407 protein-coding genes and 24 pseudogenes (2 of these 431 only partly in view) are annotated in these 453,968 nt (G+C 71.0%); 218 read left to right on the forward strand and 213 right to left on the reverse strand.

Annotated elements, in window-relative coordinates:
• Positions 1-434, forward strand: the end of a protein-coding gene (gene htpG / locus ACZ56V_RS09740) for a molecular chaperone HtpG (protein ID WP_467379136.1). 1,474 nt of this gene lie to the left of the window's left edge; only the last 434 of its 1,908 coding nucleotides appear in the window; its start codon lies beyond the left edge, outside the window; the stop codon is at positions 432-434.
• 268 nt (positions 435-702) lie between these two features.
• Entirely contained in the window at positions 703-2,001 is a 1,299-nt protein-coding gene (locus tag ACZ56V_RS09745; RefSeq protein ID WP_468940733.1) for a YeeE/YedE family protein, read from the forward strand.
• A 48-nt stretch (positions 2,002-2,049) separates the two neighbouring features.
• Here the strand turns inward: ACZ56V_RS09745 and ACZ56V_RS09750 are convergent, their stop codons facing one another.
• The 5 genes from ACZ56V_RS09750 to ligA form a co-directional block, all read right to left on the reverse strand.
• Complete coding sequence (locus tag ACZ56V_RS09750) at positions 2,050-2,625, reverse strand: TetR/AcrR family transcriptional regulator (protein WP_356369604.1); 576 nt, start codon at positions 2,623-2,625, stop codon at positions 2,050-2,052.
• Between the two features lie 10 nt (positions 2,626-2,635).
• The gene (locus ACZ56V_RS09755; protein WP_104632908.1) at positions 2,636-3,217 is read right to left on the reverse strand and encodes a sugar O-acetyltransferase; all 582 of its coding nucleotides are present in this window, start codon (positions 3,215-3,217) and stop codon (positions 2,636-2,638) included.
• Positions 3,218-3,288: 71 nt separating this feature from the next.
• The gene (locus ACZ56V_RS09760; protein WP_468940737.1) at positions 3,289-4,503 is read right to left on the reverse strand and encodes an MFS transporter; all 1,215 of its coding nucleotides are present in this window, start codon (positions 4,501-4,503) and stop codon (positions 3,289-3,291) included.
• A gap of 67 nt (positions 4,504-4,570) precedes the next feature.
• The gene (locus ACZ56V_RS09765) at positions 4,571-5,680 is read right to left on the reverse strand and encodes a serine hydrolase domain-containing protein (RefSeq protein ID WP_468940740.1); all 1,110 of its coding nucleotides are present in this window, start codon (positions 5,678-5,680) and stop codon (positions 4,571-4,573) included.
• Positions 5,681-5,828: 148 nt separating this feature from the next.
• On the reverse strand, positions 5,829-7,913 hold the full coding sequence (gene ligA / locus ACZ56V_RS09770) for an NAD-dependent DNA ligase LigA (protein WP_468940743.1): 2,085 nt from the start codon (positions 7,911-7,913) through the stop codon (positions 5,829-5,831).
• Between the two features lie 124 nt (positions 7,914-8,037).
• Here ligA and ACZ56V_RS09775 point away from each other — a divergent pair, with 124 nt between their 5' ends.
• The 4 genes from ACZ56V_RS09775 (at position 8,038) to ACZ56V_RS09790 (ending at position 14,714) form a co-directional block, all read left to right on the forward strand.
• Positions 8,038-10,551 carry an ATP-dependent Clp protease ATP-binding subunit gene (locus ACZ56V_RS09775; RefSeq protein WP_468940744.1) on the forward strand — a complete coding sequence of 838 codons (2,514 nt, stop codon included), beginning with the start codon at positions 8,038-8,040 and terminating at the stop codon, positions 10,549-10,551.
• Positions 10,548-11,066 carry an SRPBCC family protein gene (locus ACZ56V_RS09780; protein ID WP_398909862.1) on the forward strand — a complete coding sequence of 173 codons (519 nt, stop codon included), beginning with the start codon at positions 10,548-10,550 and terminating at the stop codon, positions 11,064-11,066. Before ACZ56V_RS09775 ends, ACZ56V_RS09780 begins: the two co-directional genes overlap by 4 nt.
• Positions 11,067-11,108: 42 nt before the next feature.
• Positions 11,109-13,403: an FdhF/YdeP family oxidoreductase gene (locus tag ACZ56V_RS09785; protein ID WP_467379143.1), complete on the forward strand. Its 2,295-nt coding sequence runs from the start codon at positions 11,109-11,111 to the stop codon at positions 13,401-13,403.
• Positions 13,404-13,502: 99 nt separating this feature from the next.
• Positions 13,503-14,714 carry a Cmx/CmrA family chloramphenicol efflux MFS transporter gene (locus ACZ56V_RS09790; protein ID WP_467379416.1) on the forward strand — a complete coding sequence of 404 codons (1,212 nt, stop codon included), beginning with the start codon at positions 13,503-13,505 and terminating at the stop codon, positions 14,712-14,714.
• A 21-nt stretch (positions 14,715-14,735) separates the two neighbouring features.
• On the opposite strand, the gene ACZ56V_RS09795 is transcribed toward ACZ56V_RS09790, so the two are convergent.
• The gene (locus tag ACZ56V_RS09795; protein ID WP_468940748.1) at positions 14,736-15,737 is read right to left on the reverse strand and encodes a helix-turn-helix transcriptional regulator; all 1,002 of its coding nucleotides are present in this window, start codon (positions 15,735-15,737) and stop codon (positions 14,736-14,738) included.
• A gap of 133 nt (positions 15,738-15,870) precedes the next feature.
• Between ACZ56V_RS09795 and ACZ56V_RS09800 the strand changes: the two genes are divergently transcribed.
• The gene (locus ACZ56V_RS09800; protein ID WP_398909857.1) at positions 15,871-16,293 is read left to right on the forward strand and encodes a VOC family protein; all 423 of its coding nucleotides are present in this window, start codon (positions 15,871-15,873) and stop codon (positions 16,291-16,293) included.
• A complete protein-coding gene (locus ACZ56V_RS09805) occupies positions 16,290-17,393 on the forward strand; it encodes a winged helix DNA-binding domain-containing protein (protein ID WP_468940752.1) in 1,104 nt (367 codons plus the stop codon). Before ACZ56V_RS09800 ends, ACZ56V_RS09805 begins: the two co-directional genes overlap by 4 nt.
• 25 nt (positions 17,394-17,418) lie before the next feature.
• On the opposite strand, the gene ACZ56V_RS09810 is transcribed toward ACZ56V_RS09805, so the two are convergent.
• On the reverse strand, positions 17,419-18,504 hold the full coding sequence (locus ACZ56V_RS09810; RefSeq protein ID WP_398909853.1) for a MerR family transcriptional regulator: 1,086 nt from the start codon (positions 18,502-18,504) through the stop codon (positions 17,419-17,421).
• Between the two features lie 322 nt (positions 18,505-18,826).
• Here ACZ56V_RS09810 and ACZ56V_RS09815 point away from each other — a divergent pair, with 322 nt between their 5' ends.
• A complete protein-coding gene (locus ACZ56V_RS09815) occupies positions 18,827-21,046 on the forward strand; it encodes an MMPL family transporter (RefSeq protein WP_398909852.1) in 2,220 nt (739 codons plus the stop codon).
• Between the two features lie 63 nt (positions 21,047-21,109).
• Here ACZ56V_RS09815 and ACZ56V_RS09820 read toward each other — a convergent pair whose 3' ends face one another.
• Positions 21,110-22,423 (reverse strand): aspartate aminotransferase family protein, encoded by a 1,314-nt coding sequence (locus ACZ56V_RS09820; protein WP_468940756.1) that lies wholly within the window; start codon positions 22,421-22,423, stop codon positions 21,110-21,112.
• A gap of 106 nt (positions 22,424-22,529) precedes the next feature.
• Between ACZ56V_RS09820 and ACZ56V_RS09825 the strand changes: the two genes are divergently transcribed.
• A complete protein-coding gene (locus tag ACZ56V_RS09825; RefSeq protein WP_356369632.1) occupies positions 22,530-23,477 on the forward strand; it encodes a LysR family transcriptional regulator in 948 nt (315 codons plus the stop codon).
• A 13-nt stretch (positions 23,478-23,490) separates the two neighbouring features.
• Here the strand turns inward: ACZ56V_RS09825 and ACZ56V_RS09830 are convergent.
• From ACZ56V_RS09830 to ACZ56V_RS09845, 4 genes and pseudogenes are all read right to left on the reverse strand, one after another.
• Positions 23,491-24,101 (reverse strand): annotated as a pseudogene (locus ACZ56V_RS09830) (TetR/AcrR family transcriptional regulator).
• A gap of 309 nt (positions 24,102-24,410) precedes the next feature.
• On the reverse strand, positions 24,411-25,082 hold the full coding sequence (locus ACZ56V_RS09835) for a CBS domain-containing protein (protein WP_356369641.1): 672 nt from the start codon (positions 25,080-25,082) through the stop codon (positions 24,411-24,413).
• Positions 25,079-27,241 carry a SpoIIE family protein phosphatase gene (locus ACZ56V_RS09840; RefSeq protein ID WP_468940758.1) on the reverse strand — a complete coding sequence of 721 codons (2,163 nt, stop codon included), beginning with the start codon at positions 27,239-27,241 and terminating at the stop codon, positions 25,079-25,081. The genes ACZ56V_RS09835 and ACZ56V_RS09840 overlap by 4 nt, the downstream gene beginning before the upstream one ends.
• Before the next feature lie 132 nt (positions 27,242-27,373).
• Complete coding sequence (locus ACZ56V_RS09845) at positions 27,374-28,732, reverse strand: family 43 glycosylhydrolase (protein ID WP_468940761.1); 1,359 nt, start codon at positions 28,730-28,732, stop codon at positions 27,374-27,376.
• A gap of 236 nt (positions 28,733-28,968) precedes the next feature.
• Between ACZ56V_RS09845 and ACZ56V_RS09850 the strand changes: the two genes are divergently transcribed.
• The 6 genes from ACZ56V_RS09850 to ACZ56V_RS09875 are packed head-to-tail and all read left to right on the forward strand — an operon-like array spanning position 28,969 to position 35,493.
• Complete coding sequence (locus tag ACZ56V_RS09850; protein ID WP_398909843.1) at positions 28,969-30,234, forward strand: ROK family transcriptional regulator; 1,266 nt, start codon at positions 28,969-28,971, stop codon at positions 30,232-30,234.
• Positions 30,221-31,102 carry an ABC transporter permease gene (locus ACZ56V_RS09855; protein WP_398909841.1) on the forward strand — a complete coding sequence of 294 codons (882 nt, stop codon included), beginning with the start codon at positions 30,221-30,223 and terminating at the stop codon, positions 31,100-31,102. The genes ACZ56V_RS09850 and ACZ56V_RS09855 overlap by 14 nt, the downstream gene beginning before the upstream one ends.
• Positions 31,099-31,911, forward strand: a complete 813-nt coding sequence (locus ACZ56V_RS09860; protein ID WP_356369653.1) for an ABC transporter ATP-binding protein — start codon at positions 31,099-31,101, stop codon at positions 31,909-31,911. Before ACZ56V_RS09855 ends, ACZ56V_RS09860 begins: the two co-directional genes overlap by 4 nt.
• 20 nt (positions 31,912-31,931) lie before the next feature.
• Positions 31,932-32,933 carry an aliphatic sulfonate ABC transporter substrate-binding protein gene (locus tag ACZ56V_RS09865; protein ID WP_398909840.1) on the forward strand — a complete coding sequence of 334 codons (1,002 nt, stop codon included), beginning with the start codon at positions 31,932-31,934 and terminating at the stop codon, positions 32,931-32,933.
• Positions 32,930-34,471 (forward strand): sulfatase-like hydrolase/transferase, encoded by a 1,542-nt coding sequence (locus tag ACZ56V_RS09870; protein ID WP_468940764.1) that lies wholly within the window; start codon positions 32,930-32,932, stop codon positions 34,469-34,471. Before ACZ56V_RS09865 ends, ACZ56V_RS09870 begins: the two co-directional genes overlap by 4 nt.
• 32 nt (positions 34,472-34,503) lie before the next feature.
• Positions 34,504-35,493, forward strand: a complete 990-nt coding sequence (locus ACZ56V_RS09875) for a formylglycine-generating enzyme family protein (RefSeq protein WP_467379150.1) — start codon at positions 34,504-34,506, stop codon at positions 35,491-35,493.
• Here the strand turns inward: ACZ56V_RS09875 and ACZ56V_RS09880 are convergent.
• The 4 genes from ACZ56V_RS09880 to ACZ56V_RS09895 form a co-directional block, all read right to left on the reverse strand.
• Entirely contained in the window at positions 35,468-35,812 is a 345-nt protein-coding gene (locus tag ACZ56V_RS09880) for a hypothetical protein (protein ID WP_398909834.1), read from the reverse strand. The genes ACZ56V_RS09875 and ACZ56V_RS09880 overlap by 26 nt on opposite strands.
• A 123-nt stretch (positions 35,813-35,935) precedes the next feature.
• Entirely contained in the window at positions 35,936-36,790 is an 855-nt protein-coding gene (locus ACZ56V_RS09885; RefSeq protein WP_468940768.1) for a glycerophosphodiester phosphodiesterase, read from the reverse strand.
• Positions 36,791-36,957: 167 nt separating this feature from the next.
• Positions 36,958-37,161, reverse strand: a complete 204-nt coding sequence (locus ACZ56V_RS09890) for a hypothetical protein (RefSeq protein ID WP_398909832.1) — start codon at positions 37,159-37,161, stop codon at positions 36,958-36,960.
• Positions 37,162-37,226: 65 nt separating this feature from the next.
• On the reverse strand, positions 37,227-37,844 hold the full coding sequence (locus ACZ56V_RS09895) for a TetR/AcrR family transcriptional regulator (RefSeq protein ID WP_468940771.1): 618 nt from the start codon (positions 37,842-37,844) through the stop codon (positions 37,227-37,229).
• Positions 37,845-37,952: 108 nt separating this feature from the next.
• On the opposite strand from ACZ56V_RS09895, the gene ACZ56V_RS09900 reads away from it, so the two are divergent.
• Positions 37,953-38,915, forward strand: coding sequence for a zinc-binding dehydrogenase (locus ACZ56V_RS09900; protein ID WP_468940774.1), 963 nt, complete (start codon positions 37,953-37,955; stop codon positions 38,913-38,915).
• 6 nt (positions 38,916-38,921) lie between these two features.
• On the opposite strand, the gene ACZ56V_RS09905 is transcribed toward ACZ56V_RS09900, so the two are convergent.
• Entirely contained in the window at positions 38,922-39,764 is an 843-nt protein-coding gene (locus tag ACZ56V_RS09905) for a class I SAM-dependent methyltransferase (protein WP_468940777.1), read from the reverse strand.
• A gap of 95 nt (positions 39,765-39,859) precedes the next feature.
• Between ACZ56V_RS09905 and ACZ56V_RS09910 the strand changes: the two genes are divergently transcribed.
• Complete coding sequence (locus ACZ56V_RS09910; RefSeq protein ID WP_398909826.1) at positions 39,860-40,255, forward strand: YunG family protein; 396 nt, start codon at positions 39,860-39,862, stop codon at positions 40,253-40,255.
• 48 nt (positions 40,256-40,303) lie between these two features.
• Here the strand turns inward: ACZ56V_RS09910 and ACZ56V_RS09915 are convergent, their stop codons facing one another.
• Positions 40,304-41,317, reverse strand: coding sequence for a LacI family DNA-binding transcriptional regulator (locus tag ACZ56V_RS09915; protein WP_398909824.1), 1,014 nt, complete (start codon positions 41,315-41,317; stop codon positions 40,304-40,306).
• 337 nt (positions 41,318-41,654) lie between these two features.
• On the opposite strand from ACZ56V_RS09915, the gene ACZ56V_RS09920 reads away from it, so the two are divergent.
• The 4 genes from ACZ56V_RS09920 to ACZ56V_RS09935 all read left to right on the forward strand — a co-directional run bounded on the left by ACZ56V_RS09920 (position 41,655) and on the right by ACZ56V_RS09935 (position 46,488).
• Positions 41,655-42,965 (forward strand): ABC transporter substrate-binding protein, encoded by a 1,311-nt coding sequence (locus tag ACZ56V_RS09920; RefSeq protein ID WP_468940782.1) that lies wholly within the window; start codon positions 41,655-41,657, stop codon positions 42,963-42,965.
• A gap of 104 nt (positions 42,966-43,069) precedes the next feature.
• The gene (locus tag ACZ56V_RS09925) at positions 43,070-44,065 is read left to right on the forward strand and encodes a carbohydrate ABC transporter permease (RefSeq protein WP_398909820.1); all 996 of its coding nucleotides are present in this window, start codon (positions 43,070-43,072) and stop codon (positions 44,063-44,065) included.
• A gap of 12 nt (positions 44,066-44,077) precedes the next feature.
• Positions 44,078-45,001: a carbohydrate ABC transporter permease gene (locus ACZ56V_RS09930; RefSeq protein ID WP_468940785.1), complete on the forward strand. Its 924-nt coding sequence runs from the start codon at positions 44,078-44,080 to the stop codon at positions 44,999-45,001.
• 47 nt (positions 45,002-45,048) lie between these two features.
• On the forward strand, positions 45,049-46,488 hold the full coding sequence (locus ACZ56V_RS09935; protein WP_398909818.1) for a GH1 family beta-glucosidase: 1,440 nt from the start codon (positions 45,049-45,051) through the stop codon (positions 46,486-46,488).
• A gap of 69 nt (positions 46,489-46,557) precedes the next feature.
• On the opposite strand, the gene ACZ56V_RS09940 is transcribed toward ACZ56V_RS09935, so the two are convergent.
• The 4 genes from ACZ56V_RS09940 to ACZ56V_RS09955 all read right to left on the reverse strand — a co-directional run bounded on the left by ACZ56V_RS09940 (position 46,558) and on the right by ACZ56V_RS09955 (position 50,338).
• Positions 46,558-47,754 carry a glycoside hydrolase family 64 protein gene (locus tag ACZ56V_RS09940; RefSeq protein WP_468940788.1) on the reverse strand — a complete coding sequence of 399 codons (1,197 nt, stop codon included), beginning with the start codon at positions 47,752-47,754 and terminating at the stop codon, positions 46,558-46,560.
• A 151-nt stretch (positions 47,755-47,905) separates the two neighbouring features.
• Positions 47,906-48,439, reverse strand: a complete 534-nt coding sequence (locus ACZ56V_RS09945; protein ID WP_467379155.1) for a nucleotide triphosphate diphosphatase NUDT15 — start codon at positions 48,437-48,439, stop codon at positions 47,906-47,908.
• A gap of 4 nt (positions 48,440-48,443) precedes the next feature.
• The gene (locus ACZ56V_RS09950) at positions 48,444-49,505 is read right to left on the reverse strand and encodes a serine hydrolase domain-containing protein (RefSeq protein ID WP_468940791.1); all 1,062 of its coding nucleotides are present in this window, start codon (positions 49,503-49,505) and stop codon (positions 48,444-48,446) included.
• Positions 49,502-50,338, reverse strand: a complete 837-nt coding sequence (locus ACZ56V_RS09955) for an IclR family transcriptional regulator (RefSeq protein ID WP_398909812.1) — start codon at positions 50,336-50,338, stop codon at positions 49,502-49,504. Before ACZ56V_RS09955 ends, ACZ56V_RS09950 begins: the two co-directional genes overlap by 4 nt.
• Before the next feature lie 54 nt (positions 50,339-50,392).
• Here ACZ56V_RS09955 and ACZ56V_RS09960 point away from each other — a divergent pair, with 54 nt between their 5' ends.
• Genes ACZ56V_RS09960 through ACZ56V_RS09980 form a run of 5 tightly spaced genes read left to right on the forward strand, consistent with a single transcriptional unit; the run spans position 50,393 to position 55,635 of the window.
• Positions 50,393-51,970 (forward strand): ABC transporter substrate-binding protein, encoded by a 1,578-nt coding sequence (locus ACZ56V_RS09960; RefSeq protein ID WP_468940795.1) that lies wholly within the window; start codon positions 50,393-50,395, stop codon positions 51,968-51,970.
• The gene (locus tag ACZ56V_RS09965; RefSeq protein WP_468940797.1) at positions 51,967-52,959 is read left to right on the forward strand and encodes an ABC transporter permease; all 993 of its coding nucleotides are present in this window, start codon (positions 51,967-51,969) and stop codon (positions 52,957-52,959) included. The genes ACZ56V_RS09960 and ACZ56V_RS09965 overlap by 4 nt, the downstream gene beginning before the upstream one ends.
• Positions 52,956-53,870, forward strand: a complete 915-nt coding sequence (locus ACZ56V_RS09970; RefSeq protein ID WP_468940800.1) for an ABC transporter permease — start codon at positions 52,956-52,958, stop codon at positions 53,868-53,870. Before ACZ56V_RS09965 ends, ACZ56V_RS09970 begins: the two co-directional genes overlap by 4 nt.
• Complete coding sequence (locus ACZ56V_RS09975; protein WP_468940803.1) at positions 53,867-54,733, forward strand: ATP-binding cassette domain-containing protein; 867 nt, start codon at positions 53,867-53,869, stop codon at positions 54,731-54,733. Before ACZ56V_RS09970 ends, ACZ56V_RS09975 begins: the two co-directional genes overlap by 4 nt.
• On the forward strand, positions 54,730-55,635 hold the full coding sequence (locus ACZ56V_RS09980; RefSeq protein ID WP_467379160.1) for an ATP-binding cassette domain-containing protein: 906 nt from the start codon (positions 54,730-54,732) through the stop codon (positions 55,633-55,635). The genes ACZ56V_RS09975 and ACZ56V_RS09980 overlap by 4 nt, the downstream gene beginning before the upstream one ends.
• Positions 55,636-55,646: 11 nt before the next feature.
• Here ACZ56V_RS09980 and ACZ56V_RS09985 read toward each other — a convergent pair whose 3' ends face one another.
• On the reverse strand, positions 55,647-56,603 hold the full coding sequence (locus ACZ56V_RS09985; RefSeq protein WP_468940806.1) for an ROK family protein: 957 nt from the start codon (positions 56,601-56,603) through the stop codon (positions 55,647-55,649).
• A 41-nt stretch (positions 56,604-56,644) separates the two neighbouring features.
• Here ACZ56V_RS09985 and ACZ56V_RS09990 point away from each other — a divergent pair, with 41 nt between their 5' ends.
• The 4 genes from ACZ56V_RS09990 to ACZ56V_RS10005 all read left to right on the forward strand — a co-directional run bounded on the left by ACZ56V_RS09990 (position 56,645) and on the right by ACZ56V_RS10005 (position 62,008).
• Positions 56,645-57,436 (forward strand): creatininase family protein, encoded by a 792-nt coding sequence (locus tag ACZ56V_RS09990; RefSeq protein ID WP_398909798.1) that lies wholly within the window; start codon positions 56,645-56,647, stop codon positions 57,434-57,436.
• Between the two features lie 23 nt (positions 57,437-57,459).
• Positions 57,460-58,587 carry a mandelate racemase/muconate lactonizing enzyme family protein gene (locus ACZ56V_RS09995; RefSeq protein ID WP_468940810.1) on the forward strand — a complete coding sequence of 376 codons (1,128 nt, stop codon included), beginning with the start codon at positions 57,460-57,462 and terminating at the stop codon, positions 58,585-58,587.
• Positions 58,584-58,991, forward strand: a complete 408-nt coding sequence (locus tag ACZ56V_RS10000; RefSeq protein ID WP_398909797.1) for a RidA family protein — start codon at positions 58,584-58,586, stop codon at positions 58,989-58,991. Before ACZ56V_RS09995 ends, ACZ56V_RS10000 begins: the two co-directional genes overlap by 4 nt.
• 92 nt (positions 58,992-59,083) lie before the next feature.
• Positions 59,084-62,008: an FAD-binding and (Fe-S)-binding domain-containing protein gene (locus ACZ56V_RS10005; protein ID WP_398909795.1), complete on the forward strand. Its 2,925-nt coding sequence runs from the start codon at positions 59,084-59,086 to the stop codon at positions 62,006-62,008.
• Between the two features lie 6 nt (positions 62,009-62,014).
• Here the strand turns inward: ACZ56V_RS10005 and ACZ56V_RS10010 are convergent, their stop codons facing one another.
• The 3 genes from ACZ56V_RS10010 to ACZ56V_RS10020 form a co-directional block, all read right to left on the reverse strand.
• Positions 62,015-62,872 carry a glycerophosphodiester phosphodiesterase gene (locus ACZ56V_RS10010; RefSeq protein ID WP_467379162.1) on the reverse strand — a complete coding sequence of 286 codons (858 nt, stop codon included), beginning with the start codon at positions 62,870-62,872 and terminating at the stop codon, positions 62,015-62,017.
• Positions 62,869-65,118, reverse strand: coding sequence for an alpha-N-acetylglucosaminidase (locus tag ACZ56V_RS10015; protein WP_468940814.1), 2,250 nt, complete (start codon positions 65,116-65,118; stop codon positions 62,869-62,871). Before ACZ56V_RS10015 ends, ACZ56V_RS10010 begins: the two co-directional genes overlap by 4 nt.
• 142 nt (positions 65,119-65,260) lie before the next feature.
• Entirely contained in the window at positions 65,261-65,605 is a 345-nt protein-coding gene (locus tag ACZ56V_RS10020; protein WP_398909791.1) for an STAS domain-containing protein, read from the reverse strand.
• Positions 65,606-65,832: 227 nt separating this feature from the next.
• Here ACZ56V_RS10020 and ACZ56V_RS10025 point away from each other — a divergent pair, with 227 nt between their 5' ends.
• On the forward strand, positions 65,833-65,979 hold the full coding sequence (locus ACZ56V_RS10025) for a hypothetical protein (protein ID WP_087811417.1): 147 nt from the start codon (positions 65,833-65,835) through the stop codon (positions 65,977-65,979).
• Between the two features lie 103 nt (positions 65,980-66,082).
• Here ACZ56V_RS10025 and ACZ56V_RS10030 read toward each other — a convergent pair.
• Positions 66,083-66,937: pseudogene (locus tag ACZ56V_RS10030) on the reverse strand (glycoside hydrolase family 16 protein); the annotation flags it as partial.
• Between the two features lie 99 nt (positions 66,938-67,036).
• Positions 67,037-68,230: a glycoside hydrolase family 64 protein gene (locus ACZ56V_RS10035; RefSeq protein WP_468940819.1), complete on the reverse strand. Its 1,194-nt coding sequence runs from the start codon at positions 68,228-68,230 to the stop codon at positions 67,037-67,039.
• A gap of 253 nt (positions 68,231-68,483) precedes the next feature.
• Between ACZ56V_RS10035 and ACZ56V_RS10040 the strand changes: the two genes are divergently transcribed.
• On the forward strand, positions 68,484-69,593 hold the full coding sequence (locus ACZ56V_RS10040; protein WP_468940821.1) for a glycoside hydrolase family 43 protein: 1,110 nt from the start codon (positions 68,484-68,486) through the stop codon (positions 69,591-69,593).
• A 31-nt stretch (positions 69,594-69,624) separates the two neighbouring features.
• On the opposite strand, the gene ACZ56V_RS10045 is transcribed toward ACZ56V_RS10040, so the two are convergent.
• Positions 69,625-70,095, reverse strand: coding sequence for a hypothetical protein (locus tag ACZ56V_RS10045; protein WP_398909786.1), 471 nt, complete (start codon positions 70,093-70,095; stop codon positions 69,625-69,627).
• Between the two features lie 287 nt (positions 70,096-70,382).
• Here ACZ56V_RS10045 and ACZ56V_RS10050 point away from each other — a divergent pair, with 287 nt between their 5' ends.
• Both ACZ56V_RS10050 and ACZ56V_RS10055 read left to right on the forward strand, forming a co-directional pair.
• Positions 70,383-71,258, forward strand: a complete 876-nt coding sequence (locus ACZ56V_RS10050) for a helix-turn-helix domain-containing protein (protein WP_468940825.1) — start codon at positions 70,383-70,385, stop codon at positions 71,256-71,258.
• A 44-nt stretch (positions 71,259-71,302) separates the two neighbouring features.
• Complete coding sequence (locus tag ACZ56V_RS10055; RefSeq protein ID WP_467379166.1) at positions 71,303-72,118, forward strand: SAM-dependent methyltransferase; 816 nt, start codon at positions 71,303-71,305, stop codon at positions 72,116-72,118.
• 23 nt (positions 72,119-72,141) lie between these two features.
• On the opposite strand, the gene ACZ56V_RS10060 is transcribed toward ACZ56V_RS10055, so the two are convergent.
• Positions 72,142-73,704 (reverse strand): VWA domain-containing protein, encoded by a 1,563-nt coding sequence (locus ACZ56V_RS10060; RefSeq protein ID WP_468941617.1) that lies wholly within the window; start codon positions 73,702-73,704, stop codon positions 72,142-72,144.
• Between the two features lie 92 nt (positions 73,705-73,796).
• The gene (locus ACZ56V_RS10065) at positions 73,797-75,014 is read right to left on the reverse strand and encodes an AAA family ATPase (protein ID WP_468940827.1); all 1,218 of its coding nucleotides are present in this window, start codon (positions 75,012-75,014) and stop codon (positions 73,797-73,799) included.
• A 153-nt stretch (positions 75,015-75,167) separates the two neighbouring features.
• Here ACZ56V_RS10065 and ACZ56V_RS10070 point away from each other — a divergent pair, with 153 nt between their 5' ends.
• Entirely contained in the window at positions 75,168-77,087 is a 1,920-nt protein-coding gene (locus tag ACZ56V_RS10070; RefSeq protein WP_468940830.1) for a glycoside hydrolase family 9 protein, read from the forward strand.
• A 36-nt stretch (positions 77,088-77,123) separates the two neighbouring features.
• On the opposite strand, the gene ACZ56V_RS10075 is transcribed toward ACZ56V_RS10070, so the two are convergent.
• Positions 77,124-77,696, reverse strand: a complete 573-nt coding sequence (locus ACZ56V_RS10075) for a TetR/AcrR family transcriptional regulator (RefSeq protein ID WP_468940832.1) — start codon at positions 77,694-77,696, stop codon at positions 77,124-77,126.
• 60 nt (positions 77,697-77,756) lie between these two features.
• Complete coding sequence (locus tag ACZ56V_RS10080; RefSeq protein ID WP_468940835.1) at positions 77,757-78,122, reverse strand: MerR family transcriptional regulator; 366 nt, start codon at positions 78,120-78,122, stop codon at positions 77,757-77,759.
• A gap of 116 nt (positions 78,123-78,238) precedes the next feature.
• Here ACZ56V_RS10080 and ACZ56V_RS10085 point away from each other — a divergent pair, with 116 nt between their 5' ends.
• Positions 78,239-79,312: an alkene reductase gene (locus ACZ56V_RS10085; RefSeq protein ID WP_468940838.1), complete on the forward strand. Its 1,074-nt coding sequence runs from the start codon at positions 78,239-78,241 to the stop codon at positions 79,310-79,312.
• A 181-nt stretch (positions 79,313-79,493) separates the two neighbouring features.
• Entirely contained in the window at positions 79,494-80,783 is a 1,290-nt protein-coding gene (locus ACZ56V_RS10090) for a phosphatase PAP2 family protein (RefSeq protein ID WP_468940841.1), read from the forward strand.
• Between the two features lie 13 nt (positions 80,784-80,796).
• Here ACZ56V_RS10090 and ACZ56V_RS10095 read toward each other — a convergent pair whose 3' ends face one another.
• The 13 genes from ACZ56V_RS10095 to ACZ56V_RS10155 all read right to left on the reverse strand — a co-directional run bounded on the left by ACZ56V_RS10095 (position 80,797) and on the right by ACZ56V_RS10155 (position 93,675).
• The gene (locus ACZ56V_RS10095; RefSeq protein ID WP_398909776.1) at positions 80,797-81,717 is read right to left on the reverse strand and encodes an SDR family oxidoreductase; all 921 of its coding nucleotides are present in this window, start codon (positions 81,715-81,717) and stop codon (positions 80,797-80,799) included.
• 125 nt (positions 81,718-81,842) lie between these two features.
• Positions 81,843-82,619, reverse strand: coding sequence for a hypothetical protein (locus tag ACZ56V_RS10100; protein WP_468940843.1), 777 nt, complete (start codon positions 82,617-82,619; stop codon positions 81,843-81,845).
• A 185-nt stretch (positions 82,620-82,804) separates the two neighbouring features.
• The gene (gene ssuE, locus ACZ56V_RS10105) at positions 82,805-83,362 is read right to left on the reverse strand and encodes an NADPH-dependent FMN reductase (protein WP_467379173.1); all 558 of its coding nucleotides are present in this window, start codon (positions 83,360-83,362) and stop codon (positions 82,805-82,807) included.
• A 51-nt stretch (positions 83,363-83,413) separates the two neighbouring features.
• Positions 83,414-84,202 (reverse strand): serine aminopeptidase domain-containing protein, encoded by a 789-nt coding sequence (locus ACZ56V_RS10110; RefSeq protein WP_468940847.1) that lies wholly within the window; start codon positions 84,200-84,202, stop codon positions 83,414-83,416.
• A 1-nt stretch (position 84,203) separates the two neighbouring features.
• A complete protein-coding gene (locus ACZ56V_RS10115) occupies positions 84,204-85,238 on the reverse strand; it encodes an LLM class flavin-dependent oxidoreductase (RefSeq protein WP_468940850.1) in 1,035 nt (344 codons plus the stop codon).
• A gap of 10 nt (positions 85,239-85,248) precedes the next feature.
• The gene (locus ACZ56V_RS10120) at positions 85,249-86,589 is read right to left on the reverse strand and encodes an NtaA/DmoA family FMN-dependent monooxygenase (RefSeq protein WP_467379176.1); all 1,341 of its coding nucleotides are present in this window, start codon (positions 86,587-86,589) and stop codon (positions 85,249-85,251) included.
• Between the two features lie 65 nt (positions 86,590-86,654).
• Complete coding sequence (locus tag ACZ56V_RS10125) at positions 86,655-87,488, reverse strand: ABC transporter ATP-binding protein (RefSeq protein ID WP_467379177.1); 834 nt, start codon at positions 87,486-87,488, stop codon at positions 86,655-86,657.
• Entirely contained in the window at positions 87,485-88,381 is an 897-nt protein-coding gene (locus ACZ56V_RS10130) for an ABC transporter ATP-binding protein (protein ID WP_468940854.1), read from the reverse strand. Before ACZ56V_RS10130 ends, ACZ56V_RS10125 begins: the two co-directional genes overlap by 4 nt.
• A complete protein-coding gene (locus tag ACZ56V_RS10135; protein WP_467379179.1) occupies positions 88,381-89,277 on the reverse strand; it encodes an ABC transporter permease in 897 nt (298 codons plus the stop codon). Before ACZ56V_RS10135 ends, ACZ56V_RS10130 begins: the two co-directional genes overlap by 1 nt.
• A 3-nt stretch (positions 89,278-89,280) precedes the next feature.
• Positions 89,281-90,255 (reverse strand): ABC transporter permease, encoded by a 975-nt coding sequence (locus ACZ56V_RS10140; RefSeq protein WP_467379180.1) that lies wholly within the window; start codon positions 90,253-90,255, stop codon positions 89,281-89,283.
• The gene (locus ACZ56V_RS10145) at positions 90,252-91,823 is read right to left on the reverse strand and encodes an ABC transporter substrate-binding protein (RefSeq protein ID WP_468940859.1); all 1,572 of its coding nucleotides are present in this window, start codon (positions 91,821-91,823) and stop codon (positions 90,252-90,254) included. The genes ACZ56V_RS10140 and ACZ56V_RS10145 overlap by 4 nt, the downstream gene beginning before the upstream one ends.
• A 473-nt stretch (positions 91,824-92,296) precedes the next feature.
• Complete coding sequence (locus tag ACZ56V_RS10150; RefSeq protein ID WP_468940862.1) at positions 92,297-93,229, reverse strand: DsbA family oxidoreductase; 933 nt, start codon at positions 93,227-93,229, stop codon at positions 92,297-92,299.
• Positions 93,226-93,675, reverse strand: a complete 450-nt coding sequence (locus ACZ56V_RS10155; protein WP_467379183.1) for an RrF2 family transcriptional regulator — start codon at positions 93,673-93,675, stop codon at positions 93,226-93,228. The genes ACZ56V_RS10150 and ACZ56V_RS10155 overlap by 4 nt, the downstream gene beginning before the upstream one ends.
• Before the next feature lie 138 nt (positions 93,676-93,813).
• On the opposite strand from ACZ56V_RS10155, the gene ACZ56V_RS10160 reads away from it, so the two are divergent.
• Positions 93,814-94,320 (forward strand): cupin domain-containing protein, encoded by a 507-nt coding sequence (locus ACZ56V_RS10160; protein WP_467379184.1) that lies wholly within the window; start codon positions 93,814-93,816, stop codon positions 94,318-94,320.
• Positions 94,321-94,368: 48 nt separating this feature from the next.
• On the opposite strand, the gene ACZ56V_RS10165 is transcribed toward ACZ56V_RS10160, so the two are convergent.
• Entirely contained in the window at positions 94,369-95,889 is a 1,521-nt protein-coding gene (locus tag ACZ56V_RS10165; protein WP_467379185.1) for a catalase, read from the reverse strand.
• A 367-nt stretch (positions 95,890-96,256) separates the two neighbouring features.
• Between ACZ56V_RS10165 and rox the strand changes: the two genes are divergently transcribed.
• Together rox and mgrA are read left to right on the forward strand one after the other, a co-directional pair.
• A complete protein-coding gene (rox, locus tag ACZ56V_RS10170) occupies positions 96,257-97,684 on the forward strand; it encodes a rifampin monooxygenase (RefSeq protein WP_398909773.1) in 1,428 nt (475 codons plus the stop codon).
• A gap of 49 nt (positions 97,685-97,733) precedes the next feature.
• The gene (gene mgrA, locus ACZ56V_RS10175) at positions 97,734-98,780 is read left to right on the forward strand and encodes an L-glyceraldehyde 3-phosphate reductase (protein WP_468940868.1); all 1,047 of its coding nucleotides are present in this window, start codon (positions 97,734-97,736) and stop codon (positions 98,778-98,780) included.
• Between the two features lie 23 nt (positions 98,781-98,803).
• On the opposite strand, the gene ACZ56V_RS10180 is transcribed toward mgrA, so the two are convergent.
• Genes ACZ56V_RS10180 through ACZ56V_RS10190 form a run of 3 tightly spaced genes read right to left on the reverse strand, consistent with a single transcriptional unit; the run spans position 98,804 to position 102,588 of the window.
• Entirely contained in the window at positions 98,804-99,979 is a 1,176-nt protein-coding gene (locus ACZ56V_RS10180) for an anhydro-N-acetylmuramic acid kinase (protein ID WP_468940871.1), read from the reverse strand.
• Positions 99,980-100,018: 39 nt separating this feature from the next.
• The gene (locus ACZ56V_RS10185; protein ID WP_467379188.1) at positions 100,019-101,590 is read right to left on the reverse strand and encodes a sodium:solute symporter; all 1,572 of its coding nucleotides are present in this window, start codon (positions 101,588-101,590) and stop codon (positions 100,019-100,021) included.
• An 8-nt stretch (positions 101,591-101,598) separates the two neighbouring features.
• Positions 101,599-102,588: an N-acetylglucosamine kinase gene (locus ACZ56V_RS10190; protein ID WP_398909766.1), complete on the reverse strand. Its 990-nt coding sequence runs from the start codon at positions 102,586-102,588 to the stop codon at positions 101,599-101,601.
• Between the two features lie 207 nt (positions 102,589-102,795).
• Between ACZ56V_RS10190 and ACZ56V_RS10195 the strand changes: the two genes are divergently transcribed.
• Complete coding sequence (locus tag ACZ56V_RS10195; RefSeq protein WP_467379189.1) at positions 102,796-103,731, forward strand: MurR/RpiR family transcriptional regulator; 936 nt, start codon at positions 102,796-102,798, stop codon at positions 103,729-103,731.
• Between the two features lie 7 nt (positions 103,732-103,738).
• Here ACZ56V_RS10195 and ACZ56V_RS10200 read toward each other — a convergent pair whose 3' ends face one another.
• Both ACZ56V_RS10200 and ACZ56V_RS10205 read right to left on the reverse strand, forming a co-directional pair.
• Positions 103,739-104,944 carry an alanine--tRNA ligase-related protein gene (locus tag ACZ56V_RS10200; protein WP_468940875.1) on the reverse strand — a complete coding sequence of 402 codons (1,206 nt, stop codon included), beginning with the start codon at positions 104,942-104,944 and terminating at the stop codon, positions 103,739-103,741.
• 265 nt (positions 104,945-105,209) lie between these two features.
• Positions 105,210-106,670 carry an amidase gene (locus ACZ56V_RS10205; RefSeq protein WP_468940878.1) on the reverse strand — a complete coding sequence of 487 codons (1,461 nt, stop codon included), beginning with the start codon at positions 106,668-106,670 and terminating at the stop codon, positions 105,210-105,212.
• Positions 106,671-106,798: 128 nt separating this feature from the next.
• Here ACZ56V_RS10205 and ACZ56V_RS10210 point away from each other — a divergent pair, with 128 nt between their 5' ends.
• Complete coding sequence (locus ACZ56V_RS10210) at positions 106,799-107,386, forward strand: TetR/AcrR family transcriptional regulator (protein WP_398909761.1); 588 nt, start codon at positions 106,799-106,801, stop codon at positions 107,384-107,386.
• Between the two features lie 42 nt (positions 107,387-107,428).
• On the opposite strand, the gene ACZ56V_RS10215 is transcribed toward ACZ56V_RS10210, so the two are convergent.
• Together ACZ56V_RS10215 and ACZ56V_RS10220 are read right to left on the reverse strand one after the other, a co-directional pair.
• Positions 107,429-108,397, reverse strand: a complete 969-nt coding sequence (locus ACZ56V_RS10215; protein ID WP_468940881.1) for a LysR family transcriptional regulator — start codon at positions 108,395-108,397, stop codon at positions 107,429-107,431.
• A gap of 40 nt (positions 108,398-108,437) precedes the next feature.
• Complete coding sequence (locus tag ACZ56V_RS10220; RefSeq protein ID WP_468941620.1) at positions 108,438-109,031, reverse strand: TetR/AcrR family transcriptional regulator C-terminal domain-containing protein; 594 nt, start codon at positions 109,029-109,031, stop codon at positions 108,438-108,440.
• Positions 109,032-109,109: 78 nt separating this feature from the next.
• Here ACZ56V_RS10220 and ACZ56V_RS10225 point away from each other — a divergent pair, with 78 nt between their 5' ends.
• Positions 109,110-110,372: an FAD-dependent monooxygenase gene (locus ACZ56V_RS10225; protein ID WP_467379192.1), complete on the forward strand. Its 1,263-nt coding sequence runs from the start codon at positions 109,110-109,112 to the stop codon at positions 110,370-110,372.
• A 78-nt stretch (positions 110,373-110,450) separates the two neighbouring features.
• Positions 110,451-111,317 (forward strand): endonuclease/exonuclease/phosphatase family protein, encoded by an 867-nt coding sequence (locus tag ACZ56V_RS10230; protein WP_468941623.1) that lies wholly within the window; start codon positions 110,451-110,453, stop codon positions 111,315-111,317.
• A 7-nt stretch (positions 111,318-111,324) separates the two neighbouring features.
• Here ACZ56V_RS10230 and ACZ56V_RS10235 read toward each other — a convergent pair whose 3' ends face one another.
• Entirely contained in the window at positions 111,325-111,567 is a 243-nt protein-coding gene (locus ACZ56V_RS10235) for a hypothetical protein (RefSeq protein ID WP_398909756.1), read from the reverse strand.
• A gap of 170 nt (positions 111,568-111,737) precedes the next feature.
• On the opposite strand from ACZ56V_RS10235, the gene ACZ56V_RS10240 reads away from it, so the two are divergent.
• Complete coding sequence (locus ACZ56V_RS10240; RefSeq protein ID WP_468940885.1) at positions 111,738-112,862, forward strand: ABC transporter substrate-binding protein; 1,125 nt, start codon at positions 111,738-111,740, stop codon at positions 112,860-112,862.
• A 37-nt stretch (positions 112,863-112,899) separates the two neighbouring features.
• Here the strand turns inward: ACZ56V_RS10240 and ACZ56V_RS10245 are convergent, their stop codons facing one another.
• Positions 112,900-114,048 carry a serine hydrolase domain-containing protein gene (locus ACZ56V_RS10245; protein ID WP_468940888.1) on the reverse strand — a complete coding sequence of 383 codons (1,149 nt, stop codon included), beginning with the start codon at positions 114,046-114,048 and terminating at the stop codon, positions 112,900-112,902.
• 165 nt (positions 114,049-114,213) lie between these two features.
• On the opposite strand from ACZ56V_RS10245, the gene ACZ56V_RS10250 reads away from it, so the two are divergent.
• Together ACZ56V_RS10250 and ACZ56V_RS10255 are read left to right on the forward strand one after the other, a co-directional pair.
• Complete coding sequence (locus ACZ56V_RS10250) at positions 114,214-114,588, forward strand: VOC family protein (RefSeq protein WP_356372189.1); 375 nt, start codon at positions 114,214-114,216, stop codon at positions 114,586-114,588.
• Positions 114,589-114,616: 28 nt separating this feature from the next.
• A pseudogene (locus ACZ56V_RS10255) lies at positions 114,617-114,980 on the forward strand (dihydrofolate reductase family protein); the annotation flags it as partial.
• Between the two features lie 92 nt (positions 114,981-115,072).
• Here the strand turns inward: ACZ56V_RS10255 and ACZ56V_RS10260 are convergent.
• Positions 115,073-115,759 carry an alpha/beta fold hydrolase gene (locus tag ACZ56V_RS10260; RefSeq protein ID WP_467379195.1) on the reverse strand — a complete coding sequence of 229 codons (687 nt, stop codon included), beginning with the start codon at positions 115,757-115,759 and terminating at the stop codon, positions 115,073-115,075.
• A 113-nt stretch (positions 115,760-115,872) separates the two neighbouring features.
• Here ACZ56V_RS10260 and ACZ56V_RS10265 point away from each other — a divergent pair, with 113 nt between their 5' ends.
• From ACZ56V_RS10265 to ACZ56V_RS10275, 3 genes are all read left to right on the forward strand, one after another.
• Positions 115,873-116,859 carry a helix-turn-helix transcriptional regulator gene (locus ACZ56V_RS10265; protein ID WP_467379196.1) on the forward strand — a complete coding sequence of 329 codons (987 nt, stop codon included), beginning with the start codon at positions 115,873-115,875 and terminating at the stop codon, positions 116,857-116,859.
• Between the two features lie 165 nt (positions 116,860-117,024).
• Positions 117,025-119,136: an acyltransferase family protein gene (locus ACZ56V_RS10270; protein ID WP_468940893.1), complete on the forward strand. Its 2,112-nt coding sequence runs from the start codon at positions 117,025-117,027 to the stop codon at positions 119,134-119,136.
• Between the two features lie 61 nt (positions 119,137-119,197).
• Positions 119,198-119,884 carry a 2-phosphosulfolactate phosphatase gene (locus ACZ56V_RS10275; protein WP_468940895.1) on the forward strand — a complete coding sequence of 229 codons (687 nt, stop codon included), beginning with the start codon at positions 119,198-119,200 and terminating at the stop codon, positions 119,882-119,884.
• 22 nt (positions 119,885-119,906) lie between these two features.
• Here ACZ56V_RS10275 and ACZ56V_RS10280 read toward each other — a convergent pair whose 3' ends face one another.
• From ACZ56V_RS10280 to ACZ56V_RS10290, 3 genes are all read right to left on the reverse strand, one after another.
• Positions 119,907-120,557, reverse strand: a complete 651-nt coding sequence (locus ACZ56V_RS10280; RefSeq protein ID WP_468940898.1) for a YceI family protein — start codon at positions 120,555-120,557, stop codon at positions 119,907-119,909.
• Between the two features lie 151 nt (positions 120,558-120,708).
• The gene (locus ACZ56V_RS10285; RefSeq protein ID WP_468940901.1) at positions 120,709-123,126 is read right to left on the reverse strand and encodes an SCO7613 C-terminal domain-containing membrane protein; all 2,418 of its coding nucleotides are present in this window, start codon (positions 123,124-123,126) and stop codon (positions 120,709-120,711) included.
• Between the two features lie 90 nt (positions 123,127-123,216).
• The gene (locus ACZ56V_RS10290) at positions 123,217-123,663 is read right to left on the reverse strand and encodes an ATP-binding protein (protein WP_468940904.1); all 447 of its coding nucleotides are present in this window, start codon (positions 123,661-123,663) and stop codon (positions 123,217-123,219) included.
• A gap of 225 nt (positions 123,664-123,888) precedes the next feature.
• On the opposite strand from ACZ56V_RS10290, the gene ACZ56V_RS10295 reads away from it, so the two are divergent.
• From ACZ56V_RS10295 to ACZ56V_RS10325, 7 genes are all read left to right on the forward strand, one after another.
• Positions 123,889-124,761 carry a helix-turn-helix domain-containing protein gene (locus ACZ56V_RS10295; protein ID WP_398909738.1) on the forward strand — a complete coding sequence of 291 codons (873 nt, stop codon included), beginning with the start codon at positions 123,889-123,891 and terminating at the stop codon, positions 124,759-124,761.
• Positions 124,758-125,027: a DUF397 domain-containing protein gene (locus ACZ56V_RS10300; RefSeq protein WP_467379201.1), complete on the forward strand. Its 270-nt coding sequence runs from the start codon at positions 124,758-124,760 to the stop codon at positions 125,025-125,027. Before ACZ56V_RS10295 ends, ACZ56V_RS10300 begins: the two co-directional genes overlap by 4 nt.
• The gene (locus tag ACZ56V_RS10305; protein ID WP_468940909.1) at positions 125,024-125,839 is read left to right on the forward strand and encodes an SAM-dependent methyltransferase; all 816 of its coding nucleotides are present in this window, start codon (positions 125,024-125,026) and stop codon (positions 125,837-125,839) included. The genes ACZ56V_RS10300 and ACZ56V_RS10305 overlap by 4 nt, the downstream gene beginning before the upstream one ends.
• A 41-nt stretch (positions 125,840-125,880) precedes the next feature.
• Positions 125,881-126,639, forward strand: a complete 759-nt coding sequence (locus ACZ56V_RS10310) for an IclR family transcriptional regulator (protein WP_398909733.1) — start codon at positions 125,881-125,883, stop codon at positions 126,637-126,639.
• An 86-nt stretch (positions 126,640-126,725) separates the two neighbouring features.
• Entirely contained in the window at positions 126,726-127,130 is a 405-nt protein-coding gene (locus tag ACZ56V_RS10315) for an STAS domain-containing protein (protein WP_467379202.1), read from the forward strand.
• A gap of 107 nt (positions 127,131-127,237) precedes the next feature.
• Positions 127,238-127,597, forward strand: a complete 360-nt coding sequence (locus ACZ56V_RS10320; protein WP_467379203.1) for a DUF488 domain-containing protein — start codon at positions 127,238-127,240, stop codon at positions 127,595-127,597.
• A gap of 112 nt (positions 127,598-127,709) precedes the next feature.
• Complete coding sequence (locus ACZ56V_RS10325; RefSeq protein ID WP_468940915.1) at positions 127,710-128,156, forward strand: nuclear transport factor 2 family protein; 447 nt, start codon at positions 127,710-127,712, stop codon at positions 128,154-128,156.
• A gap of 55 nt (positions 128,157-128,211) precedes the next feature.
• Here the strand turns inward: ACZ56V_RS10325 and pntB are convergent, their stop codons facing one another.
• The 5 genes from pntB to ACZ56V_RS10350 form a co-directional block, all read right to left on the reverse strand.
• The gene (gene pntB, locus ACZ56V_RS10330; RefSeq protein ID WP_468940918.1) at positions 128,212-129,672 is read right to left on the reverse strand and encodes a Re/Si-specific NAD(P)(+) transhydrogenase subunit beta; all 1,461 of its coding nucleotides are present in this window, start codon (positions 129,670-129,672) and stop codon (positions 128,212-128,214) included.
• Positions 129,669-131,243, reverse strand: coding sequence for a Re/Si-specific NAD(P)(+) transhydrogenase subunit alpha (locus ACZ56V_RS10335; RefSeq protein ID WP_468940921.1), 1,575 nt, complete (start codon positions 131,241-131,243; stop codon positions 129,669-129,671). The genes pntB and ACZ56V_RS10335 overlap by 4 nt, the downstream gene beginning before the upstream one ends.
• A 160-nt stretch (positions 131,244-131,403) precedes the next feature.
• Positions 131,404-131,967: a TetR/AcrR family transcriptional regulator gene (locus ACZ56V_RS10340; protein ID WP_398909724.1), complete on the reverse strand. Its 564-nt coding sequence runs from the start codon at positions 131,965-131,967 to the stop codon at positions 131,404-131,406.
• Between the two features lie 49 nt (positions 131,968-132,016).
• Entirely contained in the window at positions 132,017-133,408 is a 1,392-nt protein-coding gene (locus ACZ56V_RS10345; protein WP_467379207.1) for an amidase, read from the reverse strand.
• Positions 133,395-133,604: a hypothetical protein gene (locus tag ACZ56V_RS10350; RefSeq protein ID WP_467379208.1), complete on the reverse strand. Its 210-nt coding sequence runs from the start codon at positions 133,602-133,604 to the stop codon at positions 133,395-133,397. Before ACZ56V_RS10350 ends, ACZ56V_RS10345 begins: the two co-directional genes overlap by 14 nt.
• 169 nt (positions 133,605-133,773) lie before the next feature.
• Here ACZ56V_RS10350 and ACZ56V_RS10355 point away from each other — a divergent pair, with 169 nt between their 5' ends.
• Both ACZ56V_RS10355 and ACZ56V_RS10360 read left to right on the forward strand, forming a co-directional pair.
• On the forward strand, positions 133,774-134,697 hold the full coding sequence (locus ACZ56V_RS10355) for an MBL fold metallo-hydrolase (protein ID WP_467379209.1): 924 nt from the start codon (positions 133,774-133,776) through the stop codon (positions 134,695-134,697).
• A 26-nt stretch (positions 134,698-134,723) separates the two neighbouring features.
• A complete protein-coding gene (locus ACZ56V_RS10360) occupies positions 134,724-135,293 on the forward strand; it encodes a GNAT family N-acetyltransferase (RefSeq protein ID WP_468940926.1) in 570 nt (189 codons plus the stop codon).
• Here ACZ56V_RS10360 and ACZ56V_RS10365 read toward each other — a convergent pair.
• Positions 135,286-135,966 carry a TetR/AcrR family transcriptional regulator gene (locus tag ACZ56V_RS10365; protein WP_467379211.1) on the reverse strand — a complete coding sequence of 227 codons (681 nt, stop codon included), beginning with the start codon at positions 135,964-135,966 and terminating at the stop codon, positions 135,286-135,288. The two genes, ACZ56V_RS10360 and ACZ56V_RS10365, sit on opposite strands and share 8 nt — an antisense overlap.
• 53 nt (positions 135,967-136,019) lie before the next feature.
• Between ACZ56V_RS10365 and ACZ56V_RS10370 the strand changes: the two genes are divergently transcribed.
• Positions 136,020-137,141 carry an FAD-dependent oxidoreductase gene (locus tag ACZ56V_RS10370; protein WP_467379212.1) on the forward strand — a complete coding sequence of 374 codons (1,122 nt, stop codon included), beginning with the start codon at positions 136,020-136,022 and terminating at the stop codon, positions 137,139-137,141.
• Positions 137,142-137,174: 33 nt separating this feature from the next.
• Here the strand turns inward: ACZ56V_RS10370 and ACZ56V_RS10375 are convergent, their stop codons facing one another.
• Positions 137,175-138,653, reverse strand: a complete 1,479-nt coding sequence (locus ACZ56V_RS10375; RefSeq protein WP_467379213.1) for an FAD-dependent monooxygenase — start codon at positions 138,651-138,653, stop codon at positions 137,175-137,177.
• Between the two features lie 281 nt (positions 138,654-138,934).
• On the opposite strand from ACZ56V_RS10375, the gene ACZ56V_RS10380 reads away from it, so the two are divergent.
• The 4 genes from ACZ56V_RS10380 to ACZ56V_RS10395 all read left to right on the forward strand — a co-directional run bounded on the left by ACZ56V_RS10380 (position 138,935) and on the right by ACZ56V_RS10395 (position 142,826).
• Positions 138,935-139,528 (forward strand): dihydrofolate reductase family protein, encoded by a 594-nt coding sequence (locus tag ACZ56V_RS10380; RefSeq protein WP_468940931.1) that lies wholly within the window; start codon positions 138,935-138,937, stop codon positions 139,526-139,528.
• A 120-nt stretch (positions 139,529-139,648) separates the two neighbouring features.
• Positions 139,649-140,785 (forward strand): PQQ-dependent sugar dehydrogenase, encoded by a 1,137-nt coding sequence (locus ACZ56V_RS10385; protein WP_468941625.1) that lies wholly within the window; start codon positions 139,649-139,651, stop codon positions 140,783-140,785.
• Between the two features lie 54 nt (positions 140,786-140,839).
• A complete protein-coding gene (manD, locus tag ACZ56V_RS10390) occupies positions 140,840-142,081 on the forward strand; it encodes a D-mannonate dehydratase ManD (RefSeq protein ID WP_356369950.1) in 1,242 nt (413 codons plus the stop codon).
• 70 nt (positions 142,082-142,151) lie between these two features.
• Positions 142,152-142,826 carry a histidine phosphatase family protein gene (locus tag ACZ56V_RS10395; RefSeq protein WP_398909708.1) on the forward strand — a complete coding sequence of 225 codons (675 nt, stop codon included), beginning with the start codon at positions 142,152-142,154 and terminating at the stop codon, positions 142,824-142,826.
• Here the strand turns inward: ACZ56V_RS10395 and ACZ56V_RS10400 are convergent.
• Both ACZ56V_RS10400 and ACZ56V_RS10405 read right to left on the reverse strand, forming a co-directional pair.
• Positions 142,810-144,699 (reverse strand): LamG-like jellyroll fold domain-containing protein, encoded by a 1,890-nt coding sequence (locus ACZ56V_RS10400; RefSeq protein WP_468940936.1) that lies wholly within the window; start codon positions 144,697-144,699, stop codon positions 142,810-142,812. The genes ACZ56V_RS10395 and ACZ56V_RS10400 overlap by 17 nt on opposite strands.
• A gap of 167 nt (positions 144,700-144,866) precedes the next feature.
• Positions 144,867-145,241 carry a helix-turn-helix transcriptional regulator gene (locus tag ACZ56V_RS10405; protein ID WP_398909704.1) on the reverse strand — a complete coding sequence of 125 codons (375 nt, stop codon included), beginning with the start codon at positions 145,239-145,241 and terminating at the stop codon, positions 144,867-144,869.
• 115 nt (positions 145,242-145,356) lie between these two features.
• On the opposite strand from ACZ56V_RS10405, the gene ACZ56V_RS10410 reads away from it, so the two are divergent.
• Positions 145,357-145,740 carry an STAS domain-containing protein gene (locus tag ACZ56V_RS10410; RefSeq protein WP_398909702.1) on the forward strand — a complete coding sequence of 128 codons (384 nt, stop codon included), beginning with the start codon at positions 145,357-145,359 and terminating at the stop codon, positions 145,738-145,740.
• A gap of 191 nt (positions 145,741-145,931) precedes the next feature.
• Positions 145,932-146,765 carry a PIG-L family deacetylase gene (locus ACZ56V_RS10415; protein ID WP_356369963.1) on the forward strand — a complete coding sequence of 278 codons (834 nt, stop codon included), beginning with the start codon at positions 145,932-145,934 and terminating at the stop codon, positions 146,763-146,765.
• A gap of 20 nt (positions 146,766-146,785) precedes the next feature.
• Here the strand turns inward: ACZ56V_RS10415 and ACZ56V_RS10420 are convergent, their stop codons facing one another.
• Entirely contained in the window at positions 146,786-147,094 is a 309-nt protein-coding gene (locus ACZ56V_RS10420) for a hypothetical protein (RefSeq protein WP_468940940.1), read from the reverse strand.
• A 16-nt stretch (positions 147,095-147,110) separates the two neighbouring features.
• Here ACZ56V_RS10420 and ACZ56V_RS10425 point away from each other — a divergent pair, with 16 nt between their 5' ends.
• Positions 147,111-147,683, forward strand: coding sequence for a hypothetical protein (locus ACZ56V_RS10425; protein ID WP_468940942.1), 573 nt, complete (start codon positions 147,111-147,113; stop codon positions 147,681-147,683).
• Here ACZ56V_RS10425 and ACZ56V_RS10430 read toward each other — a convergent pair.
• Together ACZ56V_RS10430 and ACZ56V_RS10435 are read right to left on the reverse strand one after the other, a co-directional pair.
• Positions 147,633-148,541 carry an alpha/beta hydrolase fold domain-containing protein gene (locus ACZ56V_RS10430; protein ID WP_468940945.1) on the reverse strand — a complete coding sequence of 303 codons (909 nt, stop codon included), beginning with the start codon at positions 148,539-148,541 and terminating at the stop codon, positions 147,633-147,635. The two genes, ACZ56V_RS10425 and ACZ56V_RS10430, sit on opposite strands and share 51 nt — an antisense overlap.
• Positions 148,538-149,095, reverse strand: a complete 558-nt coding sequence (locus ACZ56V_RS10435; protein ID WP_468940948.1) for a quercetin 2,3-dioxygenase — start codon at positions 149,093-149,095, stop codon at positions 148,538-148,540. The genes ACZ56V_RS10430 and ACZ56V_RS10435 overlap by 4 nt, the downstream gene beginning before the upstream one ends.
• Positions 149,096-149,206: 111 nt before the next feature.
• Here ACZ56V_RS10435 and ACZ56V_RS10440 point away from each other — a divergent pair, with 111 nt between their 5' ends.
• A complete protein-coding gene (locus ACZ56V_RS10440; RefSeq protein ID WP_467379221.1) occupies positions 149,207-149,662 on the forward strand; it encodes a MarR family winged helix-turn-helix transcriptional regulator in 456 nt (151 codons plus the stop codon).
• 73 nt (positions 149,663-149,735) lie between these two features.
• On the opposite strand, the gene ACZ56V_RS10445 is transcribed toward ACZ56V_RS10440, so the two are convergent.
• The 4 genes from ACZ56V_RS10445 to ACZ56V_RS10460 form a co-directional block, all read right to left on the reverse strand.
• Positions 149,736-150,659 (reverse strand): endo-beta-N-acetylglucosaminidase H, encoded by a 924-nt coding sequence (locus ACZ56V_RS10445; protein ID WP_467379222.1) that lies wholly within the window; start codon positions 150,657-150,659, stop codon positions 149,736-149,738.
• Positions 150,660-150,814: 155 nt separating this feature from the next.
• Entirely contained in the window at positions 150,815-151,390 is a 576-nt protein-coding gene (locus ACZ56V_RS10450; protein WP_398909688.1) for a snapalysin family zinc-dependent metalloprotease, read from the reverse strand.
• Positions 151,391-151,516: 126 nt separating this feature from the next.
• On the reverse strand, positions 151,517-152,902 hold the full coding sequence (locus ACZ56V_RS10455; protein ID WP_468940952.1) for a cellulase family glycosylhydrolase: 1,386 nt from the start codon (positions 152,900-152,902) through the stop codon (positions 151,517-151,519).
• 139 nt (positions 152,903-153,041) lie between these two features.
• Entirely contained in the window at positions 153,042-153,506 is a 465-nt protein-coding gene (locus tag ACZ56V_RS10460) for an SRPBCC family protein (protein WP_398909685.1), read from the reverse strand.
• 55 nt (positions 153,507-153,561) lie between these two features.
• Between ACZ56V_RS10460 and ACZ56V_RS10465 the strand changes: the two genes are divergently transcribed.
• The gene (locus ACZ56V_RS10465; RefSeq protein ID WP_398910339.1) at positions 153,562-154,161 is read left to right on the forward strand and encodes a TetR/AcrR family transcriptional regulator; all 600 of its coding nucleotides are present in this window, start codon (positions 153,562-153,564) and stop codon (positions 154,159-154,161) included.
• A gap of 64 nt (positions 154,162-154,225) precedes the next feature.
• Here the strand turns inward: ACZ56V_RS10465 and ACZ56V_RS10470 are convergent, their stop codons facing one another.
• On the reverse strand, positions 154,226-155,473 hold the full coding sequence (locus tag ACZ56V_RS10470) for a Gfo/Idh/MocA family protein (RefSeq protein WP_398909683.1): 1,248 nt from the start codon (positions 155,471-155,473) through the stop codon (positions 154,226-154,228).
• 107 nt (positions 155,474-155,580) lie between these two features.
• The gene (locus ACZ56V_RS10475) at positions 155,581-156,738 is read right to left on the reverse strand and encodes an ROK family protein (RefSeq protein WP_468940957.1); all 1,158 of its coding nucleotides are present in this window, start codon (positions 156,736-156,738) and stop codon (positions 155,581-155,583) included.
• 166 nt (positions 156,739-156,904) lie between these two features.
• Here ACZ56V_RS10475 and ACZ56V_RS10480 point away from each other — a divergent pair, with 166 nt between their 5' ends.
• A complete protein-coding gene (locus tag ACZ56V_RS10480) occupies positions 156,905-157,525 on the forward strand; it encodes a dihydrofolate reductase family protein (RefSeq protein WP_398909679.1) in 621 nt (206 codons plus the stop codon).
• Positions 157,526-157,582: 57 nt separating this feature from the next.
• Here the strand turns inward: ACZ56V_RS10480 and ACZ56V_RS10485 are convergent, their stop codons facing one another.
• The 4 genes from ACZ56V_RS10485 to ACZ56V_RS10500 form a co-directional block, all read right to left on the reverse strand.
• Positions 157,583-158,596 carry a DUF3500 domain-containing protein gene (locus tag ACZ56V_RS10485; RefSeq protein ID WP_398909678.1) on the reverse strand — a complete coding sequence of 338 codons (1,014 nt, stop codon included), beginning with the start codon at positions 158,594-158,596 and terminating at the stop codon, positions 157,583-157,585.
• A gap of 89 nt (positions 158,597-158,685) precedes the next feature.
• Positions 158,686-159,423, reverse strand: a complete 738-nt coding sequence (locus ACZ56V_RS10490; protein WP_468940962.1) for a VOC family protein — start codon at positions 159,421-159,423, stop codon at positions 158,686-158,688.
• A gap of 318 nt (positions 159,424-159,741) precedes the next feature.
• Positions 159,742-160,029 carry a DUF6355 family natural product biosynthesis protein gene (locus ACZ56V_RS10495; protein ID WP_356370006.1) on the reverse strand — a complete coding sequence of 96 codons (288 nt, stop codon included), beginning with the start codon at positions 160,027-160,029 and terminating at the stop codon, positions 159,742-159,744.
• A 170-nt stretch (positions 160,030-160,199) separates the two neighbouring features.
• Complete coding sequence (locus tag ACZ56V_RS10500; protein WP_468940966.1) at positions 160,200-161,549, reverse strand: hypothetical protein; 1,350 nt, start codon at positions 161,547-161,549, stop codon at positions 160,200-160,202.
• Positions 161,550-161,874: 325 nt separating this feature from the next.
• Here ACZ56V_RS10500 and ACZ56V_RS10505 point away from each other — a divergent pair, with 325 nt between their 5' ends.
• Both ACZ56V_RS10505 and ACZ56V_RS10510 read left to right on the forward strand, forming a co-directional pair.
• On the forward strand, positions 161,875-163,509 hold the full coding sequence (locus ACZ56V_RS10505) for a TlrC/CarA/OleB/SrmB family ABC-F type ribosomal protection protein (RefSeq protein WP_468940969.1): 1,635 nt from the start codon (positions 161,875-161,877) through the stop codon (positions 163,507-163,509).
• A gap of 122 nt (positions 163,510-163,631) precedes the next feature.
• Positions 163,632-163,910 carry a DUF4190 domain-containing protein gene (locus tag ACZ56V_RS10510; RefSeq protein ID WP_467379230.1) on the forward strand — a complete coding sequence of 93 codons (279 nt, stop codon included), beginning with the start codon at positions 163,632-163,634 and terminating at the stop codon, positions 163,908-163,910.
• Between the two features lie 44 nt (positions 163,911-163,954).
• Here ACZ56V_RS10510 and ACZ56V_RS10515 read toward each other — a convergent pair whose 3' ends face one another.
• Together ACZ56V_RS10515 and ACZ56V_RS10520 are read right to left on the reverse strand one after the other, a co-directional pair.
• The gene (locus tag ACZ56V_RS10515; RefSeq protein ID WP_467379231.1) at positions 163,955-164,386 is read right to left on the reverse strand and encodes a DUF6003 family protein; all 432 of its coding nucleotides are present in this window, start codon (positions 164,384-164,386) and stop codon (positions 163,955-163,957) included.
• A gap of 91 nt (positions 164,387-164,477) precedes the next feature.
• On the reverse strand, positions 164,478-165,701 hold the full coding sequence (locus tag ACZ56V_RS10520) for a saccharopine dehydrogenase family protein (RefSeq protein ID WP_468940973.1): 1,224 nt from the start codon (positions 165,699-165,701) through the stop codon (positions 164,478-164,480).
• 132 nt (positions 165,702-165,833) lie between these two features.
• Here ACZ56V_RS10520 and ACZ56V_RS10525 point away from each other — a divergent pair, with 132 nt between their 5' ends.
• Positions 165,834-166,568 carry a TetR/AcrR family transcriptional regulator gene (locus ACZ56V_RS10525; protein WP_467379232.1) on the forward strand — a complete coding sequence of 245 codons (735 nt, stop codon included), beginning with the start codon at positions 165,834-165,836 and terminating at the stop codon, positions 166,566-166,568.
• On the opposite strand, the gene ACZ56V_RS10530 is transcribed toward ACZ56V_RS10525, so the two are convergent.
• The 3 genes from ACZ56V_RS10530 to ACZ56V_RS10540 are packed head-to-tail and all read right to left on the reverse strand — an operon-like array spanning position 166,540 to position 169,253.
• The gene (locus ACZ56V_RS10530) at positions 166,540-167,571 is read right to left on the reverse strand and encodes an NAD(P)/FAD-dependent oxidoreductase (RefSeq protein ID WP_467379233.1); all 1,032 of its coding nucleotides are present in this window, start codon (positions 167,569-167,571) and stop codon (positions 166,540-166,542) included. The genes ACZ56V_RS10525 and ACZ56V_RS10530 overlap by 29 nt on opposite strands.
• Positions 167,568-168,083: an isoprenylcysteine carboxyl methyltransferase family protein gene (locus tag ACZ56V_RS10535; protein WP_468940977.1), complete on the reverse strand. Its 516-nt coding sequence runs from the start codon at positions 168,081-168,083 to the stop codon at positions 167,568-167,570. The genes ACZ56V_RS10530 and ACZ56V_RS10535 overlap by 4 nt, the downstream gene beginning before the upstream one ends.
• 9 nt (positions 168,084-168,092) lie before the next feature.
• Positions 168,093-169,253 carry a type III polyketide synthase gene (locus tag ACZ56V_RS10540; protein WP_467379421.1) on the reverse strand — a complete coding sequence of 387 codons (1,161 nt, stop codon included), beginning with the start codon at positions 169,251-169,253 and terminating at the stop codon, positions 168,093-168,095.
• 45 nt (positions 169,254-169,298) lie between these two features.
• Here ACZ56V_RS10540 and ACZ56V_RS10545 point away from each other — a divergent pair, with 45 nt between their 5' ends.
• From ACZ56V_RS10545 to ACZ56V_RS10560, 4 genes are all read left to right on the forward strand, one after another.
• Entirely contained in the window at positions 169,299-170,159 is an 861-nt protein-coding gene (locus tag ACZ56V_RS10545; protein ID WP_467379235.1) for a UbiA family prenyltransferase, read from the forward strand.
• Positions 170,160-170,339: 180 nt separating this feature from the next.
• Complete coding sequence (locus ACZ56V_RS10550; protein ID WP_468940981.1) at positions 170,340-171,284, forward strand: NADP-dependent oxidoreductase; 945 nt, start codon at positions 170,340-170,342, stop codon at positions 171,282-171,284.
• Complete coding sequence (locus tag ACZ56V_RS10555) at positions 171,281-171,892, forward strand: HD domain-containing protein (RefSeq protein WP_398909657.1); 612 nt, start codon at positions 171,281-171,283, stop codon at positions 171,890-171,892. Before ACZ56V_RS10550 ends, ACZ56V_RS10555 begins: the two co-directional genes overlap by 4 nt.
• A gap of 73 nt (positions 171,893-171,965) precedes the next feature.
• On the forward strand, positions 171,966-172,856 hold the full coding sequence (locus tag ACZ56V_RS10560) for an SDR family oxidoreductase (protein ID WP_467379236.1): 891 nt from the start codon (positions 171,966-171,968) through the stop codon (positions 172,854-172,856).
• A 26-nt stretch (positions 172,857-172,882) separates the two neighbouring features.
• Here ACZ56V_RS10560 and ACZ56V_RS10565 read toward each other — a convergent pair whose 3' ends face one another.
• The 3 genes from ACZ56V_RS10565 to ACZ56V_RS10575 form a co-directional block, all read right to left on the reverse strand.
• Positions 172,883-173,323 carry a DUF2267 domain-containing protein gene (locus ACZ56V_RS10565; RefSeq protein ID WP_468940984.1) on the reverse strand — a complete coding sequence of 147 codons (441 nt, stop codon included), beginning with the start codon at positions 173,321-173,323 and terminating at the stop codon, positions 172,883-172,885.
• Positions 173,324-173,406: 83 nt separating this feature from the next.
• A complete protein-coding gene (locus ACZ56V_RS10570; RefSeq protein WP_398909654.1) occupies positions 173,407-173,835 on the reverse strand; it encodes a DUF2267 domain-containing protein in 429 nt (142 codons plus the stop codon).
• 100 nt (positions 173,836-173,935) lie between these two features.
• Entirely contained in the window at positions 173,936-174,373 is a 438-nt protein-coding gene (locus tag ACZ56V_RS10575; protein WP_398909651.1) for an Hsp20/alpha crystallin family protein, read from the reverse strand.
• A gap of 127 nt (positions 174,374-174,500) precedes the next feature.
• Between ACZ56V_RS10575 and ACZ56V_RS10580 the strand changes: the two genes are divergently transcribed.
• On the forward strand, positions 174,501-175,160 hold the full coding sequence (locus ACZ56V_RS10580) for a type III effector protein (RefSeq protein ID WP_467379238.1): 660 nt from the start codon (positions 174,501-174,503) through the stop codon (positions 175,158-175,160).
• A gap of 185 nt (positions 175,161-175,345) precedes the next feature.
• Here the strand turns inward: ACZ56V_RS10580 and ACZ56V_RS10585 are convergent, their stop codons facing one another.
• Complete coding sequence (locus ACZ56V_RS10585) at positions 175,346-176,251, reverse strand: SDR family NAD(P)-dependent oxidoreductase (protein WP_468940989.1); 906 nt, start codon at positions 176,249-176,251, stop codon at positions 175,346-175,348.
• A 58-nt stretch (positions 176,252-176,309) separates the two neighbouring features.
• Here ACZ56V_RS10585 and ACZ56V_RS10590 point away from each other — a divergent pair, with 58 nt between their 5' ends.
• The gene (locus ACZ56V_RS10590) at positions 176,310-176,963 is read left to right on the forward strand and encodes a TetR/AcrR family transcriptional regulator (RefSeq protein WP_467379239.1); all 654 of its coding nucleotides are present in this window, start codon (positions 176,310-176,312) and stop codon (positions 176,961-176,963) included.
• Between the two features lie 192 nt (positions 176,964-177,155).
• Here ACZ56V_RS10590 and ACZ56V_RS10595 read toward each other — a convergent pair whose 3' ends face one another.
• Entirely contained in the window at positions 177,156-177,917 is a 762-nt protein-coding gene (locus ACZ56V_RS10595; RefSeq protein ID WP_467379240.1) for a ZIP family metal transporter, read from the reverse strand.
• A gap of 121 nt (positions 177,918-178,038) precedes the next feature.
• Between ACZ56V_RS10595 and ACZ56V_RS10600 the strand changes: the two genes are divergently transcribed.
• Both ACZ56V_RS10600 and ACZ56V_RS10605 read left to right on the forward strand, forming a co-directional pair.
• Positions 178,039-179,343 carry an ATP-grasp domain-containing protein gene (locus ACZ56V_RS10600; RefSeq protein WP_468940993.1) on the forward strand — a complete coding sequence of 435 codons (1,305 nt, stop codon included), beginning with the start codon at positions 178,039-178,041 and terminating at the stop codon, positions 179,341-179,343.
• A gap of 16 nt (positions 179,344-179,359) precedes the next feature.
• Complete coding sequence (locus ACZ56V_RS10605) at positions 179,360-181,408, forward strand: CocE/NonD family hydrolase (protein ID WP_467379242.1); 2,049 nt, start codon at positions 179,360-179,362, stop codon at positions 181,406-181,408.
• Positions 181,409-181,468: 60 nt separating this feature from the next.
• Here ACZ56V_RS10605 and ACZ56V_RS10610 read toward each other — a convergent pair whose 3' ends face one another.
• Positions 181,469-182,134: a helix-turn-helix transcriptional regulator gene (locus ACZ56V_RS10610; RefSeq protein ID WP_467379243.1), complete on the reverse strand. Its 666-nt coding sequence runs from the start codon at positions 182,132-182,134 to the stop codon at positions 181,469-181,471.
• A 96-nt stretch (positions 182,135-182,230) separates the two neighbouring features.
• Between ACZ56V_RS10610 and folE the strand changes: the two genes are divergently transcribed.
• Genes folE through ACZ56V_RS10630 form a run of 4 tightly spaced genes read left to right on the forward strand, consistent with a single transcriptional unit; the run spans position 182,231 to position 185,778 of the window.
• Positions 182,231-182,827 carry a GTP cyclohydrolase I FolE gene (gene folE / locus ACZ56V_RS10615; RefSeq protein ID WP_398909638.1) on the forward strand — a complete coding sequence of 199 codons (597 nt, stop codon included), beginning with the start codon at positions 182,231-182,233 and terminating at the stop codon, positions 182,825-182,827.
• Between the two features lie 43 nt (positions 182,828-182,870).
• A complete protein-coding gene (locus ACZ56V_RS10620) occupies positions 182,871-184,112 on the forward strand; it encodes an NAD(P)/FAD-dependent oxidoreductase (protein ID WP_468940998.1) in 1,242 nt (413 codons plus the stop codon).
• A gap of 38 nt (positions 184,113-184,150) precedes the next feature.
• Entirely contained in the window at positions 184,151-185,026 is an 876-nt protein-coding gene (gene folP, locus ACZ56V_RS10625) for a dihydropteroate synthase (RefSeq protein ID WP_468941001.1), read from the forward strand.
• Positions 185,026-185,778 carry a dihydrofolate reductase family protein gene (locus tag ACZ56V_RS10630; protein ID WP_398909633.1) on the forward strand — a complete coding sequence of 251 codons (753 nt, stop codon included), beginning with the start codon at positions 185,026-185,028 and terminating at the stop codon, positions 185,776-185,778. The genes folP and ACZ56V_RS10630 overlap by 1 nt, the downstream gene beginning before the upstream one ends.
• Positions 185,779-185,884: 106 nt before the next feature.
• Here the strand turns inward: ACZ56V_RS10630 and ACZ56V_RS10635 are convergent, their stop codons facing one another.
• Together ACZ56V_RS10635 and ACZ56V_RS10640 are read right to left on the reverse strand one after the other, a co-directional pair.
• A complete protein-coding gene (locus ACZ56V_RS10635; protein ID WP_398909632.1) occupies positions 185,885-186,574 on the reverse strand; it encodes a response regulator transcription factor in 690 nt (229 codons plus the stop codon).
• Positions 186,575-187,771, reverse strand: coding sequence for a sensor histidine kinase (locus tag ACZ56V_RS10640; RefSeq protein ID WP_467379422.1), 1,197 nt, complete (start codon positions 187,769-187,771; stop codon positions 186,575-186,577).
• Between the two features lie 182 nt (positions 187,772-187,953).
• Here ACZ56V_RS10640 and ACZ56V_RS10645 point away from each other — a divergent pair, with 182 nt between their 5' ends.
• The 3 genes from ACZ56V_RS10645 (at position 187,954) to ACZ56V_RS10655 (ending at position 190,862) form a co-directional block, all read left to right on the forward strand.
• Positions 187,954-189,414, forward strand: coding sequence for an alpha/beta hydrolase (locus ACZ56V_RS10645; RefSeq protein WP_467379247.1), 1,461 nt, complete (start codon positions 187,954-187,956; stop codon positions 189,412-189,414).
• Positions 189,415-189,436: 22 nt separating this feature from the next.
• A complete protein-coding gene (locus ACZ56V_RS10650) occupies positions 189,437-190,090 on the forward strand; it encodes a hypothetical protein (protein WP_468941005.1) in 654 nt (217 codons plus the stop codon).
• A 295-nt stretch (positions 190,091-190,385) separates the two neighbouring features.
• On the forward strand, positions 190,386-190,862 hold the full coding sequence (locus ACZ56V_RS10655; protein ID WP_398909625.1) for a DUF4328 domain-containing protein: 477 nt from the start codon (positions 190,386-190,388) through the stop codon (positions 190,860-190,862).
• A 61-nt stretch (positions 190,863-190,923) separates the two neighbouring features.
• Here ACZ56V_RS10655 and ACZ56V_RS10660 read toward each other — a convergent pair whose 3' ends face one another.
• Positions 190,924-191,514, reverse strand: coding sequence for a TetR/AcrR family transcriptional regulator (locus ACZ56V_RS10660; RefSeq protein ID WP_398909623.1), 591 nt, complete (start codon positions 191,512-191,514; stop codon positions 190,924-190,926).
• A gap of 50 nt (positions 191,515-191,564) precedes the next feature.
• Here ACZ56V_RS10660 and ACZ56V_RS10665 point away from each other — a divergent pair, with 50 nt between their 5' ends.
• The gene (locus ACZ56V_RS10665; RefSeq protein ID WP_468941009.1) at positions 191,565-192,107 is read left to right on the forward strand and encodes a GNAT family N-acetyltransferase; all 543 of its coding nucleotides are present in this window, start codon (positions 191,565-191,567) and stop codon (positions 192,105-192,107) included.
• Between the two features lie 87 nt (positions 192,108-192,194).
• Here ACZ56V_RS10665 and ACZ56V_RS10670 read toward each other — a convergent pair whose 3' ends face one another.
• The 5 genes from ACZ56V_RS10670 to ACZ56V_RS10690 all read right to left on the reverse strand — a co-directional run bounded on the left by ACZ56V_RS10670 (position 192,195) and on the right by ACZ56V_RS10690 (position 195,217).
• Positions 192,195-192,587 carry a VOC family protein gene (locus ACZ56V_RS10670; protein WP_468941012.1) on the reverse strand — a complete coding sequence of 131 codons (393 nt, stop codon included), beginning with the start codon at positions 192,585-192,587 and terminating at the stop codon, positions 192,195-192,197.
• Positions 192,584-192,886 carry an ArsR/SmtB family transcription factor gene (locus ACZ56V_RS10675; protein ID WP_398909619.1) on the reverse strand — a complete coding sequence of 101 codons (303 nt, stop codon included), beginning with the start codon at positions 192,884-192,886 and terminating at the stop codon, positions 192,584-192,586. The genes ACZ56V_RS10670 and ACZ56V_RS10675 overlap by 4 nt, the downstream gene beginning before the upstream one ends.
• Positions 192,887-192,918: 32 nt before the next feature.
• Positions 192,919-193,389: an SRPBCC family protein gene (locus ACZ56V_RS10680; RefSeq protein ID WP_468941016.1), complete on the reverse strand. Its 471-nt coding sequence runs from the start codon at positions 193,387-193,389 to the stop codon at positions 192,919-192,921.
• 21 nt (positions 193,390-193,410) lie between these two features.
• Positions 193,411-193,854: an alpha/beta fold hydrolase gene (locus ACZ56V_RS10685; protein WP_467379250.1), complete on the reverse strand. Its 444-nt coding sequence runs from the start codon at positions 193,852-193,854 to the stop codon at positions 193,411-193,413.
• 241 nt (positions 193,855-194,095) lie between these two features.
• Complete coding sequence (locus tag ACZ56V_RS10690) at positions 194,096-195,217, reverse strand: FAD-dependent oxidoreductase (protein WP_467379251.1); 1,122 nt, start codon at positions 195,215-195,217, stop codon at positions 194,096-194,098.
• Positions 195,218-195,532: 315 nt separating this feature from the next.
• Here ACZ56V_RS10690 and ACZ56V_RS10695 point away from each other — a divergent pair, with 315 nt between their 5' ends.
• On the forward strand, positions 195,533-195,946 hold the full coding sequence (locus tag ACZ56V_RS10695; RefSeq protein WP_398909613.1) for a DUF4190 domain-containing protein: 414 nt from the start codon (positions 195,533-195,535) through the stop codon (positions 195,944-195,946).
• 49 nt (positions 195,947-195,995) lie between these two features.
• Here ACZ56V_RS10695 and ACZ56V_RS10700 read toward each other — a convergent pair whose 3' ends face one another.
• Positions 195,996-196,517, reverse strand: coding sequence for a GNAT family N-acetyltransferase (locus tag ACZ56V_RS10700; protein WP_398909611.1), 522 nt, complete (start codon positions 196,515-196,517; stop codon positions 195,996-195,998).
• Between the two features lie 87 nt (positions 196,518-196,604).
• Between ACZ56V_RS10700 and ACZ56V_RS10705 the strand changes: the two genes are divergently transcribed.
• The 7 genes from ACZ56V_RS10705 to ACZ56V_RS10735 all read left to right on the forward strand — a co-directional run bounded on the left by ACZ56V_RS10705 (position 196,605) and on the right by ACZ56V_RS10735 (position 204,110).
• The gene (locus tag ACZ56V_RS10705; protein ID WP_468941021.1) at positions 196,605-197,210 is read left to right on the forward strand and encodes a TetR/AcrR family transcriptional regulator; all 606 of its coding nucleotides are present in this window, start codon (positions 196,605-196,607) and stop codon (positions 197,208-197,210) included.
• Between the two features lie 10 nt (positions 197,211-197,220).
• Positions 197,221-197,661: an OsmC family protein gene (locus tag ACZ56V_RS10710; protein ID WP_356372376.1), complete on the forward strand. Its 441-nt coding sequence runs from the start codon at positions 197,221-197,223 to the stop codon at positions 197,659-197,661.
• Positions 197,662-197,739: 78 nt separating this feature from the next.
• On the forward strand, positions 197,740-198,477 hold the full coding sequence (locus ACZ56V_RS10715) for a hypothetical protein (protein ID WP_468941024.1): 738 nt from the start codon (positions 197,740-197,742) through the stop codon (positions 198,475-198,477).
• Complete coding sequence (locus ACZ56V_RS10720) at positions 198,478-198,780, forward strand: hypothetical protein (protein ID WP_468941027.1); 303 nt, start codon at positions 198,478-198,480, stop codon at positions 198,778-198,780. It abuts the gene before it with no gap.
• Positions 198,781-198,812: 32 nt separating this feature from the next.
• Positions 198,813-200,480 (forward strand): PucR family transcriptional regulator, encoded by a 1,668-nt coding sequence (locus tag ACZ56V_RS10725; protein ID WP_468941030.1) that lies wholly within the window; start codon positions 198,813-198,815, stop codon positions 200,478-200,480.
• 175 nt (positions 200,481-200,655) lie between these two features.
• Entirely contained in the window at positions 200,656-202,032 is a 1,377-nt protein-coding gene (locus ACZ56V_RS10730) for a diaminopimelate decarboxylase (RefSeq protein WP_468941033.1), read from the forward strand.
• A 125-nt stretch (positions 202,033-202,157) separates the two neighbouring features.
• Positions 202,158-204,110 (forward strand): APC family permease, encoded by a 1,953-nt coding sequence (locus ACZ56V_RS10735; protein WP_468941036.1) that lies wholly within the window; start codon positions 202,158-202,160, stop codon positions 204,108-204,110.
• A gap of 18 nt (positions 204,111-204,128) precedes the next feature.
• Here ACZ56V_RS10735 and ACZ56V_RS10740 read toward each other — a convergent pair whose 3' ends face one another.
• The 3 genes from ACZ56V_RS10740 to ACZ56V_RS10750 all read right to left on the reverse strand — a co-directional run bounded on the left by ACZ56V_RS10740 (position 204,129) and on the right by ACZ56V_RS10750 (position 207,894).
• Positions 204,129-205,166: a cytochrome d ubiquinol oxidase subunit II gene (locus ACZ56V_RS10740; RefSeq protein ID WP_468941038.1), complete on the reverse strand. Its 1,038-nt coding sequence runs from the start codon at positions 205,164-205,166 to the stop codon at positions 204,129-204,131.
• 121 nt (positions 205,167-205,287) lie between these two features.
• Positions 205,288-206,703 (reverse strand): cytochrome ubiquinol oxidase subunit I, encoded by a 1,416-nt coding sequence (locus ACZ56V_RS10745; protein ID WP_468941630.1) that lies wholly within the window; start codon positions 206,701-206,703, stop codon positions 205,288-205,290.
• A gap of 201 nt (positions 206,704-206,904) precedes the next feature.
• Complete coding sequence (locus ACZ56V_RS10750; protein ID WP_468941041.1) at positions 206,905-207,894, reverse strand: ArsR/SmtB family transcription factor; 990 nt, start codon at positions 207,892-207,894, stop codon at positions 206,905-206,907.
• 151 nt (positions 207,895-208,045) lie between these two features.
• On the opposite strand from ACZ56V_RS10750, the gene ACZ56V_RS10755 reads away from it, so the two are divergent.
• A complete protein-coding gene (locus tag ACZ56V_RS10755) occupies positions 208,046-208,867 on the forward strand; it encodes a response regulator transcription factor (protein WP_468941043.1) in 822 nt (273 codons plus the stop codon).
• A gap of 19 nt (positions 208,868-208,886) precedes the next feature.
• On the opposite strand, the gene ACZ56V_RS10760 is transcribed toward ACZ56V_RS10755, so the two are convergent.
• Both ACZ56V_RS10760 and ACZ56V_RS10765 read right to left on the reverse strand, forming a co-directional pair.
• Positions 208,887-209,555, reverse strand: coding sequence for a hypothetical protein (locus ACZ56V_RS10760; RefSeq protein ID WP_468941046.1), 669 nt, complete (start codon positions 209,553-209,555; stop codon positions 208,887-208,889).
• Positions 209,556-209,629: 74 nt separating this feature from the next.
• Positions 209,630-210,751, reverse strand: coding sequence for a hypothetical protein (locus tag ACZ56V_RS10765; RefSeq protein WP_468941049.1), 1,122 nt, complete (start codon positions 210,749-210,751; stop codon positions 209,630-209,632).
• Between the two features lie 210 nt (positions 210,752-210,961).
• On the opposite strand from ACZ56V_RS10765, the pseudogene ACZ56V_RS10770 reads away from it, so the two are divergent.
• Positions 210,962-211,517 (forward strand): annotated as a pseudogene (locus ACZ56V_RS10770) (Rossmann-fold NAD(P)-binding domain-containing protein); the annotation flags it as partial.
• On the opposite strand, the gene ACZ56V_RS10775 reads toward ACZ56V_RS10770, so the two are convergent.
• The 3 genes from ACZ56V_RS10775 to ACZ56V_RS10785 form a co-directional block, all read right to left on the reverse strand.
• Positions 211,511-211,948, reverse strand: a complete 438-nt coding sequence (locus ACZ56V_RS10775; protein WP_468941051.1) for an ATP-binding protein — start codon at positions 211,946-211,948, stop codon at positions 211,511-211,513. The pseudogene ACZ56V_RS10770 and the gene ACZ56V_RS10775 overlap by 7 nt on opposite strands.
• A gap of 108 nt (positions 211,949-212,056) precedes the next feature.
• Entirely contained in the window at positions 212,057-212,455 is a 399-nt protein-coding gene (locus ACZ56V_RS10780; RefSeq protein WP_468941054.1) for an FhaA domain-containing protein, read from the reverse strand.
• A 219-nt stretch (positions 212,456-212,674) separates the two neighbouring features.
• Positions 212,675-213,109: a MarR family transcriptional regulator gene (locus ACZ56V_RS10785; protein WP_467379424.1), complete on the reverse strand. Its 435-nt coding sequence runs from the start codon at positions 213,107-213,109 to the stop codon at positions 212,675-212,677.
• A gap of 183 nt (positions 213,110-213,292) precedes the next feature.
• Here ACZ56V_RS10785 and ACZ56V_RS10790 point away from each other — a divergent pair.
• From ACZ56V_RS10790 to ACZ56V_RS10815, 6 genes and pseudogenes are all read left to right on the forward strand, one after another.
• Positions 213,293-214,466: pseudogene (locus tag ACZ56V_RS10790) on the forward strand (PP2C family protein-serine/threonine phosphatase).
• Between the two features lie 136 nt (positions 214,467-214,602).
• Complete coding sequence (locus ACZ56V_RS10795; RefSeq protein ID WP_398909594.1) at positions 214,603-215,499, forward strand: STAS domain-containing protein; 897 nt, start codon at positions 214,603-214,605, stop codon at positions 215,497-215,499.
• Positions 215,496-215,927, forward strand: coding sequence for an STAS domain-containing protein (locus tag ACZ56V_RS10800; protein WP_398909592.1), 432 nt, complete (start codon positions 215,496-215,498; stop codon positions 215,925-215,927). Before ACZ56V_RS10795 ends, ACZ56V_RS10800 begins: the two co-directional genes overlap by 4 nt.
• The gene (locus ACZ56V_RS10805; RefSeq protein WP_468941059.1) at positions 215,927-216,370 is read left to right on the forward strand and encodes an anti-sigma regulatory factor; all 444 of its coding nucleotides are present in this window, start codon (positions 215,927-215,929) and stop codon (positions 216,368-216,370) included. The genes ACZ56V_RS10800 and ACZ56V_RS10805 overlap by 1 nt, the downstream gene beginning before the upstream one ends.
• A complete protein-coding gene (locus ACZ56V_RS10810) occupies positions 216,367-217,440 on the forward strand; it encodes a SpoIIE family protein phosphatase (RefSeq protein ID WP_468941061.1) in 1,074 nt (357 codons plus the stop codon). The genes ACZ56V_RS10805 and ACZ56V_RS10810 overlap by 4 nt, the downstream gene beginning before the upstream one ends.
• A gap of 344 nt (positions 217,441-217,784) precedes the next feature.
• Positions 217,785-217,946 carry a hypothetical protein gene (locus ACZ56V_RS10815; RefSeq protein WP_398909588.1) on the forward strand — a complete coding sequence of 54 codons (162 nt, stop codon included), beginning with the start codon at positions 217,785-217,787 and terminating at the stop codon, positions 217,944-217,946.
• Between the two features lie 198 nt (positions 217,947-218,144).
• On the opposite strand, the gene ACZ56V_RS10820 is transcribed toward ACZ56V_RS10815, so the two are convergent.
• The 4 genes from ACZ56V_RS10820 to ACZ56V_RS10835 all read right to left on the reverse strand — a co-directional run bounded on the left by ACZ56V_RS10820 (position 218,145) and on the right by ACZ56V_RS10835 (position 224,268).
• Positions 218,145-220,094: an alkyl/aryl-sulfatase gene (locus ACZ56V_RS10820; RefSeq protein WP_398909586.1), complete on the reverse strand. Its 1,950-nt coding sequence runs from the start codon at positions 220,092-220,094 to the stop codon at positions 218,145-218,147.
• Positions 220,091-221,455: an MFS transporter gene (locus ACZ56V_RS10825; RefSeq protein ID WP_468941066.1), complete on the reverse strand. Its 1,365-nt coding sequence runs from the start codon at positions 221,453-221,455 to the stop codon at positions 220,091-220,093. The genes ACZ56V_RS10820 and ACZ56V_RS10825 overlap by 4 nt, the downstream gene beginning before the upstream one ends.
• A gap of 72 nt (positions 221,456-221,527) precedes the next feature.
• Positions 221,528-222,697, reverse strand: a complete 1,170-nt coding sequence (locus tag ACZ56V_RS10830; RefSeq protein ID WP_398909582.1) for an acyl-CoA dehydrogenase family protein — start codon at positions 222,695-222,697, stop codon at positions 221,528-221,530.
• A 14-nt stretch (positions 222,698-222,711) separates the two neighbouring features.
• A complete protein-coding gene (locus ACZ56V_RS10835; RefSeq protein WP_468941069.1) occupies positions 222,712-224,268 on the reverse strand; it encodes an acyl-CoA synthetase in 1,557 nt (518 codons plus the stop codon).
• 114 nt (positions 224,269-224,382) lie between these two features.
• Between ACZ56V_RS10835 and ACZ56V_RS10840 the strand changes: the two genes are divergently transcribed.
• The gene (locus ACZ56V_RS10840) at positions 224,383-225,027 is read left to right on the forward strand and encodes a TetR/AcrR family transcriptional regulator (RefSeq protein WP_241965365.1); all 645 of its coding nucleotides are present in this window, start codon (positions 224,383-224,385) and stop codon (positions 225,025-225,027) included.
• Positions 225,028-225,216: 189 nt separating this feature from the next.
• Positions 225,217-226,305, forward strand: coding sequence for a serine hydrolase domain-containing protein (locus ACZ56V_RS10845; protein WP_468941073.1), 1,089 nt, complete (start codon positions 225,217-225,219; stop codon positions 226,303-226,305).
• On the opposite strand, the gene ACZ56V_RS10850 is transcribed toward ACZ56V_RS10845, so the two are convergent.
• Together ACZ56V_RS10850 and ACZ56V_RS10855 are read right to left on the reverse strand one after the other, a co-directional pair.
• A complete protein-coding gene (locus ACZ56V_RS10850) occupies positions 226,189-226,725 on the reverse strand; it encodes an aromatic-ring hydroxylase C-terminal domain-containing protein (RefSeq protein WP_468941076.1) in 537 nt (178 codons plus the stop codon). The two genes, ACZ56V_RS10845 and ACZ56V_RS10850, sit on opposite strands and share 117 nt — an antisense overlap.
• A gap of 18 nt (positions 226,726-226,743) precedes the next feature.
• Positions 226,744-227,112, reverse strand: a complete 369-nt coding sequence (locus tag ACZ56V_RS10855; RefSeq protein WP_468941079.1) for a VOC family protein — start codon at positions 227,110-227,112, stop codon at positions 226,744-226,746.
• A gap of 62 nt (positions 227,113-227,174) precedes the next feature.
• Here ACZ56V_RS10855 and ACZ56V_RS10860 point away from each other — a divergent pair, with 62 nt between their 5' ends.
• Both ACZ56V_RS10860 and ACZ56V_RS10865 read left to right on the forward strand, forming a co-directional pair.
• Positions 227,175-227,633 (forward strand): MarR family winged helix-turn-helix transcriptional regulator, encoded by a 459-nt coding sequence (locus ACZ56V_RS10860; RefSeq protein ID WP_467379266.1) that lies wholly within the window; start codon positions 227,175-227,177, stop codon positions 227,631-227,633.
• A 121-nt stretch (positions 227,634-227,754) separates the two neighbouring features.
• Entirely contained in the window at positions 227,755-228,414 is a 660-nt protein-coding gene (locus ACZ56V_RS10865; RefSeq protein WP_468941633.1) for a lysophospholipid acyltransferase family protein, read from the forward strand.
• Between the two features lie 312 nt (positions 228,415-228,726).
• Here ACZ56V_RS10865 and ACZ56V_RS10870 read toward each other — a convergent pair whose 3' ends face one another.
• Positions 228,727-228,951, reverse strand: a complete 225-nt coding sequence (locus ACZ56V_RS10870) for a hypothetical protein (RefSeq protein WP_356366139.1) — start codon at positions 228,949-228,951, stop codon at positions 228,727-228,729.
• 150 nt (positions 228,952-229,101) lie between these two features.
• On the opposite strand from ACZ56V_RS10870, the gene ACZ56V_RS10875 reads away from it, so the two are divergent.
• Entirely contained in the window at positions 229,102-229,602 is a 501-nt protein-coding gene (locus ACZ56V_RS10875) for a GNAT family N-acetyltransferase (RefSeq protein WP_398909571.1), read from the forward strand.
• A gap of 49 nt (positions 229,603-229,651) precedes the next feature.
• On the forward strand, positions 229,652-230,176 hold the full coding sequence (locus tag ACZ56V_RS10880; RefSeq protein WP_468941084.1) for a 2'-5' RNA ligase family protein: 525 nt from the start codon (positions 229,652-229,654) through the stop codon (positions 230,174-230,176).
• A 466-nt stretch (positions 230,177-230,642) separates the two neighbouring features.
• Here the strand turns inward: ACZ56V_RS10880 and ispG are convergent, their stop codons facing one another.
• On the reverse strand, positions 230,643-231,782 hold the full coding sequence (gene ispG, locus ACZ56V_RS10885; RefSeq protein WP_467379269.1) for a flavodoxin-dependent (E)-4-hydroxy-3-methylbut-2-enyl-diphosphate synthase: 1,140 nt from the start codon (positions 231,780-231,782) through the stop codon (positions 230,643-230,645).
• A 40-nt stretch (positions 231,783-231,822) separates the two neighbouring features.
• Positions 231,823-233,751 (reverse strand): 1-deoxy-D-xylulose-5-phosphate synthase, encoded by a 1,929-nt coding sequence (locus ACZ56V_RS10890; RefSeq protein WP_468941636.1) that lies wholly within the window; start codon positions 233,749-233,751, stop codon positions 231,823-231,825.
• Positions 233,752-234,539: 788 nt separating this feature from the next.
• Between ACZ56V_RS10890 and ACZ56V_RS10895 the strand changes: the two genes are divergently transcribed.
• From ACZ56V_RS10895 to ACZ56V_RS10930, 8 genes are all read left to right on the forward strand, one after another.
• Positions 234,540-234,908, forward strand: coding sequence for a hypothetical protein (locus ACZ56V_RS10895; protein ID WP_467379270.1), 369 nt, complete (start codon positions 234,540-234,542; stop codon positions 234,906-234,908).
• 245 nt (positions 234,909-235,153) lie between these two features.
• Entirely contained in the window at positions 235,154-236,470 is a 1,317-nt protein-coding gene (locus ACZ56V_RS10900; protein WP_467379271.1) for an ABC1 kinase family protein, read from the forward strand.
• A 174-nt stretch (positions 236,471-236,644) separates the two neighbouring features.
• A complete protein-coding gene (locus ACZ56V_RS10905) occupies positions 236,645-236,815 on the forward strand; it encodes a hypothetical protein (protein WP_468941087.1) in 171 nt (56 codons plus the stop codon).
• Positions 236,816-237,596: 781 nt separating this feature from the next.
• Positions 237,597-238,460: a polyprenyl synthetase family protein gene (locus ACZ56V_RS10910; RefSeq protein ID WP_467379273.1), complete on the forward strand. Its 864-nt coding sequence runs from the start codon at positions 237,597-237,599 to the stop codon at positions 238,458-238,460.
• Positions 238,461-238,499: 39 nt separating this feature from the next.
• Positions 238,500-239,393, forward strand: a complete 894-nt coding sequence (locus tag ACZ56V_RS10915) for an SAM-dependent methyltransferase (protein WP_467379274.1) — start codon at positions 238,500-238,502, stop codon at positions 239,391-239,393.
• Entirely contained in the window at positions 239,390-240,529 is a 1,140-nt protein-coding gene (locus tag ACZ56V_RS10920) for a polyprenyl synthetase family protein (protein WP_468941092.1), read from the forward strand. Before ACZ56V_RS10915 ends, ACZ56V_RS10920 begins: the two co-directional genes overlap by 4 nt.
• 86 nt (positions 240,530-240,615) lie before the next feature.
• Complete coding sequence (locus ACZ56V_RS10925; RefSeq protein ID WP_467379276.1) at positions 240,616-241,668, forward strand: terpene synthase family protein; 1,053 nt, start codon at positions 240,616-240,618, stop codon at positions 241,666-241,668.
• 384 nt (positions 241,669-242,052) lie between these two features.
• Positions 242,053-242,997 (forward strand): UbiA family prenyltransferase, encoded by a 945-nt coding sequence (locus ACZ56V_RS10930; protein WP_467379277.1) that lies wholly within the window; start codon positions 242,053-242,055, stop codon positions 242,995-242,997.
• 326 nt (positions 242,998-243,323) lie between these two features.
• Here ACZ56V_RS10930 and ACZ56V_RS10935 read toward each other — a convergent pair whose 3' ends face one another.
• Positions 243,324-243,518 carry a hypothetical protein gene (locus ACZ56V_RS10935; RefSeq protein WP_468941096.1) on the reverse strand — a complete coding sequence of 65 codons (195 nt, stop codon included), beginning with the start codon at positions 243,516-243,518 and terminating at the stop codon, positions 243,324-243,326.
• Positions 243,519-244,678: 1,160 nt separating this feature from the next.
• On the opposite strand from ACZ56V_RS10935, the gene ACZ56V_RS10940 reads away from it, so the two are divergent.
• The 4 genes from ACZ56V_RS10940 to ACZ56V_RS10955 all read left to right on the forward strand — a co-directional run bounded on the left by ACZ56V_RS10940 (position 244,679) and on the right by ACZ56V_RS10955 (position 248,265).
• On the forward strand, positions 244,679-246,436 hold the full coding sequence (locus ACZ56V_RS10940) for a lysyl oxidase family protein (RefSeq protein ID WP_467379279.1): 1,758 nt from the start codon (positions 244,679-244,681) through the stop codon (positions 246,434-246,436).
• 340 nt (positions 246,437-246,776) lie between these two features.
• The gene (locus tag ACZ56V_RS10945) at positions 246,777-247,337 is read left to right on the forward strand and encodes a COG4315 family predicted lipoprotein (RefSeq protein WP_468941099.1); all 561 of its coding nucleotides are present in this window, start codon (positions 246,777-246,779) and stop codon (positions 247,335-247,337) included.
• Between the two features lie 38 nt (positions 247,338-247,375).
• A complete protein-coding gene (locus tag ACZ56V_RS10950; protein ID WP_468941102.1) occupies positions 247,376-247,777 on the forward strand; it encodes a cupredoxin domain-containing protein in 402 nt (133 codons plus the stop codon).
• A 44-nt stretch (positions 247,778-247,821) separates the two neighbouring features.
• Positions 247,822-248,265: a hypothetical protein gene (locus ACZ56V_RS10955; protein WP_398909561.1), complete on the forward strand. Its 444-nt coding sequence runs from the start codon at positions 247,822-247,824 to the stop codon at positions 248,263-248,265.
• A gap of 122 nt (positions 248,266-248,387) precedes the next feature.
• Here the strand turns inward: ACZ56V_RS10955 and ACZ56V_RS10960 are convergent, their stop codons facing one another.
• The 6 genes from ACZ56V_RS10960 to ACZ56V_RS10985 all read right to left on the reverse strand — a co-directional run bounded on the left by ACZ56V_RS10960 (position 248,388) and on the right by ACZ56V_RS10985 (position 258,332).
• Complete coding sequence (locus ACZ56V_RS10960; RefSeq protein ID WP_467379281.1) at positions 248,388-250,379, reverse strand: ATP-binding cassette domain-containing protein; 1,992 nt, start codon at positions 250,377-250,379, stop codon at positions 248,388-248,390.
• A 414-nt stretch (positions 250,380-250,793) separates the two neighbouring features.
• Positions 250,794-253,928: a glycoside hydrolase family 38 N-terminal domain-containing protein gene (locus ACZ56V_RS10965; protein ID WP_468941106.1), complete on the reverse strand. Its 3,135-nt coding sequence runs from the start codon at positions 253,926-253,928 to the stop codon at positions 250,794-250,796.
• A gap of 52 nt (positions 253,929-253,980) precedes the next feature.
• Positions 253,981-255,186: a glycoside hydrolase family 76 protein gene (locus ACZ56V_RS10970; RefSeq protein ID WP_468941109.1), complete on the reverse strand. Its 1,206-nt coding sequence runs from the start codon at positions 255,184-255,186 to the stop codon at positions 253,981-253,983.
• Between the two features lie 58 nt (positions 255,187-255,244).
• On the reverse strand, positions 255,245-256,060 hold the full coding sequence (locus ACZ56V_RS10975; protein WP_468941112.1) for a carbohydrate ABC transporter permease: 816 nt from the start codon (positions 256,058-256,060) through the stop codon (positions 255,245-255,247).
• Between the two features lie 2 nt (positions 256,061-256,062).
• Complete coding sequence (locus ACZ56V_RS10980) at positions 256,063-257,022, reverse strand: carbohydrate ABC transporter permease (RefSeq protein WP_398909551.1); 960 nt, start codon at positions 257,020-257,022, stop codon at positions 256,063-256,065.
• Positions 257,019-258,332: an ABC transporter substrate-binding protein gene (locus ACZ56V_RS10985; RefSeq protein ID WP_468941116.1), complete on the reverse strand. Its 1,314-nt coding sequence runs from the start codon at positions 258,330-258,332 to the stop codon at positions 257,019-257,021. The genes ACZ56V_RS10980 and ACZ56V_RS10985 overlap by 4 nt, the downstream gene beginning before the upstream one ends.
• A gap of 291 nt (positions 258,333-258,623) precedes the next feature.
• On the opposite strand from ACZ56V_RS10985, the gene ACZ56V_RS10990 reads away from it, so the two are divergent.
• From ACZ56V_RS10990 to ACZ56V_RS11005, 4 genes are all read left to right on the forward strand, one after another.
• Complete coding sequence (locus ACZ56V_RS10990; RefSeq protein WP_468941119.1) at positions 258,624-260,342, forward strand: class I mannose-6-phosphate isomerase; 1,719 nt, start codon at positions 258,624-258,626, stop codon at positions 260,340-260,342.
• A complete protein-coding gene (locus ACZ56V_RS10995; protein ID WP_468941122.1) occupies positions 260,339-261,268 on the forward strand; it encodes an ROK family protein in 930 nt (309 codons plus the stop codon). Before ACZ56V_RS10990 ends, ACZ56V_RS10995 begins: the two co-directional genes overlap by 4 nt.
• 44 nt (positions 261,269-261,312) lie before the next feature.
• On the forward strand, positions 261,313-262,356 hold the full coding sequence (locus ACZ56V_RS11000) for a LacI family DNA-binding transcriptional regulator (RefSeq protein WP_467379286.1): 1,044 nt from the start codon (positions 261,313-261,315) through the stop codon (positions 262,354-262,356).
• A gap of 61 nt (positions 262,357-262,417) precedes the next feature.
• Positions 262,418-263,722 (forward strand): glycoside hydrolase family 125 protein, encoded by a 1,305-nt coding sequence (locus ACZ56V_RS11005; protein WP_468941125.1) that lies wholly within the window; start codon positions 262,418-262,420, stop codon positions 263,720-263,722.
• Between the two features lie 299 nt (positions 263,723-264,021).
• On the opposite strand, the gene ACZ56V_RS11010 is transcribed toward ACZ56V_RS11005, so the two are convergent.
• From ACZ56V_RS11010 to ACZ56V_RS11030, 5 genes are all read right to left on the reverse strand, one after another.
• Positions 264,022-264,966, reverse strand: coding sequence for an NADP-dependent oxidoreductase (locus ACZ56V_RS11010; RefSeq protein ID WP_468941128.1), 945 nt, complete (start codon positions 264,964-264,966; stop codon positions 264,022-264,024).
• Between the two features lie 164 nt (positions 264,967-265,130).
• Positions 265,131-265,955, reverse strand: a complete 825-nt coding sequence (locus ACZ56V_RS11015; RefSeq protein ID WP_468941131.1) for a hypothetical protein — start codon at positions 265,953-265,955, stop codon at positions 265,131-265,133.
• A 302-nt stretch (positions 265,956-266,257) separates the two neighbouring features.
• Complete coding sequence (locus ACZ56V_RS11020) at positions 266,258-266,710, reverse strand: hypothetical protein (RefSeq protein WP_468941134.1); 453 nt, start codon at positions 266,708-266,710, stop codon at positions 266,258-266,260.
• A gap of 295 nt (positions 266,711-267,005) precedes the next feature.
• Positions 267,006-267,176 (reverse strand): hypothetical protein, encoded by a 171-nt coding sequence (locus tag ACZ56V_RS11025; protein ID WP_467379290.1) that lies wholly within the window; start codon positions 267,174-267,176, stop codon positions 267,006-267,008.
• A gap of 26 nt (positions 267,177-267,202) precedes the next feature.
• A complete protein-coding gene (locus tag ACZ56V_RS11030) occupies positions 267,203-267,496 on the reverse strand; it encodes a hypothetical protein (protein WP_467379291.1) in 294 nt (97 codons plus the stop codon).
• Positions 267,497-267,504: 8 nt separating this feature from the next.
• Between ACZ56V_RS11030 and ACZ56V_RS11035 the strand changes: the two genes are divergently transcribed.
• Positions 267,505-268,185 carry a hypothetical protein gene (locus ACZ56V_RS11035; RefSeq protein ID WP_468941139.1) on the forward strand — a complete coding sequence of 227 codons (681 nt, stop codon included), beginning with the start codon at positions 267,505-267,507 and terminating at the stop codon, positions 268,183-268,185.
• Here the strand turns inward: ACZ56V_RS11035 and ACZ56V_RS11040 are convergent.
• The 5 genes from ACZ56V_RS11040 to ACZ56V_RS11060 all read right to left on the reverse strand — a co-directional run bounded on the left by ACZ56V_RS11040 (position 268,178) and on the right by ACZ56V_RS11060 (position 274,477).
• Complete coding sequence (locus tag ACZ56V_RS11040) at positions 268,178-269,101, reverse strand: carbohydrate ABC transporter permease (protein ID WP_467379293.1); 924 nt, start codon at positions 269,099-269,101, stop codon at positions 268,178-268,180. The two genes, ACZ56V_RS11035 and ACZ56V_RS11040, sit on opposite strands and share 8 nt — an antisense overlap.
• 2 nt (positions 269,102-269,103) lie before the next feature.
• Positions 269,104-269,997, reverse strand: coding sequence for a carbohydrate ABC transporter permease (locus ACZ56V_RS11045; RefSeq protein WP_467379294.1), 894 nt, complete (start codon positions 269,995-269,997; stop codon positions 269,104-269,106).
• 110 nt (positions 269,998-270,107) lie between these two features.
• Positions 270,108-271,424, reverse strand: coding sequence for an ABC transporter substrate-binding protein (locus ACZ56V_RS11050; protein ID WP_467379295.1), 1,317 nt, complete (start codon positions 271,422-271,424; stop codon positions 270,108-270,110).
• Positions 271,425-271,464: 40 nt separating this feature from the next.
• Entirely contained in the window at positions 271,465-273,204 is a 1,740-nt protein-coding gene (locus ACZ56V_RS11055) for an alpha-glucosidase (protein ID WP_468941144.1), read from the reverse strand.
• 88 nt (positions 273,205-273,292) lie between these two features.
• Entirely contained in the window at positions 273,293-274,477 is a 1,185-nt protein-coding gene (locus tag ACZ56V_RS11060) for an ROK family protein (RefSeq protein WP_468941147.1), read from the reverse strand.
• Positions 274,478-275,327: 850 nt separating this feature from the next.
• On the opposite strand from ACZ56V_RS11060, the gene ACZ56V_RS11065 reads away from it, so the two are divergent.
• The 4 genes from ACZ56V_RS11065 (at position 275,328) to ACZ56V_RS11080 (ending at position 279,600) form a co-directional block, all read left to right on the forward strand.
• Positions 275,328-277,664, forward strand: a complete 2,337-nt coding sequence (locus tag ACZ56V_RS11065; protein ID WP_468941150.1) for a family 49 glycosyl hydrolase — start codon at positions 275,328-275,330, stop codon at positions 277,662-277,664.
• 117 nt (positions 277,665-277,781) lie between these two features.
• Positions 277,782-278,228, forward strand: coding sequence for a DoxX family protein (locus ACZ56V_RS11070; protein WP_468941153.1), 447 nt, complete (start codon positions 277,782-277,784; stop codon positions 278,226-278,228).
• 84 nt (positions 278,229-278,312) lie between these two features.
• On the forward strand, positions 278,313-278,969 hold the full coding sequence (locus ACZ56V_RS11075) for a lytic polysaccharide monooxygenase auxiliary activity family 9 protein (RefSeq protein ID WP_358744893.1): 657 nt from the start codon (positions 278,313-278,315) through the stop codon (positions 278,967-278,969).
• Positions 278,970-279,096: 127 nt separating this feature from the next.
• On the forward strand, positions 279,097-279,600 hold the full coding sequence (locus ACZ56V_RS11080; protein WP_468941157.1) for a DoxX family membrane protein: 504 nt from the start codon (positions 279,097-279,099) through the stop codon (positions 279,598-279,600).
• 301 nt (positions 279,601-279,901) lie between these two features.
• On the opposite strand, the gene ACZ56V_RS11085 is transcribed toward ACZ56V_RS11080, so the two are convergent.
• Positions 279,902-280,834 (reverse strand): alpha/beta fold hydrolase, encoded by a 933-nt coding sequence (locus ACZ56V_RS11085; RefSeq protein ID WP_468941160.1) that lies wholly within the window; start codon positions 280,832-280,834, stop codon positions 279,902-279,904.
• Positions 280,835-281,086: 252 nt separating this feature from the next.
• Here ACZ56V_RS11085 and ACZ56V_RS11090 point away from each other — a divergent pair, with 252 nt between their 5' ends.
• The gene (locus ACZ56V_RS11090; protein ID WP_467379303.1) at positions 281,087-281,746 is read left to right on the forward strand and encodes a TetR/AcrR family transcriptional regulator; all 660 of its coding nucleotides are present in this window, start codon (positions 281,087-281,089) and stop codon (positions 281,744-281,746) included.
• Here ACZ56V_RS11090 and ACZ56V_RS11095 read toward each other — a convergent pair.
• Both ACZ56V_RS11095 and ACZ56V_RS11100 read right to left on the reverse strand, forming a co-directional pair.
• Entirely contained in the window at positions 281,715-281,915 is a 201-nt protein-coding gene (locus tag ACZ56V_RS11095; RefSeq protein WP_467379304.1) for a hypothetical protein, read from the reverse strand. The genes ACZ56V_RS11090 and ACZ56V_RS11095 overlap by 32 nt on opposite strands.
• Before the next feature lie 235 nt (positions 281,916-282,150).
• The gene (locus ACZ56V_RS11100) at positions 282,151-283,023 is read right to left on the reverse strand and encodes an aldo/keto reductase family oxidoreductase (RefSeq protein ID WP_468941638.1); all 873 of its coding nucleotides are present in this window, start codon (positions 283,021-283,023) and stop codon (positions 282,151-282,153) included.
• A gap of 130 nt (positions 283,024-283,153) precedes the next feature.
• Between ACZ56V_RS11100 and ACZ56V_RS11105 the strand changes: the two genes are divergently transcribed.
• The 3 genes and pseudogenes from ACZ56V_RS11105 to ACZ56V_RS11115 all read left to right on the forward strand — a co-directional run bounded on the left by ACZ56V_RS11105 (position 283,154) and on the right by ACZ56V_RS11115 (position 285,731).
• On the forward strand, positions 283,154-283,585 hold the full coding sequence (locus ACZ56V_RS11105) for a winged helix-turn-helix transcriptional regulator (RefSeq protein WP_398909528.1): 432 nt from the start codon (positions 283,154-283,156) through the stop codon (positions 283,583-283,585).
• Positions 283,586-284,138: 553 nt separating this feature from the next.
• Positions 284,139-285,192: pseudogene (locus tag ACZ56V_RS11110) on the forward strand (DUF4037 domain-containing protein).
• A gap of 341 nt (positions 285,193-285,533) precedes the next feature.
• The gene (locus tag ACZ56V_RS11115; protein WP_467379307.1) at positions 285,534-285,731 is read left to right on the forward strand and encodes a hypothetical protein; all 198 of its coding nucleotides are present in this window, start codon (positions 285,534-285,536) and stop codon (positions 285,729-285,731) included.
• Between the two features lie 65 nt (positions 285,732-285,796).
• Here ACZ56V_RS11115 and ACZ56V_RS11120 read toward each other — a convergent pair whose 3' ends face one another.
• On the reverse strand, positions 285,797-286,678 hold the full coding sequence (locus tag ACZ56V_RS11120) for an SDR family NAD(P)-dependent oxidoreductase (protein WP_468941167.1): 882 nt from the start codon (positions 286,676-286,678) through the stop codon (positions 285,797-285,799).
• A gap of 74 nt (positions 286,679-286,752) precedes the next feature.
• Here ACZ56V_RS11120 and ACZ56V_RS11125 point away from each other — a divergent pair, with 74 nt between their 5' ends.
• Entirely contained in the window at positions 286,753-287,346 is a 594-nt protein-coding gene (locus ACZ56V_RS11125) for a TetR family transcriptional regulator (RefSeq protein ID WP_468941170.1), read from the forward strand.
• A 172-nt stretch (positions 287,347-287,518) separates the two neighbouring features.
• On the opposite strand, the gene ACZ56V_RS11130 is transcribed toward ACZ56V_RS11125, so the two are convergent.
• Both ACZ56V_RS11130 and ACZ56V_RS11135 read right to left on the reverse strand, forming a co-directional pair.
• Positions 287,519-288,739 carry a metallophosphoesterase gene (locus tag ACZ56V_RS11130; protein WP_468941173.1) on the reverse strand — a complete coding sequence of 407 codons (1,221 nt, stop codon included), beginning with the start codon at positions 288,737-288,739 and terminating at the stop codon, positions 287,519-287,521.
• A 392-nt stretch (positions 288,740-289,131) separates the two neighbouring features.
• Entirely contained in the window at positions 289,132-289,422 is a 291-nt protein-coding gene (locus ACZ56V_RS11135) for a YrhK family protein (RefSeq protein ID WP_467379311.1), read from the reverse strand.
• Positions 289,423-289,664: 242 nt separating this feature from the next.
• On the opposite strand from ACZ56V_RS11135, the gene ACZ56V_RS11140 reads away from it, so the two are divergent.
• A complete protein-coding gene (locus ACZ56V_RS11140; protein ID WP_467379312.1) occupies positions 289,665-289,805 on the forward strand; it encodes a hypothetical protein in 141 nt (46 codons plus the stop codon).
• A gap of 35 nt (positions 289,806-289,840) precedes the next feature.
• On the opposite strand, the gene ACZ56V_RS11145 is transcribed toward ACZ56V_RS11140, so the two are convergent.
• Positions 289,841-290,539 carry an SDR family oxidoreductase gene (locus ACZ56V_RS11145; protein WP_468941178.1) on the reverse strand — a complete coding sequence of 233 codons (699 nt, stop codon included), beginning with the start codon at positions 290,537-290,539 and terminating at the stop codon, positions 289,841-289,843.
• 176 nt (positions 290,540-290,715) lie between these two features.
• On the opposite strand from ACZ56V_RS11145, the gene ACZ56V_RS11150 reads away from it, so the two are divergent.
• Complete coding sequence (locus ACZ56V_RS11150; RefSeq protein WP_468941181.1) at positions 290,716-291,645, forward strand: helix-turn-helix transcriptional regulator; 930 nt, start codon at positions 290,716-290,718, stop codon at positions 291,643-291,645.
• Positions 291,646-291,647: 2 nt separating this feature from the next.
• Here ACZ56V_RS11150 and ACZ56V_RS11155 read toward each other — a convergent pair.
• Positions 291,648-292,097 (reverse strand): annotated as a pseudogene (locus ACZ56V_RS11155) (GNAT family N-acetyltransferase); the annotation flags it as partial.
• Between the two features lie 30 nt (positions 292,098-292,127).
• A complete protein-coding gene (locus ACZ56V_RS11160) occupies positions 292,128-292,697 on the reverse strand; it encodes a hypothetical protein (RefSeq protein ID WP_398909514.1) in 570 nt (189 codons plus the stop codon).
• Between the two features lie 1,268 nt (positions 292,698-293,965).
• On the opposite strand from ACZ56V_RS11160, the gene ACZ56V_RS11165 reads away from it, so the two are divergent.
• The 4 genes from ACZ56V_RS11165 to ACZ56V_RS11180 all read left to right on the forward strand — a co-directional run bounded on the left by ACZ56V_RS11165 (position 293,966) and on the right by ACZ56V_RS11180 (position 298,102).
• Entirely contained in the window at positions 293,966-294,910 is a 945-nt protein-coding gene (locus ACZ56V_RS11165; protein WP_468941185.1) for a serine hydrolase domain-containing protein, read from the forward strand.
• A gap of 75 nt (positions 294,911-294,985) precedes the next feature.
• Positions 294,986-295,846 carry an alpha/beta fold hydrolase gene (locus tag ACZ56V_RS11170; RefSeq protein ID WP_468941188.1) on the forward strand — a complete coding sequence of 287 codons (861 nt, stop codon included), beginning with the start codon at positions 294,986-294,988 and terminating at the stop codon, positions 295,844-295,846.
• A gap of 246 nt (positions 295,847-296,092) precedes the next feature.
• Complete coding sequence (locus ACZ56V_RS11175; protein ID WP_468941191.1) at positions 296,093-297,196, forward strand: hypothetical protein; 1,104 nt, start codon at positions 296,093-296,095, stop codon at positions 297,194-297,196.
• A 45-nt stretch (positions 297,197-297,241) separates the two neighbouring features.
• Positions 297,242-298,102 carry a DUF3592 domain-containing protein gene (locus ACZ56V_RS11180; RefSeq protein ID WP_468941193.1) on the forward strand — a complete coding sequence of 287 codons (861 nt, stop codon included), beginning with the start codon at positions 297,242-297,244 and terminating at the stop codon, positions 298,100-298,102.
• A gap of 246 nt (positions 298,103-298,348) precedes the next feature.
• Here ACZ56V_RS11180 and ACZ56V_RS11185 read toward each other — a convergent pair whose 3' ends face one another.
• Complete coding sequence (locus ACZ56V_RS11185) at positions 298,349-299,353, reverse strand: oxidoreductase (RefSeq protein ID WP_468941196.1); 1,005 nt, start codon at positions 299,351-299,353, stop codon at positions 298,349-298,351.
• A 16-nt stretch (positions 299,354-299,369) separates the two neighbouring features.
• On the opposite strand from ACZ56V_RS11185, the gene ACZ56V_RS11190 reads away from it, so the two are divergent.
• Positions 299,370-299,945, forward strand: a complete 576-nt coding sequence (locus ACZ56V_RS11190) for a TetR/AcrR family transcriptional regulator (RefSeq protein WP_398909508.1) — start codon at positions 299,370-299,372, stop codon at positions 299,943-299,945.
• A gap of 176 nt (positions 299,946-300,121) precedes the next feature.
• Complete coding sequence (locus ACZ56V_RS11195; RefSeq protein WP_356366222.1) at positions 300,122-300,346, forward strand: hypothetical protein; 225 nt, start codon at positions 300,122-300,124, stop codon at positions 300,344-300,346.
• 298 nt (positions 300,347-300,644) lie between these two features.
• Here ACZ56V_RS11195 and ACZ56V_RS11200 read toward each other — a convergent pair whose 3' ends face one another.
• Entirely contained in the window at positions 300,645-301,220 is a 576-nt protein-coding gene (locus ACZ56V_RS11200; protein WP_467379318.1) for a CGNR zinc finger domain-containing protein, read from the reverse strand.
• An 80-nt stretch (positions 301,221-301,300) separates the two neighbouring features.
• Between ACZ56V_RS11200 and ACZ56V_RS11205 the strand changes: the two genes are divergently transcribed.
• The 6 genes and pseudogenes from ACZ56V_RS11205 (at position 301,301) to ACZ56V_RS11230 (ending at position 306,931) form a co-directional block, all read left to right on the forward strand.
• Positions 301,301-302,461 carry an MFS transporter gene (locus ACZ56V_RS11205; protein ID WP_468941201.1) on the forward strand — a complete coding sequence of 387 codons (1,161 nt, stop codon included), beginning with the start codon at positions 301,301-301,303 and terminating at the stop codon, positions 302,459-302,461.
• 798 nt (positions 302,462-303,259) lie between these two features.
• Entirely contained in the window at positions 303,260-304,333 is a 1,074-nt protein-coding gene (locus tag ACZ56V_RS11210) for a PP2C family protein-serine/threonine phosphatase (protein ID WP_398910328.1), read from the forward strand.
• A 441-nt stretch (positions 304,334-304,774) separates the two neighbouring features.
• Positions 304,775-305,549: pseudogene (locus ACZ56V_RS11215) on the forward strand (aldo/keto reductase).
• Positions 305,546-305,895 (forward strand): annotated as a pseudogene (locus tag ACZ56V_RS11220) (IS5/IS1182 family transposase); the annotation flags it as partial. The pseudogenes ACZ56V_RS11215 and ACZ56V_RS11220, both read left to right, overlap by 4 nt.
• A gap of 119 nt (positions 305,896-306,014) precedes the next feature.
• Positions 306,015-306,416, forward strand: coding sequence for a VOC family protein (locus ACZ56V_RS11225; RefSeq protein WP_467379320.1), 402 nt, complete (start codon positions 306,015-306,017; stop codon positions 306,414-306,416).
• Positions 306,413-306,931 (forward strand): mycothiol transferase, encoded by a 519-nt coding sequence (locus ACZ56V_RS11230; protein WP_468941204.1) that lies wholly within the window; start codon positions 306,413-306,415, stop codon positions 306,929-306,931. The genes ACZ56V_RS11225 and ACZ56V_RS11230 overlap by 4 nt, the downstream gene beginning before the upstream one ends.
• Positions 306,932-306,979: 48 nt before the next feature.
• On the opposite strand, the gene ACZ56V_RS11235 is transcribed toward ACZ56V_RS11230, so the two are convergent.
• Positions 306,980-307,732 (reverse strand): SDR family NAD(P)-dependent oxidoreductase, encoded by a 753-nt coding sequence (locus ACZ56V_RS11235; protein WP_467379322.1) that lies wholly within the window; start codon positions 307,730-307,732, stop codon positions 306,980-306,982.
• A gap of 113 nt (positions 307,733-307,845) precedes the next feature.
• Between ACZ56V_RS11235 and ACZ56V_RS11240 the strand changes: the two genes are divergently transcribed.
• On the forward strand, positions 307,846-308,805 hold the full coding sequence (locus tag ACZ56V_RS11240) for an AraC family transcriptional regulator (protein WP_398909499.1): 960 nt from the start codon (positions 307,846-307,848) through the stop codon (positions 308,803-308,805).
• Positions 308,806-308,973: 168 nt separating this feature from the next.
• Here the strand turns inward: ACZ56V_RS11240 and ACZ56V_RS11245 are convergent, their stop codons facing one another.
• From ACZ56V_RS11245 to ACZ56V_RS11260, 4 genes are all read right to left on the reverse strand, one after another.
• A complete protein-coding gene (locus ACZ56V_RS11245) occupies positions 308,974-309,627 on the reverse strand; it encodes a hypothetical protein (RefSeq protein WP_398909497.1) in 654 nt (217 codons plus the stop codon).
• A gap of 755 nt (positions 309,628-310,382) precedes the next feature.
• Positions 310,383-311,303, reverse strand: coding sequence for a class I SAM-dependent methyltransferase (locus ACZ56V_RS11250; RefSeq protein ID WP_398909496.1), 921 nt, complete (start codon positions 311,301-311,303; stop codon positions 310,383-310,385).
• Positions 311,300-312,403 (reverse strand): NAD(P)-dependent alcohol dehydrogenase, encoded by a 1,104-nt coding sequence (locus tag ACZ56V_RS11255; protein WP_398910325.1) that lies wholly within the window; start codon positions 312,401-312,403, stop codon positions 311,300-311,302. The genes ACZ56V_RS11250 and ACZ56V_RS11255 overlap by 4 nt, the downstream gene beginning before the upstream one ends.
• A 14-nt stretch (positions 312,404-312,417) precedes the next feature.
• On the reverse strand, positions 312,418-313,173 hold the full coding sequence (locus ACZ56V_RS11260) for a (5-formylfuran-3-yl)methyl phosphate synthase (RefSeq protein ID WP_468941209.1): 756 nt from the start codon (positions 313,171-313,173) through the stop codon (positions 312,418-312,420).
• A gap of 330 nt (positions 313,174-313,503) precedes the next feature.
• Here ACZ56V_RS11260 and ACZ56V_RS11265 point away from each other — a divergent pair, with 330 nt between their 5' ends.
• Positions 313,504-314,037 carry an EF-hand domain-containing protein gene (locus tag ACZ56V_RS11265; RefSeq protein WP_468941212.1) on the forward strand — a complete coding sequence of 178 codons (534 nt, stop codon included), beginning with the start codon at positions 313,504-313,506 and terminating at the stop codon, positions 314,035-314,037.
• Between the two features lie 468 nt (positions 314,038-314,505).
• Here the strand turns inward: ACZ56V_RS11265 and ACZ56V_RS11270 are convergent, their stop codons facing one another.
• Both ACZ56V_RS11270 and ACZ56V_RS11275 read right to left on the reverse strand, forming a co-directional pair.
• Positions 314,506-315,336 carry a M55 family metallopeptidase gene (locus ACZ56V_RS11270; protein ID WP_468941215.1) on the reverse strand — a complete coding sequence of 277 codons (831 nt, stop codon included), beginning with the start codon at positions 315,334-315,336 and terminating at the stop codon, positions 314,506-314,508.
• 369 nt (positions 315,337-315,705) lie between these two features.
• Positions 315,706-316,593 carry a helix-turn-helix transcriptional regulator gene (locus ACZ56V_RS11275; protein WP_468941218.1) on the reverse strand — a complete coding sequence of 296 codons (888 nt, stop codon included), beginning with the start codon at positions 316,591-316,593 and terminating at the stop codon, positions 315,706-315,708.
• 245 nt (positions 316,594-316,838) lie between these two features.
• On the opposite strand from ACZ56V_RS11275, the gene ACZ56V_RS11280 reads away from it, so the two are divergent.
• From ACZ56V_RS11280 to ACZ56V_RS11290, 3 genes are all read left to right on the forward strand, one after another.
• Positions 316,839-317,603: an SDR family NAD(P)-dependent oxidoreductase gene (locus ACZ56V_RS11280; protein WP_467379329.1), complete on the forward strand. Its 765-nt coding sequence runs from the start codon at positions 316,839-316,841 to the stop codon at positions 317,601-317,603.
• Positions 317,604-317,694: 91 nt separating this feature from the next.
• A complete protein-coding gene (locus tag ACZ56V_RS11285; protein ID WP_468941222.1) occupies positions 317,695-318,537 on the forward strand; it encodes an SDR family oxidoreductase in 843 nt (280 codons plus the stop codon).
• Between the two features lie 427 nt (positions 318,538-318,964).
• Entirely contained in the window at positions 318,965-319,840 is an 876-nt protein-coding gene (locus ACZ56V_RS11290) for a glycosyltransferase family 2 protein (RefSeq protein WP_468941225.1), read from the forward strand.
• Positions 319,841-320,106: 266 nt separating this feature from the next.
• Here the strand turns inward: ACZ56V_RS11290 and ACZ56V_RS11295 are convergent.
• The 3 genes and pseudogenes from ACZ56V_RS11295 to ACZ56V_RS11305 all read right to left on the reverse strand — a co-directional run.
• Positions 320,107-320,256, reverse strand: a pseudogene (locus ACZ56V_RS11295) (NAD-dependent epimerase/dehydratase family protein); the annotation flags it as partial.
• Positions 320,257-320,394: a hypothetical protein gene (locus ACZ56V_RS11300; RefSeq protein WP_468941649.1), complete on the reverse strand. Its 138-nt coding sequence runs from the start codon at positions 320,392-320,394 to the stop codon at positions 320,257-320,259. It abuts the pseudogene before it with no gap.
• Positions 320,395-320,583: 189 nt separating this feature from the next.
• Positions 320,584-320,789 (reverse strand): annotated as a pseudogene (locus ACZ56V_RS11305) (IS5/IS1182 family transposase); the annotation flags it as partial.
• Between the two features lie 116 nt (positions 320,790-320,905).
• Between ACZ56V_RS11305 and ACZ56V_RS11310 the strand changes: the two are divergent.
• Positions 320,906-321,456: pseudogene (locus tag ACZ56V_RS11310) on the forward strand (hypothetical protein).
• A gap of 129 nt (positions 321,457-321,585) precedes the next feature.
• On the opposite strand, the gene ACZ56V_RS11315 reads toward ACZ56V_RS11310, so the two are convergent.
• Positions 321,586-322,401: a class I SAM-dependent methyltransferase gene (locus ACZ56V_RS11315; protein WP_468941641.1), complete on the reverse strand. Its 816-nt coding sequence runs from the start codon at positions 322,399-322,401 to the stop codon at positions 321,586-321,588.
• A 314-nt stretch (positions 322,402-322,715) separates the two neighbouring features.
• Between ACZ56V_RS11315 and ACZ56V_RS11320 the strand changes: the two are divergent.
• Both ACZ56V_RS11320 and ACZ56V_RS11325 read left to right on the forward strand, forming a co-directional pair.
• Positions 322,716-323,057: pseudogene (locus tag ACZ56V_RS11320) on the forward strand (TetR/AcrR family transcriptional regulator); the annotation flags it as partial.
• 38 nt (positions 323,058-323,095) lie between these two features.
• Positions 323,096-324,143 (forward strand): annotated as a pseudogene (locus tag ACZ56V_RS11325) (cation:dicarboxylate symporter family transporter); the annotation flags it as partial.
• A 152-nt stretch (positions 324,144-324,295) separates the two neighbouring features.
• Here ACZ56V_RS11325 and ACZ56V_RS11330 read toward each other — a convergent pair.
• Positions 324,296-324,862: pseudogene (locus ACZ56V_RS11330) on the reverse strand (aldo/keto reductase); the annotation flags it as partial.
• 304 nt (positions 324,863-325,166) lie between these two features.
• Between ACZ56V_RS11330 and ACZ56V_RS11335 the strand changes: the two are divergent.
• The 9 genes and pseudogenes from ACZ56V_RS11335 (at position 325,167) to ACZ56V_RS11375 (ending at position 335,210) form a co-directional block, all read left to right on the forward strand.
• Positions 325,167-325,508 (forward strand): PadR family transcriptional regulator, encoded by a 342-nt coding sequence (locus tag ACZ56V_RS11335; protein WP_468941227.1) that lies wholly within the window; start codon positions 325,167-325,169, stop codon positions 325,506-325,508.
• Positions 325,505-326,461 carry a hypothetical protein gene (locus ACZ56V_RS11340; protein WP_467379331.1) on the forward strand — a complete coding sequence of 319 codons (957 nt, stop codon included), beginning with the start codon at positions 325,505-325,507 and terminating at the stop codon, positions 326,459-326,461. The genes ACZ56V_RS11335 and ACZ56V_RS11340 overlap by 4 nt, the downstream gene beginning before the upstream one ends.
• Positions 326,462-326,663: 202 nt before the next feature.
• Complete coding sequence (locus ACZ56V_RS11345) at positions 326,664-327,476, forward strand: phosphatase PAP2 family protein (RefSeq protein WP_468941230.1); 813 nt, start codon at positions 326,664-326,666, stop codon at positions 327,474-327,476.
• Positions 327,477-327,595: 119 nt separating this feature from the next.
• Positions 327,596-328,505: pseudogene (locus ACZ56V_RS11350) on the forward strand (LysR family transcriptional regulator).
• A gap of 521 nt (positions 328,506-329,026) precedes the next feature.
• Positions 329,027-331,264 carry an MMPL family transporter gene (locus ACZ56V_RS11355; RefSeq protein WP_468941233.1) on the forward strand — a complete coding sequence of 746 codons (2,238 nt, stop codon included), beginning with the start codon at positions 329,027-329,029 and terminating at the stop codon, positions 331,262-331,264.
• Between the two features lie 95 nt (positions 331,265-331,359).
• Entirely contained in the window at positions 331,360-332,556 is a 1,197-nt protein-coding gene (locus tag ACZ56V_RS11360; protein WP_467379334.1) for a sensor histidine kinase, read from the forward strand.
• Positions 332,553-333,230 carry a response regulator gene (locus tag ACZ56V_RS11365; protein ID WP_468941237.1) on the forward strand — a complete coding sequence of 226 codons (678 nt, stop codon included), beginning with the start codon at positions 332,553-332,555 and terminating at the stop codon, positions 333,228-333,230. The genes ACZ56V_RS11360 and ACZ56V_RS11365 overlap by 4 nt, the downstream gene beginning before the upstream one ends.
• A 346-nt stretch (positions 333,231-333,576) precedes the next feature.
• Positions 333,577-334,065 (forward strand): GNAT family N-acetyltransferase, encoded by a 489-nt coding sequence (locus ACZ56V_RS11370; protein WP_468941240.1) that lies wholly within the window; start codon positions 333,577-333,579, stop codon positions 334,063-334,065.
• A gap of 134 nt (positions 334,066-334,199) precedes the next feature.
• Positions 334,200-335,210 (forward strand): aldo/keto reductase, encoded by a 1,011-nt coding sequence (locus ACZ56V_RS11375; RefSeq protein ID WP_468941243.1) that lies wholly within the window; start codon positions 334,200-334,202, stop codon positions 335,208-335,210.
• A gap of 202 nt (positions 335,211-335,412) precedes the next feature.
• On the opposite strand, the gene ACZ56V_RS11380 is transcribed toward ACZ56V_RS11375, so the two are convergent.
• The gene (locus ACZ56V_RS11380) at positions 335,413-336,144 is read right to left on the reverse strand and encodes an SDR family oxidoreductase (RefSeq protein WP_467379338.1); all 732 of its coding nucleotides are present in this window, start codon (positions 336,142-336,144) and stop codon (positions 335,413-335,415) included.
• A gap of 111 nt (positions 336,145-336,255) precedes the next feature.
• On the opposite strand from ACZ56V_RS11380, the gene ACZ56V_RS11385 reads away from it, so the two are divergent.
• A complete protein-coding gene (locus tag ACZ56V_RS11385; protein ID WP_398909461.1) occupies positions 336,256-336,846 on the forward strand; it encodes a TetR/AcrR family transcriptional regulator in 591 nt (196 codons plus the stop codon).
• Between the two features lie 464 nt (positions 336,847-337,310).
• Positions 337,311-337,478: a hypothetical protein gene (locus tag ACZ56V_RS11390; RefSeq protein ID WP_198601287.1), complete on the forward strand. Its 168-nt coding sequence runs from the start codon at positions 337,311-337,313 to the stop codon at positions 337,476-337,478.
• A gap of 7 nt (positions 337,479-337,485) precedes the next feature.
• Here the strand turns inward: ACZ56V_RS11390 and ACZ56V_RS11395 are convergent.
• Both ACZ56V_RS11395 and ACZ56V_RS11400 read right to left on the reverse strand, forming a co-directional pair.
• Positions 337,486-337,734, reverse strand: a pseudogene (locus ACZ56V_RS11395) (IS5/IS1182 family transposase); the annotation flags it as partial.
• Between the two features lie 236 nt (positions 337,735-337,970).
• A complete protein-coding gene (locus tag ACZ56V_RS11400) occupies positions 337,971-338,729 on the reverse strand; it encodes an SDR family NAD(P)-dependent oxidoreductase (RefSeq protein ID WP_468941248.1) in 759 nt (252 codons plus the stop codon).
• Between the two features lie 148 nt (positions 338,730-338,877).
• Between ACZ56V_RS11400 and ACZ56V_RS11405 the strand changes: the two genes are divergently transcribed.
• Entirely contained in the window at positions 338,878-339,525 is a 648-nt protein-coding gene (locus tag ACZ56V_RS11405) for a TetR/AcrR family transcriptional regulator (RefSeq protein ID WP_467379339.1), read from the forward strand.
• A 239-nt stretch (positions 339,526-339,764) separates the two neighbouring features.
• Here ACZ56V_RS11405 and ACZ56V_RS11410 read toward each other — a convergent pair whose 3' ends face one another.
• From ACZ56V_RS11410 to ACZ56V_RS11420, 3 genes are all read right to left on the reverse strand, one after another.
• On the reverse strand, positions 339,765-340,514 hold the full coding sequence (locus ACZ56V_RS11410; protein ID WP_468941251.1) for a sulfite exporter TauE/SafE family protein: 750 nt from the start codon (positions 340,512-340,514) through the stop codon (positions 339,765-339,767).
• A 145-nt stretch (positions 340,515-340,659) separates the two neighbouring features.
• Positions 340,660-342,024, reverse strand: a complete 1,365-nt coding sequence (locus ACZ56V_RS11415; protein ID WP_467379341.1) for a rhodanese-like domain-containing protein — start codon at positions 342,022-342,024, stop codon at positions 340,660-340,662.
• Between the two features lie 144 nt (positions 342,025-342,168).
• Positions 342,169-342,864 (reverse strand): rhodanese-like domain-containing protein, encoded by a 696-nt coding sequence (locus ACZ56V_RS11420; RefSeq protein WP_467379342.1) that lies wholly within the window; start codon positions 342,862-342,864, stop codon positions 342,169-342,171.
• Between the two features lie 440 nt (positions 342,865-343,304).
• On the opposite strand from ACZ56V_RS11420, the gene ACZ56V_RS11425 reads away from it, so the two are divergent.
• Together ACZ56V_RS11425 and ACZ56V_RS11430 are read left to right on the forward strand one after the other, a co-directional pair.
• The gene (locus ACZ56V_RS11425) at positions 343,305-343,847 is read left to right on the forward strand and encodes an RNA polymerase sigma factor (protein WP_467379343.1); all 543 of its coding nucleotides are present in this window, start codon (positions 343,305-343,307) and stop codon (positions 343,845-343,847) included.
• The gene (locus ACZ56V_RS11430) at positions 343,844-344,545 is read left to right on the forward strand and encodes an alpha/beta hydrolase (RefSeq protein ID WP_467379344.1); all 702 of its coding nucleotides are present in this window, start codon (positions 343,844-343,846) and stop codon (positions 344,543-344,545) included. The genes ACZ56V_RS11425 and ACZ56V_RS11430 overlap by 4 nt, the downstream gene beginning before the upstream one ends.
• Before the next feature lie 223 nt (positions 344,546-344,768).
• On the opposite strand, the gene ACZ56V_RS11435 is transcribed toward ACZ56V_RS11430, so the two are convergent.
• Together ACZ56V_RS11435 and ACZ56V_RS11440 are read right to left on the reverse strand one after the other, a co-directional pair.
• A complete protein-coding gene (locus ACZ56V_RS11435) occupies positions 344,769-345,623 on the reverse strand; it encodes an alpha/beta fold hydrolase (protein ID WP_467379345.1) in 855 nt (284 codons plus the stop codon).
• Between the two features lie 106 nt (positions 345,624-345,729).
• On the reverse strand, positions 345,730-347,187 hold the full coding sequence (locus ACZ56V_RS11440) for an MFS transporter (protein WP_468941253.1): 1,458 nt from the start codon (positions 347,185-347,187) through the stop codon (positions 345,730-345,732).
• 154 nt (positions 347,188-347,341) lie between these two features.
• Here ACZ56V_RS11440 and ACZ56V_RS11445 point away from each other — a divergent pair, with 154 nt between their 5' ends.
• Positions 347,342-347,908: a TetR/AcrR family transcriptional regulator gene (locus ACZ56V_RS11445; RefSeq protein WP_468941256.1), complete on the forward strand. Its 567-nt coding sequence runs from the start codon at positions 347,342-347,344 to the stop codon at positions 347,906-347,908.
• Between the two features lie 96 nt (positions 347,909-348,004).
• Here the strand turns inward: ACZ56V_RS11445 and ACZ56V_RS11450 are convergent, their stop codons facing one another.
• The gene (locus tag ACZ56V_RS11450) at positions 348,005-348,829 is read right to left on the reverse strand and encodes a DUF1963 domain-containing protein (protein ID WP_468941259.1); all 825 of its coding nucleotides are present in this window, start codon (positions 348,827-348,829) and stop codon (positions 348,005-348,007) included.
• Between the two features lie 363 nt (positions 348,830-349,192).
• Here ACZ56V_RS11450 and ACZ56V_RS11455 point away from each other — a divergent pair, with 363 nt between their 5' ends.
• Positions 349,193-349,654 carry an SRPBCC family protein gene (locus ACZ56V_RS11455; RefSeq protein WP_398909441.1) on the forward strand — a complete coding sequence of 154 codons (462 nt, stop codon included), beginning with the start codon at positions 349,193-349,195 and terminating at the stop codon, positions 349,652-349,654.
• 415 nt (positions 349,655-350,069) lie between these two features.
• Here the strand turns inward: ACZ56V_RS11455 and ACZ56V_RS11460 are convergent, their stop codons facing one another.
• The 3 genes from ACZ56V_RS11460 to ACZ56V_RS11470 all read right to left on the reverse strand — a co-directional run bounded on the left by ACZ56V_RS11460 (position 350,070) and on the right by ACZ56V_RS11470 (position 353,333).
• Positions 350,070-351,815 (reverse strand): PP2C family protein-serine/threonine phosphatase, encoded by a 1,746-nt coding sequence (locus tag ACZ56V_RS11460; protein WP_468941262.1) that lies wholly within the window; start codon positions 351,813-351,815, stop codon positions 350,070-350,072.
• A gap of 282 nt (positions 351,816-352,097) precedes the next feature.
• Positions 352,098-352,460, reverse strand: coding sequence for a helix-turn-helix transcriptional regulator (locus tag ACZ56V_RS11465; RefSeq protein ID WP_468941265.1), 363 nt, complete (start codon positions 352,458-352,460; stop codon positions 352,098-352,100).
• A gap of 318 nt (positions 352,461-352,778) precedes the next feature.
• Entirely contained in the window at positions 352,779-353,333 is a 555-nt protein-coding gene (locus ACZ56V_RS11470; RefSeq protein WP_398909436.1) for a DUF6328 family protein, read from the reverse strand.
• A gap of 436 nt (positions 353,334-353,769) precedes the next feature.
• On the opposite strand from ACZ56V_RS11470, the gene ACZ56V_RS11475 reads away from it, so the two are divergent.
• On the forward strand, positions 353,770-354,075 hold the full coding sequence (locus ACZ56V_RS11475) for an STAS domain-containing protein (protein ID WP_468941268.1): 306 nt from the start codon (positions 353,770-353,772) through the stop codon (positions 354,073-354,075).
• 176 nt (positions 354,076-354,251) lie between these two features.
• The gene (locus tag ACZ56V_RS11480; protein ID WP_468941271.1) at positions 354,252-354,494 is read left to right on the forward strand and encodes a DUF5133 domain-containing protein; all 243 of its coding nucleotides are present in this window, start codon (positions 354,252-354,254) and stop codon (positions 354,492-354,494) included.
• A gap of 207 nt (positions 354,495-354,701) precedes the next feature.
• Here the strand turns inward: ACZ56V_RS11480 and ACZ56V_RS11485 are convergent.
• From ACZ56V_RS11485 to ACZ56V_RS11500, 4 genes and pseudogenes are all read right to left on the reverse strand, one after another.
• Positions 354,702-354,968 (reverse strand): annotated as a pseudogene (locus ACZ56V_RS11485) (NADPH-dependent FMN reductase); the annotation flags it as partial.
• A 40-nt stretch (positions 354,969-355,008) separates the two neighbouring features.
• Entirely contained in the window at positions 355,009-355,758 is a 750-nt protein-coding gene (locus ACZ56V_RS11490; protein ID WP_468941274.1) for an alpha/beta fold hydrolase, read from the reverse strand.
• 47 nt (positions 355,759-355,805) lie between these two features.
• Positions 355,806-356,948 carry an FAD-dependent oxidoreductase gene (locus ACZ56V_RS11495; protein WP_467379351.1) on the reverse strand — a complete coding sequence of 381 codons (1,143 nt, stop codon included), beginning with the start codon at positions 356,946-356,948 and terminating at the stop codon, positions 355,806-355,808.
• Positions 356,949-357,172: 224 nt separating this feature from the next.
• Positions 357,173-357,868 (reverse strand): TetR/AcrR family transcriptional regulator, encoded by a 696-nt coding sequence (locus ACZ56V_RS11500; protein WP_398909427.1) that lies wholly within the window; start codon positions 357,866-357,868, stop codon positions 357,173-357,175.
• 184 nt (positions 357,869-358,052) lie between these two features.
• On the opposite strand from ACZ56V_RS11500, the gene ACZ56V_RS11505 reads away from it, so the two are divergent.
• Together ACZ56V_RS11505 and ACZ56V_RS11510 are read left to right on the forward strand one after the other, a co-directional pair.
• Positions 358,053-358,541 carry a MarR family winged helix-turn-helix transcriptional regulator gene (locus tag ACZ56V_RS11505; RefSeq protein ID WP_468941278.1) on the forward strand — a complete coding sequence of 163 codons (489 nt, stop codon included), beginning with the start codon at positions 358,053-358,055 and terminating at the stop codon, positions 358,539-358,541.
• A complete protein-coding gene (locus ACZ56V_RS11510; RefSeq protein ID WP_468941280.1) occupies positions 358,538-359,839 on the forward strand; it encodes an MFS transporter in 1,302 nt (433 codons plus the stop codon). Before ACZ56V_RS11505 ends, ACZ56V_RS11510 begins: the two co-directional genes overlap by 4 nt.
• Before the next feature lie 278 nt (positions 359,840-360,117).
• Here the strand turns inward: ACZ56V_RS11510 and ACZ56V_RS11515 are convergent, their stop codons facing one another.
• From ACZ56V_RS11515 to ACZ56V_RS11555, 9 genes and pseudogenes are all read right to left on the reverse strand, one after another.
• The gene (locus ACZ56V_RS11515; RefSeq protein ID WP_468941283.1) at positions 360,118-360,663 is read right to left on the reverse strand and encodes an AAA family ATPase; all 546 of its coding nucleotides are present in this window, start codon (positions 360,661-360,663) and stop codon (positions 360,118-360,120) included.
• A gap of 363 nt (positions 360,664-361,026) precedes the next feature.
• A pseudogene (locus ACZ56V_RS11520) lies at positions 361,027-362,091 on the reverse strand (IS701 family transposase); the annotation flags it as partial.
• 143 nt (positions 362,092-362,234) lie between these two features.
• Entirely contained in the window at positions 362,235-363,227 is a 993-nt protein-coding gene (locus ACZ56V_RS11525) for an aldo/keto reductase (protein WP_468941286.1), read from the reverse strand.
• A gap of 121 nt (positions 363,228-363,348) precedes the next feature.
• Positions 363,349-363,495 (reverse strand): hypothetical protein, encoded by a 147-nt coding sequence (locus ACZ56V_RS11530; protein ID WP_467379356.1) that lies wholly within the window; start codon positions 363,493-363,495, stop codon positions 363,349-363,351.
• A gap of 588 nt (positions 363,496-364,083) precedes the next feature.
• Positions 364,084-365,142, reverse strand: coding sequence for a porin PorA family protein (locus ACZ56V_RS11535; protein WP_467379357.1), 1,059 nt, complete (start codon positions 365,140-365,142; stop codon positions 364,084-364,086).
• Between the two features lie 24 nt (positions 365,143-365,166).
• Entirely contained in the window at positions 365,167-365,643 is a 477-nt protein-coding gene (locus ACZ56V_RS11540; RefSeq protein WP_468941290.1) for a (2Fe-2S)-binding protein, read from the reverse strand.
• 26 nt (positions 365,644-365,669) lie between these two features.
• Entirely contained in the window at positions 365,670-367,973 is a 2,304-nt protein-coding gene (locus tag ACZ56V_RS11545; protein ID WP_468941293.1) for a molybdopterin cofactor-binding domain-containing protein, read from the reverse strand.
• A gap of 208 nt (positions 367,974-368,181) precedes the next feature.
• Positions 368,182-369,405 (reverse strand): oxygenase MpaB family protein, encoded by a 1,224-nt coding sequence (locus ACZ56V_RS11550; RefSeq protein ID WP_468941296.1) that lies wholly within the window; start codon positions 369,403-369,405, stop codon positions 368,182-368,184.
• A 63-nt stretch (positions 369,406-369,468) separates the two neighbouring features.
• Positions 369,469-370,698 (reverse strand): oxygenase MpaB family protein, encoded by a 1,230-nt coding sequence (locus ACZ56V_RS11555; RefSeq protein ID WP_468941299.1) that lies wholly within the window; start codon positions 370,696-370,698, stop codon positions 369,469-369,471.
• A gap of 128 nt (positions 370,699-370,826) precedes the next feature.
• Here ACZ56V_RS11555 and ACZ56V_RS11560 point away from each other — a divergent pair, with 128 nt between their 5' ends.
• Positions 370,827-371,510 carry a TetR/AcrR family transcriptional regulator gene (locus ACZ56V_RS11560; RefSeq protein WP_356361825.1) on the forward strand — a complete coding sequence of 228 codons (684 nt, stop codon included), beginning with the start codon at positions 370,827-370,829 and terminating at the stop codon, positions 371,508-371,510.
• On the opposite strand, the gene ACZ56V_RS11565 is transcribed toward ACZ56V_RS11560, so the two are convergent.
• Positions 371,501-373,666: a 3-hydroxyacyl-CoA dehydrogenase NAD-binding domain-containing protein gene (locus ACZ56V_RS11565; RefSeq protein ID WP_468941302.1), complete on the reverse strand. Its 2,166-nt coding sequence runs from the start codon at positions 373,664-373,666 to the stop codon at positions 371,501-371,503. The genes ACZ56V_RS11560 and ACZ56V_RS11565 overlap by 10 nt on opposite strands.
• 46 nt (positions 373,667-373,712) lie before the next feature.
• On the reverse strand, positions 373,713-374,918 hold the full coding sequence (locus ACZ56V_RS11570) for an acetyl-CoA C-acetyltransferase (RefSeq protein WP_468941305.1): 1,206 nt from the start codon (positions 374,916-374,918) through the stop codon (positions 373,713-373,715).
• A gap of 295 nt (positions 374,919-375,213) precedes the next feature.
• Here ACZ56V_RS11570 and ACZ56V_RS11575 point away from each other — a divergent pair, with 295 nt between their 5' ends.
• From ACZ56V_RS11575 to ACZ56V_RS11590, 4 genes are all read left to right on the forward strand, one after another.
• Complete coding sequence (locus tag ACZ56V_RS11575) at positions 375,214-377,034, forward strand: AMP-dependent synthetase/ligase (RefSeq protein WP_468941308.1); 1,821 nt, start codon at positions 375,214-375,216, stop codon at positions 377,032-377,034.
• A 256-nt stretch (positions 377,035-377,290) separates the two neighbouring features.
• A complete protein-coding gene (locus ACZ56V_RS11580; protein ID WP_467379365.1) occupies positions 377,291-377,911 on the forward strand; it encodes a TetR/AcrR family transcriptional regulator in 621 nt (206 codons plus the stop codon).
• A 36-nt stretch (positions 377,912-377,947) separates the two neighbouring features.
• On the forward strand, positions 377,948-379,090 hold the full coding sequence (locus ACZ56V_RS11585) for an acyl-CoA dehydrogenase family protein (RefSeq protein WP_467379366.1): 1,143 nt from the start codon (positions 377,948-377,950) through the stop codon (positions 379,088-379,090).
• Positions 379,091-379,098: 8 nt separating this feature from the next.
• Entirely contained in the window at positions 379,099-380,106 is a 1,008-nt protein-coding gene (locus tag ACZ56V_RS11590) for an NAD(P)H-dependent flavin oxidoreductase (protein WP_467379367.1), read from the forward strand.
• A gap of 89 nt (positions 380,107-380,195) precedes the next feature.
• Here ACZ56V_RS11590 and ACZ56V_RS11595 read toward each other — a convergent pair whose 3' ends face one another.
• From ACZ56V_RS11595 to ACZ56V_RS11605, 3 genes are all read right to left on the reverse strand, one after another.
• Complete coding sequence (locus ACZ56V_RS11595; RefSeq protein WP_468941312.1) at positions 380,196-380,987, reverse strand: ASCH domain-containing protein; 792 nt, start codon at positions 380,985-380,987, stop codon at positions 380,196-380,198.
• A gap of 248 nt (positions 380,988-381,235) precedes the next feature.
• The gene (locus ACZ56V_RS11600; RefSeq protein ID WP_468941315.1) at positions 381,236-382,255 is read right to left on the reverse strand and encodes a serine hydrolase; all 1,020 of its coding nucleotides are present in this window, start codon (positions 382,253-382,255) and stop codon (positions 381,236-381,238) included.
• A 19-nt stretch (positions 382,256-382,274) separates the two neighbouring features.
• A complete protein-coding gene (locus ACZ56V_RS11605; protein WP_467379370.1) occupies positions 382,275-382,418 on the reverse strand; it encodes a hypothetical protein in 144 nt (47 codons plus the stop codon).
• Positions 382,419-382,591: 173 nt separating this feature from the next.
• On the opposite strand from ACZ56V_RS11605, the gene ACZ56V_RS11610 reads away from it, so the two are divergent.
• The 3 genes from ACZ56V_RS11610 to ACZ56V_RS11620 all read left to right on the forward strand — a co-directional run bounded on the left by ACZ56V_RS11610 (position 382,592) and on the right by ACZ56V_RS11620 (position 384,659).
• Positions 382,592-382,858 (forward strand): Atu4866 domain-containing protein, encoded by a 267-nt coding sequence (locus ACZ56V_RS11610; RefSeq protein WP_398915300.1) that lies wholly within the window; start codon positions 382,592-382,594, stop codon positions 382,856-382,858.
• Positions 382,859-382,982: 124 nt separating this feature from the next.
• The gene (locus ACZ56V_RS11615) at positions 382,983-383,741 is read left to right on the forward strand and encodes an SDR family NAD(P)-dependent oxidoreductase (protein WP_468941320.1); all 759 of its coding nucleotides are present in this window, start codon (positions 382,983-382,985) and stop codon (positions 383,739-383,741) included.
• A gap of 144 nt (positions 383,742-383,885) precedes the next feature.
• Positions 383,886-384,659 carry an SDR family NAD(P)-dependent oxidoreductase gene (locus ACZ56V_RS11620; RefSeq protein ID WP_467379372.1) on the forward strand — a complete coding sequence of 258 codons (774 nt, stop codon included), beginning with the start codon at positions 383,886-383,888 and terminating at the stop codon, positions 384,657-384,659.
• Here the strand turns inward: ACZ56V_RS11620 and ACZ56V_RS11625 are convergent.
• From ACZ56V_RS11625 to ACZ56V_RS11655, 7 genes are all read right to left on the reverse strand, one after another.
• On the reverse strand, positions 384,656-385,069 hold the full coding sequence (locus ACZ56V_RS11625; RefSeq protein WP_467379428.1) for a transposase: 414 nt from the start codon (positions 385,067-385,069) through the stop codon (positions 384,656-384,658). The two genes, ACZ56V_RS11620 and ACZ56V_RS11625, sit on opposite strands and share 4 nt — an antisense overlap.
• Positions 385,066-385,491, reverse strand: a complete 426-nt coding sequence (locus ACZ56V_RS11630; RefSeq protein WP_467379373.1) for a TetR/AcrR family transcriptional regulator — start codon at positions 385,489-385,491, stop codon at positions 385,066-385,068. The genes ACZ56V_RS11625 and ACZ56V_RS11630 overlap by 4 nt, the downstream gene beginning before the upstream one ends.
• 100 nt (positions 385,492-385,591) lie before the next feature.
• Positions 385,592-387,115 (reverse strand): glycoside hydrolase family 43 protein, encoded by a 1,524-nt coding sequence (locus tag ACZ56V_RS11635; RefSeq protein WP_398915512.1) that lies wholly within the window; start codon positions 387,113-387,115, stop codon positions 385,592-385,594.
• A 572-nt stretch (positions 387,116-387,687) separates the two neighbouring features.
• The gene (locus ACZ56V_RS11640) at positions 387,688-388,146 is read right to left on the reverse strand and encodes a MaoC family dehydratase (protein WP_398915308.1); all 459 of its coding nucleotides are present in this window, start codon (positions 388,144-388,146) and stop codon (positions 387,688-387,690) included.
• Positions 388,143-389,711: an acyl-CoA synthetase gene (locus ACZ56V_RS11645; protein ID WP_468941325.1), complete on the reverse strand. Its 1,569-nt coding sequence runs from the start codon at positions 389,709-389,711 to the stop codon at positions 388,143-388,145. The genes ACZ56V_RS11640 and ACZ56V_RS11645 overlap by 4 nt, the downstream gene beginning before the upstream one ends.
• A gap of 11 nt (positions 389,712-389,722) precedes the next feature.
• Positions 389,723-390,595, reverse strand: a complete 873-nt coding sequence (locus tag ACZ56V_RS11650; RefSeq protein WP_398915514.1) for an amidohydrolase family protein — start codon at positions 390,593-390,595, stop codon at positions 389,723-389,725.
• A 16-nt stretch (positions 390,596-390,611) separates the two neighbouring features.
• Entirely contained in the window at positions 390,612-391,523 is a 912-nt protein-coding gene (locus ACZ56V_RS11655; protein ID WP_468941327.1) for an SDR family oxidoreductase, read from the reverse strand.
• Positions 391,524-391,709: 186 nt separating this feature from the next.
• Between ACZ56V_RS11655 and ACZ56V_RS11660 the strand changes: the two genes are divergently transcribed.
• The gene (locus ACZ56V_RS11660; RefSeq protein WP_468941330.1) at positions 391,710-392,174 is read left to right on the forward strand and encodes a MarR family winged helix-turn-helix transcriptional regulator; all 465 of its coding nucleotides are present in this window, start codon (positions 391,710-391,712) and stop codon (positions 392,172-392,174) included.
• A 64-nt stretch (positions 392,175-392,238) separates the two neighbouring features.
• On the opposite strand, the gene ACZ56V_RS11665 is transcribed toward ACZ56V_RS11660, so the two are convergent.
• Entirely contained in the window at positions 392,239-392,484 is a 246-nt protein-coding gene (locus ACZ56V_RS11665; RefSeq protein ID WP_468941333.1) for a hypothetical protein, read from the reverse strand.
• A gap of 290 nt (positions 392,485-392,774) precedes the next feature.
• On the opposite strand from ACZ56V_RS11665, the gene ACZ56V_RS11670 reads away from it, so the two are divergent.
• Positions 392,775-392,966: a hypothetical protein gene (locus ACZ56V_RS11670; protein ID WP_356361861.1), complete on the forward strand. Its 192-nt coding sequence runs from the start codon at positions 392,775-392,777 to the stop codon at positions 392,964-392,966.
• On the opposite strand, the gene ACZ56V_RS11675 is transcribed toward ACZ56V_RS11670, so the two are convergent.
• On the reverse strand, positions 392,960-393,916 hold the full coding sequence (locus ACZ56V_RS11675; RefSeq protein WP_468941336.1) for an ankyrin repeat domain-containing protein: 957 nt from the start codon (positions 393,914-393,916) through the stop codon (positions 392,960-392,962). The genes ACZ56V_RS11670 and ACZ56V_RS11675 overlap by 7 nt on opposite strands.
• 379 nt (positions 393,917-394,295) lie before the next feature.
• Here ACZ56V_RS11675 and asnB point away from each other — a divergent pair, with 379 nt between their 5' ends.
• The 3 genes and pseudogenes from asnB to ACZ56V_RS11690 all read left to right on the forward strand — a co-directional run.
• Complete coding sequence (gene asnB / locus ACZ56V_RS11680; RefSeq protein ID WP_468941338.1) at positions 394,296-396,137, forward strand: asparagine synthase (glutamine-hydrolyzing); 1,842 nt, start codon at positions 394,296-394,298, stop codon at positions 396,135-396,137.
• Between the two features lie 188 nt (positions 396,138-396,325).
• Positions 396,326-396,871, forward strand: a complete 546-nt coding sequence (locus tag ACZ56V_RS11685; protein ID WP_467379379.1) for an EF-hand domain-containing protein — start codon at positions 396,326-396,328, stop codon at positions 396,869-396,871.
• An 11-nt stretch (positions 396,872-396,882) separates the two neighbouring features.
• Positions 396,883-397,308, forward strand: a pseudogene (locus tag ACZ56V_RS11690) (arginase family protein); the annotation flags it as partial.
• Positions 397,309-397,365: 57 nt separating this feature from the next.
• On the opposite strand, the gene ACZ56V_RS11695 reads toward ACZ56V_RS11690, so the two are convergent.
• Positions 397,366-398,397 (reverse strand): LLM class flavin-dependent oxidoreductase, encoded by a 1,032-nt coding sequence (locus ACZ56V_RS11695; protein ID WP_398915323.1) that lies wholly within the window; start codon positions 398,395-398,397, stop codon positions 397,366-397,368.
• 216 nt (positions 398,398-398,613) lie between these two features.
• On the opposite strand from ACZ56V_RS11695, the gene ACZ56V_RS11700 reads away from it, so the two are divergent.
• The gene (locus tag ACZ56V_RS11700) at positions 398,614-400,302 is read left to right on the forward strand and encodes a purine-cytosine permease family protein (protein ID WP_467379381.1); all 1,689 of its coding nucleotides are present in this window, start codon (positions 398,614-398,616) and stop codon (positions 400,300-400,302) included.
• Between the two features lie 198 nt (positions 400,303-400,500).
• Here the strand turns inward: ACZ56V_RS11700 and ACZ56V_RS11705 are convergent.
• Positions 400,501-401,255, reverse strand: a pseudogene (locus ACZ56V_RS11705) (FadR/GntR family transcriptional regulator).
• A gap of 104 nt (positions 401,256-401,359) precedes the next feature.
• Between ACZ56V_RS11705 and ACZ56V_RS11710 the strand changes: the two are divergent.
• Both ACZ56V_RS11710 and ACZ56V_RS11715 read left to right on the forward strand, forming a co-directional pair.
• Positions 401,360-403,096, forward strand: coding sequence for an IlvD/Edd family dehydratase (locus ACZ56V_RS11710; RefSeq protein WP_468941342.1), 1,737 nt, complete (start codon positions 401,360-401,362; stop codon positions 403,094-403,096).
• A gap of 48 nt (positions 403,097-403,144) precedes the next feature.
• Positions 403,145-404,332, forward strand: a complete 1,188-nt coding sequence (locus tag ACZ56V_RS11715; RefSeq protein WP_468941345.1) for a fumarylacetoacetate hydrolase family protein — start codon at positions 403,145-403,147, stop codon at positions 404,330-404,332.
• 100 nt (positions 404,333-404,432) lie between these two features.
• On the opposite strand, the gene ACZ56V_RS11720 is transcribed toward ACZ56V_RS11715, so the two are convergent.
• The 4 genes from ACZ56V_RS11720 to ACZ56V_RS11735 all read right to left on the reverse strand — a co-directional run bounded on the left by ACZ56V_RS11720 (position 404,433) and on the right by ACZ56V_RS11735 (position 410,046).
• Complete coding sequence (locus tag ACZ56V_RS11720) at positions 404,433-406,814, reverse strand: beta-xylosidase/alpha-l-arabinosidase (RefSeq protein WP_468941348.1); 2,382 nt, start codon at positions 406,812-406,814, stop codon at positions 404,433-404,435.
• Between the two features lie 124 nt (positions 406,815-406,938).
• Positions 406,939-407,835 (reverse strand): carbohydrate ABC transporter permease, encoded by an 897-nt coding sequence (locus tag ACZ56V_RS11725; protein WP_468941351.1) that lies wholly within the window; start codon positions 407,833-407,835, stop codon positions 406,939-406,941.
• 1 nt (position 407,836) lies between these two features.
• Positions 407,837-408,739, reverse strand: coding sequence for a carbohydrate ABC transporter permease (locus ACZ56V_RS11730; protein WP_398915335.1), 903 nt, complete (start codon positions 408,737-408,739; stop codon positions 407,837-407,839).
• Positions 408,736-410,046, reverse strand: a complete 1,311-nt coding sequence (locus tag ACZ56V_RS11735) for an extracellular solute-binding protein (protein WP_468941355.1) — start codon at positions 410,044-410,046, stop codon at positions 408,736-408,738. Before ACZ56V_RS11735 ends, ACZ56V_RS11730 begins: the two co-directional genes overlap by 4 nt.
• A gap of 455 nt (positions 410,047-410,501) precedes the next feature.
• Between ACZ56V_RS11735 and ACZ56V_RS11740 the strand changes: the two genes are divergently transcribed.
• A complete protein-coding gene (locus tag ACZ56V_RS11740; RefSeq protein WP_468941358.1) occupies positions 410,502-411,527 on the forward strand; it encodes a LacI family DNA-binding transcriptional regulator in 1,026 nt (341 codons plus the stop codon).
• Between the two features lie 95 nt (positions 411,528-411,622).
• The gene (locus tag ACZ56V_RS11745) at positions 411,623-411,985 is read left to right on the forward strand and encodes an SDR family NAD(P)-dependent oxidoreductase (RefSeq protein WP_468941361.1); all 363 of its coding nucleotides are present in this window, start codon (positions 411,623-411,625) and stop codon (positions 411,983-411,985) included.
• Between the two features lie 74 nt (positions 411,986-412,059).
• On the opposite strand, the gene ACZ56V_RS11750 is transcribed toward ACZ56V_RS11745, so the two are convergent.
• Positions 412,060-412,881 (reverse strand): LysR family transcriptional regulator, encoded by an 822-nt coding sequence (locus ACZ56V_RS11750; RefSeq protein ID WP_468941364.1) that lies wholly within the window; start codon positions 412,879-412,881, stop codon positions 412,060-412,062.
• 127 nt (positions 412,882-413,008) lie between these two features.
• Positions 413,009-413,880: pseudogene (locus tag ACZ56V_RS11755) on the reverse strand (helix-turn-helix domain-containing protein).
• Between the two features lie 197 nt (positions 413,881-414,077).
• Between ACZ56V_RS11755 and ACZ56V_RS11760 the strand changes: the two are divergent.
• Together ACZ56V_RS11760 and ACZ56V_RS11765 are read left to right on the forward strand one after the other, a co-directional pair.
• Complete coding sequence (locus ACZ56V_RS11760; protein ID WP_468941367.1) at positions 414,078-414,992, forward strand: alpha/beta hydrolase; 915 nt, start codon at positions 414,078-414,080, stop codon at positions 414,990-414,992.
• A 515-nt stretch (positions 414,993-415,507) separates the two neighbouring features.
• Positions 415,508-416,230, forward strand: coding sequence for a glycoside hydrolase family 11 protein (locus ACZ56V_RS11765; protein WP_468941369.1), 723 nt, complete (start codon positions 415,508-415,510; stop codon positions 416,228-416,230).
• Positions 416,231-416,365: 135 nt separating this feature from the next.
• Here the strand turns inward: ACZ56V_RS11765 and ACZ56V_RS11770 are convergent, their stop codons facing one another.
• Both ACZ56V_RS11770 and ACZ56V_RS11775 read right to left on the reverse strand, forming a co-directional pair.
• Positions 416,366-416,704 carry a YciI family protein gene (locus ACZ56V_RS11770; protein WP_468941372.1) on the reverse strand — a complete coding sequence of 113 codons (339 nt, stop codon included), beginning with the start codon at positions 416,702-416,704 and terminating at the stop codon, positions 416,366-416,368.
• Positions 416,705-416,713: 9 nt separating this feature from the next.
• Positions 416,714-417,157, reverse strand: a complete 444-nt coding sequence (locus ACZ56V_RS11775; RefSeq protein ID WP_398915358.1) for a VOC family protein — start codon at positions 417,155-417,157, stop codon at positions 416,714-416,716.
• Between the two features lie 265 nt (positions 417,158-417,422).
• On the opposite strand from ACZ56V_RS11775, the gene ACZ56V_RS11780 reads away from it, so the two are divergent.
• Positions 417,423-419,786 carry a protein kinase domain-containing protein gene (locus ACZ56V_RS11780; RefSeq protein WP_468941374.1) on the forward strand — a complete coding sequence of 788 codons (2,364 nt, stop codon included), beginning with the start codon at positions 417,423-417,425 and terminating at the stop codon, positions 419,784-419,786.
• A 97-nt stretch (positions 419,787-419,883) separates the two neighbouring features.
• On the forward strand, positions 419,884-422,253 hold the full coding sequence (locus ACZ56V_RS11785) for a protein kinase domain-containing protein (RefSeq protein ID WP_468941376.1): 2,370 nt from the start codon (positions 419,884-419,886) through the stop codon (positions 422,251-422,253).
• A gap of 197 nt (positions 422,254-422,450) precedes the next feature.
• Here the strand turns inward: ACZ56V_RS11785 and ACZ56V_RS11790 are convergent, their stop codons facing one another.
• Entirely contained in the window at positions 422,451-423,713 is a 1,263-nt protein-coding gene (locus tag ACZ56V_RS11790; RefSeq protein ID WP_468941379.1) for a wax ester/triacylglycerol synthase domain-containing protein, read from the reverse strand.
• A gap of 440 nt (positions 423,714-424,153) precedes the next feature.
• On the opposite strand from ACZ56V_RS11790, the gene ACZ56V_RS11795 reads away from it, so the two are divergent.
• The 4 genes from ACZ56V_RS11795 (at position 424,154) to ACZ56V_RS11810 (ending at position 439,548) form a co-directional block, all read left to right on the forward strand.
• The gene (locus ACZ56V_RS11795) at positions 424,154-425,287 is read left to right on the forward strand and encodes an SDR family oxidoreductase (protein ID WP_468941382.1); all 1,134 of its coding nucleotides are present in this window, start codon (positions 424,154-424,156) and stop codon (positions 425,285-425,287) included.
• Positions 425,288-425,351: 64 nt separating this feature from the next.
• Positions 425,352-426,935 (forward strand): PfaD family polyunsaturated fatty acid/polyketide biosynthesis protein, encoded by a 1,584-nt coding sequence (locus ACZ56V_RS11800; protein ID WP_468941385.1) that lies wholly within the window; start codon positions 425,352-425,354, stop codon positions 426,933-426,935.
• 44 nt (positions 426,936-426,979) lie between these two features.
• Positions 426,980-432,922, forward strand: a complete 5,943-nt coding sequence (locus tag ACZ56V_RS11805; protein ID WP_468941388.1) for an SDR family oxidoreductase — start codon at positions 426,980-426,982, stop codon at positions 432,920-432,922.
• Positions 432,923-432,981: 59 nt separating this feature from the next.
• Entirely contained in the window at positions 432,982-439,548 is a 6,567-nt protein-coding gene (locus ACZ56V_RS11810; RefSeq protein ID WP_468941391.1) for a beta-ketoacyl synthase N-terminal-like domain-containing protein, read from the forward strand.
• Between the two features lie 63 nt (positions 439,549-439,611).
• Here ACZ56V_RS11810 and ACZ56V_RS11815 read toward each other — a convergent pair whose 3' ends face one another.
• Complete coding sequence (locus ACZ56V_RS11815) at positions 439,612-440,061, reverse strand: VOC family protein (protein WP_398915372.1); 450 nt, start codon at positions 440,059-440,061, stop codon at positions 439,612-439,614.
• On the opposite strand from ACZ56V_RS11815, the gene ACZ56V_RS11820 reads away from it, so the two are divergent.
• Both ACZ56V_RS11820 and ACZ56V_RS11825 read left to right on the forward strand, forming a co-directional pair.
• Positions 440,060-440,710, forward strand: a complete 651-nt coding sequence (locus ACZ56V_RS11820; RefSeq protein ID WP_468941394.1) for a serine/threonine-protein kinase — start codon at positions 440,060-440,062, stop codon at positions 440,708-440,710. The genes ACZ56V_RS11815 and ACZ56V_RS11820 overlap by 2 nt on opposite strands.
• Positions 440,707-441,456 (forward strand): serine/threonine-protein kinase, encoded by a 750-nt coding sequence (locus ACZ56V_RS11825; protein ID WP_468941397.1) that lies wholly within the window; start codon positions 440,707-440,709, stop codon positions 441,454-441,456. The genes ACZ56V_RS11820 and ACZ56V_RS11825 overlap by 4 nt, the downstream gene beginning before the upstream one ends.
• Before the next feature lie 93 nt (positions 441,457-441,549).
• Here the strand turns inward: ACZ56V_RS11825 and ACZ56V_RS11830 are convergent, their stop codons facing one another.
• Positions 441,550-442,836: an MFS transporter gene (locus ACZ56V_RS11830; protein ID WP_467379403.1), complete on the reverse strand. Its 1,287-nt coding sequence runs from the start codon at positions 442,834-442,836 to the stop codon at positions 441,550-441,552.
• A gap of 426 nt (positions 442,837-443,262) precedes the next feature.
• Here ACZ56V_RS11830 and ACZ56V_RS11835 point away from each other — a divergent pair, with 426 nt between their 5' ends.
• The 7 genes from ACZ56V_RS11835 to ACZ56V_RS11865 all read left to right on the forward strand — a co-directional run bounded on the left by ACZ56V_RS11835 (position 443,263) and on the right by ACZ56V_RS11865 (position 449,744).
• Positions 443,263-444,282, forward strand: coding sequence for a FecCD family ABC transporter permease (locus ACZ56V_RS11835; protein WP_398915516.1), 1,020 nt, complete (start codon positions 443,263-443,265; stop codon positions 444,280-444,282).
• Between the two features lies 1 nt (position 444,283).
• Positions 444,284-445,057: an ABC transporter ATP-binding protein gene (locus tag ACZ56V_RS11840; protein WP_398915377.1), complete on the forward strand. Its 774-nt coding sequence runs from the start codon at positions 444,284-444,286 to the stop codon at positions 445,055-445,057.
• A gap of 14 nt (positions 445,058-445,071) precedes the next feature.
• Positions 445,072-446,094, forward strand: coding sequence for an ABC transporter substrate-binding protein (locus tag ACZ56V_RS11845; protein ID WP_468941402.1), 1,023 nt, complete (start codon positions 445,072-445,074; stop codon positions 446,092-446,094).
• Positions 446,095-446,198: 104 nt separating this feature from the next.
• The gene (locus tag ACZ56V_RS11850) at positions 446,199-446,957 is read left to right on the forward strand and encodes a class I SAM-dependent methyltransferase (protein WP_468941405.1); all 759 of its coding nucleotides are present in this window, start codon (positions 446,199-446,201) and stop codon (positions 446,955-446,957) included.
• Positions 446,954-447,763: a Rossmann-like domain-containing protein gene (locus tag ACZ56V_RS11855; protein ID WP_467379406.1), complete on the forward strand. Its 810-nt coding sequence runs from the start codon at positions 446,954-446,956 to the stop codon at positions 447,761-447,763. Before ACZ56V_RS11850 ends, ACZ56V_RS11855 begins: the two co-directional genes overlap by 4 nt.
• Positions 447,764-447,969: 206 nt before the next feature.
• Positions 447,970-448,773, forward strand: coding sequence for a GHMP family kinase ATP-binding protein (locus ACZ56V_RS11860; RefSeq protein WP_398915385.1), 804 nt, complete (start codon positions 447,970-447,972; stop codon positions 448,771-448,773).
• Entirely contained in the window at positions 448,731-449,744 is a 1,014-nt protein-coding gene (locus ACZ56V_RS11865; RefSeq protein ID WP_467379408.1) for a pyridoxal-phosphate dependent enzyme, read from the forward strand. Before ACZ56V_RS11860 ends, ACZ56V_RS11865 begins: the two co-directional genes overlap by 43 nt.
• A 442-nt stretch (positions 449,745-450,186) precedes the next feature.
• Here the strand turns inward: ACZ56V_RS11865 and ACZ56V_RS11870 are convergent, their stop codons facing one another.
• Entirely contained in the window at positions 450,187-451,374 is a 1,188-nt protein-coding gene (locus ACZ56V_RS11870) for an FAD-dependent monooxygenase (protein WP_468941410.1), read from the reverse strand.
• 171 nt (positions 451,375-451,545) lie between these two features.
• Here ACZ56V_RS11870 and ACZ56V_RS11875 point away from each other — a divergent pair, with 171 nt between their 5' ends.
• The 3 genes and pseudogenes from ACZ56V_RS11875 (at position 451,546) to ACZ56V_RS11885 (ending at position 453,634) form a co-directional block, all read left to right on the forward strand.
• Entirely contained in the window at positions 451,546-451,881 is a 336-nt protein-coding gene (locus tag ACZ56V_RS11875; protein ID WP_361389005.1) for an ArsR/SmtB family transcription factor, read from the forward strand.
• A gap of 307 nt (positions 451,882-452,188) precedes the next feature.
• Positions 452,189-452,488: pseudogene (locus tag ACZ56V_RS11880) on the forward strand (helix-turn-helix domain-containing protein); the annotation flags it as partial.
• A 327-nt stretch (positions 452,489-452,815) separates the two neighbouring features.
• Positions 452,816-453,634: pseudogene (locus ACZ56V_RS11885) on the forward strand (IS5 family transposase).
• A gap of 257 nt (positions 453,635-453,891) precedes the next feature.
• On the opposite strand, the gene ACZ56V_RS11890 reads toward ACZ56V_RS11885, so the two are convergent.
• On the reverse strand, positions 453,892-453,968 hold the 3' portion of the coding sequence (locus ACZ56V_RS11890; RefSeq protein WP_398915390.1) for a TetR/AcrR family transcriptional regulator. 520 nt of this gene lie beyond the right edge of the window; the window shows 77 of its 597 coding nt (coding positions 521-597); its start codon lies off the right edge, out of view; its stop codon occupies positions 453,892-453,894.

Here is a 453,968-nt window from a genome sequence, read left to right on the forward strand (position 1 = left end):
TCGACCTGTCCGGCACCGAGGAGGACAAGAGCGACGCCGAGAAGGAGAAGCAGGGCGAGGAGTACGCCGGGCTGCTCGGCTGGATGACGGAGCACCTGGGCGAGGAGGTCAAGGAGGTCCGCCTCTCCCACCGCCTGACCGTCTCGCCGGCCTGCGTCGTCTCCGACGCGGGCGAGCTGACGCCCGCCCTGGAGAACATGTACCGGGCGATGGGCCAGGAGGTGCCCAGCGCCAAGCGGATCCTGGAACTCAATCCCGAGCACCAGCTGGTGAAGTCCCTGAACCGGGCCTGGACCGACCGGCGGGACCGCGCGGAGCTCACCGAGACCGCCGAACTGCTGCACGCCCTCGCGGTGCTCGCCGAGGGCGGCCGGCCCAAGGAGCCCGCCCGGTTCGTCCAGCTGATGGCGGACCGCCTGGAGCGCACCCTGTAACCGGCCGGGAAGACCCGGAAAGATCCGGACGCCGCGCCGTCCGCCATCCGCATGGCGAGACGGCGTGGCATACGGAGCACGCTCTTCCGTATCTTCGTACGCATGTATGCATCGGCTCCGCTGCTGTGCCTCGCGCTCTTCGCGTGCTCGGCGTGGTGCGTCGACGACGGCCTCTGTCGCCGCTGAGCCCCCGGACCGGCCGCGCTCCCCGCGCCGCCGGTCCGCCCAGCGTCCGCCGTCCCCGTGCACCCCACCCCGGAGATCTTCCGTGACCACCGCACCCCCGGCCGGGTCCGCCCCGGCCGCGCCGCCGCGCCCGCCCACCGCCCTGTTCGCCCCCTCGCCCACCTCCTCGGCGCGGCCCGAGGCGCCGCCCCTGCCGCCGGTCCGGCGGACGCCGCTCGTCGTGTCCGGGCTGCTCGCCGCCGCCCTGACCGTGTACGTGTGGTTCGCGCACGGCGCCAAGCCCGGCGTGCTGCTCCTGCTCGGCCTCGGTCTGGGCGTCGCCCTCTTCCACTCCCGGTTCGGCTTCACCTCCGCCTGGCGACAGCTGGTCGCCGTCGGGAACGGCTCCGGGCTGCGGGCGCACGCCCTGCTCCTCGGCACCACGGCCACCCTGTTCGCGCTGGTCATCGGTACCGAGACGGGGCTGTTCGGCTCCCATCCCGCGCCGTCCGCCGGGCCGATCGGCGTCGACCTGTTCGCCGGTTCGGCGCTTTTCGCGATCGGCATGCAGCTCGGCGGCGCCTGCGCCTCGGGCACCCTGTTCGCGGTCGGCTCGGGCCAGACGTCGATCGTGCTGACCCTGGGCGGCTTCGTCGCCGGCGCCACGCTGGCCGCCTGGCAGTTCGACCTGTGGAAGGACCTCCCCGCCTGGGAGCCCGTCGTGCTGTCCGAGCACATCGGCTGGTTCGGCTCCTGGGCCGTGACCATCGGCGCCCTGCTCCTCGTGGTGCTGGTCAGCCGCCGCGTCCAGGCCCGTCGCAACCCGCCCCCGCTGGGCGCCGTGCCCTCGGCGCGCCGGGCGGCCGTCCGTGCCGTCCGCGGCTCCTGGCCCCTGGCGGTCGGCGCCCTCGCGCTGGCCGTGCTCGGCGCGGGCGTCCTGCTGGTCTCCGGCGGCGCCTGGGGCGTCACCAGTGCCTTCAGCCTGTGGGGCTCGGAACTGGTGGGCGCGCTCGGCGGCCACCCGGAGAACTGGACCTGGTGGCAGCGGCCCGGCAACGCCGAGATGCTGGCCGGTCCGGTGCTCGCCGACAAGACCAGCCTCACCGACATCGGCATCATGATCGGCGCGGCCGTCGCCGCCTCGCTCGGCGGCACCTGGGCGCTGCACCGGGGCATCCCCTGGCGTACCGCCGTCGCGGCGGTGCTCGGCGGTGTGCTGATGGGCATCGGCGCCCGGCTGGCCGGCGGCTGCAACATCGGCGCCTATCTGGCGGGCATCGCCTCGGGCAGCCTCAGCGGCTGGCTGTGGGGCGCCTTCGCGCTGGCCGGTACCTGGGTGGGCCTCAAGCTGCGGCCCCTGTTCGGCCTGGGCAACCCCAAGCCGGGCGACGGCGTCTGCTGACGGGGACGCCCGTGCGGCGCGGGGGTCAGGCCCGCGCCGCACGGGCTGCTAGGGGGCGCCGCTTCCCTCGGGCGCGCGCCGGTCCGTGGTGGTGACCCGGGCGATGGCCTCCAGGGTGAGGGCACGGCCGTGCGGCTCCCGGGCCAGGGCGCGGTGCAGCGTCAGACCCTCGATGAGGGCGTCCAGCTGGCGGGCCGTGTCCGGGTCGAAGTGCTTCTCCAGGTGGACGCGGCTGCGGCGCATCCACTCGTGGGTCAGCTCCCGGTAGGCCGGTTGCCGCGCGGCGAGCGTGTACAGCTCCTGGGTGAGCACCAGGTCGCGCTGGCTGTCCTCGGACAGCTCGTGCACGAGGTCGGCCACCGCCTCGCGGGCCTGGTCGCGGTCGGCGGCGGCGCCGAGATGCTCGTCGAACACCGCGACGATGTGGTCGGTGAACCGGCCGAACGCTTCCCGCAGCAACTGCTCGATGCCGCTGAAGTGGTACGTCATCGAGCCGAGCGGTACCCCCGCGCGCTGTGCGATCCTCCGGTGGGAGACGCGTGCGATGCCCTCCTCGGCGATCAGGTCGAGGGTGGCCGCGAGGATGCGCTCCCGCCGCTGCGGGTCCGTGTGTCCGGTTGCCATGGGAGCAGACTTACACGTTCCGCACCGGCCGTGCGGGGTTGCCGACGGCCACGACGTTCGCCGGCACGTCCTTGGTGACGACCGCACCGGCCCCGATGACGGCGTTGTCCCCGATGGTGACACCCGGCAGTACGATCGCGCCGCCGCCCAGCCAGACGTTGTCGCCGACGACGATCGGGCGGGCGGCCTCCAGCTTGTCCCGCCGGGGGCCGGGCTCCAGGGGGTGCGTCGGGGTCAGCAACTGGACGTTCGGCCCGATCTGGCAGTCCTCGCCGATGGTGATCGCCGCGACGTCCAGCGCCGTCAGGTTGTAGTTGACGAAGGTGCGGGCCCCGACCGTGATGTTGCTGCCGTAGTCGACGTACAGCGGCGGCCGCACATGGGCCTCGTCCCCCAGCGAGCCGAGCAGCTCCGCGAGGAGCGGACGCGCCGCATCCGCGTCCTCCGCGTAGGCGGCCTGGTAGCGGGCGGCCAGCCGCACGGCCTGCTGCTGCCTGCGGGCGATCTCCGGGTCGTCGGCGATGTAGAGGTCGCCCGCCAGCATGCGTTCGAGGTTGGTGCGGGAGTCGCCCGCGAAGTGGTCCGTCGGCATGTGCCCGATCGTACCCCCGAAAGCGTACGAACGTACACTCGCGGCCGGATCGTGTCGCCCGGCGGTGCGGCTCATCGGCGCCGGGGCTGGAGCACTCCCGCGCACAGGAGTACGAGGAGACCCGCGAGCGGCACCACGAGCAGACCCACCCGCAGGCTCGTGGCGTCGGCGACCAGCCCCACGACCGGCGGGGAGAGCAGGAAGCCGAGCCGCATCAGCCAGGAGACGAGGGTCAGCCCCGACCCGGGCTTGAGGCCGGGCAGTTCGTCGGCCTCGTGCATCGCCGCCGGGACCAGCGTCGCCACCCCGAACCCGGCCGCGGCGAACCCGAGGACCGTGCCGGGCACCGTCGGCACGGCCAGCGCCAGGCCCATGCCGACCGCCGCGATCAGGGCGCCGGAGCGGGCCACCGCGCGCTGGCCGAAGCGGTCCACGAGCCGGTCGCCGACGATCCGGCCGACGAACTGCGCGCCGACCAGGGCGACATACCCGGACGCGGCCAGCGCCGCCGTCGCGTGCAGCGAGTCGGAGAGGTAGAGGGTGGCCCAGGACATGCCGGCGTCCTCGACCAGGGTGCCGGCCGTGGCGATCAGGACGAGGGCGGCCAGCACCCAGCCGGTGCGCAGGCCCGCCGCCGGGACCCGCGTCGGCAGCGGCGCGCGGTCCTCCGCGCCGGTCTCCACGGCCGGTTCCGCCTCGGTCTCCGGACCCGGCAGGCAGTAGCGCAGGGCGACGCACGCCGCGACCGCGAACACCACGGCGGAGAAGAGCAGATGCGGGCCCCGCGCGACGCCGAGCGCGATCGCGGCGGCGGCCATGGAGCCGCCGGTGACGGCGCCGACGGACCAGATGGCGTGGAAGGAGTTGATGATGGAACGTCCGTAGCGGCGCTGTACCCGCAGACCGTGGGCGTTCTGCGCGACGTCGGTGAACGCGTCCATCGCCCCGGCGAGGAACAGCGCCCCCGCGAACACGGCCACCGAGTCCGCGAGGCCCGCGGCGAGGATGCCCACCCCCGTCAGCAGCGTGCCGCCGACCGCCACCCGCGCCGAACCGAAGCGGCGCACCAGGACCCCGGCCGCCAGCCCGGCCGTGATGGCTCCCGCCGGGAACGCCGCCACGGCCAGTCCGTAGGCGGCGTTCCCGATGCCGAGGTCCGCCTTGATCTGCGGATACCTCGGCAACAGGTTGGCGAACAGGGCCCCGTTGGTGAAGAACAGCACGGCGACGGCCACGCGAGCCCGCCGATCGGCCAGGGCGGGCCGGCGCAGTACGTCAACAGTCATGCGCGGGAGCCTACCCTCGGGGCGTACGAACGTACACTCCTGGTGGCTCCCGGTCGGAGCGCGCCGTTCAGTGCCCCTTCGCGCACAGGGCCGCGTCCACGGCGCCCTGGAGATGACGCAGGCTGTCCCCCTCGGCCGCCCACGTCGTGGTGTAGACGGTGACGGTGCCCCGGCCGCCCGTGGCCCGTCCGCCGCCCACCGAACCGCCGGGCAGGTCGCCGCCGTGGCCCCAGTAGACGCCGCCGCAGCCGAGCGGGATCGAGGCGACGCCGTACCCGTAGCGGCTGCCCGCCGGGTAGACGTCGCGGCCGCCGATGTCGGTGGTGTCCCGCGTCATCAGCCGCACCGCCCAGCCGGGCAGGAGCCGGCCGCCGAACAGGCCGTCCCAGAAGGCGTTGAGGTCGACGGGCGTGGAGACGAGGCCGCCGGACGCGCCGAACTCGTAGCCCGGCAGCTCGGTCACGTCCAGCCTGCCGTCCTGCGGTTGCGCGGGATGGACGCCGTAGTTCCGGGCGTGCGGGCCGCGCAGGTCCAGCTCCCCGGGCGCGGGCCAGTAGGTGTCGTCCAGGTGCAGCGGGCGCAGGACGGTGCGCTCGACGTACGTGCGGAAACCGACCCCGGACACCTCGTCGATCACCATGCCGAGGACCAGGTAATTGGTGTTGGAGTAGCCCCAGTCGGTGCCGGGCTCGAAGACGGGGCCCGCGTCGAGCGCCAGTGCCAGGTAGTCCTCGGGCGTCCCCGGCCGGGTCCAGTCCACCAGCGCCGAGTACTCCGCCAGCCCGCTGGTCTGTTTCAGCAACTGCCGTACGGTGACGGTGCTGCCCGCCAGTTGCGGCACGTAGGAACCCGCGCGGTCGCCGAGGCCCAGGCGGCCGTCCGCCACCAGCCGCATCACCGCGGTCGCCGTGAACGCCTTGGTGTCGCTGGCGAGCCGGAACCGGCCCCGCTCGTCGGTCATCGGCCGGCCCGAGTCCAGGTCCGCGACGCCCGAGGTGCGGGTCGTCCTGCCGTCGTACGCGAGCGCGCCAGGGACTCCGTCGCGTGCGGTGAGCAGGTCGAGTCGGCGCTGTACGGGGTCGGGGCGGTGGGCCGGGTGGGCCGCCGCCGCTGGGGCGAACGCCCCGGTGAGCGCGGCGGCGAGCAGGACTGCGGCGGTGAGGCGCTTGCGGTGCACGGGTCTTCCCCCTGTTCTGGCCGCCCGGCGGCGGGCGGACGGTGTCCGTTCACCGACGACCTTTCCAGGACTCGGAGGGGGGATCACTGGGACTGGCCCCCGGCCCGGGGGTGTCACCAACACCCCCCACGCGCCCGCGCGGATGGTCTCAGCCGAGCAGGCCGGCGACGAGCGCGGCGAACTCCTCGGGGGTGGCCAGCCGGACGCCGAGCTGCTCCGCCTTCGCCCGCTTCGAGCCCGCCCCCTCGCCCGCGACGACGAGCGTCGTGTTCTTGGAGACGCTGGAGGAGGAGCGTCCGCCGGCCCGCTCGATGAGTTCGTTCATCTCGTTGCGGCTGAGCCGTTCCAGGTTTCCGGTCATCGCGCCGGTGACGACCACCTTCATGCCCGCCAGCGGGCCGCCCGCCGCCGCGGGCGTCGCCCCGTCCTCGCCCTCCGCGTCGGCGGGCGGGGGCGGGGCCGCGCCGGGCTCGGTCATGTTGACACCGGCGGCGGTGAGCTTGTCGATGAGCGGGGCGAGTTCGGCGATCTCCGCGACGACGGAGGGCGCCTTCTCCACCCCGATGCCGTCGACCCGCTGCATGGCCTCGGCGTCGGCCGCGCGTATGTGGTCCATGGTGGCGAAGTACCGCGCGATGCGCCGGGACATGGAGCGGCCGGTGCCCCGGACACCCAGCGCGCACAGCACCCGGGACAGCGGCTGCTCCTTGGCCCGGGCGAGCGCGGCGAGCAGGTTGTCGGTGCTGGTCTCGCCCATCCGCTCCAGGGCGAGCAACTGCTCGCGCCGGAGCAGGAACAGGTCGGCCAGGTCGGCGACGAGGCCCGCCTCGACGAGCTGGATCACGCGGGTGGTGCCCAGGCCCTCGATGTCGAGCTGGTCGCGGCCTGCGGCGTAGGCGAGGGAGGCGACCAGGTGGCAGTTGCGGCCCTGCGCGCACCGCCAGCGCTCCTCGCTCGTGTCGATGTCCGAGCCACAGCGCGGACACGCCTCGGGGAACACGACGGGCCGCTCCTCGCCCGTCCGCAGATGTGCGACGGGAGCCTCGATGCGCGGGATGACGTCACCGGCGCGGTGCACCATCACGTGGTCGCCCAGACGCAGACCGCGACGGGTGATGTCGGCCGGATTGTGCAGCGTGGCGTAGGTGATGGTGGAGCCCTCGATGACCACCGGTTCCAGGACGCCGCGCGGGGCGATGATGCCGGTGCGGCCCACGTTCCACTCGACCTCCAGCAGCCGGGTGATCTTCTCGACGGCCGGGAGCTTGTACGCGATCGCCCACCGCGGCGCCCGCGAGCCGGACCCGACGGCCCGCCGGTCGGCGGCGAGGTCGGCCTTGACGACGACGCCGTCGATGCCGAACGGCAGCTCGGCACGGAGCGCGGCGATCTCCTGGACCCGGGCCACCACCTGCTCGGGTGTCTCGACGACCACGTCCGGCACCGCGGTACCGGCGCTGGTGTGCACGCCGAGCCCGGCCGCCGTCGACATCAGCTCGCTGTACGCCAGCTCCTCCAGCCGCCCGGCGAGCGCGGCGTCCGTGCCGGGCAGGGCCGGCAGGCCGTAGCCGAAGAACGTCATCGGCACCGTGTAGGCCCGCTCCCTCGCCCGCAGGGTGCCCGCGGCCGCGTTGCGCGGGTTGGCGAAGGGCTGCCCGCCGTGCTGGATGCGCACCTCGTTGGCGTGCTCGAACTGGGCCGTCGTCATCAGGATCTCGCCGCGCACCTCGACGGTCACCGGCTCGGCCAGCGTCCCGGGCAGCCCCTCCACGGTGCCGATGGCGTGCGAGACGTCCTCACCGGCCGTGCCGTCGCCCCGGGTGATCAGCCGGGTGAGGCGGCCCTCGTGGTAGCGGGCGGCGACCGCGAGGCCGTCCAGCTTGGGGCCCACGGCGAACCGGGTGACCTCGCGGCCGACGCGCCGGGCCAGGGACGCCGTCCAGGCGGTGAACTCCTCAGGCGAGAAGACGTTGTCCAGGCTGAGCATCGGCACCGTGTGCGGTACGTCCCCCTCGGCCGCGCCCCCGGCGACCTTGCCGGTGGGGGAGTCGGGCAGCACCTCGTCCGGGTGCGCGGCCTCCCACGCGGCGATCCCTCCCGCCAGCCGGTCGTAGGTGTCGTCGTCCAGAGGGGACGTGCCGCCCGCGTAGTAGGCGGCGGCCGCGCGTGCGGCGTCCTCGACCGCCTGGGCGTAGGCGGTGGCGTCGACGATCACTGCGGCAGGAGTAGTCATGGGCGAAATCATGCCGCCCACCACTGACAACGGGTCCTCGCCGCCGCGCGGCGGGCGCTCCGCTTGCGGAGCCGCCGCCATGGGGTTTCGGTGGAATCGACTCGCCACCGCCCCAGGAGCTGTCATGTCGATGTCGTCGTTCGGTTTCGGTGCGTCCGATCCGTTCAGTGATCTGTTCAACCGGTTCTTCGGAACGTCGCCCGCCTCCTCGCCCCCGGCGGTGCAGCGGGTGCCGATCGGCCGGATGCTGACCGAGTCCTCCCAGGAGCTCCTCAACCAGGCGGCACGGCGGGCGCTGGAGGACGGGACGTCCGACCTGGACACGGAGCACCTGCTGTGGGCGGCCACGAAGGTCGAGCCCGCGCGGGGACTGCTCGCCCGGGCGGACGCCGACCCCGACGCGCTCGCGGACCGGATCGCCGAGATCCTGCCCCGCGAGGCGGGCGAGCCGTCCGCCGAGCCGGGCCTCACCCCGGCCGCCAAGCGCACCCTCGCCACCGCCTACGCCCGCTCCCGGGCGTCCGGCGTCTCCTACATCGGCCCCGAGCACATCCTGGGCGCCCTGCTGGCGGACGGCGACACGGGCGCGGCCCGGCTGCTGGGCGCCCAGGGGCAGGACGTCGGCAAGCTGGAGGGGCTCACCGAGCAGGTCGCCCGTTCGGGCGGGACACCGGGCGACGGTGCGGGCAAGCCCGCCACGACCCTGGACGAGTACGGACGGGACCTGACCGACGAGGCGAAGGCCGGGAGACTCGACCCCGTCGTCGGCCGCGCCGAGGAGATCGAGCAGACCGTCGAGATCCTCTCCCGGCGCTCCAAGAACAACCCGGTGCTGATCGGCGAGCCCGGCGTCGGCAAGACCGCCATCGTGGAGGGACTCGCCCAGCGCATCGTGGCCGGTGAGGTCCCGAACACGCTGAAGGACAAGAGGGTCGTCGCCCTCGACCTGTCCGGCATGGTCGCGGGCGCGCAGTACCGGGGACAGTTCGAGGAGCGGCTCAAGAAAGTCATCGAAGACGTCCAGCAGGCCCGCGGCGACATCATCCTGTTCATCGACGAACTGCACACCGTCGTCGGCGCCGGGGCCACCGGCGAGGGCTCCATGGACGCCGGCAACATGCTCAAGCCCGCCCTCGCGCGCGGTGAACTGCACGTGGTGGGCGCGACGACCATCGACGAGTACCGCAAGTACGTCGAGAAGGACGCGGCCCTCGAACGCCGCTTCCAGCCCGTGATGGTCCCCGAGCCCTCCGTCGAGGAGACGGTGCAGATCCTGGAGGGCCTGCGCGACGCCTACGAGGCGCACCACCAGGTCCGCTTCGCCGACGGAGCCCTGACCGCGGCGGCGGAACTGTCCGACCGCTACGTCAGCGACCGCTTCCTGCCCGACAAGGCGATCGACGTCATGGACCAGGCGGGCGCCCGGGTACGGCTGCGCAGCGCGAGCCGCTCCACCGAGGTCGTCAGCCGCGAGGACCGCATCGCCAAGCTGCGCCGGGAGCAGGAACAGGCCGTCGCCGCCGAGGACTACGCCCGGGCGGGCGAGCTGAAGCGGGAGATCGCCGAGGTGGAGGGCGAACTCGCGGGCATCGAGGAGCGCCGCGAGGGCGTCGTCTCCGTCACCGCCGACGACATCGCGGACGTGATCTCCCGCCGCACCGGCATCCCGGTCTCCCAGCTGACGGCGGGGGAGAAGGAGCGGCTGCTCAGACTGGAGGAGGAGATGCACGCCCGGATCGTCGGCCAGGACGAGGCGGTCACCGCCGTCTCGCGGGCCGTGCGCCGCAACCGGGCCGGCATGGGGGACCCCGACCGCCCCGTGGGCTCCTTCCTCTTCCTCGGCCCCACCGGCGTCGGCAAGACCGAGCTGGCCAAGACCCTCGCCGAGCTGCTGTTCGGCGAGGAGAACCGCATGATCCGCTTCGACATGAGCGAGTTCCAGGAGAAGCACACGGTCGCCCGGCTCGTCGGCGCGCCCCCCGGATACGTCGGCTACGAGGAGGCCGGCCAGCTCACCGAGAAGGTCCGCCGGCAGCCCTACAGCGTGGTTCTGTTCGACGAGGTGGAGAAGGCCCACCCCGACGTCTTCAACACACTGCTGCAGATCCTCGACGACGGCCGGCTCACCGACGGACAGGGCCGCACCGTCGACTTCCGGCACTGCGTGGTCATCATGACGTCCAACATCGGCGCCCGCCGCATCCTCGACCACCAGGGCGACGTGTCCGACCTCAAGGACGAACTGATGCAGGAGCTTCGGAGCCGGTTCCTGCCGGAGTTCCTCAACCGCATCGACGACATCATCGTCTTCCACGGCCTCACCCAGGACGACCTCTCGCGGATCGTGGACCACCTGCTGGCCCGGAGCGAACGGCGGGTGCACGCCCAGGGCATGACGCTGAAGGTCACGGAGGCGGCCAAGAAGCTGCTGATCGCCCACGGCCACCAGCCCGAGTTCGGCGCCCGTCCACTGCGGCGCACGATCCAGACCGAACTCGACAACCGCGTCGCCGACCTGCTGCTCGGCGGCGATGCCGACCCCGGCGACACCATCGTCGCCGACGTGGTCGACGACTCCCTGCACTGCACCGTCGACAAGCCCGGCACCGCGCGGCCCCCGGAGGCGAGCGGCTCGTGAACACCGTCGAGGAGACCGTCGAGATCGCCGTACCGGTGCGCACCGCGTACGACCAGTGGACCCAGTTCGAGTGCTTCCCGCGGTTCATGACCACCGTCAAGCGGGTCGAGCAGGTCAGGCCCGCCGTGACCCTGTGGGTCGTCGGACTCGGCCCCGTCTGCCGGGAGTTCGCGACCGAGATCGTGGACCAGGTGCCCGACTCGCACCTGACCTGGCGCAGCCTCGGACAGCGCCACGGCCACCGGGGCGAGGTGACGTTCCGGCCCACCGGGCAGGACCACACGGCGATGACCGTGCGGCTGTCGGCCGGACCGCGCGGGCTCACCGGCGTGCTCACCGCAGTCCCCGGACCGGTGGGCCGCGTCGTGCGCCGCGAACTCGCGCACTTCAAGGCGTACATCGAAGGGCACGGTGAGGCGAGCGGCGCCTGGCGGGGGACCATCCGGGGCGGCCAGGTGCGGCCCGGGGAGCCCGAGCCGCCGCGCAGCCGGGTGGCGGTCTGGCCCGTGGGCTGAGAGCCCCGTACCGGAACGCAGCGAACGAGAGGCGACCCCCCGATGAAGAAGCCGCCCAGGGAAGAACCCCGGGACGACCTGACCGTCACCCCGCCCAAGACCTGGGCCGCCGGTGTGCCCGCGGTGGTGCACGCACTGGAGTACTCCCTGGAGCAGACGTCCCCCAAGGAAACCGCGGTGGACCTGCTGACCATGAACCAGGTGGACGGGATCGACTGCCCGGGCTGCGCCTGGGCCGACCCCGCACCCGGCCACCGGCACCGCAACGAGTACTGCGAGAACGGCGCCAAGCACATCAACGACGAGGCGACCACACGGCGGATCACCGCCGACTTCTTCCGCGAGCACCCCGTCTCCGACCTGGCCCGCCGCTCCGACCTGTGGCTGAACCAGCAGGGACGCCTCACCGAGCCCATGGTCAAACGGCCCGGCTGTGACCACTACGAGCCCATCAGCTGGCGCGACGCCCTCGACCTTCTCGCCGGCGAACTTAAGGCGCTCGACAGCCCCGACGAGGCGGTCTTCTACACCTCCGGCCGGGTCAGCAACGAAGCCGCCTTCGTCCTTCAGCTCTTCGCCCGCGCCTACGGCACCAACAACCTGCCCGACTGCAGCAACATGTGCCACGAGTCGAGCGGCTTCGCCCTGCACGAGACCCTCGGCACCGGCAAGGGCACGGTCAGCCTCGACGACCTCCACCACGCCGACCTGATCCTCCTGGTGGGACAGAACCCCGGCAGCAACCACCCGCGGCAACTGTCCGCGCTGGAGCAGGCCAAGCGCAACGGCGCCCGCATCGTCGCGGTCAACCCCCTCCCGGAGGCGGGGCTGCTGCGGTTCAAGAACCCGCAGAAGGCACGCGGGGTGATCGGCCAGGGCGTCCGGATCGCCGACCGGTTCCTGCACATCCGGCCCGGCGGCGACCTCGCCCTGTTCCAGGCGCTGAACCGGCTGCTGCTCGAGGCCGAGGACGCCCGGCCCGGCACGGTCCTCGACCACGCGTTCATCCGGGACAGCACCAGCGGCTTCGAGGAGTTCGCCGAGCACGCCCGGCAGGCCTCCTGGGACGACGTGCTCACCACCACCGGCCTGACCCGGGAGGAGATCGAGCGGGTCCGCGACGAGGTCCTGCGCAGCGAACGCGTCATCGTCTGCTGGGCGATGGGCATCACCCAGCACAAACACGGCGTCCCCACCGTCCGGGAGATCGTCAACTTCCTGCTGCTGCGCGGCAACCTCGGCAGGGCCGGGGCCGGCGCCTGCCCGGTGCGCGGCCACAGCAACGTCCAGGGCGACCGCACGATGGGCATCTGGGAGCAGATGCCGGACTCCTTCCTGGACGCCCTGCGCGACGAGTTCGGCTTCGACCCGCCGCGCGCCCACGGGCTCGACTCGGTCGACTCGATCAAGGCGATGCGGGAGGGCCGGATCAAGGTCTTCCTCGGCGTCGCGGGCAACTTCGTCCGGGCCGCCCCCGACAGCACGGTCACCGAGGAGGCCATGCGGAGCTGCCGCCTGACCGCCCACATCTCCACCAAGCTCAACGGGTCCCACACCGTGTGCGGGGAGACCGCACTGATCCTGCCCACCCTCGGCCGGACCGAACGCGACCACCAGGCGGGCGGCGAGCAGTTCGTCACGGTGGAGAACTCGATGAGCGAGGTGCACACCTCCCGAGGACGGCTCAAGCCGGCCTCCCCCCTGCTGCTCAGCGAGGTCGCCATCCTGTGCCGGCTGGCCCGCCGCACCCTCGGCACCGGCCCCGGGAACGTGGTCTGGGAGGACTTCGAGGCCGACTACGGCACGATCCGCGACCGGATCTCCCGCATCGTGCCGGGCCTGTACGACTTCGACCGGCGCGTGGCCCGCCCCGGCGGCATCCGGCTGCCCAACCCCGTCAACGAGGGCGTCTACCGCACCGCCACCGGCAAGGCCATGTTCACCCGCAACACCTGGCGCACGCCCGACGTGCCCGAGGGCCACCTGCTGTTGCAGACCCTGCGCTCCCACGACCAGTGGAACACCATCCCCTACACCCTGAACGACCGGTACCGGGGCATCCACGGCAGCCGCCGGGTGGTCATGGTCAACCCGGAGGACCTGAGCGCGCTGTCCCTCACGGCGGGAGACCGCGTCGACGTGGTCGGCGTCTGGCACGACGACACCGAGCGCCGCGCCGAGGGCTTCGAGGTGGTCCCGTACCCCACCGCCCGCGGTTCCGCCGCCGCGTACTACCCGGAGACCCAGGTCCTGGTCCCGCTGGACAGCGTCGCCGACATCAGCAACCAGCCCACCTCGAAGGGCATCGTCGTCCGGCTGGAGCGCGTGACCCCGTAGCCGCATCGTGAGACGGAGCCCGCCGCGGGAATGGCGGGCGGCGGGGCTCCGTTGACACCTGTCATGCCCGATTCTTCCCCACGGCCCACGGCCGGACGCATGCCGCTCGCCGTCTACATCCTCGGCCTGTCCGTCTTCGCGCTCGGCACCAGCGAGTTCATGCTTTCCGGGCTGCTGCCGCCGATCGCCGACGACATGAACGTGTCGATCCCGCGAGCCGGGCTGCTGATATCGGCGTTCGCGATCGGCATGGTGGTCGGCGCGCCGCTGCTCGCCGTCGCGACGCTGCGCCTGCCCCGCAAGACCACCCTGGTCGCGCTGATCTCGGTGTTCGGTGTCGGCCAGGTGGCGGGAGCGCTCGCGACGGGCTACGAGGTCCTGTTCGTCTCACGGGTCGTCAGCGCGCTCGCCTGCGCCGGTTTCTGGGCGGTGGGCGCGGCCGTGGCCATCGCGATGGTGCCGGTGACCGCGCGGGCCCGCGCGATGGCCGTGATGATCGGTGGACTGTCCATCGCCAACGTCCTCGGCGTCCCGGCGGGCGCCTTCCTCGGCGAGCACCTGGGCTGGCGGTCCGCGTTCTGGGCCGTGGGCGGCGCGTCCGCCGTCGCGCTCGTCGGCGTGGTGACCCTGATCCCGCGCATCCCGCTGCCCGAGCGGCGCCCCCGGTTGCGGGGCGAGCTGGCGATCTACCGGGACCGTCAGGTCTGGCTGTCCATCGTGGTGACCGCGCTCGCCGCCGGCGGCGTCTTCTGCGCCTTCTCCTACCTCGCGCCGCTGCTCACCGACGTGGCGGGCCTCGCGGACGGCTGGGTGCCGGCCGTGCTGGCCCTGTTCGGCGTCGGCGCGCTGATCGGAACGATGATCGGCGGCCGGGTCGCCGACGCGCACCTGTTCGGCGTACTGCTCTCCGGCATCACCGCGTCGACGGTGCTGCTGGCCGCCCTGGCGCTGTTCGCCTCCAGCCCCGCCGTCGTGATCGTCCTGTCGCTGCTGCTCGGCGTCTCCGCGTTCTACACGGCGCCCGCGCTCAACGCGCGCATGTTCAACGTCGCCGGTGCCGCGCCCACCCTCGCGGGCGCGACGACGACCGCCGCGTTCAACCTGGGCAACACCGGCGGCCCCTGGCTTGGCGGCACGGTGATCGACGCGGACCTCGGGTACGCCGCCACCGCCTGGGCGGGCGGGGCGATGACCCTGGTCGCGATCGGCTTCGTCGCCGTCTCCCTGCGGCTGCACAGCCGGTCGCGCGTCGTGATGAGCGGCGGCCCGGTCACCGGGACCGCGAGCGTGGAGCGGTCCCAGCGGGTGTGACCCCGGCCCGGTGAGCGGCGCTCACCGCGGCCCGGCGCCCGCCGCGGCGGCCCTGGCGCAGCGGTCGGCCAGCCGGGCGAACGCCTCCCTGAGCGCGGGCGGGCCCACGACGTCGACGTCGGTGTCGAAGAGGCAGAAGGCGGCGGCGAGCGAGGGCCACGACCAGGAACCCAGCGTGAGCCGGCAGCGGTCGGGGCCGAGTTCCTCGACGGTCCCGTCGGACACGTGCGGGGAGACCGCGGAGGCGGACAGGTGGAGCACGGCCGCTCCGCGGCAGGGCCAGTCCGGGGAACCGTCGGAGCCGCGGAACCTGCCGGTCAGGAACGCGGCCACGTCCCCGCCGGGCAGATCCCTCGGGGTGAAGCGGGGACCGGTGGGCGTGCGCGGGGTCACCCGGTCGGCGCGGAAGACCCGCCAGTCCTCGCGGTCCAGGTCCCAGGCCACCAGGTACCAGCGCCCGCCCCGGGCGACGAGATGGTGCGGCTCCACCCGGCGCGGGGGCGGATCGGCCTCGGCGGCGGCGCCCGTGGGGTGGGCCGGGGCGTGGTCGAAGCGCAGCACATCGCGGGCCCGGACCGCGGCGCTGAGCGCCATCAGGACGCCGGTGTCCGCCTGGGGATGCGGCAGGGGAGCGGACAGTGCGACGGAGGTGACCTGAAGGGCGTCGATCCGGTGCCGCAGCCGGGCGGGCATGACCTGGCGCAGGGTCGCCAGCGCCCGTGCCGCGCCGTCCTCGATACCGGCGCCGGTGGCGGCCGCGGTGCGCAGCGCGACGGCGAGGGCGACCGCCTGCTCGTCGTCGAAGAGCAGTGGCGGCAACCGCGTCCCGGCGTCCAGGCGGTAGCCGCCGTCGGGGCCCTTCACCGCCCGGACCGGATAGCCCAGCTCGCGGAGCCGGCCTACGTCGCGGCGCAGGGTGCGCGGGCTGACGTCCAGCCGCTCGGCCAGCACCGCGCCGGGCCAGTCCCGGCGGGCCTGGAGCAGCGAGAGCAGGGACAGCAGCCGGGCCGAGGTCTTCTGCATGACCACCATGCTGGCGCACATAGCGGCCACAACCTGACCGCTACCCGCAGCAGAGTGGGCACCGCGGGGCCGGGACCGGTCCCGCGGCGGCCCGCACCGCGGGCCGTCCCACCGTGATGGCAAGGAGCCCGTCGTGACCGCACAAGCCGTGACCCACCTGAACTTTCGTGGCGACGCCCGCGAGGCACTCACCTTCTACCGGTCCGCGTTCGGCGGGGACCTGACCCTGGTGACCTACAAGGACGCCGGAAACGTCCAGGACCCCGCCGCGGCGGACCAGGTGATGTTCGGCCAGGTGTCCAGCGCCGACGGCCCGAGCGTGATGGCCTACGACGTGCCGTCCGACCTGCCGTGGAACCAGGGCGAGAACGCGTTCTTCGTCTCGGTCCGCGGCGAGAGCGCCGAGGAGATCACCGCGTACTGGGAGAAGCTCGCCGGGGGCGCGACCGTCCTGCGGCCGCTCGGGGCCGCGCAGTGGGCACCCCTCTACGGCATGCTGCGGGACCGGTTCGGCGTCACCTGGGTCCTGGACGTGGTGAGCGAGTACAACGCGTGAGCGTGCTCGACGCCCGGTCGCTGAACCGGGCCGCACTCGCCCGGCAGCTGCTGCTCGACCGCGCGGACCGCCCGGTCCTCGACGCCGTCGCGCACCTCGGCGGCATGCAGGCACAGGAACCGCAGGAACCGTTCGTCGGACTGTGGTCGAGGCTGCGCGACTTCGTACCGCGGGCGCTCGACGACCTGCTGGCCGGGCGTCGGGTCGTGCGTACCCACCTGATGCGCCGCACCGTCCACCTCGTCACCGCCGAGGACGTACTGGCCTGGCGCTCGCGCCACGACGCCATGCTGCGCGGACGCGTCCTCGGCACCTACCGCCGCGCGCTCGAAGGGGTCGACCTCGACGAACTCGCGGCGGCGGGCCGGGCGGTCCTGGCCGACGGCGAACCACGCTCCATGGGCGACCTCGCGCGGGCCGTGGCAGAACGGTGGCCGGACGCGGGACCGAGGCCTCTCGGGGAGATGCTGGTCGCCGCGCTGATCCCGACGGTGCAGCTGCCGCCGCGCGGACTCTGGCGCACCAGGGCCGGGGTGCGCAACGCCCCGGTCGCCCACTGGCTGGGCCGCGAGGTCGACCCGCCGGCCCCACCGGGCACCGATCCGGTAGGTGCCGCGCTCGTACGGCGCTACCTGGCCGCGTTCGGGCCGGCCGCCTCGGCGGACCTGCGCGCCTGGTGCGGGCTCGCGGGGCTGCCGGCCGCGGTCGCGGCGGTGCGCGGGGAACTGGTCGCCTTCCGCGACGAGCGGGGCCGGGAACTGCTGGACCTGCCCGAGGCGCCACGTCCCGACCCGGACACCCCCGCCCCCGTGCGGTTCCTGCCGGCCTTCGACAACGCGGTCCTCGGCTACCGGGACCGCGGCCGGATCATCGACGACGCGCACCGCGGTCTGTCGGTCACCGGCGCGCGATTCGTCCTCGTCGACGGCCGGGTCTCCGCGACCTGGACCGTCGAGGGCGACACGGTGACCGTCAGCCCGTTGCGGCGGCTCACCCGCCCGGAGCGCGCCGAGGTCGCCGTGGAGGGGCGGGCCCTCGCGTCCTTCCTCTCCGAGGGCGACAGCGACCTGGTCATGGTCGGGGCGGCACCTCCCCCCTGAGCCACGGGCGGGCCGATGGAGGGAGTCACCCCGCGGTCACGACGTCGGCGACGACGCAGCTGACGTTGTCGGGACCGCCGGACCCGTTGGCGAGTGCCACCAGTTCACCGACGGCCCGCCCGGGCTCACCGGGGGCGGCGAGCACCCGGCGGATCTCATCGCCCGGCACCACGGTCGACAGGCCGTCGGAGCAGAGCAGGTAGCGGTCCCCGGACCGGGCGTCCCGCAGACGCATCTCGGCGGTGGCGTCGGCGCCACCGCCGCCCAGGGCCCGTACCAGCATCGACCGCTGGGGGTGGGAGGCGGCCTCCTCCGGCGTGAGACGGCCCTCGTCGACCATCGACTGCACGACGGTGTGGTCGTGCGTGATCTGGAACAGCTCCCCGTCGCGCAGCAGGTACACGCGCGAGTCGCCGATGTGGACCAGGCCGAGCTGCGACCCCGTCCAGAGCATCGCGGTGAGGGTCGTACCGGCCGCCTCCGGCGCGGAACCGCCTCCCACGGCGTCGTACACGGCCCGCTCGGCCTCCTCGACGGCGTCCGCGAGGACGTTGAGGAGACCGCCGGCCGGGACGCCGTCGTCCTCCAGCCGCCGGAGCGCCTCGACGGCGGCCGCGCTCGCCGGGGCGCCGCCGGCGCCGAACCCGTCGGCGACGGCCAGCAGGCGGGAGCCCGCGTAGGCGGTGTCCTGGTTGCTCTCGCGGACCAGGCCGGTGTCGGAGGCGGCGGCGTAACGCAGGTTCAGGGCAGGAGCGGTGGGAGCCACGGCGGGGTCCTTCCGGGTGAGGTGGTCGACGAGGAAGGCGGCCAGGTCCCGGCGGGCGGCGGCCTCGGCCTCGGCCCGCGCCCAGAAGGCGCGGATCTCCCCGGCCGCCGCGCCCGCGTCCAGCGAGCACACCTGCCGGATGCGGACCAACGGCATCCCCAGGCGTCGCAGCCAGGCCACGAGCCGGGCCCGCTCCACCTGTTCCGGGGCGTAGCGGCGATAGCCGGACACCGGGTCGACGCGGGCGGGCGGCAGCAGGCCCAGCTCGTCGTAGAGGCGCAGCGCCTTCGGCGACAGCCGGGTCGCCCTCGCGAACGCCCCTATGGTCAGCAACTCCGTGCCCACGTGCCCCCTCCTCCTCGTACCGGGCGCGTCGCCCGGTGACACCGATGCTGCGGCCTGCCCCAAGGTGAAGGTCAACCACCGCCCTGCCGTCGGCTGCCCCCGGCAACGAAATGCGGAGTACACGCATCTTCGGATCTACACCGAGGGGAGAGGGGCGCGGGACCCCACTACACCCCACGCAGTACGCCAGTCCAGACCCAGGGTCGGATCACATGCCGAGAACCCCGGGTGAGCATGAAGATGTACCCCGGTGAGCGCGTCCGCCTTCCCCCCATGTGCCGGGTCTTCGTCCTGCCCGTAACCCGACGGATTGGTCCAAAAGGTGGCTACGTTTCTTTATCGACTCGGCCGGAGGGCGTTCCGGCGCCGCGGCCTCGTCGCCCTGCTGTGGGTGGCCCTGCTCGTGGGCGCCGGCGTCGCCTCGTCCGCCGCGCCGGCCCCGCCCGAAGACTCCTTCTCCATGCCGGGCACCGAGTCCCAGAAGGCGTTCGACCTGCTCGACGAGCAGTTCCCGGCCGCCAGCGCCGAGGGCGCCACGGCCCGTGTCGTGATCCGTGCCCCCGAGGGCGCGAAGATATCCGACGCGGCCGGCAAGGACCGGGTCGGGGAACTGGTCGCCGACCTGAAGGCCGGCCCGCAGGTCGCCTCGGTGGACGACCCGTTCAAGGCGAACGCCGTCAGCAAGGACGGCACCACCGCCTACGCCTCCGTGACCTACAAGGTCAACGCGATGGAGCTGACCGACGAGGCCCGCGACTCGCTCACCGCCGCCACCGACACCGCCCGCGAGGGCGGGTACACCGTCGAGACCGGCGGCGACGCGGTCGTCGCCGAGCAGGAGATGGGCGGCACCGCCGAGCTGATCGGCATCGGCGTCGCCGCGATCGTGCTCCTGCTGACCTTCGGCTCACTGGTCGCGGCCGGTATGCCGCTGCTCTCGGCGATCATCGGTGTCGGCATCGGCATCTCCGCCATCGGGGCCCTCGGCAGCACCCTGGAGCTGTCCGCCACGACCTCCACGCTCGCCATGATGATCGGCCTCGCGGTCGCCATCGACTACGCCCTGTTCATCGTCTCCCGCTACCGGGCCGAGATAGCCGAGGGCCGCGCCCCCGAGGAGGCGGCCGGACGCGCGGTCGGCACCGCGGGCTCCGCGGTCGTCTTCGCCGGACTGACCGTCGTCGTGGCCCTTGCGGGCCTCGCCATCGTCAACATCCCGATCCTCACCAAGATGGGCCTGGCCGCCGCCGGAACCGTCGGCATCGCCGTACTGATCGCCCTCACCCTCACCCCGGCACTGCTCGGCTTCGCCGGCAAGCGGGCGCTGAGCCGCAAGGACCGCAAGGCGCCCGCCGGGGCGCGGGCCGCCGCCGGCAAGCCGAAGCTCGGCACCCGCTGGGCCCGCTTCGTACAGCGGCGCCCGGTCACCGTACTGCTGACCGCGGTCCTCGGACTCGGCGTGATCGCCGTACCGGCCGCCAGCATGGAGCTGGGCCTGCCCGACGAGGGCAGCTCGGCTCCCGACACCACCCAGCGCAAGGCCTACGACATGCTGTCCGCGTCCTTCGGGGCCGGGTTCAACGGCCCGCTGATGGTCACCGTGGACGCACGCGGCGCCGACGATCCGAAGGCCGCCGCGGACGCCGTCGGCGAGAAGATCACCGGTCTCGGCAAGGCCGCGGCCGTCACCCCGGCCAACTTCAACGACAAGGGCGACACCGCCGTCCTCACCGTGATGCCCAAGACCGGCCCGAGCGACATCGCCACCGAGTCGCTGGTGCACGACATCCGCTCGCTGTCCGGCGGCATCAAGGCCGACACCGGCGCGACCATGCTGGTCACCGGCGCGACCGCGATGACGATCGACTTCTCGCAGACCCTGGACGACGCGCTGATCCCCTACCTGGCGCTGGTCGTCGGGCTCGCCTTCCTGCTCCTGATGCTGGTGTTCCGCTCGGTCCTCGTCCCACTGAAGGCCGCCCTGGGCTTCCTGCTCTCGGTGGCCGCGGCGCTCGGCGCGGTGGTCGCGGTCTTCCAGTGGGGCTGGCTCGCCGACGTGTTCGGCGTCGACCAGCCGGGCCCGATCATGTCGATGATGCCCATCTTCATGATCGGCGTGGTCTTCGGCCTGGCGATGGACTACGAGGTCTTCCTCGTCACCCGCATGCGGGAGGCGTACGTCCACGGACAGTCCGCCGCCGACTCCGTCACCACGGGCTTCACCCACGGCGGCCGGGTCGTCGCGGCGGCCGCGATCATCATGATCAGCGTCTTCTCCGGCTTCATCCTGGAGAACGACGCCATGATCAAGATGATGGGCTTCGGCCTCGCGATCGCGGTGCTCTTCGACGCCTTCGTGGTCCGCATGGCCATCGTGCCCGCGGTGCTCGCCCTGCTCGGCACCAAGGCCTGGTGGCTGCCGAAGTGGCTGGACCGCGTCCTGCCGAACGTCGACGTCGAGGGCGAGAAGCTGCACCGGGAACTCGGCGACACCGCCGCGCCCGCGGAGCCCGTCCGCGAGCCGGAGACGGCCGGGGTCTGACACCTGCGACACCTCACGCGCGGCCCCGGCGACCTGGAACCCCAGGCCGTCGGGGCCCTCGTGCTACAGGTTGCCGGTGGCGTCGGTGAGCGCCTGGTCGAGGACGGCCACGCCGCGGGCGATCTCGTCGTCGCTCGCGGTCAGCGGGGGCGCGATGCGGAAGATGCCGCCCATCCCCGGGAGCTGGACGATGTTCATGTGCAGGCCCAGATCGAAGCAGCGCCGGGTGACGGCGGCGCCGAGCCGGTCGGCACCGCCCTCGCCCAGCACCTCGTCCCCGACCAGTTCCATGCCCAGCAGCAGCCCGCGGCCGCGGACGTCGCCCACGACCTCGTGGCGGGCGGCGAGCTTGTCGAGGCCCTGGCGCAGCGCGGCCCCCAGCGTGCGGGCGCGCTCGTCCAGCCGGTCGCGGACCAGGACGTCGAGGACGGTGTTGCCCACCGCGGCGGGCAGCGGGTCGTTGACGTGGGTGGTGAAGAACAGGAAGCCCCGCTCGTGCGCCCGCCGCTCGATCTCCGGGCCGGTCAGCACGGCGGCCAGCGGCAGTCCCGCGCCCAGCGTCTTGGACAGCGTGAGGATGTCCGGGACGACACCCTCGTGCTCGAAGGCGTACCAGTCGCCGGTCCGGCACAGCCCCGTCTGGGCCTCGTCCAGGATCAGCAGCATGCCCCGCTCACGGCACTTGCCGGCCAGGGCGGCGAGATAGCCCGGCGGAAGCTCGACGACGCCGCCCGAGGAGAGGATCGGCTCGACCAGGCAGGCGGCGAGACTGCCGACCGACTGGGCGTCGACCATCTCGAAGCCCAGGTCCAGCTGGCGGCGCCAGTCCAGCTCGCCGTCCGCGCCGACGACGGAGGGGCGGTGGCGGTCCGGCACCGGCAGCGCGAAGTTGCCCGGCGCGGCGGGGCCGTAGCCCTTGCGCCCGGCGCTGTAGGTGGCGTTCGCGGCGGCCTGGGTCATGCCGTGCCAGGACCGGGCGAAGGAGACGACCTCGTGGCGGCCGGTGACGAGCTTCGCCATCCGCACCGCGGCCTCGTTCGCCTCCGCCCCGGTGGTCAGCAGCAGCGCCTTCTCCAGCGGCTCGGGCAGGGTCCCGGCGAGCCGGCGGGCCAGCTCGACGACCGGGCGGCTGAGCATGCCGCTGTGCAGGTGGTCGAGGTGCGCGACCTGCTCGCGCACCGTCGAGACGATCGCCGGATGGGAGTGCCCGAGAATGGCACTCATCTGACCGGACGTGAAGTCCAGCAGCTCACGGCCGCTCTCCGTGAACACGGAGGTGCCGGCGGCGCGCACGACGACCTCCGGCGAGAAGGGCGCGTGGCCGGAGTAGCGGATCAGGTGGCGCCCCGGGTCGGCGCTCGAAGTCTCCAAAGGCATGCGACCGACGGTAGGAACGCGCCGCTGCGCGTGTCCATCGCACAGATTCGACGCTGCTGTGCGTCAAAAACGTACAGCAGGCGGGTGTGCGCCGTACCATCGCCGCGTGCTCAACTCCGGACGACTGCACCTGCTCAGCCAGCTCGACACGCTCGGTACGGTCCGCGCGGTCGCCGAGACGCTGCATCTGAGCGCGTCGACGGTCTCCCAGCAGCTCGCGGTGCTGGAGACCGAGACCCGGTGCCGGCTGATCGAGCGGACCGGGCGCCGGGTGCGGCTGACCCCGGCCGGCCTCCTGCTGGCCCGCCGGGGCCGGGAGATCCTGGACCGGATGGCCGACGTCGAGGCCGAACTGCGCGCCCTGAACGACGAGCCCATCGGGACCGTGCGGCTCGCCGTCTTCCAGAGCGCCATCTACAGCCTCGCCGTCCCCGCGGCGAACCGGCTGGCCGCCACCCACCCGCACCTGCACCTGGAACTCGTGGAGATGGAGCCGCACGAGAGCGGCCCCGCCCTGCGCTCGGGCGAGGCGGACGTCGTCGTCACCACCACCGACTACTCCGGTCTGACATGGGGCGCGGACCTCGAGGTGATGTCGCTCGGCAGCGACCCGGTCGTCCTGGTGCTGCCGCACGGCCATCCGCTCGCCTCCCGCACCGCGGTGGACCTCGCGGCCTGCAAGGAGGAGACCTGGGCCTGCGACCGGCCGCAGTCGTACATGGCGGACCTGACCGTCCGGCTGTGCCGTGAGTCGGGGTTCGAACCCCGGGTGGCCTGCCGGTTCGGCAACTACCTCATGCTGCTGCGGCACGTCGAGACGACCGGTTCGATCGCCCTGCTGCCCGCCCTCGCGGTCACGGCGGACCACGCCGTCGTCACCCGGCGGCTGAGCCCGCCGGTGCACCGCAACGTCGCCGTCGTGGTGCGGCGCGGCGCCCCGAGGCGCGCGGCGGTGAACGCGGTCATCGCCGCCCTGCGCGACCACCCGGAGATCGAGGCCCTGTCCGCCCCCGATCCCTCGGGTGAGGGCCGGGACGGCGACCGGCACCCCTGAGAGCGGTGCCCGGTCAGGCGGCGGGGATCCGGCGGTGGACGTCCTCCAGCAACATCCGGACCGACGTGCGGAAGACCTCCGCCTGATGGTCGCGCAGGAACGCGGTGTGAGGATGAGGGCGCGTGGACGTCGGCCGCGGCGAGCTGCGCCGGGGTGAAGCCGGCGAACAGCTCGCGCTGGAAGATCGCGCCCATCCGGCGGACCGCCTGCGTGGTCGGCCCCTCGACGGGCGCCGCGTAGTACCGCAGCGGCGTCCCGTAGAGCAGCTGGAAGCGCTCGGGGTGGGCGACGCCCCAGTCCCGGTAGGCCTCGGCCACCACGACCAGGCGCGGTGCGCGGGAGTCCTCGCCCGCGCCGTCGGCGGCGGCCCGCAACGCGTCGGACAGGTCGCCGTACGCCTTGGCGATCAGCGCGGTGACGAGGGCGTCGCGGTTCGGAAGTGTAGTGGTGGAGCGCCTGCACGGTCATGCCGAGACCGCGGGCGACCGCGCGCAGCGACAGGGCCGCGGGCCCGTGTCGGCCGATGTGCTGCTCGGCGGCGTCGGCTATCTCCCGGGCCGCGGCGGTCCGGCGCCGCTCGCGGAAGGAGACGGGAGCCGTGGTGGGGTGCCGGTCTGCGGACATGCGGCGAGCCCAGGGCGACACGGGCTGATGGAGCGTCAAGAAGTTGAACACTGTTAGGCAAATCTCACACTGCCAAAGCGCAGGGTGTCTCACTAACGTCGTGGTGCGGCGACGCAGGCCCCGCCGAGGCCATCAACTCCGGCCGTATTCCGTCGTCTTCACCCCAAGAGAACAAGGGAGAACGTGAACGTGCGTGTTCGATCGCATAGCCGAGGGGTCTGACCCGCTCCGGCCCCCGCACTCCGCCCGTGTCCGCGTCCCCTCCCCCGGGAAGCGGGCACGGGCGGGCGTCCGCCGCCGGGCGGCAGGTCAGGAGCCGACGGCCGCGGCGTCCTCGGCACCGGCCTCGCCGGCCGGCCGGAACTCCACGGCGACGACGCCGTCCACGCTCCGGCAGTGCTCCTCGAGCAGCGGGGCGGACACCCGGTCCGGGAGCCGGCCGCTGAGCACGACATGGCCGTGCGTCACGTCCACCTGCACCGAGGAGGGCGCCAGACCGAGCGCCTTGACCAGGGCCTCTTCGATGATCTCGGTGCGGATCGCGCGGTCCGTGCGCAGGAAGACCCGCAACAGGTCGCTACGGCTGACGACCCCGGCCAGCCGCCCGTCCCCGTCCACGACCAGGAGCCGTTTGATGCGGTGCCGCGCCATCACGCGGGCGGCGTCCACGACGCTCCAGTCCTCCCGGGCGCAGAGCGCGGGCGAGGTCATGAGCCCGCCCGCGTCCGTGGCGCCCGCCTTGGCGGCCGAGGCCCGGGACCACTCGGCGTGCTCCGGGGAACCGTCGGGCTCCCCGCCCCACATCTTCTGCAGGAGGTCCGCCTCCGACACCACCCCCACGGGGCGGTTCTCCCCGTCGACGACCGGCACCGCCGTGATGTCGTACTCCAGCAGCAGGTGGGCGATCTCCTTGAACGGGGTGCCCCGCTGCACGCGGACCACGGCGTCGCTCATCAGATCGCGCACCCTCTGGTGTTTCATGAAGGGTCTACTCCTCCGCTGCCGGCCCGTGTCGACCGGCGTTCGTCCTTCTTGCCCGTGAAAACGATCGAGTGGCCCCCGGAGTGCCCCGGTGTCCGCGCGGGCGGCCCGACCAGGACCAGGGCGATGTCGTCGCCCGGGGTGGGCGCGTGCCGGATGAGGGAGTCCGCCATGGCGTCCAGGTCGCCGGGGTCGCCGTGTTCCAGGAGCCCGGCGAGCGCCGCGATCGCGTCGTCGAGGTCGACCCCGGGCGCCTCGACGAGTCCGTCGGTGTAGAGGGCGAGCACGCTGCCCGGCGGCAGCGGGAACTCCAGCGCGGTGTACCGGGCGTCCCGCTCGATGCCCAGCAGCAGACCGGGCGGCACGCGCAGGGGTTCGACATGCCCGTCCGCGTGGCGCAGCAGGGGAGGCGGGTGTCCGGCGAGCGCCAGGCAGGCGCGGTGGGTGGCGAGGTCGAGGTGGACGTAGGCGCAGCTGGTGAACAGCCCGGGGTCCAGGTCGGTGAGCAGGCGGTTGGTTCGGGCCAGGACGCGGTCGGGGGGCGCCCCCACGGTGGCGTTGGCGTGTACGGCGGTGCGGACCTGCCCCATGAGCGCCGCGGCGTCCACGTTGTGCCCCTGCACATCGCCGATGGTGACGCTCGCGGTGCGCTCGTCGAGCCGGATGACGTCGTAGAAGTCGCCGCCGATGCCCAGGCCCTGGGCGGCCGGGAGGTAGCGGGCGGCGACGTTCAGACCGGGCACGTCGGGGAGGGTGTGGGGCAGCAGGGCGGACTGGAGGCGATGGGCGAGGTGGTGCTTGGAGTCGTAGAGCCGGGCGCGGTCCAGGGCCTGCCCGACCAGTCCCGCCAGCGAGGTGAGGGCGGCCCGTTCGCCGGGCGGGAAGACGTGGGGCCGGCGGTAGGAGAGCAGGAGCGAGCCGATGGGGCGGCCGGAGGCGATCAGCGGCAGCAGGGCCCATGCGGCCATCCCGTCCTCGTGCGTCATGGCGGGATACGCCTTCTGGAGTTCCTCGAAGGTCGTCCAGAATCCCGGGACACCCGTGGCCATGACGTCGACGCCGGGGATGGCCGAGGTGAGGGGCGTTCCGTCGAAGCGCCTCAGCAGCTCAGGGTGGTAGCCGCGCTGCCCGACGACCTTCAGACGGCCCTCCGCCGGGGCCATCACCACCATGCCCTGGGCTCCGAGCGCGGGCATCAGCTGGTCGGCGGTCTGCTCGACCACGTCCTGCACGCTGACGGCCTCGGTCAGGGTGGAGGCCAGGTGCATCAGGTGGTAGAGCACGGTGGCACGGCTGGGACCCGAGGGCGGTACCGACCGGGAGGAGGCCCCGTCCGCGTCCGGGCTGCCGCGGGTGATGCGCACGCTCAGCCCGGTGGCGTCGGGGTACAGCTCGAAGGACAGCCACGTCCCCGGCGGGCGCAGCACGGTGAAGGCCTGCGGCCTGCGGCTGACCAGCGCCGCGCGGTAGCGGTCCTCGACGTGCGGCACGTCCATCCAGGGCAGCGCCTCCCAGGGCAGGGCGCCCACCAGCAGCGACCGGTCGACGCCGAGCAGCTCGGCCGCCCCGGGGGTGACGAAGGTGAGGTGCCCGTCCAGGTCCAGTGCGCACGAGCCGCCGGGCAGGCGGTCCACGAACGCGGACAGCGCGGTCGCCTCGGCGGGGGAGGGGGTGCGCGGGGCCGCCGGCGGCAGGGTCCGGGGCCGGTCCGGGGGCAGCAGCGCCTCGCCGCGGTCGAGTGCCCGCTGCAGGCTGTCGCCCAGGCGGCGGCAGCCCGCCCGGATGACGTCCTGTTCACCGGCGCTCAGCCGCGAGGGGTGACTCCCGGGCCACAGCAGCACCAGCCCGCCCCGGACGGCGGTGCCCGAGACGAGCGGTGAGGCCGCCAGCCCGAAGTCGTACGGCAGGACGAGCGCCAGCCGCGGATACTCGCGTGCCATCTCCTCCCGGCCGCCCGCCCACACCAGACGGCGCTCGCGGACGGCGTCCGCCACCGGCATCGGATCCTTCAGCCCCACCCGCCGCCACGGGGCGGCCATCTCCTGCGGGACCCCCGTGACCAGGACCTGCCACACGGCGTTCTCGCCCGGTGGCAGTACGTAGAGGATCCCTCCGAACGCACCGCTCGCCCGCACCACGGCCGCCATCGCGGAGTCCATCAGCGGTCCACCCGCGTCCGCGCCGACAGGGCTGCCCGACGCCGGCCACACCGAACACCACCCATATCTGGACACTACGCCCGTACCGCCGCGACGGCATGCGAGGGGCGGTGGGCCGGGCGTCGCCCCTGATCAGGGCCGGTCGCCGTGCTCCTCGGACCCGCGCTTCACGTACAGCCGGCCGTTCGCCGGGCCGGTCCATTCGAGCCGTACGACACCTGGCACCGCGGCCTGGGCGACGCGTGAGGCGCCGGACCAGTAGCCGGCGGCCGGGTTCAGGAAGTACGTCGCCCACAGGCCGCCGCGGTGATCGACGAAGAAGTTGTTGTGCCCGGCGCCGACCCCCGCGGTGTACCGCTTCGCGTACGGGCCCTCGAACCGGTCGGCCACGGCGACGATCGCGTCGTACTGGTACTGCACCCGCCCGGTCGCGGGCACGTCGTAGGCGTGCCGGACGGTGCCGTCGGCGTTGACGGAGGTCCGGTTCCAGGCGGCGTGGACGAGGTGGTACTTGCCGCGGTACTTGAACACGTAGGCGCCCTCGAGGTACGGCTCGGGGGAGTAGGGCGTCTGCTGGAACCGGGGCAGGTCCGTCGTCGTGACGATGTCCTCCATGTCGTCCCGGAACTTCGCGTACAGGTCGTTGTGCAGCACGAGCCACGCGTCGTCGCCCTCGGAGAAGAGGCCGCCGTCGATGTGGTGGTAGGCGCCGGGCTCGATGAACTTCGGCCCACCGACGAACGGGTCGCCGAACGGCTTCTGCAGGTTCCCCTCGATCAGCCGGTACGGTCCCTCGACGCCGCCCTCGCTCACCAGCATGAACGAGCCCACCTTGCGGGAGTGGTCGCCCATGCACGCCACGATGTACCAGGTGCCGCGGAAGTAGTGCAGCTCCGGTGCCCAGGCCTGGCCCCGCTTGCCGAACTGCTCGTCGTGCCAGTACTCCTGCCAGGGCGCGACGACCGTGCGGCCGGGGCGGTTCTCCCCGGCGAACTCGGGCGACCACACCTTGCCGCGCTCGGCCCCGGGCCGGACGCCGGTCGTGTCGGCAAGCCGCCACGGGCCCTCGAGGGAGGGGGCCAGCCACACGAAGATGCCGTCGTTCCAGGGAGCGGCGACGTCGAGTCCGGGCACCCGGGTGGTGCCGGTGGCGACGTAGAGGGGGCGTCCGTCGACGACGAAGCAGTTGACGTAGGTGTCCCGCATCCAGACCGTGCCGCGCTCCTCGTCACGAGGACGCAGCTCCAGCGGGAGGACGAACGCGTTGTCCCGACGCGGCCACAGGTCGGCCCGGGTGTCCGCGGCGCCGTACGGCTCGGGGTCGGGCCAGTTCCGCGGGTACCGCCGGGACGCCCCGGCCGCCGCGGGAGCAGCGGGGGCCGCCGCCGGCACCGCCTGTGCGGCGCCCGCGGGCAGGGTGAACGCCGCCCCCACACCGGCGGCGCCGGCCAGCAGGGATCGTCGGTGGAGTCCGTACTCGGCATCGGTCATCGGTCGGGTTCTCCTTCGTCGTCCCCGTCCGGGAACCGGGGCGCGGCACACGAGCCGCGGGACGGGGGCATGGCGCACAGCATGCGAACGCCCGCACATTTACGTCAACAGGGCGGACGAATAATGGTGTTCGAGCGCCCCATTCAGGCACCTGCCCACCAGGCATTGTGAACGCTTCGTTGCGTCTTTCTGTCGGAGTGTTGACGGAATAATCGAGCCTCCCTACGTTGACCGGCATGCAGATGCCCAGCGGAGTGCACGCACTGGTCAGGCGGACCCACGAAGAGCGCGTCATGCGTGCGCTGCAGGAGAACGGCGCCATGAGCCGGGGCGAGATCGCCCGGGTCGTGGGCCTGTCCCGCACCACCCTGTCCGAGATCACCGGCAACCTCCTGCAACGAGGCGCCATCGTCGTCGTGGACACCGACGCCTCCCGCCGCGAGGGCAGCGGGCGACCGGCCGAACGGCTGGCCCTCGACCCGGCGTCGGCGCAGTTCATGGGCGTCGACTTCGGGCACCGCCGCGTCCACGTCGTTGTCGCCGACGCCTCGCACGAGGTCATGGTCTCCGGCTCCGTCCGGTACGAGGACACCGCGACCTGGACGACCCGCACCGAACTGGCCCTGGAACTGGTCGACCGGCTGAGCGGCGAGGCCGGCGTCCACTACGGGGCGCTCCAGGGCATCGGCATCGGCGTACCCGGCCCCTACCCGGCCCCCGAGGGGGCGGCCTGGCCGCGCGCCACCAAGGGCACCACCGTCCTGCGCCCGGCACCCGAAGGCGTCGACGTGGCCTTCGCCGAACGCTTCGACGCCCCGGTGATCGTCGACAACAACACCCGCCTCGCCGCCCTCGCCGAGGCGATCAGCGGCGCCGACAGCGTCGCCGACCTGGTGTACGTGCGGCTGTCGGACGGTGTCGGCGGCGGTCTCGTCGTCGGCGGCCAGCTGGTGACGGGCTCGTCCGGGCTGGCCGGGGAGCTGGGGCACGTGACCGTCGAACCGGCGGGCCGCCCCTGCCGGTGCGGCAAGCGGGGCTGTCTGGAGACCGTGGCCTCGGTGCCCGGAATCCTCGCCGCCTGCTGGGAGTTCGGCCTGCGCCTGGAGAACCTGGACGACCTCGCGGCCGCCGTGCGCCGCGCCCACCCCGTCGTGGACCGGGTCCTGCGGGAGGCCGCCGGGGCACTGGGCCGGGTGGTCGGCGCCGCGACCATGATGCTGAACCCGGCCAAGGTGGTCATCGGCGGCGAGATCACCCGGCTGGCGCCCGTCCTCGTGGAACAGGTCGCCGCCACCCTCGCCGCCGAGATCTTCCCGACCGCGTCCGCGGGGCCCGTCGTCGCCGCGGCCCGGCTCTCCGACGACGACGGCGCCATCGGCGCGCTGGCCGCGGTCTTCCACAGCTCACCCCTCCTGGCGAGGTATCCCGAAACCGCCGACGTGAAGGGCCGTTCCGATGCATCCGACCCCGCCACCGAAGGAGCCGCCCATGTCCGTCCTTGACAAGCGGAGCGCCGACGAGCGGCACCCGCGGCCCGAGCAACGGCCCGGGGTCTCACCGGGCGCCGAGGCGGGCGACACCCCGGCGGACGCCGTCAAGTCCGCGCCGCAACGCTCCCGTTCCGGCCGGCGCGGGCTGTCCCTCGCCCTGAACGCCGTGTCCGTCGCGCTCGGCATCGCGCTCTGGTGGGCCCTCGCCTCCGCCGGTTTCAAACTGCCCACGCCGCCGGAGGTCGTCTCCCGGGCTGGCACCCTGATCAGCGACGGGACGCTCGCCGACGACGCGCTGGCCAGCCTGACCCGGGTCCTCCTCGGCTTCGCCCTGGGCACGGCCGTGGCCGTCCCGGTGGGCTTCCTGATGGGCTGGTACGGCATCCTGCGCGGACTGATCGAACCCTGGATCCAGTTCTTCCGCACCATCCCGCCGCTGGCGATCATTCCCCTGGCCGTGGTCGCCATGGGCATCGACGAGACACCGAAGATCTTCGTCATCTTCCTCGCCGCGTTCCTGGCCTGCGTGATCTCCACCTTCCAGGGCGTGGTGAACGTCGACCGCACCCTGATCAACGCCGCCCGGGTGCTGGGCGCGGGCGACGCCACGATCTTCGCCCGCGTGGTGGTGCCGGCGTCCACCCCGTTCATCCTCGTCGGCATGCGCGTCGGCCTCGGCTCGGCCTGGGCCACCCTGGTCGCCGCCGAGCTGATCGCCGCCCAGGAGGGCCTCGGCTACCGCATGCAGAACGCCCAGCTCTACTACGACCTCCCGACCATCTTCGTCGGGCTCATCTCGATCGGGATCCTCGGTCTCCTCATGGACCGCGTCCTCCTCCTCGCCGAACGCAGGCTCACCCGATGGCAGGAACGCCGATGACCAGCACACCCGCCAAGATCTCCGTCCAGCACGTGACCAAGACCTTCTCGCTGGGACGGGAGACCTTCACCGCCCTCGACGACGTCTGCCTCGACATCGCCGACCACGAGTTCGTCACCGTCGTGGGCCCCTCGGGCTGCGGCAAGAGCACCCTGATGAACATCCTCGCCGGGCTGGAGACACCCACAACCGGCCGTGCCCTGGTGGACGGCGCACCCGTCTCGGGTCCCGGACCCGAGCGCGGCGTCATCTTCCAGCAGTACGCCCTCTTCCCCTGGCTGACCGTACGCCAGAACGTCGAGTTCGGCCTCAGGACCACGGGCGTGCCGAAACACGAACGCCGCGCCCGGGCGGAGCACTTCATCGAACTGGTCGGCCTGGAACGCTTCGCCGACGCGCTCCCCAAGACCCTCTCCGGCGGCATGCGCCAGCGCTGCGCCATCGCCCGCGCCTACGCCGTCGACCCCTCGATCCTGCTGATGGACGAACCCTTCGGCGCCCTCGACGCGCTCACCCGGGTCAAGCTCCAGGAGCAGCTGCTCAAGACCTGGAGCCAGGACAAGCGCACCGTCCTGTTCATCACCCACGACGTCGACGAGGCCGTGTTCCTGGCCAACCGGGTCATCGTGATGGCCGCCCGCCCCGGGCGCGTCTACGACGTCGTCGACGTCGACCCCGCCATCGAGCGCGACGAGGCCTTCCGGCTCAGCCCCGAGTTCGCCGCGCTGCGCAACCGCGTGTGGCACTCCGTCTACCACCAGGAAGGCCGCACCGCCGCCCTTTCCGGTTCCCACGCCCCGACGTCTTGACCCGGAAGGGACTCACCGCCATGTCACCCGCCCTCACCCGCAGAAGCCTCACCACCACCCTCGCCGGCGTGGCCGCGATGGCGCTGCTCGCCGCGTGCGGCGGCGGCTCGTCCTCCGGCGGATCGTCGGACACGGTGCGCTTCGGCTACATCAACGACTTCAACGGCGCCAGCCTGATCGCCATCGCCGAGGCCAAGGGCCTGTGGAAGAAGCACGGGCTGTCGGCGGACACCAGGGTCTTCACCAACGGGCCGCTCCAGATCCAGGCCCTGGGCACGAACAACCTCGACTTCGGCTACATAGGCCCCGGCGCCATGTGGCTGCCCGCCTCCGGCCAGGCCAAGGTCGTCGCCGTCAACACCCTCGGCAACTCCGACCGGGTCCTCGCCCAGCCGGGCATCACCTCGATGCGGCAGCTCAAGGGCAAGACCGTCGCCGTACCCGAGGGCACCTCCGGCGACATGATCCTCTCCCTCGCCCTGGAGAAGGCCGGGATGACCAAGGAGGACCTGAAGGTCGTCCCCATGGACCCGTCCACCATCGTCTCCGCCTTCTCCTCCCGGCAGGTCGACGGCGCCGGCTTCTGGTACCCGGCCGCGGCGACGATCAAGAAGCAGGTCCCCGGCCTGGTCGAGCTCGCCAAGAACGCCGACTTCGAAGACGACGTCTCCTTCCCCACGGCGTTCGTCGCGGGCAACAAGGTGGTGGCCGACCAGCCGGAGAAGACCAAGAAGGTCCTCGCCGTACTGCGCGAGGCCATGACGGTCCGCGCCGAGCACCCCGACGAGGCGGTCAAGCTCACCGCCGACAAGCTGAAGATCCCCGTCGACCAGGTCGAGGCGGACGCCGCGAACAACAAGGTGCTCAGCGTGGCGGAACTCGACAGGCTGACCCAGGACGGCACCGTCGTGAAATGGCTCCAGGGCATGAACGACTACTTCGTCAACGCCGGCAAACTCAAGAAGCCCGCCGACCCGAAGACCTACTACACCGGCGACCTCTTCACGGGAGCGGGCAAGTGACGCGAGAGAACCAGCCCGGCGCCGGGACCGGCACCCAGCCCGGGGCGCCCCGGAAGAACATCCTCTTCCTCATGACCGACCAGCACCGCACGGACACGCTCGGCGCCTACGGCAACCCACTGGCCCACACCCCCGCGCTCGACGAACTGGCCGCCACGGGAACCCGCTTCGACCGCTGGTACACCCCCACCGCCATCTGCACCCCGGCCCGCGCCAGCCTCCTGACCGGCCAGGCACCCTTCCGGCACAAGCTCCTCGCCAACCACGAACGCAACGTCGGCTACCTCGAAGACCTGGCCGAGGACCGGTTCGCCTTCTCCCGCGCACTGCGCGAACACGGCTACAACTGCGGCCTGTTCGGCAAGTGGCACGCCGGCAGCCGGCGCACCGCGGCCGACTTCGGCTTCGACGGCCCCGAACTGCCCGGCTGGCACAACCCCGTCGACCACCCGGACTACCTCGACTACCTCGCCGAACGCGGACTGCCCCCGTACGAGATCAGCGACCGTGTCCGCGGCACCCTGCCCAACGGCGGCCCCGGCAACCTGCTCGCCGCCCGGCTGCACCAGCCGGTCGAGGCCACCTTCGAGCACTACCTGGCCACCCGCGCCATCGAGCAACTGGAGCGGTACGCCGCCGACGCCCACGAGCGCGACCGGCCCTTCTTCCTGGCCCTGCACTTCTTTGGACCGCACCTGCCGTACATCCTGCCCGACGCGTACTTCGACCTGGTCGACCCCGCGGACGTGGAACTGCCGCGGTCGGTGTCCGAGACCTTCGAGGGCAAACCCCCGGTCCAGCGCAACTACAGCGCGCACTGGACCTTCGACACGATGCCCATCGAGACCACCCGCAAGCTCATCGCCGTCTACTGGGGCTACGTGGCCCTCATCGACCGGCAGATCGGCCGGGTCATGGCGGCCATGGAACGGCTCGGCCTCGTCGAGGACACGGCGGTGTTCTTCACCTGCGACCACGGGGAGTTCACCGGCTCGCACCGGCTGCACGACAAGGGCCCGGCGATGTACGAGGACATCTACCGCACGCCCGGCCTGCTCCGGGTCCCGGGCGCACCCGGCGGACAGGTGCGCGACGAGTTCGTCAGCCTCCTCGACTGCACCGCCACCATCCTCGAACTGGCGGGCCTCGATCCGAAACCGGCCGTCGACTCGCGCAGCCTGCTGCCCCTCGTGCGCGGCGAGTCGGTGGACTGGGACGAGGACATCGTCTGCGAGTTCCACGGCCACCACTTCCCCTACCCGCAGCGCATGCTGCGGGAGGACCGCTACAAACTCGTCGTCAACCCCGACTCGGTCAACGAGCTGTACGACCTGCACACCGACCCGGACGAGCTGCAGAACGTCTACGCCCATCCGGAACAGGCGGAGGTCCGCGGCCGCATGATGCGCCGGCTGTACGACGTCCTGCGGGAACGCGGTGACAACTTCTACCACTGGATGACGTCGATGTACGACGTGGGCGAGGTGGGACACGACCCGACCCTGAGCGGACTCGACGAGTCCACGTACAAGGCGTAGCAGGCCCGGGCACGCGAACGATTCGAGGACCGATGACCAGCACTCACCGCCCGTGCTGCGCCCCCGCGACGGCATCCGTCGCCGTGGACGCCGCGCCCGCCGTGCCCCTCGCGGCACCGGGACCGGCCGCCCGTCCGCGCTCGACCCGCGGCCAGGTGCGCCTGGCGGGCGGTGAGTTCGCCATGGGGGACGCCTTCGGGGAGGGATATCCGGCCGACGGCGAGACACCCGTGCACACGGTGCGTCTGGAGCCCTTCCACATCGACGAGACCGCCGTCACCAACGCCCAGTTCGCCGCCTTCGTCAAGGCGACCGGCCATGTGACCGACGCCGAACGCTTCGGCTCCTCGGCGGTCTTCCACCTGGTGGTCGCCGCCCCGGACGCCGACGTCCTCGGCAACGCCGCCGGCGCACCCTGGTGGATCAATGTGCGGGGCGCCCACTGGCGCCGCCCCGAGGGCGCCCGCTCCGACATCACCGGCCGGCAGAACCATCCCGTCGTCCACGTCTCCTGGAACGACGCCACCGCCTACGCGCGGTGGGCCGGCAAGCGGCTGCCCACCGAGGCCGAGTGGGAGTACGCCGCCCGCGGGGGACTGGCCGGCCGCCGCTACGCCTGGGGCGACGAACTGACCCCCGGCGGCCGGTGGCGCTGCAACATCTGGCAGGGCCGCTTCCCCCACGTCAACACGGCCGAGGACGGACACCTCACCACCGCACCGGTCAAGTCCTACCGGCCCAACGGCCACGGCCTGTGGAACACCGCGGGCAACGTGTGGGAATGGTGCTCCGACTGGTTCTCGCCGTCCTACTACGCCGAGTCCCCGGCCGCGGACCCGCGCGGACCAGGGACCGGGACGGCCAGGGTCCTGCGCGGCGGCTCCTACCTCTGCCACGACTCCTACTGCAACCGCTACCGGGTCGCCGCCCGCTCGTCCAACACCCCGGACTCCTCGTCCGGCAACCTCGGCTTCCGCTGCGCCAACGACGCGGCCGTCACATGCGGATCAGCCGCTGCGTGATCTCCCGGTACTGCCGCAGGGCGACCCGGAGTTCCTCGGCCTGCGCCTCGGGGTCCTGGTCCTGCCAACTCTCGTGCAGGGCCCGGCGCCGTTCCGCGAGGGCGTTCGCGAGGTGGGCGGCGGCGTCGTCGAAGGCACCCTCCGCCTCCGCCAGCGCGTCGTGCGGAGCGTCGGCGAAGGTGTTGATGGCCTTGCGGAGGCGGTCCAGGACCGCGTCCCGTTCCGCCGACGGCAGGAGCGCGTCCGGCGCCGCGGAACGGCGCTCGGCGCGGTCCTGGCCCCGGTCCGGGGGCTGCTGTGCGCGCGTCTGGTCATACATGTCGTGTGCCGCTTTCCTGGGTTGCTTGGATCACCGGGTTCCCCGGAGCGGCATACGCTGCGCCGTACGGACAGTCAACGCCCGATGGCGATGTGTGTCAAAGCGCCGGTTTCCCGTGTCCCGCTACCGCCGGGTGAGGGTCTGGGGGTAGTCGGTGATGATGCCGTCGACGCCGAGGCCGGCCATTTTGCGGATGGCGCCGGGTTCGTCGACGGTCCAGACGTTGATGTCCATGCCGAGTTGGTGGACGCGGTCGACGAGTGTTTGGTCGGTGACGGTGTGCTGGGGGTTGATCTGGTCGGCCCACTGGCTGAGTTCGGTGAGTTCGGTGTCGGTGGGGCGGTCTGCGTCGAGGATGCCGATGGGGATGTCGGGCTGGGCGGTGTGGAAGGTGCGGGCGTCGTCGGTCTCGAAGGACTGCACGGCCAGTTGCTTCCGGGCGAGAGCCTTGCGCACATAGCCGGGTTTGGCGTGCAGGGTGTCGGCGAGGTCGGTGGCGACGGTGGTGCCGTACTGGCTGCAGGGGCTGATTTCGGCGAGGAGTCCGGTGCGGGTGTGCTGGATGTGGTGGATGACGTCGTCGAGGGTGATGATCGGTTCGCCTGTGTAGTCGTCGTGGAACCAGGAGCCGGCGTCGAGGCGGCGGAGTTCGTTCCAGGTGAAGTCGGAGACGCGGTAGCGGGGGCGGCCGGGGTAGAGGTCTTCGATGTCGGTGGTGCGTTCCATGGTGCAGTCGTGGAAGTTGACGAGGCGGCCGTCCTTGGTGCGCTGGACGTCGATTTCGACGTAGTCGGCGCGTTGGCGGACGGCGAGGTCGATGGCGGCGGCGGTGTTCTCGGGTGCCATGCCCGAGGAGCCGCGGTGGGCGATGACGTCGGGGCCGGTCGCGGCCTGCGCGGTCGTCGACGTCATCGCCAGTGCCAGACCACTCAGCACGGCCACGACCACACCGGCACGCCTCTTGCTCGCGAACTTCACTGGAGCCTCCCACGTTGAATGACTCCCTGGAGACTCCCGGACGGTGGTTACGGGAAGCCTGCCGCTGGCTGGCGGGCCCGGGAGGGGCCGGTGGAGCGGAGCGCCGAACCGGTCATCGAAGGCGGAGGGGGCGATTGCGCGCAATCACCCCCTCCGCCCCGTGCGTTTCACCTGCCGAGGAGGCCCTGGGGGAGGAGCGACTGCGGTGAGGTGGCCGGATGCCCCACCTCCAGCGATCCCAGGAGTCCGTCCAGGAGCGGACCACCGGGAACACCGGCGGACGGATCGGGCACCGGAGCGGCCTCGGCGACGGGAGCGGAGACCAGCAGAGCGGTGGCCATGACGGAGGCACAGGCGAGCTTCTTGATCATGTCCGTCCCAACGAACGGAGACCCGGGGGGAAACGCCTGCCGGGGCCGGACTGGGCCAGTCGGGTTCACACGGGCGCCAACCGTGGCACCGGCGGGAGCGGCGCGTGCCCGGGGGAGGCCTTGAACGCCTGGATCACCAGCGCGGCGAAGCGCCGGGAGGCCGCGACGCGGGCGGCCGTCGACAGGGTGTGTATGCCCCGGTTGGCCATGATCATGAGAATGAGGTCGTCCAGCACGAAGTCGGGGCGCAGACCGCCCTGACCCTGGGCCCGACGGGCCAGTTCACCGACGGACTCCAGCGAGTACGCGCGGGCGGCGGCGAAGTCCATCGCGTCCGGGTAGGCCGCCATGAACGCCTCGGTGAAGCCCAGGTGCCGGGCGTGCAGCTCACACGTCTTCTCGACGACGAGGCGGAAACCGGCCCAGGGGTCGGGGTGGGCCAGGCCCTCGTCCACGATCGTCCGGCACGCGCGCAGCTGGTCCCTGAAGGCCTCGGTGACCAGCTCCTGCTTGGTCGGGAAACGCCGGTAGAGCGTAGCGGGCCCGACGCCGGCGCGCCGGGCGACTTCCCGCATCGGCACCCGCAGCCCCTCGGCCGCGAACAGCGCACGGGCCGCGTCGAGGATGCGCTCGCGGTTGTCCTCGGCGTCGGCGCGCAGGGTGTGAGGCAAATGATCGGTCACCACTCTCACTTTAGCGAAGTGGACGGGGGCGTCCGTTAACGTCCGAAGAGCACGGGCCCCCGTACCCGAGGACATGGCGGCACGGCTCCGGCGAGCAAGGAGTGGCGAATGAAGGCAGTGGAGATCCGGGCGTTCGGCGGACCCGAGGGGATGGCGCTCGTCGACCTCCCCGACCCCGTGCCCGCCGCGGGGCAGGTGCTGGTGGCGACGGAGACGATCGGCGTGAGCGGCGCCGACGTCGCCATCCGCAGCGGCGCGCTCGCCTCCTACGGATTCCAGGAGGGACATGTCCCCGGCGGCGAGGTGGTGGGCACCGTCACGGCCGTCGGCGCGGGCGTCGACGCCTCCTGGACCGGCCGGCGTGTGTGGGCCCAGACCGGCGTGGGAGGCGGATACGCCGAGCAGGCGACCGCCCCGGTCCACGACGTCCTTCCGCTCCCCGAGGGGCTGTCCGCCCTGGACGCGGTGACGCTCGGGAGCGCCGGCGTGGTGGCACACTTCGGCCTCGCCCACGCCCACTTCACCGCGGGCGAGAACGTGCTGGTGCGGGGCGCGGCGGGCAGCCTCGGCATCATGACGGTCCAGCTCGAGGCGCGTGGCGGTGCCGCGGCGGTGGCGGTCACGACCTCGTCGGCCGCCCGGGGCGAGAGGCTGCGCGGGCTCGGCGCGACCCACGTCCTGGACCGCGCCGGCGAGGGCGACGCGGACGCTCCCGAGTCCTTCGACGTCATCGTGGACATCGTCGCGGGAGCCGAGCTGCCCTCCTTCTTCACCAGGCTCGCGCCGAACGGCAGGATGGTGGTGGTCGGCGCCGTCGCGGGGCAGCCGCCCGCGGACTTCGGTACGCGTCTGATGGCGTCCTTCCAGAAGTCGATGTCGTTCGCCACCTTCAGCGCCGCCACCGTCCCGGAAGCCGACCTGCGGGCCGTGCGGGCCGAGCAGTTCGCCGCCGCGGGCCGGGGGGAGATCGAGACCGTCGTGCACGAGGTGCTGCCCCTGGACCAGGCGGCCTCGGCGCACCGGAAGATGGACGCGGGCGAGGTCTTCGGGCGGATCGTGCTGACCCCTTAGGCCCGCTCAGTCCGCCCCGCGCGGCCAGACGAACACCTCCGTGCCCGGTCGGCGCTCGGAGAAGCGGCCCGACGGCGAGACCTCCCTGAGCAGCCGGCTCAGATCCGCCTCGAAGACGGCGAGCCGGGCGCCGAACAGGTGCGGGGCCGAGAACGACATGGAGAACACCCCCGCGACGACGTCGTCCTCCGTGCGCACCATCGGCTGCCCACCGGGCACGACATGCCGGTACGGGCCGGCGAACCCCGCCCCGGCCAGGACCGCGCCCTCACCGGCAGGCGTGCCGCGCGGCAGCAGCCCCCGGCCGGCCCGGCGGACCGGCCCCAGGCACCGCCTGACGAGGGCGTCGATCGCCGCGTGCGGGACCGGAGGGTGCGGCAGCCCGTCGACGGTCCGGCTCTCTCCCTTGAGGTCCGAGATGTGCACCAGCGCGCCGCCCCGCCGCAGCATGCCCCGGACGGTCGCCGCCACCAGCCCGCGGTCCATCCAGTGGAACGACTGGGCGAGGGTCGCGACGGTGAAGTCGCCGAGTCCTGCCGGGAGTTGCTCGGCCCGGACCCGCACCCACCGCACCTTGTCCGCCACACCCAGCTCAGCGGCCTCGCGAGCCGCCTCCGCGAGCATCCCCGCGTCCGGATCCACCCCGACCACCTCGTCGAAGTGAGCGGCCAGGGCCAGGGCGACCGTCCCCGGCCCGCACCCCAGGTCGATCAGCCGACCCCGCCCGTCCAGGCCCAGCACCTCGCCGAGCACGTCCGCCAGGCCGGGGGCGTACGGGAGTCTCCCGCGGCGGTAGAAGGCGGCGGTGCCGGAGAACAGCGTCTCGTCCCACTCCCGGCCGATCCCCATACCGCCCGCCACTCCCTCCGTCCGGTACGTCCGCGCCCGGTGCGTCACCGGTCGGTCACCCGTGATTGTCAGTGCCCGTCGGCACAATGGACGGCATGAAACCCCTGCTTCTCGCCGATGTCGAGCGCGCCGTCCGCAGCAGTTGGAGTGCCGAGACGTGCACGCCGGAGTTCCGGACGCGGTGGACCGGGGACGATCCCGCCCGCGACCAGTGCGGCGTGACCGCCATGGTGCTCAACGACCTGCTGGGCGGCGAGCTGATCCGGGGCGAGGTGCACGTGGCGGGCGAGCGGGTCGACTTCCACTGGTGGAACCGGCTGGGCATGGGCGTGGAGATCGACCTCACCCGGGAGCAGTTCGGCCCGCACGAGAGCGTCGTCGGCGCCGTCGTCGTCCCCCGGCCGCCCGGGATACGCCGGCTGCGGGAGGAGTACGAGCTGCTGCGCGGGCGGGTCCTGGAGCGGCTGCGGCGGCAGGGGGCCGCCCCGTGACCGACCGGCCGGGGCTCCGGACGCCTTCCCCGCGATGAGAGGCCGGGCCTACGACGACTCGCGCACCACCAGCTCCGTCGGCAGCGTCATCTGCTGCCGGGGCGCGCCGTGCTGCGTGATGTCGGTGAGGATACGGGCCATGGTCCGGCCCAGTTCCTCCACCGGCTGACGTACCGTCGTCAGCGGCGGGTTGGTGTGGCGGGCCAGGACGGAGTCCTCGAAACCGACGACGGCCACATCCCCCGGCACCTGTCGCTTCTGCCGGCGCAGTTCGGCCAGGGCGCCGACCGCCATGAGGTCGGACGCGGCGAAGACGGCGTCCAGGTCGGGGACGCGTTCAAGAAGCAAACGCATGGCGCGCGCGCCGCCCTCCTCGGTGAAGTCACCCGTCTCGACGAGGAGTTCCGGCGCCGGCACGCCCGCCTCCTCGTGGGCGGCGCGCCAGCCGGCGAGCCTGCTGCGGCCGACGTCCATGTCCAGCGGCCCGGTGACGGTGGCGACCCGGCGCCGTCCGCCGCCCAGCAGATGGCGTACCGCGGCGGCCGCCCCGCCGGCGTTGTCGGAGTTGACGTAGCTCAGCCGCTCGCCCGCGTCACGGCGGCCGGCGAGCACGGTGGGCAGGCCCATCTCCTCGAGCATGCCCGGCAGCCGGTCCTCGGAGTGCACGGAGACCAGCAGCACGCCGTCCACCCGGCGGGTCGCGACCGACTCGGTCAGCTGGTCCCGCTCGGCCTGGTCGCGGACGAGCATCAGCTGCAGTTGGGTGCGGCTCTCGGCCAGGGCGCCGCTGACGCCGCGGATGAGCGCGGCGAAGAACGGCTCCGAGCCCAGCCGGCTCTCCGACTCCGGGATCACCAGGGCCACGGCATTGGTGCGGTTGGTGACCAGGCCGCGGGCGACCGAGTTGGGAACGTAGTTCAGTTCCTTGATCGCCGCAAGGACCCTCTCGCGCGCATCGGCACTGACCAGCTCCGAGCCGTTGACGACACGGGAGACGGTGGTGCGGCCCACGCCGGCGCGGGCGGCGACCGTTTTGATCGTTGGACGGCGGTTGCCGGTCATGTACTCCCCCCTCGGCGGCCGCGGCGGCGCTGCCTGCCGCGGAGGTGACCTGCGGCAATTCTTGCAGACACCGCGGTCGGCGAAGCACCCCCCGGGCTCCGGGAGGCGAACGCGGCGCGGGGCCGCTTGCGACAAGTTGCTTTCAAGTTATTGACAGACAGGGCCCGTTCCCACGAGTCTTCGATGCGCCGGTGGGAACGTGCCCACCAAAATTGGGCACGTTCCCACCCCATGTTCGAGCCGCTGTCTTTCATCGCTGTAGCCGCTGTAGCCATCGCAGTAGTCATCGCAGAACTCGTCACTCCGATGTGTCAGCGCCGTCGCTAGGAGGAGATCCATGGGCACTCTCGGTTCGTTGCGCAGAAGGGCGGTGGCGACGGCCGCGGCCGTCGGCGCGCTGGCACTCGTCGTCGGCTGCGGAGGCAGCGACGACTCGGCCACCGGCGGTGGCAAGAAGGACGGCAAGGTCACCATCACCATGGGCATGTACGGGGTGATGGGCATCAAGGAGACGGGCCTTCTCGAGCAGTACGAGAAGGAGAACCCCGATGTCGACATCAAGGCCGAGATCGCCGGTGACGAGCAGACCTACTACACCGCCCTGCAGACCAGGCTCGCGGCGGGCAAGGGCCTGAAGGACATCCAGGGCATCGAGATCGGCCGGGCCAAGGAGATCACCGAGACCCAGGCGGACAAGTTCGCGGACTTCTCCGACGTCCCGGGCACCGACCACTTCCTGCCGTGGAAGGAGTCCCAGATCAGCACCAAGGACGGCAAGGTGCTGGGCCTGGGCACCGACATCGGCCCGATGGCCGTCTGCTACCGCAAGGACTACTTCGAGAAGGCGGGCCTGCCCACCGACCGCGAGGAGGTCGCCAAGCTCTGGGAGGGCGACTGGAACAAGTACGTCGAGGTCGGCCGCACCTTCAAGAAGGGCTTCAAGGGCGACGACGTGGCCTACATGGACGCGGCCAGCGGCCTGTTCAACGCCATGGTCTACGGCTACCCCGAGCAGTACTACGACGAGAACGGCGAGCTGATCTACAACACCAACCCGGCCGTCAAGGAGGCGTGGAAGCTCTCCGCCGACGCGGCCGAGGACGGGCTGACCGCCAAGCTCCGCCAGTTCCAGCCCGGTTGGGACCCCGGCCTGGCCAACGGCACCTTCGCCACCGCGGTGTGCCCGGCGTGGATGCTCAGCCACATCAGCGAGAAGGCCGGCGACGCGAACAAGGGCAAGTGGGACGTGGCCAAGGCGCCCAAGGGCGCGAACTGGGGCGGCTCCTTCCTCGGTGTGGTCGAGCAGAGCCCGGTGAAGGAGGAGGCCAAGAAGCTCGTCGCCTGGCTCACCGCGCCCGAGCAGCAGGCCCACATCTTCAAGGAGATCGGCAACATCCCGTCCTCGCGCGAGGCACTGGGCAACCCCGCCGTGAAGAACGCCAAGTCCGAGTACTTCAGCGGCGCCCCGATCGGCCAGATCTTCGGCGCCGCCGCCCAGGAGATCCCGGACAAGCAGGTCCTCGGCCGCAAGGACGGCACGATCAAGGACACCTTCTCCCAGGGCCTGGCCCTGATCGAGCAGGGCGACGCCACGCGTGACGAGGCGTGGAAGACCACCGGGGAGCGCATTGAGAAGGCGGTCGGCTGACTCTCCGCTCCCGAGGCCGACCGGGCCCGCCCGCAGCCAGGACCAGGTCCTGGCCGGCGGGCCCGGCGCCTCGCCCACCCATCCGCTCTCAGGAAGGAAGTCCGGTGGCCACCTCCACCACCAAGGCCCTGGCCGGGGGCGAGCCTCCGCGTCCGTCTCCCCGCGGGGGCGGCGGGGAAACCCCCCGGCGGCGCGGCGCGCTCCTGCACCGGCTCGACATCAAGGGCGCTCCGTACGCGTTCGTCGCGCCCTTCTTCATCATCTTCGCCGCGTTCAGCTTCTACCCCCTCATCTACACCTCGTGGATCTCCCTGCACGACGTGGAGCTGGCCACCCTCGATGTCATGGAGTGGGTGGCGTTCGACAACTACGTGGACCTGTGGGGCGATTCCCGGTTCTGGAACGCGCTGCAGAACACCATCACCATCGGCGTCATCTCCACGGTGCCGCAGCTGATGATGGCGCTCGGCATGGCCCACCTGCTCAACTACCGGATGCGCGCCTCGCTGTTCTTCCGGGTCGCCTCCCTGGTCCCGTACGCCACCTCGGTGGCCGCGGCGGCTCTCGTCTTCACCATGATCTTCGAGCGCGACTTCGGCATGATCAACTGGGCGCTCGGCTCGGTCGGGATCGACCCGGTGGACTGGGAGGCCGACAAGTGGCCCGCCCAGATCGCGATCTCCACCATCGTCATCTGGCGCTGGACCGGCTACAACGCGCTGCTGTACCTGGCCGCGATGCAGGCCATTCCCGCCGACCGGTACGAGGCGGCCTCCCTCGACGGCGCCTCCCGGTGGCAGCAGTTCATCCACGTCACCGTCCCCGGCATCCGCTCCACCATCGTCTTCACCATCGTGCTCTCCACGATCGGCGCCACCCAGCTCTTCGGTGAGCCGCTGATCTTCGGCCAGGGGCCCAACGGGGTCACCGGCGGCGCGGACAACCAGTACCAGACGCTGGGCCTGCTGCTGTACGAGGAGGGCTGGAAGAACTACCAGATGGGCCGTTCGGCGACCGTCGCCTGGGCGATGTTCATGCTGCTGGTCCTCGTCTTCGTCGTGCAGCGCGTCATCAAGCGCCTGCGCTCCCGCACGTCCTGACCTGGAGTCGCCATGACCACTCAAAGTCTCTCGGCCCGGACCGACGCCCCGGCCCGGACCCCCGCCGTGAAGGCGGGCGGCCGCAGCGGCCGCCGGCTGCTGCGCCAGCGCGCCGGCCGCCAGCACCACGCCGGCCCCCTCGCCTACGTACTGCTCGCCATCATGGCGATCCTGTCGATCTTCCCGCTGTACTGGACGATGGTGGCCGCGTCCACCGACAACACCCGGGTCAGCCAGACGCCGCCCCCGTTCCTGCCCGGCCCGAACCTGTTCAGCAACCTCGCCCGCGCCTGGGACGAGGCGGCGATGGGCAAGGCCATGATCAACAGTCTCATCGTGGCCGGGGTGATCGCCCTGTCCACGGTGCTGTTCGCGACGCTGGCCGGGTTCGCCTTCGCCAAGCTGCGGTTCAAGGGCCGCAACGCCCTGCTCATGCTGGTGATCGGCACCATGATGGTCCCGCCGCAGCTCGCCGTCGTGCCGCTGTTCATGATGATGGCCGACCTGGGCTGGTCGCAGCAGCTGCCCGCCGTCATCTTCCCGACGCTGGTGAGCGCGGTCGGCGTGTTCTTCATGCGGCAGTACCTGACGGAGGCGCTGCCGGACGAACTCGTCGAGGCCGGACGCGTGGACGGAGCGCACTCGCTGCGGATCTTCTTCAGCATCGTGCTGCCCATCGCGCGGCCCGCGATGGCCGTCCTGTTCATGATCACGTTCGTGCACGCGTGGAACGACTTCTTCTGGCCGTTCGTGGTCCTCGACATGACCAACCCGACGGTCCCCGTCGCGCTCACGCAGCTCAGCGCGGGCTACGTCCGCGACCAGTCGCTCATCATGGCCGGCGCGCTGCTCGGCACGCTGCCGCTGCTGGCGATGTTCGTCGTCTTCGGCCGCCAGATCGTCAGCGGCATCATGGCGGGCGCCGTCAAGGGCTGACCCGTCGCCTCCGCCGTACCCAGCACCCCCACCCCGAAAGGACTTACGTGGTCACCGCAGCACAGCAGACCGCGTCCGCCCCGGACGCCGCCCGCACCTTCCCCAAGGGCTTCCTCTGGGGTTCCGCGACCGCCTCCTACCAGATCGAGGGGGCCGCCGCGGAGGACGGCCGCACGCCGTCCATCTGGGACACCTACGCCCGTACCCCCGGCCGGGTCCGCAACGGTGACACGGGTGACACCGCCACCGACCACTACCACCGCCGCAGCGAGGACGTGGCCCTCATGGCCGAACTCGGCCTGGGCGCCTACCGCTTCTCGCTCGCCTGGCCCCGGGTCCAGCCCACCGGCCGGGGCCCGGCCGTACAGCGGGGCCTGGACTTCTACCGGCGCCTGGTGGATGAGCTGCTGGAGAAGGGCATCCAGCCCGTCGCCACCCTCTACCACTGGGACCTGCCCCAGGAGCTGGAGGACGCGGGCGGCTGGCCCGAGCGTGCCACGGCCGAGCGGTTCGCCGAGTACGCGGCCCTCGCCGCGGACGCGCTCGGCGACCGGGTGAAGACCTGGACCACCCTCAACGAGCCCTGGTGCAGCGCCTTCCTCGGCTACGGCTCCGGCGTGCACGCCCCCGGCCGCACCGACCCGGTCGCCGCCCTGCGCGCCGCCCACCACCTCAACCTGGCGCACGGCCTGGCCGTCCAGGCCCTGCGCGACCGCGTCCGCGCCGACGCCCAGGTCTCCGTCACCCTCAACGTCCACCACGTCCGCCCGCTCACCGGCAGCGACGGCGACGCCGACGCGGTGCGCCGGATCGACGCGCTCGCCAACCGGGTCTTCACCGGCCCGATGCTGAACGGCGCCTACCCGGAGGACCTGTTCAAGGACACCGCCGAGCTGACCGACTGGTCCTTCGTCCAGGACGGCGACCTGCGCCAGGCCCACCAGCCGCTGGACTTCCTCGGCGTCAACTACTACACGCCCACCGTGGTCTCCGAGACCGACGGCAGCGCCACGCACACCTCCGACGGGCACGGCAACAGTGCCCACAGCCCCTGGCCGGGAGCCGACCGGGTCGCCTTCCACCAGCCGCCCGGCGACACCACCGCCATGGGCTGGGCCGTCGACCCCACCGGCCTGTACGACCTGCTGCGCCGGCTGTCCGCCGACTTCCCGAGGCTGCCGCTGGTCATCACCGAGAACGGCGCCGCCTTCGACGACTACGCCGACCCCGAGGGGCGGGTCAACGACCCCGCCCGGATCGCCTATGTCCGCGGCCACCTGGCCGCCGTCCACCAGGCCATCCTGGACGGCGCGGACGTGCGCGGCTACTTCCTGTGGTCCCTGCTGGACAACTTCGAGTGGGCCCACGGCTACAGCAAGCGCTTCGGCGCCGTCTACGTCGACTACCCGACCGGCACCCGCATCCCCAAGGCGAGCGCCCGCTGGTACTCCGAGGTCGCCCGCACCGGCGTACTGCCCGGCGCCTGACCACCGGACCGCCCCCTTCCTCCACCGCACCGGCGGGGGACGGGGGCGGACCCGGGTCCCGTCCCCGGTTCAGTCGAGCGGGGCGAGCGTGAGCCGCGCCTCGGCCGGGTTGCCGTCGTGCACCAGCGACTCGTGGTTGCCGACGTCGTCGAAGGCGAAGGCGTACGCCTTTCCGTCGGCCATGCGCTCGTGGATGATCCGGGCGTAGTGGTTGGTCACGGAGTCCCGGTAGAAGCCGGCCGCCGAGGGATCGGGCTGGTTGGGGTTGCTCAGCAGCGTCGAGCGGTTGAACCCGGCGCACAGCGTGCGGGAGATCGGCCCGCGCACCTGGTCGTTGGGCGCGTCCAGGAGCCGGTGGCAGCCGAAAACGCTGGAGGCGTCGGGCTTCTGGAAGCTGGTGACGACCGCGCCGGAGGTGTTGGTGAAGTTCATGACGTTGCCCGAGACGCGGCCGAAGTACTTGGTGTTCGGCTGGTCCCCGAAGGGCGTGACGGTGAGCGTGGACGTCGTGTACTTCTGCCAGACCCGGTTGATGTAGTCGTCCATGACCGACGCGGGCAGCGCCCCGGTCTCCACCCCGTACAGCGGCGCCAGCGCCCGCAGCACGGTGCCGTCCGGCCGGGTCTGGATCAGCCCGCCCCAGCCCGGCTGGGCCCGCAGTGCGTCGAACACCCCGCGGTAGCCACCGGCCTTGAGCTGCCCGGCGCTGATCGCGCTGCCGTCGGCGCGCTGCACGCCGACCGTGTAGGGCGCGGAGAACATGTCGACCTGGGTGCTGTTCAGCCACAGCCCGCCGTCGTTGAGTGTGTACTCCGACCAGTTGAAGAGGATGTTGCGGTTGGGGTCGCTCGGGTTCTGGACGGCGGGCTGGACCAGGCCGCCGGTGGTCAGCCGGAAGTCCAGCTTCTGGCCGTAGGAGAAGTAGATGCGTCCCGACAGCTTCGGGATGCGGATGGTCTTGGTCTGTCCCGCGGCCGGTCCGGGGATGGACGCGTCCGGTGCGGGAGTGGGGGGATTGCCGCCGGCGGGCCAGGCGTGGAAGGTGCCGCTTTCGTCGGCCCAGCCCTGCTGACCGGTCGTCAGGGAGGTGCCCAGGTTGTAGATGTGGACGGCGTCGCCGCGGGCCGAGTTGTTGGTGATCTTCAGCGGGATGGTGGCGGGCACCGCGGCGTCCGCGGGCGGTGCGGCGCCGAACGTGAGCAGGGCGCCGGCGAGGCCTGCGGCCGCGGCCGCGGCGAGCAGACGGTGTCTGAGTCGGGAGAGCACTCTCCACCTCCGTGCGGGTGTGGGGGAATTGGTCCGTACCGATTCTGAGAGCGCTCTCAGCGTTGCGCCGGGGTGCGTTCATGTCAATGCGCGCGGCAGCGGAAGTACGCGGGCCGGAACGCGATGCCGCTTCCGGCCTCCACGGCAGGGCCTACCGCGACGCGGCGCACCCGTCCCGGCTCGTGCTGCCGTCGACGACGGGCCCGGCCACCGCGTAGTGCCGGACTCCTGCCGCACCTCGCGGCTCCGCCGCGGGCCACAGGCAGTCCAAAACGGAGGCGGACGGCGGGAAAAGGGCGGAGGGGACCGACGCGCGGGCGAACCACTCCCAGCGCTCGATCTTGTCGGGCTCGGTGACCCGGGGCGTACCGGCGGTCCGCTCGGTGACGGCCGCCGCCGTCACGCGGGTCAGCCCGCCCACGCCGTCGACGAGCACGGCCAGCACCCGCACGTCCCCGGGGGCCGCCACGAGCCCGGTCTCCTCCGCCAACTCCCGGGCGGCGGCCGTCTCGAAGTCCTCGCCCGCGTCGACCTTGCCGCCGGGCAGCTCCCAGCGTCCGTCGTGGCCGAGCCCGAGCAGGACCCGGCCGGCGGGATCGAGGACGGCGAGGCCGACGCCGGTGAGGCTCTGGGCGGCGGGGCGGCTGCGTTCGGGGCGCTCGGCGCGCGGCGCGGAAGGGTTCACCGGCTCATTCCACACCGTGCTGGGCCTCGGCGGCCACCGGGGGCGTCCGGGCGGCGGCGTCGTGGAACGCGCGGCGCAGGGCGACGATCCCGTCACCCGCCCTCGTCGGGTGCACCCGGTTGGTGAGCAGCACGGCGTAGCGCCGCGTGGCCGGGTCGACCCAGAGGCTGGTGCCGGTGAAGCCCGTGTGGCCGTACGCGTCCGGGCCGAACACCTCCCCGGCGGGGGAGCCGACCGGATCGCGGCCCTGCCAGGCGAGAGCGCGCCGCAGCGCCAGGTGGTCCGTGTGGGGGGCCGTCATCAGGGCGAAGGTGTCGGGCCGCAGCAGGCGCCGGCCGCCGGCGGCGAGGGCGGCGCCGAGCCGTTCCATGTCCGCCAGTGTGGAGAACAGGCCCGCGTGGCCGCCGACTCCGCCGAGGACCACCGCGTTCTCGTCGTGGACCTCGCCCACGACGGGGTGGCGGCGCCAGGGACAGTCCTCGGTGGCCACCGCCCGCGCCCGGCGTCCGGCGTCCGGGCGGAAGACGGTGTCCCGCAGAACGAGCGGCGCGCACACCAGCCGCTCCACCAGCAGGTCCAGCGGCTCCCCGGCCGCCGCCTCGGCGATCAGGCCGAGGACGATGAACCCCTGCGAGGAGTACTGCACGCGGGTGCCCGGCTTCGCGGTCAGCGGCAGCAGGCGCACCGCCTCAAGCAGCGCCGCACGGGTGGGATGGTCGCGGTACAGCGGCACCTGTCCCGGTATCCCCGAGGTGTGCGTGAGGAGTTGACGTACGGTCAGCTCCGCCTTGTCGCCGCCCCGGTAGTCCGGGAGGTACGCGCCCACGGTGTCGTCGAGGCCGAGCGCGCCGCGCTCGACGAGCGCCATGACCGCGAGTCCGGCGATCGGCTTGGTCACCGAGGCGAGGTCCCACACGTCGTCGCCGTCCAGCGGAGGTCCGTCCCAGCAGCGGGTGCCGGTCCAGCCCCGGTCCAGTGGTCCGTCCGGGCCTCCGACGGACCAGGCGGCGCCGGAGCAGACGCGCCGTTCCCGTCCCTCGGCGAGCAGTTCTCCCAGGGTGTTCACACCTGCTCACCGCCCCTGGCCGGGTCCACCACGCCGAGCTGGGGCGTGCGCGCGCCGAGCCCGGCGGACACCGTGCGCGCGGCGGCCCGCACCATCGGTCCGAACACCTCCACACTGCCGGGGTCGAGGGTGAAGGTCAGCCCCGCGATGCCGATCGCACCCACCGCCCGGCCCTCCGCGTCCAGCACGGGTGCCGCCACCGACCGCACGTCCGGCTCGTCGTACTCGTCGTCCACGGCGTAACCGCACAGCGCCGCCCGCGCGAGCACCGCCCGCAGCGCGTCCGGGTCGGTGGGCGTGCCCGGCGTGCGCGCCTCCAGGCCCGGTGCCTCCAGGACCGCCGCGGCCTCCTCGGCGGGCAGCGCGGCGAGCATCGCGAGCCCCACGCCGCAGGCGTACAGCGGCGACCGGTGGCCGGGCCGGGTGCCCATCCGGTACTCGCGGGCCGGTTCCGACTGCTCCAGATACACCGCGTCGGACGCGTGGCGCACCGCGTAGAACGCGACGTGGCCGGTGCGCCGGCGCAGGTCGGCGAGGGCGGGCCTGGTCAGTTCCAGGACCCGGCTGTCGCTCAGGGCCGCTGCCGCCAGGCCCAGCAGCCGGGGCCCCGGACGGTAGCTGCCGCCCTCGGCGGGCTCGGCGAAGCCGTACTCCGCCATGGTCCGCAGATGCCGGTGGACGGTGGGCTTGGTCAGTCCTGTGCGGCGCGCGATCTCCCCCAACCGGTGGGGGCCACCGGGCTGGACGAGCGCATCGAGCACCTCCATCGCCTTGTCGACGGGGCCCTTCACGAGTTCCTGGTCGACCGACCGGGTGTTGACCGCTTTCACCATGTCGCTTAGCTTAACCCAACCGCATTCCATCTAACGGAACGGAGGTGTTGTTCAATGGAACGAGTTCTTCAGGGGCGCACGGTGGACCGCAGCCGTCCCAGCCGACGCCACGTCCTGCGCACCGGCGGTCTCCTGCTCGGAGCCCTCAGCGCTCCGGCGCTCCTGAGCGCGTGCGGCACGACCGCCGCCGCGGACCGGGCCGGCAACGTCCTGCGGGTCTCCCAGCCGGGCGACCCGAAGACCCTGGACCCGCAGAAGCAGGGCGACATGGTGTCGATGAACGTCCTGATCAACATGTTCGACACCCTCACCACCCGCGGCCGGGACAACCGGCTGCACCCGAGGCTCGCCCTGAGCTGGAAGGCCACCGACGCACGCACCTGGCGCTTCACGCTCCGCCCCGGGGTGACCTTCCACAGCGGTGAGGTGTGCGACGCGCGGGCCGTCGCCTTCAGCATCGAGCGACTGCTCGACCCCGCCACCAAGTCACCGATCGTCGAGCTGCGCTTCGTCAAGGGCGTCACCGTCGTCGACCGGCTCACCGTCGACCTGCACACCACCGTGCACGACCCCATCCTGCCCGCCAAGCTCTCCCTGTTCGGCGGCGTCGTCGTACCGCCCCGCCACCTCGCCGAGGTGGGCGACGCGGCCTTCGCCGACCACCCCGTCGGCACCGGCCCCTTCACCTTCGAAAGCTGGCAGCGCGACCACGAACTGCGGATGCGCGCCCACGCCGGCCACTGGAACGGACGCCCGGCCGTCGACGGCCTCGTCTTCAGCCCCGCCCCCAACGCCTCGTCGTCCCTGGCCGCCCTGCAGAGCGGCGGCGTGGACCTCGTCGCCGGACTCACCCCGGACGCCGCCCAGCAACTCGACGGCTACGGGGGCGTCACGATCGACGGACACACCGGCATCCGCACCGCCTACCTGTCCCTGAACACCCTGGAACGCGGCCCGCTCCAGGACCGCCGGGTACGCCAGGCGCTCAACCACGCGATCGACGTCCCCCTGCTCATCAAGGCCGTGCTCGGCGGCAAGGCCACCGAGACGCCCGCCCTCGTCCCGCGCGGATCCTTCGGCTTCGACCCCACCGTCAAGCCCTTCACCCGCTCCGTCGACACCGCGCGCCGCCTGCTCGCCGAAGCCGGTCACCCGCACGGCTTCGCCACCACGCTCACCGCCTCCAACGTCGACGCCAACGTCGCCGAGGCCCTCTCCGGTCTCCTCGCCAGGGCCGGGGTGGACGCCCGCGTCAACCTGCTCGATCCCGGCACCTACTCCGCCCGCCTCACCTCCGACAACCGCGGTGCGCTCGGCCCGATCTACCTCGCGGCCAGCACCGTCTGGACGATGGAAGGCGCCAGCATCGTCCAGTCCAACGTGCGCAGCGACCGCCGCCAGAGCCGCTGGCACTCCGCCGAGGCCGACCGCCTCATCGACGCCGAGGAACTCTCCGAGGACCCCGCGGAACGCGAAGCGGCCTTCTCGGACCTGCAACGGCTGATGCGCCGGGAAGCCCCCTTCGTCTTCCTCTACCAGATCGACAACATCTACGCCCGCAACGACCGGCCCCGCTGGACGCCGGGAGCCGCGGGCGTCCTCGCCATGGAGAGCGCGGAGGTGTCCCGATGAGCGCCCTCACCCTCGACAAACCCCCCGCCCCGGCGGACACCCCGACCCACCGCCCGGACCGGGCCGGGCTGCTCCTCGGGGTGGCCAAGCGCCTGGTCACCGCACTGTTCGTGCTGCTGTGCACGGCGACCGTCGCCTTCTTCCTCGTCCGCCTGTCCGGCGACCCCGTGAAGATCCTGCTGCCGCCGGACGCCACGGCCGAACAGGAGCGGGTGCTGCGCCACTCCCTGGGCCTGGACCAGTCCCTGTTCTCCCAGTACCTCGACTACCTCTGGGGACTGCTGCACCTCGACTTCGGCGACTCCCTCGTCTACGGCCAGCCCGTGAGCGAGATCCTCGCCGACCGGCTGCCGGCCACGATCGAACTGGCCGCCGCCGCCCTCGCGGTGACCCTCGTCATCGCGATCCCGGCGGGCATCCTCGCCGCCATGCGCCGCGGCCGGGGCACCGACAACACCGTGATGACCGGTGTCCTGCTCGGCCAGTCCACCCCGCCGTTCTGGGTCGGCATCCTGCTCATCCTCGTCTTCGCCGTCTGGCTGCGCGCCCTGCCCGCCTCCGGCTACGGGACCCTCGCCAACCTGGTCCTGCCCGCCGTCACCCTCGCCGTGTACTCCGTCGCCGTCGTCGCCCGCCTGCTGCGCTCCTCGCTGATCGACGTCCTGTCCTCGGACCACATCCGCAGCGCCCGCGCCAAGGGCTTCGGGCCACTGCAGGTGGTGCTCAGGCACGGACTGCGCAACGCCTCGCTGCCCGTGGTGACCGTCGTCGGCCTGGAGGTCGGCAACCTGCTCGGCGGGGCGATCCTCACCGAACGGGTCTTCTCCTGGCCCGGAGTGGGCCAGCTGACCGTCGAGGCGATCTCCAACCGCGACTTCCCGCTCGTCCAGGCCACCGTGCTGTTCTTCGCCGCCACCTTCGTCGTGGTGAACCTGCTCGTCGACCTCTCCTACAGCTTCCTCGACCCGAGGGTGAGGACGTCCCGATGACCGTCATGTCACCGGCCGCGACCGACGCGGCCCCGCAGCAGAAGCCGTCCGGCGGCTCCGGCTCCGTCGTCCTGCGCGGCCTGCTGCGCAACAAGCTCGCCGCAGTGGCCCTCGCCGTACTCGCCCTGCTGCTCGTCGCAGCCCTGTTCGCGCCCCTGCTCGCCCCCTACGACCCCAGCACCCAGAACCTCCTGCTGCGGCTGCGGCCGCCCGCCTGGCAGGACGGCGGCAGCGGTGCCCACCTCCTCGGCACCGACCAGCTCGGCCGCGACATGCTCTCCCGCGTCGTCTACGGCACCCGGGTCTCCCTGCTCGTCGGCGCCGGCGCCGCGCTGCTCGCCGGCGTCGTCGGCACCGCCGTGGGCCTCGCCTCCGGCTACTTCGGCGGCTGGGCCGACCGCACCCTGATGCGGCTCGCCGACGTCCAACTCGCCTTCCCCTCGCTGCTGCTGGCCCTCGCCGTCGTCGGTTTCCTCGGCTCCGGGCTGTGGGTCGTGATCGTGGTGCTCGGCTTCACCGGCTGGGTCTCCTACGCCCGCGTCGTGCGCTCCGAGGTGATGTCGCTGCGCACCCGCGACTTCGTCACCGAGGCCCGCGCGATCGGCGTCACCGACGTCACCATCATGCGCCGCCACCTGCTGCCCAACGTGATGGCACCCCTGGCCACCATCGGCACCCTGCACGTCGCCGCCGCCATCGTCGCCGAGGCGTCCCTCAGCTACCTCGGCCTCGGCGTCCCCAAGGAGACGGTCACCTGGGGCGGCATGCTCTCCGACGGCCAGCTCTACCTGGGCACCTCCTGGTGGGTCGCCGTCTTCCCCGGCATCGCGCTGATGCTGACCTCCCTCGCCATCAACATCACCGGCGACGCCCTGCGCGACGTCGCGGACCCGAAGGCCTACCGCCGATGAGCAACGACCGAGCGACAACCGGACCCGGCCGACCCACGGGCGCCACGTCCCGGCGGCCCGCCGACCAGCGGCCGCTCCTCGAGATCGACGGCCTCCGCGTCGACTTCCGCCTGGAGGACTCCGTCGTCCACGCCGTCCAGGACGTCTCCCTGCACGTCCGGGCCGGCGAGACCCTCGCCGTGGTGGGGGAGTCCGGCAGCGGCAAGAGCGCCACCGCGCTCTCCGTGCTGCGCCTCAACCCGAGCCCGCCGTGCGTCTACCCGAGCGGCCAGATCCGCTTCGACGGACGCGACCTGCTGCGCCTGTCCGAGAAGGAGCTCGGCCGGGTCCGGGGCCGCGACATCGCCATGGTCTTCCAGGACCCGATGACCTGCCTCGACCCGCTCCAGCGCGTCGGCGCCCAGGTCGCCGAGGTGCTCAGGCACCACACCGGCATGTCCCGCGCCGAGGCCAAGGAGGCCGCGCTGGCGGCCCTCGACGAGGTCGGCATCCCCGACCCGGCCCTGCGCTACCGCCAGTACCCGCACGAACTCTCCGGCGGCCTGCGCCAGCGCGTGATGATCGCCACCGCGCTGGTGGCCCGGCCCCGCCTGCTCATCGCCGACGAGCCGACCACCGCCCTGGACGTCACCGTGCAGCGCCAGATCCTCGACCTCCTGGTCACCCTGCAGCACAAGCACGACATGGCCGTCGTACTGATCACCCACGACCTCGCGGTCGTCGCGGAGACCGCCGACCGCGTCGTGGTCATGAACCGGGGCAAGGTCGTCGAGACCGGTGACGTCCTCGACGTGTTCGACCGTCCGGCCGACGCCTACACCCGCAAGCTGCTGGCGGCCACCCCCCGACTGGAGGCGGCATGAGCACCGACCCGACCGAGACCGCCGGCACCACCGGGCCCGGCCCCACGACCGGCCGCCCGCTCCTCGAACTGTCCGGCCTGCGCAAAGAGTTCGGCGGCAGGCGCCCGAACGTCGCCGTCGACGACGTGTCGCTCGAAGTCCACGAGGGCGAGACCCTGGCCCTGGTCGGCGAGTCCGGCTGCGGCAAGACCACCCTCACCCGGCTGCTCCTCGGACTCCTCGAACCCACGGCCGGAAGCGTCCGCTTCGACGGGCGGGACCTCGCCGCCCTCACCGCGTCCGAACTGCGCGGCGTGCGACGGCAGCTGCAGGTCGTCCTCCAGGACCCCTACTCCAGCATGAACCCGCGCATGCGCATCACCGACATCGTCGCCGAACCACTGGTCACCCACGACCCCGAGGCACGCGGACGGCGCGCACGGGCCCGCAACAGGGAACGGGTCGGACATCTCCTGGAGGCCGTCGGCCTGGACGCCGGCATCCAGGACCGCTATCCGCACGAGTTCTCCGGCGGCCAGCGCCAGCGCGTCTCGATCGCGCGGGCCCTGGCACTCCACCCCCGGCTGCTGGTGCTGGACGAGCCGACCAGCGCCCTGGACGTCTCCGTGCAGGCGACCGTCCTCGATCTCCTGGCGGACCTGCAACAGCGGCTGGGCCTCACCTACGTCTTCGTCTCGCACAACCTCGCCGTGGTGGCCCAGGTGGCCGACCGGGTGGCGGTGATGAGCCGCGGCAGCCTGGTCGAGGTCGGTGAGGCGGCGGCGGTCCTGCGCACCCCGCGGCACCCCTACACGCGGCAGCTGCTCGACGCCGTACCGGTCCTCGACCCGCGCCGGGGCCGCCGGGCCGCGGCACGCGCGTGCGCCCGGACGGCCGAACCGACGGACGAAGCGAGCCGATGAACCGCACCACGCTAGAGGTGCGACAGCACCAGACCCGCCCCGCCCAGAAGCGCCACGTCGTCGACCGCGGCGGTGCCGACCAGCACCCGCGGCTGCTCGGCCCCCGCGAAGGCGACCGCGTCCCGCAGCCGTTCCTCCACCACGGTGCGGAAGCGCTCGCCGCCCTCACGCGCCTCGCCGTGCAGGATGAACAGGCCCGGTGCGAAGAGCTGCTGCACGTTCACCAGCCCCAGGGCCAGGTTGTGCGCGTACTCCTCCACCACCTGCCCGGCCGTGTCCCCGCCCCGCACCAGCTCGGCCAGCGACACCGACTCCCCGAGCCCCGCGGCGCGGGCCCTGGCCCGCAGCCAGCCGGTGGTGGCCAGGGTCTTCCAGCAGCCCCGGTTCCCGCAGGTGCAGCGCTCGCCGCTGGCCGACACCGTCATGTGCGCGCCGCTGCGTCCGCCGGGCGGCGCCATCACCTCACCGTCGTAGAGGACACCCACCCCGAGCACCTCGCCGGTCGAGACCGAGGCGAAGGTGCGCCGCCCGCGGCCCGCGCCGAACCAGCGGTCGCCGAGCACCTGGAGCCGCGCCCGGTGCTCCAGGTGCACCCCGGCCCCGGTGAGGGTGCCCAGCCGCTCCGTCACCGGATAGCCGTGCAGCGCCGGCACGTCGTTGACCTCGAGGATCAGCCCCGTGAGGGGGTCCACCAGGCCCGCGGCGGCCACCCCGATCCCCTGGACCTCCTGGGCCGCGAAGACACCGGCCACCCCGGCCAGTGCCCCGTCGATGTCGGCGGGAGTCGCGGTGGCCGCGTCGTACGACGCCTCGGCGCGGTCGAGCACCCGCCCGGCCATGGACAGCACGGCGGCCCTGACCCGGCCGGGCACCAGCTCGACGGCCCCCAGCCGCCGCGGTGCCGCGGGAGCGGCCGGTTGCTCCGCGGCATCCGGGACCAGTCGCAACGGAGAACTTTTGTGGACCATGCGCCGACTCTGCCATGGCCCCGTTTCGGAGAGGTAGCACCGTGAGCCAATCGAGACTGACCGAACTGACCTGGCGGGAGGTGCGCCGGGCCGGCGAGCGGGGCATCGCCCTGCTGCCCATCGGCTCGCAGGAGCAGCACGCCGGGCACCTGCCGATGGGCACCGACACCCTCCTGGCCGAGGAGGTCGTGGACCGGGCGCTGGATCTCCTCGACCGCGAGGCCGCCGCGTCCTCGGCGCCCTCCGCGCCCTCGACTCCCGAGATCGTACGGCTGCCCGCGCTGCCCTTCGGGCACAGTCCGCACCACCTGTTCGCGGCGGCCGTCTCGCTCTCCGCGGCGACCCTCGGCGCCGTACTGGACGACATCCTCGACTCGCTCGTGACCAGCGGGTACCGACGCGTCATGGTCGTCAACGGCCACGGCGGCAACGACGAGATCATGCGGCTCGCCGTGAAGCGGTTCGCGCTGCGCGCCCGGGTCACGGTCGCCGCCTGCTCGTACTGGACCCTCACCGCGGGCGAGGACGAGGCGGGACGGCCCGACGTCACCCCGGGGCACGCCGGATGGTTCGAGACGTCCCTCATGCTGGCGGCCCACCCGGAACTGGTGCGCACCCCCGTGCCCGCCCGCACCCCCGTCGAACCGCCTCCGCTGTTCGACCACCCGCCCCACCCCGGCCTGACCGTCGAGCGGCACGGCGAGTGGGAGCGGGTCGACGGCTCCACCGACGACGCCTCCGGCGCCGACGCCGACCGGGGCCGCCGCCTCCTGGACGACCGGGCCCGGGGACTGGCCCGCGCGATCCGGGCCTTCGACGCGGCGAGCCGGTGACCCCGATGATGCGAGGAGAAGAAATGCAGATCACCGACGTCGACGTGTGGGTCGTCAACCTCCCACTCGTCAACCCCTTCACCAGTTCCTTCGAGACCAAGACCGGGGAGACCCGCACCGTCGTGCGCGTGCGCACCGACGCGGGCGTCGAGGGCTGGGGCGAGACGATGTGGGGCGCGCCGGTCGCCGCGATCGTCCGCCGGATGGTCCCGGACCTGATCGGCACCAGTCCGTTCGCGCTGGAGGGCTTCCACCGCAAGCAGCACATGGTGCCGTTCTTCCACGGCTACCTCGGCTACGCGGCGATCGCCGCCGTCGACGTCGCCTGCTGGGACGCGATGGGCAAGGCCACCGGCCAGTCCGTCACCGACCTGCTGGGCGGCGCCGTCCGCGACGAGATCCCGATCACCGCGCTGATCACCCGCGCCGACGCGCGGGGCGCGACCCCGGCGGACTTGCCCAAGGCCATGGCCGAGCACGCGGTGCGCGTCGTCGAGGAGGGCGGGTTCGACGCCGTCAAGCTCAAGGGCACCAGGGACTGCGCGGGCGACGTCGCCGTCCTGCGCGCGGTCCGCGAGGCGCTGCCCGGCGTGAACCTGCGCGTCGACCCCAACGCGGCCTGGTCCGTCCCCGACTCGGTCCGCGCCGGCATCGCCCTGGAGGAACTGGACCTGGAGTACCTGGAGGACCCCTGCGTCGGCATCGAGGGGATGTCCCAGGTGAAGGCCAAGGTACGCATCCCGCTGTGCACCAACATGTGCGTGGTCCGCTTCGAGGACTTCGCCCCGGCCATGCGGCTGAACGCGGTCGACGTCATCCACGGCGACGTCTACAAGTGGGGCGGCATCGCCGCGACCAAGGCGCTCGCCGCGCACTGCGAGACCTTCGGCCTGGGCATGAACCTGCACAGCGGCGGCGAACTCGGCATCGCCACCGCCGCGCACCTGGCCGTCGTGTCGAGCACCCCCGTCCTCTCACGGGCCATCGACAGCATGTACTACCTGCACGCGGACGACATCATCGAGCCGCTGCACCTGGAGAACGGCCGGCTGCGCGTGCCGCCGGGACCGGGGCTCGGCGTGAGCGTGGACGAGGACAAGCTCCGCCACTACGCGGGCGTCAACGAGCGGGACGGTGACCTGACCGGATGAGCGAGCCGACCGGCAAGCGAGCCGTGCACACGCCCGACGCCCCCCGTCCCGCGGGCGCCTACTCCCAGGGAGTGGTGGCGGGCGGGTTCCTCTTCACGGCCGGATTCGGGCCGCAGGACCCCGCCACCGGCGCCGTACCGGAGGGCGTCGCGGCACAGACCGCGCAGGTGCTGCGCAACGTGGAGGCGGTCCTCGCCGCGCGGGGCCTGTCCTCGCGGGACGTCGTGAAGGTCACGGCGCACCTGCAACACCTCCGGCGGGACTTCGCCGCGTACGACGCGGCCTACCGCGCGTTCTTCGAGGAACCCTGCCCGGTGCGCACCACGGTCGGGTCCGACCTGATGGACATCCTCGTCGAGATCGACGTGGTCGCCCTCCTGCCCGGCCCGGACCTGCCCGGGTGAACCGTTCGTGCTCGTCGGCCCGGCCTGGGCCGGCGAGCCCGGCAGCCGTACGCTGATCAGCACCGATCGAGACCGTGTGGGAGTCGAACGTCATGCCCCTGCTGGAGCCCAAGCCGGAAAGCCTCCGCCCCGGCACGGCACGCGCCGCGTCCGCCGACCGGGTGCCCGACGCCGCAGCCGCGGGCACTCCCGAACCCCTGCGCGCCGGACTGACCGCGCTGCTGGGCCCGGACAAGGTCCTGTGGAAGATCTCCGACCTCGTGAAGTACGCCTCCGACGCCAGCCCCTACCGGTTCGTGCCGCAGGCCGTCGTACTCCCCGAGACCGTCGACGACGTGGCCGCGGTGCTGGCGTACGCGCGCGACCACGGCCGCCAGGTCGTCTTCCGCGCCGCCGGGACCAGCCTGAACGGCCAGGCCCAGGGTGAGGACATCCTCGTCGACGTACGCCGCCACTTCACCGGCATCGAGGTCCTGGACGACGGCGCGCGGGCCCGCATCCGCCCCGGCACCACGGTGATGCGGGCCAACGCGACCCTCGCCCGGTACGGCAGGATCCTGGGGCCCGACCCGGCCAGCGCCATCGCCTGCACCGTCGGCGGGGTCGTCGCCAACAACGCCTCCGGCATGACCGCGGGCACCACCCGCAACTCGTACCGCACGCTGGCCTCACTGACCTTCGCGCTGCCGAGCGGCACCGTCGTCGACACGGCCGACCCGCACGCGGACGAGACGCTGGCACGGACCGAGCCGGAGCTGTGCGCGGGGCTGCTCGCGCTCAAGGCGGAGATCGAGGCGGACGAGGACCTCACCGCCCGCATCCGGGCCAAGTACGAGATCAAGAACACCAACGGCTACCGGCTGGACGCCTTCCTCGACGGCACCACACCCGTCCAGATCCTGCGCGGGCTCATGGTCGGCTCCGAGGGCACCTTCGGGTTCATCTCCGACGTCGTCTTCGACACCCTGCCGCTGGACCGCGAGGTCTCCAGCGGGCTGCTCTTCTTCCCCTCGCTGACCGCCGCCGCGGCGGCCGTCCCCCTGTTCAACGAGGCCGGGGCGATCGCCGTCGAGCTGATGGACGGCAACACGCTGCGCGCCTCGGTGAGCGTGCGGGGCGTACCGGCCGACTGGGCGGGTCTGCCACGGGAGACGGCGGCGCTGCTGGTGGAGTTCCGGGCACCCGACGAGGCGGCGCAGGCGGCCTTCGAGCGGGCGGCGGCCGCGGTCGTCGAACGGCTGGAACTGGTCGCGCCGGTTGCCTCGGTGACCAACGAGTTCACCCGCGACGCCAAGGCGATCTCCGGCTACTGGAAGGCCCGCAAGGCCTTCGTCACCGCGGTCGGCGGCTCCCGCCCGGCGGGCACCACTCTGATCACGGAGGACTTCGCGGTCCCGCCCTCCCGGCTGGCCGACGCCTGCGAGGAGCTGCTCGGACTCCAGGCGGAGCACGGCTTCGACGCCGCGGTCGCCGGTCACGCCGCCCACGGCAACCTGCACTTCCTGCTCGCCTTCGACGCGTCGAAGCCCTCCGACGTCGACCGGTACGCCGCGTTCATGGACGACTTCTGCCGGATGACCGTGGAGCGTTTCGACGGGTCGCTGAAGGCGGAGCACGCCACCGGACGCAACATCGCACCGTTCCTGGAGCTGGAATGGGGCCCCCGGGCCACCGAGTTGATGTGGCGCCTCAAGCGGCTGATCGACCCCCAGGGCGTCCTGGCGCCCCGGGTCGTCCTCGACCGCGACCCGATGGCCCATCTGCGCGGGCTGAAGACCATCCCCGGGATCGAGCCGCTCGCCGACCCCTGCATCGAGTGCGGCTTCTGCGAACCCACCTGCCCCAGCCACGACCTGACGACCACCCCGCGCCAACGCATCGTGCTGCGCAGGGAGATGCTGCGGCAGCCGGACGGATCACCCGTGGAGGAACAACTCCTCGCCTCCTACGGCTACGACGCCGTCGACACCTGCGCGGGCGACTCCACCTGCGCGATCGCCTGTCCGGTCGGCATCGACACCGGCGCCATGATGAAGGACTTCCGCCACCGGCGGCACTCGCCGCGCGAGGAGCGGATCGCCGCCCTCACCGCGAAGCGCTTCAAAGCGGTGGAGGCGTCGGCACGCCTCGCGGTCGGCGCGGCGGACCGGATCAGCGACCGGCTGCTGGAGGCCGCGACCGGCCTCGCCCGCAAGGCCGTACGCCCCGATCTGCTGCCCGAGTGGCTGCCGGAGATCCCGGGCGCCGCCGCCCGCACCGCGCCGCCCACCACCCGCGCGGGAGCGAGCGCCGTCTACTACCCGGCCTGCGTCAACCGGATCTTCGCCGGGCCCGAGGGCGACGGCACCCCCTCGCTCCAGCAGGCCGTGGTCGACGTCTCGGCCCGCGCCGGCCGGCCGGTGTGGATCCCCGACGACGTCGCGGGCACCTGCTGCTCCACGATCTGGCACTCCAAGGGCTACGCGGACGGCAACACCGTGATGGCCAACCGCGTCGTCGAGGCCGCCTGGGCCTGGACCGACGGTGGCAGGATCCCCCTCGTCGTCGACGCCTCGTCCTGCACCCTCGGCATCCGGCACGAGGTCGTCCCCCACCTCACCCACGCCAACCGGGAACTGCACGAGCGCCTCGAGGTGATCGACTCCGTCGTCTGGGCCGCCGAGGAACTCCTGCCGCGGCTGACGATCCGCCGGACGACCGGTTCGGCGGTGCTGCACCCGACCTGCTCGATGCAGCACTTGGGCGACGTGGACCAGTTGCGCGCGGTCGCCGACGCGGTCGCCGACGAGGTCGTCGTCCCGGACGACGCCGGATGCTGTGCCTTCGCCGGCGACCGCGGCATGCTGCACAAGGAACTGACGGCCTCGGCGACGGCCAAGGAGGCCGCCGAGGTGACCTCGCGCCCCTACGACGCCCACCTGTCCGCCAACCGCATGTGCGAGATCGGCATGGACCGCGCGACCGGCCGTGCGTACTACTCGGTCCTGATCGAACTGGACCGGGCCACCCGTCCCTGAGCCGGGTCACCCCCGCCGGGTGAGGGTCTGGGGGTAGTCGGTGATGATGCCGTCGACGCCGAGGCCGGCCATTTTGCGGATGGCGCCGGGTTCGTCGACGGTCCAGACGTTGATGTCCATGCCGAGTTGGTGGACGCGGTCGACGAGTGTCTGGTCGGTGACGGTGTGCTGGGGGTTGATCTGGTCGGCCCACTGGCTGAGTTCGGTGAGTTCGGTGTCGGTGGGGCGGTCGGCGTCGAGGATGCCGATGGGGATGTCGGGCTGGGCGGTGTGGAAGGTGCGGGCGTCGTCGGTCTGGAAGGACTGGACGGCGAGCCGGTGGTGGGCGAGGGCGGTGCGGACGTAGCGGGGTTTGGCGTGCAGGGTGTTGGCGAGGTCGGTGGCGACGGTGGTGCCGTACTGGCTGCAGGGGCTGATTTCGGCGAGGAGTCCGGTGCGGGTGTGCTGGATGTGGTGGATGACGTCGTCGAGGGTGATGATCGGTTCGCCTGTGTAGTCGTCGTGGAACCAGGAGCCGGCGTCGAGGCGGCGGAGTTCGTTCCAGGTGAAGTCGGAGACGCGGTAGCGGGGGCGGCCGGGGTAGAGGTCTTCGATGTCGGTGGTGCGTTCCATGGTGCAGTCGTGGAAGTTGACGAGGCGGCCGTCCTTGGTGCGTTGGACGTCGATTTCGACGTAGTCGGCGCGTTGGCGGACGGCGAGGTCGATGGCGGCGGCGGTGTTCTCGGGTGCCATGCCCGAGGAGCCGCGGTGGGCGATGACGTCGGGGCCGGTCGCGGCCTGCGCGGTCGTCGACGTCATCGCCAGTGCCAGACCACTCAGCACGGCCACGACCACACCGGCGGCTCTGCCGTTCACGCGCCTCATCGCGCCCTCCCGGATCCGGCCGGCACCGACGGCACCGCGGCGGACAGGGCGTCGAGCACCTCGGCGGCCGTCGCCACGGGATCGCCCGAGGGCTCGACGGGATAGCGGTCGTGCCGCTGGTTCCAGGCGTTCTCCAGCGCGAACCAGTCGATGGCGGCCGGTGGCCGTCCGGTGACCAGCGCGGTGTCGAGGGAGTCGAGGTACGTCGTCCAGCGCATCGCGTAGAAGTCGGAGACCAGCCCGGACCACTCCCGGTTGGCGTAGTCCCGCAGGCCGCCCGAGTCGCTGCCGGAGCGGTGGCCCCAGGTGGTGAGGATCGAGCGGGCGTCGAACTCGGCGGTGTCGCGCTCCGCCCCCGTACGGCCCCATGACCTGGCGTCCGCCAGCCACGGGCCGAGCAGGAAGCGGGTGTCGGTGGCCAGCAGCCGGTCCAGCAGGACGAGGTCGCCCTTCCACTCCGCCGCCCCCGCACGGAAGCGGGACAGGTCACCGGCGTCGTAGGCGGCCTTGATCTCCGGGAGCAGGGAGCGGCTGCGGTTGGCCAGCGCCTGACGGGCGACGTCGACCAGGTCGAAGCGGTAGGCGTCGGTCGTCCGCAGGGCCGGTGCGACCTTCAGCAGCTCGGCCAGCGCCTCGCGCACCGTGTCCGGGTCGTAGCGCATCGCGCCGGGGCTCCAGCTGGCCGCCGAGGTGGCCGTCAGCCGGGGGCGGGCGGTGAAGAGGCTGTCCTGCGCCTCGCTCCAGGTGCCGGACGGCATGCTGTACGGGCCCGTGCGCAGCAGCTCCCAGGCCCGGGCCGCGTGCGGATCGGGCCCGCCGTAGCGGCGTTCCGCGTACGCGGCGAACCAGGCCGCGTGGTCCACCGGGCCCGTGCGCCAGGCCAGCTCGGTGAACAGCTCGTAGGCGACCGGATTGCCCCCCGTGCCTTCCGGCAGGTAGGCGATACCCGCGAGTGCGCTGCCGGGTTCGGTGCGCCACCGGTCGAAACGCTCGGCCCACACGGCGGTGTTGGCGCCGACGGTGGTGTGACCGCCGAAGTTGGGGATGGTGCCGAACGCGTAGGGCGCACCGTGCCAGGTGGTCTCGCGGTCGAGGCCGTCGTAGCGGTCGGCCAGGCCGTCGACGATCAGCAGCCTGCTCCTGTCGACGGCGTCGATGATCTGTGCCGAGGGGTTCTTCTGCCAGCCGAGCAGGGTCCAGACGGCACCGGGACGCGCGGTCTGCAACGCCTTCATCACGGCCTGGGCGGCCTTGCCGATGGGGACGTCGCCGGGCCGTCCGCCCTCGTGCAGCAGGTCCATCTTGTACATCGTGGAGTCGCCGAACAGCTCACGCTGATGGCGGTAGAACGAGGCGGCGACCCTCGGGAACACGTCGGTGCGCGGGTCCAGCCAGTCGGGCCGCCCGAAGCCGACCCACTCGCCCTGCGGGACGACCGTGCCGCCGGGGTTCCGTTCCGTGAAGCCCGGCGGCACGGTGCCGTAGTAGCCGGGGAGCACGGGGGTCATGCCCAGCTCGCGCAAGCGGTGCGCGATCCTGCGGCCGAGTGCGGCGCGGTCCTCGATCAGCCGCTCGGAGACGGGACCGGCGAAACCGGACATGTTCTGCATCAGCCACCACGGCTGGTGCGCCGGACCCGGGATCCAGGACCTGAGCTCCTGCTTCGAGTACCCGAACTCCTGGAGGGTCTGGTAGTAGACGGCGTCCGCGCCCATCTGCACGAAGACCTCGTTCGCGCCGTGCAGGGCGAGGAGATCGATCTGCTTCTCGTAGGAGGCCCAGTCCCGGTAGGCGCCGGAGTAGCCGTCGTCGGTGTCGTTGAGCGCGAAACGGTGCGGCACCGAGGCCTGCCGGCGGACGGTGCCCTCGGGCGCGGGCAGCGTGCGCGGCAGCTTGGCCGTGCTGCGCCCGGGCCATCCGATGTCCACCTTGGCCGTGTACTTCAGGTACCAGTTGACGCCGCTGAGGATCACCGCGGGACTGGTTCCCCGGACCCGGAGGTGGCCGGCGCGGCCGGAGACGCTGAACCAGTCGCCGGAGGCGGGCCGGCGCGCCGGAATCAGGGTGAACTGCGAGACGTGCCGTGGCAGCAGCCGGGCGAGTGCCGCCCGGGCGGAGTGCGTGGCGAAGGCCGGTCCGGCCGGCGGGGACGCCAGCGCGGGGGTGGGGGAGGGAGTGAGCGTGGTGGTGAGAAGGGCGAGGGCGGCGGCTGCGCAGAGGGCAGCCCAGGGTCTGAGGCTTCTCACGGTCACCTCTGGGGAGTTGTTGACGGGGTGCTGGTGAATATGGGGGCGGGCGAGCAGCCCGTCAAGGGCGCCTCGCCGCGCGCCAGTGGGTCTTCGGACACCACGGACCGTCCTGCGCGAGTGGCCGGAACGCCGCTCGTGGCTAGGAGGTTCGTCGCGCCTGGTACACGGAGTCGTAGATGGGGAACACGTGCCGCAGGCCGGTCAGGGCGAAGAGCTGCTTGGTGCTGGCGTCCGTGATGACCAGCTTCAGTTCGCCGTGCACCGCCTGGACCCGTTTGAGGGCGCCGACCAGCACGCCCAGGCCCATGGAGTCGATGAACGCCACTCCGCGCAGGTCGACGACGAACCGACGGAGACCGTCCGCGAGCCGCTCGATCATGTACTGCTTGATCGTCGGCACGGTGTACACGTCCACCTCTCCGCGGATCTCCACGATGGTCCAGTCCCCGACGACGCTGTGGTTGATCTCGATGGGAGGTTCCATGCGTACCCAACGGCATGCCCTGGGCAGGGGTGGCGCCGCACATTCGTTCTGCATATGCGTGAACGACTGGCCAAAGGATCACCAGAGGTAGTGCCGCCCGTGCCTGGGTGCATGGACGTCGTCCCGGGCGTTCGGGTCCGTCCGCTCCCGCCGTGCGGGTTCCGCCATTCGGGTCCATCCTTGAAGCCGGGCCACGAAGCCCACAGACCGACCCACCGGGAGGTCCTGTGATTCTGCTCGCGCTGCTCCTGCCAGTCGTGATGATGGCCTTCCTCTTCGCCGCGGACGCGCTCGAAGACCTGATCTTCCCGCCCCCGGCGGCCCCGGACGAGGACGCTCCGGCCGGGGACGTCGCCCGGACCACCTCTCCCTGAGCCCCGCGAGGCCACTCGCGGCCGGACGGGAGAACGGGGAGCGGGGCGCCGCCTCGGGGGGGGGGGGGCCCGCTCCGGTTCCGGATTCGGCCCGGGGCCGTCAGCCGTCGCTCGTGGTCACCTTCACCTCGTCGACCACCAGCTGCTGCGGGAAGGTGGTCGAACCGTCGGGGTCGCCCGGCCAGTAGCCGCCGACCGCGAGGTTCAGGATGAGGAAGAACGGCTTGTCGAAGACCCAGTCCTTGCCGCCCAGGTCGGCCGGCGTACGGGTCTGGTAGACGTTGCCGTCGACCGACCAGGTGATCTTGTCCGGGGCCCAGTCCACCGCGAAGGTGTGGAAGGCGTCCGCGAACGCCTCGCCGTTCGGCAGCGTGTAGGCCGCGCCGATGCCGCCGGAGCCGGAGTAGCCGGGGCCGTGGATGGTGCCGTGCACGGTGGACGGCTCGAAGCCGACGTTCTCCATGACGTCGATCTCGCCCGAGTTGGGCCAGCCGACCTCGCCGATGTCCTGGCCCAGCATCCAGAACGCGGGCCAGATGCCCTGCCCGCGCGGGATCTTCATCCGGGCCTCGACGTGACCGTAGGTCGCCGTGAACTTGCCGGAGGTGTTCAGCCGGGCGGAGGTGTACTCGCACGTGCCGTACCAGCACTGGTAGTTGCCCGGGTTCTCGCGGCGGGCCTCGATCACCAGGTTGCCCTGGCCGTCGAGTTTCGCGTTGTCGGTGCCGGGCGTGTAGTACTGCCGCTCGTGGTTGCTGACGTTGTCACCGGTCTCGAGCTGCCACTTGGCGGTGTCGACGCCGGATCCGGCGGGTCCGTCGAAGGTGTCGGAGAACGTCACCGCCGCGGCGGACTCCGGCCGGTGCTCCGCCTGGGCGGGGGTCACCGCGGCGGCCGCGACGAGGGTGGCGGACAGGGTGGCGAGGAGGCAACCGCGGAGCAGTCGTGGGGAGGCCATGTCTCTCCCTTTCGTGGGCCCGCTCCCACGGGAGGGGAGCGGGCACGGGGGTGGGGGGAAGGTGGTGCGTCGGTTCGGGCGCGGGTGGGGCCGGCCCGGTCAGTCGAAGGACTCCAGCGTGATCGCCGCGTCCTTGGGGTCGCCGTCGTGCACCAGCGACTCGTGGTTGCCGACGTCGTCGAAGGCGAAGGCGTACGCCTGTCCGTCCCGCATCTGCGCGTGGACGAGGCGGGCGTAGTGGTTGGTGACGTCGTCCTGGTAGAAGCCGGAGGCGTCGGCGTCGGGCTGCTCGGCGTTGGTGAGCAGCGTGGAGCGGTTGTACGCGGCGCACAGGGTCCGCGAGATGGGGCCGCGCACCTGGTCGTTGGGGGCGTCGAGCTTGTTGTAGCAGCCGAAGACCGAGTCGGAGTCCGGCTTCTCGAAGGAGGTCACCACCGCGCCGCCGCCGTCGGTGAAGTCCATCCTGTCGCCGTTGACCTTGCCGTAGAACTTCGTGTCCGGCTGCTCCTTGAACGGCGTCACCGTCAGCGTGTCGGTGGCGTACTTGCTCCAGACACGGTCGATGTAGTCGTCCATCACGTCGGCGGGCAGGTCACCGGAGCCGATGCCGTGCCCGGGGGCCAGGACGCGCAGCGGCGAACCGTCGCTCCGCGTCTGGACCAGCCCCTCCCAGCCGCCGCCCTGCTGGGTCAGGCCGTCGGCGACCGCCTTGTACCCGCCGGGCTTCAGCGAACCCGTCTGCTTCGTGGAGCCGTCGCCCGCCGTCAGACCGACGGAGTAGGGCGCCGAGAACATGTCCACCTGGGTGGAGTTGAGCCACAGCCCGGAGTCGTTGAGCGTGTACTCGGTCCAGTTGAACAGCGTGTCGTGGTTGGGGTCGGCGGCGTTCTGGACTGCGGGCTGCACGAGGCCGCCCTCGGCGAGCCGGAAGTCGAGCTTCTTGCCGTACGAGAAATAGACCCGGCCCGAGAACTTCGGAAGCTGAACGGTCTTTGACCCGCCGTTTGCGGGCCCCTCGAACGAGGCGTCGGGGGCGGGGACCGGCGGGGCGCCACCGGTCGGCCAGGCGTGGAAGGCGCCGCTCTCGTCGGCGTACCCCTGCTTCCCGGAAGCGAGTTCGGTGCCGATGACGTAGACGTAGACCTGCTCGGCGTTGCCCGAGTCGTTCTTCAGGGTGAGCGGGATGCTGTCCGGTACCGCCGAAGCCGGTTCGGCCGGCCCGACGACGACGGCGACGGCGCCGATCGACGCCGCGACGGCCAGGGACGCCGTCAGCTTGCGTGGGGAAAGCACACGGTCCTCCTTGGTGTGGGGGGACTTGCAGGGTTGTAGTCCTTCCCTGTCCATGTCAACTAGTTGAACGAGATCAATCGGAAGAAGGCCCTCCAGGTTCGGAAGGTGAAGCGGAGGGAGGCCGGGGCCTCCGGATGCCGTGCGTGCAGGGGGTGTTGCGGTGCGGTCATTGACATGTTCGCCGTCCATTACGATCCTGGATCCGCTGCCTACTTCCATCGATGTACATCGCGGCCCGTGGAAGCGGAGGGACATGCCGACCCTGACCGGAAGCCCACCGAGCGGGACCGGAAAGCCCTCCCGCCGCCTCCGCGGTGCCGTCGCCGCCCTGCTGTCCGGCGTCCTCGTCGCCTTCCTGCTGCTGGTGTCCTCCGCGGGGCCCGCGCGGGCCGACCGGACCGGTCTGCGGGCCGCCGACCCGAGCGTGATCCGGGTCGGCGGGACCTACGTCTCGGTGCAGTCGACCGGGGGCGGCATCGCCGTACGCCAGGCCGCGTCCACGGCCGCGTTGGCGGCGGCGCCCGCCCGGCAGGTCTGGTCGGACACTCGCGACCGGGGCGAGGTGTGGGCCCCCGAGATCGTGCGGGACGGCGGCCGCTACTACATCTACTTCTCGGCCGGCCGCGGAGCGGCCCACCGGATGTACGTGATCAGCTCCGCCGTCGCCGACAGCGGATACACGGCCGAGACGAAGCTGGCCCTGCCGGACGACAAGTGGGCCATCGACGGCACCCTGTTCACCTTCGAGGGGCAGCGGTGGTTCGTCTGGTCGGGCTGGGCCGCAGACACCAACGTCGAACAGAACCTCTACCTCGCGCGGATGAGCAGCCCGACCGCGCCGACCGGCGCGCGGTACGTCATCTCGCAGCCGCGCGAGAGCTGGGAGCGGGTGGTGGGCGACCCGTACATCAACGAGGGCCCCGAGCCGGTCAAGGACCCCAACGGGCAGCTGCACATCGCCTACTCCGCCAACGGCAGCTGGAGCGACCAGTACTGCCTGGCCGACCTGAGGCTGCGGTCCGGCGGCGACCCCACGTACGTGTGGGACTGGTACAAGTCCAACGGCTGCCTCTTCGGGTCCCACCGCGCGACGATGATGACCGGCTGGGACCCCACCCTGTACGTCGACGGGCCGGGCCACCATAGCTTCGTCCTGCTCGACGGCGACATCGCCACCAGCCCGCCCGCCGGCCCCAGGTTCCCGCTGATGTTCCACGCGGTCGCCAAGGGGACGCCGTACGCGTGGGAGAACCGCTACTGGTACACCGGCACCTTCTGCTGGTGGGGCGGGACCACCTACAGCCGGGCCAACGTGCCCGGTCCCACCAGCGACACCGGATGGAGCCTCAAGTTCTTCGAGTAGCGCCGTCGGACCGGCCGGCGGTGCGGTCCGTTCAGGGTGCCAGGGACCAGCGCGGCGCCACACCGGCGAGACGGCAGACGAGGAAGTACAAGGGGATGGGCGCGGTGTAGGGCGAGTCGCCGTCGGGGCCGTGGATCAGGCGCGGACCGGCCGCCCGTGCGTCCGGCCGAGCCCGGGTCCAGGACGGGTCGCCGACGATGTAGTGGGCGCCGGCGGGCCACGCGACTCCGATGTCGGACCCGGAGGGGACGATCCACCACCAGCGCCCCTCGTCGGCGAACACGCAACCCGCACGGGGAAGGCGGGCCAGAATGCGTTCGCCGTGGGACGCGGAGGTACCCACGGCGTCGTGCCCCAGGCCGGCGTGGAGCCCGACGGGAAGGCTGAGCGGAGCCGGTCCCGGGCGGCGCCGCCGGGGTGGGCGGGCGGTACCGGACGAACACGAGCGGTCACGGACGGTGGCCGCGGACGGACGTGGATCACGGGTGTGCTGCAGGTCCATGGGGGGTGGGTCCTTTGGCCGCGACGGACGTCAGGAGAACGTTGTCATGCGAGACCGTCCGGTGGGGGTGGGGGACGGGTCGCCAAGGACGGTCCTGGTCGTCGGTCGAGAAACGCGGGTCGGGAAGGGCAGGGGGCGGTGGGACCACTCTGTCATCCGCCAACAACGGTGCGCAACCGGCAAGTTGAAAATTGCAGCTGCCTGGAGGCATGCTCCTGCGGCGGGACGACGCCCGTGACAGACTGGCGTGTCCGGGCCCGGGCGCGGGACGGCGAAGGGGAGATGGTGTGACCGCGGAGACCGACTGGGGCGGTGCCCCCTCCGTGCTGCGGATGATTCTCGGCAGACAGCTGGAGGAGCTGCGCACCCGCGCCGGTCTCACGTTCGAGCAGGCCGGTGAGGCGATCGGGGTGAGCCACTCCACGATCCGCCGGCTCGAGGCGGCGAAGGTGGCCCGACTGCGCCTCCCGGACGTGGAGAAGCTGCTCCAGATCTACGGTGTCCGCGACCAGCAGGAGATCGACACCTTCCTGAAGTCGGCGCGCGAGGCGAACAAACGCGGCTGGTGGCACACCTACCGCGACGTCATGCCGGACTGGTTCGCGGCGTACCTGAGCCTGGAACAGGCCGCCCTGCACATCCGCGCCTACGAGGCCGGGTTCGTGCACGGACTGCTGCAGACCCCCGACTACGCGCGGGCCCTGCTGAGCGCGGGCAACCCGCACGCCCCCGCCGTGGACACCGAACGGCGGGTGGCGCTGCGCATGCGGCGCCAGGAGATCCTCACCCGCCCCTCCCCGCCCCGCCTGTGGGTCGTGATGGACGAAACGGTCCTGCGCTGGCCCGTCGGCGGCACCGAGGTGATGCGGCAGCAGGTGGACCATCTGATCGAGGTGGGCCGGCTGCCCCACGTGACACTCCAGATCATGCCGTTCGCCGGGGGCCCGCACCCCGCCCTGCGCGCCGGCGCCTTCGACCTCTTCCGGTTCCGGGCCCCCGAACTCCCCGACATCGTCTACCTCGGCGGGCTCGTGGGCGCCGTCTACCTGGACAAGGGCGACGACGTCGTGGTCTACCGCGAGGCCCTGGACCGCCTGGGCGCCCAGGCGGTGCCCGCCCGGGGCACCGAGGAACTCCTCGGCGCGCTGCGCAAGGAGCTGTGAGGACTCCCCCTCGTACCGCACAATCCCCTGGAGAAAGGCGAACGATGTCCGACAGCGGATGGCCGGCCGACCGAATCGACACCGAGCACGCGCACTCGGCACGGATCTACGACTACATCCTGGGCGGGAAGGACTACTACCCCGCCGACCGGGAGGCGGGTGACGCGATGGCCCGGGAATGGCCCGCGCTGCCCGTCCACATGCGCGCCAACCGGGACTGGATGAACCGCGCGGTGCGATGGCTGGCCGAGGAGGCGGGCATCCGCCAGTTCCTCGACATCGGCACCGGCATCCCCACCTCGCCCAACCTGCACGAGATCGCCCAGTCGGTGGCGCCCGCGTCACGGGTCGTCTACGTGGACAACGACCCGATCGTCCTCACCCTGTCCCAGGGGCTGCTGTCCAGCACGCCCGAGGGCCGCACCACCTACATCGAGGCGGACTTCCAGGACCCGGAAGCCGTCCTCGAATCCGACGAGTTCCGCAGGACACTGGACCTGGCCGAGCCCGTCGCGCTCACCGTGATCGCGATCGTCCACTTCGTCCTGGACGAGGACGACGCGGTCGGCATCGTCCGCCGCCTCCTGGAACCCCTGCCCGCCGGCAGCTACCTGGCGATGACCATCGGCACCGCCGAGTTCGCCCCCGAGGAGGTGGGCCGGGTCGCACGCGAGTACGCGGCCCGCGACATGCCGATGCGGCTGCGGACCCTCGACGAGGCCCACGAGTTCTTCGAGGGGCTGGAGCTGACCGGGCCGGGCATCGTCCAGGTCCACAAGTGGCGCCCGGACGGCACCGGTGAACAGGGCATCCGGGACGAGGACATCGCGATGTACGGGGCGGTCGCCCGCAAGCCGTGACCGCCCGGCGTGGGGCGGCCGGGTCAGATCACGCGGAACAGGTCCGCGGCGGCGTGGACGTCGGTGAAGTCCTCGACGGAACGGAGGTTGTCGCACAGCGCCGCGAGGACCGAGCCGGCCGCCGCGACGCGCGGGGCGCCGATGCCCACGCCGAAGACCCGGAAGCCCAGCCGGCGCTTGGCCTCGTTCCAGTCCCGCATCCACGCCTCGGTGACGCCGCAGTCGTCGTCGGTGAGCATGACGATGTCGCCCCGGGTGCGGGCGGCGTCGTTGAACTCCTCCTCGAGCAGTTCGCCCGCCGCCGAAAGGGGCCGCTGGTAGCTGGTGCCGCCGCCGACGAAGGTCTCCGCGAAGTCGAGGGTGCGGGCGAGGTCCGCGGGCCGTCCGGCCGGGAAGCGGAAGACGCGGAGCTGGTCGGCGGCGGAGAACACGATGCCGACGAAGTCACGCCCCGCGTGGCGGGCCTGGTCCAGCAGCGCCAGAGCGCACGCCTTCGCCCACGCCTCCCGGGTGATGCCGCCGGGCCCCGCCTCGTACATGGAGTGCGAGGTGTCCACGCACGCGATGACGGCGCCCCGGCCGGTGGCCTGCTCGCCCTGACTGTCGTAGAGCATCAGCTCCCCGGCGGCGTAGCGCGCGGCGAACACCGCGCGCAGTCCGGGCAGTCCGAGATGCGCCAGTTCGGACGGGATGACCCGGGAGAGGTCGTCGCCGAGCGTGACCCCGATCAGCTCGCCGGTGGCGTTCTCCACCTTGCGAGCCCGTTCCCCGTCGGCCATCTGCCGGAAACGGCCGATCAGTTCGGCCCACTCGGCGAGCCGGCCGGTGCGCAGCCGCTCGGCCAGCCGGGCCCGCTCGTCGAAGGACATCCGCTCCAGCTCGCCGGAACCGACGCCCCAGGCCCGCATCAGCGCGGCCTCCTGCCGTGCGGCCGACGCCGACTTCGCCACCGCACCGCCGGCCGCGGCACGGATGCCGGGCACGGCCACCGCGAGCGACCCTTCGGCGTCGGCCGCGGCCCGGTCCGCGGCGGCCTCCGCGTCCTGGACCGCGCGGCGTACGGCGTCGGCCGCCGGTCCCGGCACCGTGCCGTCCTCGTCGGCCCCCTCGGCGGCGTTCCGGAGCGCTTCGGCCACGGCGTCCGCCGCGGCCCCGGCCTCCCGCCGGGCGCGCTCCGCCCGCTCGTCCCTTTCCCGGGCGGGCCGGGAGTCGTCCAGCATCCGGCGCAGCGCGGTGCCCTGGGCGAGTACGGCCATGGCGGCGGCGTACGGGTCGCCGACCGTCTCCCGGTGCAGCTCGGCGAAGTCCGGCGACTCCAGGAGCGCGGTGACGATGCGGTGGTTGACCAGCCGGGAGGGCGCCATCTCGCGCGGCTCGCGCAGGCGCGGAGCGGCTTTGTACGCGGCCAGGAAGACGTCGGTGAGGAGGTCGGCGGTGTGCGGGTGGCGCTCGCCCAGCTCTCCGGCCAACTCGCGCAGCGCGGCCGACTGTTCGCAGGTGTCGCGCCAGGTAACGCGGTCGAAACGGTCGGCGGCCACGGCCCCGGTGTGCCGTACGGTGGCGGCGGCCGACCGGGCCGGCCGCACCCCGGCCAGGTCCGTCAGTACGCCGAGCCGGCTCGCCGCCCCGCCCGCGCCCACATCCGTGCCCTCGTCCACGGTGCCGTCCCGACCCGTGCTCAGAGCTGGACCTGCACGGTGCTGGCGTCCACGCCGAGGGCCTCGGTGAGCACCCGGGCGCGTACGGCGCGCTGGCGTCCGGTGACCCGGTCGATGGCGCTGGTGGAGCGGCCCGCGCCCACCGCCTCCTCGCGCAGTCTCTCCAGCCGCTTGCCCGCCATGGCCAGCTGGTTGTGGGCCTTCTTGATGACCCACTCGCTGAGCGCCTCGCGGGACTGCCCGGCCATCGCGTCGAGCTGGGTCTCCAGCTCCTCGATGGTGTCGGCGAGGTCGAGGGCCTCCTTGGCGTCCGGGTTGACCAGGTGCAGCACCTCACGCTCGACGGTCGGGCGTTCGGCGGGGGAGTTCCACAGCACGTGGGTCAGGACCGACAGATCGCTCTCGGCGACCGAGGGGCGCCCGTCGAGGTACGCGGACGCCTGGAGCAGGCCCACCGCCTGCCGCCAGCGGCGGTCGGAGGCGATCAGCTCCTTGCGGCGCAGCGCGGCCCGCAGCGTGCACACCGCGTCCACGATCCCGTCGGTCACCTCCACGGCGGGCACGGCCTCGGCCACGGCGTGCCGCAGCGCGGCCAGGTCCACGGTGGTCCGCTTCGGCGCGGCCGGACGGCTGACGGCGGAGCGGACCAGAGCGGCGAAGTTCGAGGGGTCCTCCAGGTACTTGACCTCGATCCGCACCAGCAGCCGGTCGTAGATCGCGGCCGAGTCCTCGCCGTCGGGCAGTTCGTTGCTCGCCGTGATCGCGCCGATGAGGGGGCAGCGGACGGGCTCGCCGCCGCTCTCGGGGTGGTAGATCCGCTCGTTGAGATAGCCCAGCGTCTCGTTCAGCGCCGCCGTGGAACACTTGAAGATCTCGTCGATGAACGCGACGTGCGCGGTGGTGGCGCGCCCTTCGTAGACCTGGCGGTACTCCCCGCGCGCCAGCGCGGCCACGTCGATGGGCCCGAACATCCGCGTCGGCGCGGTGAACTTGGACAGCAGGATCTCCCAGTAGGACGCGCCCACGATCCGGCCGGTCAGCTCCCGGGCCAACTCGGACTTGGCCGTTCCCGGCGGACCGAGCACCAGCGAGTGCTGACCGGCCAGCAGCGTCACCAGCAGCGTCCGGACGACGTCGGCCCGCTCGTAGAAACGGTCCGACAACTCGTCGCCGATCGCCCGGAGCCGCTCGGCGGTGTCCGGTGCGGCCGGTGCCTCCTGCGGGTCCTGTGGGCCCATGGCCGACTCCTCCTGTGGCGGTCCTGGCGGTCCTGGCGGTCCTGGCGGGCTGGCGGATCAGAGCCTATCCGCACAAACGTCCGCTTCGTCGTCGCGCCCCCGACCAGCACCTCGGCCCGCGCCACGGTGGTGCCATCGACCAGACTGTCCGCCATGAACCGCTTCCCCTCGCCGTCGGCCCGCACCCTGTCGGCCGTGACCGCTTCCGTCCTGGCGGCCTGCTGCCTCACCGCGTGCTCCGGGGGCCGGGACGAGGAGCCGGCGGCCATCCGTGTCAACCAGGTCGGGTACGCGTCCGGCGAGAAGAAGTTCGCCTATGTCATGGGGGACCGGGACACGCTGGCCGACGCCGGGTTCGAGGTCCTGGACGAGCGCGGCGACACCGCCGAGCACGGCGGACTCGGCCCCTCCCTCGGCGGCTGGAACGGCACGTACACCGCCGTGCGCACGATCGACCTCTCGGCCCTGCACCGCACCGGCACCTACCGACTGCGCCTGGTCGGTGCGGGCGGGGGCCGGGAGGTCCGCTTCCGGGTGGCACCGGCCCGGCAGTTGCTGGACCCGCTGCGCGCGGACACCGTGCGCTTCTTCGGCACCCAGCGGGACGGTGAGGACGTACTGGCCGATGCGACCGGGCGGGTGCCCTCGCACCTGACCGACGAGCGGGCCCGCGTCTACGAGCCGGTCCGCACCGGCTCGGCCGCCGCCGGGAAGACGGCCGACGGCACGACCGCCGGTCCGGAACCGACCGAGGCCGGCGGTCCCGTGGACGTCTCGGGCGGGTGGTTCGACGCCGGTGACTTCCTGAAGTTCACGCACACGACGTCCTACGTGGTCGCCCAGATGCTGAGCACCGTCCGCGACACCCCGTCGGTGCCCGGGCTGCGCGAGGAGGCACGGCACGGCCTGCGCTGGCTGGACCGGATGTGGGACGGGGAGTCGGGCACGCTCTACGCGCAGGTGGGGCTCGGGTCCGGCGGCAAGGGGGTCCGCGGCGACCACGACGTGTGGCGGCTGCCGGAGGAGGACGACCGGCTCACCGTGCGCCCCGGGGACCCGGACTACCTGATCAAGTACCGGCCCGTCTTCCGCGCCAACGAACCCGGGGAGCCCATCAGCCCCAACCTCGCGGGCCGGGTGAGCGCGGCCTTCGCCCTCGCCGCGCAGACCGAGGCCGGGGACCACCCGGCACAGGCCCGCGAGTGGCTGGACAAGGCGGCCGCCGTCTACGCGCTCGCGGACACCCGGCCCGACGAGAGGGCCCTGGTCACCACCACGCCCGCGGACTACTACCAGGAGCACTCCTGGCGCGACGACATGGAATGGGCGGCCGCCGAACTCTCCCGCGGCGCGGACGCCCTGGGCGACACACGCGGCTCCCGGTGGAGCGACGAGGCGGCCACCTGGGCCCGCGCGGCCCTGCGCGAGGAGGACGGCGGCGCCCTCGGCCCCGCCGACGTCAGCGCCCTCGCCCACGCCGACGTGCTCACCTCGGCGGACCCCGACGCGGGCCTCGCGACCGCACTCGAGGCGGAACTGAGGCGGCAGGTGGAGACGGGGAGGAAGCGCGCGGCCGGGGACCCCTTCCGGTCGGGCGTCATACCCAGTGACTTCGACGCGGTGCCCCACACCTTCGGTCTGCTCGCGACCGCCGAACTGTACGCCCGCGTCACCGGCGACCACCGGTACGACGACTTCGCCGCGCGGCAACGGGCCTGGGTCTTCGGGGCGAACGCCTGGGGCACCAGCTTCATGGTGGGCGCGGGCGACCTCTACCCGCACTGCCTCCAGCACCAGGTCGCCAACCTGGCCATGAGCCGCACCGGCCGGGGCGACATCCTGCGCGGCGCCGTCGTCAACGGGCCCAACGACGCGGACCTGCTGAAGGAGCCGGACACCTTCGACGGGGGACGCCCCTGCTCCTTCGCCCCCGACGGCGGGCCCTGGTCCCGGTTCGACGGTCGCGGCGCCGGATACGTCGACGACGTGCGGGCCTGGCAGACGGTGGAACCGGCGGACGACTTCACCTCGACGGCCCTGTACGCCCTCTCCCTCACCGCCGCGCGGACCTGACCCGGGGGGAACCGCCCCGGTGCCCGGGGCCGCAGGTCAGGACGTGGTCGGCCAGGTCCGCAGCAGGGCGTCCAGCGCGTTGAGGATCTCCGTCCAGCTCTCCTGCGAGTCGGGGGCGCTGTGGCTGAACCCTCCCGCGGCCTCCAGATTGACGTAGCCGCTGAAGACGCTGCCCAACAGCCGCACGGCATGGGTCTGGTGCGGTTCCGCCAGGCGGTACCCGCGCAGGATCGCCCGTGACATCTGGGCGTGCCGCACCCCGGCGCTGGAGGCCGCCGCGTCCGCGTCGAGGGGGAACTGCGTGGCGGCGAAGCGGCCCGGGTGCTCCAGGGCGTAGTCGCGGTAGACGTTCGCGAACGCGGTCAGCGCGTCCTTGCCGGCCCGGCCGGCCACCGCCTCGGAGGCCCGGTCGGCCAGTTCCTCCAGGGCGAACAGCGCGATCCCGGTCTTGAGGTCGTGGGCATTGCGCACGTGCGAGTACAGGCTCGCCGTCCGGACGCCGAACCGCCGGGCCAGCTCCGTCGGAGTGGTGCTCTCGAAGCCGATCTCGTCGGCCGTCTCGGCCCCGGCCCTGATCACACCCTCGGTCGTCAGTCCTACGCGAGCCACACCCGTCCTCCGTATCGCTCACCCGGCAGCCGGGGAAGATTATGAGCTTGCCTAACATGATTAGGCAAACTCGGCATCCCGGTACTCGCGGGCCGCGGTCATCAGGGCGCTGAGCGCGTCCCTGGTGCGGACGAGGTCGGCGATGTGCTCGGTCAGCCGGTCCCGCTCCTGTGCCATGCGCTCCAGCGCGGCGTCGGAGTGGTCCGCGCTGGGCGCGTCCACGCAGGGCAGCAGTTCGGCGATGGTGCGACTGGAGAGGCCCGCGGCGTACAGCCGCTGGAGGAACCTGACCCGCTCGACCTCGTGCTCCGTGTACCGGCGCTGGCCCCCGGCGCTGCGCGTGCTGGCCACCAGCCCCTGGTCCTCGTAGTAGCGCACCGACCGGACGCTGACCCCCGCCCGCGACGCCACTTCCCCGATGCGCATGCCCTGCTCCCTGCTGTGATCCGCGGCACACTTACTTGCCTCTGACGTCAGTGTCAGGTTCTAGCGTAGCCGTCGTGCCCGAGATCCGGGCCCGCGGACGACCAAGGAGTCCTGACATGACGTCCCTCTTCGACAGTTACCGGCTCGGCGACCTGACGCTGCCCAACCGGATGGTCATGGCCCCGATGTCGCGTGTGCGTGCCGCCGAGGGCGGCCTGGCCACCCCGTCGATGGCCACGTACTACGCCCAGCGGGCCACCGCCGGACTGATCGTCTCCGAGGGGGTGCAGCCGAGCCTGGTCGGGCAGTCCAACCCCGGGACGCCGGGACTGCACACCGACGAACAGGTCGCCGCGTGGCGCCCCGTCACCGCCGCCGTGCACGCCAACGGCGGACGGATCTTCGCCCAGATCATGCACGGCGGCCGGGTCTCGCACCCCGACACCACGGGCATGCGGCCGGTAGGACCCTCGGCCGTGGCCGCCGTCGGGGACGTGTTCACCCCGACCGGGCCGCAGCCCGCACCGGCCCCCCGCGCCCTGGAGACCGCCGAAGTGCCCGAGCACGCGCGGTCCTACGCCCTCGCCGCCCGCCGCGCCGTCGACGCCGGCTTCGACGGGGTCGAGCTGCACGGCGCCAACGGCTACCTCATCTCGCAGTTCCTCTCCTCGAACGCGAACCTGCGCACCGACCGCTACGGAGGCCCGGTGGCCAACCGGATCCGCTTCGCGGTGGAGGCCGTGTCCGCGACCGTCGAGGCCGTCGGCGCCGCCCGGACCGGCATCCGCCTCTCCCCGGCGGGGACGTTCTGGGGCGTCGAGGAGACCGACGTGCTCGACCTCTACACCGAGCTGCTCACCGAGCTGTCGCGCCTGGGGATCGCCTACGTCCACATCGAGGCCACCGCCGACGAGGACCTGCTGGTCGCGCTGCGCCGCCTGTGGCCGGGCACGCTCGTCATGAACCCGGTGCTCCCGATGGGCCCCAAGCAGACCGGGCGCGAGGACGCCGACCACTGGCTCGGGCTCGGAGCGGAGCTGATCAGCTTCGGCCGCGGCTTCATCGCCAACCCCGACCTGGTCGAGCGCCTGCGCACGGGCCTTCCCGTCGCTCCGGTGGACGAGGCCACGTACTACCAGGGCGGTGACGCGGGCTACCTGACCTACCCGGCGTACCAGCACACGGCCTGACCGCGGCCGGGGGTCGGCGCAGTGGTGCCGTTAGCATGTTCGAACTCGTGACGATACGTACGAGCGAGCCATTTGTCCGACCCCTAGCAAACGGGCGCAACAATTGAAAACCACACCCACACGAATATCCTCGCGAAGGGACCTCGGCTCCCTGTTCGCCGCGTCGCGCCGGCCGCGGGCCGTGCTGTGGACCGCTGCGGGTGTGGTGACCCTCGGTTTCCTCGTCGCGCTGGAATTCGCCGCGCGCCACTACGGCGTGCGGGGCCCGATCACCGAGCAGGCGCGGGAGGTCGTCTTCGCCCCCGACTCGGGGCCCCTGCTGTACGCCGGCCTCGCCCTGACGATGGTGGTGCTCACCTGGCGGCAGCGCCTGGTCGCGGCCGGTGCCGCGATCGGCATCGACCTCGTCTTCTGGCTGGTGCGCTGGGCGGTCGGCGCCGACATGAACTTCGGCAACGGCGCGCTGTGGGTGGTCCTGGGCTGTGCGGTCGTCGCCGTGACGCGCCGCAGGGGCGGCGAGCGTGCCCTGCTGCTCAAGGGCGTGGGGCTGGGGCTGCTCCTGGTGGCCGGGCACAAGACGGGCGACACCTGGCTGCTCATCACCTCGGAGACCCGCAAGGCGGTGCTCGACCCGTACGTGGCCACCGCCGACCAGGCGCTGGGCAACCCCTCGTGGCTGGTCGGCCGGTTCGTCGAAGCCACCGAACCGGTCGGCGGCCACGTGCTCCACCTCGTCTACGGCCAGCTGCCCCTGGCGGCGGCCCTGGTCGGGCTGTACCAACTGCGCCACGTGGCGGTCGAGCGCCGTTTCCCGAGCCACCACCTCGTGCGCACCTTCCTCGTCATCGGTCTGCTCGGGCCAGCCGTCTACATGGTCTTCCCGGTCGTCGGGCCGGTCTTCGCCTACGGCGCCGACGGCGGCCAGTGGGCGGTGGCCAACCTGTGGCCGGACACCCTGCCGCCGGGCGGCGCCCCGCACGCGATCCCGTTCGACGACATCACTCCGCGCAACTGCATGCCCAGCCTGCACACGGCGTGGGCCACGACGCTGTTCCTCCACTCCCGCAGGGGGTCCCGGGCCATGCGGTTCGCGGGCGCCTTCTGGCTGGTCGCCACCCTCACCGCGACCCTCGGCTTCGGCTACCACTACGGCGCCGACCTCATCGCCGGTGTGGTGTTCGCGCTCACGGTCGACGCCGCGATGCGCGCGTTCGCGAGGGGCTGGGACCGCGCGGCCGCCCGGCTGGTGGCCCACGGCACGACGGTGTTCGCCGTGCTGCTGGTGTCGTACCGGTTCCTGCCGGTGGAGATGGCCGAGCACCCGTGGGCGGCCGGGCCGCTGCTCGTCCTCGCGATGGCCTCCGTGATCCTCGGCTACGCGCGGACCACCAGGCTGTGGGACGTGAAGGTCACGCCGGCGCGGCAGCCGGAACCGCCGCGCCCCGCGGAACCGCAGCCCGAACTGGTCTGAGGCCCGGACCGGGCTACTTGAAGTAGTGGCCCTGCTCCAGGTCCTCGACGAGCCCGGGCTGGACGGGCTCCCACCCCAGTAGCTCGCGGGTGAGGGCGCTGGAGGCCGCGCGGTTGGCCGCGAACGGTCCCGCCAGCCAGGTGAAGTGGGCGCCCGCTTCGGCGGCCGGGACCGACACGGCCGGCAGGTCCAGCTGCCGGCCGATCACCTCGGCGATCTCCCGTACGGGCAGGCCCTCCTCCGCGACGGCGTGCAGTGTCGAGCCCGCGGGTGCCTTCTCCAGCGCCAGGCGGAACAGCCGCGCGGAGTCGAGACGGTGCGCGGCCGACCAGCGGTTGGAGCCGTCCGCGATGTAGCCCGAGACGCCCTTCTCCCGGGCGATGGCGATGAGGGCCGGGACGAACCCGTTGTCCCCCTCGCCGTGGTTGGTGGGCGCCAGCCGCACCACCGACGAGCGGACACCGCGGGCCGCGAGGGACAGGGTCAGTTCGGCGGTCACGGCCCGCACGTGCTGGGCGTCGCCGCGGGCGGCCGCGGCCGGGTCCGCGTCGTGGCCGTCGCGTTCGGTCGCCACGTGGCCGGGAATGACGGGGGTCCCGGACGCGATCGTGAACGGCCGGTCGGAGCCCGCGAGCGCCTCGCCGATCACCTCGACGGCCCGCCGGTCGGCTTCTCCGGCGCCCTTGAAGTCCCCCGAGAACGCGATGTCGTGCTTGAAGGCCAGGTGCACCACCCCGTCCGAGTCGGCGGCTGCCCTCCGCAGGACGTCGAGGTCGTCGAGGGTGCCGCGGACCACTTGGGCCCCGGCCGCGGTGAGCGCCTCGGCCGAGGCGTCCGAACGGGCGAGTCCCGCGACCTGGTGGCCCGCCCCGATGAGCTCGGGAACGACGGCCGAGCCGATCCAGCCGGATGCGCCGGTGACGAAAACACGCATGAGCTTCCTCCAGATATGTCCGTGCATGGCGACTGCCGGTCCCGCCGGGTGCGGGCGCGAGCGGCGGGCGCGAGGCGGCCGGAATTGTCGATGGCAGCCGCTGTCATCGACAGTAACACGCGATGTCAGTCACTGTCGTCGTCCGTCGTCGCCGAGCGCGCCTGGGGCGGCGCAGCGGGGCGCATCAGCCCGAGGTCGTCGCCCCAGGCGTCCAGCGTCGCCGCGTGTCCCGCCGCGCGCGCCACGGCCTCGACCCGGCCGAACAGATCCCGCTGCGCGCCCACGTCACCGGCCCCGGTGATCCTTCCGAGCGTCGCCAGCAGCTCGCGCGTGTCCCATCCCGGGAGGGGGAACCGGTCCAGTTCCCACGCCAGGTACTTGTTGTAGGGGCGCGGACGGCGGTCGAGGGCGAACAGCAGCTCCAGCAGGAAGCCGACGCTGTCCGCCGCGTCGAGCCGCGCGGCGAGCGGATGCCCGTCCCGCGCGTTCTTGAGCGACCGGTAGTGGGAGTTGGCGTAGGCGTCGAGCCGGGCGGCCGCCGTTCGCGAGGCCTGCGCGGCGCCGAGCCGCCCTTTGGCGGCCACCATCCTCGTGAGGCGCCCGCCGAGGCGGTCGAGCAGGACCCGGGCGCGGGCGATCGCGTAGCGTTCCCAGCCGCCGAGCCGGTCGAACTCCGCCACCGTCACCACGACCAGGTCAAGGCGGGCGGAGCGGAAGCCGTCGAGGGCGGACAGGCCGCTCACCGCCCCGTCGGCGATCACGACGTACAGGTCGTGGTCGGAGTACCGGGTGGCCATGCCCTCGTGGGCGTGCGACCCCTTGAGGACGAGACCGACGACGTCGGGGTCGTCGGCGGCACGGGCGACGAACGCCTCGTAGGACATCGGGTGCTGTGCGGACACGTGCGGACCTCCGGACTGCCTGACGGGGAACATGCCGAGCCGCCCTCGAAGTCCCATCGACACGAGGGCGGTCACTCCGTCCGCGGCGGCCTGGGCCACCGCACGGCAGATCAACGCACGGTCCGGACGCTAGCAGTCGGTGCGGGCGGCCCGCGACGGGATTGTCCGCCGCCTCCCCACGGTGCTCACCCCGTCGAGGCGAGTGCGGCGCCGCGCCCGCCGAGGGCCGTCGAGAACTGGTCCGTGACCTGGGCCAGGGCGTCGGCTGCGGCGGGTGCGACGACCGTCGCTCCGGCGTCGTCGACGGTGATGTCCTTGTCCAGCGTGAACCAGCCGGGAACGATGTGCAGCGCGCCCATCGAGCTGAGCACGGGACGCAACGCGTAGTCGATGGCCAGGACATGGGCGGTGCTGCCGCCGGTGGCCAGCGGGAACACCGTCTTGCCGGCCAGGGCGTACTGCGGGAGCAGGTCGAGCAACGACTTGAGCAGCCCCGAGTAGGCGGCCTTGTACACCGGGGTCCCGATCACCACCCCGTCCGCCCGCTCGAACAGGGCGGCGGCGTCGGTGATCGCCGGGTGCCGGAAGTCGGCGCCCAGCAGGGCCTGTGCGGGCAGGGTGCGCACCTCCAGCGGCGTGACGTCGTGGCCGTGCAGCCGCAGCCGGTCGTCCAGGTGGCGCAGCAGGCGTGCGGTGCGTGAGGTGGGGGAGGGGCTTCCGGAAACGGACAGGACGGCGGCCATGCGGTCACCCTTTCGCGGTCGGGGGTCGGAGGGGGCGGGCGGTCACGGGACTCACCAGGCGCTGGTCTCCACGGCGACCACCGGCACCAGTTCGTTGCGCAGGGACTCCAGGAATGTCACGATCTCGGCGGCCACCGAACGGTGCTGCACGTCGTTGAGGACGTCGTGATGGGCGCCGCGGACCACCGAGAGGCGGGCCCGGGACAGGGACTTGGCCGTATGGACGAGGGCGTCCCGGTCCGCGAGCGGGTCCGCGTCGCCGACCAGGAACAGCGCGGGCACTCCGAGTTCGGCGTCGTAGGCGGCCGTGAGCAGCGCGTCAGGGAGCGCCTCGCCCAGCGATCCGCGCCGCACGGCGGTGTCGTCGCTCAGCGTGCCGCGGTGCGCGGGGCAGGAGGTGCGTACGTCCAACTCCTCGTCCCAGGTGCCGACGCCGGGGGCCGTACGGCCGGGCAGCCCGGCGAGGACGACGGCGTCGGGGCGCCGCCCGCCGGGCAGCCGTCCGGTCCGCCCGAGGTGCGCGGCGAGCGCCACGGCACCGGCATCCGCGCCGAGCAGCACGACGGGTTCCGTGACGCCCTCGGGACCCGCGGCGCCCTCGACCGCCTCCGCCAGCAGGGCGCCGAAGCGGGTGAGCGCGGCATCCGGGCCGCCGGGGGCCTCGAAGCCGTGGGCGTCCAGGTCCGGTGCGTCGACGACGCGGACGCGGTAGGCGTCGGCCGCGAGTCGGGCCGCGAGACGTCCGTAGGTCGCCCGGGTCTCGCCGCGGCCGGGCACCACGACGACGGTGCCGCGGGTGCGCAGGCCCTCGGGGGCGTGGTGGTCGGTGTGGTCGGTCATGTCAGACTCCTGCGGATGCGGGCTGGACGCGGGCGGCCGGGCTCCAGCCGAGGGCGGGCGCCACCTCGGTCGCGATGAGTTCCAGCGCGCGGACCGTGGCGTCGTGGTCGGGCACTGCGGGATTGAACTGGGTGATCAGATCGGTCGCGAGGGGGAGGACCTTCTCCTGCCGGAACGCCGCGACGATCTCCTCGGGTGAGCCGTGGAAGGCGTGGAAGCGGCGCAGCGCCTCGTCCGCGTCGAGCCCCTTGGGGAACGCCCCGTGCTCCGCCATGCGCAGCGCCGCACGGTGCACGTCCTGCCCGATGTGCCGCAGCGCCGTACGGCGGTCCTTCGCCGGGAAGACCAGCCTGGACAGGCCGATGCGCGGCCTGCGGGGACGGTCCCAGGCGGCGAGGAAGGCTTCGGCCCAGGGACGCTGCACCTCGTCGGTGGGCGCGTCGTGGCCGTAGGCGGCCCGGTTGAGCAGCAGGTGGGAGCCGCCGCCCGCCGCGTACGCCGCTCCGTCCCGGCTGAAGACGCCCTGCCAGATCCGGTCGGTGAAGTCGCCGGCCGCGGGCTGGACACGGAAGCCCGGGGCGCCCACCTCCTCGTTGTTCAGGGCGCGCCGCAGGACGTCCAGGTGCTCGCTGGTCAGTTCGCGTTTGCGGGCCGCGTCCCGCCCGAAGGCGGCGTACTCCAGGTCGCCGGAGCCACTGCCCACGCCGAGTTCCACCCGCCCGCCGCTGAGCGCGTCGACGGTCGCGACGTCCTCGGCGAGGCGCACCGGGTCCTCCAGCGGGAGTACCGTGACGGCCGTGCCGAGCCGGATCCGGGTGGTGCGCGCGGCGGCGTGCGCGAGGAAGGTCCACGGCGAGGAGAGTCCGCCGCCGCCGAGCGGTACATGGTGCTGGGCCACCCAACCGACGTCGAAGCCGAGTTCGTCGGCGACCACGAAGAGTTCCTGGGCGTTGCGGTAGGTGCGGGCGAGGTCGGTGTCGCGGCTCTGGACGTGGGTGAGGAAGCCCAGTCTGAAGCGAGGTCGGTCACTGGTCATGCGGGGCGCCTCAGCCGTTCACGGCGGAGCGTTCGAGGCTGTGCCGGTTGGCGGGGACCGGCAGGCCCAGGTTGCCGCGGAGCGTGTCGGCCTCGTACTCGGTGCGGAACAGGTCCCGCTTCTGCAGGATCGGCACCACGCCGTCCACGAAGAGGTCCAGTTCGTCCTGGGTGCGGAAGGCGAGGTTGATCCCGTCGAAGGTGCTGGCGTCGAACCACCGCTCGATCGTGTCGGCGACGGTCTCCGGCGCCCCGACGAAGGGAGAGCGGCGGAACTCGGCGACGGACTGCGCGACCTGGCGCAGCGTCAGGTTCTCCTTGCGGGCTCGCTCGATGATCTTTGCGGCGCCCGTCCGGCCGCCCTTCTCGGCGAGGTGGGCGACGTCCGGGAACGGCGCGTCCAGGTCGTGCACGCTGAAGTCGTAGGCCCCGAAGGAGCGTCCGAGGAGCGCCAGATGACGGTCGAAGTCGTTGTCCTCCTCGAAGATCTCCCGCTCGCGGCGCCGGGCAGCCTCGTCGGTGGTGGCGACGACGGGACCGCCGTGGATGAAGATCTTGATGTGGTCGGGGTCCCGGCCGTACGCGGCGGTCCGCTTCTTGATGTCGGCGTAGTACTCCTGGGCCTGCTCCAGCGATCCGCCCGGCGCGTAGATGCCCTCGGCCACCCGCGCGGCCAGGTCGCGTCCCTCCTCGGAGACACCCGCCTGGAAGACGACCGGCTGGCCCTGCGCGGAGCGCGAGATGTTCAGTGGCCCCGCCACCTTGAAGTGCTCGCCCTCGTGGTTCAGTTCGTGCAGCCGGGACGGGTCGAGGAAGACGTTGCGCGCCACGTCCGCCGGGAAGGCGTCGTCCTCGTAGGAGTCCCACAGGCCGCGGGCGACCTCCACGAACTCCAGGGCACGGCCGTAGCGGGTGGCGTAGTCGAGGTGCTCGTCCAGCCCGTAGTTGCGTGAGGTGCCGGTGTCGAAGCTGGTCACGACGTTCCAGCCGGCCCGGCCGCCGCTGATGAGGTCGAGCGAGGCGAATCGCCGGGCGAGGTTGAAGGGCGAGTTGTACGTCGAACTGGCCGTGCCCACCAGGCCGATGTGCCGGGTGTGGGTGGCGACGGCCGACAGCAGGGTGAGCGGCTCCAGCCGGTTGAGGTAGTGCGCCGGGTAGGTGGCGTTGATGAACTGGCTGTCCACGATGAACAGGGCGTCGAACAGCGCGTGTTCCGCGGCCTGGGCCTGCTTGATGTAGTAGTTGATGTCGATGCTGGCGTCCTTGGCGACGCGGGGGTCCTTCCACAGGCCGTGCTGGCCGGGACCGCCGACGCCGTAGGGGTGCAGGGCGAGATGGATCCTTCGGGACATGCTTCGTTCCTGTCTGTGATGAAGGGGCTTCGGTGACCGGTGCGGGGCGACTCGCGGTGCGCCGGTCAGGCGGGCAGCAGCGCGCGCAGGGCCGCGCGCTCGGTACGGTCGGCCGGGGCGCCGCGCAGCATCGGCGCCGAACCCACCAGCAGCCGCGTGTAGGGGTGCTCCGGCCGGCCCACGACGTCGCGGGCGGCACCGACCTCGACCAGTTCGCCGCGGTACAGTACGGCGATGCGGTCGGCGATCCCCGCCACCGATCCGAGGTCGTGGGAGATGAAGACGAGGGCCACACCGCCGGCCCGCAGCTCCTTGAGGATCTCCAGGACCTGGACCCGGTTGGCGGAGTCGAGGGCGCTGACCGGCTCGTCGAGGATGACCAGCCGGGGTTCGGTGACCAGGGCGCGGGCCACCGCGATCCGCTGCCGCTGACCGCCGGACAGCTCGCCCGGCAGCCGGCCGAGCAGGTCCTCGGTCAGCCGCACGCGCGGCAGGAAGGCCCGCACCCGTGCCGCCGCCTCCGGACGGGTGGTGCCCCGCACGAGCAGCGGTTCGGTCAGTGACGCCTCGACGGTGAGGTCCGGGTCGAGGCTGCGCAGCGGGTCCTGGAAGACGTACTGGACCACTCCGCTGCGGCGCAGCGCGCGCCACTGGCGGGCGCCGTGGGCGGTGACGTCCTCGCCGGCGACGACCACGGACCCGGCGGAGGGCCGCACCAGACCGAGCACGGTGCGGGCGAGCGTGGACTTGCCCGAGCCCGTCTCGCCGATGAGGCCGACCGTCTCACCCGGCGCGACGCTCAGCGAGACGCCGTGCAGGACCCGGCGGCGCCCGCGCCGCGCGCCGTAGTGGACCTCCAGCCCGGTGATGTCCAGGACGGGGCGGGTTTCGGTGGTCACGCCATCTCCTTCGGTGCGTTCGGGCCGAGGAACTTCTCCAGCCCGTACTGCTCGTGCTCGCTGATCAGCAGCCGGGTGTACGCGTGCCGGGGATCGTCCAGGACCCTGCGGGTCGGTCCCTGCTCGACCACCTCGCCCTGCCGCATGACCAGGACCTCGTCGCACAACCGGGCCACCACGGCCAGGTCGTGGGAGACGACGACGAGCGCGAGCCCGGCGCGGTCGCGCAGGTCGGCGAGGAGGTCGAGGATCTCGGCCTGCACGGTGACGTCCAGCGCGGTGGTGGCCTCGTCGGCGACGAGGATCCGCGGGTCCGCGGCGATGGCGGCCGCGATGAGCACGCGCTGGAGCATGCCGCCGGACAGCTCGAAGGGGTACTGGTCGTGGACGAGTTCGGGGTCCCGCAGGTGCACCGCCCGCAGCAGGGCGAGCACCCGCTCCCGTGCCGCGCGGCGCCCGAGGCCCTTCTTGACCCGGACGACCTCCGCGATCTGCCGGCCGATCCGCAGCGAGGGGTTGAGGTACGACGCCGGGTCCTGGAAGACCGCGCTGATCGTGGCCCCGCGCAGCGCGGTCCACCGCGCCGGCGTGAGCGCCGAGATGTCGGTGCCGCCGATCTCGACCGCGCCGCCGGTGACCGCGAAGTGCTCGGGCAGGATGCCGAGCGCGGCCCGGCAGGTCAGCGTCTTGCCGCTGCCGGACTCGCCGACGATGCCGACCACGGGGGTGAGGTCGAAGCTCACCCCGTGCACGATCTCGCGCCCGTCGGTGCCGTCGGCGATCCGCACGTCGCGCAGGGAGAGCAGGGGCACGGCGGGGTCGGGCGGATCGGCGTGGCCGGGAGCGCCGGTCTGTTCAGCGCTGGTGAGGAGCTTCTCGGACACGGTCGTCATCACGCACCTCCGGCGCGAGCGGGTTCGGTCGGTCCGGTCCGGTCCGTCCGGCCGGCACGGGTTCCGCGGCCCTTGAGCAGGGCGCGCCCGGCCTCGCCGGACACGTCGCGGATGGCGTCCGCGAGCAGGTTGCCGGCCCAGACGGTGACCATGATCAGCAGTGCCGGGGTGAGCGGCGCCCACGGCCGGTGGCTGAGGTAGCCGAGGTCGGAGGCGAGCAGCCCGCCCCAGGTAGGCTCCGGAGGCTGCACGCCGATGCCCAGGAAGGTCAGGCTCGACACGATGACGAAGCCGGTGCCGATGGTCTGGGCGAAGGCCACCGCGATCGGCGGGAGCACCTTGGCCCAGACGTGGCGCCGCACGACCCAGCCGATCGAGGCCCCGGAGATCAGCGCCGCCTCCACGTACTGCGAGCGGGCCACGGCCAGGGTGGCGGCGCGGGACACCCGGTAGAACAGGGGCGACACCAGCACGCCGGTCACCAGCATCGCCTGCGTCAGCCCGTTGCCGAGCAGCGCGATCACGGCGACGGCGAACAGCAGGAACGGCAGGGCCACGAGTGTGTCGGCCAGCCGCAGGGTGACCCACTCGAAGACCCGGCCCAGGTACACCGACAGGATCCCGGGGACCGCCCCCACGACCAGTGCGGTGAGCGCGACTTCGAGGGCGCCGAGCACGCTGACCCGGGAGCCGTCGAGGAGTCTGCTCAGTACGTCCCTGCCGAGGTAGTCCGTGCCCAGCCAGTGGCCGCCGGACGCGGCGGCGAGAGCGTTGTCGCTGGTGGCCAGCGGATCCTGCGGCGCGAGCAGCGGACCGAGGACCGCGAGCAGCGCGACGACCGTCAGGATGGCCACGGCAATGCGGCCGGACGTGAGGGCGAGGACGCGGCGCATCATGGTTCACACCCCCCTCTGCGAGGCCGGCGTGACGCGCGCCAGCACCAGGTTGACGACGAGGTTGAAGGCGACGACCAACGCGATCGACACCACGAGGACCCCCTGCACGGCCGGCACGTCACCGGCCTGCGCCGAGTCGTTGGCGAACCGTCCGAAGCCCTGCAGACCGAAGATCCACTCGGTGACGACGGACGCGCCGACCAGGGACGGGAATTTCAGGCCGAGGGTGGCGAGCGCCGGTCCCAGGCCGTTGCGCAGCACGTGCACGAAGAAGATCCGCCGTGGGCTCAGCCCCCTCACGAGCGCACCCGTCACGTAGTTCTCCCGGTACGCGGCGACGAGACTGGAGCGCAATTGACGCGCGACGTCGGCGACGACGTCGAGGCTCAGTGCCAGCGCGGGCAGCGTGATGTGCGCGAGCCACGGCCCGAGGCCCTGCCCGGCGGGGACGTACCCGGCGGAGGGGAACAGGTGCAGCTGTACGGCGAGGACCGCGACCAGCACGATGCCGACCACGAACGCGGGCATCACCGAGATCACCGTGACGAACCCGGTGACCGCCCGGTCCACCCACGTGGTGCGGCGCAGCGCCGCGAGCGTGCCGAGCGCGAAGCCCGCCACCACGCCGATCACCAGCGCGAACGTGGCGACGGAGAGACTGACGCCGAGACCGAGGCCGATGAGCGTGGCGATGTCGGCGCCGTTCGTCCAGCTCGCACCGAGCTGCCCGTGCAGAACACCGCCGATCCAGTCGCCGTACTGGACCAGGAACGGGCGGTCCAGGCCCCACTGCTCCTCGACCCGGGCGATCGCCTCGGGCGTGGCCTCCTCGCCCAGCTGGATCCGGGCGGGACTGAGGCCGCTCATCGAGCGCAGCGCGAAGGTCACGAACGTCCCCACCAGGAACACCGGCACGAAGATCGCGACCGATCGGGCGAGGGTGACCAGGACCCGGCCCAGCGTCCGGCCGGCCGTCACGGGGTCGCCCCCTTGCCGCCGATGGTCACGCCGGTCCAGTCGATGTGGGCGGGGTTCTTCGGCAGGTCGGAGACCGACTTGCTCTTGGCGACGAGGTTGGGCGAGGAGTAGGTGAAGACCAGGGCCTTGCTGGCCAGGCCCGCCCGTGTCGCGGCCCGCAGCACCTCGGGGTACCGGGGCGCGTCCAGCGGGGTCTGCCGGACCTTGGCGACCGCCGCCTCGAAGCCCTGCGGTTCGTAGGGGGAGCTGAGGTTGAGCGGCCCGTCGGGTCCGAAGTGGGCGGTGAGCGTCTGGAGTGCGGAGTCACGGCCGGTGGTGCCGTAGAGCGAGAAGGTGAGGTCCTTGGCGAAGAACGGCGTGGCCCAGTTCTTGTCTATCCTGATGTCGACGGTGATGCCCACCTTCGCCAGCTGCGACTGCACGATCTCGGCCTGTGGGTCCTCCTCCGGAACGACCAGGTCGAGCTTGATGTCGCCGGCCCGGTAGCCGGCCTCGGCGAGCAGCTTCCTCGACTTGGCGGGGTCGTAGGGGTAGGCGTCCTCGGACTCGGGGTCGTAGGCCACGTAGCCCTTGGGGAACGGCTGGTCGGTCGCCTCGCCGTAGCCGAAGGTCAGTTTGTCGACGAACTCCTGGCGGTTGACGGCGTGGCGCACGGCGTCGACGACCTTGTCGTTGTCGAACGGCGCCTTGTTGATGTTCAGGCTGATGTTGGAGGCGTTGAAGCCGGGCTGGACGAAGACGTCGAGGCCGGCCTTCTTCGCGGCGTCCGCCTGACCGGGGTCGATGTCGGCGAAGTTGTACACGCCGGTCTGCAGTCCGGAGACGACCGTGGAGGCGTCGGGCGCGGAGGTCAGCTCGACGTTGTCGATGTGGATGTTCTCGGCGTCCCAGTAGTCCGGGTTCTTCTTCAGCACCGCCTTGGTCCCGGGGACGATCCGGGTGACGGTGAACGGACCGGCGCCGACCGGGTTCTGGTCCAGCTTCTCCGGCGCGGCGGCGGCCTTGGGGCTCGCGATCTGGAGGACTCGCTGGCCGAGCAACTGCGGTATCTGGTAGTCGACCTGGTTGAGGTGGACGGTGGCGTCCAGGCCCTTGGCGTCCACCGAATCGATCGAGGTGAGGTCGCCGAAGAGCGCCGAGTTCTTCTGCTTCTGGGCTCGTTCGACGGCCGCCTTGACGGCGGCGCCGTTCACCGGTTCGCCGTCGCTGAACTTCAGTCCGGGGCGCAGGTGGAAGGTGATCTGGTCGCCCCTGTCGTTGTACTCCCAGCTCTCCGCCAGGTCGGGAACGGCCTTGCCGGTGGCATCGGTACGGGTCAACGAGGCGTACACCAGGGAGAGTTCACGGAACTGGGCGCCACTTCCCCCGACTACGGGGTCCCAGTGCGCCGGGAAGTAGGTGGAGGTCCACTTGAGGGTGGCGTCGCCGCTCGCGGAGACCGCGTCACCGCCGCACGCGCTGAGGGCGGGGACGAACACGGTGGCGAGGGCGGCGCCGAGTGCGGTGCCGCGCAGTCGGCCGGATCGGCGCTGCGGTCCGGGGCGGCGGGGCGTGAGTCGTCCGGGCATCTCGTACTTTCTGTGACGGTCCCCGGCCGTTTCCGGGCAGGCCGGGGCGCGGCTACGGGGCAAGGCGGGACCCCACGGGCACACTTGACGTCAAATCAGGCGCGCCGGGGTGACGGGCAGGGCTGGGCGCGGCGCGGGGCGCGCCGCGGGCGGCGTCCGGGGGGGAGAGGACGAAGGAGCGGAGCGCACGGAGAGACGCCGAGAGGGGGGGGCGGCACGGGCGGCGGGCCAGCGGTGCCGAGCGGCGGCGGGCCGCGCCGAACCGCAGGATCAGGCGCCGTCGGGCCGATCGCGGCGGTCGGTCAGTGACAGAGAGCGCTACAGGTGCGCCGCAGGTCCACGTAGCGGCACACCACGGCGGGGTGCGTCGTGAGCATGCTGCACATCCTGGTGGCAGTCATGAGCGCTGTCAATGGACACCAATTGGTGTCTCATTGGGCGGGACAGGGCTCCTCTCGCAGTTCAGGGCGCTGTCACCGCGCGGTGGGGGAGGCGGGGCGGGTCGCCGGATGGGTCGCGGCCTCCTCCGGATGCAGCCACAGCGGCCCGTTGCCCGTCTCAAGGCGGACCCCCCGCACCGGGGGTTTCCGACCACCCGTCAACAACGCCAATTCGGGCCCGGTCAGGGTCCGGTGGCGCAGCAGTGCCTCGTCCGGCGACAGCCGCACGGCCGGCAACGGCGCCGCGCACATCTCGCCGACCGCGCTCTCGTACGCCTCGCAGGGACGCAGCCCCGGAACCAGCCGGTGGCCGCCCGGCGCCCGGACCAGCACCGTCGGCAGCGCGTACCGGTAACCGCCGTCCTCGGTCTCCTTGGCGGCACCGGGGTGCGGCGAACCGCCCGGCACCGACCGGGCCTCGGGTACCGGCCGCCGCGCCTCGCTCCGGTCCGCCCGCACCCGCTCCCGTACGGCGTCGGACAGCGCGTCCGCGGACAACCGGACCGGGTCCAGGCCCGGGACCCCCCGTACCGCGGCGAGCGCCAGTTCGTGCGTGTCGGCCGGCTGACCGAGGACGAAGACCGTCTCCCGCAACCGGCGCAGCACCCGCTCGGCGACCTGTGTCCCCTGTGCCTCGGCGGCCTTGGCGACGAGCGAGGCCGGCCACGAACTCGCGGCCACCCGGTGCAGCCGTGCTGCCCGGGGGGCGCCGGTGTGGCGGGTGACGTCCTCCACGTACCGCGCGTACCAGGCCGTCTCGGCGGCGGGGTCGGGGGCGGGATCGTCGTCCTCGTCGAAGAGGATGCAGAACACCCGGCGCCACCGGACCCCGGCGGGCAGGGCAGCGCGCAGCCGGCGGAAGACGGGCTCGGAGCCCCATGCCCACGGGCAGAGCGGATCGGTGTACTCGACCACCTCCGTCGTCCCCGGCGCCGCGGCGCGCACCCCGTCCGGCACCGCCGTCACGCGGCACCCTTCCCGGCCGGTGCCTCGCCCGCTCCGGCGAACGCGTCGCCTTCCGGCAGCAGGGACGCCACCGTCACGCCGCCGAGGACGGCCGCGGCGTCCGCCTCGATCCGGCGCCACACGTCGGGCAGCCGGGACGCGGCCCCGGGATAGTCCAGCGGGGTCACGGCCTCGCCCCGCAGGGTGAGCAACTCGCCGTCCACGACACGGGAGACGTCCAGCAGTGTGATCTCGTGGGCGGGCCGGCCGAGCCAGTAGCCGCCCTCGCAGCCGCGCTGACTGCGGACCAGTCCGGCCCGGCGCAGCTCGCCCACGACGGACTTCAGGAAACGGAACGGGATCCGCTGCGAGGAGGCGATGGCCTCGCAGGTCAGCGGGCGGGCGGGTTCGCGGGCGAGCTCCAGAAGGGCCCGCGTGGCGTAGTCCGCCTTCGCGGAGATATGCATCCGCCCATGATGCCCGACACGGGCGCCGTGCCCGCGGCCTTCACCGCCTGCGCGCGTTCATTGCGGCAACATTGCCGCAGGTGAAGCCCAATGGACACCTCTTGACATCCTTTTCGGCGCCCTTCTAGCGTCCCCGGCATGAGCGAGCCGTTGACAGCCCCCGGCGAGGGCTTCCACCCCCACTTCCACGACGTCCCCGGAGCGCCGGTCACCCCCCTGCGCAGCCGTCTGCACCACATCCGTGCCGGTGCCCTGGACGGCGACACGGCGCAGACCGGCGGCATGCGCAGGTTCGCGGCCGTCAGCGGGAGCGCGGTGGGCTCGGAGAAGCTGTGGATGGGCCAGACCCACGTCGCCCCGTCGACCTCCTCCTCCGACCACCACCACGGTGAGTCGGAGACGGCCATCTACGTGGTCAGCGGCCATCCCGAATTCGTGTTCCTCGACGACTCGGGGGACCGTCCGGAGGAGGTACGGCTGCGCACCTCCCCCGGGGACTACGTCTTCGTCCCCCCGTTCGTCCCGCACCGGGAGGAGAATCCCGACCCCGCCGACGAGGCGGTGGTCGTCATCGCCCGCAGCACCCAGGAGGCGATCGTGGTCAACCTGCCCGGCCTGTACGCGCTCGGGGCGCAGGAGGTCTGACCGGCCGGCCGGACCGGGTGCCCGGCCCGGCCGGAGTCCGCGGACGGGTCAGGCCTTGTCCTGCATGGACCGCCGGGCCGGGTTGTGCTGCTCGGCGGCCTTGAAGTCCTTCTCGCCCGCCTTCGCCCGCACCCCCTTGGCGATGCGCTCACCGATGGTCCGGTCGATGTTCGACCAGTACTCGAAGGCCCGCTGGAGCACGGGTTCGGTCACCTCGTTCAGGAGGTGGTCCACCACGTTGTCGACCAGCCGGTCCCGGGCCGCGTCGTCCATCACCTCCCGCACCAGGGTGCCCGGCTGCCCCCAGTCGTCGTCCTCGGCGTGGCTGACGTAGGCCGAGCGGGTGATGGCCCCGTCCGTCTCCCAGCTGGGCGGGGTGCCGAAGTGCTCGGTGTCGGCGGCCGGACCCCCCTTGGAGTTCGGCGCGTAGACCGGGTCGGTCGTCTTCCGGTAGGCCATCGCACCGTCCTTGGAGTAGGTGCGGACGTCGACCACCGGGGCGTTCACGGGCAGTTGCTGGTAGTTCGCGCCGATCCGGTAGCGGTGCGCGTCGGCGTACGAGAAGAGCCGGGCCAGCAGCATGCGGTCCGGGCTCGGGCCGATACCGGGGACCAGGTTGTTGGGCTGGAAGGCGGCCTGCTCGATCTCGGCGTGGTTGTCCGTCGGGTTCCGGTCCAGCGTCATACGGCCGACCGGGATGAGGGGGTAGTCGCCGTGCGGCCACACCTTCGTCAGGTCGAAGGGGTTGAACCGGTAGCCCGCGGCCTCCTCGTACGGCATGACCTGCACGTGCAGCGTCCAGCTCGGGAAGTCGCCGTCGCGGATGTGCTCGAAGAGGTCCCGCATGTGGTAGTCGGTGTCGGCCGCCGCCATCTGGTCGGCCTCGTGCTGGGTGAAGAACTCGATGCCCTGGTCCGTCTTGAAGTGGTACTTCACCCAGAAGCGCTCGCCGGAGGCGTTGATCCACATGTAGGTGTGGGAGGTGTAGCCGTTCATGTGGCGCCAGGTGCGCGGGATGCCGCGGTCCCCCATGAGCCAGGTGACCTGGTGCGCCGACTCCGGCGAGAGGGTCCAGAAGTCCCACTGCATGTCGTGGTCGCGCAGGTTGCTGTCCGCCCGGCGCTTCTGCGACCGGATGAAGTGCTGGAACTTCATCGGGTCCTTGACGAAGAACACCGGCGTGTTGTTGCCGACCATGTCGTAGTTGCCCTGGCTGGTGTAGAACTTCACCGCGAAGCCGCGCGGGTCGCGCCAGGTGTCCGGGCTGCCGCGCTCGCCCGCGACGGTCGAGAAGCGGGCGACCAGGTCGGTGCGGGTGCCCGGCTGGAAGACGGCCGCCTTGGTGTAGGCGCTCACGTCGTGCGTCACTTCGAAGTGGCCGAAGGCGCCGCTGCCCTTCGCGTGCGGCTGGCGCTCGGGGATGCGCTCCCGGTTGAACTGCGCCATCTGTTCGATGAGGTAGGCGTCCTGGAGGAGGACCGGACCCGCCGGACCCGCGGTGAGCGAGTGTTCGTCGCTCTCCGCCGGTGCTCCGGAGTCCGTGGTGGTGGCAGGCGGGGTGTCCGTCATGGAGCTGCCTTTCTTCGGGGAGTGGCTGACGCCCAGGGGCTACCGTCCGGAGTGCCGTCGTCGGTATCAGTCTCCGCCGCCGCCCGACCCTCGCAAGCGGGGCGAATGGGGCCGACCGGGTGCCGGGCCGTGCCGAGGTCACCGTCGGCGGCGGCAGCGGGAGTGCCGAGGAGGCGCGGTCCGAGGACCGGGGCCTGCCCGGTGAGCGAAAAGGGCAGGGGAAACGTGTTCCTCCTGCCACTCTCAAGCTATAGCCCACCGGGGGCCTTGCGGCAAGGGCCCCCACCTGGCGCAGAATCGTCGCCCTCGACCGCCGCTCGCGTACTGCGGGCGGCCTCACCCTGCGATGTCGCTCCCTGGGGGACTCATGATCGACGTGCTCGTCGTCGGCGGCGGACCGACCGGCCTGATGCTGGCCGGCGAACTGCGACTGCACGGCGTACAGGTGCGGGTGCTGGACAAGGAGCCCGAGCCGACCCGGGTGGTGCGCTCACTCGGCCTGCACGTGCGCAGCATCGAGGTGATGGACCAGCGGGGCCTGCTGGATCGCTTCCTCGAACACGGCCGCCGGTACCCGGTCGGCGGCTTCTTCGCCGCCATCGAGAAGCCCGCGCCGATCACGCTGGACACTGCACACGGCTACGTCCTCGGCATCCCGCAGCCGGTCACCGACCGCCTGCTGGCCGAGCGCGCCACCGAACTCGGCGCCGAGGTCGTCCGCGGCCGCGAACTGGTCGGCCTGAGCCAGGACGAACACGGGGTGACCGCCGAACTCGCCGACGGCACGCGGCTGCGCTCCCGCTATCTCGTGGGCTGCGACGGCGGCCGCAGCACGGTGCGGGGACTGCTCGGCGTCGGCTTCCCCGGCGAGCCCGCCGCCCACGAGACGCTGATCGGCGAGATGAGCGTGACCGCGGAGCCCGAGGCGGTCGCCGCCCGGGTGGCGGAGGTCCGCCGGACCCAGAAGCGGTTCGGCCTCGGACCCGTCGGCGACGGGATCTACCGCGTCGTCGTACCCGCCGCGGGCCTCGCCGAGGACCGGTCGGTCCCGCCGGGCCTGGAGGAGTTCAAGCAGCGGCTGCGGGAGTGGGCCGGCACCGACTTCGGTGTGCACTCACCGCGCTGGCTGTCCCGCTTCGGCGACGCCACCCGGCTGGCCGAGCGCTACCGGACCGGCCGGGTGCTGCTGGCCGGCGACGCGGCGCACATCCACCCCCCGGTCGGCGGCCAGGGCCTCAACCTCGGCATCCAGGACGCCTTCAACCTCGGCTGGAAGCTGGCCGCCGAGGTGAACGGCTGGGCGCCCGAGGACCTGCTGGACAGCTACCACACCGAACGGCACCCGGTGGCCGCCGACGTGCTGGACAACACCCGCGCACAGATGGAACTGCTGTCCACCGAGCCCGGACCCCGCGCGGTGCGCCGGCTCCTGGCCGAACTGATGCGGTTCGAGGACGTCAGCCGGCATCTGACCGAGAAGGTCACCGCGCTCGACGTCCGCTACGACTTCGGCCCGGGACACGACCTGGTGGGCCGCAGGATGCGGGACGTCGAACTGGGGCGGGGACGCCTGTACGACCGGATGCGCTCCGGCCGCGGGCTGCTCCTCGACCGTACCGGCCGGCTGTCGGTGAAGGGCTGGTCGGACCGGGTGGATCACGTCGTCGACGACGGTGAGAAACTGACGGTGCCCGCGATGCTGCTGCGGCCCGACGGGCACGTGGCATGGGCCGGTGACGACCAGCAGGACCTGTACGACCGGTTGCCCCGGTGGTTCGGCACCGCCACCGGCTGACCTCCCCGTCACGGGCCGCCCGGCCCCCGCTTCCCACCGGAGAACACCCATGAACCACGTCGCGGACCCCAGCCGCTACGACGGCACCATGCACTACCGCCGCACCGGACGCTCCGGGCTCGACCTGCCCGCGCTGTCCCTGGGCTACTGGCACAACTTCGGCGACGACAAGCCGTTCGAGACCCAGCGGCGGATCGCCCTGCGCGCCTTCGACCTCGGCATCACCCACCACGACCTCGCCAACAACTACGGCCCGCCCTACGGCTCCGCCGAGATCAACTTCGGCCGGATCATGCGGCAGGACCTGTCGCCGTACCGCGACGAGCTGGTGATCTCCACCAAGGCCGGGTGGGACATGTGGCCGGGCCCCTACGGCCAGGGCGGCGGCTCCCGCAAGTACGTGCTCGCCTCCCTCGACCAGTCCCTGAAGCGCACGGGTCTCGACTACGTCGACATCTTCTACTCCCACCGCCTGGACGCCTCCACCCCGCTGGAGGAGACCATGACGGCGCTGGACACGGCGGTGCGCCAGGGCAAGGCCCTGTACGTCGGCATCTCCTCCTACGACGCCGAACGCTCCCGGCAGGCCGCGGCGATCCTCCGCGACCTGGGCACGCCCCTGCTCATCCACCAGCCGTCGTACAACATGCTCAACCGGTGGATCGAGACCGAGGGGCTGCTCGACGCGGCCGCCGACGAGGGCTTCGGCGTCATCGGGTTCACCGCGCTCGCCCAGGGGCTGCTGACCGGCCGTTACCTCGACGGCGTGCCCGAGGGGTCCCGCGCCACCCAGGGCAAGTCCTTCGCGACCGGCTGGCTCACCGAGGACACCGTCCGGCGGTTGCGGGCCCTGAACGACATCGCCGCCCGCCGGGGCCAGAGCCTCGCGCAGATGGCGCTCGCCTGGGCGCTGCGCGACCCGCGCGTCACCTCCCTGGTGATCGGCGCCTCCCGCCCCGAGCAGCTGGAGGAGAACGTGGCCGCGCTCGCGAACCTCTCCTTCGGCGACGACGAACTCGCCGAGATCGACACGTACGCGGTCGTCGACGGCGACGTCGACCTGTGGCGGCAGGCCCGCACCGGCGACCTCGGCTGAGGCGTCCCCGCCCGGGGAGGCGCTCAGTGCCCGCCGACGACGCGCAGCATCCGGGGCGGCTCGCCGGCGGGCTCGGGCAGCCGCAGGGGCTCCCGCCCGGGTGTGATGCTGCCGAGCAGCGACGCCCGGCGCGCCCCCGTACCGGAGGGGATGGCGCCGGGCAGGCCGTTGACGGTCAGGAAGCCCAGGAGGGCGAAGGCCAGCGCCTCCTTGGCGTCGGACGGCAGGCCGAGCGCGTCGCTCGAGCCGAGGGCCACCCCGGGCAGCTCCTCGGCGAGCATGCCCATCAGCACGGGGTTGTGCGCGCCACCGCCGGACACGACGAGCCGCGTGACGCCGTGCGCGCGGCAGGCGTCGGCCACCGTGACGGCGGTGAGCCGGGCCAGGGTCGCCAGGACGTCGTCGGGTTCCGCGACGGGCGCCGCCGCGAGCGCCCCGAGCAGGTACGGCAGGTGGAACCGCTCCTTGCCGGTGCTCTTCGGAGCCGGCCTGCCGTAGTAGGGGTCGTCCAGCAGCACCCGCAGCAGCGCCGGATCCGCCCGGCCCGCCCCGGCCCGGCGTCCGTCCTCGTCGTACTCGGCCGCACCGTCGGTGAAGTGCCGTACGGCGGCGTCCATCAGAGCGTTGGCGGGTCCGGTGTCGAAGGCCAGCGGCTCGGCGCCGGGGGCGACGACGGTGACGTTGGCGATCCCGCCCAGGTTGAGGGCGGCGGGGACGCCGGGCAGCGCGGCCAGGGCCAGGGCGTCGGTCATGGCGACCAGCGGCGCCCCCTGGCCGCCGGCCGCGACATCCCTGCCGCGCAGGTCGGAGACGACGGGCAGACCGGTCGCCTCGGCGATCCAGGCGGGCTGGCCGAGCTGGAGGGTGCCGCGCACGGTGCCGTCCTCGACCCAGTGGTACATGGTCTGCCCGTGCGAGACCACCAGATCGGCGCCGCCCCCGCACAGCTCGCGCACGGCCCGCACGGCCACGTCGGCGAACGCCTGCCCGACGCCGGTGTCGAGCCGGGCGACGTCCCGGAGCGTCGCCGCCGCCGGAGGCAGGCTGCCCGCGATCAGGTCGCGCAGCTCGTCCGGGTAGGGCGCCGAGAAGTGGCCCAGCGGCCGCATCACCAGGGCTTCACCCTGTAGTTCGAGGTCGGCGGCGGCCGCCTCGATGGCGTCGTAGGACGTGCCTGACATCAGGCCGATCACACGCACGATGCACTCCTGCGAGGGGTTGGGCGGGCCGGGACGGGATCAGTTCCGGCCGGCCGTGGTGGTCAGCTGGTCGGGTCCGGCGCCAGGTTCCTCGTCGAGTGCGGTGCCCCCCGCGGACTCCGGCGCCCGGTGGAACAGGCTCAGCACACCGCCGACGAGCAGGGTGATCAGGACGCCGATCGGCACGAGCCACTGGGCCGCGATCGCCTGGGACACCGTGGTCCCGCCCGTGGTGACGTCGATCTTCACCCCGCGCACGATGTACGTCATCACCCCGATGGTGACCAGGAAGGCCACGATCGAGTCGACCTCGTTGGCACGCTTGACGAGCCGCCCCAGCAGGAACGCGCCGAGCAGCGCGCCGTAGGTGTAGCCCGCGATGGTCAGTCCGGTGAGGTACACGTTGCCGGTGCTCGCGCTGAACGCGCAGGCGAAGACCGCCATGAGCGTCGCCCACACCAGCGTCATCCAGCGGGCGAGCCTGAGCAGCGCCTCCTCGGACGGTGTGGTGCGGAAGAAGCTGTGGATGATGTCGGCGACCGTCGAGTTCGACATGGAGTTCAGCGCCGAGGACAGCGAACCCATCGCGGCGCCCAGGATGCCGGCCACGAGCAGGCCCGAGACCACCACGGGCAGCCCGTGCAGGATGAACTCGGGGTAGAGGTTGTCGGAGCTGGACAGCCCCAGCTCCGAGAAGGACTTGCCCTCGTTGTACGACCACAGCAGTGCGCCGACCAGGGAGAACGCGGCGAACTGGATGGTGACGAAGACACCCGAGGCGATCATGGCCTTCTGGCCCTCGCGCAGCGTCCTCGTCGCCAGCACGCGCTGGACGATCAGCTGGTCGGAGCCGTGCGAGGCCATGGCGAAGATGGCGCCGCCGATGATGGCCGTGGGCAGGGCGAACGGGCTGGTGAGGATGTGGGCGAGGTTGAAGTCGGTGTCGAAGAGCGTGAACTTCCCGGCGTCCAGGGCACGCGCGTAGCCGTCACCGCCGACGTGGGCGGAGAGCACCGCCACGGCGAGGACCGCGCCGCCGAGATAGAGGACCATCTGGATGGCGTCGGTCCAGATGACCGCCTTGATGCCGCCCAGATAGGTGTAGACGACGGTGATCAGCGTGATCACGACGATGATCACGCGGTAGCTGGCGTGCACACCGAACTCGTCGAGCAGCAGCTTGATGGGGATGGCGGAGGCGAACAGCCGCACGCCCTCGGCCAGGAGCCGGGTGAACACGAAGGTCACCGAGGCGAGTCCCTGCAGCTTCAGCCCGAACCGGTCGCCCAGGTACTGGTAGGCGCTGACGAAGCCGCCGCGCTTGTAGAGGGGGATCAGTACGGTGGCCACGACCACGCGGCCGATGACGTAGCCCAGGGCGAGTTCGACGTTGCCGAACCCCTGGCCGCTGTAGGCGCCGCCGGGGACGCTGATCACCGTGAGCACACTGGTCTCCGTGGCGACGACGGAGAAGGAGACCGTCCACCACGGCATGTGGCCTTCACCGACGAAGTAGTCCTTCGCCGACTTCTGCCGGCCTGCCTTCCGCAGGCCGATCCAGGCGATCCCGATCAGATAGACCACGATCACCACGAGGTCGAGCTGGCGCACGCTTGCTCCTAGGCACTGGCCGGTGGGGTCGCCGGCGTGGGGAGGGGGGAACTGGCGGTCGTCCGGTGGACGCGGACGACGAGAGAGGCATGAGGGGTCGCGCGGTCCAGGGCCAGCAGCCGGGCCCCGTCGAGGGGGTCGCCGAGCGGGGACGTGAGCCGCACGGGGAGCCCGGAACCGGTGAGGGCGGCGGTCAGCGGTGCCATCAGGGCCGGGCCGAGACCGGTCAGACCACCGGTGACGGCCATCGGCACCGGGGCGCCGCCCGCGGTGATCCGGCCGGCCGCCGCGAGCGCGGTCCCGGCCAGGTCGGCGGCCGCGTCCCGGACGATCACCGAGGCCACGGCGTCCCCCGCGTCGGCGGCGCGGGCCACCTCGGGGGCGAACGAGGCAGCCGTACGGGCCGGATTGCCGTCCCTGCCGACAGTCGACGGCAGCCGTTCGAGGTCGCCGAAGAGGCCGACGGCCGCGTCCAGCAGCACGGTGGCCGGGCCCCGCCCGTCGTGGGCGCGCAGGGCCGCGCGCAGTCCCGCCGTGCCGATCCGGGCGCCGCTGCCGTCGTCGCCGAGCAGGGGGCCCCACCCGTCGACGCGCGCGTACGTCCCGTCGGCACCGATGCCGACCGCGACCGATCCGGTGCCGATCGCCAGCACCACACCGGCCCGGCCGCCGAGCGCGCCGGCGTGGGCGGTGACGGCGTCGCTGGTGACGGCGGCCTCCTGGACGGGCAGGTCCGCCAGGAGGGCGTCCACCAGGGAGCGGGCCGCGGCGGGAGCCGAAGCCGCTCCGGCGGCGCCCACGAGGACGGAGTCCGGCCGGGCACCGCCCGGCTCCCGAAGGAGCGGCTCGACGGCGGCGCGCACGGCCGCACGGGCCGCCGCCACCCCGTCGGGCGCCGCCAGACCGGGAGCGCCGGCCACCGAACTGACGGCCCGTGACGAGTCGGCGCTGTTCCACAGCATGGCGCGGCAACCGGTCTTCCCGAGATCTACCGCCACTACTGAAGTCATACGGCCTGCCCTTTGCCCGAGAGACCCGGCACGTCGAGAGCCACCGGGTCGTCGGTGACCGGCGCGGATCGCCGTCCGAGTATGGGAACGCCGCCCTCCGGATGTCAATAAGTAACGTCTAGTTGCTCACCACGTAACTTTTTGACCTCCCCGGGTCACCCCCTTACCCTGTGTGCACCACATCCAGGAGGGGCCATGGTCCGCCAGTCCTCGTCCGGCGTGCCGGAGCCGTCCGCCCAGGACGCCCCGCTCGCCGACATCCTCACCCGCGTCCGCGCGGCACGGCCCTCCCTGGCCCCCTCCGAACGGCGGGTGGCCGACGTGGTCCTCGCCGATCCGGGGCAGGTCGCGGAGCTGTCCATCCACGCGCTGGGGGAGCGGGCGAGCACCTCGGCGGCCACCGTGATGCGGTTCTGCCGCACCATCGGCACGGGCAACTACCCCCAGCTGCGCCTGGCGCTGGCCGCCGCCGCCGCGCGGGAGCACGCGCTGGGCGGCGAGCGGGCGGCGCAGGGCGGCACCGACATCAGCCCGACGGACTCGCTCGACCGGATAGTCAGCAAGATCATCTACAACGAGGTCCGGGCCCTGGAGGACTCGGGCGCCGAACTCGACGTGGACGCGCTGGGCCGGGCGGTCGACGCGGTGGCCGAGGCCCGCAGGGTCGACATCTTCGGTGTGGGGGCCAGCGCGTTCGTCGGCCAGGACCTGCACCAGAAGCTGCACCGCATAGGCCGGATGGCCTTCATCTGGAGCGACCGGCACGCGGCGCTCACCGCGACGGCCCTGCTGGGGCCCGGCGACGTGGCCCTGGCCGTCTCCCACTCGGGGGAGACCGAGGACACCATCGAGCCCCTCCAGGCCGCGGCCGAGCGCGGAGCCACCACCGTCGCCCTGACCAACGACCCGGGCTCCACGCTCGCGACCAGCGCCGACCTGGTGCTGACGACCTGCGCGCGGGAAACGCCGTTCCGCTCCGGCGCCACCGTCAGCCGCATCGCCCAACTGGCCGTCATCGACTGCCTCTTCGTCGGTGTCGCCCAGCGCTCCTACGACGCGGCGACGACGGCCCTCGAAGCGACCTACGGCGCCGTCCAGCGCCGTAGGCGCCCCGTCCGTCGCACCGGCTGACGGAGCGTCAGGACCGCACGGTCCCCACACCGTCCGTTTCCGGGTACTCGCCCTCGAGCAGGCCCGTCACCAGCTCGCGCGGCAGACCGTGGGTGTCATGGAGGTAGTGGAAGTCCTCCTCTCCCAGCGGGCCCCGGAAGCGGGGCCGGGCGAGCACGTTCCGGCCGCGGTCCAGGAGCCGCCGGAACCTGCGCTCCTCCTCCACCAGCAGGCGCCGTACGAGGCCGGGGTCGGCGTCCTGGCGGAAGTGACCCAGGGTGTGCGTGATCAACTCGTCCGGCAGGTCCCCGAGCACCCGCGAGGGGTCGTCCCTCCACAGCACGGTGAGCAGCCGTCGCACCAGGCGGCGCAGCACATGGCCCCGGCCGGTGTGGGACGGCCGGACTCCGTCGCCGATGATCACGACGGCCGACCGGAGGTGGTCGCAGACCACCCGGAACGACGGTTCGTCCAGCGGCCACAGGGCGGGCACCAGCCGCCGCCACGGCTCGAAGACGTCGCACTCGAACACCGACGACCTGCCTTGCAGGAGGGCGGCGAGGCGCTCCAGGCCGAGGCCGGTGTCGACGTTGCGCTGCGGCAGCGGCACGAGGCGGCCGTCGTCGAGCCGGCGGTGGCGCATCATCACGTGGTTCCACACCTCCACCCAGCGGTCGTCGCCGGTGGGCGTGGACCGGGGCGGGGTGTCACCGCTCCACAGGAAGATCTCCGAGTCGGGTCCGCACGGGCCGACCGGCCCGTTGGACCACCAGTTGTCGTCCACCGTCGGCTCCACGGGGACGCCGCGCTCCTGCCACAGCCGCAGTGACTCGGTGTCCGGGCCGACCTGCTCGTCACCTCCGTACACGGTGGCGTGCAGCCGGCCCGGGTCGACGCCCAGCCCCTCGGTGAGCAGCCGGTAGCCCCAGTCGAGACTCCGCGAGCCCCCGTAGTCGCCCAGCGACCAGGTGCCGAGCATCTGGAACACCGTCAGATGGGTGCTGTCGCCGACCTCGTCCAGGTCCGTGGTGCGCAGACAGCGCTGTACGTTGACCAGCCGCCGGCCCAGCGGGTGGGGGCGGCCCTCCAGGTACGGGGTGAGCGGATGCATGCCGGCGCTGGTGAACAGCACGGGGTCGCCCGGCTCGGTCAGCAGCGTCGAGCCGGTGATCCGGCGGTGACCCTGATCCTCGTAGTACTCGACGAACGTGCGGATGATCTGCTCGGTGTCCATGGGGTGACTCCTTCGCTTCGGGGCGGAGAGGCACCGGAGAACGGAACCGTGCGGTCCTCGCACCGAGGCGAAGGCGGCGGAACGCCGCGGGAACCACCGACGGGCCGTTTCCGGTCGCCGGTGGAAGAGGGGAAGGTCAGACGGCGGCAACCGGCGAGCTGGTCGCTCGCGCGGTCGCGAAGGTGCTTCTGCCGATGACGTTCATGCCACGAAGATAACGCTCCGGGCGCCCGCCGGCACCTGGATATTCCGCGGCCCGGTGGCCTCAGGAAGCCACCGGAGCGGGAACGTTCCCCGCCCACACGCCAGGAGTTCGGTCCGACCACGGTTGGGCCCGTTCGAGCTGTCCGGCGAGGCGGAAGAGGAGGTCTTCCCGCCCGTACCCGGCGGCGAACTGCATGCCGACCGGGAGCCCCGTCCCCGGGTCGGCCGTCAGCGGAACGGACATGGCGGGTGTGCCCGCCACGTTGAACGCCATGGTGAACGGGGAGCGGTCGTTGAGCCGGTCGATCCAGCCGAGGCCGTCGAGCGCCTCCGCGCCCTCGCCGTAGGTGCCCAGCAGCGGGGGCAGCTCCGGCAGGGTGGGGGTCAGCAGCAGGTCGTGGGTGGCGAAGTACCGGGCCAGGCCGCGGGCCACGCGGTTGCGGATCGTGAGGGCGGCGACGAACTGGGGTCCGCTGACCCGCTGCCCGTAGCGGTGGGCGGCCAGCGTCGCCGGTTCGAGGGACGAGGAGTCCACGGGCCGGCCGAGGGCGGCGGCCAGGTCGTCGACCGAGGCCGCCAGATTCGCGGTCGACAGACGCGCGTTGGCCAGCACGAACTCCTCCCAGTCGGCACCGAGGCCGACCGTGGCCTCCTCCGTGCGGTGGCCGAGGGATTCCAGCAGACGCACGGTCCGCGCCAGCGCGTCGGCCACCGGGGCGGCGGTGTGGCGTCCACCCCAGGCCTGGGCGAGGACCCCGATGCGCAACGAGCCCGGCGGGCGCGTGACTTCCTCCGCGTAGGGGCGGGACGGCTGCTCGGCGTAGTAGGGGTCGCCCGGCTCCGGGCCGCGTATCAGGTCGAGCAGCGCCGCGCTGTCCCGCACGGTGCGGCTGACGCTGCCCTGGACGGCCAGGCCGTTGAAGCCCTCGTCGAGGGCGGGGCCCAAGGAGACCCGGCCGCGCGTGGGCTTCAGCCCGAAGACCCCGTTGTACGCGGCGGGGATGCGCAGCGATCCCGCGGCGTCGGTGGCGTGGGCGAGGGGGACCGCTCCGGCCGCGACGGCCGCGCCCGCGCCGCCGCTGGATCCGCCGGCGCCCCGCCGGGTGTCCCACGGGTTGCGGGTCGGGCCGTACAGCACCGGTTCCGTGGTGATGCTGTAGGCCAGCTCCGGGGTCGCGGTGCGTCCGAAGGTCACCAGACCCGCGTGGCGGAAGCGCCGCATCAGGAAGGAGTCGGAGCGGGCGACGTGCCCGGCCGCGAGTCGGCTGCCCAGCTCGCTGCGCCGGCCCGCCATCGCGACCCCGAAGTCCTTGATCAGGAAGGGTGCGCCGGCCAGCGGGGTGCTGCCGGGCGCCGGGCGGTCGTCGGCCGGCCAGGTCTCCACCACGGCGTTGATCCGCGGATCGACCCTCCGCACGGCCTCGCGCGCGGCGGCCTCCACCTCGGCGGGGGTCACCTCGCCCTTGGCCACCAGCTCCGCGAGGCCCACCGCGTCGTGGCGCACGTACTCGGAAACTCTCACTGTCACGCTCCCCTGAACGTCGAACGATACCCAAGAGTCCCGAACGATACCGAGCGGTATCGAGTGGGACGGACTGGTACCGTAGCAGGGAGCGCAGAGACCCATCGACCGGACGTCACGGAGCACGCATGACATCGACCGCCGCCAGGCCGGGCAGGGTGGCGAAGCTGCCGCCCCGCGAGCGCATCCTCGACGCGGCCGAGGAGCTGTTCCAGAGCGAGGGCATCCGGCGCGTGGGCGTCCAGGCGATCGCCGAGAAGGCCGAGACCACCAAGATGGCGATCTACCGGCACTTCGAGACCAAGGACGCGCTGGTCGCCGAATGGCTGCGGATCCTGGCCGCCGAGTACCAGGCGGCCTTCGACCGCGTCGAGGCCGAGCACCCCGGCAGGCCCCGGGAGCAGATCCTGGGCCTGGCCCGCTTCATCGCCGACGGGCTGCCGGCGCTCTCGTACCGGGGGTGTCCCTTCGTCAACTCCCTCGCCGAACTGCCCGACCGCTCCCATCCCGCGCGCCAGGTGATCGAGGAGCACAAGGCCAGTCAGACCCGCAGGCTGGTCGGCATGTGCGCCGGGGCGGGGCTGCCCGACCCCGAGCAGGTCGCCGCCCAGATCACCTTCGTGCTCGAAGGGGCGCAGGTCAGCACGCAGAACGGAAGCGTCGATCGGGCGGGGGAGCGGCTGATGCGCATCGTCGAGGCGATCGTGGAGCAGTAGCGCCTCGCGAGGGATGCGTGTTCTGCCGGGGGCCTCGCGACGTCAGCGCGGGGCGTGACCGCGGCCGCCGTCGCCACGGTGCGGTGCCGTTGCCCAGGAAGGCAGCCAGATGTCCTCGGGCAGCGGGGCCAGGCTCGCGAAGTGGGTGATGACCGCCCGCAGGCCGGGGTGCGGATTCTCGCGGGGGAGGATGAGCGAGAGCGGGTAGGCGAGCGTCGGCCGTGCGATGGGGATGCGGCGCAGGTCGTGGCCGGTCGGCCAGACGTACCGGTCGCGCGAGCCCACGAGGGTGGCCACGTCGTCGGAGTCGGCGAGGATGTCGAGGAGCACCTCGTTGCCGAAGTTCGGGCCCGCGGCGTCCACGCGGAGGTCGAACGCGGTCGTGAGCTGGTCGTAGAAGTCCGCCCATTCGCTGCCCGGCGCGATACCGGGCACCCAGATCCGGTGTCCGCGCAACTGGGCCGGTGTCACGGCGCGAGCGGAGGCGAGCGGGTGTCCCGGGCCGACGACGAGTTCCAGCGGGGAGTGGAAGGCGTGGATCATCCGTAGCTCGTGCGGAAGGGCGGCCGGATCGGTGACCGAGCGGAAGGAGGCGTCGACGTCGCCCGCCCGCACGGCGGCCACCGCCAGCCGCGGATCGTCGACCTTGAGCGTCACCACGTCCAGTGCGGTCTCCGGATGTGAGCGCCAGTAGTCGTGCAGGACGACGGCCTGCGCGCTCCGCAGGCCGAGAACGTCGATCCGCAGCGCCCGCGAGCCCCGTCGGATCGCGGCGACGGCACGATCGGCATGTGCGACGACGTTCCGCGCGTGCGGCAGGAAGGCCTGCCCGTCGAGGGTCAGCTCGACCCCTCGGGCGGTACGGGTGAACAACCGGACGTCGAGTGTGCGCTCAAGGGTCGCGATCCGCTTCGAGACGGCCTGCTGCGTCACCCCCAGCTCGTCGGCCGCGTGCCGCAGTTGTCCCAGCTCGGCCGCGCGGACGAACGAGCGCACCGCCTCGGTATCCATGCGAGCGAGCATAAAGCGTCCCCCGGCCGACGGTTGCGGCTCATCCCGCGCGCCTCACCTGCTGCTCCAGACCTTCGAGGATGAGGGCCAGCCCCGCCTCGAAGGCCGACTCGTGGTCCATCGGCGGTACGTCCAGGGGCAGGCCGGCCGGCGCGGCGGCCGTACGGTCCCCGCGGTCGCCGGGGCCGGTGTCCGCCTGCTCCTCCAGGACGCTGCCGACCGTGAAGCGGCCCGCGGCCAGCATCGCCGTCCGCGCATGCTCCTCCGGTACGCCCGCCGCGGTCAGGAACGCCATCTTGTGGGCGATCCGGTCCAGGTCGGCCCCGCCGGGGCTGCTCCCGGCGTGGAGTCGTGCGCCGTCGCGGCGCAGCAGCAGGGTGCGCCGGAAGCTGCGCGTGTTCTCCAGGAACCAGTCGCGCCAGTCGTCGGCGGGCGTCGGCAGCGGAGCCGTCGCGTGCGGGGCCATCGCGGCCTCGCTCATGGCGCTGAGCAGCTCCTTCTTGTTCCGGAAGTGGTAGTAGAGCGACGGCTGCTCGACGCCCAGACGTCTGGCCAGCTGTCTCGTGCTGACGGCGTCCAGGCCGACCTCGTCCAGCAGGTCGAGCACCTCGGTGAGGACGGTCTCGCGGTTCATCTTCGCCACATTGACAATCTATCGCCGATAGGTGACGCTGCAAAGCGTACCTATCACCGATAGAAAAAGAGGTGCGGCATGACCCACGGATCGCCGGGCGGCGACCGCCTGAAGGTCCTCATCTGCGGCGGTGGGATCGCCGGTGAGGCGCTGGCCCACTGGCTCGCCCGGGGCGGCCACCGGGTGAGAGTCGTCGAACGCTTCCCCGCGCTGCGGGCCACGGGTGCGCAGGTGGACCTGCGCGGGCAGGGCATCGACGCCGTCGAGCGCATGGGGCTCCTGGACGCCGTCAGAAGCAGGCTCGTGGACGAGGCGGGGGTCGCCTTCGTGGACCGCCGGGGCAGGAAAAGGGGGACGATCATGGCCAACACCTCCGGCCGGGGCCGTCAGACCCTGACGTCCGAGTACGAGATCATGCGCGGGGACCTGGTACGCATCCTCCACGACGCGACGCGCAAGGACGTTGACCACGTGTTCGGCACGAGTGTGGAGCGCTTCGAGCAGGACGAGAAGCGGGTCGTCGCCCACTTCTCCGACGGCTCGTCCGAGGCGTTCGACCTCCTCGTCGGCGCGGACGGGCAGGGCTCGCGCATCCGCCGGGCCCTCCTGCCGCCCGGCACCCCCGACCCGTACTGGCGCGTGGGGATCCACATGGCCTACTGGTTCGTCCCGCGCATCGCGTCGGACAGTGGCATCCGTGACACCTACCACGCGCCCGGCGGCCGGATGATCATGCGCAGGAGCCACCATCCGACCGAGACCCAGGTCTACTTCGTCCTGCGGGAGCGGTCCGCGCAAGCCTCGGCCGTCCACCGCGAACCGGTCGAACGCCAGAAGCAGTTCTGGACCGACAGGTTCCGCGACGCGGGATGGCAGACCGCGCGGTTCCTCGAAGGCATGCGGGGGACGGAGAGCTTCTACTCCCAGGAGGTCGTGCAGGTGCGCACGGACACCTGGTCCCGGGGCCGTGTGGTCCTGGTCGGCGACGCGGCACACTGCGCGTCCCCCTACAGCGGCATGGGCACCTCCGGCGGCCTGGTCGGCGCCTACGTCCTGGCCGGCGAGCTCAACCGGCACGGCCACGACCTGCCCACCGCCCTGGCCAACTACGACAGCGTGCTGCGGCCGTTCGTGGACGCGATCCAGGCCGAGGTGAAACCACGCCTGCTGCGCCTGGGCATGCCCGGGAACCAACGGACCATCGACGCCCTCCACGCGGTCACGGCACTGGCCTGCCGCCTGGGCGTCCCCGAATTCGTCGCCCGCCACGCGAAGGAGGACCGCGGAGGCGACTGGCGGCTCCCGGACCCGCCGGTGATCCGTCGCCGCGAGGCGGGTTAGCGGGGCGCGGGAGCGGCACAGCGGCGCCGGGGCCCGCGCCCCCGTGCCATAACCTCGTCCGTGGAAACGTCAGTTGTCCTGTGTGTCCACACCGAGGAGGCGGCGGTGCTCAAAAGCGGCGGCTCGCGATTGCTCGTATGCGCCGTGGCGCTGGCCTGCCTGGCGCTGATGGGCCCCAGCGCCCCCGGCGGCGCCCTGTCGGGCAGGTCGCTGCCCGTGGAAGCGGTCAAGGACGTCGTGCCGAACCGGGTCATGACGTGGAACCTGTGCAACCCCTGCGACGCGAGCAACCTCGACCGGGCCGCGGAGATAGCCGCGCACGCGCCCCAGGTCATCGGCGTGCAGGAAGCCTGCGCACGCGACGTCGACCGGATCCGGGACTACCTGGAGGCCTTCCACGGGCTGGTCTACCACGTCGAGTACGGGACGGTCCTGGAGAACTGGGGCCGCTGCGGGGGAGCGCCGTGGAACCCGGGGGGCTTCGGCCAGGCCATCCTGTCGGCGGCACCGATGACGGACCGGGTCAACGTCGAATACCCCGACGGCGGATCCGAGGACCGCGGATACCTCGCCGTCACCACCGAGGTGGGTGGCCGGTCCGTCCGGGTCTTCAACACCCACCTCGCCCAGCGGCGCCAGGAGGAGTTCAGGAAGGGCCAGGTCCGCGAACTCGCCACCGAAGTCGCCCGGCGGGACCGCGCCATAGTCCTCGGCGACTTCAACGCCGTGCCGGACGCCCCCGAACTCGACCCGATGTGGGCCCTGGCCACCGACACCGACCCGCAGTGCCATCCCTCGCCCGTCGGCACCTGCGAGCCGACCACGGACTGGCAGAGCAAGTTCGACTACGTCTTTCTGCGCGGCATCGCCCCCGTCGAGCACCGGGTGGTCCACACCGAGTACTCGGACCACGACATGCTGTACGCCGACCTCGACGTCACCTGACTCACCGTCACCTGATGCGGTGGCTCTCGCGGAAGGGTGACGTTTCGAGGACGATCGGGTGCCGGCGCGGATCGATGGCGGTCAGGGCGTACCGGCCCGCGCCGCGCCTGGAGGTGAGGGAACCCGTCGCGAGCAGGTGATGCAGGCGGCTGACGCCGAGCACGCACCACTCCACGGCGTCCGGCTCGCCCGCCTCCGCCGGACTCTCGACCAGTTCACCGTGCAGGTGCGCCACGGCGAGCGCCGCCAAGCGCGCACGGTCCGGGCGTTTGGCCAACACGCTCACGGAAATCGCGGACAGGAAGGCGGACGCGGTCCGGTGGACCTGTGGCGGCAGCGACATGCCGACCAACCTGGTCAGCGGCCGGCGGTACGCATAATCGGTTGCCCCCGGTGCCGGTGGCGGGTGCAATGTCGGCCATGATCAGCGAGGTGCGTCCGCCGGGGCGGGACGAGATGAACGCGCGTGTTCGGATCGGCGCTCTCGCGCCGCTGACCCGGCCCGGCTGGGAGGAGGCGGGCCGGCACCTCATCGCGGGGATGGAGCTGGCCGTGCGCGAGGTCAACGACGCCGACGGCATCGAGGGCAGACCACTCGAACTGGTGGTCCGGGACACGGCGGCCGATCCGCACCGGGCCGCGGCGGCCGTGGACGAGCTGGCCCGGCTGGGCGTGGCCGCCCTGGCGGGGGAGTACCACAGCGTCGTCGCGCGCGCCGCCGCCGCCCGGGCCGACGCCCTCGGCCTGCCGTTCCTGTGCTCGTCGGCCGTGCTCGACGCGCTCACCGAGCAGCCGACGCCCTGGGTCGCGCGTCTCGCCCCGGCGCAGTCCCTCGGCTGGCGGATCTACGCGGACTTCCTCCTCGCCGCGGGCCACCGACGCATCGTCGCAGCCGCCGAGCCGAGCGTCTACTGGGCGTCCGGTGCCCGCATCCTGCGGGACCACCTCGCGCCACGCGGCGGCACCGTCGTCGAGGTCGACATGCGGGAGTCGGCCCCCGTGTCGGTGTGCGACGCACTCGTCGACGGTCACGCGACCGCCCTGCTCCTGCTGGTCGGTCACCCCGAGCCGGCCGTGTCGATCGTCCGGTCCGTCCGCCGTGACCCGCGCCTGGCGGAAATGCTGATCGGTGCCCCGGCCGGGCAACCTGAGTCCGCCGCATGGGCGACGTCGCTGGGTGGCGACGGTGCGGCGGTGCCGTTCCTGCGCTACCTGCCCGAGCGCCTCGGCCCACTCGGCACACGCGTCGGGACGGTCCTGCGCGAAAGGCTGGCCGATGCGCCGTCCTTCGTCGCCTTCGAGGGCTACGACACGGTGGCCGTCCTCGCCGAGGCCCTGCGCTCGCACGGCACCGACCGGGCGTGGACCGCCGAATCCTGGGCGAGCGTCTCGGCCGAGGGCACCCGCGGACGGATCCGGTTCACCCGCACGCCGGGCGTCGGCGTGTGGCAATGGGCCTGGGCGCCGGTCCAGGTCGTCGACCGGGATCCGGCGCGACCCGGCCGGTTCCGCGTCCTGCGCTCCGTCGACGCCCCGACACGCTGACTCGCGCGCGTGATCCGCCCGATGCTCCGCGGCCCGGTCAGCCGTACATCGCCACGCGGTGGAAGGCCGCGAGGGCCTCGTCGATGGGGTGGGGCCGCGGCCGGCCCGAGGGGTCGAGCGCGTTCCACCGCTGGAGGTTCACCGCGACGGCCATGCGCCGCCTGCCGTCGGCGCTGATCACGGCCAGGGCCCCGGCGCCCCAGGCCGTGCCGCCGTGGCCCCAGAAGGTGTCCTGACCAGGTGCCTCCATCGGGTGCAGGCCGAGACCGTACTCGATCGTCCGGCCCTCCTGGGAGACGACCGGCACGGTGCGCCGCATCTGCGCGAGCGACGACGGGCTGACGATCTCACCGGCCAGCAGCATCCCGAAGAAGCGGTTGAGGTCCGCGACGGTGGATATCAGCGAGGCGGCGGGACCCACCCACGACATGTCGTAGACGCTGTAGTCGCGCGGCGGGTCGATCATGCCGAACCAGGCCTCGTAGAGGCGCGAGTGCGGCTCGCCCACGTACGGTCCGGTGGGCAGTTCGGTGTCCTGGAGCCCGGCGCGCTCGATGACGTTCCGGGTGATGCACCGCTCGGCGGTGGTGCCGGTCACCTCCTCCAGGAGCAGGCCCAGGATCAGGTAGTTGGTGTTCGAGTACAGGCCCGGAGTGCCGCCCGGGATGCCCACGGCGGGCGCGGCCACCCCGAGTTCGATCAGTTCGGCGGGTTCGAAACGGGTGAACCGGTGGTCCTCCAGGCTCTGGGGCCCGGTGTCCGCGAGGGCGGGGAACGCCTTGAGCGACGCGTAGGCGTGGGGGAGGTACTCGGCGAGACCGCTGGTGTGGTTCAGCAGCATCCGGACCGTGACGGCGTCGCCGCGTTCGCCGGGAAGCAGTCCCGGCAGGTACCGGCCGATCGGCGTGTCCAGACCGATGCGGCCCCGCTCGACCTGCTGCAGGACCGCGGCGGCGGTGAAGGTCTTGGTGATGCTGCCGACACGGTGGCGCATGTCGGCGCCGATCGGACGGCCGGTGGCGACATCGGCGACCCCGGCGGCGCCCCGCCAGACCTCGTCTCCGTCCCACACCTCGGCGAACAGGCCCGGCATCCCGGCGCGATGGACGTTCTCGATGGCCGCGTCCAGTACCTCGGGGTCCAGAGAGTCACTCACGGCACGTGTCCTTCCCAAGCTCTGCGACATGCCCTTGAACCCATTATGCACGCACCGCGTGCAATACCAAGTGCAATGGGAGGACAGATGGAGTTCCACCCGGCCTGCCGTCGTGCATGCCCACCGCCGCCCCGGGTAGGACCCTCTCCGTGCGAGGGCGTAACGCCAGGGCCCCCAGAGCGAGGAGTGTCGGACGTGATTCGAAAGCTGCAGGCGGTCGCGCTGGACTGTGCCGATCCGGTACGGCTCGCAGAGTTCTACGCGGAACTGCTCGGCGGGCGCGTGGTCGCGGATCCGGACGACTCCGACTGGATCGAGGTGCACGGCTTCGAGGGAACGCCGCTGGCCTGCCAGCGGGTGGACGGCTACCGGGCGCCCGAATGGCCCGGCCAGGACCGCCCGCAGCAGCTCCACCTGGACTTCGACGTCGACGACCTCGAAGGCGAGGAGAAGCGGGCGCTCGCACTCGGCGCGACCGTCCTGGAACGGACGGACCAGCTCCGTCCGGGCGCCAACTGGCGCGTCTACGCGGACCCGGCCGGCCACCCGTTCTGCCTCTGCCTCCACTGAGCCCACCAGCCGTCCGGACGAAGGACATGACGTCTTCTCCAGCCTCGACTGCTTCGGCGCCGCCGGCGGCGACTGGACCGGCTAATGGGGAAAGCAGGGACCCGAGCTGCTCGACCACCGCCTCGCCCAGTACGGGGAGGAGAAGCGAATGGGCTTCGGGGCCCACGGCTACCGGCTTTCGCGCAGATGCCGGCCGCCGGCACCGAGGGCAGCGAGGTACGTGACCTCTGGGGCACCCGGATGCGGCGACGCCGTCGACGTCGTCGCCCCGGCTCAAGGAGGAGTCCGCGATGCCGTTGCGCTCGCACGGCAGCCTGTCGATGAACCGGGCGCTGATGGCCGCCGGCCTGGTCGACCGGGTCCAGGTGACCCTGTACCCGGTGATCACCGGGTACAGGGTCACCCGGTGATCACCGGCCGGACGGGCCCGTCCTGCACGCCTGAACCCCGGCCGCGCCCCCTCCCCGGCGCAGCACGGCGCCCGTCAGCCCGCCTCGGCCGCCGCGGCCAGGACCCGGGCCAGCTCGGCCGGCTTGGAGATCATGGGCCAGTGTCCCGAGTCGATGTCCGCGAAGTCGACGCGCTCGGCCCGGGCGAGTTCCGGGACATCGCCCCCGTCGATCCACTTCCGCGCCTGGGCGGGTGTGAACTCGGGGCACACGACCACGACCGGAACCTCGAACCGGCGCTCGTCGGTCAGTCGCACCACGCCCCCGGCCACGGCTTCGGGCACCGGAATCGCGGCCGCCGCCAGCTCACGCCTGGCCGCCTCGTCGAGGTCGGCGGCATCGGGCCCCTGGAAGGGCTCCCAGCCGGGAAAGGGCATCGCTCCGTCCCTGACCTCGAAGAAGTCGGCGTACGGCCGGCCGTCCGAGGCCGGAATGCCGCCGATGAGCGCGACCTTGGCCAGCCGCTCCGGCCGCCGGTCGGCGGCCAGCCAGGCCAGTCCGCAGGCCGCGGAATGGCCCACCACCATGGGCTTGCCGGGTGCCGCGTCCACCGCGGCCAGCACGGCCGCCACCTGATCGTCGAGCGTGGCGTTCGACGCGCCGTCCCCCTGCCCCGGGAGGGTGAGCGGCACCGGACGGTGGCCCAGCGACTCCAGCGCGGTCGCGACGCGTTCCCACACGGATCCGTCCAGCCACAGGCCGCCGATGAGCAGAATGTCCATGATCGGTTCCCTTCGTTGCCTGGGCTCACCGTAGGACGAGATCCGGACGATCCACTGCCGGTTTGTTCCCCGTGGTCATTCCTGGCGTCCGCCGCGCGGATTAGCCTGCTCCCGTGCCCAACGACCCCAGCCCCACCGCGCGAGCGCTGCGCACCCTGGAGATCCTCCGCACCCGCCCCACCACGACGGCCGACGAACTCGCCGAGCGGCTCGGTGTGACGGAGCGAGCGGCGCGCCGGTACGTCGGGATCCTCAGGGAGGCGGGCATTCCGGTGGAGTCGGCCAGGGGACCGCACGGCGGATACCGGCTGGGCCCCGGGACGAGACTGCCGCCCGTGCACTTCACGCAGGCCGAGGCCCTCGGCCTCGTCATGGCGGCGCTCGGCGGCCGACCCGCCGTGACCGACGCCGACGACCTGGTGGGGGCCGCCCTGGGAAAGGTCGTCAAGGCGCTGCCGGAGAGCGTCGGACGGCAGGCGGCACTGCTGCGGGAGTACGCGTCCGCCGCCCCCGACCCGTACGCGGCCCACCCGGACCCCGCTGTCACCAGCTCGCTCGTCGAGGCCGTCGCCCACCGGCGCCGCGTGCTGCTCTCCTACCGCAGCGAGTCCGGCAACGCCTGGGAGGAGGAGGCGGACCCCTGGTCCCTCGTCGTCCGTCACGGGCGCTGGTACCTGCTGTGCCACTCCCACCGCGTGGACGCCGTCCGCACCTACCGGGTGGACCGGATCGGCGGGGTCCGGAACACCGCCCGAGGCTTTGACCCGCCCGCCGGCTTCGACCCGGTGGCGGTGCTGGAGGAGAACCTGGGCACCGGATGGCGGTTCGCCACCCGGGTGGTCTTCGACGCCCCGCCGGCCGAGGTCGCCCCCTGGATCCGCCCGCCCATGGGCCGGCTCGAACCCCTGGGAGACGGCTGCGTCCTGGTCGGCAGCACCCGTAACCCGGACATGTACGCGCAGGAATGGCTCGCGAGGGTCCCGGTCCCCTTCCGTATCGACGGCGGAGCGGAACTGCGTGCCGCGGCCGCCGCACTCGCGGCGCGCTTCACCGCCGCGGTGCCGGACCACCGGCCCGGCTCCCGGCCGGCGGCGGGCTGAGGCGCTTCCCGGTCGCCCGGCCGGACGGGGGCTGAACCGCTGGTTGCCCGCGGTTGAACCTTCCCGGCCGAGGCCGAGTCGGGCGACGGCGGCGGAACTCCGGGAGGCGGCGCGCTGATCTTGTCAGGCGCAGCGTGTCCGTCGCCCCGAGGAGCCAGCCCCCTGATGACCAGCACCATGCCCACCGCGGCACCCACCGTCCCGGCCGCCGGTGAATCCGCGCCGCCTCACAGCCGTCCCCCGCGGCTGGACATCCAAGGGCTGCGCGCGGTGGCCGTCGGGCTGGTGGTGCTCTCCCACGCCGGCGTGTCGCGGGTCGGCGGCGGCTACGTCGGCGTCGACGTCTTCTTCGTGATCTCCGGCTTCCTCATCACCTCGCTGCTGCTGCGCGAACTCGCCGCCACCGGCCGGGTGTCGCTGCGCTCCTTCTACGCCCGCCGGGCACTGCGGCTGCTCCCCGCGTCGTCCCTGGTCATCGCCGTCACGCTGGGTGGGGCATGGCTGTTCCTGTCGAAGGCGCGGCTCGCCGAGTACGCGGGCGACGCCCTCGCCGGGGCGCTGTACGCGGTCAACTTCCGGCTGGCGGCGGCCGGTACGGACTACCTCGCCCAGAGCAGCCCGCCGTCGCCGTTCCAGCATGTGTGGTCGCTCGCCGTGGAGGAGCAGTTCTACCTGGTGTGGCCGGTGCTCCTGCTGCTCACCTGGCGGATCGCCCGCGGGCGGCGCGCACGGGTGGCGGTGCCGCTCGCCGCCCTGTGCGCGGTCTCCTTCGCGATGGGCGTCCTCGTGACGAACACCTCGGCCCCCTGGGCCTACTTCAGCTCCCCCACCCGGGCCTGGGAACTGGGCGCCGGAGCACTCCTGGCCCTGGCCGCCGCCCGGCTGCGCCGCCTGCCCGGCGCCCTCGCCGCCCCGCTGAGCTGGCTCGGCCTGGCCTGCGTCACGCTGGCGGCGCTCTGGTACGACGACGAGACGCCCTTCCCCGGCCACCACGCGCTCCTGCCCGTCGCGGGCACCGTGCTCGTCCTGGCCGGCGGCTGCGCGCCCACCGCGTACGGCGCGGGGCGGCTGCTGGAGCGACGGCCGCTGGTGTGGCTCGGCGGCCTCTCGTACGGCTGGTACCTGTGGCACTGGCCGCTGCTGGTCATAGCCCCGGCGGCACTCGGCCGCGCCGACGGCACCGCCGACGTGCCGCTGGCGCTCGCACTGTCGGCCGTCGCGCTGGGCTTGGCCTGGCTCACCCTGCGCCTCGTCGAGAACCCCGTCCGCTTCCACCGGGCCTTCCGCCGGCGCCCGCGCCGCGCCCTGGCCCTCGGGGCCGCGCTGACCGCGAGCGCCTCGGTGCTGTCCCTGACGGCGACGGCGGTACCGCCGACGATCGAGGTGGGCGGCCCCGCGCCCGCCCTGGCACGGGCCCTTGCCGACGCCCCCGACCCGCGGACACGCCTCGCGGAACTCCTGACGTCGTCCCCCACCGCCCTGCCGAGCAACCTCGCGACGGCCCTGACGCGGGTCAAGTCCTCCCGCTCCGCGCTCTACCGGGACGGCTGTCACGTCGACCGCGCCGCCACCCGCCCGCTGCCCTGCGTCTACGGGGACCGGACCTCCTCCCGTACGGTCGTCCTCTTCGGCGACTCCCACGCCGCGCAGTGGTTCCCGGCCCTGCGACGGCTCGCGGTCGCCCGCGGCTGGCGACTGGTGCCGCTCACGAAGGCCTCCTGCAAGGTCGCCGACGTGACCATCGTCAACCTCCACAAGCCGTACACCGCCTGCGACACCTGGCGCTCCCACGCCCTGGAGAGGATCAGGGCGCTGCGACCGGCCCTCGTACTGGCCTCCTCCTCGGACGCGGGCGACCCGGCCCGCCCCGCCGCCGACCCCCTGCGCCAGTGGACCACCGGCTTCGAGCACACCTTCCGCGCCCTGCGCGGCTCCGGCGCCCGGGTCGCCGCCCTGCTCGACACCCCGTGGCCCAAGGGCGACCCGATCGACTGCGCCGCGCGGAACTCCCTGCAACTGCGCGCCTGCGCACACCACTTGCCTCAGGCGACCCGGGACGCGACGCGCGGCCGGGCCGTACGGGCCGCCGCCTCCGTCACGGGCACCACGGTCATCGACCCCACCCCCTGGGTCTGCGCCCCCCGCACCGGCGTCTGCCCCGTGGTCGTCGCCGACACCGCGGTCCACCGCGACGACAGCCACCTCTCGGAGGCGTACGCCGAGGCACTCACCCCGCTCCTGGCGGCGCAGCTGGACCGACTCGTGGACGCGCCCTGAAGCCCGGAGCCCCCCCCGCGGGGTGTGGCCATGCCGACGGGTGTACGCGATCATGATCGCGATGGACACTCGTTTCGTTGGCATTCCCGAGGTGGCCGAGGCCCCGTCCGTGGCGGTCGTCGTCGACGTCATGCGCGCGTTCACCGTGGCCGCGTGGGCCTTCGCCCGGGGGGCGGAGAAGATCGTCCTGGCCGGGTCGCTGGACGAGGCCCTGGCTCTCAAGGCACGCGACCCGGACCGCGTGGCCCTCAAGGACGGTGCGCCCGCGCCCGGGTTCGACCTGGTCAACTCGCCGGGCCTGCTGCGCTCCGCCGACCTCGCCGGACGGACCGTCGTGCAGAAGACCACGGCGGGGACGGTCGGTGCCCTCGCGGTCAAGGACGCCTCGCTGGTGCTGTGCGCCGGCTTCGTGGTCGCGGAGGCGACGGCCCGCCTCCTGCGGCAACGCGCCGCCGAGCACGTCACGTTCGTGGTCACCGGCGAGGACGGCAGGGCCGACGAGGACCTGGCATGCGCCCAGTACATCGCGGGCAGGGCCACCGGGGCCGGTACGGACGCCGCCGGATTCCTCCGCCGTGCCGCCGCGTCGCGTGCCGCGGCCGAACTGGCGGAGGGGGTGCGTCAGGGCGTCCACCCCGACGACGTCGCACTCTGTCTCGAGGCCGACCGGTTTGCCTTCGCCATGGTCGCGGCCCGGGAGGACTCGCTCATGGTCCTGCGCCCGCGCGCCGTGCCCCAGCCGGTGTGAGCGCCCGCGGCCCGGGGAGGGCTCAGGTGGAGCGGATCGCGGAGATGTCGAACTGCAGGCGGACCTTCTCGCTCACCATGCTGCCGCCCGCGTCGAGCCGCTGGTTGTAGACCAGGCCCCAGTCCCTGCGGTCGATGGTGGTGGTCCCGTCGAAACCGGCCCGCTCGTAGCCGAACGGGTCCACGACCGAGCCGAGGTAGTCCAGTTGGAGCTCGACCGGCCGGGTCGTGTCGCGGATGGTGAGGTCTCCCGTCATGCGGAAGCTCTCCGCGGACTCCTGGACGGTGGAGGTGCTGCGGAAGGTCATCTCGGGGTGACGCCGCGCGTCGAAGAAGTCCTTGCCGACGAGATGGGCGTCCCGTTGCTCCACGCCGGTGTCGACGCTGGCGACGCGGATGACGAGGTCGGCCCGGGACTCGGAGGGGCGGTCCCCGTCGAAGTAGAGCCTGCTGTCGTAGTCGGTGAAGGCCCCGCGGACCGTGGTGACCATGGCGTGGCGCACGGAGAAACCGATCCGGCTGTGCGGGCGGTCGATGGTCCAGTGTCCGGTCAGCGCGCGAAGGGCCGGATCGAGCGTGGCCGCCGCTGTCGCGGACCCCGCGGCGAACCGCTCCGGTCCGACGGCCGCCGGCTGCTCGGCGGTGGCGGTCTGGCGACGGCTGAAGATACCCATGAGTCGGCCCTTTCGAATTGATCACTTCGTGTTACCACGAAGCCGATCAGCGGCCCACAGCAAGATGGGTGACCTCGTCCGGCTTCCATGACCCCGACCGCAAAACTGCACGGGTTCGACACGAGGTCACCCCCTTGTGCCCGCGCCGGCCCTAGTGGAGCCGCCCGAGTGCCTCCCGCAGCCGCCGGGCGTCCCGCAGTCGCTGTTCGTAGGTGGCGCCCAGGACGAGCAGCACGAGACCGGCGAGGGCCGGCGGTGCCCATCGGGGGAGCGCGCCGACGACCTGGGTGAGGTACGGGGCGAGTTCGTGCAGCGCCACCAGCGCGAGCACCCCCGAGCCGAGGACCAGCGGCGCCTGGAGCCGCTGCCGGGCGCCCGCCAGCGTCACCGCGAGCGCGGCGACGCCGAGCAGCAGGGGACGCAGCCAGTGCTGGTCGTCCCAGGCGGAGAGCAGACTCGGCACCAGGGTGGCGGCCAACCCCGCACCGTACGCCGTCCACGAGGAGACCGCCGCGTCGCGGCGCCGGCGCAGGAACCCGACGGCCAGCGCGGGCCCGGTCACCGGCAGGGTGTAGGCCTCGGGCGTACCGACGTCCCACGCCGCCAGGCGCACCCAGGCGGCCAGCAGGAACAGCGCGGCCGCCGCCCAACCGGCCGCCCGCCGCTCCGGGCGCAGCGCGGAGGCGGCCGCGACGACACCACACAGGGAGAGGACCAGGGCCAGCGTCGGCGGGTCCGGCACGGCGAGGGCGAGTGCCAGCAGTGCCGCGGCTCCGCCCGCCACCTCGACCGGCACGGTCGCGCGCGATCCACCCGTCCGCGACGCGATCAGGGCGGCGACCGCGGCTACGGCGAGCACCAGCAACGCCGTGTGGTGCGGGGTGAAGCCGGCGGAAGCGCCGATCGCGCAGGCCAGCGCGGTGGCGTGACCGAGGGCGGCGGGCGCGGTGAACGGAGCTGCCCCCGGGCGGCGCCCGGCCGCACCGAACAGGACCGTGAGAGTCACGAGTACGCCGATCGTCGCGGCCTTGGAGGCGAGCGCGAGGAGGGCGAGGTCGACCGAGGTGACGAGGGTCAGCAGCAGGGCCGTCAGGGCCAGTGGCGACGGCCCCTCGTCGGCGCGGTCGGACCGCGCCGCGAGGCCCAGGGCCGCCACGACCACCGCCGCCTGCGCCACCAGCCCCGCCGTGTACGGCAGTTGGAGCGCCACCGGGAGAACGAAGACGGCCGCCCACCCGAGGACGAGGGCCACCACCATGACCGCCGGACGCCGATGCGTGCGGCGCCCGGCCGTCACCAGCACCCCGGCCACCACGGCGAGGACCAGCGGCACGGTGCTCGCGTAAGGAGGCGGGGGCACGTCCGTGAACACGGCGTCCCGGACGCTTCGCGGCGCGCCTGACCAGGGCGTCGCGGCCCGGGCCGCCGGACCGAACACGCTCCCGGCGACCAGGGGGACCGCCCACAGCACCGCGCAGCCCTGGACCGCCGCCGATGCGCGCGCCAGCCCCTGACGCAACGGCCGGGGAAGCGGCGTCCGCTCCGCCGCCAGCAGGGCGAGCGCGCAGGCCAGGCACCCCGGCACCGTCCACTCGCCGGGCACCGAGACCCGCAGCACCCCGCCGGCCCCGGCGACCAGGCACAGCCCCGCGGCCGCGGCGGCGCCCGCGGCGACCTCCCGGTTCGCGACGAAGCGGCCGGCCCCCAGGGCGAGCGCCGCGGCCACGACCAGGAGCGCCGCCGCCCGTGCTGCCGTGCCGGGGCCGGACGCGCTCCAGCAGAGCCACCCGGCCGACAGCACCCCGACGGATCCCGTGCCCAGCGCGCCGACGACGGCGACCACACGCACCGGCGCCGGCGCGGCGCGCAGCGCGACGGCGGTGCCGCCGGCGGCGGTCGCCAGCAACACGGCGGTGAGCGTGTGCGGACCCGCGCCGACCGCGAAAGCCCACAGCAGCGGGGGAAGGTGGGCGGTCGCCACGGCGAGCGGGAGGGGATGGAAGAGCCCGAGGCGCACACCGTACGCGGCCCACAGCGCGGCCAGGGCCGCGGACGCGGCGGCCGTGTAACCGACGCCGTCCGTGCCGGTGAACGCCACCTCGTGGAGCGCGTAGGCGTCGAGGACGGTCAGGGCCGTCCCCAGCCCGGACACGGCCTCGGCGGTCGACCCCAGCCCGCGCCGCAGCAACGCCACCGGCGCGCCCAGCGCCGCCACGGTCAGCGCACCGAGGACCAGCGCGCGCCCCGCGATCCCCAGGTGGCCCCAGCTGACGAGGGTGAACGCGATCGCCGCGACCGTCAGCAGTACGCCACCGAGCACCAGCAGCACGTTCTGCACGCCGGGCGCGGTGGCCTCCGGCCGGCGAGCGACCGGACCGGCGCCCGGGCCGGTGGGCCAGGCTTCTGGCGGCGTACCGGGATTCCGGGCGGGCTGCGGTGCGGCGGCCGTCCGCAGCGTGTGGATCAGCCACGCACGGCGCCGCAGCAGGACGGCGCGGCGCACGTCGAGTTGCCGCAACTCGGCGTCGAGGATCCGCAGTTCCTCGGCCGGAGGCGGAAGATTCGTCATGCCCCGGAGTGTGGCCCCCGCCACGTGCCGGGACATGAGCGCGGATACTCAGCTCGTACTCATCACTCCCGGCGGCGCGTCCCGGTGGGCTCAGACCCCGATCCGGAGCACGGCCCAGACGGTGGTGCCCCCGGTGCGTCCGGACCGGGTGGTTCCCCAGGAGTCCGCGAGCTGCTGCACGATCAGCAGCCCCCGGCCGCTCTCGTCCTGTGCGCCGGAGTGGCACCCGGCCGGACGGGCCGACGTGCGTCCGTCGTCGTGCACCTCGATCCGCAGCTGTTCGCGCGAGGTCAGCGACAGGCCGCACAGCATGCGGTCGCTGCCCGAGTGGATCACCGCGTTGGTCGCCAGTTCCGACACGAGCAGTACCGCGTCGGTGCACACGTCGCCGGGAAGCCGCCAGACGCGAAGCTGGCGGCGCACCGTGTCGCGCGCCGTCCGCACGCTGATCCGCAGCGAGGGAAGGTCGAACCAGTGTTCCCGGTCCGGATGCGCCGGCGGTAACACTCCGGGCGAGGGGCTCGTGTGGGGGGTCACGGTGATCGCCTTCCAGTCAGGACGGGCGCGGTGGGGGAGCGGGCCTCGGCGGGCGCGGACGGGACGGTGGTCGGACGGGCAGGCTCACGGACGCAACTATGCTCGCCGTCCGGTTCAGGCTGCAACCGAATCCCTGATAATTTCAGGAAGACCGCTTCAGTCTGGTGCCATCACCAAGTCGCTGCCACAATGGCCCCGGTGACAGCCCATCAGGAGGTGGGGGGTGTGAGTGAAGCACGGTCCGGCGCGGGTACCAGCGCCCCGACGGTGCTGCGCATGATCCTGGGCCGCCGGCTCCAGGAGATGCGGCAGAACGCGGGCGCCTCACTGGCCGACGCCGCCAAGGCACTCCGGGTCACGCCCCTGACGATCCGCCGGCTGGAGAAGGCCGAAGTCGCCCTCAAACCCCTCTATGTCGAGAAGCTCCTGCAGACGTACGGAAGAGCACAGCAGGAGACGGACGAGTTCGTCGCGCTCGCCGAGCAGGCCAACCGGCCCGGCTGGTGGCACGCCTACCGCGACGTGCTGCCCAACTGGTTCACCGCGTACGTCAGCCTGGAGACGGGCGCCGGCACACTGCGCACCTACGAACCCCACTACGTCACGGGGCTGCTCCAGACCCCCGCGTACGCCCGCGGCGTCCTGGGCGGAGGCTTCCCGAACGGCTCCGAGGAGGAGTTGGAGCGCCGCGTCGGGCTGCGGCTGCGCCGGCAGAGCCTGCTGGAGCGGGAGAACGCCCCCACCCTCTGGGTGGTCATGGAGGAAGCGGTCCTGCACCGGGTCGTCGGCGGTCCGGAAGTGATGCGCGAGCAGATCGACCGGCTCCTGGAGGTGTCCGAGCTGGAGCACGTCAGCATCGACATCCTGCCCTTCGCCGTCGGCGCCCACGTCGGGGCCTGCGCCCCCTTCACCTACTTCCGGTTCGAGGAGCCGGAGCTGCCCGACGTCGTCTACAGCGAGATCCTCTCCGCGTCGATGTACCTGGACGAACGGGCCGACGTCGTCGCCCACCTGGAGGCGCACAACAGGATGTCGCTGCTCACCTCGACACGGGACAGCACGGCACTCCTGAACCGCATGCGCAAGGAGTACTCATGAGCACCACCGACGACCCCGTGTACAACGGGATGCCCGCCCGCGACCTCGGGGAAAGCGGCTGGGAACGCCCCTGGAGCGGACCCAACGGCGGCCAGTGCGTGGAGACCAAGCAACTCGCCGACGGACGCGTCGCGATGCGTCAGTCCACCGACCCGTCCGGCCCCGCACTCATCTACACGCCCGAGGAGATCGGCGCGTTCGTCCGGGGAGTCAAGCAGGGCATGGCGGACCACCTCACGGCCGGCCTTCCGAAGGGAACAGGATGAGCAACACCCACGCCGCGCGGGACCTCGACACCAGCAGGCCGCACTCGGCCCGCATGTACGACTACTACCTCGGCGGCAAGGACCACTTCCCGGTCGACGAACAGGCCGCCGAAGCGGTCGCCGGGGCCTACCCGGGCATCTTCACCTGTGCCCGGGAGAACCGCGCCTTCATGCACCGCGCCACCCGGGTACTGGCGCAGGAACACGGCATCCGGCAGTGGCTGGACATCGGTACCGGCATCCCCACCGAGCCGAACGTGCACCAGGTGGCGCAGTCCGTGGTCCCCGAGGCCCGAGTGGTGTACGCCGACAACGACCCGCTCGTCCTGAAGTACGCCGAGCGCCTGATGCGCAGCACCCCGCAGGGCCGCACCACCTACATCGAGGCCGACGTCAACGACCCCGACTCCCTGCTGACCGCGCCCGAGCTGGCCGAGGTGCTCGACCTGTCCCGGCCGGTCGCCCTGTCACTGAACGCCCTGATGCACTTCATCACCGACGACCGCGACCCGTACGGCATCGTCGAGCGGCTGATGGCGGCCCTCCCGGCGGGCAGCGCCCTCGCCCTGAGTCACTGCACGCCCGACTTCGACCCGCCCACCTGGGAGAAGGTCACGGACATCTACACCGGCGCGGGCACGCCGGTGCAGTTCCGCTCGCAGATGGACGTCACCCGCTTCTTCGACGGGCTCGACCTGCTCGAACCGGGCGTCACCGTCGGTCACCGCTGGCGACCGTCGCAGCCCGCCGGGCCGGACGCCCCCACCGACGCCCAGGTCAGTCTGTGGGCCGGGGTCGGCATCAAGCCGTAGCGCACTTGCCGGACCGCTCCGGTGGGGCGCAGGGTGGAGGGGTGAGCGGTCAGGAGGGCCCCACGCTCATCTCCTCGGTGCAGCGAGCGTTCCGGCTGATGGAGGCCGTGGGCGCCCACGCGAGCGGCGTACCGGCCAAGCAGCTGGCGCGCGAGACGGGCCTGGCCCTGGGTACCACCTACCACCTGCTGCGCACCATGGTCCACGACGGCTATGTGCGCAAACTCGAGGACGGCACGTTCGTCCTGGGCGAGAGGCTGGGCGCGCTGCACGCGGGCAGCCGCGACCAGACGGCGCTCAGCAGGGTCCGTCCGACGCTCACCGAGCTGCGGGACGACCTGTCGGCCGCGGCCTATCTGACCCTCTACGAGGAGGGCGAGATCCGGGTCGCGGAGATCGTGGACGGGCCGAAGGCCCCCCGCGTGGATCTCTGGGTCGGCTTCGAGGACGCCGGGCACGCGACGGCGCTGGGCAAGAGCGTGCTGCGCGAGCTGGACGCCGACGCCCGCGCCGAGTACCTCTCCCGCCACGCGCTGAACGATCTCACCCCGCGCACCATCACCTACCGTGCCGAGCTGCTGCGGCGTCTCGACGCCTCACCGCGTCGCCCGGCGGTGACCGACATCGAGGAGTACCGCCTGGGCACCGCGTGCGTCGCGGTCCCCGTCCGCCGGGGCGACACCATCGGCTCGCTCGGCATCTCGCTGGACGCCCACCGCACGGACCGCCTCGACGACGCCGTCACGGCGCTGCTCACCACCGCGGAGCGGGTGTCCCGGGGGCTCTCGCTCACCATCTGAAATCCGTGCCCTTGTGGCAGCACGGCCGTACCGCGTTTCCTGGATGAGACGGGCAAACCGGACAGACTTTGCAGGGGAGCGAGAGCGTGAGTGAGCAAGGCGTCGCAGGGCGGCACGTACAGGTCGGCAGCCACGTGGCGAACGGCTGGACGGTCGTCCGGGCCGACGACGAGATCGACATCGCCTTCGCGCCGCTCGTACGGGCCGAGGTGGCACGCCGCCTCGCCGACGGCCACCGGCACTTCGTGCTGGACCTGTGCGACACCCCGTTCCTCGACTCCATGGGACTCGGCATGATCGTGGCCGTGACCAAGCGCATCAGGAACCATGACGGATCGCTGCGGATCGCCTGCTCCGACCAGCGGCTCCTGCACGTCTTCGCCCTCGGCGGCCTGGGGACGGTCTACTCCTTCCACGACTCCGTGGAGCAGGCCGTCGCGCAGCCTCCCGGCACGGAGGGGCTGGCCGGCTGGCCGCGCGTGCGCGCCTGACGAGGCCGCCGCCGGCCCGTGTTTGGGCCCGCCGCGGCGGTTCACCTGGACGGGACGGCGCACGGGAAGCGCCGCCCGGTTCGTCTCTCGTCTCCGGAAGGTGGGTCATGGCCGCACGGGTCGGATACCGGAGGATCTACGAAAGCCCCACACCGCAGGACGGCAAGCGCGTGCTCGTCGACCGTCTGTGGCCGCGTGGCGTGAGCAAGGAGAAGGCCCAACTGGACGAGTGGCTGCGCGACGTCGCCCCGTCGACCGATCTGCGGCGCTGGTACCACCACGATCCGCAGCGCTACGACGAATTCCGGCGCCGCTACTTCGCCGAGCTGGAGGACCCCGGCCGCCGGCCCGCGCTGGAGCGCCTGCGCGCCCTCTCGGCAGACGCCAGGGTGACCCTGCTCACGGCCACCAAGGACGTGGACCACAGCGAGGCGGCCGCCCTGGCCCAGTGGCTGGACGGTTCCTGAAGGAGAGGCCCCGCCCGGCCCTACCCCGGAGGTAATCGCTTCGTCCGGCGCGCGCCGACAGGATGGGCGGTCTCTCCGCATCGACGGGATGCGGTCCCGGAGGAGGTCAGCCATGCCCACGGCCACATCGACGCACACCCGCTCCGTGGTGGCAGAGCTGCTGCGCAGGATCGGCGCGGGCGACCCCGGGCACATCGCCGAGCTGTACGCCGAACAGCCCGACTGGAGACTCGACTGGCCCGAGTCCGAGCACGGCCGTCCCGCCACCCCGTGGATCCGTCACCGGTCCACCCGTGCGGACGCGGCGGCCCACTACCGCGAGCTGGCCGAGCACCACATCCCCGAGCAGGCCGCCACCGAGGTGGAACGCGTCCTCGTCGACGGGAACGACGCGGTCGTACTCGGCGAGATCCGCCAGACCGCCCGCCCCACCGGCCGCGCCTACCGCGCCCGCTTCGCCCTCCACCTCACCGTCGAGAACGGCCTCATCACCCGCCACCACGTCTACGAGGACAGCCTCACCGTCGCCCGGGCCTTCGAGACGACGGCCCGCGAGTGAGGGCTCGCGGGCGGACAGTGCCGTAGAGGCGGCGTCACGCTCCTGACCACCCGGGTCACCGCATCGCCGTCACCCCCCGCGCGGGGGCCGCGGGCCCTGGTCCGGTACCGGGGCCGAGGGCCTCCAGGATCGCCTCGACGCTCTGCTTGGCGTCGCCGAAGAGCATCCCGCTGTTCTCCCGGAAGAACAGCGGGTTCTGCACGCCCGCGTAGCCGGAGGCCATCGAGCGCTTGAAGACGACGACCTGCTCCGCCTCCCAGACCCGCAGCACGGGCATACCCGCGATCGGACTGGCGGGGTCCTCCGTCGCCGAGGGGTTGACCGTGTCGTTCGCACCGATGACCAGCACGACCGAGGTGTCCGCGAAGTCGTCGTTGATCTCGTCCATCTCCAGGACGATGTCGTACGGCACCTTCGCCTCGGCCAGCAGCACGTTCATGTGCCCGGGCAGCCGCCCGGCGACGGGGTGGACGCCGAAACGCACCTCGACCCCGCGCTCGCGCAGCCGCCGGGTCAGCTCCGCGACCGGATGCTGGGCCTGCGCCACGGCCATGCCGTAACCGGGAGTGATCACCACGGACCGTGCCCGCGCGAGCAGTTCGGCCGCCTCGTGCGCCCGTATCTCGCGGTGCTCGCCCTGCTCGTCCACGCCGCTCGGCGGGGCCTCGATGCCGAAGCCACCCGCGATGACGGAGAGGAAGGAACGGTTCATCGCCTGGCACATGATGTAGCTCAGATACGCACCGGAGGAACCGACCAGCGCCCCGGTGACGATGAGCAGGTTGTTGTCGAGCAGGAAACCGGCCGCGGCCGCGGCCCAGCCGGAGTAGCTGTTGAGCATCGAGACGACCACGGGCATGTCGCCACCGCCGATGGAGGCCACCAGATGCCAGCCCAGGGCGAGCGCCAGCACCGTGACCGCCACCATCAGCGGGAGGCCAGGACTGACGGTGAACCAGACCGTCAGCACCGCGAACACCGCCAGCGCGCCCAGGTTGAGCGCGTTCTTGCCGGGCAGTGTCAGCGGCCGGGACTCGATCCGCGCGGACAGCTTCAGGTACGCGACCACCGAGCCGGTGAAGGTGACCGCGCCGATGAAGACACCGATGAACACCTCGGCGTGGTGGATGCCGATCAGATCGGCGGCGATCCGGCCCCGCGAGCCGTGGGCCTCGACCTCCAGGTAGCTGTTCCAGCCGACCAGGACGGCCGCGAGGCCGACGAAGCTGTGCAGCACCGCGATCAGTTCGGGCATCTGCGTCATCTCCACGCGCCGCGCCCGCCACAGGCCCAGCGCGGCGCCGATCACCATGGCGAGCAGGATCAGCGCGACCGGCCCGGCGGAGACGCTCCGTGCCGAGACCACGACGGTGGCGACCAGGGCGAGGGCCATCCCCACGATGCCGTAGACGACGCCGGCGCGTGACGTCCGGTGCTGGGACAGACCGGCGAGGCTGAGGACGAACAGCAGGGCGGCCACCAGGTCGGCGGCGCGGGAGGCGGTCATGGACGTCATCGGGGCTCGCCTCTCGAGAACATGGACAGCATGCGGCGGGTGACGGCGAAACCGCCGAAGATGTTCACGCTGGTCAGCAGGATCGCCACGGCGGACAGCACGGTGACGAGCGCGCTCTCGTGCCCGATCTGCACGAGGGCACCGATCACCACGATCCCCGAGATGGCGTTGGTCACCGACATCAGCGGGGTGTGCAGGGAGTGGTGGACCTTGCCGATCACGTAGTAGCCGATGACCACCGCCAGCGCGAACACCGTGAAGTTCTCGGCCAGTTGGGCGGGTGCGAAGGCGACCAGCAGGAAGGTCGCCAGCATGCCGAGGCCGATCAGGCCGAAGCGCCCCGCCGGGGTGGTCCCGGACGGCTTCGCGCCCACCGGTGCGGCGGGGGACGCCGCCTCCGGCGCGGTCGAGGGCGGGGCGGCCGACACGGGCACCGGAGGGGGTGGCCAGGTGACCGTGCCCGCGCGGACCACGGTCACGGTCCGCTGCACCACGTCGTCGAAGTCGATGACGAGCCGGCCGTCCTTGCCGGGGGTGAGCAGCCGCAGCAGGTTGGCCAGGTTGGTGCCGAACAGCTGTGACGCCTGGGCGGGCAGCCGGGACGCCAGGTCCGTGTAGCCGATGACGGTCACGCCGTTGTCGGTCACCACGCTCCGGCCAGGGACGGTCCCCTCCACGTTGCCGCCCTGCGCGGCGGCCATGTCGACGATGACACTGCCCGGCCTCATCGCCGCCACGTCGGCGGCGGTCATCAGGCGCGGGGCGGGCCGTCCGGGGATCAGCGCGGTGGTGACGACGACGTCCACGTCGCGGGCCTGCTCGTGGTAGAGCCGGGCCGCGGCACGGTCGTAGTCGGCCGACGTCGCCCTGGCGTAGCCGTCGGTGCTCTCCTCCTGCGCCACGTCAACCGCGAGGTACTCACCGCCCAAGGACCGCACCTGGTCGGCGACTTCGGGCCGGGGGTCGGTGGCGCGGACGATCGCGCCCAGACTGGAGGCGGCGCCGATGGCGGCGAGCCCCGCGACCCCGGCCCCGGCGACCAGGACCTTCGCCGGCGGTACCTTGCCCGCCGCCGTGACCTGGCCGGTGAAGAACCGCCCGAAGGTGTGGGCCGCCTCGATCACCGCCCGGTACCCGGCGATGTTCGCCATGGAGCTGAGCACGTCCATCGACTGCGCCCGCGAAATCCGCGGCACCGCGTCCAGGGCCAGCACCGTGACGTCACGCGCGGCGAGCGCCTCCAGCAACTCCGGCCGCTGCGCCGGTGCGACGAGCGCCACCAGTGTCGTGCCCGCGCGCAGCCGCGCGATCTCCTCGTCGGTCGGCGCGTTGACCTTGAGTACGACGTCCGCGGCCCAGGCCTCGCCGGGACTCGCCCCCGCCTCGGCGTACGCATCGTCACCGAACCCGGAGGCCGCGCCGGCTCCCGGCTCGACGACGACCTCGTAACCGAGGCCGAGCAGCAGGCGGACCGTCGAGGGCGTCGCGGCGACGCGTGTCTCCCCGGGCAAGGACTCGGCGACGACGCCGACGCGTTGAGGTGGGTGGTGAGCGGGTTGGTGTCCAGTCATGTCCAGTCTCTCGTCGAGGCGTTGTTGCCGGGTTCCGTACCCAGAGGAGGACGGCGTGGCACCGGGAACACGGATTCCGGACCGCCTCCGGCCACATCCCGGAGGAGGGCCGGAGGCGCGCGGGCGAGAGAGACGGCCGACGTCGCGCGGGCGCCCCCGGTCAGGGGCCGGTCCGCCCCAGGGTCTCCGCGACGAGCCGCCGCGCGTAGGCGGCGTCGAGCCCGTCCGGTCGGAAGAGGATGCGGTACATCAAGGGGGCGACGACGCGGTCCATGACGGTTTCGACATCGGGCGTGTCGTCCCCGCGTCCGGCCGCGCGGGCGAGCACGGTCCCGAGCTGCTCGGCGGCATAGGCGGAGCACTGGCCGGCGTTGCCGCCGTCCGGGTCGCCGAGCAGGGCGTCGCGGATGTAGGCGCGGCCGGTCGGGGAGGCCATCTCGTCGAGGAACTGCTCGGCCCAGGCCGTCAGGTCGGCGTACAGGGCGCCGTGGTCCTGGGGGGCGGTGTCGGGGCGGAGGCGCTCGACCGCGACGTCCGACAGCAGTTCCTGCAGGTCTCCCCAGCGCCGGTAGATCGTCGACGGTGTCACGCCCGCGCGCCGGGCGACCAGCGGTACGGTCAGGGCGTCCCGCCCCACCTCGGACGCCAGCTCGCGCACGGCGTCGTGCACCGCTGCCTGGACCCGGGCGCTGCGTCCGCCGGGACGCACCATCTGCCTGCTCATGACGGCCACCCTAAAGCACATTCATTGCGTCTAGGGGTTCGGTGCTCGTTCACGCGGCCTGCGGGAGCCCGCGGGCGGGCCGGGTCTGCTCGTAGGCGTGACCGGCCCGCAGGAGGACGCGTTCCCCGAGCGGTCGTCCGAGCAGCTGCATGCCGATGGGGAGCCCCGTCGTGTCGTGGCCGACCGGCAGGGACAGGGACGGCACGCCGGTGATGTTGGCGGGGGACGACAGGCGGACGTAGGCGTCGGACACGCCCTCGACCGTGCCGTCGGCCCAGGTGATCGTCTCCTGACCGGCCCTGACGGCGGTCGCCGGGACGCTGGGGGCGGCGATCAGGTCCACCTCCCGGAACATGGCCGCCCATTCCCGGCGCATGAGGGTGCGGGCGCGCTGGGCGCGGAGGTAGTCCCCGGCCGGCATCAGTTCGCCGGCCTCGAGCAGGATGCGGACGTCGGCCTGGTAGAGCTCGGGGACGGTGCGCAGCGTGCGCTCGTGGTAGGCGGTGGCCTCGGGCACCATCAGCCCCCACTGGGTGGCCTGGATGTAGCGGGTCATGGGGATCTCGACCTCGACGAGACGCGCCCCGAGTTCCTCGAGCCGGTCGATCGCGCCCCGGACGGCGGCTTCCACCTCCGGGTCGACGTGGTCGAAGTAGTAGGTGCGCGGCACGCCGACGCGCAGCCCGGTGAGGTCGGTGTCCGCGGCCGGCCGGTACCGCGCGGCGGGTGCGGCCAGGGAGGCGGGGTCACGGGGATCGTGTCCGGCCAGGGTGTCCAGGACCAGGGCGGCGTCCTCGACGGTGCGGGTGATCGGGCCGACGTGGTCCAGTGACCAGGACAGGGACGTGACGCCGTGCCGGGGGACGAGCCCGTACGTCGGTTTGAGGCCGACGACCCCGTTCAGCGCGGCGGGTACCCGGATCGACCCTCCGGTGTCGGTGCCCAGGGCGAAGGTGGCGGTACCCGCGGCCACGGCGACGGCGGACCCGCCGCTGGACCCGCCGGCCACCCGGCCGGTGTCCCACGCGTTGCTGGTCTGCGGCGTGGTCAGCCCGTAGGCGAACTCGTGGGTGTGGGTCTTGCCGACCAGGGCCGCGCCGGCCGCCTCCAGCCGGGCGGCGACGGTGCTGCTCGTCTCCGCGCGGTGGCCGGCGCGGACCCGCGAACTGGCCGACGTCGCGATGCCGGCGACATCGATGAGGTCCTTCAGACCCATCGGGATGCCGTGCAGCGGGCCGCGGTGGCGTCCGGCCGCGATGTCGTTCTCGGCCGCGCGCGCGGCCCGGCGGGTGTGCTCCGCGGTGACGGTGACGTAGGCCTGAAGGCGCGGCTCGGCCTGTCCGACGCGGTCCAGGACGGAGTCCACCAGCTCGACGGGGGACAGGCGCCGGGTCCGGACGGCGTCGGCGGCCGCGCTGAGGGTCAGTTCATACGGCTGCATCGTGCGTCTCCTCTTCCGCGCGGTAGGCGGGGGCGGGCGGGGTGTCGGCGAAGTCCAGCTCCCGCAGGACGGCGACGACGGAGTGGATGTGATGGGCGGTGGACGCGACCGCGGCATGGCGGTCCGCGGGCAACGGGAGCCCGGCGCGGGCGGCCCAGCGGGCCGCCTCCGGCGGGGTGGGTTCGGGGGAGGGCACGGACGTTCTCTCCTCGGGGCTGGGGAGGTGGGGCAGAACCAGACACTCAAAAGCTAAGTGTTTGCGTTAGGTGGACTGTAGGTCCTACTGTGCCTAAAGGCAAACAGATTGCGTTTAGCGTCGAGGGGCCCCGCGCCCGGCGACTGCACTCCGAAGGAAGCGACCGATCATGAGCACCGCTCCGTCCACCGACCAGACCGCCGTCCCGTACTGGACGGTGGGAGACGTCCGCGTGCACCGCGTCGACGAGGTCGCCCTGCCGGCCGCCACCGGGTCCTGGCTGCTGCCAGACGCCACCCCGGACCTCGTCGCCGGGCAGCCCTGGCTGCGTCCCCACTTCGCCGACGACGAGGGCACCCTGCGCATCGACAGCCACACCTTCGCGTTCACCGTCGGCGGGTCGCGCGTCCTGGTGGACACCGGCATCGGCAACGGCAAGGAGCGGGCCAACCCCGCCTGGCACGACCTGCGCACCGACTTCCTCCAGCGCCTCACCGCCGCCGGATTCCCCCCGGACTCCGTCGACCTGGTGATCCTCACCCACCTGCACGCCGACCACGTCGGCTGGAACACGCGGCGGGAGAACGGGACGTGGGTCCCCACCTTCCGCAACGCCCGCTATCTGACCTCCCGCACCGAGCGTGAGTTCTGGGCCGGGTACGCCATGGAGGAGGCGCGCAGGCAGATGTTCCGCGACTCCGTGTTCCCGGTGGAGGAGGCGGGGCTGCTCGACCTCGTCGACGTCCCCGCCGAAGGCCTGGAGACCGTCCCGGGCCTGCGCCTGATCCCCACTCCCGGGCACACGCCCGGCCATCTCGCCGTGGAGCTGACCAGCCGCGGCCGGACCGCCCTGATCACCGGGGACTGCATCCACCACCCCGTTCAGCTCGCCCACCCCGCCGTGGGAGCCTGCGTCGACATCGACCCCGAACGGTCCGAGACCTCCCGCCGCGAGCTGCTCGGCTCGCTCGCCGACACGGACACCCTCGTCCTGGGCACCCACTTCGCGCCGCCCACCGCCGGCCGTGTCGTCACCCACGAGGACACCTACCGGCTCCTGCCCGTCCCTGCCGGTACCGCCCGGCGCCGGTGAGGGCGGGCACGTCGTAGGTTCGTGCCATGACGAGCGTCGACGACACGGACTACGCGTACCGCACGGCCCGGCCCGAGGACGTCGAGGCCCTCCACGCGCTCGACGGGTCCTTCACCACCGGCACCGTCTTCCGGGTGACCGCCACCGAGGAAGGCTTCACCCTCCGGGAGATCCCGGTCGACCCGTCCGTGCGCAAGGTCTTCCCGCCCCGGGACGCCGATGACGCCGAGGGCCTCGCGACCGGGGACGACGGCGACAGCCGTACGTTCGTCGCCGTCGGGGCGGACGGCCGCCCGGTGGGCTTCGCCGCCGTGTCCTACGCCCCCTGGAACCGGCGGCTGACCGTCGAGGACATCGAGGTCGCTCCGGCCCACCGGGGCCGGGGTGTCGGCCGTGCCCTCATGGGCCACGCCGTCGACTTCGCCCGCGAGCGCGGGGCGGGCCACCTCTGGCTGGAGGTGACCAACCTCAACGCGCCGGCGATCCACGCCTACCGGCGTATGGGATTCCGCTTCTGCGGACTGGACACGGCGCTCTACGACGGCACACCCGCGTCGGGCGAACAGGCCCTCTTCATGGCGATGCCGCTCAGGTGAGTCTGGCGGCCACGGCGTCGAGCACCCAGTCAAGACCGGTCGCGAAGGACTCCCCGGCGTCCACGTGCGTGCCGTCGTGCACGGCCTTGGCCAGCGCAGGGAAGCGGCCCGTGGCCAGCATGCTCGTCACGTGGGGGCCACGGGCACGCTGCCACTCGGACTTGGACAGGCCCGTGGCGCGCTCGGCCCGCAGGTCCGCGATCTCGCGCCTGATCGCGCCGGTGAAGTAGGCGCCGACCGTCTCCACGGCGCGCATGACGGTGTCGACGTCGGCGAGGCCGTCGAGGGCGGCCAGTGTCGCCTCGGTCACGGCGAGGCCGTTCGGGCCAAGGGAGGGCCGGCCGCCGAGCAGATCGGCCAGCCAAGGGTGCCGCAGGGCGGCCTGCCGGGTGCGGTGGGCGAGGACGTACAGCGCCTCCCGCCAGTCACCGGGCCGCTCCTCGGGCAGGATCTCGGCGTACACCGCGTCCACCATGAGGTCGAACAGCTCGTCCTTGGTGGAGATGTAGCCGTACAGCCGCATCGGTCCGGCGTCCAGCCGGGCGGCGACCTTGCGCACGGACACCGCCGCCAGCCCGCCCTCGTCGGCGAGCGCGACCGCGGCGGCGACGATCCGCTCCCGGTCGAGCGGCACAGGGCGGTTCGGCGGCTCCGGCCGGTCCCAGACAGTCATGCCCCCACCGTACTGTTGCGATACACCGTAGACGAACAATACGGTGTATCGGCATGAGACAACGTATCGCCGTGGTCGGTGGCGGCCCCGCAGGACTCGCCTTCGCCCGCGTGCTGCACCGCCACGGCCATCCCGTCGCCGTCCTCGAACGCGACCCCGCCCCCGACGCCCGCCCCTCGGGCGGCACGCTCGACCTGCACGAAGGGCTGGGCCAACTGGCCCTGGACAAAGCGGGGCTGCTCGCGGAGTTCCAGGCGTTGTCCCGCCCCGAGGGGCAGGCCATGCGCATCCTTGACCCGGACGGGACCGTGCTGCGCGACTGGCGGCCGGGTCCGGACGACCGGGCCAATCCCGAGATCGACCGCGGGCAGCTCCGTGACCTGCTGCTCGGCCCCCTCGACGTCCGGTGGGGGCAGGGCGTGGCGCAGGTGGTGCCGGGGACCCGGGACGGCGTACGGGTCCACTTCGAGGACGGGCGGCAGGAGACGTACGACCTCGTGGTGGGCGCGGACGGCGCCTGGTCCCGCACCCGCCCGGCGGTCTCGTCGGTGACGCCGCACTACACCGGCGTCACCGCGATCGAGACCTCCCTGGAGGACGTCGACAACCGCCACCCCGACCTCGCCCGGCTGGTCGGCGACGGTTCCCTGGCCGTGTACGGCGCGAACCGGGCGATCGTCGCCCAGCGCGGCAGTGGCGGCCGCGTCAAGGCGTACGCCCAGTTCCGCGCGCCGCTGGACTGGCACATCCACCTGGACCCGACCGACGCCGAAGCCGTGCGGTCGGGCCTGCTGACCCTGTTCGACGGCTGGACCGCGCCCGTCCTCGACCTGCTGCGCCGCGGCACCGCCTTCGTCCACCGCCCGCTGCACGTGCTGCCCGTGTCCCACACCTGGACCCATGTCCCCGGGGTGACGCTCCTGGGCGACGCCGCCCATCTGATGCCTCCCCTGGGGGCGGGCGCGAACCTCGCCCTGCTGGAGGGCGCCGAACTCGCAGAGTCCCTCGCCACCGGTCCCGCGGATCCGGACGGGGCCGTCCGCGCCTTCGAGGAGCGGATGTGGGCACGGGCCGAACGGTGGGCGAGGATCACGGCGGACGGTCTGGAGCGCCTGGTGAGCCCGGACCCCGCCGCGGCCCTCGCCGTCTTCGACCAGGTCCAGCCGACCCGCTGAGCGGCGGCCTCACCGGCCGCCGCCGTGGTCGCGTCAGCCGGTGCGCCCGCCGAACCACCGGGAGAGGTGCCGCTCCAGCTCCTGCTGGTCGTCGCCGGTCCAGGCGACGTGGCCGTCCGGGCGCAGCAGCACGCACGGCACGTCCAGCGCCGCGGTGGGGTCCGCGAGGTGATCGACCCGGTCCGACCAGCCGCCGGCGGTCAGGCGTCCGGTGCGGTCCAGCAGCAGGCCGCGACCGCCGTGCAGCAGACCGTAGAGGCGGCCCTGCGCGGTCTCGATGTCCGGCAGGCGACGGCCGAGCAGGTCGGGGCCCTCGCCGAGGTCGTAACGGATGCCGGTCGCGGTGATCTTCTCGGTGAGGCGGCGGTTCACCTCGTCGATGTCCATCAGTTCGGTGAGCAGCCTGCGCACGGCCCGCGGGCCCGGCTCGGTCGAGTGCAGTTCCATCTGGGCACGGGTGTTGTCCAGCACGTCCGCGGCGACCGGACGGCGTTCGGCCTCGTAGGTGTCCAGCAGGGTGTCGGGCGCCCGGCCGCGGATCTGCGCGGCCAGTTTCCAGCCGAGGTTGAACGCGTCCTGAAGGCCCAGGTTGAGCCCCTGTCCGCCGGTGGGCGGATGGATGTGCGCCGCGTCACCGGCCAGCAGTACCCGGCCGATCCGATAGTGCTCGGCCAGCCGGGTGGCGTCCCCGAACCGGGACAGCCAGCGCGGGGAGTGCACGCCGAAATCGGTACCGGCGACAGCACGCAGCTGCTGCTTGAAATCGTCGAGGGTGGGCGGTTCCGCGCGGTCGCCGAATCCATCGGCGGGGACCACGACGCTGTAGACCTCCGCGCCGAAGGGCCGCAGCCAGAACCGCTGCTGGGTCGCGCGGACCCGGGCCACCACGGCGGCGATCTCCTCCGGTGGCACACCCACTTCCATCTCGCCCATCAGCGTCTCGTTCCGCGAGGGCTCGCCCGGGAAGCCGACACCCAGCAGTTTGCGCACCGTACTGCGCCCGCCGTCACAGCCGACGAGATGGCGCGCACGCAGCCGTTCGCCGTCGGCCAGCTCCACGGTGACGCCCTCGTCGTCCTGCTGGAAACCGGCGACCGCGCCCCCGCGCCGGACCCGCGCGCCCAGGGCGACCGCGTGTTCTTCGAGGAGCCGGACGACGACCGGCTGCGGGATGCCCAGCAGATAGGCGTACGAGGAGTCCGCGCCCGCGGGTGCGGGCGCGGGGAGGGCGGCGAAGAGCCCGCCGACCGGACGCCGTCTGCCGTGCTGGAGGAGGCGGTCCAGCAGTCCGCGCATGGCCATCAGCTCGATGCTGCGCATGTGCAGAGCGACGATGCGGACGAACGACACGGGTTCGGTGTCCTTCTCCAGAACGAGTACCCGCACATCGTGCAGCCGCAGTTCGGCGGCCAGCATCGCGCCGGTCGGTCCGCAACCGGCGATGATCACATCGAAGTCGTGCTCGGCCGTGTCGTCCGACGACGGCTCGGCGGTGAACTGCCCAGAGTCCATGGATGTTGCCCTTCGGGAGTGCCTTGTGGTCGAGGCGCTCCCGGCGACACCCGCGTCAGTCGCCGGCCATGACGGGAAGGGGAAGCGCCCACGTCGATACAGCGTTCATGGGTCTCACCTCCTCGGGCGGTGTCACGGTCCACCGCAAGCTACCGGTGCGGGCGTCACCCCGTCCAATCCTTTTCGATGACTTTCGGGCCCGACGCCGGTCGTATCCGGTAGGCACACCTACACCCGGCACATCCGGCGCCCGGCACAGCTGCCGCAGGAGGGACAGACCGATGTCATCAAGCCTCATGGTCGACTTCATCATCTCGCTCGACGGGTACGCGTCCGCGGAGGGCTGGCCCGGATTCTGGGGCATGGAGGGCCCCGAGTACCTCGCGTGGCTCGACGGGGACGCCGAGAAGCAGCACACCAGCCTCATGGGCGCCACGACGTACCGGCTGATGTCGGGGTTCGCCCGCGAGATGTCCGGCGATCCCGGGTTCGCCTGGCTGACCGAGATGCCCAAGGTGGTGTTCTCCTCGACCCTCCGCTCCCCGTTGTCCTGGGACAACACGCAACTGGTCCCGGACGACGCCGTACCGGCCGTGCGGGAGATGAAACGGGACGGGACGCGGCCCCTGCGCACCCTCGGCAGTCTCAGCCTGAGCCGGTCGCTGCTCGAAGCCGGTCTGGTCGACCGCTTCCGCGTGGTCGTCTTCCCCGTCATCACCGGCGCGACCGGCAGGGAGCGGATCTTCGACGCGTACCCGGACATCACCCTCGACCTCGTCGAGAGCCGCACCTTCGACGGCCGGCTCCAGTTGCTGGAGTACGTCCCCACGATCCTGGACGGGCCGCCCCCGGCCGGCGGCCGGGACGAGTCCTAGACGGCCCCAACTCGGCCGGAAGAAGCGTGCATTGGTCTGGGCCAGAATGCCGTGGCCCCATATTCTCGGTGGTGGCCGGCGACGGAACTTCCCCCCACTCACCGCCTCCGGGAGGCCATGGTGAACGTTCGCACCCGCATATCGGCGATCATCGGCACGCTGGGACTCGTCGGGTCCCTGGCCCTGGCCACGGCATCCGCCGACGAGTCCCGCGCCCCCGGCGGCGCGGCGCAGGTCGTGCTGACCGAGGTGGCCCGGGCCGAGAACCCGACGGCCGGAGCCGCGGGACCGAAGGACACGGTGTGGATCGCCGAACGCGCGGGCACCGTCCGGGTCCTCGACGGCGACGGACTCGGCGAACCCGTGCTCGACATCTCCGACGAGACCACCACCGACGGCGAACGCGGCCTGCTCGGCATGGCGTTCGACAAGGACTTCGCGCACCTCTACCTCTCCTACACCGACCTCCGGGGCACCAGCACCATCGACGAGTTCGCCGTCCAGGACGGCACGGTCCAGGAGGACACCCGGCGTACCGTCCTCACCCAGGAGCAGCCCGAGTCCAACCACAACGGCGGCGACATCAAGTTCGGCCCCGACGGCCACCTCTACATCGCGTTCGGCGACGGAGGGGGCGGCGGTGACCCCGAGGGCAACGGCCAGCGGCTGGACACCCTGCTCGGCAAGCTGCTGCGGATCGACCCCCAGGGCGGCGACCCGTACGCGATCCCGGAGGACAACCCCTTCGCCGGCGCCCCGGGCGCCAGGGGCGAGATCTGGGCGTACGGGCTGCGCAACCCGTGGCGGTTCTCCTTCGACGCCGACTCGGGCGACCTGCTGATCGCCGACGTCGGGCAGAGCGACTGGGAGGAGATCGACTGGGCGCCCGCGAGCAGCTCCGGCGGCGAGAACTACGGCTGGTCGCGGATGGAGGGCACGCACCCCTTCCGCGGCGCCACCGAGCCGGCGAACCACGTTCCGCCGATCCACGAGTACGACCGCACCGGCCTCGGCTGCTCGGTCACCGGCGGCTACGTGTACCGCGGCGAGGCGATCGCGGACCTCGAGGGGCAGTACGTCTACAGCGACTACTGCGACGGCACCCTGCGCTCCCTGGAGATCGAGAACGGCGAGGCGACCGCCGAGCACGACCTCGGGGTGAACGGCGGAGAGGTCGTGTCCTTCGCCCAGGGCGGCGACGGCGAGCTGTACGTCCTCGCCATCGGGGGTACGGTTTCCCGCGTCGACCCGGCGTGATCACGGCACCGGCCTGACCACCCGGGCTCGCGTCTCGGAAGGAGCACCGCCCCCGTGAAGATCACCGCTGCCGATGTCGTCGTCACCAGCCCAGGGCGCAACTTCGTCACCCTGCGCATCACCACCGAGGACGGACTCACCGGCCTCGGCGACGCCACCCTCAACGGACGTGAACTGGCCGTCGAGGCCTACCTGCGCGAGCACGTGGCCCCCTTGCTGCTCGGGCGGGACGCGCACGCCATCGAGGACACCTGGCAGTACCTGTACCGGGGCGCGTACTGGCGCCGGGGCCCGGTCACCATGGCGGCCGTCGCCGCCGTGGACACCGCGCTGTGGGACATCAAGGGCAAGGCGGCGGGCATGCCCGTGTACCAACTCCTGGGCGGTGCCTGCCGCACGGGCGCCCTGGCCTACGGCCACGCCTCCGGCCGGGACATACCCGAACTGCTCGACTCGGTGCGCGAGCACCTGGCGGACGGCTTCCGGGCCGTCCGCATCCAGAGCGGCATCCCCGGCCTCGACTCCGTGTACGGCGTCGCCGCCTCCGCCGCGGGTGGCGGGGACCGCTACGACTACGAGCCCGCCCGTCGTACCGGCACCGGCCACCCGCGTCCCACCGAGGAGACCTGGGACACCCGCGCCTACCTGCGCCACATGCCCACCGTGTTCGAAGCCGTCCGGCACACCTTCGGCCCCGAACTCCCGCTGCTGCACGACGGACACCACCGCATGACACCCATCCAGGCGGCGCGGCTCGGCAAGGACCTGGAACCCTACGACCTCTTCTGGCTGGAGGACGCGACACCGGGCGAGGACCAGCGGGCACTGCGGCTGATCCGGGAGCACACCACCACACCCCTGGCCATCGGGGAGGTCTTCAACTCCGTCCACGACTACACCACGCTGCTCCAGGAACGGCTGATCGACTACGTCCGCTCGGCGGTGACCCACACCGGCGGCATCACCGCCGTACGCAAACTGCTCGACATGGCCGCCGTGTACGGCATCAGGTCCGGCATGCACGGCCCGACCGACATCTCACCCGTGGGCATGGCGGCCGCCCTCCACCTCGACCTCGCCGTGCACAACTTCGGCATCCAGGAGTACATGCGGCACGCTCCCCGGACGCTGGAGGTCTTCCGCACCTCCTACCGCTTTGAGGACGGTCTCCTGCACCCCGGCGACGCCCCCGGCCTCGGGGTCGAACTCGACGACGAGGCCGCGGCCCGCTTCCCCTACGAGCCCGCCTACCTGCCCGTGAACCGCCTCGGGGACGGCACGGTGCACGACTGGTGAGGCCCGGGACTCCCGTGGCGCGTGGCAGAGTGGAGGCGCCCCCCGTCGTCCCGCAGAAGGTCCCCGTCGCATGCGTCTGCTGCTCATCAGGCACGGCCAGACCCCGTCCAACCTCAAGCACCTCCTGGACACCGCCGAGCCGGGCCCCGGTCTGACCGCCCTCGGCCAGGAACAGGCGGCGGCGCTGCCCGACGCGCTGGCGTCCGAGAAGATCGACGCGCTGTACGCGTCGACGCTCGTGCGTACGCAGCTGACCGCCGCCCCGCTGGCCTCGGCGACCGGACTGGAGGTCCGGATCCGGGCCGGTATCCGGGAGCTGACCGCCGGCGACCTGGAAATGCGGGGCGACGATGACGCGGCGCACACCTACATGCACACCGCGTTCGCCTGGTCCGCCGGGGACGTGCGGCTGCGGATGCCCGGGGGCGAGAACGGGGTGGAGGCACTCGCCCGGTTCGACGCCGTCGTCGCCGAGGCCCACGAAAGCGGTGCGCAGACCGCGGCGCTGGTCAGCCACGGCGCCGCGATCCGCATGTGGGTCGCGGCGCGCGCCGACAACGTGGACGTCGACCACGCCAGGCAGCACCCCCTGGCGAACACCGGGATCGTCATCCTCTCCGGCTCGCCCGACCAGGGATGGCGAGCGCTGCTCTGGGAGGGCGAGTCCCTGGGACCCGTGCCCCTCACGCCGGGTCCGAACGACCCCACGGGAGCCGCCGTGACGGAATTCAGCCGAGGGGAGTGAGGAACTCCCGCACCGGCAGTGGCCGTCCGACGATCCGGGTGTCGCCCAGCCAGCCGTAGAAGCCCTGCCCGAACCGTTCGTCGAACTGCGTGCCGCCCAGGACGAAGGGCTTGCCGAGGGTCGCGATGCCGGTCGAGGGCTGCGTGGGATTGCGCGCGATCTTCGAGCCGTCCACGTACATCACCGTGCGGCGGCCGTCGTTGACGACGGCGATGTGCATCCAGCGCCCGACCGGCACCGCGTGGCTCCACGACGTGGGGTCGGCGTCCTGGCGGTGCGGGTAGACCACGAACTGGAGGAACCGCTCGGGGGAGAGGTTGAGGCTGCACGTCGGCTCCAGCGGGGACCAGCCGGTCGTCTTGCCCGCGTCGCCGTTGCGGCCCTCCCAGCTGAGGATGCCCATCCAGTCGTGGTTGCCCTCGAACGGCTCGGGCAGCCGGACGAAGGTCTCGATGGTGTACCCGCGCGGGAACTTCTCGCTGTTCAGGGCCGCCCCGTCGGCGGTGCTGAGGACGGCGCCGCGGTCCGGGTCCTCACCGCCGTCGAAGCGGAGGCTGGCGTGCGCGGGCTGACCGCGGTGGTGGTCGGGCGACCAGGTGAGCGCGTCGGCGCCACTGGCGTGCAGTCGGCGCACCGTCAGGTCGTTGCCGCGGCCGGTCAGGTCCTTGACCACGGTGCCGTCGGCCAGGGGCGCACCCTGCCGCTGGGCCGCGTCGGTCCCGGTCGCGTCGAAGCGCCAGTAGGCGAGCGTGCCGCGGGGCATCACGGCCCGGGCCGGCCGGGGCTTCGGCACGGGCCGGGGCGCGAAGCCGGCGAACCGCTCCTCGAAGTCGACGGTGAGCGTGAACCGGTCGGCGGGACCGGTGAGTTCGAGTGTCTCGGCCGCCAGCGGGGAACGGTCCGCGGGGTCCCGGGCGAGGAACCAGGGCGAGAACGTCTCCACGTCGACGACCCCGCGCACCAGGTCGAAGCCGTAGGTGCGGATCATGCCCGCGCCGCCGTAGTAGCGGTCCTGGTAGTTGGTGATGTGGACGTGGACGTCGTGCCCGGCGTCATTGGTCAGCACCGTGCGGCCGGGGGGCCAGTAGTGCCCGCCCAGCGCCAGGAAGATCTGGTCGTTGCCCTTGATCAGGCCGTCCCACAGACGTCGGCCGTGGTCGGACAGCCTGGCCTCGCCGTCGTCCCCGGACCAGGCGATGTCGTGCGTGGTCAGTACCGCCGGCAGGGTCGGGTGCCGGTCGAGCACCCCCTGCGCCCACGCCAGTCCCCGGTCGGAGACCCGCCAGTCCAGGGCGAGAACGAGCCACTGCCGGCCCCCGGCCCGCAGGACGTGGTAGCTGTTGTAGCCGTCCGGCGAGGCACCGCCGAACGTCGGCATGGACCGGTAGCGGTCGGGCCCGAACGCGGAGAGGTAGGCGGAGGCGCCCCGCTGGTCGTCGGTGGACGACCGGATGTCGTGGTTGCCCGCCAGCACGCTGTACGGGACCCGGCCGTGCAGGACGCGGAAGGCGTCGGCCGCGAGCCCGATCTCGTCCTCGGTGCCGTGCTCGGTCACGTCGCCGAGGTGCGTCATGAACGCGATGTTGGCCGCGGCCCGCTCGGTGACGAGGTGGCGGAACGTCGCCCGCAGCGGGGCCGGATCGGCGCTGTCGGCATCGAACAGGTACTGGGTGTCGGGCAGCACCGCCAGCGCGAACCGCGGACTGTTGGCGTCGAACCGGCCTCCGGACCACCCGGCCGCCTCGGCCGCTCCCGCCGGAACGGTACCCGTACCGGCGACCACGGCACCGGCCGCCGGTACGGCCACCGCCGCCCGCAACACCACACGTCTGTCGGGATGACGGCGACCACTGCTCTGTCCCTCTGTGCTCATCGGGGCTCCACGGACCGGGTGACGGAAGGGGGTCAGCCCGCATGCTGCTCACCCGCGCCGACCGCCCGATGGCGCCGAGCTGAACGCCGCCTGCCCGACGGTGGGCGACACGGGTCCGCGGCCGGCGGCGGCCGTGGAACTCGCCGCCGGGGACGGGGACCCCCGCCCTACCCTCGGCCCTCCCGGCGAAGGGTGGTGCCGCCGACCGGCCTGGACGGGACGCTTCCGTGCCGTCCGCGGTCGGTCTCGTCCTGTACGAGCAGGGAGAGGAGCGAGGCCACGGTCAGGCCCGCCTCGGCGGGGTGGCGCAGGACCCGGTCCGGCTGGATGCGGTAGGTGTTGGTGCGCCCGTCCCGGGTGTGGGAGAGGTAGCCGTCCTGCTCCAGGTCGGAGATGATCCGCTGGACGGCCCGCTCGGTGAGCCGGCAGCGGACGGCGATGTCACGGATCCGGATGTTCGGGTTGTCTGCGATGGCCGCCAGCACCCGCGCGTGGTTGGTGACGAACGTCCATCCGGTGTGAGATTCAGGTACTTCCACCATGCGCTGCATTCTACGGAGCACCTTGCGTGAAACCAGATACGTGACATACATTTCGTGCTACAGGCTGCGTGCATCGGTGGGGCCCGCGTGCGGGAGACACAGGAAGGACCCGAAGGTGTCTTGGCATGAGGCGGTCACAGGGCGCACGGGCGAGGCCGACGCCGCCCCGCCGCAGGGCTTGGACCAGGTCACGGTGGACCAGTACGCGTGGCCCGGCGCCTGGGTCGTCGCCGCGCGAGGCGCGTGCGACCTGAGTTCGATCGGCCCCCTGGCGGAAGCGCTGGGTATCGCGGCGCAGGAGCATGCGAAGGTCGTTCTGGACGCTTCCGGCATCGCCTTCGCCGACTCGAGTCTGGTGAACCTGCTGGTCCTCACCCGCCGAGCGGCCGACCTCCGCGTGGCCGCGCCGCCGCAGCAGTTGCGGCGCCTCCTGGAGATCACCGGAGTCGACGAGATCATCGAGGTGCGGGCGACGGTGGACGAAGCGGCGGCCTGCTAGAACTCCTGCCGCGGCAGTCCCCGTCCGGTCACCGGACCCGCCGCCGATGCCCGGGCGGGTCACCGTCGCGGTCGGGAACAGCGGCACCGGCCCCCGCTGTTGCAAGGGCGGAGGGCGGGCGCCGTTTCCCGGGACCGCCGTGCCCCCGCCGTACTCGGAGCGAGACGTATGCCTGCAGGAGGACTCTTTTCATGACGAACCGACCCTTGACGCTCATGGCCGTGCACGCCCATCCCGACGACGAGGCCACCGGAACCGGCGGGGTGCTGGCCCGGTATGCGGCGGAGGGCGTCCGCACGGTACTCGTGACGTGTACCGACGGCGGTTGCGGTGACGGACCGGGGGGCGTCAAGCCGGGCGAGCCGGGGCACGACCCGGCGGCCGTCGCACTGATGCGCCGTCAGGAGCTCGAGGAGAGCTGCGAGGTCCTGAAGATCAGTGATCTGGAGATGCTGGACTACGCCGACTCCGGAATGGTGGGCTGGCCGAGCAACGACGCCCCGGGGTCCTTCTGGCGTACCCCGGTCGAGGAGGGCGCCGCGAGGCTCGCGGAACTCATGCGGCACTACCGGCCCGATGTGGTCGTCACCTACGACGAGAACGGCTTCTACGGCCATCCCGACCACATTCAGGCCCACCGCATCACGATGGCGGCCCTGGAGATGACGGAGCTGACGCCGAAGGTGTACTGGACGACGATGCCCCGCTCGATGATGCAGCGGTTCGGCGAGACCATGCGCGAGTTCGGTGAGGACATGCCGGAGCCGGACCCCGCCGAGGCCGCCGCGATGGCCGAGATCGGGCTCCCCGACGACGAGATCACCACCTGGGTCGACACCACCGCGTTCAGCGGTCAGAAGTTCGACGCGCTGGCCGCGCACGCCAGCCAGGGCGAGAACATCTTCTTCCTCAGGATGGGCAAGGAGAGGTTCGGTGAGCTGATGGGCACGGAGACCTTCGTCCGGGTCCGGGACACCACCGGCGCGGCCGTACCGGAGAACGACCTCTTCGCCGGACTGCGCTGACCCGCCCGACTGCCCGCCGCTCACGTTTCGGCGAGGGCGGCCCGCAGTCCGTCGGTCACCGCCTCCAGGCAGCTGCCGAAACTCGTGTGACCCCCGGCGTCGATCCAGTGCCGGAAGGCGTTGCCGAAGGCCACCGTGGCGAGCTGTGCGACGAGTTCGGCGGTGTCGGCCTCGACCTGCCGTTCGATCAGGGCCTCGCGGATCGCCCGGGTGATCGCGGCCGCCTTGGTCCGCTCCCGTTCCTGCAACTCGGGGCTGGCGTCGATGACCGCCCGGCGCTCCGCCGCGTCGTCCACCTGTGCCGCGAGCCGGGTGCCGACGCGGGACATCGCGTCGAGGGCGGCGGTGAGCGGAGCCGCGTCGGGGTCCGCCGCGACCGCGCGCCTCGGCGCGGACCCCCGGCGGCTCACCTTCCCGGACGGGACGTCGGCCAAGTCGGCAGGTGCCGCGTCCGGAGAGCTGATCGCGGCGCACGCGGCGAGCGGAGCGCCGTTCGTCACCGCCACGTCCGCCCTCGCCCCGAGCTCTCCGCTCCTGCGTGCCGCGCTCCCACTGCTGGGCCGACTGCTGTCCGTCCCGTCGCTGCGGCGCCGCGCCGTCGGCCTGCTGAGCCGGGTGACGGTCAACGCAGCACCCCGTCCACGCGAGCACTCCTGGAGGCACGCCGTCGTGGAGTGGGCCGACGGTATCCGGCGCGAGGGAGGGCTCCGCGCGGGCGAGGGCATGGGCTACACGGCCGATGTCGCCGCCACGGTCACCGAACTGCTGGCCGGTGGCTCCTCCAGGCCGGGGGCCTGGACGCCTGCGGCCGCCCTCGGGCCCGGCCTGGCGGCAACCGCCGGTGGCACCTTCGTACGGGATGGACCGTCACCGGCCCCCGGCGACCCGCTGGGTGACGCGCCCGGTGAACCGCAGTGACTGGTCGAATATGTCCTCGACCCGGGCGGCGGTCAGGCCGTACCAGCCGTGGTCCGCGCCCGGCACGGTACGGAGGTGCACCGGTGCGCCCAGTTCGTCCAGTCGCGCGGCGAGATCCCGGCTGTGTGAGCACGCGACCATGGTGTCCTCCTCGCCGTGGACGAGGAGGAAGGGAGGCGCGCCCGGGTGGGCGTGCGCCAGGGGGCTGGCGTCCCGCGCCCGTTCCGGGGAGGCCGCCGGGGCCCCGCCCAGCAGCAGCGCCTCCGGCGTGGTGGACGACCGCGGATCGTAGGGGCCGCGGGCGGTGGTCAGATCGGCCGGCCCGTACCAGACGACGGCGCCGACGGGGGCCGGTCCGGCGTGCGGGGTGAGCGCCAGGAGGGAGGCCAGGTGCCCGCCGGCCGATTCACCCCAGACCACCGTGCGACCGACGTCCAGATCCAGCTCGGCGGCGCGCAGGCCGAGCCAGCGCAGCGCGGCGCGAAGATCATCGACAGCCGCGGGGAAGGGCGCTTCGCCGCTCAGCCGGTAGTCGGCGCAGGCGACGGCGATACCCGCGGCGGCGATCCGCGCGAACGGCCCGGGATCCCAGTCCCGTGTCCGCATGCCCATGTCGTCCCGGCGGCCGCGCAGCCAGGCGCCGCCGTGCACGAACAGCACCAGGGGAAGCGCCTCCCGCCCGGTGTTCTCGGGCAGCCAGAGGTCCAGCTCCAGCGGCCGGCTTCCCGCCCGTTCGGCGAAGGGGACGCCCCGCAGCACCCGGGTGCCCGACTCGCGGCCGGCCGCGGGAGGCAGGGGTGCGACGTCCGGATGGGGCGCGGCGATCAGTTCGCGCAGGGGGCGGCGCCCGGCGGTCACGGGGTGCGCCACTGGTGGTCGGGCAGGAATCGCACGTCGAACTTCTGGGGCACGGTGGCGAATCGTTCCGGCTCGGGCACGTAGGGCTCGGGCGGCAGTCCGAGTGCTTCGGCGGGCGTACCGAGACTTTCGAAGAAGCGCTCGAAGGTACGGCCCGGGCCGGCGGCGACGCCGACGACCTGGCTGTGGTGGCGTTCCATGCGGTAGGCGTGCCGGCAGTTCTTGGGCACGAAGCCGAAGTCACCGGGCGTGAGCAGCTTCTCCTGCTGCTCGCCCTCGGTGTCCTCGACGAACAGACGGACCGCGCCCTGGGTGATGTAGAAGACCTCGTGGGTGTCGGTGTGCAGATGGGCCGGGATGATGTCGCCCTTGGGGCCCTCGACGGTGAAGAAGTTGAAGGTGTTATCGGTCTGCTCCCCGCCGGCGTAGATCGTGATCAGGTCGCCGAACAGGTGGGCGCGGTCTCCCTCGCCCTTCTCGATGAAGTACGGCTTGCCCGGTTCGGCGGGGATGCGCGAGGCGCGCCGGTAGCGTGTGGCGTACTCGATGGTCATGGCTCTCCCGTGTCGGCGTCACTGCAATGTCAGGTAGCCTGACACAACGGGTTGCCGACCGCCAAGTGGGCCAGCGGACCGGCCCACCGCCCGCCACCCCGTGAGGAACCGATGCATCCCGCTGACCGCAATCTCCCGCAGCTGCTCGGTGACGCCCGGCGCTGGTTCGACGAGGCCCTGCTCGCCGCTCTGGACGAGGCCGGCGCGTCCTCCGTCTCCCTGACGCAGCTGGGTCTGTTCAGCGTGCTGGACGAGGACGGCACGACGGTGTCGGAGCTGGCCCGTCGGATGGGCGTCACCCGGCAGACCGCCCATCAGGCCGTCCACGGCCTGGTGGGCCTCGGCCTGCTGGAACAGGCGCCCGACCCCGCCTCCGCCCGGCGGCGGCTGATCCGGCGCACCCCGGAGGGGCAGCGTGCGCATCAGCGGGCCGACCTCGTTCTGCGACGCCTGGAGGAGACGCTCGCCGAGCGGATCGGGCGGGACGCGGTCACCGCGCTGCGGGCCGCGCTGGAGGCGCCATGGGGCCCGGCGCCGGCCCGCGACCCCGGAGCCGCACGCCCGTGAGGGCCGGACGCCAGTGCCCGGCCCTCACTGATCCGTTCCGCTCCCGACATCGTTGTCGAAGCTCGCGGGTGCCTTACGGTGTGTAGACGGCCTCGCTGCCGTACAGCTCCCTGGTGAACGCCGAGACGTCGGCGCTGCGATCGCTGCCGTCGAGGTTGTACGTCAGGTAGACGCCGTACCCCTCGCCGACGGTGCGGCGGGCGAGGTCGGCGACCGTGCTCTGCGAGGTCCGGCCGATCTCGACGGCCGCCGGTGACAGCTTCGCCTTGGGCAGCGCGATGCCGGGGACCTGCCAGGTGCCGTAGTACGGGTTCCAGGCGTAGTCGAACGTGGAGGAGATGTCGACGCCGCCGTACGACAGCCGGGACGCGGCCGGGCCGATGTTGTAGAGGCTGATGATCTTGTCCGGCATGTTCGCGCGCAGTGCCGTCACCAGGTGCACGAACGAACTGTCGTTGGGCTGGCCGGTGCCGTTGTTGCCGTACTCGGCGTATTCGTCGTCGAAGTCGATGCCGTCGAGGCCGTACTCGGCCACGGCGTCCGAGAGTTGCTTCGCGAACGCCGAAGCCGCCTGCTGGGACGGGAAGTTGGCAAATCCGGCACCCTGGTGGTTGCCCAGCACCGACAGGACGACCTTGATGCCCTTCTGCTGCAACGGCCGTATCTGCGTGGCGGCGTTGTCGAGGACGCGCTGCACGTTCTCGTTGAAGTGCAGGTACGCCGTCTTCGAGGCCGTGTCGTAGTTGATGTTCGCGGCGAAGACCACGGCGACGTCGAAGACGTTGCCGCCCCCGTTCTCCAGGGTGTACTTGCCGACGTTCAGCATGCTGTTGTTGTTCACCTCGACGTAGGCCACCGAGGTCGGCCCCTGCTTCGCCGAGGCGGGGGCGGGGGCCGGTGTGGCGCCGGTCGCGGTGGCCGCGCCGAAGACGAGGGCCGCGACGGTCGACAGCGCGAGCGCCGCCGTCCGCGCTCTTCTCCGTACCAGAGTGAACATGGTTGATCGGTCTCCCAACGCGTGGTCGGCGCCCTGCTTGTACGGAAGCGCCGAGCGAGTCCTTCGAGTCTTCCGCTGCCGTGGCCGGAGCCCGGGACGTGTGCTCGAACTCTTCACGGCTTCCCCGCACGGCGCACGCCGGCGGCCCCGCCGGGTCAGTCCACGGCGAGTACGGGTACCGATGCGGCGAGCGCCGACGGCGCTGCGGACGCACCGCCGAAGTTGTTCTCGACCTCCGCCTTCTCCGCAGCGCTCGGGTACGGGTTCGTGCACGCGATGCCCGCGCTCGACCCCGACATCAGGCTGGAACAGGGCCCGGGCTTGCGGTCCGGCAGCCCCAGGATGTGACCGAGCTCGTGGGACGAGATGCGTACCGTGTTGTAGCCCTCGTCGACCGCCTGGCGGCCGATCCAGACGGTGCCGTTGCCCAGGGAGGTGGTGAGCGCGCGCGGCCAGCCGTCGTCGGCCAGGACGCGTATGTTGGCCCGCTGCCCTGCCGTGGCCGGACGCAGCTCAGCGCCCTCGACGCTCTCGTTCCAGATCGCCGCGCCCCGGTCGACCGCGGACCTGAACTCCGCGGAGCCGCCGGCGTCGTAGGTGAGGATCCGGGCCGCGGCCGGGGAGCCCGCGGCGTCGCCCGACGCGCCGGCGGCCACGGCCTCGCCGCTCAGCAGCGGCAGGGACAGCAGTGCGGCGGCGGCGAGATGTCCGGTCAGTGTGCGGACGTGCATGCTCGACCTCCTTGTGGGGGAGAGGAGTCGTGCTCATGACATCATCTGCCACCCTGCCCACTGGGCTCCGCCGTCAATCAGTCAATTCGCGCGGGGCCCCGGAGGGCTCCGGAGCCCCGCCGGGTGTCAACTCGTCGGGAAGTCGTCGGCGGTGCTGATACGGCTCTTCACCAGGGCCCCGGATTCGGTCAGTACGCCGCTGCTGCTGTAGTCGGTGCCTCCGCAGGTGCCCGGCTTGAACGCCGCGCTGCCCTCGTCGGCGTCGGAGTACGTCCAGTTCGCGTAGCTGATCTTCAGCCGGTCGAGCAGGTCCAGCCACGCCACGCTGCTCGCCCGGTCCACCGCGCCGCCACCGGTGGCGCTGACCGTGCCGAACTCGGATACGAACAGGGGGAGTTGTGCGGCTGCCCGGCTCACGGCCGCGCGGTAGGTGTCCTTGTGGCTCGCGGCGTAGAAGTGGAAGGCGTACATGATGTTGGTCGCGTTCACGGGGTTGTTGACCACCTCGCTCTCGTTCGCGCCGTCCGAGACGCCCAGCGAGGACCAGCCGCGGGTGCCGACGATCACGACCGCGTCCGGGTCGGCGGCCCGGATCACCGGGATGACCTGCTCGGCGTAGCTCTTGACGGCCGCCCAGCTCACCCCGTTGGGCTCGTTGGCGATCTCGTAGATCACGTTCTTCTTGTGCGCGTTGCGCGCGGCGACGGAGGCGAAGAACGTCTTGGCGCGGTCGAGGTTGAAGTTCGGGTCGCCCGGCGTCAGCGTGTGGAAGTCGATCACCGCGTACATGCCGCGTGCCTCGGCCATGTCGACCAGGGAGTTCACCCGGTCGGTGAAGCCCGCCGGGTCGGTCTCGTAGCCGTCCTCCTGCACGTACATGGCGACCCGCAGCAGGTCCGACTTCCAGTCGTTCGCCAGTGCGTCCAGGGACGCGTCGTTGTAGCAGGGGCCGAACCACTGGATGCCGTGCGTGCTCATGCCGCGGAGCTGTACGGGGCGGTCGTACTGGTTGCACAGACGCACACCGCAGACGTGCAGCTGTCCGTTGACGGCGGCCGGGGTGCCGGACGCGGGCGGATCGGTCGGTGGGTCCGTCGGGGGATCGGTGATGGATCCGGTGCAGGTCACGCCGTTGAGCGCGAAGGACGTGGGCGCCGGGTTGGAACCGGTGAAGGAGCCCACGAATCCCAGGTCGGCCGAGGCGCCGGTGGACAGCGTGCGGTTCCAGTCGACGCCGCCGGCGGTGACCCTGGAGCCGGACTGCGACCAGGTCGCGTTCCAGCCCTGGACGACCTTCTGCCCGGCGTCCGGCATCGCGAACTCGAGCTTCCAGCCGCTGACCGGATCACCCAGGTTCGTGATCTTCACCCCTGCTTGGAAGCCGCCCTCCCATTGGCTGGTGATCGTGTACTCGGCCGCGCAGCCGATTGCGGCCTGCGCTGGGGGTCCGGCGAGCACCGTGAGGCCGACGGTCGATGCGCCGGTCGCGAGCAGGGCCAAAAGGCGTTTCAACGCGTTCCTCCTCATATGAAGCGGGCATGACAATTAGGAAGGCAGTTTTGGGAGCGCTCCCAAAGCCTTCGGGCCGAGACCGTACACCCGTATGCCGGTGTGCGACAGGTGTCCGACCGCGCAACCGCCCGCGACGGGGTCAGGTGCCGGTGGCGGACGCGTGGCGGGCCAGCTCGGCGGCCAGACGGCGCATGGCCGTGCGGTTGGCGCGCCGCATCGTCATGCGTACGACGGGACTCAGCAGACGGTCCGCGAACGGGGCGCGTACCCAGGCGTACGTGAACGAGACGTGGCTCCCGCCGGTCCCCAGCGGTTCGATGGCGTAGGTCCCGTGGGCCAGTCGCCGCCCGGCCGCGCTGATGTTGCGTTCGACGATGCGCCGCGGCAGGTCGGCCTGGACGACCTCGATGTCGACGTCGGCCTTCGCGCCGCCCAGCGAGGCGGTGACGGAGGCGCGCGAGCCGATGCCACGGGCGGGGCCGCTGCGGCGCCAGCCGGACAGGTAGTGATCGGTGAACCGCTCGTGATGCGCCATGACATCGAGGAAGTCGTAGACCTGCTCGGGCCGCTGGGGCACGTCGATCGACACAGTGACAGGCTTCATGTACCACACGGTACACACGGTGTGTACCAATGGGTACACTCATGGCGTGGTGACCATGGACGGTTCGCAGTCGGCATCCGGCGCCGGACGGGAGACGCGGGGAGACCGGCGCGCGCGGTTGGTCGACGCGGCCGTCGACCACGTCGCGGCACACGGCATCGCGGACCTGAGCCTGCGCGGGCTCGGCGCCGCGATCGGGGTCAGCCATCGCATGCTGATCCACTACTTCGGTTCCAAGGAACAGCTGCTCGTCGAGATCGTCCGGACCGCGGAGCGGCGCCAGCGAGAGCTGCTGTCCCGGCTCCGCGCGGAGCCCGGTCTCTCGCCCGCCGATGTGGCGCGGCTGCTGTGGCGGCAGCTGACGGACCCGGGGGTGGCCGGTCAGGAGCGGCTCTTCTTCGAGATCTGCGGACATGCGCTGCGCGGCCGCCCCGAGGCCGCCCCGGTTCTCGAAGGGCTGGTGAGCGACTGGCTGGAGCCCCTGGTGGTTGCCGAGGTCGACGCCGGGGCGTCGCCCGTCGCGGCCAGGAACCGTGCCCGGCTGGGGCTCGCCACCGTCCGCGGCCTGCTGCTCGACCTGCTCGCCACCGGTGACCGCGCCGGCGTCGACGCGGCGCTGGAGGAGTTTCTCGGGCTGTACTACGGCGCCGAGTGATCCGGCGCCTGCAGCAGCGTGCGTGCCGGGGCTGGGCTCCGGACCGTGGGCGATGCGGCGCGGGTCAGGGACGCGGCCGCGGGTGCGGAGGCCGTGCGGGCTGGTGCTGCCGGAAGTAGTCGGCGATCGCCGCGGGCGGTGCGGGTACGTCGACCGGGGTGCCGCCCGAGCGCAGCGAGGTCGTCGCGGCCACCGCGGCGGCGACCGCCTCGCGGGCCGCCACCGGGGAGGTGTCCGTGGGGCCCCCGGCGGCGGCGAAGCGGAGGAACTCGTCGACCAGCGCCCGGTCGGCGCCGCCGTGGTCGTCCTGGGAGGGGGTGGGGACGGGGATGGTGAGGTCGGCGTCGCGCCGGTAGCCGGAGCGGTGCCGGTTCCACACCTGGATCGTCGCCGGATCGCCCTCGATGCCGTCGCCGAAGTTCTCCAGCCGTCCCTCGTCCCCGATGACGGTGTAGTTGCGCCAGTAGTCCGGCGTGAAGTGGCACTGCTGGTAGCTGGCGAGCACGCCGTTGTCCAGGCGCGTCAGCATCATGCTGATGTCCTCGACGTCGACGACGGGGTTCAGTTCCCGCAACGCGGACGGCGGCCAGATCTCCGGGTCGAACCAGTCGGGCATGCGCCCGCCCGCCGGTGCCGGGTCGCCGGCCCCGCGGCGGGGGTTGCCGCCGTACACCGACAGGGCGCCCTGCGCGACGACGTTCCTGGAGTAGCCCCCGGCGAGCCAGTGGATCACGTCGAGGTCGTGGGCGCCCTTCTGCAGGAGCAGCCCCGTGGTGTTCGCCCGCTCGGCGTGCCAGTCCTTGAAGTAGTAGTCCCCGCCGTGTCCGACGAAGTGGCGGCACCACACGGCGCGCACCTGCCCTGTCGCACCGTCGTCGATCAGTTCGCGCATCCGCCGCAGCACCGGGAGATGGCGCAGATTGTGGCCCACGTACAGGCGGCTGCGGGAGTCGTACGCGGCCCGCAGCAGGGCGTCGCAGTCCTCGACGGTGATCGCCAGCGGCTTCTCCACGAACACCGGAACCCCGGCGGCCAGGAAGAACAGCGCGGGCCGCGTGTGCACATGGTCCGGCGTGAGGACGAACACGGCGTCCAGGCCGTCCTCGGCCATCTCCTCGTACCGCTCGTGCAGCACCACGTCCGGTCCGAACAGGGCCCTGGCGTCCTCCCGGCCCCGCGGGTCCGGATCGGCGCAGGAGACCACCCGGGCGATCCCGGGACGGTTCGCCAACGCGGCCACGGGCGCGCGCTGGCCGACGCCGATCACGCCGACGCGCAGTTCCGACCTCGATGTCTGGTCACGGTGGCTCACGTGCTGTCCCTTCGTTCCCGGTGGGGGAGTGGTGGTTGTGGTGTGCGGAGGGAGGGGGCAAGCCGGACCGGCGCGCCGGGGCGGCCCGGCGCCGACGCGGCGGGCGCCTAGCGGCGTGGCGCCGTCGGCGCGGAGAGCCCGTCGCTCAGCAACCGGTCGTCCACCTCGTCCAGCGCGAGGCGCACCGCGCCCAGGGCCACGCTCTCGTCGCCGAGCGTGGAGGCGCGCAGTTCCGGCAGGCGCAGGCAGTGTTTGGCCAGTTCGCGGCGCAGCGGTTCCAGGACCACGTCGGCGGAGCGCGAGAAGCCGCCGCCGTAGACGACGACCTGCGGGTCCAGGGTCAGCACCAGCGCCGCGACCCCCACCGCGAGGTCGCGGGTGTAGCGGCGGACCGCGGTCCTCGCATCCCGGTCGCCGTCCCGGGCCGCCTGGAAGACCCGGGCGGCGGCCTCGCCGGGCGCGGCCGTGGCCGGGATCCCTGGGCAGGACCGGAGGTGGTCCGGGGCGGTGAGCCAGCGCACCGCCTTCAGGGCGCCGATCTCTCCCGCGGCGCCGCCGTGGCCACGGCGCAGGGTGCCGTCCAGGATGAGACCGGCGCCGGTGCGCAGTCCGGCGAGGAGGAAGACGATGTCGTCGGCGTCCTGCGCCACGCCCTTCCACCGCTCGGCCACGGCGGCGAGCTTGCAGTCGTTCTCGACCCGGACGGGGCAGGAGAAGCGGGCCGCGAGGTGGGCGACCGGGTCGGCCTCGGTCCAGCCGGGCAGCGGAGTGGACAGGCTGGTCCGGCCCGCGGCGTCGACCGGGCCGGTCACCCCGACCGTCACCGCCCAGACGTCGTCCGGTGTCATCCCGGTGGCCCGGAGGACGTCGTCGATGACCCGGTCGACCTCCGACAGCCGTGCCGCGGGCGGTGCCTCGGGGGCGACCGGCCGGCGCAGCGTCCGTACGAGGTTGCCCTCCAGGTCGCTGAGGACCGCCAGCACCTTGTGCACACCGACGTCGATCCCGAGCACATGGCCGGCGTCGGCCCGGAACCGGTAACGGCGGGCGGGGCGCCCCACCACGCTGCCGGCCCCGGGCTCCTGCACCTCGGCCCAGCCCTCGGTGACCAGTGCCTGCACCAGTACGTCCACGGCGGGCCGCGACAGACCGGCCCGGCCCGCGAGTTCGGTGACCGTCGACGGGGGGTTGCCGCGCAGCGCCCACACGATGGACAGCTGGTTCATCTCGCGCATCCGGGACAGGTCTGTTCCGGTCGCCGCCATGCTTGGTACTCCCTCCGAAGGTATCTGCGCCGCACCTCGTGCCGGTGGGGCACCGGGGACTACCTATTGATGAGGTGCAGTGAAACTTTGTCAACGCTGACGCATAAAAGGGGTGCGGTCATGTCCTGCTGAGCAGCCGGGGGCGGGACGGTGTAGAACCGTGGGCATGACAGCGCGCACAGGCAAGGTGATCTGCGACATCACGATCTCGGCCGACGGCTGCTCGGCCGGGACGGACCAGACCGAGGAACGCCCGTTCGGGAACGACGGTGGCGACGGGTCGGGCGAAAGGCTGCACGGGTGGATGTTCGACCACCCGGAGGAGAACCGGGCCGAGCTCGAAAGGATGGGCGCCGCCGGGGCGTTCGTCATGGGACGCAACATGTTCGGCCCGGTGCGGGGTGCGTGGGACCGCCCGTGGAACGGCTGGTGGGGCGATCCACCGCCCTTCCACGCCCCGGTCTTCGTACTCACCCACTACGAGCGTGAGCCGCAGCCGATGGACGGCGGCACGACGTTCCACTTCGTCACCGACGGCATCGAGTCGGCGCTGGAACAGGCGCGCGCGGCGGCCGGTGGCGCCGATGTCCTGGTCCTGGGCGGCGCGACCACCGTCAACCAGTACCTGGCGGCCGGCCTGATCCAGGAGTTGCGCCTGCACATCGTGCCGTTCACCCTGGGCGCGGGCACCCGGCTGTTCGAGGGTGTTCCGCCGTTGGAACTCGAACAGGTGACGTCGCGGGCGGCGACCTCGGTCACGCACCTGACCTATCGGGTGGTGAGCTGAGCCGCCGCCCGCCGTCCTGCCTGTGAACATCGAGTCACTCGTCCGGAGGGACACGCTCTAGGCGTGCCGCTCCGTGTAGTGGTCGCGGAGGAGGTCGGCTCCCCAGTCGTGGCGGACGTGCCGCCAGACCGAGTGCGCGTGGTTGCCGTCGTCCTGTGTGTTGTCGTACTCGATCAGGAAGTCCGGGGCGCGCACGCAGTAGTAGTGCCGGTCGCCGGGTGCGAGGCCGCCGGCCCAGGCGAAGGAGACGGTGCCCAGTCCACGGGCCACGGCATCCGACCAGCACTCCCGCGCGTACGGCGCGGGCGCGCGGTCGAGATACCGGCGCACCAGACGCTCCAGCAGGCGCTGTTGCCCGGGTGCCAGGCGGTCGTACGCCAGACCGTCCGGAAGGAGACCCGGATCGGCGAACGGATCGGCCCGGGTCAGGATGTCGTCCGGCGGCACGGCGGCGAACACCGCCGACGCCCGCGCGGTGCCGTGCAGGCTGGTGACCAGCCGCCTGGCCAGGTCCTCCTCCGGACCGAGGAGCCGGTGGCCCGCCCGCGGGCCGTTGCCGATGCGAGCCGGTTCCGAGCCGACGAAGTGCGGGGTCACCCGGATCCCGGCGGCCGTGACCAGCACGTGTACGGCGAGGTGGTGGCCGTTCATCCGCCAGCCCCAGGGTTCGTCACCGTCCGGGTCGCCGAGCAGCCGCACCCAGTAGCGGTCCGGGCCCAGGGGGCCCAGCCGGCCGCGACGGTGCCGCTCCACCTCGATCGCTCCGCGCACCAGCTCCGCTCCCGCCGCGCTGTGCGCCGTGGCCAGGAGTGCGTCGACCACCTCGCGCTGCCGGTCGTCGAGCCCTTCGGTGCAGAGTCCGGGGCGCGGGCCCGGCAGATAGGTCCACTCGCGCAGTTCGGGCGCGTCCAGCCGGTCGGGCACCGCGCGCAGCGCGCGCACCTGCTCCGGCTCCAGGACGGCGAGCAGCGCACGTGCCGCCTCCCGCATCCCGGAGGCGACACCCTCCGCCGTGCTCCCGTCCACGCTGCTCCCTCCGCCGACGGCCACCGTGCCGGCGACGGGACTCATTCTGCGCGGCGTGCGGAGCGGTGTCATGCGATGTCCGCTCGCGGTCATCGAGCGCGACAAGTCGAACGGCAAGCTCGAAGGTGGCGTCGTCAGCCCCGGCCGAGGACGCAGAACTGGTTGCCCGCGGGGTCGGTCAGGACGACCCAGGAGACGTCACCCTGACCCACGTCGGTCCGTGTCGCGCCGAGACCTTCGAGCCGGGCGACCTCCTTCGCCTGGTCCTCGACCGGGTCTGCCATCACGTCGAGATGGATCCGGTTCCGCACGCCCTCGTCGTCGGACGCGCGGCGGAACTCGAGGTACGGTCCGACGCCCTTGGCGGAGCGCAGCAGAGCGCGGTCGTCGGTCAGTTGGTGGACGGTCCAGTCGATCGCCTCGCCCCAGAACCGGGCCGTCTCCCGTGGGTCGGCGCAGTCGACGACCACGCAGGCGATCGGCCCCGTGTCCCGGTAGCGCTCGCGGGGCTCCAGGACGCTGAACACGTTGCCTTCGGGGTCGGCCATCACCTTCCACGGCGTGCCGTCCCGGCCCACGTCGGCGTGTGTCGCCCCGAGCCCCTCCAGACGGGCGACCAGCTCCGCCTGATGGGCTTCGGAGGTGGTCGCGAGTTCGAGGTGCACCCGGTACTCGACCGTCTCCGGGTCCGGGACGCGGACGAGATCGACGCAGACGGCGGACGGGTCCGGCCAGTCGAAGCCCTCGGGTTCCAGGTTGGTGACGCCGGGCCCTTCGCTCGACATGCTCCAGCCGAGCGCCTGGGCCCAGAACCGGCCGAGCGTCGCGTCGTCCCTGGCCTTGAAGTTCACCTGCACGAGTTCCAACGTCATCCGGCACACCCTAGGGGGTGTCGTTTGGATCTTGCCGGGGTCGCGGGGCCTGGCACGCACTCCCCCACTGCCTGAAGGGCGTGGGAGGTGCCCCCAGCGGCGTTGTCGTCCCTCGCCGACGCTCCGCGTCGATTCGCTCCTCCGCCTTGCAGCTGCACGCACCAGACCCCGCTCGGGTCGGCCACAAGGCACCGTCGCCCGGAGCCGGCCTGATCCAAACGACACCCCCTAGCCGTGGGGACCGGCAGGACAGCTCGGCCCCCGGGGAGGGCCGAGCTGCACCGGACCTTGCCGTCCCGGCCGTGCCCGCTGTTCTGCTCAGCAGGTGCGGCCGGTGTACCAGGCGCCGTCGATGTCGGAGCTGGAGCCGATCCAGGTCACGCCGGGCACCACGCACCGTTCACTGTTGGGTCCCCAGTCGTCGATCTCGATGACGATGTGCGACCCGTCCGAGGTGCAGTGGTTGTAGTAGGCGTCGGAGGCGGTCTCGTAGAAACCGCAGGGATTCGCCGCGGCCGGACCGGCGGTCAGGGTGACGGCGCCGGCGGAGGCGAGTGCCAGAGCGAGGGAGGCGAGGGCGCTGGTGACGATACGACGAAGTGACAAGGAGAGCTCCCAATGTGAGGGGATCGCCAGCCGTGACTGCCGGTGTCTGCCGATCCGTTGCCGATGCGGCGCCCAGACTCACAGCTCGGGGAAGCCGTTGTGGTGAACGGTGGCCCCGTTCACCCGGCGAAACGATTCAGTGCTGCGCCGATCAGTTGATCTCCGCCGGTTCACCGGTTTTCGTCACGGCCGGGCCGCCGCGGCCGTCCGAGCCGGGGACGCAGGGTTCGCCGCTCGGGAGGGCCGTCGTCCGGGGCGGACAGGCGCAGCGATATACGGCGGCGGGCGATCAGGCCGACCGTGATCAGCAGCAGGAACGGCAACCAGGCGATCGCGTACGCGACGCCGTAGTGGTGGAGGTCCAGGATCGACCGGCTCGGGTTCACGTCGCTGCTGTTGACGCCGAAGTACGCGAGCAGCAGCGCGGGCGGGAGCGCGATGAGCGAGCCGACGGCGATCACCGCGGCCAGCACCCGGTCCCGGTCCTCGGCGTACTGCTGGGCCGCCGTCTCGAGGTCCACGCGGCGCGTGGCGAGCACGGCGTTCACGCGCTCGACGATGCGGGAGGTGTTGGCCAGCGCGTCCGCCAGCGACGAGACGTCGCGCAGTGAGGAGTGGAAGCTCTCGACCAGCAGCTCAGGTATGAGGATCGTGTCGGCGTACACCTCGACGCTGAAGCTCAGGTCGAGCTGGAGATCGTTGAGCCGGCGCGAGAGCTGCGCGACCAGGGCACGGGCGTCGTCCGTCGTCTCGACCGCGGCCGCCCGGTCCAGCTCCAGCGCCTCGAACGCCTGCCGTCGGATGCGGTGCACGGCCGCGACCGCGGTGAGGATGCCGGCGGCGGCCAGTCCGAACGCGTTCTCCACCGGCGGCGCGTAGCCGACGATCAACGACACGCCCCTGCCGTGCGCCACCATGGTCTGCCCGGCGTTGTTCAGCGTCGCGGGCCGTCGAATGCCCAGTGTGGCGCCGGTGTCGCTGTCCAGCGTGCCGCGCAGCACGATGGTCACCACGTCCTGGCCGACCGCGTCGCCGGGCACATGCTCGGCCAACAGCCCGCGGGCGAGGGCCGCTCCGGGAAACACGCTCTGGTGGACGTTCCGCCCGAACTCGAGCGGCGGCCGGCCGGCGGGCCGGTCCGGGATGCCGTACGCCCGCAGCCGCCCGTCGAGCCACTCGGTCAGCGGGACTCCCTCGACGCGCGTGGCGGAGCGGTTCTGCCACGTGGCGTAGAGCGTCTCGGCGATCGCGCCCGCGCCGTCGGCGTCGTCCGCGAGGTCGACGTCCAGGAAGAGGAGCGGATCCCGGCGAGGCGTGACGGCCAGGGTGACGGCCGCACCGTCGGCCCGGACCGCGTTCGACGGCAGCGTGATGTCGCGGACGCGCTCGTGCAGCACCAACCGGGGCAGCAGCAGTCCGGCGGCCTCGACGTGCGCGGTGAACCGGCCGAGGCCGAGCGCCTCGGACAGCGGACGGAGCATGTCGTCGGGCACCTGCACCTGCGGCGTGAGGTTGTACATCAACAGCAGGCGGGTACGAGTCCTGGCAGCTGCGTCGGACCGTGGCACAACGTCCCCCTCCGGCTGACACCCGTGTGGGGCAGCAGCCTAGGGGGCTGCCGATCACCGGGTGCCGCATTTGGGGGCCTCGGCACAGCATCAAGGCGAGACGTATCGTCTTGCCGATTCGCCTGTGGTGGCCTACTGTCCTCCGCATGGGTTCCCTGTGAGATCGTCGGCGCCGACCGCGTAGAGCACCGCTCCGCCGTCGCCGCGCCTCGCCGTGCAGCCATCCACCCCGATCCGGCCCGCGCCGAAAGGCGCGCGGCCAGGAGGGACCCCGATCTTGCACACCTCACAACTCACCCTTGGCGACGTCACCAAGCGCTACCCGGGCCGCACCGTCCTGGACCAGGTCTCCTTCACGCTGAAGCCGGGCGAGAAGGCCGGACTCATCGGTGACAACGGCGCGGGCAAGTCCACCCTCCTCAGGCTCATCGCAGGTCAGGAGCGCCCCGACCGTGGCGAGGTCACCGTGACCGCCCCCGGCGGAATCGGCTACCTGCCGCAGACCATCCCCCTGCCCCGCACCGCCACCGTCCAGGACGCCGTCGACCTGGCCCTCGCGGACCTGCGTGCTCTGGAGGCGGAGCTGCGCCGGGCCGAACAAGCGCTCGGCGACGGGGAGAATTCGGTGACGCTCGCCGCGTACGCCGCGCTCCTCGGGCGCTACGAGGCCCGGGGCGGCTACGACGCCGACCACCGGGTGGACATCGCGCTGCACCACCTCGGCCTGCCGGCACTCGGCCGCGAGCGCCGGCTCGGCACCCTGTCCGGCGGCGAGCGCTCCCGTCTCGCCCTGGCCGGTGTCCTCGCCGGCCGTCCGGAAGTCCTGCTTCTGGACGAGCCGACGAACGACCTGGACGACCAGGCCGTGGAATGGCTGGAGACCCAACTGCGGGCGCACCGCGGCACGGTGCTCGCGGTCACCCACGACCGCCTCTTCCTCGAACGCCTGACCACCACGGTTCTGGAGGCCGAGGCGGGAAAGGTGACCCGCTACGGCGACGGCTACACCGGCTACCGGACGGCGAAGGCGGCGGAGCGCCGACGCAGGCTCCAGGAATACGAGGAGTGGCGGTCCGAACTGGCTCGCAACGACCGGCTGGCCGCCGGCCACGCCGCCCGCCTCGACGCCATCCCGCGTAAGGCGCCGCTGGCCAACTTCGGCCACGGCGGCTTCCGGGCCCGCGGCCGGGCACACGGCGCGATGGCCCGCATCCGCAACGCCCGCGAGCGGGTCGAGCGGCTGACCGAGAACCCGGTGGCGCCGCCGCCGGACCCGCTGGTCTTCACGGCGAGCATGGCGACCACAGGGGACACTCCCGAGGAGTTCCCCGCCGTACAACTGTCGGACGTACGTCTGGGGGACCGCCTGCGCCTGGGCTCCCTCACCCTCGGCCGCCGCGGCCGGCTTCTCGTCACCGGCCCCAACGGAGCCGGCAAGACGACGCTGCTGAAGCTGCTCGCCGGTGAACTGCGGGCGGACGAGGGCTCGGTGCGGGTGCCGGGCCGAGTGGGGCACCTGCGCCAGGAGGGGACGCCGTGGCCGCCGGATCTGAGGGTGGCCGAGGCGTACGGGCTGGGCCGTGTGGGTACCGCCGACGAGCACGCCGGTGGGCTGCTCGCCCTCGGCCTCTTCCGCCCGGCGGAACTCCGCTTGCGCATGGGCGAGTTGTCGTACGGTCAGCGCCGCCGTGTGGACCTGGCCCGACTGGTCTCGGAGCCGGCCGACCTCCTGCTGCTCGACGAGCCGACGAACCACCTGTCACCGGCACTGGTGGAGGAACTGGAGGAGGCGCTGACCGGGTTTTCCGGAGCGGTCGTGCTGGTCACCCACGATCGCGCGCTCCGGAGGCGGTTCCAGGGCGATCATCTGGAACTGCCGGCGGCGACGGAGGTGAGTCGACTCGCCGGGTGATGCCGCGAACTCCCGGCCCAGCGAGCCCATTTGACGACCGGCAGGTGTGAATCGGCCCCGAGGGGCAACTCGAAGGTCACTGAAGGAGAAACCAGCCGATCCATGAAAATCCGGGAGAAAGCATGTCGACCTACAGCAGAACGGGCACGGGTGCCCGAAAGGGTGGCAGGACCAGTGGACTGGCGATCGCCGGACTCGTCTGCGGCATCGTCGGACTCTTCATCCTGCCGATCGTCCTGGGGCCGCTCGCGATCGTCTTCGGTGCCGTGGCACTGCGTCGGACCGGATCCGCGATGGCCAAGTGGGCACTCGGTCTGGGAGTGGCCGACATCGTGCTCATGATCGTGATGTTCGCCGTCGCCGCCAACAACGGCGGCAGTTTCTCCTGGCACATCGGCTGACGCCGCTCCACCGCGGTGCGCAACGCCGTGACAGCCGTCGCCCCCTAGCGGCGTGCGATCGCTGTCACGGCGGCCAGGTCCTCCCCGGTCAGCTCCGCGACCCGGTGGGCCGGCACACCGGCCGCCAGCGCACGCACGAGCAACGCCTCGTGCCCCTCCACGAGGGAGCGGTAGGCCAGCAGCTCCTCCTCCAGCCGTGCGACGTCCTCCGGCGCGGCATGGTGACGCACCCGGCTCAGCTCTTCGTCACTGAGGGGCACCGGAAGCCGTTCGGCCTCCTCCGGGAGGGCCGAGGTCTCCTCGGGAGGGAGCAGGCGAAGACCCGGCGACGAGACCGTGACCCCCTGTGCGTCCAGCCACGCGCGCACCGCGGGCGTCTCCAGGCAGGCGATGTCCGCGACCGCGGCGAGTGGCACACCGAGCGTCGAAGTCGAAGCGGTGCCGTCCAGCAGGACGAGGTAGGCGTCGTCGGTCATCCTCGGTTCCTCACGGGAGAAGGGGGTGGTGTTTCTGACGGCCACACCTATACCCGCGATTGCCGATCTCACCAGCCCACGGACGCGCGGCTCACGTCTGTTCGCGCAGGCCCCAGGGTGACCCGTACTCGGTGAGCAGGTCGAGGAACGGGCGGGCCGGCAGCGCCTCGGGGCCGAGGACCCCCTCGCCGGACCAGGCACCGGTGGCGAGCAGTTCGAGGGCGACGACCGGGTTGAGGGCCGTCTGCCAGACCACGGCCTGCGAGCCGTACTCGTGCATGGACCACTGGTTGTCGACCACGTGGTACAGGTAGACCTCACGGCGCCTGCCGTCCCGGACACCCGTGACCCAGGTGCCGGCGCAGGTCCTGCCGGTCATCCTGTCGCCCAGGGTCGCGGGGTCGGGAAGGCACGCGGCGAGCACGTCACGCGGGCAGACCCGTACCGGTCCGTCCGCGCCCGGCACGGTGACCTCGGTGGTCGAGTCCAGGCCCAGCTCGTGGAGGGTCTTGAGCCGGGCGATGAAATCGTCCCCGAGGCCGTACTTGAAGGTGACACGCCGGGCGTCCACCCAGCGGGGGATCAGCAGCACCTCCTCGTGCTCCACGTTCACGCACTCCACCGGCCCGATCCCCTCGGGGAAATCGAACACCTCCGGCTCGCTGAACGGCGCGGTGGTGAACCAGCCCCGTTCCTTCTCGTAGACCACCGGCGGGTTCAGGCACTCCTCGATCGTGGTCCAGATGCTGAAGGAGGGGGCGAACTCGTAGCCCTCCACCCGCAGGTCGGCGCCGTCGCGGACGCCGATCTCATCGATCTCGTCGAACAGCTCGTCCGCGGCGTACCGGGCGAAGACGTCGGACAGCCCCGGCTCCACGCCCATGCCCACCAGGGCCATGCGCCCCGACTCCGCCCAGCGACCGGCCAGTTCGAACTGCGCGTCACCGAGCTTCACCCCGCACTCCTCGTACGGCCGGGAGGTGTGTGGAGCGGACAGCGACATGGCCATGTCCATGTAGTGGGCCCCGGCGGCGAGGGCCGCCCGGAACAAGGGCATCACGAACCGTGGATCCGTGGCGTTCAGCAGGATGTCGCACCGGTGCTCCGAGAGCGCCTGCCGAACCGCGCCCTCGTCGGCGGCGTCGAGGCGCAGGGCGCTGAACCGGTCACCCCGCCCCGGCAGCGCGTCGACCGCCGCCCGCGCGCGGGAGTGGTCGTAGTCGGCCACGACCATGTGGGTCAGGAACTTCCTGCGGGCCGCGATCCGGGTGACGGCGGTGCCGACACCGCCCGCGCCGACGAGAAGCACTCGCATGACGGAGACCCTTCCGTAGGGGAGGCCGCTGCCTCCGGGTCACCCCGATGCAACAGGACCCCCCGTTATAAGGTCAACCGTGTTGGCATAAGGGTCGCCGCGGCCCGGCGCGGCCGCGGACGGAGGTGACGGATGCCGAAGAAGGTGGTGCCCGAGGAGGCGCGACGCAGGCGCAGGCCGACACGGCAGGGCGCGGTGCTCTCGGAGGCCCTTATCGTGGAGACCGCGCTGCGGGTACTGCGCGAGCACGGCACCGCCGGGCTGACCGCCCGGCGGCTGGGCGCGGCGCTCGGTGCGGACCCGAGCACCCTGTACCGCTACTTCACGGGCATGGACGATCTGGCACGGGCCGTCGGCAACGAGCTGATGGGGCGGGCCCTGGACGGATGGACGACGGGCCGTGACTGGCGTGCCGGCCTGCGCTCCCTCGGCCTCGCCCTGCACTCCTCCTACCTCGCCCACCCCCAGGCCGCCGTGCTCACCGCCGGCCGGGTGAGCGGACGGGCGCGCGAGATCGCCGTGGACGAGACGATCCTCGGTGTCCTGCGGGGCGCCGGACTGGCCGACGAGGCCGCGGTCCGCTTCTACCACGCGTTCATCGACCTGACCCTGGCCTTCGCCGCACTCGACGCGGGTTCACTCGCCCTTCCGGACGAAGCCCGCAGAGCCGACGAGGACATGTGGGCGTCCACCTATGCCCGGCTGCCCGCCGACTCCCACCCGAACATCGCCGCGACCGCCGATCACCTCGCGGCCCGCATGCCGCACAGCGCCTACCCGGTGGTCCTGGACACCCTGCTGGACGGCATCGCCGCCGAACTGGCCGCCGCGGCCCGGCTCAGGCCAGGGCGTTCACGGCGGCCGTGAACAGGCGGGGCAGGCGAGCGGCCGTGGGCATGATGTGGGGCGCGAGCGCGGGCTGCAGCCGGGCTCTCAAGAGCAGCTGGGTCAGCAGCCGGTGCCGGCGGGTCGCCTGCCGCCAGTCGGTTTCGTAGCGGCCGGGTGTGCCCCTGCGCAGGTTGGCGACCAGAGCCTCGGCGCCGATCAGGGCGAGGGCCACACCCTCACCGGTCAGGGCGTCGACGTATCCGGCGGCGTCGCCGACGAGCAGGACCCTCCCGTGGGCCCGGGTGCGGGCCCGCTGCCGCAGGGGCCCGGCGCCCCGCACCGAGGTGGTGGCCCTGTCCGGCGGGAGACGCTCGGCCAGGGCGGGGAAGTCCTCCAACTGGGCGGTGAAAGAGGCTCGCCGGGTCGTCAGCAGAGCGATGCCGACGAGCCCGGGGCCGATCGGGGTGACGTACGCCTCGGCGTTGCTGCCCCAGTGCACTTCGACGTACGGCGACCAGGGCGCCACCGCGTAGTGCCGGCGCAGTCCGTAACGGGGCGCGCCCCGGGTGCTCACCTCCAGACCGAGGGAGCGGCGCACCCGTGAGTGCAGGCCGTCCGCCGCGACCAGCCACCGGGCGCGCAGCCCCGTACCGGGGACGCTCACGCCCGTGCCGTCCTGCCTCACCTCCGCCACGCGCAGCGGCAGCACGGGCACCCCGGCCGCCAGCACGGCGCGGTGCAGCAGGCCGTGCAGGTCGGTGCGCCGGACACCCATCCCGGGGCCGTGGCGGAACGCCGCCTGGGCCTGGCGGGTGCCCTGGACGTAGCGGATGCCGGTGAGGGGGACGCCGGGGACCTCCAGGCCGAGCGCGGCGAGGGAGCGGACGGCGCCCGGCATCAGGCCCTCACCGCACGCCTTGTCGACCGGCGCCGGGCGCGGCTCGACGACGACGGCGTCGAGACCGGCGCGCGCGGCGTGCAGGGCGGTGGCCAGCCCGGCGGGTCCGCCTCCGACGATCAGCAGGTCGGGATGGGCGCTCACGCGGGCGCCGCCTGGGCCAGGGCCGTGTTCTCGCAGCGGAGGCGGACGGTGAGCAGCAGGGCGTTGGCCACGGAGAAGACGGCGGCCGTGAGCCACGCCGAGTGCACCAGGGGCAGGGCGGCGACCTCCACCACGACCGCGACGTAATTGGGGTGCCGCAGGAACCGGTAGGGCCCGGCACCGACCAGACGTGCTCCGGGGACGACGATGACCCGGGTGTTCCAGAACGGCCCGAGCGTCGCGATGCACCACCAGCGAAGCGCCTGCGCCAGGAGCGCGAGGGCCAGCAGGGGCCACCCCAGAGCGGGCACGAACGGGCGGTCGGCGAGTAGGGGTTCGAGCAGGCAGCACAGGAGCAGCCCGGTGTGCAGGGCGACCATGACCGGGTAGTGGCCACGACCGTGCTCCACCCCGGAGCGGGCCAGCGTCCACGCCGCGTTGCGGCGGGCGACGACGAGTTCGGCGACGCGTTCGGCGGCGACGGCGAGCACGAGCAGCGCGTACCACGACATGAGTCCACCTCACCAGCGCAGGAGTACGAGTTCGGAGCAGAACCCCGGGCCCATCGCCAGGAGCAGGCCCCACGTACCGGGCTCGGGCGGGCGACGTTCCCGGACGCTCTGCAGGATGTGCAGCACGGACACGGACGACATGTTCCCCACCGCCGCGAGGGAGCGCCGCGCGGAGTCGAGGGAGTCGTCGGGCAGGCCCAGGGTCTCGCTCACCGCGGACAGGATCCTCGGGCCTCCCGGGTGGCAGATCCAGGTCCCGATGTCGTCGACCGTCAGGCCGTGCTCGGCCAGGAACGCGCGCAGGTGCCGACCGAAGTGGCCCCTGACGATGTCCGGGACACCGGCATCGATCACGACGCGGAAGCCGTCGGCGCCGATCTCCCACCCCAGGAGCCGTTCGGTCCCCGGGTAGAGGTGACTGCGCGTGGCGACCACCAGTGGTCGGGCCTCGGGTGCGGCCGTGCTGCCGCTGCCCCGCGCACTGCCGCGTGCGACGAGTGCCGCCGCGCCGTCGCCGAAGAGCGCGCCCGCCACGAGGTTGGCACGCGAGCCGTCTCCCCGTTGGAGGGTCAGCGAGCACAGCTCCACGGCGAGCAGCACCGCCGTGTCGTCGGGATGTCCGCGAAGATGGTCGTGCACCCGGGCGAGGCCGGCCGCGCCCGCGACACAGCCGAGGCCGAACAGCGGAAGCCGCTTGACGTCGGGCCGCAGTCCCACGCGCCCGGCGAGCCGGGCGTCCAGTGACGGAGTGGCCACGCCCGTGACGGAGGTGAACACCAGCAGGTCGACATCGGCCGGCCCCAGTCCCGCCTCGTGCAGCGCGCCCATGAGCGCCTCCTCGCCCAGGTCGAGGCCCGCCTCGATCCACGCGTCGTTGCTGCGCCCGAAGTCACCGAGAAGGGCGTACTGCTCGATCGGCAGCGCGAGATGACGTGTACGCACCCCCGCGGACGCGTGCATACGGCGCAGCACCGCGCGGTCCGCGCCCGGGGACAGGCACAGGTCGCCGATCGGCTCGGTCAGCTCGCTCTGGGCGTACCGGTGCGGCGGCAGCGCGCACCGCACGGCGGCGACGGCGGGCCCCGCGGTGGGCGGCGGCGGCGCGCTCCGCGCGGCGGACGGGGAGGCGGACAGGGGAGGGGCAGGCTCGACGATCACGGGGACACGCATGTCGTCCATGCCTTCCTCGGCCGGCGACCCGACTACCGTGCGTACGTGTCAGTCCACCCGTCCGGGGTTCTCCCGCGTTCGCCGAGCAGAGTCCTGGCGCTCCTGCGCTCCTGCCATCCGGAACCGACGCTCGCTGTGACCGTCTTCGTGTCGGTCCTGGCCGTGGGAGCGGGCCGCGGACCGGCCGGGTCGGTGGCCGTGACCCTGGCCGTGCTCGCCGGCCAGCTCTCGATCGGCTGGTGCAACGACGCGGTCGACGCACGGCGCGACACGGCCTGCGGACGCGGCGACAAGCCGGTGAGCAGCGGGGAGCTTCCGCGCGCGGCGGCGGCCGCCGCGGCGGGAACGGCCCTGCTCCTGTGCGTACCGCTGTCCCTGGTGTGCGGGGCCGTCGCGGGGGCGGTGCACCTGGGCGGCGTGGCCGCCGGCTGGATGTACAACCTGTGGCTGAAGCACACGGTCCTGTCACCGCTGCCGTACGCCGCGGGCTTCGCGTCCCTCCCCGCGTTCGTCACCCTCGGTCCGCCCGCGTCGGCCTGGCCCGCCTGGTGGGCCCCGACCGCGGCTGCCCTGCTCGGCGTGGGAGCCCACCTGTCGAACGTGCTGCCGGACATCGAGGACGATCTCGCGACCGGTGTGCGCGGGCTGCCCCAGCGGCTGCACCGGCAGACCTGCCGGTGGCTGGCGCCGGCCGTGATGCTGGCAGCGGTGGGCGTGCTGGTCATGGGACCGCCCGGCGCGATCGGGGCCATGGGCTGGACGCTCACCGCGGCGGCCGTGGTCGCCGCCGTCGCGGGTACGGCCGTGCGGTCGGGGGCGCGCAGCCGATGGCCGTTCCGGGCGGCCATCGTGGTGGCCGGCATCGCCGTGGCGCGACTGCTGCCGCTCGCTCCCGACATGGCCTGAGGGAGAGGGCCCAAGGCTCCGCGGCACGGTCCGGAAGTGGCTCGTCCGGCCGCTCCCGAAGTGGCCCACACGGGGCAAGCGGCAGGGGCATACGGTCGAGAAGACGACGCACGGTGAGCCCACGCGAGCGCGCACGGGCATCGTGTGTCCGATGACCGCCGCACCCCCCGAGGACCCCTCATGCAAGCCATCACCGTCCACGACCGCGCGGCGGGTGCCGCCGGGCTCGCCCTGACGGAACTGCCTCATCCGCACGCCGCCGAGAACGACGTCGTCGTACGCGTGCATGCCGCGGGCTTCACCCGCGGAGAACTCGACTGGCCCGCTACCTGGACGGACCGGGCCGGCCGCGACCGGACGCCGAGCGTTCCCGGACACGAACTGTCGGGGGTGGTCGAGGAACTGGGATACGGCACCACCGGCCTCACCGTCGGCCAGCGGGTGTTCGGCCTGGCCGACTGGACGCGCAACGGATCGCTGGCCGAGTACACCGCCGTGGAGGCCCGCAACCTGGCGCCTCTTCCGGCGGACGTCGACCACACCGTGGCCGCCGCGCTGCCCGTGTCGGGACTGACCGCGTGGCAGGGCCTGTTCGACCACGCACGGCTGACCGCGGGGCAGACCGTCGTGATCCACGGTGCCGCGGGAAGCGTCGGGTCGGTCGCGGTCCAGCTCGCGCGGGAGGTGGGCGCACGGGTGATCGCCACCGGCCGTTCCGCCGACCGGGACGCGGGTCTCGCCCTCGGCGCCGACGTCTTCCTCGACCTCGAGTCCGAGCGGCTGGAGGACGGGGGAGAGGCCGACGTCGTGTTCGACGTCATCGGCGGCGAGATCCTCCGCCGCTCGGCCGCGCTCGTACGTCCCGGCGGCACTCTCGTCACCATCGCCGAGCCGCCCGAGGCCAGGTCGGAGAACGGCCGGGCGGTCTTCTTCGTCGTCGAACCCGACCGGGCCGGGCTCACCGAACTCGTGCAGCGGGTGAGGGACGGGCGGCTCCAGCCGGCCGTCGGGGAGGTGCGTCCGCTGGCCGAGGCGCCCGCGGCCTTCGCGCCCGGCCGGGGCAGACACGGCAGGACCATCATCCGCGTCGCGTCCGACACCCCCGCGGCGGCAGGTTCCCGGTGAAGGACATCTCGCTCGCCGCCCTTCCCGTGCCCGACAGCCGGACGGCGGTCGCCGCCCTGGACGTGGCGGCCGCCCACCTCTCCCCGGCACTGCTCAACCACTCCCTGCGCGCCTACCTGTGGGCGGCGGCCCGCGGCACCGCGGACGGTGTCCCCTTCGACCCGGAACTCCTCTACGTGGCCGCGCTGTTCCACGACATCGGGCTGGTGCCGGTCTTCGACAGCCACACCGTCGCCTTCGAGGAGGCGGGCGGACACGTCGCCCGGGTCTTCGCCGCCGGGGCCGGATGGCCGGCCGAGCGCCGTGCGCGCCTGTCGGACGTGATCGTCCGCCACATGTGGCCGCGGGTGGACGTCGCCGCCGACCCCGAGGGGCACCTGCTGGCCCGCGCCACCGCGACCGAGGTGGTCGGCAAGGAGGCGGACGCCTACCCGTCCCGCTTCCGCGACGAGGTGCTGGACCGCTACCCGAGGCTGGACCTCGCCGCATCGTTCCTGGCGTGCTTCCGGGACCAGGCGGCGCGCAAACCCGACAGCTCGGCGGCCGGCGCGGTGGGGTCGGGGCTCGCGGAGCGAATGGCCGCCAACCCGCTCGACTCCTTGGCCTGAGAAGGACTTTTCGGACCGCGCGGTCAGGGCACACGGTCGCTGACCGCGCAGTATCGAGACACGGGAGATCGACGTGGCGGACGACCCGCATCGCCAACAGGACCCTACTGATCAGTATCCTCGTCCGGAGTTCGCCGGTCAGGACCAGCCGCACCCGGGCTGGACCGGGCCGATGGACCCGCCGCCCGACCACGGTGAGGAGTCGTACCGCGGATCGGGGCGTCTGGTGGGCCGCAGGACCGTCATCACGGGCGGAGACTCCGGCATCGGCCGAGCGGTGGCCCTGGCGTTCGCCCGTGAGGGCGCCGACGTGCTGTTCACCCACCTCGATCAGGAGCAGGACGAGGCACGGGAGACGTCCCGTCTGGTGGAGGACGCCGGGCAGAAGGCCGTGGCCGTCTCGTGCGACATCCGTGAGGAGCAGAACTGCCGGGCCCTGGTCGACCGGGCCGTCTCGGAGTTCGGCGGCATCGACGTCCTGGTGAACAACGCGGCCTACCAGATGTCCCAGCCGGACGGCATCGAAGCGATCACGACGGAGCAGTTCGACCGGGTGATGCGGACGAACCTGTACGGCATGTTCTGGCTGACCAAGTTCGCGCTGCCGCACATTCCGGAGGGCGGCAGCGTCATCAACACCACCTCCGTGCAGGCGTACAAGCCCAGTCCGCACCTGCTGGACTACGCGACGACCAAGGGCGCGATCGTGACCTTCACCCAGGGACTCGCCCAGATGGTCGCGGAACGCGGGATCCGGGTGAACGCGGTGGCGCCCGGCCCGGTGTGGACGCCGTTGATCCCGGCGACGCTGCCGGACACGGCCGAGTTCGGGAAGCAGAGCCCGCTGGGCCGTCCCGCGCAGCCGGCCGAGCTGGCACCGGCGTACGTCTATCTCGCCTCTCAGGAGGCCGGATACGTCACCGCGGAAATCCTGAACGTGACCGGTGGGACGCCGCTGCCCTGAGCCGGCGCGGCCGTCACCGGCGGGGGTCAGGCCGCCTGGGTGAGTTCCGCGCGCCCGAAGAGGATCGCGTAGCCGGAGGGCAGTTGGGCGAGGATGCGGTCGAGCAGGTCCGGGCCGGCCAGACGGGCGACGACGCCCAGGACCGAGCCGACGTCCCAGCGCGTGGTGGCCAGGGTGCCGCCGGTGCGGGCGGCGAGGTCCCTGACGAACGCCCAGCCGCTCATCGAGTCGGTGCCCGGTATCTGGGCGGCGAGGATCTCGGCCGCCTCGCGGGGGAGACGGGCGGCCAGCTCGACGCGTTCCTCGCCGGTGACGCGGCGGCCGAGGGCGGCCAGGACGGCGGACACGACCTCCTCGGCTCGCTCCCGGGTGGGATAGGCGCCGTGGTACCGGACCTGCTCCAGCATCTGGACGAACGACATGGCCGGCTCGACGGTGATCGTCGTCGGCGCCGTCTGGGACTGCATCGGTGAAGGGTGCCTTTCTGAGTCGTGGGACGGTACGGCCTGTTCGGCCGGTGCCGGTGGCGGTGTCCCGTGGGACGGGAGGGTCAGTCTCCGGAGGTGCGGACCGGGCTCGGGGCGGTGATGTCCTGCGGCCGGCCGAAGAGCAGGTCGTATCCCGGCGGTAGCTGGAACAGGACGCGGCGTGTCAGCTCCTCGCCGGCCGCGTCCGCGGCCACGCTGAGCACGGCCCCGACATCCCAGGTCGCGGTCTGCTCCGTGGCCCCCTCGATCCACGCCGCGGTGGCCCGCACGAAACGTTCGGCGGACAGCGGCTCGGTGGCCTGGAGCGGATTGAGCAGAATCAGGGCGAAGCCCTCCGGGAGCCTCGCGGCCAGTTCGGCCCGTACCTCGCCCACCAGGTGGGCGCCCAGGAGGGCCAGCACGGTGCGCGCCGCACGGTCGGCCTCGGCACGGGTCGGGTACTCACCGCGTTCCTGTACCTGGTCGAGGAACACGTTCCACGGCATGGTCATCGGGATGCTCCTTCCCTCGGGAGTCCGTACCCGTGGGCGGGCGGGGGACGGGAGGCACGGGATGTCCCGTTCCCCGCCCGCCCGGAGCGCGGCTTCCGCCTCAGCCGGAGATCTCCTTGTGGTCCGGGCCGGCGCCGATCGAGATCTTGCGCGGCTTGGCCCGCTCGGCGATCGGGACGCGCAGGGTGAGCACACCCGCGTCGTAGTCGGCACTGATGTGCTCGGTGTCGAGGGTGTCGGCGAGCACCACCTGGCGGGAGAAGACGCCGAAGGGGCGCTCCGAGAGCTCCATCTGGACGTCGTCGCCCCTGGCGGCGGGACGGCGTTCGGCCCGGACGGTCAGCATGTTGCGCTCGACGTCGATGTCGATCGCGTCCCGGTCGACACCGGGGAGGTCGAGCGCGATCACGTACACGTCCCCCTCGCGGTAGGCGTCCATGGGCATCGCGGACGGACGCGACCAGGTGCCGGACGTGCTGGGGAACAACTGCTGGGTGAGCCGGTCGAGCTCACGGAAGGGGTCGGTGCGCATCAGCATCGTGAAACACCTCCAGTTCGAGCGGATCCGCTCATGCGCTGGTTCTTGCTTTTGTTGTAGCATGTCATCGAAACGATGACAACTGACGGTGTCGTCAGAAGGGTGACACCGGTGTCGGGAGGTGACCATGGCCGCAGACCCGCAGGAATCCGCACCCCAGCCCGTGTCCTTCCTCGCCGCCCAGGCAGCGCTGGCGGCGATCGAGGAGGCGGTCCACGGCGCCCAGGCACCGCGGCACGGAAAGCCGGCCGGTGACGAGGTCAGCTCCGACCAGGCGCTCGCCGCACTGCTGCTCCTGCGCCAGATGCGCGACCAGCTCGCCGGGTGGGAGACGGGCCTGATCGAAACCGCGCGTGAGGCGGGCGCGAGCTGGGCCGACCTCGCCCGTCCCCTCGGCGTCGCCAGCCGGCAGGCCGCCGAACGCCGCTACCTGCGCCTGCGTCCCGGCGCCCCCGGCAGTACCGGCGAACAGCGTGTCCAGGCCACCCGCGACCGCCGCGCCGCCGACCGCGCCGTCACCACCTGGGCCCGTGGCAACGCCGCGGACCTGCGTCAGCTCGCCGGCCAGATCACCGCACTCGCGGGCCTCCCGGCCGGAGCCCGTACTCCGCTGGTCCAGGCACTGGCCCACGACGACGCCGCCGGGCTGATCGAGCCGCTGTCGGGTGCCCGTGAGCACCTCTGCGCCCACCATCCGGAACTGGCCGACCGCATCGACACCCTCACCCGCCGCACCGACCGGCTCCGCCGCACGGGGACCAACGAGGACCAGACGCCCGGGGAATGAGCCGTGCTCGGACGGAGTGCGGTCGGCGCGGTCGGTGGCCCCGCCCTGGCGGGAGGCGGGCAGGGCGGAGCTGACGGCGCGGGTCGTGGAGGAGCGGCCGGGCGCCTGTGTCACCGTCCTGATGGACACGTTGGGCCGAGCCCACCCGGCGTTGCGGGCACGTCGCCCGGAGCGATCAGCCGCTGTCAGCGGCGTGGTGCGCCTCCTGCCGCGTCGGCGGGCATCCGGGCGGGGTAGGGCTCGGCGAAGTCCGCCGAGCGGCTGACGCCTTCCCATGCGGTGGCTTCCGCCAGCTGGCGACGGGAGTACTCCGTGGCCATCTCGACGGCGTTGACGCCGAGCAGGAGGTGCGAGGGCGGGTTGTCGCGTCGGACCGCCCCGAAGATGATGCCGGCGGCGCGCCGCGGGTCGCCGGCGGCCCCGGCGTCGCTCTGTCGCATGCGCCGGTTCATGAGGCCGACGGTGTCCTCGTACTCCGCGGGCACCGGCCGCACCGTCATGGAGGACCCGGCCCAGTCGGTGGCGAATCCGCTCGGCTCCACCACCATGACCCGTACGCCGAACGGTGCCGCCTCCACGGCGAGTACGCGGCTGAACCCGTCCACCGCGAACTTGGCCGCCTGGTAGGAGGCGATGCCGGGTGATCCGCCCACGCGTCCGCCGACCGAGGAGACCTGGACGATCGTGCCGCCGCCCTGAGCGCGCAGGACCGGCAGGGCGGCCCGGGTGACGTGGTAGACGCCCCAGAAGTTGGTCTCGAACTGGGCGCGGAAGTCGGCGTCGTCCGTCGTCTCGATCGGTGACACGTTCGCGTACCCGGCGTTGTTGACCAGGACGTCGACGCGCCCGAAGCGGCCGATCGCCGCGTCGACGGCCTCCCGGGCGCCGGCGGCGTCCGTGACGTCGAGTGCGACCGGGTGGACGCGGTCTTCGCCGTACCGCTGTACGAGGTCGTCGAGCTGTTCCGGCCGGCGGGCGGTGGCGACGACCAGGTCGCCCGCGTCGAGGGCGGCGGTGACCAGGGCGCGGCCGAGGCCGCGTGAGGAGCCGGTGACGAACCAGACCCGCTGACTGTGCTTGCGTTCTTCCATACCGATAGTGAAACACCGTTGCGTTATTAATGCAACGCGGTTGCCCTATGCTGAGGTGATGACCGGGTCCGGATTCCAGCGCGCCCGCAGCGCGCAGGCCAAGCAGCAGCGTGAAGAGGCGATCCTCGAAGCGGCCCGCGCGCTCGGCGCCGAGCGGGGCATTCGCGAGATCACGCTGACCGACATCGCCGCCGCCGTGGGCATGCACAAGTCAGCGCTGCTGCGCTACTTCGAGACGCGCGAGCAGATCTTTCTCAAGATCACTGCCGAGGGGTGGAGGGAGTGGTCCGCGGAGTTGTGTGACCGGCTGCGCGCACTGCCGAGTGCCGCACCGGAGGCCGTCGGCCAGGTCTTCGCGGCCACTCTGGCAGCCCGGCCCCTGTTCTGCGACCTGCTGGCCCAGGCGCCCCTCAACCTGGAACGGAACGTGTCCATCGAGTCGGTGCGCGCTTTCAAGATCGTGACCCTCGACGAGGTCGACCGCATCGTCGCCGAGCTGCGACGACTGCTCGGCATCGAGGAGACCCAGGCCGTGGACGTGATCGCGACGGCCACCAGCCTGGCGGGCGCCCTGTGGCAGATGGCGACGCCCGGTCCGCACATCCAGACCCTCTACCGCAGCGACCCCCGGCTCGCGCACGCGGTCGTCGAGGTCGAGCCACGCCTGGACCGCGTCCTCGGCGCCCTGCTCCGGGGGCTGGCCGACCGATGACGGGAAGGCGGTCGGCCCCGGCGACGACGCGCTGCCCGAGTCGCAAGAGGTGAAGACCGACAGGGCGGAGTGCGCACCGCTCGCGTACGCCATGGCCGGGCCGGCACCCGCCGACACGCAGGCCGGCACCAGCAACTCCGCGACCAGGAACGCGCGTCGGGACTCCGCCTCCCAGTCTCCCGAGGACGTGCTTCAGGCGTGGGAGAGCGCGAAGGAGACGAGGAAGCCGCTGACCGTGACGAGCCCGATGGCCAGGTGGGCGTCTTCGAAGGCCTCCGGGATCATGGTGTCCGCGATCATCGCGAGGATCGCCCCGGCCGCCACCGCGGTCACGGCGGCCACGACGGCGGGGGAGAAGGCGCCCACGACGGTGTAGCCGAGGACCGCGGACACGGTACTGGCGGCGGCGATCGCGCCCCACACACCGAAGACGTACGCCGTGCCGCGGCCCGCGCGTTTCATACCCGCGGAACTCGACAGACCCTCAGGGACGTTGCTGATGAACACGGCCGCCACCGTGACCATGCTGACCGCGCCGCCGTCGAGCAGGCTCACCCCGATCACGGCCGATTCCGGCACCCCGTCCAGGAGCGCCCCGAACGCGAGAGCCAGGCCCGAACCGCCCTGCTGGGCCTCGGAGGGCTGCGCGTGCGCGGTGTGGTGGCCGGACCTCTTCCGGTGCCGGGCGCCACGGCGGGCCAGCCAGAGGTTGCCCAGGGTGTAGGCGGTCGCGCCGATGATCGTGCCGATCGCCGCGGGCGCCAGTCCGGCCTGTTCGTAGGCCTCACCGACGAGTTCGTAGGAGACCGCGGAGAGGAGCACACCGGCGCCGAAGGCCATCACGGTGGCGATCACCTTCTGCGGCACCCGCACCCCGAACCCGATCACCGCGCCCAGCAGCAGCGCCGCTCCCGCCAGCAATCCCCACAGTCCCGCCTGCACCGCATCGTTCATACGTGGGCCGGTACCCCGCGGGACCACGTCGAGTCCGGCACCCCGCGAACGTACCGGGCGGCGAGGGCCGGAGGTTGTCCGGCGCGTGGCGGGGTACCCAGCCGATCTTGAGAGGAGAGACGTGTCTGAAGAGAATGTGAAGAATGTCTTCGTCGTCGGTCTCGACGAGGCCAACCTGCCGACGCTCCAGGCCGTACCGGGCGCCCGATCGCTGCGCTTCCACGGCCTGTTGACGGTGGAGGAGCTCCAGGACGGAGAGGTCTCGGTGCCCGACATCCTGGAGAAGGCCCAGCGGGAGCTGGACGCCTTCGAGGGGAGCATCGACGCCATCGTGGGCTACTGGGACTTCCCGGTCAGCACCCTGGTGCCGATCCTCGGCGAGCGATACGGCACCCGCACCACCAGCCTTGAGTCGGTGGTCAAGTGCGAGCACAAGTACTGGAGCCGGCTCGAACAGCGGGAGGTCACCGACTGCCTCCCGCGTTTCGGCCGCGTCGACCTGCGGGCCGACCCGCCGAGCCCACCGGACGGCGTGCGCTTCCCGATGTGGCTCAAGCCCGCACTGTCCTATTCCTCCGAACTCGCCTTCGGCGTCGGCGACGAGGAGGAGTTCCGCAAGGCCGTCACCGAGATCCGGGACGGCATCTCCCGCGTCGGCCGCCCCTTCGAGCGCATCCTCGACCGCATCGACCTGCCGCCCGAGATGGACGGCGTCGGGGGCCGGGTGTGCCTCGCCGAGGAGGAGTGCTCCGGCATCCAGGTCGCCGTGGAGGGCTATGTGCACCAGGGGGAGGTGACCGTCTACGGCACCCTGGACTCCATCGACTATCCGGACTCGGCGTGCTTCCTGCGCCACCAGTACCCCTCCACCCTCCCCCCACAGGTGATCGCACGGCTGCACGACGTCACCGAGCGCGTGATGAGCCGCATCGGCTTCGACTCGGCGACCTTCAGCGTGGAGTACTTCTACGACCCGAGCAGCCGGCGGATCAACCTGCTCGAGATCAACCCCCGCCACTCCCAGTCGCACGCCGAGCTGTTCCAGTACGTCGACGGGGTGCCCAACCACCATCCCATGCTGGCGCTCGCCCTCGGTTCCGACCCGACCATGCCGCACCGGCAGGGTCCCTACGCGATGGCCGCGAAGTGGTACTACCGCTGGTTCACGGACGGCGAGGTGCGCAACGTGCCCTCGCCCGAGACGATCGCGCGGATCGAGCGGGAGACACCGGGCGTGCGGATCCACGTCCTGCCCGAGGCGGGCCGGCGACTGTCCGACCTCTCCCAGCAGGACAGTTACAGCTACGAGGTCGCGCACATCTTCACCGGCGGGAACGACGAGGACGAGATGCGCGAGAAGTACGACCACTGCGTGGCGGCCCTCGGGCTCACCATCGACGGGCCCGACGCGGGAGCGCGACGGTAAGGAGTACGCAGGACCCATGCGTTACGTGACCCAACTGCCCCACGAGACGAAGGAAGAAGAGCACGTCGTCATCCCGATGTCCGACGGCGTCCGCCTGTCGGCGCGGGTGTGGCGGCCCCTGTCGTCCGACCACGAACCCGTGCCCGCGGTCCTGGAGTACATCCCCTACCGCAAACGGGACCTCACCGCCGTCCGCGACTCGGTCCACCACCCCTACATCGCGGGGCACGGCTACGCCTGCGTCCGCGTCGACCTGCGCGGAACCGGTGAGTCCGAGGGAGTCCTCCGGGACGAGTACCTGGAACAGGAGCAGCGCGACGCCGAGGAGGTGCTGGCCTGGCTCGCCGACCAGCCCTGGTGCGACGGCAGCACCGGGATGATGGGCATCTCCTGGGGCGCCTTCGCCGCCCTCCAGGTGGCGGCCAGGCAGCCGCCGAGCCTCAAGGCCATCGTCATCGCCTCGTTCACGGACGACCGGCACGCCGACGACATGCACTACATGGGCGGCGCGATGCTGTCCGACAACCTGGCCGAGGCGGGCACCATGTTCGCCTACGCCACCTGCCCGCCCGACCCGGCCGTGGTCGGTGACCGCTGGCGCGAGATGTGGCACGAACGCCTGGAGCACACCCGGCCCTGGGTGCTGGAGTGGCTCCGGCACCAGCGCCGCGACGACTACTGGCGGCACGCCTCGGTCGCCGAGAACTACCAGGCCGTACAGTGCCCCGTCCTCGCCTCCAGCGGGTGGGCGGACGGTTACTCGAACGCCGTCACCCGGCTGCTCGCCCACCTGGACGTGCCCCGCAAGGGGTTGATCGGCCCCTGGTCGCACAAGTTCCCCCACCTCGGGGAACCCGGCCCCGCCATCGGCTACCTCCAGGAGGTGGTGCGCTGGTGGGACCACTGGCTCAAGGGCGTCGACAACGGCGTCATGGACGGCCCCATGCTGCGCACCTGGATGCAGGACAGTGTGCCGCCGTCCACGTCGTACGAGGAACGGCCGGGGCGCTGGGTGGCGGAGCCGTCCTGGCCCTCTCCGAACGTCCACCCGGTCACCCACCCGCTCAGCCGGCACCGCATCGAGGACCCGGTGGAGCAGTCGTCCGACCCCGGCGAGGGGGCCGCGGCAGGCGACGTGCTGACCGTGCGGTCGCCGTTGTCCGTCGGCCAGTTCGCCGGCAAGTGGGCCTCCTACAACGCGCCGCCCGACCTGCCCTACGACCAGCGTGAGGAGGACGGCGGTTCCCTGGTCTTCGAGACCGATCCGCTCACCGAACCGCTGGAGATCCTCGGCTCGCCGACCGTGGAACTCGACCTGTCGGTCGCCGAGCCGGTCGCCATGGTGGCCGCGCGCCTGTCCGACGTGCGCCCCGACGGAGCCGCGACCCGGGTGACCTACGGGCTGCTCAACCTCACGCGCTGCGAGAGCACCGAGCAGCCCGAGCCGCTGGAACCCGGCCGCCGCTACCGGGCCACCGTCCACCTCAACGGAGTGGCGCAGTCCTTCCCGCCCGGTCACCGGATCCGGCTGTCCCTGTCCACGTCCTACTGGCCGCTCGCCTGGCCGCCGCCGAGGCCCGCCGAGCTGAGCGTCCACGAGCGTTCCAGCACCCTCACCCTCCCCGTCCGGCCCGCGCACCGCCCCGACGACACACCTGCCGACCCGTTCGGCGTCCCGGAGGGAACTCCGCCGCTGACGACCACCACGCTGACCCCTCCGGAGGAACGCTGGGAGGTGAGGCGCGACCTGATCGGCTACGACGCCGAACTGGACATCGTCAAGGACCGGGGCCTGATCCGCTGCGACGACATCGGCGTGGACGTCGGCTGCCGGGCTCACGAGCGGTACGCGGCGACGGCGGACGACTTCACCTCGGCGCGTGGCGAGTCGACGTGGACCATGCGCTTCGGGCGGGACGACTGGGACGTCAGCGTCGTGACCCACACCCGGCTCAGGTGCGACGAGCAGAGCTTCTTCGTGGACGCCACCCTCGACGGCTACGAGGCGGGGCGCCGCGTGTTCTCCCGCACCTGGAACGAAACCGTGCCGCGGGACCTGCTCTGACCGCACCGCACCGCACTGGACGGCGAAGACATCCGGAACCGTGGGGTGAACGGGATCGACTCACGCGGGGCCGGGCGGGTCGACGGCCACGCAGCAGCGGCCGGGGCGGGGTGCCAGCACCGCCCGTCCAGGCGGCTGTCCGCCCGCTTCGAGCAGGCCTCGGACCAGGTGCAGGTTCAGCCAGCACACCAGTTCCGTGTGCTCCTGGGCGAGCCGGTGGAAGGGGCAGTTGCGCAGGTCGACGCCCCCCTCGGCGGTCGTCGCGGGCTCGTAGCCGCAGCCGCGCAGCGCCGCTGTCAGGTCCGCGCCGCCGGCCGACCGGCCCGCCGCGCGCGCGGCCGCGGCCACCGCCTGCCGCACCGCCCCGGAGCCGTCGGCGGCGACGGCCTCGGCCAGCACCCCGGCCAGCAGGCCGTAGTCGCGGGGCGGCACGCTGACGGACAGCTCTTCGTCGGTACGCGCGTAGCGCTTGGCCGGGCGGCCCGCACCCGGGCCGCCGCGCCCGGCTGCCCGGGCGTAGCTGGTGTCGAGCAGGCCCGCGTCGGCCAGCTTGTCCAGGTGGTAGGCGGCCAGCGTGCGGCTGATCCCGGCCGCCTTCGCGGCGTCCTCCCGGCCGACGGGCTCGTCGCGGGTCCGCACGTAGTCGTACAGCCGACGCCGCACCGGGTCGTCCAGGCTGCTCAGCTCGCTGATGGCGTCCCTGCCACGGTCCGCGTTCGTACCCACGCCGCCAATGTAACACCAATGAGATTTGACAAATTACGAGCGACATGGCCAGCCTGTAAAAACAACACACCTTGTTGATACAGGGAGGACGCGGGGATGACTGCCACCGTCGCACTGCAGGTGATCGAGGACGTCCCCGGACCCGACCTGGAGGCCGCCGAGCGTGCCGCGCGGGAGTTCCTGCGAGCGCTCGGGGTCGTGGTGGACGGCGACGGGGTGAGGGACACCCCGGGACGGATGGCCCGCGGCTACGCCGAGCTGCTCAGCCCGCGCCCCTTCCGGATGACCACGTTCCCCAACGACGAGGGGTACGACGAACTGGTCCTGGCCCGCGACATCCCCGTGCGCTCGGTCTGCCGGCACCACATGCTGCCCTTCGTGGGGGTGGCGCACGTCGGCTACCTGCCCGGCGCGCGGATCCTCGGACTGTCCAAGCTGGCCCGGGTGGTGGAGCACTTCGCCTGCCGCCCCCAGGTGCAGGAACGGCTCACCAAGCAGACCGCGGACTGGCTCGCCGAACAGCTCCGGCCCCGGGGAGTCGGGGTGGTCGTCGAAGCCGAACACACCTGCATGACCCTGCGCGGAGTGCAGGCCACCGGATCGAGGACGGTCACCTCCACCATGCTCGGAACCCTGCGCGACGACGCGGCCTCCCGGCAGGAGTTCCTCGCCCTCACCGGCGTCCAGCGGTAGCAGGGCAACCCCACGTCACACCCCAGCGACCCGGAGGGCCGTCATGACCACACCGCAGCGCCCGCCCCGGCGGATCGTGATCGTCGGCGCCGGTCTGGCCGGAGCCTCGGCCGCCGCCGCCCTGCGCGAACAGGGGTTCGATGGCGACGTCACCCTGTTCGGCCGGGAGGGCCACGACCCCTACGAACTCCCCCCGCTGTCCAAGGGCGTCCTGCAGGGCGAGCGGGACGAGTCGGACCTGGTCCGGGAAACGGGCTACTACGACGACCACGACATCGCACTGCGCCGCGACACCACCGTCACCGCCCTGCGACCCGCCGACCACCTGATCGTCGACGCCGACGGCGCGGAACACGGATACGACCGCCTGCTGCTGGCCACCGGGTCCCGCCCGCGCACCCTGCCCGGGTTCGACGGACCCGGCGTGTACACGCTGCGCACCCTCGACGACGCCCTGGCCCTGCGGGAGAAGCTGACCGACGGGGCCCGGGTGGTGATCGTCGGCGCCGGCTGGGTCGGCTGCGAGGTCGCCTCCGCGGCCCGCGCCCACGGCGCACACGTGACCGTGGTCGACCCCGCCCCCCTGCCGCTGCACCAGGTCCTCGGCGACCGCGTCGGGGCGGTCTTCCGCGATCTGCACGCCGACCACGGCGTCACCCTGCGCCTGGGAGTCAAGGCGACCGGCACCCGCGACGGCGGCAGGACGGTGCTCCTGGACGACGGCGGCGAACTGCCCGCCGACGCGCTCGTCGTCGGAGTCGGTGCCCTGCCCCGCACCGAACTCGCCGAAGCCGCGGGCCTCGACCTCGCGGCGGGCGGCGTCGCCGTCGACGCCGCACTGCGCACCTCCGCCCCCGACGTCTACGCGGCCGGTGACATCGCCGCCCACGACCACCCGCGGTACGAGGGACGGGTACGCGTCGAGCACTGGGCCAACGCCAAGGAGCAGGGCACCCACGTGGCCGGCAACCTCCCCGGCGGCCACGACGCCTACGACGCGGACCCGTACTTCTTCTCCGACCAGTACGACCTCGGCTGCGAGTACCGCGGCCTGGCCGACCCCGCCCGCGACGAACTGGTCCTGCGGGGCGAGCCCGCCTCCCGCGAGTTCCTCGCCTTCTGGCTGCGCGACGGACGCGTCACCGCCGCCCTCAACGTCAACTCCTGGGACCACGGCGACGCGCTCACGGCCCTGGTCGGCACCCGCGCCCGGGTCTCCGCCCAGCGGCTCACCGAGGCGGACCCGCACACCCTCACCACCGGCGACGCGGCACCACAGCGGTGAGGACCCCCGGCCGTCCAGCGACAGGAGCCACACGCCCCATGCACACCGCAGAAATCGAGCTCGAGTTCCGCGGCCGCCGCATCGCCAGCGACCGGCCGCTGGTGATGGCGATCGTCAACCGCACACCGGACTCCTTCTACGACCGGGGTGCCACCTTCGCCGCCGAGGCGGCCCAGGCCGCCGTCGCCCGGGCCGTCGCCGAGGGGGCCGACATGATCGACCTCGGGGGAGTGGCGGCCAGCCCCGGTGAGGACGTCACGGCCGCCGAGGAAGCCGCCCGCATCGTTCCGCTGGTGGAATGGGCCCGCGAGCGCTACCCCGATCTGCTGATCAGCGTCGACACCTGGCGCCACGAGGTCGGCGACGCCGTCTGCCGGGCCGGCGCGGACCTCCTCAACGACGCCTGGGCCGCCGCCGACCCCGAACTGATCGAGGTGGCCGCCGCCCACGGGGCCGGCTACGTGTGCACCCACACCGGCGGCCGCACACCCCGCGCCGAACCCTTCCGCCCCGGCTACCCCGACGTGGTGGCCGCCGTCCGTGACTTCGTCGTCCAGCTCGCCGAACGCGCCGAAGCCGCCGGCGTACCGCGCGGCGGCATCCTCATCGACGCCACCGGGTACGGCAAGAACACCACCGACCACCTCCTGCTGCTGCGCAACCTCCGCGAGTTCACACAGACCGGCTGGCCGGTCCTGATGGCCCTGTCCAACAAGGCGTTCGTGGGCGAGATGCTCGACGTGGAACTGGAGGACCGGCTGACCGGCACCCTGGCGGCCACCGCCATCGCCGCCCGGGACGGCGCCGCCGTCTTCCGCGCCCACCAGGTCCGGCCCACCAGGCACGTCGTGGAGATGGCCGCAGGCATCAACGGCAGCCGTCCCCCCGCCCGCACCGCCACCTGGATCGCCTGATGCACCTGATCTGGCCCGCCGAACAGGCCCGCCCCATCGACGACGACGAACTGGAACGCCTCTACACCTACCCGGACCGTGAGCGCTGGCTCGCCGTCAACTTCGTCGCCAGTGCCGACGGGGCCGTGGAGATCGGCGGCCTGGCCAGGCCCCTGTCCACCCCGCCCGACCGCAAGGTGCTGCGGCTCGGCAGCGACCTCGCCGACGTCCTGCTGATCGGCGCCACCACCGCCATGGTCGAGGGCTTCCGCGGGGTCCACCCCGACCAGGACACCCTCGACCGCCGACGCCGCCACGGCCTGGCCGGCGTCCCGCCCACCGCCGTCGTGACCACCGGCCGGTCACTGCCCCCCGACGCTCCCGTCATCACCCGGGCCCGCGTCCCCACCCTCGTCCTCACCTGCGCGTCCGTACCCGTGCCCACCCGCCGGGCCTGGCAGGAGGCCGGAGCGGAGGTCGTCGTCGCGGGCGAGGACACGGTCGACCTCGCCGCAGCGGTCGCGGCCCTCACCCGGCGGGGACTGCGGCGCATCGACTGCGAAGGCGGACCCCACCTGTTCGGGGCACTCACCGGCGCCGGCCTGGTCGACGAACTCCGCCTGACCGTCTCCCCCCTGCTGGCGGCAGGCCCCGCCGGCCGGATCGCGACCAGTCCGCTCGTCCGGCCCACCGACCTGCACCTGGCCACCGCACTCGCCGAGGGCGGCACCCTGCTCCTGCGCTACCTCACGCGCCCCGACGGGCCGCGCTGACGGTGCGGAACCGGCGAGACCGGCGGGCACAGGACGGGCAGGCATCCTCCGCCGCGCCGCGCCGCGCCGCGCCGGGTCCGACCCGGCCGCGTCAACGGCCGCCGGGTCACGCCTGTGGAGGGTCCTCCGCGTCGCGGACCAGCAGCGCGATCTGCACCCGGTTCTCGACCCCCAGCTTGGCGAACAGGCTGCCGGTGTGGGCCTTGACCGTCGCGACGGTGATGCGCAGCCGCTCGGCGATCTGCGGATTGCCCAGTCCGTCCGCGATGGCCCGGGCGGTCTCCCGCTCCCGTTCCGTCAACACGGACAGCCGCTCGCGCGCGTCCTCGCGGGAACGGCCACGGACGTGCGAGGAGTCCGGGCCCGTGGCCGCGGCGATCACGCGTGCCGTGGCCGCCGGGGACAGGACGGGGTGGCCGTCCGCCACGGTCCGCACCGCGTCGAGGATCCCCGCGGGCGGGGTGTCCTTGAGGACGAAGCCGAGCGCTCCGGCGCGCAGCGCCCCGAGCACCAGGTCGTCGGAGTCGAAGGTGGTCAGCATCAGCACCCGCGGCGGCGCCGGCCGGGTGAGCAGCTCCCGGGTCGTCTCCAGACCGTCCCGGCCCGGCATCCGTACATCCATCAGCACCACGTCGGGCCGCTGCTCGGCCACCACGGCGAGAGCGGCGTCCCCGTCGGCCGCCTCGGCGACGACGGTCAGGTCCGGTTCACCGTCGACGACGAGCCGCAGGGCCATGCGCACCAGTTGCTCGTCGTCGACGATGACGACCCGTACGGGATCACGTCGCGTGTCCACTCATGCGCCCCTTTCGTGGCGGTGGGCGGGGCCGTCCGGCCAGGGAAGCCGGGCGGTGAGAAGGTACCCGCCGTCGGATGTGGGGCGGTGGCCGAGTTCGCCGCCGGCCACGGTGATCCGCTCGCCGAGGCCCAGCAGGCCGAAGCCGGAGGCCGGCGGGCGTGCCGGGCGCAGCGGGGCCGGGCCGTTGCGGACGCCGATGTCGAGGGTGCCGCCCGCGGCGCCGCCGAGAGTGACCCGCACGACCGCGCCGGGGGCGTGCTTGGCGGCGTTGGTCAGCGCTTCCTGGACGATCCGGTAGCAGGTCCGTCCGACGCCGTCGGGCGGGGTCCCGGCCACGGTGTCGGTGAGCCGGACGTCGAGACCCGAGGCGCGGGTGTCGGCCACCAGGTCGGGAATCCGGTCGAGGGAGGGCTGCGGGGGTTCCGGGCTGCCGGGGTCGGCGCGGAGCACGCCGAGGACCTCCCGCAGTTCTTCCAGTGCCTGGTGGGAGCCCTCGGCGATACCGCGGACCAGGACCCGGCTCTCGTCGGCGGAGAGATCACCGCGGTGGTCGAGCACCCCGGCCTGCATGGCGACCAGGGAGATGCGGTGCGCGAGGACGTCGTGCATCTCGCGGGCGATCCGGTTGCGTTCGAGGGCCCGTGCCTGCGCCGCCCGCGCGTGCTGCTCCCGTTCCGCGCTCTCCGCCCGTTCGCGCAGGGACCGCACCTCGACGCGCCGTGCCCCGACCGCCATGCCGGCGGCCACCGCGATCCCCGCGGTCAGCACCGACACCACGACGGTGACCCACCACAGCCCCTCGGCCGCATCCTGCGTCGGATAGACCCCGCCGGCGAGGTGGGAGGCGGCCACGTAGGCCACGACGACGGCCCCGATCTCCACCGGGCGACGACGGGTGGCGACCGAGCACAGCGCCAGCAGCGCGGCGCCGGTGGCGAGCACCGACATGGCCGAGGCGATCGTGACCGTCAGCGCGACCGTGAGGGGCCACCGCCGCCGCCACCGGAGCGCCGCCAGGCAGCCCAGGCCCACCAGCGGATCCCCGACGAGGATCCAGGAGCCCGGGTCACCGGACTCCTTCCGCGCCAGCGCGACGGTCGCGAGCCAGATCGGCACGCTCACGGCCGCGGCCACCAGCAGCCGCCATGCGTGCTGCCACGCCCCGAGCCGCGGCACAACGTCCTTGTTCACCAGGCCATTGTCGCCACACCGGGCGACCGGCGGATCAGACCGAGGGCCGATGCGCCTTCGACCCAGGTCTAACCGGTGCCTCTCCCGCGGTCGGAGGCGGAGCCGGTCCGCCGGGCCGATGTGCCGGCCGCGCCCGATGAACAGACTCGTTCACGTCCCGGTCGCCCCCCACAGGAGGACACCTCATGCGCAGAAGTTTGCCCCTCGCTCTCGCCGCCGCCGCGCTGACGGTGACCGCGTTGCCGTCGTCGTCGTCGGTGGCTGCGACGACACCGCCGGACACCCTGCGGTGGGGCCCGTGCCCCGAGGGCGCCGCCGCTCCCCGCCTGGAGTGCGCGACGCTCCGGGTGCCGCTGGACTACCGCGACCCGGACGGCCGTCGGATCGAGATCGCGGTCTCCCGGCTGGCGAGCGAGAAGCCGGCACAGCGGCGTGGCATCCTGCTGACCAACCCGGGCGGCCCCGGCGGTTCCGGCCTTCAGTACCCGGCCGTCCTCGCCGCCTCGGGGCTGCCGCAGAAGGTGCGCGACTCCTACGACATCATCGGCTTCGACCCGCGCGGCGTCGGCCACAGTACGCCGGTGACCTGCGACCTGACGCAGGAGCAGCAGTGGCGCGGCAACTTCCCGCCGTACGCGCGCACCGCGGCCGACGTCACACGGGCGGCCGGGCCCGCGCGGAAGATCGCCGAACAGTGCGACAGCTCGCGGACGGCGTGGATGCTGCCGCACACGACCACCGCCAACACGGCACGCGACATGGACCGCATCCGGACGGCGCTGGGCGAGCCGAGGCTGTCGTACCTCGGGGCCTCCTACGGAAGTTACCTCGGGGCGGTCTACACGACGCTGTACCCGCGGCGCGGCGACCGGATCGTGCTCGACAGCAACATGGGGCCCGGCGGCTACGACATCACGGCCATGCGGCTGTTCGCCCGCGGACTGGAGGACCGCTTCCCCGACTTCGCCGCGTTCGCCGTCGCGCACCCGGAATACGGCCTGGGCTCCACGCCGCAGCAGATCAGGGCCAAGTTCTTCGAGCTGGCGGAGCGACTGGACGCCGAACCGCGACAGGGCGTAGACGGGACCGCGTTCCGCGCGCACACCTTCGAACTGCTCTACGCGGACGGCTCCATGCCGCGGCTCGCCGAGTTCTGGCAGGCGGCCGACACCGGCGCGCAACTGCCGCTCCCGGATCTGCCCGCGGACCTGGAAAACCTCATGGCCTCGCGTCTCGCCGTGGTCTGCGGTGACTCGCGCTGGCCGAGGACGACAGGGCAGTACCAGCGCAACGTCGCCGTCGACCGGCTCAAGTACCCGATGCTGGGCGGCTCCACGGCGAGCATCAACCCCTGCGCGTTCTGGCCGCGGAAGCGGACGGAACCGCCGGTACGCATCACCGGCCGGGGCCCGTCCACCGTACTGATGCTGCAGAACGAGCGCGACCCGGGCACCCCGCTCGCCGGCGCCCGGGAACTGCGGCGTGCCTTCGGCGGGCGGGCCACGCTGGTGACGGCCGACCAGGGCGGCCACGGTGTGTATCCGTACGGCCGCAACGCATGCGCCAACGATGCGGCGACGACGTTCCTGACCACCGGAGAACGTCCTGCGCGGGACCTCGCCTGCGCGGCGCGACCGGCCAAGTGAGCGAGTGACAAGGGAGCCGGAGATGTTCGAGGAGATGCGCAACCGTCGTGCCGCCCGGCGGATCACCCCCGGGGACGGCCGGCCGCTCCGGCGGTTCCGCTGGTGGCAGCTGCCCTACCGCTCCCTGTTCTATCTCCGGCTGCCGGACGGTGGCGGCGGGCAGGCGGTCTACGCCGTGGACGTCAGACGCGGTCAGGACCAGACCTCCGCGCAGGCCAAGGCCGACCTGTACCTCGACGGCAGGCACCACGCCCGGTCGAGGCTCCCCGCCGCCTTCCCGGTCCCCGGCGGCACCATCGAGGTGCGGCTGAGCAGATTCGGGTTGCGGCGCTGCCACTACGTCACCACCAAGGGCACCGAGCAGCTGCTGGTCCCGGACCGCGACTCCGCCGAGGGGCGCCGCGCCCACCTCGACCGTGCGCACCCCGCGCTGAGCCGCGGGATCGGCGCCCTCTCGCTGACCGCGCTCGTCGTCTCGCTGGCCGTCCTCGCCGCGCAGATCGTCGAACACATCACGGCGGTACCCGCGGTGGCCGAACGCGTCGGGGCCCTCACCTCGCCGGTACACTTTTCGGCCGCGGGCAATGCCGTGCTGACCCTGATCACCCTGTCGGCCGGCACGGAGCGGGCCCTGCGGCTGCGCTACAACCGGCTGCTCGACGGCACGGCGGGCTGACCACAGGGGTGAACAGGTCACTGCTCCCGGCTTTCGGCGCCACCGGCGGACGTGGGAAAGAGCAGGTGGAACCGCGTAGGCCGCCATGAGGCAGGATGGACGGGTGAACGGTGACATGAACCCGCCAGCCCTGAGTTCGGTCAGGGGAGTATCCCGCTGCGTTGTCGTGGCCCTTGCCGTGGCGGGAGCGGCTTGGACCGCCAGAGGCATCTGGCAGATCCGACTGGCCGTGGCCGGCCGGCCGGTCTCCGGTCCGCCGGACCAGGGAGACGGTCGGCATCGCCCGCTGACCACCTTGGAGAACGCCTACCATCTCGTCAGTACCTGTGGTGACATCGCCACGGTGCTGTGCGCCATAGCCTTTCTGGCCTGGTTGCTGCGCGTCCGCGACAACGCGCGTGCGCTGTCCGGGCGGCGGTTGCGCTACGGCCTGCCCTGGGTCTATCTCGGCTGGGTCGTCCCCATAGCCAACTTCTGGGTGCCCCGCGGCATCGTGGCGGAGGTCCACCGTGCCGGTGACCCGGAGTCCCGCCTGCCGCGCAGCGTGAACGTGTGGTGGGGTCTGTGGCTGATCGGCGCCCTGAGCGGGGTGGGTCTGATGTACGCCGACTCGACCGACGCCGTCATCGCCCGCGCCTACTCCGATGTCACCCCGTTGCTGGTGGCAGACGCTGCCGTGGTCGGCGCCGCCCTCGCCTGCGCCCTCATGGTCCGCTCCCTCACGGGGGCCCAGCAGCGCCGGATCGAGGCCCTGAGGCCCGTGAGCGGGTGAGGCGGCGGGGGCGCGGGGCGCCGTGTCCGGCACGGCGCCGGACGCGGGACTCGCGCGGCTGCTACGTGTCGGCGGCCAAGGCGGCCAGGTAGCCGTCCAGGAGCTCGACCTGCCGCTCCGGCGGGAACGCCGACGGGTCGAAGAGGGCTTGGACCACCAGTCCGAGTACGAAGGACTGCGCGCCCTCCGCGAGCTGTGCGGGGTCGCCCGGGGGCAGTTCACCGAGTTCCTGCGCGGCGGCCACCCGTACGCGCAGCCTCTCGCGGCCCTGGGCGTACTTGCGGGCGTAGTCGGTGGCCAGGGCCGGGTCGGAGAGCGCGGCGTCCCAGGACGAAACCCAGACGCGGTTGCTGTCCGTGGCCTCGGGGGTCAGCGGCAGGATGTCCAGCAGGGCGTCCCTGAGGGCGGCCAGGCCCTGTCCCGCACGGCGGCGGGGGCGGGAGAGGGTGCGCTGTTCAAGCAGGTCGAGGGCGTATTCGACCAGGGCGCGCTTGGTGGGGAAGTAGTGCGTGAGCAGGCCCGTGGTCGCACCGAGTTCGGCGGCGACGGCGCGCAGGGTCAGGCCGGCGAAACCGCGGGTGGCCATGACCTGCCAGACCGCCGCGGAGACGTCCCGCCGCCGGGCCTCGTGATCTCCCTTGGTGCGTGGCATGCCGCCACGCTACATTGACATAACAAGTGTTGTGCAAACGGGGAGGTCTCATGTTCTCGGTGTCGCTAGGTGGCGCTGCCCGCCTCGGTCCGCTGGAGGTGTGGCACGCCGAGGAGTTCGCAGGTCATCTGGACCGGGCGCGGGAACACATCCGCCCCTGGGTCGGACCCGCGTTCGTCACCGACGACGTGGAGGGAGCGCGGGCCACCCTTGAGCGGTATGCCGCACGCCAGGCCGGCGACGGTGCCCGCATGTACGGCATCTGGCGCGAGGAAGCGCTGGTCGGCGGTGTGATGTTCACCGACTTCGACGCCGCCTTCGGCACCTGCGAGATCGGCTGCTGGCTGGAGCCGTCGGCCGAGGGCCACGGTCTGATCACGCGGGCCTGCGGTCTGATGCTGGACTGGGCCTTCACGGTCCGGGGACTGCACCGGGCCGAATGGCACTGCCGGGCGGACAACGACCGCAGCGCCGCGGTGGCCGAGAGGCTGGGCATGACGCTGGAAGGCGTACGACGCGAGGCGTGGCCGTACGAGGGTGTGCGTCACGACAAGCAGGTCTGGGCGGTTCTCGCCCCCGACTGGCGAACCTGAGCACCCGTACCTGCCGGGCTCGGCATGGGCCCCGCCCGACGTGCTGCCGCCCGGGCGGTCGAGTGGGCGCGGGACGGCAGCGGGCCGTCACTGCGGTCCGGTGGAGATCTGGATCAGGTTGCCGCAGGTGTCGTCGAAGACGGCGGTGGTGACCGGGCCCATCTCCAGGGGTTCCTGGGTGAAGCGTACGCCGAGGGCGCTCATGCGCGCGTACTCGGCGTGCACGTCGGCGACGGCGAACTGGGCGAGGGGGATCCCGTCCTCGACGAGGGCGTCGCGGTAGGGCTTGACGGCCGGGTGGCCCGCGGGCTCCAGCAGGAGCTCGGTGCCGCCGGGCTCGTCGGGGGAGACGACGGTCAGCCACCGGTCCTGTTCGCCGACCGGTACGTCGTGCTTCTTCACGAAGCCGAGCACCTCGGTGTAGAACGCCAGCGCCTTGGCCTGGTCGTCGACGAATAGGCTGGTCAAATGGATTTTCATGGGGTGTTCTCCTTCGGTTCGGACGTGCCGGGGGCCGGCCATCGCTCGGTGATGTGCCTCAGTGGCGCGGTGTTCAGGTCGTGGTACTTGTAGCGGCCCTCGCGCCGGGACTCCACGAGCCCGGCGGCCTCCAGGACGGCGAGGTGCTGGGAGACGCCCTGGCGGGAGATGGCCAGCCGGTGTTTCATGCTCAGCCGCGAACAGATCTCGAACAGGGTCTGTCCGGACTTCTGCACGAGTTCGTCGAGGATGATGCGGCGCGTGCGGTCGGCCAGGGCTTTGAAGAGTTCGTCGGCCACCACGTCATGATAGGCAAGCGCACACTTGCATATCAAGAGGGGCGGTGCCCGTCCGCGTCGATGGAGTGCTCCTCGGCATAGCGGGCCAGCCCTTCCGCCATGCCCCGCATGAACTTCCGGAGGTAGCGGGGCATGAACCAGCCGAGCAGCCGGCTCGTCTCGTACTCGCCGTACCAGTGAATGACCGTGCCCGAGCCGCCGGCGGCCGGGGTCAGCTCGATGCGCGCGTGATAGTTGCGTATCGACGAGTTGAACGCGTCCTCGTAGGCCAGCACGCGTCCCTCGACCTTCTCGGTCAGCCTTTCGCCGGTCACGGTGCGTCCGGTCCGGAAGGCCCGGACGGCCCCGACGGCGTCGTCGCCGCCCGGGTCGAGGCCGGCCGACCGTGCCGTGTCCAGGCTGTCCACCTTGGACCACAGCGGCCAGCTCGAGGCGTCGACCAGCAGCTTCCACACGGTCTCCGGCGAGGCGCCGGTCGTCACGGTGACGTCGTACTTGTGCATGGTGCGGGACTCCTTGATGCGTCAGTGGGTGCGAGTGCGGGTGCGTGGGTCACGCGTCGAGGAAGCGCAAGAGCTCCGCGGTGACGAACTCGGTGAGCCGGTGCTGTCGCCCAGCCCGGGGAGGTCGACGGCGTGGACGGTGTGGTGTTCGGCGAGTTCCGGCATGACCGGCCACCAGCCGTACCAGGTCTGCGGCCAGCCGTGGATCAACACGACCGGTGTGCCCCTGCCACCGGTCACGTAGTGCATGCGGACGCCGTCGACCTCGGCGAACTCGTGACGGAAGGTGCCCTCGAAGCGGGGGTCGTCCTGCGTGGCGGCGGCGTGGGCGGGAGTGTCCTGACGCGGTGTCGGCGTGGAACAGGCCGCGGTGGCCGGCGCGAGCAGGAGGGCGAGGACGACGGTTGCCCGTGCGCGCGTGGTTCGGACGGCGCGGCACGGCAGCGGCCGTTGTGCAGTGATCATGTGCGTCTCATCCTGAGGAGAGCGGAACCGTGGCGAGGTGCCTCGCCGGCAGTCTTGCCGTGCACGTCGCGCCTGGCACGAAACCTTGCGGTTACGGCAAGTCGGACCCGCTTGTCCTGCCCGGCACGGTCCCGAGGGGCGGGGTGTCGTGAGCGTGCGCCCACGACACCCCGCCGCACCGGCCCGCCATCACCCGGGACCCGCTGCCCCACCAGGCGCGGGCGGGGCACGGGTCATGGGCTCACAGGCCCTTCTCGGTGAACAGGTCGATCAGGCCCTGGGCCGTGTTGTCCGCGGAGTCGAGCCCGGGCATCTCGTCGGTGGCCCACTCGGCGCTGCGGGGGAACATGACCCTTTCGTACTCGGTCAGCGCCGTCTCGACGTCTCCGGGGTGCGCGGCGAGCGCGGTGCCCAGTTCCGCGCCGTCGAGCATCGCCAGGTTGGCGCCCTCACCGTTGGGAGCGGAGAGATGGGCGGCGTCGCCCAGCAGGGTCACCCCCGGCACCCGGTCCCACCGGTGTCCGGCCGGCAGGGCGTAGAGGGAGCGCAGGACCGGTGCGACATCGCTGTCGGTGATCAGCGCGGTGAGCTGCGGTGCCCAGCCGTCGAACTCCTGGGCGATCCGCGCGGTGGCCGCGGCGGCATCGGTGAAGTCGACGGCGGCGAACCAGTCCCGCGGCCGGGACAGCCCCACATAGGCGTGCAGCGTGTCGCCCTTCTCCCGGTGGGCGAAGATCTCCTGGCCCGGCGAAGGAGCGATCAGCATTCCACCGCCGACGACCTCCGCGGCGGCCGGGTGCCGGGTGCCGGAGTCGAACAGGTAGGTCTCGACGACCGATTTGCCGATGTACTCGGGTGTGGCGTCGGACAGCAGCGGCCGGACGCGTGACCAGGCGCCGTCCGCGCCGACCAGCAGGTCCGTGACGACGGAGGTGCCGTCGGCGAACGTCACCTCGTGGCGGCCGTCGCCCAGGGGACGGACCCGGCTGACCTTGTGCCCCCACCGCACGGTCCCTGCCGGGAGCGAGTCGAGCAGGACCTGGCGCAGGTCACCGCGCTGTACCTCCGGACGTCCGCCGGTGCCGTCGTCGGGCTGGTCGAGCAGAACGGTCCCGTCCGGGTCGAGCACCCGCATCGCCTGGCGGCCCTCCAGAACGATGGCCTGGAATTCGTCCATCAACCCGGCTTCCTTGAGCGCGAGTTGCCCGTTGTAGTCGTGGATGTCGAGCAACCCGCCCTGCGCGCGCGCCGAAGGGGAGGAGTCGGCCTCGTAGACGGTGACCGGGATCGCGTGGACGTGCAGGACGCGGGCCAGCGTCAGTCCGCCGAGCCCGGCGCCGATGATCGTGACGGGGGTGTGCATGGTGACTCCTTCGGTATCGGGCCGTCCGGTTGGCTCCGTACGGCCGCCTTTCGAAAGGTGTCAGCCACCGCCGACGAGTCACCGACATCCGACCGACGCCGCCGACAGAGCTCCTACGAGGCGCCGACACCGCACCGACATCGCAGGTCAGCGGGACGTTCCGCACCTTCCTCGTCGGACGGCGGATGCGGCGGCAGAGGTGTCCCCGCCGGGTGCACCGACTCGGTACGCGGCGGCAGGCATCCGTCACGCTCGGCGGGGCAGTCGCAGTTCACGACAACTCCCCGCGACGCACACAGAGATGAGCGTGATGACGTGTCCTTCCCCGAACACCCCGCAACGCCCGCCGGTTCGACGCAGCCGCACACCGGGGCCGGAGCCGGGCGCGGCAACGGCATGGCGATCGCCGCGCTCGTGCTCGGCATCCTGGCCGTGATCTTCTTCTGGACCGTCATCGGCGGTGTGGTGCTCGGCATCCTCGCGCTGGTCTTCGGCATCATCGGCGCGCGCAGAGCCCGGGGCGGCAGAGCGCCGCGCCGCACGATGTCCATCTTCGGGGCGGTGCTGGGCGTGCTCGGGGTCATCGGTTCCGTGGTGATCCTCGCGATCGGCGCGTCGATCCTGAACTCGGACGAGTTCAAGGACTTCGACGACTGTGTGCGGCACGCCGACACCCAGAGCGAACGGGACGCCTGCGCGGACGACTTCAACGAGGACGTGAACAACTGACCCGTAGCGTGCCTGCGCCGGTCGCGCCGCCGCGCCCAGCGGAAGAAGCTCAGCGCGGCGGCCCGGGGCGCAGGTCGAGCGTCCAGTTCTGGCCGACGAGGTCCTGGCCGTAGCTGTGGTGGTGCTCCTCGTCGGCGAGGGTGAAGCCGAAGCTCCGGTAGATCCTGCGCGCCGCAACGAGCACGTCGTTGGTCCACAGGGTCACCTGCTCGTAGCCCGCCTCACGGGCGAAGGCGAGGCACTCCCCGACCAGACGCCTTCCGAGGCCTAGGCCCCTGCCCCGCGGGGTGACGAGCAGGATCCGCAGCCTGGCCACCTCCGGCCGGTCGCCCGCGACGAGGAAGACGCAGCCCACGCGCCGGCCGTCGACCTCGGCGATCCAGCCCGCCTCGCGGGCCGGGTCGTGCCGGGCGGCGTAGTCGGCGACGATCCTGGCGACCAGCGCCTCGAAATCGGTGTTCCAGCCGAACTGCTGGTCATAGGTCTCGCCGTGGGCCATCACCACCCACCCCAGGTCGCCGGACCGGTCGGCGCGGCGTACGACGACGTTCTCCTGATCTGGTTGCGGCATGTGGCGCTCTCCCGGCCCCCGCGGTCGTTCCGTCGGCATCACGCATCACCGCATCACTGAAACAGTCGTTTCAGTTAGGCTAGCCGCATGTCCCAGGAAGCGCCAACCCCCTCCGCCCGGCGGAACGAACTGCTGGAGGCCGCCTACCGGTACGTCCTCACCCACGGACTGGCCGGCCTGTCCCTGCGCCCCCTGGCCGGGGCCATCGGCTCCAGCCCGCGGGTCCTGCTCTTCCTCTTCGACAGCAAGGACGGGCTGCTGCGCGCGCTGCTCGCACGGGCGCGCGCCGACCAACTGGCGCTCCTGGAACGGGCCGGGCGGCCCGATCGCCCCGCGGGACTGGCGTCGGCCGTCGAACGGGTCTGGACATGGCTCGCCGCGAAGGAGCACCGCCCCTTGCTGCGGCTGTGGGCCGAGGCCTACGCGCGCTCCCTCAACCAGGCCGACGGGGTTTGGGCCGGGTTCGCCCGTGTGACGGTGGACGACTGGCTCGGCGTCCTGGCCGGCTTCCAGACGCCGTCCGAACGTGCCGGCGAGGACGGTCTCGCTCGCCGCACCCTGGCCCTGGCCGTCCTGCGGGGCGCGCTGCTCGACCTTCTCGCCACGGACGACGAGGCGCGGCTCACGGCGGCCGTCGTGCAGCAGAGCCGGGTGGCGCTGTACGGACGCGACCGGCCGGAACGATGTGACTAGTGTGAACGGCATGAGCGAACACTCGGAGCGTTCCGTCGTCGTCGAACGCACCAGCAGCGGTCAGTTCGTGGCGACCAACGCCAGCGGCGCATCCATCCGTTTCGGCACGTCTCCGGACGGTGAGCAGGACGCCGGGTTCACCCCGGTCGAATTGTTCCTGGCCGCGATCGGCGGCTGCTCGGCCGTGGACGTCGATATCGCGACCGGTCGGCACGCGGAGCCCACCCGGTTCTCCGTGACGGTCACGGGGGACAAGGTCAGCGACGACCTGGGCAACCGCATGACGAACCTCGAGGTCGCGTTCACCGTGGCCTTCCCGGACGACGAGGGGGCGGAGCGCGCCCGTGCGATCCTGCCCCGCGCGGTCAAGGCCTCCCATGACCGTCTGTGCACCGTGAGCAGGACCGTCGAGATCGGCACCCCGGTGAGCACGACGGTCACCGACGCCTGACGCCTGACGCCGCACGTCCGCGCCATACTGGTGCAAATGGGATGAAATCCCTAAGGGCGAGTTCGCGGAGGCGCAGCGATGGAGCAGCACGCCGAGAACGAGGACGACCACACGACGGACGCCGCGGAGGAGCGCGGCCCCGACGTCTTCCTGGACGTCCCCCAGCTCAAGGTCGACGAGCTCGACCTCGACGTGGAGAACCTGCGGGCCCGGGTGTCCCTCCAGGCCGAGGTGCTGGACCTGCTCAAGCTGAACGTGGGCGCGGACGTGGCGCTCGGCCAGGTCCACCTCGGCATCTCAGGCGTCGAGGCACAGGCCCAGCTCAAGGTCCGCCTGGACAACGTCGCGCTGATCATCAACCGGGTCCTCACCACGCTCGACCGCAATCCGCAGATCCTGGAGGACCTGGCCCGCGGCATCGGGAACGCCGTGCAGGACGTCGGCGAGGGGGCCGGGTCCGCGGTCGAGGACATCGGCGGCAGCGCCGGCGAAGCCCTCGGAGAGGTGGCGCAGGGCGTCGGCGAGGTCGGCGCGGGCGCGGGCGACGCGGCGCTGGAGACCGGACGGGCCGCGGGGCGAAGCGTTCGCCGCACCGCGCAGGAGGCCGGGGTCGGGGAGGCAGCCGGGAAGACAGCTCGTCGGGCCGGTGGAACGGCTGGTTCCGTCACTCGTACGGACCATGGCACGCACCGCACCGCTTCCCCGGGCGCCTCGGGCGGGGACTCCGCCCGTCGGCGCCGCACACGCGACGACGAGTCCGGGGCGACGCGACCCGTCGGGCGCCGGGGGGCGAGGAAGCGCGAGGAGCCGCCCTGAATGGACCCGCCGGCGCCCCCGTCCGCCGAGACATCCACCGGGCACCGCGCGGGCCCCGCCCCCGCCGTCTCCTTCGACGCGGTCGTCAGCGGCGCCCGTCTGCGCTTCGAGGAGGCGCCACGGACCCGGGTCGCCTTCCCCGGCACCGGAGCGCGCGAGTCGGCGTCCCGCACTGAGCGGACCAACCTCCCCCAGCGGGTGCAGCCCGGGCACGACTACCGCGACGGGACCGTGCGGTACCACCTCGCCAGCCGTCTCACCGGGCCGGGCGACGACAGCCCGGTGCCCCGAGACGGACCCTGAGCACACGGCCGACGGCCGACGATGATGGACGTATGGCAGCACAGGAACCCGACCGGCCCGACAGCGGCCCGTCGCTGGAGCAGATCCTCGGTCTGATCGCCCCCGGCATGCTCGATGTCGTCGTGGCGCCGCGCGGCTCCCGTGTGCCGGTGGCCGACGTGGTGCTGCACGACCCGGGCGAGGAGCGGGACGACGACACCTGGGCGGCATCCGGACTGATCCTGCTCGCGGTCGGTGCGGACGTCGCCTCGCCGGAGGCGGTCGACGTGCTGCGCGGCGCCGACCGGGCCGGAGCCGCGGCCGTGGTGCTGAGGCGGGGTGCTCGCGGCCCGCGGACGGCGCTGCTGGAGGCGGCCGCTTCGGGACGTACGGCGCTGCTCACCCGGCGGCCGGGGCAGGGATGGACGGAGGTGCTCGGCCAGCTGCGCACCGCCCTGGCGCACAGTGCCCCGACCGGAACGACCGGGGTGGAGGGCCTGCGGCTCGGTGACCTGTCAGGACTGGCCAACACGGTGGCGGTCCTGGTCGGCGGCGCGATCACCATCGAGGACCCTCAGTCGCGGGTGCTCGCCTACTCGCGGATGGACCATGAGCCGGACCCGATGCGCAGGCTGACGATCCTCGGACAGGAGGTCCCGCGCTGGCGGGTGGACGAACTGCGCGAGAGCGGCTTCTTCCAGGCCCTGTGGAGCACCGACGGCGTCGTACGTCTGCCCGCCGACGACCGGTACGCGGAACGGCTGGCCGTCGCGGTGCGCCACGGGTCGGAGGTCCTCGGGTCGCTCTGGGCCGCCGCCGACGGCCGGCCGCTGGCCGAGGGCGCGGCGGCGGCGCTGCACACGGCGGCGCGGGCCGCCGTGCCGCATCTGTCCCACCACCAGACCTGGGGCCGGGCCGCGGCCAGGGCGCGCGAGGGCGCGGTGCACGCGCTGCTCGACGGGAGCGGGCGGGCGGCCCGCGTCGCGCACGAAGCCGGGGTCGCGCCGGGTCGGCCGTACACCGTGATGGTCGCGGAGGCCTACGACGGCCGGGATCCGGCAGGTGTGCCCGCCGGGACAGCGGGGGGTGCCGCCGAGCAGCGGGTGCTGGACGTGCTCGCGCTGCAGGCCGCGGCGTACCGGCCGGGCTGTGTGACGGCGCGGTCGGGGCGACGGCTGTACGTCCTGCTTCCGGCGGGGGAGGAGGAGACGGACCCGGCGCGGGCCCTGCTGGCGGCGGCTCGCTCGGTGCCGCGCGGTGTGGTGTTCGCGGGCGTCGGCCCGGTGACGTCCGACCTGTCGGAGCTGCCCGCGTCGCGCGAGGCCGCGGAGCTGGTGGTGCGGGTGCTGGCGGAGCGGGCCGCGCGACTGCCTGCCGCCGACGTGGGGTCCGCGGTGGCGGCGTTCGGTGAGCTGGTGCCCGAGGTGTCCGCGCTGCGGTTGCTCGACCGGATCGCGCCGTTGTGGGAGAGCCTGTCGGGTCCTGTGCACACGATGGTGGAACACGACCGGGCGCACGGCTCGGAGTACGGCGCGTCGGTCGCCGCCTACATCGACGCGTTCGGTGACACGGGCACGGCAGCCGGTCGTCTGAACGTGCATCCGAACACCCTGCGGTACCGGCTGCGGCGGGCTCGGGAGCTGTTCGGCATCGACCTGGCGGACCCGACCGTACGGCTCCTGGCGGACATCGGACTGCGGCTGGCACGGCGCACGGGGTGAGACCTCGGCCCGGGACACTGATCATTCGACTGTGGTGGCGCACAGCATTCTGGTTGGACCGTGGTCGTACCGAACGAAGACGCGACGGGTTCCGCGGAACGAAGCTGTGCAGGACAGAAGGGCCGGCCGCCCGACGAGCGCCGTGCACGACCGACGCGTCTGGAGTGTGTTGACAGTGACTACCGGTTCCCTCCACCAGCGCCGCAGCGCCCGTGAGGCCGCGCTCGCCCGGGTCGTCGAGGACGGCCTGCTGGGCCCGCGGGCGCCCCTGGTCGGTCTCCTCGACGTCGACGGTGTGCTTGCCGCCGTCGAGGCGCTGAACGAGGCGTTCGAGGGACCGGCCGCGGTGCAGCACACGTTCGCGGCGAAGGCGTGCGGGCTGGTGCCCGTGCTGCGGCTGCTCGCGGAGGCGGGCATGGGCTGCGAAGTGGCCTCGCCCGGGGAACTGGAGCAGGCGCTGGCGGCCGGGTTCACCTACGACCGGCTGGTCTTCGACAGCCCCGCCAAGACGGTCGAGGAGCTCGAGTTCGCCCTGGCCCACGGAATCGCGATCAACCTGGACAACTTCCAGGAGATGGCCCGCGTCGACGCCCTGCTGGCCGGCCGAGAGGCCTCCGGGCCCCTCGGGCTGCGAGTGAACCCGCAGGTCGGCGCCGGTGCCATCGGTGCGATGAGTACCGCCACCGCGACCTCCAAGTTCGGTGTCGCCCTGCGCGACGAGGGAGCCGTCGACGCGGTGATCGAGGCTTTCGCGCGCCGGCCGTGGCTCACCCGGCTGCACGCCCACGTGGGCTCCCAGGGCTGCCCTCTGCCGCTCATCGCCCAAGGGGTGCGGGCGGCCTACGAACTGGCCGAGCGCATCAACACCGAACTGGGCCGCGCCCAGATCACCGGACTCGACATCGGCGGTGGCCTGCCCGTCGACTTCGACAGCGAGGACGACCGCCCGACGTACGCGGACTACGTCGCCGAGCTCCGCACCGCCGTACCCGGTCTCTTCGACGGCCGCTACGCCCTGATCACCGAATTCGGCCGTTCCCTGCTCGCCAAGAGCGGCACCATCGGCTCGATCGTCGAATACACCAAGACGGCCGGCGGCCGACGGATCGCGGTCACGCACGCCGGTGCCCAGGTGGCCACCCGCACGGTCTTCATGCCGGACGCCTGGCCGCTGCGCGTCGGGGTGTTCGACGCCACGGGCCGTCCCAAGCAGGGCCCGACCGAGGTCGTCGACATCGCGGGCCCGTGCTGTTTCGCCGGCGACCTGACGGCGACCGGGCGCGAGCTGCCGGCCGTCGAGCCGGGCGACATGGTGGCGCTGTACGACACCGGGGCGTACTACTTCTCCTCGCACTTCTCCTACAACTCCCTGCCACGGCCCGCCGTCTACGGCTATCGGACGGATTCCGGCGGACGGGTCGCCCTCGCCCTCGTGCGCGAGGCCCAGAGCGTGCGCGGCGTGGTCGAGGAGAGCGGACTCTCCCAGGCGGACGCCCTCGTGGCGCTGCGCGCCGGCAACGCCGCGGACGAGGCGAAGGAGACGGCGGAATGACACGCGGGAGGTAACCCTCCGCGTCCGTTCCGCCGCCCTGCCCACCCGCTGAGCGGGCGTAGGCGCCTGGTGCCCGGCGGTGGTGTCTCCCCGGTTCCGGGCCGGCCACCCGGTCTCATGGCCGTATGACTCTCGATCGGCCGATGTACCGCGTCAAGCGGCGCCTGCTCGGCAAACCGCTCACCACCGAACGTGTCACCGAGGAGAAACTGAGCAACCGGACGGCGCTCGGGGTGCTCGCCTCCGACTGCATCAGTTCGTCCGCCTACGGCTCCGAGGAGATGCTCCGGGTCCTCGTGCCGGTCGCCGGAGCGGCCGCGTTCACGCTGGTCATGCCGGTGACCGGGGCGATTCTGCTGGTGTTGCTGCTGCTGACACTCTGCTACAGCGATGTCGTCACGATCTACAGCCGGGCCGGCGGCTCCTATGTGGTGGCCCGGGAGAACTTCGGGCCGAACGTCGCCCAGGTCGCCGCGGTGGCCCTGCTCGTCGACTACATCGTCACGGTCGCCGTCCAGGTGTCGGCCGGCACGAGCGCGCTGATCTCACTCGCCCATCTCGTCGGCAACGGCTGGACGGGGCTGGACCACCTCCAGTTGCCGGTCTCCGCGGCGGTGATCGTGCTGCTGGGGTTCGGGAATCTGCGCGGGGTGCGCGAGGCGGGCCGGATGTTCGCGCTGCCCGCCTACCTCTTCGTCGCCGCAATGGGCCTGGTGTTCGTCGTCGCGGCGGTGCGCGGACTGAGCGGCGGGCTGCCGCACGCCGATCTGAACGCTCCCGGCGTCGTGCCTCTGGGGACCGCCGGCGATGGCTGGCTCTACGGTGCGTCGCTCTTCATCGTGCTGCGTTCCTTCGCCAACGGCGGCTCGTCCCTCACCGGACTCGAAGCGATCTCGAACGGCATCTCCGCCTTCCGCGAACCGCAGGGCCGCAACGCCCGGCACACCCTCATCGCCATGAGCTGCGTGCTCGCCGTCCTGGTCCTGGGCGTCTCCACGCTCGCCCACTTCACCCACGCCGTTCCGTACACCGACGGGACCCCGACCGTCATCGCACAGGAGGCGAGGCTCGCCTTCGGGAACGGCACCGCGGGGACGATCGGTCTGGTCTTCGTCCAGCTGGCGACCGCGCTGGTCCTCTACACCGGTGCCAACACGCCCTTCACCGGCTTTCCGTACCTGGCCAGCTTCGTCGCACAGGACCGGTTCCTGCCGCGGGTGCTCACCCGGCGCGGGCACCGGCTGGCCTTCTCCAACGGCATCGTCACGCTCTCCGCGCTCTCGCTGGCCCTGCTGCTCGGCACGGGCGCCAACGTGGACAAGCTGGTGGCCCTCTACGCGATCGGCGTGTTCACCGCCTTCACCATGGCAGGGGCCGGTCTCACCGCCTACCACCTGCGCAGGCGCGAGTCACTGCGCCGGGTGAAGATCACGGTCAACGCGCTGGCGGCGATCGTCTCCGCCACCGTGGTGCTGATCTTCGCCGTCACGAAGTTCACCGAGGGCGCCTGGCTGGTCGTCGTGGTCTTCCCACTCGGGGTCTGGGTACTGATCCGGATCAACCGCGAGTACCGGCGCGAGGCCGCCGCCCTGGAGCTGCTGCCCGCGGGCGCGGACCGGCCGCGTACGCGCCGCCACCGGGTGTTCGTGCTGGTCGAGACGCTGGACCTGGCCACTCTCAAAGCCCTGCGGTACGCCCACGAGCTGCGGCCCGACAACGTCAGGGCGGTCCACTTCGCCATCGACGAGGCGTACGCGCGCCGGCTGTCCGCTCGCTGGGCGTCCACGTCCGCGACCTCGGTCGAGCTGGAAGTGGTGGCGTGCCCCGACCGCCGCCTCCGTCACGCGATGCGGGAACTCGCCGTGAGAACCACAGACGACGGGGACACGTCCCTGACGGTGCTCGTGCCCCGGCGGATGTACGCCAACGCCCTCGGCAAACTCCTCCACCGGGGCACGGGGGAGAAGATGTCCAGAGCGCTGGAGCAACTGCCGCACGTGGCGGTCACGATCCTGCCGTTCAACGCGTCGCACGCCATGCGGGCCCTGGAACGGGACCAGCTGCCCGACGTGGACTGACTCTTGTCGCTCAGTCGCTCAGTCGCTCGACGCCTCGGAGGAGGGGGAGGAGCCGGACCCGGCGGCAGGTGGGCGCCGCTGGAACGTGGCGTACAGCAGCCACAGCGAGGGGACGAGCAGGAGGGCTCCCACGGCCAGGACCACCAGGCAGGCGGCCAGGACCGCACCGTCCGAAGCGGCCTGCTCGACCGTCGTTCCGCCGACCAGCATCGCCGGGTACTGCGCCGCGCCCCACGCCCACAGGATCGCGGCGACCGCCAGCGCCGAGGCGGGACGGGCCGGCACGAAGCGGTTGCGGTGCAGCAGGGCGAGGCCGAGGAGACCGGCCACGACGCTCAGGACGACCAGCGGCAGCGCGCGGTGCGTCAGCCCGTGGAAGAGCTCGGGGGCGTCGGCGTGCAGCACGGCGATACCGGCGCCCGCGACGGCGCCGCTGACCAGACCGCTGATGACGGCGCGACGGGCGAAGGCCGAGGCGAGTGCCCGCTCGCCGGCGCGGGCGGCGTCGGCACACAGGTACACCGCGGCGAGATGGGCGCAGGCGGTGACCGCGAGGACGCCGCCGAGGGCAGACGTCGGATTGAGCCAGCTGGTGATCACGTTGCCGGCGGCGAGTCCCGGCGGGACCCGTCCGGAGGCGACCGCCCCCGCGACGGCGCCGAGGAAGAACGGCGTGATCAGCGAGGACAGAGCGAAGCAGGCCCCGAACAGCCGCTGCTGCCACAGCTCGGTGCTCGCCTTGCGGAAGGCGAAGGCGGCCCCGCGCGCGATGATGCCGAGGGCAGCGAGCGTCAGCGGCAGGTAGAGCGTGGACATGACGGCGGCGAACACGGGGGAGAAGGCGGACCACAGCAGCACGATCACGAAGATCAGCCATACGTGGTTGGCCTCCCAGATGGGGCCGATGCTGTGCTCGATCAGACGCCGCTGGGGCAGTCCGCGCCGGGAACCACCGGCGAGCAGGTCCCACACGCCGGCCCCGAAGTCCGCCCCGCCGAACAGTGCGTAGCAGGTGAGGCCCACCCACATGACAGCAAGAGCCGTGTCTGCGAGCACGGTCACCTCCGGTGCTGGCCGACTGGGCGGCGCGAGAAGGGGTTCGGGTGGTGGAAGCAGCGGGCGGGGGAGCGCTCGGGGTGAGGCGGGCGGTGCGGAGCGCCAGGGGGCCGCGGGCCGTTCATACGACGGGGTAGCTCTCGACGTCCTGTTCCTGCGGTGCCAGTGGCACGGCGGTGCCCTTGGCGAGGCGGCGGAGCACATAGACGGTGGCGACGGTCATGCCGGCATAGACGATCAGCACCAGCCACAGTCCGGTCATGAGGCCCGGCGCCGGGTTGACGGCATCACGCACGCTCATGACTCCCCAGACGATCCAGGGCTGCCGCCCGAGTTCGGTGACGCACCAGCCGCTCTCCAGCGCGATCACCGAGGCCGGACCGCCGATCGCGGCCAGCGTCAGGAACAGCCGGGACCCGCGCTGGTCGAGCAGCTCGCCCCGGGACCGGCGTCCGCGCCACCAGGAGAGCAACAGCCAGGCCCCCAGGGCCAGGAGGAACAATCCGATCCCCACCATGACGTCGAACGCCCAGTGCACGCCCGTCACCGCCGGCCACTGGTCGCGGGGCACCTTGTCCAGGCCCTGGACGACGGTGTCCGGCGAGTAGCCGACCAGCAGGGAAAGGCCGTTGGGGATCTCAAGACCGTAACGCAGGGCATCGTCACGCGCGACGCCGCCGAGGGTCAGCGGCACGTGCGAACCGGTGGTGAACACCCCCTCGATCGCCGCCAGTTTCGCCGGCTGGAACTCCGCCAGGAACCGCGCGGCCCAGTCCCCCACGACGAGCTGGAAGGGCGTCACCACCGCTCCCAGCGTGAAAGGGATGTAGAACCCCGCCTTGTGGTAGGCGTCCCGGCGGCCCCGCAGCAGGGCGACCGCGTAGACGGCGGCGGTCAGGAAGGACGCCACCATGAACGCGGCGAGGATCATGTGCACGGTCTGCGGCGGGCTCGCGGGATTGAGCATGGCGGCCCAGGGGTCCACGTCGACGACCTTCCCCTCGCGCAGCACGAAGCCACGGGGCTGGTTCATCCAGGCGTTGGCGCAGACCACGAAGAACGCCGAGGCGACACCGGCCACCACGATCGGCAGCCCGGTGAGCAGGTGCCGCCTGGGCGGGAGGCGGTCCCAGGCGTAGAGGTAGATGCCCAGAAAGATCGCCTCGATGAAGAAGGCGATGCCCTCCAGGGCGAACGGCAGCCCGATGACCTGCCCGAACCTCCCCATCAGACCCGGCCACAGCAGCCCCATCTCGAAGCTGAGGATCGTGCCGGACACCGCGCCCACGGCAAAGAGCACACCCATCGCACGAGCCCACCTGCGCGCCAGGAGCCGGTGGGCGGGGTTTCCGGTACGGATGCCGTACCACTCGGCGATCAGCGTGAGCGCGGGCAGGCCCACACCGAGGCACGCGACGACGATGTGCCAGGCGAGGGAGAACCCCATCTGCGCCCGGGCCGCGGCGAGGTCGCCCTCGGAGACCTTGTCCACCGCCAGTACGGCGGCCTGCCACGGCGTCGCGGCCAGATGATGCATGACGGCCACGCCTGCCTCCCAACGGTGAGCAAATCCCCGGAGGGCATACCGTAATGCCCCGGTTTGTATCCCTTGAAGGTAGCGGCACGGAGGCGCCGAGCCGTCGGCGCCACGCCTTGAAGAACGCCGCGCCGAGGCCGGGGCCCCAGCTTGGGACCGCCGGCCCGTCCGTCCTCCGCTTGGGCCCGCACCGGGCGGTGGTCAGGTGAGCAGGTCGACGAGCGTGTCTCCGCGCGGGGTTCGCACCAGGCGTACGTACTGGCCTTCGCGCCGGCGGACGATAAGGCCGCCCTTCTCCAACCTGGCACAGTGGTGCGTCAGGTTGGCCGGGGAGCAGCCGACGAGGGCGGCGACGTCGCCCATGGTGGCGGGAGTACCGACGACGCGCAGGACGCGGGCGCGTACGTCGCCGACGACCAGGGTGAGCGCATCCGTGTCCGCGTCCGGTCGAGGTGCGGAGTCGACGTTCCACAGGCGGCCCAGACCCGGCAGCGGGTAGCCGATCCACACCAGGTCGGCCCTGTCGAGGGCGAACATGCACGTCCGGGGACCGGACACCACTGGGACGAGGACGAGCCGCCGACCGTCCAGAGCGTAGGTGTCGTTCTGCGGATCGGGGAGCAGCAGGCGGTCGTCGGTCAGTCGCGTACGGCCGCTGAGCCCGGACAGTACGGCCTCGGCGCAGCCGCGGACCACAGCGCTCCCCACCCGCTCGGTCTCGCGTTCCAGCAGGGGCCGGGCGCGCTCCCACACCGGCACGAACGCCTGCCACACCGCCTGGACGACCTGTGCGTAGGTCCGTATCCACTGTGTCGGGCGGTCGACGACAGGGCGCCACTGCGGGGGAACCACGCCGCCGAACTCCGTCTCCAGTTCGGCCAGCAGCACACTGGCGGACAGGTCCCGCAGCTGTTCGCACTGGGTGAGGACGTCACCGCGGGGCATGCTGGCGGTCGGCGTGACGCAGTCCGGGATGACGGAGTACCCGGGGTCGAAGAGGGGGCGCAGCACCCGACCGGCCGTGGCCGGCACCGCGTCGAGGACCATCTGCCGCCACTGGCTCGGGACTCCGTGGTCGCGTCCGCCGAGGACGTCGGCGACGAGCGACAGCACCGTCGCCCCCTGGTGGTCGGCCACCGACACCCGCACGTCGTCGAGCGTCCCGAGGTGTAGTGCCGTGTGCCCGCGCATGTCCGAACGTCCTGTCACCGTGCCGTCCCGTCCCGCGAGTCCATTTTCGCGGAGCCCGGCATCGGTTCCGGGAGCGCTACGCACAACTGCGTAGTGGCTTTTCCCTCCTATGATGAGCGGTTCGAGACTGCAAGGGGGGTGTGGAGGCACCGTGGGACTGGATCACCGTGACTACGAGGTGCTGCTGGCGCTCTCGGTCCATGCATTGGAGCAGGACGGCTCCGCGTCGCCGTGGCCCGCGCTGACAAGGACGATCCACGGGCACCTGGGCGTGGAGGCGGTGACGCTGACGGAGATCGCCCGACAACGCAGTCGACCGCTGGCCTGGGCGCCGGGCGGGGTCGGCGACGGGCGCATCCGCGAGCTGTCACGTCAGTCCATGCTGTGCGGCAATCCGCTCATCGGTCACTACCGCCGAGCACGCGACCCCGTGCCGCGTACCGCGGAGGAGTTGACGGGAAGTGCGGGGTGGCGCGACAGCGCGGCCCGGTCAGTGGCCCGGGAGCACTTCGGTGCCGAGCACGTCCTGGGGGTGCCGTGCACCCTGCCCACCGGGCACTCCGGTGTACTGCGCGGATGTGTCGTCTACAGCAGGAAGCGCTTCTCGCCGGCGCAACGCGCGTTCCTGCGCCGGGCGCAGCCGCTGCTGGCGGTGGTGGACGCGCACCAGCGGGGGATGAGCCGGACCCTCCAGCGGACCGGCCAGGACGCGACGGCCCGGGCGCGGGAGCACGGACTGACCCCGCGTGAACTCGCGATACTGGTCCTTCTCGGCGAGGCGCTCCCGGCCAAGGGCATCGCGGCACGCCTGGGCATCTCCGTACGCACCGTCCAAAAACACCTCCAGAACCTCTACCGAAAGCTGGGTACCAAGGACCGCATGGAAACGGCGCTGCTGGCCCAGTCGCTGGACCTGCTGCGTCCGCGATCCTCCTCCGGCGGTCCCCGCCCGGGTACTCCCGGGAGAACCTGACCCTGCCACCACCGTCCCGTCACCACGTCCCGGCACGCCAGTCGTCTCCTGTTGGCCGGGCGCTGTGCAGCAGATCGACGATGCCGAGCACTCCGGCGGCGTCCGTGCGGCGGAAAGTACCGTCGATCAGGGCGGCCACCATGCCGGCGACCCGTTCGAGGTCGGCCTCCGCTCCGCCCCGCGCCAGGCTCAGGACCGCGTTGAGCCGCTCCAGGCGCGCGGCGACCTTCAGCCCGTCGCCCGCTTTCCAGGGCTCTCCCAGCACCATCCGGACCAGATGCGCCACATCATGGGGACCCAGCCCGACCGAGAGCGCGCGTACGGTGTCGATGAAGCGGGGGACGCCCCACAGCACCATGGTCAACTCCTGCAGCCCGGTGAGGACCGTGACTTTACGGGTGACGGCGAAGGAGCTGTTGCGGACATCCACGACGGACGGCAGGAAGACACTGAAGGAGCCCCGGAGCCGGTTGGCCGAGTGCGCTTTGAACACCAGGCGGTAGTTGGTCAGAAAGCAGCGCCCGCCGATGGCCTCCTTGCCGCTCATCCCGATCAGCCACATCAGGTCGTCGAACGCGAACTGGGTGAGCCCGGACTCCTTCACGTCGATCACCGCGTTGGCGTTCTTGTGCAGCACGACGTGTTCGCCGGGGAACATGCTGTCGGGCGACAGGGACAGGAAGGACACGGTCTCTCTCCAGATAGTCGGTGTATCTCTGCGCCTGCCGGTCCCGCATCAGGGGCCAGGGCGCTGCGCGGTCCTCAGCGGGAAGTTCCGTCCCCGGGGAACCCGCCGGACAAATCGAGGAGGAGCCGGCGGTGCGTGTGGGCGGCCACGGCTGCGGCGACCTCCTTCCACTGCTCCGCGGACAGGGCCGCGGCCTCCAGGACTCGCCGTGACGGCAGGTCCGGGAGCCGGACGCACAGGAAGACGGGGCCGCCCGGCCGCTCGCGGGCGAACTCCATGGCGGCGATCCGTCCCCACTCCAGCTCCATACGGACGCGCCACCGCCGGCCGGCCCCGGGCCCGGCCTCGGCCTTCTCGATGACGAAGCCGTCCGATGCGGCCGTCACACGTGCGGACGCCGATGTCGCACTCACCGTGCCCTGTGTACCGGCCGGAGGCGAGACGTGCGGGACGGCGCGTGGTCCGCCGCCGTCCGCTGCCGGCGCCGGAGCCCTTGATGACGGGGGCTGCCCGGACGCGGCGTGTCCAGGGGCGCGCAGGCCGAGCGTCAGCGGGATCAGCAGGGCGGGCAACGATGCCCATGCCAGCCAGGGGAGCGGTGCCCGGCCCAGCGGTGCGAAGACGCTGGGCGCCAGCCCCGTCGTCACGTAGGCGTCGGCGCCGACGATCCGGACGTCGACGTCGATGTTCCCCCCGGACGAGCCGATCCCGGCCAAGGAGTAGTACTGGCCGTATTCCGTCCAGGCGGCCTCGCCGAAGTGGACGTCGACTCTGCGGTACTCGTCGTCGACGACCTCGTCCGGGTCTCCGCGCTCCAGTAGTCGCCAGCCGGAGCAGGTGGCTGTGGCACCGTCGGACGCGCATTTCTGCGGCAGGTCCACCTGGTCTTCCACGCCGTACTTCATGGCGTAACCGCTGGAGTGGTGGACGGCGAACGCCACCCACCCCAGGACCGCGAGGGGAGCGGCCACTGCGGCCGCCAGGACGGCGAGGCGCAGTCGTCGGCCACCCCCGTAGGCCGACGACCGCATCCCTCTTCGGGCCAGCGCCCGGCACAGCAGGGCCCACAGGGGACCTACCAGCAGGCACAGGAGCACCACGCCCACTCGGGCCCAGAACGGTGGTCCGAGCACTGCGACGAAACCGACCACCGCGAGAACCGCGACCGCTGGTGCCAGCCAGTCCGCGCGCCTCATATTCTGTCGCCCTCCCCCCCCCGAGCCCAGCGCAAGGTACCCAGGACACCTTCCCGCGTGGGAAGACGCAGTTCAACGATTTAAAGGAACGTCGAAATCCGCGCGGTCGGCGGCGGACGAGAAGGATCAGCCCAGCGACGCGGTTGCCGCGCGCAGCTCCTCCAGGGCTGCCAGCGCATGGGGTGCGGGGCCTTCCGCGTCGTCACGATGTCGTCGGGTACGCCCTGGGTGCCGGGACGCGCCTCCACCGAGGCCGATCCGCTGCCGACGGACGGGCCGGTGGGGAGTCGGGGCCGTTCGGTCAACGCGCTGCTGGAGCTGGCCTCGCGCGGTGTGCGCTGGGCGGCTGTCCGCATGCCACGCACGGTCCACAACGAGGGCAAGGGCGGATTCGCCGGTCTGTTGACCGATCACGCCCGCCGTACCGGGGCGGTCGGCTACCCGGGCGACGGCACGCAGCGCTGGCCGGCCGTGCACGCGCTCGACGCGGCGGTCCTGTTCCGGTTGGCCCTGGAGTCCGCGCCGGGTGGGACGGCTTGGCACGCCGTGGGCGACGAGCGCGACGCGTTGCGGGACATCGCGGCCGTCATCGGGCGGCGACTGAGCCTGCCGGTCGAGGAGAGCCCCCGGGGACGAGCCCGGCCCGTTCGACCCCATCTTCGCCATGGACCAGTCGGCGTCCAGCGCACACACCCGTGCTGCCCTCGCGTGGCAGCCGACGCATCCCCGCCTCCTCGAGGACCTGGAGAAACTGTCGGCTCAGTAGTCGCCGGCCCTGGTCCGTCGCGGCAGGCGGGCGTGGACGGTCTTGCCCCGTCCGGGGACCGTGGTGACGCTGACCCTGCTGGTGAGGCGGCGGACCATGGGCCACCCGAACCCGCCGGTGCCGCCGTCGAGGTCGGGGGTGCGCTCCCGTGGGGGCGCGGGGTCGGGATCGCTGACGGCAGCGTCGAGCGCGTCGGCGGTCGCCGTGAGTTCGAGCGTGTACCGGCCGCCGCCATGACGCAGGGCGTTGGTGGTGAGTTCGGAGACCACGAGGACAAGAGTCTCCACGGTCTCGGCGGCCGGGGCCGGGTCCAGTCCGCCGACGAAGGCACGAGTGACGTCACGAGCGTGAGCGATGCCGCAAGGGCTGTCCCCTTCGGTACGGACGGGAGCCCTGGGGGTGAAAGTACGTGTGGTGTCGGTGTCGGTCATGCACTACCACCCGGTCCTGATCGGTTGTGCCGGCAGGCCCAGCGTGTGCCCGCCCGACGGGATTTCAACCCGTAACGCCCGCTTCCGGGCGTATGCGCAGCACGAGCCTCATCGCCTTTGTGCCGGAGAGATACGGCTGTGCACGCGAAACCGGTCGGTACGTTCGTCCGGCGCGGGGCACAGGCGAACCGTGACGGGGCCGGCGAAGGTGTACCCCCGCTCGGCCGCATGGCGGCGGACGTGGGCGGCGAGGGCGGGCGCCACGGGGACCGGGCTGTCCGAGATCAGGCGGTGGGTCTGCGGAAGCAGTTCGATGACGTAGGCGTTGGGTGCCACGACGCGCTGCCGTCCGACGATCAGGGCGTTCTCGTCGCACTGCCGCAATAACGTCGTCAAGGCCTCGCCGTGCGGCTGCCGAGCCGGTGACAGGCGGCCCCACACGTTCATGACCCACCGCTCCATGACGCGTTCGCTTTCGAGGAATCCCATCGGGGGCGCCTGCCCCACCGCCTCCTGAGCAGGCTCACCCATACGGGCGTAGCAGCCGAAGTGAGCGATGTGGCGCACAGTCGCGGCAGAACTCGCTCCGAGCGGGTAGACGGGGTCAGGACAAGGGCAGACAAGGGCCGCACAGACATAGTTGCCGCGTGGCAATAGCGGTCGTCGGCAACAAAGTGTCGGTGCCGGGTACGAGGGGAGAGGACCTGAGATGCTGCGAGCGCTGGGTCAGGCGGTGCGGCTGTCGGAGTCCGTCACGTCATCGTGCATCTGCGCTGCCGCGCTGTCGCAGAACGCCTCCAGCCCTTCCAGCAGGGCCACTCGCTTGGCGGCGGGCATGTCCGCGAGTACCTTCCGCAGTTCCTTCTCTCTCCGGGCGCGCAGGTCGGCGAGGAACGCGCGGCCTCGGCTGCTGAGGTGCAGCCGCACCTCACGCCTGTCCTCCGGACGCGTCACCCGCTCGACGAATCCGGCCGCGTGCAGGCGGTCGCACAGTCGGCTGGTGGACGGTGGCGTGGAGGCGAGGGACTCGGCAAGAGTGCGCAGGTTGATGCCGTCGTGGTGCTCCAGGATGTGCAGCACGCGCAGCTGGGAAGCGGACGTGGGCGCCGTGGAAGCCCGGCCCCACACGACTTCCAGCAGCTCAACGGCCGTCGTGGTCACACGCGCGACCTCGTCGGGCTCCGGGCGGCGGAAGGCAGTCACGATCACACTCTCGCAGGCGCTGGGGTGCCTGCCAGCGTACTAGGCGCGCTCGCTGAGTACAGACGGGTCCGGGGCGACCGATGCCACTCCGTGAGCGAGACGCGTTTCGTTGTAGGACGAAAGACAGGTGTTTATCCCATAATGAACAGATTCGTAGCCGCCGAGCGCGCTCTGCGTACGGCGGCTCCGCACGAGCTGCTCGACGCCGTCCGTGCCGTACTGGCCGACCAGTACGGTGGGGAGGACGTCGAGCTGTTCATGGCGGACTACGGCCTGACCGTGCTTCAGCCGGTGTCGGTGCTCCCGCACACCATGGAGCCGGTGTCGGTGCACAACAGTCCCGCCGGGCGGGCCTTCGGCTCGCAGGAGCCCTACCGCGAGGACGCCGGGGACGGGCGGGCGCGCCTGCACCTTCCGGTCAGTGTGCGCGGCGACCGGCTCGGCGTGCTGAGCGTCACGCTGCCCGGGGACGGCCCCGCCCGGGAGCGGGAGTCCGAACTGGCCGAGATCGCCTCCGTGCTGGGGCACGAGGTGATGGTGGCGGAACGCGACACCGATCTGTACCTCCAGGCGCGGCGCAGGGACCGGCTGACCCTGGCCGCCGAGATGCAGTGGCAGTTGCTGCCCGGCCGTTCCAGCTCGCGTCCCGAGTACGAGTTGGGTGCTCAGCTGGAGCCCGCCTACGCCATCTACGGCGACAACTTCGACTGGTCCGCCACCGCCGACCATCTGATGCTGTACGTCACCAACGGCATGGGCGAGGGCATAGAGGCGTCCCTGCTGACGAACCTGGTGATCAACGCCCTGCGCAACGCGCGCCGCGCCGGCCTTTCCATCGCCGACCAGGCCGCCCTGGCCGATCAGGCGGTCTACGCCCACTACCAGGGGCGCTGCTACCTGTCCGTCCTCATGTTCGACTTCGATCTGGCTGCCGGCCGGGCGAGCGTGGTGGACGCCGGCTCCCCCCAGTTGCTGCGGCTGCGGGACGGCAAGGTGGAACGTGTGTCCTTCGAGGCCCAGTTGCCTCTGGGCATGTTCGAGGAGACCGACTACGTGGTGCAGGACTTCCAGGTGGAGCCCGGTGACCGCCTTGTGTGCGTCAGTGACGGCGTCCACGCGGTGGCTTCTCCGAAGGGGGGAGACCTACGGCGACGGGGCCCTCGCCCGGGCCATCCACGCCACCCGGCTGCTGCCCGCCGCGGAGGTGCCGCGCGCCATCCTGCGGGAGCTGACCGGCCACCGCGGCGAGGCCGTGCCGAACGACGACGCCCTGGTCATGTGTCTGGACTGGCACGGGAGGCGGGACGACGGCTGACGGCCGGGCCCGTCCAGTTGTGACGATCGCGTGTTGTTCGACTCATTCCCTCGCGCTAACGTTTGTCATTAGGCAATAATTGCCGCATGGTCCATCGTTCGGGCAGGGCCAAGACACAGGACACAGCAGGGAGACGATGCAGGTGGCGGAGCACGACACGGCCCCCGAGACGGCGCAGGAGCTGGGCGCCTTCCTGGAACGCCGACGCGAGCAGATCGCCCAACGATGGGCGGACGCCGCGCTGTTCCGCACGGTCTTCACCGTCTCGAGAGACGAGGCGGTCGAGGCGTGCAAGGCCGTGGTGGACGCCCTGGCCGACGTGGCCCGCGCCGGGCGGCTGGAGGACGTCACGGCACCCGGTTACAGCACCGTGAGAGACCAGTTGGGGCGGATGTCCGCATCCCGGACCCGGGCCGGCCAGAGCCCGTCGCAGATCGCCGAGGAGATCGCCGGCCTGCGCGAGCCGGTCGGCGCACTGCTGCGGGCCGACTTCGAGGAGCGCTCCGTCGAGCAGGCCAACGCCTGCCTGTTGGCGCTGACCGTTCTCATGGGCACGCTCCGCCTCGTGGTGATGCAGACGACCGTGCACGCCGGCGAGGAGCTGATCGCCCGCCAGCGCGAGCAACTTCTGGAGGTCGCCACCCCGGTCATCCAACTGTGGGAGGGCATCGTCGCCGTGCCGCTGATCGGCACACTGGACAGCGCCCGCAGCCAGGTGGTGATGGAGAACCTGCTGGAAGCGGTAGTGGCCCAGCGGGCCCGGTACGCCATCCTCGACATCACCGGTGTGCCGACCGTGGACTCGCTCGTGGCGCAGCACCTGATGAAGACCGTCGCCGCGGCCCGCCTGATGGGGGCCGAATGCATCGTGTCCGGAATCCGTCCCGCCATCGCCCAGACCATCGTCCACCTCGGCATCGACCTCGGGTCGATCACCACCCGCGCCTCCCTGGCCGACGCCCTGGCGCACGCCCTCACCCGGCAGGGCATCGTCGTCTCCCCACGGGCGGTCGGGGGAGCGAGCGCGTCGTGACCAGGTTCTCCACCTCCCCGCCGGTGCCGGTGCCGGTGCACGTGCCGGTGCTCGCGCTGGGGGACGTCCTGCTGGTCACGCTGCAGGGAGAACTGCACGACGGGGCGGCCGAACAACTTCAGGACGACGTGGCTTACCGCATCGCCTCCAGCGCGGCACCGGTCGGAGGTGTGGTGATCGACATCTCCGGCGTGGAGATCGTCGACTCCTTTCTGGGCCGCGTCCTGGCCGAGATCGCGGCGGCCGCGAGCCTGCTGGCCACCCGCACGGTCCTGGCCGGGATGCGTCCTGCCGTGGCCATCACCCTCGTGGAGCTGGGTCTGACCCTGCCCGGCCTGGTGACGGCCCTGGACGTCGAAGCGGCCCTGTCCCTGTTGGGACGAGGCCCTCTGTCCGCTCCCCACGTTCACCCGGAAGGGGGTGCGTGATGCATGCCCCATCCGCCTCGACGACACGTCTGCACATCGGCTCGGACGCGGACCTGGCCTGGGTTCGTCACGAAGTGCGGCAGGCCGCTGCCGACCTCGGCTTCAGCCTGGTCCAGCAGACGAAGCTGGTGACCGCGGCCAGCGAACTGGCCCGCAACACACTCGTGCACGGCGGCGGCGGACACGTGGAGATGACACACCTCGACGACGGTGTCCGCGGCGGACTGCGGCTGGCCTTCACGGACGAGGGCCCCGGAATCCCGGACCTGGAGTTGGCCATGACCGACGGATACACCTCCGGCGGCGGCCTGGGTCTGGGCCTGAGCGGAGCCAAGCGGCTCGTCCACGAATTCACCCTCGACAGCCGTCCCGGACAGGGCACCACCGTCACCGTCACCGACTGGGCCACCGCCCTCCCCTCCGCCCGTACGGGCGGATCATGAGCAGGGTCTGGGACATCCCGCTCCAGGACAGCACGCGGGTCCGGGACGCCCGCGTCGCGGCGGAAGCCGCCTGCGCCTCCAGCGGCCTGGACGCGCACGCCACGGCGGTCGCCGCCCTGGTGGCCACCGAGCTGGCCACCAACCTGGTCAAACACGCCGACGGCGGACGCATCATCATCAATCTGACCGGCCCCTCCGACACCCTCGCGGAGGCCGCGCCGCAGGTACAGATCATCTCGCTCGACCACGGCCCCGGCATCGACGACATCCAGGCGACCCTGCGCGACGGCTACACCACCTCCGCCGTCTCCCTCGGCGCCGGCCTCGGTACCTGCCTGCGCATAGCCGGCGACTTCGACCTCCACAGCCGACCGGGCCGGGGCACCGTGGCCATGGCGCGCATCAACGCGTCAGTGACATCCGCCGGCCGCCGGTCCCGGCCGGTCCGCTCCGCCACGGGAGTCCGGGCCGGGGGAGTCAACACCTCACTCGCCCACGCCGAGCACTCCGGAGACTCCTTCGCCTGGGCGCGCTCGGGCCAGCGACTGACCCTGATGCTCGCGGACGGGCTCGGGCACGGCGAAGCGGCGGCCCGGGCGTCCACCGCAGCCGTCCAGGCGCTGCACGCAACCGCCGACCGGCCACCGGCCGAGATCCTCAGGCAGTTGCACGCCGCCCTGCACGACACGCGAGGCGCGGCCGTGGGCGTGGCGCAGCTCGACGAGAGCAGGGGCCGGCTCTCCTTCGCCGGTGTCGGCAACACCGGCGCCCGGCTCCGCACGGGCGTCTCCTGGCGCTCCCTCACGTCCCACCCGGGCATCGTCGGAGCGCACTTCCCCGCGCGGGTGCCCGTGCACGAGGAGGCGTGGCAGACGGACAGCCTGCTCGTCCTGCACAGCGACGGGCTCCCGAGCCGGTGGGAGCCGCCGCACGACCCCGCGCTCCAAGCCCACGACCCGGCCCTGGTGGCCGCGGTCGTCCTGCGGGACGCCGGCAGCGCGGCTCGCCCCCTGCGTGACGACACCAGCGTGGCCGTACTGACCCCCGGCCCCGGGGACGGACGTCCATGACCGTGACCTCCGACGCCTGGAAGGTCGTGTCCGTCACCGACGCGGCCCGGTACGCGCCGTCGTCGCACAGGTCGTCACCGCGGGCCGGGCTCCCGCACTCGCACGTGCCCGATTCCTCACCTCGCTGACCGGGCGACGGCGCCGCTGCGTCAGCCGGGGCGGCGCGTGGGAAGTCGCCCTGTACATCCGGCAGGCCACCGCCGGACGGGAAGGTGAACTCTCCGTCCGGCTCCGGCCGATCGCCCGGCCCGTCGTGAACCGGCAGGACGCCCCCCCCACTCGTCTGCCCCCTGCCGCACGGGCCGGTCCGGGCCCCTCGCGGCCGTCGGCCGCCGCTGTCCGAGGTGCTCTGGCACGCGGACGACAACACCTCGGCCGTGCTGGACCAGCTGGACGGGCAGACGAGCCTCGTCGAGATGTACTCGCCGCCGCACTGGCCCAGCGCGACCTGTTCCGGGCCGAGCGAGTCGCACGTGCCGAGGCCGAACGTGCCCGGCGGCTGCTGACGCTCCTCGCCGACGCCAGTTCACACCATCACCGCGTCACTCAGCCACAGCGCCATTCTCGGGTGCCTGTCCGACCTGTTGATACCGGAGTACGCGGCAGAACTTGATGTCTGGCTCTTCGACAGGGAATCCGTGAGCCGGGGCGCGGGCCAGGAGGGTGCCGCAGCGAGCGACGGCAGGCACGGGCCCCGGCGATCGTCAGGAGGGAGTGACGACGGGGAAGCGATGGTCCGGAGTGTCCAGGACCGACAAGAGCTGCGCCAGTTGTGAACGGTCACCCGTCATGGTGATGCCGTCGGTGCCCTTGCCCGCGAGCACCGCGAGGAGCTGCTCCTTGGACATCGTCATGGTCAGCGCCGTGTCGGGGGCGGGGCTCGCGTCGCTGGTCCAGGTGAGCACACCGTTGGCGAGCCGAAGGTGCCAGTAGACATCGCCGATGTGCCAGTCGAGGGCGAGACGCAGCGACCACGCGGCGGGTCCGTTGACACGGACGGCCAGACTGTCGACGAGCTGTCCGACCGTCAGGGCCCGGTGCAGATCGGGTCCCGTGGTGGGCTTGGGAACCGGCTTGATTCCGTGCAGGAGCTCCTGGGCACCGGTGAGGTAGAAATTGCGCCACACCGCGTTCTCGGTGGCCCGGCCCAAGCGGTGGTAGAGCAGGGCGAGTTGCCGCCTCGCCCTGGTGTCGGCCGGGTCGTTGAAGACGGCGTGGTTGAGGAGGGTCACGGCGAAGCGCAGGTCGCCCCGGTCGCTGTAGTGCCGGGCACGTGCCCGCACGGCGGCCTGCCCGCCGAGGGACTCGACCCACCGCCGCGCCTCCTCGGCCGGCGGATGCTCCCACAGGTGCGCGGGGTTGGCGTCGAACCAGCCCATGTACCGCTGGTACACGGCCTTGACGTTGTGGCTGAGGGAGCCGTAGTAGCCACGGTTGGCCCACACCTGCTCCAGCTGCGGCGGGAGGCGGAGGCTCTCCGCGATCTCGGTGCCGTTGAGACCCTGGTTGATGAGGCGGACGGTCTGGTCGTGCAGATAGCCGTAGAGGTCCCGCTGCCGGGTGAGCAGGGCGACGATGCCGTCGTTGCCCCAGGTGGGCCAGTGGTGGGAGGCGAACGCCACGTCGGCCGCGCCCGCGTAGAGGCCGATCGACTCCGTCAGGTATCCCGCCCAGGCGTGCGCGTCGCGGACCTGGGCGCCGCGCAGGGTCAGGATGTTGTGCATCGTGTGGGTGGCGTTCTCGGCCATGCACACCGCCCGCAGGTCGGGGAGGAGGAAGTTCATCTCCTCCTGGCACTCCGTACCGGGAGTCATCTGGAAACGGATCCGCACCCCGTCGAGGACGACCTCCTGCCCGGTGGCCTCGATGTGGCGGGTGGGCGGGATCAGGCCGACGGTGCCGGTGGAGACCGCCAGCCCTAGGCCGCAGCCGACCTGGCCCGCGGCGTCGGCGGGCAGGCTGGAGCCGTACATGTAGCCGGCACGGCGGGACATGGCGGGGCCGGCGTAGACGTTCTCGCTGACCGCGTGCTCCATGAATCCCCGCGGCGCGAGAACGGGTGTGCCGTCGGTGCCGTCGGGCAGGACGCCCCGGCAGCCGCCGAAGTGGTCGACGTGCGGGTGGGTGTAGATCATGGCCTTGACCGGACGGTTCCCGCGGTGGACGCGGTACAGCCGGAGTGCCGCGGCCGCGGTCTCCGCGGAGGTCAGGGGGTCTATGACGATGATGCCGGTTTCGCCCTCGACGATCGTCATGTTGGACAGGTCCAGGCCGCGGACCTGGTAGATCCGTTCCGTGACCGCGTAGAGCCCCTGGCGGGACAGCAGCCTGGCCTGGCGCCAGAGACTCGGGTCGACGGTCGCGGGCGGGGTCCCGGTGGCGTCGGCGAGGAAGCGGTGGGCGTCGGGGTCCCAGGCGGTGCCGCCGGAGGGGGTGGTGATCGGTCCGCCGGTGTACGCGGCGATGAAGCCGCGGTCGGCGTCGGCGAAGTCGCTTCGGTCGTCGTAGGGGAGACCGCCGGTGTGGGTGGGGGACGGGGTTTCGGCGGGCCGGGGGCCGGGGGACGCCTCGGACGCCTGCGTGTTCAGCGGGACGGTCGCCGCGGCGGCGCCCGCCGCGGCGGCGACGAAGCCGCGCCGGTTCATCGGGTTCATGCGTGTGCACCCTTCTCGGGGTCGGTCGCGGAGCGGAGCAGGCCGAGCCGTCGAGCGTCCCGCTCCGGCCGGATGGCGGCGATGGCCGATGCGCCCGCCAGCAGCATCACCGCCGCCGCGATGAGGAACGCGGTCGTGTAGCCGGCGGACGCGGTGTCCGCCGAGTCGATGAGGTGGCCGGTGACGAAGGGCGCGATCAGGCCGGGCAGGGTGCCCGTCGCCGCGACGATCCCGAAGACGGCACCGCGCTGGGCCGCGGGAACGACCTCCGCGACGGTCACGTAGTGCAGGGGGATCGCGACGGCGACCGTGCCGAAGGCCACCCCGATCAGCAGCAGGCGGACGACGTCCCCGTCGGTGAAGGGAAAGGCGGCCATGGCGCAGCCCGCGACACATACCGAGGCTCCCTGTGCGGCACCGCTGGACCAGCGGCTGGACACTCCGCGTGCCTTGAGGGCGTCCATGAGCGGCGAGACGGTCAGCAGCAGCACGAGGCTGAGGGCGGAGATGCCGCTGATGGCGGTCGCCACCGTCTGGGGGCCCAGACCTAGCTGGGTCCTGAGGTAGGCGGGCAGCCAGGCGTGGGCCAGCGCGAGGGCCCAGGCGGCTCCGAAGGCGCCGGCGATACTGCCCACCGTGGTTCCGGTGAGCAGCAGCCGGCGGTAGGGCAGGTGTTCCACGGGCCGTGGGTCGACGGCTCGTGGATCGGCGGCTCGTGGCGGACGTGTCTCGTCGTACGGCCCGTCGTGGCCCGTCCGCCGCCACACCAGCGCCCACAGCAGGCTGACGACGGCCAGGACGGCGTACGCCGACCGCCACCCGAAGTCCGTGATGAGCCAGGTGAGTACGGGCGCGGAGACCAGCGTGCCGATCGCGGCGCCGCCGATCTGCAGGGCCGAGGGCAGCCCGCGCCGCTCGGGCGGGAACCACTTGTACAGCGCGTGCATGGACATGGAGGCTGCCGGGCCTTCCGCGACACCCAGCAGGACGCGGCCCGCGATCAGGGTCGGGACCGCCGCCACGGCCAGCACCGGCAGCTGGGCGACCGCCCACAGCAGTGCCATGACGAGGAGCATGGTCCTGCTGGAGACCCGGGAGGAGAAGAATCCGACGACCAGTCCGGACAGGCTGAACAAGAGGTAGAAGGAGCTCGAGATCAGTCCGTAGGTGCTGTTGCTGATGTGCAGCTCGTCCATGATCGGGACGGCGGCGAGGCCGAGGACCGACTTGTCGGCGAAGTTGATGACCATGAAGGTGACGATCATGGCCGTCACCAGCCAGGCCCGGCGCCGGTCGAGCGGGCGGGCGGCGGGCCGACGCGCCGAGCGGTCGGCGGGAGGCGCGGAGGGTTGGGGTGCCATGGTGACTCCTGCGGATGCGGGCCGAGCAGGCCCCGGGGAGTGCCGGCCCGGACGGCCTCCCCGGGGCGCCGGTCAGACGAGTGCCTTGACGATGGCGTTCTTGTGGATCTCGGTCGTGCCGGTGACGATCCGGAACATGCGCAGGGACCGGAAGATCTGCTCCACCTCGTGACCGCGGGTCAGGCCGTCCTTGCCGTGGATCTGCACGGCCTGGTCCGCCGTGCGGAAGCACGCTTCGGCGGTGAACAGCTTGCACATGTTCGCCTCCACCGCGATGTTCTCGCCGCGGTCGGCCTTCGCGGCGGTGGCGAGGACCATCGACCGGGCCGCGTACAGGTCGGTGGCCATGTCTGCGAGCTTGTGCTGGATGGCCTGGAGCGCCAGCAGCGGCTGCCCGAACGCGACGCGGGTCTTGGCGTGGGCGACGGACAGGTCCCAGGCGCGCCGGGCGGCACCGATCAGGGAGGGGCAGTGGAGCAGCCGGTTGAGGGTGATGCGGCCGATGCCGATGCGCAGCCCCTGGCCGACCTCGCCGAGCAGGTTCGCGACGGGGACGCGGCAGTCCTCGAAGACCAGGTCGCCTTCCATCCGCTGGCCCGACATGGGCACGGCGCCGTCCAGTACACGGCAGCCGGGGGTGTCCAGGTCGACGAGGAAGGCACTGTACGTCTCCTCGCTGTCCGCCATCCGGGCGACGACGACGGCGAAGTCGGCGAACGGGGCGGCGGAGCTGAACACCTTGTGCCCGTTCAGCACGTAGGAGTCGCCGTCGCGCGTCGCGGTGGTCCGCATGCGGCGTACGTCCGAACCCGCGTCCTGCTCGGTGAGGGAGAAGCAGCAGGCGCGCTCACCCCGGACGACCGGGAGGAGATAGCGCTCCCGTTGCTCGTCGGTGGCGTACTTCACGATCGCGCCGACGCGCAGTGGTCCGCCCATGTCGCCGAGGACCGAGTGGGACAAGGCCGCCCCGGAGGCGGTGAGTTCCTCCTTCAGGGCACACAGTTCGGTGAAGTTCAGGCCCTGGCCGCCGAGTTCCGGCGGCAGGCTGATGCCGTAGAAGCCGAGTTCGGCGCTGCGTTTCCAGACGCCTTCCAGGGTGGGCCGGTCCAGCTTGCTCTCGGGGGTGATGCCGTGTGCCCGCTCGTAGGGGAGGAGTTCGTCGGTCAGATAGGCGCGCAGCCGGCCGACCAGTTCCTCCAGGCGGGGGTTGTCGTCGTAGCGGGGAGTAAGGGTGTAGGGCATGGGGTGTTCCCTGTTCAGTGGACGCGGCGCTCGGCGCCGGACCAGTAGGTGTCGCGTATCGCGCGGCGGTCGATCTTGCCGTTGGGGTTGTGGGGCAACGCGGCGACGACGTCCACGGAGCGGGGCTTCTTCATGCGCGCCAGGCGTTCGGCGCAGAAGGCGATCAATTCCTCCGCGTCGAGCGTGACCCCTGCCCGCGGGACGACGACGGCCTTGACCGCCTCGCCCCACTGCTCGTCGGGGACGCCCACGACCGCGGCCTCGAAGACGCCGGGATGCTGGTGGAGGACGGATTCCACCTCGACGGCGTAGATGTTGAAACCACCGGAGATGATCATGTCCTTCTTGCGGTCGACGATGAAGACGTAGCCGTCCCGGCGTCGCCGCGCCAGGTCGCCGGTGAGGAACCAGCCGTCGCGGAAGCTCCGCGCGGTCAGTTCCGGCTCGTTGTGGTAGCCGGGAACGACGTCGGGCCCGCGGACGGCGATCTCGCCGATCTCGCCGTCCGCCACCGGGACGCCGCTGTCGTCGACGATCCGTACCTCGGCCTCGGCGAGCGGGCGGCCGCAGGACAGCAGCAGTTCCTCGTCCTCGCCCTCGACGGCGCGGCGGTGGTCCTCCGTGGAGAGGAACAGCACGCCGGAGGTCGTCTCGCCGCAGCCGTAGCCCTGGCTGAGCACGGGGCCGAAGAGGTCCCAGGCCGCCCGGACCCGGGCGGGTGACATGGGTGCCGCGCCGTAGAGCAGATGGCGGAGACTGGAGAGGTCGTGGTCGCGGGCGTTCTCCAGCGCGAGGACGGTGTTGACCATGGTCGGGACCAGGAACGCGTGGGTCGCGCGTTCCCGTTCCACGGTGGCGAGGAACTCCGCGGCGTCCCAGCGCGGCAGCACCACGGCGCATCCGCCGGCGAAGAAGATGCCCATGAGCGGCATGCCGGAGGCGTGGGTGACGGGACCGGCGAGGATCTGCCGGTCGCCCGCCCCGACCCGGGTGGCCTGGTTCATCACCGACTTGCGCAGCAGGGCCAGCCGATTGCCGTACGTCTGCACGGCGGCCTTGAGCTTGCCGGTGGAGCCCGAGGTGAAGTGCAGGACGGCGATGTCGTCCTCGGCGCACTCCACGTCGACGGCCTCGCGGGAGGTGGTCGCGAGGGTCTCCGCATAGCCGGGACCGAGGTCGGCGGGACCGTCGTAGCCGATGACGGCCTTCACACCCGAACCGGGTACGGCCCGCCGCGCCGTCTCCAGGTGTGCGGCGTCGGTGAGCAGGACACGGGCGTCGGACTCCCGCAGGAGATGGGCGACTTCGCCGTCGCCGAGGCGGGCGTTGACCGGCGCCCGGGCCAGGCCCGCCTTGTAGAGCGCCACTTCCGTGACGACCAGTTCCGCGCGGTTGGCCGCGAGCGTCGCCACGCGCTCGCCCCGGCTCAGGCCCATCCCGGTGAGCGCGGCCGCCAGCCGGTCGCTGTGGTCGTCGAGTTCGGCATAGGTCAGGCGGACCGGTCCGCACACCACCGCCTCGGCGTCCGGGTGGTGCTCGGCTGTCCGGCGTACGTAGCGACCGAGGTTCATCGCCGCCTCCAGAGTTTCAGAACAATGTGTTCAGTAACAATCTCGTTGTCGGGCAACGTACGGGCAGCGCTAGGGTCAGGTCAACGGTCGTGACGAGAAGGAATCGAAGTGGACATGAAGCCCGAGGACCGCCGGGTCCGGCGGACGCGCGCCGCGCTCCGCCAGGCCCTGGTCGAACTGGTGCTGGACAAGGGGTTCCAGGCCATCACCGTCGAGGAGATCACCGAGCGGGCCGACATCGGCCGGGCCACCTTCTACGCGCACTACCGGGACAAGGAGGATCTGCTCGTCGGCATCGTCCGCGACCTCGCACAGGACCGCGAGCGTCTGCTGCCGGCCGTCCGCCAGGCGCACGCCCAGGGCTTCACCGGCCTGCCGGTCAAGTACATCTTCGAGCACGCCACCCAGGAGCGGGACGTCTACCGCGTCATCCTGCGGGGTGAGGGCGACGGGCGGGCACTGCGGGAGTTCACCGAACTCATCCGCACGCACGCCGAGATGGCCTTCCGCGACCGGGCGGGGCAGCTCGGCGTGGAGCCGAGGATCCCGCTCGGCATCGTCGCCCGCGCCTGGACCGGCGAACTCATCTCGGTGCTGAGCTGGTGGGTCGAGAACGACACGGGGTACACCGCCGAGCAGATCACCGCCCACCTGCGGGACCTGTCCGTCTACGGAAGGGTCTGGGCCACGGGCCTGACCCCGGTGGACGCTCCCGGGGCCGTCGACCTCCCCGGGGGGCAGGGTGCCGGACCCCAGTAGTCGCTACCGGCCGGTCGACCCTTCCTCCGTTTCCGAACAGCATGTACGGTATCGATCTCGTGATGAGCTGATCCCGAACGAGCGGAGCGACACGTGACCGGCACGGACTCACTGGCGGACCTTGTGTGGGCACGAGGATTCACGGACTCGGCCTGGGCGCGGCGGCACACGACGACAGGCCGGGAGATCATGCCCAGCCGTCGCGTCTGGCGGGGTCCGGGCGGCCCCGGTGACCTGCCCGCCTCGCCGCCCGGCGCCCTCGACGACCTCAGCGTCAGCGGCTCCCACGGACGTACTCTCACGCTGTCGGAACTGCTCGCCGAGGCCGAGACGGACGCCCTGCTCGTGCTGCACCGGGGCAGGCTCGTCCACGAGCAGTACCTGCACGGCTACGAGGCCCACGTCCCGCACTTCAACGCCTCGGCCGCCAAGTCCTACCTCGGTCTCCTGGCGGCGACCCTGGCCCACGAAGGACACCTCGACCGCGGGGCCCGGGTCGCCACGTACGTGCCCGAACTGTCCGGCACCGCCTTCGGCGACGCCCAGGTCGACCACCTGCTGCACATGGGCACGCGGATGAGCTACGCCGGGCGCCCCTACGACAAGGCCCTGGAGGCGCAGCGCTACTTCGCCGTCCTCGCTCCGCGACTGCGCCCCTACGGCTACTCGGGACCCGCGACCATCCGCGAACACCTCGCCACCGCCAGGGCCACGGGCGAGCCCGGCACGGAGTTCCGTTACGAGAACGGCAACGTCGAGGCGCTCGCCGAGGTCCTGCGACGGATCACCGGCCTGAGCACCTCGGCGCTGATGTCCGAGATGATCTGGTCCGGCATCGGGGCGGAGGAGGACGCCTACTACCTCGTCGACGCGGACGGGGCGGAGGCGGCCTGCGGCGGCTTCAGCGCCACCGCGCGCGACGTGGCCCGCCTGGGCGAACTCGTCCGCTGCGGCGGTGCCGTCGGCGACCGTCAGATCGTGCCGGAAGCCGTGACCGCCCTCGTCGGGGGCGTCCCCGACGGCTACCCGCGCCGCGTTCGCCTTCCCGCGGCACCGCCCGACTCACCGGCCACCCTCTCGTACCACGACCTGTGGTGGATCCTGAACGACCCCTACGGCTCCTTCATGGCCAGCGGCATCCACGGCCAACGCCTGTTCGTCTCACCCGCCCTGGACCTGGTCGTCGTCCACTACGCCTCCCAGGTGGTCTCCCCGGCGGTCCCTCAGGTCCCCCTCGTCCAGGCGTTCCTCGCGATCGGCAGGCGCCTCAACGGGTAGAGCACGCGCCAGGGGGGGGCGCCGGCGGCCGAGTGCCCGGGTGAGGGCGGTCAACCGCTCGGTGCGGCGCGCGGCCGGGTCGGTGGTGCGGGTGGTCCAGGCGACGTGACCGTCGGGACGGACGAGGATCTCGGTCGTTCCGCGCAGGTCCGGGTGGTCGTCGTAGCCGGTCACCAGAGCGGTGGTGACACGCGCGTCGCGTTCCGGACCGGCGGTCGGCGTGGGGCCGGGAGCCAGGTCGAGGTGGACGAACCGGGCGGTGGGCAGCAGGTCGTAGACCCGGGTGGCGGACGAGCCCGCGGCCGTCAGCGAGATGTCGGGCATCGGTCGTCCGACCAGGGAGCCGGCGTCGGGGCCCGCGGGACGGTAGTACGCGACCGAACGCGCCGGCCGTCGCGCGCGGCGGGGGTGCGGGCGCATGACGGTGCCTCGGGGCGATCAGGCGCGGTCGTGGAGGGTGACGTGGTAGCCGTCGGGGTCGGCGAAGGTGAACGTCCGGCCGAAGGGGCCGTCGATCGGCGCGGAGACGATTTTGTGACCGTCGGCGGCGAGAGCGTCGTGGATCTCCTGGACGCCGGTGGCGTGGAGCCAGATCGCGGCACCGATGCCGGGCCGGGCGACGGAGGCGAGGTCGGTGCCGGGTGCGATGTCGCGGACCGCGAACGCGATCGGCTTCGTGTCGAAGACGACGGCGTGCGGAGGTCCGGCCTGCGAGCGGACGAGGCCGAGGTACTGCTCGTAGAACGCCTGTGAAGTGCCGAGGTCGCGTACCTGGAGCGAGATGAAGTCGGGGCCGGTGGCGGGCATGGTGGTGCTCCTATCGTCGTGTCAGCTTCCTGACACGGACCAACGTATGTCAGAATACTGACATGAGTCAAAACGGTGCCGGCATCGACCTGGACAAATCGCTGGGCTACCTGCTGAAAGAGGCTTCGAGCGCCCTGCGCGCGGCCATGGAGGAGGTGCTGCGGCCGCTCGGAATGAGCGTGACGCACTACTCGTGCCTCGAGTTGCTGGCTCAACGGCCGGGCCTGTCGAACTCCGAGCTGGCGCGTGGCGCGTTCGTGACACGGCAGACGATGAACGTGCTGCTCCAGACCCTGGAGCGGGATGGCTACGTGACCAGGCCCGCGGAGGCGCCCGTCGGGAAGGCTCTGCCCGCGCGGCTCACACCGAGCGGCCGACGAAGCCTGGAGAAGGCGACCGCAGCGGTCCGGTCCGTCGAGGTGAGAATGCTGGCCGGCATGACCGAGGCCGAGCAGGCGAGCGCGTTCCGCAGCCTGCGGAGCATGATTCACTCCCTGCGCGACGGCGACGGCGACGCATAGCCCGTCGCCCGGCCGGTGCGGACGGTCCGCGAGGGCCGAGGATGAGTACGACGGCTCATGCCGACACCGGCGCCCGCCACCGACGATGAGGACCGACATCGCCGAGACCGGGAGACTGCTCATGCTCAGCCGCATCGCGGACCTGTTGGTGCCCGCCGTCGGCCGTCTGTCGTTGACCGCCGACCCGAGTGCCGTGCTCGCGCCGGGCAGCATCATCGCCGCGAACCACACGTCCCTCGCGGACCCGGCCCTGGTGATCGCCGCCCTTCGCCGGCTCGGCGGCGAACCGGTCGTCATGGCGGCCGCCGGGCTGTGGCGCATCCCGGTCCTCGGCCGTGCCCTGGCCCGGGAAGGGCACATACCCGTCGTGCGCGGCGACCGGCGTGCCGCAGCCGCGCTGGACGCGGCAGCCGATGCCCTGGAGCGGGGGCGGCTGGTCCTCATCTACGCCGAGGGCGGCCTGCCCCACCGCAGGGACGCCGGGGAGGCACCTCCCGGGCCCTTCCGCAGCGGCCTGGCCAGACTCGTCGAGCGCACCGGAGCCCCCTTGGTGCCCGTGGGACAGGCCGGCGCCCGCCGGGTCGTCTCGGGCCGCGCGGCCAAGCAACTCGCGGGTCTCGTCACGGCGCCCGTGCGCCGACCCGCTCTGCACGTCCATGTGGGCGCACCGCTGGAGCTGACCGGTGACCACGCCGCGCGGACGGCACGGGCCAGGACCGCGGTGACCGCCGCCTGGCGGACGGCCGTGGCCCGCCTGGGCGACACCGCACGCCGCGCCTGACCCCGCCGGTGCCGGGCGCAGGCGAGACACCTGCTCAGAGATCCGTGAGCGGGAAGTCTCCGTCCGCGACCGGGTAAGCCGCGAGGACGAGGGTGTGAGGGCCGAAGAGACGGAGTGGCCGCAAGGACCGCCACCGGGTGTGAGGCACGCCGAACGTGCGAGGAGGTTTCGCTGGGAGCCCACCGCCGCCCAGCTTCTTGTGCACCAGCGCCGGAGTTGTTCAGCGGCCGGTTCCGCCGAAGTGAACAACTCCGTCGCTCGGGAAGGCGCGCGCTGACGCGGTCGGGCGCCGATCCGCAGCCGCGCCTGCCTTCAGTCCTTGGCCCGGTGCAGTTGTATCTGCCGATTGACGAAGAGGTGCACGAAACCGCAACGCAGGCAGATCAGCCCCGTAGCGCTCTCATCCGCCCAGGCCAGATTGAACAACTCTCCGCCGGTGCTGTTGAGTTTCACGCTCCGTTCGCGGAAGAGGTCGCTCTTGCAGACCTGACACGTGATCCACATCTCTCCGAGTGAGGCCCGCACCGCTTTGGCCACCTCATCCCCCTTTCCGGGCCCAGCCAGCACCGTGGCCGCGCCATCCGTACTCCGTCGTGTTCCCACACATCATCGCAAGCCGTGGGAAATCCACTGTCGGTGACGTGGGACTGAAGGATGGGCAGCGCACGATCGGGATAGGGTCGGGCAATGCCCGAGCTGAAGAGGCTGCATGACGACCACGCATCGGCGGTCCTGGCCTTCGAGGTGGCGAACCGCACCTACTTCGCCACCTCGATCCCCGACCGCGGCGACGACTTCTTCGACCGGTTCGCCGAACGGTACAAGGCGGCGCTGGCCGAGCAGGAGGGCGGCGTCTGCGCCTTCTACGTGCTCGTCGCCGAGGACGGCTCGGTGCTCGGCAGGTTCAATCTGTACGACGTGGAGGACGGCACCGCCAGACTCGGCTACCGGGTCGCGGAGCAGGTCGCCGGCCGCGGCGTGGCGACCGCGGCCGTCCGGGAGCTGTGCCGGACGGCGCCGGCGACGCACGGCCTGCGCACACTGCGGGCCGCCACCTCCCATGACAACGCCGCGTCCCGGAAAGTCCTGACCAAGGCCGGGTTCGTCCCGGTCGGCCCCGCCGCCCCGGCCGACCTCGGCGGCAAGTCAGGCACCTGGTACCAGCGCGACCTCCAGCCACTCCGGTAGCCGTAGGGTCGGCTCGACCGGGGGACCAGGCGCGGGGGAGAGGAAGAAGATGGCCCGGACGGGGACGACGGCGGTGCTGGCGCTTTTGCCGGACGCCGAGCCGCTGTTGCGGCTGGCCGCCGAGGTGGACGGGCTGGTGGTGCGACCGGGCGTGCCCGCGCACGCGGCGCTGCTCTATCCCTGGCTGCCCGCCGACGAGGTCGAAGAGGCGCAACTGCACCGGCTGCGGGTCGCCCTACCGGCAGGCCCGGTCCCCATCAGGTTGGCCACCGTCGAACGAACCGGCGGGTTCGTCGGTGTCCCGGTGCCCGAACTGAGCCGGGTGGCCGACGCCGTCCGCACGGCATTTCCGGCGCAGGTCCCCTACGGCGGCCGGTTCGGACCCCGTCCGCCCGTGCACGTCACCGTCGCCCTGGACGCGGCCCCGCAGGCCGCCGCCGACATCGCCCGCCGTACCGCCGCCGCCCTGCCGATCACCACGGAGGTCAACTCCTTGCATGTGGTCGGCCTTACCCACACAGGTTGGCAGGGCCTCGCCGAACTGCCCCTGAGCTCGCGTCGATCGCAGCCTTGACAACACTCTGGCCTGCCCAGTGCAGGGCTCGTACGGATGAGAAGACCACAGTGGCCGGTCGCACTGTGGGTGTGTGGCGGTGCCACCGGCCGCTTTGTGTCTCAGGGCCGGGCGCTGTCGCCTCGCGCTGCGCTGCTGCGCCCACCGCGCCCCGATTGCGGACAGCTGCTCGACCCGCTCAGGAGCCGGCGTCGGGCCCGGCTGCGCTGGTAGCCGATCTACGCTCCGACTTTGTGCTGAGTCTCACTTCAGCGTCGGAGCGCCTTCTCGTTCCGGCGTCCGCAAGATCGGGCCCTGAGCAGTCCTTTCTCGGCGCGTTGTGAGGCGGCTGACCGACACCCAGTGAGAATGACCAGCGCATCGAAGCGTCAGTCAGCACGCGGCAACGTCAGGTCGAGGACGGCCAACATGCCCAAGGCGATGCCTCCGGCCCGGTAAGACGAAGAGGCCGCCGTAACCTCGGCGCTCACAATTGTCCCTCCTCGTTGTCGGCTTCCTCGCTGAGCTGCTCGCCCAGGCGCATCGCTTCCTCGACCAGGGCTTCGACGATCTTCGACTCGGGAACGGTTTTGATGACTTCGCCTTTGACGAAGATCTGGCCTTTGCCGTTGCCGGAGGCGACGCCGAGGTCGGCCTCGCGTGCTTCGCCGGGCCCGTTGACGACGCAGCCCATGACGGCGACGCGCAGTGGGTAGGGGAAGCCGTCCAGTGCTGCGGTGACGCGTTCGGTGAGGGCGTAGACGTCGACCTGGGCGCGGCCGCAGGAGGGGCAGGAGACGATTTCCAGCTGGCGGGGGCGCAGTCCTAGGGCTTGCAGGATCTGGATGCCGGTTTTGACCTCCTCGACGGGGGGTGCTGTGAGGGAGACGCGGATGGTGTCGCCGATTCCTTCGGCCAGAAGGATCGCGAAGGCGGTCGCCGATTTGATGGTGCCCTGGGGTGGGGGCCCGGCTTCGGTGACGCCCAGGTGCAGGGGGTAGTCGCAGGCGGCTGCGAGGTGGCGGTAGGCGGCGACCGTGGTCAGGGGGTCGTGGTGCTTGACGGAGATCTTCAGGTCGGTGAAGCCGTGTTCCTCGAACAGGGAGCATTCCCACAGTGCGGACTCCACTAGGGCCTCGGGGGTGGCTTTGCCGTACTTGCCCAGCAGCCGCCGGTCCAGGCTTCCGGCATTGACGCCGATACGGATGGACACTCCGGCCGCTGAGGCGGCTTTCGCGATCTCTTTGACCTTGTCGTCGAAGGCTCTGATGTTGCCCGGGTTGACCCGTACCGCTGCGCAGCCAGCCTCCAGGGCGGCGAAGACGTAGCGCGGTTGGAAGTGGATGTCGGCGATGACGGGGATCTTCGACTTCGCGGCGATGGCCGGGAGGGCGTCGGCGTCGTCCTGGGAAGGCACTGCAACGCGCACGATGTCACAGCCAGCCGCGGTGAGCTCGGCGATCTGCTGCAGCGTCGCGTCTACGTCCACAGTCGGCGTGGTCGTCATGGACTGCACGGAAACCGGTGCGTCACCGCCTACCGGAACACCGCCGACGTGGATCTGCCGACAGCGGCGGCGTCGTGCGGCGGGAGGCAGAGCGGGCGATGAAAGATTGACGGCGCTCATTGTGGGCTCCCATGGCTAGCAAGAGTGTGCTCCCGGCCTTCTACTTCGGCGTGTCATACGGCGTGGATGGTTCGGACCGGCTGCACGTCCGCTGCGGTGAACAACTGTTGCCGCTTGCTTGACCGGTCGTTCTGCCGGGGCTCGGCCCGTCGGGCTGTGGCTCTGGCAGATCGGTGCTCGTGGTGTGCGCGAGAGGTTTTCCGGCGCGGGCGCGCAGGACGGCGTAGGTGATCTGCGCAGCGGACAAGCCCGTCTGGGCCAAAAGTTCGTCGCGTGAACCGTGCGGGAGGAAGGCACGAGGCAGGCCCAGGATGTGGAGGGGGGTGGTGACGGCACGGTCACGCAGATTCTGGGCGAGAGCACTGCCGCTGCCTCCGCTACGGGAACTGTCCTCCACGGTGATCACCAGCCGGTGCCGGGCTGCCAGGGCGAGTAGTTCCTCGGACACCGGGGTAACCCAGCGCGGGTCGACGACGCTCACGCCGATTCCCTGCTCGGTCAGTTGGGCGGCGGCCTCCATGCACTGCTGCGCCATCGGTCCGTAGGAGACCAGCAATACATCGAGGATCCCGGACTCTGACAGGACGTCGACGCTGCCGGTGCGGCGCACTGCCTCGATGCCAGGGCCGGCTGTCCCTTTGGGGAAACGGACGGCGCTGGGGCCTACGTCGTACGCGATGGCTTCCCGCAGCAGGGACCGTAGCTGTCCGCTGTCGCGGGGGGCGGCGATGCGCATGCCGGGCACCAAGCTGAGCAGGGAGGTGTCCCACATGCCGTGATGGGAGGCGCCGTCGGGGCCGGTGATGCCGGCGCGGTCCAGGACGAAGGTGACCGGTAGCCCGTGCAGGGCCACATCCATGAGGACCTGGTCTGCGGCCCGAGTGAGGAAGGTGGAGTAGAGGGCGACGACGGGATGGAAGCCGCCCAGAGCCAGGCCGGCGGCTGAGGTGACGGCGTGCTGTTCGGCGATCCCGACGTCGAAGACCCGCTTGGGGTATTTCTCCGTCATCGGATGCAGGCCGGTGGGGCGGAGCATGGAGGCGGTGATGGCGACGACGTCTTCGCGTTCGCCGGCTATCTCCAGCAGGGCCTGTCCGAAGACGTCGGTCCATGACGCAGAAGGCGGCCCCAGGGCGGGAGCGGGCTGTCCGGTGACCGCGTCGACGGTGCTGACCACGTGCAGGCAGTCCGCCTCGTCTCCTTCGGCCGGAGCGAATCCCCGGCCCTTGACGGTGACGGCGTGGACGAGCACCGGTCGGCGCAGCAGGCGTGCCTGGTCCAGGACGCTCTGCAGAGCACCGGTGTCGTGCCCGTCGACCGGCCCCAGGTAGGCGAAACCGAGCTGGGTGAACAGGTTCGCGGGCTCTGCCCGGCCAAACGCGCTGATGCCGCCGCCGGGGTGCTTGAGGGTGTGCAGGTGCTCGGCCAGGGCTCCGGTGGTGGGAGCGTAGGAGCGGCCGTTGTCGTTGAGGACCACGATCACGGGGCGCTGACTGGCACCGACGTTGTTGAGAGCCTCCCAGGTCATACCCCCGGTCATCGCTCCGTCGCCGATCACTGCGACCACCGAGTGGTCCTGGTAGCCGCGCAGTTCGTTGGCTTTGGCGAGGCCGTCGGCATAGGAGAGAGCGGTGGAGGCGTGGGAGTTCGCGCACCAGTCATGCACCGACTCCTCCCGCGAGGGGTAGCCAGACAGTCCTCCGGCCTGACGCAGGCGGTCGAAGCCCGCAGCACGGCCGGTCAGGATCTTGTGGACGTATGCCTGGTGGCCGGTGTCGAAGAGGATGGCGTCCCGGGGGGAGTCGAAGACACGGTGCAGGGCGATGGTCAGTTCCACCACACCGAGGTTGGGCCCCAGGTGTCCTCCCGTGGCACAGACCTTCTCGATCAGGAACGTGCGGATGTCCTGGGCCAGGGCGGCAAGTTGTCCGGCCGCCAGTGCGCGCACGTCGCGTGGGCCGCCGAGCATGGTCAGATGTGTCCTCCTAAGTTCGGTGGGTGGTTCGTTGGCAGGTGCTTCGGAGAGCTCAGCCACGGTGCCTCCCGGCCCCTCTCGGGGCGACGCTGGGTGCAGTGTGCGGAGGGGTTCGGTGGAAGGTCTGACAGCGGCAGCTGCCTGCTGAAGGCGTGGGCAGCAGCGGGTGGGCGTCGCGAGAGGGCAGTGCGATACGGGGGCACAAGCGTCCTTCCGCCGCGGGGACGGACAAGTTCGATCCGTAAGAACTGTTGGGGAGTGCTTCTTCAAGTGCCCCTTTCTCGGCGGGTCACGACCGCGTTCGCAGGCGCACTGGGAGCACTGGGCGTGTTTGCTTCGGCCCGCGCGTCCTGCACTGGCTGTGCGGCACACCGGCGCGCGACTCGATAGATGCGCCGGGCACCAATAGTTTCAGGCGTAGCAGCTCAAGGTTGCCGCCGACTTTGTCGGGCCGGCTGGACCGACCGTACTCACGGCCCCTAACGGAACAGTCTGCTGACGCGCCATAGGCACAGGTCGGATTGTCTCTTCTACGTCTCCCAGGGCGCTTTGCGGTGCCCTGTTCTTGCTTGTCGCTGATGGCCTGTGGAGCAGCTGCGCAGCAGTGGGTCGGCGCGGCGGACTGCTTGTACTCCGGTAGTACTTCACGGTCTGTGCGCTCCCCCTTACGTGCTGCAAGCTCCCCTGCGGCAGGGGGTTGCTTCCGTGACTCTGAGCGCCGAATGATTGCGATTGAGCGATCTACGCCCGGGTGGCGACCCTCTGGGCGTGAAAGACCGCCGATGAGGCACAGCGCAGCCCGCCGCGGGCTCTCCGGGGCTCACGCACAGTTCGCCGTGACCCAGCCAGAGGCTGCTGAAAGCGCCCGGCGGTCGACGTATTTCGCAGCATTCACTGAGAGGAACTTCTGCATGTCTAAAAGGCGGAAAAGCCTTGTCGATGACGTCCTGGACCGGGCAAGCGACATCGGTCAGGACTCCCGCGACATGACGCGCCGAGCACTCACCGGCAAGAAGAGGAAAAAGAAGGGGAAGAAAAGCACCCGCAAGCTGGTCAAGCGCAACAACCGGGCGATCGAAGCACTCGTGGTGCAACTCGAGCAGTACATCAAGCGCGACCGGGAGAAGGCGAAGACCCACGACGCCGGCTGAGGCCCGCGCAGCAGGGCTGTCCATCTGCTCTGGCCTCGGTGGCCAGCGGTGAGGAAAGGCGGACCCGAGTGGTTGAGCGCCGCGCGCGACACACTGCTCACGTACTCGCCCGGCTCGGGCTACAGGAGATGTCCCGGGCTACCGGACGCCGTCGCCCCCCGACTGGCGGCGCGCCTGAGACGTCCCCCGAACAACAACGTGCCCGAGCGGTCCGCGAGGCCCTTGAGCAGCTTGGACCCCTGTATGTGAAGATCGGCCAGATCCTCTCGACCAGGCCGGACTTCGTGCCGGACTACATCCGTGAGGAACTTGCTCTTCTGACTGACCAGGCTACCGTCCGGCCGTTCAGCACGTTCGTGCCGACGCTGGAGGCAGAGCTGGGAGCCGGCTGGCGTGACTCGTTCAGTTCGTTCGAGACCGGCCAGCCGCTCGGTGCCGCCTCCCTCGCTCAGGTCTATCGCGCCACTCGCCGGGACGGCACCCCGTGTGTCGTGAAGATCCAGCGGCCTGGGTCCCAGGGAATCGTGTTCGGCGACATGACTGTCCTACGGCGCGTCTCGCGGATTCTCGGGCGGCTCGCACCACGGTTCAACGAAGTTGTCGACACCGGAGCAATGCTCGATGTCATCTTCCGCGCCATGGGCGATGAGCTCGACTTCACGCGGGAAGCCGCCAACATGAAGGACGCCCGTAAGGCCGCGAAAGCCTTCAAGACGGTCAAGGTGCCGAAAGCTCTCGTCGCGACGCCACGCGTCCTCGTCCAGAGCTTTGCCGACGGACAGGCAGCTCACCGGCTCAAGGAAGACGAACTGAGCCGCAAGCAGCGAAAGCGGATGGCCAAGGAGTTTGTCGCCTACATGCTCAGGGGTTTCTTCGTCGACCGGGTCTTTCATGCCGATCCGCACCCTGGGAACGTGCTGGTCGGTCTCGGCGGGAAAGCCCACGTCATCGACTGGGGCATGGTGGGCCGCATTGACCGCAGCACCAGCGCCGCCATGCTTGGCACGATGATCGGCATGGCCTACAACGACGGCCCGGCACTTGCACAGTCCTGGATCCAGATGGGCAGCCCTACCCCTTGGAGCGACATCGGCGGCTTCACCGCGGACATCGCACGCTTCGTCCCCCACATCACTGACGCTTCTCTCGCCGAACTGAACTTCGGCGTCGCCCTCACCTCAGTCCTCGCGTACTCCAGCAGTCGCGGTATCCAGACCACCCCCAACGTATCGATCGTGGGCAAAGCCGTGGCCAACATGGAGGGCACAGTCCGGCACATCCACCCGGGCCTGAAGCTGTCCGACAGTATCCGCGACGCTCTGCAGGACATCCTGCAGGACATGGTCCGGGACCTCGGCTCCCCCGAACAACTGGCGCAGTACGGCCTGCATGCCCTCCGCGCCCTCACTGACGGGCCCGGCCAGACCACACGCATTCTCAACGACGTGTCCGACCGTCAGCTCACCCTCCACAATCACACCCGCTTCCACGACACCCGCTTCAGCCGAGCGGCGTTCTCCCTGGCACTGATGGCCCTCGGGCGCCGCCAGCGGCCGACCTGACCACCGCCCTCCTGTCCGTCCCCACACGACCGTTGTAGGAGTCCACTGGGGTGGCGGGTAACCGTCACACCTGCTCTCATCACGGCGACGCCCCCGCCACGGCCAGCGCCTCCGACCGCCGCCCCGCCACCACGCGGCCCGCCTATCTCAGCGCCGACAGAGGAGGAGGGATTCGTGCTGAGTCGCCCGCGCAGCCTTCTGTTCTGGCTCGTACTCATCATCCTGCTCTACGTCATCGCCACCGCCCCGACCGAACTCGCCCACGCCGTCCTTGCCTTGGCCCGCGGTGCCCGGCAGTTCTTCGACTCCTTGGACATCCTCATCGACACCCTCGAAAGGTCCTGACCTGGCCCAAACCCCCACCCATCAGCCGACAGGAGGGTCCTGTCATGCACGTCCCGTTCAGGCTGCCGCCCCTGTTGTTCGTCGTCTCTCTCGCCGTTTCCGGGTGCGGGCTCGCCCCATCGGCCGTCCAGTCTCCTCCAGTTCCGCCACCCCCTCCGGCCGTCAGTGTCGAGGTCCACCTGCCCATGGCCCAGCCCTCCCACATGGCATCCGATCCGGTTACCGCTCTCACGTCGACGGCCCGGGCCGTCGACGGGCCAACCCTTGCTCCTTCCACCAGTAGCCCCTCCGCGCCTTCAACCTCTTCCGGTTCCTCCACGCTCCCGGACTCCCCCGAGGACCCCGCCTCCCCCTCGTGCGAACCGGCGAGTCCTCGGCCCACATCCTCGGACCCATCGCCGCAGGACAGTGCCAGCCGCTCTCTCACAACCAGCCCGACCGGCTCCGCAAACCCACCGGGCGACGCACTTCCCCCCACGGCAAACAGCGAGGTCTGCGGATGTCTGAGCCTGTCGGTCACTCCGCAGCCGACCGTGGTGGCACAGCCTGAGTCCCGCGTCAGGCCGACCGGCAGCCCGCAGCGCCACTTGAGCTCCCAGGAGGACTCTCAGTGACCGACGCTCACACGTCAGAATCGGTAGCAGCCCAGCTGACGCGGGCCCGAGAGTCCATTCTTCCTCCGCTACGCGAGGCAGTGAGCAGGCTCCATCCGCACCTGGCTCACGTATGCGGCTACCACTTCGGCTGGTGGACCGCCGACGGAGAACCGTCGGAGAACGCGGTGCCGAGCAAGTTCCTACGGGCCACCCTCACACTGCTGGCCGCCGAGGCAGTCGGTGGAAGCCCGCACACCGCAGTACCCGGTGCAGTCGCCGTGGAACTGCTGCACAACCACTCCCTCCTGCACGACGACGTCATTGACCAGGACGACCTCCGCCGCGGCCGGCGCACCGTGTGGTCTGCATACGGAACAGGAACGGCAGTCCTGGCCGGAGACGCCCTGGCAGCGCTGTCAGTCAGCCACCTGTCCCGAGTGGGAACGACACCGGCAAGGCGCGCCCTCGTGATGCTGCTAAACGCCTTTGAGTGCATCTGCGCAGGACAAGCAGCCGACCTGGAGCTGGAACGAGGCCGCGCCGTCACGGTGGAGGACTACCTGCAGATGGCCGCCGACAAAACCAGCGCACTCCTGGCGTGCGCCGCCGGCGTGGGAGCGGTGCTCTGCGGTGCAGACGAGGCAACGATCGTCCGTCTTCAGGCCGCCTGCACGGACCTGGGGCTTGCCTGGCAAGCCGCCAACGACGTGGAGGACATTTGGGGCGACCCCGCTGTCACCGGCAAACCCCGCCTCAGCGATCTGCGCCAGGGAAAGACGACGCTCCCCGTGCTGGCTGCCCTCGCCTCCGACACTCCCGCAGGACGCGAACTGGCAGCCTGCCGAACCTCCACCACCGGCTCCAACTCGGAGGACCTGGAGCTCATCGCCGACCTGATCGTCCGAGCCGGAGGACGCGCAGCCACCGAGCGCCTGGCCCTGAACAAGCTCAACTCGGCAGAGGCCCACCTGCGGAAGCTGCACGTGCCCGAGCCCTCACGCCACGCACTGACCGCGCTCTTCCGATTCATCGTCACCCGCTCGGCCTAACCCCCGCCGAACCCCGTCCCGCCATTCCGAGGAGAAGCCATGACTTCTGTACCCACCCGCTCGCCCGAAGTCGTCCGCAACGACTACGAAACCCAGCTCAACGAACACTGGGAGGCCAAGACGAACGACGCCATCAACCTGCTCCTCGGCAAGGCGGACGGCCTCTACCACCACCACTACGCGGTCGGCGACTTCAACCGCCACGTACTCACGGCCCCGCCCGACCAGCGTCAGCAACTCATCCTCAACGAGATGCACCGCATGGAGAGCGAACAGGTCGCGCTGATCCACGACGGCCTGGGCGACCTCCCGCCCAGCGCCCGCGTCCTGGACGCCGGCTCCGGCCGCGGCGGCACCTCATTCATGGTCCACGACCGCTTCGGATGCCGCGTGGACGGCGTCAACTTCTGCGAGCACCACCTGGCCTTCTCCCAGGAGCTAGCCACCCGCAGGGGCTGCGCCGCCAGCGTCCGTTTCCACTACGCGAACATGGTCGCCACCCCCTTCCCGAACGCGTCGTTCCAGTACGTGGTCACCAACGAAACCACCATGTACGTCGACCTCTTCGAGGCGTTCGCCGAGTTCTCCCGCCTCCTGCAACCCGGAGGCCGCTACGTCCTGGTCACCTGGTGCCAGAACGACGCCGTCACGGCCCCCGGCACAAGCCCAGAGATCGACGCCATCAACACCCACTACGTGTGCCACATCCACCCGCGCAGCACCTACTTCCGCGCCCTGGCCGCCAACGGGCTGGTGCCCTCCACCGTCCGCGACCTGACCGCCGAGGCGATGCCCTACTGGGAGCTACGCTCCCACAGCGACCTGAGCACGGGCGTCGAGAAACCCTTCCTCGACGGATACCGCCTCAACCGACTCAACTACCTCGTCATCGTCGCGGAGAAGGCCCAGACCACGGAACAGGCCACCTCGTGACACCGCCACCGAACAGCACGGACAACAACATCCCCGCGGACGGGCAGACACACCTCCCGCACGCCCGTCCGCAGCCGGAACCACTCGACCTGGCGGACATCCGCCGAAAAGTCGAGGACATCCTGCAGTCCTTCCTCGACGAAAGACTCCGCGATCTGCCTCACCACAGGGCCCGACCTCTCGTCGAACACCTGCGCACCCTCATCGAAGCAGGCGGAAAGCGCACCCGACCAATCCTGTGTGCCATCGGCTGGCACGCCGCCGGCCGCTCAGGCACACCACCGCAGCTCCTGCATCTGGCCGCGGCCATCGAAATGTTCCACGCCGCCGCGATGATCCACGATGACATCATCGACCGCTCGGCCACCCGCCGCGGCTACCCGAGCGCCCACCAGGCGCTGCGCGCACACTGCACGGCGCCTGCCGACAGCGACACCAGAAGCTGGTTCGGCGGCAGCGCCGCCCTCGTCCTGGGAGACCTGGCCCTGTCCTGGTCCGACCAACTGCTCTACCGCGGCCGACTCGACGCTGCACAGCTACGAGCCGTCCACCCGCTGCTCGACACCCTGCGCTCGGAAGCACTCATCGGGTGCTACATCGAGCTCCTCGCCACCGACCACTTCAACGACGATGTCGAGACGCCGATGGAGATCAACAGGCTGAAGTCGGCGAAATACACCATCGAGCGCCCGCTGCATCTCGGTGCCGTTCTGGGCGGGGCCGACACCGCGGTCCTGGACACCTGTACCGCCTACGGCATCCCGCTCGGAGAGGCGTTCCAACTCCGCGACGACATCCTCGGGGTCTTCGGAGACACCTCCGTCACCGGCAAACCCGCCCTCGACGACCTACGCGAGGGCAAGCCCACCCTTCTCCTCGCGATCGCCTTGTCCCGTGCCGACCCCGGTCAACGCGGGCTGCTCCACCGGTTGGTGGGAGATCCGAGTCTGGACGAAGAAGGCGCTGCGAAAGTCCGCGAGATCCTCACCACGACAGGGGCGCGCCAGGAAGTGGAACACCGGATCGAAGCCGGAGGACTGGAGGCCGCCGCGGCTCTCAACAAGCGCGATCTGCCCGCCCCCGTCATCGCCGTGCTGCATCACATGATCCACGCCGTCACCCGGCACAACGCCTGACAGAAGCCGACCGGATCGCTGGTCCCCAGGCGTACCCGTGAGGGGCGTCGCCGTCGGCAGACCAGCTCGACAAAGAGAGCATCACCATGACCCGTGACGACTCCTGCGAGGACGGTGTCTCACAGCAGACACTCCGTGAGGTTTCTGAGACCGTACTCGAAGCAGTGCAGTCTCGCTGGCCGGTGCCCCTCAAAGGGGAAACAAATCCGGCTCAGGAGACCGCCGAACGGCTGCACCTCGACTGGCTGCACCGCTACGACCTCGTCAAGCAGAGCTGCCGACCGGAAACCATGCACCTGTGCGAAGTATGCGCATACGCGTTCCCCCATGCAGACGCGGACATCCTCGCCCTCGCGGCAGACCTGACCGCCTGGCTCTTCTTCATCGACGAACTCTTCGACACCGGCGAGACGGGAATGCGCGTCGACTCCGCACGCGCATTCATCGCCTCACTGAACACACCTCCACCCCACCCTGTTCAGTCCGACACCGTCGCAGCGGCACAAACTGAACTGCTGGGACGGATCAGCCGCTCATACAGCAACCTGGCGTCCCGCCTGCGCGACCGCATGAGCCCGCCCCAGTGGGCAGTCTTCACTTCTCACCTGGACACCTACTACGACGCACTCGCCGCCGAGGCAGCGAACCGGGAACGGCAGGTCACACCTGCACTCAACGACTACTGCGCCATCCGGCGCTTCAGCGCAGGCACCCAATGCCAGATCGACCTCGTCGAACTGTCCGTATCGACGCGACTGCCTCGGTACATGTACGGCCTGCCGGCATTTCACCAATTGGTCCACCTCACCTGCGACATCGCCAACTGGACCAACGACGTCTTCTCCGCCGCGAAAGAGTACGCCGCAGGCGACGTCCACAATCTCGTGCTCATCCTGCAACGGGAAGCCGGCTGCTCACTGCGCGAGGCAGCAGTGGAGGCCGTGAACCGTATCGAGACGCGGCTGCACGACATGCAAGCCGCCCAGGCCGCGCTCCCCGCCCTCCTGGCCCAGCACGGTGCCTCACCGACAACACAACAAGCCGCTCAACGCTGGACCGACGGACTCCAGCACTTCCTGCAACATGCCGCCTGGTACCTCGGACACACCCGCTACGAAACGACAGGAGCCACGGCATGAGTGAAACACCGATGCCTTGCCCTATCGGTCAACGACCGCGCCTGGCCCGGGCCCATGCATCAATGACATGACCTCGCAGTCGGCGGCAGTGGTGGCCAAGCCGGTCGTGCCACACCGGCCGATACCGATGGCGAATCGGGTCAACGCGGCCATGGATGGTCACTACCGCAGCCGGCCCAAGCAAACCGGGCGCCGGATGGATGGCATGGGCCACTGCCTGGCCTGGCCTTCCAAAGCACCGACGATCGGCCCGAGACCCTCGGTGCCCGGTGATCGTCAGCGAACCCGTCGGCGGCGACAGCCTTTCCGTAGTCGCGGGCTCGATTTCGATTCTCCTCGGTCCGGAGCTCAGCGGTCAAAAAATACCACGATAGGGGATCAATCATGGTGAAAGGCGAAACGCCCGGCACCTTTCCTCGCAGCCGCACCGGAGCATCGGGCTTGCGCTCCGCCGCTGGCTGGTTGCGCCTGGAAGCGGAGCTCACCGGGCGACTACTCGTCGCGAATTTCATCGTCGCCGTTCCGCCGCCCATCCTGTTCGCGGTCGCAAGCGGGGTCCATTACAGTTTGCCAGCTGAACGGTTACTGGCAGGCATCGGCAAAGCAATCGTGACCGCACTGCTTTGCCTCTACGTCCTGGACACCGCAAACCAGGCCCACGCCGGCATGGAGGACACCTACAACAAACCACATCGCCCCATCCCAGCAGGCCTGGCCACTGCGGAGAGCCTTACCCGCCGATTCTGGACGGCTATGCCGCTCTACACTCTGGCTGGCTGGGCCTTCGGTGCCTTGCCGTGGGTGCTGGCGTGGCAAGTCGCCGTGGTGCTGCACTATCGCTGTGGTTCCCCCAGGTCCTACCTGTACTCGAAACCGTTCCTCAACATCACAGGCGCGTCCGCCACACTCGCCACAGGATGGCAGGTAACAGCCCCATTCGATGCCATCGCGTGGACATGGGTCGCGTTCATAGGGCTGTACTTCCCACTCGCCCTGATTTACGAAGACGTTCGCGACATGGAAGGTGACCGCGCTGTCGGACGCCGCACCCCGGTCCTGGTAGTTGGGCCGAAGTTCGTGCGCCGATGGTTCGCCACACTCCTATTCCTGATGCCGCTGGCATTCTATTTCGTGCCAGCCCGTCTGTCAGATGCCGACGACTGGCGAGGCATTCTGAGCGCCGCAGGGCTCGCACTACCGTCCTGGACCTGCGCCGCGCGGGCGCTGCTCCTACACGACCGCTCCGCTGACCGCCTCACCTATCAACTGTTCACGCTGACCTGGGCACTCACGGTCGCGACCGCGCCCCTACTGCTGGCGCGCTCTTGACAGTTGTTCTGGACGACGGCCTCGAGCGCTGCCAAGGCCCGGAGATGGTCATCGGTGGACAACTCGTCATCCATGGCACCACAGAGTAGGTCGATGCCTGGAGCGCGCGGAGATGCTGGGCATGACCGGTCAAAGTTCGGTGGCAAACGATCAAGATTCAGTGGCACAGCGAAGCAGCTTGGGTGCGGACCAGAATGGTCGGTCTGTGTCCCGTCTCAGCCGATCTGGCCGCGGGCAGACGGCGCCGGGCGGCGTTCACGCTCTCCCGCCCCCAAGGAGCGAACCGCCCTGCCGGGCGTACAGGCGTACCCGGCCACCCGGCCGGGCTACCAGCGGCGTAGGCCCTTGGTGAGTTCGCGGTGCCATTCGGTGCGGCGCGGTACGTACTCGTCGAGTGCCGATCCGAGCGCGACGACCTGGTCGGTGATCCCGTAGGTGACCCGGTAGGCCAGGACCTGGGTGGCGACGTCCATCCACTCCTGGGTCTTGCGCGTCGGCGGCACGGGGCCAATGACGGTCACACACCACATGTGCGGCAGGGCACGGTCGCGGACCGCGTCGGCCAGGCGGCCGCGCAGGAGCCAGTTCAGTCTCCGCTCCGCTTTGTCGCCCTGCTCGATCAGCGACGCCTTCGCCTGCCTCAGTGTGTTGTCCTGGGCCAGTGCGGTCCGGGCGGTCTGATCGGGGCCGGCCAGCGTCTTGGCCCGCTGATCGTGCCTCTCAGCAAGAGGGGCGGGACATGCCGAAGTCCATGACGGCCTGCTTGTACTCGCGGGACGTGCGCGGCCGGGTGGCCAGGATGCCGGAGGCCTCCACCACCTTCTCGCGATGCTCATCGCGCTCTTCACGTGCTTGTTCGTAGTGGCGGATGTTGAGGCGGAGGGACTCGCGCCGGCGTTCGGGGGGCAGTCCGGAGCGTACGTTCCAGCCGTGGCTGACGGTCCTGGCCAGCTGCTGACTGTCGCTTCGATCTGGGTGTCGGTCAGCCGCCTCACAACGCGCCGAGAAAGGGCTGCTCAGGCTCCGATCTTGCGGACGCCGGAACGAGAAGGCGCTCCGACGCTGAAGTGAGATTCAGCTGAAGGAGCCGCTGCTCTGTACGGCGTCGGCGGAGGAGGCCAGCATCATGCCGGTGCCGGCGATCAGGATCGGTGAGAGGAAGACAACGCCGATGCCGGCGGCGAGCCCCTTCAACCTGAGCGGACTGCTCGCCGGTCAGCGGGTTCGGGCGTGGGTGGGTAGTGAGACGTCATGAACGGCTCCTTGAGGGGTGTGGTGTCCGGCGTGCCGCGTGCGCGAGGCGTGGTGGAAGGGCGCGGCGGCCGGGGTGGGCGATCGGAGGCGGGCCGGTGTGGGCGAGTTGCCGCTCGCTCCGTGTGGCCGTGCCGTGAGCTGCCGTCAGTCGTCCGAGCCACACAGGTCCGCGCGCGGTTGGTGCGCGCGGTCGGCACCCGGTCGGTGCGGACCATGCCCTTTACCGCACGGCGCGCACTCAGGCGGCCCCTATCCCTGACTTCAGCCTGATTTCGTCCACAACACAGCGATCCGGCCAACCTCCCACTGTTTCCCAGCTTCTGGACAACCGAGCATCCGGCCGCTCCCTCTCACAGCGCGGGCACAGCAACGTGCCCGCCTGCTTCCTTCCCACCGCACCCCCCAGCACCTGAAGGACGAGGGATCGATGACCAGAACGCGCACCACCCGGCTGCGGCGTCCACTGCTCGCAGGCACCACGGCCGTCGCCGCCATGGCCGTGACCGCCGGACTCGTGGCCGCCACCGCGGAGCCGGCGAAGGCGGCGACAGCGCCCAAGCTGAGCCTCATCGCCGCGACCAACTCACTGACGCTCACCTCCTGGAAGGAGGACCCGGGCGTCTACCTCGACCTCGGCACCTACCTCACCGCGGAGGGCAGGCCGCTGGAGCTGAAGGTGACCCGGAAGTCCTACAAGGACCCGGTGACCATCACCCAGACCGTGTACGACGGCGGCAAGGCCAAGGCCAAGACGTTGCCCAAGGGCACGGTGAAGGACTTCTCCGGGCTGCCCGGCTTCGCGGAGATCACGATCACCGACAAGGCGGGCAAGAAGGTCCTCAACCGGACCGAGGACTTCTGCCCGAACAACGCCAGCGGCCGGGTACGCCCCGACGCGCCCGCCACCTCCAAGTATCCGGAGAGCTGCCCCACCAATCCGTTCACGCTGGGTTCGGTGTGGGGCGTCGAGAAGGGCTGGGCGGCCAACACCTACGCGGGTTCTTACACCGAGCCCGTCGCACTGGCGGCCGGGACCTACACCGCCAAGGTCGGGGTCGCCAAGAAGTACCGCGACCTCTTCGGCATCGCGAACAAGCCCGCCACCGTCAAGGTGACCGTGGTGGAGCGGAGTTACGAGGACGACCAGGGTGCCGCCCGGTCGGCCGCGCCCCGGTCCGCGACGGCGGGCGAGCACACCGGGCACGCAGCCGGCCACCAGGCCCCGGCCGCACACGCGGGCCACGGGCCGGGGCACGCGCCGACACCCGCCCAGGCCGCAGCGCCGGTCACCAGCGGAGCGAGCCCCTCGTACAACGTGGGCCACGGACCGCTCAAGGCGGCACCGCCCGCCCTGCCGTGGGCGCTGAAGAAGCAGCAGGCCGCACGCTCCATGGCGGTCGGCGACAAGGGAGGCCAGACCGACGGCTCGCGCAAGGCCCCGGCGCTCCAGCCGCTGGCGAAGCGACCGGCCGGCAAGCCCGCCGTGCCGGACGTTCCCAAGCCCGACCTGCGCTCGCTGCCGGCCTACGGCATCGTCGTCACCGACGGGGAGAAGGACATCCCCGGCAAGGACTACCTGGCCTTCAGCGCCAACGTGTGGAACGCCGGTCCGGCGCAACTGGTGGTGGACGGCTTCCGGTCGCCCGGCAAGGCCAAGATGGACGCCTACCAGTACTTCTACGACGCCCAGGGCAAGCAGGTCGGCTACACCCCGACCGGCACCATGGAATGGGACCCGCGTCCGGGACACGTGCACTGGCACTTCACCGACTTCGCCAGCTACCGGCTGCTGAAGGCGGACAAGAAGGAGGCCGTGCGCAGCGGAAAGGAGGCGTTCTGCCTGGCCAACACCGACGCGATCGACTACACGGTGAAGAACGCCAACTGGCACCCGTACAACACCGACCTGTCCACCGCCTGCGGCGAGGAGAACTCCATCTCCGTCCGGGAGGTGCTCGACGTCGGCTCCGGTGACACGTACTCGCAGGACCTGCCGGGCCAGTCCTTCGACATCACGGACGTACCCAACGGCACGTACTACATCCAGGTGCTGGCCAACCCCGAGAAGCGGCTCAAGGAGACCAGCCTCGACAACAACAGCGCGCTGCGGAAGATCGTGCTCGGCGGCAAGCCGGACGCACGGACCGTGACCGTACCTGCGCACGACCTGGTGAACTCGAACTGATCCGACCTCCGGGGGCGTCAGCGCCCCGCTTCGAAGAGCCGACGGCCGCCCGCGGTGGCCGTCGGCTCTGCCGCGTCACCGGTGGGGCGGAACCGACCCCCGGTTGCTGCCGGCTCCCGGGCCGGCACTCCACCGGCGCGCAGGTGTGTGGGTGCATCATGCAGGTTTTCGGCCACCTGGAGCGCACACTCGCCTCGGTCGGTGCGGCATGGACCGGCAGACATCCGAACGGCCCTGCTCGGTTGGTCGGTTCTCCGGCCCTGAGCTGGACTGGGATCGTCGGCCCCGATCGGGTGGGCCGCGCGCTGCCCACGGGCGGCCGACGATCAAGGAGCCCCACATGAAGCAGCACACCAGGACGGTCACGGCCCTGGCCTCTGTCCTCCTGCTCGCCACGGCGGCGGTGGGATGCTCGGACAGCGGCGGTGACAGCGGCGGGGACGGCACCGAGACCCACAACGCCGCAGCCGACCTGGACACCGACGTGGTGCCGGCCGCCACCTCGTCGACCTCCACCGCCGTCGACATCAAGAACGGCACCTACGGAAAGATGCTCGTCGACGAGAAGGGCCGGACGCTCTACCTGTTCGAGAAGGACAAGAAGGACAAGTCGATGTGCAACGGGGACTGCGCCAAGGCGTGGCCGCCGTTCACCGTCAAGGCACAACCGACCGCGGGCGACGGGGTCAAGAAGGACCTGCTCAAGACGATCAAACGCGACGACGGTTCCGAGCAGGTGACGTACAACGGGCACCCGCTGTACCGGTTCGCCGACGACCAGAAGGCCGGCGACACCAACGGTCAGGACGTCGACGCCTTCGGCGCCAAGTGGTTCGTCGTCAACCCCGAGGGTAAGAAGATCACCACCAAGCCCCAGAACAACAACGACGGCGGCTACTGACCCCGGCCCGGTCAGGCCGACGAACGCTCGGAGACAGCATGCCGTTCTCGTTCCCCACGGGCCCAACCCGGACCGCCGCGGCCACCGCCTGCGTGCTCGTTCTGACGTCCCTCCTCGGCTGTTCGAACGGAGGAGGCGGTGGCGGCGGCGGTGAGACCGCGTCGACCGCCGGTCCGTCCGCCGGCAGCGGGACTCGGGTCTCCATCAACGACTTCAAGTTCCAGCCGGCCTCCCTGGCCGTCTCCCCGGGGACGACGATCACCGTCGTCAACGACGACACGACCACGCACACGCTGACGGCGACCAAGGGAGGGGCCTTCGACACCGGTGACATCGACCCGGGCAAGAGCGCCGCCTTCACGGCGCCGTCGAAGCCGGGAGACTTCCCGTACGACTGCACGATCCACCCCTTCATGAAGGGCACGCTCACCGTCAAGTGAGACCCGGCCGACGGTACTGTCCGGGCCGCGAATGGAGACCTGACATGTACTCCCAGCCCACCGGCCCGCCCGCGCGCCGAGGTGACGTCGGCCGCCTGGTCAGGGGCGCGGCACGGCTCCTCGCCGCGGCCTGCCTCGCCGTGGACGCGTATGTCCACGCGGATCTGGCCGACCAGTACGACGGCATCTCGGCGAGCATCAGCCAGGGGAACCTCTTCCGCATCGAGGCGGCACTCGCGGCGCTGGCCGCCGTGCTCGTCCTCGTCTGGCGCCGCCTTCCCGGTGACCTCTTCGCCACTGCGGTGGCGGCGGGCGGGCTCGCGCTCCTGCTCGTGTACCGCTACGTGGACGTCGGCGAACTGGGGCCGGTCCCGAACATGTACGAGCCGATCTGGTTCGGCGAGAAGGAGGCCACTGCCGTGGCGCAGGCGGTCGCCGTAGTCGCCATGGTGTACCTGCTGCTCGTCCGTCCGCGAGGCCGGCACTGAACGCCCGCGACGGAGCCGGCCGGCACCGGAGACCTGGTGACGGGTGCCGCGATGCCGAGGATGGTGACGCGGCCGCTCGGGCCGGCGGGACCGGAATGACCGGTGGCGGGGGACCGAGCGGGTCATACCTGGTCCGGCACGGTCGGCGCGGCGGGGTTCGGGATGCTCGGGGCCGGGGCGTACTGGGCCGCCTGCGCGTCGAACATGGCGGCGTACCGGCCGCGGGCGGCGATGAGTTCGTCGTGGGTGCCGTGCTCGGCGAGGTGTCCGTCGTTGAGGACGTAGATGTGGTCGGCGTGGCGGACGCCGGACATGCGGTGGGTGACCAGGACGACCGCGCGGTTCGGGGCGGCGAGGCGGCGGATGCGGTCGAAGGCCTCGATCTCGGCCTCGGGGTCTAGGGCGGAGGTCGGTTCGTCCACGATGAGGATGCCGTCCGCCTGGGAGGTCGAGCTGCGCCAGTGCGTGCGGGCCAGGCCGACCTTCTGCCATTCGCCGCCGGACAGTTCGATGGCGCCGCGGAACACGCGGGCCAGCAGGCTGCGCAGGCCGTCGGGGAGCTTGGCGATGACGGGGCCGGCGACGGCGTAGTCGACCGAGGGCCCGAGGTCCTTGTCTGTCGCGGGGTGGTCGGGGCGGCCGAGGCGGATGTTCATCGCGGCGGTCACCGGCCAGCGCTGGAAGTCCTGGGTGAGCAGGGACACGCGTGCGAAGACCTGGGCGCGGTCGAGGCCGGTGAGGTCGGCCTCGCCCCACCGCAGGGTGCCGGAGTCGGGCAGCAGCATGCCTGAGAGGATCTTCATCAGGGTGCTCTTGCCGGAGCCGTTCTCGCCGACCACCGCGGTGACGGACCCCATCGGCAGTGTCAGAGACACCCCGTCCAGGGCGGCGGTGTCCCGGTCGGGGTAGCGGTAGGTGACCTCATCGAGAACGATCTCCTCGACCCGCTCGGGGACGGGCGCACCGCCGGGCGGCAGCGTTCGCCGGGCGGCCTGGGTGAGGAAGCGTCCGTGGTCGCGGACGTAGAGGCTCTCCTCGTGCAGTTGGTTGATGTTCATCACCAGCGCACCCAGGCTCGCCGAGCCGGTACGTACGGCGATGACGGCGGTTCCGGCGACGGCGAGGCTCATGTGCCCGGCGAGGATCAGCCAGAACATGGCTCCGTAGGTCGCGGCCATCGCCAGGCCGGACAGGGCGGAGGCGGCCCACTCGGTCAGCGCCTTGCTCGAGGCGAGGCGCTCCTGTTCGGCTTCGGCGCTCTCGGCCATGCGCTCGTAGCGGCTGAGGAGGAAGGCGCCGACGGCATGAAGTCGGACCTCCTGTGCGGCGCTGCGTTCGGTGAGCAGGTTGCCGATCAGCCGGCTGGCTCGCACGTGCTCGATCCAGCTCATCACCGACACGTACCGTTCCTGGGCCACGCGCATGGCGCCCCAACCGCGCGGGGCGGCGATGAGGAGCAGCATGGGCAGCAGCACGGGGTGCAATACGAGGAGGACGCCCGCGGTGGTGATCAGGGAGATGAGGCCGTTCAGCGCCGCGACGCAGGCACTGATCATGCGACGGGCGGAACCGGGGCCGTGCTGGGCGATGTCCACCAGCCGCCGGAAGTCGGGGTCGTCGATGGCCTCCAGTTCGACGCCGGCCGCGGCGGCCAGGTACTGCGTGGTGGCGATCCGCTCCACCTTGGGCTCCAGCCGCCCCGCGCGCGACGTGGACCACGCGGACAGGGCGGAATTGACGACGCCGATGGCGGCGGCGGCCAGCAGACCGGGGAGCAGGGCGTGCAGCCGCTCGGCAGCGCTGCCGGTGCCGGCCAGCAGGGCGTGCATGACGGCGTTGACGGCGAGCAGGCCGGCGGCCGCGGCGACGCCCTGGCCGATCTCGCTGACCCCGACCGAGAGCAGGGCACGCCGATCGGCCTGCCAGGCCATGCGCAGCGTGGCCCCGACGAGGGCGGGCATGGAGCGCAGCGCGGACACCATGGTCAGGTCCAGGGTCGCGTGCTCGTGCTGGGACCAGCCCATGTCGTAGCGCAGGGGACCGCCGAACAACTCGTGTTCGGCGTCGGACACCTGCGGGTCGGCCATCGTGACCCGTCCGAAGAACCTTTTCACAGGGCCACTCCCGCAGGCCGGTTCAGCGCCCGGTACGACGGACCGTGCACGAGCACGCGGAAGACCACGCCGGCAGCCGCTCGAACACCGCCCTCCTGTGGGTAGCCGTCCCGCAAGGCGTGCTCCGCCGGCTGTGACGGCTGATTCTGCTCAGTGATCGAGGTCATCGTCCCCCCATGAACGGTTGCTGCGGCACAGTCATGAGGACCAACGACTCGGCAGCGATTTCGAACACACGTCATTCGGTCGCGCTGCGGAACCCGCTGACTGCTGGGCCCAGGGGCCCTGCGGGCGCAGATCTCCGGACCAGTGGGGGACTGGCGTCGAGTCCGAAGTGGCCGAAACGCCGACACCGCCGAGGGCTGAGACGTGTCGACGCCCCGACCGGCTTCGCGACCCGCGGGGGCCGTGCCGTCACCGGTGCAGACCGAGGACCAGGGCCGCCGTTCCGAGTGCCGGTACGTCGACCGGTATCGCACCGTCCGGTTCCGGACCGATGTCTCGCAGGGGCCTGCCCAGGTAGGTGCTGCGGACGGCGCGGTCGACGGCGAAGGGGGTGCTCAGGCGACAGGTGACGGGGACGTCGGCCAGGGACTGCAGCCGTACCAGGAGCGTGCCGCTGTCGGGGACCGTCACCCCGACGAGCCGCACCCGGGGATCGTCCAGGGCCAGGAACCGCTCCTGCGCCGGGGACGCGGCCCCCGCCCGGGCGCGGGCGCGTACCGGTACGAGGGGGTGGCCGGTGACAGCGGCGACGCGTACGGCGAGTTCGTCGGCCCGCGCCATGTCGTTCTCCGCGGTCGTGGCGAAGCCGACGCTGTAGCGGAAGACGTGGTCGAAGGCCTGCTGGGCGGGGAAGTTGGTGTCCCAGATGTTGTTGTGCACCCAGGAGAAGACAGTGGCCGGCTCCGCCTGGGGCAGCGACTGGGGGTAGGGGACGTAGGGGATCGCGATCCCGCCGAGCTGGACGAGCGGGGCGTCGGCCGTCGCCAGTGCCGCGTGGCGGGTGCCGTCGCTCAGGCTGATCCAGCGCCGCACGGCGCGCATGTGGGTCGCGGAGCCCGGCACGGTCTCGCGGTCGCTGCCCAGGACGCCGCCCGTGGACTCCGTGTGCACGGCGGGAGCGTCGAGGGCGAAGGGGAAGGCGAAGAAGGCACTCTCCTTGGTGAGGGTCGCGTTCTTGTCGATACGGTTCTCGATGTCGACGCGGGCCGCGTGGTGCGGCAGGTGCACGCGCACCCGGAGCCGCCGGGTACCGGCCGGGGCGCATTCGTAGACCAGGGTCTGTCCGGTGGCGTCCGTGGTGCGGTCGACGAGGGCGGCGGGCGGCGCGGTGCTTCGGGAGGCGAGCAGGTGCATCGAGTCGTCGGCCACGGTCTTGCTGGACTGGTGGTTGAACGCGCCGGCCGTGGCGTACTCGTCGTAGACGTAGCCGTTGAAGCCGACGACGGCGTCCTGGCGGACCATCTCGCGTCCGGTCGCCTTGTCGACGACGGACGCGATGCACGCCTCGCGCAGGTCGACCGTCACGCGCAGGTGGTCGTTCTCCAGGACGGTGGCATCGGCGGGCGGGTTCGCCCCGCCGACCGGTGCCGGGGAGTCGGCGCCGGTGACGATGTCCAGCCGCACGGCTCCGCAGGCCGGCACGTCCGCGACCGGCACGTGCAGGAACCGCCCGGCCGCGCGGTGACGCTCGTTGCTCTGCGCCTCCTCCGTGAAGGGCAGCGGCTCGCCGGTACGCCCGTCGAGAACCCGTACCGCGTCGCCGAGCGCGACCGTGCTCTCCGGCAGGAAGAGGCGCGCGGTCTCGGTGCGCGGCCAGCTGCAGGTGTTCACGACGTAGAAGGACGCCGCCGCGTCGTCGGACGGGGCGAAGGCTTCACCGAGCAGGGCGCGGGCGGCGTCCAGGAGCGTCTCCGCGTCGTCGTGGGCGCGCATGGCCTGGGAGTACTTCCAGTGCCACTGCTTCTCGCCGGACCCGTGGCCGTGGTCGCCGTGGGTCCAGGGGTCGCCGGCACCCCAGGTGTGCTCGTTGAACAGCGACGCGGACCGGTAGACGTCCGGTGCGGCCGAGGCGACGGCCGTGCTGCCGGGTACGCCCATCAGGTGCGCGTACCCGGCCACGGTCTGTGCCTCGGCGAGGGCCGCCTGCCCGCGCCGGGTGGCCGCCAGCGGGACGGCGCCCGCGCCGACGCCGTCGACCCACCAGTCGCTCCAGTCGCCCCGGTAGGTCTCCAGGCGGTCTCCGACGCGCTTCTCGGCGTCCTCGAAGAAGTCCTGGTTGCGTGACGCGCGCAGCCGCGGGTAGGCCCACTGTTCGTTCCAGCGGCGCACGGTGTCGGAGATGATGCGGCGCGGCGGGCCGTTGTCCGCGAACTTGCCCAGCACCCGCAGGTGCAGCACGTCCCACGGGTAGGGGTCGGCGGTGCCGGGCAGATCGAGGGCGGGGAAGCCGGGGATCCCGCGCCCCTGGTGGGGGTAGGGGAAGCTGGCCAGGGCGCCCAGGTAGGCGGGCAGCAGGTCGTCGACGTGGTCGTACGACTCGTCGAAGCCGAGGATCGAGCCCTCCATGTAGGCCAGGCCGTGCGGCGTGTCCGTGCGCCAGACCAGGACGCTGTTGCCGCTCGGCGCCTGCCAGCGGAACAGGCGCGGCAGGTGTTCCCCGCCGACGAGGTGGGGCACGGCGCGGCCGGCCCAGTTGTGCGCCACGGAAAGGTAGCGGATGCCGTTGTCCGTGAGGACGTCGGGCAGGCCCACCACCTGGCCGGGCACGTCCGTCTGCATCGCCGTGGTGATGTCGATGCCGTGCCGGTCGCGCAACGCGGTGACGGGGCGCAGCAGTTCGTGCAGTTCGTCGGTGGAGCAGGTCTCGGTGTGCAGGTTGAACGGCATGGCCGTGAGTTCGACGCGTCCCTCGCGCACCCGGTCCAGGAAGCTTTCCACCTGGCGCTGGGGCCGGTTGGCCCGCCAGTCCTGGAAGGAGTGGAATCCTTCGACGGCCCAGCGGAAGCGGGCCAGCTCCGGCCAGTCGTCGGTGTCGCGGCACAGTTCGAGGAGCGAGTCCAGGTAGGCGCGGCTCTCGGCCATCACCCGGCCCTGCGGGTCGGTGTAGCCGATGTCCAGGTGGGAGTGCTGCACCAGGTGCAGCGTCCAGTGGCGCTGCGGCCGGACCTCGAAGGCGATCCGGGTTCCCTCTTCGAGTTCCGGAAGTTCGATCAGGAGCGGGGTGGGCGCGTCTGCTTCCGGGACCAGGAGACGGGTGTCGTCTCCCGGTCCGGGCACGATCTCGCAGTGGACGGGGGCGCCCCCGGCGGTGGTGACACGGGCCCGGGTGATCCGCTGTCGCGGGTGTGCGCCGTCGGGGTGGTGTACCCCGAGCCGGATGGACTGCAGCAGTCCGCCCGTCCCGTCGTGGCGCAGCAGCGGCTCTCCCGACAGCCGCACCTGGAGGCCGCCGAGGCCGACGGTGGTGGCCACGCGCTCCTTCAGGATGTCGCGCGCGATGTCGGAGTCCCACCAGGACGGCCGGGTCAGCGGTGGCTTGGGCATGGTGCGTGAGGGTCCTTTGCGTCGAGGGGAGCGGGGCGCGCGGTCCGCCGCGTCAGGAAGTCCGGTGGTCCCGGCGGGTGGCGTCGGCGAGGGTGGCGAAGATCTGGACCATGGCCGACTGGTTGAGGGTCGCGGCCGGTGCGGCGGGGTCGTAGTCGCCGCCGTTGGAGGGCTGGAAGCGGAACAGGCCGCTGGAGGTGTCCCGGTTGGACCGGTAGGTGCTGTCCGCGTACGTGCTCATGGCCTTCAGATAGGCGGGGTCCGGCCGGACGGCGTCCAGGTCGAGCAGGTCCTTGAAGTAGAAGGCGTTGAAGACGGCCGGCTGGTCGTGCAGGCGGGTGTCCCCGGTCCAGTACGCCAGGGAGCCGCGGGCGTCCTCCACCGCCTTCTTCAGGTACCGGGCGTCACCGGTGCCGCGGTAGAGCGCCGTGGCGGTGCCGATCATGGAGCCCGAGTTGTAGGTCCACAGCGTCTCGTTGGTGCTGCCGTCGTCGCCGCGGTCGTTGGCGTACAGGCCGGGTGCCTTGCGCATGCACGAGTACACCCAGCCGTACCACTGCTCGGCCTTGTCGAGGTAGGCGCGGTCGCGGGTGTGCTCGTAGAGCCGGGCGGCGAGCTGGGCCGACAGGGCGGTGACGTTGGTGGCACGGATGTTGTTGCCTGGCGCGTCGTACCAGTCCATGCCGCCCGGGCAGGTCTTGGTGCCGTCGCCGTCCCAGGCCCGGGAGACGACGGGCACGACCTGCTCGGCCCGCCGCAGGTACCGTGCGTCGCCGGTCTCCTCGTACTGGTCGAGCTGGCTGAGGGCGACCACGGCGTTGTCGTCGTAGTACACGTCGCCGCCCGTGCCCAGGGGGGCGGGCAGGTACGACTGGTAGCCCGGACGCTCGCCGCCGGTGTGGTAGAGCTCCGCCGTGTCGAACCGCTCGGTCGCGTCCTGGCGGTAGGTGCCCCCGGTGCGCGGCAGTCGCTGCATGTCGACGGCTGCCTGGGCGGCCTCGCGGAACGGCCAGAGGTAGGAGTGCTCCGGGTCGGTGGCCTGCCGGGGTGTGTGCTCCTGGTACAGCCCGTGGTTGCCGGGACCCTCGTACAGGTGCCGCTGGAGGGCGCGGTAGGTGCTGGTGGCACGGTCGGCCCAGGTGCCGGAGGAGACCGGGCGGGTGTGCTCGGGGCTCTGGGCGTGTGCGGGGGCGGCGGACCAGAGCAGGCCGGCGCAGACGACGGGGGCGGTGGCGCGGGTGAGCAGGGAGCGCAGCATGGGTGTTCCCTTCGCGACGATGACGGGACGATGACGGGGGAGGAGCGGGCGTGCGGGCTCAGCGGTGGATCTTGAGGCTGCTGACGAAGAAGCGCTGGGCGGAGAAGAACAGCACCACGGTCGGCAGCGACACCAGGAGGGCGCCGGCCAGGACGATGGGCGGCCCGACGTTGGAGTAGTTGCCCTGCAGGTCGGCGAGCGCGGCCATGACGGGGCGGATGTTGCGGCTCGCGACCATGGTGATGCCGAACATCAGGTCGTTCCAGACGGCCACGAACTGGAACACGAACACGGCGATCATGGCGGAGCGGGTCAGCGGAACGTGGATCTGCCAGAACACCCGCCACCACGACGCACCGTCCATGCGGGCGGCCTCCACGACCTCCCGCGGCAGCGTCAGGGCGTAGTTGCGCATCACGAAGAACGCGAACGGGACCGCGATCGCCGTGTAGATCAGCACCAGCCCGGTCTGGGTGTCGTACAGCGAGGTGTGGGCGTAGGACAGGAACAAGGGCCTGATGAAGACCTGGAGGGGCAGCAGGGTGCCGGAGTAGATCACCCAGAACCACAACGCCTGCCGTTTGACGGGCATGACGATCGTGGCGAAGGCGGCGAAGCCGGCGATCACCGCGGCGGCCGCGGCGCTGACCATGGAGTACAGGAGGCTGTTGCCGAGCGCAGGGCCCAGGTTGGCCTTGTCCCAGGCCTGGGACATGTTGCCGAACAGCCCGAAGTCCCGGGGCAGCCAGTGCGGACTGCCGGAGTAACTCCCGGCGGGCACCAGCGCGTTGACGACGAGGAGCCAGGTGGGCACCAGCCACAGCAGGGCCAGTACCGCGATGACGGCGTTGCGCAGAACTCGGCCGAGGGACATCGTCACACGCCTTTCACGTCGAGCTGGCGGCGCAGGTAGAGCCAGGAGGCGGCCAGCACGATCACGGTGAGGACGACCGCGATCGCCGCTCCCGCGCCGGGCCGCAGTTCGAGGAAGGTCTCGTTGTACATGGACACGGCGAGCGTCTCGGTGGCCCGTCCGGGCCCGCCCTGGGTGAGCACCCAGATCAGGTCGAAGGACTTGAGGCCGTTGACCAGGCTCATGCCGATCACGATGATCGACACCGGGCGGAGCTGCGGCAGCACGATGTGACGGAACTGCTGCCAGCCGCTCGCGCCGTCCAGGGCACCGGCCTCCAGGGTCTCGGGCGGGATGGACTGCAGTCCGACCAGGAAGAGGATGACGGCCACGCCGGTGGCCTGCCAGGCGTTGGCGAGGATCATCACCACGGTGTTTCCCGGCCAGGTCAGCAGCCAGCCCTGGGCCACCGAGTCGAGCCCCATGCCGGTCAGGACCTGGTTGACGGCGCCGTCGGTGGTGAGCATGAAGTTCCACACCACCGCCACCGCGGATCCGGAGAGCGCGTAGGGCAGTACGACGCACAGCCGCGCCAGGCGTGAGAAGCGGCCGGCGTTGGTCATGCAGGCGATCGCGAGTCCGAGCACGAACGGCAGCGCGACCGTGCCCACCACCCACATCAGGGTGTTCTGGATGGAGCGGGACAGGGCCGGGTCGGACGCGAACAACGAGTAGTTGTCGAACCAGCTGAAGGGCGAGGTCCGCGTGTCGCTGAAGAAGCTGCGGTAGACGGTCCACACGAAGGGGGCCAGCAGGAACAGCGTGACGAGGAGGACGGCCGGGGCCATGAACCCGCCGGCCGTCAGACGTTCACGCGCGGTGGCCCACGCAGGCGTCAAGGGGGGACGCCGCATGGTGCGCCGGGGCGCTCCCGGTCCGCCGGCCGGGGTCGGCGGGCGTCGGTCGGTCACAGAGGTGCTCATGCTTCGTCTCGCTTCCAGGCCGCCCATTCGTCGTGTGCGCGCTCCTGCATCCGCCGCAGGGTGGATGCCGGCGAGGTCTGTCCGGCCATGAATCCGCCGAGGTCGTTGGTGTTGCCCTGGATGAGGCTGGGCGGGCTTGCCTCCCAGTAGCGGACCAGCGCCGTCCGGCGGTTGCGGGCGACGTCCCGCTGGAGCCCGGCCACCACCGGATTGCCGGCGCGCACCTTCGGGTTGGCGGAGCTGTCCTGGAGGAAGTCGCTCCACACCCGCTGGACGGACGGGTCGAGCCAGGCCCCGACGTTCGCCATCGCCGCCTCGTGGGAAGAGGCGCGGCTGGGCACCACGAAGACGCCCGACTCGGCGATGACGCTCTTCGGGGTGGAGGAACGCACCGTCGGCAGAATGAAGGCGCCGTGGTCGGTGCCGGGCTTCATCCCGGCCGCCGACATGCCCGACGCCTGCCAGGTGCCGTGCAGGAACATGCCCACCGTGCCCTCCTTCAGCGCGCCGGGGCCGCGCGCCTGGTCGAAGTCGGGAGAGGTCATCCAGCCCTTGCGCATGAAGTCGTGCCAGATGTCCATGGCCCGGCGGGCCCGGTCGTCCGTGTAGGAGGCTTCGCCGGCGACCAGCTTCTGGTAGAAGCCGGGGTCGACCTTGCTGACCAGTTCCTGGAACCACTCGATCGCGGGCCAGCCGCCCACCTGGCTGGCGAGGAAGGGTGTGATCCTGTTGCGCTTGAGGACTTCGGCGCAGTGCAGGAGCTCGTCCCAACTGCTCGGGGCGGACAGGCCCAGCTTCCCGAACACCGGCTTGCTGTAGAAGAGCACGTAGTACGACTCGTACAGCGGGATCCCGAACACCTTGCCCCGGTAGGAGACGGACTCCCGCGACGTGCCACGCACCCAGCCCTTGGCCGCGTACCCCTTCCAGACGCGCGTCAGGTCGGTGAGCCCGCCGGCGCGCGCCAGGCGCTTGAGCTGGTAGCCGGACGCCCACTTGACGAGGTCGGAGGACTTCGAGGTCTGCAGGGTCATCTGCACGACCTGCTGGTACGAGGTGACCGACGGATTCGACAGCGGCCTGAGCGTGTATCCGGTGATCTTCTTCAGTTCGCGGCCGGCCGCCCGGTAGCCGTCGTCCCAGGTGGCGTTGTCGTTGGAAATGCTCGTGGTCCCCGGCTGCGCGGACGTGCTGGCTCCCCGTGCGCAGCCCCCAGCCGTCAGAGCGGCCGCGCCGGCGGCCACCCCGGTGAGGAAGCGGCGCCGAGCAAGCGGCACGGCCGCACTGCTGGTCCTGCCCGATGCTGACATTGATCACCTTCACGGAATCGGGCCACCTGCATGGCCGGATGTGAATCACAGGACGTGTGCGGCGTCGGAGAGACCCCGGAGCAGCCCCGGTGTGTGTTGCGTGGAGGTTAACGACACCATTCCGTCGGTAGCAAGACTCCGAAGGAAAAAGAATCTCCGCCCAAAGAAAGAAGCAATGAAAGCTGAGGTCAAGAGCATGACGGTGTCTTCACCGGGTGGCAGATCGGTCGTGGACACCTCCAGCCAAGCACTGTTATCGTTAACGCAAGTGGAGCCGAGTAAGGAGCCGATGTGCCCGCGTCTCGTTCGTACGACCCCCTCCCCAGCTACCAGCCGGTCGGCGGCAAGGTGGCCGTCGGCTGGCCGGCCCTGGCCGCGGATCTGCCGCCGGGCCCGCTCGTCCTGGCGGTCGACGGTCCTGCGGCCCTCGACTGGGCCGCGCTGGCCGACGGCCTCGCGGGAGCCGTACGCGCCGCAGGGCGCGACATCGCCCCGATCGATGTGCGCGACCACTACGCGGCGGCGGCCGACGAGCGGATCACGGCCCTGCCCGTCCCGGCCGACGACCCGTTCTTCACCCCGCTGTCCGAGGCGCGGGTCGCGGACCTGTTCGACTCCCCTCCACGGCCCGAGCGGCCCGTGCGGGATGGAGTGGTGCTGGTGTACGGGCCGGGTGCGTCGCTGTGCGAACCGGACCTGCTGTGGTACGCGGACCTGCCGAAGCGGTACGCCGAGGCGGCCGTGTCGAGGGGCGAGCTGCCGGTCGGGGTCAACCTGGGCCGCTCCGCCGCGCCCGGCGACCTGGTGCGCCTGTTCTACACCGACTGGCCCGTGCTGGACCGGCACCGCGACGCGATCGCGGGACGGATCGACCGATGGATCGACGTACAGGACGCGGCCGGCCCGGCCGCACTGGACGGTGCCGCACTGCGCAGCACGCTGGCACACCTGGCCCGGGGGCCGGTGCGCACCCGCCCGTACTTCAACTCCACCCCGTGGGGAGGCCAGTGGGCGGCGAGCGAACTCGGCTTCACCCCGCAGGCGGGAAACACGGCCCTGGGCTACGAGCTGATCGCGCCCGAAGCGGGAGTCATGATCGGTGACAAGGGCGCGGCCCAGGTGGAGATCCCCTTCCAACTGCTGTGCGTCGCACACCCCGAGGACATGCTCGGTGCCGACGTGCACCGCGCCTTCGGCACCTCCTTCCCGATCCGGTTCGACTACCTGGACACGATGGGCGGCGGCAACCTGTCCCTGCACCTCCACCCGCGGGAGCGGTACATGCGGGAGGTGTTCGGCTGGCCGTACACCCAGCACGAGACGTACTACGTCACCGCGAGCGAGGACGGCGCCCGGGTGCTGCTCGGCCTCACCGGGGAGGCGGACCTCGGCGTCATGCGGAGCCAGGTGGAGGACGCCATCCGCAACGGCACCCCGATGCCCGTCGAGGAGCACATCCAGTCGCACACCGCGACGGTGGGCCAGCTGTTCATGATTCCGGCGGGCACACCGCACGCGTCCGGCGCGGGCAACCTGGTGCTGGAGGTGAGCGCGACCCCCTACCTGTACTCCCTGCGGCTCTACGACTGGCTGCGCAAGGACGCCGCCGGTGCCTCCCGGCCCCTGCCCTACGAGCACGGCTTCGCCAACCTGGACACGGCCCGGCGCGGTGACGACGTCACGAAGGACCTCATCCAGCAGCCGCGTCAGCTGCGCTCGGGCGAGGGCTGGCGCGAGGAGGTCATCGGCGCACTGCCCGAGATGTTCTACGCGGTGCACCGCCTCGTCGTGTCGCAGGGCTCCGGCATACCCGACGACACCGCCGGGCGCTTCCACATCCTCAACGTGGCCGCGGGCGAAGGCGCCGTCATCGAGACCCACGACGGCCGCACGCACACCCTGGCCTTCGCGGAGACCATCACGATCCCCGCCGCGGTCGGCCCGTACCGCGTCCGCGCCCTGGGCGGCGACGAGGTGCGGATCGTCAAGGCGCTGGTGGTCGAACCGTGACCGCGGCGAGGCAGGCCGCACGGCCGGTCCCGGTGCTCGACATCGGCGGCACGCACGTCACCGCGGCCCTCGTCGACCCCACCGCGAGCCGCCCCGTGCCCTCCCCCGTGATCCGCAGGCCGCTGAGGTCGCACGCGGAGGCCGACGCCGTCCTCGACGCCGTCGCCCGGGCCGCCCTGGCGCTGCCGGGCGGGCACGACCCGCGCTGGGGCGTGGCGATGCCCGGCCCCTTCGACTACGCCACCGGCGTCGGCCGCTTCGCCGGCGTCGGCAAGTTCGAATCCCTGAACGGCGTCGACGTCGGGGCGGGACTGAGCGAGCGCCTGGCCGGCCGGTGCGAGCGGCTGTGCTTCCTCAACGACGCCGACGCGTTCGCCGTCGGCGAGTACGGTTCCGGTGCCGCCGCGGGGCACGACCGCGTCATCTGCCTGACGCTGGGCACGGGGGTGGGGTCCTCGTTCCTGTCCGGCGGCCGTCCTGTCCACACGGGGCCCCTCGTCCCGCCCGGCGGGCACGCGTACCGCCTGACGGTGCACGGCGGGCCACTGGAGGACACGGTCTCGCGTCGCGGCATCCGCACGCACTACGCCCGCCTCACCACCATGACGGAGGACCAGCACCTCCCCGACGTCCGTGACATGGCCGCGCGCGCCAGGAAGGGCGACGCCGCCGCACAGGAAGCCTTCCGCTACGCTTTCGACGCACTCGGCCAGGCCCTGGCTCCATGGATCGACCGCTTCGCGGCCACCGCGGTGGTCATCGGTGGCTCCATGGCCCGGTCGTGGGACCTGATCCACCCCGCGCTCACCGCAGGACTGGCGTCGGCCGACGGATCGGACGTACCTGTCCTGCCGGCCCGGCAGCCCGAGGAGGCCCCCCTGCTCGGGGCCGCCCACTGGGCGCAGGGCGCGCCGGACGCGTCATGAGGACGGGGGTACCGGTGCAGGAAGGCAGAGGAAGGGGCAGGAGCATGACCGCTCGCCGGGGCAGCGGGCCGACCATGCACGACGTCGGCAAGCTCGCGCAGGTCAGCGCCATGACCGTCTCACGTGTGCTCAAGAACGACCCCGGCGTGTCCGAAGCGACCCGCGAGCGCGTCTTCGCGGCGGTCGACCGACTGGGGTACCGCCGCAACCAGACCGCGCGCAGTCTCCGCCTCGGGGGCAGCGGGATGATCGGCCTCGTCGTCACCAACCTCGCCAACCCGTTCTACTCACGCCTCGCCCTCGGCGTCCAGGAAGTCGCGACCGAGTACGGCCTGCGCGTCCTGCTCAGCAACTCCGGCGAACAGGCCGACCGCGAACCCGGACTCATCGACGGACTCGTGGACCACCAGGTCGAAGGGCTGATCGTCGTCCCCGCAGGCAGCAGGCAGCAGCATCTCGCCCGAGCCATGCGGCACGTCCCCGTCGTCCTCGCCGCACGACCGCCCGCCGGACTCGACACCGACTGCGTCCTGGTCGAGGACTTCCACGGCGCACGCGAAGCCACCGCGTGCCTCCTCGCCGACGGACAGACCCGCATCGCCTTCCTCGGCAACCCGCCGGCGCTGTACACCGGCGCCGAACGCCTGCGCGGATTCTGGGCGGCACACGAAGAAGTCGGCGTCGATCCGGACAACTCCCTCATCCGCCAAGGTCTGGTCGACGCCGCGACAGCGGAGCGCGCCACTCTCGACCTGCTCGGCCTGGCCGAACCCCCCACCGCGCTGTTCTGCACCAACAACCGCATCAGCCAGGGCGCGATCCGTGCCCTGTACAAGTCCGGAACCACCCTGCCCGTCGCCGGTTTCGACGACTTCGACCTGTCCGACGTCCTCGGTCTGCCGCTGACCCTCGTCTCCTACGACGCCGACGAGATCGGCCGCCAGGCCGCGCGGCTGCTGATCGACCGACTTGAACAGGACGACGACGCGGCGCCGCGGGCCTCCCGTCGCGTCACCGTGCCCACGCGCGTCGTCCGCCACGGCGCACCCCGCGCGGACGGGCCGGGTCACCCGCCCACCGGCGCCTGACACCCCGTCAAGAAGCCTCCGACCGCCGACGGCCGCCCGCCGACCGCCGAAAGGCCGACCCATGAGCTTTCCCACCGCCATCACGGACCACCCGGTCGTCCAAGAGGCCGTTCACCGGCTGGACGGCCTCGGTGACCCGCGCTTCGGCCAGACGTTGACACGCTGCCTGAACGACACCCTGGCCCGCACCATCCGGCCGATGCCCGACGGCACCGCCTTCGTCGTGACCGGCGACATTCCCGCCATGTGGCTGCGCGACTCGTCCACGCAGATGATGCCGTACCTGGCACTCCTCGAGGACGACACCGCCCCGCAGAACCTCCTGCTCGCCGTGCTGCGGCGGCAGTTCCAGCAGATCGCACACGATCCCTACGCCAACGCCTTCAACGCGGAACCCTCCGGGCAGGCCCACGACCCCGAGGACCTGTGCGAGGACCCCTGGGTGTGGGAGGAGAAGTACGAAGTCGACTCCCTGGCCTTCCCCCTGCTGCTGGCTCACCGCTTCTGGGCGGCGACCGGGCGGACCGACCACGTCCCCGGGATGCTCCGGACCGCGCGCACCGTCATCTCGGTGTGGCGCACGGAGCAGGACCACGAACATCTCTCCACGTACCGCTTCCGCCGCGAGAACGGCCCGCCGAGCGACACGTTGTCGAACGCCGGACGGGGCACGCCCGTCGCCCGGACCGGGATGACCTGGAGCGGGTTCCGACCCAGCGACGACGCCTGCGCCTTCGGCTACAACATCCCGGCGAACCTCTGCGCCGCCGCCGCTCTCGACGGCACCGCCGAACTGGCGCACCACGCACACGACACGGAACTCGCCGAGGACGCCGCGCGACTGGCGGCAGAGCTGCGAGCGGCCACCGTACGGCACGGCACCGTGCGTCACCCCGAACTCGGCCCGATGTACGCGTACGAGGTGGACGGCAACGGCAACGCGGTGCTGATGGACGACGCCAACATGCCCGGGCTGCTCTCACTGCCCCTCGTAGCGAACATCCCCACCACGGACCCGGTGTACCTCGCGACCCGAAGGTTCGTCCTCTCGCCGGCGAACCCCACCTGGCACCAGGGGACGGCGGCCGCAGGCATCGGCAGCCCGCACACCCCCGACGAGCACATCTGGCCCATCGCCATCGCCGTACAGGGGCTGACCAGCGACGACACCACAGAGCGCGTGAGGGCCCTGACCACCCTCCTCTCGACCGACGCCGGCACCGGCCAGATGCACGAGTCGTTCCACAAGGACGATCCCCGCCGGTTCACCCGCCCCTGGTTCTCCTGGGCCAACGCGATGTACGCCGAACTCGCCCTGGACACCGTGGGACTGGGCACCCGGCCCCTGTGGCAGGCGAGGACCTGAACCGCCGGGGGAGTGGCGATCGTCCTCGGCAGATCGTCCGCGGAGGGCCGTCCTCAGGCTCCGTCCGGTGGTGGCGACCCCGCGCCGCCGTCTGGCGCCTGCGCCACACCGGAGTACCGGCACGCTTCCGCACCAATCCGTGGCTGACCGCGGCTCTCGTCATCAGCAGCGCCGCGATCCTGTGTGTCGGTGTGTACGGGTCCTGAAGACCGTGGGAGGCGTCGCGGATTGACGTTGAGGGATTGACGGATTGCCGGTGGTCCCACAGCGGGCGGCACGTGATGTGCGACGGACCGACGTCAGTCGGCGGGCGGGACGACGATGACCTTGCCGTGCACTCCGCCTTCGGCGGCGCGGGTGTGCAGCGCGGGCAGTTCGGCCAGCGGCACCCGCTCGGTGACGGCGACGTGCAGCTCGCCGCAGTCGATCATCGACACCAGCTTCGCCAACTGGCCGGCGTCGCTGCGGACGAACAGGTCGATGCCCCGTACGCCGCGCTCCTCGTCGCTGGGAGCGGGCATCCAGACCGTGGTGTTCACGACGGCACCGCCGGGACGGACCAGGGTGGCCAGCGCGGCCAGTTCGGCGGGGTCGACCGGGGCGAGGTTGAGTGCGATGTCGACCGGCTCGGTCACCGCCGCGGTGACGCCGGTGGTGGTGTGGTCGACGACTTCGTCGGCGCCGGCCGCGGTGACCGCCTCGCTGCTGCGCGGGCCGGCCGTGGCGATGACGTGGGCGCCTGCCTTCTTGGCCAGCTGCACCGCGTAGCCGCCGACCGCTCCGCCGGCGCCGTTGACCAGCACGCGTTGCCCGGCCGTCAGCTTGCCGTGGTCGAACAGCGCCTGGTACGCGGTCAGACCCACCACGGGCACCGCGGCGGCGTCGGCCAAGGGGACACTCTTGGGTGCCCGGGCCAGGACCTCGGCCGGTGCCAGGACGTACTCGGCAGCGGCTCCGGCGCCGTCCATCGGCAGGAAGCCGATCACGTCGTCGCCGACCGCGATGCCGTCGACGCCCTCGCCCAGCGCATCGACCGTACCGGCGACGTCGATGCCGGGAGTGTGCGGCAGCACCACCGGGATGGGGCCGCGCATGAAGCCGCCGCGGATGTTGCCGTCGACGGAGTTGAACGACGTCGCGGCGACCCGGACCCGGACCTCGCCGGGCCCGGGGAGGGGCCGCTCCACGTCCTCGTAGCGCAGGACACGGGGATCGCCGTACTCGTGGAAACGTACTGCCTTCATTTCGGTTCTCACCTTCGTCAACAGTCCACCTTGCTTCGAATTCGAAGCAACTGTTGACGACGGTACCTCTGCTTCGAATTCAAAGCAAGTGCTGGCGGTCGCCCGTGCCCGTCACACGTGACCTCACAACCGTCGGGCAGGGCGGCTCGAGGCCCGGTGTGTCCTCAGGCCGGCGGGGTCCCGTACTGGGCCATCAGCCGCGGCAGCCGCCCGGACTCCGCGTTCCGGTGTTCGAGGAGGGTGCTGAGTTCCTCGGCGTGGTCGGACACGGCGGCGTTCTGATACTCGGCCTCGACCGCGAAGTTCACACCCAGCAGGTTCGTACGCAGTTTGCAGGCGATGTCGGCCCTGGCCACGGCGATCTCGCCGCGGCTGGGTGCGTCACTCTGCAGATTCCACCGACTGTCGCCGATCGCGGCGTCCGGGTCGCGGTAGCGGAATCCCTTCTCGCTCATACAGGCGGACCACTCGCGGTCGACCGCGGTGACGCGGGGGTCCGTGCGCGATTCCAGGAACAGTTCGTGGCGCAGGCGGACGACGAGATCGTGTCCCTGGCGTGCTTCGTTCGAAGCGCTGTCACCCTGCACCGTGCGTGCGGCCTGCCCCGCGCACCCGCCGCTGGGCACAGGCCGACCTCGGACGGACGGTGCGGGCCCGCTGCCGTCTCCGGTGCGTCCAGACAGGGCCGCCCGCTCCGCTGTGGAAAGCGTGTTGATGTTCTGCGGCATCCGGCCGCCGGCCGACGCCGGACTCAGATGGTATCCGCGCTCGGCTGCGATGGCTCGGTCGCTGATGCCGTAGCGACGGGACTCGTACTCGCGCCGGACCGCCACCGCACGGCTGATGTAGTCGGTGGACAGATGCGGCAGATACCGAAACCCGAACCCCCGCATGCACGTCTGCTCGACGCGGTAGGTGAGGTATTCGCTGGTGGCCTCCTCCTCGGCGGTCTGCACGTAGCGGTTGATCGGCAGGCGCAGTTGGGCCATGCCGGACGGCGTCGGTGTCGCCACCGGTGTACGGGGCGTCGATCCGGGCCGCGCCTGCGTACATCCGAGGAGGAGGGCGGAAAGGGCCAGCACGCTGCCGCCGGAAAGAGCGGTGCGCAGTGCCGAACGCCGGTGAAGATGTGGCCGCCGCGTCCTCGTCGTTGCTGCTCCCACGTGGTCTCTCCGATCTCCCCGCGTCCGTGTCATTCGGCCGCGGGGGCATGCGTCCATGGGTTCCTGCGCGGGCCGGTCCGCCCCACGCCGAGGGCGGACCGGTGTCGGACCGGGTGGGCCTGACTTGCTCAGGTGCAGGAGTCCACGCGGATCGACGCCTCGTTGTTGCGCAGGCGGGAGTTGAGGTTGCCCGCGTGGCCCGCGTGGAGCCAGTTGGCGTCACCGGTGAAGTTGGGCGAGACGAACGTGGCGACGTGGCAGTTGGTCGTGTTGTTGCCCATGGATGCGGCGTTGTTGCGCACCACCTGGCCGGCGCCCGCGGAGCCGGTGCCGTGGTTCGCGAACGTGTTTCCGCCGAGGTTCGCGTCGGACGTCCGGGTCGGGGTCCAGCTCGCATTGTCGAGATTCGGGCTGTAGTACAGGCACATGTAGGTGCCGCACGGCTGCCAGAACGACGACCAGGTGTCGATGTTCCACGAGGTGGCACCCGCCGAGGGGGCGAGGGTGAGGGTCCCCGCACCGAGCGTGGCAGCGGTGGCGGCCACCACGGACGCCGTCTTCAGGGCACGTGTCAGTTTCAAGGGCATGATTCCTCCGTTGTGTGAGCACGAGCGGGACGCCGGCCGCACGTGTGCGGCCGGCACCCGCCCCCAGCGACGGGATGTGCCGTGACGGAAATGCCTCGGACCCGCCGTGAGTGGTGTCGGTGGTCGGCCGACGCCTCGTGGTCCCAGAACGTACGGCCCGCCGCGTGCCCTCGCGTCCCACGTGGGATTGAACTCCGCGTAGACCGGTGCGGTAGCCGCCCGGTTCCTGCAACTCCCGCGGTACCGCGCTGGTGTGACGCTTCGGCTCAGTGCTCCGCGCCGAAGGGGGTCAGCGGCAGGCGCTGACCGCTTGGGCGTGGAGGCGTTCCAGGGCGTCCAGGACGACGGTGTCCCAGTGCCAGGACAGCCACCGGCCGACGTCGCTTCCCGTCTGTTGCAGCGCGGCGAGTTGGGGGCGGGAGAAGCCGGTCAGGGGACGTTCGTGGTGGGAGGAGATCATGCCCAGAACGCGGCCCTTGCCGTTGGTCAGGGGGACGCTGTGGGCGGCCCTGCTGCCTGAAGGATGGCCTGACGGGAGGCCTCGTCGAATACGGCGGCGGTTCCCACGTCCGGCACCGTGACCTGCCGGCGGGCGGAGGCCGCCTGCGCGCACAGGGTGGTGGGCGTCTCGACGAAGGCGAAGAAGTCGGTGAAATATCTGTTCAGACCCGTGTGCCGGGCCAGATGGAGTCGACCGCTCTCCGCCAGTTGAACGTTGTCCATCGGTGTCTGGGTGATCGTCAGCAGGCGGTGCAGTGTCGCCTCCTGGACGACTTGCACTTCCTCAAGTGGCGCAAGACAGCGGCATCGAAGTCAGCAACCACCTGAAATGGATCGCCAACGAATTCCCGGTCACCTTGCTCAAGGTCGGCGTGGGCCTCACGGACAAGGGCCTGTTCAGCGAAGGCGAAGCCACCGGAGACACGGCGCTGGCACAGACCGGCCGGCGCACCACCCGCCTCGACATGCCTCCGTTCACCATCGACACTGAACAGGGCCGCCGCCGCTGGCGCCAACTCCTGCTCGCCCTCGAACAGCGCATCGTCCTGGCCGACGCCCATCCCGGCATGCTCGCCGACGACCTGCCCGACTACCTCTTCGCTCGGTCCGCCTGGCATTCCTCAAGAACTCGGTCCTGCGCCCCGCCGGGGCTTATCCAGGTCGCCCTGGGCGGAAGTGATCTGGCCCGCCCGCTCACCGGCGAGGGGCGGAACTGCTTGCAGGCCCCGGACAGCGCTGATCCGGCTGCTGTTCCAGCCCCGGCACGCAGGACCGGCCGCCTCAAGGCGATCGCACCGCAGTGCTCACCCGCCATGGAAGCCGTGATCGCTGAGGAGCCCGCCTTCCGCCGCGAAGCATGCCAGCGCCCGCTCAATGGGCTGACTGGCGCAGATGAGCCCCGGATCCGGCGGCGGGGCAGGCGTGAGCCGGATCCGGGGTGCATGGGCCCCTCTGGGAGGACTATTTGACAGCGCCGGCCGTGACGCCGCGGGTGAGGGTGCGCTGGAAGATGAGGAAGAAGACGACCATGGGGATGACGCCGAGGAGGGCAGCGGCGCTCAGGGCGGTGGGGTCGCTGGTGTACTGGCCTTGCATGACGGAGAGGCCGAGGGGGACGGTCTGGTTGTCGTTGGAGATCAGCAGGACGAGGGGGTAGAGGAACTCGTTCCAGCTCCAGACGAAGAAGAACACGCACATCACTGACAGGGTGGGCCAGCTCATGGGCAGGATGATGCGCCACAGGATGGTCCAGCGGCCGGCGCCGTCGAGGGATGCGGCTTCGATGAGTTCGCGGGGGAAGCTGCTGAAGACAGAGGAGAGCAGGTAGGTGCCGAAGGCGCTGTAGGTGATGCCGACGAGGATGGTGTAGCCGAGTTTGCCGTCGTAGAGGCCCATCTCCTTGAACAGGTAGTAGATGGGGTAGACCAGTCCTTCCTGTGGCAGGACGTTGACGCCGAGGAAGAAGACGAGGAAGGCGGTGCGCCAGCGGACGCGGCCGATGCCGATGGCGTAGGCGTTGAAGAGGGCGAGGACGACGGCGATGAGGACGACGCCGAGGCTGATCTGAATGCTGTTGACGAGTTTCTGGGTGAAGTCGACGCGTTCCCAGACGTCGCCGATGATGTCCCAGTTCCAGTGCTCGGGCCAGGACAGTGACCCGTTGGCCCGGTAGTCGGCGCTGGTCTTGAAGGAGTTGAGCAGGATGATCGCGAAAGGAGCGAGGAAGGCAAGGACGAAGACGGTGACCGCGGCGAGGACGGCGTAGGAGCTTGCACTGCGCTTACGGGGTGCCTTGTTCCTGCGTCGGCGCGTGGCGGGGGCAGGGCCGGAGGTGTGTGCCTTCTTGGTGCGGGAGGTGACGGGGGTGGTGGTGTCGGTGGTCATGGTCATCCGTCCTCGCGGGCCTGGCGGCTGAGCATCGTTCCGGCGATGATCAGCACGAGCAGGGTGATGGTGCTGGAGATCGCGGATCCGTAGCCGACGTCGGCGCGTTCGAAGAAGTTCTGGTAGGCGAAGTAGGCGGGGACGAGGGTGGAGTTGCCGGGGCCTCCGCCGGTGAGGACGAAGATCTGGGCGAAGACCTTCAGGCCGGCGATGGTGGTGGTGACGAGGACGACGTATACCTCGGGCCGCAGGATGGGCACGGTGATGCGGGTGAAGCGCTGCCACCAGGAGGCGCCGTCGAGTGAGGCGGCCTCGTAGAGTTCGGGGTCGATGCGCTGCAGGCCGGACATGAAGAGGACGAGCGGGTAGCCGAGCTGCATCCAGACGAGGACGCCGAGGACGACCCAGAGGGCGAGGTCGGGGTCGCCGAGCCAGTTCTCGGCGAGGGAACCGAGGCCGATGGTGTCGAGGATGCTGTTGACGGCGCCTTCGGGGGCGAGGATCCATCCCCACATCAGGCCGGTGACGGCGACGGGGATGACCTGGGGCAGGTAGAGACCGGAGCGGAAGATGCCGACGATGCCGTCGCCGTGCTTCTTGCCGATGTAGTCGAACAGCAGCGCGGCCAGGAACAGGCCGAGCAGGGTGGGCACGACGGCGATGCCGATGATGACGAAGGCGATGTTGCGGAAGGAGGCCCAGAAGTCGGCATCCTGGAAGAGGCGTGTGTAGTTGTCCATGCCGATGAATGTGGGGTCGCCGATGCCCTGCCACGCCGTGAGGCTGTAGTAGAAGGTCATCACCAGCGGGACGACGAGGAAGAGCAGGCTCAGCAGCAGGCCCGGCGTGAGGAAGACGGCATATCCCGTGGACCGCGGGTGACGTTTGGTTTTCACTGTTGCTCCTGGTTGGGCGGGGCGGCTGCCGCGGCGGGCCCGGGCAGCCGCCCCCGGAACGCGTGGTTACCGGCCTGCGGCGCGACGAGGCGACGGCCGGGGCGGGAACGTCAGGGCCTGGTCGCGACGTACTTCTTGTAGGGGGCGGCCAGTTCGTCGAGGACGGAGTCGGCCTTGCCGCCGTTCATAAGGTTCTGTGTGGCGGCGACCCAGGTGTCGTAGTAGCCGGCGACCGGCCAGTCGGGGTAGAAGGCCAGACCGTCGTTCTCCTGGGCCTGCGCGAAGGCTTCGGTGAGCTGGCGGGACTTGGGGTTGGTGATGTCGGCCGGCTTGGCCGCGAGCGGGACGTTGCCCTCCTCACCGATCAGCTTCTGGATCTTGTCGGACATCGTGATGTCGATGAAGTCCTCGGCGAGCTTCTTGTTCTTGGCCTTGGTGGGGATGACCCAGTTGTTGCCGCCGGAACCAAGCGTCCTCTCGCTGCCCGGGTAGGGGGCGGTGGACCACTTGAAGTTCTTGATGTCGGTGGTCAGGCTGCCGAACCACCAGTTGCCTCCGACCATGATGGGCCTCTTCTGGGCAACGAACTGCTCGGCCATGTCGCTGCCCTTGAGACCGACGTCCTTCTTGTCGAAGTAGCCCTTGTCGAGCCACTCCTGGTACTTGTCGACGGCGTAGGTCATCTCGGGGCCGTGGAAGTCGACCTTGCCCAGGTAGCGCTGGTAGTTGTCGACCCAGGTGTTGTTCGCCTTGGACAGGGCGAGCAGGTAGAGCCAGTGGCTGGCGGGGTGGTCGTTGCCTGCGTTGGCGAGCGGCGTGATGCCGGCGGCCTTGAACTTCGCGAGCGCGGCCTCGAAGCTCTTGAAGTCGGTGGGCTTGTCGACGTCGTACTTCTTGAACAGGTCGTCGTTGTAGTAGGTGAGGACGAACTCACCGTAGTTGGGTATGCCGTACCACTTGTCGCCGCCCATCTCGCCCTTGTCGTTGTAGCGGGCGGTGACGGAGGCGCTGTCGCTGATCTTCCTGTCCCAGCCGTGTTCCTTCACCAAAGGGGTGAGGTCGGTGAGCAGACCCTGCTTGGCGAGCTGGCCGGTGGTGGCGTTGCCCTTGTTGTACTCCATGACGTCGGGCGCCTTGTCGGAGTTGAGGATCATGCCGGCGTTCTGCTGGACCTGCTCGAACGTCTTGCGCTCGAAGACGACCTTGACGTCGGGGTGGGTCTTCTTGAATTCGGCGATGGCCGCGTCCCATGCCTTGCTCAGGGCCCCGTCCTCCTGCTCGTAGTGCCACAGGCGGAGGGTCTTGCCGTCGCCCTCGGCACTGTCGGAGCCGCCGCAGGCGGTCAGCGGTGCCAGCAGGGCCAGGGCGGTGACCGCGAGGAGGAGCGGCCTTCTGCGAAGGGCGGAGCGGGTGCGCGGGATGTTCATGGCGGTTCCTTGGTGTGCGTCGTTGCGACAAGGGCGGGTGTCAGCTGGTGGTGCGGCGGCGGTGGACGCGGGCTTCCCACGGCTGCAGGGTGTGCGGCGTCGTGAGGGATCCGGTGGCGGGAACGTTGGCGATCAGGGTCTCGCTGTGTTCCCAGCCGTCGGGCAGGTCGACGGTGAGGTCGGTGCCGCTGAAGTTGGCCAGGACGAGCAGTTCGGTGCCCCGGTCCGCGTCGTGGCGGGTGAAGGCGTAGAGCTGTTCGTGGTCGGGGTGGAGCATGTGGAAGTCGCCGTGGGTGAGGGCGGGTTCGGTGTGCCGCAGGGTGATCAGGCGGCGGTAGTAGTGGAAGACGGAGTCGGGGTCGGCCTGCTGTGCCTTGGCATTGACCTCGGTGTGGTCGGGGTTGACTCCGATCCACGGGGTGCCGGCGGTGAAGCCCGCGTGTTCGGTGGCGTCCCACTGCATGGGCGTGCGGGCGTTGTCCCGGCTGCGGTGGCGCAGCCCGGCGAGGATCTGCTGTTCGTCGGCGCCGAGGGCCAGCTGATCGCGGTGGTGGTTGAGGGACTCGATGTCCCGGAAGTCGTCGATGGCGGCGAAGGGCGCGTTGGCCATGGCGAGTTCCTCGCCCTGGTAGACGTACGGGGTGCCGCGGTGCAGGTGCAGGACGGTGGCGAGCAGCTTTGCCGAGCGGTAGCGGTAGAACGGTGAGTCGTCGCCGAAGCGGGAGACCACGCGCGGCTGGTCGTGGTTGTTCCAGTACAGGCTGTTCCAGCCGGTCTGGCCCAGGCCGGTCTGCCAGCGGCCGAGGCTGGCCTTGAGGTCGGTCAGTTTCAGGGGGCGGATGTCGAATTTTCCGCCGGGGCCCTGGTCGAGTCCGACGTGCTCGAACTGGAAGACCATGTCGAGTTCGCGGCGGGCGGGGTCGGTGAAGAGCCTGGCCTCCTCGACGGTGACGCCGGGCATCTCGCCGACGGTCAGCAGGCGCCGCGGGTGGCCGGCGAAGACCTCGCGGTGCATCTCGGCGAGGTAGTCGTGGATACGGGGCCCGCACACGTAGTGGGGGCTTCCGTCGCCGAAGCGGGCGCCTTCGGCGACGATGCCGTCGGGCAGGGCCGGGTTCTTGGAGATCAGGTTGATGACGTCCATGCGGAAGCCGTCCACCCCGCGCTCCAGCCACCAGCGCATCATCGCGTACACGGCCTGGCGGACATCGGGGTTGTCCCAGTTCAGGTCGGGCTGCTTGCGGGAGAAGGTGTGCAGGTAGTACTCGCCGCTGGCGATGTCGTAGGTCCAGGCGGGACCGGAGAACCACGACTCCCAGTTGTTCGGTTCCGCTCCTGCCGTCCCGGGCTCCATGCCCTCGCGGGGCCGGCGCCAGATGTACCAGTCGCGCTTCGGGCCGCCCGGGCCGCTGTCGCGGGAGGCAGTGAACCAGGGGTGCTCGTCGCTGGTGTGGTTCACGACCAGGTCCATCACCAGCTTCATGCCGCGCTCGTGTACGGAGACCAGCAGCCGGTCGAAGTCGGCGAGCGTGCCGAACAGTGGGTCGATGTCCTGGTAGTCGCTGATGTCGTAGCCGTTGTCGTCGTGCGGTGAGGGGTAGACCGGGGAAAGCCACAGCACGTCCACGCCCAGCTCGGAGAGGTAGTCCAGACGCTCGGTGATCCCCTGGAGGTCGCCTATTCCGTCCGCGTTGGAGTCGGCGAAGGAGCGCGGATATATCTGGTAGACGACCGCCTTGCTCCACCAGGAATCGGCGGGGCTGGCTACGTTTTCGGGCACGGCAAACCTCATCGTGTGTGGTCAACTACTTAAAGTGAAGGCGGGGAAGAGTGACAGCTTTGGCGTGAAGCTCGGCGGTGGCAGCAGATCAGGAGATGGCCGCGCCCACCGCGTCACGGATGACGAGGCAGGCCGCACCTCTGGCCCACAGGTCGTGGCGGACAGGGTCGACGTGGACGTCGCAGTCGCGGGCAGCGGTGGAAAACGCGTGCGCTTCCAGTGCCTGTGACGCCGCCGGGCCGAAGAGGTCGTAGGCGACCGCTCCTTCTCCGGCGATGATGATCTTTTGCAGGTTCAGGAGATTGCACATGCCGGCCAGTCCCCGTCCCAGGGCGGCTCCTGCTTCGGCGAACGCGGAGCGGGCGACGGCCTGGGCGGACCCGCCTGCGGGCGAGCGTGCGAGATCGGTGGCTTCGGAGATCGTGGTGCAGGGGATGCCCGCGTCTTGCAGGTGGCGCAGGACCGCCCGGTCCCCGGCGAGAGCTTCCAGGCAGCCGCGGCGGCCACAGCTGCACATCGGGCCCGCGGGGTCGAGGGGCAGATGGCCGAGCTCTCCGGCCAGGCCGGTGGCGCCGGAGAACAGGGTTCCATCGAGCAGCAGGCCGCAGCCGATGCCGGGGCCGACGGTGACGACGGCGAACGAGTCGACGTCGCGGCCCTGCCCGAACCAGCGTTCTGCGACGACCAGGGTGTTGACGTCGTTGTTCACGACGACCGGCAGACCGGTCGCTTCACGCAGCGGGCCGGCCACGTCGACCTTGTCCCAGTCGAGCAGGGCCGAGTAGCGGCAGATGCCGGCGCCCGAGTCGACGTGGCCGCTGACCCCGACTCCGAGCCCCAGTACCCTGTCCGCCGCTTCGGGCGCCTCGGAGAGGAGCCTGCTGGTCAGGGCTGCAGCGGCGGACAGGGCGGTCTCGGGTGTGCAGTCGGCGATCGGTTCCTCGGCGCGTGCCAGGACGTTGGCCGCCATGTCGGTGACAACTCCGGAGACCTGTGCGGGACCGATCTTGATGCCGACGACGATGTGCTTGTCCGGATTGACGTGGAGCATCTTCTGCGGCCGTCCCCTCCCCTGAGGAACGGCGTCCGATTCGTGTAGGTAGTCATGCTCCAGGAGCGGGGGAAGCATCCGGGTCACGCTCGAGGGGACGAGCCCCAGGCGCTGGGCCAGCTGGGTGCGCGAGATGGGACCCGCGGTGAGGACGGTCGCGAAGATCTCCGCCCGGGTCTGCTCACCGACAAGCTCCGAGAAGCGGATCTTGGACGGGCTCATGACGCGCGCCTCCAAAGGTGTAGTCGGTCAAGGGCTGGTCTGTCCGGTCCGCCTCCATCGAACCCGATGCGGAACACGCCGTCGTCGGTGACGGCGAAACCGTGGCGCAATCAGGGCCGGGGAGATCGCCGTGCTCTCCTCCCGCCTTCCCCCGGGCGCCTGGTCCGGTGCCCCGGGCCGGCTGGACATGACGGGAGTCTGTCCCCCCAGTTTTCGTGCGTCAAGAAAGAAAACAGCGCGTTACGCAACCGTAATCGCACCTCGTGTGCCCGCTTCCTGTATCAGAAGTCCCGGTCTGGGGCCTCGGTTCGGCCGACGAGGCGGGCGAGCGACAACGAATCTTGTTTATTTCGTTGACACGGGCAAGAAATGACGGGACGTTATCCGGCGACCGCACAGCGCTGAGCTCAGCATCCGGCGCTTGCGCGGCATCCAGGGACCCGTTGTCTGCGCCGTTGGTGCCTTCAGCGGAGTGCGTGCTGTGCCCACCGGCCCGGGCGGGGCGGAGAACCGGAGTGTTCCGGCCTCCCCGGATGAACCCGGGCGCACGCGCCACCCGTTCTTGCCTGCCGAAGGGAGGACTCTTGCACTGGCCCGGTCACCGACCCGCGATAAGGCCGTGGCCAGCCGATCCGCCGGGCATCCAGCCATCTACGTGTACGTAACCCGGACCGGCCGGGGGCACCCAGTTTCCGTCCCCGGCACACCTGTAGGAATCCGCCGGTGGCCGCCTCGGCCGCGCCCCTGATGCGTGCGGTCCCGCCGCCTGCCCGCTGGTCGAGCCACCCCCGAACAGACCGCGGTGAAGAGCCGCCGGCGGTCCCCTGTTGCCAAGGAGAAGGACATCAGCATGCCCGCAGCAGCGCTGAGACGACTGGCGGCGATCGCCGTCGGTCTGGCGCTGGCACTGGCCTCGGTCATCGTGCCCGTCAGCACGGCCGCGGCCGGAACGCCCCCAAGCCGCCCGGCTCCTGACGCCCTGGCCGCTCCGGCGGCTGAGCCGACACCCGCGGACAGCACCGCCCTGAAGACGTGGTGGCACGACAACTACGAGTTCAACACCACCAGCCCGGTGGCGAACGACAAGGTGCGGCGGTCGTCGTTCTACGACGTGAAGGTCGCCACCGCGGCGGCCCCGACGACGAAGTACGACTCGTTCGCCTACATGAGCATTCCGCGGAGCGGCAAGGGAAAGATCGGCTACACCAAGGAGGACGGGGCTGAGTTCTCCTCGTCCGCGAACCTCACCATGAGCTGGTCGTCCTTCCAGTACACGACCGACGTGTGGGTCGACGTCTCCCTGCGCACCGGCCAGACGATCTCCTCGGCCGACCAGGTCAAGATCAAGCCGAGCAGCCTGGACTTCGCCAAGGAGCTGGTCGACAGCGACACCGTGCGCGTCAAGGTGCCCTACAGCTCGGCCGGCTACCGGTTCTCCGTCGAGTTCGACCCGCAGCTGTACACGGCCTACAACGACATGTCCGGCCCCGCGAACGACGCCGGCAAGCTCACCGACCAGGGCGGCGGCGGCAACCGGGCCATCCACACCGAGCCCCGCAACTCAATGATGATCTTCGCGGAGCCGGCACCGACGGGCGCGGAGGCCGAGCGGCTGGTCCCGACGGCGGCCTCGGGCAGCGCCTACTACCCGCCTCAGGGCCAGGTCACCAACCTGAACACGATCAGCGAGGAGATCGTGTACTTCCGGCCCGGCACCTACTACATGACCTCCAAGTACCACGCGCTGCTGCCCAAGCAGGTCAAGTGGGTCTACCTCGCTCCCGGCGCATATGTGAAGGGCGCCATCCGGTTCCCCGACGACAGCCAGGGGCTGTACAAGGTGACCGGCCAGGGCGTCCTCTCCGGTGAGCAGTACGTCTACGAGGCGGACATCAACAACAACTACGACCACCTCTCCGGCGCGTCCAACTGCCACTCCAGCTGCGTGAAGATGCTGCAGTTCGCCTCCGCGCAGGGCCGCCAGCAGCGCCTGGACCTGCAGGGTGTGACCATCAACGAGCCGCCCTACCACTCCTTCGTCGTCTACGGCGACGAGCAGACGTTCAGCATGCGAGTCGACAACTACAAGCAGGTCGGCTCCTGGTACTGGCAGACCGACGGCATCGAGCTGTACCGCGGCAGCACCATGAAGAACACGTTCTTCAACGCCAACGACGACGTGCTGAAGATGTACCACAGCGACGTCAGCATCGATAACACCGTCATCTGGAAGAACGAGAACGGCCCCGTCATCCAGTGGGGCTGGACCCCGCGCAACATCGACAACGTCCGGGTGAACAACACCCACGTCATCCACAACCGGATGTACTGGAAGGACGTCAAGTACAACACCTGCATCCTCAACTCCTCCTCGCACTGGGAGGACATGGGCTCAACCACCAAGGCCGATCCAGGCGCGTGGGTGAAGAACATGACCTTCGAGAACATCACCGTCGAGGGCATGACCAACTGCGCGATCCGCGTCTTCGCCCTGTCCAGCACCGAGAACATCCACGTCAAGAACCTCAAGATCGGCGCGTGGAACCAGCTCGACCCGTCCTCCCAGGTCAGCCTCCTCAAGCGGCACAGCAACAGCGCCGGGCAGAAGGTGACCCTCGGCAACGAGACGCGTGACAGCCGCGGCCTGAAGCTGGAGAACTACACCGTCGGCGGCACCGTCATCAGCAAGTCCGGCAACAACTGGTCCGCCGACCAGCTCGGCCGGATCGGCTTCGACGCCGAGACCTGGGACAACTGGAACGCCTGGGGCCCCGGCGGCAGCAACCCCGACCCCGACCCGGTCACCGGCGGCAAGATCGTCAATGGTGCGACCTCCAAGTGCATCGACCGCGCCGGCGGCTCCATCACCAACGGCACCACCGTCCAGCAGTGGTCCTGCGCCAACGTGGCCTCGATGAGCTGGGCGCTCGACGGCCAGCAGCTGAAGTCCGGCGGCAAGTGCCTCGACGTCGAAGGCGGCGCCACCGCCAACGGCACCAAGGCGCACCTGTGGGACTGCGGCAGCTGGGACAGCCAGAAGTGGGCCTTCCAGTCCAACGGCACCCTGAAGAACGTCAAGTCCGGACGCTGCCTCGACATCGAAGGCCAGAGCACCGCCGACGGCGCCCGCCTGCACCTGTGGGACTGCGGCACCTGGGCCAGCCAGAAGTGGACCCTCACCTCCTGATCCACCCCGGTGGCCGCCGCCGGCGACCAACCGCCGCCGGCGGCCACCAGCCCCACACCCCGCTCCTCTCTGGAGGAAGCGGCCCTCCCCCGCTCGCCGCTGAGAAAGGGCATCACCGTGGAGAAACCCACCAGGTACCAGGGACCGGTGCTGGGCCTGTTCCGGATCGTGCTCGGACTGCTGTTCGCCTGCCACGGGGCGGCAACGCTCTTCGACGTGCTCGGCGGACCGCACGGGCAGCCCCCCAGCACCGGCCAGTGGCCCGGATGGTGGGCGGCGGTGATCCAGCTGGTCGGCGGCGCCCTCGTCCTGCTCGGCCTGGGCACCCGGCCGGCCGCCCTTCTGTGCTCGGGCTCCATGGCCTACGCCTACTTCGTCCACCACCAGAGCGACGGACTGTTCCCGCTGGAGAACGGCGGCGAGCAGGCGGCCCTGTTCTGCTGGGCCTTCCTGCTCATCGCCGTCCTCGGCCCCGGCCGATGGGCCACGACCGAGCTGCTCGCCCTTTCCACCCACCGCAAGCAGCACACGCGAAAGGAGGTGAGCGACACGCGCAGCAGCTGACCTCACACAACAGCCTGTCATGAGCACGTAAATCACGGGCCATATCGGTCTGTGATTCCCCGACGCACACGGAGGAAGAGCATCATGAACCGCGTACCCGCAACCGCGGCCGGCCGCACCGCACTGGGCGCCGCCGTACTGGCCACCAGCCTGATCGGCGTGCTCGCCGGGGCACCGACGGCCGCCGCACACGGCACGGTCATCGCGCCCGAGACCCGCAACTACGGCTGCCTGCAGCGCTGGGGCTACAGCGAGCCCAACGAGTCCCAGGACCCCATGTGCTACCGCACCTACCACGAGAACGCCAACGCCATCGGCGCGTGGAAGGCCGTCTACGCCAACAACACCGGCGACAACTACAAGCAGGTCATCCCCGACGGCCAGATCTGCAGCGCCGGCGGCCAGGGCGAGACGAACTACCGGCCGCTCGACCGCCCCGGCCCGTGGAAGATGACCGACATCGGCGCCAACTTCACCGTCGACCTCTACGACGAGGCCCGGCACGGCGCGGACTGGCTCGAGGTCTACGTCACCAAGCAGGGCTTCAACCCCGAGTACGAGCTGATCGGGTGGGACGACCTCGAACTGGTGAAGAAGACCGGCCGCTACCCCTACCAGGCGCACTACGTCACCGACGTCAGCACCTCCGGCTACAGCGGACGGCACGTCGTGGTGACCGTGTGGAAGGCGTCCCACATGGACCAGAAGTACTTCCTGTGCAGCGACGTCAACTTCAGCTGACACCAGCGCGACCCAGCTGAACGACGTCACGGCACATCGGCCTCGCGAGGTGCACACCTCGCGGGGCCTTCCCCCTCCCTCTACCGGTCGGCTGCCGCGGCCGGTCCGGTCGCCTCCCGGAGGACCCATGCTCCTGACCAGCCACCCCCGCCGCCTGCTGCGCGACCGGCTCCTTCCCGCCGTGCGCACCCCATCCACCCGAAGGACAGCCACACAGCGCGCGGCCGAGTACTACCGGATGCGCAGCACCGTGGTTCTGCGCATCAGCGTCGGTGTCCTTTACTGCTGGTTCGGGGCGCTCAAGTTCTTCCCTGCCGCGAGCCCGGCCGAGGAGATCGCGACCGCCGCCATGACGAAGCTCACCGGTGGCCTGCTGCCCACGACCCTGTCCATGCCTCTGCTCGGCACCGCGGAGACCTTGATCGGACTCGCTCTGGTCACCGGCCTGTTCCTCCGGCCCGCCTTGATGGCGTTCTTCGGGCACATGGCCGGGGTCTTCACCTCCCTCGCGCTGCTGCACGGTCAGATGTGGCACCACGGTGTGCCCACCCTCGAAGGCCAGTACGTCCTGAAGAACCTGGTCCTGGTAGCCGCCTGCCTGGCCGTCGCAGCCGACGAGGTCTCTGGTTGACGCCCACGAACCCCCGCTACGCAGCCCACCAGACAACCAGCCCGGTCTTGCGGGACAAGAAGTCAGCCGACACCGCGCAGAAATGCCACGTTCGTAAGACTGAGCGGCTGTGCCATCGACTTGAGACAGCGGAAGAAACGCTGGTCAACGAGCATGCCCTGTGCCCCGAGCGGCGAGACCCTACACTTCGAGCGGTCAACAGGCTGATACCGCCGGGAGGCGGGTGACGGCCCCTTGGACGCCGGGCAGCTGAGTCGGTCAGGGGGGCGGGTGCCGGTCCTGACACTTGCTTACGCCGGTCTCAGTCGTCCTCGGTGAGGAAGTCGGTCAGCGCGGCAGCGACCGCATCGGGCTGTTCATCGGGGATGAAGTGTCCTGCGTCCGGCACGACGATCCCGGTGGCCTCCTTCGCCCACGGCCTGATGGAAGCCGCCATGTCGGGGATGGAGCCGTGGCTGCTGGAGATCCCGAGAACCGGGACACTCAGGAGCTGTTGCTCCAGAGCTTCGTGGTTCTTCCGCGCCGACGCGGCGGCGTCCCGGTAGTAGGCCAGGGACGCGCGGAGACCGCCGTCGGCGGCCACGGACGCGGCGTACTGCTCGATCTCGGCGGCGTCGAAGGTGTCGGAGGAGAGGGTCTTGGCCTTGAGGAACCAGCCGACGTACTCCCGTTCGCGGCCGGCGAGCAGTGTCTCGGGCAGTTCGGGCACGAGGTGGAAGGCGAAGTGCCAGGTCTTCCACGCCTGTTCGGGATCGGTCGGAATGGCGTCAGGGAGGGTGATGCCCGGGATACCGGCGTCGAGCAGGGCCAGGCCACGCAACTGGTCCTGGTACTTCAAGGCGAGCGAAAAGGCGACCCACGCGCCGATGTCGTGGGCGACCAGCCAGTAGGCCGGGACTCCGAGGCCCTCGACCGCTGCGTGGACGTGCGCCGCGACCGTGTGCGTGTCGTAGCTGATGTCCGGGCGTTCGGAGTGGCCCTGGCCCGGCAGGTCAATCGCGATGACTCGGAATCGGTCACCCAGGATCGGCATCACCTTGCGCCATGCCCACCAGGTCTGCGGGAACCCGGCGAGCAGCACGACGGCCGGACCGTCCGGCTGACCGCCCTCGACCGCGTGAAGCCGGACGCCGCCCGCGTCGACCCAGCGGTGGGTGAAACCGTCCAGGTTGGCCAACGGCAGGTCCCCGACCGGATTGCCGGAGTCGCGGGGGGTGCTTGCGGGTTCCTTCATGATTCTCCTCCACTACACGACGCGAGCGGTGAGCATGGCGTCGGCGACCCGGCGACCCGGCGACCCGGCGACCCGGCGACCCGGCGACCCGGCGGCGCCGACCGCGAGCACGCGGTACGCGGGTGGCTGCGCCGTGAGCCCGAGGGGTGTCCGGCCATGATCACGCCTCCACCCTAACTCATCTTGAACTGATTGGTTCATGATGAGAGGATGGTCTCCGCCAGGAAGGCGGAGCAGGAGGGAGGGGGCGGTATGGCAGGCAAGAAGCAGTTCGACGTCGCCACGGCGCTCGATGCCGCGATGATCCAGTTCTGGCGGGCCGGCTACGCGGACACGTCGGTCGACGACCTGTCCCGGGCGACCGGACTCAACCGCAGCTCCATCTACTCCTCCCTCGGTGACAAGGACACGCTCTTCACGCGCTGCCTGGAGCGCTACACCACGCGCTACGGGGACAAGTACGACGCCGCGTTGTCCTGCGCCGCCGACCGGCCCCTGGCAGCCGCGCGGGCGTTCTTCGATGTCACCCTCGAACGCATCGCGGACCCCGGCCTGCCCGACGGATGCCTGGTGGCTCAAACGGTCATGGCGACCCCAGCGCTGAGCGCGAGCGTCGCGGCGCGTGCACGAGAGTCGATCGGCCTCCAGCACACCCGGCTACGCGCCGCGCTGAAGGCCGGCCGACTGCACGACGAGGCGGCGGAGTCCTTCGCGACCCACCTTGCGGCCGTGAACCAGTCCCTCGCCGTCATGAGCAGAGCCGGAGCGAGCACGGAGCAACTGCGCGCCATCGTCGACGTGACCCTCGCCGCACTCGCCCAGATATTCGACGCGAGCAAGCGGACACGGTTCCCCCAAGGCCCCGGTCAGCTCGGCGAGGTCAGTCGGCAGCACGGTGGTCGTCCTGCGTGACCTCTTCGCGTCGCGGTGCGGGGCACGGCGGATGCGAGCAGCGCAGGATGTGGGAGACGGCGAGAATCATGGCTTCGGTGGCGCGGGCGGTGGTGATGTCGCCGAGGTCTTCAAACAGGTCGGGCTGCCAGCTCAGGCCGGTAAGCAGGCCGGTGACGGTCTTCTTCACCCGCTCGTCGTTGCCGGAGAGGCAGACCGTGGGCGGTGTGGCCAGGCGGTTTCGTGCGGATCAGTCGGTCGTTGATCTGAGTGTGCCGTTGACTGACGCGCAGTGGGCGCGAATCAGGGTTCGGAGGCCGGGGCCCCTGAAGACCGCCATCATCTACCCGGCCGGCCTCCACATCGCGGGCATCTTCCTCTGGTCCACCCGACAGCGCGGTCTCGGTTGGTGATCTGTGTGTTGTTCAGTGGCCGATGCTGTCCAGTTCGGCCACATCCTCGTCTGAGAGGGAGAGACCGGCGCCTGCGATGTTCTCGCGCAGGTGGGCGGTGGACGAAGTACCGGGGATGAGCAGGATGTTCGGCGAGCGCTGGATCAGCCAGGCCAGCGCGACCGACATGGGCGTCGCCCCCAGTCGGTTCGCGACCTGTGAGAGGGCCTCGGACTGTAGCGGCGTGAAGCCTCCCAGGGGGAAGAACGGCACGTAGGCGATGCCATCGGCGGCGAGATGATCTACGAGGTCGTCGTCGTGGCGGTGGGCGAGGTTGTACATGTTCTGCACGCACACGATCGGGGCGATGCTGCGCGCCTCAGCGACCTGCTCTCCGGTGACATTGCTGACGCCGAGGTGGCGGATCAGTCCCTCTTGCTGGAGGTCGACGAGCGTCTCGAGTGCTTCGGCGACCGAGCCGGTCTGCGGGCCCTGAGCGTCGCCCATGCGCATGTTGACCAGGTCGAGGGTATCGACGCCGAGGGATTCGAGGTTCTCATGGACCTGCTTGCGCAGGTCTTCGGGGCGCCGGGCCGTGGGCCAGCCGCCCTGTGCGTCGCGGGTCGCACCCACCTTGGTGGCGATGAGCAGCGGCTCCGGGTAGGGGTGCAGCGCTTCACGGATCAGCTCATTCGTGAAGCGCGGTCCGTAGGCGTCGCTGGTGTCGATGTGGGTGATCCCGAGGCTGACTGCCTCACGCAGCACGGCCAGAGCGCCGTCGTGATCGGTGGGCGGCCCCATGACCCACGGGCCGGCGAGCTGCATCGCGCCGTAGCCGAACCGGGTGACGGACGAGTCACCCAGCGTCCAGGTTCCGCCGGGAAGAGGTGCGGAGGGCGTGTACATCGTGGTGCCTTTCACTTCATGCAAGGGGTGGTGTCTCCAGCCCTCTTGCACCAGTGTTGGAGAGGAACTTCCTGTCGGGAAGTAGGCACTCTGAAGTGCGTAACACCCCAGAAGGTGAGAGGCGAGACCAGTGACGACGAAGGCCGACAAGAAAGCGCAGGCCAAGGCGGAGTACAACGCGTTCCTGGCGGTGTGCCCCAGCCGTCAGCTCCTCGACCGGATCTCAGACAAGTGGGTCGTCCTGATCCTGTGCGCACTGGGCGGTGACACACCCGAACAGTCCGGCGCATCGCACGCCCCGAAGGCGATGCGCTACTCCGAGCTGGCCCGGCTACTGGCTGGCGTCAGCCAGAAGATGTTGACCCAGACCCTACGGGCTCTCGAACGCGACGGTTTACTCCTCCGCACCGTGACACCCACGGTCCCTGTCACCGTCACCTACGAGCTGACCGACCTCGGCCTCTCACTCCACCACCTGACACGCGGGCTCAGGCAGTGGGCCCAGACCCACATGGAACAAGTCCTCGCCAATCGCGAGAGCCACGACGCACGAGCTTCCTAGCGCGGCAGCGTTCTCATGAGGGTGGTGCAGCGGACGCGGGCCAAGCCAAACCCGCATGCGCGGATCGCGCGCCACCACCGGACCTATGACCGGAAGAACGAGCGGATGATCCAAACGAAACGGCCCAGGGCTCCTGGAGCGGTCATGACCGTGAGCAGCATGGTGCTGAGGGTCTGGGTGCGGGCCGTCCCGCCCGTCTGTCGTGCGCTGCCGGCCATGTTCCCTGACCGCCAAGGCTGAAGCCTTGTGGCATGGAACGAAAGCGTCTGTCTGGTGCGCAAGGGGGTAGCGGGCCCTAGGGGCAACGTGAGAGGGAGGACGGGGATGAGCGACGCGACAGCGGGGCCGTTCAGTACGTGCGGTTTCAATCGTCTCACCGGAACCGCCGAGGTCGCTTCACCGGCGTCTTCGGGACGTGTCATCTACGAGGACGACGTACAGCAGCACTGTCTGATCGAGTGGCTGTCGGGTCGGGTTTGCGTGATCGGGCGGCGCGGGGCACTCGGGGAAAAGCCGTCGACCGACGTCATGCCGGTCCGGCAGGCTCCGGTCCATGACCACACCGTCCTTCATCCCCGGACTGGAACTCTCCCGCCGCTTCTACGTCGAAGCCGTCCGACCCCTGCTGGACGAGGCCGCCCCTGGCGTGGCGCACTCCGCTGCCCTTCTCGGCAGCGGCTCTGAGGTGCTTGGATTCGACTCCGCGCGCTCCGCCGACCACGAGTGGGGGCCCAGGCTCCAGCTGTTCCTCGACCCGCAGGATGGCACCCGTCACGGGGCGGCGATCATGAAGCTGCTCTCCGCACGTCTGCCGAAGACCTTCCATGGTTATCCCACCCACTTCGCCGACACCGCCGAGGCGGGCATCAAGGTGATGCAGGCGGCCGACGGCCCGGTGCACCACCGTGTCGACATCACCGACCCGGCCACCTGGTTCACCGTTCAGCTGGGCTTTGATCCCGGCCGGTACATCACCGCACTGGACTGGCTGGCCACCCCCACACAGCGGCTCGCCGAGGTCACGGCCGGCGCCGTCTTTCACGACGGGCTCGGGCACCTCACCTCGGCACGCGCCCATCTCGCCTGGTACCCGCACGATCTCTGGCTCCACCTGTTGGCCTGTCAGTGGCAGCGCGTCTCGCGAGAGGAGGCTTTCGTCGGCCGGTGCGGCGAAGTCGGTGACGAACTCGGCTCCGCCGTCGTCGCCGCGCGCCTGGTCCGCGATCTGATGCGGCTCTGCCTGCTCATGGACCGCCGCTACCCGCCGTACAGCAAATGGCTCGGCAGCGCCTTCTCCCGCGTCCCCCAGGCCGCCGTGCTCACGCCCGTCCTCACCGCGGCCCTTGCCGCCACCGACTGGCACACTCGCGAACACCACCTGGCTCATGCCTACGAAACTGTCGCCACCGCCCACAACCGGCTCGGTCTCACCGACCCGGTCGACCCCACCACGCGCCCGTACCACAGCAGACCGTTCCAAGTCCTGAGTCCGCGCACTGCCGCTGACGGGCACCGTCGACCAGTTCATTGACAGCACCGACCTTCTCAGCCACCCAGCACGGACACGAGCGGTGACCCGGGCTGCAGCCTGCATCCCAGAGCCGTGAGGCCGCCGCCAGGCCGCAAGCCGCCACGCACCCCTGGAATTCCGCGCCGTTCAGTGGGCACAGCCCTGGGTGAGCCCAGCGATCGGTCGGGCCTGCCCTGAGTGGGGCGTTGTGATGGGGCAAGGGCGTCCTGGTTGTGCACGGGAGAACGGGGGCCATTGCGGCCGTTGTTGGGTCTGTGCGGAACACGGTCAGCCGGTCGTGGTGATCGTAGGGAGATGTACCTGGGGTCGGGCCGGAGACCTTGGCTGCAAGCGCCGCGCTGCTGAGACTGGCAGTTGGCTTCAGGCCCCCGGACTGGTGCCAGCGGTCCAACCTCGACCGGTAGTGAAGGAGTTCAGATGCATCTGCGTAAGCGTGTGCCGACCGTCGTGTTCGTGACCACCGCAGCGTTCACGGCCCTCGGATCGCATGCCATGGCCGCTCCCATGCCCTGGGAGACCAGCAAGACCCCCACAGCCGTCGCCCATCACACCTCCACGGCGGTCGGTGAGAGCGGCACGGCCACCGTACTGTGCAGCGGTTCCTGCTACGAGTAGGCAGCCGCGCCCCGAGTGCCCGCGTCGGCATAACCACGCGTCCCCGTTCTCGTCGGTGGTGTGTGTCAGGTCGTGGTCAGACGATCGCGGTATGTCTCGCACAGTTCCCAGATGGTGTTGCGAGTGGTTTCGTCCAGGGCTGCGTCGGGCCACGAGGTGGGGAGGGCCTTGCTGTTGAAGTAGGTGCCGTGGATTTCCTGCACCTCGGGACTGGAAGCGAGGTACACGCTGGAGCGTGTGGCTTTGAGCAGCGCCCGGTGCCCGTACACGAGGGGCATCGCGAGCCGCAGCAGCGGCACGATCGGGCGTGCCAGGGGCGGGTAGGTGCTGGTGGAGAGGTTCTTGTTCATCGAGGTGTAGGCGTGCCCGGGGTAGGCGACGTTCAGCGTCACCGGCGTCGCCTCGAGCTGCTGGGCGAAGCGGTGGCTCATGGCCATCTGCGCCAACTTGGTCTGGTTGTAGAACGACAGCCCGACATAGGACTTCTCGCCCTGCAGGTTCTCCAGGTCGATCCGTCCCCGTGGGATGCCGCCGGTGATGTTGATGACCCGGGCCGGTCCCGAGGCCGTCAGGGCCGGCATCAGCCAGTGAGTGAGGCAGAACGGCGCGACCACGTTGACCGCGAACGCGGTCTCGATGCCGTCCTCGGTCAGTTCGCGGTGGGATCGCGTCGCCCCGGCGTTGTTGATCAGCACGTCCACGCCACGGGTCCGGGTGCTGACCTCCCGGGCGAGTCGACGGACGTCGCGTAAGCGAGACACGTCGGCTGTGATCGCTGCGACGCCCTCGTTTCCGCTGGAGCGGCGGAGGTCCGCCACGGCCGTGTCGGCGCGGTTCTTGTTACGGCCGACGAGGATGACGTCGGCGCCGAGTGCCGCCAGTTGGCGTGCCGTCTCCTTGCCGATGCCTCCGGTGCTGCCAGTGATCAGCACGGTCTTGCCTTTCATGGTCACCACTCCATTCCATCGTCTGTCACTAGGTGACAATACAGTCATCGAGTGATGCAAAGTAGACTTGGTGCATGGAAGAAGGACTGCGTGAACGCACCCGCAGGGCAGTGCGGGCAGAACTCGCCGAGGTGGCCATCGGTCTGTTCGTCCGCCAGGGCTTCGACGACACGACCGTCGAGGACATCGCTCGAGCAGCCGGCATGACCAAACGCAGCTTCTTCCGGTATTTCCCCACCAAGGAAGACGTCGTCTTCGACGGCGTCGACCTCACCGGCGAGAAGGTGGTTGGCGACATCGCGGCACGCCCTGCCGAGGAAGACCCTTGGGACTCTCTGCATCACGTCCTACGGGCCTGGCAGGAGGAGATCCATGCCAGCGAGCAGGTACTCGCGACCCTGCGCCTCATCGAGGCCACACCCGCGCTGGTGGGACGCCTCCACCAGCGGAGAGCCGAATGGCGTCGGCGAGTCAGCGAGGCGCTGCGGAGCCGGCCCGGGGCCGGCATCGACGCCTTCACCGCGGACCTGCTCACCAACGCCGCCACCGCGGTACTCGACGCGGTGTCCAGCCAGTGGGTGCGATCAAACGGGCATGCGAACCGCTCAGCTCTGCTGGAGCAGGGATTCACCCAGGTCCACGTGAGACTCAACCTGCGACAGGTGTGACGTATGCCGCCTGACAGGTACGGGCACGACGCATGCGGCCGCGAAACCGGGCGTCAGCGCAGCCCTCGCTGACCGGCTTGGCAAGTGGCCATGTCGGCTCGGCAGCGGAGCCAGGCCTCGGGCGTGGGTCGGATCTCGTCGTAGGCCAGGCGCGGTGCCGATCCGCCCTGGGCTACGGCGACGTGGTCGTCTGCGGGCTGCGGAGGACGAGCAGGGTGATCTCACTGGGGGCGAAGACACGGAACGGCGGGCCCCAGAAGCCGGTGCCGCGGCTGGTGTAGAGGAAGGTGCGGGTGCCGTGGTGGCTGAGACCGGCGAGGGCGGGCTGGTCGAGGCGGACCAGGTGGTGGAAGGGCCAGATCTGGCCGCCGTGGGTGTGGCCGGAGAGCTGGAGGTCGATGCCGGCTGCTGCGGCCCGGTCGACGAACTTGGGCTGGTGTGCGAGGAGCAGGACGGGGAGATCGGGATCGGCGCCGTTCAGGGCTCCGGCAAGGTGGGCGCGGTGGCCTGCCAGGCCTGACGATTCGGCGGTGACGTCGTCCACGCCGGCGACCACGAGGGTGTCGCCTCCCCGTTCGAGCAGCAGGTGGCGATTGCGCAGCGGCTCCCAGCCCAGCTCGTCCATCAGGTCGACCCAACCCTGGGCCTCGCTGTAGTACTCGTGGTTGCCGGTGACGTAGACACGGGCATGGGTGGCCCGGACGGTACCCAGCGGGACGGCTTGGGCGCGGCGGCGTTCGGCTGTGCCGTCCGCGATGTCGCCGGTGTGGCAGACCACGTCGGCTTCGAGGGCGTTCACCGCTTCGCACACCCGTGCCGACCAGCGGGCGCGGTCGAGCGGGCCGTAGTGGGTGTCCGTGATGAGGGCGACCCGGAGGCCGTCCAACCCGGCACCCAAGCGGGGCAGTTGCACATCGAGTCGGCGCACGCGCGGCACACGCCGAGCCTCGGCGTACCCCCAGGTCAGCAGTACGGCGGTCACGCCGAGCACGGCCCACGTGACGATGCGAGCCCTGTCCTGGCCCTCGCCGACGCCGGCCACGGTCAGGGCCAGACGCAAGAAGACGCCGAGCAGAACGGACCAGGTGAAAAGGACCCAGCTGGTGCCCAGCAGCGTGTCACCGGCGATCGCCGCCCGGTCCTGCTGGCGTCGGCCGTGACCGCGCACCATCGCGAGCGGCATACCGGCGAGGCCGAGGGCGAACAGGGCGGTGCCGGCCAGCGTGACGGGCAGCGGCCAGTGCTGGCCCGCGTGCAGGAGCACCCAGCAGGGCACGGCCCACAGCAGGAGGGGGGCGATCAGGGGAAGGTAGCGCATCAGGCTGTGCAGTCGGCTCTGCCGCGGCGCTCGCGCCCCACCCTCGGCAGGCCGGGCGCTGCTGGTGTCGGTCATGCTTCCCCTCCCTCACCACACTGCAGACCCGCGCACTGTATCCGGTCGCCCTCGGCCCGGCTGAAGTCGCGGGCCCGCAAGCGACTGGACCAGCTTGATCTCAATCTCCCGCAGCTCGGCTCCACGATCGCAGCCGGGTCCCGGATCGCCTCGGTCGGCTGGACGAAGTGAGTACCGGTCCGTCAACGCCGCCGCCATCGGCACGCACCTGTTCGGCGATGGCGGCCTGCTCGTCGTGAACGCCCACCGCGTCAGGACCCGGCACGGCGTGAGCGCCTCCACCACCGCCAAGACCGTCGTCACGGCAGCCGCCCTGGCCGCCACCGCCTACGCCCGCTCCACGACTCCGCTCGTCGCACGAGCTGACCCGACGGACGCCTGCCGCAGGGCTGCTAACGACCATGCCCGTTCGTGCCACTGTCCCCGCCCTCGTGCATCGGCGGTGGTTGTGAAGTGGTGTTCCGCTGTCGCGACTTGCGCTCGTGCCGGACGAACGCCTCACCGACGGTGCCCACCAGCATGCCGAGTGAGCCCACCACGAACAGCCACAGGGCGATCTTTTCCAGGCTGGGAAACAGGAAGCACACGCTGCCGACCAGGAACGTCGTGTTGCCGAAGCCGCCGATGATCAGGTGAATGAACGGGAAGTCCTGCAACAGATACCGTTCAAGACGGGCTTTCAAGCCGCCTCCTCTCCATGCCCGGCCTCCCGGGACCCAGAGGGCTGAGTACCGGTGGAAGCGAGATCGAAACGGTGGGGCAGGTGTGCAGGATGTCTGCGCTCTCGGCCATAGGCCGGACCGCCCGGTGCAGGTGACTGTAGGGACGTACATGACATGCCGACACCCTCCAGGCCGCGGTCGGCACGGGTGAGCTGGGCCAGGACACCGACTGTGCGGCGACGGCCCAGGAGATCCTCGCCGTCATGGACGGACACCAGATCCAGTGGGCCCTGGTCCCGGACTCCGTCGACATGGCACAGCGCCTGCGCACCCACCGCGACAGGCTGTACCACTCACCCTCCACCACAGGAGCACGCCCGCCCGCGAAGGCGCTGCCCGACTGACTCATCGGCCGGTCTCTGCCCCAGCCCTGCCCCTTTCAGGCGGGCTGGCCGATGGGCCGGATGGTGAGGGTGTTGAGGTCGACGCCTGCCGGTTGGTCGAGGGCGAAGCAGATGGCCTCGGCGATGGGCTGGGGGGACAGGGCGAAGGGGGGAACGCCGGCGCCTTGCCAGAAGGGCGTGTCGATCATTCCGGGGTTGACGAGAGTGACACCGATGCCGCGCGGCGTGGCGTGCAGGCGCAGGTTCTCGGCGAGTCCGGTGGTAGCCCACTTGGTGGCCGAGTAGAGGTTGGCGGGAGAGTTCTTCAGCCCGGCGACGCTGCCGATGAGCACCAGCCGTCCGCCGGTGGCCTCCAGGTGGGGCAGGGTGGCATGGGCCAGCAGAGCGGGGCCGAGGACGTTGGTGAGGACCATGGGCGACCACAGCGCCGGGTCGCCGTCCCCGATGGAGTCGCCGGACATGAATCCGGCGTTGGCCACCGCCGCGTCAAGGGCACCGAAGTGCTCCACGGTGCGGGTCACGACCGACTCGGTGGCCTGCCAGTCCGCCGCGTCCGCCACCAGGCCCAGCAGCCGGTCGGAGTGGCCGGCCTGGTCGAGGAAGGTCTTCAGTTTGCTCTCGTTGCGGCCGGTGACCACCACACGGTGGCCGCGGTCGAGGAGCAACCGCGCGGTATGGGCGCCGATACCGCTGGTCGCGCCGGTGATCAATACGGTCTTGCTGGCCACGGTCATGGTCATGCTCCTGAGGTGTGGAAGGGGGGCAGCGGACGGCGGCGCGCTATGAAGAGGAGTGCCGCTCAAGTCCGCCGACTTCAGGAAACCGGCGCCGTCAGAGGCGGGCAAGGTCGGGTTTATGGGGGGTATAAACGCAACCTCCCCGTCGCTCGAACCCTGGGTACTGTGGACGAATGGAACCTCCGTCCGAAAACCAGACCGGTGATCCCACCGACAACCGCTCGGAGATCCGTGCCTTCCTCACCAGCCGACGCGCCAAGCTGGCCCCGGAACGGGTCGGACTGCCCACCAGTCGACGGCGCCGGGTCCCGGGACTACGGCGCGAGGAGGTCGCGGCCCTCGCCGGCGTGAGTACCGAGTGGTACACGCGGCTGGAGAAGGGCCACATCGGCGGTGTCTCCGAGAGCGTGCTGGAAGCGGTCGCGCAGGCGTTGCTGCTGAATGAGGACGAGCGCACCTACCTGCTCGAGCTGGCCAGAGCGGCTCGCCCCGCCCGCCGCAGCTCGAACCGCCGCAAGGACGTCAAGATCCCGTCCTCCGTCCAGTGGATGGTGGACTCCATGACGATGGCTCCCGCCTTCGTACGGACCGGCCGTCTGGACATCGTCAAGAGCAACGCGCTGTGCAGGGCCTTGTATTCACCGATGTTCGACAGCGACACCACTGGTGAGCGCGGCTGCACCAATTTCCCCCGTTACTTCTTCCTCGACCCCGGCTCCCACGACTTCTTCGTCGACTGGGAGGAAGGCGCGAGGGCCACGGTCGCAGTACTCCGTGCCGAAGCCGGACGTGAACCTGACGACCGGAACCTGCGCGAGCTCGTCGGCGAACTGTCCACGCTCAGCCCCGACTTCCGCACCATGTGGGCCAGTCACGACGTCCGAATCCGTCACGAGGGCGTCAAGCGGCTGGACCATCCCGAAGTCGGCCTTCTGGAGATGACCTTCCGTTCCCTGGACCTGCCCCTGCCCCAACGGGCCGTCCACGACCTGATCGTCTACACGGCCGAGCCCGGCACCCCCTCGGAGGACCGCCTCAAACTCCTCGCCAGTTGGACGGCACCGCAGACCTCACCCACGGATCCGGCCCACCCGCCCCGCTGACCTCACGCCCTCGTAAGACAGCGGTCCAGGGGCGCTGACCGGAAGTCGTCCCGAGCCAGAGCGTAAACGGTGCAGATGCGGCCAAGGACCGTGTCCTCGCGCAGGGGCGTGAACCCGAGGCGCTGGGCGACAGCGGACAAGGCAGTATTGCCGTGATGGATCATGGCGGTGATCTGCTTGAGTCCCAGGGTGCCGAAGCCCCACCTGAGAACGGCTTGGGCCGCTTCCGTGGCGTAGCCGCGACCCCAGTGCGCGCGGGCGAAGGTCCAGCCGATCTCGGTCTCGCCGAACTGCTCCCGCCAGTTGAGGCCGCAGCGTCCGACCGTCTCGCCGGTGCTTCGCAGTTCGACGGCAGACAGTCCATGACCGCGCTCAGGCCATTGCTGCTGGATGTCGTGCAGGCGTGCTGCGGCCTGCTCCTGGGTGCAGCCGCCGACGAACCGGTTGACCTCGCTATCGGGGCAGGCGTCCGGCGGGTCAGCTCATGGGACGAGCGGCGTCATGGAGCGGGCGTGTGCCCACATGCCGTGGAGCTGTTCGAGGGGGCGCTGCTGTTCGCCGTGGAGCGCGTTCAGCACGACGAGGCATCCGGTGAGGGCGGGCACCGTCCACTGCACGCAGGCGAGCTGGCGCCGGGCCTTTCCGACGTCGACGGGGTGCCGGGCCCCCTTCTCCGCGTCGTCGGGGTTGGCGGAGGAGGCCCACTCGACCTTCTTGCCCAGGACGCGGGCGTAGGCGGTGGCGGCCAGGGCGGCTGCCGTGACGACGGTCTTGGCGGTGGTGGAGGCGCCCACGCCGTGCTGGGTCCTGACGCGGTGGGCGTTGACGGCGAGCAGGCCGCCACCGCCGAACAGGTGCGCGCCGATGGCGGCGGCATTGACCGGTACCCACTTCGTCCAGCCGACCGAGGCGATCCGAGCCCGGGCGGCGACCGTCGAGCCCTCGTGCTCGGCCGCCCCATTGAGACCGACCGCGCCCATCAGAGAGCCGCCGAACCAGGCGGCCAGACCCACGTCGTGCAGGCTACGGATGACGGTATTGCGTCCGGACATGGGCGTGCTCCTTGCAGGAGTGGTGGCGAGGGCCGACGAGTGTCGGGCGTTACTCCACCCTCGCCGGGCCTTGCCTGCGCCGCCACCACGGCTGACCCAGACGGCTGCCCCGTCAGCTTCTGTCCGGTTGCCTGGGGCCGGTCATTCAGGCTTCGGTCGGCCTGTGGTCGTCCCCCAACCGGGTGGTCACCGCCGCCGTTGCGCGTCCCAGTTTCCGTTCTCTCCTCGGCGTGACGGATCGCCTCTCGCCCGGACGCTGGTCACGAGGGGGCCGGGGTGTGTGAGCGGCGCAGGACGGGAGACCCGGTGCGCAGGCTGGACCGGCAGTGTGTCCCCTGGGGTGGCCGGCCTGGCTCAGGCTCCCCCCGGTTCTGCCCATGAGCTGGGGGAGCCGCTCCCCGGTGAGGCGGCGGCCGCTCATGTGGATGCCCATGGCCTCGCCGATGGAGTGGCCGGGTGGCGACGGCCTCTGCCGACTCCTCTTCGTCGGTGCAGAGCAGGAAGCCCGTCATGCCGCCCTCCACCAGCTCGGTCGCGGCACCGGTGATTCGCGTCAGTGTGGCATTCACGACTTGCCCCGGCGGCGGCTGGTATGCAGCCGACGGCCTCGGCGGAGGCCAAGCCGAGGCCATCCGCGTCGCCCGGGCCACCGCCCGGTAGACGCCGCTTCCCGTGAGCCTCCGCCAACTAGAACCAGCAGGTCGTCAGGCTGGTGCGACCGGTTCGCGAGGTGACCACGCTGGTCGTGGACGTGGTGAGCGCGAGTAGCGGTCTCGGTCGGTTTGCTGGTTCCTTCCTTCCTGTGGCGGCCGGGCGGCCTTCTACGATCCGACGCATGCTGGAACCCGAACTGCTGGCATCACCGCGCGTCGCGCGGAACTGGATGAACTTGAGTAACCAGCCGAGTAATTGACGGGCTTCTGGGCCGAGCAGGACACCGCAGTGCCGCTCGTCCGGCTTCGTGTGTGGTGCCTTCCACGGAGGCTGTCGCGCACCGAGCGGCCCCACGAACCCGTTCTGGACCGTCCGGTCGTCCAGCCGCCTGTGGCCCCGCCCGGACGACGGCAGTGGCTCCACGAAAGCCTACTCGGCATCAGGCAGTTCGTAGCGAGGTTGCTGTCGCCGGCGAAGGCCAACGTGTAACTGGCACACGGGGGACGTCGTGGGCCGGCTGCGGGGCTCCGGCCACCGATTACTGGGGCCCGGCGTCGTCCTGACCGCCGCTTTCTGCCGGCACGCGAAGGACACCACGGAGCAGGGAACAGCCGATGCGGCGCACCCGCTGGAACGCCCCCGCCCGGGTCGGGGATCGACAGTCCGTACCCGACGAGCGCACGGGGCTCGGACTGGACACCCCCGCCGCCGCCTTCCTCCCCGCTCTCGGCCTGGACCGGAGGATCACCGTCCGCATGCTGCCGCAGCACACGAGCGGAGTCTTCAACTTCACCGGCGAGTACTACGAGGACGGAACGTTCGCGCCAGGAATCCCGGCTACGACCGCAGGCCGGGAATGGGTGGACAACCGCTTCCGCACCTACCGGCCGGAAGACCTCGCACAGTTGGCGTTGCCCAAACCGGCACGGTTCGAGCCGGGCACGGACTGGAGCTACTCCAACACCAACTACGTACTGCTCAGGCTTCTGGTCGAGCAGGTCACCGGCAACTCGCTCGCCGAGGAGACGGAGCGGCTGGTCCTTGCGCCACTCGGGCTGACGCGCACCTCGCTGCCGGACACCGCTGTCGACATCGAGGAGCCGCACGCGCACGCCTACTACCGCTACGAGGACGAGGCCGGCCTGCAGAAGACCGTCGACGTCACCCGGCAGAACCCCTCCTGGATCTCCACCGGGGGTGACATGATCTCGACCACCCGGGACCTCCACACCTTCATCTCCGCACTGACGGGCGGCAAGCTCCTCCCCGCCCCGCTGCTGGCCGAGATGCGCAAACCGCATCCCAAGGCCGGTTACGGCCTCGGCGTCTTCGTCCAGGACATCGGCGACGACGGTGGCAAGGTCACCCACAACGGTGGCATGGCGGGCCACGCGGCGCTGATGTACAGCACCCCCGACGGCACCAAGACCCTGACCGCAGCGCTCAACTATGTGGACGATGCGGCACTGTCCACGGCTCAGGCCTTCCAACAGGCGACCCAGGCACTCGTCCAGGAAGTGTTCGCCGGCGACCGGACGGATTCTCGGCCGTCCAGATGAGTGCCGGGCCTCATCAGGGGCAGGTGAGGCGGCGGGGGCAACGCGGACCGGGCCTCGGAGCGAGAAGGGCATTCCATGTTCGAGGAGTTCGCCACCAAGACGGTGCGCACCGGTGAGGCGTCGGTCTTCGTTCGGTACGGGGGCGACGGCCCGCCTCTCCTGTTGTTGCACGGCCACCCGCGGACGTCGGCGACCTGGCACCGGGTCGCGCCCGTTCTGATGCGGCGCGGCTTCACCGTCGTCTGCCCCGACCTGCGCGGTTACGGACGCTCCCGCGGCCCGGCGCCCGCTGCGGATCATGCCCCGCACTCCAAGCGTGCCGTGGCCGAGGACATGGTCGAGGTCATGCAGGCGCTCGGACACCATCACTTCGGGCTCGTCGGGCACGACCGTGGGGCCGCTGTGGCGCTCCGGCTGGTGCTGGACCACCCTTCCGCGGTGACCCGGGCGGCGTTCGTGGACGGCCTGCCTCTGAGCGAGCACCTGATCCGTGCGGATGCCCGGTTCGCCACCGCGTGGTGGCACTGGTTCTTCTTCGCCCAGCCGGAGATCCCCGAACGCGTCATCAACGCCGATGCCGACTCCTGGTACCGCGGCGACCCAGAGACCATGGGGCAGGAGAATTACGACGAGTGGCGGGCCGCCACCAGAAATCCGGACGTCGTCCGCGCCATGCTGGAGGACTACCGCGCCGGGCTCACCGTGGACCGCCAACACGAGGAGGCGGACCGCGCCCGGGGCGCACGGATCGACTGTCCCGTCCTGGTCCTGTGGTCACTACAGGACGATCTGGAGGACCTGTACGGCGACCCGCGCACCATCTGGCGCGACTGGGCCGACGACGTCCGGGGCCACGGCATCGACGCCGGACACCATGTGGCCGAGCAGGCTCCTGGCCCGCTCTCCGCCGCCTTGGGTGACTTCTTCACCGACTGACCTCCATGTCGTGCTGCACTCCGGGGACGACGGACGGCCCACGCATCGCTCGTCTGCTGGTCGGCCTGCCCGTCGAGCCCTTCACGACGACGCCCACAGCACCGGCATCGACAACCTTCTCGGTCACGAGGTGCCCGCGCCGTCGCCTTCGCGCTCCGGCCGGGCTGGCCGGGCGGCGTCACGGATCCGAGCCGGGGGTGGTCGAAGAGGTACCGGCCGTCACCCGAGCCCGGCACAATCACCCGTATGACGATCACCACGGGCGCGCCGCCCGCGCGCAGCACTCCCGCTGCTGTCGCCTCGGGGTTCCTCACGAGCGGTGTGATCGGGGCGTCGCTGGCCGCTCTAGTTGTCGGCGGCATCATCGAGGACGCGCTGCTCTTCGTCACGGGACTGGTGCTGCCCGTGGTCTACGGTCTGCTCTTCTTCCTCGCCGGTGCACCGCGTCGGGCCCGGGAGGCGGCGGTCGCGCCCCGCACCGCGCTCGCGATGGTCGAGAGCCTGGAGGCGGTCGGGGGTGAGGCGACGAGCGACGTGATGGTGCGTTTCGATCTGACGGTCGCGCCGGACGATGTACGAGCGTATCGCGTCGCGTTCACGCAGACCGTCAACGTCGTCGACCTGGCCGACTACCGGCCGGGTGGCGTCGTGGTGGTCCAGTACCCGCCGGACCGGCCGTGGCGGGTGAGGATCGTGAAGCGGCCGACCCCGGAGTGGGAGGAGCGGGCGGCCGGGGCCCGCATCGACTCCGCGCCAGGACCCGCCATGGTGAGCGAGAGCCCCGAGGGCTGTGCCGTCGGCTTTGTCGGGCTGCTTGCCCTGTTGCTGGCAGCGGGCGGCGTGGTCCTGCTGTTCCGCGCCGACCTGTTCGACCAGAACGCCTCCGCGCACCCGCCCTCTGCCGCCGGACCATCGGTCTCCTCCTCCACTTCCTCGTCGTCGACCACGGTGGTGTCGTCGGCGTCCGGCACGGTCACCCTCGGCCCGAACCAGTCGTTCCTCGACGAGGGTGAACTGCGCCGGGCGGTCGGCTCGCTCGCCCTGGGCACGGACACGCGTGCGGCGCTCACCGTCGTCGTGCAGGAACGCCTGCTGTCGATCGTGTACGCGCCCACCGGCGCCCGGGCTTCGACGTTCGACCCGGATTCCCTGCCCTACGACCGTTTCCCTGCGCTGGTCAAGGAGGCGAGGAGCAGCCTGGGGGCCGGATCCTCGCAGACCTGGCAGATCACCGTCGAGCGCCTCACCGGCTCTCTCACCGTCAGGGTCGGTGTGACGGGGACCGAAGGAGGTGCCTCGCTGGAGGCGGACGCGCAGGGCAAGGTGGTGCGGCGCACTCCGGCGCACTGACGGGTGCCGCGTCGCCGCATCGACACGGAAGAAGAGGGAAGGCACGTGGGCCTGCAGGGATATCTGGCGCTGTGGTGCGGGGCGTTCGGCACCTTCGCGCTGGTCGGTTATGCCCGGTCGCTCGCCGGGGTGACACGGGCGCAGCGGGCGGTGAGGGTGGTGGGGCGGATCGAGCGGGTGCGCGAGCCCAGGCACGGAAGCTCGCAGCACGACGGGATACCCGTGGTCATCTCCTTCCAGGACCCGTCCACCGGGGAGGCGTTCACCGTGACGAACGACGGTGACCACGGGGAAAGGATCTCGGCGGCCTGGACGGGACGGGAGATCGGTGTCCGCTATCCGCGCGGGAGACCGCATGCCTACCATTTCATCGGCGACCTGTGGGCGGGCCGACGAGGGCTCGGGTGGCCGAACGTCGCGCTCTTCCTGATCTACGTCGGGCTGGTCGTCTACGCCGCCGTCGACTGGGCCTGGCCGTGGGCCTTGATCGGCTTCGGTGTGCCGTGGACCATGTCCGGCGTCTGGTACCTGCCGCAGAGCGAACGCGCGGTGAGCCGCCGTATGGATGGACTGACCTCCCGGCCCCCTGTTCAAGGCCGGGTCACAGCCGTGCTCACGGACACCAGCACCGACGAGGACGGCCACACCAGTACCAGCCACACGCCGGTCATTACCTTCACCACCCACGACGGCGCCACCGTCACCGCCTATTGCACCGGCGGGCTGCCTGAACCCGCGAACTCCTACGGCCGCAACGTCACCGTCCACTACACGCCCGACGACCCCGCTGTGTTCACCACCGACCTCGCGGCAGAACACCGATCCCGCTCACTCGACACTGCCTTCGGCGTCGTGGCGTTGCTCCTCGGCGTGGCGGCGGTCGTCGCCGGAGCGGTGCTTCTGTGACGCCCGACGAACGCTGTCGCACGGAGGTAACTACCTCGCATGGAACCACTCACGTTCGACTATGAGGACCTGCATGTGCGCGTGGTACGGGGGTGTAAGAATGCCACGAGCCGTGTCGGCCCCTCCTTCACCGTCGATCCAGCGATCAGGGCAGTCGCCGAGCGGCAGAAGGCCGGGTTGGCACCTCCGCCGCCTGTGGGCCGGGAGACGGCTTTCCGGTGCCGTGTGGTGGGCGGTGGGTGGAGGTCACGTCTGAAGGATGGGAAAGGTGACGCCGGTCAGCCGTTCGCTCTCATGCCACAGCCAGGCCCCCAGGTCGGGTCTGTCTGCTCCGGCGGGCAGTCGGGCCGGCTTGGGCGTGCCGGAGGTCTGGTCGCGTCCGGCCGGGCCGAGGTAGGCCCCATTGGTGACTTCGGGGTGGGTCGCGGCGAACAATGACGGCCAGGCCGCGCCGTCGGGGGAGCCCATCAGTGTGCGGGAGGCGAGGGCCACGAACAGGCGCCCCGTCCGGCTGGCGGAGGTGTGGCGCTGGAGGTTGGTGACGGCCGAGCCCGGATGGACAGCCACTGCACGATGCGCACTGCCGGCAAGGCGGCGGGCGAGTTCCTTCGTGAAGACGACGTTGGCGCGCTTGGACTTCGCGTACGCACTCATCGGGCGGTAGCCGCGCTCGCTCATCAGATCTGCGAGATCACCGGAGCGCCAGGCGGCGGCGACGGCGCTGACCGTGACGACGCGGGCAGCTGAAGAGCGCTGCAGGGCCGGCATCAGGTGCGCTGTCAGCGCGAAGTGACCGAGGTGGTTGGTGCCCACCGTGAGTTCCAGCCCGTCGGGGGTGAGCCGACGTTCCGGGACATCCATCACACCGGCGTTGTTGATGAGGATGTCGATCGTCTCGCCCGCGGCGAGCGGGGCTGCCGCCTCACGGATCGCGGCAAGGTCGCCGAGGTCGAGTTCCAGTGTCTTCAGACTGGCACCGGGCACGTCGCTGCCCAGGCGGCGGGCGGCATCGGCCAGGGAGCCAGGGCGCCGACCCGCCAGCAGGATGCGGGCACCGTGCTCCGCCAGAACCTGGGCGGTGCGGTAGCCGATGCCGCTGTTGGCGCCGGTGATCAGTGCCGTCCGGCCCTTGAGATCCGGGATGTCGGCCGGTGTCCAGTGCGAGTCGGTCATGAGCACCTTCCTAAATGAATGTTCATTTACTTCGCTCAGCATGCAGACGGCGATCCGAGTTGTCAAATGAACGTTCATTGGAAAGGCTGAGCGCATGGCAACACGTGACCCCGACCGCAAGCGCCGGCAGCTGATGGAAGCGGCTCTCGCCGAGTTCGCCGAGTTCGGTCTGGCCGGAGCCCGCGTGGACCGGCTCGCAAAACGAGCCGGCATCAGCCCTGGCCTGGTGTACTCCTTCGCCGCAGGCAAGGAGGGCCTGTTCGAGGCCGTCTACGAAGCGATCGCCGAGCAGACCGTCAACGCCGTCCCCATCGACGCCGACGACCTGGCCGAATACGCCGGCCGCCTGCACGACGCCGGACAGCAGCACCCCCAGGTCATGCGTTTCCTCACCTGGTACGCGCTGGAAAGCACTGAACGGCCGACGTCCGACGTCGTGGCCCGCTCGATGCAAGACAAGATCGCCTCCGTCGAGGCCGCCCAGCAACGCGGCAGCGTCCGGCGGGACAAGTCGGCCGCGGAGATCCTGGCGCTCGTTCTGGCGCTCGCGAACATGTGGCAGCACCACACGGAGGACGTCAACACCCTGGTCCCGCCCGCACATCAGCGCGCAACAGTCACAGATGCCGTACGCCGCCTCGTCTCCCCGGACTGGCCCGCTGATCGCTGATGGCGTCACCGCAAGCCCTCGACGTCTTCACGGGCTCCAGGCCGCGCCCTGCCGTGTGCGTACTGCGAGTACTGCGAGGCCAAGGGTGGTGCGCGCTGACCATCAACGACGCCGGTCGCTGACCGCCCCCTCACGCGCTGCTCGCGCTTCCGGGCTGACAGGAGCACCCTGGAGACGTGAGTCGCGCACCCATCGTCGTGCACCGGCCCTCGATCTCCGGGGGCCGACGGGTCACCGTGCACCGTCACGGCCGGGACGAAATACTCGGCACCGCCTACAGCGATCACGACCTGGCGGTGTTCCTCGAAGGCGCCGGCATTGACGACGCGGAAGCCGTTCTGGACGACCGGCGGTGGGTGGAATGGCGCGGCAGCCCGGCTCATGATTTCCGCGCCGCCTGACCCAGCCGCCTCTTTGCGGTCGCGTGGCCTCGTCCGCGAAGAGGAACGACGGGCAACTTGGTCACGGACCACAGGGCACCGGGCCCGGCCACCACGTCGAACAGCAGGCGCCTCCGCGGCTGAGGTCGGTCCGTGTGTTTGGGTGCTGTTTGGGAGCCGGCGGGCGGTGCGCGCGCGGCGTCGACGGTGCTTGGCCGCCACTTCAGCAGGTGTCGTCCTTCAGCCTGATCCGAGTCGGGAGCGGTTCGGGGAGTGGTATTGCGTGAAGTTGAGCGTTCTACATGGGTCTGTTCGGTTGTTAGGTCGTGTGGGAGCGTCGGTGGGCTGCGACTCGTTCGCGGGTCGCGCATCGGCGGGAGCAGTAGCGGCGTTCGGGACCGCTGCCCTGGGTGATGAAGACGTTGTGACAGCTGGACGAGGCGCAGACTCTGCCGGGCGGGCGTTGGCGGTCCCAGACAAGGACAGTCAGGGCCATGCAGGAGGAGGCGAGGAACCATTCGTGCCAGGGGGCGTTGTCGTCGGGGTCGAGGTGGGGGTGCCAGGGGGTGCTGCTGCCGTGTGAGGTCAGGCGGAGTGGTCCGGTGTGGTCCTGCAGGAGGCGGTTGAGGGTGGCTGCGGCGTCGTCGGTGTGCTCAGCGGCGAAGACTTGCCGCAGTAGGGCAGCGGCTGCGCGCATCTCGGCAACGTCTTGGGTGGTCAGGTCGATGGGATCGGTCTCGCCGTATGCGCGGAGGACGTCGGCGACTCCGTCCGGGTCGGGGTGGTCGGCGGCGAGGGCGTTGATCAGGGCGGCGGTCCGACGAGCCGTGGTCAGCACGGAGTGCCGGGTGGACCAGGCGTCGCTGTGGGAGAGCACCTGTGGAATGTAACGCATCTTGCTGAGTTTTGAGTTACCTCCGTAACGTTCCGACGATGAGAGGGCGTTACTCACTCCGCTGGTATCTCGCTGGAGCAGTGGCAGCTCGTGCCGGGGACGAGATGTCGGGACCGGCGCTGATGCTGGCAGGATTTGCCGTGGCCGGATCGACGGTCGAAGCGTCGTCGCTGCTTGCGGGTATCACGATCTCTGCCGCAGTAGGCGGGCCGGTGCTCGGGGCGCTCCTCGACAGGGCAGTGAGGCCCGGACGCCTGCTGGCCGGGGCTCTCGTCATGTATGCGACGGGGCTGGTGGTGATGCTCGCGGGACTCGGCCGGTGGCCGTTCGCTGTCACGATCGTGATCGCCGTGGTGACAGGGCTGCTGGGGCCGGCCCTGTCGGGCGGGTGGACGGCCCAGCTGCCCGGTGTCGTGCCCGGTGGCCACCTGTCCCGGGCCAACGCGCTCGATGCCATGACGTTCAGCGCGGCGAGTCTGGCCGGCCCGGCTCTCGCAGGCGTCGTGGCGGAGGCGCTGGGAGCCGCGTCGGCAGTGGTGGTCTCCGTTGTGCTCATCACCTTGGCACTGCCCGCGGCCTGGACGTTGCCCGTCCGTCCAGCTCGGGCGCGGGGTGCTCGGACGGCCCCGGTGATCAGGGACCTCGCCGCCGGGATACGGATCATCATCGGAAGTCCGTCACTGGCCCCCGCGACCCTGACCTCCGTCGTCTCCTGCGTCGCCCAGGGCATGCTGACGGCGTGCATCCCGCTCCTGGGCGAGCGCGTCCTGGGCGGAGTCGGCCGTGGCGCGCTGCTGCTCTCCTGCGCGGCGGTCTCCGCGCTGGCGGCCAACGCCGTACACGCCCGGTTCGCGCGTTCCGTTGCCCCTGAGAAGATCATCTGGACCAGCGCTCTGGTCCAGGCCGTCGCAATGGCCCTGGCCACCGCGGGCTCTCCCGTGATGCTTGTCGTGGCTGCCCTCGTAGCGGGCGTCGGTGAAGGTCCCCAACTGGCCGCTGTGTTCGCCATCCGTCACCGGGAGGCCCCGGGAGACTTGCGCGGCCAGATCTTCACCACCGGCGCGAGTTTGAAGATCACCGGATTCGCCGTGGGAGCGGCGGTTGCCGGCCCTGTCGCGAGTCGGTCCCTACCAGTCGCCTTGGCTCTCGCAGCGAGCGTGGCGGTTCTCGCCGCACTGGGCTTCTTCGCCGTCCCGTCGGCATTCGGCAATCCGCCCGAGGACCGTGCGATCTCGGATTGATCAGGAGCGGGAGGCGGTGGTAGTCGCCTGCGTTGCGGCGGGCGTTGATGCACCAGCCGATCGTGCGCTCGATTTTCCAGCGGCGGGGCAGGACGACGAGGCCCTCGACCCCTTGGACCGGGAGACGATGCACAGGGTGAGCCATGCGGTCGCGGGCCCAGCGAACCGCACTTCCCCCTCCCGGATCAGGCCCCTGGGCGCGCGTCCGCCGGCCACGAGCTTCCCGCCGCGAGTACGAGGAAGTCCGGAATATGGGAGACCTGCGGAACGGCTGGGCCAGTACCTGGTCGAACCCGCGGAAGAGGACGGGGTCTTGCGCCCTCGCAGCGGGTCACCGGGGTGGTCGGCGTGAGGTGCAGCGTCGACCGTGCAGGCAGGCTGACGTGATGCCCACGGACGTATGCGCGGCCGCCCCTCTCATCGGTGGAGGCTGCCCGGATGACCGGTTTCAGCGGCTTCACGGCGGGCCTGGTGGCGTTCGGACGTGAGCGATATGAACGGGCTCCGCCTCGTCCTCGCCGACCTTTCCGCTTTAGAGCTGGATCTGAGCCTCCCTGGCCCCCGGGGCCGCGGCGTCCCGTGCTCCGGGCAGTGTCGTCGCGCGGTGGGTTGGTGCCGTCCGGAACGTGCTCACTCGTGCATGATGCTCACCGAGGCCTTGGACCGGGAACTCGTGAGAAGCGGGGTGACAGTGTGGGTGCGGGGCGGGCTGCCGCGGAGCACAGACAGTGGGACGAGCAGCATCCCTGGCCGCCCCGGTGGCTCCGCTGTGTCCCGCCCGCACTCGTCGTGGTGACCATGGTGCTCGACCAGGTGACACCGCCGCGCTACTTCTTCGGCTCGCTGCTGTCGGCCTCGGTGGTGCTGGCCCTCTTCACGTACCCGCCGTTGGGTGTCCTCGCCGTCGGCGCCGCAGGATGTGCGCTGCTGGCGGTCACCCAGTCGCTCGAGGACTACATCGGTCCGATGACCATCGTGGCCCTGACCGTTCTGGCCACCGTCACGGTGCTGTCCGCTGCGCTGTGCGTGGTGCGCCGACGGGCCGAGAGCCGTTTCCGCCGCGTCCAGGCGGTCGCCGAGGCCGTGCAACTGGCCCTGCTGCGTCCGCTGCCCGCCCGGATCGGCCCGTTGCGCCTGGCCGGCTTCTACCGTGCGGCGGACGACGAGGCACTCATCGGCGGGGACCTCTACAGTGTCCGCCCGACGCCGTTCGGCATCCGGGTGATCGTCGGGGACGTCAAGGGCAAGGGCGTCAGCGCGACGCAGACGGTGGCCACGGTGATCTCCTCGTTCCAGGAAGCGGCGTTGCTCCATCCGTCGCTGAGCCAGGTGGCCGAGCGGATCGACGTGGCCCTGCAGCTGGACCGCGACAGCCCTCCGTCGGAGCCGATGGGGGACGGCCGGCCGGCATACACACCCGGGGAGGCCGCGGGGCCGGCGGACGAGGTCTTCGTCACGGCCGTCCTGCTCGAGTTCTCCGCCGACGCGCGTGCCGTACGGGTCCTGGACCGGGGGCATCAGCCTCTGCTCACGGTCCGGCACGGCACGGCGTCCGTCGTGGAGAGCGACCACAGCCTGCCGCTGGGCATGAGCGACCTGCTGACCGCGCCTCCGCGCACCGTGACGCAGACTCTGGACCCCGGTGACATCCTGATCGCCTACTCTGACGGGGTCACCGAGGCGCGTGACAGGGCCGGCACGTTCTACCCGCTGCGCGAACGCCTCCAGGACCACTGTTCGAGCAGTGCGGGGCCGGTTTCCCCCAGCCGTCTTGTCACCTTCATCGAGGAGGACGTCGCCCGGTGGGCGCCCACTCTGGGCGACGACCTCGTCGCCATCGCCTTCCAGCCCGCACCGTCAGGCGACGAGTGATCCACGCTGACAACAGCGGCTGGTACTTGTGCCAAGCCGTCCCCGCGCGACCCCACACGGGTCTGGTGCCGTACCGACGTGTGCGACTTTCCGCAGCCGGGACAGCGCACCAGAATCGACGTGAGGAAGTCGTACTCCGTGCACCGCGGGTCCCTGAACTCGGTGGTGCGTGAAGGTCGAACTCATGGGACCAGTATGCGAGTCACGCCCCCAGGTTCCCACGGGTTGAATCTCAGCCTCAGTGCGTGCTGCTCACCGAGTGCGTCGTCGATCAGGCAGCTGTTGTCCTGATCGGTGGCTGCTCCTTGCTGGTGGGCGCTTGTCATGGCCAACTGCGCTGTTGGCGTTGTTGCTTGAGCGAGGGGGAGTAGACAGCACGTGACATCGACTGTGTTTTGTGTCGGCGGGGATCTGGAGGTACGGCGGCTGGGGTTCGGGGCTATGCATTTGCCGACGGAACCGGGCCCGGCCCGCGACGCCTCTCTCGCGGTTGCCCGGCGGGCAGTCGAGCTGGGTGTCACGCTGATCGACACCGCGTACCTGTATGGCGGGGGAGCCAATGAGGAACTCTTGACCGAGGCCCTGCACCCTTGTCCGGAAGGAGCTGATCACTACCAAGGTCGGTGTTGCTCGGTCGGACTCCTCAGGCGAGTGGAGGCTCGACGGGCGGCCTGCCGTGCTGCGGGAGCAGGTCGAGCAGGCACTTCGCCGACTGGGGGTCGAGCGGATCGAGCTTCTTCAGCTGCTCCGCATCGACCCCGAGACGCCGCTCGCCGACCAGGTCGGCACACTGCGGGACCTGCGGGCCGAGGGCAAGATCGGCCGGATCGGGCTGTCCGAGGTCACCGTCGGCGAACTCAACCAGGCGCGGGAAATCGTCGAGATTGCGAGCGTGCAGAACCGATACAGCCTGCTCGACCGCGAGCACGAGCCTGTGCTCGCGGCCTGCGAAGCGGCAGGGATCGCGTTTCTGCCGTGGCGACCCGTCGCCTCGGGCAAGTCGGGGGCGAAGGCCGAGGTCGCGTCCGTGGCGACCGAGCTCGACGCCACCCCCACGCAGGTAGCGTTCGCCTGGCTCCTCGGCCACTCACCCGTCATCCTCCCGATCCCTGGCACCGCCCGGATCGATCACCTGGAGGAGGACCTCGTCGCGGAGTGCCTCGAAGTGACCCCCGTGCATCGCGATCGCCTCGACCGTCTGACCGAAGTGGTATAGCGCTCCGCCTTTCTCTGCCGAGTTCGCGTCAGTTCGGCAAACCGGTCACCGTCCTGCGGCGTACAGGAGCGGACCCGGTCCGCAGGGGTCGGCCCTGGAGCCTGCCGCTGGGGGACCGTCCCCTGCTGGTCAACGCCTACTGGCCACCGGTCTCGTCCTGCGCCAGGTGGCTCCGCTGCATGGCTTGGCGGGTCGAAGTCGGTCCCAACGCATCATCGCCCACCCCGGCCCGGCGCTCGCGCACCGGCAACGCCAAAGGTTCCGGAGCGGCACCGTGCTGATCATGGACGGCACCCTGCTCCGCACCCGTGACCACAAGGTGGGCGAGCAGTCGAAGGCCTACCGGTGCTTCAGGTCCACACCCGCGTCGAGCACGTCTTCCCCGTTTGATGACCTGGGTCTGCTCTGAGGAGATACCCGCTGCCACCTATGCAGGGGGCAGCCACTAGTAGATCCTTTGTAGCCGTGACCCACACGACAAGCGAAACCGCGTGGCCCGGAAAGATCAGTGCCATCACCCTGTTCGTAGAGGACCTGGAGGCCACGAAGCGGTTCTACCGTGACGTGTTCCGCCTGCCGGTGACCTACGAGAACGACAACTCGGCGGTGTTCAGCTTCGCCAACACCATCATCAACCTGTTGCGATCCACCGCGGCCCACCAACTGATCGACCCCGTGCCCGTCGCCGCCCCCGACGCCGGCTCCCGCGTTCAGCTCACCCTCCCCGTGGACGACGTGGACGCGATGTGCAAGGAGCTGACCAGCCGCGGCGTGACACTCCTGAACGGTCCGATGGACAGGCCCTGGGGCATACGAACGGCCAGCTTCAAGGATCCGGGCGGCCACATCTGGGAGATCGCACAGTGACCGCAAACGTGTTCCCGACAGCGAACAGTGAGGTCCAGGCCCTCCTGTCCGTTCTGGAGGCACAGCGCCGCCATGTCCTCGGCATACTCGAAGGGCTGGACCCGGAGACACTGCGACGGCCCGTGCTGCCGTCCCGATGGAACTGCCTGGGGCTCGTCCAGCACCTCGCGCTCGACGTCGAGCGGTTCTGGTTCCGTGCCGTCATCACCGGTGATCCCGCCGTCATCGAAGCCCTCGATGACATCGACGACGCCTGGCAGGTTGCCCCCGACGTACCGCACACCGAGGTGCTCGACCGATACCGCACGGAGGCGGACCTCGCAAACACCGCTGTCGCCGCTGCGGACGCGGACGCTCCTCTGGCCTGGTGGCCCCACCACCTCTTCGGAGAACCGCACTTGCACACCGTTCGGGACGTCCTGCTGCACGTCATCACCGAAACCGCATGCCACGCCGGACATCTCGACGCCGCACGGGAACTCATCGACGGCCGACGATGGATGGTTCTGACCTGAATCGACCGCGACGGCAGTCCGGTCCGGCCGGGACGCCGCAGGTACCGCTCAGGTCTGGTTCTCGCCGCCGTCGACGTAGATGTTCGCGCCCACGACGTAGCTGCTCTGTTCCGAGGCCAGGAAAGCCACGACTGCGGCGGCCTCCTCGGGCTGACCGAAGCGGCCCTTGGGCACTGTCGCGGCGACCTGTTCCTTGACGGCCCGGGCGGTCTCCTCGTCACCGAAGGCGGCGGTGCCCCCGGGAGTCTCGATCCAGGCCGGCGAGACCACGTTGACCCTGATCCCGCGGTCCTTGAGCTCGCTGGACCACGTCCGCGCGAAGGACCGCACGGCCGCCTTCGACGCCGCGTACGCGCCGAACGCCTCTACTCCGCGGTCGGCGGCCGTCGAACCGACCAGGACGACCGAGGCTCCGTCGTTGAGCAGCGGCGACGCCTTCTGCACGGTGAACAGTGTGCCTCGGACGTTGACGTCGAAAGTCTGGTCGAAGTGCTCCTCGGTGGTGTGCTCCAGCGTCACGAACGCACCGACCGCCGCGTTCGCCACCAGCACGTCCAACCCCCTGCCCCGCGCCCGGACCGCCTCGTACAGGCGGTCCAGGTCCTCCGGCTTCGAGATGTCACCCGCGACCGCCGCGGCCCGGTCCGCGCCGATGGTCTTGACCGCGGCCTCCAGCTCGGCCTCGCGCCGACCGGTGACGAACACGTACGCACCCTCCTCCGCCAGCCGAACGGCGGTGGCCAGACCGATACCGGTACTGCCCCCCGTGACCACCGACGTCTTGCCTTCCAGCTGTCCCATGCGGACGACTCCTTCACCCTCTCGATACCGATCCGTCCGACACCGATACTGCGGAAACAGCGGAGTATGATCAATGACGCTGGGTCCAGGATTCTTTACGTATCGTCCAGGAGGTGTCGTCGGTGCTCGGATTCCGGGATCCAGTGGCTGACGCGATCGGCCTGCTCCGGCCCCGCACGGTGATCGGGCCCAGTCTCCGGGCCGTGGGCGAGTGGGCGTTGCGCTTCGACACGTTCTTGCACGTGCGGATCGGTGGCCTCGTCCGCGGTACGTGCTGGTTGATCCTCGATGGGCACGAGCCGGTGCTCCTGCATGAGGGAGACACCTTCATGCTGGGCAACCCGCCGCCTTACGTGCTGGCCAGCACCCTAGACGCCAGTCCGCGCCCTGCGGAGCACGTGTGGGCGGAGGCCGAGGACGGGTTCGTGCGCATCGGCCCCAAGTCCGAGAAGGACCTCTACCTCTGCGTCGGGCACATCGCGTTCGACGACCAGAACGCGGCCCTCCTGACGGACCTTCTGCCGCCGCTGGTGATCGTCCGCGTGGGCGATCCTCATGGCGGGCGGCTCGCGCAGCTGATCGATCTCCTGGCCACCGAGGTCGGGATCGCCGCCGCCGGCGGCCCGCTGGTGCAGAACCACCTCGCGCAGATCCTGCTCGTGCACATGCTGCGCGCGCACGCCGGTCAGACCGACCGGCCCACCGGCTGGCTGGGCGCCCTGAACGAGGACGGCATCGGTGCCGCCCTGCGTGCCGTGCATGCGGACGTGGGCCACCCCTGGAGCCTCAAGGAACTCGCGGGGATCAGCCACATGTCGCGCTCCGCGTTCGCCCAGGCATTCAAGACCCATGTCGGGGTCCCGCCGTTGGAGTACCTGATCCAATGGCGCATGAGCCTCGCGCGCGACGCCCTCGCCCGCGACACCCTGTCGATCTCCGAACTCGCACGGGCCACGGGCTACCAGTCCGAGAGCGCGTTCAGCACCGCGTTCCGCCGTGTGGTCGGCTCATCGCCCGCACAGTTCCGCAACCAGGCACGGCAGCCGGCGAACTCAGCCGCGAACGGAGACTGAAGGAGACGTCCAGCTCGGTCCATGTCCCTGCGCAAAAGCGTCTCTTAGGTGGACGTCCGGCCGAACGGATCAGCTGCTCGGGGGTCATCCGTGGCGGCGTCTGCGGGACTGGACCGAGCCAGGGGTATAACCCCCACTGCACGAAGCCATGCTCCTCGCTTCGTCCACCTAGCGGCCGAGGGCCTGTCGCACGGACAGGTTGTGGTACTTCCGCAGCCGGTACAGCTCCCAGCACGACAGCACCGTCACCGATACCGGAGCTCCGAGCAGAAACACGATCCGGGCAAGGGCGGGAACCTCGGCGTTCGCGTTGTTGATCATGTCGAGGGCGGCCATCACCCACGCCAGCACGGTGGCGAGAACCGGCGGCAGCACCTCGTGGATGTCGGCGGTGCGGAAGACGTGGTTGAGGCAGAGCGCGATCCCGTACAGGGCGAATCCCAGCGACCACGTGCAGAGGGCGATGAGGACGACCATGCCGGGAATCCCGATGGCGTCACGGAAGCCACTGGTCGCCGGGTCGGGGGCGACGGCGAGGGGGAAGGTGGCCATGGACCCCATCAGAGCCGCCACCGCTCCGAAGGGCTTCAGGGACCGTCGCAGGTAGAGCCGGCGCAACGTGCCCTGCGCGGCGAACGCGAACAGGGCGATCACGAACGGGAAAGCGCACACGAGGAGGAGTGTGCTGGTCCAGCTCTGGTCGAACTTGTCGCTGGCGGCGGCGTTGGCGCCCTTGGCGGTGTCGACCGGCTTGTACGACATGACCAGCACGAGCCAGGCGGCGACGCCGAGCCCGGTCCGCCACATCTGGATCTTGCGCACCGTCAGGTCCTCCACGGCGTCCGGGCGCGAGGGGCGGAAGGCGCGCCGGGCGGCGTAGAACGGGTTGTAGACGCACCTGAAAATCCGCTGCCCGCGCGCCAGCGGCGGCCGGGGCGGTCGCGGGAACGGCGGTCGCGGGCCACCGCCGTGCGGTTGCGGCGGGTACGGACCCCAGCCCTGCGGATGTCCCGGAAACCCTTGCGGCGGTACGGGGGCGGGCTGCGGTGGGTAGGGCCCCACGCCGGGGCCGCCGGTGTACGGGTGGGGTCCGCTTCCGGGGTAAGGCTGAGGGCCGGGACCGGGGCCGGGCTGCCCACCCGGGCCGTACCCGGGTCCGCCCGCCGGACTCCACTGACCATTGCCGTACGTACTCATCCCGTGCGCCCCCGATATTTCCGTCTGTGCCGTGCGCGGCGTGGCTCAAACCGGCCGCTTGGCGTGCGGCGTGATCCTACCCATCACGGCACGGAGAAGTGCACGCTTCGGGGGCGGGGCGGGGCGGGGCCCCTCGGGAGGAGGGCGAAGCGCTTGGGCGCCAGCCCGACCCTTTCGCTGAACAGGCCGCGCAGGTGCCGTCCATTGCCCTGCCGGCTTTGGAGCAGGGTGTCCTTGATTCCTCGCAGGACCGTTCGGTGACGCTTCCGCCCGCGATGCACCACGGACACACCGGTCACCGAGTTCCTCACCGGCGTGGACCGGACCCGTATGGAAGTACCCGCGTTCGTTCGGCGGATCGGGTCCGGGCCTCCTAGAACTCAGGGTCTGTTCGCGAACACCCACCGGTTGCCCGCCAAGGCGTCGTTCTCCTCGGGGAGTGGGCCGCGTCCGTGGAGGTGGGTGAATTCGAAGGGAGTATGGATCGATGTGGACCAGCCGTTGCTCGCCAGCGCGCCGGCGGAGTCGGGGCGCGGTTCCTTCGCGAACAGGCCGAGTAGGTCGATGCCGATCTGCTGGGTCGTCGCGACGTAGAGGGGACTGTCGCGGTAGGTCATCAGGTCAGGTTCGAGTTTGACCTCGTAGGCCAGGGCGCTGCCGTGCGCGCTCAACCGGTCCACCTGTGCGATGAGGGCTGACTCGGCGACGGCGGGGAGGTAGAACAGCAGCCCTTCGGCGAGCCAGACGCTCGGTGCGGCCGGGTCGAATCCGGAGGCGGCGAGCGCCGTGACCCAGTCGGCGCGCAGATCCACCGGGACCGGGACGCGCGCCGCCTTTGGGGTGGCCGACAGGCCGTCGAGCACCTTGTGTTTGAAGGCCAGCACCTCCTCCCTGTCGATCTCGAAGAAGACGGTGCCGGGAGGCCAGTCGAGCCGGAAGGCGCGCGTGTCCAACCCCGCGCCGAGCAGGATGACTTGGCGGGCGTCAGTCGTGTGTGCCGACTGGAGGAGGAAGTCGTCGAGGACCCTCGTCCGCAGGCCGAAGTAGCGGGCGAAGCGTCCCCACAGCGGGTTCGCGTCCCCGTCCGCTACCTGGCGCAAGCGGGTCGGCCAGCCGTGGGAGGCCGGCGCGGCGAGCACGAAGTGTTCCGCGAAGACATCCTGGGCGAGACTGTCGTCGCGATACGTTTCGATGGCTCGTGCGGCGGCGACCAGGAGTGCGGTCCTTCCCACTCCGCTCGTGACGCCGGTGTCGTGCTCCGTTGTTCCGACCACGCTTCCTCCGTTGACGGATGTGCTCATCGGCTCCGCTCCCGCGGGACCACGACGGGTTTGATGACGCGGCCCGCTTGGCAGTCGCGTTCGGCTTCGTTGATGTCGGTGAGCGGGTACGTACGTATCAGCTCGCTGAATGGGAACCGGCCTGCCTGCCACAGGCCGATCAGCCGCGGGATGAGCAGGCCCGGCACGGCGTCCCCCTCGCAGATGTGTGAGATGCGCCTGCCGCGGTCCAGCGCTCCCGGCTCGATCGGCAAGGTGGTGTGCAGCCGTGCGATCAGGCCGAGTTGGCCGGTCGGGCGCAGGGACCACAGCGCGTCGTTGATCAGTGAGGGGACTGCCGTGGTGTCCAGGGCGTAGTGCGCGCCGCCGTCGGTCAGTCGGCGGATGCGGGCGGACAGGTCGGATGTCGTGACGGGCAGGGGTATCGCGCCGTAGCGCTCCGCGAGGGCGAGCCGTTCGGGGTACTGGTCGACCGCCACGGTCAGCGCTCCGGCAGCCGTGGCGGCCATGATCGCGGCCAGGCCCACCGCACCCGCGCCGAAGACGGCCACGGTGTCGTGCGGCCCCGCGCCGAAGGAGTTGAGGACTGCCCCGGCGCCGGTGAGGAATCCGCAGCCCAGTGGCCCGAGCAGTGCGATGGGAAGGGAGGGGTCGACCCGTACGGCGTTGCGGGCCGGCACCAGCGCGTACTCGGCGAACGAGGACTGGCCGAACCAGCGCGGGGCCAGGCCTTCTCCCGCCGCGTCGGTGAACCTGGCGGCGTTCTCCTTGCGCCCGCCGAACAGGTTGAGCTCGGCGAACGAGTCGCAGTAGGCGGGGGCGGCGCCCTGGCAGTTCGGGCAGCGGCCGCAGGAGTCGAAGCTCAGGACGACGTGGTCGCCGGTGGCCAGGCCGGTGTGGGGCCCGCCCGTCTCCACCACGGTCCCGGCACCTTCGTGACCGAGCACCGCCGGCAGCGGTGAGCGGCTGTCCGGTCGCCGGACGGCAAGATCGGTGCGGCACATCCCGCAGCCCGCGATCCGCACCAGTACTTCGTCGGCGTCGGGTCCTGTGTGCAGCAGCACTTCCTCGACCGAGAACCGGCCTTCTGAGGAACGCAGAACCGCCGCGTCGAACTTCATCGACATGGCAGCGGTCAGCCCGCGGCGACGGCGGCGGCCGCCTGCTCCCTGGCGTGCCGGTCCATCTCCGCGCGGAAGGTGGCGACCAACTGGGGCTGGATCCTGCCGGCGTTGCGGTCACCGCCCTCGCAGACCGCTCCCCGCACACCCACGATGTCCGTGCCGATGCGGGTCAGCGCACCGAGGTCGCTGACCTTCACGCTGCCCGCGAGAGCGGCGAGGAGTCCGGCTTCATGGGCCCGCCGCACGAACTCCGCGCAAACCTCCACGGGCACATGGTCGAACAGCCGTGTCCCGTCCTTGATCGCGGTGTCGAGCATCGCCGCGTCGGCGCCCGATCGCAGGGCGATGTCGGGGAGCGCGAGCGGGTTGACGCAGCCGATGCGGTGGGCGTCGGCGTAGCCCGAGGCGACGACGAAGGCGTCCGGCCGGTGGTCCTTCACCGCTCTGACGACCCCTTGCATGACCTCGGCACCTTGCGCGGGCGTCGTGCACCCGTACAGCCCGACCTTGATGTACGTGGCTCCCGAGACAACCGCGCCGAGGGCCGCCTGCGCCACGGTGCCTGGCTTGTACGGCACGTCGCCGACGGTGGCGGACACCGGCTTGTCGGCGGGGACCACTCCCCGGATGTCCTTGATGACCCACGGGAAGTTGGCGCCGAGCGAGCCCTCCTCGGGTCGCTTCACATCGACGATGTCGAGATGCTGCGCCGCCTTCGCGCACTCGAGGGCTTCCTCGACGCTGTCCGGGGAGATCAGAAGTAACAACGTGACTCCTTCCCGCACACCCCCCAGTGCCCGGGAAGCAGGCCGGAGCGTGCGAACGCGCTTGCGTCTTTTGCGGTCTGCTCATCATCAGCGGCCGCCCGCGACCACCGGTAGGGCGCGCGAGAACCGAGGGAGGTGCTACCCCCGTAACCAATGCGCCGTGCGCGCCGGTTCAACCGGCTCCGCGTCACGTTCATGCCGGCGTGGCGCCATCTTCACTCTTTATGTTGACCAGCCAGTCTTCCCGGGACACCGGGCCCGCAGGCCCGCATAGTTGCTGCTCGGCTGACACACACGGCCGTCTCCCGGACTCAAGAAGGGCACATACACATGCGCACCGAAGCAGTCACACGCGTGAAACTGGTCTTCACCCTGTTCGACGCCGACGGCAACGGGGTCCTGGAAGCCGACGACTTCAGGCTCATGAGTGACCGGGTGGCCGCGGCGGTGCCCGACGCCGACGAGGCCGGCACCAAGGCGATGCGCGCCGGTTTCCAGCGCTACTGGGAGACGCTGGCCAAGGAACTCGACACCAACCGCGACGGTCGGATCACCTATGACGAGTTCCAGGAGTGCGTCCTGTCACCGGAACGCTTCAGCGGCGCCGTGGACGCGTTCGCGGCGGGCTTCGCGCGCTTCGGTGACGTGGACGGCAGCGGCACCGTCACGCGCCCGGTGTTCGTCGGAATGATGAGGGGAGTCGGCTTCGACCTGCCCAACATCGAGGCCCTGTTCAACGCGTTCGGACCCGACGCCGACGACCGGATCCGGGTGGACGTCTGGGAGGCCGAGATCAAGAACTACTACGCGCCCGACAAGGGTGGCGTCCCCGCGGACCTGCTGGCGGCCGCCCCGACAGCCTGACCCGGCCCGGGGCACGCTCCGTGCCAACCGGGCTCCACGGTCTGTGCGAGCAGAACGGCGATGGTCACCGCCCGACACCGCCCGGCACCGCGGTGATGAGCGCGCGGTGGTGCGGGCGGTGCCGGAGCCGATGCCGGCGAGCCCCGAGAATGTGCGACGAAGTAGGCAGCACGTCCCGCGAGCCGGCCAGATCCTGCGCGTCGCGCGCGGCCGACTCGCCTGATGTCCCCGAGGCCACAGGCCAGTGCCGTCAGCCCATCGGCGACGGGTTGACCTCACAGGCGCCCGGTCTCGGGTCGACAGCCGCAGCCGGGAGCGTGCCTGCCTGATGGGGGAGCGGACGAACGAGTGCATGCCCGCTCACGGCGGGCGCCACCTCAAGATGCCGCACACCCCTTCTGACCAACCTGGCCCGATCATCACCAGCCGGAGGCCGGCTGGCAGCCGCGCCGAAAGGCCGCTGGCGGGTCAGCAGTACGGCGGCTGGTTGGTCAGGGAAGCCGCTACTCGCATCCACACCCCGAACAGCCGGTAGAGGGCAGGCAGATTTCCCTGAGCCTGGACGATCCGCGTGTCCTTCGAAGTGACCCCTGGAATTCCCAGGAGGGTGGAGGCGACGGATGCCGACTGCCAGCGGACCGCGAGGGTGGACGGACCGGAAGGTACCGCTGAAGGCGTCCGCCGGGTGGAGAGGCTGGTGGCGACCGCCTCTTCAATGGCCCCCTGTGCCTCCTCAGTTGGGTACAGATCCGCCGAGAATCGATCCCGCGCACGCTTCACCACCACGGTAGTAACAGAGGCATCCCATTCCGTCATCTCCTCGCAGGCGCAGTCGTCGCCGGTAAGGACCGTTACCGGGACGCCGATGGCCGCCGCAGTGGCGTGGGCCAAGCCGATCTCGCCCACCGGCCGGCCGTCCAGCCACATGTCTTCGATCTCGTGCCCCATGAAGCTGTGGCTCAGCACTCCGACGGCACCGGCCCGGGAGTGGTACCCGACGCAGACCATGGCGTCATGCTCGGGCAAGAGGCCTTCGAGCATGCCCATGTGCTTGGGCTTGCCGCGGATCAGACGAGCTGCCGGGTGCAGGGCCTCCGGAAGGATGTTGCGCATCGGACCATGAGCGTCGTTGACGGTGATGTCGGTGGCGCCGGCCGCGACAGCCCCTCGGACGGCTGCGTTGACGTCCTGCGCCATCATCAACCGTCCACGCTCGTAGTCCCGGCCGCCGGGCTGGACATCGTCAGCGTCGACGAGTCCAGTGACGCCTTCCATGTCCGCGCTGATGTAGATCCGCATGGTGAAGACTCCTTTAGCTTGATCGCTCAGGGGACGCCTGCCACGCCTCCTGAGGTTCCTTCACCGGCTCGTCACGCATGACCGTTGTGACGGGCGTATCCGACCGTACCGAGATCGGCCATTCCCGCCAGACGACGGTCCCGCCGTCCGAGGGCGGCGCGGCTGCGCGACCCGACCCACGCGCTGGCCCTACGAACACGCTATGGACCGCCAGCGGTCCACCCCCGCGCGCGAGGTGGTGACGCACACAGGTGGGCTAGGTACGCGCAGGATTGGGCGGACTACCGCGCGGCCGGCGAAGTCACTGAATAGCACAGGGCCGGAACGCTGCCTTCCCACTACCCAGACGAGCGTGCCTGCCACTCGTGGTCAGCCGGCTGAGTCGGTCTTCTCTTCGCGGGTGTCCGGCCCCGTGGCCGAGGTCCCGGTCCAGCTGGCGAGGAGGTCGAGCGCTTCGGCGGACGGGGAGGCGGGTTCGGGGGTGTAGATGGTGAGGGTCTGTTCGGGGTCGCCTTCGACGGCCAGGACGAGGTAGTCGAGGGTGAGGTCGCCGACGAGCGGGTGGTGGAGGCGTTTGGTGCCGCTGGTGTGGGCTTGGACGTCGTGGTCGGCCCACATGCGGCGGAAGATGTCGCTGTGCAGGGACAGCTCCCCGATCAGTTCGGTGAGCTGCGGGTCGTCGGGGTGGCGTCCGGCGTACAGGCGCAGCATGGCCAGGCAGTCGCCGGCGACCCGCTCCCAGTCGGCGTACAACGCACGAGCGGCCTCGTCGAGGAAGACGAAGCGGGCGAAGTTGCGCTCACGGCGGGGCCGGGCCTCGAAGTCGGTGTAAAGAGCGTGGGCGAGCCGATTGGCGGCCAGCACGTCTGTACGTCGTCCCTGGACCACGGCGGGGACGCTGAGCGAGTCCAAGGTCCGGTACAGGACGGGGTGGACCCGCTGGGGGGCGAGGGGGCGTCGGCGGCGGGTCCGGGTGGCGGTGGGCTGGGCGAGGTCGAAGAGGTGCGCGCGTTCGGTGTCGTCCAGGTGCAGGGCGCGGGCGACGGCCTCCAGGACGGTTTCGGAGACGCCCTGGGTGCGGCCCCGTTCCAGGCGGATGTAGTAGTCGACGCTGACGCCGGCGAGCTGCGCCACTTCCTCGCGGCGCAGTCCCGGTACGCGGCGAGGGCCGCCGTGCGGGGCGAGGCCGGCCTGTTCGGGGGTGATCCGGGCGCGGCGGGTGCGCAGGAACTCGCGGATCTCGCTGCTGCGGTCCATACGGTCCACGGTACGGCGGTAACCAGCAGGTCAGCATGCTGAAAGGGGTACTGGCAGACCCCCGGAAGAGCGGTGCCCTTTTGAGTGCTCCACGGGACCTTCGCGGGTGGTTGCCTGGATAGCGGGCCGGTGCACGGCACTGATCATTCGCGAAGTACGCGCTCTAACGGCGCGCAGGAGATCGTCACTGCCGTTGTCCGCCCTTCCCCCTCACGCCGTGACGTCTGGAGAAGAGGACACCCTTCATGAGGCCGATACTGACCGGTACCGTCGCGCTCGTCACCGGTGCGAGCAGCGGCATCGGCGCCGCCACCGCCCGCCGGCTGGCCGAGCAGGGCGCCTCGGTGGCGCTCGTGGCCCGCCGCAAGGACCGTCTGGACGCTCTTGCCGCTGAGATCGAGCAGACGGGTGGCACCGCCACGGTGGTGGAAGCGGACATCACCGACCGCACCCAGGCCGGGGACGCCGTACAGCAGGTCGTCGAGCGGTTCGGACGACTGGACACCCTGGTCAACAACGCCGGTCTGATGCTCCTGGGACCCGTCGTCGGCGCGGACGCCGAGGAGTGGGACCGCATGATCGCCATCAATGTTCAGGGCCTGCTCTACACCACTCGCGCCGCCCTGCCGCACCTCCTGGAGGCGGCAGAACAGGACCCGCGTAAGGTCGCCGACATCGTCAACATCGGCTCTGTCGCCGGCCGTGTGGCGAGCAAGGGCTTCGGCGTCTACAACGCCACCAAGTTCGGCGTGCACGCCTTCACCGAGTCCCTGCGCCAGGAGGTCACCCAGCGCCACGTACGCGTCGGTGTCCTTGAGCCGGGCGCCGTGCAGAGCGAACTGGGTACGCACAACAAGCCCGAGGTCCGCGGCGAGCTGATCGACCCCTACTTCGAGGGGACCGAGGTCCTGGCCGCCGAGGACATCGCCGACGGCGTGGCCTACATGGTCACCCGTCCCCGCCACGCCGCCATCGGCGAACTGTGGATCATGCCCACCGAACAGGCCTGAGCCCTTCCACGGAGGCACAGCCTGGCCGGCACAACCCGCTGACTCCCTCTACCCACCGGGTCCCGCCTACGGAACCCGAAAGGAACCCCTCATGAGCAAGGTCATTTTCATCACCGGTGCCGGACGCGGTCTGGGCACGGACATCGTCCGCCAGGCCCTCGCGGTCGGGCATCGGGTCGTCGCCACCGGCCGGCGACCCGAGGAGGTCGAGAAGATCCTGGGCGGCCCGCAGGACAACCTGCTCGCCACCAAGCTGGACGTCACCAGCCTGCACGACGCGCAGGCGGCCGCGCAGGCCGCCGTCGACCGGTTCGGCCGTATCGACGTGCTGATCAACAACGCCGGGAACTTCTTCGCCGGTTACTTCGAGGAGATCTCCCCGGAGCACATGCGCCGGCAGTTGGACACCAATCTCTTCGGCCCGATGAACGTCACCCGCGCCGTCCTGCCCGTCATGCGCGCTCAGCGTGACGGCCACGTCATCACGATCTCCTCGCTCGCCGGTCAGGTGGGCACGGAGTTCACCTCCGCCTACGCGGCGTCCAAGTTCGCAGTCGAGGGCTGGATGGAAGCCCTGCACCACGACATCAAGCCGTACGGAATCCGCACCACGATCGTGGAGCCCGGCTACTTCCGCACCGAACTGCTCGTGGACGCCTCCACCACCTGGCCCGAGCCGACCATCGACGACTACGCCGAGCGCACCACCGCCACGGTCGAAGCCTGGAAGAGCATCAACGGACAGCAGCCCGGAGACCCCGCCAAGCTCGCCCATGCCCTGCTGACCCTCGCTGGCCAGGGCCGGCCGCCGCTGCGCTTCATCGCCGGCGCCGACGCCATCGAGGGCGTCACGGCCAAGGCCCAGGAGCTTCTCGCCCAGGTCGAAGCCTCTCGTGAGCTGGGCGGCAACCTCGGCCACGACGATGCTGCCTGAGCGGCGGTCCCACCAGTCGTGCGCCCTCGTGCAGGCCCCGGCCGGGCGGTTCACCGGCGATGTCAACCTCAACACGATCGAGCCGCCGACTGAACCGCCCCACCTGGCCGCCGCGCTGGTCCGCCTTGTGGTCGGCGACGGCACTACCTGGTTGGAGAGCCCCTCACCGACCGACAGCACGCGGAAGCCTCGCCTCGTCACTGCTGATCTCGGTGGGGTGGAAGGGGCGGGGCGGTCTTCACGGTCTGCGTGTGGAGGTTGGGCCGCTGGTTCAGCCAGGCGGTCAGGTTGCTGAAGTCCAGGCGGCGTACGGGGTTGAGGGAGGGTCGGCCGGTTGGTCGTCGCGCGGTGGTCTCCTGTCGGTGCCGCGGAAAGGGGGTGGCCGGCCGGTAGGCTGCGTCGATCGGAAGTCGATCGGAGTTCACCTGTGAGTCGTCCACGCTTGGGGATTGCGGTCCTGACCATGGGCAACCGGCCCGCGGAGCTGCAGGCGCTGCTGGAGTCGGTGGCGCGGCAGACCTTGCCGGCCACGCGGATCGTGGTGGTGGGCAACGGCAGCCCGCTGCCGGAGCTGCCCGCAGGCGTGCACGGGGTGGAGCTGGAGGAGAACCTGGGGGTGTCCGGCGGCAGGAACGTGGCCATCGAGCATCTGCGGGCGTGTGGCGACGTGGACGTCGTCGTCGACCTGGACGACGACGGACTGCTCGTGGACACCGGTGTGTTCGTCCACCTGGCCTCGATGTACGAGGCCGATGAGCGGCTGGGGATCGTGTCGTTCCGGATCGCCGACGAGCGCGGTCGTACGCAGCGACGGCACGTGCCGCGGCTGCGGTCGAAGGACCCGATGCGGGCCGGGGAGGTGACAACGTTCCTGGGGGGCGGGCACGGGCTGTCGATGCGCATGCTGGAACGGATCGGTGACTGGCCCGAGAAGTTCTTCTTCGCCCATGAGGAGACAGATCTGGCCTGGCGGGCGCTGGATGACGGGTGGCGGGTGGTGTACGAGCCGTCGCTGCTGCTGCAGCACCCGTGGACGTCACCGGCCCGGCACGCGGTCTACTACCGGATGACGGCCCGCAACCGGGTGTGGCTGGCGAAACGGCATCTGCCCGCGCCTCTGGTCCCGGCCTATCTCGGAGTGTGGGCCCTGCTGACAGCGGTGCGGACGCGGTCGTGGGACGGATGGCGGGCATGGGCGGGCGGGTTCGCCGAGGGTGTCCGTGAGTCGGGCGGCCCGCGGCGGCCGATGCGGTGGGCGACCGTGGCACGGATGACGCGCCTGGGCCGCCCGCCGGTCATATAGGCGCGCTGCCCTGCTTCCTGGCGCGGCCGGCCGGGCAGAGCGTTGGGCGTGCCCTTCAGCAGGCGGACGTACCGGGCGCCTCCGCCCTCGACGCTGATGGCGGGCTGCCAGTCCAGGACCCGTTGCATCAGGGTGGTGTCGACGCAGCCGCCCAGGGGATCGCCCGGCGGCATCGGTGTCTCCACCACACGGGTGCCGGGGAGGTGTGTGGCGACGAGGTCGGTGACCGTGCGGATCGTGGTGGGGCGTCCGGTGCCGATGTCGACCGTCCTCCTGTCCGTGGCGGGCTCGGTGAGGGCACGCAGGGTGCCCTCCGCGATGTCGTCGACATGGACGAAGTCGCGGAATTGGCGGCCGCCATCTTTGAGGTGCAGGGGGAGCCCGGCAGCGGCGCGGGCCGCGGACCACGCGAGCACCTACGAGTGGTTGCCGGGTTTGATGACCTGCGGCTGGCCGCAGACTGAGAAGTAGCGCACCACGCTGTAGGAGACCCCGGCCGGGCGCAGGACCAGCTCGGTCTGGACTTCGCCGAAGGCCTTGGTGCTCGCGTACACCGACAGCAGCCGCCGCCCTTCCCCGAACCGGGACGGAACCGGTCGCCTTCGGGCAGGCCGTCGGGGCGGGTGAGGATCCACCGCATGACGGCCCGGGCTGACGGCGGGCGGGGGGCCGAGTAGGGGCTTCCCGTAAGGATCTTGAAGTCGCCTCGGGCACATTGGGCGGCCGTGCGACCCGCTTGTCTTTCCGATGAGCGCGAGGTTGTGCATCCGGGCGATGACGAGCATGGCGTGCTCAACGCGGGACCGGACCTGCTGTAGGAGCGGTTGTGCTCCTCCTTCCAAGCCGGGGGTTCGCTCCGACCGCGCTGTCGGCGGTGCGGGACGACGAGTCCGGTGCCCGGGTAGTCGGCGTCGGCGATTGCGAGGGTCTTGCCGACGGCGGCCTTGGCGAACCGCTTGCGAGGCTGGAGTGCGAACAGGGGCGGAGGTGGTTGGTGACGTGCCAGGGCAATCCCGCAGTTGCGCTGATCGGGGCAGTCCACAGTACGCAAGATCCGGGGGAACCGTGAACCGACCGCTGCTGTTCCTCGACGTGGACGGGCCACTCAATCCTATGCAGCCAAGCCGGAGACGCGTCCCGACGGCTACACCACACTCAGAGTCCCCCGGAACGACGCCCATCAGGACGACAGGGGCCTTTCGTCCCGACGGCGCCACCTGCGGGTCTGGCTCAATCCGGATCACGGAAGAATCCTGCTCGAGCTCGGCTTCGAGCTGTGCTGGGCCACCACGTGGATGGACGACGCCAACCGGTGGATCGCACCGATCCTCGGCCTCCCGGAACTTCCCTTCGTGGACTTCGGCGACGTCCTGCTCCAGGAACGCCCTGATGGAGTCCACTGGAAGACCGGATCGCTGGTGGACTACGCAGACGGCCGTCCTTTCGCATGGGTGGACGACGAGCAGAGTGAGTTGGATCGGGCGTACGTGACTGCTCGCCACCAAGGCCACGGGCTCCTGCACCACGTCAACCCGCGGATTGGCCTACGGGAGAACGACTTCCGCACGCTCGCCGACTTCGCCCGGTTCCTGGACGCCTCACGAACCACCGGCTAAGCATCTCGCCGGCTCCTCAGGTTGCTGCGCGCTCGGAGCCAAGATCTTTGCGGGACACCGCTCTTTCCGGGCGTTGGTGCAGCCTTCCGGCCAACGTTGGTCGAGTAGGGCTCGTAGTCATCGAGCTCTCTATCGGCGGACCGCCGAGATCAGTCCGCCGGGCCGCTCCTCGCGCTGCGGCGGGGTGCTGATCGGGCGGCCGTAGGCGGCGGCGCGCTCGCGCAGGGTGTGGCTGTCGGCGTCCCAGCCGTGCCCGGCCAGCCAGCCCACCGGGTCGTCGGGCATCTCCGAGACCCACATGGACGCCGCCGATCCCGGCTCGGCGTCCGCGCCGAAGCGTTCAACCACGCCGCGCGAGCCCAATGTCAGGCCCATCCAACTACCTGCCGCCGACTGCGCGCTGATCCGGGCCAGCAGTAGCTCCACCGCGTCCTCGGGCAGATAGATCAGTAGTCCTTCGGCGATCCACGCGGTCGGCACGGCCGGGTCGTGACCCGCGGCGGCCAGTGCGTCCGGCCAGTCCTCACGCAGGTCCACCGCGACGGTGATCCGCTCGCAGCGTGCGACGGCCCGCTCCTGGCGCAGTACCGACGCCTTGAAGGCCAGTGGCGCGGCGGTGTCGACCTCGAAGAGCCGGGTACCTTCGGGCCAGTTCATCCGGAAGGCCCGGCTGTCCATGCCGGCGCCGAGCAGTACGACCTGCCGGACCCCGGACGCGGAGGCCCGCTGCAACAGGTCGTCGAGGAACTTCGTCCTGATGACGATGGAGAGCGACACGGCCAGCCGGCGGCGGCGTGCGGCCTCGTCATCGGGCAGCGGCGACGAGGAGGGCCATAGGCCGCCGGCGGCGGCGAAGGCCTGTGCCAGCGGGTCGCGGAACAGTGCGTTCTCCCGCTCGGTCTCCAGCGCCCGCACCCTGGCCACCCCCACCGCCGTGGCCCACACTCCCGACGGCTGCACCCACTCCTGCTCGGTCACCGCGCCAGCCTAGACGACCGATCCCAAGAAGCCTGATGAGAGGAGCTCGCTTCAAGCGCAGCCAGCCGGCTTCTGTACGCGCCCACACGAAGTGGACCAGAGCATACGGAGTTGGCCTCCGTTCTATTGTCCGGGGGTCGCATTGCTCAGGGAGAAGCGGATGAGCGCCGAAGGCCAGGGCCGCAAGCCCCGTGCGGACGTGCAGCGCAAGCGGGCTGCCCTCCTGGAAAGCGGCGCAGCCCCACTTCCCGAAGTACGGGGTCGGCACCTCCCTGGAGGCGGTGGCCAAAGAGGTTGGGGTCGGTCCCGGCACGCTGTACCGGCACTTCCCCACCAGGGAGGCTCTGCTGGCGGCCGTGCTGCAGACGCGCTCGGAGGAACTGGTCGCCCGCCGGGAAGAGATCGCCCGACTCGACGACGCCGGCGAGGCGTTGCGCCAGTGGCTGAGGGACGTCGAGGAGTACTTCAGCGCCTTCAACGGGCTGCCCGAACCGCTCATCGCCGCCGCCAGAGCGCAGGAGCCGGACAATCCGCTCACCCTGCCCTGTGACCACCTCGTCGTCACCACCGACGAGTACGTGCGGGCCGCGCAGCGCGCAGGGCAGGCACGCCTTTCGGTGACCGGTTTCGATCTGTTCCTGGCGGCGTTTTCCGTCGCCTGGGTGATGGGTCGCTCGCCTACTTCCAGATCGGCACCGTCGTGGCCATGGCCGCCGGGCTCGTCGCCATCAACCTGTTCCCGCTCGGCGAGGGCGTTCACACCGACGTGGGCGAGCTGGATGCCTCCGGTGACGCCGGCCAGTACATCGAGAAGGGTGAACACCAGCACTGGTGGGAGTTCCTGACGAACCTGGTCCCGGACAGTTTCTTCGGCGCGTTCGTCGAGGGTGACATCCTCCAGGTCATCTTCCTGGCGGTGCTCTTCGGTATCGCGCTGAAGATGGTGGTCCAGGCGGGGGAGCCCATCATCGCGTCCGTGAACCGGTTGACTGAGGTGGTCTTCAAGGTCATGTCGTTCGTGATGAAGGCGGCCCCGCTCGGTGCCTTCGGGGCGATGGCCTTCGCGATCGGCAAGTTCGGCCTGTCGACCCTGACCAGTCTCGGCTCCCTGATCCTGCTGTTCTACGTCACCTCGATCCTCTTCGTGGTGGTCGTGCTGGGCACCGTGCTGGCCGCCTACGTGAAGCTGAAGATCTTCCAGCTGCTGCGCTTCGTCAAGGAGGAACTGCTGCTGGTCCTCGGTACCTCGACGGCCGAGCCGGCGATGCCCGGACTGATGCGCAAGCTGCAGTTCATGGGAGTCGACCGGCCCACCGTCGGCCTCGTCGTGCCGACCGGGTACAGCTTCAACCTCGACGGCGCGGCGATCTACCTCTCCCTGGCCACCCTCTACATCGCCCAGGCCACCGACACCCCGCTGTCGGTGGGCCAGCAACTCGGTCTGCTCGCGGTGATGCTGCTGACGTCCAAGGGCGCGGCCGGCGTGGCCGGCGGCGGGTTCATCGCGCTGACCGCGACGCTGTCGACCGTCGGGCATGTCCCGGCCGCGGGCATCATGCTCGTTTTCGGCATCGACAAGTTCATGTCCGAGTGCCGCGCCCTCGTGAACTTCTGCGGCAACGCGGTCGCCACCCTGGTCGTCGCCCGCTGGGAAGACTCACTGGACCTCGATCGGGCCCGGCGGGTTCTGGCCGGCTCGTTCACCGAAGGCCCGGCGGCGTCCGATCGGCAGCGGGGCACCGTCGGTCAGGACGAGGAGTGGCAGGGCACCCCGAAGGCCGCTACCACCGGGGCAAGCCGAAGCCCTCGTCTCCGCATGCGTCTTCGGGGGCTGCCTGCCTCCGCTCGGACGACGTCGCGGTCAGTCTGTGGTGAAGCTGGGCAGTGCCGCAGCGGGATAGCGGCTGCCTGCCGAGCCGTGGGGAAGGATCTCAGTGATGCGAGCCAGATCGGCGGCGGAGAGCTGGACGTCGACGGCGTCGGCGTTCTCCTCAAGGCGCTTGGTGCTGCGGGTGCCGGGAATGGGTGCGACATCCTCGCCCTGGGCGAGCAGCCAGGCCAGCGCGAGTTGGGCGGTGGTGATGCCCCTGGTGTCGGCCAGATTCCTGAGCTGTTCGGTGGCGCGCAGGTTGTACGTGTAGTTCTCGCCCTGCCGGCGCTCGTCCCAGCTGCGCATGTCGTCCGCGGGGTACTCGCCCGCGGGCTTGACGTGGCCGGTGAGGAAGCCGCGGCCGAGTGGGGAGTACGGCACCAGGCCGATGCCGAGTTCCCGCAGGACGGGAAGGATCTTTGCCTCCACCTCCCGCTCGAACAGCGAGTCCTCGTACTGGAGCGCGGAGACCGGGGTGACGGCGTGGGCACGGCGGATGTACTGGGGGCCGACGTTGCTCAGGCCGAAGTACTTCACCTTGCCTTCGGTGATCAGTTGGGTCAGGGGACAAATGGCTGCTGGCCTCGGCGAGTCGCCCGCTGTGCCGCGACAGCGAGGGCGCGCACAGTGCGCCGAGTCGGTAGTTGACCGACACGCTCAGCACGCGTCCCGTCGGCCGGCGAGGCGAGGAGGGTGCCAGTTCGTCTCGTCAGCGCCGGACGGTGGTCTCGGATACGTGGTTGTCGCCGGCCATGTCGGCCAGGCGCTGGCCCAACGCCGTGCGACTGCGTCGAGGAGGCCGCCGCCGTCGCGCCATCCAGGGGTGGCATATATATTTCGTAGCTCGATATATGCTCGGCACATGACCAGACAGAATCCGCCCTTGACGGAACCGCAGTACTTCATCCTGGCTGCGCTCATGGATGGCCCGTTGCACGGATACGGCATCATCAAGGCTGCCGAGCAGGCGACCGACGGGCGGCTGCGGATCGCTGCCGGCACCCTCTACGGTGCGCTGGAGCGGATGGAGCGGGCCGGGCTGGTGGCCGCCGGCCACGAGGAGATCGTGGACGGGCGGGCGCGGCGCTACTACCGGCTCACCGAGGACGGCACAGAGGCGCTCGGCCGGGAGGCGCTGCGGATGCAGCAGGCGGCGGCCGTCGTCATCGGACGCTCGCGGGATGCCGGAGCGGCCCCGGCATGAATCGTCTGCTGCTTGCGGCCTATCCCGAGCCCTACCGTTCCCGGCAGGGAGAGGAGGTGCTGGCCTGCCTGGCCGAGGCGTATCCCGGCCGCTCCTGGCCCCCGCCGCGGGAAGTTGCCGCCTTGGTGCGCGCCGGGGTGCAGGCCCGCGCCCGTGCCACCGTTGACGACAGCACTCGGCCGTGGTGGCTGGACGGCTTCCACCTGGCCGCCCTGGTCCTCGCCGCGCTGGCGCTGGTTCCGTACTTGCAGGATGTGTGGCACTGGGCATTGCACATCGACCCCGGACAGCACGCCATCGCCTTCCGCTTCTCCGGCTGGTACCCGTGGGCCGAAGGTCCCACGCGGATACGGCTGCTGCCCTACGGGCTGCTCCCGCTGGGTTGCCTGATCGCTCTGCTGCGTGGCAGGGCGTGGATCGCGCTGCCGACCGCGGCAGCCATGATCTGGGCCGGCGCCACGTATCCCGGCCGCACCCTCTTCGGCGACGAGGGCAAGGCGGGCCTGGGCTACTACGGTCTCGGCGCCCCGATAACGGCCCGCGACCTGGCGCTCTCGGGGGCATTGTGCGCCGCGTGCGCCGTGCTGGCGCTCTGCCGTCCCAGCCGTCTGCGGCGCCGCTCGTACCGCTGGCTGGCCCCCGTCGTGCTCGCCATGTTCGTGGCCGGGAGCCTGCACATCATCTCCGTCAGCCCGGCTTTCCAGCGCGGTCTGTTCGTCCTGGAAGTCGCCGCGCTGATCGCCGCGTGGGTGGCGACGGCCGCCACCGGCGACCACCGCTGGCTGATCCCCGTCGCGGCGGTCGCGATCGTCCGCACGCAGGCGATCGTCGTCCGGCCGGACGCGTTCATGCAGTCCTTTCCGGACCTGGTCGTCCTCATCCTGCTGATCGCACCGCTCCCCGCCCTGGCGATCACCGCCCAGCGCCGGCAGGGGCAGGCACTCGCCGAATAGGAGCGGACCCCCGCTGGGCCGACCGAGCCCAGCGGCCCACGTCGTGCCGCAGGACGCGCGTGACCGAACTCCTCCCAACGGAAGAAGCAGAGAGATGACTCAGCACAATTCGCCGTCCTTGCCCGCGCACCGTCCGGGGGCCTCGAGGCAGGCCCCCGAGGCTCCCGACGACACCAGCCCGTCGCGTGAGACGCGGCCGTGGATGCCGGCTCTGCTGTACACCCTGGGGTTCCTGACGGTCTACCTGCTCGCCGTCTGTACTCCGTGGGGGCAACGAGCTGAGAACGCCCTGTTCGGTCTCGGCAAACAGGGCGGCGAAGAAGCATGGTTCTACCCCTTGTCAGGATCGGCCTACGGCTCGACGCCCCTGCCGCCGATGGAATTGAGCGCCAAGCCCACCGTGATGGTGGGTCTGGCCGTCATCGTGGTCCTCACCCTGGTGCGGCGGTGCTGGCGACAGGGGGGCGCGGCGCTCGGGGTCGTCATTCTCGCGACCGGAGGCAAGGAGGTGTTCAAATCGGCCATGCCCCGCCCCGACCTGGCGGGCGCGCCCGAGAACCTCCTTGATCAGGGTTTTCCCAGCGGGCACACGGTCATCCCCGCCGCGCTGACCCTCGCCGCCGTCCTCGTGGTTTCCCCCCGCATCCGCCCCTACGCCGCCACGGTCGGTGTGCTGTGGCTCGCCAGCATCGCCGCCGCCAGCGCGACGATGGGCGGCCACCGGCCCAGCGAAGTGCTGGGAGCCACACTGCTGGCCTGTGCCTGTTACGGTCTCGCGACCTGGCTGCTCCCGCAGGCCGCCGAGCCGGGCGCCACGCGGAACCCCCGTGCGCTGCCCGTCATCACCCTGACGCTGGCGCTGGCCGTCGCCCTCGCTTCCGGTGCACGGAACGACACCCTCACAAGGTCGCTGGTCTCCGCGGCGACGGCCTTCATATGTGCGGCCCTGGTCTGGTACGCCGCAGTCGGGCGGCCCGCGCCCACGGCACGCCGCACACGCCCCGCATTGGACTGACGCCACCGACCAGTCGTAGAAGCCGTCGACGCCCGAACGGGGATGCGCTCCCCGCTCGGGCGTGTCCTCCCGTGATGCGACCCAAGCAGGGACCGGCGAACCGACCGGGCCGCAGCTGACTGGATCAGGCTGACGCGCTACTGGAAGAGGGCAGCGTCACCGGGGCCGCAGCCCGCCTCCACGTCACCGCACCCGCGATGAGCCGCTCGCTGGGCCGCATCCGCAAGGCCACCGGCGACCAGATCCTGGTCCGCACCGGACGCCACATGACCCCCACGACCCGCGCGCTGGCCATGCGCACCGAGGTCCACGCCCTGGCACAGCGAGGCCCACCATCCGCTGTCGGCTCAGACGGAACTCGACCTGGCGACGCTGGAGCGGGTGTTCACCGTCCGCTGGCACGACGCCCTCGTCACCACGTGCGGGACCGCCCTGATCGCCGAAGTCCACCGCCACACCCCCGGAGTGCGACTGCGGCTCACCGCCGAACCCGGCGACGACACCCCCGGACTGCGCCGCGGCGAGGTCGACCTCGCCTCCAGCGCCGGCCCGCCGTCCCTGCCCGACATCCGCCACCGCCTCATCGGCCGCGACCAGTTCGTCCTCACCGTCCGACCCGGCCACCCGCTCACCGAACAGCCCGTGACCACGGCGAGGTACGCCGCGGCCGACCACCTCACCGTCTCCCGGCGCGGACGCCTGCGCGACCGGATCGACGACGCCCTGACCGACCTCGGTCGCGAACGCCGGGTCATCGCCTCCGCCCCCACCACGGCCACCGCACTCCAACTCGCCCATGACACCGACCTCGTGGTCACCCTCCCCGACGCAGCCACCCGCTCCTCCCGCCACCAGCTGGGCCTGACCACTCTGCCGCTGCCGCTCGAACTGCCCAAAGTGCCCCTCCACTTGCTCTGGCACCAGCGCCACGACAACGACCCCGCCCACACCTGGCTCCGCAACCTGGCGACACAGACCCTCCAGGCCCTGTTCACCTCGAAGGTGGTGCGGAGGTCGGGCGCGGGCTGACGGTCGCGGGAACGGGGTAGAGCTTGTTGGCCGGCAGCACCTTTCAGTGGACGGCGGTGGGCGAGATCCATCTACCCGTGCCAGTGAGCCGTAGTGCACCCACACGTCCTGCCCGTCGGTGGTGCCGAGGCGGGATGCCAGAGCAAGCCGATGGAAGGTACTCGCGTGCCGGCTCGGTGCCCGACCGTGGCCGAAGGGTGGATGCCGTCGAACCTCCTTCACTCGACCGCGCTGCACCCCTGGCCGGACGCCTTGGCAAACCGAGCGCGCGGTTCACACCCGGGCCGTCCTCGCCTCGCAGGTCGCCCCTTGCCTGCGGCGTCCCCAATGCCGTGGCCGGGCTCCTTCGCCCCCACGGTCATCCTCAGGTAGGAGAACGCCGTCCTCGTCCCGCACGAGGACGCCTCCCGCCTGCTGCACGGGCACGAGGACCAGGTCACGGCACCGGCACGATGCTCCGGCGCCACCTGGAAGGACAGCCTTGGTACCTACCTGAGAACCCCTTTGGAGAGACCTTTCTCGTGGCTACCTTCCTGTACCGACTGGGCCGAGCCGCCTTCCGGCGGCGCTGGCTCGTGACCTTGTTGTGGCTGATGGTCCTCGGCGGCGTCGGTCTCGGCGCCGCCAAGGCCCCGGCCGCGGGTGACGACGGCACGTCGTTCATGCCCGGCATCGAGGCTCAGAAGGCTTTTGACCTCATCGGTGAGCGATTCCCCGGCTCGGACGCCAACGGCGCCAACGCCCGCATCGTCTTCATCGCTTCCGGCGGGGAGAAGGTGACGGCCAAGGAGAACCGGGCCGCCATCGACGAGCTGGTGTCCACGGTCGCCGAGGGCGCACAGGTGGACAGCACCGTCGATCCCTTCAAGACCCACGCGGTCAGCAAGGACGCCTCGATCGCGTACACCACGGTCAATTACAAGGTCAAGGCCGACGACCTGACCGACGCCAGCAAGGAGAGCCTCGAAAGGGCCCTCGGCCAGGCCCGCGACGCGGGGCTCACGGTGGAGGTGGGTGGCACCGCACTCGCTTCGCAGCCGGCCGCAGGCGGGTCGGCCGAGGCGATCGGCATCGCCCTCGCCGCCGTCGTCCTGCTGATCACCTTCGGCTCCCTGGCCGCGGCCGGGCTGCCGCTGCTCACAGCCGTCATCGGCGTCGGCGTCAGCATGTGCGCGATCCTCACTCTCGGCAGCGCCCTGGGGCTGTCCATGACCACCGGTACGCTCGCGTCGATGCTCGGGCTCGCGGTCGGCATCGACTACGCCCTCTTCGTCGTCTCCCGCTACCGCGAGGAGCGCGCGAACGGCCGCGATCCCCAGGAGGCAGCGGGCCTCGCGGCAGGCACGGCCGGTTCCGCCGTGGTCTTCGCCGGCCTGACCGTGATCATCGCGCTCGCCGGACTGTCCGTGGTCGGCGTGCCGATGCTGACGAAGATGGGTCTGTGCGCCGCCGGAGCGGTCGCCGTCGGCGTCCTGGTCGCCCTGACCCTGGTGCCCGCGCTGCTCGGGATGTGGCCGAACGCCGTCCTGTCCCGCAAGGTCCGCAAGCCCGGCAAGCGGGACGGCAGCGCCGGGCGCCGCTCCGGGACCGCAGCCAGTGGCGGGACCCGGTGGGCACGCTTCGTGATGAGGCGGCCCGTGGCGGTCCTTCTGCTGGGTGTGGCCGGTCTGGGAGCCTTGGCGCTGCCCGCCGCTCAGCTGGAGATGGGCATGCCCGGCGATGAGGCGAAGCCTGCGTCGGCGACGGAGCGACGTGCCTACGACGCGTTGGCCGACGGCTTCGGTGCGGGCTTCAACGGCCCGCTGACCATCATCGCCGACGTCAAGGGATCCTCGGACCCGCAGGCGGCCGCAGCAAAGATGGCCGAGCAGATCAAGGACACCGAGGGCGTCGTGTCCGTGACGCCCCCGCAGTTCAACGAGGCCGGGGACGCCGCGCTCTTCTCCGCCGTGCCGAGCACCGGCCCCAGCGAGGAGGCCACGAAGGACATCGTTCAGACCATCCGCGCGGAGCGTTCCGATGTGGAGGCGGAGACCGGGGCGGCGTTCGAGGTCACCGGCAGCACCGCGATGAACATCGATGTCGCGCAGGCCCTGAAGGACGCCCTGGTGCCCTACCTGGCCGTCATCGTGCTGCTGTCCCTGCTGCTGCTCCTGGTCGTCTTCCGCTCCGTACTCGTGCCCGTCAAGGCGGCTCTCGGCTTCCTGCTGTCGGTACTCGCCTCGCTCGGTACGGTCGTTGCAGTCTTCCAGTGGGGCTGGGGCGCCGAACTGCTGGGTGTGGAGCAGACCGGCCCGATCATGAGCCTCATGCCGATCTTCCTGGTGGGCATCGTGTTCGGTCTGGCCATGGACTACGAGGTCTTCCTCGTCGCCCGCATGCGGGAGGCATACGTCCACGGCGAGCGTCCCGGACAGGCCGTGGTGAGCGGCTTCCGGCACAGCGCCCGCGTGGTCGTCGCCGCGGCCGTGATCATGATGGCGGTCTTCTCCGGCTTCATCGGCTCCGGAGAGTCCATGATCAAGACGATCGGGTTCGGCCTCGCCGTCGCAGTCCTCTTCGACGCCTTCGTCGTCCGCCTGGCCCTGGTGCCCGCCGTCCTCGCCCTGGTGGGGGACAAGGCATGGTGGCTGCCCCGGTGGCTCGACAGGGCGCTGCCCCGAGTCGACGTCGAAGGTGCCGCACTCACCTCCCGGACGCAGGAATCCGCTGCGACGGGCGCTGAAGCCCACCCCCGGGAGCCGGCCCGCACCGGCTGAAGGAAGCCGCCCTCAAGACGCGCCGTGGCGCCGTGGCACGGCGCCACGGCGCGTCTGTCACCCTGAACCGGCTGGTCCCACCTCGGAGTACGACGATGACTGAACGATGGAAGCACCGCGCCGACGACCGCACCCACCTCGTCCAAGTGGTGACTACGAGCCTGCTGCTGGCCTTCACCGTGGGCGGTGTCTTCCTCACCCCGGCGGTCGCGGCCGAGGAGCCGCTCGCCCTGTGGCCCGGCCTCGTTCTGTCCGCCGCGGCCTGCGCCGTGTTGCTGCGCCGCCGCAGCTTCCCCCTTGTCGTGCTGCTGGTGACCACGGCATGCGTCATGGCCGAGGGGTTCCTGGGGTACCTCCTGACGCCGCTGCTCATGGGCCCGATGCTGGTCGCGCAGTACACCGTGAGCCTGCGTCCCGATCGCAGGACCACCTGGTACAGCGCCGTCGTGGCCGCAGCCGGGATCGCGCTCACCGGCTTCATCGCCACCGACTCTCCGCACGACTGGATCATCGGCCTGGTCAATCCGGCCGCCTGGATCCTGATGGTCGCCTCCTTCGGCAGCTACGTGCGCGTGCGCCGCGAGTACGCTGTTGCCCGCGCCGAGCACGCCGCCCAGGAGCGGGAAGAGGAGACACGCCGACGGGTGGTCCAGGAACGCATGCGGATCGCCCGCGAGCTGCACGACGTGGTCGCCCACCATCTCGCGCTCGCCAACGCCCAGGCCGGCACCGCCGCCCATCTGTCCCGGACCCATCCCGACCAGGCCATCGCCATGATCGAGAAACTGCCGGAAGTGACCGCCTCGGCCCTCCGCGAGCTCAAGGCCACCGTCGGCTTGCTCCGTCAGGACACCGACTCCCGGGAACTCTCTCCCGCACCGGGCCTGGAGCAGTTGCCGCAGCTCGTCGACGCCTGCTCGTCAGCAGGCCTGAACGTCGCGGTCGCCATTGAGGGGCGACGACGGCCACTCCCGCCCGGTCTGGACCTCACGGCCTACCGAATCGTCCAGGAGGCACTCACCAACATCACCAAACACGCCGCCACACCCTCCGCACGGGTTCGGCTGGACTACACCCCTCACGACCTGACACTGACCATCACCAACGAAGCCGGCCCACGCCTTGCGGCCGCTGCAGGCTTCCCCGGCTCCAGCCGTGGCTACGGACTGCTCGGCATGCGCGAACGCGCCTTGTCGGTGGGCGGAACGTTTCATGCCGGCCTGAGGCCCGAAGGCGGTTTCGAAGTAGCCTGCACGCTCCCCCTTCCCAGCTCCGAGGAAAGCACCAGATGACCATCCGCGTTCTGCTCGCCGACGACCAAGCGCTGCTCCGGGCCACCTTCCGCATTCTCATCGACTCCGACCCGGACATGACCGTGGTGGCAGAGGCGGCCGACGGTCAGCAGGCCGTGGAACTCACGCACCGGCACCGTCCCGACGTCGTCCTCATGGACATCCGCATGCCCTCCACCGACGGGCTGGCCGCCACCTCCGGCATCTGCGCCCGGACCGAGCTGTCGGGCACCCGGGTCCTGATCCTCACCACGTTCGAGAACGACGAGAACGTCGCCATGGCCCTGCGTTCCGGGGCGAGTGGATTCCTCGGCAAGGACGTCGGCCCCGACGACCTGCTGGCCGGCATCCGCACCGTGGCCGCAGGCGACTCCCTGCTCTCGCCCACGGCCACCCGTGCCCTGATCACCCGCTTCCTGGCCTCCCCGTCCGACCACGTGCCCCTTGCCGCGCCGGAACGCCTCGCCCTGCTCACCGAACGTGAACGCGAGGTCATGGCCCTGGCCGCGCTGGGCAAGTCGAACCACGAGATCGCCGACCAGCTGGTCCTCAGCCCTCTGACCGTGCGCAGCCACGTCTCCCGCGCGATGACCAAACTCCACGCACGCGACCGGGCACAACTGGTCGTGATCGCCTACCAGAGCGGTCTCGTCCGGCCGACCCCCGAAGGCTGACGCACAGGACCGGCCCGATCACCGCCACGGCGGTGGACGCGGCGTCAGCACGCTCACGCCGCAGGTGTGGCCTTTTGAGACGCCGGGAGGGGGCGCAGGTCACCGAAGGCACCCCCCATGCCCCAGGGACTTGAGGCGATCAACCAGGGACACATCCGTTTGCTTCCCGTTCTCCAGTTCCCCCGCAGCGGTTCAGGCGTCCCAGTCGCTCGGCGGGCGGCGGATGCGGCGGCAGTGACTGGGGCGATAGGGCCTGGACACGCGGTTCCCGGGAGGGGTGCAGGAATTCTGCCCGAGCAGCCGACCCGCCGCACGACGGTACGCCCCGGTGCGAAATACTCTCCCGATGAGTTCACGCCCTTCCCCGATCAGCCAGCCGATCACGATACGGAGGGCCGTTGCGCGGGATGCCAAGCGGCTTACCCGGCTCGTGCGTGGCTCAGGCGCCTACGCGGGTAAGTACGCAGCCGCAGTCGCGGGCTATCGGGTCGGGCCGGATTACATCGAGGCCCACCGCACCTTTGTGGCCGTCGGCGCCGACGAGCATGGGGGCCGGGTCCTCGGGTTCTACTCGCTCGTCCTCGCGCCACCGGAGCTCGACCTGCTGTTTGTCGCCGACGAAGCGCAAGGACGGGGCATTGGGCGGCTGCTCGTCGCGCACATGCAGTCCGAGGCCCGTGCCGCCGGGCTGCATTGTGTCAAGGTCGTGTCGCACCTTCCCGCCGAGGGCTTCTACCACCGCGTCGGTGCGGTGCGGGTCGGGACCGTGCTCGCGAACCCGCCCGTTGTGCCGTGGGACCGTCCCGAATTCGAGTTTCACGTTGCTGCGGAATGACGCGGTATGCCGCGCGCGAGGTCTTCAACCTGGTCGGACCGGTACCCAGCATGTCCCCGATACAGGGGTGTCGGGACGGGTTCCGAACGGAGACGTATTGCGTTAGAACGCACTCCAACTCCTAGGTTCGGGTCGTGCGATACATGAAACTGGGAACGACCGGACTGGAAGTCTCCGCCATCACCCTCGGCTGCATGAGCTTCGGCGAGCCGGACCGGGGCGGCGAGCCCTGGTCGCTGGGCGCGGACGCCAGCCGGGACATCATCAAGCAGGCCCTCGAGAGCGGCGTCAACTTCCTCGACACGGCCAATGGGTACAGCGCCGGAAGCAGTGAGGAGATCGTCGGCCAGGCGGTCAAGGACTTCACCCGGCGCGAGGAGGTGGTTCTCTCCACCAAGGTCTGGATGCGGATGCGCCCCGGCCCGAACGGCGCCGGGCTGTCCCGCAAGGCGATCTTCGCCGAACTCGACGCCTCCCTGAAGCGACTGGGTACCGACTACATCGACCTGTACCAGATCCACCGCTGGGACTACGAGACCCCGATCGAGGAAACCCTCGAGGCACTGCACGACGCGGTCAAGTCCGGGAAGGTCCGCTACATCGGAGCCTCTTCCATGTACGCCTGGCAGTTCGCCAAGGCCCTGTACCTGGCAGACCTGCACCGCTGGACCCGATTCGTGTCGATGCAGGACCACTACAACCTCATCCATCGAGAAGCAGAACGGGAGATGCTCCCGCTCTGCGCCGACCAGGGCATCGGCGTGATCCCGTGGAGCCCGCTGGCGCGAGGCAGGCTGACGCGGGCCCGGGACACCGCCACGGCGCGTGCCGAGACCGACGCGGGCGGCAAGATCCTCTACCGCGACGAGGACCAGGCAGTGGCCGAGCGCGTCCACGAGATCGCGGGCAAGCGGGGTCTGTCCCCGGCCCAGGTCGCCCTGGCCTGGGTCATGCGCCACCCTACGGTGACCTCGCCCATCGTCGGGGTCACCAAGCCGGCCCAACTGGCCGACGCGATCGCCGCGGTGGACGTCCAACTCGACGAAGACGAGGCCGCCTACTTGGAGGAGCCTTACCAGCCGCACGAGGCCGCTTACCTGGAGGCGTCCTTCTACAAGCCGCACCCTGTGGCGGGCTCCCGGTAGTCCGGGCCACCGCCGGGCCTTCCACGAGCCCTTGGCCTTGGCCTTCACGCCGGCGGGTACGCACCGGCCTTCCCTTCCCAGGCACTGCGACGGCCTTGCCGCCCGGCCTGCTTCCCGGACGGACGCCTGCACGGTCAAGATCAACGCGGAATTTCAGCGGACCTGGCCACCGACGTGAGGGGGCCAGGATCTCCGTGAGGCGTCAGCCTTGGGCCGTGGGACGGACGACGATGTCGCCTACGTCGACGTTCGACGGCTGCTCGATCGCGAAGGCGATAGCGCGGGCGATGTCGTCGGGGGCGAGGGAGAAGTCGACCGTCGGGGTCTGCGACTTGACGGTGGGGCTGGTGACCGAGTCGGCGAACTCCGTCCCGACGTAGCCGGGCGAGACCATGGTGACCCGCAGGTCGGGCCCGGCTTCCTGGCGCAGTCCCTCCGTGAGGGTGCGGACCGCGTTCTTCGTCGCCGCGTAGACAGCCTGGTTCGGCACGATGCGCAGCCCGGCGGTCGAGACCACGTTGACGAACTGCCCCTTGCGTTGCTCGCGGAAGACGGGGAGTGCTGCAGCGATCCCGTACAGCACGCCGCGGAAGTTGACATCGATCATCTGGTCCCAGTCCTCGACGCGCAGCTCGTCGAAAGGGGAGATGGGACCGACCCCGGCGTTGTTGACGAGGACGTCGAGCGCGCCGTAGCGCTCGCGGGCGCACGCCACCAGGTCCGCGAGGTCGCTGCGGCGACGCACGTCCGTAGTCGTCCAGGCGGCTGTGCCGCCCTCGGCCTCGATGCGGGCGGCGAGCGCTTCGAGCCGGTCGCCGCGACGCGCCCCGAGGACCAGCTTTGCACCGTGCGAGGCCAGCAGCAGTGCGCTCGCTTCGCCGATCCCGCTGCCCGCGCCCGTGATGGCCACCACTTTTCCGTTGATCCCTGACACGTGCGGCCTCCGGCACTAGAAGTAAGAGGGCTATCACTTTTACAGTAAGAGGTCTCTTACTTCTGGTCAAGGCAGGTGGTCTGAGTGGCCGAGGCCACAGTTGGGGCGGGTGTGGGGCGTCCCGCCCGGGGGCAGCTCCGCTCGGCACTGATCGCCGAGAGCTTCACGCTGCTCTCCGAGAAGGGGATGGCCGGTTTCTCCGTCGCCGAACTCGCCCGCAGGCTCAAGGTGAGCACCGCCGCCCCGTACCGCCACTTCCGCAACCGGGAGGCGCTGCTCGCCGTCGTCGCGGCACAGGCCGCCGACGAGCTGACCCGCGCCATGGAGACCGCCGCACAGGCGGCCGGCCCCGACCCGATCGACCGGCTCGCGGCCACCGCGGGAGCATACGTGCGTCACGTGTCCGACCGCGGCGCCGGCCTTGACGTGATCTTCGCCCGGGAGTTGAGGCCGCTGCGCGACGCCGACCTGGCCCGGGCCGGTCGCGGTCTGATGACGCTGCTGCTCGACCTCGCACGGCGGGCGGGCCACACCGATCCTTCCCGGGCACTGCTCCTGCTCGAACAGCTCTTCTGCCTGGCCCACGGCTACATCACCCTGGACGCGGAGGACTTTCTGACCCGCTCCCGCCTTTCCCTCGAGGATGTCGCTGCCCGCGCCACGCACGCTGCCACGGCGCTGCTGCGCGGCAACGCGACGTGAGCACTGGCCGGAAGCTGCGGTGGCCACCAGTGGCCGACTGCCTTCTGACGGTTCACCGCATTCCAGGCAGGTGGGCGAGACGGCGTCGCTGCGGAACCTGGCGTGCGGGCGCCTGAAGACGCTTGGCGCGATGAACGTCGCCCCGACCGCCGGAGCCATGTCCTTCGGGAATGAAGCATCCCTGGACCTGGGGGCCTGCGGGCCTGGCGTTGGCGCCGCTGCGAGTGTCTCGGCCACCACCGTCCGAACCGCCCGGGGTGGAGGGTCCTTCTGGAACGGTGGTCGGTCGAGGAGGTGGCGTGCTGAACGAACTTTCGAAGGCGTGTGTGAACGCCGTGCCGCCGGGCACACGAGCTATCGCACCGAGGTCCTGGCATTCGGAGCGGGTCGGGATCTACCAACCAAGGGACGAACTCAGGCCCTTGTGACGCTTGTGCGTACAGGCGCCTGAGTCGGAATTGACGATGGGATTTGAAATGATCATTCTTGGGCTTATTCTGCTGATCATCGGCCTGCTTGTCGGCATGGGTCTGCTGACGACGATCGGTGGCATCCTCATTCTGGTTGGCGCCATCCTGTGGATCCTGGGTGCGACCGGTCGCGCGGTCGGTGGACGCAAGCATTTCTTCTGAGATCGCGTCCTAGAGAAGCCAGGTGGTTACGAGGCTGTTGCCCGTAGCGGGGGCTGAGTCTGCGGTAGCCGGAGAGCCACGGCATGGTGCGCTCGACGACCGGGTGTCGTCGCTCTGATCGCTCGCGGGGCTCGATGCCTTTGCGGGCGATGCGCACTCCGATCCGCTTTCACCGAAGCCATCTGCGAAGGCCGGCGCGGTCGTGGGCTTTGTCTGCGTGCGGGTGCTGGGATTTCGAGTAGCGGCCGCGGCGAGGGGAGATCATCTGTGCGAACTCCTCGTCGCACCTGGCGTCTTGGCCGTCCGCGACGAACAGCTCGCCCAGATCGAGCAATGGCTGCGGAAGGTCTTGGGCTGTCTTCCCGACACGCGGTGGAGCGGCGGCTCGTGGAGAGGCGGGAACACTGGCAGCCGCTGCGCGGCCTGCACCGACAGGCCGCGCACACCAGCCCTGGGCATGCCTGCGGAATCCGGCAGGAGATCCGGGGATCCCTACAGCAGGACGCCGCCGGACACTTCGAGGCGCTGGGCGGTGACCCATCGCAGGTCCTCGGAGGCGAGCGCGGCGATGGCGTCGCCGATCTCCTGCGGTTCGCCGACGCGGCCGAGCGCGGTTTGCTCGCTCAGGCCCTCGCGTATCTGTGCGTCGTCCCGCATCGCGCCGCCGTTGAAGTCGGTGGCGGTCGGCCCCGGCGCGATGGCGTTGACGCGGATCTTGCGCGCCCCCAGCTCCACGGCCAATGTCCGGCTGAGGACCTCGACCGCCGCCTTGGAGGCCGAGTAGACCGAGGTGCCGGCGCTGGTGTGGCGGCTGAGGGAGGAGGAGACGTTGATGATCCGCCCCCCGTCGGCCAGTACGGGTGCAAGCGCCTGGATGAGGAAGAACGTGCCGCGCACGTTGGTGTCCATCACCGCGTCGTAGTCGTCGACCGTAACCGCTTCCAGCGGTCCGAACACCCCGATCCCGGCATTGTTGACCAGGACGTCCAGCCGGGGCGCCTCCCAGCGCTCCAGTTGCGCGGCCAGACGGGAGACGAAGGCGGAGAAGGAGGCCACGTCGCTGATGTCCAGCCGCAGTGCGGCAGCCGTGGCGCCGGTTTGCTGAACCTTCTTGACCGCCTCGTCGGCCTCCTGCGCGTCGACGCGGTAGGTGACGATGACGCGCAGTCCGTGCCGGGCCAGCGCCTGCGCCGTGGCCCGGCCCAGCCCGCGATTGCCACCGGTCACCAATGCGATCTTGCCTGACTCCATGCGTGCTTCTCCTTCGGGAACGGAACGACGCGGCCGAGAGTGCTCCCGCCGACCGGAGGCGAGTCGAGCGACTCGCGTCCCCGTCCACGTAAACATCCACACAGTGGCGAGTCAAGTGACTCGCCTCGTGATGCGGCATACTGGGCCGATGACCGCAGGACTCTCCGCGCACCATCAACGACTCGCTCAGCGCAAGCGCGAGGCGATCACCGCAGCGGCCACGAAGCTGTTCCTGGAGCGGGGCTATGACGGGACCTCGCTGGCGAGGATCGCGCAGGAAGCGGCCGTCTCGAAGTCCACGCTGTTCAAGCAGTTCCCCACCAAGGCGGCGCTCTTCGAGGCCATCGTCACCGAGTACTGGAAGGGCGGCCCGGACCCGGCGGCGCCCGCGACGCAGCCCGGGGACCTGGGCGCCGGCCTGAGCGCGATCGGCCGCCAGTACGCCGACCTGATCGGCCGACCCGCGATGGCGGCCCTCTTCCGCATCGTCATCGCCGAACTGCCGCGCTTCCCGGAACTGGGACGGGCTCAGTTCGAGCTGGGCAAGCTGCCCTACTTCGTCTCCGTCCAGCGCTACCTGGAGGCTCAGCACGCCGCGGGCACCGCGGTGGTACCTGACGCGGAGAGCGCCACCAACCAGTTCCTCGGCATGATCGCCAACTACGTCCTGTGGCCGCGGATGCTGCTCGCCGACTGGAGCCCCGCACCTGCCGACGTCGGCCACGCCGTCGACGAGGCGGTCACGACGATGCTCGCCCGTTACGGCCGCAGCGCCGACGACCCGCAGCACCCCTGAGGGCCCCGGCGCCGCTGCGGGTGCGGACGGCGCCCCCGCCCACGGACCCCCGGCACGCTGCGGGAGGCCGCGGGTGAGTGCGGAGTGGCCTGTAGACCTCATCACGGCGACGTGGCCCGGCGACTGTGCCGCCGTGAGACCTTCGACATCCTCCGGCTCACCTTGGACGACGCGATCTCCAGCCCTGACACCCGCCGCTACGGGCCGCCCGGGGAAGTTGTCGCCGACCTGAACTGCCATCACACCATGGCGTCGGCAACCATGAAGACGGCCACGGCCAGGAGGGCCACCGCGAACATGCGTTGCAGGCGGGGTCCGGAGACCTTCGCGGCCAAGCGCTTGCCGTCCCGGGCGCCCAGGATCGCGGTTGCGATGAACGGGCCGATCAGCGCCCAGTCGAGTGAGACGGCGGCGCTGGAACGAGTGGCCAGTGAGGCCAGCGAGTTGGCCGTGATGATCAGGAGACTGGTGCCGACTGCGGCCTCCATCTCGAAGGCCAGGACGGTGACCAGGGCGGGGACGACGAGAAAGCCGCCGCCCACACCGAGTAGTCCGGTCAGCGTGCCCAGGCCGACACCGGCCGCGGCTGCCTTGCCCGGCCGTACCTCGCCGCTCCCGGGGCGGCCGGTGTCAGCAGGCCGGAGCATGTGGAGGCCGGCGAGGATGGCTGTTGTGGCGAAGGCGAGGGTGAGGACTGCTTGGGGCATGTGGGTGGCGGCGGCTCCGGCGGCAGCCGCCGGAAGAATCCCGGCGGCTGCGAATGCCGCTCCGGCCTTCCATCGCACGTGCCCGGTCCGGGCGTGCGCGTACAGGGCGGCCAGAGAAGTGGCGGTGACGATGACCAGGCTGGCGGTGGTGGCCGCGGCGGGGGTGAAGCCGAGCAGGTAGATCAGGGCGGGCACCGCCAGGACGCTGCCGCCGCCGCCAAGGGCGCCGAGCGTCAGGCCGACGACGGCCCCTGCGATCAGGGGGAGGATCAGGGCGGTCACGCTGTTCGCCCGCTGTGTCCGCTGTCGTCGGCCGACGGCATTCCGGTCCCGGTGACGCGGGGGTGTGCCTGTTCGGGGCCGAGGCGGCCATGACCCTGGTGGTAGAGGAACATCGTGTGCCTTCTGCGCAGGTGGAGCGAGGGGTTCACGGCCGGGTGAGGCTCAGGCCCGCGTCGGCGGCCGCCGCGAAGCTGTCATCGATGGCGATGACCTGTCGTCCGGTCGCGTCCAGGAGGGAAGCGGCGATTGCCGCGCGCATGCCGCCGGCGCAGTGCACCCACACCGTGCCGTGCGGGACCTCGCCGACCCGGCCGTGCAGTTCGTGGAGCGGAATGTGCACGGAGCCCTCGATGAAGCCGTTCGCACGTTCGGAATCCCGGCGCACATCCAGTACCGTCACGTTCTCGTCGTGCTCGTGTGCATCGGAGAGATCGGCGAAACGGGCGCGGGGGAAGGAGGCGAGCCGTTCTCCCTCACGGACCCAGGTGGCTGGATCTCCGGTGGCGGCTGCGGCCGGGCGGTCGATGCCGACCCGGGTCAGCTCCCGCTGCGCGTCGGCAATCTGCGCCGGCGTGTCGCCGAGCAGGGTGACCGGCTTGCCCCACGGGATCAGCCAGGCCAGATAGGTGGCCAGCTTGCCGGTGCTCTCGAAGTTGAACGATCCGGCCACATGTCCGTCGGCGAAGGCGACCCGGCTACGCAGGTCCACCACCCATTCACCGGCCGCCAGCCGTTCGGCGATCTGCGCGGCGTCGGCGGGCTCGGGCGGGGTGAGGTCGACGGGCGCGGGGCCGGCGGCGTTGGCCGGGGCCATGTGCGTGTAGTAGGCGGGCACGTCTTCCAGTTCGGCCAGGATCCGCTTTACGAAGGTGTCCTCGTCCAGAGTGAAAGCGTCGTTGCTGGTGCGTTCTTCGCCGATCGTGGTCGCATCGCCCTCGGCCTGGGAGGAGGAGCAGAAGCTGCCGAAGCCGTGCGTGGGCAGCACGGGCACCTCGTCGCCGAGCGTTGCCGCCAGCCGGTGGGCGGAGGCGTGCTGCGCGCGGGCCAGGTGCTCGGTCAGGCGTGGGTCCACCAGGTCCGGACGCCCCACGGTGCCGATCAGCAGCGAGCCTCCGGTGAAGGCCGCCACCGCGCGGCCGTCCTCCTCCAGGGCATATGAGGTGTGGTGCGGGGTGTGGCCCGGGGTGGCTATCGCACGCAGCACGAGGTGTTCGTCCACCTCGAACGTGTCGGCGTCAGTGACGGGAGTGCGGGCGAAGGAGGCGGCGGCGTCGGCCGGGACCAGGTAGCGGGCACCGGTGAGGCGTGCCAGTTCCAGACCACCGGTGACGTAGTCGTTGTGCATGTGCGTCTCCGCCACGTAGGCGATGCGCACCCCTCGCCGGGCGGCGGCAGCGATCACCTGGTCGATGTCCCGCGGCGGATCGACCACGACCGCCGCTCTCTGCCCACCGGCCAGGTAACTCCGATTGCCCAAGCCCTCGTACTCCAGGGTATCGACAAAGAACATGAAGTGACTCCTTTCTGGAGTGGCGTACGCGGGCGATTCCCGTCTCGGGAAACCGTCACCATGTGCGCAAGCGATCGCCACCTGACATGGCGGTAGGGAATTTCCCGAAAGAGGCGAGGCGGATGGCGTTCGGCTCTGCTTACGTCAGTCCTCACGTGCGGCTGCTTTGAGGTGGTCGCCGTTGTTCACCGAGGCCTCGCGCTCAGGAAGAGTGACCGGCAGCCCTGACGCTCGCCATGCCTCAAGGCCGCCGGTCACGCTGTAGACGGAGGACCGGCCTGCGCGGAAAGCCTGAACGCCGGCCTGCGCGCTGCGTCTGCCCGTGCGGCATACGAAGGCCAGTGGGCCGTCAGGCAATTCTGACAGCGAGGCCGGCCATGTGCTGAGCGCGGCGTGGAGGGCGTCCGCGGGGTGACCTTCTGCCCATTCATCCTCTTCACGGACATCGACCAGCGTGAGTTCCCCGTCCACGACGCGCTGACGTGCCTCTGCGGGAGACAGGTCAACAGGCGTGCGGCCATCGCCGGAGCCGGGGGCCTGCTTCGTGGCGGGCAGGACCGTGCGGACCGCCTCGTAGTTCGAGGCGTGGGCGACTGCTATCTGTTGTCCCATCATCGGGCAGACGTTCATCGCCTCTTCCCAGTGAGCTGTGGACTCCCATTCCGCCACGTTGACGAGAGAGAATCTGCTCCCGGGAATGATCGTGCGGAACATGTACGTCCGAATGAAACCGGGCTGATGTGCCATCACGTCTGCGGCTTCCTGCCAGGCGTCGAGATACGCGCCTTCCCTCTCCTCGTCGATCTCGATCGGAATGATCACGACATGGTGATTTTCCATCTCTGGTCTCCTTTGTCCTGTAAGGCAATTCGTGCCGCTCGCGCCGGAGAGTTGCCGACGAATGAGGGAACACGGCCGAGTCCGAGAGGTACCGGCTTTGGTTTGTGAGCCGCACTTGCTGGATTCAGCCTGCCCGCACAGATCTGTGGGCGGCAAATGACTTTGCTGAACCGGCAAGTCGGCCGGTGCGGTCCGATGCGCCGTCGGCGACCCGCGTGAGCGTCGACGTGTCGGCGCGCGCCTGGGACCACGAACCCGAATCGCACCGGCTCCCGTTCTACGGCCGGACAACGCCCCGAACCTGTGTCCGGGCTTGGCCGCAAGCCGGCGGGCCGGCAGCCGGCCCCAACTCGTCTGAATCCTTTGCACCGGACGCCGACTCTTATGAACGTATGGGTAAGCGGCCGTACGGCCGAAGAGTGGAAGGTGGTGCGAGGACCGTGGCCCAGTTCACCAGGAGCTCATGGCCGGGTGACCAACTCGTCAGCGCCGCGCAGCGCGGCGACGAGTCGTCGATCGGGGTGCTGATCTCCGGCGTGTACCCACATGTCCGGCGGTTCGCGTTCTCGCTGTGCGCCAGCAGTCAGGACGCCGAGGACGCGGCGCAGGAGGCGATGATCGTCCTGTTCCGCAGGATCGGGACACTGCGGGCCGCCGCCGCTCTCGCGTCATGGATGTTCCGGATCGTGCGCAGCGAGTGCTCACGGCGTGCGCGGAGCCTCGTGCACCGCTCGGGAACGGCCGTCGATGCGACCGTGTCCTCGGCCGAGGACGACGTGCTGGGTCAGCTGGAGATCGAGCGGCTGGTCGAGGTGATCGCCTCCCTGCCGGACGACCAGCGCCGCGTCCTCGTCATGCGGGACATCCAGGGACTGCCGGGGAGGACCGTCGCCTCGGCGCTCCGGCTGAGTACGCCGGCGATGAAGTCCCGGCTGCACCGCGCCCGCCGCGCCGTGCGTGAGGGGCTGGGTGAGCCGGAGTGAGCACGAACACCTTCCCGACCGGGCCCCGCGGCGTGCTCCTCGTGCACGGTGCCTGGCACAGCGGCAGAGCGTGGAACGATGTCGCCGCCGGGCTGCGCGCGCAGGGCGTTCCCGTGGCCGTAGCCGAGTTGCACCGAGGATCACTGGCGGGGGACGTCGCCGCCGCCGAAGCCGCACTGGACGACATCGCCGGGTCCGGGCCGGCGGTCGTCTGCGGCCACTCCTACGGCGGCGCCGTCATCAGCGGTCTGCCGCCGCGGAAGGTGGCGCATCTCGTGTATCTGGCCGCGATGATGCCCGATGCCGGCGAGACCAGCTTCGGGCTGCTCGCCCAGGCCCCGCCAAGCGAACTGGGCGCCTGCATGATCGGTGACATCACCGGCACCACCACGATCGATCCGGCCCGGGCCGGATCGCTGTTCCACGGCCAGCTCGATGCGGACCGGCAATTCCGTCACGTCACCGAGCTGGTCCCACAGGTCATGGAGGCCGGCCACCAGGCGGCCGTGACCGCGGCCTGGCACTCGCGGCCCAGCACCTATGTCCGCTGCACCGACGACCGGGTCATCCACCCGGAGCTGCAACGCCGCTTCACGCAGCGCGCCACCCGCACGGTCACCTGGCACAGCGACCACGGAGCCTTCGCATCCCACGAGTCGGACACCATCGCCCTGCTGACCATGCTCGCCCGGCTCTGAGCCACAGCGCTCACCGCCACACCGCCCGCCACCAGCTCGGCGAGACCGTCCCGCACGAGCCGGGAGACCGCAGCCACGGCGGCCGGTACGCGTGACCACCTGGCCGCCCGGTCCCGGTGCGGGGTACCCGGAGCGCTTCCCTCACCGTGGTGAACTGGGTGCAGTCGTCGCTGTTCCCGCTTGTCACGACGAAGCTGAGCGGGCAGTCGCCCCTGAGGGTGCGTCAGCGCGCTGCGAGGTTTGCCAGCAGCTCGGCGGCGGGCTTCGGGTGGACGAGCCAGTGCAGGTGGCTCCCCTCGAGTGTCCGGACGTCGAAGGGGTTGTCGGGTGTGAGCGCCTCGGCTTCGCGAATCATGCGATCCTGCACGGCGAGCGGAATGCTGGCATCGGCGGCCAGGCGCACATAGGTCTTGGGGATCCGGCCCCAGGTCGCGGCTCTTGCCCGGTCGGCGGACGTACCGACGTCGAGGTTCTCATCGGGCTGGAAAGTGTTCAGGAAGGCCCGGAACTCGTCATCGGTGAGGTCGGCGGCGAGCGCTCGCTTGAGCGCGGCGAGCGCCGCCGGATCAGCGGTGCGGAAGTTGGTGCGGAGCAGACCGAGTTCGGCGGGGTTCCCGACGAGCGTGGCAGCGAAGGCTCCCGCGTCGACGTTCGCCATCTCCGGCTGGGCGTAGTAGTCGCTGACGTCCAGATCGACGGGGCACCAGGCGGAAACGTAGACCAGCCGGTCGATCAGCTCGGGCCGGGCGTTGGCGACGGCGGTGGCCGTGATGCCACCCCTGCTGTGGGCGACGAGCATGGTGGGCCCGTTCTGCTTGGCCCGTTCGAGGACTTCGATCACGCGGGCGGCGTTGTCGGCGAGCATGACTCCACTGATGCGCCCCGGTGCTGCGGCGAGGGCATCGAGGATCTGGGGAGCCTGGTAGGCAGCGGGGAAGGTCGCCTCGAATCCGTGCCCGGGAAGGTCGACCGCGGCCGAGCGGTACCCGAGTAGGGCGAGCTCGGCCTGCAGCGGTGCGAACGAGAACGAATTCGCGAAGGCCCCATGAACAAAGACGAATGTCGGCGAATTCTGCATGCGTCAGCCTCCAATAGAACGATCTTCTGAGCAAGACCAAGGGCTCGAGAGGGCTCCGATCCCTCTGGCCATGGCTTCAATCGTGGTACTTGGTGTCAACGGCTGTTCACGGTGCCTCGTACGAGGCGGTGACCACACCGGGATCAGTGGAACGTCGCGGCGTCGCGGAGCCCTCCGCGGGCTTCGACCTCGTCAGCCACAGGCCGGTGACCACGGCGGTGGCCAGAAGGATGGCGCCCGCTGCGAGGAAGGCGCTGTTGAGGCCGGTCTCGAACGAGGCGCCGCCGGATTGCCGGGTGCGGACGACGGCTCCGAGCACCGCTACGCCGAGCACCGCACCGATCTGCCGGGTGGTGCTGCTGATGCCAGAGGCGAGGCCGCTTTCCTGTGGACCGACTGCTTGGATGGCGGCGCCTGTCAGTGGGGACATGGCCAGTGCGAAGCCGATGCCGACGAGTCCCAGCCGCCACCACACGTTCCCGTAGCCGGTGTCGGCGTGCACCGCGCCGAGCGCCAGCAGTCCCAGGCCGGCCAGGGCCAGGCCGGTGGTGACCAGGATTCGGAAGCCGTACCGGGCGGCGAGTCGGCCCGCGTACGGGCTGACGATCACCATGGCGAGGGACACCGGCAGGGTCTGCAGGCCGGCCCGCAGGATCGAGCTGCCCTGTACGTACACGAAGAACTGGGAGAAGAAGAACGACGAGCCCATGAGCGCGAACCCCACCACGACCATGGCGATGTTGGACACGGTGAACAGACGCTGCCCGAACAGCCGCAGCGGCAGCATCGGAGCGGAACGACGGGTTTCGACGGCGACGAAGGCGGCGAGGAGGATCACCCCGGCAGCGAAGCTGCCCAGGATCATCGGTGAGGTCCAGCCGCGGGCACCCCCCTCGATCAGCCCGTAGGTCAGTACCCCCACCGCCAGAACGGACAGCAGCGTGCCCGGGACGTCGATAGCGGGGGCGCTCGGGTTGCGGGACTCGCCGACGTAACGCAGGCCGACCAGCAGCAGGACCACGCCGATGGGCAGATTGACCAGGAAGATGGCGGGCCAGCCGAAGGCTTGTGTGAGCACGCCGCCGGCCACCGGGCCTGCGGCCAGGCCGATTCCGCTGAGTCCGGCCCACAGCCCGATCGCCTTGATGCGTTCCTGCGGCACCGGACAGGAGGCGGCGAGCAGGGCGAGCGAGGCAGGGCTCAGTGCCGCGGCCCCGATGCCCTGCAGCACCCGGCCGGCGACCAGCCAGCCGAGCGAGGGGGCGAGGCTGCACAGCAGCGACGCGGCGGTGAACACCGCCACGCCGGTCAGGTACACCCGCTTGCGACCGAAACGGTCGGCGAAGACACCGCCGGACAGCAGCAGCATGGCGACCAGCAGTACGTACGCGTCGACGATCCATTGCAGTCCGGTCAGCTCGGTGTGCAGCCGGTGCTGCATATCGGGCAGTGCCGCTCCGACGATCGTGTTGTCGAGCAGGACCATGAATTGGCCCAGGCAGGTCGTCGTGAGCAGCACGGCACGGCTCGATCGACTGCCTGCGGTCGCATGCGATGCGGCCATGGGATGCCCCTCCATCGTTGATTACGCCCGCCCGGTCGCGGTCGACGCGGGTGGTGATGCACCTGAGCGCACTAACGCAGTCGGTGACTGCGTTAGGTGACTATAGGGAGGGTCGCCTCATAAACGCAAGTGCTGACTGCGTTAAGGTGGTGGGATGAACGAGCCACAGCGAGCCCGGCGGCCCGGCGGGCGCAGCGCCCGCGTCGGCGCGCAGGTGCACCAGGCCGTCACCGCCCTGATCGGTGAGCGCGGCTACGGCAACTTCACCGTCGGCGAGGTCGCAACCCGCGCAGGCGTGGCCGACAGCAGCATCTACCGCCGGTGGGGCGACCTGGAAACCCTGCTCACCGACGTGGCGCTCACCCGCCTCAATGCGCAGTCGCCGATGCCCGACACCGGGAGCCTCGCCGGTGACCTGCGCACTTACGCGGCCCAAGTGGCCCGTGAGATCACCGGACCCGACGGTCCGGCGGTGCTGCACCTGGCCGTCGCCCTGTCGAGCAGCGGTCAGCAGGGGCTGCGGGCCGGCGCCGGCCTCCGCGCCGAACGCACCCGGCAGCTGCAGGCCATGCTCGATCGCGCCCGCGACCGTGGCGAGCACGCACCCGACGCGTTCGACGTGCTCGACCACATCCTGGCCCCGATGTATATCCGCGTCTTGTTCGGCATGGTTCCGCTCACCCCGGACTACATCGACGGGCTGGTCGACCGGTTGCTGTGACCTGCTCCGGTCCCCGCGCGGCAGCATCGTCAGGAAGCAGCCGGAGACGCGAGCCGCATCCCTGCCACGAGCATCAGCCAGAACCGGACAATCAACTCACGGGCCTTCGAAGCACCCCAGGACGGTCACCTGGTCGAAGCGCCGGGCCTTCACGTCCTTCCTCGCGATCGTCCAGAAGACGTCACCGCCGATGCGGAGGTTACCGAAGTCCAAGGCGCCGCCATACCATTGAGCGAGAAGGGCCCAGTCGTCGGGACGAGGCGGTGCCCATGGGCTGGCCCGCCTGCCCTCCGGCTTCCCTGCCCTCAGTGCCGCCATGGCGGCGGACGCGGTGATGGGGTCGTCCTCGCCGTAGGAGTCCCTGGAGTATCCGTCTATCTGCAGGTGACTCTCGTGGCGATGGTGCCTGTCCTCGTACAGCACGTCTGACCATGCCTGGCGCAGTTCCTTGGCGTGGGGGTGCTCGACGGGGTCGATAAGCACCTCGTTGTCTGGCAGGGAGAGGTCGTACTTCAGCCGTAGCTCTGCGCGGTCATAGCCGCCGTCCCCAGGGCGTTCATCGAGGCGTGTGCCGGCGGGGACGTACATCACTCGGCCGGAAGCACCAAGGTCGTCGGGGTGGAGCTGGGCGAAGAAGAGGAGCCGGCCGTCGGAGGGCAGTACCAGAGTCGTCGCGTCGTCGGGCAGCACGGCGAGGTCCAGCATCGCGATCAGGTGCAGCCCTGCCGGGAGTTGGGGAGCGTCGGCGGGGAGCAGGTGGGGCCCGCCGAAGTGGCCCACGACCGGCCCGTCCACGGTGGACGCCAGGGTGGCGCAAGGGCGGGCGGCCTCGAGCCACCTCTCCACCTCGGCAGACGGGACGCCGCCCGCGAGCGCCTTCTCACGGAACCGGTTCATCTTGTCGAGCATCTCGGGTTTCATATGGTGAACATAGTGGCGGGTACTGACCCATGGGCCGGACCGTGACCTGCACCGGCAACTGCCGGTTCTTCCCGCAGGGCGGACGCCGCCCGCAACGTGGAGCGGATGGTCGCGATCGCCCGTGCCCTGGTCGACCAGGGCACACCATTGCGGCTCAAACGATGTCGCACACCGGTCCGTTCACGGGAATCGGCGCCGTGGGCGCGGTCGTCCTGGACGTCGTCGTCCACAAGGGCCACGGTCGGAGTCGGCGGAGTGACGTTATACGGGCGGTCCTCGGGTACTCGCCCCATCGTGCCGAGGGCTCTGACCGGACGTCAGCCCCTCGGCAGCAACGATCGCGACAGAGAGGGAAGTTCTCAGATGAGCACGGTCAAGGAAGCGGTGGACGTCGAGGTTCCCGTGCACACCGCCTACAACCAGTGGACCCAGTTCGAGGAGTTCCCGCACTTCATGGAGGGGGTCGAGGAGGTCAGGCAACTCGACGAGCGGCACAACCACTGGATCACCCAGGTCAGCGGTGTGAAGCGCGAGTTCGACACCGAGATCGTCGACCAGCTCCCCGACGAGCGCATCACGTGGCGTACCACCACGGGTGACACCAGCCAGAAGGGCACGGTCCGCTTCCAGCGCCTGGACGAGACGCACACCCGGGTCGAACTCGTCATGGACGTCGAGCCCACCGGCATCGCGGAGAAGACCGGCGACATGCTGGGAGTCATCGACCGACGGGTGAAGGGCGACATGCAGCGCTTCAAGGAGTACATCGAGAAGCGCGGCGACGAGTCCGGAGCCTGGCGCGGGCGCATCAGGCCAGGTGAGTGACCCCGGCACCGCCCCGCGACTCACTCGCCGAGCGGCCACACCATGCGCGTGGGCCCGACCCCTCAGCAAGGGGGCGGGCCCACCCGCGTGTCCGGGCACCTCCCGCCAGGACGAAGGCTGCGCCGGGCCCGCCTTCACACCCTCCGCGACGCCTCCTTGCGGCGGTGGGACGGAGGAGGCAGAGGCCAGGTCGGATCACGGTCTCCAGACGGCAGGGCAGCAGATCCAGCTCGAGCTACCGAGAGGTGCGGCAGCCATGGGAGACTGCGACGACGCCGTGTTTCGAATCCACCGGATTGTCGTCTCGACCGGATGTTGATCTCCCCGCTCTCTCAGCGGTGGTGGCGGGGGTAAGCGGGCAGGTGGTCGGGTTCTCCCGATCCGGGAGACGCCAGGCGTCCCCGTTCAGCGGGCATCAATCCTGGGATCGGTCCGGCGTGCGCAAGGCGAGCATGGCGACGTCGTCGTCGTTGTCGTCCGGTCGCACCTCGTGCAGCAGGGAGTCGCAGAACCCGGGGAGTGGACGGCGGGCGAGGGACGCCGCGTGCCGGCGCAGCCGGTCCAGCCCCCGGTCGATGGAATGGTGCGGGGACTCGACCAGCCCATCGGTGTACAGCAGCAGCGTCGCGCGGGGCGGCAGCACGGTGACGGTGTCGGGGCGTGGTCTGTCGGCCCCGGTGCCGAGGAGGACGCCGTGGGCGTCGTCCAGATAGCGGGCCTGGCCGTCGTGGGCGATGAGCAGGGGCGGCGGATGGCCGGCGTTCGTCCACCGCAGGTGCCAGAGACCGTCGTCACCGCGCCAGATCCTGCCGAGGATCATGGTCACCATGGGGACCTCGGCGATGTGCATCACGGCCTCGTCGAGCTGTTTGACCACGGCACTGGGGTCGGCCGTTGGCTGGGACCAGGCGAAGGCGCGCAGCATGTTGCGTACCTGGGCCATGCCGGCCGCGGCGTCGAGATCGTGCCCGACGACATCACCGATGACCAGGGCGTGCGCCTCGGGGGACAGGGCGAAAGCGTCGTACCAGTCTCCGCCCACAGAGGAGGCGTGCGGTGCGGGCAGGTACCTCGTCGTCATCTCGAGGCCGGGCACGCTGGGGAGCTGCGGCAGCAGATGGCGCTGCATGGTTTCGGCGACCTTGCGCTGGCGCTGGTACAAGCGGGCGTTGTCCAGGGCGAGACCCGTGCGGCGCGTCAGGTCCTCCAGCAGCGGCAGGTCCGCGGCGGTGAAGGCGTCAGGGCGCTGCGAGCGACCCAGGGTCAGGGCGCCGAGTACGTCCCGCAGACCGCGGATGGGCGCGATGATCGCGGAGTGCATGCCCGTCGTGGTGAAGAGGCGATGCTGTTCGACGGCGATACCCGAGTCGGGCTCGCCCTGGTAGGTGGAGGGGCCGGCGAGTGAGGAGGCGACGCCGCGCAGCGCCCTGGACAGAGGCATCGGGGACTCCTCGGGGACCGGTGGCATGGGCCCCTGCAGATCCTCCCGCTCGATCAGCACGCCGTCCTTGTGTTCCATCACCAGTGCGCGCGTCACCTCGTCGCGTTCGGTGAGCAGGTCGAACACCGCCCAGTCCGCCAGCCGGGGCACCGTCAGGGCCACCAGCCGGTGCAGCGCCTCGTCCACGTCCAGCGTTGATGTGAGCGTCGTGGTCGTCTCCGCCAGCAGGGCCAGGCGCTCCAGCTCCGTCAGCGGAGCAGGGGTTCCTGCATCACCCTTGACGAGTGTCACCGCGGTCGGTTCGTACAGCAGCACGAGCCCGCCCGGCGCGTTCGCGCCGAGTGCGTAGGGTGTGACCACCCAGGACAGCAGGACGAGGGAGCCGTCTCCGAGGACGAACCGCCCGGTGTCGCCGTGGCTGGTGCTGCCTTCGAGCAGCGCTCTGCGCAGTGGGCAGCTGGTGCGGGGCATGGGGTGCCCATGGTCGTCCCGGTGCAGCAGGTCGTGGAAGTCCTCTCCGACGAGCTCCACGAGGCTTCTGCCCAGCATCCTGAGGGCCGCGTCATTGGCTGCGACGATGGCGCCGTCGTCGTCCAACACGATGGCGGACGTCCTCACGTCGTCCAGCGTGATGTGGAGCAGGGCACCAGGCCGCGGCCGGTTCGGGGGCTCTGGGGAGTCGTGTTGCGTCCGGCCGTCGCGCCGCGGAGGACCGTCCATGACGGCATGCTGTCAGGGCATGCGGCGCCGGTGCAACAGGCGCCGGGAGCGAGTCGCCATGTCCATACCTTCCCCTTCGCCCCGCGGCTCGCCGGAACACCGGTGCAAGGCAGTTCTCCGCACTTCCCATTTCACGGGACCGCTACCCGTCCCTGGACGGCTAAGCCCGCGACGTGGTGGAGGTACGCGAAGCGCCCGGCTCCCGCGTTGCAGCGACGACGAGGGCCGCGGGTGCGGGTTCAGCGCCGAGGACATCGAGGTGGGCGGACTGCGGCACTGCCCCTATCGCGCACCGCTCGTGTGAGCATAGGGCGACAGCGTGGTGCCGGACGGTCGTCCGCGGTCGGTCTCGTCCTGTACGAGCAGGGAGAGGAGCGAGGCCACGGTCAGGCCCGCTTCGGCGGGGTGGCGCAGGACCCGGTCCGGCTGGATGCGGTAGGTGTTGGTGCGCCCGTCCCGGGTGTGGGAGAGGTAGCCGTCCTGCTCCAGGTCGGAGATGATCCGCTGGACGGCCCGCTCGGTGAGCCGGCAGCGGACGGCGATGTCACGGATACGGATGTTCGGGTTGTCGGCGATGGCCGCCAGCACCCGCGCGTGGTTGGTGACGAACGTCCATCCGGTGTGAGATTCAGGTGCCTCTGCCATGCACTGATTCTACTAATCATCCTGGCGGGAATGTAGCCGGTCCGCCGTGGCGGACCGGCTCCGATGCTCAGGCAGTCCGGATGCGGCCCCGTCCACCGCGGCGCTGTCGTGGACGCCGGGGGAGTACCGCTTCGTCATGCGCGAGGTCCTCGCCGACCTCGGGGCCGTAGGTGGGGGCCGTGAAGAGGTTCTGCCATTGAGGCTTGGGAGGAGCCGTCCCGTCAACGGCCTGTTCTCCACGGCGAATCTGCGGGTGTGACATCGTTTGTTCCTTACTTCGCTACTTCTTTCCGCTTCTGCTGCGGACTGTGGCGCCTGTCAACGGGCCGCACGGCGGTCGGACCGGTGGCGAAGCCACAGGGGTAGGGCGTACCACGACAGTGCGAACCACAGCATCACGCCGCCGACGAGCAGTTTCGCCATGAGCCCCGGTACCACGACGTGCAGGATCAGAAGCAGAGTGCAGCCGATGGTCAGGGCCATCAGGAGCATGCCGCCCATCATCAGCCGGTGCGCCACCTCGACCATCTCGTCCTTCATTCGCTGCCCCGAGAGGAAGCGATGGATGGAGACCGGGGCGATCAGGCACGCGGTGGCCGTGGCACCCGAGATGACGGTGGTGACGTACACGGCGTGGTCGAAGGTGTCCAGGTCGTGGAAGAGCGGGGTGAACGCGACGCTGAGCAGGAAGCCGAAAAGGATCTGGACACCAGTCTGAGCGACGCGCGTCTCCTGCATGATCTCGTTCCAGCGACGGTTGACCCGCTCGCGTGGCGTCTCCGGTGCCTCGTCCGTGGCGACGTCGCCGTGCGCTCCGCACGTACAGCATCCGCCGGCCCCTGCCTCCGGCCGCCCGATCGACTCCGTCGTCATGTTTGTGTTTTCCCCTCCGTCTGTGGTCCGTTCATCTGCCCGTTGAAGCTGGTCGCATGCCGCAGACAGTGATGGTGCGATGGGTTTCGTCCTGTATGGGCAGGGAGAGGAGGGGGCACGGCCACGCCTGCCGCGTCGCAGATGATCCGCTGGACGGCGCGTTCGACGGGGCAGCAGTGGCCGGCGATGTCGATGGCCGCCAGCGCGCGGGCGTGGATTGGTGACGAAGGTCCATCTCGCATGAGTCTCGGACACCTCAAGCTTGCACGGCGCTTCTGCGTACCGTCTTTGCATGAATCAAAGTACATGACATACTTTTCGTGTAATGGATGACAGGCCTGTGTGTGGGAGGGACCCGAAGGTGTCTTTGCATGAGGCGGCCACTGGGTGCGCGGACGCTGACGTGGCCCGGCCGCAGGGTCTCGACCAGGCCTCGGTGGCGCAGTACGAGTGTTGCGGTGTCTGCGTCGTCGGTGCGCGTGGCCCATACGATCTGAACTCGATCACCCCGCTGGCGGAGGCGTTGGACGCGGCGGCGAAAGAGCATTCGAAGGTGGTTCTGGATGCTTCCGGCATCGCCTTCGCCGACTCGGCTCTCCTGAACCTGCTGATCCTCACCCAGCGATCCGTCGACCTCCGAGTGGCCGCGCCGACACAGCAGTTGCGCCGCCTTCTCGACATCACCGGGGTCGACACGCATCTCAAGGTGCGGGCGACAGTGGAGGAGGCCGCCACCTGCTAGGCCCCGCAGTCCCGGCCAGGAGGTCGGAATGGACCTTTCGACACGGGGCATTCGGGATTCTGTTTGACGCGTCCTCGCCCAAGTTGCGGGGACCGTGGAGATGGAGACAGTCACCGCCTCGCGGTGCGGCGGTCGGCCGTCGCGCGGGCGGGATTCACCAGGGGAGAGGTAAGACGATGATCCTTCCGGCGGAGAAGGAACTGCGTGCGGTGCTGGCTCGGTTCGCCCACGCGCGCATGGAACACGACGTGTGTCCCACCGGCCACACCAGCAGGGCACTCGACGACGCCACCTACACGCTGTGCGTGATGACCGGGGCCCGCACTGCCGAGGACGCCCTGATCGCGGCGGACGCCCTGCTCGCGCGGTACACCGGCCGTACGAGCGTTTCCCAGGACGAGGAGCGGTTGGCCGCCTGAGGGGTGTCCGGTCATTGTTCGGTCTTCCTCCGCGAGCGGCTCACCGGGACGCGGCCGTCGGGACGGGCAGCGCGTGCCGTCAGGGGGCGAAGGTGGCGCCGAAGCCGGTGAAGTCGGTGCGCAGGGCCTTGAGGGCCGGTACGCCACGGTCGACGCCGTAGAGACGAAGGTGACGGCCTTGGTGTTCCACTCGGCGTGCACGCGGTCGAGAGGGTTCTTGGGGACGCCGGGGAAGGGGTGGTTGTACTCGGGAGTGACGATCACATGGCCGTCGTAGGCGGCGACGGTCCGGGTCCCCTGCCGGGTGCGCGGCTGTAGCCGACCTATGGCTGGGGGCTCGCCGGTCTGTGGCAGGTCGACCTGGTCGTGGTCTGCGTCGCCGCGCTGACGTGTCTGGTCGAGAACCCGCTGTGCGACGTGTGCGCCGGTCCGCCCGGTACGGCTGCCGACGAGGGTGATCGCGATCTTCGACATGGCGTCTCCCGTCTCCGGAAGTGACCGCGTGAGATCGGGATCAGTGGTGTGCGGTCGCGTCCCGGGGCGTGAGGAAGGAATCGAGGAGGGCGAAGACCGCCTCCGGCTTCTCGCGCAGGGGCAGATGCCCGGCGCCCTCGACGAGTTCGAACCGCGCCTGGGGGAAGGCGGCCGCATAGGCACGGCCGAAGTCGGGCGTGACGACCGTGTCGTCGCCGCCCCAGATCACCAGCACCGGACAGGTGACGGTGGAGAAGCGGGGCAGCAGGCCGGCGTCCGACATGGCCGGCCCGGCGTAGGTACGCAGGGCGGCCATCGACTGTGGGGACGGTCCGCCGCGCGGGGCGGGTTCCTGGGGTGGTGGTCCGGTGGGTGCGGTGACCTGCTGGCCGGGCACGACCGGGCCGATGGCGTCCATGAGGACGAGCTGGGAGACGCGGCCTGCGCGGTCGTCCAGGACCGTCTGGGCGGCGACCCAGCCGCCGAAGGACGTGCCGATCACCGTCACGTCGTGGAGGCCGAGGTGGTCGAGCAGGTTCAGGTAGAGGGAGGCGAGCGCAGGGACGCTGTCCAGGTCGTCGGGGCGTGCGGTGCCGTCCCAGCCCGGATGGGTGGGCGCCAGCACCCGGTGGCGTGCCGCCAGGTGGCCGACCAGGGGGCTGAGGCTGCCGGGGCCGGGGCCGCCGTGCAGGACGAGGACGGGGTTGCCCTGGCCGGCCTCGTGCAGTCGCAGGTCGAGACCGGCCCGGACCTGGGCGGTGTGGCGGGCGGGTGGAGTCGGTGAGGTCATGAGGTCCCTTCCGGATGCGGCGGGCGTCGCGAAGACGGGTCGGGCTGTCACTGGTGGGCGGGTCCGGTGGTGAAGAACCTGGTCATCTGCTCCAGGCCGTCGGGGCCGAACATGGTGTCCAGGCTGGCGGCGGACTCGGCGGCGGAGGTTTCGCTGCGCGGGAAGAGCGCTTCCTCGTAGGCGGTCAGGGCGGCCTCGGTGTCGTCGGGGTGGGCAGCGAGGGCGAGGGCGAGTTCGGCGCCGTCGTACATGGCGAGGTTGGCGCCCTCGCCCGCGAACGGAGACATGACGTGGGCGGCGTCGCCGAGCAGGGTGACGCCGGGGACGCGGTCCCAGCGGTGGCCGACGGGCAGGGCGTGGATGCGGCGCGGGGTGATCGTGTCCGCGTCGGCGACCAGGCCGCGCAGGCCCTCGTTCCACCCGTCGAAGTGGGCGAGGACGGCGGCCTTGGCGGCGGCGTGGTCACTGAAGTCGACGGTGTCGATCCAGCCCTCGTCCGTCTTCAGAGCGGTGTAGACGTGCAGGCTGCCGTCGGGCTCGCGGTGCGCGAGGAAGCCCCGCTCGTGCCCCAGCGCCATGAAGAAGCCGCCGCCGATGACCGCGGCGCTGCGCGGATGCTGGGTGTCGGCCTCGTACAGGTCCGTCTCCACGAAGGAGATGCCGGTGTAGGCGGGCTTGGCGTCCGAGAGCAGCGGCCGGACACGCGACCAGGCGCCATCGGCGCCGACGAGGAGGTCGGTGGTGACGGCCGATCCGTCGGCGAACGTCACTTCGTGGCGGCCGTCACCCAGCGGCCGAGCGCCGGTGGCCTTGCGGCCCCAGCGGACCGTGCCGTCCGGCAGGGAGCTCAGCAGCACGTCACGCAGTTCACCACGGTCGACCTCCGGGCGCTCGCCGGTGCCGTCGTCCTCTTCGGCGACGCGGACGGTGCCGTCGGGGCCGAGCAGGCGCATGGCCTGGCCGCCCTCGTGGACGAGGCGGAGGAAGTCGTCGTGCAGGCCGGCGGCGTGCAGGGCCTTCTGGCCGTTTTCGGCGTGGATGTCGAGCATGCCGCCCTGGGTGCGGGCCTCAGGGCCCGTCTCCAGGTCGAAGACCGCGGACTCGATGCCGTTGACGTGGAGGACGCGGGCGGCGGTCAGACCGCCGAGACCACCGCCGATGATCGCGACGGGGAAGTGGGTGGTGCTCATCGTGAACCTCTTCGCGGAAGTGGGGTGTGTGCACGGCCGGGGAGGCGGCTCCACCGCCGGGGCGGGACGGCGTGCTGCTGCGTAGTGGCGTCGCAGTGGTCTCTCCGGCCACTTCCACCGTAGCGAACATGTTCGTAGCGAACAAGTTCGGTGAGGAGTGTGCGTCACCACGGCTTCCCCGGCCCGACGCGCGTCGTCCCGCCGCCGGACCCGGACAGAAGGGCTCAGTCAGCCCGGTCGGGTACCGGGGTGTGCGTGATGCCGTTGACGAGGACGTCGAAACTCCAGCGCATCCGGTCCTGGGCCGCACCGTCGATGAGGTCCGGCATGTGGGCGGCGATCGCCGGATGCGTGGCCTCGTCGACGGAGCGCAGCGCACGCACGGTGGCGTTCCAGTCTTCCCCGGAGGTGGGGTCGTGCTCGTGGGTCGACTGCTCTGCGGCGGTGGCCGTGGCGTCCTGGAGCAGCTTGTCCACCCCCCAGGCGACCTGAGTCCGGGGCGCGCCGCTGTGTGCGAGCAGGTCGAGGATCCGTTCCACCAGCCGCAGATAGTTCTCGCCGCTCGGCCTGGCCACGAGCGCGGACCGGGCGAGCTGCGGGTGCTCGAACAGCACCAGGGTGTACGACGTCAGGACCGCGTTGAGCTGGTCACGCCAGCCGTCACCGCCACCCCGGCCGCTCAGGTCCACCTCGCCCAGCAGTGCGTCAAGCACCGCCGCGTGCAGTTCGGCGGTATTGGCGACGTAGACGTACAGGGAGGCCGGCCCGGTGTCCAGCTCCTGCGCCAAACGCCGCATCGTGACCTTCTCCAGCCCCTCCGCCCGCATGATCTGCACGGCCGTGTCCACGATCCAACGCCGGGACAGAGCAGGCTTCGCCGGACGCTCCCGCCGGCTGACCGGCTCTTTTCTCGCACTCATGACATCGATCGTAACGAACGCGTTCGACGCCTGCTGCGGTCGGCGTTCCCGTCGGAAAACGACCTTCTTGCGCAGCTTCCGAAGATGGCGGCGGCGGCCACGGCCGTCCGTCCCCCACCGCTGCCGTCGGCGTTAAGCAGTCGATCAAGAGCGCAGATTGTCGCAGCGCTGTTATATTAGCGCTGTGACATCTTCGGATCCCACAGCGCTACCCGACCCATGGCACTCCCTGCACGAGCTTCTGGCCGCCATGGATGCCGAGATCGAGCAGGTATACGTCGAGCGTGGCATCGAGGGGGTGCGGCCGCGGTTCGCCTATCCGCTGATCCGGCTCGCCCACACCGGACCACTGACCATTCGCGAGCTTGCGAAGTCGCTGGACCGCTCGCACTCCGCGATCAGCCAGACCATCGCCGCCATGCGCAAGGAGGATCTGGTCACCTCCGAGCCGGGGCCTGACGCCCGCACCCGGCGGATCGACCTGACAGCGCGCGGCCGGTCGCTGGTGCCGTTCCTGGAGGCGGAGTGGCGCGCCACCCACGAGACGGTCGCCGAATTGGACAGCGAGATCCCCTACGCGATGACCACCGTCGTCGAAGAGGTTCGGCGGGCGCTGGAACGCCGGTCGATGCGGCAGCGGATCCTCCACCACCTCGTCGAGCCACCGCGATGAGGGGGCGTGTCCGTCTCCGGTTCCTTGACACCCGCCCGCTGCGTGGCAGTCATCCGTTTCGCGACCTGTGGATCGGCACCTCGGTCTCTCAAGTCGGTGGGCAGATAGCAAACGTGGCGGTGCTGGCCCAGGTCTGGGACCTGACCGGCAGCCCGGTAGGCACCGGTGCCATCGGGCTCGCCACCGGCCTGCCGATGGTGCTGTTCGGGCTGCTCGGCGGCACGTTGGCCGATACCGTTGACCGCCGTGCGGTGGTGCGGGCCACCACCGCAGGCCAACTGCTGGCCGCCGCCGCGCTGTGTGCCCAGGCCCTGGCGGACAACCGGAACGTGCTGCTGCTGCTCGCCCTGGTCGCCGTGGGGACGAGCTGCAGCGCTCTCGGAGCTCCTGCCCGGCGTACCTTCCCGGTCCGGCTGCTGCCGGACGACCAGGTCGCGGCCGGCCTTGCGTTGACCAACGTCTCCTTCCAGGCAGCGATGCTGGCCGGGCCCGCGATGGCTGGGCTGATCATCGCCCGCTGGGATCTCCCTGCCGCATACGCAGCCCAGGCAGCGGCCATGGTCGTCTCGATGCTCGCGGTGATCCGCCTGCCTGCCATGCGGCCTGAAGGTGCCGACGCGGCGGGCGGCAGACGCCGGCCGAAGCGTGGCGGTTGGCGGATCGTCCTGCGTAGCCCGCCACTGTGGGGCTCGATGGCCACCGACCTGTCCGCAACGCTGCTCGCCATGCCCATCGCGCTCTTCCCGCTGGTCAACGAGATCCGCTTCGGGGGTAACCCGCAGACTCTCGGCCTGTTCCTCTCGGCCGTCGCGGTCGGGGGGATCACGGCCGGTCTGCTCTCCGGGACGGTGACGCGCTGGCGCCGTGCCGGCCTGGTGCAGCTGTCCGCAGCCGGTGTCTGGGGCCTGGCCCTGGCCTGTTTCGGTCTGGCGGGGCCGTTGTGGCTGGCGCTCGGGTGCCTGGCCGTGGCGGGCGCTGCCGACACCGTGTCTGTCGTCACCCGCAGTGCCCTGGTTCAGCTGGAGACCCCGGACGCGTACCGGGGGCGGGTCTCCTCGGTGGAACACGTCATCGGTGTCGCGGGCCCCGAACTCGGCAACTTCCGTGGTGGTCTGTTGGCGTCGGCCACCTCCGCCTCCTTCTCCCTGGTCTTCGGCGGCCTGTCCGCCATCCTGGCGATCGCCGCCGTGGCCGCGACCAACGCGCCCCTTCGCGCCTACCGCACACCGCCTGCTCCCGCCAAGCCAACCGTCCCTGGGGCCGCCGACGCGGGGGCAGCCGTTGGTCAGGTTTCCTGATTAGCCAGCAGCCTTGAGCCCGGAAAGAAGTCTCGCGGGACCGACGCTACCGCGGCAACGACATTCAAGGGGGAGCCAGTGAAGCGACGCGTACTCGGGAGCCACCACACCGGCCTCGGCACACAGCGCAAACGACTGGGTGAAAACCACCCAGGGCGCGCCCGCGGGATGGGCGCGCAGAACCGCGAAGAGCTACGTCAGTGGTGTCCAGCACCCGAGACGACCGGCCCAGCTGCTGATTTCGAGTCGCTAGGTCTAGATGAGTGGCCCCGAAGCAGTCAGCGAAGGGAGTCGATGACGAACTGTGCCCGCTCCACGACGGGGACGAGGGGAAGGTGTACCAGTTCGTAGCCGTAGGCGGCGTAGATGGTAGCCATTGCCTCATAGGTACGTTCGGCCTCTTCGTAGGACTGCTTGCGCTCGTTGTCCTGTTCGTAGATCTCCGGCCAGGGGGGTGCGATGAACACGCGGCGGTGGTATCGGAACCTCTGCGCGGCAGCGCGAACGTACTCCGGTACGGGCAGCCCTTCCAGCTTCAGGTAGCCCACGATGTCGGGGACTCCTCGGTCGAAGAAGACGGGTGCCGTCTGTGCTGCGGCGATGCGGTATGAGCGCACTTCCCAACAGAGCATCAGTTCCGCGAACAGGGCTGGATCTGTCCAAGGCAGCGCCCGTCCGGCGATGGCGACCTGGTCCTGGATGACCCCGCGCCCTGCCTCGGGGGACCTCGCGTAGCCCATGCCCTCCAGGTGGTCGATCAAGGTGCTCTTCCCGGACCCGGGGGCCCCGGTCAGGACGATGAACCGCTCCGACTCCGATGTCATGGCGCACCTTCTCGATCTCGCACAACCGATCACCCCCAATACAAAAGGTGCCCAAGGTCATTGCGTGACGAACGACCTGGACACGTGAAGATCGATTCGGTGGCGCACTTCTACACGAACTAGTACTCCAGTGCGGTTTCGTGATCTATCCAGCGGGCTCGTCGGTGGCCCTCGTCGGTAGTGGCGACGTCGGGCTGTTGCCTGGTGGTGTCTGCGCCAGGTGGACCAGTGCAGCAGCTTGGCCACTGACCGGGCCGGTGGGTGGAAGACGACGGCAAGCAGGTGGCGGATTTCCGGGACGGTCAGCGCGATGGGGTCCCGGCTGAGGGCGGGATGGTGCGGATTGGCGGGCCGGTCGGGGGCCGCGTCGGCGGCGAGGGCGGTCAGGAAGGCCAGGGCGAGCATGGCGAGGGTGACGTGCCTGTGCCAGGAGGTCCAGTTGCGGACCTGGTAGTGGTCGAGTCCGACCTGGCCCTTGGCGGCCTGGAAGCATTCCTCCACGCTCCAGCGGATGCCGGCGACGCGGACCAGTTCGGACAGGGGCGCCTGGGCGGGTGACCAGCACAGGTAGAAGGCGAGTTCGCCAGTGGTCCGGTTGCGGCGGATGAGCAGGTGGCGGTGGCTGCTGGCGCCGATGTGGATCCAGGCCCAGTCGTAGTAGCGCGGGCCTTTCGCTCCGTTGCCGGCGCTGTGGCGGTGCCAGGCCGTGGCGGGCAGACGGCTGGCGATGGTGTCCGCGCGGAGGGGAGTGCGGCCGTGGTTGATGCGGACCCGAATCGAGCAGGCGATGGCCATGACGTAGCCGATGCCGCGTTTTTCCAGGGTTGTTCGCAGCTGCGGGTCCTGGCCGTAGGCCTCGTCGCCGGTCACCCAGGAGGCGGTGACACCGCCGTCGAGCGCGGCAGCGATCATCTCACCGGCAAGGCGGGGCTTGGTGGCGAAGTCCACCTCGTCGGGTATCCCGGCAGCCCGGCGGCGCTCGGGATCGGTGCACCAGGAGTGCTCGGGCAGGTAGAGGCGGCGGTCGATCAACGCTCGTCCCCGGCGGGTGGCGTAGGCGAGGAACACACCGACCTGGCTGTTCTCGATGCGTCCGGCGGTGCCGGTGTACTGCCGTTGCACGCCCGCCGAGGCGGACCCCTTCTTCACGAACCCGGTCTCGTCCACGACCAGGACACCGCCGTCGGTGCCGAGGTGTTCGGCGGCGTAGGCGCGCAGGTCGTCGCGGACGGTATCGGCGTCCCAGCGGGCGTAGCGCAGCAGGCGCTGCATCGGCCCGGGCCGGGCGTGACCGGCTTGTTCGGCCAGCTGCCAGCAGTTCTTCCGCTCAACGCCCGACAGCAGCCCGAGCAGATAGGCGCGGGCCGTCCTCCGTGGCTCAACCCGCCCGAACCGGCCCGCGATCCGGGCCGTGACCCGGTCGAACATGGCCCACCAGCGGGCAGGGTCTACGTTATGGCTCGCGGCCACCGCACGATCTTCAGGAGTCCACACAACCCCCGATGATCAGGCGGTGGCCGTACCCGTTCCCGGCCGGGTCCGCGACAAGTTCGCGAAGTCGGACTGGAGTCCTAACCCCGAGCGACCTCAGCGGTGTGTGCGGGGGTGTAGCGCTCGCCCGTCACCTGGTCGCTCAGCGGGTCCAGCGCGGCCAGCGCCTCGGCGTCCAGGGTGAGCTCCAGCGCGGCCGCGTTCTGCTCCAGCCGGGCCGGGCTGCGGGTGCCCGGAATGGTCGCCACCGCCACCCCGAGCCGCTCGGCCTGGGCGTACACCCAGGCCAGCGCCACCTGGGCCGGGGTGGCACCCAGCCGGTCGGCCACCTCGCGCACGGTCTGCGCGATCTTCTCGTTGGCCTCGCCCGCCTCGCCGGCGAAACGGGGGTTGGTGCGCCGGAAGTCCTTCTCGCCCAGCGTGGAGCGGTCCAGGGCGCCGGTCAGGAACCCCCGCCCCAGCGGCGAGTACGGCACCAGCCCGACCCCCAGCTCGGCCATCACCGGGGTAACCGCCTCGACGTCGCGGCTCCACAGCGAGTACTCGCTCTGCACCGCGGTGATCGGGTGCACCGCGTGCGCCCGGCGCAGCAGCTCGCCGTCGACCTCGGACAGGCCCAGATGGCGGACCTTGCCCGCCTCGACCAGCTCGGCCATCGCCCCAACGGTCTCCTCGATCTCCACGTCCTGGGGCGGGCGGTGGGCGTAGTACAGGTCGATCACCTCGACGCCCAGCCGCAGCAGCGAGGCGTCGCAGGAGCGCAGCACGAAGTCCCGGGCACCGCGGATGCGGCGTCCCCGGTCGCCGGCACTGCGGTCGATGCCGAACTTGGTGGCCAGCTGCACCTGCTCCCGGCGGCCGTGGATGGCCCGGCCCACCAGCACCTCGTTGTGCCCGGTGCCGTAGGCGTCGGCGGTGTCCAGGAATGTGATGCCCAGCTCCAGGGCCCGGTCGATGGTGGCCAGGCCGCCGTCCCAGTCGGCGGCACCGTAGCTCTCGCTCATCCCCATGCACCCCAGGCCCATCGCGCTGACGGTGAGACCGGGCGAGCCGAGCGTGGTTCGGGTGATCATGCGCGGACACTCCTCCTGCCCAGCGGACCGGGCGGTACCTCGAGGGCTGACGAATTGCCTCCGACGCTAGGACTTGGAGCGCGTTCGAAGTCAAGCCGGAGGGACGGCCCCCGCCGACGGGTCAGGCACGGCGGGAGCGGGTGAGGGTGAAGCGGTCCACCGGCAGCAGGTCGCCACAGGGCCCGGACACCGCGTACTTCCCGGCCGTCTTCACCAGCGGGTGCAGCAGCCCAGCGGCCGGACCCGGTCCCAGCAGGATCAGCGACAAGATCGCGAAGTCAGACTGGAGTACTAGCTGATGACTACCCCCTGATCCATTCAGACTGGGACGCGAGCATCCGTCGGCAGGGGGTGCCCTGGACGCCCTGATCGGCCAGGAGTGCGCGGCGGTTCTCGACTGTTCCTGCGGCATCGGCACGCAGGCCATCGGCCTGGCGCTGCGCGGGCAGCGGTCCCCGGGACCGGCCTCAGCCCCCGCGCCGCGGCCCGCGCTGTCCGTGAGGCCGCCAGCCGGAACCTGTGCCTGCGCACGGCCGCTGCCGACATGCGACGCCTCCCGTTTTCCTGAGGGCCGTTTCGACACGGTCGTCGGCGCCGACAACTCGCTGCCTCACCTGCTGACAGAGCAGGATACGGACACCGCCCTGGCCGAGATGCGCTGCGTGCTACGTCCCGACGGCCTGCTACCGGTCAGCACACGCCACCATGACGACCTGCTTCGCGACCGTCCGGTTTCGACGCCTCCACAAGTCCACAGGAACGTCGACTGCGCCGACGGCGAAGCAGGACCGCGCGGAGAAGCAGACGGAAGGGGTTGCACAGTCGTCCGGGTGCGGTTCGCACCACGGCTGAGCCGCTACCGGCCCCGGGGGGATGAACTGCGGGCACCGTCCGTGACGGGCCCGTCTGGGGCGGGCTGTCGGCGCCTCCGTGTGAGGAGGAACGCGGCCAGGAGGAGCAGGGCGGCGGTGACGAGCAGTGCGAGGGGTGCGAGGTCGGTCAGGAGGGTGAGGATCCGACCGGCTGATGCCGCCTTGTCGCCCAGGTCGTGCGCGCTGTCCGGAGTGACCTTGAGCGTCAGGGCAGATACCGGCATCAGAGGCGTTGGCGCACCGGCGACAGAGGTGGTCGCCACCGTCTTCCTGCTCAGGGTCTGGTCGAGGGCGATGCCGGTCTGCTGGTCGATGTGGGCGACCAGCGTTGACTGGCCGAGGTAGGTGAGCGGCACCGGGTCCGGCAGTGCGGCCAGCGCGTTGGGCGTGAGACGGGCCTGAGTCCCTGGGGCGAGGGTGTGCACCAGGCCCGCGACGAGGTTCTTCGGCAGGGTGGTGGGCAGCGGTTCGAGCACGGCCGGGTCCTTGACGGGGGCAGAGACCTTGATCTCGTAGACGTTCACCGCGCGGCCCTCCCGACGTGCGGTTCCGGTGTAGTGGACGGGCACGATCGAACGGGTCGTGGCGTCGTAGTACGTGTGGGAGTCGTCCTGTCCGGCGTCCGGCGGGAAGGCCGAACTCAGGGCTCCTTGCGAAGGCTCCACCGATGTCGAGGCGGGTGGCGACGCACCCTCCCTGCTTGTCCGGTCGACGGCGTACGTCTTCGAGCTGGGCAGGGACTGCTCGCCGGCGTGGACCGTCAGGAAGTCCTCGATCACGGCGGTGTCGCCGTGTGTGGACGTGACCCGCACTCGCCGGTCGGCGGTGACCGGGATGCCGGAGCGGAGCGCGTGCGCGGTGTCCCCGGAGAGCAGGGCCTTGCCGTCCAGCAAGGTGGCCTTGCCCGCGTAGTGCACTGTCTGGTCGGTGTCGCCGGGCAGTTTCGTCGCGTTCGGGGCCACGACGAGCCGTACGACGGCCGCGGCGGCGACGAGGAGCACGGCCAGGGCGATGAGCACGATCGACGGACGGCGAGCGGACACGGCGTCCTCCCTTCAACGGTCTGGTCACATGTTCTCGGCGCCGGCCCTGATCGCTTCGCGGATGCGGGGGTAGGTGCCGCACCGGCAGATGTTGCGGATTCCGTCCAGGTCGGCCTCGGTGATCGTGCGGCCCTCCTCCCTGACGCGGCGGACCAGGGCGACGGCGGCCATGATCTGTCCGGGCTGGCAGTAGCCGCACTGGGCCACGTCCTGGTCGAGCCAGGCCTTCTGCATCGGGTGCAGGTCCGCGCCCACGGTGGCCGGGAGACCCTCGATGGTGGTGACCTCGTCGGTCGGCCTCAGGTCCCGTACGGGGATGGCGCAGGGGTTCGCGGCCCTGCCGTTGAGGTGGCTCGTGCAGGCCTTGCAGACGTTGATGCCGCAGCCGTACTTGGGTCCGGTGACGGCGAGGAGGTCGCGAAGGACCCACAGCAGCCGCTCGTCGTCCGGGGCGTCGACGGTGACCTGCTCGCCGTTGAGGCGGAATGTGTGCTTGGGCACGGGAACTCCCAGGTGTTTCACGGGTTTCAGCGGACGTGGTCCAGGCCGTCGACGGGGGACGCCGGGATGGGCGGGACGGTGGGTTTCGGTTCGAAGGAGAGGGTGCCGTGGTTGATCGGGAAGACCGTGGGCATCGTGCCGGTGGCACGGCCGTACGCGCACGCGACCGCGGCCATCGACGCGGCGACACCGAGTTCCCCCGCGCCGCCGGGCGTGCCGGTGCTGGGCGGTATGACGATGACGTCGAGTTCGGGCGGTGTGTTCCACTGCCGGGTGTAGAAGTAGTTGTCCCAGCTGGCTTCGAGGAAGTGCCCGTCGCGCAGGTGCAGGCTGGAGGTAAGGGTCAGGGCGATGCCGTCCATGAGGCAGCCCATCATCTGTGCCTCCAGACCACGTGGGTTGACGGCGAGGCCGACGTCCACGGCGATGACGGCCTTGGTGACGCGCGGGCCGGCGACACCGTCGCGGATGGGGCGGTTGACGGTCTGCGGGCGGCAGTCGAGTTCCACCAGCACCGCGCTCGCGGAGTGGTATTCGGAGTGGAAGGCGATGCCCTGCGCGGTGCCGGCCGGCATGCTCCGGCCCCAGTTCCCGGCTTCGGCCGCCTTGTCCAGGACGGCCCGGCAGCGGTCGTCCCGCAGGAAGTCGTGCCGGAACCGGTAGGGGTCCTTGCCCATCTTCCCGGCGAGCCGGTCGACGAGGAGTTCCCGGGCGCACGTGACGTCGGGGGAGTACACGTTGCGCATGCTGCCGGTGTTGAAGCCCTTGTCGGTTTCGCTCAGGAGCCGGCTGTTGGCGCCGAAGTCGTAGGGCATCGACTGGGAGAGCTGGAAGAAGGTCTCCGAGAACCCGATGTCACCCACCGGCAGTTTCGCGGCCAGGGCGGTGAAGATCTCCCCGAGCCCGTGGCTGAGGTCGGTCGACACACTGGTGTGCCGCTGCTTGTAGCCGAGGACGGTGTTGCCAAGATAGGAGATGCGCACGCGCGAGGTGGCCATGGGATGGGTGCGCCCCTGGCGGGAGTCGTCGGCGCGATGCCACATGAGCTTCACCGGCTTGCGGATCCGCTGGGAGACTTCCACGGCCTCCAGCGCGGCGTCGAAGAAGAGTTTGCGGCCGAAGGAGCCCCCTCCCTCCGTGACATGCACGGTCACTGCCCCGAGGGGCAGTCCGAGTCTGGCGGCGATCGCCTCCTTCGCGACGATCGGAGCCTTGAGGCTCGACCAGATCTCGGCACGGTCGGAGCGCACGTCGGCTATCGCGCAGTTGGGTTCCAGCGCGCTGTTGCTGCGGAAGTGGAACGTGAACCGTTCCTCCACGTGGGGCGTCAACGGCGGTAGGCCCATGGGTAGTTCGGCAGCGCCCAGTTCCTTGAGCACGGAGTCGTCGGACTTGCCCTCGGCGCTGCCGGGCTTCCACGACACCCGCAACGCACGCACCGCGTCGATGCACCGGCCGAAGGTGGTGGCACGCACGGCCACCCCGGTCGATATCACGACCACGTCGGTGACGCCGGGCATGGAACGGACCTCGGACAGGTTGGACACCGTTCCGACCTTGCCGTTGATCGTCGGCGGACGGCACACCATGGTCGGCAGTGCGTCCGGAACGTTCAGATCCAGTGTGAACGTCTTGCGTCCGGTGACCGCCGCGTGTGCGTCGACGCGGTTGTGCGGCTTGCCGATGACGGTGAACATGTCGCGGGGCTTGAGGCTGACCGGCACCTGCTCCGTCCGCGTGCCCGCCGCCGCGCGGGACAGGGCCCCCATGCCGGCGCTCCGGCCTCCGGGGCCGGTGACGATTCCCGCTTTCCAGGTCAGCTCGGTGACGGCGGTGTCCCATGCGGTGGCCGCGGCCCGGAGCAGCCGGTCCCGGGCGACGGCGGCGGCCACCCGGATCGGGGTGTAGGTGGAGAACGTCGTGTTGGATCCGCCGGTGAGCTGGTTGAAGAGCAGCTCCGGACGCGCGGCGGCCAGGGTGATGTGCACTCGGGTCAGGGGGATGCCGAGTTCCTCGGCGATCAGCATGGCCGTCGACGTGGTGATCCCCTGTCCCACCTCGGTTCGCGGCAGCGCGAAGGACACGGTGCCGTCGGTGTTCACCTCGACCGTGATCAGGCCGGAGGTCGGCAGGGCCGCCGCCGTCATCACGTCGTTGAGGTCGATGAGTTCCGTGATCTCCGGCGACGGGATGTCCGCACGCGCCTCGGACGCGGGGACGAGCTGGGCGGCCGTCACCAGCGTCGGAGCGGCCAGGACGTATCCGAGGAAGCGGCGTCTGGCGAAGGGCTGCGCGACGGCGTCGTGGGAGGAGTGATCGGTGTCCGTCACCGGTGGCCCCCTGCTCCTGGGGCAGGTTCCGCCGGGTGCTGTGCGTGGGCGGCCCGAACCGGGCACAAGCGTGTCGTTCCGCCATGGGGCGATGTCGTCATCGTCTCAACTCGTGTTCGCGTGGTCGGGTGGCTCGGGCGGGCTTGTGCGGCACCTGCGGGGGTACGCCGGTGGGGGCGTACCCCCTTGTCGTGGTGCCGGACGCGGTTCAGGAGGGGCGGTTGGCATCCGGGATCTCGAGGTGGATGCCCCGTCCTTCGCTGAGGAAGAGCAGGACGAACTTGCGGAGGGCTTCCTCCACGGTCCAGGCGGCCTGGGGGATCAGCGGAAGCGGGATGAGTCCTTCACGGAAGGCCACCAGCAGCGGCCAGGCGGTGCTGATCAGCGGTTTCCAGAACGGCTCCCGGTCCAGCCCGATCAGATCACCGGTCCGGTCGCCCAGGGTGTACCGGGCGAAGCCGTTGATGAGGGGCCTGGTGAGGCCGGCGTCGAGTTCCGCGACGATGTCGAGGAGGACGTCGGTCAGCTCGGTGCCCTCCGGGGTGGACGCCAGGATCGGGTCGAGGACCTGCTTGGACTGTGCGTTGGCCGCGTCCCAGGTGGCGGGGATGTACTCGTCCAGGACGCCGAGCATATGGGCGGTGACCTGCCACACGTGCAGGTAGCCGTCCGACTCGGCGGTGGTGATCGGGACCTTCCACTCCTTTAGCTTGCGCATGACAAACGTGGCCAGGCTGTGCCAGGTGACCATGATGTCGGCCTGGCTGATGGGGATGGTCTGGCCGCCGCTGGTGCGGGACCAGCCCGGCGACTGGGGCAGCAGATGCCGTACGGCCGCGTGCACCAGCCGGGTCTTCACGGCGGTCACGATCATCCCGCCCTGCGGCTGGTAGGCGTCCAGGTCCCCGACGTCGTAGCCGAGCTGGGCCGTCTTGGCGATGCGGTCTTTCATGTCCGCGCCGCCCTTGGAGTAGTAGACGGCGCGCGCCTCTCTCGGGATGGCGGTGCTCAACAGGCCGCTGCCGAGGCCGTACAGAGCCCCGGTGTAGATGCCCTTCTTCGTGGTGAACCTGGCCGCGGCCGCGAGCTTGTCCCGGTCCGCCCAGGTGGGCAGTTGGCGTGCCTTCTCCATGAAGTCGCGCAGGTCCGCGGGGAGTCCGGCCGGCAGTGCCTGGTCGTTGCGGGTCCACTTGCGCAGCGCTTCGTTGGCTTTGGCCACGTCGCCGCGCTCGATCACGGCGGCGAGGACGGGATCCGCTTCCTCGTCCCAGACCCAGTCGGGGTCGACGCCCGCTCCCTTGCCCGCCACCGAGCCGCTCGGCGCCCACGTCCACAGGGACCGGGCCTGGGCCGGTGACGCGGCTCCCAGTGCTCCGAGCGCTCCGAGCGCTCCTCCCATGATCAGCATTTTGCGCCTGCTGAGGTCGTCCATTGGGGAACTCCTCCTTGAGTCCCGCCGAGGCCGAAGTGGCCATGCGCGCGGGTGCCGGCTCGGTCAGGCGGGACGGTTGGTTTCGGGAATCTCGATGTGGGTCCCGCGTCCCTTGGTGAGGTAGAAGAGGATGTACTGCCGGGCCGCCTCGTCGATCGTCCAGGCCAGCGGCGGTACCAGGGGCAGCGGGATCAGCTTCTCGCGGAAGGCGACCAGCTTCGGCCAGGCGGTCTCGATCGCCTTCTCCCAGAACGGCTCGCGCGGGATCCCGTCCCAGTCGGCGACCTGGTCGCCGACCAGGTACCGGGCGAGGGCGTTGACGAGCGGGCGGTCGATCCCGCCGGGGCTGGTCTGCTCGGCGAGTTGGCGCAGCAGGATGTCGGTGAGTTCGACGCCCTCGCGCGTGGAGGCGAGGATGGGGTCGAGGACCTGCTTGGACTGTGCGTTGGCCGCGTCCCAGGTGGCGGGGATGTACTCGTCCCGGATGCCGAGCAGGTGTGCGGTGACCTGCCACACGTGCAGGTAGGCGGCAGAATCGGCGGCGGGGACGGGGACCTTCCACTCGAGCATCTTCCGCATGGCGTAGGTGGGCAGGCTGTGCCAGGTGACCAGCATGTCCTGCTGGCTGATGGGGATCGTCTGGCCGCCGCTGGTCCGGGCCCAGTCGGGGGACTGCGGCAGCAGATGCCGTACGGCGGCGTGCACCAGGCGCGTCTTGACGGCCTGTGCGATGACATCTCCGTCGGGCCGGAAGGCGTTGAGGTCCCCGACGGCGAAGCCCAGCAGGCTCGTCTTGGCGACCCTGTCCTCCATGTCGGCGCCGCCCTTGGAGTAGTAGACGGCGCGCGCCTCACGGGGGATGGCGGTGCTCAGCATGCCGCCGCCGACACCGTTCAGCAGGTTGAGGTAGAGGCCCCTCGACTTGTTGAACTCGGCCGCCCTCTCGAGCTTGTCCCGGTCCGCCCAGGCGGGCAGTTGGCGTGCCTTCTCCATGAAGTCGCGCAGGTCCGCGGGGAGCCCGGCCGGCAGCGCCTGGTCGTTGCGTGTCCATGTGCGCAGCGCGGCGTTGACCCGGGGAACGTCACCGCGGTCGATGACGGCGGCGACCAGCTGGTCGACCTCCTCGTCCCAGACCCATTCGGGGTCGAGGCCCGCTCCTTTGCCTGCCACCGAGCCGCTCGGTGCCCAAGTCCACAGGGTTCGTGCGTGGGTGGGCGAGGCGAGGCTCAGTGCCCCGAAGGCTCCCAGGGCCCCACTCGCGAATAACATCTTGCGCCTGCTGAGTCCGTCCATCGTTGCGAACTCCTCCTTGGCATCGCTGCAGGGTTGGTACGATGAAACACGACGTGCTTCGTTGTTTCAACAGGGGAGCACATGCGTGACGTGAACGCCAGAGGCTTCACAGAATCAGGGAGGCAGTCGTGGAACCTGTCCTGTTGGCACTCATGAGGTCGTCCGGTGCTCCGTCCGTGCTGGAGAGCGCGTTCGCCGAGGCCGTCGAGGGCGCGGAGCTGGATGACGAGGTCTCGGCGCGGCTGCTCGACGCCGCCTACGAGCAGTTCTGCCGCATGGGCGTCAAGCGGTCGACCATGGCGGACGTGGCGAGGCTGGCCGGTGTCTCCCGCATCACGGTCTACCGCCGGTTCGCCACCAAGGACCAGTTGGTCGAGCAGGTCGTACGCCGAGAGTTCCGGCGGTACTTCGATCGCTTCATCGTGGACATCCAGGACGCCGACACCGTCGCCGACCGGGTCGTCGTGGGGTTCGTGAGTTCGCTCAGGGCCATCCGCCACAACCGTCTCATCGGCGGTCTGATGACCGCCGAGCCGGATGCCGTGGTGCCGTCCATGACCAGTGACGGCGGCCGCACGCTGGCTGTGGTCCAACAGTTCGTGGCATCGCGACTGCTTCGGGAACAGCGTGCGGGGAACATCGCCGGCCATGTGCAGGTGGACCTGGTGGCCGAGATGATGGTCCGCATGTCCGCGTCGTTCCTCGTCATTCCCAGCCATGTGATCGATCTCGACGACGACGAGCAGGTGCGTGCGGTGGCCCGGCAGTTCCTCGTGCCGATGCTCGGGCCACCGCACTCGCTTCACTCGTAGCGCTCGCCCCTCTCGGCCTTGGCCACGAGGGACGCGGGCGGCTCGAACCGCTCGCCGTACCGTTCGGCCAGGTCCCCGGCGCGGGTGACGAAGCCGTGGAGTCCGCCGGGGTAGCCGTTGATGTACTGCAGTACGCCGCCGGTCCAGGCGGGGAAGCCGATGCCCAGGATGGAGCCGATGTTGGCGTCGGGCACCGACCGCAGTACGCCTTCGTCGAGGCATCGGACCGTGTCCAACGCCTCGGCGAAGAGCATCCGTTCCTTCATGTCCTCGAACGGGATCTCGCGTCCCGGCGCGGCGAAGTGTTCGTACAGGCCGCGCCACAGCCGCGTTCGCCGGCCGTCGACGTACTCGTAGAACCCGGCGCCCGAGGAACGTCCGCCCCGCCCGAACTCGTCGATCATGCGGTCCACGACCGGCTCCGAACCGTGCGGATGCCAGTCGCCGCCCTCGGCCAGGACGGCGGCCCTGGTCTCCTCACGGATCTTCCGGGGCAGGGTGAGCGTCAGCTCGTCCAGCAGCTGCAGCGGAGGTGCGGGGTAGCCGGCCTGTGAGCCGGCCTGCTCCACCGAGGCGGGAGGCAGTCCCTCACCGATCATGGCCACCGCCTCGTCGATGAACTTGGATATCACGCGGCTGGTGAAGAAGCCCCGGCTGTCGTTGACCACGATGGGCGTCTTGCCGATCTGCCGCGCTATGTCGACCGCTTTCGCCACGGTGTGCTCGCTGGTCCTCTCCCCGGTGATGATCTCCAGCAGGGTCATCTTGTCCACGGGGGAGAAGAAGTGCAGACCGATGAAGTCCTCGGGACGCCTGACCCCCTCCGCCAGCCCGGTGATCGGCAGGGTGGAGGTGTTGGACCCCAGCACGGCGTCCGGCGCGACGACGTCTTCGATGTCGCGGAAGACCTGTTGCTTGAGGTCCGGATCCTCGAAGACCGCCTCGATCACCAGATCGCAGCCGCCGAGATCTGCCGCGTCGGCGGTCGGCATGATCCGTGCGAGCACCTCGTCGGCCTTGTGCTGGGAGAGCCGCCCGCGTGCCACGTCCTTGACCAGGACCTGTCGGGAGTAGTCCTTGCCCTTCTTCGCCGCGTCGTAGGTGACGTCCTTGAGCACCACCGGCACACCGCTGCGCGCGCAGGAGTACGCGATGCCGGCCCCCATCATGCCGGCGCCCAGTACGCCCACCCTGTGCACGGTGTGGGGCGGGTAGCCGTCGGGACGGCTGCCACCGGAGCCGATGTGCTGCATGTCGTAGAAGAACGCCTGCATCATGTTGGTCGAGACCTGACCTGTCATCAGTTCCACGAGATAACCGGTTTCGATCTTCTGCCCGGTCTCCAGGTCGACCTGCGCGCTCTCGACGGCCGCGGCGAGGATGTTGCGGGGGGCCGGCACGTTCGCACCCTTCAGCTGCTTGCGCAGGTGCGCCGAGAGGGCCGGCAGCATCGCCGCCACCTTGGGACGGGAAGGGGATCCTCCCGGGATCCGGAAGCCCGGGGCGTCCCACGGCTGAGTGGCCTCGGGATGCGCCAGGACCCATTGCCGGGCCTTGGCGAGCAGTTCCTGCGGCGTCCGGGCGAGTTCATGGACCAGGCCCTTGGCCAGCGCTTCCTGCGGCTTGTACTGCCGTCCCGTGAGCAGGATGTCGGCCAGCGCGTCCTGGAGTCCCAGGAGGCGGACGGTCCGGCTGACACCACCGGCGCCGGGCAGCAGGCCCAAAGTCACCTCCGGCAGGCCGAAGCGGATGCTCGGCGTGGACAGGGCGATGCGCCGGTGGCTGGCGAGCGCGATCTCGAACCCGCCGCCGAGTGCCGTGCCGTTCATGGCCGCGGCCACCGGCCTGCCGAGCGTCTCCAGCCGGCGCAACTGTGACTTCAGGAGCGTGCACAGCTCACTGAGTTCCTCGGCGTTGTCCGGCCGCGCCCTGCTCATGAAGCCGATGTCTCCGCCGGCGAAGAAGCTCTTCTTGGCGGAGGTGAGGACGACCCCGGTGATGTTCTCCCGCTCCGCCTCGAGACGGGTGACGGTGGCCTCCATCGAGTCCACGTAGGTCTGGTTCATCGTGTTGACCGGCTGGTCGGGGTCGTCCATGGTCAGCAGGACGACCCCGTCGGACCCCTGTTCCCAGTGGATCATGTTGTTCTCCCGCATCGGCAGGGCGCTCCTCTCGGGTGACGTGCGTGGACGGGCAGGGGTGTCACAGTCGTTCGATCACGGTGGCGATGCCCATGCCGCCGCCCACGCAGAGGCTGACCACGGCCCGTCGCGCCGAGCGGCGCTCGAGTTCGTCCAGGGCGGTGCCCACCAGCATCGCCCCGGTGGCGCCGAGCGGGTGCCCCATGGCGATCGCGCCACCGTTGACGTTGACCTTCTCCCACGGCAGACCGAGGTCCTTGACGTAGCGGAGGACCACCGAGGCGAAGGCCTCGTTGATCTCGAACAGGTCTATGTCGTCCACCGTCAGGCCGGCGAGGTCCAGCGCCTTGCGGGTGGCCGGAGCCGGGCCTGTGAGCATGATCGTCGGGTCGGCTCCGCTCACCGCGGTCGCCACGACGCGCGCCCGGGGGAGCAGGCCGCACTCCGTTCCCGCCTGCTCCGTCCCGACCAGGACGAGCGCCGAACCATCCACGATCCCGGAGGCGTTGCCCGGGGTGTGTACGTGCTCGATCCGCTCCACCCACTGGTACTTCTGCAGGGCCACATCGTCGAAGCCCGCCATGCCGAGGCCGGCGAAGGAGGGCTTCAGCCCGGCGAGCGCTGCCGTCGTCGTCTCCGGACGCATGTGTTCGTCCTGGGCGAGCACGGTGACGCCGTTGCGGTCCCTGACCGGAACGACGGACTTGGCGAAGTAGCCGCCGGACCATGCGTGAGCGGCCCGCTGCTGGGACCGGACCGCGTATGCGTCGACGTCCTCGCGCGAGAAGCCCTCGATGGTCGCGATCAGGTCGGCGCCGATGCCCTGCGGCACGAAGTGCGTGTCGAAGGCGGTCTCGGGATCTGCCGCCATCGGACCGCCGTCACTGCCCATCGGCACCCGAGACATGGATTCCACGCCGCCGGCGATCACCAAGCGCTCCCAGCCGGAACGGACCTTCTGCGCGGCTGTGTTCACCGCCTCCAGCCCCGACGCGCAGAACCGGTTGAGCTGGACGCCGGCCACATGGTCCGGCAGCCCCGCCGCCAGCGCCGCCGTCTTGGCGATGTTCATGCCCTGGTCACCGACCGGGGAGACCACGCCGAGCACGACGTCGTCCAGACGTTGCGGGTCGAGACCCGGGTGGCGGCGACGGATCTCGTCGATCAGGCCCGTCACCAGTGAGACCGGCTTGACGTGGTGCAGCGAACCCCGTTTGCCCCGACCGCGCGGGGTGCGGATCGCGTCGTAGATGAATGCTTCGGTCACTGTCCTGGCACTTCCTCTCGTCGGCAGGCGTCGTGCTGCCGATCCGGGCACTCCGCGGGCGCCGGGTACAGGTGGTGGATCCGGTGGGAACAAGTAAGAACCGTTATTGGCTTGGCGTCAACAGAAGTCTCCCGAAATCAATTCACTGGACGACAGGGGGAGTTCGTGGACTGCCCTGAGTCTGGCGGGCGCGTGGAACTCGGGGCTGCACGGCATATTGACTGACCGCCAAGAGCGGTTCACTGTGGGGACCGCTCAGGAATCCGCTCACGTCTCGCGAGGGAGGGAGCCCGTCGTGGCCACAGCAGAGCAGCTGCACCAGTCCGTCGAAGGGCTGACGATCACGGCACTACTGCGCCGCAACGCCCGGCAGTACGCCGAGCGTCCGGCGCTGACCACCGGCATCGGCCCCGACGCCGGGACCCTGTCCTGGTCGCAGCTGCGCGCCGAGGTCGCCGCGGTCACCCGCGGTCTCGTGGCCCTTGGACTGAACCGGGGCGATCGCATGCTCATCGCCATGTCCAAGCGTGCGGAGCACTGGATCGCCGACTTGGCCGCGGTCCATGTCGGCGCCCTGCCCTGCAGCACGTACGACACGCTGAGCACCGAGCAGATCGGCGCCGTGGCACGGCACAGCGCGGCTGCCGTCCTCGTTCTGGAGGGCAAGGAGCAGATGCAGCGGTGGCGGCCGGTCCTGGACGGCCTGCCGAACCTGCGCGCCGTCGTCGTCCTCGACTGGGACGCCGCTCCCCCCGACGACCCACGATTCGTCAGCTACACGGCCGTGCGCGGCGCGGTGCCTCCCGACGATGCCGCGTTCGAGGAGCTCACGGACGCCGTCACCACCGACCAGCCGCTGACCCTTGCGTACACCTCGGGTACGACGGGGGACCCCAAGGGAGTGGTGCTCTCCCACCGCAACGTGATCCATGAGTGCCTGATGCAGGATCAGCTCGTCAAGGTCCCGGACCACCCCCGCTCGGTCGCGTACCTTCCCTTGGCCCACATCGCCGAGCGGGTCCTGGGCCTCTACATGCCCGTCTGCAACGCCGGCCACGTCACGATCTGCCCGCAGCCCGATCAGCTCCTGCCCACGCTCCTCACGGTGCGTCCGCACGGCTTCTTCGGGGTGCCCCGGGTGTGGGAGAAGCTCGCCTCCGGCCTGCGCGCCAAGCTGGCGGCACTGCCCGAAGCACAGTCCGCGGCCATGGAGCAGGCCCGGCAGACCGCGCTGGAGGTGTACCGCCTCCGCTCCGACGGCAAGGACGTCCCGGCGGAGCTCGCCGAGGCCCTGGAGCATCTCGACGCGCGGGTGATGCGGCCGCTCCGGGCCGCGATCGGACTCGACGAGTGCCACAGGGCCTTCAGTGGCGCGGCACCCATCCCGGCCCGCGTACTGGAGTTCCTGGCGAGCGTGGCGCTGCCGGTGTACGAGGTGTGGGGACTGAGCGAGACCACCGGCGCCGCGACGGTCAGCACCCCCGAGGCGTTCGCGCTCGGCTCGGTCGGGCAGCCGGGGCCCGGCATCGAGGTCAAGGAGACCGACGACGGCGAACTCCTCGTCAGAGGGCCGGTCGTGTTCGCCGGCTACCTGCAGAGCGATGGCCGTATCGAGCCCGCGACCGACGCGGAGGGCTGGTTGCCCACCGGCGACGTGGGAACGGTCGATTCACGTGGCTTCGTCACCGTCACCGACCGCAAGAAGGAGATCATCATCACCGACGGCGGGAAGAACATCGCCCCTACCAGGATCGAGTCCCAGCTGCGGGCGCACCCCCTGATCGCCCATGCCGTCGTCATCGGGGACCGGCGGCGCTACGTCACCGCCCTGCTGGTCCTGGACGAGGAGGCGGCCCCGCTGTGGGCGCGGGCGAACGGCATCGCCGACGCGTCCGACCTGGACGCGCTGTCCCGTCACCCGGAGGTCCACGCGGCGCTCGACCAGGCCGTGGCCGAGGTGAACGCGGTGCTGTCGCGTGCGGAGCAGGTGAAGAAACACCGTGTCCTCGCGGGCCCCTGGACCGCGGAGACCGGCGAGTTGACACCGAAGCTGAGCCTTCGCCGCCGCGCCATAGACGAAGCGCACGCCGCCACGATCGAGTCGATGTACACCTAGGGGCTGTCGTTTGGATCAGGCCGGCTCCGGGCGACGGTGCCTTGTGGCCGACCCGAGCGGGGTCTGGTGCGTGCAGCTGCATGGCGGAGGAGGGCGACAACGCGATGGGGGTCCCCCGCGCGAGCGCGGCCGAGAGTGGGGGAGTTGGCAACCGACGACAACGCCGCAGATGTGCGTGCCAGGCCCCGCGACCCCGGCAAGATCCAAACGACACCCCCTAGGTCCGGCACACCGCGACCACGGAAGGAACCACCACATGGGCGTTCAGCGCCAGGCCCCGCGCCGCAGGATGGAGCCGGACGCCCGGCGAGCCGAGATCCTCGGCGTCGCCCGCAGGCTGTTCGGGGCCAAGAGCTACAGCACGGTGTCGATCGCGGACATCGCCTCCGAGGCAGGAGTGGCCCGCGCCCTGGTCAGCCACTACTTCGGCGGGAAGCGACAGCTGTACCTGGAGGTGGTCCGGCAGATGATGGTCGTGCCGGCGTCCGTCTCGGAGCGTCTGCCGCCGACCACCGCGGAGGAGCGCGTCGCGATCTGCGTCGACCGGTGGCTCGAGGTCGTGGAACGCAACCGGGAGATGTGGCTGTCGGCGATCGGCCTGGAAGCGCTCGGCAACGATCCGGAGATCGACCAGATCATGCTCGAAGCCGACGAGATCGCGACGGATCGTGTCCTCGAGGCCGCCATGATGGCCGACGTCACCGAGGGGAGGGAGAAGCTCCGGGCGATGATCCGCGCCCACAGCAGCATGCTCAAGGCCGCCTCCCGCGAATGGCTGGTGCGCGGCACCCTCAGCCGCAGCGACCTGCACGTGATGCTCACACGCACCGTTCTCCACCTGGTCGGCACGGTCTATCCCGCGCTGCGGGACACGTGACGACACCTTCAGCCCCCTTGTCAAGGAGAGAGCTTCATGCCCCGAGTCCTGTCAGACGAACGCCGCGATCTGGTCAAGGCGATCGCCGACTTCTGCCGCCGCGAGTGCGGAACAAAGGAACAGCGCGACAAGCTGACCGCGAACGGTCAGGAGCAGCACAACCAGAAGCTGTACGAGAAGATGGCGCGTCTGGGCTGGCTCGGCATCGCGATCCCGCAGGAGTACGGAGGGGCGGGCCAGGGGATGACCGACCTCTGCCTGTTCCTCCAGGAGACCTCGTACGGGCTGGCCCCCATCAGCGGTTTCGGCACCACCGTCATCGCCGCCGCCGCCTACGAGAAGTTCGGCACCGAGGAGCAGAAGCGCACCGTACTCGAAGGCGTGGCCGCCGGCCGGGTCGAGGCCATCTCGATGTCGGAACCCGGTGCCGGCTCCGACGTGGGCGCCTTGACCTGCCGCGCAGAACGCACCACCGGGGGATACCTGGTCAATGGCCAGAAGACCTGGTGCTCCAACGCTCACTTCGCCGACCACGTTCTGCTGATCGCCCGCACGGAACAGGGGGAGTCGAAGCATCACGGCATCACTCAGTTCATGGTGCCCACGGACGCCGACGGACTCCAGATCAGGGGCATCGACACCATGGGCGGCAAGGACGTCAACGACCTCTACTTCACCGACTGTTTCCTGCCCGACTCCGCGGTGGTCGGCGAGCCCGGACAGGGCTGGACACAGCTCATGGCCGGGCTGAACCTGGAACGGATGATCCTCGCCGCCCTGATGCTGGGCGTCGCGCGACGGGCCTTCGACGACACCCTCACCTACGTCCGCCAGCGCGAACAGTTCGGCCGCCCCATCGGCTCCTTCCAGGCACTCAAGCACCGGATCGCCGACATGGCCACCGAGCTCGAATGCGCCCAGCTGCTCCTCGACGACGTCGCCCGCGCGATCGACGCCGAACCCGGCCGTGTGTTCGCGCGCGAAGCGTCCATGGCGAAGCTCAAATGCACCGAGCTCGCCAAACACGTGACCCTGGAGGGCATGCAGATGATGGGCGGCTACGGATACGCCACGGAGTACGGCATGGAGGCCCTGCTCCGCTCGACCGTCGTGTCCACGGTGTACGGCGGAACGAGTGAGATCCAGCGGGACATCATCGGCAAGACCTACGGCCTGTAGGAACCACGATGCTGACCACACGATTCTGCGAGACGTTCGGTGTGGAACACCCGATCGTCCAGGGCGGTATGCAGTGGGTGGGCCGGGCTCAACTCGTCGCGGCGGTGGCCGAGGCGGGTGCGCTCGGCTTCCTTACGGCGCTCACCCAGCCGACTCCGGAGGCGCTCGTCGAGGAGATCGCGCGGTGCCGGGAGATGACCGACAAGCCGTTCGGCGTCAACCTGACGATCCTGCCGTCGATCAACCCGCCCCCGTACGACGAGTACCGCCGCGCGATCATCGAATCCGGCGTGAAGGTCGTCGAAACCGCCGGCTTCAGCCCCGCGGACCACCTGCCTGAGTTCCGTGCCCACGGGGTGAAGGTGCTGCACAAGTGCACCAGCGTCCGCCACGCGGTGAAGGCCGAGAAGATCGGCGTCGACGGGGTGAGCATCGACGGTTTCGAATGCGCCGGCCACCCCGGGGAGGACGACATTCCGGGCCTGATCCTCATTCCCGCGACCACGCAGCGGGTGTCCATTCCGGTGATAGCCTCCGGCGGGTTCACGGACGGCCGCGGTCTGGTGGCCGCTCTCGCGCTGGGCGCCGAGGGCATCAACATGGGCACCCGCTTCCTGTGCACTGCCGAATCCCCCGTACACCGGCGCGTCAAGGAACAGATCGTCGCCAACAGCGAACTCGACACCGAGCTGATCTTCCGTCCCCTGCGCAACACCGCCCGGGTGGCAAGCAACTCCGTCAGCCGGAAGGTCGTCGACATACTCCACGACGGGGGCGAGTTCCCGGACGTACGGGAGCTGGTCGCCGGCGCCAGGGGACGCAAGGTCTTCGAGGACGGTGACCTGGACGCCGGCATCTGGAGTGCCGGCCTGGCCCAGGGGCTCATCGGCGACATCCCGACCGTCGAGGATGTCGTGCGGCGGATCGTGACGGGGGCCGAAGCGCTGATCTCCGGGAGACTGGCCGCCATGCGCCGCGCGTCCACGACCCGGACCGACCAACGAGTCGGTGGGTGACAGCGGGTGAGGTGTCGTGCCGGGTGGATGGGGTGATCCCGCTGTGGCGATCATGGTCAATCGTGCGGTGTCGGCGCATCGACCGCTGCTCACGGGGCAGGCCGGGGCCGAGGGTCGCCATGCCGCCCGAGGACGTCCGTCTTGTCGTTGATCTGGAAGGTGACGACATCGACTTCGTCGGTTCCAACGATGGCCGGGTAGTGGCCTTTGAGGGCTTCCCGGAGTTGGGCTGCGGTCGTCAGCCCCTCAGCTTGCGCATCCTGGTTGGTGAGGTCGCTGACCATGCAGTGCCTGATATCGGTCACCTCTGCCGACAGGACGACTTCAGGGTCGCTCTCGAATACCAGTCTTGCCGGGCCGAGCTGCGTAGGGTCCCGGAAGCGGGTGGTTTTGGTCTTGGCGCCGGAGCGGACGACTTCGAGGTAGCGGGGGTTGAACCGAATGATCGGCGGACCAGCCGTCTCGGGATCCTGGTAGAGCGATGGGTCGAGACCGTTCATGCCCGCCTCCGGGGTCCACCGTTGAACGAGCGGCATCAGGTCGGCGGCGAGCACGGACCTGAGCCCCGCGGGGGTGGGCACGATGACGCGCGTGGTGGGGTAGTAGTCCACGAAGACCTGCCGATCGCGCCCGCACGGGCCGATGACCCCGCGCCCGTGGTTTCCCACGGCGACGATGCAGCGCATCTGGCGGGCGCCCTGGGCTCGCGCGGCTCCCAGAGCCACGAGTTCGGCGCAGGGCCCGCCAGTGAAGTGGTACAGGTTCACGCCGGTGAACATCCGGTAGTCGGCGGCCATGACCGCGGCGGCCGTCGTGTGGATCCCGTCTTCGTCGGGCCCGGCGTCGGTATGCGCGTCTGTGGTGCGGCGTGCCAGCTCCACGAGTTCACGCTCGTCGTCATCGAGAGCTCGCGCAGATGACGGGACGTACACCTTTTGACCCTCCCTTCCCTCAGCAGTCGCCCAGGAGCATTCCACGCGACGCAGGCCGGCTCCACAGGGTTTCGGCCGACTCTCGCTGGTCCCCAAAGGGCGTGCGGAACTCGGCAAAGGTGTACTGCTGGCCGGGGCCATCGCGATCTACGGGCACAGACGGGTGAAGCCACTCGCGAGCATGTGGGGCCGGGCCGTCAGGTGGTGGACTTCTCCTTGAGTTGTCGGGAGAACGCCGCCGCGGACGCGCGCGAGGCCTGCTCCACAAGGCTGATGCCGACCTCCTGGGTGCTGCAGCCGTTGAGAAGTACCGCCATCAGATAGACGCGGCCCTCATGCTGTATCCGTCCGATGCTGTTGACGTCCCATTTCTTGGTCTGGGTCCGCTTGAGCCACCCGTTCTTCAGTGCGGTCGTGCCCGAGTCGGCTGCTGCGGACACGCCCCAGGTCTGGCTTCCCACGACGTGCCGCATCAGGTCCTGGATGTAGGCACGCGACGCCTCGCTCAAGGGCGACTTGTCGCCGAACACGGACTGGAGCAGGCGTATCTGATCCTCCGCTGTGGTTTGGGTGATGCCCCAAACGGTCCCTTCACCACCCTGTGTCTGGGACAGGCCGAGCCGTTCGTTGGCCGCGTCGAGCCCGGAGGCACTGCCTATACGGGTCCACAGGGCACTGGTGGAGTCGTTGTCGCTCTTCTGGATCATGGCAGCGGACTGGGCACGCTCCTCGGTGCTCAACCTCCGGCCCTCGTCCTGGGCCTGGAGCAGCAGGGTCGCCAGGATGTCCACCTTCACGATGCTGGCGGTGTCGAAGGCGTCGTGTCCGTACGTCGCCATGGCACCGCTTTTGACGTCCAGCATCGCCACGGACATCCGGTTGGCGCCGAAGAGCGCCGTCACGGGAGCCAGAGCCGGTTGGAGAGCGAACGACGACTCCTGTGCGGGGATGGGCGACGGCAGCGGTTCCGGCGCGTCCGCGGGCGCCTCGCCTGCCTTCGCCCGGGCCGAGACGGCTGGCGAGGACGGAGCCTTCGCCCGGGCGGGAGTGGGCGGCTCACCGGAGTCGCTCCCGGTGATGGCATACGTGGTGACGCCGCCGAAAAGGATCACGACCGACGTCACGGTCCACGTTATGCGGCGTCGCCTGGCCCTGCGGCGACGTCGTTGCTCCCGACGGGAGCGTCCGCGTCGCCGACCACGTGGGTTCTCATGCACGGGTGAGATGATAATCGAATCAGAGTTCGAGATCGCCAGGCGCCTCGGCGGTGAAGCCGTTTTTGCTGGGCGAGAACAACGCCTCCCGCAGCGCCTCCCAAGCACCTTCCGCCGAGAAGTCGGCGCGCACCGAGGGCTTCTGAATGCCGGGGAGCTGACTCATGCGCGGACAGTAGCGTCAACCGCTGAACCAATCCGTTACGGCACCAGGCGGTGGCCCGGTGTGCTGCCTGGGTGTGCCACACCCAGGCAGTACGCGTCCTGGTTGATGGCCGTTGACCCGTCCAGACTCGGCGGTGCAGGAAGGACCGCACCATTCGAGGAGAGGAGTCCGCCATGGCCGGGACTGTTGAGGGCGACCACGTCGACGTGGTCGGGATGTGGGTGACCGCGGATGGTCACATCCGTCAGGAGTTGCTGCCGGACGGCCGCTACGACGAAGCCCGCGGCGAGCGGCGCAGCGCGTACACCGGCCGGTACACGGTGACCGGCAGTCACCTGGACTACATCGACGACACCGGGTTCACCGCCACGGGCGACATCCGGGACGGGGTGCTCTGTCACGAGCACCTCGTGCTCTACCGGGAGCAGAAGCAGCCGTAGCGGAGGCCCAGCCACGGCCGTCCCGGGCACCGGGGGCGAATCCGCCGTCGGCGGACCAGGAAATCCCGGCACAGCAGTCAGCCAGTCAGTCAGCCGGCAGCAACGAGAATCAAGGACCATATCCATGACAGGACAACGACTTGACGGCAAGGTCGCGCTGATCACGGGCGCGACCGGCGGCCTCGGCACAGCGACCGCCGAACTCTTCGCCCGCGAAGGCGCCCGGCTGGTGATCACCGATATCGCCGAAGGCCCCCTGCGGGACCTGTCCCACCGGATCCGGGCACAAGGCGCGGAGGTCGTCACTGCTCGCCTCGATGTCTCCTCCGCGCGGGAGTGGGACGAAGTGATCACCGTCGTACGCGACCGATTCGGAACGCTGGATGTACTCGTGAACCTCGCCGGCATCGTGGACTGGCCAGGTATCGAGGACACGCAGGAAGAGGCGTGGGACCGCGTCATCGACGTGAACCAGAAAGGCACCTGGCTCGGCATGAAGGCGGCGATGCCGCTCCTGCGCGCGAACGGCAACGCTTCGGTGATCAATACGTCGTCGGTACTCGGCCTGGTGGGAAGCGGTGCCGCTGCGGCCTACCAGGCGTCCAAGGGGGCCGTGCGCCTGTTGAGCAAGACCGCCGCAGTCGAGTACGCCCGGCAGGGAGTACGGATCAACTCGGTGCATCCGGGCGTGATCGCCACGCCGATGATCCAGGAACTCCTGGACGACCAGGGCGACCAGCAGCCGGACATCCAACGCACCCCCATGCGCCGAGCCGGCCGCGCCGACGAGATCGCACCTGCGATCCTCTTCCTGGCCTGCGACGACTCCTCGTTCGTCACCGGCACGGAGCTGGTGGTCGACGGCGGGCTCACCGCACACTGAACAACCCAGCCGTACGACGTCCACGTGGGCCTGTCGTCAAGGCGTCAACGGCGCGGCCCGCCCGGTCCGCGCACCGCACCACTGCACAGCACTTCAGGTGCCCCCGCACCGGCGCCCGCACTCACCATCTCCAGGGACCGCACCATGACACCTGCAACCGCATCCGCCGCACCATCCGAATCCACCGAGTTCGCCGGCAAGATCGCCCTCGTCACCGGAGCCGCGCGAGGGGTGGGCCGGGAGACCGTGGCCCTCCTCCACGCCCGTGGCGCCCGGGTCGTCGCCCTCGACCTCCGCCCCGACGTCACGAACCTGGCGGGGGAGTTTCCCGGCGTCGTCGCGACAAGGGGTGACATCACCCAGGAGGAGACCGCCCACCGCGCGGTGGCAACGGCCCTGGACGCCTTCGGCGGACTGGACATCCTCGTGAACAATGCCGGGCGCACCCAGAACAAACCCATCACCGAGACCACGGCCGAGGACTGGGACACCGTGATGGCGGTCAACGCCCGCGGCTCCTTCTTCTGCGCCCGCGAGGCATTCCGGGCCATGCAGGGCCGCGGCGGCGCCATCGTCAGCACCGGCTCGTACGCCTCCACCGTCGCCCTGCCCGAAGGCGTCGCCTACAGTGCGTCGAAGGGCGCTCTGGCCCAACTGACCAAGGTGCTCGCCGTCGAGGGCGGCCCGCTGGGCATCCGCGCCAACCTCGTGGCCGCGGGCGTCATCGAGACGGACTTCCTCGACACGATCCGCCCCGACAGCCGCGCCTACCTGGCGTCCTTCGCCGCCGCGCAGCCACTGGGACGTGTGGCGCAGCCCGAGGAGATCGCCGAAGTCCTGTGCTTCCTCGTCTCGCCCCGCTCCAGCTTCGTCACGGGAGCCGTGGTCGCCGCTGACGGCGGTTTCACCGCGATCTAGCGACGCGTAAGACAGCACCGCAGGCGGTGGAAGCCGTGGAGCCAGGCGGTCGTGCGCTCGACGGCGTAGCGGAAGATGCCCAAGGCGCGGTGCCGTGGGGTTCGCCCCGTTACGCGATCACGGGGCCGGACGCCTCGCTGCCGGAGCAGGCGACGGTATTTCTCGTGGTCGTAGCCGCGGTCGGCCGGCAGCGCGTCGGGACGTCGGCGGGGCCTGCCGACCCGGTCCGCGACGGTGGGACTCTCGTCGAGCAGCGGCTCGAGTCCGGTGACGTCATTGACGTTGCCGCCGGTCAGCGAAACCGCGAGCGGCCCTGTCCGTCGGGGACGAGGGCGGCGGACTGCCCGCTCAGGTCGTCCAGAGGTTGCCGCCTTCGATACGTACCAGTGCCATGGTGGTTTCCTCTTCAGGTGCGCGGCCTGAGGCTTTGGGCCAGTGCGGTGGCGGCGTTCTCCGGGTTGCCGCGCAGGATGATGCCCAGCGCGGCGGCCGTGACGGCGGTGGCCAGGTCGGAGGAAACACCGAGCGCGTCGGCGATCGACTGGTCGACGGCGACCAACGCGGACTTCACCTCGGTGGCGACCTCTTCGTCCACCGGTGCGCGTTCGGCCGCCGCGAGGAGAAGCAGGCCGAGGTCGGCCGACGTGACGGGCCGCAGAGCGGTCGCGGTGTCCGATGCGCCGGCAAGGGCGTCGAGCAACGGGCGGACGTCGTCGGCGAGGTGGCGGCGCAGAGCGGTCAGGTAGAGGCCGCGTTTGCTTCCGAACGTCTTGTACAGGCTGTTGCGGTGCACGCCATGTGTGATCCGCGCCGCCAGGACGAGCTTTCCCACGCCCTCCAGCGGGAGTCCGACACCACGTCGGGACGGTATCCGGGGGCGGTGGCGGGTCGGTCCGCCGGCGTCGGAACAGACCGTAGGCCGTGCATGGTCGTCACAGGGACGGTGCCGGGGCGTACTCGAACCAGTCGAAGGCGACCGTTCCCTCGGTGGCGTACATACCGATCACACGTCCGGTGAAGCCGCAGGCGACCTCGGTGGACAAGTAGCGTCCGTCCAGTTCGGCGAGCGGCCGGGTGTCCGGGGCGTCCGGATCGTCGAGCCCGAAGGCGATGGTGTCGGGCCCCGTGGTCCCGCCGTCGGTGAGTTCGGGAGAGGCGGGAACGAGGCCCGACGTCCGGATCGTCACGGTGAGGCGCAGCGGCCCGGCCGGGACCGGCCGGCGGGCCACGGTCTGGCGCAGCGGCCCGATCCGGGCGACGACACGGACTTCCCCGTCCCCGGCCTCCACCTCGTAGTGGTGGGCCTCGTCCAGGCGCACGCAGAGACCACCGCGTCCTGTGTCCGGGTCGATCAGGGCGGTGACGCGGCAGTCGTGGTGCTGCTGGCGTCGCCCGACAAAGGTGTACCCGGGGCGGTCGACGGTTGAGCCGGTGGCGCTGAGGAGCAGCCAGCCGGGTCGCTCGGTGAGCGACCAGGAGTCTTCCTGGCGGGCGAACGGTGAAATCCAGTGCGGTGCCAGAGCGGGTCCGTCGAAGTCGTCACGGGAGGGCGGGGCCGGAAGGGGGTGCCAGGCACCACCTGGGGCCGGATGGCTCACTGGAACGGGCGCGACGGCGGGCCATCCGTCCCGGTCCCACTCCACCGGGGTCAGGAACGTCTCGCGGCCGAGCACGTGCACGTCGGGCGTGAAGCCGCGGGGGCGGACACCGAGCAGCACCATCCACCAGCTGCCGTCGGGAGCCTCGACCAGGTCGGCGTGGCCCGTGTTCTGGATGGGGCGGGCGGTGCCGCTGTGGGACAGCAGGGGGTTGGCGGGCGCCCCTTCCCAGGGGCCGCGCGGGGAGCGGCTGCGGGCCACGGACACGCTGTGACCGCGCTCCGTGCCGCCTTCCGCGATCAGCAGGTACCACCAGTCGCGGATGCGGTAGAGGTGCGGCGCCTCGGGATACTTGAGGCCGCTGCCCGACCATGTGGCGAAGGGCTTCTCCAGCACCTCGCCCCTCGCTGGGTCGATCCTGGCCATGTTGATGCCCCCTTCGGGGCCGGAGAAGGCGCACCAACAGGTGCCGTCCTCCTCCCATGCCAGGTCGGGATCGATTCCGCTCAGGTCGATCCACACGGGGTCGGTCCAGGGCCCTTCGGGCCGCTCGGCCGAGACGACGAAGTTGCCGCCACCGTCGATGTTGGTGTTGATGACCCAGTAGCGGCCGTCGTGGTGACGGATGGTCGGGGCGTAGAGACCTCCGGACGCCTTGGCACCGGGGAGGGGCAGCGGCAGTTGCCCGGGCCGGTCGAGCACGTTGCCGATCTGCTCCCAGTGCACGAGGTCCTTGCTGTGGAAGAGCGGCAGCCCGGGAAAGTACTCGAAGCTGGAGCAGACCAGGTAGTAGTCGTCACCGACCCGGCACACGCTCGGATCCGGATGGAAACCGCTGATCACCGGATTGTCATACATGTGCACGGAAGCGTCTTCCCTTCGAGCCGCCGGGTTCCGAGAGTCTAACGAGCAGCCGCAACGTCCGGATGCGAGTCTCATCAGGCGTCTGCTGTGGGCGGGGCGTGTGAACTGGGGCGAGATCGTCGTTCAGAGACCGGCAGCAATACGACGACGCGCTCCGTGACAACGCGCGCAGGGCGGTCCAGCTCGACTTGTTGGCGGCCCGGAGGTCCTGACCCTCAACGACGTGCCTCAATCCCCGGCGGGCGAGGGGCAGAATCGCGTCCGCATGCCAGCAGCCGGGCTGAACCCGATGGACGGGGTGCAAGCGCTGACGCGGAGGCCGTGGCACCGGTTCGGAATGAGCCTGCCCTGCGGGCTTGGCCACGAGATGGCGCTCATCTGCGGCGAGTACTGGCTCGGCTGCGGCAGCATGCAGCCTGCTCGGCCTCCTCCTCGTCTGCGTGTTCCGAGCCTGGACGACCCTGGCCCGCGGCGGAGCCCGGCTCGCGTCCTCGGGCATCACGCCCGAGAACTTCCGACGGCCGCAGCGGGCAAGCGGCTTGGCACTCCGGGAGGCGTGCTGCTGATCAGGCGTAGTGGCGGTACACAGCCTGAGCCACGCAAGCGGGCTTTTCGCTGCCCTCGACCTCCACGGTGAAGGTCAGCGCCATCTGCACCCCGTTGCCCTTGACCTCGTCGACCGAGCCGACCGCACCATGCAGGCGGATCTTCGCTCCGACCGGCACGGGGCTCGGGAAGCGCACCTTCTCGAGGCCGTAGTTGACGCTCATGGATATGCCGGAGATCTCCAACAGGTCGCCGAACATCGGGATGATCAGGGACAGGGTGAGGTAGCCGTGCGCGATGGGGCCTCCGAAGGGACCGTGCTGGGACCGGTCCGGGTCGGTGTGGATCCACTGGTGGTCGTCGGTGGCGTCGGCGAAGGTGTTGACGCGCTCCTGCGTGATCTCCAGCCAGTCGGTACGACCGAGGTCGCGGCCGGCGAGGGAGACGAGGCCTTCGAGGCCCTGGGCGGTGGTGGTCACGGGGCACTGCCTTTCCATGGGGTCGGGGTCGCGGCTTCGGGGGAGGGGGCCGGGTGGGCCTGGCGCACGGCCGGTTTGATGATCTTTCCGGAGGCCGTGCGGGGCAGGTCCTCGGCGAAGGCGACGGTCTTCGGGATCTTGTACTTGGCCAGCCGGTCCCGCAGGTGCGCGAGAAGGTGAGGGCAGTCGGCGCGACGGCCGGCCTCCAGGACGACGACGGCGTGGCCGACCTCGCCCCAGACCGCGTCCGGCACGCCGACCACCGCGCACTCGCGCACCGCCGGGTGACTGAGGAGTGCGTCCTCCACTTCGGCCGGGTACACGTTCTCCCCGCCGGAGACGAACATGTCCTTGACCCGGTCGACGATGTAGGCGTAGCCCTCTGCGTCCGTGCGGGCGACGTCGCCCGTTCGCAGCCATCCGTCGCCGGTGAAGGCCGCCGCGGTGTCCTCGGGGCGGCCCCAGTAGCCGGACATCACGTTGGGCCCCTGGACGAGGACCTCGCCCGGTTGCCCGGGGCCCGCGGGACTGCCGTCGGCGAGGACGACCCGGGTGTCGGTGAAGAAGTGCGGGACGCCCGCCGAACCCGCCTTCGCCGAGGTCTGTTCCCGGTCGAGGAAGAGCACGCCCGGGGAGGCCTCGGTCATGCCGTACCCCTGGCTGAAGGCCAGGCCGCGGGTGAGGTACCGCTCGATGGTGCGTGCCGGGACCGGCGCGCCGCCGCAGCTCACGGAGCGCAGGCTGGACAGGTCGGCCGTCTCCCAGCGCGGATGGGCGGCCATCGCGTCGTACATCGTGGGGACCCCGAACATGTACGTCACCCGCCGGCGTTCGACGACGTCCAGCACGGTCCCTGGGTCGAAGGCTTCCAGCAGCACGACCCGTCCTCCCTTGAGCAGGGTGGGCAGACAGGTCATGTTGAGCCCGGCGGTGTGGAACAGGGGGGCGACGACCAGAGTGACCTCGTCGCCGGTCAGGTCGGTGTCGACGAGGACGTTGACGCTGTTCCAGGTGATGTTGGCGTGCGAGAGCACCGCGCCCTTGGGGCGACCCGTCGTCCCGGAGGTGTACATGATGACGCAGGGATCGTCCGGGGCGACCGGCTCGTCCAGCGGACCGGTGTCACCGGCCGCGAGCAGATCCTCGTAGCCGAGGTCCTCGCCGTCCGGCGTGCCGAGGGTGACGCGGTGCCGGACTCCGCCGTTCGCGGCCACTGGGGCCGCCGTCTCCGCCTGCTCGGCGCCGTGCACCAGCACCGTACTGCCGGAGTCATCGAGGTTGTACATCAACTCGGGCGCCGCGAGACGGGTGTTGAGCGGCACGAACACGGCGCCAAGGACGCCGGCGGCGAACAGGGTCTCCAGGAAAGCCGGGTGGTTGGGACCCAGGTAGGCGACGCGGTCGCCGCGGGCGACGCCAAGGGCGCGCAGCCCGTGCGCCAGACGCAGGACCCGTTCGTGCAGTCGGCGGTAGGTGATCTCGGCGTCCCGGTGGACCAGGGCCGTGCGCCCCGGCGTCTTGCGTGCCCGGCGGGCGGGCCAGGAGCCGATGCCTTGGTTCAACACGGCGTCCTCCCTCAGTCCTTGCGCAGGCCGAGCAGGCGGGCGGCATTGTCCTTGAGGATCCTGGGCCGGACCTCGGGCTTGATGTCCAGCTTCTCGAAGTCGGCGAGCCAGCGGTCCGGGGTGATGACCGGGTAGTCGGAGCCGAAGAGCACCTTGTCCTTGAGCAGCGTGTTGGCGTACCGCACCAGCTGCGGAGGGAAGTACTTCGGTGACCAGCCCGAGAGGTCGATGTACACGTAGGGCTTGTGCGTGGCGACGGCCAGGGCCTCGTCCTGCCACGGGAAGGACGGGTGCGCCAGGATGATCCGCAGTTCGGGGAAGTCCACGGCCACGTCGTCGACGAGCATGGGGTTGGAGTACTTCAGCCGGATGCCGCCGCCCCCGGGCACCCCGGCGCCGATCCCCGTCTGCCCGGTGTGGAACAGCGCGGGCACGCCGAGTTGCTCGATCGCCTCGTACAGCGGGTACGCCATCCGGTCGTCCGGTGAGAACGCCTGGATGCTCGGGTGGAACTTGAAGCCGCGAACCCCGTGCTCCTCGACCAGGCGGCGTGCCTCCCGTACGCCCGCACGGCCCTTGTGCGGGTCGACACTGGCGAACGGGACGAGCACGTCGGCGTGGGCGGCGCAGCTCTCGGCGATCTCCTCGTTGGCGATGCGCGGATGGCCGGTGGCGTGCTCGGCGTCCACGGTGAACACCACGGCGGCCATGCGTCGTTCGCGGTAGTACGCGGCCATCTCGTCGATGGTCGGCTGCCGGTGGCCGTGCGCCTTGAAGTACTCCTCGGAGGCCCCGAAGAGCTCCGGACTGAGCGCGCCGTGACCGGTTCGGGAGATCTCCGCGTGGGTGTGGACGTCGATCGCGGTGAGGGCGTCGACGTCGATGACCGGATCGCTCATGTCAGGCCCCCGATGCCTTGGGGGCCGGGATGCCGAACGTCTCGGGCTCGGCGCCGACGCCGTCGTGCCAGCGCTCGCGGATCGCGTCGGCGCTCCAGCCGCCGTCGGCGAAGGCGACCGCCGCCTCCTTCGGGTGGGCCCACAGGGCCAGTCGGTCGCCGCCGATGCCGATGGCCTGTCCGGTGACGTCCTTGGCGGTGTCCGAGGCGAGGAAGGTGATCAGACCCGCCACGTCCTCGACGGTGCCGAGTCCCTCGTCCTTGCGCAGCCAGCCCGGCAGTGGTGCGCCGGTGCGTTCGGCCTCCTCGATGACCGGGGCGAAGGCCGGGATGGTCTTCGTCATCTCGGTGGCGGCCACGGGGACGACCGCGTTGACGGTGATGCCCGCGCGGGCCAGCTCCAGTGCCCAGGTGCGGGCCATGGCGACGATGCCGGCCTTGGCGGCGGCGTAGTTGGTCTGGCCGAAGTTGCCGCGCTGGCCCGCGGGGGAGGAGATCAGGATCAGCCGTCCGCCCTCGCCCTGTTCGCGCATCCGCACCGCCGCGGCCCGGGCGCAGGTGAAGGTGCCGCGCAGGTGGACCTTGACCACGGAGTCGAAGTCGTCGTCGGTCATCTTCCACAGCACCCGGTCGCGGAGGATGCCGGCGTTGGTGACGAGGACGTCCAGGCGGCCGAACTCGCGCACCGCCGCCTCGGTGAGCCGTTCGGCGGCCTCGCTGTCGCCCACGGCGGCCACGACGCCGGTGGCCCTGCCGCCTGCCGCGGTGATGGCGCCGACCGCCTCGTCGACCGCGCCGGCCTCGATGTCGTTGACCACGACGGCGGCGCCCGCGGTGGCCAGGGCGCGGGCGTAGGCGAGTCCCAGCCCGCGCCCGCTTCCGGTGACGACGGCGACCTTGCCCTGCAGATCCATGACTGTGCCTCTTCCTGATGGCGGTGAGGTTCCTGAGGGGCGGTGAGGCCGACCGGGCCGTCACCCCAGGATTGATCGACAGGAATCCTGTTGGTTGGGTTCAGTGTTCTCTTTCAACAGGAATCCTGTCAATGGTCTAGGGTGGTGCACTGTGAGACACGGATCGGCAGTCAGCGGAGGCACGGAATGACGCGAGCGCCGGAGCGGTCCGCAGGGGGCGCCGGATCCGCGGCCGAAGCGGGGCCGTCGCTGCTCTACCTGATCAAGCGGACCGAACTCGTGGTCCGCGCCCGCCTGGAGGAGTTGCTCAAGCCCGCAGGCGTCACCGCGTTGCAGTACACGGCGCTGACCGTGCTGGAGCGCCACGACGGCATCTCCGCCGCCCAGTTGGCCCGCGCCTCGTTCGTGACGGCGCAGTCGATGGCGGACATGGTGCGCGCGCTGGAGAGCCGGGGGCTGGTGCGCCGGGAGCCGAACCCGGGCAACCGGCGGGAGAAGGTGATCCTGCTCGCGGACGCCGGACGGCGGCTGCTCGCCGACCATGCCGAACCGGCCCGGCTGCTGGAGCAGCGGATGGTGGCGGACCTCGGTTCCGCCGACGTCGAGCGCTTCCGTGACGCCCTGATGAGCGCACACCGCGCGCTGTCCTGACCCGCGCCACGGGTGACGGCGTGGTGGGTGAGGGGAGGCCGGACCCGGAGCCCGGTCGCCGGGGTCACGACTTCGAGCGTGCCACCTCGTCCAGCCGCCGTGCCGCCGTCGCCGTTTCGATCGGCGTGTCCCCGTGCGCCCTGCCGTCGCCCAACGAGGCGTACAGGTCGGCTACGGCCGCCGAGTCGTGATGGGAGGCCAGTTCGGTCAGTTCGGGTGAGACCGTGCCGAGGATCTGCCGGAACCGCAGTTCGGCCAGAGGACCCAGGCGGTCGTAGATCGGCGGCGAGAGGAGCAGCGGCAAGACCACGCTCGGCCGGATGCTGGTGGGCCTTTTCGGTCCCTCGGCCGGGGAGGTACGTGTCTCGTACCCCAGGAAGTCCCCGGTGCCCCCAGTAGAGACCGCCGCCGGGCAGTGGCCTGCTCTCCACCGGCCACGCCGTACCGATCGCCGGATGAGGAGGCCCTTCGGGGCGTGCCGACCGGCTGAGGCGATTTCCTCCGGCGCGGGACCCCCGTGATGTCGGGACAGGGCCTGGGCATGGGTGAGGACGTTGCGGGAACCCGCCCGCCGTACTGCCCCGACGAGCGGAAGAGACGATGACGAAGACACCCGAGGACCACGGCCACAACCGCTTCTGCAAGGCATGCGGCACGCCCGCCGGAGACGGACCACTGTGCGAGCGCTGTGGTTCCGTTCTGGAACTCCCGGACGACGCAGGGCTGACGGAGGACCAGGGTGGCGCGGTGCGCCGGGACTTCGAGGAGCGTGACAACCGGCGGGGTCAGTGACTCCAGTAGTCGCGGCGCGGCAGTTCCACCCACACGTCAGGGGGTCCGACCACGGCACGGCTGTCGGTCGGGGACAGTCCGGCGAAGGCGCAGGAGTACGCCACGGGGTGGTAGTGGTAGAGGTATGAGGCCAGGACCTCCTCGGCGGTGTCGTTCTCGTTCGGTCCGCCGCCGGGATGCAGGTCCCAGCTCTCGACGGCCCCGTGACGCGCGATGCTGCCCTGGTTGCCGCTCTTGGGATTGGCGTACAGCCCGTAGCAGACCGTGTCGGCGGACAGCAGGGTCAATACGCCCGGCATCTGCGGCGCGTACCCCCAGGGCTGGGTCACGACGCAGCCGCCCGGCACGGTGGTGACGCCGACGATCTGCAGGATCTGGTCCATGTCGTACCCGTGCGGCTCCTTGAGCACTTCGTCGGCGGCTTCGTCCTCGACCGGCGCGGCCCGCAGACGGCGCACCGCCTCGGCCGCGTCGATGCCGGCCACGCAGGCCAGTCCCGTGCCGTCGTAGTGGAACGTGCCCAGCGCCGTGATGAGCCGTCGGCTCTCCTGTGCCGCCGCGCGCTCCGTGTCGGTCAGCCCTGTCCCTTCCGGTACCGGGAACAGGTCCGGCGTGGGTCCGGCGAGGCTCAGGCGTCCCGGTGACCAGCCGCCGATCAACGGCCGCCAGGGATCGGCCCCGGCAGTGGCGAGGACCCGGGCGTTGTGGGGCTTCCCGGCCACCACGGCCTCCCACAGTGCCGTCACCCCGTTCTCCAGCGCGTCCACATCCGCGACTCGGCCGACCAACTCCCCGACGACCTGCGGGGAGCCGAACACCGCCGCGTGATGGAGCGGACGGCCCCCGCTCCATCGCTCCGGATCAGCGCCTTCGTCCAGACGCCGACGCACGTCGTCAACATCCGCCCACTTCCAGCTCATGCCCGCCCAGCCGTCACTGCCCGGTGTCATCCGTCCCCCAGCACGTCGCTTGCCTGTCGTGTCCCACGCTCGCACACGGGTCTGACACCGGGACCGGTCGCCGCACTCGGGCCGCCCGGTCCCGGGGTGCCGTCGAGCAGCGGTTGGCGAAGACTTTGCGCGTGGCCGATTCCGCGCGGCGGATGCCCGGCCTGAGGGCGGCAGAAGGTATCGCGAACGCAAAGGATGGCCGAAAACAAGAGATGTCTTGTGTCCTCTGCGTTACGACCGCGTTGACCCCGCCTGCTCCCGTGACGCACGCTCGGAATGTAGATGGCAACTACAAATGGTTTGCCGTCGATCCGCTCGCAGTCGCAAAAACGACTGGTCGTTCAGGGTCGTCCGGCGAGCCGGATGCGGGAGGTAGCACATGTGCGGCATCACCGGCTGGGTCTCCTTCGACCGCGATCTCGGCACCGAGACGGCGGCGTTGGATGCGATGACCGAGACGATGGCCTGCCGCGGACCGGACGACCGCGGCGTCTGGGCGCAAGGCCCCGCCGCGCTCGGCCACCGCAGGCTCGCCATCATCGACCTGCCCGGCGGCCGGCAGCCGATGAGCGCCGAGACCCCGCACGGCACGGTCGCGCTCGTCTACTCGGGGGAGACCTACAACTTCACCGAACTCCGCCGTGAACTCGCGGACCGCGGGCACTGTTTCGCCACCGACTCCGACACAGAGGTTGTGTTGCGCGGCTACCTCGAATGGGGTGACGCCCTCCCCGAGCGCCTCAACGGCATGTACGCCTTCGCCCTCTGGGACGGCCGCGAGAACAAGCTCGTCATGGTCCGCGACCGCATGGGCATCAAGCCGTTCTACTACCACCCGACCGCGGACGGCGTGCTGTTCGGCTCCGAGCCCAAGGCGATCCTCGCCAACCCGCTGGTCCGCCGCCGGGTCCGGCTCGACGGGCTGCGGGAACTCTTCACCATGATCAAGACGCCCGGTCACGCCGTCTGGGACGGCATCCGCGAGGTCGAGCCCGGCACCGTCGTCACGGTCGACCGCTCGGGCGTGCACCAGCGCCGCTACTGGGAGGTGGAGACCCGCCCGCACACCGACGGCAGGGACGCCACCGTCGCGCACGTCCGCTCTCTCCTCGACGACATCGTGCGCCGCCAGCTCGTCGCCGACGTGCCCCGCTGCACCCTGCTCTCCGGCGGACTGGACTCCTCCGCGATGACCGCGCTCGCCGCCCGGCAACTGGGTGAACACGGCGAGAAGGTACGCAGCTTCGCCGTGGACTTCGCGGGGCAGACCGAGAACTTCGTCGCCGACGAACTCCGAGGCACCCCCGACACCCCCTTCGTCCACGACGTCGCCCGCGCCTCGGGCACCGACCACCAGGACATCGTGCTGGACGCCCAGGCCCTCGCCGACCCCGAGATCCGAGCCAAGGTCGTCCGCGCCCGGGACCTGCCGGCCGGCCTCGGCGACATGGACGCCTCTCTGTACCTGCTCTTCCGGGCGATCCGCGACCACTCCACCGTGGCCCTGTCCGGCGAGTCCGCCGACGAGGTCTTCGGCGGTTACCTGCAGTTCTTCGACGAGGAGGCACGCCGCGCCGACACCTTCCCCTGGCTGGTGTCGATGAGCCGCCACATGGGGGAGGACACGGACGTGCTGCGCCCCGACCTGGCGGCGAAACTGGACCTGCCCGCATACGTGGCCGACGGCTACCGCGACGCCGTGGGCGGGGTCCGGCGCCTGGACGGCGAGAGCGACTTCGAGTACCGGATGCGGCGGATCTGCCATCTGCACCTGACGCGCTTCGTGCGCATCCTGCTGGACCGCAAGGATCGCGCCAGCATGGCCGTCGGCCTGGAGGTCCGAGTCCCCTTCTGCGACCACCGGCTCGTCGAGTACGTGTACAACACCCCCTGGGCGCTGAAGTCCTTCGACGGCCGGGAGAAGACCCTGCTGCGCGAGGCGACCGCGGACGTGCTGCCGAAGTCCGTGTACGACCGGGTCAAGAGCCCCTATCCCTCCACCCAGGACCCCAAGTACGCGGCGGCTCTCCAGGACCAGGCCAAGGACCTGCTCACCCGCACCGGCCACCCCGTCTTCGACCTCGTCGACCCCGACCGTCTGCGGCGGGCGGCCGAACGGGAGGCGCCGATGAGCGGCCAGGCGGACCGGCGTGGTCTGGAGCGGGCCCTCGACCTCGCCCTGTGGCTGGACCTCTACCAGCCGGAACTCGACCTCAGCTGAACGACTCGGCCCAGGGCGAGGGCCTGCGGACAGGGCTTCCGGAGGAGCGACGGCCGGCAAACCGGCGCTCGAAGCATCCGTCTGGGGCGTGTTGTCGCGTGTCGGGCGCGGAGTGCCCCTCGGCGCCGTTGGCAGACGGGTGGAACTGGACAGCCTGTAGGTACAACGGTGAGCCGAGGGGGCTTGTGGTGGCCAGTGGGTTCCGCAGGACGAAGGTCCAGGCGATGTTCGACGTGTTCGACACGGACGACAACGGCTTCCTGGAGGAAGAGGACTTCGAGGCGCTCACCGCGCGGTGGAGCCGGCTGCCGCGGGTGGCCGCGAGCCCGGAGCTGTCCGCACGGGTACGCGGCGTGATGATGGGATGGTGGCAGCAGCTGTCGGCCGCCGCGGACGCGAGTCGGCCCGGCCGGGTCAGCCTGGACGAGCTGATGACCGTGGTCGAGCGGCTGCCGACCATGCCGGAAGCCGTCACGGCCACGGCCGACACGATCTTCGACGCGGTGGACGAGAACGGTGACGGCCGTATCTCCCGTGGCGAACACCAGCGGCTCGTCGACACATGGCACGGTCGCGGCATGGCGACGGAGGACGTGTTCGACCGCCTCGACCAGGACGGCGACGGGTACCTCAGCCGTGCGGAGTTCGCGCTGCTGTGGACACAGTTCTGGATCAGTGAGGACCCGGCCGAGCACGGCAACGTGATGTGCGGCCCCGTCGCCCCGGCCGCCTGAGGCCCCGGCAGCTGCGGCCCTACCTCCGGGACGAGGACGTCCGGATCTTCGGCACCCGGGACGCGTTCGTGGACGACGGGGACGTCGCCGAACTGCGCGGGCTGAAGGTCCCCGTCACCACCGTCTCCGACCTGCGCGGCTCCGACCCCGCCGACCTCGGCGCGGCGACCGCCGAGAACCTGGGGGCGGCGGCCCTCGACGGCTTCTGGGTCCACCTGGACGCCGACGTCCTCGACCCCTCGGTGATGCCCGCGGTCGACAGCCCGGACCCCGACGGCCTGCTGCCGGGCGAACTCACCGCCCTGCTGCGCCCGCTCGTCCGGTCCCCGCGCTGTGCCGGGCTCAACGTCACCGTCTACGACCCCGACCTGGACCCCCACGGCAGCGCGGGCGTCCTCCTGACCGACCTGGTGGTGGCCGCCTTCACCACCGGCTGAGACGCGCGGTCGGGACACGCCGGGAACCGCTCCGCCGCCCGCATGCCGCCGTGGCCGTCAGCCGGCCGGCCGCCAGCCCAGCGCGGGACCGAGCCGACCGGCCATGTCGGTCAGGATCTGCACGTAGTCCTCCGGCGCGAAGGTGAACGGCAGGGCGAAGGCCACCTCCTCCACCTCCCGGTACGCCGCATGGGCCCGCAGCCGCTCCGCGATCCACTCGGAGGGGCCCACCAGGTCCGGGGCGAACAGCAGACGGGCGGGCCCCTGCGGGTGCCGGGTGCGGGGGAGGCGCTGCGCGGCGTACTCCTGGTACTTGGCGCGTTGTGCGGCGTCGGCGGAGTCGGTGGGAACCACCACGAGCCCCTGGGAGACCCGCGCGGCCTCCCCGTCGGGATGCGCCGCGCGGAAGGCTCGGATGTGGGAGAGCTGGATCGCGGCGAAGTCCTCGGGGGCGGCGCCTTCGTCGGGCGTCTCGGCCTTCACCACACTGCTGGTGAGTAGGTTCAACGCGTTCTCTCCGGCCCAGCGGGCCGAGCGCAGGCTGCCGCCTCCGTACCACATGCGTCGCCGCAGGCCGGGGGAGTGGGGCTGTACCCGGTCGGAGTAGCTCTCGATGCCCTCCGTGCCGTGGAAGTCCGTGACCGGCTCACCCGCGACGTGGCTGAGCAGGCGCCGCACCCGCGTGTAGCCGAGATCCTCGGTTTCGGCCGTGTCCGGATACAGCGCGCTCTTCACCCGCTCGTAGTGCATCGGCGGTCCGGTGCTCACACCCGGGTTGAAGCGGCCGCCGGACAGGATGTCCACGGTCGCCCAGTCCTCGGCGAGGCGCAGCGGGTTCTCCCACCCCAACGGCGTGACCGCGGTGCCCAGTTCGATGCGGCTGGTGCGCTGGGTGGCGGCCGCGAGCACCGCCACCGGTGAGGTGATCCCGTACTGGAGGTGACGGTGACGCACCCACGCGCTGTCGAAGCCGAGTCGCTCCCCCAACTCCAGCATGCGCAGCGTGTCCTCGTGCCCGCGGCCCGGTTCCGCCTCGTCGAACAGTCCGATCGTGAGAAACCCCAGCCTCTTCAGCCGCCTGCCGCTCATCTGCCACTCCCACCCACCGGCGCCCACACGGACCTGTCACCTTCCAACAGAGGGATCATGCCCCCTCACCACCGGAGGGCTGTCCCTGCGGGACGTACAACGCCCTGCTGTTCACGAGAACGCAACACCGGAGCGCTGCTTCCCGGCGGTGCTGAAACGAGCCGTTCACCACAGGTGGGCTCCCCGGGAAACAAGTGGTTCCTACCGTGACCGCTCATGGATTCGAAGCCGTATACGCAGCCGGACACCGGCCACCTCACCCAGGCACCCCGGACGGCCGCAGATCCCGTTCTGATCACCAGCCAGGCGACCAAGGAGACGCTCGAGGACTACACCCTCCGCTTCGCGCCGCGCAGTTACCGCCGTTGGACCCCCATGGTCGTGGCCACGACGGCGCTAGGTGGCATCGCCTACATGGCTGACTTCTCCATCGGCGCCGGCATCGGTCTCGCCCACGGCACCGGCAACGCGCTCGTGGCGATCGCCGTTGCCGCAGCCGTCATCTTCGTCACCGGCTTCCCGCTGGCGTACTACGGCGCCCGGTACAACATCGACCTGGACCTGATCACCCGCGGTTCCGGCTTCGGCTACTACGGTTCGGTACTGACCAGCGTCATCTTCGCCAGCTTCACCTTCATCTTCTTCGCCCTCGAAGGCTCGATCATGGCGCAGGGACTGAAGCTGGGCCTCGGTCTTCCGCTGTGGCTGGGGTACCTGGTCTCCACGCTGATGGTGATCCCACTGGTGGTCTACGGCATGAAGGCACTCAGCAAGCTCCAGGTGTGGACGACGCCGGTCTGGCTGGTGCTGATGGTCGCCCCGCTGGTCTACCTCGTCACCACCGACCCCGGCACGGTCGACCGCTTCCTCTCCTACGCCGGCACGGACTCCACCGGCGACGTCAACACCGCCTCGGTACTTCTCGGCGCGGGCGTGTGCCTGTCGCTCATCGCGCAGATCGGCGAGCAGATCGACTACTTGCGCTTCATGCCGCCCAAGACCGAAGCCAACAAGCGCACGTGGTGGACCGCGGTGGTCATGGCCGGTCCGGGTTGGGTGGTGCTCGGCGCGCTGAAGCAGGCCATCGGCGTCTTCCTCGCCGTCTACATCCTCGGCGAGGTCGGTCCGGAGGCCGCGCCCGAGCCCATCCAGCAGTTCCGCAGCGCCTTCGACGCGATGATGCCGTCCTGGCTCGTGCTTCCGCTGGCCGTCGCCCTCGTGGTGATCAGCCAGATCAAGATCAACGTGACGAACGCCTACTCCGGGTCGCTGGCTTGGACCAACTCCTTCACCCGCGTCACCGGGCGCTACCCCGGCCGCATGGTGTTCGTCCTGGTCAACCTGGGTTTCGCACTGGCGTTGATGGAGGCCGACATGTTCAGCTTCCTCAACGGCGTCCTCGGCTTCTACTCCAACTGCGCGATCGCGTGGGTCGTCACCGTGGCCACCGACATCGGCGTCAACAAGTACCTGCTGAAGCTCTCCCCGCTCCAGCCCGAGTTCCGCCGCGGCATGCTCTACGCCGTCAACCCGGTGGGTGTCGTGTCCTTCGTCGCGGCCTCCTGCCTGTCGATCGCCATGTACTTCCACGCCCTCGGTGACACGCTCCAGCCGTACTCACCGGTCGCCGCGGCCGTCATCGCCTTCGTCCTCACCCCGCTGACGGCCGTCGTCACCAAGGGCAAGTACTACCTGCGCCGCGCCGGCGACGGCATCGACGAGCCACTGCTCGACGCCGACGGCAACCCGAGCGCGACGACGTACGACTGTCACGTCTGCCACCAGTCCTACGAGCGCCCCGACCTGGCCGCGTGCCAGACGCACGACGCCGTGGTCTGCTCACTCTGCCTGAGCACGGACAAGGTCGGAGACCACGTGCTGCCGGCGCAGCCGACGGCCGTCTGAACGGTGCAGAGGCGGCGGCGGGTGATCAGGCGCCGGGGTCGGCTTCGGGGTGGGCGAACCGCACGGGCTTGCTCAGCGAGCCGGATCTTCGCCCGGCGCAGCTCGTCGAGTCGAACCTTCAACGCCTCGGCCTCGGTCATCTCGGTCGTGAAGCGGGCGGCCCTGCCCGTGGCACCTGCAGGTAGCCGTGGTGACGGGTCAGACGGCATCGCCCGGGGTGGCGCTCGGCATTCCGGGTGACTGAGCGATTTCCTGTTCGGCGGCTTCGATCAGGGCCAGCACGGCATTCGCCGCGGCCACGGGGTCACGGGCCTCGATGGCCCGCACGACGGCGCGGTGACCCGGCAATGAGGCTTCCACCGCGCCGGGGGTCTGCGTGCTGATGAGAAAACTGTGTTCCAGCGCGATCTCGACAGCGCGGCCCAGTGAGCCGAGGAGACGGTTGCGGCCCGCGTCGAGCAGGGCCCGGTGGAAGGCGATGTCGGCCTCGACGTACCCGCTGCGGCCGGGAGCCGCCGCCGCGGCCTCCATGGCCGCCAGGGAATCGTGGAGGACCCGTACGTCGTCGGGGCCTGCCCGGCCGGCGGCGAGCCGGGCCGCCTCCGGTTCGACGATCCGGCGCAGTTCACCCGTGTCGCGCAGCAGAGCGGTGGCGTCCCCGGCCTGTTTCCATCGCAGTACGTCACGGTCCAGGTGGTTCCAGTGCTCCGGAGGCAGCACACGCGTGCCGGTACGGGGCCGTACGTGCAGCATGCCCTTGGCGACCAGTGACTTCACCGCCTCCCGCAACACCCCTCGGCTGACGCCGATCTCGGCCGCGAGGGCGTCCTCGACCGGCAACGGAGCCCCCGGCTCCCACACCCCCGCCACGATGCGCCGTCCGAGTTCGTGGACCACGCGCTGGTGCGTGGTCAGGAAATTCTGCACGATCTCCGCTTCCCTCTGGACGCCATTCATCGAATCATTCAATGATTGTGTGACAGGGTACGGCCTGCGGGCCCCGCCCGACCACGCCCCATCGCCGAGCGGACGACGCCAGAGCCACGGGAGTGCCTACATGACGGACGGTCAGCAGACGAGTCGCCGCAGCCAGGCGTGGTTCGGCGCCCGGGGCCGCAGCGGGATGGTGTACCGCTCCTGGATGCGCAACCAGGGCTTCGGGCATGAGGTGTTCGACGGGCGTCCCGTCATCGGCATCGCGACCAGCGCCTCCGAACTCGCCCCGTGCAACGCCCATCTGACCCGCGTCGCCGAAGCCGTCAAGCGCGGTGTGTGGCAGGCGGGCGGCCTGCCCCTGCAGTTCCCCACCATGGCCACCGGCGAGACCCTGATGCGCCCCACCGCCATGCTGTACCGCAACCTGATGGCCATGGAGGTCGAGGAGCTGATCCGGGCCAACCCGCTCGACGGGGTCGTGCTGCTGTCCGGCTGTGACAAGACGACCCCGGCCATGCTCATGGGCGCCGCCAGTGTCGACCTGCCCTCCGTCATGGTCACCGGCGGGCCGATGCTCAACGGCAAGTACCGGGGCCAGGACGTGGGTTCCGGCACCCACGTGTGGAAGTTCGAGGAAGACCTGAAGACCGGCCGGATGACCGAGGAGGAGTGCTTCTTCGCCGAAGGCTGCATGGCCCGCTCCAACGGGCACTGCATGACGATGGGGACCGCCTCGACGATGGCCTGCGTGGCCGAGGCGCTCGGCATGCAGCTGCCGGGCTCGGCGGCCTGGCCCGCGGTCGACTCCCGCCGGATGGAGACCGCGCAGGCGGCCGGGCAGCGCATCGTGGCGATGGTGGAAGAGGAACTGCGCCCCTCGCGGATCCTGACCCGGGAGGCGTTCGAGAACGCCGTCCGGGTCAACGCGGCCATCGGCGGCTCCACGAACGCCGTCATCCACCTCACCGCCCTTGCCGGCCGTGTCGGCGTCGAGTTGAGCCTGTCGGACTTCGACGACCTGGCCCGCGCGGTGCCGACGCTGGTCAACCTGATGCCCAGCGGGAGGTACCTCATGGAGGACTTCTGCTACGCGGGTGGCCTCCCGGCCGTCCTGGCCGAGCTGCTCGGCGGCGGGCTGCTGCACGGCGGGCAGATCACCGTCACCGGACGCACCGTCGCCGAGAACACCGAGCACGCCGAACGCGTCGACTCCGACATCATCACCCGTCTCGACGCCCCCTTCCAGCCGGCCGGCACCGGAATCGCTGTCCTGCGCGGCAACCTGTGTCCCGACGGGGCCGTGATCAAGCAGTCCGCCGCGTCACCGCACCTGCTCACCCACCGCGGCCCCGCGCGTGTCTTCGACTCCCCGGAGGCCTACCACGAGGTGGCCGACGACCCGGACCTCGACATCGACGAGAACACCGTCATCGTCATCCGCAACGCGGGCCCCAAGGGCTACCCCGGCATGCCCGAGGTCTCCAACGTCCCGCTTCCCGCCAAGCTGCTCAAGGCCGGCGTCACCGACATGGTGCGCGTCTGCGACGGCCGGATGAGCGGCACCGGGTACGGGACGGTGGTCCTGCACGTGGCGCCCGAGGCAGCCGTCGGAGGGCCCCTCGCCCTGGTGCGCGACGGGGATCCCGTCGTCCTCGACGTCCCGAACCGCACCCTGCGCCTGGACGTGGACGACGCCGAGCTCGCCCGGCGCCGGCAGACGTGGCGGACCCCCGCCGAGCGGCACGACAGCGGCTACACCTGGCTGTACACGCAGCACGTGGAACAGGCCGACCGCGGAGCCGACTTCGGGTTCCTGCGCGGAACCCGCGGACACGAGGTCCCCCGCGACTCCCACTGAGTCCGGACCCGGACCACCGCACCCCTCGAACCCAGGAGAGCAGCGATCGTGGAACCCGGAGCAGCGCGCCCTCGTCCAGTCCTCACCACCGGCTCCGTCCTGCCGGAGGACGCCGACCGCGCGACCCTCGTCGCACGCGTCCACGCCCCGGAGTACGACGGGCCGTGTGTGGCCGCGGTGCGAGGCGAGCGGGTCGTCGACCTGACGGCCGTCGTTCCCACCGTGGCCGACCTCATGGAACGGGACGACGCGGCGGCAGTCGTCCGCGAGGCCGACGCGGGACACGTCTGGCGCCTGGACGAACTGCTCGAAGCACCCGTCGGCCGCCGTGACGTCGCCCATCTCCTCGCCCCCGTCGACCTGCAAGTGATCAAGGCTGCCGGCGTCACCTTCGCCGGGAGCCTGCTGGAACGCGTCATCGAGGAGCGCGCCGGCGGGGACCCGGCGCAGGCCGCCCGCGTGCGGGCCCGCGTGGTGCAGGCGGTGGGCGGCGCGCTCGACGGCATCCGTCCGGGATCGCCCGAGGCGGACAGGGTCAGAGAACTGCTGGTCGTCGAGGGACTGTGGTCGCAGTACCTGGAGGTCGGCATCGGGCCGGACCCGGAGGTGTTCACCAAGGCGCCGGTACTGTCCGCGGTCGGTGTCGGCGCCGACATCGGGGTGCTCGGCGCCTCCGTGTGGAACAATCCCGAGCCCGAGGTCGTCCTCGTCGTGGACTCGCGCGGCCGGGTACGCGGCGCGACGCTCGGCAACGACGTCAACCTCCGTGACGTCGAGGGACGCAGCGCCCTGCTGCTGGCCCGTGCGAAGGACAACAACGCCTCGTGCGCGATCGGCCCGTTCATCCGCCTGTTCGACGAGGACTTCGACCTCGACACCGTACGCGGGCTCGACGTCGGCCTGCGGGTCGACGGCACGGACGGGTACGTACTGCACGGCAACAGCACGATGCGGGGGATCAGCCGCGACGTGATGGAGCTGGTGGCCGCCACGCACGGGCCGCACCACCAGTACCCGGACGGGTTCGTGCTGTTCACCGGAACGCTGTTCGCCCCCACGGAGGACCGAAAGGCACCCGGCGCCGGCTTCACCCACGAGTACGGCGACGTCGTGCGCATCTCCAGTCCGCGACTCGGCGCTCTGGTCAACACCGTCGTCCCGAGCGAGCAGGCCGCGCCCTGGACGTTCGGCGTACGGGCGCTGACACGCAACCTGGCCCGGCGCGGCGTCCTGTGAGACACCGAGAGCACCAGGCCCCCGGTCGGCGGCCCGCCGCTGCCCCGCCCCGCGGCCCCGGCGAGGCGACCGACCGGCGGGACGTCCCGGCTCGCTCGGCTCATGCCCGGGCAACCGGCTGCTGCTCGATCACGGAGCGCAGGCGCCTCGTGTGGTCCAGGTGGCGTTCGGCTCCGGTCAGCGTCACCCTGGCGATCAGGCGTGGATCCGCGCTGGAGGCGGCCAACCTGAGCTCCAGCTCGCCCGGTTCGACCACTCGCCGTCCGTCGCGTCCGGTGAACGACGCGAGATCGGCCGGAACCACGGCACGCAGGCGCCGGGCCTCACCCGGCTCCAGGTCGACCCGGGCATAGCCGACGAGACGCTGCACGGGCTGGACGACGGAGGCGACCGGGTCGTGCAGATAGAGCTGGACGACCTCGGTTCCGGACCGCCCACCGGTGTTGCGGACGGTGAGAGCGAGGGTGAACTCGCCGTCCGTCGGCGCCTCCCGGACGTCCACGGCCAGATCTGTCCAGTCGAACCGCGTATAGGACAGGCCGTGACCGAAGGGGAACGCCGGTGTCGGGTCGACGTTGGACACCTCGCCGGCGTGGGCGAGCCTCGCCCCGAGGTAGGTGGCCGGCTGGGAGCCCGGCCCCCGCGGCACGCTGACCGGGAGCCGTCCGGACGGGTTGACGCGGCCGCTGAGCACACCGGCGATCGCGTGCGTGCCCTCCTCACCGGGAAAGAAGGACTGCACGATCGCCGCAGACTCCTGCACCGCACGGCCGAGGGAGTACGGTCGTCCCGCGAGCAGCACGGTGACCAAGGGCGTCTCCATGTCCAGGAGGGCGTCGAGCAGTTGCTGCTGTGCCCCCGGCAGCGCCAGCGTCTCGACGTCGCATCCTTCACCGCTGGTACCCCGTCCGAAGAGCCCGGCGCGGTCGCCGAGCACCACCAGGGCGATGTCGGCCTCGCGAGCCGCCCTGGCGGCCTCACGCAGACCGGTGAGGTCGCCGTCGTCGATGCCGGTGCCCCGGACGACCGTGATCTCCGCGTCGGGGAACTCGGCGGCGAGGGCGTCGCGCAGCGTGGGCAACTCGATGCCGTGCGGGGTTCCGGGGTGACGGACGCCGATGTGCTGGGGGAAGGAGTAGCAGCCCAGGACAGCGACGGCCTCGTCGGCGTTGGGGCCGAGCAGGGCGATGCGGCGTGGCCTTTCGAGGGGCAGCGTGCCGTCGTTGCTCAACAGCACGACAGCTTCCTCGGCGATCGTGCGGGCCAGCGCGCGGTTCTCCGGACCGTCCAGGTCGATCCGGCCGCGCAGGGCGGCCGGATCGTCGAGGTCTGCCCCTTCGAGCGCGGCCGGCAAGGGATTCCAGTCCGGATCGAGCAGACCGAGCCTCGCCTTCTGGGTGAGTATCCGGCGAAGGGCCCGATCGACCAACGCCTCCGGGACACGGCCGTCGGCGACTGCCTCGGCCAGGGGCGCGCCGAATGTCTTGACGTTGGGCAGTTCGACGTCGATGCCCGCCCGCAGCGCCAGGCCGGCGGCGTCGGCCCAGTCGGCTGCGACGCCGTGCAGGGTCTTGAGGAAGGCGATGGCGAAGTAATCGGCGACGACGGTTCCGTCGAAGCCCCAGGTGTCGCGCAGCAGCCCGGTGAGCAGCTCCTCGTCGGCCGCGGAGGGGACGCCGTCGGTGTCGGTGTAGGCGTTCATCACCGACCGCGCGCCGCCCTCACGGATCGCCATCTCGAAGGGGAGCAGTAGGACGTCGGCGCGCTCCCGCGGGCCCATGGACGAGGGGGCGAGGTTGCGCCCGGCGCGCGAGGCCGAGTAGCCGGCGAAGTGCTTGAGGGTGGCGACGACACCGGCCGACTCAAGACCCTGCACGTACGCCGTTCCGATGGTGCCGACGAGGTACGGGTCCTCGCCGATGGTCTCCTCGACCCGGCCCCAGCGGGCGTCGCGCACGACGTCCAGGACGGGCGCGAGTCCCTGGTGAACGCCGACGGCACGCATGTCCCGCCCGATGGCGCAGGCCATGCGCCGCACCGTGTCGGGGTCGAAGGTGGCGCCCCAGGACAGCGGGACGGGATAGGCCGTCGCACCCCAGGCGGCGAAGCCGGCCAGGCACTCGTCGTGCGCGAGGGCGGGGATGCCGAACCGGTTCGTGGCGGCGATCCGGGTCTGGGTGCGGGCCAGGGAGAGCGCACCCAGGGCGGGGTCCACCGGGACCGTGCCGAAGGGCCGGGTCAGCTGGCCCAGTCCGGTGGGCAGGAGTGCGTCGAGAGCGACGGGCTCCTCCATGTCGTGCTGGTGGGGGGCCACTTCACCGCCCTGGTCGGAGGCGCCGACCCAGACTCCGTACAGCTGGGCGGTCTTCTCCTGAAGGGTCATCGCGTCGATCAGCGCGTCGACTCTCGCGGTGACGGAAACGGTGGTGTCGTTCCAGCGGGAGACTCCGGCGGTGTTGTCTGCGGCCACCTTGGCGTTCACTTTCCCTCCCACGGCCCGCGGACCCTCGACCTGGGCGCGACGGGCGAACAAGTAGACGAGCAGGACTCGAGGCGGGACGGCCGCGTCCGGGTTCCGGCACCGTCCGTACCCGCGGCGGCGTCGGTCAACGGCTGAATCCGGCGGTCAGACCGCTCAGCAGTTGGCGGCGGCCGAACGCGTACAGGATCAGGACGGGCAGTGTGGTCAGGACGACGGCGGCCAGGACTGCGGGGACGTTGACCCCGTACTGGCCCTGGAAGGTCCACAGCGCGAGCGGCAGGGTCCGGCGCTCCGGGCTCTGGGTGAGCACCAGCGGCAGCAGGAATCCGTTCCAGATGGTCAGGGCGTTGAAGATGGTCACGGTGAGGATGGCCGGCCGGGTGAGTGGTGCCGCCAGCCGCCACAGCGTCGTCCATTCGGTGGCGCCGTCGACCCGCATCGAGTCGAACAGTTCCTTGGGCACGTCGCGGATGAAGTTGGCGAGCACCAGCACCGACAGCGGGATGGCGAAGGCGATCGACGGGAGGATCAGCGCCAGCAGGGTGTCGTAGAGCTGCAGTTTGATGATGACCAGATAGACCGGGATCACCGTCGCCTGCAGTGGGATGGCCAGGCCCATGAGGAACAGCCCGTTCATCGCGCGCAGCACGCGCATGCGCCAGCCCCGGACGATCGCGTAGGCCGCCATGAAGGAGAACACGACCGCCGGCACCACGGCGCCCGCGGTGACCACGACGCTGTTCAGGAAGTAGCGGAGGAAGTCGGACTCGATGACCAGCCGGTAGTTGTCCAGTGTCGGGTCGCCCGAAGGCACCAGCGGGTTGCTCGCGTAGTAGCGGCTCTGTGCCTTGAGGCTGGTGATGAGGGTCCAGTACAGGGGCACGGCCACGATGACGAGCCACAGCCATCCGGCCAGTGCGCCGGCCCAGTTGCGTCGGCGTGCCGTCCGGACGGAGCGGTGCTGCCGCTCGCGTGGGGCGGCTTTGCGGGGGCGTCGTGCCTCGGACAGCGTGGTGGTCACCTCAGGCTCCCTCGAGTTGGCTCGCGCCGGCGTCGCGGCCCCCGAGCCGCCGCAGCAGCAGGGCGAGGACCAGACCCACCAGGACCAGGATGACCGCGATGACGCTGGCCGGTCCCATCAGGCTGGCCTGGAATCCCCGCTTGTACATGTCCAGGGCCAGCACCCGGGTGGCGTCTCCGGGGCCGCCCTCGGTCAGGACGAAGATGAGGTCGAAGAAGGTCAGTGACCCGACCACCATCAGCGTGGACGAGGTGATGATGGTGTATCTCAGCTGGGGGAGCGTGATGCTGAAGAACTGCCGGATCCGTCCGGCTCCGTCCAACTGGGCCGCTTCGTAGAGGGATTTCGGAATCTGCTGGACACCACCCTGGTAGATGAGGGAGTGGAACGGGACGAACTGCCAGGAGACGACGAAGACGACGACGCCGAAGGCGAGACCGGGCCGTCCCAGCCAGTCCTGGCTGAGCAGTTGGAGCTTCAGCCCGGCCCCGAGCCCGAAGTTGGGGTCCAGCAGGGCCTTGTACGCGATGGCGATGGCCGCCGAGCTGAGCATCAGAGGGACGAAGTACACCACGCCGAGCACCGCACGGTAGCGCTGGCGGCCCGCCAGGAACGTGCCGAGCAGAATGCTCAGCGGCGTCTGAACGGCCCATGACACCGCCATCACCATGAAGGTCACCCAGAGGGCGTGCGGCAGCCCGGGGTCGGTGAGCACCGCACGCCAGCTGGTCAGCCCCGACTGGTGGATGGTGCCGATCCCGTCCCAGGTGGTGAAGCTCAGCGCGAAGACACCGACGAGCGGAATCACGGCGAAGCCGACGAAGACCACCAGCGCCGGTGCCGCCAGCCAGGGCAGGATGCTGCGCGGTCGGCGGTGCGGTCGGTGACCGGTGGCTGTGCTCATGTGCCGATGACCGCGTTGAGGTTGCCGGCGAACTGCTCCGGGGAGAGGGAGAGCTGGAACAACTTGACGATGTTGTCCAGGAGGGTCTCGGCGGCCGTCGGACTGAGCGCCTGGTCCCAGGACTGCACAAACGTCTTGGCCTTGCTGGCGATGCCGTAGTTGACCTGGAGGAAGTCGGCGCTCTTGGAGGCGGCCAGCAGCTTTTCCGTGCCCAGCCGGACCGGAACCGACCCGTTGTCGATCCAGGCCTTCACCTCGGCGTCCTGGAGGACACCGGTCGCGAAGAAGTCCTTGGCGATCTTCTTCTCCTGGTCGGTGGCCTTCGAGGATATGGACAGGTACTGGGCCGGATTGCCGACCGCGTTGCTCGGATCACCCTTTCCGCCGTCGACGGGAGGGAAGTTCATGTAGCCCAGTTGGCCGCTGGAGACGAAGTCTCCGCCGTCGGCCTGCTGGATGCCGTACGACCACGCACCGTGCAGCATCATCGCGGCCTTGCCGGTGTACAGCAGCGCCTGGTCGGCGTTGGAGTCCGCTGTGATGGAGGAGAAGCCCTTGATGAACCCGTCGGCCTTGACCAGCTCCTGCACCTTGGTCAGCGCGGTGATGGCGGCCGGGTTCGACCAGGCGTTCTTCTCGCCCTCGATGACCGCCTGGAACACCTCGGGACCGCCGACGCGGTCGAACAGGAACTCCAGCCACATCATGTTCGTCCACCGGGACTGGCCACCGAGGGAGAGCGGTGCTATGCCCTTCGCGTTGAACCTGGGCACCAGCGCCATGAGGTCGTCCCAGGACTCCGGCGGCTCTACGCCGACTTGGTCGAAGACCTTCTTGTTGTAGTAGAGGATGATCGGCTGCACGGTCTCGCACGGGATCGCGTAGATCTTGCCGTCGACGGTCGCCGCGCCGAACGAGGAGGGGAACAGGCCCTTCTTGACGTCGGGGTGCTCGTCGAACCACGGGGTGAGGTCCTCGACCTGGCCCGCTTCCGCGTAGGTGCGCAGTGTCCCGCCGCCCCAGCCCCAGATGATGGTGGGCGCCTGTCCGGCACCGATGGCGGTCTTGATCTTCGTTTTGTACGCGTCGTTCTGGAACGTCGTGTCGTCGATCCGGTTGTCGGGATGGGCCTTGTTGAACGCGTCCACCGCTCCGGCTCGGACGCCTTCCTGCGGCTGGCCGTTCAGGTACCAGTAGGTGGCCCCACCATCGCTCTTGCCGGGGCCGGACGAGCCGCAGGCCGCCAGTGCCGCTGAGGCCGGTACGGCGGCGGCCAGGCCGAGGAGGGTACGTCGGGAGAGCGCCATGTCTTTTCTCCGCACTCGAGAGCCGTCGGCTTCTCGTGGGTCATGGTGAAAGGTTTTCGAAACATCCGTCTCCGAACTCTGTTCGTGCAAATTAGGTTTCGGGCTGATGGCCTGTCAAGGGACGTGCACGCGCTTCCAAAACTGGCTTCAGTCCCCGCAGTTACAGGACGTTGCGGGTGCCGGTGAGTGCTTCACGTGCTTCGAAAGTGTTTCGAAAGCACTTGGCCGGGGGTAGGCAGTTGAGGCGGTGATCTCTGCCTGAGCGCCGTCGGTGCCGGTCAGATCGTGCCGAAGGAGCGCGCGGTGCTGCTTCCGGACCGGTCGGGACCGCGGGGCTTGTCGGCACCTTCCGGACGGGCTCGTGGCGGGGGTGCCGTACTGTTGACCGGTTCCACCCGTGTTGCCGGTCCGACCGGCGACTCACCACACCGGTGGACGAACACGGGAGGGAACCGATGCGACCGAACGCGAGACGCACCACTTTGGCGGACATCGCCCAAGCGGCCGGGGTCTCCGTCGCGACCGTGTCCAAAGTGGTGAACGGTCGCGGTGACGTGGCGCCGCAGACCCGCACCCGGGTGCAGGAGTTGCTGCACCACCACGACTACCTCGCCCCCGTGTTCCGCCACACCGAGGCCGTCGAAAGCCCGACCATCGAGGTGCAGTTCAAGGGCGGCCTGAAACCGTACGTCGCCGAGACCCTGGAAGGGATCATCGACTCCGCCTCCGAACTGGGGGCTTCCGTGGTGGTCAGCAAGGCGTCCAGTGCCCCGCACTGGGCCCGGGACCTGGTCTCCGCCGGGCGCCGTGCCGTCATCGCGGTCACCAGCGTGTACACCACGGCGCACCTGAACGAACTGGCCCGGTCCGGGCTGCCGCTGGTCGTCCTGGACCCCTTGCACCTGCCGGACAGCCGGGTGAACAGCGTCGGGGCCACCAACTTCGCCGGTGGTCTGGCCGCGACGCAGCACCTGCTCTCCCTGGGCCACCGCCGCGTCGCCTACCTCGGCGGACCGTCCATGGCCGTGTGCAACCAGGCACGCATGCACGGCTATCGCGCCGCCATCGAGGCGGGAGGGACCCAGGTACCGGAGGCTTACGTCCAGCCGGGAGAATTCACGTACGAGACGGGACTGCTCGGAGCCGCGGCACTGCTGGACCTGCCGGAGCCACCGACCGCGATCTTCGCAGGCAACGACGAGATCGCCGTCGGGGTCATCGAGACCGCCCGGGGCCGAGGCCTGCGCGTCCCGGAAGACCTGAGCGTGGTCGGCTTCGACGACACGAGCCTCGCCCAGATGTCCTCACCGCCCCTCACCACGGTGCGTCAGCCCCTGCGGGAGATGGGTGGTGCCGCCCTGCGCACCGCGCTCCGACTCGCCAACGGCGACAAGGTCGAGTCCCACCACATCGAGCTCGCCACCGAACTCGTGGTACGCGCCTCGACGGCGCCGCCGTCCGAAGAGCCGGGACGAAGGTGACCGTCTGCGGTGAGACGGGCGCGGCGCCGGGCGCTCGGGCGTACCTCCCGGCCATGCTCCGTCCGCTGGCAGTAGTCGGAGCGTACGGGTGGGTCATGCCCCAACTGTGCCGCCGTACCGCCGGGGTGGTTCTGCTCGGCCCGCGCCGCGTCTCGGCCGACGGCTTCGAGCTGCAGTTCGGCACCGCCATGCTGGGCCACTTCGCGCTCACGGGACTACTGCTCGACACCCTGGCCAAGGCTGCGGAACCCCGTGTGATCGGAGCCGAACCGGAGCGTCGGCTGCGGGCCGCGACCGGACGTGGATTGAGCGGCGGTCAGTTCTTCGGTCCTGCCGGATTCTTCGAGAGGCGAGGGCGGGTCACCGAGGTACGGCTCAGCCGGGAGGCGGCCGACCCCGCCGTCGGCAAGCAGCTGTGGTCCGCAGCCGAGGAGCTGACGGGGGTCCGCTGCCTCTGACCCGGCGGGGATGCCGCCGGCTCAGGAGCCGCCGGGGAGGACGGGAACGGGGCCGGTTCGCCGGTGTCGGCAGATCAGTCCGCGAACGCGGCCACATACGACGCCACGCACGCATCCGGTGTGGCCAGCGAGGTGACGACGTGGCTGTCGACGGTCGCAGGCGGATCGAACGGTACATGGAGCAACCGCTCGGAGCGGAACCCGGCGAGCTGTTCGGCGGGCATCGGGGTCCAGGCCTCGGGATCACGGCCGACCTCCAAGAGCACGTTGGACAGGTCTCCGGCGGGCCGGCGGAGCGGGGTCACGGGCACGGCCGCGAGGAGCGCGTCGTGCAGTGGCGGGTCGCTCTCACGGGCGGGAAGCCGCAGCCCCCGTGGATCAAGGTGATGCAGGCCGACCGCCGGCATACCGGCAGCTGCGTGGTCGCGCGCGAGCACCGCGTGCACCGGCTCGGACCACGCGCGCGCCACCGTCACCGACGACGAGGCGATCGCTCCTCGTACCAGCGCCACATCCAGCTCACCGTCGCGGACCGCGGCCAGTCGTGCGGCCACCGGGAGATCGACCAGCTCCAGTTCGGCAGGGCGTTCACTCACGCGCAGGCGCTCCAGCGCTCGGTCAAGCCGCCACATGGCACACGACGCTGTCCCGATCCGCAGGGCAGCGGCCGGTTCCCCGGCGACCACCCGGACCCGCGCCGCCGCGGCAAGAGTCTCACGGGCCGCGCCGAGCACCCGGTCACCGGCCTGGGTGAGACGCACCCGCCGTGATGTGCGCTGCAGCAGCTGCACTCCGAGTTCGCGTTCGAGTCGGCTGATCTGCTGGCTCACCGCCGACTGCACGATGTTCAGCCGTTGTGCCGCCCGCCCAAAGTGCAATTCCTCGGCAACGGTCACGAAGGCCGTCGGTGTCCCCGCACCCGCCGCCCGGATAAGGGACCTTGCTGCTGCCGCGGTGCGCGGTCCCGCCGGATTCCGGATGTAGTGCGCCCGCCCAGGCGGGCCGGGCGCCCGGCCGCAGCGGCTACCGGTCTCCTGCCGGGCGGTCGGCGGTTGCCGCTGCCCGTGAGGCGAGGACACGCCGGCGGTCGTGGCTGGTTGTTCCGGGCTCGGCGGTCAGCGTGATGAGCTGCTGATCGGGATCGTCCGTGGAGGTGAGGAAGGACCAGTCGAGGGTGAGCGGGCCGACAACCGGATGGTTCAGAACCTTCGTGCCCGATCTCTGGGCGGCGACCCGGTGAGTGCCCCACCAGCGCCGGAAGTCGGGGTCCTGCAACGACAATTCGGCCACAAGCTCGGTGAGTCGTGGATCCCTGGGATCGCGGACGGCCTCCATGCGCAGCTGCGCCAGGGTCGTCCGTGCCGCCCACTCCCAGTCCGCGTACAGGGCTTTGACGGCCGGTTCACGGAAGACCAGCCGTACGAAGTTGCGGTTCTTCTCCGGAATCTGCGCGAAGTCGGTGAACAGGGCGGCCGCCATGGCGTTCCAGGCGAGGATGTCCGTGCGCCGGCCCAGGACGACGGCCGGCGTGGTGAAGAGGTCGTCCAGTAGGCGCGCCGCAGTTGCGGTTGGACCTTCTGCGAGGTGCGCCGACGCGGGCGGGCGGCGTCGCGGCCCGACAACTCGAACAGGTAGGCACGCTCACCGTCGTCGAGCCGCAGGACCCGCGCGAGGGTGTCCAGTACCGGTTCGGAGGCCTGGCGGCGGCCCTGCTCCAGGCGCGTGTAATAGTCGGGGCTGATCGACGCCAGCGACGCCACCTCCTCGCGGCGCAGACCCTTGACCCTACGCCTCCCGCTCGCGTCAGGCAGTCCCACTTCGGCCGGGCTCAGCTCCGTGCGCCGCGCCTTGAGGAAAGCGCCCAGTTCGCCGACGTGGCCGTTACTGCTGCTCATAGGTGCAAGTGTGACAGCCCGCCGCTCCCGCGACAGTGGGCCTGCTGTGTCCCAGGACAGCTCTGTCCGGGGACGGAAGAAGCCCCTTACCCCCTCCTGTGCCGGGTGCGAGCGTCGGTGACGACGAGGACGGCCTGGAGGAAATCGTGCCGTCCGCGGTCACATCCCATTCCCACCTGTACCAGGAGAAACAGACCGTGAAGACCAGCGTCACCTTCCCCAGCAATGGTCTTGCCCTCGCCGGAGTTCTCTTCATCCCCGACGACCACACCGACGCCCGGCAGCCCGCCGTTGTCATCTCCCATCCCGGAGGGGGCGTGAAGGAGCAGAGCCCGAGTGTCTACGCCGAGCGTCTTGCCCGGGCGGGGTTCGCCGCGCTCGTCTTCGACGCCGCCTACCAGGGCGAGAGCGAGGGTGAGCCGCGTGGGCTGGAGAACCCTTTCCAGCGGGCCGAGGACATCAAATCCGCCGTGACCCACCTGACGACCTGCGACTTCATCGACCCGGACCGGATCGGCGCCCTGGGCATCTGTGCGTCCGGTGGGTACGTCCCCTACGCCGCGCAGACCGACCACCGCATCAAGGCCGTCGCCACGGTCAGTGCCGGGGACATGGGCTCAGTGATCCGTGAGGGGCTGGGCCGTACCCAGGACCCGTCGGTCCTCACGGCCCTGCTCGACCGGGCCGCGGCAGCGCGTACCGCCGAGGCACGCGGCGCCGCTCCGGAGATGGTGGCGTGGATCCCCGGCAACGCCCAGGACCTGCTGGAGACGGCCACCCGGCAGTTCCGGGAGACGTACGAGTTCTACTGCACCCCGCGTGGGTACCACCCGCGCGCAGTCCAGGGTTGGGTCCTGCGCAGCGTCGACCAGCTCGCCCAGTACGACTCGTACGCGATGATCCGGCTCGTAGCGCCCCGCCCGCTGCTGATGATCGTGGGTTCGGAGGCGGAGACCGCCTATTTCAGCCGGGAAGCGATCGAGCAGGCGGCCGGGCCCAAGGAACTGTTCGTCATCAACGGCGCCACTCACATCGACCTGTACGACAGGGACGAACACGTCACGCCTGCCGTCACCAAGCTCACCGAGTTCTTCGGAACGTACCTGGCGTGATCGGCGGGGCGAGGGGGGAGTACGCCTCGGCTGATGACCCAGTAGCGGCCGTGCGCCGTGTCCGGTCGGACCCGGCAGGTATGCGCTCGCGACTATGACCGGCGCGACCTGGGGTGAGGTGTCCCGCTCTGCGGGCTTGACCTCTTGAGATCATCGAAAGTTTCGGATGATGTGCACGCGATTGCGTGCTTGCTCTCTCTCTTCTTATCTCATCTCTCGCGACAGTTCCGGCAAGAGGTGCTCTGACCTGCAGAATTGTGTTGCCCAAAGCCTCAACCTGTGACAGAGAGGTTTCCGAAAGGTTGTCGAAACTGTTGACAGGCTCATGGCGTCCTACGAAAACTGGGGCCACTGAACGACAGGGAGGCCAGGCCGTCGGTCCGCTCGCGTCATGGGGCCGGGTACGGCGGTCGGTTGTCACGGCGTGACGACCGGGCGGCCCCCCGTCGTGGTTCGGGCAAGGCAGCGGGCGGCAGAAGCTGCCCGCCCCCCACCAGCCTTCATCGGGAGAACGCATGCAGCAGGACGGAACACAGCAGGACCGGATCAAGCAGAACCCCGCCCCCCTCGACGGAGTGAGCCGACGAGGCTTCCTCGGCGGCGCCGGGACCCTCGCGCTCGCTACCGCGTCCGGGCTGCTGCCCGGCACCGCCCACGCCGCCACCACCATCACCACCAACCAGACCGGCACCGACGGCATGTACTACTCGTTCTGGACCGACGGCGGCGGCTCCGTCTCCATGACGCTCAACGGTGGCGGCAGCTACAGCACCCAGTGGACCAACTGCGGCAACTTCGTGGCCGGCAAGGGCTGGAGCACCGGCGGACGCAGGACGGTCCGCTACAACGGCTACTTCAACCCGTCGGGCAACGGCTACGGCTGCCTCTACGGCTGGACCTCGAACCCGCTGGTGGAGTACTACATCGTCGACAACTGGGGCAGCTACCGGCCCACCGGTACGTACAAGGGCACCGTCTCCAGCGACGGCGGCACCTATGACATCTACCAGACGACCCGGTACAACGCCCCCTCCGTGGAAGGCACCAAGACCTTCCAGCAGTACTGGAGTGTCCGGCAGTCGAAGGTGACCAGCGGCTCCGGCACCATCACCACCGGCAACCACTTCGACGCCTGGGCGCGCGCGGGCATGAACATGGGCCAGTTCAAGTACTACATGATCATGGCCACCGAGGGCTATCAGAGCAGTGGAAGCTCGAACATCACGGTCAGCGGTTGATCTCTGTCCGGTGGACGACGGTTGGGGGCCCCGCCTTCGTGGCTGGCCCCCAACCGTGGTCACGTGCGGGATCGTCAGGACTGTCCCGTCAGACGTGAGACCGGCGGTGGTGCTGGTTGCTCTAACCGGGATCGTTCATACGGGGAGAGTGTCTCCGGGAAAGCCGTGGCACGGGTGAACCTCGCAGCGCATCATCCCGGCTCGCACGCAGGGGTCCTGGGCCATGATCTCCGCGGCTTCCTCGGCCGGCACGGTCATGATCGCGACGCCGGCCACGGCGTCGGAGACGACCGGGCACAAGATCGCGATCACCCCGTCTGCGCGCAGCGACACCATGCGTCGCTGATGTTCGAGTTCGACAGCGTCTGCGCCGTCCATGGTCCGCTCCGGCCCCCACTGAAGGAGCGCCAGGCTGTAGGGCTTCGCGGTCGCGGCCAGAGCCCGGATCTGTTCGTCAGTCACGGTGGTGCTCATGGTGTCTCCCTACTTCTCGATGCGCTCGGCCAACGAGACGGTGATGCCTTCGGGGCCGCGAACGTAGGCCATCCGCCATACGCCCTCGTATTCGCCGATGCCTCCGACCAGGCCGTAGCCGTTGACTGCGGCATGGTCGACCGTGGCGTGGAGGTCGTGCACCTCGAAGGCGACGTTGCGGATGCCCAGTTCGTTGGCGGGCGCCGCAGGCGAACCCGGAAGATGGTCCGGTCGCGTGAAGCTCGAGAGCTCCAGCGTCGTCCCTCCGCCGGGCGGTCGCAGCATGACGATCTCGGTGCGGGCGTCGGTCATGCCGATCACCGTGTCCAGGAATGCGCCTTCGACGGCCATCTTCCGATCGGCCTCCAGGCCGAGGCTGACGAAGAACGCCGTCGCGGCGTCGAGGTCGGCGACGGTGATGCCGACGTGGTCGAAGCGCCTGATGAATGTCATCGGGCCCCTTTCGAGGTTCTGATCCTGCTCACCGAATCGACGCGTTGCACGTCATCCACGACGTGACCCGCCGTTCCACGGATCACCATCGTGGCGTACAGCCTCGGGAGAGGAGTGGTGGGCGGGCCTTCCTTTCGGCATCTGTTCGCGTGGTGATGCCCCGGAGGGCGCAACCGTACGATGCCTGACAGGCGTCGCACAGGGCGGCGGGTCGTCATGTCGTCCCAAGGCCCTCTCGGCGGGCGGCTGGAAGGAAGGAACGTGCGTGGAGGTCGGCGGTTACCGGATCATCGCGCCGCTCGGTGAGGGCGGCATGGGCCGTGTTCATCTGGCGCGGTCCGCGTCTGGACGGCCGGTTGCCGTCAAGACCGTCCACCGACACCTCGCCGCCGTCCCGGAGTTCCGGGAGCGGTTTCGTCGTGAAACGGCTGCCGCGCGGGCGGTGACCGGCGTGTACACCGCTGCTGTGCTTGACACCGGTCCGGATGACGAACCGCCGTGGATGGCAGTGGAGTTCTGCGCGGGACCAGGCCTGCCGGAGGCGGTGGCCGCGCACGGACCGCTCGGCTCCGGCGATCTCGCCGCACTGGGAGCCGCGCTCGCCGAAGCGCTGGCGGCGGTGCACGCGGCGGGACTCGTGCACCGCGATGTGAAGCCGTCCAACGTCCTCATCTCGCGCCATGGACCCAAGGTCATCGACTTCGGCATCGCCAAGAGCGCGGCCGACGAGAGCCTCACCGCCGACAGCGAGGCCATCGGTTCGCCCGGTTTCATCGCCCCCGAGCAGCTTGCGGGGGACACCGCCGGGCCGGGGCCCGCCGCGGACGTGTTCGCGCTCGGTGCGGTCCTCGCGGTGACCGCGACCGGGCGAGGCCCCTTCGGCTCCGGCAGTGTGCCTGAGGTCCTCTACCGCACGCTGCACGAGGAGCCCGATCTGGTGGGTGTGCCGGGCACCGTCTGGGAGGATTTCCTCGGACTGTGTCTGGCCAGGTGCCCCGCAGACCGGCCCACGGTCCCGCAGGTCCTCGCCTGGTGCGCCGAGCGCGCGTCGGACGAGCCATGGTGGGAGCTGGAGCCGGTCGCCGCGTTGATCCGTCGCCAGGAGGACGAGGTGACGGAGCTGTTGGGGAGAGTGGCGGTGGAGGCCGCTGGGCGGGGCCCCGAGGACGGAGTCCCGGCTGCCTCCGGCGACGAGTCACATCCCCCCTCCCACGACGGCGACAGCGAGCCGCGTACCCGCATCCTCGCCGCGGAAGACAAGTCCTCGCCCCCTCACCCCGCCGACCAGTCACCACCCGCCGCTGGCGACGTCGTCGCAGACGCCCGCCGCGACGCCCCCGCGCTCCGTACCTCTCGGCGCCGCCTCCTCGCCTGGGGCGGCGCGGCCCTGGCGGCCGTGGGTGCCACGACGACGGCCATTCTCCTCAGCGGCGACGAGGGCGGCGGCACAGCCCGCGGCGGGAGCCGCCCGGAACCCCGCCCGCCGATGGGCACGCTCGTTTGGAGCCGTGACATCGGCGAAGTCGAGTACGGCGGCGCTCTCCTACGCAGCGGAAAGGACCTCTACGTCCTCGACGACAGGGGGGTCGTCCGTCTGGACGCGGAGACCAACACCGTCCGCTGGACCTACCCGGAGAAGGACCTGCGGAGCATCCAGGCGCGCGGCGACCTGGTCTACGTCCTGCGGGACAGCCTCCTCGAGCCCGAGCTGATCGCCCTGCGCGTGGCGGGCGGCCGGGAAGTGTGGACCTCGGGTGTCCTTTCGCGCAATCCGCACCGGCCGCCCCGTCCCTTCGACGCCCTGCCGGCCGAACTGGAGGGTGGCCAGGGCATGTTCACCGTCTCGGACGACGTCACCTGCCTGTTCACCTACGCGCCCTACACCACCGGATGGGAGCGACGCACCACATCGGACCCACCTTGGCGCGCGTACGCCTTCGACTCCCGTACGGGCGAAGAGCTCTGGTTCCACGAGGGGCGCACGGCAGAAGTGACCGCCGTGGACGAGGCCGGGGGCCGCATAGCGGTGGCCTCCTCGTCCCGGGACTCCGGTGTGCCCGGCACGGAACAGTATGCGCAGGACGACCCACTGGTCGTCCTGAAAGCGTCCGACGGAGCGGTGGAGCGGCAGATCGCGCGCGGCGCCCGCCGCCCGCAGGCCCACCCCGGAGCCGAGGGCGTCGGCTATTTCGCGTCGGAGGAGCGGATCGAGGCCATGGACCTGGCGACCCGGCGCATCCTGTGGTCTCGTCCTGCCGACACGGTCACGGACATCGCGTCCCGGGCCACCGGCGGCCTGGTGCTCGCCTCCTCGTCGGAGGGCATCGAGGCACTGGACGCCGGCACGGGCAGGAAGCGATGGTCGCGGCCCGGCTACCGGGAGATCGGGAGCGGCGCGCCCCTGACATCGGACGGCCTGGCACTGGTCTCGGGCCCGGAGCCGGGCGGTTCGGGCGAGGGGACGTGGGGCATGTACGCACTGGACGTACGAACGGGGGATGCGGCCTGGGCGGTACCCATCGAGCCCGCGTCCGACATGAGCCTGGCGACCGCGCACGACGGTCTGGTCCACATCTGCGCGGGCCGCACCCTGCACACGGTCCGGGGCCCGGGGGAGAGGCGGACATGAACACCGGCCACGCCCCCCGTCATTCGACCCGGCACACTCCTCGCCCTCCCACGCCTCGGGCAACCACGGGCGACGCTCCGCCCCTGGGCGGGTGCACATGACGGAAGCCTCCCTGCTCCCCGGTTCGCCGCTGCTCCCTGACGACCCGCGTCTCCTCGGCGGTCACCGCATCATGCGGCGACTCGGGTCGGGCGGCATGGGGCAGGTCTATCTGGGACGCAGCCCCGGCGGGCGGCTCGTCGCCGTCAAGACCGTCCACGAACACCTGGCCACGGACCCGCGCTACCGAGAGCGATTCCGGCGCGAGGCCACCGCCGCGCGCGCCGTCACGGGCGCGCATACTGCCCCGGTGCTCGACGCCGATCCTGACTCCGGCGTGCCCTGGCTGGCCACGGCATTCCTGCCGGGAGTCACCCTGCGCCACGCGGTCGTCGCAGGCGGGCCGTTGAACGCCCAGGCAGTGCGGTCGCTCGGGGCGTGCCTCGCCGAGGCTCTGGTGAGCATTCACGCGGCGGGCATCGTGCACCGCGACCTCAAGCCGTCCAACGTGCTGCTGACCGCCGACGGTCCGCGCGTCATCGACTTCGGCATCGCCCGGGCCGCCGGGGACCTCGGTCTCACCGAGGCCGGAGCGATGATCGGCACGCCCGGCTTCATGGCCCCCGAACAAGTCGCCGGCGACGATGCCGGACCCGCTGCCGACGTGTTCGCGTTGGGTGCGGTCCTCGCCTTCGCCGCGACGGGCGAGCAGCCCTTCGGCTCGGGCCCCGTGGCGGTCCTGCTCTACCGAGCCACCCACGAAGAGCCGCACCTGGACGGCGTGCCGGACACGGCTGGTCTGCGCGCACTCGTCTCCGGCTGTCTGCGCAAGGAGCCGTGGCACCGGCCCTCCCTCGCACGGGTGCAGGCCCTGACCGCCTCGCCGGACGCGCCCCTGTGGTGGCGCGAGGAACCACTGCGGTCACTGATCGCGGGCGAAGGACTGACAGGCACCGAGGAGCCGTCATCCTCCGCCGGGACGGAGCGGCAACCGACACCCGAGCCTGCCCCGGCCCGGACTGCCGTCGCCCCATCCTACCACGCCGATCGCCTGCATACCCTGACACGCCGCGCCTTCCTCACCACCGGTGGAGCCGGGCTCACGGGCCTGGCCGTCTGGGCCGTGGCCCGGGCCCCGAAAACACCAGGCACAGGCGCCGAGCAGGACGGTCCCGTACTGGAGACAGGGTCCAAGCGCCCCGGCCGGGAACGCTGGAGACTGACCAGCCAGGACGACAGACCGGGCGACGTCACGTCCGCCCTGCTTGCCGGGGACACCGTGCTGGTGCACGGGGCGAGACCAGGCCTGGCCGCCACACAGGGACTGGTGCGCGCCGTGGGTGCCGAGGACGGGGCGAGCCACTGGCAGGACGACAAGGCGCCGGCGAGCGCCGCTCACGAGTCGCTCTGGGGCGTCACGAGCGGCCTGCTCATCGCCCCGGAGCTCCTGGACAGAGTTCACGAAGTACGGACAGGAGACCCACGGCTGCCGGAGCGGCCTTGGCGGGGGACCGTGAAGTGGTTCGCCGTCGCGGAAGGACGGCTCGTCACGCTGGGCGACGACGGCGGATCGACGGACGACCGGGTACTGCGCTCGCTCGCTCTGCCCTCGGGCGGCTCGCGCGCCACCGAAGGGCCCCGCACCCACGAGAGGGAGAAGACGCGTGACTGGCGAGCGCCCGCGGTCTGCGGCAACAGGCTGCTCCTCGTCCCGGACACCGGGGCGCTTGATCCCAGGATCTTCTGCCTCGACGCGACCACAGGCCGGGAACCGTGGTCCTACACCGGGCTCGGCAAGACCGGGCAGCCCCAGACCGCGCCGGTCACTCTGCCCGCGCCGGACGGCCGCGGCGGCGAGCGCTTCGCCCTGTTCAGCGACGCCGACGAACTGCACCTCATCGACGCACGCACCGGCGACCGCCTGCGCAATGAACCGCTGAGCATCACCGCCGGAAACGGTGCCACGGCACTCGGGTACGCCGCGGGCACCGGTCTGTTGCTGGCCGCCGGGGAGGACCTGATCGGTTTCAGCCCCGACAGCGGAAAGCGGCTGTGGAGCCACCCCACCGCCGGGCTCGACACCAGTTGGCCCTCGCTGCCGGGCGGTGGCAGACGAGGCCCCGTCGCGCGGGACGGGGTACTGCTGAACTGGCTGGACGCCAGGACCTTGCAGGCACTCGACCTCGCGGACGGCGGGCGGCAGCTGTGGCGGACGTCGTTCGACGCCATCGCACGCTGCCCGCCCGCCATCGGAGGCGACATGGCCTACGTCACGGCCGGGCAGGTGTGCCGGGCGCTGGGACTGCGCACGGGGAGAGTGCTCAAGGAGTGGCCGGTGGACGAGGCGGTCACATGGCTCGCTGCCGACGACAAGGGGTGGTACGCCGTGGTCGGCGCGTCGTCCCTGCGGGCGGTCAACGCACCGTGACGACCGGGCCCGCACGGCGTTCCGGTCGGGGCTGACACCGCTTCCGAGGAGATGGGCAAGGCCCACATCTACGGGGAGCTGTGCCGGCCGCGCCAAAGGACCAGGACGAGCAGGACCGTACAGCGGTGACGTCGAGGCCGGCTTCCTCGCCCGGTTGGCGCCGCACCGTGTGCTCCGGCCCACCCCGGAGCGCGCGATCACGCCGCTGGTCCGAGTTCCTGCTCGAGCACCTCCACGGCGTCCGTCCACAGGCCGGGCAACCGCTCGCAGTGAGGCAACGCGTCGTCGACCGTGAAGGAAACCTCAGCCCAGTCGCCGAAGAAGGCAAGCCCCACACCACAGATGTGGCCCGGCAGGAGCAGCGGGAGCAGGGCGGCGCCCGTGACATTGGTGGTGCCCAGCGCCCCGCCATCAGCGAGCGGCACGGAGGTGGTCATCACCGCGGTGACATTCGGTGAGGTGATCTGGCGCATGTACCAGGCCGTGGGCCGGGCGGGCATGTACCGGACCAGGTCGTGGATGGCCTGCCGTCGAGGCCTCCGCTTCACCGCGGAGGTGGCTGCCGCGACGAGTTCGAGCCGTCGTGACGGCGAGGTCTCGGCCAGGGGGAGCCGCACCGGGACGGCGAAGGTGCGGTTCCCCCACGTCTGCTCCTCGTCGTGCCGACGTGCGTCCACGGGCAGCAGCGCCGACACATGCCGCAGAGGGACACCGGCCTCTTCCGACCACCTGCCCAGGGCACCCGCCAGTGCCGTGAGGTGAACGTCGTTCGCCGACACCCGACGTGCCGTTCCGATCCGGCGCAGCCTCTCGACGGGCACCCGGGCCCGCAGCAGTCTCCGCCGTCCACTGGGCACGAAGGCCGTCGAGGGCCGCCGGCCCGGACGGGGAAGAACGTCGAAGGCGTACTTCGCCGCGCAGCCCAGCGCCCTGACCGTCCTGCGCAGGTTCTCCCCGTGGCCGCGCGGGCCCGGCAGCGGCCGGAGGGCGGACTCACCGGTACCGAGCAGGGTACGGAAGGCGAGGGCGGCGGCGATTCCGTCCTGGCAGACGTGCTCGAACCGGTAACACACGGCGTACTCGTCGGGCGCCTGGCCGTGCACCAGCCACAGGCCCCAGGGCGCGTCGCGGGGCAGTGGGGCGCTGAGGGCCGTCTCCAGGGGGGACTGCGGTGTGTCAGGGCAGGCCGCCACTACTTCATGCACATGGCGTTCGAGAGTGAAGGACTCGTCGGGGCGCCACACGGGAGGCCGTGCGTTTCGTTCCAACCGGTGGGTGAGCATGGGCAGTTTCGGCAGGTGCATTCCGACGTAGGCCCGGAAGTCCTCCAAACTCGGTGGCCGGCCGCTGAGGTACGCGATGCCCCCGGTGTCCCAGCGGGCCCCGGGATGGGCCTTGGCCAGTCTCAGGTACGCGCGGTCGATCGGGTGAGTACGCACGTCGGCGGACACGGTCACCATCTTCCGGTCGGGGCGGTCCGGTGGAGTCGCGAAGCGGTCGGTATCGAGGAGGACAGGGCCGGCCGTCGGCCGGAACGGAGCCGGAGAGGGGGGTGCTCGAACGGCCGGCATCCGGGTCGGAAGCACAAGGTAGACGGCCCTCCCTTTGCGTTCGCGGAGTCCTCGGCCTCTTCACGCGGGCGGACTAGGCTTTCGCGCTCCTGTTCGTCAATCTTCGTGTCGGTGCGACGCCTTCGAGGATGAGCGTGGGCGGAAAGGTGTCCCCAGGCACCCGTCGGCTGGCAATGTCCTCGGAGTGCGTCGGAGTGCGTCGGAGTGCGTCGGAGTGCGTCGGAGTGTCCGAGGGGGAGGCCGGGGATGAGGGTGGGCGAATCGGTGGCGCGGACGCGATCACTTCCATCTGCCTTCCCGCGCCGTGGTGGCCCGGGGGAGTCGCAGTCGTGAACATCGCCCTCACCGGTGCCACCGGTTTCCTCGGCCTCCGTCTGCTGCGGTGCCTTCTGGAACGGCACGCGTCGCTGACCCTGTTCACCCATGGGGCTTCGGGAGACGCCCTGGACCGCATCACGCGGTTCTTCGAGGTGACCGGAGCGCCGGAACGGCTGACCGCGGAACTGCCCACGCGGTTGCGAGTGGTACCCACCGACCTGAGCCGTCCGCGCATGGGACTGCCCCCGGCGCGGTACGGGGAACTGGCCGGCGCCCTCGACGCGATCTTCCACAGTGCCGGCTCCATCAACCTGGAGGGCGACCTCGCCTCGCTGCGCCGCGTGAACGTCGAAGGGACCAGGAACGTATTGGAGTTGGCCGCTGCCGGAAGCCGCCGACCGGTGGTCTACCACGTCAGCACCGCCTTCGTGGCCGGAGCGCGACGTGAGGGAGTCGTCTACGAGGACGAACTCGACGACACCCACGGCTTCGAGAACGCCTACGAGCGGTCCAAGTACGAGGCCGAGACCTTGGTGCACGCATGGTCGCGGACACACCGCAGACCCGTCGTCGTGCTGCGGCCGAGCATCCTGGTCACGGACGTGCCACCGCATCCCGAACTGCCCCGGCACCCGCTGCAGGTCATGGACCAGTTGGTGTGGGACGCGCTGCGCGCCACCGGCCATGCCGAGGCCCGCCGCGCCCGGTCCGACCTGCCCGTCGTCCGACTGGTCGGCCGACGCTACGGCCACCTCAACATGATGCCCGTCGAGGATGCTGCGAGGGCGATGGTGCGCCTGGCGGACCGGGAACCGTCCGGTCGCGTCGACACCTACCACGTCGTCCACGAACACGAAGTTCCGGTGGCCGCGGTCACCGAACTCATGGAGCGGCTCGCGCCGCTGCGGACCCGGCTGGTCGAGAAGCGACCCGACGACGTGTCCGCCCTGGAAGCCTCCATGGACTTCTACCCGGGCATCACGCCCTACCTGAGCCACCTCCGCCGCTACGACGACACCCGGGTACGCACCGCGCTCGGGGCTCTCCGGTCCGTCACCCGGGTGGACGTCGACTACCTCTTGTCCGGTCTCCGCCCGACGCCCCCGGCACATCCAGAGGTGGCGCCGGGAGAGTCCCGGAACTGAGGCCGAGCCCGACCTTCCCCTCGACCGCCCCCCCCGTAAGCACGCCTCCCATTGGAGCCCGCCCTTGTCCGCTCCCGCCCGGCTCGGCACCACCGACGCGCATCCGCCGGACTTCTCACCCGAAGCGATCACCGCGGCTACCCGGCGGATCCGGGAGCACGTGCACATCGTCACCGACAGCACCCGTCGGGACCTCGGCCTGGCTTTCGGACCGCGGCGTGCCGACGACGTCGTCGGCACGCTGCCGCCGCTGTATCCGGAGTGGCTCGGCGGACGCACCTTCTGCGAAGCCCACGGCGTCCGCTTCCCCTACGTGGCGGGAGAGATGGCGAACGGCATCGCGACGACGCGCATGGTCACGGCCATGGCCCAGGCCGACATGCTCGGCTTCTTCGGCGCGGCGGGTCTCGGACTGCCGGAGGTCGAGCGGGCCGTGTGCGAACTGGCCGACCGGCTCCAGGGCAGGACCAACTGGGGCGTCAACCTCATCCACTCGCCGGTCGAACCGGAACTCGAACACCGGGCCGCGAAGCTGCTGCTCCGCCACGGGGTGCCTTGTGTGTCGCTGTCGGCCTACCTGGAACTCACTCCGGCCGCGGTGCTGTGCGCGGTCCGCGGGCTGCGCCGGGACGGTGACGGACGGATCGTGCGTCCCACGCGGGTCGTCGCCAAAGTGTCCCGGCCCGAGGTGGCCGAGAAGTTCCTCTCACCCGCACCGCCCCACCTCCTGCGCGGACTCGTGGAGCAGGGCGAGCTGAATGCCGAGGAGGCCGAACTGGCCCGTGAGGTACCGGTGGCCGAGGACATCACGGTGGAGGCCGACAGCGGTGGTCACACCGACGGCCGACCACTGGGCGCCCTGCTGCCCCGCGTGCTGGTGCTGCGCGACGACATCGTCCGCCGTTTCGGTTACCGGCGCCAGGTCGGAGTCGGTGCCGGCGGAGGACTCGGGACGCCCGCCGCGGTGGCGGCGGCGTTCGCGCTCGGGGCGGCCTACGTGGTGACGGGGTCGGTGAACCAGACGGCCACGGAGGCGGGCATCTCCGACGAGGCCAAGGCGTTGCTCGCCCAGGCGGACGTCGCCGACGTGGCCATGGCACCGGCGGCGGACATGTTCGAGATGGGCGTCACGCTCCAGGTGCTGCGCCGGGGCACCATGTTCGCCCCCAGGGCCTCCCAGCTCTACGCCGCCTACCGGGCGCACCCGTCCTTGGAGGACATCCCCGCCCCCGTGCGGGCGAAGCTGGAGCGGGACGTCCTGGGCGCGCCCGTCGACGAGGTGTGGGAACGGACCAAACGGTTCTGGGCGGCACGCGATCCCGCGCAGATCACTCGGGCGGAGAGCGACCCCAAGCACCGGATGGCACTGGTCTTCCGCTGGTACCTGGGCAACTCCAGCCGCTGGGCCATCGACGGGGACACCGGCCGGCGTACCGATTACCAGATCTGGTGCGGCCCGGCGATGGGAGCGTTCAACCGGTGGACCGCGGGAGGCTTCCTCGCCGAGCGGCAGAACCGCACCGTGGTACAGATCGCGCTCAACCTCCTCGAGGGCGCCGCCGTTCTCACCCGGGCGCACCAACTGCGCACCTACGGCGTCCCGGTCCCCGCCTCGGCCTTCGCGTACACGCCACGCAGGCTCGCGTGACCGCGCTCCCCACCCGGAAGACGACCCCTGACGAAAGGGAGCCCGTGTCCGACACCCACCCCCCACAGGTTCCCGTCGCCGTGGTCGGCATCGGGGCCCTGGCACCGGGCTCGACCGACCCCTCGGAGTTCTGGCGGACCGTGTTCTCGGGCCGGGACCTGATCACCGACGTGCCGCCGTCGCGCTGGCTCGTCGAGGACCATTACGACCCCGACCCCGCAGCTCCGGACAAGACCTACGCGCGCAGGGGGGCGTTCCTGCCCGAGGTCGGCTTCGACCCACTGGCCTACGGAATCCCACCTGCGACCCTTCCCGCCACCGACACCAGCCAGCTGCTCGCCCTCATGGTGGCCGACCAGGTCCTCGCCGACGCCGGCGGGCTGTCGGGGGTGGACCGTGACCGGGTCGGCGTCATCCTGGGCGCGGCCTCGCTGGAGCTGCTGAGCCACATGCAGGGGCGGACCCAACGCCCCGTGTGGCTGAAGGCCTTGCGGGAGAGGGGTGTACCCGAGGCCGAGGCCCAGTCCGTGTGCGACGCGATCCGGGACCACTACACGCCCTGGCAGGAGTCGACGTTTCCCGGGCTCCTCGGCAACGTCGTCGCGGGACGCATCGCCAACAGGTTCGACCTGCACGGCACCAATCACACCACCGACGCCGCGTGCGCCAGCTCCTTCGCCGCCCTGTCGACCGCGGTCGCGGAACTCTCCCTGGGCCGTGCCGACCTGGTCATCAGCGGGGGTGTCGACACCCTGAACGACATCGGCATGTTCATGTGCTTCTCGAAGACACCCGCGTTGTCCCCCACCGGGGACTGCCGGCCCTTCTCCGACGAGGCCGACGGCACGATGCTGGGTGAGGCCGTCGTAATGTACGCGCTCAAGCGGCTGTCCGACGCGGAACGGGACGGCGACCGGATCCATGCCGTGATCCGGGGGATCGGCAGCTCGTCCGACGGCAAGGGTACGGCGATCTACGCGCCCCTGCCCGAGGGCCAGGCGCGGGCACTGCGACGCGCGTACGAGCAGGCGGCGTACGACCCGGGCACTGTGGAACTCGTCGAGGCACACGGCACCGGCACCAAGGCCGGGGATGCCGCCGAACTCGCCGCGCTGCGGACGGTGTTCGAGGACAGCGGGCGTGAGGACAGGCAGTGGTGTGCGATCGGCTCGGTGAAGTCCCAGATCGGTCACACCAAGTGCGCCGCGGGCGCCGCCGGGCTGCTCAAGGCGGTCATGGCGCTGCACCATCAGGTCCTGCCGCCGACCATCAAGGTCGAGCGGCCCACGTCCGTGGTGCGCACGCGGGACAGCCCGTTCTACGTCAACACCGAGGCACGCCCGTGGGTACGCCCGCCCGGTCATCCGCGCCGGGCCTCGGTGTCCAGCTTCGGCTTCGGAGGCAGCAACTTCCACGTCACCCTGGAGGAGTACGTCCCGTCGGCGGAACCCGGCCGTCACGCGTGGCGCAGCCGGTGCGCGCCCACGGAACTGGTGCTGTTCAGTGCCTCCTCGCCGGCCGCCCTGCTGGAGCGGACCGTCGACCGGAACCGCCCGCTCGCCGAGATCGCGAGGGAGAGCCAGACCGGGTTCCGGCCCGCCGACGAGGTACGCCTGGCCGTCCTGGCGACCGACACCGACGACCTGCACGACAGGTTCTCGCAAGCCGCCGCGGCGATCCGGCAGCGCCCGCACGACGCCTTCTCCCTTCCCGGCGGGGTGCACTACGGCGTCGGAGACCCCGCCGTCGGCAAGGTGGCGTTCCTCTTCCCGGGGCAGGGGGCCCAGTACGTCGGCATGGGAGCGGGCCTCGCCATGTACGCCCCCGCCGCCCAGGCCGTCTGGGACCGCCTGGCAGGCCGCCGGTTCGAGGACCGCGCCCTGCACGGCGTGGTGTTCCCGCCTCCCGGCTTCGACGACGCGGAGCGTAAGGCGCAGGCCGCCCTGCTGAACGCCACCGAGTGGGCCCAGCCGGCGCTCGCCGTGCACAGCCTGGCCCTCCTGGAGGTGGTGCGCGGCCTCGGGCTGCGGCCCGACTGCGTGGGCGGCCACAGCTTCGGCGAACTGGTGGCCCTGCACGCCGCGGGAGTACTGGACGCCGAATCACTGGTCGCACTCGCCCGCAGCCGGGGCGAGCTGATGCGCGCCGCGGCCGGCAGCCCCGGGGCGATGCTGGCCGCGGCCGCGAGCCGCGAGCGAGTGACGGCGGTCCTCGCCGAGGCGGGGGTGAAGAACGTGTGGCCGGCGAACCACAACGCGCCGGACCAGGTCGTGGTGTCCGGCGAGAGCGGGGCGATCGAGGCAGCCGAGCGGGAGTTCCTCGCCAGGGGCATCGCCGTGAGCAGGCTGGAGACCTCGCACGCCTTCCACACCCCGCTGGTCGCGTCGGCGGCCGAGCCACTGTCCGCGTTCCTGCGCGACATGACACTCACGGCACCCGTGATCGACGTGTACGGCAACGAGGACGCGGCACCGTACCCGGAGGACCCCGACGACGTACGCCGCAGGATCGCCGCACACCTGGCCTCGCCCGTGCTGTTCGCCGAGCAGGTCGAGGCGATGCACGCCGCGGGAGTGCGGACGTTCGTCGAGGTCGGCGCCGGGGCCGCGCTGACCGGCCTGGTCGGACGCATCCTCGGGGACCGCGAGCACACCGCGGTCGCCCTGGACCGCCGGGGACAGGACGCGGTCACCACCCTGCACGGCGCGCTCGGCAGACTCGCGGCGCGCGGTGCGCAGTTGGACTACGGCTTCCTCTGGGCGCCGTACGGACCGTCAGGGACAGAAGTGAAGGAGCGCGAACCGCGCATGACCGTGCAGATCAGCGGTGCCAACTACGGTCAGCCCTACCCCCCGGAGGGCGGGACGGCCGAACTGCTCCCGCCGAATCCGCCCCGGACCACACCGGCGGCGACGCTCGCGCCCGCGCCGCCTCTGGTGCCTGCTCCGCCTCTGGTGCCGACCGGCGAAGCCGCTCCGGCCCGGGAACCCGTACCGGTCGCCCCGTCCCCGTCGGGGCCGATCGACCCGGCTCTCCCGGCGGACCCGCACTGGCTGGCCATGGTCGAGAGCGTGCAGCGGCACGCGGCGGAGACCCACGCGGCCTGCCACCGCATGCTGGCCGACAGCCACATGGCGTTCCTGCGGATGACCGAGACGACCCTGGGCGCGATGCTGGGCGCGCCCCCGCGGGAGGACGTTCCCGCCCTGCCCACTCCGCCCGCGTCCCCCGATCCCGCGGCGGTGCCGCACACCGGGGTCCAGACCTCCGCCCCCGCGGGCCGGGTGCCCGAGGCGGTTCCCGGCGCGACGCCGCGCACTCCCGACCCGCTGCCGCAGTTCCCCGCCCCCACCGCGGCCCCCGTCGTACCACCCGCCCGCACGCCCGAGCCCTCACCGGCTCCGGACCGCGCCGACGCGCCGACGGTCGCGGACCCGGCCCGGTTGGAGGAGCTGCTGCTCTCGGTGGTGGCCGAGCGCACCGGTTACCCGGTGTCGATGCTCAACGCGGACATGGCGCTCGACGCGGACCTCGGCGTGGACTCCATCAAGCGTGTGGAGATCCTTTCGGTCGTCCGGCAACGGGTGGGTGACCTGCCGACCGGGGACGTCGCCGCGCTCGGCAGGCTCAGCACCCTGCGCGAGATCGTGGACGCCCTGACGGACGCGGCCGCTCCCGCCGGCGCACCGTCCGCCGCCCAGGCCGAAGCCCCTGTCGTGAGCCGGGAACCCGAGCCGGTGGAACTGCGGCGCCTGGCCCTGCGCACGGTGGACGCACCCGCGCCGGGACTGGAGACGGCGGGACTGGCTGACGGCCCCGTGTACGTGGTGGGTGGTCCCGTCAAGACCGCCGACCTGGTGGCCGGGAAACTCACCGGCCGCGGAGTACGGGCCGAGGCCGCGACACGTGTGCCCGACGGTGCGGGCGCCGTCGTGTACCTCGGCGGGCTGGCCGACATCGGGTCGCCGGAGGAGGCCGGACCGATCCTGCGCGAGGCCTTCCGCACGGCACGCTCGGTCGCCCCGCGCATGGAGGCGGCCGGTGGGGTGTTCGTCACCGTCCAGGACACGGGGGGCGACTTCGGCCTGGACGGCGGGGAACCCGACCGCGCGTGGCTCGGCGGTCTCGCCGCCCTGACCAGGACCGCGGCACGGGAATGGCCGGACGCCTCCGTCAAGGCGATCGACTGCGAACGCGGCGGCCGGGACGCCGAGGCCGTCGCCGAGGCGATCGTGGAGGAACTGCTCATGGGCGGACCGGCACCGGAGGCCGGCCTGCGCGCGGACGGGACCCGCCTCGTGCCGTGCGCCGTCGAGGCACCGGCGGAACCGGGCACCGCCGCCACGGGGATCGGCCCGGAGTCGGTGATCGTGGCCACCGGGGGAGCGCGCGGGGTCACCGCGGCCGCCCTGACCGACCTGGCCCGGACCCACCGGCCGCGCATCGCTCTGCTGGGCCGCACGGAACTGGTGGCGGAGCCCGCGGGGGCATCCGCGGCCACCGACGAAGCCGCACTCGTGCGGCTGCTCGGCGAGCAGCGGGCCGAAGGCACCGGCCCCGCCGAGATCAGCGCGCGGGCGAGGGCGATCCTGGCCGCGCGCGAGGTGAGGGCGACCCTCACCACACTGGAGGAGTCCGGCTCGCCGGTCAGGTACCTGCCGGTGGACGTCAGGGACGGTGAGGCCCTCGCGGCCGCGCTGTGCGAGGTGCGTGAGGCGTGGGGCCCGGTCACCGGGATCGTGCACGGCGCCGGAGTACTGGCCGACAAGCGGATCTCCGACAAGACGGACGAGCAGTTCGACCGGGTGATGTCCACCAAGGCCGACGGCCTGCGGGCCCTGCTCGCGGCGACAGCCGACGACCCGGTCGAGACGATCTGCCTGTTCTCCTCGGTGGCCGGGGCCTTCGGCAACGCGGGACAGTGCGACTACGCCATGGCCAACGCCGTGCTCGACCATGTGGCGTCGGCCGAGCGGGCCCGACGGCCTCACTGCCGGGTCCGCTCGATCGCGTGGGGGCCCTGGCGCGGCGGGATGGTGACCCCGGCACTGGCCGAGCACTTCGGCCGGTCGGGCGTCGAGCTGATCCCCCCGCAGCGGGGCGCCGCCGCCTTCACCGCCGAACTCGGCGCTCCGGCCGCTGACGGCCGGGTCATCCTGGTGGCCGGTGACGGGGGCGCGCCGCCGGACGGTGCCGGCGACCCGCCCACGGCTCAGCTCCGCGTCACGTCCGCCACGCACCCCTACCTGGCCGACCACCGCGTTGCCGAGGATCCGGTACTGCCCCTGGCCATGGTCCTGGACTGGTTCACGGGCGCGGCCCGAGCATGGCGCCCCACGTCCGGCGGGCCGGTCCTGCGTGACGTGCGGGTGCTCGACAAGGTCACCCTGCCGAGGCTGGCGCACGAGGGGCACCGGTTCACCGTGCACGGACACCGCCGCCTCGTCGGTCCCCCGTCGGGCCTGGAGGCGGACCTGCGGGACGCGGACGGCGCGCCGCACTTCCGCGCCGTACTGGACTTCGAGGCGGCCCCCTCGGAACGGGAGCCGTGGGCCGGTCCCGGGGAAGGGGGCAGCACGGAGCGCCCCGTCCCCTACGACGGACGGACCCTCTTCCACGGACCACGGTTCCAGGCACTGCGCACCCTGCGCGGCGTCGGTGCCGACGGGGCGGAGGCGACCGTCGTGGGCGTCGCCGAACTGGGCTGGGGCGGCGCCCACTGGCAGACCGATCCGGCCGCGGTGGACGGTGCGCTGCAACTGTCCCTGGTATGGGCGGACCATGCCCTGGGCAGCGCGTGCCTGCCGATGGCCGTCGCCGAGTGCCGCGTCCACCGGCGCGGCCCCGCCGCGGACAGCCTGAGGTCTGTGGTGCGGGCCCGGAAGGTGCACGACACCGGGGCACGGTGCGACGTGGCCCTCCTCGACCCGGACGGCGCCCTTCGCGTGGAGCTGCTCGGGGTGGAGCTCGTACGCCGTCCCGACTGAAGGAGCGCGCCCCGCGCCCCCGTTCCTCCGTATGCGTGCGCCCCGTGGAGTGGAGCAGTATGGGATTCGAACCGATCGCCGTCGTCGGACGCGGCTGTGTGCTGCCCGACGCACTGGACCCCGACACTTTCTGGGACAACGTCGCGGCACGCCGCTGCAGCCTGTCGGCGGTCCCGGAGGAACGGTGGCGGCTGCCCCACCGATGGGCCCTGGGCACGGTCGACGACCACCGCGACCGCACCTGGACCGACATCGGGGGCTATGTCCGCGGGTTCGAAGCGGTCTTCGACCCGAGTGGTTTCTCCGTCGATCCGGCACGGATCCTGACCCTCGACCCGCTCTTTCACTGGGTGCTGTACGGCGCCCGGCAGGCACTGGGGGAGTCCGGCTACGAGGGGCCCGGCGAGCGCGCCGGTCTGGTCCTCGGGAACCTCTGCTACCCCACGAGCACCGGGTCGGCCTACGCCGAGCACGTCTGGCTGTCCGCCCAGGAGCCGCCCGTACGGGACGCCCTGCTCACCGGCGCGCGTCGCGCACGCCCCGACGCGCGCAACCGCTTCTCCGCCGGGCTGCCCGCCCACTTCGCGGCCAGAGCCCTCGGACTGGGAGCGGGCGCCTTCGCGCTCGACGCCGCCTGCGCCTCCTCGCTGTACGCGATCAAGCTCGCGTGCGACCGCCTGCACGACGGCACCGCCGATCTGATGCTCGCCGGAGCGGTGAACCGCGTCGACAACCTGTTCCTGCACGTGGGGTTCTGCGGCCTGTCGGCCGTGAGCAGGTCCGGTCGCAGCCGCCCCTTCCACCGGGACGCGGACGGTCTGCTGCACGGCGAGGGCGCCGGGTTCGTGGCCCTGATGCGGCTCCCGGACGCACTGGTGGCCGGGGCGCCCGTCCTCGGGGTGATCCGGGGCATCGGGCTGTCCAACGACGGACGTGGCCGCGGCCTGCTCAGCCCGGCTCAGGAGGGACAGGAGCGGGCCATGGGACTGGCGTACTCCACGGCGGGCGTCGCACCGGAGACGGTCTCGCTCGTGGAGTGCCACGCCACGGGTACGCCGGTCGGGGACGCCGTGGAGGCCCGGAGCATGGCACGGACCTTCGCGGCGGCCCGCGACGTTCCTATCGGCTCCGTGAAGTCCAACGTCGGTCACCTGCTGGCCTCGGCGGGAGTGAGCGGCCTGCTCAAGGTGCTCGGGGCGATGCGCGCGGGCATCCGTCCGGCGACACTCGGGGCCGACCGGCCCCTCGCCGACCTCGAGGGCACACCGCTGCGTGTGCTGAGTGAGCCCGAGCCGTGGCAGGGCGTGCGCAGGGCCGCCGTCAGTGCCTTCGGCTTCGGCGGCACCAACGCCCATCTGATCGTCGATGCCTGGGACGGCGACTCGACAGCGCACCAGGCAGGCGCACCCGGCCCGTTCCGTCCGGTTCGGGATACCGCCGGGCATTCCGAGGTCCCCGCGGAGACCTCCGCGATCGCGATCGTGGCCGTCGGAGCGCGGGCCGGCGACGGGTCCGGGAGCGAGGACTTCCGCCGCGCGGTCCTCGAAGGCGAGCGGTGCGGTCCCACCACGAAGATCGACGTGTCACTTCCCGACCTGTGCTTTCCTCCGTCGGCCCTGCGAAGCACCTCGCCCCAGCAACTCCTGGTGCTGGAGGCCGCCCGCGACGCCGTCCGAGGGGTCTCCCTGCCCCGGGAGCGGACCGTGGTGCTCATCGGCGCGGGAGTCGACGCCGAAGTGGCGCGCGGCGGCGCACGCTGGAGACTGCCGCACTGGGCGGAGCAGTCCGGGTGCGACGCCGACCCCGATCTCCTCGGGCGTGCCCAGGACGCCTTCGTCTCCTCCCTGGGGGCCGAGCGGGTGGTCGGAACCCTCCCCAACCTCGTGGCCAACCGGATCAATACCCAACTCGACCTGGCGGGCCCCGGCTTCGCGGTGTCGGCGGAGGAGGCATCCGGCCTGGTGGCACTCGACCTCGCCGCCCGGGCCATCAGGGCGGGAGAAGCCGACGCCGCGTTGGTCGGAGCCACCGACGTGTCCAGCGGAGCGGTACACCGAGCCGCCCTGGGCGAGCTCGGCCGTGACACCGCAACGGGGGACGCGGCCGTCGTCCTGGTGCTGAAACCGCTCACCGCCGCCCGCCGGGACGGCGACACGGTGCTCGCCCTCCTCGACGGGGAGGGCGACGGCGAGGCCGACCTGCTGGTCGGGGACGACCCGGCGGCCGCGATCGACCCGGCGTCGGTCTTCGGACGGGTCCACGCCGCCCAGGGGCTGCTGTCCGTCGCCGTCGCGGCGACCGCGCTCACGCACCGCGCGGTGCCCCGTCCGGGAGAGCCCGCCCGGCCACTACCTGGCCTGCGTACCGCCGAGGCGGTCGTCGCCCCGCTGGAGGCCCCCTCCGTCCGCGTCCGGCTGCGCGCCGCAGACGTGCTGCCCCGGGTCGGGGGAGCCGTACCGCGGCTGCACGTCTTCTCCGGTGGCGACCGGCAGGAGGTGCTGGCCGCGCTGGAGGCGGGAGCGGAGTCCTCGGACGGCCCCGCGCGCCTGGCACTCGTCGTGGACGACGAGGCCGGACTCCGAGCGGCCGTGGAGGGCGCGCGCCGCTGGCTCGTCGGCGGCGGGGTCAAGCCCGGCGGCGTGCGGTACCGGGACGCCCCGGTGGTCGGAGAGACGGGGTTCGTGTACACCAACGGATCGGCCGCGTACCCCGGTATGGGGCGCGATCTGATGCTCGCCCTCCCGTCACTCGGCGAGAGCGTCCGGGCCAGACACGGCACCGCCGCCGGGCCCGTGGATCCAGGCCCTGCGCCGACGACGCTCGAACAGATCCGCAGCGCGGCCCGGCTCGCCACGGTCCACACCGAACTGTGCCGGGGACTGCTCGGCCTGCGGCCTGACGCCGCCCTCGGATACTCCTCCGGCGAGACAGCCGCCCTGGTGGCCCTGGGTGCCTGGCCGGACGCCGAGGGCCTGTACGCGGCCGCCCGCGAGAGCGGCCTGTTCACCCGGGAGCTGACCGGAGAACTCCGCGCGGTGCGGCGGGCATGGGAACGCGTCGGTGTGACCGGGACCCGGTGGTCCAGCTACCTGGTGACCGCCCCCCTCGAACGGGTCGGCGAGGAGATCGCGAGGGAACCGGCCGTTCACCTGATGGCGGTCAACGCACCCGGGGTATGTGTCGTCGGCGGAGAGGCACGGGCCTGCGCGGCCGCGGTGGACCGGCTCGGTACCGACAACGCCATCGCGATCGACTACGATCTCGCCGCCCACGCACCGGAGTTGGCGGAGGTTCGGGACCGGTGGCGCCGCCTCCACCTGCGACCCACCACCGAGGTGCCCGGGGTGCGGTTCTACAGTGAGGCCGACCGGCGGGCGTATCTCCCGACGACCGAGCGGGCCGCGGAGGCGATCACCGCCCAGGGCCTCGGCACGATCGACTTCGCCGGCACGGTGGAGAGGGCCTGGGCCGACGGGGTCAGGATCTTCGTGGAGCAGGGGCCGCGCGGACTGTGCACCGGGTGGATCAAACGGGTGCTCGGGGATCGAGAGCACGTGGCCGTGGCCCTGGACGCTCCGGACGGCAGGGGCCTGCGGCAGTTGTGCCTGGCCGTGGCCGAACTCGTGGTCGCCGGTGTGCCAGTGCGGGCCGACGCGCTGTTCGCCGAACTGCGGCGCGCTCCGGAGGCCGGAACCGCGCGAACCGGTCCGGCGCTGGAGGTGCCTGTCCTGCCAGAACCTCGGCTGTCGTCGTCACTGGGGCGCTCCACGGCGACCCTGCCAGAAGCACCCCGGTTGGCTCCCGTGCCCGTGCCCGTGCCCGGTCGGCCCGGCCCGTCGCCCGACACGCCGGCCGTCGTCGCACCCCGCGCGAGCGACGGGCAGGCCCCGGCGCCCGCAGACCGGCGGGCCCTCGCCGCCCGGCACGCCCTGCGGGTGACCGCGCTCCATCGGGACGTGATGGCCGAACAGACCCACCTGCACGAACGCTTCCTGCGGCTCACCGAGCAGTCCGTCGCCGCCCTGGGGCGTGCCGCACCGGTTCCGGCCGCAGACTCCCGCCAGCGGTCCGGCGTACCGCGCACCCGGCCCATGACGCCTCCGCCCGCGCCGCCCGCCGCCGAACCGAGCCGGTCACTGCCCGCCCCCCGGCCCCAGTTCGACAGGGCCCAGTTGGAACACCTCGCGTCCGGGCGGATCTCCGACCTCTTCGGACCCCGGTTCGCCCCGCAGGACGCCTACGCGGTGCAGACCCGGATGCCGGAGCCGCCGATGCTGCTGGCCGACCGCGTCACCGGTATCGACGCCGAACCGGCGGCGCTCCTCGCACCCGGGTCGGCGAACCAGCAGGGCACGATCTGGACGGAGACCGACGTCACCCTCGACAGCTGGTACCTCGACGCCACCGGGCGGATGCCCTGCGGCTTGATGGTCGAGGCCGGCCAGGCGGACCTCCTCCTCATCAGCTGGCTCGGCATCGACCTGCTGAACCGGGGCGAGCGGGCCTACCGGCTGCTGGGCTGCGAACTGACGTACCACGGAAGCCCTCCCCGCGCGGGAGAGACGCTGCGCTACGAGATCCGCATCGACGGACACGCCGAGCACGACGGTGTCCGGCTCTTCTTCTTCCACTACGACTGCCATGTCGACGGAGAACTCCGGCTCAGCGTCCGCGAGGGCCAGGCGGGGTTCTTCACCCGCGACGAACTCGCCCGGAGCGCCGGGGTGCAGGGCGACCCCGCCGCCGACCCACCCGGCCCCGACCTCCCCACCGACCCTCCCGCCGTCCGGTGCGCGTACGGCTCTTTCCACGCGGACCGGGTACTGGCCTTCTCCGAGGGGCGCCCCGCGGACTGCTTCGGACCCGGGTGGGAGCGGACCGCGGCCCACGTACGGTCGCCGCGCATCGACAGCGGCCGAATGCGGCTGCTGCGCGAGATCACCGCGTTCGACCCGGCGGGCGGGCCCTGGGGTCGCGGCTACCTCCGCGCCGAGACGCCCGTCGCGCCCGATGACTGGTTCTTCGACGGGCACTTCAAGAACGACCCCTGCATGCCGGGGACCCTGATGCTCCAGGGCGGTATGCAGGCCATGGCCTTCTACCTGGCCGCCCTGGGCTTCACCGTCGACCGGGACGGCTGGCGCTTCGAACCGGTCGACGGCGCCCCCAGCACGGCCGAGTGCCGCGGCCAGGCCACTCCGGACAGCCGACGGATCGTGTACGAGGTGTTCGTGCGCGGGGTGTCGGCCGGACCGGTGCCGACCCTGTACGCCGATGTGCTGGGCACCGTCGACGGGTGCAGGGCCTTCCACGGCCGCCACGTCGGACTCCGGCTGGTACCTGACTGGCCCCTGACGCACTGGCGCCAACTCGGTCCGCCCACCCAGCAGTCCAGCGGAACTCCGGTACCGGTCGCTTCGCTCGGCGGCCTGGTGGCACACCGAGAGCCCTCGGCGGTCGCGGTGGTGGACGGTTTCGCCTTCGACTACGCATCGCTGCTCGCCTGCGCGTGGGGCAGGCCCAGCGAGGCCTTCGGCCCGGCCTACGCGCGCTTCGACGGCACTCGCAGGTGCGCACGTCTTCCGGGCCCTCCGTACCACTTCATGAGCCGGATCGTCGAGGTGGAGGGGCCGCCGAACGGGATGCGGGAGGGCAGCCGCGTCGTCGCCGCATACGATGTGCCCGACCGCGCCTGGTACTTCGAGCAGAACGACGGCAGGACGATGCCGTTCGCCGTCCTCATGGAGATCGCCCTCCAGCCGTGCGGTTGGCTCGCCACCTACGTCGGCAGCGCCCTGACCAGCGACGGCGACCTGCTGTTCCGTAATCTCGACGGCTGCGGAACCGTCACCGAAGTGGTTACCGACGCGACGAGGGTCGTGCGGACCCACGCGGAGCTGACCAGTGTCTCGCGCGGCGGCGACATGATCATCGAGTCGTTCACGGTCCGTTGCTTCGCCGACGACCGACCGGTCTTCGAACTGTCGACGGTGTTCGGGTTCTTCCCGCGCTCGGCCTTCGAACAGCAGCCGGGACTCCCCGTCTCCGCGGCCGACCGAGCCGCGCTCACCGCTCCGTGCGACCACACGGTCGATCTCACCACCCGTACGCAAGCCGGCTTCGACGGCCCGGCGCGCCTGCCGGGCCCCATGCTGCTGATGCTCGACAGGATCACCGGTTACTGGCCGGACGCGGGCAGTGCCGGTCTCGGCCGGCTGCGGTCGGAGAAGGACGTGGACCCAGGGGAGTGGTTCTTCAAGGCGCACTTCTTCCAGGACCCGGTGCAGCCGGGATCCCTCGGCATCGAAGCGATGTGCCAACTCCTGCGGTACTACATGATCGAACGGGGTCTCACCGACGGCATCGAGTCTCCCCGGTTCGAGCCGGTGATGCTCGGCCGGGAAGTGACCTGGAAGTACCGGGGCCAGATCACTCCGGAAACCCGATTGATCACAGTGGAGATGGAGATCGTGGCAGTCGGTGAGGACGCCACGGGGCGCTGGGCTGTCGCCGAGGCGACGCTCTGGGGGGACGACACCTGCGTGTACCGCGCCCACGGACTCGGGTTGCGTGTAGCCATGCGGTCCGACGAGTCAGCCCTCTGGAACGTCCGGTTTGGCAGATAGAAACCGAGACATGGATCGAATAGTGCAGGGGCGGAACATTGCCTCTTCACCAGTAAAACGTGCCTAGTTGCCGACCACATCGTGACCGCTGTCGCTCCCTCGTTCGGGTGGGGTGATCGCGACGAGTTCGACTTCGAAGCCGTCGTCGTTCTCCAGATATCCGGCGTAGTGCTGTGTGCCGCCGGCGTAGGGATGCTTATCCGGGAACATGAGGCGCCAGCCGTGCTGAGCGGCGTCGGTGATCATCTTCTCGACGGTGAAGACGTCCTCGATGTGGAAGGCCAGGTGGTTCAACCCCGGTCGGCAGCGGTCGTGCTCTTTGCCGGTGAGGGATGGTGACTGCTCGATGACCAGGTAGGTCGGGCCGAGCTGCCAGCTGCGTCCACTCTCCCAGCTATGAAAGAGGGCGTACCCGAGCTCTTCCAGTAGCCAGCCGAGTGAGGCGAGCGCGCGATCGAGGTTCGGCACCCAAAGCTCGACATGGTGCAGTGTGCCATGCGGTGTCCGGCTCATGCGGCTGCCGTCCCTGGGTGTTCCACGAGCGATCCTCCGGGGAAATTCTGCACGGTTGGAATACTGCCTCTTCACCAGTAGAACGAGCTTAGGTACTTTCCTTGGATCATCGTCCACCCCAACGTCGGCGCCCTCCCTGTACGACCGGGGTATCCACGACGACGTGTTGTTCCTGGTCATGGAGAAGGTGGCCGGCCAGACGCTCACAGCGTGTCTCCAGGCTGAGAGTCCTTTCCCCGTGACGCGTGCCGTGGACATCGCCAGCAGCGTCTGCGCCGCGCTGGAGGCCGCCCACCGGGCCCAGGTCATCCATTACGACATCAAGCCCCACAACGTCATCGTCACCGGCGACGGGCTGGTGAAGGTCATCGACTTCGGGATCGCCGGGTTCGTCCAGGCCGCGTTCACAGTGGCGCGCTCCTCCCAACTGGCCCCGGCCGGAACGCCGGAGTTCGGCGCACCGGAGCAGTTCCTCACGGAACGCGGCGACGAACGCTCCGACCTGTACGCACTCGGTGGGATGCTCTTCGCGATGCTCGCCGGCCGGCCGCCCTTCACTGGGCACAACAGCCTCGCGGTCGTGCGGCGCAAGCTCGACGAGGAGGCCCGCCCCTCGACGGGTTCCGCCCCGGCCTGTCGCCGGAGGTGACCGCGCTCGTCGCCGAACTACTGGAGCGCGACCCCGACCGGCGCCCCCAGTCGGCAGAGCAGGTCCAGCAGCGGCTTCAGGCACTCCTGGCGACGTGCGCGGCAGCGGAAGCTCCCACCGCGGCGATGCCCCCGCCCCCGCGCACCCGCTTGATGGACGACATCCGACAGGCGCCTCGGCCGCCCTCTCCCAACTCCTGGAAAAGCGCCTCCACCGACGAGACGCCGTTCACCGCGGACGCCCTGCTGCCGCGGCGGTTCACCAACGACTTGGACATCGAGTTCGCGCGGATCGCCGAGGACACCCGCCCCTCCAGTGAAGCGGGCCCCAGCGACCTGGCGGGGGAACTCGCGCGCCGTGACTGTACCGAAGTGGTCGTCGGTGTCTACGCGGAGCAGCCCGGTCCCCACGCCACGCCCGAGAACCCCGTCCACGTCTCCGTCCAGGTGTTCGTGTTCCCCGACGCGGCGACGGCCCGGGACGCCCACGGGTACCTCGGTGACGGGGGCGGGGCCTGGCGCCTCACCATCTGGAGCGCCCGCGACGGGGGCGGCCTCGCCCCCTGTCCCGACAAGGTCCACCGCAGCTTCCGGTGGCGGTACAGCCAGAGAGTCCACCGCTACGTGACCGTGGCGCTGGCCTACCGCGGCGACCTCACCAACGACGGCTCCATCCGGCCCTGGCTCGCCGCAGCCTCCCGCAAGGCCGCGGTCTCCGCCGGGCCGCAGAACCACCACGACGTCTAAGGCGTGTCCGGCGGATCATGCCGCGAGCGGCACGTCTGAGCGGATGCGTGCATGGCTCCGGGCTGCGTCGACAGGGGCGGTACGTCGTGGTCGTCAGGGAGTGTCGTGGCGCGAGGGCGGATGCGAGAAGGTCCGGGCGCTGGGGACGAGGGCAGCGACGGCCGGGGCCGCGAAGCACGCGATTGCGCAGCCCACGAGGACGGCCCTGGTGCCGAAGGCGTCGATGGCCGGGGCGATGAGGGCGAGTCCGAGCGGGGCCAGACCGTACGAGAGGAGGAAGTCCAGGGAGGAGACGCGGGCCAGCTTGTCCGGAGCCACCTCGCGCTGGGCAGCGGTGAACCACGGCACGTTGAACAGTTCGATGCCGACGCCCGCGACGGCGTAGGCGGCCATCACGACGACCGGGTGCACCGGGAACACGAGGCTCAGCGGCGCGAGGCCGTAGGCGGCGAGCCCGGCGAGTGCGGCCCAGCCGGGGGAGCGGGGGCGCCAGCGGGCGATGAGCAGGGCGCCGGTGAGCGCGCCGGCGGTGTAGGCGGTCATCGCGCCCGCGAGAACCACCTCGGTGCCGTACTCCTCCCTGCTGACCAGAGGCAGCGCCACGCCGGTCGCCGAGTAACCGGTGGCTATGACGGCCGTCAGCGCGCCCAGACCGGCGAGGAACCACGGGTGCCTCCGTGCTTCACGTACACCCTCGGTGAACTCCGCCACGAAGGACCTGCCGCCTGCTCCGGCCGAGGGTGCCAACGGGGCGCTGGTTGCCGCCCGCTGCTTGCCGCGACCTGGGACGCATGCGGCGACGACCCAGAGCAGCCCGATGCCTACCAGCAGCGCCCAAATGTCCAGGAAAACGGCGAGCAGCGCGGCCAGGGAGGGGCCCACGAGCGTGGTGACTCGTACCGCCAGGGTCATGGCGGCGTTGGCCTGCTGCCTGTGGTCGGCGTCGACCACTTCGGCGGTGAGGGCCTGGTAGGCGGGTCGGCAGGCGCCCTGGCCGGCTCCCGCGATCGCAGCACCCGTCATCGCCATCAGCAGCACCGAGCGGTCCAGCCCGGCGGCGATTACGGGTGCTGCGGCTCCGGCGGCCAGGCCGGCCCACAGGACGACGCCCCGGCGGGAGTGCCGGTCGGCCAGCACGCCGGCCACGGGCACGGCGGCGAGGAATCCGACGGTGCGCGCCGCGAGCAGCAGGCCGAGATCGGTGGCGGTCAGTGTCCGGTCGAGCAGGGCGAGGCCGAGGACGAAGGGCAGGGCCCAGGTGGCCAGGCCCGATGCGGTGGCCCCCGTCCAGAGGCGGAGGAAGGGGAGGTCGAGCAGGACCGAGCGCTGCTTGGCGGGAGGGGACTGGGCGGCGGTGGGAGTCGCGGAGGGAGTGGGCACGAGGGATTCTCCTGTCCTGTTGGCGGCGACGGACTGGACGCGATCCGGCTGCAACACCCCTGTTCCGTAGTGCGGTTGCGCCACGGCACCGGCCGCGGGCACACGGCGGACAGCGCGGTGCGGGCGACACACTATCGCAGTGATAATCATTTCCATTAGAGTGGCTGTCGGCCGTCCTCGGTGAGGGGGTGCGGCCGTGTGTCACCAGCTGGTCCGGACGTCTGTCAGGCCGGAGAGGTGACAGGTTCCTGTGGGTGAAGATGATCTGTATTGCCGAGGGGAAAAGTGAAAGTACCGCACAAGCCTCCGCCCGCGGGTCCTGTGGCCTCGCCCGCCACGGGCGCGGACGCGGCCTTCCGGGCTGAGGTGTTGGCGTCTCGGCCTGCGGGGGCTGGGCGGGCTCGACTTGCGTCTCGCAAAGCACTCCTGGTCGGCTGCGCGGTGTTGGCTGCCGTCCTGCTCGTGTCCGTTGTCGTCGCCATCGGGCTCGGGCCCGCGGTCGTCACCCCGGGGGAGACCGCCCGTCATCTGTGGGCGGCTCTCAGTGGAGGGCGCATCGGTCCTGACGAGGTGACGACGTATCAGATCATCTGGCAGATCCGTACGCCGCGGGTGCTGTTGGCGGCGCTGGTGGGGGCCGGGCTGAGCGCGGTCGGAGTGGCGATCCAGGCCATGGTGCGCAACGCACTGGCCGACCCCTTCGTCCTCGGGGTCTCCTCGGGCGCCTCCGTCGGTGCCGTCGGTGTCACGGTCACTGGAGCGTTCGCGGTACTTGGTATCTACGCCGTCTCCGTGGGCGCGTTCATCGGTGCGCTCGTCGCCTCGCTCCTGGTGTACGCCGCCTCCTCCAGCCGAGGTGCGCTGTCACCGCTGCGCCTCGTCCTGACGGGCGTCGCCATGTCGCTGGGCTTCCAGGCTGTCATGAGCCTGATCATCTACTTCGCGCCGGACAGCGAGGCGACGAGCATGGTCCTGTACTGGACCATGGGCAGCTTCGGGGCCGCGACCTGGGGCGCGCTGCCCGTCGTCTCCGTCGTGGTACTGGCCGGACTCGCGGTCCTGTACCGGTACGGGCGGGCGCTGGACGTGCTCTCCCTCGGCGACGAGACCGCCGCGAGCCTCGGCTTCGATCCGGACCGGTACCGCAAGGTGCTGCTGGTCCTGGTCTCGCTGGTGACGGGCGTCATGGTCGCAGTGAGCGGCGCCATCGCCTTCGTCGGACTCGTCATGCCGCATGTGGTGCGGATGGTCGTCGGCGCCACGCACGCCCGCATGCTCGCCGTGACCCCACTGGTCGGAGCGATCTTCATGGTGTGGGTCGACCTGGCGGCACGGACCCTGGTGGCCCCGCGTGAGCTGCCGCTCGGGGTCATCACCGCGCTCGTGGGGGTGCCCGTCTTCATCGCGCTGATGCGGCGCAGGGGCTACACCTTCGGAGGGCGCTGACATGGACCTGAAACTCGATGAACTCTCCGTGGTGAGGGACGGCATGAGTCTCGTGCGCGGGCTGTCCCTGGAAGTGCCGGACGGGCAGGTGGTGGGGCTCGTGGGGCCCAACGGAAGCGGCAAGTCCACCGCGTTGCGGTGTGTCTACCGGGCGCTGCGCCCCAGCTCCGGAACCGTCTGGGTGGGCGAGCAGGACCTGACCCGGCTCCCGATGGGCCACAGTGCACAAACCATCGCGGCGATGACGCAGGACGGTGGCATCGACTTCGATTTCACGGTCGAGGAGGTCGTCGCGCTCGGACGCGCGCCCCATCTGCGCGGCAACCAGGCGCTCAGCAGCCGGGAACGCGAGCTGTGCGAGCGGGCGATGGACCAGCTCGACATCGGACACCTCGCCCACCGGGGCGTCATGACGCTGTCCGGCGGCGAGCGCCAGCGCGTCCTGCTCGCCCGCGCGCTCGTGCAGGAACCGGCGATCCTCGTCCTGGACGAGCCGACCAACCACCTGGACGTCCGCCACCAGGTCGCTCTCCTCTCACTCCTGCGCGGTGCCGGACTCACCGTCCTCGTCGTCCTGCACGACCTCAACCTCGCCGCGGCGGCCTGCGACCGGCTCGGCGTGCTCTCCCAGGGCCACCTGGTCGCCTCCGGCACCCCCGCGGACGTGCTCACGACAGACCTGGTCGCCGACGTTTTCGGTGTCAAGGCCAGCATCGTCCCCCACCCGCTGACCGGCGACCCCCAGCTCCTGTATTCGCTCGACTCCACCCGCTGAAAGGCTGCTCACGCATGCGTACAACCCGATACCCCACGATGGTCCGCCGGCCTGCCGCTCTCGGCTCTGCGCTGGCGGCGGCCCTGGTGCTCAGCGGATGTGGCGCCGAGGTCGAATCGGACGCCAAGGACTCCGGCACCGGCACCGTCACCGTCACCGTCAAGCGTTGCGGCGAACCGGTGGAGTACACGGTGCCCGAGCGGGCCGTCGCCTACGAAGGCGGCAGCGCGGACAAGCTGTTCGCCCTCGGTCTGACCGAGCACGTGCACGGCTATGTGATGCCTCCAGCGAACCCGCCGGTGAGCGAGTCACCGTGGGCATCCGAGTACGCGAAGGTGAAGATGCTCAGCGACGACCTCCTCAACAAGGAGGTCGTGGTCGAGGCCAAGTCCGACTTCGTCGTGGCCGGCTGGAACTCCGGCTTCAAGGACGAGCGGGGCATCACGCCCGAGATCCTGGACAAGCTCGGCATCCAGAGCTTCATGCACACCGAGAGCTGCTTCAACTACCCGGGTTTCCCGGAGAAGATGAGCCCCTTCGAAGCTCTCTACACCGACCTCGATCGGCTGGGCAGGATTTTCCAGGTCGGGAAGAAGGCCAACGAAGTCGTCGACGGGTTGAAGAAGCGGGTGGCGGAGGTCGAGGCGAAGGCCCCGGACGGCGACCCGGTGCCCGTCTTCCTCTACGACTCCGGCACCGACCAGCCGTTCACTGCGGGCAACCAGGTGCCCCCCAACGACATCATCAAGATGGCGGGCGGCAAGAACGTCTTCGACGGGCTCGACGAGCGCTGGACCCAGGTCAACTGGGAATCCGTGGCCGAGAGCGAGCCCGAAGTCGTCATCATCCTCGACTACGGCGACCTGCCCGCTGCGGAGAAGATCGACTTCCTGAAGAAGTCCCCCCACACCAGAGAACTCCCGGCCGTGAGGAAGAACAACTTCTTCGTCCTCGACTACAACGAGGGCATCAGCGGCCCCCGCAACATCGACGGCCTGGAGAAGTTCGCCACCTATCTGCGCGAACTCAAGGACTGACTCCCCGCACGCCAGGGCCTGCCGGGCAGGTATGAACGCCCGCCGGACAGGCCGTTCTTCGGCGTGGCCGCGCGCCATCCCGTCGTGTGACAAGGAAAGGACCCATGGACATGGACCGTGACTCGATCGGCCTGGCTCTTCTGGAGCAGTTGCCCCCACCCCTGCCCGCCGACTTGATCATCTCCCTCAACCAGCCCAAGGCCGACCTGCACACCACTCGCCTCTACGAATGGAACGGCTGGACGTTCGATGTGCCGCCCGGCGTCTTCATCCCTGGCTGGACCAGCCGCCTGATCTACGAGCGGGTGCTCGACGGCCGTATCGAGACCCGCGGCCTCCGCTACGCCGCCATGGGCGTCGGCTTGGGCGTAGAGGCCGTCGCGGCGGGTGTCCGGGGCGCTCGGGAGATCCACGCGCTCGACGTCCACCCGCAGAGCGTGGCCGCCGCCACCGGTCACTACCGGCGCCTGGTCGGCGACCGCCCGGGCACCGCGTTCCTGCCCGCGGTGAGTGACGTCTTCGACGCAGTGGCCGACGACGTCCAGCTGGACGTCGTCACCTTCAACCCGCCCGCCGTCAGCCAGACCGTCAGCGACGACCCCGACGTCGTACGCAACGTCTGCGTGGGCGCGCCACTGCTGGCGAAGTTCTTCGCCCAGATCGCGGAGAAGGACCTGCTCGCCCCCGGCGGCGAGATCTACCTCATCGCCTCCAACACCGCGGATCTGCGGGCCCTGGTCCAGCACGCCCTGGACCACGGACTCAACCCGCACATCGACCACCTCCACGACTGGCGGGACGGCGTGCTGACCTTCCTCTTCCGCATCACCCATGCCACGCCCCGCCCCGGGGGACAGCGATGAAGAACACCGACGAACTCCTCGCAGCCGTACTGGTGGGCGACCACGGCCCCCGCCCCGCCGACCTGGTGGCCACGAGCGTCTTCTGGGTGCACCACGGCACGCGGCTGGCCGGCGGGAACACCACGTACCTCAACCAGTACGTCCTGGTCCGGCTGGGCGGCTCCTTCGGCGCCTGCGCCTTCGAGGACGGCGAGGTGAATGCGTCCATATGCCGCGACGCCTCCGGCTCCCCCCTCGACGCTCTGTTGCGCGAGGCGCCGAGGCCGCTGCGGATCGCCGCGCTCGACGCCTACCTCAGCTCGGTCCGCCCGCACCGGGAGGCGAGGGAGGCGGAGCCGGTCACCCTGCCCGCCGGGACGCCCGAGACCCGGGCGCTGGCCCGGGACGCGGCCATCGCCGGACTCCTGGACATCGAGGCCGGTGCCCGGGTCGGTCTGATCGGTGTGGTCAACCCGCTCGTCGCGGCCATCCGCGAGCGGGGCGGCGACCCCCTGCTCTGCGACTTCAACCTGCGCACCACCCAGTGGGGCGATCCCGTCACCGATGACATGCAGGAGGTGCTCGACACCGCCGACGCCGTGGTCGCCACCGGCATGACCCTGAGCAACGGCAGCTTCGACAGCGTCGTGTCCCGCTGCCGCGAACGTGGGGTGCCCCTCGTGGTCTACGCCCAGACCGGTAGTGCCGTCGCCCGCGCCTTCCTCGGGGCGGGCGTGACCGCCCTGTCCGCAGAGCCCTTCCCCTTCTCGCAGTTCAGCGCGGAACCCACGGACCTGTACCGCTATCGGTCGGCGGCCGCCTCGTGACGCTTGCCACCCGGCGGACGGCACATGGCCGAGGCCCGCACCGCACGACCGGTACCGGGCGGGCGCCCTGCCACCACGGGGAAATCCTCCAGGGCTGCTTCCGCGACGAGAGCCGCCACCTCTGTCACGGGCTCGTCACCCTCCCGATGGACGGACCGGGCAGCACCGCCCGTTTCGTCCGCAGACCCGGCAGTCGGCCTGGCGAGGTGACGGTGACGCCGGCCGGCCGTACGAAGGCGCGCGAGGCCGCCGTCCTCGCGCTGCGCGAGTGCGCCGCCCTACGCGGTCAGGAACCGTGCGGCGGCGAACTGACGCTCACCGGTGACCTGCCGGTCGGGCTCGGCATGGGCTCCTCCACCAGCGATGTCATCGCCACGGTGCGGGCGGTCGCCGACTCCTGGGGTCTGAGGTTGCCGCCGGAGACCGTCGCCCGACTTGCGGTGCGTGCCGAGGGCGCCAGCGACCCGCTGATGTACGGTCGTCGCCCGCTGCTCTTCGCGCAGCGCGAGGGGCGGGTCCTGGAGGTTCTCGGCTCCGCACTACCACCCGCGGTGGTCGTCGGCTGCGCGCTGGGCGGGAGTGAACCAGTCGACACGCTGTCCCTGACCGCCCTCATCGAGGACGGAGACCTTGCCCTCTACGCGCACCTGCGCCGCATGCTCCGCCGGGCGGTGGCCGACGCCGACACGGATCTGCTCGGCAGGGTGAGCACGGCCAGCGCGCGCCTGCGCCAACGCGCCCTCAGCCACCGGGAACTCCCGGCCCTGAAGGGCATCGCCGACCGCGTGGGTGCCGTCGGCGTGCAGATCGCCCACAGCGGCAACGTCGCCGGCATCCTCTTCGACCCCCGCGCACCCGGGCTCGACGGCGGGCTGCGGCGCTGCGGCCTCGCCCTGGCCCGCGAAGGCATCACGCCGACCCGCACCTTCACCACCTTCGTGTCCCCCCACCGACTTGGAGGACCCTCGTGGACGACCACATATCGGAAGCCGTCGGCCGCCCGGACCTGATACGTCTCGACGACGGTCTCGTCTGTCTACGGTTCGAGACGATGAAGATCGTCTCCGCCCTGGCCGCCGTACGCCACCTGCTCGACACCGGCACCGTACGCCGCGGCGACACCCTCATCGACAGCTCCAGCGGCATCTACGCCTACGCCCTCGCCCTCGCCTGTCACCGCCACGGCATGCGCTGCCACATCGTCGGCTCCACCACCGTCGACCACACGCTGCGCACCCAACTCGACATACTCGGGGCCCAGCTGGAGCAGATGCCGCCCAGCAGCGACCTCAAGCTCGACCAGAGCCGCCGCGTCGCCCGCGTCCAGGAGATCCTCCACGCCCATCCGGACTACCACTGGATGCGCCAGTACCACGACGACATCCACTACCTCGGCTACGAAGCCGTCGCAGACCAGATACACGCCCAGACCGGTGGGGACTCGCTCGCGCTCGTCGGCGGCGTGGGCTCGGGTGCCTCCACCGGCGCCCTCACCCACTACCTGGCCAAGCGTTCCGTCGACGTACGGCTCGTGGGCGTCCAGCCGTACGGCAGCGTCACCTTCAGCAGCGAGCACGTTGCCGACCCGGAGATCATCATCGCCGGGATCGGCAGTTCCATCCCCTTCGGCAACGTCCGCCACGACCTCTACGACACCCTCCACTGGCTCGCCTTCGACGCCGCCCTCGCAGGCAGCGTCGACCTCCTGCGCCGGCACGCCGTCTTCGCAGGCCTGTCCACCGGAGCCGCCTACCTCGCCGCCCAGTGGGAACGGCGCGAAGAGCCGCGCCGTACCGCGTTGTTCATCGCCGCCGACACCGGTCATCGCTACGTCGACACCGTGTTCGCCAGGCACGGGGAGGCATGCCGGGTCGAGGACCTGGCCCCACGGCAGGTCCGCGGCACGGACGAACTCGCGCTTCCGTGGTCACGCATGGACTGGAACGGGTCGCCCGCACCGGTCGAGGCGGTGCTCGGGTAGGCCGGACGGTCCACCCCGGCGGCGGGCGCCGACGCGGTGGAGTACGCCCGCAGCCTCCGCAGCCGCCGAGCCGAACGCCAATGGGCCTTGAACAACGCGGCACGCATCCGCCGCGTGGCCGCGCGACTGGCCGCCATCGACAACCTGCAGCAACGGGTGGCTACTGACTTCGGCTGCGTGGGTGCTGTTATGCCGACGTTGCTGCAGCTTGAGGTGCAGGCTGCGGAAGGGCCCCGGGGTGATGCTGTCGCCGCCTTGATACGCCTTGTCCGCCCAGCACTTCACCTCCGCGTCGCGGGGGGTGTAGTCGCCGGCAGTCCCCCTGTCGTGGCGAGCACCGGGAACGGTGGGTGAGGCCCACAGCAGTCGACCTGCCGCATCGGCGATGACCTGCCACTCGCGCCGGGCTCGTCGGACATGGCGGCGCCGACCGGGCTGAGAGCTACCGCGGAGCTGCGCACCGACCGGTGACCGGTCGGTGCGGACCCGGTCTACCGGTTCGCGGCTTCGCGAGAGGCGATCGGGTTCGTGCGACCGACCGCGCGGCCCACCGCGTTGCGCACCGCGAGGCCCGGCCGGGTGGCACCATGAGCCTGGAGAGCAGACCGACGCGTCGCTGCCGCGGGCCTACCTCACGACGGAGCCGCGACTCGTAGGCGGCGAAGGCGCGGGCGTGATCACCGGGGTGGGCGGCGAGCTCTTCTGCGAGGGCGTACGCGCCCGCCATCGCCATGCTGGACCCGTCACCCAGCAGGGCCGTCGCCGCCGCCGCGTCCCCGAGCAGTACGACCCGTCCGCGGGACCACGAGGGCACCCTGACGGTGGTCAGGGGGTCGAAGAACGGAGCCGGGTGGTCGAGGAAGGCTGCCACGAGTTCCGGTGCCCGCCACCGCACGTCGGCGTAGGCGTCGGCCACGGCCTGCTTGTGAAGGGCGATGTTCTTGCGGTCGTGGGGCGTCGGCCGTGCGGCCCGGAAGGTGAAGATCGCGAGCGGAGTGGTCCGCGAGGGATGGACAACCAGCATCCGGTTCGGCACGGTCAGCATCGTCATCTCGGTCGGGTCCTCGACGGCGTCGGGTTCCAGCGGGACGGTCGCGCCGTACAGGCCCAGGTCGCTCGCGAACTGCCGCTCGGGCCCGAATACCAGGCGCCGTACGGTGGAGTGCATCCCGTCGGCACCGACGACCAAGTCGAAGCGCCGTGGCGCGGACCGCCGGAAGGTGACGTCCACCCCGCCTTCGTCCTGGTCGAGAGCGGTGACCGTGTCGTCGAACAAGAACTCGGCCTCGGTCTGCGCCGACCGGTGGAGCACCTCGGACAGGTCGGCTCGGGTCACCTCGACCGTCGGCGCCTTGTCCGAGGTGAGCGGGAGTTGCAGGATTCGCCTGCCGTCGGGGTCGAGCAGGGTCAGCGACCGATTGCGGGTGGCGAGCTCGCGGAGCTGCGGGAGGATGCCCATGCGCTCGGCGACCGGGATCGCGGGCCCCTTCACGACGATCGCACTGCCACCGGAGCGCAGCTGCCGGGCGTGTTCGACGACCGTCGGCCGGTAGCCGTTCCGGGAGAGCCAGTACGCGAGTGCGGGCCCTGCGATTCCGGCGCCGACTATCAGCACCTCGGGCTTCTTCATGACGATGACCTCTCGGAGTGTCGATGACCAGGCCCCCGGCGAGTGCCGGGCCGGGTCTGGGGGACGCGGCGGCACGGGGCGGCGCAACCGGATCCAGGTACGAATAATTTCGTACCTCAGGGAAGCATGCTCTTCAGGTACGATGCAAGTCGTACCTGAAGGAGGTGCCGCATGGCCGGGAGGAACCTGGACGGCCCGGAGGCCGATGCGCTCGATCTGGGTGCGGTGTTCCGTGCCCTCGCCGACGAGCACCGTCGTTCGGTGATGACGGAGTTGGCCACCGACCGCAGCGACAGCGAGCGGGGCTGCAACTCGTTCGATCTTCCGATCTCGAAGCAGACCCAGACCCACCACTTCCGGGTCCTGCGCGAGGCGGGTCTCATTGACGAGATCGACTACGGCAACCGAAAGGGCGTCCGACTACGACGCGCGGACATCGAGAAGAGATTCCCCGGGCTCCTCGCGCTCCTGGGAGCAGGGCCCCCGGCCGATACCGCTCCTCGCTGAGCACAACTGAGGGGCGTCCGATTCGGCCCTGAGCCGCAAGTTCGACCGAGTCCAGCTCGTGCCCGGCTCGCAGGGAGCCGGGCACGACGCGGGCACGAAGGGGATCGGTGTCGCTTCGATCACCGTCCGCGCTCGTGATCGGCGCCGAACACTTCCGCGCGCGCTCCCTCACGCCACCACCCACTGAGGTTTCCTCAACCTGCGTGCGGATCGGGGCCACCGGGGGTGAGGGCGGGGTCCGGGCGTAGAGAAGCTGCTGGTAGACGGGTGCGTGTCGAGTCCAAGCCATCCTGCCAGGAGCTTCCGCATGCTCGTCTACCCAGCCGGGGTCGATCTGTCCACCTCCGCTCTGCGCTTCCTCGCTCGTGAGCTGACCGCACGTCGTCTTGCGCAAGGGACACGATGGCGCCGGCTGGCCGCCGGACGGCAGGCGCTGCTCGTGCTGGCTCATCTACGATGCGGCCATACCTACGCCCAGCTCGCAGCCGGATTCGGCGTGGGCACCACCACCGCCTACCGTTACATGGCCGAGGCCGTCGACATCCTGGCCGCTCTGGCTCCAACCCTCGCCGAGGCGGTGGAGGCAGCCTCCGGTAAGGCGTTCCTGGCCGAAACGTGGCGGCTCATGCGCAAACTGCGATGCTCTACCAGCCGTATCACCAGGCTCGTCCAGGCCGTCCTCACGCTGCACCTGACATGCTCAAACTGAGGTTGGAAAAGGCTCAGTGAACAGCCGGTAATGCTGCCAATGGGTGAGGATTCCTTTGACGTGCAGAATTTCCGCTGCCAGCATGACCGGCGTGACGAAAGCCTGGGTCGCGACCACGTCATCCGTGGGTTTGGTACCCGTAAGAACGTGGGTCCAGGGCTTTACTGGCTCTAACAAAAGCTGCTGATCATGAGGCTGTCGGCCTCTCTGCTCGTATGTCTGGGCATGGGAAACCGTCAGTCGCGGCCGTGGATCGTGTCGGATGAACTGTGGACGCTGGTCGGGCCGTTGTTGCCGAAGCCGGGTCCGAAGAAGGCCGAGGGCAGACCGCGGGTGCCTGACCGGCAGGCTCTGTGCGGAATCCTGTGCGTCCTGCACACCGGTATCCAGTGGGAGTACCTGCCCCAGGAACTCGGCTTCGGCTCGGGCATGACCTGCTGGCGGCGCCTCGCGGCCTGGAACGAGGCCGGCGTCTGGGACCAGCTCCACCAGCTGCTGCTGAACGAGCTGCGGTCGAAGAACCAGCTGGACTGGGAACGGGCGGTGATCGACTCCTCGCACGTGCGGGCCGCCCGACGGGGCCCAAAAGCGGACCCAGCCCGGTCGACCGCGCACGCCCGGGCAGCAAGCACCACCTCATCGTCGACGGCCAGGGAATCCCGCTCGCGGTGTCCCTGACCGGCGGCAACCGCGGGCGACGTCACCCAACTCGAGCCGCTGCTCGACAAGATTCCCGCCGTCGCGGGCCAGGTCGGCAGACCCCGCCGACGCCCCGACGCACTCCTGGCCGACCGCGGCTACGACCACGACAAAAGCCGCCGCCTGCTCCGGCAACGAGGGATCCGCCCCGTGATCGCGAAGAGAGGCGAGCCGCACGGCACTGGCCTGGGCACCTTCCGCTACGTCGTCGAGCGCACGATCGCCTGGCTCCACGGCTTCCGCCGCCTGCGCATCCGCTGGGAACGACGCGACGACATCCACGAGGCCTTCCTCGGCCTCGCCGTCTGCCTGATCACCCACCGCCACGTCCGACGCCTTTGTTAGGACCTCTTTTAAGCGCAGGTCCACGACCTTCGCGACCGCGCCGTACTCCTGACCGCATAGGCCGCGCACCGTCCCTCAATGGCCCGCCACCTCACGGGCGAAAACGCCATCTCCTGGCGCGACCCGACACCGCAGACCAACCACCAGATTCCGGGATGAAGCAACGGGAGAGAACGACCTCTGAGCGCGACGCTTGCTCGGGGTGACCGGGGGGAGCCGACGCCAGGGGCGGTGACGTGCGAACGCTGACGCCGGTGTCAGGTGATCAGGGGGAGGTAGATGGTGTCGACGATTTCCTGGATCTCCTGGGAGGGCATCGGTCTCATGTCCATGA

It is taken from the genome of Streptomyces sp. NPDC034099, from assembly GCF_055575415.1.

Coding starts and splice junctions, on each gene's coding strand:
- ACZ56V_RS09750 (WP_356369604.1), bottom strand. CDS start 2,625: ATGGCAACCGGACACACGGACCCGCAGCGGCGGGAGCGCATCCTCGCG.
- ACZ56V_RS09755 (WP_104632908.1), bottom strand. CDS start 3,217: ATGCCGACGGACCACTTCGCGGGCGACTCCCGCACCAACCTCGAACGC.
- ACZ56V_RS09760 (WP_468940737.1), bottom strand. CDS start 4,503: ATGACTGTTGACGTACTGCGCCGGCCCGCCCTGGCCGATCGGCGGGCT.
- ligA (WP_468940743.1), bottom strand. CDS start 7,913: ATGACTACTCCTGCCGCAGTGATCGTCGACGCCACCGCCTACGCCCAG.
- ACZ56V_RS09775 (WP_468940744.1), top strand. CDS start 8,038: ATGTCGATGTCGTCGTTCGGTTTCGGTGCGTCCGATCCGTTCAGTGAT.
- ACZ56V_RS09785 (WP_467379143.1), top strand. CDS start 11,109: ATGAAGAAGCCGCCCAGGGAAGAACCCCGGGACGACCTGACCGTCACC.
- ACZ56V_RS09790 (WP_467379416.1), top strand. CDS start 13,503: ATGCCGCTCGCCGTCTACATCCTCGGCCTGTCCGTCTTCGCGCTCGGC.
- ACZ56V_RS09795 (WP_468940748.1), bottom strand. CDS start 15,737: ATGCAGAAGACCTCGGCCCGGCTGCTGTCCCTGCTCTCGCTGCTCCAG.
- ACZ56V_RS09820 (WP_468940756.1), bottom strand. CDS start 22,423: ATGCCTTTGGAGACTTCGAGCGCCGACCCGGGGCGCCACCTGATCCGC.
- ACZ56V_RS09835 (WP_356369641.1), bottom strand. CDS start 25,082: ATGAAACACCAGAGGGTGCGCGATCTGATGAGCGACGCCGTGGTCCGC.
- ACZ56V_RS09840 (WP_468940758.1), bottom strand. CDS start 27,241: ATGGACTCCGCGATGGCGGCCGTGGTGCGGGCGAGCGGTGCGTTCGGA.
- ACZ56V_RS09845 (WP_468940761.1), bottom strand. CDS start 28,732: ATGACCGATGCCGAGTACGGACTCCACCGACGATCCCTGCTGGCCGGC.
- ACZ56V_RS09850 (WP_398909843.1), top strand. CDS start 28,969: ATGCAGATGCCCAGCGGAGTGCACGCACTGGTCAGGCGGACCCACGAA.
- ACZ56V_RS09855 (WP_398909841.1), top strand. CDS start 30,221: ATGTCCGTCCTTGACAAGCGGAGCGCCGACGAGCGGCACCCGCGGCCC.
- ACZ56V_RS09860 (WP_356369653.1), top strand. CDS start 31,099: ATGACCAGCACACCCGCCAAGATCTCCGTCCAGCACGTGACCAAGACC.
- ACZ56V_RS09865 (WP_398909840.1), top strand. CDS start 31,932: ATGTCACCCGCCCTCACCCGCAGAAGCCTCACCACCACCCTCGCCGGC.
- ACZ56V_RS09875 (WP_467379150.1), top strand. CDS start 34,504: ATGACCAGCACTCACCGCCCGTGCTGCGCCCCCGCGACGGCATCCGTC.
- ACZ56V_RS09880 (WP_398909834.1), bottom strand. CDS start 35,812: ATGTATGACCAGACGCGCGCACAGCAGCCCCCGGACCGGGGCCAGGAC.
- ACZ56V_RS09890 (WP_398909832.1), bottom strand. CDS start 37,161: ATGATCAAGAAGCTCGCCTGTGCCTCCGTCATGGCCACCGCTCTGCTG.
- ACZ56V_RS09900 (WP_468940774.1), top strand. CDS start 37,953: ATGAAGGCAGTGGAGATCCGGGCGTTCGGCGGACCCGAGGGGATGGCG.
- ACZ56V_RS09905 (WP_468940777.1), bottom strand. CDS start 39,764: ATGGGGATCGGCCGGGAGTGGGACGAGACGCTGTTCTCCGGCACCGCC.
- ACZ56V_RS09910 (WP_398909826.1), top strand. CDS start 39,860: ATGAAACCCCTGCTTCTCGCCGATGTCGAGCGCGCCGTCCGCAGCAGT.
- ACZ56V_RS09915 (WP_398909824.1), bottom strand. CDS start 41,317: ATGACCGGCAACCGCCGTCCAACGATCAAAACGGTCGCCGCCCGCGCC.
- ACZ56V_RS09920 (WP_468940782.1), top strand. CDS start 41,655: ATGGGCACTCTCGGTTCGTTGCGCAGAAGGGCGGTGGCGACGGCCGCG.
- ACZ56V_RS09930 (WP_468940785.1), top strand. CDS start 44,078: ATGACCACTCAAAGTCTCTCGGCCCGGACCGACGCCCCGGCCCGGACC.
- ACZ56V_RS09955 (WP_398909812.1), bottom strand. CDS start 50,338: ATGGTGAAAGCGGTCAACACCCGGTCGGTCGACCAGGAACTCGTGAAG.
- ACZ56V_RS09960 (WP_468940795.1), top strand. CDS start 50,393: ATGGAACGAGTTCTTCAGGGGCGCACGGTGGACCGCAGCCGTCCCAGC.
- ACZ56V_RS09965 (WP_468940797.1), top strand. CDS start 51,967: ATGAGCGCCCTCACCCTCGACAAACCCCCCGCCCCGGCGGACACCCCG.
- ACZ56V_RS09970 (WP_468940800.1), top strand. CDS start 52,956: ATGACCGTCATGTCACCGGCCGCGACCGACGCGGCCCCGCAGCAGAAG.
- ACZ56V_RS09975 (WP_468940803.1), top strand. CDS start 53,867: ATGAGCAACGACCGAGCGACAACCGGACCCGGCCGACCCACGGGCGCC.
- ACZ56V_RS09980 (WP_467379160.1), top strand. CDS start 54,730: ATGAGCACCGACCCGACCGAGACCGCCGGCACCACCGGGCCCGGCCCC.
- ACZ56V_RS09985 (WP_468940806.1), bottom strand. CDS start 56,603: ATGGTCCACAAAAGTTCTCCGTTGCGACTGGTCCCGGATGCCGCGGAG.
- ACZ56V_RS09995 (WP_468940810.1), top strand. CDS start 57,460: ATGCAGATCACCGACGTCGACGTGTGGGTCGTCAACCTCCCACTCGTC.
- ACZ56V_RS10000 (WP_398909797.1), top strand. CDS start 58,584: ATGAGCGAGCCGACCGGCAAGCGAGCCGTGCACACGCCCGACGCCCCC.
- ACZ56V_RS10005 (WP_398909795.1), top strand. CDS start 59,084: ATGCCCCTGCTGGAGCCCAAGCCGGAAAGCCTCCGCCCCGGCACGGCA.
- ACZ56V_RS10010 (WP_467379162.1), bottom strand. CDS start 62,872: ATGAGGCGCGTGAACGGCAGAGCCGCCGGTGTGGTCGTGGCCGTGCTG.
- ACZ56V_RS10020 (WP_398909791.1), bottom strand. CDS start 65,605: ATGGAACCTCCCATCGAGATCAACCACAGCGTCGTCGGGGACTGGACC.
- ACZ56V_RS10040 (WP_468940821.1), top strand. CDS start 68,484: ATGCCGACCCTGACCGGAAGCCCACCGAGCGGGACCGGAAAGCCCTCC.
- ACZ56V_RS10045 (WP_398909786.1), bottom strand. CDS start 70,095: ATGGACCTGCAGCACACCCGTGATCCACGTCCGTCCGCGGCCACCGTC.
- ACZ56V_RS10055 (WP_467379166.1), top strand. CDS start 71,303: ATGTCCGACAGCGGATGGCCGGCCGACCGAATCGACACCGAGCACGCG.
- ACZ56V_RS10065 (WP_468940827.1), bottom strand. CDS start 75,014: ATGGGCCCACAGGACCCGCAGGAGGCACCGGCCGCACCGGACACCGCC.
- ACZ56V_RS10070 (WP_468940830.1), top strand. CDS start 75,168: ATGAACCGCTTCCCCTCGCCGTCGGCCCGCACCCTGTCGGCCGTGACC.
- ACZ56V_RS10080 (WP_468940835.1), bottom strand. CDS start 78,122: ATGCGCATCGGGGAAGTGGCGTCGCGGGCGGGGGTCAGCGTCCGGTCG.
- ACZ56V_RS10085 (WP_468940838.1), top strand. CDS start 78,239: ATGACGTCCCTCTTCGACAGTTACCGGCTCGGCGACCTGACGCTGCCC.
- ACZ56V_RS10095 (WP_398909776.1), bottom strand. CDS start 81,717: ATGCGTGTTTTCGTCACCGGCGCATCCGGCTGGATCGGCTCGGCCGTC.
- ssuE (WP_467379173.1), bottom strand. CDS start 83,362: ATGGCCGCCGTCCTGTCCGTTTCCGGAAGCCCCTCCCCCACCTCACGC.
- ACZ56V_RS10110 (WP_468940847.1), bottom strand. CDS start 84,202: ATGACCGACCACACCGACCACCACGCCCCCGAGGGCCTGCGCACCCGC.
- ACZ56V_RS10115 (WP_468940850.1), bottom strand. CDS start 85,238: ATGACCAGTGACCGACCTCGCTTCAGACTGGGCTTCCTCACCCACGTC.
- ACZ56V_RS10120 (WP_467379176.1), bottom strand. CDS start 86,589: ATGTCCCGAAGGATCCATCTCGCCCTGCACCCCTACGGCGTCGGCGGT.
- ACZ56V_RS10130 (WP_468940854.1), bottom strand. CDS start 88,381: ATGACGACCGTGTCCGAGAAGCTCCTCACCAGCGCTGAACAGACCGGC.
- ACZ56V_RS10135 (WP_467379179.1), bottom strand. CDS start 89,277: ATGATGCGCCGCGTCCTCGCCCTCACGTCCGGCCGCATTGCCGTGGCC.
- ACZ56V_RS10145 (WP_468940859.1), bottom strand. CDS start 91,823: ATGCCCGGACGACTCACGCCCCGCCGCCCCGGACCGCAGCGCCGATCC.
- ACZ56V_RS10155 (WP_467379183.1), bottom strand. CDS start 93,675: ATGCATATCTCCGCGAAGGCGGACTACGCCACGCGGGCCCTTCTGGAG.
- ACZ56V_RS10160 (WP_467379184.1), top strand. CDS start 93,814: ATGAGCGAGCCGTTGACAGCCCCCGGCGAGGGCTTCCACCCCCACTTC.
- ACZ56V_RS10165 (WP_467379185.1), bottom strand. CDS start 95,889: ATGACGGACACCCCGCCTGCCACCACCACGGACTCCGGAGCACCGGCG.
- rox (WP_398909773.1), top strand. CDS start 96,257: ATGATCGACGTGCTCGTCGTCGGCGGCGGACCGACCGGCCTGATGCTG.
- mgrA (WP_468940868.1), top strand. CDS start 97,734: ATGAACCACGTCGCGGACCCCAGCCGCTACGACGGCACCATGCACTAC.
- ACZ56V_RS10195 (WP_467379189.1), top strand. CDS start 102,796: ATGGTCCGCCAGTCCTCGTCCGGCGTGCCGGAGCCGTCCGCCCAGGAC.
- ACZ56V_RS10200 (WP_468940875.1), bottom strand. CDS start 104,944: ATGGACACCGAGCAGATCATCCGCACGTTCGTCGAGTACTACGAGGAT.
- ACZ56V_RS10210 (WP_398909761.1), top strand. CDS start 106,799: ATGACATCGACCGCCGCCAGGCCGGGCAGGGTGGCGAAGCTGCCGCCC.
- ACZ56V_RS10215 (WP_468940881.1), bottom strand. CDS start 108,397: ATGGATACCGAGGCGGTGCGCTCGTTCGTCCGCGCGGCCGAGCTGGGA.
- ACZ56V_RS10220 (WP_468941620.1), bottom strand. CDS start 109,031: ATGAACCGCGAGACCGTCCTCACCGAGGTGCTCGACCTGCTGGACGAG.
- ACZ56V_RS10225 (WP_467379192.1), top strand. CDS start 109,110: ATGACCCACGGATCGCCGGGCGGCGACCGCCTGAAGGTCCTCATCTGC.
- ACZ56V_RS10240 (WP_468940885.1), top strand. CDS start 111,738: ATGATCAGCGAGGTGCGTCCGCCGGGGCGGGACGAGATGAACGCGCGT.
- ACZ56V_RS10245 (WP_468940888.1), bottom strand. CDS start 114,048: ATGTCGCAGAGCTTGGGAAGGACACGTGCCGTGAGTGACTCTCTGGAC.
- ACZ56V_RS10260 (WP_467379195.1), bottom strand. CDS start 115,759: ATGGACATTCTGCTCATCGGCGGCCTGTGGCTGGACGGATCCGTGTGG.
- ACZ56V_RS10270 (WP_468940893.1), top strand. CDS start 117,025: ATGACCAGCACCATGCCCACCGCGGCACCCACCGTCCCGGCCGCCGGT.
- ACZ56V_RS10275 (WP_468940895.1), top strand. CDS start 119,198: ATGGACACTCGTTTCGTTGGCATTCCCGAGGTGGCCGAGGCCCCGTCC.
- ACZ56V_RS10280 (WP_468940898.1), bottom strand. CDS start 120,557: ATGGGTATCTTCAGCCGTCGCCAGACCGCCACCGCCGAGCAGCCGGCG.
- ACZ56V_RS10285 (WP_468940901.1), bottom strand. CDS start 123,126: ATGACGAATCTTCCGCCTCCGGCCGAGGAACTGCGGATCCTCGACGCC.
- ACZ56V_RS10300 (WP_467379201.1), top strand. CDS start 124,758: ATGAGCACCACCGACGACCCCGTGTACAACGGGATGCCCGCCCGCGAC.
- ACZ56V_RS10305 (WP_468940909.1), top strand. CDS start 125,024: ATGAGCAACACCCACGCCGCGCGGGACCTCGACACCAGCAGGCCGCAC.
- ACZ56V_RS10320 (WP_467379203.1), top strand. CDS start 127,238: ATGGCCGCACGGGTCGGATACCGGAGGATCTACGAAAGCCCCACACCG.
- ACZ56V_RS10325 (WP_468940915.1), top strand. CDS start 127,710: ATGCCCACGGCCACATCGACGCACACCCGCTCCGTGGTGGCAGAGCTG.
- pntB (WP_468940918.1), bottom strand. CDS start 129,672: ATGACGTCCATGACCGCCTCCCGCGCCGCCGACCTGGTGGCCGCCCTG.
- ACZ56V_RS10335 (WP_468940921.1), bottom strand. CDS start 131,243: ATGACTGGACACCAACCCGCTCACCACCCACCTCAACGCGTCGGCGTC.
- ACZ56V_RS10340 (WP_398909724.1), bottom strand. CDS start 131,967: ATGAGCAGGCAGATGGTGCGTCCCGGCGGACGCAGCGCCCGGGTCCAG.
- ACZ56V_RS10345 (WP_467379207.1), bottom strand. CDS start 133,408: ATGCAGCCGTATGAACTGACCCTCAGCGCGGCCGCCGACGCCGTCCGG.
- ACZ56V_RS10355 (WP_467379209.1), top strand. CDS start 133,774: ATGAGCACCGCTCCGTCCACCGACCAGACCGCCGTCCCGTACTGGACG.
- ACZ56V_RS10360 (WP_468940926.1), top strand. CDS start 134,724: ATGACGAGCGTCGACGACACGGACTACGCGTACCGCACGGCCCGGCCC.
- ACZ56V_RS10365 (WP_467379211.1), bottom strand. CDS start 135,966: ATGACTGTCTGGGACCGGCCGGAGCCGCCGAACCGCCCTGTGCCGCTC.
- ACZ56V_RS10370 (WP_467379212.1), top strand. CDS start 136,020: ATGAGACAACGTATCGCCGTGGTCGGTGGCGGCCCCGCAGGACTCGCC.
- ACZ56V_RS10375 (WP_467379213.1), bottom strand. CDS start 138,653: ATGGACTCTGGGCAGTTCACCGCCGAGCCGTCGTCGGACGACACGGCC.
- ACZ56V_RS10380 (WP_468940931.1), top strand. CDS start 138,935: ATGTCATCAAGCCTCATGGTCGACTTCATCATCTCGCTCGACGGGTAC.
- ACZ56V_RS10395 (WP_398909708.1), top strand. CDS start 142,152: ATGCGTCTGCTGCTCATCAGGCACGGCCAGACCCCGTCCAACCTCAAG.
- ACZ56V_RS10400 (WP_468940936.1), bottom strand. CDS start 144,699: ATGAGCACAGAGGGACAGAGCAGTGGTCGCCGTCATCCCGACAGACGT.
- ACZ56V_RS10405 (WP_398909704.1), bottom strand. CDS start 145,241: ATGGTGGAAGTACCTGAATCTCACACCGGATGGACGTTCGTCACCAAC.
- ACZ56V_RS10415 (WP_356369963.1), top strand. CDS start 145,932: ATGACGAACCGACCCTTGACGCTCATGGCCGTGCACGCCCATCCCGAC.
- ACZ56V_RS10420 (WP_468940940.1), bottom strand. CDS start 147,094: ATGTCCCGCGTCGGCACCCGGCTCGCGGCACAGGTGGACGACGCGGCG.
- ACZ56V_RS10435 (WP_468940948.1), bottom strand. CDS start 149,095: ATGACCATCGAGTACGCCACACGCTACCGGCGCGCCTCGCGCATCCCC.
- ACZ56V_RS10440 (WP_467379221.1), top strand. CDS start 149,207: ATGCATCCCGCTGACCGCAATCTCCCGCAGCTGCTCGGTGACGCCCGG.
- ACZ56V_RS10445 (WP_467379222.1), bottom strand. CDS start 150,659: ATGTTCACTCTGGTACGGAGAAGAGCGCGGACGGCGGCGCTCGCGCTG.
- ACZ56V_RS10450 (WP_398909688.1), bottom strand. CDS start 151,390: ATGCACGTCCGCACACTGACCGGACATCTCGCCGCCGCCGCACTGCTG.
- ACZ56V_RS10460 (WP_398909685.1), bottom strand. CDS start 153,506: ATGAAGCCTGTCACTGTGTCGATCGACGTGCCCCAGCGGCCCGAGCAG.
- ACZ56V_RS10465 (WP_398910339.1), top strand. CDS start 153,562: ATGGACGGTTCGCAGTCGGCATCCGGCGCCGGACGGGAGACGCGGGGA.
- ACZ56V_RS10475 (WP_468940957.1), bottom strand. CDS start 156,738: ATGGCGGCGACCGGAACAGACCTGTCCCGGATGCGCGAGATGAACCAG.
- ACZ56V_RS10480 (WP_398909679.1), top strand. CDS start 156,905: ATGACAGCGCGCACAGGCAAGGTGATCTGCGACATCACGATCTCGGCC.
- ACZ56V_RS10485 (WP_398909678.1), bottom strand. CDS start 158,596: ATGAGTCCCGTCGCCGGCACGGTGGCCGTCGGCGGAGGGAGCAGCGTG.
- ACZ56V_RS10490 (WP_468940962.1), bottom strand. CDS start 159,423: ATGACGTTGGAACTCGTGCAGGTGAACTTCAAGGCCAGGGACGACGCG.
- ACZ56V_RS10500 (WP_468940966.1), bottom strand. CDS start 161,549: ATGTACAACCTCACGCCGCAGGTGCAGGTGCCCGACGACATGCTCCGT.
- ACZ56V_RS10510 (WP_467379230.1), top strand. CDS start 163,632: ATGTCGACCTACAGCAGAACGGGCACGGGTGCCCGAAAGGGTGGCAGG.
- ACZ56V_RS10515 (WP_467379231.1), bottom strand. CDS start 164,386: ATGACCGACGACGCCTACCTCGTCCTGCTGGACGGCACCGCTTCGACT.
- ACZ56V_RS10520 (WP_468940973.1), bottom strand. CDS start 165,701: ATGCGAGTGCTTCTCGTCGGCGCGGGCGGTGTCGGCACCGCCGTCACC.
- ACZ56V_RS10525 (WP_467379232.1), top strand. CDS start 165,834: ATGCCGAAGAAGGTGGTGCCCGAGGAGGCGCGACGCAGGCGCAGGCCG.
- ACZ56V_RS10535 (WP_468940977.1), bottom strand. CDS start 168,083: ATGTCGTGGTACGCGCTGCTCGTGCTCGCCGTCGCCGCCGAACGCGTC.
- ACZ56V_RS10540 (WP_467379421.1), bottom strand. CDS start 169,253: ATGCGTGTCCCCGTGATCGTCGAGCCTGCCCCTCCCCTGTCCGCCTCC.
- ACZ56V_RS10550 (WP_468940981.1), top strand. CDS start 170,340: ATGCAAGCCATCACCGTCCACGACCGCGCGGCGGGTGCCGCCGGGCTC.
- ACZ56V_RS10565 (WP_468940984.1), bottom strand. CDS start 173,323: ATGCAGTCCCAGACGGCGCCGACGACGATCACCGTCGAGCCGGCCATG.
- ACZ56V_RS10570 (WP_398909654.1), bottom strand. CDS start 173,835: ATGACCATGCCGTGGAACGTGTTCCTCGACCAGGTACAGGAACGCGGT.
- ACZ56V_RS10575 (WP_398909651.1), bottom strand. CDS start 174,373: ATGCTGATGCGCACCGACCCCTTCCGTGAGCTCGACCGGCTCACCCAG.
- ACZ56V_RS10580 (WP_467379238.1), top strand. CDS start 174,501: ATGGCCGCAGACCCGCAGGAATCCGCACCCCAGCCCGTGTCCTTCCTC.
- ACZ56V_RS10585 (WP_468940989.1), bottom strand. CDS start 176,251: ATGGAAGAACGCAAGCACAGTCAGCGGGTCTGGTTCGTCACCGGCTCC.
- ACZ56V_RS10590 (WP_467379239.1), top strand. CDS start 176,310: ATGACCGGGTCCGGATTCCAGCGCGCCCGCAGCGCGCAGGCCAAGCAG.
- ACZ56V_RS10595 (WP_467379240.1), bottom strand. CDS start 177,917: ATGAACGATGCGGTGCAGGCGGGACTGTGGGGATTGCTGGCGGGAGCG.
- ACZ56V_RS10605 (WP_467379242.1), top strand. CDS start 179,360: ATGCGTTACGTGACCCAACTGCCCCACGAGACGAAGGAAGAAGAGCAC.
- folE (WP_398909638.1), top strand. CDS start 182,231: ATGACTGCCACCGTCGCACTGCAGGTGATCGAGGACGTCCCCGGACCC.
- ACZ56V_RS10620 (WP_468940998.1), top strand. CDS start 182,871: ATGACCACACCGCAGCGCCCGCCCCGGCGGATCGTGATCGTCGGCGCC.
- folP (WP_468941001.1), top strand. CDS start 184,151: ATGCACACCGCAGAAATCGAGCTCGAGTTCCGCGGCCGCCGCATCGCC.
- ACZ56V_RS10630 (WP_398909633.1), top strand. CDS start 185,026: ATGCACCTGATCTGGCCCGCCGAACAGGCCCGCCCCATCGACGACGAC.
- ACZ56V_RS10645 (WP_467379247.1), top strand. CDS start 187,954: ATGCGCAGAAGTTTGCCCCTCGCTCTCGCCGCCGCCGCGCTGACGGTG.
- ACZ56V_RS10650 (WP_468941005.1), top strand. CDS start 189,437: ATGTTCGAGGAGATGCGCAACCGTCGTGCCGCCCGGCGGATCACCCCC.
- ACZ56V_RS10660 (WP_398909623.1), bottom strand. CDS start 191,514: ATGCCACGCACCAAGGGAGATCACGAGGCCCGGCGGCGGGACGTCTCC.
- ACZ56V_RS10665 (WP_468941009.1), top strand. CDS start 191,565: ATGTTCTCGGTGTCGCTAGGTGGCGCTGCCCGCCTCGGTCCGCTGGAG.
- ACZ56V_RS10670 (WP_468941012.1), bottom strand. CDS start 192,587: ATGAAAATCCATTTGACCAGCCTATTCGTCGACGACCAGGCCAAGGCG.
- ACZ56V_RS10680 (WP_468941016.1), bottom strand. CDS start 193,389: ATGCACAAGTACGACGTCACCGTGACGACCGGCGCCTCGCCGGAGACC.
- ACZ56V_RS10685 (WP_467379250.1), bottom strand. CDS start 193,854: ATGATCACTGCACAACGGCCGCTGCCGTGCCGCGCCGTCCGAACCACG.
- ACZ56V_RS10690 (WP_467379251.1), bottom strand. CDS start 195,217: ATGCACACCCCCGTCACGATCATCGGCGCCGGGCTCGGCGGACTGACG.
- ACZ56V_RS10700 (WP_398909611.1), bottom strand. CDS start 196,517: ATGCCGCAACCAGATCAGGAGAACGTCGTCGTACGCCGCGCCGACCGG.
- ACZ56V_RS10705 (WP_468941021.1), top strand. CDS start 196,605: ATGTCCCAGGAAGCGCCAACCCCCTCCGCCCGGCGGAACGAACTGCTG.
- ACZ56V_RS10710 (WP_356372376.1), top strand. CDS start 197,221: ATGAGCGAACACTCGGAGCGTTCCGTCGTCGTCGAACGCACCAGCAGC.
- ACZ56V_RS10715 (WP_468941024.1), top strand. CDS start 197,740: ATGGAGCAGCACGCCGAGAACGAGGACGACCACACGACGGACGCCGCG.
- ACZ56V_RS10720 (WP_468941027.1), top strand. CDS start 198,478: ATGGACCCGCCGGCGCCCCCGTCCGCCGAGACATCCACCGGGCACCGC.
- ACZ56V_RS10725 (WP_468941030.1), top strand. CDS start 198,813: ATGGCAGCACAGGAACCCGACCGGCCCGACAGCGGCCCGTCGCTGGAG.
- ACZ56V_RS10735 (WP_468941036.1), top strand. CDS start 202,158: ATGACTCTCGATCGGCCGATGTACCGCGTCAAGCGGCGCCTGCTCGGC.
- ACZ56V_RS10745 (WP_468941630.1), bottom strand. CDS start 206,703: ATGCATCATCTGGCCGCGACGCCGTGGCAGGCCGCCGTACTGGCGGTG.
- ACZ56V_RS10750 (WP_468941041.1), bottom strand. CDS start 207,894: ATGCGCGGGCACACGGCACTACACCTCGGGACGCTCGACGACGTGCGG.
- ACZ56V_RS10765 (WP_468941049.1), bottom strand. CDS start 210,751: ATGAGGCGCGCGGACTGGCTGGCACCAGCGGTCGCGGTTCTCGCGGTG.
- ACZ56V_RS10775 (WP_468941051.1), bottom strand. CDS start 211,948: ATGACCGACACCGACACCACACGTACTTTCACCCCCAGGGCTCCCGTC.
- ACZ56V_RS10795 (WP_398909594.1), top strand. CDS start 214,603: ATGCAGGTGGCGGAGCACGACACGGCCCCCGAGACGGCGCAGGAGCTG.
- ACZ56V_RS10805 (WP_468941059.1), top strand. CDS start 215,927: ATGCATGCCCCATCCGCCTCGACGACACGTCTGCACATCGGCTCGGAC.
- ACZ56V_RS10810 (WP_468941061.1), top strand. CDS start 216,367: ATGAGCAGGGTCTGGGACATCCCGCTCCAGGACAGCACGCGGGTCCGG.
- ACZ56V_RS10820 (WP_398909586.1), bottom strand. CDS start 220,094: ATGAACCCGATGAACCGGCGCGGCTTCGTCGCCGCCGCGGCGGGCGCC.
- ACZ56V_RS10825 (WP_468941066.1), bottom strand. CDS start 221,455: ATGGCACCCCAACCCTCCGCGCCTCCCGCCGACCGCTCGGCGCGTCGG.
- ACZ56V_RS10830 (WP_398909582.1), bottom strand. CDS start 222,697: ATGCCCTACACCCTTACTCCCCGCTACGACGACAACCCCCGCCTGGAG.
- ACZ56V_RS10835 (WP_468941069.1), bottom strand. CDS start 224,268: ATGAACCTCGGTCGCTACGTACGCCGGACAGCCGAGCACCACCCGGAC.
- ACZ56V_RS10840 (WP_241965365.1), top strand. CDS start 224,383: ATGAAGCCCGAGGACCGCCGGGTCCGGCGGACGCGCGCCGCGCTCCGC.
- ACZ56V_RS10845 (WP_468941073.1), top strand. CDS start 225,217: ATGCCCAGCCGTCGCGTCTGGCGGGGTCCGGGCGGCCCCGGTGACCTG.
- ACZ56V_RS10850 (WP_468941076.1), bottom strand. CDS start 226,725: ATGCGCCCGCACCCCCGCCGCGCGCGACGGCCGGCGCGTTCGGTCGCG.
- ACZ56V_RS10855 (WP_468941079.1), bottom strand. CDS start 227,112: ATGCCCGCCACCGGCCCCGACTTCATCTCGCTCCAGGTACGCGACCTC.
- ACZ56V_RS10860 (WP_467379266.1), top strand. CDS start 227,175: ATGAGTCAAAACGGTGCCGGCATCGACCTGGACAAATCGCTGGGCTAC.
- ACZ56V_RS10865 (WP_468941633.1), top strand. CDS start 227,755: ATGCTCAGCCGCATCGCGGACCTGTTGGTGCCCGCCGTCGGCCGTCTG.
- ACZ56V_RS10875 (WP_398909571.1), top strand. CDS start 229,102: ATGCCCGAGCTGAAGAGGCTGCATGACGACCACGCATCGGCGGTCCTG.
- ACZ56V_RS10880 (WP_468941084.1), top strand. CDS start 229,652: ATGGCCCGGACGGGGACGACGGCGGTGCTGGCGCTTTTGCCGGACGCC.
- ispG (WP_467379269.1), bottom strand. CDS start 231,782: ATGAGCGCCGTCAATCTTTCATCGCCCGCTCTGCCTCCCGCCGCACGA.
- ACZ56V_RS10890 (WP_468941636.1), bottom strand. CDS start 233,751: ATGCTCGGCGGCCCACGCGACGTGCGCGCACTGGCGGCCGGACAACTT.
- ACZ56V_RS10895 (WP_467379270.1), top strand. CDS start 234,540: ATGAGGCACAGCGCAGCCCGCCGCGGGCTCTCCGGGGCTCACGCACAG.
- ACZ56V_RS10915 (WP_467379274.1), top strand. CDS start 238,500: ATGACTTCTGTACCCACCCGCTCGCCCGAAGTCGTCCGCAACGACTAC.
- ACZ56V_RS10925 (WP_467379276.1), top strand. CDS start 240,616: ATGACCCGTGACGACTCCTGCGAGGACGGTGTCTCACAGCAGACACTC.
- ACZ56V_RS10930 (WP_467379277.1), top strand. CDS start 242,053: ATGGTGAAAGGCGAAACGCCCGGCACCTTTCCTCGCAGCCGCACCGGA.
- ACZ56V_RS10940 (WP_467379279.1), top strand. CDS start 244,679: ATGACCAGAACGCGCACCACCCGGCTGCGGCGTCCACTGCTCGCAGGC.
- ACZ56V_RS10945 (WP_468941099.1), top strand. CDS start 246,777: ATGAAGCAGCACACCAGGACGGTCACGGCCCTGGCCTCTGTCCTCCTG.
- ACZ56V_RS10950 (WP_468941102.1), top strand. CDS start 247,376: ATGCCGTTCTCGTTCCCCACGGGCCCAACCCGGACCGCCGCGGCCACC.
- ACZ56V_RS10955 (WP_398909561.1), top strand. CDS start 247,822: ATGTACTCCCAGCCCACCGGCCCGCCCGCGCGCCGAGGTGACGTCGGC.
- ACZ56V_RS10965 (WP_468941106.1), bottom strand. CDS start 253,928: ATGCCCAAGCCACCGCTGACCCGGCCGTCCTGGTGGGACTCCGACATC.
- ACZ56V_RS10970 (WP_468941109.1), bottom strand. CDS start 255,186: ATGCTGCGCTCCCTGCTCACCCGCGCCACCGCCCCCGTCGTCTGCGCC.
- ACZ56V_RS10975 (WP_468941112.1), bottom strand. CDS start 256,060: ATGTCCCTCGGCCGAGTTCTGCGCAACGCCGTCATCGCGGTACTGGCC.
- ACZ56V_RS10980 (WP_398909551.1), bottom strand. CDS start 257,022: ATGAGCACCTCTGTGACCGACCGACGCCCGCCGACCCCGGCCGGCGGA.
- ACZ56V_RS10985 (WP_468941116.1), bottom strand. CDS start 258,332: ATGTCAGCATCGGGCAGGACCAGCAGTGCGGCCGTGCCGCTTGCTCGG.
- ACZ56V_RS11000 (WP_467379286.1), top strand. CDS start 261,313: ATGACCGCTCGCCGGGGCAGCGGGCCGACCATGCACGACGTCGGCAAG.
- ACZ56V_RS11005 (WP_468941125.1), top strand. CDS start 262,418: ATGAGCTTTCCCACCGCCATCACGGACCACCCGGTCGTCCAAGAGGCC.
- ACZ56V_RS11010 (WP_468941128.1), bottom strand. CDS start 264,966: ATGAAGGCAGTACGTTTCCACGAGTACGGCGATCCCCGTGTCCTGCGC.
- ACZ56V_RS11015 (WP_468941131.1), bottom strand. CDS start 265,955: ATGGCCCAACTGCGCCTGCCGATCAACCGCTACGTGCAGACCGCCGAG.
- ACZ56V_RS11025 (WP_467379290.1), bottom strand. CDS start 267,176: ATGATCTCCTCCCACCACGAACGTCCCCTGACCGGCTTCTCCCGCCCC.
- ACZ56V_RS11040 (WP_467379293.1), bottom strand. CDS start 269,101: ATGACCACCGACACCACCACCCCCGTCACCTCCCGCACCAAGAAGGCA.
- ACZ56V_RS11050 (WP_467379295.1), bottom strand. CDS start 271,424: ATGAACATCCCGCGCACCCGCTCCGCCCTTCGCAGAAGGCCGCTCCTC.
- ACZ56V_RS11060 (WP_468941147.1), bottom strand. CDS start 274,477: ATGAGCCCGTCCAAGATCCGCTTCTCGGAGCTTGTCGGTGAGCAGACC.
- ACZ56V_RS11065 (WP_468941150.1), top strand. CDS start 275,328: ATGCCCGCAGCAGCGCTGAGACGACTGGCGGCGATCGCCGTCGGTCTG.
- ACZ56V_RS11075 (WP_358744893.1), top strand. CDS start 278,313: ATGAACCGCGTACCCGCAACCGCGGCCGGCCGCACCGCACTGGGCGCC.
- ACZ56V_RS11080 (WP_468941157.1), top strand. CDS start 279,097: ATGCTCCTGACCAGCCACCCCCGCCGCCTGCTGCGCGACCGGCTCCTT.
- ACZ56V_RS11085 (WP_468941160.1), bottom strand. CDS start 280,834: ATGAAGGAACCCGCAAGCACCCCCCGCGACTCCGGCAATCCGGTCGGG.
- ACZ56V_RS11090 (WP_467379303.1), top strand. CDS start 281,087: ATGGCAGGCAAGAAGCAGTTCGACGTCGCCACGGCGCTCGATGCCGCG.
- ACZ56V_RS11100 (WP_468941638.1), bottom strand. CDS start 283,023: ATGTACACGCCCTCCGCACCTCTTCCCGGCGGAACCTGGACGCTGGGT.
- ACZ56V_RS11115 (WP_467379307.1), top strand. CDS start 285,534: ATGCATCTGCGTAAGCGTGTGCCGACCGTCGTGTTCGTGACCACCGCA.
- ACZ56V_RS11120 (WP_468941167.1), bottom strand. CDS start 286,678: ATGAAAGGCAAGACCGTGCTGATCACTGGCAGCACCGGAGGCATCGGC.
- ACZ56V_RS11125 (WP_468941170.1), top strand. CDS start 286,753: ATGGAAGAAGGACTGCGTGAACGCACCCGCAGGGCAGTGCGGGCAGAA.
- ACZ56V_RS11130 (WP_468941173.1), bottom strand. CDS start 288,739: ATGACCGACACCAGCAGCGCCCGGCCTGCCGAGGGTGGGGCGCGAGCG.
- ACZ56V_RS11140 (WP_467379312.1), top strand. CDS start 289,665: ATGGACGGACACCAGATCCAGTGGGCCCTGGTCCCGGACTCCGTCGAC.
- ACZ56V_RS11145 (WP_468941178.1), bottom strand. CDS start 290,539: ATGACCGTGGCCAGCAAGACCGTATTGATCACCGGCGCGACCAGCGGT.
- ACZ56V_RS11150 (WP_468941181.1), top strand. CDS start 290,716: ATGGAACCTCCGTCCGAAAACCAGACCGGTGATCCCACCGACAACCGC.
- ACZ56V_RS11160 (WP_398909514.1), bottom strand. CDS start 292,697: ATGTCCGGACGCAATACCGTCATCCGTAGCCTGCACGACGTGGGTCTG.
- ACZ56V_RS11165 (WP_468941185.1), top strand. CDS start 293,966: ATGCGGCGCACCCGCTGGAACGCCCCCGCCCGGGTCGGGGATCGACAG.
- ACZ56V_RS11170 (WP_468941188.1), top strand. CDS start 294,986: ATGTTCGAGGAGTTCGCCACCAAGACGGTGCGCACCGGTGAGGCGTCG.
- ACZ56V_RS11175 (WP_468941191.1), top strand. CDS start 296,093: ATGACGATCACCACGGGCGCGCCGCCCGCGCGCAGCACTCCCGCTGCT.
- ACZ56V_RS11185 (WP_468941196.1), bottom strand. CDS start 299,353: ATGAACGTTCATTTGACAACTCGGATCGCCGTCTGCATGCTGAGCGAA.
- ACZ56V_RS11190 (WP_398909508.1), top strand. CDS start 299,370: ATGGCAACACGTGACCCCGACCGCAAGCGCCGGCAGCTGATGGAAGCG.
- ACZ56V_RS11200 (WP_467379318.1), bottom strand. CDS start 301,220: ATGCGTTACATTCCACAGGTGCTCTCCCACAGCGACGCCTGGTCCACC.
- ACZ56V_RS11210 (WP_398910328.1), top strand. CDS start 303,260: ATGGTGCTCGACCAGGTGACACCGCCGCGCTACTTCTTCGGCTCGCTG.
- ACZ56V_RS11235 (WP_467379322.1), bottom strand. CDS start 307,732: ATGGGACAGCTGGAAGGCAAGACGTCGGTGGTCACGGGGGGCAGTACC.
- ACZ56V_RS11250 (WP_398909496.1), bottom strand. CDS start 311,303: ATGAGCACATCCGTCAACGGAGGAAGCGTGGTCGGAACAACGGAGCAC.
- ACZ56V_RS11255 (WP_398910325.1), bottom strand. CDS start 312,403: ATGAAGTTCGACGCGGCGGTTCTGCGTTCCTCAGAAGGCCGGTTCTCG.
- ACZ56V_RS11265 (WP_468941212.1), top strand. CDS start 313,504: ATGCGCACCGAAGCAGTCACACGCGTGAAACTGGTCTTCACCCTGTTC.
- ACZ56V_RS11270 (WP_468941215.1), bottom strand. CDS start 315,336: ATGCGGATCTACATCAGCGCGGACATGGAAGGCGTCACTGGACTCGTC.
- ACZ56V_RS11275 (WP_468941218.1), bottom strand. CDS start 316,593: ATGGACCGCAGCAGCGAGATCCGCGAGTTCCTGCGCACCCGCCGCGCC.
- ACZ56V_RS11280 (WP_467379329.1), top strand. CDS start 316,839: ATGAGGCCGATACTGACCGGTACCGTCGCGCTCGTCACCGGTGCGAGC.
- ACZ56V_RS11285 (WP_468941222.1), top strand. CDS start 317,695: ATGAGCAAGGTCATTTTCATCACCGGTGCCGGACGCGGTCTGGGCACG.
- ACZ56V_RS11335 (WP_468941227.1), top strand. CDS start 325,167: ATGACCAGACAGAATCCGCCCTTGACGGAACCGCAGTACTTCATCCTG.
- ACZ56V_RS11340 (WP_467379331.1), top strand. CDS start 325,505: ATGAATCGTCTGCTGCTTGCGGCCTATCCCGAGCCCTACCGTTCCCGG.
- ACZ56V_RS11345 (WP_468941230.1), top strand. CDS start 326,664: ATGCCGGCTCTGCTGTACACCCTGGGGTTCCTGACGGTCTACCTGCTC.
- ACZ56V_RS11360 (WP_467379334.1), top strand. CDS start 331,360: ATGACTGAACGATGGAAGCACCGCGCCGACGACCGCACCCACCTCGTC.
- ACZ56V_RS11365 (WP_468941237.1), top strand. CDS start 332,553: ATGACCATCCGCGTTCTGCTCGCCGACGACCAAGCGCTGCTCCGGGCC.
- ACZ56V_RS11370 (WP_468941240.1), top strand. CDS start 333,577: ATGAGTTCACGCCCTTCCCCGATCAGCCAGCCGATCACGATACGGAGG.
- ACZ56V_RS11390 (WP_198601287.1), top strand. CDS start 337,311: ATGGGATTTGAAATGATCATTCTTGGGCTTATTCTGCTGATCATCGGC.
- ACZ56V_RS11400 (WP_468941248.1), bottom strand. CDS start 338,729: ATGGAGTCAGGCAAGATCGCATTGGTGACCGGTGGCAATCGCGGGCTG.
- ACZ56V_RS11405 (WP_467379339.1), top strand. CDS start 338,878: ATGACCGCAGGACTCTCCGCGCACCATCAACGACTCGCTCAGCGCAAG.
- ACZ56V_RS11415 (WP_467379341.1), bottom strand. CDS start 342,024: ATGTTCTTTGTCGATACCCTGGAGTACGAGGGCTTGGGCAATCGGAGT.
- ACZ56V_RS11420 (WP_467379342.1), bottom strand. CDS start 342,864: ATGGAAAATCACCATGTCGTGATCATTCCGATCGAGATCGACGAGGAG.
- ACZ56V_RS11435 (WP_467379345.1), bottom strand. CDS start 345,623: ATGCAGAATTCGCCGACATTCGTCTTTGTTCATGGGGCCTTCGCGAAT.
- ACZ56V_RS11440 (WP_468941253.1), bottom strand. CDS start 347,187: ATGGCCGCATCGCATGCGACCGCAGGCAGTCGATCGAGCCGTGCCGTG.
- ACZ56V_RS11445 (WP_468941256.1), top strand. CDS start 347,342: ATGAACGAGCCACAGCGAGCCCGGCGGCCCGGCGGGCGCAGCGCCCGC.
- ACZ56V_RS11450 (WP_468941259.1), bottom strand. CDS start 348,829: ATGAAACCCGAGATGCTCGACAAGATGAACCGGTTCCGTGAGAAGGCG.
- ACZ56V_RS11455 (WP_398909441.1), top strand. CDS start 349,193: ATGAGCACGGTCAAGGAAGCGGTGGACGTCGAGGTTCCCGTGCACACC.
- ACZ56V_RS11460 (WP_468941262.1), bottom strand. CDS start 351,815: ATGGACGGTCCTCCGCGGCGCGACGGCCGGACGCAACACGACTCCCCA.
- ACZ56V_RS11465 (WP_468941265.1), bottom strand. CDS start 352,460: ATGGCAGAGGCACCTGAATCTCACACCGGATGGACGTTCGTCACCAAC.
- ACZ56V_RS11470 (WP_398909436.1), bottom strand. CDS start 353,333: ATGACGACGGAGTCGATCGGGCGGCCGGAGGCAGGGGCCGGCGGATGC.
- ACZ56V_RS11480 (WP_468941271.1), top strand. CDS start 354,252: ATGATCCTTCCGGCGGAGAAGGAACTGCGTGCGGTGCTGGCTCGGTTC.
- ACZ56V_RS11490 (WP_468941274.1), bottom strand. CDS start 355,758: ATGACCTCACCGACTCCACCCGCCCGCCACACCGCCCAGGTCCGGGCC.
- ACZ56V_RS11495 (WP_467379351.1), bottom strand. CDS start 356,948: ATGAGCACCACCCACTTCCCCGTCGCGATCATCGGCGGTGGTCTCGGC.
- ACZ56V_RS11500 (WP_398909427.1), bottom strand. CDS start 357,868: ATGAGTGCGAGAAAAGAGCCGGTCAGCCGGCGGGAGCGTCCGGCGAAG.
- ACZ56V_RS11510 (WP_468941280.1), top strand. CDS start 358,538: ATGAGGGGGCGTGTCCGTCTCCGGTTCCTTGACACCCGCCCGCTGCGT.
- ACZ56V_RS11515 (WP_468941283.1), bottom strand. CDS start 360,663: ATGACATCGGAGTCGGAGCGGTTCATCGTCCTGACCGGGGCCCCCGGG.
- ACZ56V_RS11525 (WP_468941286.1), bottom strand. CDS start 363,227: ATGATCACCCGAACCACGCTCGGCTCGCCCGGTCTCACCGTCAGCGCG.
- ACZ56V_RS11550 (WP_468941296.1), bottom strand. CDS start 369,405: ATGGACGACCTCAGCAGGCGCAAAATGCTGATCATGGGAGGAGCGCTC.
- ACZ56V_RS11555 (WP_468941299.1), bottom strand. CDS start 370,698: ATGGACGGACTCAGCAGGCGCAAGATGTTATTCGCGAGTGGGGCCCTG.
- ACZ56V_RS11565 (WP_468941302.1), bottom strand. CDS start 373,666: ATGCGGGAGAACAACATGATCCACTGGGAACAGGGGTCCGACGGGGTC.
- ACZ56V_RS11580 (WP_467379365.1), top strand. CDS start 377,291: ATGGGCGTTCAGCGCCAGGCCCCGCGCCGCAGGATGGAGCCGGACGCC.
- ACZ56V_RS11585 (WP_467379366.1), top strand. CDS start 377,948: ATGCCCCGAGTCCTGTCAGACGAACGCCGCGATCTGGTCAAGGCGATC.
- ACZ56V_RS11590 (WP_467379367.1), top strand. CDS start 379,099: ATGCTGACCACACGATTCTGCGAGACGTTCGGTGTGGAACACCCGATC.
- ACZ56V_RS11605 (WP_467379370.1), bottom strand. CDS start 382,418: ATGAGTCAGCTCCCCGGCATTCAGAAGCCCTCGGTGCGCGCCGACTTC.
- ACZ56V_RS11610 (WP_398915300.1), top strand. CDS start 382,592: ATGGCCGGGACTGTTGAGGGCGACCACGTCGACGTGGTCGGGATGTGG.
- ACZ56V_RS11615 (WP_468941320.1), top strand. CDS start 382,983: ATGACAGGACAACGACTTGACGGCAAGGTCGCGCTGATCACGGGCGCG.
- ACZ56V_RS11620 (WP_467379372.1), top strand. CDS start 383,886: ATGACACCTGCAACCGCATCCGCCGCACCATCCGAATCCACCGAGTTC.
- ACZ56V_RS11635 (WP_398915512.1), bottom strand. CDS start 387,115: ATGTATGACAATCCGGTGATCAGCGGTTTCCATCCGGATCCGAGCGTG.
- ACZ56V_RS11655 (WP_468941327.1), bottom strand. CDS start 391,523: ATGGATCTGCAGGGCAAGGTCGCCGTCGTCACCGGAAGCGGGCGCGGG.
- ACZ56V_RS11660 (WP_468941330.1), top strand. CDS start 391,710: ATGACGCGAGCGCCGGAGCGGTCCGCAGGGGGCGCCGGATCCGCGGCC.
- ACZ56V_RS11670 (WP_356361861.1), top strand. CDS start 392,775: ATGACGAAGACACCCGAGGACCACGGCCACAACCGCTTCTGCAAGGCA.
- ACZ56V_RS11675 (WP_468941336.1), bottom strand. CDS start 393,916: ATGACACCGGGCAGTGACGGCTGGGCGGGCATGAGCTGGAAGTGGGCG.
- asnB (WP_468941338.1), top strand. CDS start 394,296: ATGTGCGGCATCACCGGCTGGGTCTCCTTCGACCGCGATCTCGGCACC.
- ACZ56V_RS11695 (WP_398915323.1), bottom strand. CDS start 398,397: ATGAGCGGCAGGCGGCTGAAGAGGCTGGGGTTTCTCACGATCGGACTG.
- ACZ56V_RS11700 (WP_467379381.1), top strand. CDS start 398,614: ATGGATTCGAAGCCGTATACGCAGCCGGACACCGGCCACCTCACCCAG.
- ACZ56V_RS11710 (WP_468941342.1), top strand. CDS start 401,360: ATGACGGACGGTCAGCAGACGAGTCGCCGCAGCCAGGCGTGGTTCGGC.
- ACZ56V_RS11730 (WP_398915335.1), bottom strand. CDS start 408,739: ATGAGCACAGCCACCGGTCACCGACCGCACCGCCGACCGCGCAGCATC.
- ACZ56V_RS11735 (WP_468941355.1), bottom strand. CDS start 410,046: ATGGCGCTCTCCCGACGTACCCTCCTCGGCCTGGCCGCCGCCGTACCG.
- ACZ56V_RS11740 (WP_468941358.1), top strand. CDS start 410,502: ATGCGACCGAACGCGAGACGCACCACTTTGGCGGACATCGCCCAAGCG.
- ACZ56V_RS11745 (WP_468941361.1), top strand. CDS start 411,623: ATGCCCCAACTGTGCCGCCGTACCGCCGGGGTGGTTCTGCTCGGCCCG.
- ACZ56V_RS11765 (WP_468941369.1), top strand. CDS start 415,508: ATGCAGCAGGACGGAACACAGCAGGACCGGATCAAGCAGAACCCCGCC.
- ACZ56V_RS11770 (WP_468941372.1), bottom strand. CDS start 416,704: ATGAGCACCACCGTGACTGACGAACAGATCCGGGCTCTGGCCGCGACC.
- ACZ56V_RS11775 (WP_398915358.1), bottom strand. CDS start 417,157: ATGACATTCATCAGGCGCTTCGACCACGTCGGCATCACCGTCGCCGAC.
- ACZ56V_RS11785 (WP_468941376.1), top strand. CDS start 419,884: ATGACGGAAGCCTCCCTGCTCCCCGGTTCGCCGCTGCTCCCTGACGAC.
- ACZ56V_RS11790 (WP_468941379.1), bottom strand. CDS start 423,713: ATGGTGACCGTGTCCGCCGACGTGCGTACTCACCCGATCGACCGCGCG.
- ACZ56V_RS11810 (WP_468941391.1), top strand. CDS start 432,982: ATGGGATTCGAACCGATCGCCGTCGTCGGACGCGGCTGTGTGCTGCCC.
- ACZ56V_RS11820 (WP_468941394.1), top strand. CDS start 440,060: ATGCGGCTGCCGTCCCTGGGTGTTCCACGAGCGATCCTCCGGGGAAAT.
- ACZ56V_RS11815 (WP_398915372.1), bottom strand. CDS start 440,061: ATGAGCCGGACACCGCATGGCACACTGCACCATGTCGAGCTTTGGGTG.
- ACZ56V_RS11840 (WP_398915377.1), top strand. CDS start 444,284: ATGGACCTGAAACTCGATGAACTCTCCGTGGTGAGGGACGGCATGAGT.
- ACZ56V_RS11845 (WP_468941402.1), top strand. CDS start 445,072: ATGCGTACAACCCGATACCCCACGATGGTCCGCCGGCCTGCCGCTCTC.
- ACZ56V_RS11850 (WP_468941405.1), top strand. CDS start 446,199: ATGGACATGGACCGTGACTCGATCGGCCTGGCTCTTCTGGAGCAGTTG.
- ACZ56V_RS11855 (WP_467379406.1), top strand. CDS start 446,954: ATGAAGAACACCGACGAACTCCTCGCAGCCGTACTGGTGGGCGACCAC.
- ACZ56V_RS11870 (WP_468941410.1), bottom strand. CDS start 451,374: ATGAAGAAGCCCGAGGTGCTGATAGTCGGCGCCGGAATCGCAGGGCCC.
- ACZ56V_RS11875 (WP_361389005.1), top strand. CDS start 451,546: ATGGCCGGGAGGAACCTGGACGGCCCGGAGGCCGATGCGCTCGATCTG.